Here is a 461,373-nt window from a genome sequence, read left to right as displayed (position 1 = left end):
CGACGTCAACGCCCCGAAGGCCGCCGCCTGATCTTCCAGGCCGCAGTACTTCTGCCCGGACCCGCAGGCCTCGCGCCTGCGGGTCCGGCGCGTTGACCGCCCCAGGGCCTGTCTGGCCCTTCCCGTCGGGTCCGGCCCGCCCGGCACGCACGCTCGACGCACGCCGATCGCACGCACCGAACGACCCGGCCTGATCCGACGCGAATGGTCGGACAGGCCCTGGCCGCCATACCCGCCGAGTCCAGAGAGCCGCAGGCACATGTCCACCCCCGAGCTGATCTCCCCGCGTTCCCCGCGCGTCGTCGCCGCCCGGCGGCTCGCCAAGCGCAACTTCCGGGGCAAGGACCGCCTCTTCATCGCCGAGGGCCCGCAGGCCGTCCGCGAGGCCGTCGAGCACCGCGGCGCCGGCGGAGAACCCACCCTCGTCGAGCTGTTCACCACCGTCGAGGCCGCCGAGCGCCACGCCACGATCGTCGACGCCGCCCGCGCCGCCGGCGCCCGCGTCCACCACGCCTCCGACGCCGTCCTCGCCGAGGTCTCCCAGACCGTCACCCCGCAGGGCCTCGTCGGCGTCTGCCGGTTCCTCGACTCGCCGTTCGAGGAGATCATCGCCGCCCGGCCCAAGCTCGTCGCCGTCCTCGCGCACGTCCGCGACCCCGGGAACGCCGGCACCGTGCTGCGCTGCGCCGACGCCGCCGGCGCCGACGCCGTCGTCCTCACCGACGCCTCCGTCGACCTCTACAACCCCAAGTCCGTCCGCGCCTCCGTCGGCTCCCTCTTCCACCTGCCGGTGGCCGTCGGCGTCCCCGTCGAGCAGGCCGTCGCCGGACTCAAGGGCGCGGGCGTACGGATCCTCGCCGCCGACGGGGCCGGCCTGGACGACCTCGACGACGAGCTCGACGCCGGCACCATGGGCGGGCCCACCGCCTGGATCTTCGGCAACGAGGCCTGGGGACTGCCCGAGGAGACCCGGGCGCTCGCCGACGCCGTCGTCCGCGTCCCGATCCACGGCAAGGCCGAGAGCCTCAACCTGGCCACCGCCGCCGCGGTCTGCCTGTACGCCTCCGCCCGCGCCCAGCGCCCCCGAACCTCCGCCTGAGGGGTCCATTCCGCCCGCCCCGCCCAGTAGAGTGACGCACTCGGGGGCCCACTGCGCTACACGGAGGGGTGGGGAACGGGGATGACGGTCGGCACGGACAGTCCCGCACAGGCACGGAGCGCCGTGCCGCACGCCCCGGAGCCGCCCGGAGCCGGCTCCGAGCCGCCCGGCCGGGCCGCCGCGTTCGCCGGCCTCGACCCCGACGACCTGCCCGACGGTCTCGTCATCGCCGACGAGACCGGCCGCGTCGTCTGCTTCAACGCCGCCGCCGGCCGCATCACCGCCGTACCCGGCGACCGGGCCCTCGGCCTCACCCTCGACCAGGCGCTGCCCCTGGAGGACCTCAAGGGCCGCCGCTGGTGGGCGCTGACCGATCCGTACGGCGGCCTCTCCACCCGCCGCGGCCAGCCCGAGCGCAACCTGCTGCTCCCCGGCGGCCGCGAGGTCCTCGTCTCCGCCCGGTACGTCCGCGAGCACCCCACAGGACCCGTCCGCCGGGTCGTGGTCTCCCTGCGCGGCACCGAGGCCCGCCGCCGCACCGAGCGCAGCCACGCCGAACTCATCGCCACCGTCGCCCACGAACTGCGCTCCCCGCTCACCTCCGTGAAGGGCTTCACCGCCACCCTCCTCGACAAGTGGGAGCGGTTCAACGACGAGCAGAAGCGGCTCATGCTGGAGACCGTCGACGCCGATGCGGGCCGCATCAAGCGGCTCATCGCCGAACTCCTCGACATCTCCCGGATCGACTCCGGCCGCCTCGAGGTGCGCCGCCAGCCCGTCGACATCGCCGCCGCCGTCGGCCGGCACATCCAGGTGCACACCACCGGCGGCCAGTCCCCGGACCGTTTCTTCGTACGGATCAGGCCACAGCTGCCCGCGCTCTGGGCCGACCCCGACAAGATCGACCAGATCCTCGGGAACCTCCTCGAAAATGCGGTGCGCCACGGCGAGGGAACCGTCACCATCGAGGTGGCACCCACCACGCTGGGCGACGACGGAGAAGAGGGGACGGAGGTCACCGTGAGCGACGAGGGACCCGGTATCCCCGAAGAGTCGATGAGCCGTGTCTTCACCCGCTTCTGGCGGGGCAGCAAGCGCGGCGGCACCGGCCTCGGCCTCTACATCGTCAAGGGCGTCGTCGAGGCCCACGGCGGCACCATCACCGTCGGACGGGGCCCCCGTGGCGGGGCCGAGTTCCGATTTATCCTGCCCGTCGGCACCCCGGCCCACCTTCTCTGACGTCTCAGCAGTCGAGACCGTACGAGATCAGGAGCCGCCCGGCCCGCCCACGGGCTCATTCGCGTCCCCGCGCCCCGTTAGACTCGTCCTTTGGCACGTTTGCGCCCTTGACGTCGAGCGGGGCCGCCCAGCCAGCCAACGGAAGCACGGGAAGAGATGTCCGCACCCAATAAGTCGTACGACCCGGTTGAGGTCGAGGCACTGAAACCGGAAGAGATCGAGCGCATGCGGGACGAGGCGCTCGCCGCCTTCGCCGCCGCGGGCGACCTCGACGCGCTCGCGCACGCGAAGACGGCGCACACCGGTGGCACCTCGCCGCTGGCGCTCGCCAACCGGGAGATCGGTGCCCTGCCCCCGCAGGCCAAGGCCGCCGCCGGAAAGATCGTGGGCCAGGCCCGCGGCATCGTCTCCAAGGCGCTCGCCGCCCGGCAGACCGAGCTGGAGGCCGAGCGCGACGCGCGCGTCCTCGTCGAGGAGGCCGTCGACGTCACCCTGCCGTACGACCGCGTCCCGGCCGGCGCCCGGCACCCGCTGACCACGCTCATGGAGCGCGTCTCCGACGTGTTCGTCTCCATGGGGTACGAGGTCGCCGAGGGCCCCGAGGTCGAGGCGGAGTGGTTCAACTTCGACGCCCTCAACTTCGTCCCGGACCACCCGGCCCGGCAGATGCAGGACACCTTCTTCGTCCAGGGAACCTCCGTCGAGGGAACCGCCACCACGGGCGACGAGTCCGGCGTCGTGCTCCGTACGCACACCTCGCCGGTCCAGGCCCGCACGCTCATCGACCGGGAGCCCCCGGTCTACGTCGTGTGCCCCGGCCGCGTCTACCGCACGGACGAGCTCGACGCCACGCACACCCCGGTCTTCCACCAGATCGAGCTGCTCGCCGTCGACGAGGGCCTGACCATGGCCGACCTCAAGGGCACCCTCGACCACATGGTCCAGGCGCTCTTCGGCCCGGACATGAAGACCCGGCTGCGGCCGAACTTCTTCCCCTTCACCGAGCCGTCCGCCGAGATGGACATGCTCTGCTACGTCTGCCGCGGCGAGTCCGTCGGCAACCCGGACCGTCCCTGCCGCACCTGCGGCAGCGAGGGATGGATCGAGCTCGGCGGCTGCGGCATGGTCAACCCGAAGGTGCTGACCGCCTGTGGTGTGGACCCCGAGAAGTACAGCGGATTCGCCTTCGGGTTCGGCATCGAGCGGATGCTGATGTTCCGCCACAACGTCGACGACATGCGAGACATGGTCGAGGGTGACGTCCGGTTCACCCGGCCGTTCGGGATGGAGATCTGATGCGGGTCCCGCTTTCTTGGCTGCGGGAGTACGTCGACCTGCCGGCGACGGAGACCGGCCGCGACGTCCAGGCCAAGCTCATTTCGGCAGGCCTCGAGGTCGAGACTGTCGAGCAGCTCGGCGCCGGCCTGACCGGCCCGCTGGTGGTCGGCAAGGTCCTCACCATCGAGGAGCTGACGGACTTCAAGAAGCCCATCCGCTTCTGCACCGTCGACGTCGGCCAGGCCAACGGCACCGGCGAGCCCCAGGAGATCATCTGCGGCGCCCGGAACTTCGCCGAGGGCGACAAGGTCGTCGTGGCCCTGCCCGGCGCCGTGCTCCCCGGAGACTTCCGGATCGCCGAGCGCAAGACGTACGGCCGCGTCTCCCGGGGCATGATCTGCTCCGGCGACGAGCTCGGCATGGGCGACGACGGCACGCACGGCATCATCGTGCTGCCGCCGGAGCACGAGATCGGCACCGACGCCACGGTCCTCCTGGAGCTGTTCGACGAGGTCCTCGACATCGCCGTCACCCCGGACCGCGGCTACTGCCTCTCGATGCGCGGCGTCGCCCGCGAGACCGCCACCGCCTACGGCCTGCCGCTGCGCGACCCGGCGCTCCTCGACGTGCCCGCGCCGAACGCGTACGGCTACCCGGTCCAGATCGCCGACCCGATCGGCTGCGACCGCTTCACGGCCCGCACCGTCGTCGGTCTCGACCCCGAGGCCCGCAGCCCCATCTGGCTGCAGCGCCGCCTGCAGAAGGTCGGCATGCGCCCGATCTCGCTCGCCGTCGACATCACGAACTACGTGATGATCGAGCTCGGCCAGCCGCTGCACGCCTACGACCGCACCCGGATCGACGGACCCATCGGGGTCCGCCGCGCTGCCGCCGGCGAGAAGATCACCACCCTCGACGGCACCGCGCGCGTCCTCGACTCGGGCGACCTGGTCATCACCGACAACCGCGGACCGATCGGTCTCGCGGGCGTCATGGGCGGTGCCCACACGGAGATCGCCGACCCGGTGACGGACGCGGCGACCGGCATCGTCACCGGCACCACCGAGGTCGTCGTCGAGGCCGCGCACTTCGACGCGATCTCGATCGCCCGCACGGCCCGCCGCCACAAGCTGTCCTCCGAGGCGTCCAGGCGCTTCGAGCGCGGCGTCGACCCGCAGGCGGCCGCCGCCGCGGCGCAGCGCACGGTCGACCTGCTCGTGCTCCTCGCGGGCGGCACCGCCGAGGCCGGCGTCACCGAGGTCGCCGCCCCCTCGGCGCCGCACACCATCACCATGCCGGCGAACCACCCCGACAAGGTCGCGGGCGTCGCCTACGGCCGCGAGATCGTCGTCCGGCGCCTCCAGGAGGTCGGCTGCGACGTCTACGGCCAGGACGAGCTCGTCGTCACCGTGCCGTCGTGGCGTCCCGACCTCTACGTGCCGAACGACCTCGCCGAAGAGGTCATCCGCCTGGAGGGCTACGAGAACCTGCCCTCCACGCTGCCGAAGCCCCCGGCCGGCCGTGGGCTCACCGAGCGCCAGCGCGTCCACCGCCGGGTGGGCCGCGCCCTGGCCGGCGCCGGCTACGTCGAGGCGCTGAACTACCCGTTCATCGGCGAGCAGGCCCTCGACCACCTCGGTCTCGACGCGGACGACGCCCGTCGCCGCCTCGTGAAGCTGGTCAACCCGCTCTCGGACGAGGAGCCCGCGCTCCGTACGACGCTGCTCCCGGGTCTGCTCGGTGCGCTCCGCCGCAACGACAGCCGTGGCAGCCACGACCTGGCGCTCTTCGAGACCGGTCTGGTCTTCCGGCCGACCGAGGGCGGGTCGGGCGTCGCCGTCCGCCTGGGCGTCGACCGCCGCCCCACCGACGAGGAGATCGCCCGCGTCAACGCCGCGCTGCCCGCGCAGCCGCGCCGCGCCGCCGTCGTCCTCGCCGGTGCGCGCGAGCAGGCCGGCTGGTGGGGCAAGGGCCGTCCGTCCGACTGGGCGGACGCCGTCGAGGCCGGCCGGACCGTGGCCGCCGAGGCCGGGGTCGAGCTGATCATCAGCGCCGACCAGCACGCGCCCTGGCACCCGGGCCGCTGCGCCGCGTTCCACGTCGAAGTGGACGGCGAGAAGGTCCTCGTCGGCCACGCCGGCGAGCTCCACCCGCGCGTGGTGAAGGCGTTCGGCCTGCCGGCCCGCGCCTGCGCGATGGAGATCGACCTGGACCTCCTGGAGAAGGCGAACGAGGGCCCCCTGAAGGCCCCCCGGATCTCCTCCTTCCCGGTCGCCACCCAGGACGTCGCCCTGGTCGTCGCGGGTGACGTCCCGGCCGCCGACGTCGAGGCCGCCCTCACCGAGGGCGCGGGTGAACTCCTGGAGTCCATCCGGCTGTTCGACGTCTACACCGGCGACCAGCTCGGCGAGGGCAGCAAGTCCCTGGCGTACGCGCTGAAGTTCCGCGCCACGGACCGCACCCTGACGGTCGACGAGGCCAGCGCGGCCCGCGACGCCGCGGTGGCCCTGGCCGCCGAGCGCACCGGCGCCGTCCTGCGCGGCGCCTGACGCACCGCAGCACCACCAGGAGGGCCGCCCCGGGAACATCCCGGGGCGGCCCTCAGCCGTTGCGGCACCCCGGGGAGTCGCAGATCCCTTCGGGCTTCGACCGTCCGTGCGCGTGGCGGAGCCCTGGCGGAGGGCGGCGTCGTGGGGGCGCTCACTCCTTCGGGTGAGATCGCCGGGGGCTGTTCCATGGTGGACCGCCCGGTCGGCAGAATCGACGCGGCCGCAGGGGCGGACCTGTGTGCCGCAGGGCCTTCGGGCGCTGTCGGGGCTCGGAAAGGGCCGTGCATGATCCGTACCAGGTCGTTGCTCGCCGATGGCTCCCGGCTCCGCCGGCCGGCCCCGCTCGTCCTTCCCACCGCGTGGGGCGCCGTGGCCGTGGCATGGAAGTTCGGCTGTCCGCTGGCCCGGCAGCCGGGGCTGCCCATGCGGATCGCCACCAGCGTCGTCTTCCTCACCGTCGGCATCGGCATGGTGCTGGGCCTGCGCCGGGGCCTCACGCGGGAACTGGCGCGGGTCCGGGCCGTCGCCGCCGCCACCCAGCGGGTCCTGCTGCGCCCGCCGCCGGCCCGTCTCGACGGGCTCGCGCTGGCCGCCGGTCAGCTGTCGGCCTCCCGGGGCGCGTCCGTCGGCGGGGACCTGTACGAGGCGGTGGCCACCCCCTACGGGGTGCGGATCGTCATCGGGGACGTCCGGGGCCACGGGCTGGCCGCGCTCGGCGCGATGGTCGCGGTGCTCGGCAGTTTCCGTGAGGCCGCCCACGACGAGCCCGAACTCGCCGGGGTGCTGCGGCGCTTGGAGCGGGCCCTGGAGCGGCATCTGCGGGAGCGGGCGCGGGACGAGCACCCGGCGAGGTCGGGGGCGGAGCCCGAGCATCCGGCGGCGGAGGAGTTCGTCACCCTGCTGCTCGTGGAGGTCCGCTCCGACGGACGCCTCGCCGTCCTCAACTGCGGCCACCCCGGCCCGTACCGCCTCGGACACCGGGTGGAGCGGCTCCCGGTCGGGGACCCGCTGCCCCCGCTCGGGGTGCTGCCGCTGCCCGCCGGCCTCGTGCCGTACACGGCGGCCCGGCTGCTGCCCGGCGAGACGCTGGTCCTGTACACCGACGGCGCGGAGGAGGCCCGTGACCACCGGGGCCGCTTCTTCGCGCTCGACGCCGCGCTCGCCGGGATGCCCGGCGAGGCGCCCGCCGCCCTGGTCCGCCGGGTCCACGCCGCGCTGCTGCACCACACGGGCGGCCGGCTCGCCGACGACATCGCGCTGCTCGTCGTACGCAACGACCGTGTCCGGGTGCCGGCGCAGCCCGCCGAACCCGGGCTGCGCCGCCCCCGGCCCGCCCCCTCCTCCCACTGCTGAGAGGAGGGGGCCGGGGCCGGCGCCGCCCGCCCCGCCACGGAGTGTCGGGCAGATCAGCGGGGCGGGCGACGCGGACCGGGCGGCCGGACTGTACGAGGGGGAGCCGGCGGCCCGGTCGTCGCCTTGCGGCGAGAAGCACAGTCAACCGGGGCCGGGACGGGCGTGGCAGAGTACGCGCCCCGGGAGAACGGGTACTTCGTTCACACCCCGTGCGAAATCACCGGAACGAGGGGCTTCCGTTCGGTTCGACCCGTATGAATTCAGCCACCGCTACGCTGAGTTCACCGCGCGTGCGGAGCGGCCTTGCGAGCGACCGGAGCGGCCATGCAGCCCAACACCCTGCTCGACGCCCTGCTCGACGAAGCGGGCGTCTCGAACGCCGGCCTGGCCGCCCATGTGAACCGGGCGGGCCGGGCCAGGGGCCTCGCCCTGCGGTACGAACACACCGCCGTGGCCCGCTGGTTGAAGGGCCAGCGGCCGCGCGGTCAGGTGCCGGACCTGATCTGCGAGGTGCTCGCCGCCCGGCTGCGCCGGCAGGTGACCCTGGACGACATCGGCCTCGGGGTGCCGGGCGGCCCGCCGACCGCCGGTTCGCCGCTGTCCGGCTTCGTGGAGCGGGCGGCCGCCCTGTGGCGCTCCGACGAGCAGCAGCGGCCGCACATGGTGGCCGCACCCGCCGTGACCGGCACCCCGGCGGTGATGCCGGTGTGGGAGTGGGAGAACCCGCCGGAGGACGTGGACGTCTCCCGTACGGGCCGGACGATCGTCTCGGCGGCCGACATCGCCGTCCTGAGCGCCGCCCGGTCGCACTACGAGCAGATGTACCGCAAGGCCGGGGGCATCGCGACCCGGGCCCGGATCGTCGGCTTCCTCACCACCGAGACCGCGCCGCTGCTCCGGGGCGCCTACAGCGACGCCCTCGGCCGGCGGCTGCACCGCGCCACCGGCGGGCTCGTGGCGGTGGCCGGGATCTGCGCGTACGACGCGGACGCGCACGGCCTCGCCCAGCGGTACTTCCACCAGGCGCTGCGGCTCGCGAAGGCGAGCGGGGACCGGGGGCTCGGCGCCTATGTGATCGCGCTCCTCGTCAACCAGTCGCTGTTCATGGGGGAGTACCGGCAGTCGGTGGCGTTCGCGGAGGCGGCGCTGCGGGCGGCGGGGCGGCAGATCACCCCGGCGCTCGCCGCCGATCTGACGGCGATGCAGGCGAAGGCGTACGCGCATCTGGGCGACGGGGCCGCCGCGTTGACCTGTATCCGGCGGGCCGAGGCGGCGGCGGAGCGGATCAGCCCGGGGGAGGAGCCGGCGGAGACCGGCTACGTCCAGCCGGGGTTCGTCAACGTGCAGGTCGCCGAGGCCCTGCTCGGGCTGGGTGAACTCGACGCGGCCCACGAGCATGCGACGGCGGCGGTCCGGATGCCCTCGCACGACCGGGGCCGGGTGCACCGGCTCGCCATGCTGTGCCAGATCGAGCTGCGGCAGGGGGAGGCGGACGGGGCGGCGCGCACGGCGGTGGAGATGACCGAGCGGGCGCGGGGGATGGAGTCGCGGCGGCTGCGGGACCGGCTGCGGCAGGTGCGGGAGCATCTCCTCGCGAGCGGCTGCGGGGACGCCCGCGAGGCCGCGGCGCTGATCGAAGGGGCGCTGCGCGTTCCCCTGTGACCCGTCAACTGCTGCGATATTGCCACCAAACAAGCACCGATCAGTCGGAAGGTGGCAAGAACGTGCAGTGGACGAAACTGAGTGAACGCTCGGTCTATGAGAATCGCTGGTTCCAGGTGAACCTGGCGGACGTCGAACTCCCGGACGGCCGCCACCTCGACCACTATCTGATCCGGCTCCGCCCGGTCGCCGTCGCGACGGCCGTCAACGAGGCCGACGAAGTCCTGATGCTCTGGCGCCACCGCTTCATCACCGACAGCTGGGGCTGGGAGCTGGCCGCCGGCGTCGTCGAGGACGGCGAGGACGTCGAGGCCGCCGCCGCCCGCGAGATGGAGGAGGAGACCGGCTGGCGGCCGGGGCCGCTGCGCCATCTCCTCACCGTCGAGCCCTCGAACGGTCTCACCGACGCCCGCCACCACCTCTACTGGGCGGAGCGGGCGACGTACACCGGGCCGCCCGAGGACGCGTTCGAGTCCTCGCGGCGGGCGTGGATCCCGCTGAAACAGATCCCCGACATGATCGCCCGGGGCGAGATCCCGGCCGCCAACATGGCCGCCGGGCTGCTGATGCTCCACCATCTGCGCCTCGGCTGAGGCGCGGGAGCACGATGTGCCGGACGGCCCGTACCTGTGCGGGGGTACGGGCCGTCCGGCCGGAGCGACGGCGTCAGGGGTCGGACACCGGGCTCCGGGTCTTCTTACGGGTACGGGTAGAAGCCCGAGCCCGTCTTGCGGCCCAGCCGGCCCGCGTCCACCATGCGCTGGAGCAGCGGGGGAGCGGCGTACAGCGGCTCCTTGAACTCGGAGTACATCGAGTCCGCGATCGACGCGATCGTGTCCAGACCGATCAGGTCGGAGAGCTTCAGCGGGCCCATCGGGTGGGCGCAGCCGAACTCCATGCCGTTGTCGATGTCCTCGCGGCTCGCGATGCCCGACTCGAACATCCGGATCGCCGACAGCAGGTACGGCACCAGCAGCGCGTTGACCACGAAGCCGGAGCGGTCCTGGGCGCGGATCGCGTGCTTGCCGAGCACCTTCTCCGCGAAGGCCTGCGCCCGGCTGATCGTGCCCTCGGAGGTGGTGAGGGCCGGGATCAGCTCGACGAGCTTCTGCACCGGGGCCGGGTTGAAGAAGTGGATGCCGATGACCTGGTCGGGGCGGGAGGTCGCCACGGCCAGCTTCACCAGCGGGATGGAGGAGGTGTTCGAGGCCAGGATGGCGTCCGGCCGGGTCATCACCTGGTCCAGGACCTGGAAGATCTCGGTCTTGACCTGCTCGTTCTCCACGACCGCCTCGATGACGAGGTCGCGGTCGGCGAACTCGCCCAGGTCGGTGGTGAAGCTGAGGCGGGCGAGCGTCGAGTCCCGCTCCTCCTCGCTGATCTTGCCGCGTTCGGCGGCCTTGTTCAGCGAGTTGTAGAGCCGCGTGCGGCCGATCTCCAGCGCCTCGCCGGTGGTCTCGGCGACCTTCACGTCGAGCCCGCTCCGGGCACACACCTCTGCGATGCCCGCGCCCATCTGGCCGCAGCCCACCACTCCGACGCGCTCAATGTCGGCCATGGAGTCCGTCACCTCGTGCCTTTCGCTCTTCTCGGCGGCGGAGGGCCCGTGTGATTCCGGGTGAGTCCGCCTCTACCCCCACGACGTTACCGCTCATTAACCGATGATCGATCGTCCGGGGCGGGCATGCTGTCCGGGTGCGTGTGACGTATCCGACAGAGGAGGGGTACAAGTGCGGCCTATCGGCAGAAGAGGGTTCGTGGCCGGCGCCACCGGAGCGGCCCTCGCCGTGACGGGAACGACAGGAACGTCACTTCCGGGGATGCGCACCGGAGGCTCGGTGCTTCCCGAGACGGACACGGCGGTGGCCGACGTGCCGGCGGCGCGAAGGAAGCCGCACCGCAGGCGGGAGTTCCGGGGCATGTGGCTGGCGACGGTCGCCAACCGCGACTGGCCCTCCCGCGCCGGTCTCACCGCCGAGCAGCAGCGCGCCGAGCTCCTCGGCCACCTGGACACGGCCGTCGAGCGCCGGCTCAACACGGTGGTCCTGCAGGTCCGGCCGACCGCCGACGCCCTGTGGCCCTCGCCGTACGAGCCGTGGGCGCAGTACTTGACCGGCACACAGGGCCGGGACCCCGGCTGGGACCCGCTGGGCACGGCCGTCGACGAGGCCCACGCCCGGGGGCTCGAACTACACGCCTGGTTCAACCCGTACCGCGTGGCGAACCACACGGACCCGAGCCGGCTCGTCGCCGACCACCCGGCCCGGCTCCACCCGGACTGGGTGCTGCCCTACGGCGGGAAGCTCTACTACAACCCGGGACTGCCCGAGGTCCGGAGCTTCGTCCAGGACGCGATGCTGGACGCGCTGCGCCGCTACGACATCGACGCCGTGCACTGGGACGACTACTTCTATCCGTACCCGGTGGCCGGGCAGGTCTTCGCCGACGACGAGGCGTACGCGCGGTACGGCGGGGACTTCCCGGACAGGGCGTCCTGGCGGCGCAACAACACCGACCTGCTGGTCTCGGAGATGTCCGCCCGGATCAAGGAGACCAAGAAGCACGTGCCCTTCGGCATCAGCCCCTTCGGGGTCTGGCGGAACATCGCCACCGACCCGGAGGGCTCGGACACCCGCGCCGGCGTCCAGACGTACGACGACCTGTACGCCGACACCCGGAAGTGGATCAGGGAGGGCTGGATCGACCACATCGTGCCGCAGCTGTACTGGAACATCGGGCTGCCCGCCGCCGACTACGCCAAGCTGCTGCCCTGGTGGGACGCGGTCGTCCGGGACACCGGCGTCGGCCTCTACATCGGCGAGGCGCTCTACAAGGCGGGGGACCCCGCCCAGCCCGCGGCCTGGCAGGACCCGGGGGAGCTGTCACGCCACCTGGAGCTGGCCCGCAGGTATCCCTCGGTCGGCGGTCACTGCTTCTTCTCCGCGAAGGAGGTGGCCGCGGACCCGATCGGGGCGATGACCACCGTGGTGGCCGATCACTACCCGACCGGGGTCCGTCCGCCGGGGTAGGAACTCAGCGGGTTCCCGCCTCCGGGTGATGGCGTACCACGGTGTCGGGGCCCGGCGACATCAGGGCCTCGTGACCGTCGTCGTCGAACTTCACGCGGTACGGGGGGGTGCCGTTCTCCCCCAGTACCTGAAGGACCTCGGCCGTACGGTCGTGATGACCGACGGTCCGGCCGTGTACCAGCAGCTTGTCGCCCACGCTCGCCTGCATCGGGCTGACCTCCTCGCGACCGGGCTGGAGCCTGAAGACGGCCCCTGTCTGTCATTGTGACCCAGGTCACCCCTCGCCGTCGCGTCGGCTCCCGGCCGTCCGGCGCCCTCAGCTCTTCGCCCGCTGGGTGACCGCGATGCAGACCAGGACCGCCACCGCGGCGACCGGGGCGGCGATCGGCAGGGTCTCGCCGAGCAGGAAGACCGACCAGAAGAGGGTGAGGAGCGGCTGGGCGAGCTGGAGCTGGCTCGCCTTGGGGATGCCGATCGCGGCCATGCCGCGGTACCAGACGTAGAGGCCGAAGAAGGTGGAACCGGCGGCGACCCACACGAGGCCGATGACGCCGTGCGCGGTCAGGTGGACCGGCTCGATCGACAGCGTGACCGCCGAGGCGACCACCATCAGCGGCAGGCAGAGGACCAGGGCCCAGCCGATGACCTGCCAGCCCGGCATGAGCGTGGCGAGCCGCCCGCCCTCGGTGTATCCGGCCGCGCACACGAGCAGCGCCCCGAAGAGGTACAGGTCGCCCGTGGAGACCGCGCCGCCGCTCTGCTGAAGCGTGAAGCCGAGCACCACCACGGCGCCGGAGACGGCCGCGATCCAGAAGGTACGGGACGGCCGGCGCCCGGTCCGCACGGCGGCGAGGGTCGCGGTGGTGAGCGGCAGGAGGCCCACCACCACGGCGGCGTGCGAGGTGGTGGAGGTCTGCAGGGCCAGCGTGGTCAGGAGCGGGAAGCCGATGACGACACCGCAGGCGACCACCGCGAGGCCCGCCCAGTGGCGACGCTCGGGCAGCGGCACCCGGCCCGCGAGCAGGAAGGCGCCGGCGATGAGCGCGGCGAGGGTGGAGCGCACGGCCACCAGCGACCAGGGGCCGAAGCTCTCCAGGCCCCAGACGGTCGACGGGAAGGTGAGGGAGAACGAGATCACGCCAAGACCGGCGAGCAACGTGCCCCGGGTCCCCGGCTCCGCGGCGGCGCCGGCCGACCCGGTCCGGGGCGATCCGGTAGCGGTGACCGCTATCGCAGTGGGGGTAGTAGCGCTATTCTGTGTGCTCATGCATGAGCGTAGCAGTGTCGCGGAACTGGCGAAATCCCTGAAAGCAGAGCTGAACCGCTACTCTCCCGGAGCGAAACTGCCATCGAGTCGGGCACTCGTCGAGCGCTACCGCGTCTCCCCGGTCACCGTCACCCGCGCCCTCGCCCAGCTCGCCGCCGAAGGGCTCGTCGTCACCCGCCCCGGCGCCGGCGCCTTCCGCGCGGAACCGCGCACCCCCACCCCCATCGTCGGGGACACCTCCTGGCAGGAGGTCGCCCTCAGCGCCGACACCGCCACCGAACTCGTCCCCCGGTCCGTCGACGCCTCCGGCGTCCTCGTCACCCTCTCCGCGCCCCCGCCCGGCGTGATCGAGTTCAACGGCGGCTACCTCCACCCCTCCCTCCAGCCCGAGAGCGCCCTCGCCGCCGCCCTCGCCCGGGCCGGCCGCCGCCCTGGTGCCTGGGGCAGGCCGCCCACCGACGGCCTGCCCGAACTGCGCGAATGGTTCGCCCGCGAGATCGGCGGCAGCATCACCGCCGCCGACGTCCTCATCACCGCCGGCGGCCAGTCCGCGATCACCACCGCCCTCCGCGCCCTCGCCCCGCCCGGCACCCCCGTCCTCGTCGAATCACCCACCTACCCGGGCATGCTCGCCGTCGCCCGCGCCGCCGGCCTCCGTCCCGTCCCCGTGCCGACCGACGTCGACGGAGTGCGCCCCGAACTCCTCGAAGCCGCCTTCCGTGCCACCGGCGCCCGCGTCTTCGTCTGCCAGCCGCTCTTCCAGAACCCGACCGGGACCACGCTGCGCCCCGAACGCCGCCGGGAGGTCGTCCGCATCGCCCGCGCCGCCGGGGCCTTCGTCGTCGAGGACGACTTCGCCCGCCGCCTCGTCCACGAGGACGCGCCGCCGCTCCCCGCGCCGCTCGCCGCCGAGGACCCCGACGGCGTCGTCGTCCACATCCGCTCGCTCACCAAGATCACCTCGGCGAGCCTCCGCGTCGGCGTCCTCGCCGCCCGCGGACCCGTCCTGGAACGGCTGCGCGCCATCCAGGTCGTCGAAAGCTTCTTCGTCCCCCGGCCCCTCCAGGAGGCCGCGCTCGAACTCGTCGGCTCCCCGGCCTGGCCCCGCCACCTCCGAGCCGTCTCCCAGGAACTCAGGAGCCGCCGGGAGGTCATGACCGGCGCCCTCGCCCTCCACCTCCCCGAACTCGCCCTCCCGTACGTCCCCTCCGGCGGCTACCAGCTCTGGCTGCGCCTCCCCGACACCCTCCCCGAGGCCTCCCTGCTCGCCGCCGGCCTGCGCGCCGGGGTCACCGCCGCCCCCGGCCGCCCCTACTTCTGCGCCGAACCCCCCGCCGGCCACATCCGGCTGAGTTTCGCGGGTGTCGCGGGCCCCACGGAGATCGTCGAGGGCGTGCGCCGCCTGCGGACGGCCGTGGACGAACTCGCCGGCTGACCCCGGGGGACGGATCGCGCCGGGTCGCGCCGCTTCCCGGCGCGGCCCGCCCCCGTCCCCGGCGCGCGGCCCCTGCACCCGCCGACGCGCACGGCGTGTACGAGAAGGTGGGTTTCACGCCACAGCAGAATCCGGACAAGTGGATGGCTCTCGGGCAGCAGTGGGCCCAGCCCCCTCGGGTCCCGGCATATGACCCCTTGACCAGCGGCGCCACCGGCCTCACGATCGCGGCCATGAGTCTTCGGGTGACGCTCGTCACGGCGGCACGCAGCTCCTCCCTGCTCGCCGAACGCTTCGACGACGACCGGCCGCTGGACGAGGCCGGCTGGTACGAGGTGCAGCAGGCCGCGCCCGCGCTCATCCCCCTCGGCGCGGCCGAGCTGCGCTACTGCTCCCCGACCCCCCGCAGCCGAGCCACCGGCACCGCCCTCGGCTACGCACCGCTCGCCCAGCCCGCGCTGCGCGACTGCGACATGGGCCGCTGGCGGGGCCTGACCCTCGCCGAGGTCGCCGCCCTCGAACCGGCCGCCGTCGACGCCTGGCTCACCGACGCCCGCACGGCCCCGCACGGCGGCGAACCGCTCCTCGCCTTCATCACCCGGATAGGGAACTGGCTCGACACCCGTCCGGCCGAGGACGGCTCCATCGTCGCCGTCGCCGAACCGTCCGTCGTACGGGCCGCCCTCGTGTACGCCCTCAAGGCGCCGCCCGCCACCTACTGGAACGTCGACGTCCGCCCCCTCTCCACCGTCACCCTCACCGGCCGCCCCGGCCTCTGGCACCTCCAACTCGCCACCGCCCCGCACTGACGGCTCCCCGGGCGGCGCGCGAGGTGGGGGACCGGCGCCCCGACCGGCTAGCCTGAGAGCACGATGAACCGTTTGAGCACGTCATGGGGCGCCTTCACGCTGACCCGCTTCCCCGAGGACCCGCGCGACCAGCTGCGAGCCTGGGACGCGTCCGACGAGTACCTTCTCGGGCACCTCGCCGAGACCGGGACCGACCTCTCCGGCACCGTCGCCGTCCTCGGCGACCGCTGGGGAGCCCTCGTCACCGCGCTGCAGGCCGCCGGCCCCCGCGAACTCGTCCAGATCACCGACTCGTACCTCGGCGGCCAGGCGACCCGGGCCAACCTCGCGCGCGCCGGGGCCGCCCCGGACGCCGTCCGGCTGCTCACCACCCAGGACCCGCCCCCCGAGCGCATCGACGTGCTCCTCGTCCGCGTCCCCAAGAGCCTCGCGCTCCTGGAGGACCAGCTGCACCGGCTCGCACCCGCCGTGCACGAGGACACCGTGATCATCGGCACGGGCATGGTCAAGGACATCCACACCTCCACGCTCAAGCTCTTCGAGCGGATCCTCGGCCCCACCCGCACCTCCCTCGCGGTGAAGAAGGCCCGGCTGATCCACACCACCCCCGACCCCACCGTCACTCCGCGCCCGAACCCCTGGCCGCACCGGTACGACCTTCCGCCGGACACCCCCGCGCCCGGCCTCCCCGGGCTCACCGTCACCAACCACGCCGGCGTCTTCTGCGCCGACCGTCTCGACATCGGCACCCGCTTCCTGCTCGCGAACCTGCCCGGCGGCCTCGGCCGGGCCCGCGTCGCCGACCTCGGCTGCGGCAACGGTGTGGTCGGCCTCGCCATCGCCCTCCACGAACCGGACGCGGAACTCGTCTTCACCGACGAGTCGTACCAGGCGGTCGCCTCAGCCGAGGAGAACTTCCGTACCCACGTGGGCCCCGGACGCAAGGCCGAGTTCCTCGTCGGCGACGGACTCGCCGACCTCCCGGAAGGCTCCGTCGACCTCGTCCTCAACAACCCGCCGTTCCACAGCCACCAGGCCACCACCGACCGCACGGCCCGACGCATGTTCGCGGACGCGCGGCGCGCGCTGCGGCCGGGCGGCGAGCTGTGGGTCATCGGCAACCGGCACCTCGGCTACCACGTCACCCTCCGCCGGATCTTCGGCAACAGCGAACTCGTCGCGAGCGACGCGAAGTTCGTGGTCCTGCGCGCGGTGCGTACCTCCTAGTTCATCTGGTCCAGACCCGGGAGCACAGGACGAGCCGGTACCCGTCGGGGTCGGCGACGGTGACGCCGTGCTCGTCCCAGTACGGATGGTGCGCGGGCACCCGGGTCCCGCCGGCGGCGAGCAACCGCTCCACCGGCGCCTCCTCACGATCCGCTCCCGCCGGGTCCCCGAGGGCGTCTGCGTGCGGGCGTCCCCGGTCGTGAGCCGCCGGATCGCGGCCCTCGACGAGGAGATCGCCCGCCTCACGCGCCGACGCGACGAACTGGCGGCCCGGTCCGCCACACCGCCGGTCCGCGATAGCTCGGGCCGGGGAAGCCACGGCTGAAGAGCCGTCACGCCAGGGCGACCAGCTCCCGGTACTCCGCGCTCCACAGGTCCTCGTCCGCGTCCGGGAGCAGCAGGACCCGCTCCGGGCGCAGCGCGTCGAGCGCGCCCTCGTCGTGCGTGACCATCACGATCGCGCCCGGATAGGTGCCCACGGCCGCCAGGACCTCGTCGCGCGAGGCCGGGTCCAGGTTGTTGGTGGGCTCGTCCAGGAGCAGCACGTTCGCACCGGAGTGGACCAGGGCGGCCAGCGCGAGCCGCGTCTTCTCGCCGCCGGAGAGCACCCCGGCCGGCTTGTCGGCGTCGTCGCCCCGGAACAGGAACGCGCCGAGCACCGCCCGTACCTCACCGTCCGTCAGGTGCGGGGCCGCCGCCGCGAGGTTCTCCCGGACCGTACGCTCCGGGTCCAGCGTCTCGTGCTCCTGGGCGAAATAGCCGAGCCGCAGCCCGTGCCCGCGCACCACCCGGCCCGCGTCGGGGTCCTCCTGCCCGGCGAGCAGCCGCAGCAGGGTCGTCTTGCCGGCCCCGTTGAGCCCGAGGACGACCAGGCGGCTGCCCCGGTCCACGGCCAGGTCCACCCCGTCGAGCACCGGCCGTTCCCCGTACGCCTTGGCGAGCGACACGGCGCCCAGCGGCGTCCGGCCGCAGGGGGCGGGCTCCGGCAGCCGGATGCGGGCGACCCGCTCGGCCTGCCGCGCCGGGTCGAGCCCGGCGAGCATCCGGTCGGCGCGGCGCGCCATGCTGCGGGCCGTCGTGGCCGTCGCCACCCGGGACTTCATGCGGTCCGCCTGCGCGTGCAGGGCGGCCGCCTTCCGCTCGGCGTTGGCGCGCTCGCGCACCCGTCGCCGCTCGTCGGCGTCCCGCTGGGCGAGGTACGCGTCCCAGCGGGTGTTGTGGACGTCGAGCGCGGCGCGCTGCGGGTCGAGGTGGAAGACCCGGTTGACGGTGTCGGCGAGGAGCCGCACGTCATGGCTGATCAGCACGAGTCCGCCCCGGTGGGCGGCGAGGTGGCCGCGCAGCCAGCCGATCGAGTCGGCGTCCAGGTGGTTGGTCGGCTCGTCGAGCAGCAGCGTGCCGTCCCGCCCGTGACCGGCGAACAGGATCCGGGCCAGCTCGACCCGGCGCTTCTGGCCGCCGGACAACCGGCCGACCGGCCGGTCCATGAGCGTGTGGGGCAGGCCGAGGCCGGCGGCGACCCGGGCGGCCTCCGCCTCCGCCGCGTACCCGCCGCCGGCCTCGAAGGCGGTCTCGGCCGCGTCGTACGCGGCGAGGGCCCGCGCGTCGGACGACTCGCCGAGCCGGCGGGCGGCCTCCGCGAGCCGCCGCACCGCCCGGTCGAGACCGCGCGCGGAGAGGATCCGGTCGGTGACGGTCATGGCGGGGTCGGCGGCCCGCGCGTCCTGGGCGAGATGGCCGACGGAGCCGGTACGGGTGACGGTGCCGGCGGCCGGGGCGCGCAGCCCGGCCAGGGTGTCGAGCAGGGTGGTCTTGCCGGCGCCGTTGCGGCCGACCAGGCCGATCCGGTCGCCGGGGGCGACGTGGAAGGAGACGCCGGACAGCAGGAGCCGGGCGCCGACGCGCACGTCGGCACCACGAACGGTGATCATGAGGTAACGCTCCGAAAGGAGTTGAGGACACACGGGTGGCGTGGGTGCGTGGTCCTCAGCTAGGAGATTCGGGGCGTCGACATGCCGTGGAGGCTAAATGGTGCCGGCCCCTCGGCGCACCGGATTTTCTCCCGGCCCGTACCTCACGAGTCGGGAAAGGCCAGGTCGAGCGCGCGGACCAGGTCCTCCCCGGCGGTCAGGGAGAGGGCGACGATCCGGCCCCGGCGGAGGGTGGCCGCGACCGCCGAGACCGGCCGGCCGGCGGCGAACCCGACCGCGCCGACGGCCCCGTCGACCAGCGCGGGCCGGGACACGTCCGCGCCCCGCGCGAACGCGGCGGCCGTCTCCGCGACCGCTGCCACCCCGTGCACCGGCCCGCCCGCGGCGTACGCCACGACCTCCGGGTCGAGCACGGCCACCAGCGCGCGGACGTCACGCGCGCGTGCGGCGGCCAGGAACCGGTCCACCACCGCGCGCTGCCGCCCCCGCTCGCCCTCGGTACGGGCCGCCCCGCCGCCCCGGATCCGCTCCCGGGCCTGCCGCGCCAGCCGCGCCGCCGCCTCCGGGGACCGGCCGATGATCCGCGCGGTCTCGCACGGCGGCAGCCCGAACGCGTCGTGCAGGACATAGGCGAGCCGCCCCTCGCTCCCGAGCCTCTCCAGCATCACGAGCAACGCCACCCACAGGGAGTCGACCCCGTCCGGGAGACCCCCCTCGGGACCCCTCGCGGGATCTCCCTCGGAACCTCTCTGGGGAGCCCTCTCGGGACCCCTCTCGGCCCGGTCGGGTCCGACCCCGTCCTGCCGCCCGCGCCACCGTTCTCCCGCCCCCCGCTCCTGGAGCCCCCGCACGCATGCCTCGCTCACGGCCGCCGTCAGCCAGGCCCGCTCCGTCGCCCCGCCGTCCCGCCCGAGGCCCGCCCGCGTCGCCGCGAGAGCCTCCTCGGCCGCCGCCGACGACCCCGTGATCCGCAGGGCGACGGCCCGCAGCTGCTCCTCGTGGGCATCGAACCGCCCGGTCAGGGCGGTCAGAAACGTGTCGTCGTGCATGGCGCCTCACTCCTCGTCGGTTCCGTCACCGCGTTGACGCGAGGACCCGCCGGTATGTGACAGCAACCGCCCCGGGAGCCTGCGGGATCAGCCCCGCAGGAGCTCCCGCGCCACGCTCCGCCTGACCGCGGCCAGCTCCCCGTCGACCTCCGCCGCCCTCGCCGCGTCCAGGACGAGGACCGCCCCGCCCGGGGCGCCCCGCGTCAGCCGCCGGTGCCGCAGATGGGTGGGCGGGTGCGTCGCGTCCACCTGGTGACCGCGCCGCTCCGCGACCCGGCGCAGCCGCTCGTACTCGTGCTCCGGAACCGCCGCCGCATACGCGGCCAGACGCTCCCAGAGGCCCTCGGACGGATCCTCGCGCCGCGCCGCGCCACCGATCCGGGTCCGCGCCGCCACGGTCTCGCGGCGCAGCTCACCGGCGACGCTGCCGCTGACGAGGAGCCGGTCCATCAGCCCGGCCGCCGCCTCCGTGCCCGCCGCGCGGGCGGCGGTCGAGTCGGCGAGGTACTCGGCGCGCTGCGACTCGCGCAGGGTCAGGTGCTCCAGGAGGGCGAGGACGCCGTCGACGAGCAGCCGGGGCAGGGCGGTCAGCAGGTTCGCGAAGTCCTGGGCCAGGCCCTGGGCGGGCACCGGGGCCAGCGTGTAGCGCCAGGTCCCGAGCGACTGGAACGCGGCGCCGACGAGCACGGAGCGACGGGTGTCCCCGTGCGCGTAGTGCCCGAATTCGTGGCCGAGGAGGGCGATCCGCTCCTGCGGGGACAGGATCTCCCAGAGACCCAGGCCGATGTGGAGCACGCGGTGCTGCCGGATGCCGTACGTGCGGACCGAGGCGTTGGCGTCGGCGTCGATCACCACGGCCCGGACGCCCGTCGTGCCGACGGTCCCCGCGACGTCGTCGAGCAGGGCGAAGAGCCGCGGCGCGTCCGTCCGGCGCAGCAGCGCCCGGCGGCCGCCGTCCTTGGGGAGGCGGCCGAAGCGGGGCCGCAGCACGACGGCGAGGCCGATCATCAGGGCCCCCACCACGGGCAGGGCGCCCCGGCCCGCGAAGACCAGCCAGAGTCCGCCGGCGAGCAGCGCGACGGTCACGCCGTGGACCGCCACCGCGAGCGCCGTGGCGAAGACGCCGGCCGTCCCACGGCGTCTCCCCGTCCGTGTACCCGGCCGGGTCCGGTCGGCCGTCGTGCCGGCCGCCGTGCCGGGCGCGTCTCCGGTGGCCGGGTCCGAGAGCTCGGCGAGGAGCTGCTCCCCGTACCGCTGTGCGAGGCGCCGACGAAGCCGCTCGATCCGCCCCGGCGTCTCCTCGTCCCGCACCCCGGGGTCCACGTTCCAGTCGCACGCGGCGCACCAGGTGACGTACTGCCCGCCCACGTCCACCGGCTCCCCGCACTCGGGGCAGCCTCTTCCCGTCGCCCGGACCGTGTCCGCCGTCTCCGTCATTCCGTACTCCCCACCCCAGGCGCGCCCGAGGGCGCGCCCTTACGTTTCGCGCAGACAGTAGCGGGTCCGCGGCGGCCCTCAGGAACCGCTCCGACCAGCGGAAAGGCCGGCCCGACACAAAGGTGTCGAACCGGCCTTTCCGTGGCTGCGGTGCTACGCGTCGGCCCGTGCCGAACCGGGTTTCCGCGGAGTCGTACGTCAGTCCGTGCCGAACTCCATCGCGGCCCGGTCCAGCATCTCCTCGTCGCCGGAGACCTCGCCGCGGGAGGCGATGGCCTCGGCGCCGCCCTCGGGCATCTGCGTCATGGTGCCGATGAGACCGGTCGCGGCCGCCTGGGCGGCACCGATGGCGGGGCTGCCGGTGCCGATCAGGCCGAGGCCGGCGTACTGCTCCAGCTTGGCGCGCGAGTCGGCGATGTCGAGGTTGCGCATGGTGAGCTGGCCGATCCGGTCCACCGGACCGAAGGCCGAGTCCTCGGTGCGCTCCATGGACAGCTTGTCCGGGTGGTAGCTGAACGCCGGGCCCGTGGTGTCGAGGATCGAGTAGTCCTCGCCGCGCCGCAGCCGCAGCGTCACCTCGCCGGTGACGGCCGCGCCGACCCAGCGCTGGAGCGACTCACGGACCATGAGGGCCTGCGGGTCCAGCCACCGGCCCTCGTACATGAGGCGGCCGAGACGCCGGCCCTCGTTGTGGTACTGGGCGAGGGTGTCCTCGTTGTGGATCGCGTTGACCAGGCGCTCGTACGCGGCGTGCAGCAGCGCCATGCCGGGGGCCTCGTAGATGCCCCGGCTCTTGGCCTCGATGATCCGGTTCTCGATCTGGTCCGACATGCCCATGCCGTGGCGGCCGCCGATGGCGTTCGCCTCCATGACCAGGTCGACGGCGGAGTGGAACTCCTTGCCGTTGATCGTCACCGGGCGGCCCTGCTCGAAGCCGATGGTGACGTCCTCGGTGGCGATCTCCACCGACGGGTCCCAGAACTTCACGCCCATGATCGGGTCGACGGTCTCGACGCCCGTGTCCAGGTGCTCCAGGGTCTTGGCCTCGTGGGTGGCGCCCCAGATGTTGGCGTCGGTGGAGTACGCCTTCTCGGTGCTGTCCCGGTAGGGCAGCTCATGGGCGAGCAGCCACTCGGACATCTCCTTGCGGCCACCGAGCTCGGTCACGAAGTCCGCGTCCAGCCAGGGCTTGTAGATCCGCAGGTGCGGGTTGGCGAGCAGGCCGTAGCGGTAGAACCGCTCGATGTCGTTGCCCTTGAAGGTCGAGCCGTCGCCCCAGATCTGGACGTTGTCCTCGAGCATCGCCCGGACCAGCAGGGTGCCGGTGACGGCGCGGCCGAGCGGGGTGGTGTTGAAGTAGGCGCGGCCGCCCGAGCGGATGTGGAACGCGCCGCAGGTGAGCGCGGCGAGCCCTTCCTCGACCAGCGCGGCGCGGCAGTCGACCAGGCGCGCGATCTCGGCACCGTAGGTCTTCGCGCGGCCGGGCACCGAGGCGATGTCGGGCTCGTCGTACTGGCCGATGTCGGCGGTGTAGGTGCACGGGATGGCGCCCTTGTCGCGCATCCATGCGACCGCGACGGAGGTGTCGAGGCCGCCGGAGAAGGCGATGCCGACGCGCTCGCCGGCGGGCAGGGAGGTGAGGACCTTGGACATAGGAAGAGTATGCATCATCTCGCATGGTCATGCAAAGGGTGGTTCTCCGCGGCCGGGAGGGGGTGGTTCTCCGGGGCCGGGAAAGGATGGTTCTCGGCGGCCGGCGAGGGGCGGTTCCCGGTGGCCGGGAAGGGCGGCTCTCAGAGGCCGGGAACGCCCGCCCGGTCCAGGAGCGCCCTCATCTCCGCGACCGGCAGCGCCGGATTGCAGGCAGCCGCCGCGCCCACCTTCGGATCCTCCAGCAGTTCGAGCAGCCGGGCCACCGGAAGCCGCTGATCGAGTGCCGCCGCCTCCCGCACCGACGCCGCCGGATCCCGGCTCAGCCCCTCGACGAGTGCGGCTGTCGCGCCCGGATCGCGCAGGGCCAGCCGGCGGGCCTCCGGCTCCGGCGCGTCCGCGAACCGCTCCGCGAGGCCCGCCGCCGGGAACCGCGGCCGGGAGATCAGTGAGGCGACGGCCCTGTGGGTGCCGTGCAGGTACAGGTCGAGCAGCAGCTCCGGCGGCGCCATCGGGTGGTACTCGGCGAGCAGCAGGCGTACGGCGAAGTCCGCGTCGCCCGCCAGCAGCTCCACGCAGTCCTCGGGCAGCTCCGGGCACACCGCGGCGCTGCGCCGCAGCCAGGTGTGCGCGGAGGTCGCGCACCGGCGCAGGACGTCCGTGTCCTCGCGCGCGTCCCACACCCACCGCAGCGTGTCGAGTCGGTCCTCGGGGCCGACCGTCCAGTCGATCGCGGCCCGTTCCTCCTCCGACAGCTCGGGACGGGCGGAGACCGCGAGTCGCACGGCGGGGTCCTCGTGACCGGCGAGCCCCGCCGCCAGATCGGAGGGGCACGTGGGGTTCCGTACGAGTCGGGCGAGCCACGCCCCCTCGGCGAGGAGGCGCTCGGCGAGCGGACGCCCGAGCCGGCCCCGCTCCACCACGTCCCCGAGCTGCCACCCGCCGGCGAAGGTCTCGACGAGCTCGGCCGTACGCTCCTCGTCCTCGTGCATGACGTGCAGGGACGCGGCGGTGCGCACCGCCTGGTCCGCGTCGTCGAGGAGCGCGGTGCGCACGTCGTCGGTGAGGTCGTCCCAGACGCGACGGCAGGCGGCCAGCCGGAACAGCGGGTCCTCATGTCCGGTCAGCGGCACCAGCACGTGCGCCGGCACGCTGGCCGATTCGAGCGTCAGGTGCCGGACCGCGGCGCGCTCGTGGTTCAGCAGCCGCTCGTACGCCCGGTCGGGCAGGGGTGGCGCCTGGGTCCGGTAGGGGGTGGGGCCGACGGCGACCGCGAGGGCGTCCGACGCCGGGCCGTCGAGGAGGCGGGCGCGCAGCTCGGGGTCGGCTGCCGCGCTCTCCGCGAGCAGGGTCCGGACCCGGCGGCGGGGGTGGTGGAGCATGGCCTCGGCCACGCTGTCGGGCAGCGATGAGCGCCAGGACAGCCGGTACGCGATCCAGTCGTCGCCGTCGTCCAGGGCCAGGAGCCGCAGGAGCACGTCGGCCGGAGCCGCCGGATTGCTCGCCAGGCCGTCCGCCGCGTGATGTGTCGCCATGTGCTTCCCCGTCCCCTGCTCCCCGTGCGTCCAGCGGCAGCGTACGTCCCGTGCGGGGCCCCGTCGGAGCGCTCGGCGGGGGCCGAGGGGTGGGTGAGGGTCCTGGGGGTCGTCAGGTCGTGCCACGAGGGGCGAGCGATATTGAACGGATGTAGACCGGAGGTGCGGGCCGGCCGCCCCGGCCCGTCGATGGGCCAGAGGTGCGGGCCGGTCGCCCCAGGCCCGCCGATCGACCGGATGTGCGAGCCGGTCCCCCGGGCGCGTGGGTCGCCATGATCGTTGCATAAAAGTTCGGCGGCACGTATAGTCATGCCATCCATGAGGAGGGTTTCGATGACGGTACGAGTAGCAGTGGCGGGTGCGAGCGGATACGCGGGCGGAGAGCTCCTGCGTCTCCTCATCGCCCACCCCCACGTGGAGATCGGGACACTGACCGGGCACTCCAACGCCGGACAGCGACTCGGGGCCCTCCAGCCCCACCTGCTCCCGCTCGCGGACCGCGTCCTCGCGCCCACCACGGCCGAGGAGCTCGCCGGGCACGACGTGGTGTTCCTCGCGCTGCCGCACGGCCAGTCCGCCGCCGTCGCCGAGCAGCTCGGGCCCGACGTGCTCGTCGTCGACATGGGCGCCGACTTCCGCCTCAAGGACCCGGCCGACTGGGAGACGTACTACGGCTCCCCGCACGCCGGGACCTGGCCCTACGGCCTCCCCGAACTCCCGGGTGCCCGCGCCGCCCTGGAGGGGTCCAAGCGCGTCGCGGTCCCCGGCTGCTACCCGACCGCCGTCTCTCTCGCGCTCTTCCCGGCGTACGAGGCAGGTCTCGCGGAGCCCGAGGCCGTGATCGTCGCCGCCTCCGGCACCTCGGGCGCCGGCAAGGCCCTCAGGCCGCACCTGCTCGGCAGCGAGGTCATGGGCAACATGTCCCCGTACGGCGTCGGCGGCGGCCACCGCCACACGCCCGAGATGATCCAGAACCTCAGCGGGCCGGCGGGGGAGCGGGTCACCGTCTCCTTCACGCCGACCCTGGCCCCGATGCCCCGCGGCATCCTCGCCACCTGCACCGCCACCGCGAAGCCCGGCGTCACCGCCGAGACCGTACGGGCCGCGTACGAGAAGGCCTACGCGGACGAGCCCTTCGTCCACCTGCTCCCCGAGGGGCAGTGGCCGGCCACGGCGTCCGTCTACGGTTCCAACGCCGTTCAGGTACAGGTCACGTACGACGCGGCCGCGAACCGGATCATCGCGATCAGCGCCATCGACAATCTCACCAAGGGCACCGCCGGCGGCGCCGTGCAGAGCATGAACATCGCCCTCGGGCTTCCCGAGGACACCGGACTTTCCACGATTGGAGTCGCTCCATGAGCGTCACCGCAGCGAAGGGATTCACGGCGGCGGGCATCGCCGCCGGGATCAAGCAGAACGGCAACCCGGACCTGGCCCTCGTGGTCAACACCGGGCCCCGCCGCGCCGCCGCGGGAGTCTTCACCTCCAACCGCGTCAAGGCCGCCCCCGTCGTCTGGTCGCAGCAGGTCCTCGCCGACGGCGAGCTCACCGCCGTCGTCCTCAACTCCGGCGGCGCCAACGCCTGCACCGGACCGAAGGGCTTCCAGGACACCCACGCCACCGCCGAGAAGGTCGCCGAGGTCCTCAGCGCGCAGGGCACCGAGGTCGGCGCCGGCGAGGTCGCCGTCGCCTCCACCGGCCTCATCGGCGTCCTGCTCCCCATGGACAAGCTGCTCCCGGGTGTCGAGACGGCCGCCGCCGGACTCTCCGAGCACGGCGGCGAGAAGGCCGCCATCGCCATCAAGACCACCGACACCGTCCACAAGACCTCCGTGGTGACGAAGGACGGCTGGACGGTCGGCGGCATGGCCAAGGGCGCGGGCATGCTCGCCCCGGGCCTCGCCACCATGCTCGTCGTCCTCACCACCGACGCCGACGTCGACGCCAAGGGCCTCGACGCCGCCCTGCGGAGCGCCACCCGGCTCACCTTCGACCGGGTCGACTCCGACGGCTGCATGTCCACGAACGACACCGTCCTCCTGCTCGCCTCCGGCGCCGCCGGCACCACGCCCGCGCAGGACGAGTTCGCCGAGGCCGTCCGCACGGTCTGCGACGACCTCGCCCGCCAGCTCATCGGCGACGCCGAGGGCGCCAGCAAGGACATCCGCATCGAGGTGATCAACGCCGCGACCGAGGACGACGCCGTCGAGGTGGGCCGTTCCATCGCCCGCAACAACCTCCTCAAGTGCGCCATCCACGGCGAGGACCCCAACTGGGGCCGGGTGCTCTCCGCCATCGGCACCACGCAGGCAGCCTTCGAGCCCGACGAGCTCAACGTCGCCATCAACGGCGTCTGGGTCTGCCGGAACGGCTCGGTCGGCGAGGACCGCGACCTGGTCGACATGCGCTACCGGGAGGTCACCGTCACCGCCGACCTCGCCGCCGGCACGGAGTCCGCCGTCATCTGGGCGAACGACCTCACCGCCGACTACGTCCACGAGAACAGCGCGTACTCGTCATGAGCAACACCGCGCGGAAGCACACCGCCCTCCCGAAGGCCCAGATCCTCATCGAGGCACTGCCCTGGCTCACCCGCCACCACGGCAAGACCGTCGTCATCAAGTTCGGCGGCAACGCCATGATCGACGAGGACCTCAAGGCCGCCTTCGCCCAGGACGTCGTCTTCCTGCGCCACGCCGGCCTCAAGCCGGTCGTGGTGCACGGCGGCGGCCCCCAGATCAACCGGGCCCTCGACCAGGCCGGCCTGGTCAGCGAGTTCAAGGCCGGCCTCCGGGTCACCACCCCCGAGGCCATGGACGTCGTACGGATGGTCCTCGCCGGCCAGGTCCAGCGGGAGCTCGTCGGGCTGCTCAACCAGCACGGCCCCTTCGCCGTCGGCATGACCGGCGAGGACGCCCACACCATCACCGCCACCCAGCACCGGCCGGTCATCGAGGGCGAGCGGGTCGACATCGGCCGCGTCGGCGAGATCACCGCCATCGAGACCGGAGCCATCGAGGCCCTCCTGGAGGACGGCCGCATCCCGGTCATCTCCTCCATCGCCCGCTCCCAGGACGACGGACATGTCTACAACGTCAATGCTGATACGGCGGCTGCGGCACTCGCTGCGGCGCTGGGTGCCGAGACCCTGATGGTCCTGACCGACGTCGAGGGCCTCTACGAGGACTGGCCGAACAGCGACGAGGTCATCAGCAGGCTCACCGCCACCCAGCTGGAGAAGCTGCTGCCCGACCTCTCCAGCGGCATGGTCCCCAAGATGGAGGGCTGCCTGCACGCCGTACGGAACGGGGTCACCACGGCCCGCGTCATCGACGGCCGCGTCCAGCACTCGATCCTGCTGGAGATCTTCACGGACGAGGGCATCGGCACGATGGTCGTGCCGGACGGACAGGGGGACTGATGAGCGGCAACACGGAGCTGACCCAGCGGTGGCAGGGCTCGCTCATGAACAACTACGGCACCCCCCGGCTGCCGCTCGTCCGCGGTGAGGGCGCCAAGGTCTGGGACGCCGACGGCAAGCAGTACCTGGACTTCGTCGGAGGCATCGCCGTCAACGCCCTCGGCCACGCCCACCCGGCGGTCGTCGAGGCCGTCACCCGGCAGATCCAGAGCCTCGGCCACGTCTCCAACCTGTTCGTCGCCGAACCGCCCGTCGCCCTCGCCGAGCGCCTGCTGAGCCTCTTCGGCCGGCCCGGCAAGGTCTTCTTCTGCAACTCGGGCGCCGAGGCCAACGAGGCCGCGTTCAAGATCGGCCGGCTCACCGGCCGCTCCCACATGGTCGCCACCGACGGCGGCTTCCACGGCCGGACCATGGGCTCCCTGGCGCTCACCGGCCAGCCCGGCAAGCAGACCCCCTTCCTGCCGCTCCCCGGCGAGGTCACCCACGTGCCGTACGGGGACGTGGAGGCGCTGCGGGCCGCGGTCACCGAGGACACCGCCTTCGTCATCATCGAGCCCATCCAGGGCGAGAACGGCGTCGTCGTCCCGCCCGCCGGCTACCTCAGGGCCGCCCGGGAGATCACCCGGGCCACCGGCACGCTCCTCGTCCTCGACGAGGTGCAGACCGGCATCGGCCGGTGCGGCCACTGGTTCGAGTACCAGGCCCACGAGGGCGTCGAGCCGGACGTCGTCACCCTCGCCAAGGGCCTCGGCGGCGGCCTCCCGCTCGGCGCGACCGTCGCCTTCGGCGAGGCGGCGGAGCTCTTCACGCCCGGCCACCACGGCACCACCTTCGGCGGCAACCCGGTCGCCTGCGCCGCCGGACTCGCGGTCCTGGACACCCTCGGCGCCGACGCGGCCCTCGACCACGTGAAGTCGGTGGGGGAGCGGCTGCGCCAGGGAATCGAGGGTCTGGGGCACCCGCTGGTCTCCCACGTCCGTGGTGCGGGCCTCCTGCTGGGTATCGTGCTCACCGGGCCCCTCGCACCCCAGGTGCAGCAGGCGGCCCAGGACGCCGGCCTCCTGGTGAACGCGCCCGCCCCCGACGTCGTACGGATCATGCCTCCGCTGGTCCTCACCGACGCCGAGGCGGACGCCTTCCTCCAGGCGCTGCCCGGCGTCCTGGACGAGGCGAACGGGCAAGGACGAACCGGGGAATGAGACGACGATGACCGACGCGCAGGAGAACGAGCACTGGGGGTCCCCCCAGGCGGAGCCTGGGGGCGGGCCGTCCGTTCCGCAGACCCGCACCGCACGCCACCGCAGGATCGTCGACATCCTCAACCGGCAGCCGGTGCGCTCGCAGAGCCAGCTCGCCAAGCTCCTCGCGGACGACGGACTGAGCGTCACCCAGGCGACGCTCAGCCGCGACCTCGACGAGCTCGGCGCGGTGAAGATCCGCAACACCGGCGGCGAGCTGATCTACGCGGTGCCCAGCGAGGGCGGCTTCCGCACCCCGCAGGCCCCGCTCGGCGAGTCCGCCAAGGAGGAGCGCATGCGCCGCCTCTCCGGCGAACTGCTGATCTCCGCCGAGGCCTCCGCGAACCTGGTGGTGCTGCGGACCCCGCCGGGCGCCGCCCAGTTCCTCGCGTCGGCCATCGACCAGGCCGAACTCCACGCCATCCTCGGCACCATCGCGGGTGACGACACGCTGCTGCTCATCAGCCGCGACCCGGCCGGCGGCCAGGCGCTCGCCGACCACCTGCTGAAGCTGGCCCAGAAGTAGCCCCGGCAGCCCGTCGCGCACGGGCTCGCACGGTGTGATCGCCGTCGGAACGCCTCGCGTTCCGACGGCGATGTGCTGTGCGTACGAGGGCCGCTCCGTGCTACTCGGCGGGCAGCGGAGGCAGCGGCAGCGGGAGGGCCGGCAGCCCGTCCAGGCTGTTCGCGAGGAGCTCCTTGCGCTGGCAGTACGCGTTGAACTCGTCGTCGGTCTTCCGGTTGAAGTACTCGGCGTGCATCGAGCGGTCCTCCTGGTACTCCATCAGCGGGACGGCGAACCCGCAGGAGTCGCTGACCCGCCGGGCGTGCACCAGGACGATCGCCCGCGCGCTGCCCTGCCCCTCCACGGCCTCGGCCGGGAAGCGCGCGAACAGCTCGCCCCAGCGCGGATCGTCCCGGAGCACCGCCTCCCCGGTGCCGTGCACCCGCACCACGGTCGGCGGGCCCGAGAACGAGGTCCACATGAGCGTGATGCGCCCGTTGCCCGGCTCCCGCAGGTGCGCGACCGTCTCGGCGCTGCTGCCGCCGAAGTCGACGTAGGCGAGGGTCAGTTCGTCGAGCACGACGAGCGTGCCCCTGCGCCCCTTGGGGGAGAGGTTGACGTGACCGTCGCCGGAGAGGGGAGCGGTCGCGGTGAAGAACACCGGCTGCTCCTCGATGAAGGCCCGAAGCCGCCCATCGATACGCTCATACGTTTTTCCCATGGCGGGATTTTCCCATGGCTCGATTCCTCCCCTCGCGGGCCGGTCGTCGCCGCCTTCCAGGTGGAGTCAGAGCCAGAGCAGCGCCTGGGAGTTGAAGCGCAGCCGCGGCTCGGCGTCGTCGGTGAGCGAGCGGGCGATCTCCCGAAGTTCGGGTCCCCCGCGTGCGGTCAGCAGCCTGAACGCCCCCACGCGCACGTGCCGGGGACGCTCCGTCCCGAGCCGTGCCCGCAGCTCGGCCACGGGCAGCCGGTCCGCCCACGGTACGAGGGCGGTCGCCGTCTCCCGTACGACCCCGGGCGCGGGATCGTCGAGCAGCGGCATCAGCCGCACCGCTTCCGATGCCTCCAGCACGCGCAGGCCGGCCACCGCGTGGGCGCGCACACCCGGGTGCGGGTGGTCGGTGAGACCCCACAGGAGAGCGGCGTCGTCCCGCACGCCGCACTCGGCGAGCCCGAGGGGCGCGGCCGGGGGCACCGTCGCGCCTGAGCACAGGGCCCGGTAGAGCGGGGCGGCGTCGACCCCCTTCTGCCGCAGCACGTACCGCGCGCATGCCCGCACCAGGGGCGAACGGTCCGCGAGGAACCCCTCGGCCTCCTCGGCGCGCCCGGCCCGGCGCAGCGCCGTCACACCGGCCGCGCGCACCCGGGGGAACGCGGAGCGCAGCAGCGGCGCGAGGACCTCGTCCCCGGTCTCCGGGCCCACCCCGGCGACCGCGCCGTCCGCGCAGATGTCCTGGATCACCACGTCCGGGTCGGTGGCGGCGACCGCCGCGAACCGCTCGGGGGAGAGGTGCCGCCGCTCGGCCGCGATCCGGTGCGCCAGGCGCCGGGTCGCCCGGTCCCGGCTGACGAGCACGGCTTCGAGCACGGACCCCGGACCCTCCCGGAGTGCCGCCTGGAGCAGGGCCCGGGCGGCGTCCCCGCGCCGGCGCGCGGCGGTCCGCATGACGACGGGCGCCAGGACGGCGACCGCGCCGGGGCCGGCGGCGGGGAGGGCGCCCCCCAGCAGGCCGCGGGCCACCTCGCGTACCACCGCCACCCAGTCGGAGCAGCGGAGCGCCACGAGGGGCAGCAGCGGCTGAAGGTCCGGCGCGGGAAGGTCGGCCGCGCGCCGGAGGGCCGCCTCGCGTATCCGGCCGTCGGGGTGGCAGAGCGCGACGGCGAGTTCGGGCCCCTCGGGCTCGCGGTGCTTCAGGTTCAGGGTGGGCAGCGGTGCGTCCCACGACCAGTGGAAGCGGCGGCCGGTCGCCCAGGAGTGGCTCGGCAGCGCGGACGGACGGGTGCGGGCGAGCTCCCGCACGCCGAGGTCGAGACCTGTCCAGGCGTTGGGGTCCGACGTGTCGATCGCCGACGCGAGCGGCGTTCCCCGGGCCAGTCGGGTGGCTCCTGTGGTGTCCCTGTCTTCCATGGGCGGAGCGTAGGGGCAGGCTGGACCGGGGCGCTCCGGGATTTCCGCGGTCACGGACCGCGATTGACAAAACATACGGCGCTCCGCATAGTTATGCCTATCGACATCGACCTCGCCTCATCCGCCCACGTTCGATCGAGGAGCAGCAGTGAGCAGCAACAACGGTGACGTCCGGCTCTGGGGCGGACGGTTCGCCGACGGCCCCGCCGAGGCCCTGGCGAAGCTCTCCGCTTCGGTCCACTTCGACTGGCGTCTCGCGCCGTACGACATCGCCGGATCCCGTGCCCACGCGCGCGTGCTGCACAAGGCCGGCCTGCTCACCGAGGACGAGCTGACCCGCATGCTCGCCGGACTCGACCTGCTGGAGGCGGACGTCGCCGACGGCTCCTTCGTCGGCACCATCGCCGACGAGGACGTCCACACCGCCCTGGAGCGGGGCCTCCTGGAGCGCCTCGGCCCGGACCTCGGCGGCAAGCTGCGTGCCGGCCGGTCCCGGAACGACCAGGTCGCCACCCTCTTCCGCATGTACCTGCGCGACCACGCCCGGATCATCGGCGGCCTCGTGGCCGACCTGCAGGACGCCCTCGTCGGCCTCGCCGAGGCCCACGCGGACGTCGCGATGCCCGGTCGTACGCACCTCCAGCACGCCCAGCCGGTGCTCTTCGCCCACCATGTCCTGGCCCACGCCCAGGCCCTCTCCCGGGACGCCGAGCGGCTGCGGCAGTGGGACACCCGGACGGCCGTCTCCCCGTACGGCTCCGGCGCCCTCGCGGGCTCCTCCCTCGGGCTCGACCCGGAGGCGGTGGCGAAGGACCTCGGCTTCGAGCGGGGCTCGGTCGGCAACTCGATCGACGGCACGGCCTCCCGCGACTTCGTCGCCGAGTTCACCTTCATCACGGCGATGATCGGCGTCAACATCTCGCGGATCGCGGAGGAGATCATCATCTGGAACACGAAGGAGTTCTCCTTCGTGACCCTGCACGACGCCTTCTCCACCGGCTCGTCGATCATGCCGCAGAAGAAGAACCCCGACATCGCCGAGCTCGCCCGCGGCAAGTCCGGCCGCCTCATCGGCAACCTCTCCGGCCTGATGGCCACCCTGAAGGCCCTGCCGCTCGCCTACAACCGGGACCTCCAGGAGGACAAGGAGCCGGTCTTCGACTCCTGCGACCAGCTGGAGATCCTGCTCCCGGCCTTCACGGGCATGATGGCGACGCTCACGGTCAACCGGGAGCGCATGGAGGAACTGGCCCCGGCCGGCTTCTCGCTCGCCACCGACATCGCGGAGTGGCTGGTCAAGCAGGGCGTCCCGTTCCGGGTGGCGCACGAGGTGGCCGGCGAGTGCGTGAAGGTCGCCGAGTCGGAGGGCAAGGAGCTGGACGAGCTGACGGACGAGCAGTTCGCCAAGATCTCCGAGCACCTCACCCCCGAGGTCCGCACCGTCCTCAACGTCCCCGGCGCCCTCGCCTCCCGCGACGGCCGCGGCGGCACCGCCCCCTCGGCGGTCGCCACCCAGCTGGTCGAGGTCAAGGCGGACCTGGTGATCCAGCACGCCTGGGCCGAGGCCAAGAAGTAGCCCTCAGCACGTCACAGCGCCGCCGCCCACTCCGCGAGCGCGTCGAAGTCCGGCCGGGTCAGCCCGATCCGTTCGTCGACGCGCAGCAGCAGGGCGGCGGCCAGGTGGTTCTGCTCCACGTATTCGTGGTCGTACGAGGTGATGTCGTCGTCGATCCAGGCGAAAGGCCGCCCCGCCGCGTACTCCAGGATGTACTGCGTCTTCCAGAAGGTCCCGCGAGGGGCCTTTCCGTGCATCTGCGGCCAGTCGATGAACGGCAGCGCGGGCAGCCCGAGGTGCGGGGCTATCCAGTCGTTCGCCTCGCCCTTCCAGGTCGTCGCCCAGACCAGCTCGTACGCCTCGGCCAGTGCGATCAGCTCGCTCCCGTGGTCCGGATTCAGCCACACCCGCAGGGGCTTCGCGTCCGTCCAGCCCGTGGGGCTCATCCGATGGGTCTGGTACCCCTCGGGGCGCCGCTCGCGCTGTGCCGCGTACGGATTCAGTGGCCCGTCGACGTCGATCAGCAGCAGTGGCTTCGTCATGATCACAGCATTCCGTTCCTGCCTCGGTGAGGCTTCGAAATATCGAATGAGACATTGATGTCTCACTCGGTGTATGGTCGTCTCATGTCAGTCGATCGCACCCAGGTACTCCGTGCCGCAGCCGCCCTGCTCACCCGCAAGGCGACCGCCACCATGGACGAGGTCGCCCGGGCCGCCGGGATCGGGCGGGCCACGCTGCATCGGCACTTCGCCGGGCGGGACGCCCTGGTGCGGGCGCTCGAAGAGCTCGGGCTGCAGGAGCTGGAGGCGGCCCACGACCGGGCCCGTACCGAGGAAGGCCCCGCCGACGAGGCCGTACGCCGGCTCGTCGCCGAGGTCGAGCCCGTCGCGCCGCTGCTCTCGTTCCTCGTCACCGAGAACCAGCTCTTCGAGGGCGACCAGCAGAACGAAGGCTGGGAGCGCCTCGACGCCCGGGTCTCCGCGCTCTTCCGGCGCGGCCAGGAACAGGGCGCCTTCCGCATCGACCTGACCCCCGCCTGGCTCACCGAGGCCTTCTACGGGCTCATCGGTTCCGGCGCCTGGGCCGTGCAGGACGGCCGGGTCGCCGCCAAGGACTTCCAGTACATGATCGTCGAGCTGCTGCTCGGCGGAGCGCGCAGGAGCGTGGAGAAGTGACCAGCAGTACCTTCAAGACCGAGAGCCATATCGAGGGCGCGCACCGCCCCGGCCGGTGGCTCGCCCTCTCCGTGCTCGTCCTGGCCGTCCTCCTCGTGGCGGTCGACGCCACGGTGCTCGGCCTCGCCACTCCGTTCCTCTCCGAGGACCTCAAGCCCTCCGGCACCCAGCTGCTCTGGATCGGCGACGTCTACTCCTTCGTCATCGCCGGACTCCTGGTCTCCATGGGCAGCCTCGGCGACCGCATCGGCCGCAAGAAGCTGCTGCTGATCGGCGCCACCGCCTTCGGCGCCGTCTCGGTCCTGAACGCCTACGCGACCAGCCCCGAGATGATGATCCTCGCCCGCGCCCTCCTCGGCGTCGCTGGCGCGACCCTGATGCCGTCCACCCTGGCGCTCATCCGCAACCTCTTCCACGACCCGCGCGAGCGCAGCCTCGCCATCGGCATCTGGGGTGCCATGGCCTCGGCCGGCGCCGCCGTCGGACCGGTCGTCGGCGGGTTCCTCCTGGAGCACTTCTGGTGGGGCTCGGTCTTCCTCATCAACCTGCCCGTCATGGCCGTCCTCGTCCTCGTCGGCAGCAAGCTGATCCCCGAGTCGAAGAACCCGAACCCCGGCCCCTGGGACCTGCCCAGCGTCGCCCTCTCCCTGGTCGGCGTCATCGGAGTCGTCTACGCCGTCAAGGAACTGGCCTCCCACGGCCTTTCCGGCGCCGCCGGCGTCGCCGCCCTCATCGGTGCCGCCGCCCTGACCTGGTTCGTCCGCAGGCAGCTGACCCTGCCCGCGCCGCTCCTGGACATGCGGCTCTTCCGCCACCGCGGCTTCTCCGGTGCCGTCCTCGCCGACCTGCTGACGATTCTCGGCCTCTCCGGCCTGGTGTTCTTCCTGTCCCAGTTCTTCCAGCTGGTCCAGGGCCGCCAGCCCCTGGAGGCCGGACTCGCCGAACTGCCGGCCGCGATCGGCGCGGTGACGGCCGGTCTGGTCGCCGGTGTCGTGGCCCGTCGCCTCTCCGTACGGTCCGTGGTGGCCGGCGGTCTCGCGGCGGTCGGCCTCTCCCTGGCCGTCCTGACGACCCTCGACCAGCACACCGGCTACCCGCTGCTCGGCGCGAGCCTCCTCGTCGTGGGCGTGGGCGCGGGCTTCGCCTTCACCGTGACCGCCGACGTGATCCTCTCCAGCGTCCCGAAGGAGCAGGCCGGAGCGGCGTCCGCCGTCTCCGAGACCGCGTACGAACTGGGCGCCGCGCTCGGCATCGCCGTCCTCGGCTCCATCGTGACCGGCGTCTACCGCGGCTTCGCCGCCCCGGCCGGTGTCCCCTCGGACCTCGCGTCGGCCGCCCACGAGTCGCTCGGCGGCGCGGTCGAGGCCTCCGGCGGCCTCGCCCCCGAGACGGCGGCCGCCCTGGTGTCCTCCGCCCAGGACGCCTTCGTCGACGGCCTGCGGATCGCGGCCGGCGTCGGCGCGGCGGTCCTCCTCGCGACGGCGGTCGCGGCCTGGTTCCTGCTCAGGGGCCAGAAGCTGGAGAAGTGACCCGTAGTGGGCATGCGTTCCGCCCGGGGCGGAACGGGTGGGCGCAACAGCAACGAGGGCGGCGCCCTGTCCAGGACGCCGCCCTCAAGAACCTCTGAACCGCAGCGGAGCGCCTACGCCGCCTTCGCCTTCGTGGCGTACATGTCCACGTACTCCTGCCCGGACAGCCGCATGACCTCGGCCATCACCGAGTCCGTCACCGCCCTCAGCACGTACCGGTCGCGGTCCATCCCGTCGTACCGCGAGAACTCCATCGCCTCGCCGAAGCGGACCGTCACCCGGCCCGGGCGCGGGAAGCCCGCCCCGCCCGGCTGGATCTTGTCGGTGCCGATCATCGCGAACGGCACCACCGGCGCCCCGGTCATCAGGGTCAGCCGCGCGATGCCCGTACGGCCCCGGTACAGCCGGCCGTCGGGGGAGCGGGTGCCCTCCGGGTAGATCGAGAAGATCTTGCCCTCCTCGAGCACCCGACGGCCCGTCATCAGCGCCGCGACACCGCCGCGGCCGCCGTCCCGGTCCACCGGGATCATGCCGACGCTGGTGAAGAACCAGGCCATCGCCCGGCCCTTGACGCCCTTGCCCGTCACGTACTCGTCCTTGCCGATGAAGTAGACCGGACGGTCCAGGCAGATCGGCATGATCATCGAGTCGATGAAGGTCAGGTGGTTGCCCGCGAGGATCACGGGACCCGTCCCGGGAATGTTCTCGGCACCCTCCACGCGGGGGCGGAACATCAGGCGCATGACCGGCCCGAGCACTGCCTTGATGATCGCGAGACGGGACAACGGTTCCTCCGGTGGGAAGCGGGTCGGTCGAGCTGGCGGGCCGACGGGTGCAGCTGGCGACGATACTCGCGGGTCACCCCCACGCGCACATCGGGTTCACCGACTGGATACGCAGTGTTGACGTGTGTTTCCGCCATGTTCGGCCGAGGTCTGCCGCCCGTAGGGGCCCACTGCCTAGCGTCGGGGTCAACAGTTGACAGGTGCTGGACATCACACCGCGGCTCACACAGGAGGATCCCTCATGACCCAGGGCGAACGCCGGACCCCGGCACGGCGGACGGTTCTCGGAGCGGCGGGCGCCACCGTCCTCGGCGCCTCCACGGCCCTCGCGGCCGGCACCGGCACCGCGCAGGCCGCCGGGACGGACCGCGCGCCCGGCCGCGGCCACGGCTACCGCTCCCTCCCCTACCCCACCGTCATCGGCCACCGCGGCACCGCCGGCTACCGCCCCGAGCACACCCTCGGCTCCTACCGCCACGCCCTCGACCTCGGCGCCCACGTCATCGAGCAGGACCTCGTCCCCACCCGGGACGGACACCTGGTCTGCCGCCACGAGAACGACATCACCGGCACCACCGACGTCGCCGACCACCCCGAGTTCGCGTCCCGCAGGACCACCAAGACCGTCGACGGCGTCGCCCTCACCGGCTGGTTCACCGAGGACTTCACGCTCGCCGAGCTCAAGACGCTGCGGGCCAAGGAGCGCATCCCCGGCACCCGCCAGAAGAACACCCTCTACGACGGCCGCTGGACGGTCCCCACCTTCGAGGAGGTGCTGATCTGGGCCGAGGAGGAGGGCCGTCGCCGGGGCCGCGAGATCTGGCTCCACGTCGAGACCAAGCACCCCGGCTACTTCCGCTCCCTCGGCCTCGGCCTGGAGGAGCGCCTCGCGAAGCTGCTGCGCCGGTACGGACGCCACCGCGCGAACTCCCCGGTCTTCCTCCAGTCCTTCGAGCCCAGCAGCATCCAGCGCCTGGCGAAGCTCGTGGACGCCCCGGGCGTCGTCCTGCTCTCCGGCGCGAGCAGCCGCCCCTGGGACTTCGTCGAGGCCGGGGACCCGCGCACGGTCGCCGACCTGGTCACCCCCGAGGGCCTGCGCTGGATCGCCTCGTACGCGAAGGGCATCGGCCCCACGCTCGACCTGGTCATCCCGAAGGACGCGGGCGGCCGGCTCGGCACCCCGACCACGCTGGTCCGCGACGCGCACGCCGAGGGGCTGATCCTCCACCCGTACACGCACCGCAACGAGAACGCCTTCCTGCCCGCGGACTTCCGCAAGGGCACGGACCCGAACGCGTACGGCGACGCCTTCGGGGCACTGAAGACGTACCTGGAGACGGGGATCGACGGCATCTTCTCCGACAACCCGGACACCGCCCTGCTCGCCGCCGCGGACCTCACCGCCCGCGACTGACCGGCCGAGGGGGTCGTACGGCCGATCCACCGGGCCGTACGACCCCTTCCCGCCCCCGTACGGCCGAGCAACCGGACCGTACGACCCCTTCCCGCCCCCGTACGGCCGAGCAACCGGACCGTACGACCCCCTCCCGGGTGGTTTACGCCCCGTACCGCAACCACGGCCGCGCACCCCGGCATCGTGCCGGTCATGACCACCCCCGAGACGCACCCCGAGACGCACCCCGAGATGCATCCCGACACGTACCCCGAGACGCACCGCGACACCATCCGTGCCGCGGGCACCCCGGAAGCCCCCGCCCTCCTCGCCGCCCTCGCCCCGCTCCTCTCCGCCGAGTCCGACGCCGAGGCGCCCGCCGCCGGCGTCGACCCCGGCGACCTCGAACAGGCCGTCTGGCTCCGTCTCCTGGAGCAGCTCCAGGAGACCGGCACCGCCCCCGAACGGCCCGCCGAATGGCTGCGCCGGGCCGTCCGCGCGGAGGCGCGCCGCGCCCGCAGGACCCACGACCGGGAGCGCCCCTACCGGGACGAACCCCACGAGCAGGGTGGCGCCGAGCCCCACGGCTCCCCGGAGCACTCGCTGATGGTCGCCGAGGGCCGCCGCACCCTGCGCGCCGCCGTCACCAGGACACCCGGCCGCTGCCCGAAGGTGCTGACCGCGATGCTCGACCCGGAGGACCCCACCTACCGGGAAATCGCAGGAGAGTTGGGTATCTCACAGGGCAGCCTGGGGCCGATGCGTTCCCGTTGCCTGGGATGCCTGCGCAGAATGCTGGCGGCAGAGGTTCCCGCCCCCGGTCGACGGGGAAGGGTGCGGTAAACCGATGATCGACCAGATGAGCGGGAGGCGTGCACACATGGGCCTGAGTGTGACCATCTCAGCGGCGGACGCGCAGGACGCGGAGCACATCCTGAAGCTGCAGTACCTCTGCTACCAGAGTGAGGCGGAGCTGTACGGGGACTGGTCCATCGAACCGCTCACCCAGTCGCTCGACGCGCTGCGCGCCGAACTGGAGGAGGGGTACGGGCTCGTGGCCCGGCTCGGCGACGAGGTCGTCGCCTCGGTGCGGGCGCGCATCGACGAGGACGGCACGGTACGGATCGCCAAGCTGATCGTCCACCCGCGCATGCAGCGGCACGGTCTCGGCGGCCGTCTCCTCGACGGCATCGAGCGTCACTTCGCCCCGGAAGCCGAGGAAACGGCCCCGGCCAAGCGCTTCCAGCTCTTCACCGGCCACCGCAGCGAGGGCAATCTGCGCCTCTACCGCAGCAAGGGGTACGCGCAGGTCGCCACCCGCGAGCTCGGCCCGAAGCTCACCCTGGTGACCCTGGAGAAGGCCGCCTAGGCGGTCCGTGACCTCCGCAGCCACCAGATGCCGCTCAGCGGCAGCAGGACCGGGATGAAGACGTAGCCGTAGCCGAAGTCCGACCAGACCGTCGCGTCCGGGAAGGCGGACGGCTCGACCAGAGTCCAGGTCCCGACGATCAGTACGCCCGCGAGCTCGGCGGCGCAGCACACCAGCGCCGCCCTGCGGGCCTTCTCCCCGCCGCGTACCAGCGTGTACGTGATGAAGACGTAGACGACCGCCGCCACTGCCGACAGGGAGTACGCGAGCGGTGCCCGGTCGAACTCGGTGGCGATCTGGTAGATCGAGCGCGAGACCGCGCCGACCGACATCACGCCGTACAGCCAGACGAGCAGCATGCCCGGGCCCGTGACGAGCCGGGTCTTGCCGCCCGGTGCGGCCTTCTCGCGCGTCTCCTGCGTCCCGGTCATGGTCAGCCCACCGTCCAGATGTCGTAGAGACGCACTTCGAGCACGGCCAGGACGACCGCGCCGGCCGTCACGGTCGCCGAACCCCACCGGCTGCGCTCCGCGAGCGACATGAAACCGGCGATGGGCACCGCGCACAGCGCGCCGAGCAGATAGGCGACGAAGATCGTCGTGCCCTCCTCGGCCTTCTCGCCGCGCGCCAGCTGCACGATGCCGACGATCAGCTGGACGAGGACCAGGAAGGTCACCACGGCCATGCCGATGAAGTGCCAGTCCTTGGTCGGCTGGTCCCGGAAGGCGGCGAAGCCGCACCAGGCGGCGAGGGCGAGCGCGGCCACGGAGACCGCGACCGTCAGGGCGTCAAGCATGCGCCCGAGGGTATTACGGTCCGAATGACCCGATGCGCGCGCCCCCCGGCTCACGGGAGGCCCGCCGCGCCGCTCGCCCCTGGCTCACGGGAGGCCCGCCGCGCCGATCGCCCCGGGCTCACGGGAGGCCCGCCGCGCCGCTCGCCCCGGGCTCACGGGAGGCCCGCCGCGCCGCTCGCCCCCCGGCTCATGGGAGGCCCGCCGCGCCGCCCGCCCCGGGCTCATGGGAGGCCCGCCGCGCCGCCCGCCCCGGGCTCATGGGAGGCCCGCCGGGCTGCCCGTCCCGGGGCTCACCGGGGCCTGATGCGCCTCCCGTTCCCGGCTCACCGAGGCCCGACGCGGCGCCCGTCCCCGGCGCACCGGGGCCCGACGCGTCGCCCGTCCGCCATCCCGCCCGGCTCCCTCCACCGCGTGGCCTCCGCCACATCCCGTACCCGATCACCGCCCCCGGCGCGTCCGCACCCGGGCCCCTTCCCTCCAGGCCACGCGCGGAAAGGCGCTCCGCCCGGGGCAACCGGCGCGTCCGTATGGCGTCTCAACGGCGTCCGCTATTCGGACACCCGGGTTCCCTTCGCAGCTGCGCATGTTTTACTTGCAGCCATGACCACGACGAGCAGCCGCACCCTTGCGACCGAGGCGAACACAACGCCCGGTGCTCGTTGTATGTGTCGAATGTGCGCCTTCTGAGGGCCCCCGCCTGAGCCTCGCGCCCCGAAGCGAGACCCCGACGGCCGAGCCGTTCCGACCGCCATCCGGCGCCGGACCGTGCCTGCCCCGCGCACCGCTGCCGCCCGGCCACCAGCCGGAGCAGCGTCCCCGTGCGCCTGACTGTCCGAAATGACGAATGCCCCGTGCACGACGGACCCCGCGTCGCGCACTCGACAGTGACGGAAACCCCTGTGATCACCACTTCGGGCCTGACCAAGGTCTACGAGTCGCGCGGCCGGCAGGTCACCGCTCTGGACGGCGTCGACCTCCACGTCCGCGAGGGCGAGGTGTTCGGCGTGATCGGCCAGAGCGGCGCCGGCAAGTCCTCGCTCATACGCTGCGTCAACCTCCTGGAGCGCCCCACCTCCGGCACCGTGACCGTCGACGGCGTCGACCTCACCGCCCTCGCCGGGAAGGGCCGCCGCGCAGGCAAGGACCTGCGCCGGGCGCGCAGCAGCATCGGCATGGTCTTCCAGCACTTCAACCTGCTGTCCTCCCGCACGGTCAAGGACAACATCGAGCTCCCCCTGGAGATCCTCGGCGTCTCCGGCGCCGAGCGCTCCCGCCGGGCCCTGGAACTCCTCGACCTGGTCGGCCTCGCCGACAAGGCCAAGTCCTACCCCGGCCAGCTCTCCGGCGGCCAGAAGCAGCGCGTCGGCATCGCCCGCGCCCTCGCCGGCAAGCCCAAGGTCCTGCTCTCCGACGAGGCCACCAGCGCCCTCGACCCGGAGACCACCCGCTCCATCCTCCAGCTCCTGCGCGACCTCAACCGGCAGCTCGGCCTCACCGTGCTGCTCATCACGCACGAGATGGACGTCGTCAAGACGATCTGCGACTCCGCCGCGCTGATGCAGCACGGCCGCGTCGTCGAGACCGGCACCGTCGGCCAACTGCTCGCCACCCCCGGCTCCCAGCTGGCGGCCGAGCTGTTCCCGGTCAGCGGCGCCGCCACGGGACCCGAGCACACGGTCGTCGACGTCACGTTCCACGGCGAGGCCGCCACCCAGCCGGTGATCTCCCAGCTCTCCCGCACGTACAACATCGACATCTCGATCCTCGGGGCGGCGATGGACACCGTCGGCGGCAAGCAGATCGGCCGGATGCGGATCGAACTCCCCGGACGGTACGAGGACAACGTCGTCCCGGTCGGCTTCCTGCGCGAGCAGGGCCTCCAGGTCGAGCTCGTGGAAGACGACGCACAGGAGCAGGGCACCGCGCCCGTCCTGGTCAAGGAAGGTGCCAAGTGACCTGGTCGGAGATGCAGCCCCTCCTGGAGCAGGGCACCGTCGACACGCTCTACATGGTCCTGTGGGCCACCGTCGTCACCGTCGTCGGCGGCCTCCCGCTCGGCATCCTCCTCGTCCTCACGGACAAGGGCGGACTGCTCCAGAACCGGCCGGTGAACAAGGTCGTCGGTGCGATCGTGAACATCGGGCGTTCGCTGCCGTTCATCATCCTGCTGATCGCCCTGATCCCCTTCACGACCCTCGTCGTCGGCACCTTCATCGGCCCGACCGCGATGATCGTGCCGCTCGCCATCGGCGCCATCCCCTTCTTCGCGCGCCTCGTCGAGACGGCGATCCGCGAGGTCGACCACGGACTCGTCGAAGCCGTCCAGGCCATGGGCGGCGGCATCCCCACCATCGTCCGCAAGGTGCTGCTCCCGCAGGCCCTGCCCTCGCTGGTGTCGGCCGTCACCACCACCGTGATCGTGCTCATCGGGTACTCCGCGATGGCCGGCGCGGTCGGCGGCGAGGGCCTCGGCTCCAAGGCCGTCACCTACGGATACCAGCGCTTCGACACCACGTTCATGCTGGTCACCGTCGTCGTACTGGTCGCCGTCGTGACCGTCGTCCAGCTCATCGGCGACGGAGTCGTCCGACTCCTCGCCCGCCGGGGCCGTACCGCGTAACGGCCCCCGGCCACCTCAGGCTTCGTTTCTCGAAGAACAGCCCGGACTTGTTGTCCAGGCGTCCACCGCACCACCGGAAAGAGGCACTCTTCGTGCGTAAGAACATCAAGCTCACCGCCGGTATCGTCGCCACCGCCGCCGTCGCCCTCGGCCTCACCGCCTGCGGCACCTCCTCGGACCCGTCCTCCGCCAAGGACGCGGCCGGCGCCGCCGACAAGCCGCTCGTCGTCGCCGCGTCCCCGACGCCGCACGCCGACATCCTCAACTTCGTCAAGGACAACCTGGCCGAGAAGGCCGGCCTGAAGCTGGAGGTGAAGGAGTTCACGGACTACGTCCTGCCGAACACCGCCACCGAGACCGGCCAGGTCGACGCCAACTTCTTCCAGCACAAGCCGTACCTCGACGACTTCAACAAGAAGAACGACACCCACATCGTCCCGGTGGTCGACGTCCACCTGGAGCCGCTGGGCCTCTACTCCAAGAACCTCAAGTCGGTGAAGGACATCAAGGCGGGCCAGACCATCGCCGTCCCGAACGACACCACCAACGGCGGCCGCGCCCTCCAGCTGCTCGCCGAGAACGGCCTGATCACCATCAAGCCGGGCGTGGGAACCAACGCCAAGCTCTCCGACATCACCGACAAGAAGGGCCTGGAGTTCAAGGAGCTGGAGGCCGCCACCGTGCCCCGCGCCCTGAACGACGTGGACGCCGCCGTCATCAACGGCAACTACGCCATCGAGGCCAAGCTCCAGCCGTCGAAGGACGCCCTCGTCCTGGAGAAGGCGGACGGCAACCCGTACGCCAACTTCCTCGCCGTCAAGGAGGGCAACGAGAAGGACGCCCGCGTGCAGAAGCTCGCGAAGCTCCTCAACTCGCCCGAGGTGAAGAAGTACATCGAGGACACCTACAAGGGCTCGGTCATCCCCGCCTTCGGCGCCGTCAAGTAAGGCCGGCGGAGCGGGATCCAGGTCCGAGGGACCGTCAGACCGGTTCCCCCGTACAGTCCTTGAGCAGAAGGCCCCCCGCATCCCGTCCGGTGCGCGGGGCCTTCGTCGCTCCCTCCCCACACCCGACCCGGCCATGCGCACCGGCGGCCGCATGCTGCATGCTGTGCGTTCACGGTCGATTCGGACGGTCCACGGCATGGAGCTGCGCATGACTACCACCTTTCCGGACATCTCCATCAACACGGACCGGTTGGTGCTGCGCGCGCTCGAAGAGGCGGACGCCCCCGCCCTCGCCGAGATGATGAACGACGAACTCGTCGGCGCCTGGACCGCGGTGCCCCAGCCCTACACCGAAGCCGCCGCCCGCACCTGGATCACCGAGTACGCCCCCACCGAACGCGCCGCAGGCCGTGGCATCGACCTCGCCGTCACCGAGTTCCTCACCCAGCGCCTCGTCGGCGTCATCCAGCTGAGCAACACCGACTGGCGGGTCCGCTCCACCGAGATCTCCTACATCGTCGCCCCCTGGGCCCGCGGCGAGGGCTACGCCTCGGAAGCCGCGCTCGCCACCGCCCAGTGGCTCTTCGGCGACCAGAAGTTCGAGCGCCTGGAACTGCGCACCGCCGCCGACAACACCGCCTCCCAGCAGGTCGCCCAGAAGATCGGCTGCATCAGCGAGGGCGTCCTGCGCAACGCCTGCATAGCGCGCACCCGCACCGAGGACGGCGCCTGGACCGAATTGCGCACCGACTTCATCGTCTGGGGCCTCCTCCCCGAGGACCTCGACGGCGTCGCCGACCAGATGGCCGAGGCCGGCTACTCCTCGTACACCGACTGGAGCTGAGCCCCCGGAACGATCCCGGGGTACGCTCGGCACGGCCCCCCGACCTGCGACAACACCACAGGGAGACGACGATGGCCGACCGCGTCACGGTGATCGGCTGGGACGGCTCGCCCCTCACCGCGGCGGCCCGGTCCGCGCTCTCCGCCGCCACCCTCGTGGCCGGCGCCGCCCACCACCTCGCGCTGCCCGAGGTGCCGCCCGGCGCCGAACGCATCCGCCTCGGCAGCGTCGACCTCGCCGCCCGCCGCATCGCGGGACACCGCGGCACCGCCGTCGTCCTCGCCGACGGCGACCCCGGCTTCTTCGGCGTCGTCCGCACCCTGCGCGCCCCCGAGCACGGCCTGGAGGTCGAGGTCGTCCCGGCCGTCTCCTCCGTCGCCGCCGCCTTCGCACGGGCCGGCATGCCCTGGGAGGACGCCCGGATCGTCGTAGCCCACCAGCGCACCCTGCGCCGCGCCGTCAACGTCTGCCGCGCCCACCCCAAGGTCGCCGTCCTCACCTCGCCGGGCGCAGGACCCGCCGAACTCGCCCTCCTGCTCGAAGGCGTCCACCGCACCTTCGTCGTCTGCGAGGAGCTCGGCACCGACCGCGAACAGGTCTCCGTCCTCACCTCCGACAAGGCCGCCGACCACAACTGGCGCGACCCGAACGTCGTCCTCGTCATCGGCGGCGCGGTCGGCGGCACCCCCACCGCCCCCTGGCTGATGGGCCAGGACCCGGCCGCGCGCACGGTCCGCGGCTGGGGGCTTCCCACGGAGGAGTACGACTCCGAGGGCGAAGGCCCCGGAACCGGCCGGGTCCGCCCCGGCGCGGGCGCCGGCCCCGCCCTCCGAGCCGCCCAACTGGCCCGCCTCGGGCCCCGCACCGGCGACCTCGTCTGGGACATCGGCTGCGCGGGCGGCGCCTTCTCCGTCGAGGCCGCCCGCTTCGGCGCCGCCGTCATCGCCGTGGACACCGACCCGGCCGCCTGCGCCCGCACCGAACGGGCCGCCCGCCGCCACGGGGTGCCCCTCCAGACCGTCGCGGGCCGCGCCCCGCACATCCTGGAGAGCCTGCCCGAGCCCGACGTCGTACGGATCGCGGCCGGCGGCGTCCCCGTCGTCACCGCGTGCACCGACCGGCGTCCGGAGCGCATCGTCGCCCACGCCTCCACCCGCGACGAGGCCGAGGCGATCGGCGCGGCCCTCGCCGACGGCGGCTACGCCGTGGAGAGCCTCCTCCTCCAGACCGTCGGACTCGACCCCGACGACTGGTCGGAACGCGAGCGTTCGGTCGTGTTCCTGCTGTCCGGACGCAGGATCGACCGCGCCCCGTGACCCGGCCGCCCCGTCGGGGCAGGGTAGGCTGGCCGATTGTTGTACCGCACCGGAACGTTCGACGCTCTGTTCGTCAATGTCCCGAATTGGTGGCCGCATTGCGCCACCGATGTGGTACGCGAAAAGGGGGGACCGCGCGACGTGGCGCAGTCCACAGCGCACCGTGGCGAATCTCCCTGCCACGATGGCCGAGGGCCGCGACAATATGTGGGTGTCCGCGTGCGCTTCGTGCCGCGCGGCGCGCGCGCTCGTTGTTGTCGACGGGCGCAGGTCTGAAGGAACAAGCGATGGGCGAGGGGTACGCATGACGGACACCGGCCAGGTCCCGGGCGAGGGGCTGCCGGAGAACGCAGGCATGGTCGAGCAGCCGGGCATCCCCGCTCCGGGCGCGTACACCTTCCTGGACCCCTCCGAGCACACCACCGAGGACGACGACCTGCTCCTGATGCCGGGCGCCCAGGGCGCCTGGAGCGAGCACCCGCCGGGCTTCGTGCCCGCGCCGCCGGTCGCCGTTCCGCCCCCGGCGGCACCCGTCGTCCCGAACCAGGGCGTGCCGCAGGCGGCCGTTCCGGAGGCGCCGGCCCCGATGGGCGACCCGCTCACCGACCCCCTGCCGGACCCGCTCACGGGCCCGCTCCCCGATTCCGTCGCGCTCGCCGACGTGCTGACCGCCCCTCAGGGCGCGCAGCTCGGCACCCCGCCGCACGGCGTCCCGCTCGGCACCCCCGCGCACGGCGTCCCGCTCGGCACCCCGGCGCACGGCGTCCCCGTGGCCCCGCACGAGCCGGTCCACACCGACCACGGCTACGAGCCCGGCATCCTCGACACCGGCGCCCACGAGGCGGCCGGCCGTGACTCCGGCTCCGTCGACCTCGGCGGCGTCCGCGTGCCCCCGCCCGCCACGGCCGCGGCCCCGCAGCAGGCCCGGCGCCCGCTGCACATGGGCCCGCCGGTGCCCGACGCCACCGGCGGCGTCGTGCTCTCCCTGGCCGACCGCGGCCCGGCCGCCGCACCGGCCCCGGCCCCGCAGCCCGCACCGGTCGTCCCCGAGCCGATCGTGGCCACGGCCCCCGCGCCGATGCCGGTGCGCAACCCGGGCCCGCCGACCACCGGCCCCGAGTACTTCGAGATCGCGCAGGACCAGCAGCCGGCCCCGCAGGGCGCCGAGCCGTGGGTCGCGCAGTCGCAGGAGCCGGTCGCGCCCCAGGCACCCGCAGAAACGGTCGTCCCGCCCACCGGACAGTTCGTCCAGGTCGAGGGCACCGTCCCGACGACCCCGCACCTGGCCCCGGTCCCGGCGCCGGAAGCACCGCAGGCCGCCGAGCCGACGCCGATCGCGGAGCAGGCCCCGGCCGCCGCGCCGGTGGAGGAGCCGGCGGTGCAGGCCGAGGCGCCCGTGGAGGCCGTGGCGGAGGTCCCGGCCGAGGTCGTCGAGCCCGCTGAGCCCGTGGTGGAGGCCGTGGAGGCCCCGGCCACCGTGCCCGCGCCCCGCGAGGGCGAGCCCGCTGCCGAAGCGGCCGTACCGGTGCAGGACACCGAGCCGCAGGCCGTCGAGGCCCCGGCGGAGGCCGCCCCCGAGGTTCCGCAGCCCGTGGAGGAGCCCGTGCCGGCGCAGCAGGCCGACTCCGAGGAGCCGGCCCAGGCCGCGCCCGTGGAGGTCGAGCCCGAGGCCGCCCCCGAGGTCGTGGAGACCGTCGCGGCGCCGGTCGCGGAAGTCGTGGCGGAGCCCACCGTCGAGCAGCCCCCGGCCGAGGAGGCGGTGGCGGACACCCCCGCCGAGGCCCAGGCCGAAGAGCCGGCGGAGGCGCCGGTGGAGGCCGTGGCCGAGGAGGTCCCGGTCGTCACCGAAGAAGTACCCGAGGCGCAGGTCGCAACGGCGACCGAGGCCCTGCCGGAAGCCGAGACCGAGACCCCGGCCGCATCGGCATCCGAATCCGAGGCTGCGGCTGCGGCCGACGCCGAGTCGGACACCCCCGACGCCCCGTCGGACGAGCAGACGGAACAGCGCCCCGACTCCCCGGCCCCCGGATACGACGACGCCGAGCGGGAGGCCGTGCTCCGCGTGATGCGCGAGCGCCGCGACATCCGCAACGGCTTCCGCAGCGACCCGATCCCGCACGAGGTGCTCCTGCGCGTCCTCGAAGCGGCGCACACCGCGCCGAGCGTGGGCCACTCGCAGCCCTGGGACTTCGTCGTCATCCGCTCCGCCGAGACGCGGCAGACGATGCACGAGCTGGCCCAGCGTCAGCGCGAGGCCTACGCCAAGTCGCTGCCGAAGGCCCGGGCGAAGCAGTTCAAGGAACTGAAGATCGAGGCCATCCTCGACACCCCGGTGAACATCGTGGTGACCGCCGACCCCACCCGGGGCGGCCGCCACACGCTCGGCCGCTACACGCAGCCGCAGATGGCCCCGTACTCCTCGGCGCTCGCCGTCGAGAACCTCTGGCTCGCGGCCCGTGCCGAGGGCCTCGGCGTCGGCTGGGTCAGCTTCTTCGACGAGCGCGAGATGGTCCGTACGCTGGGCCTTCCCGAGCACCTCGAAGTGGTCGCGTACCTCTGCGTGGGATACGTCGACGAGTTCCCCGAGGAGCCGGAGCTGATGCAGGCGGGCTGGTCCAAGCGCCGCCCGCTGGCCTGGGTCGTCCACGAGGAGACGTACGGCCGCCGCGCGCTGCCCGGCGAGGAGCCGCACGACCTGCTCCAGGAGACCGTCGCGAACATCCGCCCGCTGGACGCCAAGGCGCTCGGCGAGGCGTGGGAGCGGCAGAAGCGCATGACCAAGCCGGCGGGCGCCCTGGGCATGCTGGAGATCATCTCCGCGCAGCTCTCGGGTCTCTCCCGCGTCTGCCCGCCGCCGATCCCGGAGCCGGCCGCCGTGGCGATCTTCGCCGGCGACCACGGCGTGCACGCCCAGGGAGTGACGCCCTGGCCGCAGGAGGTCACCGGCCAGATGGTGGCCAACTTCCTCGGCGGGGGAGCGGTCTGCAACGCCTTCGCGAATCAGGTCGGCGCCGAAGTCTGCGTCATCGACGTGGGCGTGGCCTCCGAACTCCCGGCCACGCCCGGCCTCCTGCCCCGCAAGGTCCGTCCGGGCACGGGCGACTTCACCACGGGCCTCGCGATGACCCGCGAAGAGGTCCTGGCCGCGATCGAGGTGGGCATCGAAACGGCCCGCGACCTCGTGGCGGCCGGCAACAAGGCACTGCTCACGGGCGAGATGGGCATCGCGAACACCACCGCGTCCGCCGCGCTGATCTCGGTGTACACCGGTGTGGACGCCGCGGAGGTCACGGGCCGGGGAACGGGCATCAACGACGAGACGCACGCCCGCAAGGTGGACGTGGTCCGTCGCGCGCTCGACCTGCACAAGCCGGACCCGGCGGACCCGATCGGTGTCCTGTCGGCGATCGGCGGCCTGGAGCACGCGGCCCTCGTGGGCCTGATCCTCGGCGCGGCCTCGCTCCGTACCCCGGTCATCCTGGACGGCGTCTCCACGGGTGCGGCGGCCCTCGTCGCCCGCGCCATCGCGCCCGAGTCGCTCGCGGCGTGCATCGCGGGCCACCGCAGCGCCGAGCCGGGCCACGTGGCGGCCCTCAACAAGCTGGGCCTGCGCCCGCTCGTCGACCTGGACCTCCGTCTCGGCGAGGGCACGGGCGCGCTGCTGGCCCTGCCCCTGGTCCAGAGCGCGGCCCGAGCGATGCACGAGGTGGCCACGTTCGACTCGGCGGGAGTCACCGAGAAGTAGGACCACGGCGCGTCCCCCACCCACGCACGGAAGCGGGGGACGCGCAGGAACCGGGTTCGCGACGCAAAGCGTGATGTGTGGCGCGCAAGGCCCAGAAGCATGGATGGCCCCGAAGGCGCCGTAAATCATGCAGTCCCGAACCCGGTTCCGGAGCGTCCCCCACGCACCTGCCCACCGGCCGGGGGACATCCGTCACACCCAGCAACCCCCACGTCACCGCTATCGTGACCGTGCAGAGCCGCTCCACCGCAGCAGCGGCACCCTCGCCCGCACCGCACGCTCTCCGAGGAGCCGCTCACCCATGGCAGAGAACACCGAGCACCCCGCCTACCCGGTGGGGCTGCGCCTCGCCGGCCGCCGCGTCGTCGTCCTCGGCGGCGGTCAGGTGGCCCAGCGCCGACTCCCGGCCCTGATCGCAGCGGGCGCCGACGTCACCCTGATCTCCCCGTCCGCGACCCCGTCGGTGGACGCGATGGCGGAAACGGGCGAGATCACCTGGATCAAGCGCCGCTACGAGGAAGGCGACCTGGCGGACGCCTGGTACGCACTGGTGGCAACGACGGACCCGACCGCGAACGCCGCAGCCTCGGCCGAGGCGGAGCGGACGAGGACCTGGTGCGTCCGGGTCGACGACGCGGAGGCGGCCACCGCCTGGACCCCGGCCACGGGCCGCGACGCCGGAGTGACCGTAGCCGTGCTCACGGGCCACGACCCCCGCCGCTCGGCCGCCGTGCGGGACGCGATCGTCGAGGGACTCCGCGACGGTTCGATCGCCGCGCCCGCGCACCGCTCCCGTACGCCCTTCGTCGCGCTGGTCGGTGGCGGCCCCGGTGACCCGGACCTGATCACCGTACGAGGCCGCCGGCTGCTCGCCGAGGCGGACGTGGTGATCGCGGACCGGCTCGGCCCCCGCGACCTCCTGGACGAGCTGCCGCCGAACGTCGAGGTGATCGACGCGGCGAAGATCCCGTACGGCCGTTTCATGGCCCAGGAGGCCATCAACAACGCGCTCATCGAGCACGCGAAGCAGGGCAAGTCCGTGGTCCGCCTGAAGGGCGGCGATCCGTTCGTGTTCGGCCGGGGCATGGAAGAGGCCCAGGCCCTGCTGGCCGAGGGCATCACGTGCACGGTGGTCCCCGGCATCTCCAGCTCGATCTCGGTGCCGGGCGCGGCCGGGATCCCGGTGACGCACCGCGGGGTGGCGCACGAGTTCACGGTGGTCAGCGGCCATGTGGCCCCGGACGACCCGCGGTCGCTCGTCGACTGGGCGTCGCTCGCGAAGCTCACGGGCACCCTGGTGATCCTCATGGGCGTCGACAAGATCGGCAAGATCGCCGAGGCGCTGATCGCCCACGGCAAGTCCCCGGACACCCCCCTGGCCCTGGTCCAGGAGGGCACGACGGCGACCCAGCGCCGGGTGGACGCGACGCTGGCGACGGTCGCGGAGACGGTCAAGGCGGAAGAGGTCCGTCCGCCGGCGGTCATCGTGATCGGCGAGGTGGTCACCGAGGGCCCCGACAAACTGACGAAGTAACCACCACGGACCAGGGGTGACCGCACAACAGGTCGACCCCGCCGCACACATTGGCACCACACCCCGGACAAGGCAGTATCACCTCGTGGCCGAACTCATCACGATCGACGACCCCGACGACCCGCGCCTGCGCGACTACACCGGCCTGACCGACGTCGAGCTCCGCCGCAGGCGCGAGCCGGCCGAGGGCCTGTTCATCGCGGAGGGCGAGAAGGTCATCCGCCGGGCCAGGCAGGCCGGGTACGAGATGCGGTCGATGCTGCTCTCCGCCAAGTGGGTGGACGTCATGCGGGACGTCATCGACGAGGTCCCGGCGCCGGTGTACGCGATCCAGCCGGACCTCGCCGAGCGCGTCACCGGCTACCACGTGCACCGTGGCGCGCTGGCCTCGATGCAGCGCAAGCCGCTCCCGGAGGCCGCCGAACTCCTGGCCGGCGCCCGCCGTGTGGTGATCATGGAGTCGGTGAACGACCACACCAACATCGGCGCGATCTTCCGCAGCGCCGCCGCCCTGGGCATGGACGCGGTCCTGCTGTCCCCGGACTGCGCGGACCCGCTGTACCGGCGCTCGGTGAAGGTCTCGATGGGCGCGGTGTTCTCGGTCCCGTACGCCCGCCTGGACTCCTGGCCCCGGGGCCTGGAGGCGGTACGGGAGGCGGGCTTCAAGCTTCTGGCCCTGACCCCGGCGGAGAAGGCGACCTCGATCGACGAGGCCGCTCCGCACCGTCTGGACCGGGTGGCGCTGATGCTCGGAGCGGAGGGCGACGGCCTGTCCACGCAGGCGCTGCGTGCCGCCGACGAGTGGGTCCGCATCCCGATGGCGCACGGCGTCGACTCGCTGAACGTGGGCGCGGCGGCGGCCGTCGCGTTCTACGCGGTGGCGACGGGCCGCCCGGAGTCCTGACCGCTCCCGTGGCCGACGGGCCGCTCGGAGTCCTGACCGCTCCCGTGGTCGACGGGCCGCCGGAGTCCTGACGCTCCGGCGGTCCTACCCCTGAAGGGCCTGGGCGGCGGCGATGCCCAGCGCGACCACCAGCGTCACGACCACGAAGACGAAGAGCCGCTGCCGCAGGAGCCGGGGATTGGCGGGGCGGCGGCCGGTCGACGTGGAGCGGGCGCCGGGCCGGGTCCCGGGACGGGACTGTGGCCCGCGCGAGCCACCGGTCCGGGGCCCGGCCGAGGGCCGGGACGAAGGACCGGGCCCACGCCCGGGTCGCTCGCCACGCTCAGGACCACGCTCAGGCCCGCGCTCGCCACCCCGCTCGGGGCCACGGCCGGGCACGTCCCGCTCGGTGTACCGCTCGGTGGGCCGGACGGTGTTCCGCTCCTCGGCCCGTTCCCGCTGGACGGGCGGCCGGGCGACCGGCAGCCCCTGCGCCTCGCGCGCCGCGATCTCCTTGAGCCGCATGGACAGCTGCAGCGTGCTGGGCCGGTCCTCCGGGTCCTTCGCGAGGCAGGCCCTGATCAGCGGGGCCAGGGCGTCCGGCACCCCGTGCAGCTGCGGCTCCTCGTGCACGACGCGGTAGAGCATGACCTCGGAACTGCCGTGCCCGAAGGGGGAGTCGGACATCGCCGCGTACGCGAGGGTGGCACCGAGCGAGAACACGTCGGTTGCCGGGGTGACGGCCGCACCGCGCACCTGCTCGGGGGCGAGGAAGCCGGGGGAGCCGACGGCGGTGCCCACGTGGGTGAGGGTGCTGGCCCCGGTGGCCCAGGCGATGCCGAAGTCGATGATGCGGGGGCCCTTGGGGGAGAGCAGGATGTTCGAGGGCTTGAGGTCGCGGTGGACGACCCCGGCCTCGTGGACGGCGACGAGGCCCTCCGAGAGCGCCGCCCCGATCGAGGCCACGTCGGCGGCGCGCAGCGCGCCCTCCTCGGCGACCCGGTCGTGCAGCGAGGGGCCGGGTACGTACTGGGTGGCGAACCAGGGGCGGTCGGCCTCCAGATCGGCCGCGACGAGGCGGGCCGTGCAGCCGCCGCGGATCCGCCGGGCCGCGGACACCTCGCGCGCGAACCGCGAGCGGAATTCCTGGTCCTCGGCCAGGTCCGGCCGGATCACCTTCAGCGCCACCCGCTGGCCGCGCCGGTCGGACCCCAGGTACACGACGCCCATCCCGCCGGCCCCCAGCCTGCGGTGGAGCCGGAACGACCCGACGATCCGCGGATCCTCGCGCCGGAGCCGCATCATCGCCATGTCCGTCCCCTCGTCCGTTCGACGTGGCACAGCTTACGTAGTGGCGCCCGTACGCGCTCATAGGCCGCGCCCTCGCACCGGGATCGATTGTCAGTGCTGAGGGGGAAGGCGGGGGACAGGCGGTCACGGGAGCGCGCCCCAACCACCCTGCCGGGAAACCCACTTGACGAGCGGACACGGACACGGCCGGGCGCCCGGCAGGGCGTGCCCGAGCGCCACCGGACCAGGCGGCGGACCCGGCGCCCGGGGAAGTGAGCGAAGTCACTCGTCCACCCCTCTCCGGGTGCCCCCTCAGGGAAGTCCCCGGGTTCCGGGGCCCCGTCTCCACCCAGGGGAGTACGCCGCACGGGCGGGCCTCATCCTCCGGGAGGCCCGCAAGTAGGTACGCGGGCATGACGTCCCGGCGCTTCCCGCTCCCTAGTGTTGAGGTCAAGCGGCGGGTGCAGCACTCGTCCCCCGAGGTCACGCACCCGCCGCGCCAGACACGACAGGAGAGGAACCATGGCCTACACGGCACTGCGGACGACCACCCGGCCCTCGAGCCGCCGTCACCCCCTGGTGGCCACCGCCATGGTCCTCCCTCTCGCGGCCCTGCTCGTGGTCGTCTTCGGCGGCTGGGAAGCGGTGGTCACACAGGCGTCGTCCGTGGGCGTGATGCTGGGGCGCTGAAAGGCGCCTCGGACCCGGGAGAGCGGCCCGGGTCGGGACATCCGGCCGGAAACCCCGTGGGGACGGGGGTGCGGCGGACGGCAGCGTGAGGCCGGTCAGCTGGGGAGCTGACCGGCCTTCGCGCGTTCCCGGAACGGCGGCGGTCAAGGCCGGCACCCACCCCGTACGCTCCCGGAGTGGACTCCGCACCCCCGATACCCCCGACGACGCACCCCACCGCACCTCCGACGGCCCCGACGCTCCACCGCCTCGCCGCCGTCGCGCACACCGCCGCTCACCCGGCCGCCGCGCCCTGCCGTTGTGCGGGGGATCTCGTCGGAGTGCTCGCCGACCGGGACGACGGGAGTGTCGTACGGCACGGGGGGCTCGTCGCCAAGGCGCACGCGCCCGGCACCGACCCGGAGGCCCATGGCGTACGGCTCGCGCTGGCCGCGCACCAGGATGTCGGCGGCGTCTTCCTGCCGCCCGTCCCGCTGCCGCGGCCCGGCCCGGAATCGCTCGACGGCCGCCCGGTGACCGTCTGGCCGTACGGCCCGCCCGTCGACCCGGAGGACCCCGAGGCCGCACCGTGGGAGGAGGCGGCGCGACTCCTCGCCCTGCTGCACCGCACCCCGCCCCCGCCGGGCTTCTCCGACCGGCTCCCGGACATGCGGGCCCCCGTGAAGGTGGCCCTCGCCGTGGACCGGATGCGCCGCACGGCTCCGGACCATCCGGCGGCCGTCACCGTCCTCGACGCCTGGCGCACGGTCCCCGACGGCCCCGGGACGGCGTACCGGCTGCTCTGCCACGGCGACTTCCACCTCGGCCAGCTGGTCCGCGACACCCGCTCCACGGCCGCCGCCGAAGGCCGCGACGCTCCCTGGCGGCTGATCGACATCGACGACCTCGGCCTCGGCGATCCCGCCTGGGATCTGGCCCGGCCCGCGGCCTGGTTCGCGGCCGGCCTCCTGCCGCCGGAGGTCTGGTCCCGTTTCCTCGGCGCGTACCAGCAGGCGGGCGGCCCCGCCGTGGACGGCGATCCGTGGGGCCGACTCGACGTGCCCGCGCGGGCCCTGACGGTCCAGACCGCGGCCCTGGCCCTCGCCAAGTCCACGGCCGAGCGCCGGCCGCTCGACGAGGTCGAGGAAGTGATGATCGACACCTGTGCCCGCATCTCCGGACATCGAACCGGGTAGGCACTTTCGGCGTCCACGTAAGGTGAAGCCACCATTCGAACGGCAATGTCAGGGAGTTGAGCCGAGCATGCAGTGTCCCAAGTGCCATGCGGCCATGCACACGTACAACCGCAACGGTGTCCAGATCGAGCAGTGCAGCGGTTGCCGGGGCATATTCCTGGACTACGGCGAGCTGGAGGCCCTGACCCGCCTGGAGTCCCAGTGGGTCCAGCAGGCCCCGCCCGCCCCGCAGGCCTACCCGGCGCAGCCGGCCCCCGCCGCGCCCGCCTGGGGCGCCCCGCACCAGGGCGGCCACCACGGTGGTCACCACGGCGGCCACTACCGCAAGGGCGGCTTCGGGCGGATGCTCTTCTCCTCCTGACCGGGGCACGAAGAAGCCCCCGGCCGCGAGCTGCGGCCGGGGGCTTCTTTCGTCTGGTGCGCGATACTGGGATTGAACCAGTGACCTCTTCCGTGTCAGGGAAGCGCTCTCCCGCTGAGCTAATCGCGCGGGTACACCCGAGAGGTGCATGTACTGCGTGCGCGATACTGGGATTGAACCAGTGACCTCTTCCGTGTCAGGGAAGCGCTCTCCCGCTGAGCTAATCGCGCGGGCGCACCCGAGGGGTGCGTGAACTGTGATGCGTGAACTGTGGTGCGCGATACTGGGATTGAACCAGTGACCTCTTCCGTGTCAGGGAAGCGCTCTCCCGCTGAGCTAATCGCGCGAGGGATCCGAAGACCCAGGATCCGAAGATCCAGTGGACGATACTGGGATTGAACCAGTGACCTCTTCCGTGTCAGGGAAGCGCTCTCCCGCTGAGCTAATCGTCCTTGGAGGTGGAGACGGGATTTGAACCCGTGTAGACGGCTTTGCAGGCCGTTGCCTCGCCTCTCGGCCACTCCACCAGGAGTGAATACAGGGGTTCGGGAAGATCCCCCACATCGAGCGGACGACGAGATTCGAACTCGCGACCCTCACCTTGGCAAGGTGATGCTCTACCAACTGAGCCACGTCCGCTTGTCGTTTCCGTTCCGCTTGCGCGTCCCGGCGACGTGTTGAACTCTAGCGGATTCCTGGGCCAGTACAAAAACGCGTTTCCGCAGCGTGCTGACCTGCGAGCCCTTCACGGCGCCCGGCCGGGCCTCCCGGAGGGTTCGCGCGGCGTTCACTCGCCGTGTTCCCGAGGTGGCGCGGAGCCCCGCCCCACGCGCCCCACCCGCCCCCGCCGCGTGCGCCCCACGTGCCCCTTCCGCACGCGACCCCGTGCCCCCGCCCCGCCGGACCTAGACTCGATGCGTGCACGACCTTGCTCCTCTGGCCCGCTTCGGCGGCCTCGTCGCGACCGATCTCCGGGACGTCACCCACGACCCCGAGGCACTGGACTCCGCAGGCTTCTGGGCCGTCTGCGCGGACTTCGAAGGGCGCCTCACCTGCGCGCGCTTCGGGGACGTCCGGCCCGACCCCGTCCCCGCGCCCGTCCCGGGTGCCTGGCGCGGTCCCGCCGCCGGTGACTGGACGTCCTCGCTCGACCGCACCGCGTACACGGCGGGCGTACGGCGCGTGCGCGAGCACATCGCGCGCGGCGAGGTCTACCAGGCGAACCTCTGCCGGGTGCTGACCGCGCCGCTGCCGGACCCGGCCGCCGCCGACGTCGACGCCCTCACCGCTCTCCTGGCCCGGGGCAACCCCGCTCCCTACGCCGGAACGATCCGGCTGCCCGCCCACGGGGTGGAGATCGCCACCGCCTCCCCCGAGCTGTATCTGCGCAGGGAAGGGGCCCTGATCTCCTCCGGTCCCATCAAGGGCACCGGCCGTACCGTCGCCGACCTCCTCCCCAAGGACCACGCGGAGAACGTGATGATCGTCGACCTGGTCCGCAACGACCTGGGCCGCGTCAGCGAGACCGGCAGCGTCGCCGTCCCCGAGCTCTGCGCCGTCGAGGAGCACCCCGGCCTCGTCCACCTCGTCTCCACGGTCACCGGCCTGCTCCGCGAGGACGCCGGCTGGCCCGAGCTGCTCGCCGCCACCTTCCCGCCCGGCTCGGTGACCGGCGCGCCCAAGTCCAGCGCGCTGCGGATCATCGAGGCCCTGGAGACCGCGCCCCGGGGCCCGTACTGCGGAGGCATCGGCTGGGTGGACGCCGACGCGGGCACCGCCGAGCTGGCCGTCGGCATACGCACCTTCTGGATCGACCGCCCCGAGGGCGTGCTCCGCTTCGGCACGGGCGCCGGGATCACCTGGGGCTCCGACCCGGAGCGCGAATGGGAGGAGACCGAGCTGAAGGCCGACCGGCTCGTCGCGATAGCGTCGGGCGCCTACGAGTCAGGCGCCTGTGAGGCGAGCGGAAAGGCCACTTCTCGATGAAACTCTGGGTCAACGGCGGGCTGCACGACGCGGAGACCGCCCGGGTCTCCGTACTGGACCACGGACTGACCGTCGGCGACGGCATTTTCGAGACGGTCAAGGCGGAGCGTGGCGAAACGTTTGCTCTCACGCTGCACCTGGAGCGGCTCACCCGCTCCGCCCGCGGCCTCGGCCTGCCCGACCCGGACCTCGACGAGGTCCGCCGCGCCTGCGCCGCCGTCCTGGAGTCGAACCCGATGGAGCTCGGCCGGCTCCGCATCACGTACACCGGCGGTCTCTCCCCGCTCGGCTCGGAGCGCGGCGACGCCGGGGCGAGCCTGGTCGTCGCCCTCGGCGAGACCGGCCGCCGCCCCGACTCCACCGCCGTGATCACCGTCCCCTGGACCCGCAACGAGCGCGGCGCCCTCACCGGACTCAAGACCACCTCGTACGCCGAGAACGTCGTCGCCCTCGCCAGGGCGCGCGAGCAGGGGGCGTCCGAGGCGCTCTTCGCCAACACCGTGGGGCAGCTCTGCGAGGGCACCGGCTCCAACGTCTTCGTCGTGGTCGACGGCCGGATCCTCACCCCGCCCGTCTCCTCCGGCTGCCTCGCGGGCATCACCCGGGCCCTCGCCGTGGAGTGGACCGGCGCCGAGGAGACCGACCTGCCGCTGGACGTGCTCGAGAGCGCCGACGAGATCTTCCTGACCTCGACCCTGCGCGACGTCCAGGCCGTGCACCGGGTCGACGCGCGCGTACTGACCGCCGCGCCCGGGCCGGTCACCGCCAAGGCCATGCGGGTCTTCGACGAGCACGCGGCCCAGGACCGGGATCCGCGCCTCTGACTGCGCCACGGGCGCGTAAAACCGGATGACGGACGGCCCCGGGGTGGGTAGAACACCACTGATGACCACCACCCTGCGGCCGGCCGAGCCGCTTCAGCAGACGCCCGACGGCGGCCGTTCCCGCACCTACGACGTGTGTGTGAACAGCCGCCGTGTCGGTTCCGTCCACCTCTCGACCGATCCCGGCTTCGGTGCCGCCTCGGGCCGGATCGAGAAGCTCCGGGTCGACGAGCCGGATCAGGGGCGCGGCCGGGGCACGGTCGCCGCGCTCGCCTCCGAGGAGGTGCTGCGGGGCTGGGGCTGCGGCGAGGCGCAGATATCGGTGCCCGCGGACGCCGGGCCGGCGCTGCGGATGGCCCGCTCGCTCGGCTACACCGAGCGCAGCCGGAACATGGTCAAGGAACTGGCCGCCGAGCCGCCCGCGCTGCCCGAGGGCGTCGAGGTCCGGCCCATGACCGGGGACGAGTACGAGGCGTGGGAGACCCGGGCCAAGGAGGGCTTCGCGCAGAGCTGGATCGACCGGGGCGTCCCCGAGGACCAGGCCCGCACCAAGGCCGAGGACAGCCACCGCAAGTACCTCTCGGACGGCCTCGCCACCCCCGGCGTCGCGATCCACGTGGTCGTCCGTGACGGGCGGCCCGCCGGCTTCCTGTGGACCGGCCGGATCGAGCTCGAACCGGGGCGCTGGGCGGCCTTCGTCTACGACATCGAGGTCGACGCCGAGCAGCGCGGACGCGGCTACGGCCGGGCGCTCATGCTGCTCGCCGAGCGCGTCGCGCACGAGGCCGGGGACACCCGGCTCGGACTGCACGTCTTCGCGGGCAACACCCCGGCGATCCGGCTCTACGAGTCGCTGGGCTACCGCACGACGTACGTCAACAGCGCGAAGACCCTGCTCTAGGTCCTGCCTTTCGGATCAGGCGGCCGGCCGCGGGCGATCAGGCCTCCAGGAGGCGGTCGGCGAGCTGCTCGATGCGCTCGCGCAGGCCCTCCTGGCTCTGGCCGCCGTCCAGGCGCTCGCCGCCGATGACGTAGGTCGGGGTGCCGGTGACCTTGATCGCCTTGCCCTCGGCCTCGTCGGCGTCCACGGTCAGCAGGTGCCGGCCGTCGATCAGGGCGGTGTCGAACTCCTCGGCGTCCAGGCCCAGTTCGGTGGCCACCTCCAGGAGGACCGGCTCGCCCCGCTCGCCGAGCTCGGCGGTCCGCGCGAGCAGCGCCTCCGTGTACGGCCAGCCCTTGCCCTGCTCGAAGGCCTCCTCGGCGGCCTGGGCGGCGGCGTACGCGTGCTTGTGCTTCGCCAGCGGGAAGTGGCGCAGCTGTACGTCGAGCCGCTCGCCGTACTTCTCGCGGAGCGCGCGGACGTCGTCGAGGGCCTGGAAGCAGTCGGGGCACTGGAGGTCGAACCACGCCTCCAGGACGACGGGGGAGGCGGGTGCGGTGGTGGAGTCGTTCATTGCAGCAGTCTCCCACCCCGCAGGGAGGAGATCCCGGCCGGGACGACCCGGAGATCTCCCTGAGACCGGCCCCGGGACATGGCCCCGGACACCCTCGGCGGTGCAGGATGGAAGGGACGTATCGCCCGGCTCCTGGAGGATCGCATGCTCGCCGAGACCATCTGTTCCGCGGTGTCCGCGGCGGGCCTGGGCATCGCCGCGATTTCGGCGTACCGGAAGCGTTTCCTGTCCGCCGCCCGGATCGCGGCCTACGCCCTGGTGCCGCTCGGTCTGGTGATGACGGGTGCGGTCGAGTGGATCGCCGACACGGCCTTCAGCCCGGTGGCCTGGGCCGGCTTCGGCGTCCTCGGTGTCGCCTGGCTGCTCTTCCTGTCCACCCGGGCCGTGGAGCGCCGTCGGGCCGGCCGTCAGGAGACCGCCGGGGGAGCCGAGCCGAGAGCCGTGGCCCCGGCCGCGTCGGCGCCCTCGCGCGCCGTGACGGCGAAGCCGCAGGCCGGCCAGTCCGCCGGAGAGGACTTCAGCGACATCGAGGCGATTCTGAAGAAGCACGGAATCTGATCACTTCTGGCGATTCCGGTGTCCGTCCCCGTCCCGTGATCCACGGGAAGGGGTGAACGGGCCCCGCGGTGGGGCGTGTTGCGGGATTCGACGGGTGTGCGGTGCGCCATCATCCCCCCGAGATGCTGGATACCTCGCGGGAGCCCGTGCCCGCCACCACCGACACCCCCGCCGAAGAGCCGCGTGGCTGCCTGTACGCGCTCTCCCAGCCGCCACTGATGATCTTCCTCGGGGTGATCGGCTGTCTGTTGCTCGTGGCCGCCGTGCACGATCTCTTCGTGCTCTGAACCTCCCGGGACGGGGACGGTCAGCCCGCCGCCTCCTTGCGGCGTGCCCGGTACGCGGCCACGTGCAGACGGTTGCCGCAGGTACGGCTGTCGCAGTAGCGGCGTGAGCGGTTGCGCGAGAGGTCCACGAAGGCCCGGCCGCAGTCCGGCGCCTCACAGCGCCGCAGCCGCTCCTGCTCGCCTGCCACGACGATGAACGCGAGGGCCATGCCGCAGTCGGCCGCGAGGTGGTCCGCCACCGAGGCGCCCGGCGCGAAGTAGTGCACGTGCCAGTCGTAGCCGTCGTGGTCGGTGAGCTGCGGGGTGGTGCCCGCACCCGCCACCAGCTGGTTGATCAGGGGGGCGGCGATCCGGGCCTCGGGGGCGGAGAAGACCGCCGCGAACTTCTCGCGCACCTCGCGCACGGCGCCCAGGTCGTCGGGGCCCAGGTCGCCCACGCCGCTGACCTTGTGCGCGCGCAGGAAGTCGTGGAGCTCCGGGAGGTCCGCGAGCTCGTCGGCGCGCTCGCCCTGGGGCGCGGTGTTCATCAGATCGACGACGGTGTCGAGGGCGATCCGGGTGTCGTGGGGGATCAGCACGATTCGCTCCCTGGCCGGCCGCGGGCGGGCGCCCGCGGAATGGCGCTGACTTTAGCGCGCCCCGGAAAACGACACCGGCGCCCACCACCGCGCCGGCTGCGCGGTGGGAGCGCCGGATCTCGTGCCTATGTGACTGACCACGCGGCGCCGTCGCCCCGAGTCGGACGGCGCCGTGCGGCTCTCGGCCTGGCTCAGCTGTCGGCCAGGATGTGGGAGAGCTCCGTATCGAGATCGAAGTGCCGGTGCTCGGTGCCCGGTGGCACAGCGGCGTCGGTCCTCTTCAGGAACGACTCCAGGGCCCTCGCCGGGGCCTCGAGCAGGGCTTCTCCCTCGGGGGAGCTCAACGCGATGCAGACGACTCCCTGACCGTGACTACGCGACGGCCAGACGCGGACGTCGCCCGTGCCGGTGGGCCGGTGCAGCCCCTCGGCGAGAAGGTCGCGGGCGAAGACCCACTCGACCGTCTCCTCGGCTCCGGTGTGGAAGGTGGCGTGCACGGCATAGGGATCGGCCGTGTCATACCGCAGGCCCGCGGGTACAGGCAGTGAGGACTCGCTCGACACAACGAGGCGCAGGTGCAGCTCGCAGCTGACCGTGGTGTTCATAAGCGCCAGGGCCTTTCGCTCAGTGTGCGCTCGGGGATTCGCACGTCGGCGAAATCGACATGCCACCTCCGGTGCCGTTGTAAACCCCTCTGTCGGTTTTGTGATCGTTCAGGTAGCTCGTATGGGCGTGTGTGACCTGCGGTAATACCGCCATTCCGGTGGGGGCTCCCCGTCCGGTAGGTTGGGGGCATGAATGCGGAGAGTGACGAGCGCGCCGGGGAGTCCGCAGGCGGCAAGGAAGCCGAACTGGGATCCCGCGCACCGGAGTTCATCAAGTCCCGCCGAGGGCTGCATCTGAGCTGGCAGGTCGGCGTCTTCATCGTGGGACTCGCCGTGGTCGGCGCCGGAGTGGTGATGCTGCCGCTCCCGGGGCCCGGCTGGCTGGTCATCTTCGGCGGCATGGCGATCTGGGCGACCGAGTTCGTCTGGGCCCAGCTCGTGCTCCGCTGGACCAAGCGCAAGGTCACGGAGGCCGCCCAGCGCGCCCTCGACCCCAAGGTCCGCCGCCGGAACATCATCCTCACCACCATCGGCCTGGTGATCATCGCCGCGCTGCTCGCGGTCTACTTCTGGAAGTTCGGCTTCGTCATGCCGTGGAAGATCGACGAGTGACCTTCCGATGGTTCGGAACCACCGCTGACATGCGGTAATGTTTGCGGTGCGCCGGGGCGATTAGCTCAGCGGGAGAGCACTTCGTTCACACCGAAGGGGTCACTGGTTCGATCCCAGTATCGCCCACCACCCGGCCCGAAGGCCCGGAGACGGAACACCGTCTCCGGGCCTTCGGCGTCTCTCACCGCATCCGCGCAAGCCGCTCCCGCAGCCTCCGCGCGTCCCGCAGCCGCTGCTCGTACGTGGCGCCCACCGCGAGCAGCAGCAGCCCCGCCAGGGCCGGCGGCAGCCAGCGCGGCAGCGCACCCACCGCCTGCACCACGTACGGCGCCAGCTCGTGCAGCCCGTCGAGGGCGAGCACCGCGCCGCCGAGCACCAGGAGCGCCTGGAGCCGGAACCGCGCGCCGAGCAGCGTCACCACGAGCGCCGCCACCCCCAGGGCCAGCGGGCGCGCCCACTCCGGGTCCGTCCAGGCCGCCACCAGGCTCGGCAGCAGCGTCACCGCGAGGCCGGGGCCGTACGCCGTCCACGACGAGGCCTCCGGGTCCCGGCGCCGCCGCAGGAAGCCGACGACCAGCGCGGGCACCGTCACCGGGAGCGTGTACGCCTCCGGGGTCGTCACGTCCCAGACGGCGAGCCGCACCCACGTGGCGAGCAGGAACAGCACCGCCGCCGTCCACGAGGCGAACCGCCGCCGGTCCGGCCGTACCGCCGTCGCCGCCGCGATCACCCCGCAGAGGGCCAGCGCGAGCGCGAGGAACGCGGGCCGGGACGCGGCGATCCCGAGGGCGAGGAGCGCCACGGCCGCGCCGGTGACCTCGACCGCCAGGGCCACCGGACGCGGGGCCCTGGAGCCGATGGCGGCGGTCGCCGCCGGGACGAGCAGGAGCACGAGCGCCGTCCAGTGGTCCTCGAACCCGCCCGCGGCCGCCACCGCGAACACGAGCCCGGTCGCGGCGATCACCGCCCCGCAGGCGGAGACCACCCGGCGGGCGTCCGTGCCGAGGGCCGCGACCCCCGCGAGGAGCGCCAGAACCACGCCGAGCGCGGTGAACGTGGCCCCCCGCACGTCCAGGGCCAGGGCGACAGCGCCGGCGGCGGACGCGAGACCGCCCGCGTACGCGGTCCACCCCAGGGCGGTCCCGGGCTCCACCACGGCCCGAGCCCGGGGCTGGGAGGGTGCCCACGCCGGCCAGGAGGCCCCGGGCCCGGAGACGGTGGGGGTCGCGGGGCCGGAGGCCGTCGGCGCGGGGGAGTCCGCGGCCGCCGGTGCGGCCGAGCCCTCCGGCCTCCGGCGGGTGGCCGGGCCGTCGGTCTCGGACGGGGGCCGGACGTCGGGCTGTCCGGGGGCGCCCGGGGCCGGAGCCGCGGCCGCGCGCAGACCGCGCGTCAGCGGGCCCGGGCGGACGGCGAGCCACAGGGCCGCCGCGGTCGTGAGCAGCTGGAGGGCGAGCGTCGCCGCGTACGGCAGGCCGAGGGAGACCGGCAGGGCCGTGAGGAGCGCCCAGGCCAGGGCGAGGGCCCCGCACCGGGCCCAGAGCCGGGGGAGCGCCACGAGGGCGGCGACGGCCACCGCCAGGACCAGGACCGCCGTCGCCGGGTACGAGGCCAGGGCACGCGCGGCGTGCTCGCCCGACCAGACGTCCGTCGTCCGGGCCACCGGCCCGAGGAGCCCCGCCACCGCCGGCGGCAGCGCCCACGCGACCCCGAGGGCCGCCACTCCGGCCCCCGCTCCGGCCAGGCCGAGCCGGATCCCGCGCGGCAGACCGGGGCGGGTCGCCGGTCCGGGCCCCGCCTCGGCTGCGGCCGGGTGGGACGCCGTGCCGGGCGTCCGGCCGCCGCTGGGAGTCGCCGTACCGGTTCCGCCGCCTGCCGTCGCGCCGCCCGGACGCCACACCGACGCCAGTGCCAGCGCGCAGAGTACGTAGCCCGGTACCGCCCAGTCGTCCGGGAGCGCCGAGCGCAGGAGGCCGCCGCAGGCCGTCAGGACCGCCAGGCCCGCGACCGCGGAGGCCGCCGCCGCGAAGGCGGGGACGCGCCAGGCCGCGTACAGGGTCACCGCCGCGCCCGCGAGGAGGAGCGGTGCACCGGTCCACGGGGAGACGAGGGAGAGCCAGCCGCCCGTCAGCAGGGACCAGCCGCCCAGCGCGGTCGCGGCCGTGGCGGCCGTGATCCGGACCGCCGCCGGCCGGGTCCACAGCACGACCGCCGCGTCCGCCGCCGCCGTCAGGAGCGCCGCCCACGCGAAGGCCGTCGAACCGCCGCCGGCCGCGAGCACGCCCAGCGGCAGCGGCAGCTGCGCCGCGACCACGGCCACCGGCAGCGGGATCCGCAGCCGGGACAGCACCGAGCCGTAGGCCGTCCACGCGCCCGCGAGGACCGCCGAGGCCACGGCCGTGTATCCCAGGCCGTCGCTCTCCGGCAGCGCCACCCGATGCAGCGCGTACGCGTCGAGCACCATCAGGACGAGACCCAGCGCCGCCACCGACTCGGCCGTCGACACCAGGCCCTTGCGCAGCAGCGCCACCGGCGTCGCGAGCGCCGCACCGGTCACCACGGCCAGGACCGTCGCGCGGGCGCCGATCCCCATCGAGCCCCAGCTCACCAGGGTGAACGCGACGGCCGCGATCGTCAGCAGCGTGCCGCCGAGCGTGAGGAGCACGTTCTGCGCGCTCCTGGGCGTCGAGTCCGCGACCGGCGGACGCGGGCGGAGCGGAGCCGCCGCAGCGACCGGCGGGTACAGCACCTGGATCAGCCAGCCGCGGCGGGCCAGCAACTGGGACCGGCGGGCGTCGAGTTGCGCCAGCTCGCGGTCGACGAGCACCAGCTCGTCCGCGGGTGGCAGGGAGTTGTCCATACCCGGAGTGTGGCTCCGGCCACAGTCGGCGGGAATGCGTCCCGGTACTCAGATTCCCGCCTGAGTACGCCCACACTGGGGGCATGGACTGGTGCAGGTACCGCTTCCGCTGTGTCTGGCGGCTCGCCGCCGCGCCCGACGACGTCTACGCCGTCCTGGAACGGGGCGAGGAGTACCCCCGCTGGTGGCCCCAGGTCCGCGAGGTCGTCCCCCTCGACGACACCACCGGCACCGCCCGCTTCCGCTCCCTCCTCCCGTACGACCTCGTCGTCACCGCCCGGGCCGTGCGCCGCGACCCGGCCGCCCGTGTCCTGGAGGTCGGCCTCGGCGGGGACCTGGAGGGGTGGGCCCGCTGGACCCTCAGCCCCGAAGGGACCGGCACCCACGCCCTGTACGAGCAGGAGGTCGAGGTCCGCGCCCGGCTCCTGCGGGTCCTCGCCGTCCCCGGACGGCCCGTCTTCCGCGCCAATCACGCCCTGATGATGCGCGGGGGACGGCGGGGGCTCGCGGCCGAGATGAAGGAGGTCGCTCGAAGAGCGTCGATGAGGGGTGGTGGTCGGGCGACGGGCGGGCCGGTTTGAACGAAGGGCGCGAAGGCCTGTATGGTTCAACCCGTTCCCGGGCGATTAGCTCAGCGGGAGAGCACTTCGTTCACACCGAAGGGGTCACTGGTTCGATCCCAGTATCGCCCACCGGGAGAGGCCGGTCCGTCGAAAGACGGACCGGCCTTCCGCATTCCCGCCCCGTTCACGCCGCCGTACGCAGCTCCGGGCGCAGCGGCCACGCCGGGTCCACCGTCTCCGGCGTCCCCTGCCGGGTGAACCAGGCCTGGAGCCCCCGCGCCTGCGCCGCGTGCCACACCGCCTGGAGCGTGTGCAGCTCCGGCGGCGTGAGCCGCTCGAGACGGGACGAGAAGCGCCGCGCCACCGCCCGTACGACATCCATCGCCGCCGCCGCGTCCGCCGCCGCGTCGTGCGCGCCCGCCAGCTCCACCTCGTAGTGCGCGCACAGGTCCGTCAGCGTCCTGCGGCCCTTCCGGTAGCGGTCCAGGTGCTTGTCCAGGACCCGCGGGTCGAGCACGCACAGCGGGCTGCCCGCCGTGTAGTCGCCCAGCGTGGACGCCCGGTGCCGGCGCAGCTCCCGGTCCAGGATCGTCAGATCGAACGGGGCGTTCATCACCACCAGCGGCCGCCCCGCCGCCGACTGCTCGGCCAGCGCACGCGCCAGCTCCTCCATGACCGGCGACGGCCACCGGCCGTTCCGCTGGAGGTGATCGTCCGTCAGGCCGTGGACCGCGGTGGCCCCCTCCGGCACCGGTATGCCGGGGTTGACCAGCCAGCGCGTCACCCGCGGACGCGCCCCCTCCGTGTCCTGGACGACGAGGGCGGCCGAGACGATCCGGTCCTCCTCGACGTCAACTCCCGTGGTCTCCGTGTCGAAAGCGGCCAGGGGCCCTTCGTACCAGTGCATCGACATCCCCGAACTCCCTGCACACGTGCGGCAGATGGCCAACCCCCTGCCCCGAAACGGTGATACCCGGACTGTTTGCGTCGTACGCGGACCGGTCACAACACAAGGGACGGGGAAGGAAAACGACATGGCGCTCGCCCAGCCCGAGTCGGGAGGGCTGCCGCCCCAGCGGGTGGCACCGACGCGCGGCTCACTCGCCACCACCGCCTGCATGGAGACCCTTCAGGTGGGATACCTGCACGCCGTCGCCGCCGCGGCCGGCTGCTCGCTGTCCCAGCCCTTTCCGGACAACGGCATCGACTGGCACGTGAGCCACAGCGCTCCCGGGCACACCGTCGACGACGAAGTGACCATCAAGGTGCAGCTCAAGTGCACCTACCAGATACCGCCGCGCCCCCCGGGGAGCGCCTTCTCCTTCACCCTCGACAACGACCACCTGGTGAAACTCGCCCGGACGCCGGTGTCCGTGCACAAGATCCTGGTCGTGATGCTCGCCCCGAGGTCGCAGGAGGACTGGCTGAGAGCGAGCCACGACCGGCTCGACCTGCGGCACTGCTGCTACTGGACCAACCTGGCCGGACACCCGGTCACGGGGCGGCGCCGGACCACCGTGCGCATCCCGACGACACGGATCTTCGACGACCGGGCGCTCTGCGAGATCATGACCCGGGTCGGCGTGGGAGGGAGACCTTGATGCACCGACCGATCGACGAACCCGGGTTCGGGGACGAGGGGGACGGGGCCGGGCGCGGCCCCGTCCCCCCGCCCTACCGGCCCCATCCGGCACCCGGCGAGACCCCCGGACCCTGGACCGGCATCCCCGCCCCGCCCATCGGACCCTGGGCCGACACCCAGGGCACGCCCGACCCGGGCAGGGTCGACCCGCGGGTCCTCGGCGCCCTGCTCGCCCGCCACGGCTGGCGGCGCCGCGGCGGCGCCGTCGGCCGCTACAGCCGCTGGACCCCGCCCGGCACCGGCACCGGCACGAGCCTCCTCGTCCCGGAGAGCCGCGCCTTCCCGGACTGCGAGGACCTGCTCGGCGAGGCGCTCACCGCCCTCGCCCGCAGCGCCACGCCCTCCGCCCGCGAGGTCCTCACCGGCCTCTCCGTACCCAGCGACGAGATCCGCTGGTGGCGCGACGTGCCCCCGGGCCCGGCCGGCATCGTCCCCTGGACCGTGCAGGAGCAGCTCAGGTCCGCCGCCCGGCAGCTGCTGCTCGCCGGCGCCCTCGCCGTGCGCGGCCGGGCCGGCTACTACGGCGCCCGGCACCGGCGCGGCGCCCAGGCGTCCCTGGAGACCGTCGTCGTCGGCGCGGCGCCCGGCGGGCGCGGCCTCACCGCCTTCCTGCCGGTCGACCCGGGCCGCCCGATCGCCGTCCGGCTCTACCACGCGCTCCACGCGGCCCGCGAGGCCACGGACTACCAGCGGGCCACCGGCGGCATGGAGGCCTTCGACACCGCCGTCGAGGCGGGCGTCAGCCGCGAGCTCACCGAGGCGCTCGTCGCCCTCGTCCGGGGCACCGAGGGCGCCCGCATCGCCCTGGAGTGGGCCCCGGCCGCCGGCGCGCCCGAGGGGTGCGCCGCCCGGCCCGAACCGGTCGAGTTCTCACCCGGTGACCTGCCCGCGCTGCGGGAGGCGAGCGCCCGCTACCTGACCGACGAGCCCTCCGTGCCGGTCCGGCTCACCGGCGCCGTCGTCCGCATGCGCCGCTCCGGGCCGCGCGGCGAGGGGATCGTCCGGCTCCGGGTGCTCGGCGGCGCGGAGGTCCCGCACGTCCGGGTCGCCCTCGACGAGGAGGCGTACCGCACGGCCGGCCACGCCCACCTCGTCGGTCTCCCGATCAGGGTCGTGGGCCGGCTGGAGAGCCGTGGCGGCTTCCGACGCCTCACCGACGCCTCCGGCGTCGTCCCCGTGCAGGTCGACGAGACGGAACGGGACCGCCTGCTGAAGGCCCTCCACGAGAACCTCGACTTCTTCGAGGAGGCGTGCGGACCGGACGAGGAGTGAGGGGGCCGGGGCCGGAGGCAGCGGCGAGACACGGGGGCCGGGGGAAACCGTTTCGCGGTGGGCGCGGACGGCTCGGTAACATCAGCGGTGCGCGGCACCTCGTCTCTGTTGCGCACCGCCGACGCCGGCACCTCGTGTCTGCCAGCGCCCCGAAGGAAGAAGAACACCCGTGTCTGAAGTCCGTGTGACCGTCCAGTCCGCCTCCGAGGCAGAGGAGAGGGCGGTGAGCGCGGGCACCACCGCCGGCGCCCTGTTCGCCGACGACCGCACCGTCATCGCCGCCCGCGTGGGCGGCGAGCTGAAGGACCTGTCGTACGAGCTCGCCGACGGCGATGTCGTCGAGGGCGTCGAGATCTCCTCCCCGGACGGTCTCGACATCCTGCGCCACTCCACCGCCCACGTCATGGCCCAGGCCGTGCAGGAGCTCTTCCCCGAGGCCAAGCTGGGCATCGGCCCGCCGGTCCGGGACGGCTTCTACTACGACTTCGACGTCGAGAAGCCCTTCACTCCCGAGGACCTCAAGGTCATCGAGAAGAAGATGCAGGAGATCCAGAAGCGCGGCCAGCGCTTCGCCCGCCGCGTGGTGACCGACGAGGCCGCCCGCGAGGAGCTCGCGGACGAGCCGTACAAGCTGGAGCTCATCGGCATCAAGGGCTCCGCGTCGACCGACGACGGCGCGAACGTCGAGGTGGGCGGCGGCGAGCTGACCATCTACGACAACCTCGACGCCAAGACCGGCGAGCTGTGCTGGAAGGACCTCTGCCGCGGTCCCCACCTGCCGACCACCCGGAACATCCCGGCGTTCAAGCTGATGCGCAACGCGGCCGCCTACTGGCGCGGCAGCGAGAAGAACCCCATGCTCCAGCGCATCTACGGCACCGCCTGGCCGTCGAAGGACGAGCTGAAGGCGCACCTCGACTTCCTCGCCGAGGCCGAGAAGCGCGACCACCGCAAGCTGGGCAACGAGCTCGACCTCTTCTCCGTCCCGGACGAGATCGGCTCCGGCCTCGCGGTCTTCCACCCCAAGGGCGGCATCATCCGCCGGGTCATGGAGGACTACTCGCGCAAGCGCCACGAGGAGGAGGGCTACGAGTTCGTCTACTCGCCGCACGCCACCAAGGGCAAGCTGTTCGAGAAGTCCGGCCACCTGGACTGGTACGCCGAGGGCATGTACCCCCCCATGCAGCTCGACGAGGGCGTGGACTACTACCTCAAGCCCATGAACTGCCCGATGCACAACCTGATCTTCGACGCGCGCGGGCGCTCCTACCGTGAGCTGCCGCTGCGCCTGTTCGAGTTCGGCACCGTGTACCGGTACGAGAAGTCCGGCGTCGTCCACGGTCTGACCCGGGCCCGCGGCTTCACCCAGGACGACGCGCACATCTACTGCACCCGCGAGCAGATGGCGGAGGAGCTGGACAAGACCCTCACCTTCGTCCTCAACCTGCTCCGCGACTACGGTCTGAACGACTTCTACCTGGAGCTGTCGACCAAGGACCCGGAGAAGTTCGTCGGCTCCGACGAGGTGTGGGAGGAGGCCACCGCGGTCCTCCAGCAGGTCGCCGAGAAGCAGGGCCTCCCGCTGACCCCCGACCCGGGCGGCGCCGCCTTCTACGGCCCGAAGATCTCGGTGCAGGCGCGGGACGCCATCGGCCGCACCTGGCAGATGTCGACCGTGCAGCTCGACTTCAACCTGCCGGAGCGCTTCGACCTGGAGTACACCGCGCCGGACGGCACCAAGCAGCGCCCGGTCATGATCCACCGCGCGCTGTTCGGCTCGATCGAGCGCTTCTTCGCCGTGCTCCTGGAGCACTACGCGGGCGCCATGCCGCCGTGGCTGGCCCCGGTCCAGGCGACCGGCATCCCGATCGGTGACGCGCACGTCGACTACCTGCACGAGTTCGCCGCCAAGGCGAAGAAGCAGGGCCTGCGGGTGGACGTCGACTCCTCCTCGGACCGGATGCAGAAGAAGATCCGGAACGCGCAGAAGCAGAAGGTCCCGTTCATGATCATCGCGGGTGACGAGGACATGGCCGCCGGCGCCGTCTCCTTCCGCTACCGCGACGGTTCGCAGGAGAACGGCATCCCCGTCGACGAGGCGATCGCCAAGCTCGCCAAGGTCGTCGAGGACCGCGTCCAGGTCTGATGACCTGAGCCGTTCAGGAGGCCCCCGGGGAGTCCCCCGGGGGCCTCTCGCCGTCCCCCCTCTCGTCCTCCCGGGTGAACGCCTGGATCAGCCAGGACGAGAAGGAACCCGTCACCGCGCCGAGCAGGGCCAGACCGACGCCCATCAGGCCCACCGCCGTGAGGCGGCCCATCGGCGTCACCGGGGTCACGTCGCCGTATCCCACCGTCGACAGCGTCGCGCACGCCCACCACACCGCGTCCCCGAAGGTGCGGATCGTCGCGCCGGGGGCGTCGTACTCGAAGTGGTAGACGGTCAGCGCTCCCGCGAAGCCGAGCAGGCTCGCCGTCATTCCCGCGTACGCCATGACCCGGGCGTAGAGCGTGAGCCGGGGCTTGTCACGGCGGCGCTGCACGTGGTCGTAGACGCTCACCACCCGGAGCGGGCGCAGCAGCGGCAGAATCACCACCACCGTGTCGAGGAAGTGGTGGCGGACGAAGCGGAGCAGACCGAGACCGCTCAGCCTGACCCGTACGACATAGTCCACGATGAAGATCGCCCAGGCGGCGTAGGTCAGCGCGAGGCACAGGTCGCGCATGGCCCCGGACAGATCATGGGCCAGGATCCGCACCGCGTAGGCGGCGAGGAAGACCAGGGCTGTCACCGTCAGCGGGGTCTCCATCCGGCGGTCCCAGCGTTCCAGCGCGGGCGGGATCAGCGGCCTGTCTCTCATCGGATCAGCATGGCCGCTGCATGGATCTTCCGCCCCGGCGACACGTTCCGAACGGACGACGCAATATGCTGCTCAGCATGACGACTGAGCCGGAGCAGCAGATCGGAGTGGGGACGCGGGACGCGTTCCAGCGCCTGTGGACGCCCCACCGGATGGCGTACATCCAGGGCGAGAACAAGCCGACCGGGCCGGGGTCCGAGGACGGTTGTCCGTTCTGCGTGATCCCGTCGAAGTCGGACGAGGACGGTCTGGTGATCGCGCGCGGCCAGGGTGTGTACGCGGTGCTCAACCTCTACCCGTACAACGGCGGTCACCTGATGGTCGTCCCGTACCGTCACGTCGCCGACTACACCGACCTGGACGAGGCGGAGACGGTCGAGCTCGCCGCCTTCACCAAGCGCGCGATGGTCGCGCTGCGGGCGGCGTCCGGTGCGCACGGCTTCAACATCGGCATGAACCAGGGCGCCGTCGCGGGCGCCGGCATCGCCGCGCATCTGCACCAGCACGTGGTGCCGCGCTGGGGCGGGGACACGAACTTCATGCCGGTCGTGGGGCACACCAAGGTGCTGCCCCAGCTGCTGGCCGACACCCGGAAGATGCTGGCCGACGCGTGGCCGGCCACTCTCTGAACCGCTGAGCGCGCGGGGACCCGGGTCGCGTGCGACCCGGGTCCAGCCGTCTGAACCTCCGTGGGCGACCCGGTCGGGCGTTCGAGCATCCGCGCGCCGTGGGCGACCCGGTCAGGCGTCGTAGACGTCGGCCTTCTTCGGGCCCGGGTCCTGGACGCCACCGCTGAGGAACAGCGAGCGGTTCGTGAAGCGCTCCGTGTCCACGTTGTGCTCGTCGAGCACCTTGAGCGTCGCGGTGTGGACGGCCCGGAGGACGGGCGTGGCCATGCGGATGGCGTCGTCGGCCATGAAGCGGTTCTTCCAGAGCGGCCCGGCCCACACGTGCCGCAGACCGAACGGCTCGGGCAGGGACATCTTGCCGCCGAGGAACTCCAGGACCGGCGGATACCAGGTGAGCGGGGCGCGCACCGCGAGCCGGACGATGTCGTTGGTCTGCAGCAGCGGCTGCTGGATCTCCTTCGTCTCCCAGAAGCGGACGGTCTTGGCGACCTCCTTCGTCTTCGCCTTCGGCTTCGTGGTGAAGAGGCTGTGGACGGGGCCGAGCGCGTGGCCGGTGACCTCGATCCGGAGCGTGTGGTGGAGCGAGGTGACGGTGACCATCATGGTGAGGACGAGGTTCCCGTCCCAGAGCGTGAACTGCACGCCGAGGTAGTGGCGGTTGCCCGCGCCGAACTGCTGGTCGTTGCAGATGCGCTGTATCTCGTGCGGCTTGACCTGGTAGTGGACGATGTTGTCGCCCTCGGGGCGGGTGACCTCGTCGGCGCCCTCACCGACCGGGGAGACGATCCAGTGCTTGACGGTCGGCTTGGGGAAGCCGGTCTTCAGGGAGCCGCGCTCCAGGAGCGACAGCTCGTCGTGGATCCTGCGGATGACGTCCCAGGCGCGGAAGGCGTGCAGCTCCCGGCCGGGCTGCGGGACCAGCTCCTCGGCGAGCGTCCAGCTGCCCCAGCGGGTGCCCAGGCCGAGGATCCCCTTGGTGCCGGCGTAGAACACGATGTTGGACTGCTGCTCGGCGGAGAGCTTCTCCAGGCTGACCCGGAGCGCCTCGGCGGACTTCTCGCCCGGGTCCTGGGGGACGGACTTGGGGACGTGGGGGCCGATCCCGCCGCCGCCGAGCAGGCCGCTCCAGCGCTCGCGCAGGTCGACGGCGGCGTTCAGGCAGATCCGGCTCGCGAGGAACCAGCCGACGACCGGGGCGACGACCATCGCGCGCAGGTAGTTCGGCAGGATCCCGTCGAAGGGCAGCCTGATCAGGACGAGCGCGGCGAAGATCCCGGCGGCCCAGAGGAGGGCGGTGCCGACGGCGTTGTGGCGCTTGTTCTCGGAGCCGGCGACGAGGCGGCGGAGCTGGATGACGCCGAGCCAGAGCAGCAGGCCGGGCAGGAAGAGGACGCCGAAGAAGAAGGTGACCAGGGTCAGCTTGATGTCGCGCTGCCTGCGGAGGTGGGTGGCGGCCAGGCAGTGCTCGACGACCGGCTGCGGCTCGGCCCCGAAGGACTGGATCAGTGCCTTGCGGGCACCGCCGAGCATGCGGACCTGGACCGCGCGGGAGAAGGCCTCGCCGAGGTCGGGGCTGAAGAGCCCCCACTTCCCTTCCTTGACCGTGGTCTTGTAGAGGTCGTTGTCCGCGTCCTGGATCGTCTTCAGAGGGCTGTCCCGGTACGCGGCGGAGGCGAGCGCGTTCGTCGCGCCCGTACCGCCTCCCGCGTTCTGGAGCGGGATCTGTGCCCCGGGTCCGAAACCGTTGATCGACACTGCCGCCCCCATCGCGCGCGAGTACCTGTGCGGGCTGTTCCCAACTGCCGCGCCCCGCACACCTTCTGAGCTGGGCACCACAGCGTAACCGGGTACCGGCGGATGCGTCACTGCCTGTGGACAACCACGGCCGAATGCCGTCCGCCCGGCACGCGCCGGGCGGACACGGGCCCCTGTCCCTCCGCCAACTAGGAGCCCTTTTCAGCCTGTTCGCGGATCTTCTCCGCCAGGTGCGGCGGCATCGGTTCGTGCCGGGCGTACGTGCGGTCGAACCGTCCCGTGCCGTGCGAGATCGAGCGCAGGTCGATCGCGTACCGTCCGATCTCGATCTCCGGCACCTCGGCCTTGACCACGGTCCGTCCAGGACCGGCCTGGTCGGTGCCGACGACGCGGCCGCGCCGCCCCGACAGGTCGCTCATGACCGGGCCGACGTACTCGTCGGGGACGAGGACCTCGACCTGGGCGACCGGCTCCAGGAGGTGGACGGACACGTCGGCGGCCGCCTCGCGCAGCGCCAGCGCCCCGGCCGTCTGGAAGGCCGCGTCGGAGGAGTCCACCGAGTGGGCCTTGCCGTCCCGCAGGGTGACCCGGATGTCGACGAGCGGATGGCCGGTGGCGAGCCCGCGCGCGGCCTGCGCCCGTACCCCCTTCTCGACGGAGGGGACGAACTGGCGCGGTACGGCACCGCCGACCACCTTGTCGACGAACTCGATCCCACTGCCCGGCGGCAGCGGCTCCACGTCGATCTCGCAGATGGCGTACTGGCCGTGGCCGCCGGACTGCTTGACGTGCCGGCCCCGTCCCGAGGAGGTGCCGCCGAAGGTCTCCCGCAGCGCCACCTTGTACGGCACGGCGTCGACCTGCACGCCGTACCGGCCGCGCAGCCGCTCCAGGGCGACGTCCTGGTGGGCCTCGCCCAGGCACCACAGCACCACCTGACGGGTGTCCTGGTTCTGTTCGAGCCGCAGGGTCGGGTCCTCGGCGACGAGCCGGGCGAGGCCCTGCGAGAGCCGGTCCTCGTCGGCCTTGCCGTGGGCCTGGACGGCCAGCGGCAGCAGCGGCTCCGGCATGGACCACGGCTCCATCAGGAGCGGATCGTCCTTGGCGGAGACGGTGTCGCCGGTCTCGGCGTGGCCGAGCCGGGCGACGCAGGCGAGGTCGCCCGCGATGCACTCCGCGAGCGGGCGCTGCTGCCGGCCGAAGGGGGAGGTGAGCCCGCCGATCCGCTCGTCCGCCTCGTGGAGCTCCTGGCCGTCGTGGGCCCGGTCGGCGAGGCCGTGGCCGGACACGTGCACGGTCTCGTCGGGGCGCAGCGTGCCGGAGAAGACCCGGACCAGGGAGATCCGTCCCACGTAGGGGTCGGCGGCCGTCTTGACGACCTCGGCGACCAGCGGCCCCTCGGGGTCGCAGGTGACCGGGGGCCGGGAGCGTCCGTCGGGGGTGGTGACGGCGGGCGCCTCGTGCTCCAGGGGGGAGGGGAAGCCGCCGGTGATCAGCTCCAGGAGTTCGAGGGTGCCGAGGCCCTGCGTCCCGCCGTCGGCGGCGGGGGCGGCCGCGAGCACCGGGTGGAAGGCTCCCCGGGCGACGGCCTTCTCCAGGTCGTCGACGAGGGTCTTCACGTCGATCTCCTCGCCGCCGAGGTAGCGGTCCATGAGGGTCTCGTCCTCGCTCTCGGCGATGATCCCCTCGATGAGCCGGGCACGGGCCTCCGCGATGAGCTCCCGCTGCGTCTCGTCGGGCGGGTTCTCCCGCCGTACCCCCGAGGAGTAGTCGAAGATCCGCTCCGAGAGCAGGCCGACCAGGCCGGTGGCGGGCGCGTGCCCGTCGGCGCCCTCGGCGCCGCGCACCGGCAGGTAGAGGGGGAGGACGGCGTCGGGGTCGTCACGGCCGAAGAGCCCGGCGCAGACGGCGGTGAGCTCGTCGAAGCCGGTGCGGGCGGTGTCGAGGTGGGTGACGACGATGGCGCGGGGCATGCCGACGGCGGCGCACTCCTCCCAGATCATCCGGGTGGAGGCGGCGACGGCGTCGGCCTCCTGGGCGGCCGAGACGACGAACAGGGCCGCGTCCGCCGCGCGCAGACCGGCCCTCAGCTCCCCGACGAAGTCGGCGTACCCGGGGGTGTCGAGGAGATTGATCTTGTATCCGTCCCAGCCGACCGGGACGAGGGACAGCTGTACGGACCGCTGCTGGCGGTGCTCGATCTCGTCGTAGTCGGAGACGGTGCCGCCGTCCTCGACCCGCCCGGCCCGGTTGACCGCCCCGGCGGTCTGCGCGAGCGCCTCGACGAGGGTCGTCTTGCCCGATCCGCTGTGGCCGACCAGCACCACGTTCCGCACGGCCGAGGGCCGGTCGGCCGTAGGAGCCCTGCCGGCGGCTCCGGCGGGCGTCTTCGCCTTGTCACCCATGATGTGTTCCTCCCGACTGCTCGCATGCGGCGGGACGCGGGCGCGGGGGAGTGGTGTGTCGCGGTACGGCTCCTGCGGTGCCCGCGGTGGTCCTTCGAGCTTTGCACCGACGCCAGGACGCGTCCATACGTCGTACACCGCGGAGCCCCCGGGGAGGACCGTGAGCGGGACGCCGACGCGGCGGGGCGGGTGCCCTCCGGTGTGCCGGGACGCTCGTGGCTACGATGGGTGAGCCGGTGGTCGTAGGGGCCGCGCGGCCCACCGAACCTCGGGAAGGCCATGCTGAACAAGTACGCGCGTGCCTTTTTCACGCGTGTCCTCACACCGTTCGCCGCGTTTCTGCTCCGCCGGGGCGTCAGCCCCGACGCGGTCACGCTCATCGGCACGGCGGGGGTGATGGCCGGTGCGCTGGTCTTCTTCCCCCGCGGAGAATTCTTCTGGGGCACGATCGTCATCACCCTCTTCGTCTTCTCCGACCTCGTCGACGGCAACATGGCGCGGCAGGCGGGGATCTCCAGCCGGTGGGGGGCCTTCCTCGACTCGACGCTCGACCGGGTCGCCGACGGAGCGATCTTCGGCGGCTTCGCGCTCTGGTACGCCGGCAAGGGCGACGACAACATCCTGTGCGCCGTGGCGATCTTCTGCCTGGCGAGCGGCCAGGTCGTCTCGTACACGAAGGCCCGTGGCGAATCGATTGGCCTGCCCGTCGCCGTGAACGGCCTGATCGAGCGCGCCGAGCGCCTGGTGATCTCGCTGGTCGCCGCCGGCCTCGCCGGACTCCACAAGTTCGGGGTGCCCGGGATCGAGGTCCTGCTCCCGATCGCCCTGTGGATCGTGGCCGTCGGCAGCGCCGTGACGCTGGGCCAGCGCGTCGTGACCGTACGCCGGGAATCGGCCGAGGCGGACGCCGCCGCGGCGGCCGGGAGCGGCGGGGCAGCCACGTGAGCACCCTGAAGGAGCGGCTCAGCGACGGGCTGTACGGCGCCGGCTGGGCGACCGTGAAGAAGCTGCCGGAGCCGGTGGCCACGGGCCTCGGCCGGCGGATCGCCGACTTCGCGTGGAAGCGGCGCGGCAAGAGCGTGCTGCGACTGGAGTCCAACCTCGCGCGCGTGGTGCCGGACGCCACGCCCGAGCGGCTCGCCGAGCTCTCGCAGGCCGGCATGCGCTCGTACATGCGGTACTGGATGGAGTCCTTCCGGCTGCCGACCTGGAGCAAGGAGCGGGTCGAGCGGTCCATCGACATCAAGGACCGCCACTACCTGGAGGAGGGCCTCGCCTCCGGGCGCGGCGTCATCCTCGCCCTGCCGCACCTGGCCAACTGGGACCTCGCGGGCGTGTGGGTGACCCGCTCGGTCGGCGTGCCGTTCACGACGGTCGCGGAGCGGCTCAAGCCGGAGACGCTGTACGACCGGTTCGTCGCCTACCGCGAGTCCCTCGGCATGGAGGTCCTGCCGCACACCGGCGGCTCCGCCTTCGGGACCCTCGCGCGGCGGCTGCGGGCCGGCGGCCTGGTCTGCCTCGTCGCCGACCGCGACCTGTCGGCCTCCGGCACCGAGGTCACGTTCTTCGGGGACACGGCACGGATGCCGGCGGGTCCGGCGATCCTCGCCCAGCAGACCGGCGCGCTGCTGCTGCCGGTGACCCTCTGGTACGACGACACGACGGTCATGAAGGGGCGGATCCACCCGCCCGTCGACGTACCCGAATCAGGTACGCGGGCCGAGAAGACGTCCCTCATGACACAGGAACTCGCCGACGCCTTCGCCGGCGGCATCGCGGACCACCCGGAGGACTGGCACATGCTGCAACGACTGTGGCTCGCCGACCTGGACGAGCGGGAGGGGCCGGGCGCGTGAAGATCGGGATCGTCTGCCCGTACTCCTGGGACGTGCCGGGCGGCGTCCAGTTCCACATCCGCGACCTCGCCGAGCACCTGATCCGGCTCGGCCACGAGGTCTCCGTCCTCGCGCCCGCCGACGACGAGACCCCGCTGCCGCCGTACGTCGTCTCCGCGGGCCGGGCCGTGCCCGTGTCGTACAACGGCTCGGTGGCCCGGCTCAGCTTCGGCTTCCTCTCCGCCGCGCGCGTACGCCGCTGGCTGCACGACGGCACCTTCGACGTCGTCCACATCCACGAGCCGACCTCGCCCTCCCTCGGGCTCCTCACCTGCTGGGCGGCGCAGGGGCCGATCGTGGCCACCTTCCACACCTCGAACCCGCGCTCGCGGGCCATGCTCGCCGCCTATCCGATCCTCCAGCCCGCCCTGGAGAAGATCAGCGCCCGCATCGCGGTCAGCGAGTACGCGAGGCGCACCCTCGTCGAGCACCTCGGCGGCGACGCCGTCGTCATCCCCAACGGCGTCGACGTGGACTTCTTCGCCCGCGCCAAGCCGAAGGAGGAGTGGCAGGGCGAGACCCTCGGCTTCATCGGCCGCATCGACGAACCCCGCAAGGGCCTGCCCGTCCTCATGCGGGCCCTCCCCAAGATCCTCACCGAGCGGCCGGGGGCGCGGCTCCTGGTCGCCGGGCGCGGGGACGAGGAGGAGGCGGTGGCCTCGCTGCCGGCCGAGATGCGCTCCCGGGTGCAGTTCCTCGGCATGGTCAGCGACGAGGACAAGGCGCGGCTGCTGCGCAGCGTCGACGTGTACGTGGCGCCCAACACCGGCGGCGAGAGCTTCGGCATCATCCTCGTCGAGGCGCTCTCGGCCGGCGCGGCGGTCCTCGCCTCCGACCTGGACGCCTTCGCCCAGGTCCTCGACCAGGGGGCGGCCGGCGAGCTCTTCGCCAACGAGGACGCGGACGCGCTCGCGGACGCGGCGATCGCGCTCCTCGGCGACGCGCCGCGCCGCGCGGAACTGAGCGCGCGGGGCTCGGCGCATGTACGGCGCTTCGACTGGTCGACGGTGGGCGCGGACATCCTCGCGGTGTACGAGACGGTGACGGACGGGGCGGCGGCGGTGGACACGGACGAACGCGTGGGCGGCCTTCGAGCCCGACTGGGCCTGTAGGACCCCGGCCCCCGGCCGGACGCGAACGCCCGCCCCCCGTGTGGGCAGTCGTCCCGCTGGGGCGGGACGGGTGGGCACACGGGACGGCGCCCTTGGCGGCGCCTCCGTCTTCCGAGCCTGGACCCGCACCACCCGCGCGCCGCACCAAGGGGTGCGGGTCGGGGCGCGGGTGGTGCGGGCAAGGGGCGCCGTCCATCGCCCCGGCGGGACGTATGCCCACAACGGACGGGGCTCAGTGGGCCGTCGCCGCCCCGGTAGCCTGTGCGCCCGTGACCGAAACCCTGATCTGGACCGTCGTCGCGCTGATCTTCATCGGCGTCTATCTGAGCTGGACCGCCGGGCGGCTCGACCGGCTGCACTCGCGCATCGACGCCGCCCGCGCCGCCCTGGACGCGCAGCTGCTGCGCCGGGCCTCGGTCACCCAGGAGCTCGCCACCTCGGGCATCCTCGACCCGGCCGCCTCGATCGTGCTGTACGAGGCCGCGCACGCGGCCCGGCAGGCCGAGGAGGACCAGCGGGAGGTCGCCGAGAGCGAGCTGAGCCAGGCGCTGCGGGCGGTCTTCGGCGAGCCCGAGCAGGTGGAACTCGTACGGGAGGCGCCCGGCGGCGAGGAGGCCGCGGGGGAGCTCGCGCAGGCCGTCCGCCGGGTCCCGATGGCCCGCCGCTTCCACAACGACGCCGTACGGGCCGCCCGCGCCCTGCGCCGCCACCGCAAGGTCCGCTGGTTCCGGCTCGCCGGCCACGCGCCGTTCCCGCTGGCCTTCGAAATGGACGACGAGCCGCCCGTGGCCCTTGCCGATCGCCCGGCCTGACGCCTCGTAACCTGGGAAAACGATCCACCGGGTCCACATTGGCCCTTGATGCGGACCGCGAGTGGACTGTTTCCTCAGTCTTGTCGTCAACCCCTGTTGTCACGAGTGAGGTATCCGTGTCCACCACGCCTTCCACCACCTTCCAGTCCCCCGAGACCGGCACCGCGCGCGTGAAGCGCGGCATGGCCGAGCAGCTCAAGGGCGGCGTGATCATGGACGTGGTCAACGCCGAGCAGGCGAAGATCGCCGAGGACGCCGGCGCCGTGGCCGTCATGGCCCTGGAGCGGGTCCCCGCGGACATCCGCAAGGACGGCGGCGTGGCCCGCATGTCCGACCCGAACATGATCGAAGAGATCATCGGCGCGGTCTCCATCCCGGTCATGGCCAAGTCCCGCATCGGCCACTTCGTCGAGGCCCAGGTCCTGCAGTCCCTCGGCGTCGACTACATCGACGAGTCCGAGGTCCTGACCCCGGCCGATGAGGTCAACCACTCCGACAAGTGGGCCTTCACGACCCCCTTCGTCTGTGGCGCCACCAACCTGGGCGAGGCCCTGCGCCGCATCGCCGAGGGCGCGGCCATGATCCGCTCCAAGGGCGAGGCCGGCACCGGCAACGTCGTCGAGGCCGTCCGTCACCTGCGCCAGATCAAGAATGAGATCGCCAAGCTGCGCGGCTTCGACAACAACGAGCTGTTCGCCGCCGCCAAGGAGCTGCGCGCGCCGTACGAGCTCGTCAAGGAGGTCGCCGAGCTCGGCAAGCTGCCGGTCGTGCTGTTCTCCGCCGGTGGCGTCGCCACCCCCGCCGACGCCGCGCTCATGCGCCAGCTCGGTGCCGAGGGCGTCTTCGTCGGCTCCGGCATCTTCAAGTCGGGCGACCCGGCCAAGCGCGCCGCCGCCATCGTGAAGGCCACCACCTTCTACGACGACCCGAAGATCATCGCGGATGCCTCCCGCAACCTGGGCGAGGCCATGGTCGGCATCAACTGCGACACCCTCCCCGAGTCCGAGCGCTACGCGAACCGGGGCTGGTAAGCACCCATGAGCACGCCCGTAATCGGTGTCCTGGCCCTCCAGGGCGACGTACGGGAGCACCTGATCGCCCTGGCCTCGGCGGACGCCGTGGCCAGGCCGGTCCGGCGTCCCGAGGAGCTCGCCGAGGTCGACGGCCTGGTCATCCCCGGTGGCGAGTCCACCACCATCTCCAAGCTGGCCGTGCTCTTCGGCCTGATGGAGCCGCTGCGTGAGCGGATCGCGGGCGGCATGCCCGTGTACGGCACCTGCGCCGGCCTGATCATGCTCGCCGACAAGATCCTCGACCCGCGCTCGGGCCAGGAGACCTTCGGCGGCATCGACATGATCGTCCGCCGCAACGCCTTCGGGCGACAGAACGAGTCCTTCGAGGCCGGTGTGACCGTGGCGGGGATCGACACTCCCGTCGAGGGCGTCTTCATCCGCGCCCCGTGGGTGGAGTCCGTCGGCGCCGAGGTCGAGATCATCGCCGAGCACGAGGGCCACATCGTCGCCGTCCGGCAGGGCCGGGCCCTCGCGACCTCCTTCCACCCCGAGCTCACCGGCGACCACCGCATCCACGAACTCTTCGTGGACATGGTGCGCGCGGAACGGTGACACGATCCCGGTAGGATCTCTGGGGTTCGTTCAAGAAGTTGGTTACGCGAAGGAGACAGGCAGATGTCCGGCCACTCTAAATGGGCTACGACGAAGCACAAGAAGGCCGTGATCGACGCCAAGCGCGGCAAGCTCTTCGCGAAGCTGATCAAGAACATCGAGGTCGCGGCCCGGACCGGTGGCTCCGACCCGGACGGCAACCCGACGCTCTACGACGCCATCCAGAAGGCGAAGAAGAGCTCGGTCCCGAACAAGAACATCGACTCCGCGGTGAAGCGCGGCGGCGGCCTCGAGGCCGGCGGCGTCGACTACGCCACGATCATGTACGAGGGCTACGGTCCGAACGGTGTCGCGGTGCTCATCGAGTGCCTCACCGACAACCGCAACCGCGCCGCCTCCGACGTGCGCGTCGCCATGACCCGCAACGGCGGCTCCATGGCCGACCCGGGCTCGGTCTCGTACCTGTTCAACCGCAAGGGCGTCGTCGTCCTCCCCAAGGGTGAGCTGTCCGAGGACGACGTCCTGGAGTCGGTGCTCGAAGCCGGCGCCGAGGAGGTCAACGACCTCGGTGAGTCCTTCGAGATCATCAGCGAGGCCACCGACCTGGTCGCGGTCCGCACCGCCCTCCAGGCGGCCGGCATCGACTACGACTCGGCCGAGTCCAGCTTCGTCCCGACCATGCAGGTCGAGCTCGACGAGGAGGGCGCGCGCAAGATGTTCAAGCTGATCGACGCCCTGGAGGACAGCGACGACGTGCAGAACGTCTTCGCCAACTTCGACGTCAGCGACGAGGTCATGGAGAAGGTCGACGCCTGATCGCGGTCTCTCCCAGCAGCGGGCCGACGGGACACACCCCGTCGGCCCGCCGTCGTTGTCAGAGGCGCCGATTAGCCTGGGGCCGCAACCATGCATTGAGGAACCACGACGGCGAGTGCCACCTCCGCGAGAGCGGCGGCGGTTTAGCCGCAAAGAGGGGGAGGGGGCGGCGTGCGCGTACTCGGGGTGGACCCCGGACTGACCCGGTGCGGCGTCGGCGTCGTCGAGGGCGTCGCCGGCCGGCCCCTGACCATGCTCGGAGTCGGCGTGGTGCGCACGGCCGCGGACGCCGACATCGGCGTGCGCCTGGTCGGCATCGAGCGCGGCATCGAGGAGTGGCTCGACCGCTTCTCACCCGAACTCGTCGCCGTGGAGCGGGTGTTCAGCCAGCACAACGTGCGCACGGTGATGGGCACCGCCCAGGCCAGCGCGGTCGCCATGCTCTGCGCCTCCCGGCGCGGCATCCCCGTCGCCCTGCACACCCCCAGCGAGGTCAAGGCCGCCGTCACCGGCAGCGGCCGCGCCGACAAGGCCCAGGTCGGGGCCATGGTGACCCGGCTCCTCCGGCTCTCCGCCCCGCCCAAGCCGGCCGACGCCGCCGACGCCCTCGCCCTCGCCATCTGCCACATCTGGCGGGCCCCCGCCCAGAACCGTCTGCAACAGGCCGTCGCCCAGCACGCAGCTGCCCGGCCCGTCACCGCGCTGAAAGGCCGAACCCGATGATCGCCTTCGTGAGCGGCCCGGTCGCCGCCCTCGCCCCCACGACCGCCGTCGTCGAGGTCGGGGGAGTGGGCATGGCCGTCCAGTGCACCCCGAACACCATCGCCGGCCTGCGCCTCGGTGAGCACGCCCGGCTCGCCACCTCCCTCGTCGTCCGCGAGGACTCCCTCACCCTCTACGGCTTCGCGGACGACGACGAGCGGCAGGTCTTCGAGCTCCTCCAGACCGCCAGCGGCGTCGGCCCCCGCCTCGCCCAGGCCATGCTCGGGGTGCACAGCCCCGACGCGCTCCGCCTCGCCGTCTCCACCGGCGACGAGAAGGCCCTCACCGCCGTCCCCGGCATCGGCAAGAAGGGCGCACAGAAACTCCTCCTCGAACTGAAGGACAAGCTCGGCTCCCCGCTGGGCAGCAGCGGCCTCGTCGGCGCCCAGCGCGCCGCGGCCGCCGGACCCGCCCCGTGGACCGAGCAGCTGTCCGCCGCCCTGATCGGCCTCGGCTACGCGAGCCGCGAAGCCGAGGAGGCCGTCAGCGCCGTCACCCCGCAGGCCGAGGCCGCCCTCGCCGAGACCGGCACCGCGCCCGTGCCGCAGCTGCTCCGCGCCGCCCTGCAGACCCTCAACCGGGCCCGCTGACCTCCCGTACGAAGGAAGACACCACCGTGAACTGGGACGACGACAGCTCCGCCGAGCCGGACGCGCGCATCGTCGGCGCCTCCGCCGAGGGGGACGACCAGGCCGTCGAGGCGGCCCTGCGCCCCAAGGACCTCAGCGAGTTCGTCGGCCAGGAGAAGGTCCGCCAGCAGCTCGACCTCGTCCTCAAGGCCGCCCGCCAGCGCGGTGCCACCGCCGACCACGTGCTGCTCTCCGGCGCCCCCGGCCTCGGCAAGACCACACTTTCGATGATCATCGCGGCCGAGATGAACGCCCCGATCCGCATCACCTCCGGCCCCGCCATCCAGCACGCCGGCGACCTCGCCGCGATCCTCTCCTCCCTCCAGGAGGGCGAGATCCTCTTCCTCGACGAGATCCACCGCATGTCCCGGCCCGCCGAGGAGATGCTCTACATGGCGATGGAGGACTTCCGCGTCGACGTCATCGTCGGCAAGGGCCCCGGCGCCACCGCCATCCCGCTGGAGCTCCCGCCCTTCACCCTGGTCGGCGCCACCACCCGGGCCGGACTCCTGCCGCCCCCGCTGCGCGACCGCTTCGGCTTCACCGCCCACATGGAGTTCTACGACCCGGCCGAACTCCAGCGGGTGATCCACCGCTCCGCCGGACTCCTCGACGTCGAGATCGACCCCGCCGGCGCCGCCGAGATCGCCGGCCGCTCCCGCGGCACGCCCCGCATCGCCAACCGCCTGCTGCGCCGCGTCCGCGACTACGCCCAGGTCAGGGCCGACGGTGTGATCAACCGGGAGGTCTCCGAGGCGGCCCTCAGCGTGTACGAGGTGGACAGCCGCGGCCTCGACCGGCTCGACCGCGCGGTCCTGGAGGCCCTGCTCAAGCTCTTCGGCGGCGGACCGGTCGGTCTGTCCACCCTCGCGGTCGCCGTCGGGGAGGAGCGCGAGACCGTCGAGGAGGTCGCCGAACCCTTCCTCGTACGCGAAGGTCTGCTGGCGCGCACACCCCGTGGCCGGGTCGCCACTCCGGCGGCATGGACCCACCTCGGACTCGTTCCGCCGCAGGCAGCGGGCCCGGGCGCGACAGGAAGCGGACAACAGGGGCTCTTCGGGGCGTGACGGTGCTGACACTCGCCCGGACAGGAACGACGGTGCGATGCTGGACGTTGTTCCATCGATGCGGACTCGCCTAGACTCCGCCGTTGCCGCCCTTTCTGGTCGGCGCGCCCACCCCCGAAGATCAGGCCGCGGGTTCTCCGCGACCGTGCGAAGGAAACCCGTCCCGTGAGCATCGTGACCCTCCTCCCCTTCATCGTCCTCATCGGGGCCATGTTCCTGATGACCCGCTCTGCCAAGAAGAAGCAGCAGGCGGCGGCGCAGATGCGCAACGAGATGCAGCCCGGCACCGGCGTACGGACGATCGGGGGGATGTACGCCACCGTCAAGGAGATCGGCGACGAGACCGTTCTCCTCGAGGTCGCGCCCGGCGTGCACGCGGTCTACGCGAAGAACTCGATCGGCGCGGTCCTCGAGGACTCCGAGTACAACCGGATCGTCCACGGCGACGACGAGGAGTCGGGCTCCGACACCGTCGTCCCGGACGACGCCTCCTCGCTGACCGAGGCCGCCGAGGCCACGGACAAGGACGCGGAGACCGTCGAGGACGCGCCGAAGGCCGACCTGACGAAGAAGTCGGACGCGGCCGAGGCCGAGGCCGAGGGTCAGAAGGACGGCAAGGCCGACGGCGAGACCGACGCGAAGTAGTCGCGGCCGGGGACCGCGCGTACGCCCACCGGCGTGCGCGGTCCCCGGAACGGTTCCACGTCTGCGGGGGCAGGTCCCCACACACACTTCGTGGCCGTCTCACGCATACCCGGCGTGAGGCGGTTGGACAGGGAGATACGACAGGTGGCAGCACCGAAGAAGGGCCGAAGGCCGGCGGGGGGACAGAGCCGTCCGGGCCGCGCCCTGGCACTCATCCTGATCGCCATGGTCGCGCTCACCGGCGGGATGTTCTGGTCGGGGCACACCACCCCGCGCCTCGGCATCGACCTCGCCGGCGGTACGTCGATCACGCTGAAGGCGAAGGCCGATCCCGGCCAGGAGTCGGCGGTCAACGAGACCAACATGAACACGGCGGTCGGCATCATCGAGCGCCGTGTCAACGGTCTGGGTGTCTCCGAGGCCGAGGTTCAGACGCAGGGCGCCGAGAACATCATCGTCAACATCCCTCGCGGGACGAACGAGAAGCAGGCCCGCGAGCAGGTCGGCACCACCGCCCAGCTCTACTTCCGGCCCGTTCTCGCCGTCGCGGCCGCCGCGCCGCAGACGGCACCGACGGCCACGCCCTCCGGCAAGCCCTCGGCCTCGCCGAAGCCGTCCTCCTCCGGTGCGACGGTGGGTGAGAAGTCGGCCACCCCGACGGCCACCGCCTCCACCCAGGGCCGTGCGCTCACCGAGGCCCTCAAGGCCCCGAGCCCCACGCCCACCGCGAGCTCGTCCGCGAAGCCGAAGGCCACCGGGACTCCGCAGGAGACCCCGAAGCCCGACGCCGCCACCGCGGCGCTGCAGCAGAAGTTCGCCACCCTGAACTGCCTCGACCCCAAGGCGCGCGCCGCCGCCGGTCAGGGCGTCAAGCCGTCCGAGCCCACCGTGGCCTGCGGCAAGAACGCCGGCGACCAGTGGGAGAAGTACCTCCTCGGCCCGGCCGAGGTGGACGGCAAGGACGTCGACAACGCCAGGGCCGGCCTGGACCAGCGGACCGGCCAGTGGATCGTGGACATGGAGTTCACGGACGGCGGTTCGAAGAAGTTCCAGTCGATCACCAGCAAGCTGTCGCAGCAGACCGAGCCGCAGAACCAGTTCGCGATCGTCCTGGACGGCGAGGTCGTCTCCGCGCCCCGCGTCCAGACCACGCTGAGCGCCAGCGCCCAGATCTCCGGCAGCTTCAACCAGCAGTCCGCCCAGGACCTCGGCAACATCCTGTCCTACGGCGCCCTGCCGCTCGCCTTCCAGACGCAGAGCGTCGACACCGTCACCGCCGCGCTCGGCGGGGACCAGCTGGAGGCCGGCATGATCGCCGGCGCCATCGGTCTCGGTCTGGTCATCATCTACCTGGTCGCCTACTACCGCGGCCTGTCGCTGATCGCCATCCTCAGCCTCGGCGTCTCCGCGCTCCTCACCTACGTGCTCATGGCCCTGCTCGGCCCGGCCATCGGCTTCGCGCTGAACCTGCCGGCCGTCTGTGGTGCCATCGTCGCCATCGGTATCACCGCGGACTCGTTCATCGTCTACTTCGAGCGCATCCGCGACGAGCTCCGCGAGGGCCGCACGCTCCGCCCGGCCGTCGAGCGCGCCTGGCCGCGCGCCCGCCGCACCATCCTGGTCTCCGACTTCGTGTCGTTCCTGGCCGCGGCCGTGCTGTTCATCGTCACCGTCGGCAAGGTCAAGGGCTTCGCGTTCACGCTCGGCCTGACCACCCTGCTCGACATCGTCGTGGTGTTCCTCTTCACCAAGCCGGTCATGACGCTCCTCGCGCGGACCAAGTTCTTCGGCAACGGCCACGCCTGGTCCGGCCTGGACCCGAAGCGGCTCGGCGCCAAGCCGCCGCTGCGCCGCACCCGCCGTGCCCACGCCCCCGTCGACGCGAAGGAGGCGTGAGATGTCGAAGCTCGGCGATCTCGGCGCCCGGCTCCACCGCGGTGAGGTCGGTTACGACTTCATCGGCAACCGCAAGATCTGGTATGGCCTGTCCATCCTGATCACCATCACCGCCATCGTCGCCCTGGCCGTCCGCGGCCTCAACATGGGCATCGAGTTCCAGGGCGGTGCCGTCTTCACCACCCCGAAGTCGGACGTCTCCGTCAGCCAGGCGCAGGACTACGCGGAAGAGGCCTCCGGCCACGACGCGATCGTCCAGAAGCTCGGCAGCGGCGCCCTGCGCATCCAGGTCGGCGGCCTGGACACCGCGAAGTCCGACCAGGTCCGCGCGGAGCTCGCGAAGGACCTGAACGTCCCCGAGGACAAGATCGCGGCCGAGATCGTCGGCCCCAGCTGGGGCGAGCAGATCGCCACCAAGGCCTGGACCGGCCTCGGGGTCTTCATGATCCTCGTGGTGATCTACCTGGCCATCGCCTTCGAGTGGAGAATGGCGGTCGCGGCACTCGTCGCCCTCATCCACGACCTCACGATCACGGTGGGCATCTACTCACTGGTCGGCTTCGAGGTCACCGTGGGTACGGTCATCGGTCTGCTGACGATCCTCGGCTACTCGCTGTACGACACCGTCGTCGTCTTCGACTCCCTCAAGGAGCAGACGAAGGACATCACGAAGCAGACCCGCTTCACCTACAGCGAGCTGGCCAACCGCTCGATCAACGGCACCCTGGTCCGTTCGATCAACACCACCGTCGTCGCGCTGCTGCCGGTCGCCGGCCTGCTCTTCATCGGTGGCGGCGTCCTCGGCGCCGGCATGCTCAACGACATCTCGCTGTCGCTGTTCGTGGGTCTCGCCGCGGGCGCGTACTCCTCGATCTTCATCGCCACCCCGCTGGTGGCGGACCTGAAGGAGCGCGAGCCCTCGATCAAGGCGCTCAGGAAGCGCATCCTGGCCAAGCGCGCCAGCGCCGCCGCCAAGGGCGAGCAGCTGGACGCGGCGGACGAGCTGTCCGCCGAGGCCGCCGTCGTGGGCCCCCGGGTCGGCCGTCGCGGCACCCAGGAGCGCCGAGGATGACCGCCGAGGCCCAGGACGTCACCGGGCTCCTGCTCAGCCGCATCCGTGACGTCCCCGACTACCCGAAGCCGGGCGTGCTGTTCAAGGACATCACGCCGCTGCTCGCGGACCCGGCGGCGTTCACGGCGCTCACCGACGCCCTCGCCGCGCTGTGCTCCGCGCACGGCGCGACGAAGATCGTCGGCCTCGAGGCCCGCGGCTTCATCCTGGCCGCCCCGGTGGCCGTCCGCGCGGGCCTGGGCTTCATCCCGGTCCGCAAGGCCGGCAAGCTCCCCGGGGCCACGCTCCGCCAGGCGTACGAGCTGGAGTACGGCACCGCCGAGATCGAGGTGCACGCCGAGGACCTGGCCGCGGGCGACCGCGTCATGGTCATCGACGACGTCCTCGCCACCGGCGGCACGGCCGAGGCCTCCATCGAGCTGATCCGCCGCGCGGGCGCCGAGGTCGCGGGCGTCGCCGTCCTCATGGAGCTCGGCTTCCTCCCGGGCCGCGCCCGGCTGGAGCCGGCCCTGGGCGACGCGCCGCTCACGGCGCTGATCACGGTCTGACATCGGGGTTCACCCCGATCGGGGCGCTCCGGGGAATCCCCGGAGCGCCCCTTCGCGTTCCCCGGAACGTCCCCGGCTCCCGCGGCGCTGCCCGCCCGGGAGCCGTCCGAAACCCGGGCGCGTGAGCACTTGTGGTCGTGGCTCGATACGATGGGCTTTCCGGGCCTGTCCGGGGGACCCGGAACCTCCCCCAGACTCCGTCCGGGGGGACCCCAGAGGAGCGCTTCTTGCCAGACGAGGCCCAGTCACTCTCCGCCGCGCAGCCCGACCCGAAGGCCGAAAAGGCCGCGCCGGGGACCGGCACGCCCCAGGACAAGACCGCGGAGACCAGGCCCACGCCTGCTGCGCCCGCCCCGGCCCCCGCGCCCCCGGCCCCCGCGCCCCCCGCCCCCGAGCGGCCCGCGCCCTCCCGCTCCGGCGGCTCGTCCAACCGCGTCCGCGCGCGCCTCGCCCGGCTGGGCGTCCAGCGTTCCTCCCCGTACAACCCGGTCCTCGAACCGCTGCTGCGGATCGTCCGCTCCAACGACCCCAAGATCGAGACGGCGACGCTCCGCCAGGTCGAGCGGGCCTACCAGGTCGCCGAGCGCTGGCACCGCGGCCAGAAGCGCAAGAGCGGCGACCCGTACATCACGCACCCGCTGGCCGTCACCACCATCCTCGCCGAGCTCGGCATGGACCCGGCGACCCTGATGGCCGGGCTGCTCCACGACACCGTCGAGGACACCGAGTACGGCCTGGAGGACCTGCGCCGCGACTTCGGCGACCAGGTCACCCTCCTCGTCGACGGTGTCACCAAGCTCGACAAGGTCAGGTTCGGCGAGGCCGCGCAGGCCGAGACCGTCCGCAAGATGGTCGTCGCCATGGCCAAGGACCCGCGCGTCCTGGTCATCAAGCTCGCCGACCGCCTGCACAACATGCGCACCATGCGCTACCTCAAGCGGGAGAAGCAGGAGAAGAAGGCCCGCGAGACCCTCGAGATCTACGCGCCCCTGGCCCATCGCCTGGGCATGAACACCATCAAGTGGGAGCTGGAGGACCTCGCCTTCGCGATCCTCTACCCCAAGATGTACGACGAGATCGTCCGGCTCGTCGCCGAGCGCGCCCCCAAGCGGGACGAGTACCTCGCCATAGTGACCGACGAGGTCCAGGCCGACCTGCGGGCCGCCCGGATCAAGGCCACCGTCACCGGTCGCCCCAAGCACTACTACAGCGTCTACCAGAAGATGATCGTCCGCGGCCGTGACTTCGCGGAGATCTACGACCTGGTGGGCATCCGCGTCCTCGTGGACACCGTCCGCGACTGCTACGCGGCCCTCGGCACCGTCCACGCGCGATGGAACCCGGTCCCCGGCCGGTTCAAGGACTACATCGCGATGCCGAAGTTCAACATGTACCAGTCGCTGCACACGACGGTCATCGGACCCAACGGCAAGCCCGTCGAGCTCCAGATCCGGACCTTCGACATGCACCGGCGCGCCGAGTACGGCATCGCCGCGCACTGGAAGTACAAGCAGGAGGCCGTCGCCGGCGCCTCCAAGGTGCGCGCCGACGTGCCGAAGAAGGCCGGCAAGGACGACCACCTCAACGACATGGCGTGGCTGCGCCAGCTCCTCGACTGGCAGAAGGAGACCGAGGACCCCAGCGAGTTCCTGGAGTCCCTGCGCTTCGACCTCTCCCGCAACGAGGTCTTCGTCTTCACGCCGAAGGGCGACGTCATCGCGCTGCCCGCCGGCGCCACCCCCGTCGACTTCTCGTACGCGGTCCACACCGAGGTCGGCCACCGCACGATAGGGGCGCGCGTCAACGGGCGGCTCGTGCCGCTCGAATCGACCCTCGACAACGGCGACCTGGTCGAGGTCTTCACCTCCAAGGCCGCCGGTGCCGGGCCCTCCCGCGACTGGCTGGGCTTCGTCAAGTCCCCGCGCGCCCGCAACAAGATCCGCGCCTGGTTCTCCAAGGAGCGCCGCGACGAGGCCATCGAGCAGGGCAAGGACGCCATCGCGCGGGCCATGCGCAAGCAGAACCTGCCGATCCAGCGGATCCTGACCGGCGACTCCCTCGTCACCCTCGCCCACGAGATGCGCTACAGCGACATCTCCTCGCTGTACGCGGCGATCGGCGAGGGCCATGTCACCGCCCAGTCCATCGTGCAGAAGCTGGTGCAGGCGCTCGGCGGCGAGGAGGCCGCCACCGAGGACATCGAGGAGGTCGCCCCGCCGAGCCGGGGACGCTCCAAGCGCCGCTCCAACGCCGACCCCGGTGTCGTCGTCAAGGGCGTCGAGGACGTGTGGGTCAAGCTGGCCCGCTGCTGCACCCCGGTGCCAGGCGACCCGATCATCGGCTTCGTCACCCGTGGCAGCGGCGTCTCCGTCCACCGCAGCGACTGCGTCAACGTGGACTCGCTGTCCCGCGAGCCGGAGCGGATCCTGGAGGTCGAGTGGGCCCCGACCCAGTCCTCGGTCTTCCTCGTCGCCATCCAGGTCGAGGCCCTGGACCGCTCCCGGCTCCTCTCGGACGTCACCCGGGTCCTCTCGGACCAGCACGTCAACATCCTCTCGGCGGCCGTCCAGACCTCCCGCGACCGGGTGGCCACCTCGCGCTTCACCTTCGAGATGGGCGACCCGAAGCACCTCGGGCACGTGCTGAAGGCCGTGCGGGGCGTCGAGGGCGTCTACGACGTGTACCGCGTGACCAGCGCCCGGCGCCCGTAACCGCACGCACGAGGAAGGCCCCCGGCACGGAGCCGGGGGCCTTCCTCGTACAGCCGGGTTCAGGGCATCAGCCGCCGAACTCCTCCAGGCCCTTCAGCGCCTGGTCGAGCAGGGCCTGACGGCCCTCCAGCTCACGGGCGAGCTTGTCGGCCTTGGAGTCGTTGCCGGCGGCACGGGCCGCGTCGATCTGCTTGCGCAGCTTCTCGACGGCGTCCTGGAGCTGACCGGTCAGACCCGCGGCACGCGCGCGTGCCTCCGGGTTCGTCCGGCGCCACTCGGCCTCCTCGGACTCCTGGATCGCCCGCTCCACCGCGTGCATCCGGCCCTCGACCTTGGGACGGGCGTCACGCGGGACGTGGCCGATGGCCTCCCAGCGCTCGTTGAGGGAACGGAAGGCCGCACGCGCCGCCTTCAGGTCCGTCACCGGCACCAGCTTCTCGGCCTCGGTCGCGAGCTCCTCCTTCAGCTTGAGGTTCTCGGTCTGCTCCGCGTCCCGCTCGGCGAAGACCTCGCCGCGCGCCGCGAAGAAGACGTCCTGGGCGCCGCGGAAGCGGTTCCACAGGTCGTCCTCGTGCTCGCGCTGGGCGCGGCCGGCCGCCTTCCAGTCCGCCATCAGCTCGCGGTAGCGGGCCGCCGTGTTGCCCCAGTCGGTGGAGTTCGACAGCGACTCCGCCTCGGCGACCAGACGCTCCTTCGCCTTGCGGGCGTCCTCGCGCTGGGCGTCGAGCGACGCGAAGTGCGCCTTGCGGCGCTTCGAGAACGCCGAGCGGGCGTGCGAGAAGCGGTGCCACAGCTCGTCGTCGGACTTGCGGTCGAGCCGGGGGAGGCCCTTCCAGGTGTCCACGAGCGCCCGCAGCCGCTCGCCCGCGGAGCGCCACTGCTCGCTCTGGGCCAGCTCCTCGGCCTCCGTGACGAGCTTCTCCTTGGCGGTGCGCGCCTCGTCGGTCTGCTTGGCCTTCTGGGCCTTGCGCTCCTCGCGGCGCGAGTCGACCGTCTCGACGAGCTTGTCGAGACGGGTCGCGAGCGCGGCCAGGTCGCCGACGGCGTGGTGCTCGTCGACCTGCTGGCGGATGTGCTCGATCGCCGCGGTGGCGTCCTTCGCCGAGAGGTCGGTGGTCCTCACCCGCTTCTCGAGGAGGCCGATCTCGACCACCAAGCCCTCGTACTTGCGCTCGAAGTAGGCCAGGGCCTCCTCAGGGGTGCCGGCCTGCCACGATCCGACGACCTGCTCGCCCTCGGCCGTCCGCACGTACACGGTGCCCGTCTCGTCGACGCGGCCCCACGGGTCGCTGCTCACAGCGCCTCCTCACCATGATGCCGTCGCGGGGTCGTACCCCCCGGGCATCGTCCACAGTTTCCCGGCGGGCCTCGCCCGCCATCCGCAGCGCGGCCGACGGCCCACGCTGCACAACGCCAATCTAGGCGAACCGCGCCCCGGCTGTCCGCACTCAGCGCGACCGAGATTCCGCGGTCACGCACGCGTGCCGACGAACGGTCACGCGCGCGTGCGGACGAACGGTCACGCGCGCGTGCGGACGAGCGGGCTCACTTCTTCGTGACGGTCGCCTTCTCGATGGTGACGGGCTTCTTCGGGGCGCCGTCCGTGGCGCCGCCCTCGACACCCGCCTTCGCCACGTCCTGGACCGCCTTGAGGCCGGCCGCGTCGATCTTCCCGAAGGGGGTGTAGGTCGGCGGCAGCTTGGTGTCCTTGTAGACGAGGAAGAACTGCGAGCCGCCGGTGCCCGGCTGCCCGGTGTTCGCCATGGCGACGGTGCCGGCCGGGAAGGTCACCGTGCCGTCCGCGCCCGCCTTGCCGAGGGCGGCCAGGTTCTCGTCGGGGATCGTGTAGCCGGGGCCGCCGGTGCCGTCGCCCTTGGGGTCGCCGCACTGGAGCACGTAGATGCCCTGGGTCGTGAGGCGGTGGCACTTGGTCCCGTCGAAGTACTTCTTGCCCGCGAGGTGCGCGAAGGAGTTCACCGTGCGCGGGGTCTTCGCCGCGTCCATGGTGATCGTGATGGCGCCCTCGTTGGTCTTCAGGGCCATGGCGTACGTGGCCTTCGTGTCCACGGTCAGCTTCGGCTCCGGGCTCGCCGACTCGCTCTCCGAGGGCGCCGGTGTGGTGGGCGTGTCGCTCGCCGCGTTGTCCGAGCCCTTCGAGGAGTCGTCCGTCAGGGCCACGGAGGCGTACACGGCGCCGCCCGCGGCCAGTACCACCGCGAGGGCGGCCGCGATGACGGTGTTGCGGCGCCTCGCCTTGCGCCGGTTCTCCTCCCGCCGCTGCTGCTGCCGCGCGTACTTCTCCCTGGCAAGCTGCCGCCGCCGCTGATCGCTGGTGACCACCGGGTCCGCTCCTGTCGCTCGTCTGTTCCTGTCCTGGCCGGATGTGCCCGTACCGTATACGGGTTGGCTGTGGAACCGGCACCGCCGGTAGGCTCTGATCTGCCGCATTCCGTGTTTTCCGCGAATTCCGCGCCTCCGTGCCGGACGACAACTAAGGACGAACGTGCTGATTGCCGGGTTCCCCGCCGGGGCCTGGGGGACCAACTGCTATCTGGTCGCCCCCGCCGCAGGCGAGGAGTGCGTCATCATCGACCCGGGCCACCAGGCCGCCCAGGGTGTCGAGGAGACGCTGAAGAAGCATCGGCTCAAGCCCGTCGCCGTCGTCCTCACCCATGGACACATCGACCACGTCGCCTCCGTCGTCCCGGTGTGCGGCGCCCATGACGTCCCCGCGTGGATCCACCCGTCCGACCGCTACATGATGAGCGACCCGGAGAAGGCCCTCGGCCGCTCCATCGGGATGCCCCTCATGGGCGAGCTGACCGTGGGAGAGCCCGACGACGTGCGCGAGCTCACCGACGGTGCCGAGCTGAAGCTCGCCGGACTGGACTTCTCCGTCGCCCACGCGCCCGGTCATACCAAGGGGTCGGTGACCTTCCGGATGCCCGAGACCACGGAGATCCCCTCCGTGTTCTTCTCCGGGGATCTGCTGTTCGCCGGCTCCATCGGACGCACCGACCTTCCCGGCGGTGACATGGACGAGATGCTCGCGTCGCTGGCCCGCGTGTGCCTGCCGCTCGACAACTCGACCGTGGTGCTGTCGGGACACGGTCCCCAGACGACCATCGGCCAGGAGCGCGCCACGAACCCCTATCTGCGGGACGTGGCCGCCGGCCTCGGGAGCACGGACGCTCCCCGACGAGGAATGTGACGATTCACGTGAGCACCTTCAAGGCCCCCAAGGGCACGTACGACCTGCTGCCGCCCCGCTCCGCGACCTTCCTCGCCGTGCGCGAGGCGATCGCCACGCCGCTGCGGAACTCCGGCTACGGCTACGTGGAGACCCCCGGTTTCGAGGACGTGAAGCTGTTCTCCCGCGGTGTCGGTGAGTCCACCGACATCGTGAGCAAGGAGATGTACACCCTCACGACCAAGGGCAACGACGAGCTGGCGCTGCGGCCGGAGGGCACCGCGTCCGTGCTGCGCGCGGCGCTCCAGGGCAACCTGCACAAGCTCGGCAACCTGCCCGTCAAGCTCTGGTACTCCGGCTCGTACTACCGCTACGAGCGGGCCCAGGCGGGTCGCTACCGCCACTTCTCGCAGGTCGGCGCCGAGGCGATCGGCGCCGAGGACCCGGCGCTCGACGCCGAGCTGATCATCCTGGCCGACCAGGCGTACCGCTCGCTGGGCCTGCGGAACTTCCGCATCCTGCTGAACTCGCTCGGCGACAAGGAGTGCCGCCCCGTCTACCGGGAGGCCCTGCAGACCTTCCTGCGCGGGCTCGACCTCGACGAGGAGACCCTCCGCCGCGCCGAGATCAACCCGCTGCGCGTCCTCGACGACAAGCGCGAGGCCGTGCAGAAGCAGCTGACCGACGCGCCGCTCCTGCGTGACTACCTGTGCGACGCGTGCAAGGCGTACCACGAGGAGGTGCGCGCCCTGATCACCGCGGCGGGCGTCGTCTTCGAGGACGACCCCAAGCTGGTCCGCGGCCTCGACTACTACACCCGCACCACCTTCGAGTTCGTCCACGGCGGTCTCGGCTCGCAGTCGGCGGTCGGCGGCGGCGGCCGCTACGACGGCCTCTCCGAGATGATCGGCGGCCCCGCGCTGCCGTCGGTGGGCTGGGCGCTCGGCGTCGACCGCACGGTCCTCGCCCTGGAGGCCGAGGGCGTCGAGCTCGACATCCCCGCCGCCACCAGCGTCTTCGCCGTCGCCATCGGCGAGGAGGCCCGCCGCCTCCTCTTCGGCAAGATCACCGAGCTCCGCAGGGCCGGCGTCGCCGCCGACTTCTCCTTCGGGGGCAAGGGCCTCAAGGGCGCCATGAAGGACGCCAACCGCTCCGGTGCCCGCCTCGCCGTCGTCGCCGGTGAGCGCGACCTCGCCGAGGGCGTCGTACAGCTCAAGGACATGGAGTCCGGCGAGCAGCAGGCTGTCGCCCTGGACGCTCTCGTGGACGCGGTACGGGCCAAGCTGGCCTGATCGGACGTGAGGACGGGCCCGGACCACACACCGTGGTCCGGGCCCGTCCTTATCTCCGGCGAACGGCCGGACCACAGGTCGGTGTTGCAGAATGACCGTGCCCACAAGGCCGGTCGAGCGAGGGAAAAGGTGACATGGCGAAGGCAGCGGTGGACGAGGTCGGGTCCGGCCGGGACGGCGGCGGCACGATCGGGGCGAGCCGGGCCTTCTCCTGGCTCCTGGTGATCACCGGAGCTGCCGGCCTGCTCGCCGCCTGGGTCATCACCATCGACAAGTTCAAGCTCCTCGAGGACCCCGACTTCACCCCGGGCTGCAGCCTCAACCCGATCGTCTCCTGCGGCAACATCATGAAGAGCGAGCAGGCCTCGGCCTTCGGCTTCCCGAACCCGATGCTCGGCCTCGTCACCTACGCGATGGTGATCGCCATCGGCGTGGGCCTGCTCGCCGGCGCCCGCTACCGCCGCTGGTACTGGCTCGGACTCAACGCCGGAACCCTCTTCGGCGTCGGCTTCTGCACCTGGCTGATGTACGAGTCGCTGTACGAGATCAACTCGCTCTGCCTGTGGTGCTGCCTGGCCTGGGTCGCGACCATCGTCATGTTCTGGTACGTGACCTCGCACAACGTGCGCCGCGGCGTGATCCCCGCGCCCGGCGGCCTGAAGACCTTCTTCGACGAGTTCACCTGGATCCTGCCGGTGCTGCACATCGGGATCATCGGGATGCTGATCCTGACCCGCTGGTGGGACTTCTGGACGAGCTGAGCCGTGACGGCTCTGTCAGTGCTCTGACTTAGGCTTCATGACTGTGGAGCCCGACCTCTTTACCGCAGCCGCCGAAGACCGCCAGGAGAAGGACCCGGCCAGCAGCCCGCTGGCCGTCCGGATGCGCCCGCGCACCCTCGACGAGGTGGTGGGCCAGCAGCACCTGCTCAAGCCCGGATCACCGCTGCGCCGACTCGTGGGGGACGGCGACGGCGGGCCCGCAGGCGCCTCATCGGTGATCCTCTGGGGCCCGCCGGGAATCGGAAAGACCACCCTGGCGTACGTGGTCTCCAAGGCCACGAACAAGCGCTTCGTGGAGCTGTCCGCGATCACCGCCGGCGTCAAGGAGGTCCGGGCCGTCATCGACGGCGCCCGGCGCGCGGTGGGCGGCTACGGCAAGGAGACCGTCCTCTTCCTCGACGAGATCCACCGCTTCTCCAAGGCCCAGCAGGACTCGCTCCTGCCGGCCGTGGAGAACCGCTGGGTGACGCTGATCGCCGCCACCACCGAGAACCCCTACTTCTCCGTGATCTCCCCGCTCCTCTCCCGCTCCCTGCTCCTCACCCTGGAACCGCTGACCGACGAGGACCTGAAGGGCCTGATGGCCCGGGCGCTCACCGGCGAGCGGGGACTCGGCGGGGCCGTGACCCTGCCGGAGGACGCCGAGGCGCACCTCCTGCGGGTCGCCGGCGGCGACGCCCGGCGGGCCCTGACCGCCCTGGAGGCCGCGGCGGGCGCGGCGATGGCCAAGGGCGAGCCGGAGATCACGCTCCAGACCGTCGAGGAGACCGTCGACCGCGCGGCCGTGAAGTACGACCGGGACGGCGACCAGCACTACGACGTGGCCAGCGCGCTCATCAAGTCGATCCGCGGCTCGGACGTGGACGCGGCCCTGCACTATCTGGCGCGGATGATCGAGGCGGGGGAGGACCCGCGCTTCATCGCCCGCCGGCTGATGATCTCCGCGAGCGAGGACATCGGCCTCGCCGACCCGAACGCGCTGCCGATCGCCGTGGCCGCGGCCCAGGCCGTCGCCATGATCGGCTTCCCGGAGGCGGCCCTCACCCTGAGCCATGCCACCATCGCCCTGGCGCTGGCCCCCAAGTCGAACGCGGCGACGACCGCGATCGGCGCCGCCCTCGCCGACGTACGCAACGGCCTCGCGGGCTCCGTCCCGCCGCACCTGCGGGACGGCCACTACAAGGGCGCGGCCAAACTCGGCCACGCCCAGGGGTACGTGTACCCCCATGACGTACCGGGCGGCATCGCGGCCCAGCAGTACGCCCCGGACACGATCCACGGTCGCCAGTACTACGAGCCCACGCGCTACGGCGCGGAGGCGAGATACGCGGACGTGGTGGAGCGGGTGAGGGCCCGGCTGAAGGGCGACGACTAGCGGCACCGACCTGGTGTGAAGGCGTCCCGCGGACCCGGTACACTGGTCCGGATTGCTGCGTCCCGTGTCCGGCTCCGGTCGGAACCACCAGAACGGGACAGTCAGCGGGAGACCCGGCCCTCGGGCGGGGTTTCCAGGAGCGTCGCGCACCTTCGAAGGTGTCGCGGGCCACCCATCACCACCCGGTTCCCGGGAGCGGCGGTGGGTCGTTCGCGTGCTGCACGTATGTGCCCAGACCTGGGAGCGGCTGCCCACCAGGTCCGTCCCGTACGGACCAGGAGGGTTTCCCGGCTGCGGATGCGACCTCCCCTAACCCTGGTGAAGCCGTTTTCGTATCAATGAGAGAGGTTGGTTCATGCCGAACCAGTCCCGTCCCAAGGTCAAGAAGTCGCGTGCCCTCGGCATTGCGCTGACCCCGAAGGCCGTCAAGTACTTCGAGGCCCGCCCCTACCCGCCGGGCGAGCACGGCCGTGGCCGCAAGCAGAACTCGGACTACAAGGTCCGTCTGCTCGAGAAGCAGCGTCTGCGCGCCCAGTACGACATCAGCGAGCGTCAGATGGCGCGTGCCTACGACCGCGCCAAGAAGGCCGAGGGCAAGACGGGCGAGGCGCTGGTCGTCGAGCTCGAGCGTCGCCTCGACGCCCTGGTCCTGCGTTCGGGCATCGCCCGCACCATCTACCAGGCCCGCCAGATGGTCGTGCACGGTCACATCCAGGTCAACGGTGGCAAGGTCGACAAGCCGTCGTTCCGTGTCCGTCCCGACGACGTCGTGATGGTCCGCGAGCGCAGCCGCACCAAGCCGCTGTTCGAGATGGCCCGTGAGGGTGGCTTCGCCGCCGACGGCGAGACCCCGCGCTACCTGCAGGTCAACCTGAAGGCCCTGGCCTTCCGCCTCGACCGCGACCCGAACCGCAAGGAAATCCCGGTCATCTGCGACGAGCAGCTGGTCGTCGAGTACTACGCCCGCTGATTTCAGCAATGGGAGCACCCCCAGCGTCAGCGCTGGGGGAGTAGTACCCACGCGGTGCTCAGCCCGCCGCTTCCCCGCCCTTTCCGGTGGGGGAGCCGGCGGGCTTCCGCGTTCCCGGGACCGCCGCCGACCTGGCCGTACGGAAGGGACGCGGGGCCTTCGCGTCCGCCGTGCCGCAGACGGCCGGATCCCGGCGCCCGGCGAGCGCGCGCTCCACGGCCGCGTCGAGCGAGAGACGCCGGCCCTCCTGGACCGCGGAGCCGAACGCCTCCGCGCCCATGGCCTCCGCCGCCCGCTGCTCGCACAGGGCCCTCGGCCCGTCGAACGCCTCCGAGCCGAAGAGCCGGACGCCGACCGTGTCCCACACCGGCACAGCGGCCCCCTGGAGGACCGCCGCCTCCGCCGGATCCCCCTCGCTCACCGTCACCAGGGCGAGCAGTTCGATCGCCAGGACGAGACCGACCAGGTCACGGAAGGTGTGGTTGATCGAGACGCACTCGGTGAGCAGCTCCCGCGCCTCCCCGTACGCCTCCCGGGTCCACGCCGAGAAGGCCAGGACGTAGAGGGCGTAGGCCCGGGTCCACAGCTCCCCGCGCTCCTCGCAGACCTCCCGGACCTCCCGGCAGATCGCGACCGCTCCCTCCAGGTCCCCCCGGAAGGCGAGCGCCATCGCCACCTCGACCTGCCCCATCAGGACGTTGCTGTTCAGCTCGCCGAGCTCCCGGTAGGAGTCCAGCGCCTGCCCGATCAGCGACTCGGCCCGCGGCAGATCGTCCGAGAGCAGCGCGAGACAGCCCATCCGGTGCGTCGCGTACGCCTCCGCCAGCGCGTTCCCCGAGGACCTGGCCCGCTCCCCGCACTCGTGGAGCGCCGCCACCGCCCCCGTACCGTCGCCCTGCAGGACCGCCACGTATCCGAGCACCCACAGCGCCTTGAGCCGGGCCTCCTCGTGGCCGGACTCCAGCGTGAGCGCCCGTTCCAGCCAGTGCCGGCCCTCCGACAGGCGCCCGCAGCCCACCCAGGCGAACCAGAGCGTGCCCGCCAGGTGCTGGGCGAGGTGGGCGTCCTCCGGGAGTTCGAGACACAGGTCGAGCGCCGCCCGGAGATTGGGCAGCGCCGCCTCCGTACGGGCCGCCACCTCCGCCTGGCGCGGGCTGAACCACTCCAGCTCGCACCAGGTGGCCAGACCCATGTACCAGTCCCGGTGCCGCCGCCGCATCCGCTCCGTGTCGCCGAGCGCCTCCAGCCACTCCGCCCCGTACGCGGCGACCGTGTCCAGGAGCCGGTAGGCGGGGCCCGCCGGGGTGTCCTCCCGCGACACCAGCGACTGCGCGAGCAGGCCCCCGAGGTGGTCGAGGATCCGCTCCGGCGGCAGCTCCCGGCTCCCGCACACGTACTCGACCGCCTCCAGGTCGAAGGGGCCGACGAACACCGAGAGCCGCGCCCAGAGCAGCCGCTCCTCCGGGGTGCACAGCTCGTGGCTCCAGCCGATCGCCGTGCGCAGCGTCTGATGGCGGGGGAGCACCCCGCGCTCGCCGTCCGTCAGGAGGCGGAAGCGGTCGTGGAGACGGTGCAGCATCTGCTCGACCGAGAGGAGCGGGAGACGACCGGCCGCCAGTTCGAGGGCGAGCGGGATCCCGTCGAGCCGCCGGCACAGCTCCCGCACGGCCCCCGGGCCGGTGCCCGCGGCTGTCCGCACCCCGGCACCCGCGAAGCGCGGGGCCGCGGGGAGGCCGTCGGCCGTCGGCGCGCCCGAGGCCGCGGGGGCGTCCACGGCCACCGGCGCGCCCGCCTCCGCCGCACGCTCGGCGAGGAGCGCCACCGCGTCCGCCTCGTCCATGGGGGCCAGCGCGAACACGGCCTCGCCCGCCACCCGCAGGGGCCGCCGGCCGACCGCGAGCACGGTGAGCCCCGGCGCGTGGGCGAGGAGCTCCCGCACCAGCGGCGCACAGCTCTCCACCAGGTGCTCGAAACCGTCGATCACCAGCAGCGTCCGCCGCTCCGCGAGGTGCTCGACCAGCACCTCGCGCGGGGCCCTCGGCGTGTGGTCGGTCAGCCCGAGCGCCTCGACCAGCGCGTACGCGACCAGGGCGGGGTCGCGCAGGGGCGCCAGCTCGGCCAGCCGGACCCCGTCGCCGTAGCGTTTCTGCGCCCCCGCGGCAGCGCGCAGCGCGAGCCGCGTCTTGCCGACCCCGCCCACGCCCACGACCGTGACCAGGCGGGATGTGTCGAGGAGCGCCGTCAGTGCGGCCTGTTCGGCGGCCCGTCCGACGAACCGGTTCAGCTCCGCCGGGAGATTGCTCCGTCGCATGGGACACGGAGCGTACTCACCCGCGCGCGCTCCGTACAATCGGGTTACCGCAACTCCCGTCCCACGGGCGGTAATGCGGTACGGCAGGACAGCCCGGGCGCGATAGGGTCGGGAGACGACTTTTCACAGGGCCCAACGACAGCAGAGAGCGGTGCACAGTGACCGGTGGAGAGGTTGCCGGGATCCTGGTGGCCGTGTTCTGGGCGATCCTCGTCTCCTTCCTCGCCGTGGTGCTGGTGAGGCTGGCGCAGACGCTCAGGGCGACCACCAAGCTGGTGGCGGACGTGACCGAGCAGGCCGTTCCCCTGCTGGCCGACGCCTCCGCGACCGTGCGCTCGGCGCAGACCCAGCTCGACCGGGTCGACGCCATCGCCTCGGACGTCCAGGAGGTCACCTCCAACGCCTCCGCGCTGTCCACCACCGTCGCCTCCACCTTCGGCGGCCCGCTCGTCAAGGTGGCCGCCTTCGGCTACGGCGTCCGCAGGGCGCTCGGCCGGGGCCGTGAGGCGGAGGACGCGCCGCGGACCGACGTCCGCCGTACTGTGATCGTCGGCCGTACCGTGCCGTCCTCGCGACGCCGGAAGCAGAAGGGCTGAGCCGCGATGTTCCGCCGCACGTTCTGGTTCACGGCCGGCGCAGCCGCCGGCGTGTGGGCCACCACCAAGGTCAACCGGAAGCTGAAGCAGCTGACCCCCGAGAGCCTCGCGGCCCAGGCGGCGAACAAGGCGATCGAGACCGGCCACCGGCTCAAGGACTTCGCCCTCGACGTGAGGGCGGGCATGGTCCAGCGGGAGTCCGAGCTGGGCGAGGCGCTCGGCCTGGAAGCCCCCGTGGACCAGGTCCGGGAGCTGCCGGAACCGCGCCGGAGGGCCGCGCTCGGCCCGACCGCGCACCCGACCACATATTCGTTTTCCAAGATGCCTACGAGTTCGTACAACCGGAATGAGGACCACTGATGGAGTCGGCTGAAATCCGCCGCCGCTGGCTGAGCTTCTTCGAGGAGCGCGGGCACACCGTCGTCCCTTCGGCGTCGCTCATCGCGGACGACCCGACTCTGCTGCTCGTCCCCGCCGGCATGGTGCCGTTCAAGCCCTACTTCCTGGGCGAGGTCAAGCCGCCCTTCTCGCGCGCCTCCAGCGTGCAGAAGTGCGTGCGCACGCCGGACATCGAGGAGGTCGGCAAGACCACCCGCCACGGCACGTTCTTCCAGATGTGCGGCAACTTCTCCTTCGGCGACTACTTCAAGGAAGGCGCCATCAAGCTCGCCTGGGAGCTGCTGACCACCCCGGTGGAGCACGGCGGCTACGGGCTCGAGCCGGAGAAGCTCTGGATCACCGTCTACCAGGAGGACGACGAGGCCGAGCAGATCTGGCGTGACGTCGTCGGCGTCCCGGCCGAGCGCATCCAGCGCCTCGGCAAGAAGGACAACTACTGGTCGATGGGCGTCCCCGGCCCCTGCGGCCCGTGCTCCGAGATCAACTACGACCGCGGCCCCGAGTTCGGCGTCGAGGGCGGCCCGGCCGTCAACGACGAGCGGTACGTGGAGATCTGGAACCTGGTCTTCATGCAGTACGAGCGCGGTGAGGGCTCCGGCAAGGACGACTTCCCGATCCTCGGCGAGCTGCCGTCGAAGAACATCGACACGGGCCTCGGCCTGGAGCGCCTGGCGATGATCCTCCAGGGCGTCCAGAACATGTACGAGACGGACACCCTCCAGGTCGTCATCGACAAGGCCACCGAGCTCACCGGCGTCGCCTACGGCAAGGCCCACGACAGCGACGTCTCGCTGCGCGTGGTCGCCGACCACATGCGCACCTCCGTGATGCTCATCGGCGACGGCGTCACCCCCGGCAACGAGGGCCGCGGCTACGTGCTGCGCCGCATCATGCGCCGCGCCGTCCGCAACATGCGCCTGCTCGGCGCCACCGGACCGGTCGTCCAGGACCTCGTCGACACCGTGATCAACACGATGGGCGAGCAGTACCCGGAGCTGGTCACCGACCGCAAGCGGATCGAGACGGTCGCCCTCGCCGAAGAGGCCGCCTTCCTGAAGGCCCTCAAGGGCGGCACCAACATCCTCGACACCGCCGTCACCGAGACCAAGGCCGCCGGCGGCACGATCCTCGCCGGCGAGAAGGCCTTCCTGCTCCACGACACCTGGGGCTTCCCGATCGACCTCACCCTGGAGATGGCCGCCGAACAGGGCCTCTCCGTGGACGAGGACGGCTTCCGCCGCCTGATGAAGGAGCAGCGGGACCGCGCCAAGGCCGACGCCAAGGCCAAGAAGACCGGCCACGCCGACATGACCGCGTACCGGGAGATCGCCGACGGCAACGGCGCCACCCAGTTCACCGGCTACACCAACACCGAGGGCGAGACCACGGTCGTCGGTCTCCTCGTCAACGGCGTCTCCTCGCCCGCCGCCTCCGAGGGCGACGAGGTCGAGGTCGTCCTCGACCGGACCCCGTTCTACGCCGAGGGCGGCGGCCAGATCGCCGACCAGGGCCGGATCAAGCTGCACAGCGGCGCGGTCATCGAGGTCCGCGACGTCCAGCAGCCGGTCCCCGGCGTCTCCGTGCACAAGGGTTCCGTGCAGGTCGGCGAGGTGACCGTCGGCGCCACCGCCTACGCCGCCATCGACGTCAAGCGCCGCCGGGCCATCGCCCGCGCCCACTCCGCCACGCACCTGACGCACCAGGCGCTGCGTGACGCCCTCGGCCCGACGGCCGCCCAGGCCGGTTCCGAGAACCAGCCCGGCCGCTTCCGCTTCGACTTCGGCTCGCCGAACGCCGTCCCCGGCGCCGTCCTCACCGACGTCGAGCAGAAGATCAACGAGGTCCTCTCGCGCGAGCTGGAGGTCCACGCCGAGGTCATGCCGATCAACGAGGCCAAGCGCCAGGGCGCCATCGCCGAGTTCGGCGAGAAGTACGGCGAGCAGGTCCGCGTCGTCACCATCGGCGACTTCTCCAAGGAGCTGTGCGGCGGTACGCACGTCGGCAACACCGCCCAGCTGGGCCTGGTGAAGCTGCTCGGCGAGTCCTCCATCGGCTCCGGCGTGCGCCGTATCGAGGCCCTCGTCGGCGTCGACGCGTACAACTTCCTCGCCCGCGAGCACACGGTCGTCGCCCAGCTCCAGGAGCTGGTCAAGGGCCGTCCCGAGGAGCTGCCGGAGAAGATCTCCACCATGCTCGGCAAGCTGAAGGACGCCGAGAAGGAGATCGAGAAGTTCCGCGCGGAGAAGGTCCTCCAGGCCGCCGCCGGTCTCGTCGACTCCGCCCAGGACATCCGGGGCCTCGCCCTCGTCACGGGCCGGGTGCAGGACGGCACCGGCGCCGACGACCTGCGCAAGCTGGTCCTCGACGTGCGGGGCCGCATCCCGGCCTCCCGTCCGGCCGTCGTCGCCCTGTTCACCACGGTCAACGGCAAGCCGCTCACGGTCATCGCCACCAACGAGGCCGCCCGTGAGCGCGGTCTCAAGGCCGGCGAGCTGGTCCGCACGGCCGCCAAGACCCTCGGTGGCGGTGGCGGCGGCAAGCCGGACGTCGCCCAGGGCGGCGGCCAGAACCCGGAGGCCGTCGGCGAGGCCATCGCCGCCGTCGAGCGTCTCGTGGTGGAGACGGCGTGACGATGCGCCGCGGCCGCCGTCTCGCGGTCGACGTCGGGGACGCCCGGATCGGGGTCGCCTCGTGCGACCCCGACGGGGTCCTCGCCACGCCGGTGGAGACCGTGCCGGGACGTGACGTCCCGGCCGCCCACCGGCGGCTCCGCCAGATCGTCGAGGAGTACGAGCCGATCGAGGTCGTCGTGGGTCTGCCCCGCTCGCTCAGCGGGCGGGAGGGCCCCGCGGCCACCAAGGTCCGGGCCTTCGCCCGGGAGATGGCCAAGGGCATCGCCCCGGTGCCGGTCCGGCTGGTCGACGAGCGGATGACGACGGTCACCGCGACCCAGGGCCTGCGGGCCTCGGGCGTGAAGGCGAAGAAGGGGCGGTCCGTCATCGACCAGGCCGCCGCTGTGATCATCCTTCAGAACGCTCTTGAGTCCGAACGGGTATCAGGTAATCCGCCCGGCGAGGGCGTCGAAGTGGTCATCTGATCGCGATACGGTAACGTTCCGCGCGATGCGGCGGTGTTCGAACAGCTGCCGCACTACGTAGAGGCGGATCGTCCGGAAGCCTCGCGGCTGTTTTGGGGATCGATGACTGAGTATGGCCGGGGCTCTGGCTCCGAACCGTGGCACCCCGGGGACCCGCTCTACGGGGACCAGGGGTGGGAGGGCCAGCAGCAGTACCCGCACCCGCAGCAGGCGAGCCAGTACGGCCACGGCGGCCAGGGCTACGTGGATCCGTACGGCCAGGGCGGTCACGCCGAGCAGGGCTACGGGGTCGACCCGTACCAGCAGCAGGCGCAGCAGTACCAGGAGCAGGCGCAGCAGTACCAGCAGCCCCAGCAGCAGTACGTCGATCCTCAGTACCAGCAGCCTCAGCAGCCTCAGCAGCAGCAGTACCAGCAGCCGCAGCAGTACGGGACGGGGTATCCGGGCGGTTACGACACGCCCGGGCAACCCGGACAGCAGTACGACGGCAACTGGGAGAGCGGCCAGGCGGCGATGGCGTACAGCGCGCCCCCGGCCGACCCCTACGGCGGCCAGAACCCGGACCTCTACGGGACGCCCGAGGCCTATCCGCCGCCCCAGCCCCCCGGCCGCCGGCAGAACCCGCCGGAGCCGGTCGTCGACTGGGCGCCGGAGGAAGAGGCACGCCCGGAGCCGGAGGAGGAGAAGCACCCCTTCTTCACCGGCGGCGACGACGAGGACGACTACGACGAGGAGCCGGGCCGCGGCCGAGGCTCCCGCGACGGCGACCGCGAACGCCGGAGCAAAGCGAAGAAACGCAAAGGCAAGAACGGCGTGGCCTGCCTGGTCGTCGCGCTCGTCCTGGTGGGCGGCGTCGGCGGCATCGGCTACTTCGGCTACCAGTTCTGGCAGGGCGAGTTCGGCGCGGCGCCCGACTACGCGGGCAGCGGCAGCGGCGAAATCCAGGTCGAGATCCCGAAGGAAGCCGGCGGCTACGAGATCGGCAACATCCTCAAGAAGGCAGGCGTCGTCAAGAGCGTCGACGCCTTCGTCTCGGCGCAGCAGAAGAACCCCAGGGGTCTCTCGATCCAGGCGGGCGCCTACACGCTGAAGAAGGGGATGTCGGCGGAGAGCGCGGTCACGCTGATGCTCAACCCGGCGAGCCAGGCCAACCTGATCATCCCCGAGGGCAAGCGGAACGCCTGGGTGTACGAGAAGCTCGACGAGCGCCTCGACCTCAAGCCCGGCACCACCAAGGACATCGCACTCGCGAAGGCGGATTCCCTCGGGCTGCCCGACTGGGCCAAGAACCACGAGGACACCAAGGACCCGCTGGAAGGCTTCCTCTTCCCGGCGAGCTACCCCGTCGCCAAGGGCAGCAAGCCCGAGGACGCGCTGCGCAAGATGGTGAGCCGCGCGAATCAGGAGTACACCAAGCTGGACCTGGACGCGAAGGCGAAGGGGCTCGGCGTCGACGGGCCGTGGGAGCTCATCACGGTCGCGAGCCTGGTCCAGGCGGAGGGCAAGACCCACGAGGACTTCCGCAAGATGGCGGAGGTCGTCTACAACCGCCTGAAGCCGGGGAACCTGGAGACCGTCCAGCTCCTGCAGTTCGACTCGACCCTCAACTACCTGAAGGGTCAGAGCGAGATCAAGATCTCCGAGCAAGAGGCGCACAGCAACACCGACCCGTACAACACGTACAAGCACAAGGGACTGCCGCCGGGACCGATCGGCAACCCGGGCAACGAGGCACTGGCCGCCATGCTCAACCCCACGAACGACGGCTGGCTCTACTTCGTCGCCACCGACGGCATGAACAAGACCGAGTTCGCGAAGACCCTGGCCGAGCACAACAGGTTGAAGGACAAGTTCAATGCCAACACGGGCCAGTGAGGTGCGCCGCCGCGCGGCCGTCCTCGGTTCGCCGATCGCCCACTCGCTCTCGCCGGTCCTGCACCGGGCCGCGTACGCCGAGCTCGGGCTCGACGACTGGTCGTACGAGCGCTTCGACGTCGACGAGGCGGCGCTGCCCGGGTTCGTCGGCGAGCTGGACGGGAGCTGGGCCGGGCTGTCGCTGACCATGCCGCTCAAGCGGGCGATCATCCCGCTGCTCGACGAGATCAGCGACACGGCCGCCTCCGTCGAGGCCGTCAACACCGTCGTCCTCCGCGAGGACGGGCGGCGCGTCGGCGACAACACCGACATCCCCGGCATGATCGCCGCCCTGCACGAGCGGGGCGTCGAGAAGGTGGACTCGGCGGCCGTCCTCGGCGCCGGCGCCACCGCCTCCTCCGCCGTCGCCGCCCTCGCCCGGATCTGCGCGGGCCCCGTCACCGCGTACGTACGGAGCGAGGCGCGGGCCGAGGAGATGCGCGGCTGGGGCGAGCGGCTCGGCGTGGACGTCCGTACCGCCGACTGGGAGCGGGCGGCGGAGGCCTTCGGCGCGCCGCTGGTCATCGCGACGACCCCGGCGGGCACCACGAACGCCCTGGCGACCGCCGTCCCCGACACGGCCGGCACCCTCTTCGACGTCCTGTACGACCCCTGGCCGACCCCGCTCGCCGCCGCCTGGTCCGAGCACGGCGGCAAGGTCGTCGGCGGCCTCGACCTCCTCGTCCACCAGGCCGTCCTCCAGGTCGAACAGATGACGGGCGTCCCGAAGGCCCCGCTCGCGGCCATGCGCGCGGCGGGGGAGCAGGCGCTCGCGGCCCGGTAGGGCCCGATCGGATCGCACCGCGTCCGACAGCTGGACCGGAGGGCGGGTTCACCCACCGGACGTGGGAGGATCAGGGGTGGCGGGCCAGGGCCGCGCACCCGGCCGCGTCGTCGCAGTGCCCAGGCGCGAGCATGAGGAGCATCGTTGAGCAGGTTGCGTTGGCTGACCGCTGGGGAATCCCACGGACCCGCGCTGGTCGCGACGCTGGAGGGTCTTCCCGCCGGCGTCCCGGTCACCACTGAGCTGGTGGCGGACCACCTCGCGCGGCGACGCCTCGGCTATGGGCGTGGCGCCCGCATGAAGTTCGAGCAGGACGAGATCACCTTCCTCGGCGGTGTCCGGCACGGACTCTCCCTCGGCTCCCCGATCGCCGTCATGGTCGGCAACACCGAGTGGCCCAAGTGGGAGAAGGTCATGTCGGCCGACCCGGTCGACCCCTCGGAGCTCAAGGAGACGGGCCGCAACGCGCCCCTGACCCGCCCCCGGCCCGGCCACGCCGACCTCGCCGGCATGCAGAAGTACGGCTTCGACGAGGCCCGGCCGATCCTGGAGCGCGCCAGCGCCCGCGAGACCGCCGCCCGGGTCGCCCTCGGCGCCGTCGCCCGCTCCTTCATCAAGGAGGCCGCGGGCATCGAGATCGTCTCGCACGTCGTCGAGCTGGCCGCCGCCAAGGCCCCGTACGGCGTCTACCCGACCCCCGCCGACGTCGAGAAGCTCGACGCCGACCCGGTGCGCTGCCTCGACGCCGACGCGTCGAAGGCGATGGTCGCGGAGATCGACCAGGCCCACAAGGACGGCGACACCCTCGGCGGCGTCGTCGAGGTCCTCGCCTACGGCGTGCCCGTCGGCCTCGGCTCGCACGTCCACTGGGACCGGCGCCTCGACGCCCGGCTCGCCGCCGCCCTCATGGGCATCCAGGCCATCAAGGGCGTCGAGGTCGGCGACGGCTTCGACCTCGCCCGCGTGCCCGGCTCGAAGGCCCACGACGAGATCGTGCGCACCGAGGACGGCATCAAGCGCACCTCCGGCCGCTCCGGCGGCACCGAGGGCGGCCTGACCACCGGCGAGCTGCTGCGCGTCCGCGCCGCGATGAAGCCGATCGCGACCGTCCCGCGCGCCCTCGCCACGATCGACGTCGCCACCGGTGAGGCCGCGGCCGCCCACCACCAGCGCTCCGACGTGTGCGCCGTCCCCGCCGCCGGCATCGTCGCCGAGGCCATGGTCGCGCTCGTCCTCGCGGACGCGGTCGTCGAGAAGTTCGGCGGCGACAGCGTCCCCGAGACCCGCCGCAACGTCCGCTCGTACCTCGACAACCTGTCCATCCGGTGACCGCCGGACCCCAGGTCGTCCTCGTCGGGCCCATGGGCTCCGGCAAGTCCACGGTGGGCGTGCTCCTGGCCGAACGGCTGGGCGCGCCCTACCGGGACACCGACGCCGACATCGTCGCCGCCGAAGGACGCGAGATCTCCGACATCTTCGTCGAGGACGGCGAGGAGCACTTCCGCGCCCTGGAGCGGGCCGCGGTCGCCACGGCCGTCGCCGAGCACGAGGGCGTCCTCGCCCTCGGCGGCGGCGCGATCCTGGACGCCGGGACCCGCGCCCTGCTCGCCGGGCTGCCCGTCGCGTACCTCTCGATGGACGTCGAGGAGGCGGTCCGCCGCGTCGGCCTGAACACCGCGCGGCCGCTGCTCGCCGTCAACCCGCGCCGCCAGTGGCGCGAGCTGATGGAGGCGCGCCGCCATCTGTACACCGAAGTCGCACGGGTCGTCGTCGCCACGGACGACCGCACCCCCGAAGAGGTCGCCCAGGCGGTCCTCGACGCACTGGAGTTGAAGGACGTATGACGGACCAGGACCAGGTGACCCGTATCCAGGTCGGCGGTTCCGCGGGCACCGATCCGTACGAGGTACTGGTCGGGCGGCAGCTCCTCGGCGAGCTCCCCGGCCTGATCGGCCCCCAGGCCAAGCGGGTCGCCGTGATCCACCCGGAGGCGCTCGCCGACACCGGCGAGGCGCTCCGCGCCGACCTCGCCGACCAGGGCTACGAGGCGGTCGCCATCCAGGTGCCCAACGCCGAGGAGGCGAAGACCGTCGAGGTCGCCGCCTACTGCTGGAAGGCGCTGGGCCAGACCGGCTTCACCCGCAGCGACGTCGTCGTCGGCGTCGGCGGCGGCGCCACCACCGACCTGGCCGGCTTCGTCGCCGCGACCTGGCTGCGGGGCGTCCGCTGGATCGCCGTGCCGACCACCGTCCTGGCCATGGTCGACGCGGCCGTCGGCGGCAAGACGGGCATCAACACCGCCGAGGGCAAGAACCTCGTCGGCGCCTTCCACCCGCCCGCCGGCGTCCTGTGCGACCTGGCGGCGCTGGACTCGCTGCCGGTGCACGACTACGTCAGCGGGCTCGCGGAGATCATCAAGGCCGGCTTCATCGTCGACCCGGTGATCCTCGACCTCATCGAGGAGGACCCGCAGGCCGCCCGTACCCCGGCCGGTCCGCACACCGCCGAGCTGCTCGTCCGCTCGATCAAGGTCAAGGCCGAGGTCGTCTCCGGCGACCTCAAGGAGTCCGGCCGCCGGGAGATCCTCAACTACGGCCACACCCTCGCCCACGCCATCGAGAAGAACGAGCGGTACAAGTGGCGCCACGGCGCCGCCGTCTCCGTCGGCATGGTCTTCGCCGCCGAGCTCGGCCGCCTCGCCGGGCGGCTCGACGACGCCACCGCCGACCGGCACCGGGCGATCCTGGAGTCCGTCGGCCTGCCGCTCACCTACCGCGGCGACCAGTGGCCGAAGCTCCTGGAGACCATGCGGGTCGACAAGAAGTCCCGCGGCGACCTGCTGCGCTTCATCGTGCTCGACGGGATCGGCAAGCCGACCGTCCTGGAGGGCCCCGACCCGGCCGTCCTGATCGCGGCGTACGGCGAGGTGTCCGCGTGAGCGAGACGCGTCCGGTTCTGGTGCTGAACGGCCCCAACCTGGGCCGTCTCGGCTCCCGCGAGCCCGACATCTACGGCGCCACGTCGTACAAGGGGCTCGTCGAGTCCTGCCGGAACCTCGGCGCGGAGCTCGGCTTCGACGTCGAGGTGCGGGAGACCAACGACGAGGGCGAGATGATCCGCTGGCTCCACGAGGCCGCGGACCGCTCGATCCCCGTGGTGATCAACCCCGGCGCCTTCACGCACTACTCGTACGGGATGCGGGACGCCGCCGCCCAGCGGACCGCCCCGCTGATCGAGGTGCACATCTCGAACCCGTACACCCGCGAGGAGTTCCGGCACACCTCGGTCGTCGCGGCGGTGGCGACCGGGACGGTCGCCGGGTTCGGGATCGGTTCCTACCGGCTGGCGCTGCGTGCGCTCGCCGAGGAACTCGCCGACTGACAGAGCCTGAAAGAGTCTGACAGAGCCTGACAGGGCACCAGGGGGCGTCCCCGGCCGTTCCCCCTGTGGGGGCCGGGGGCGGTAACGTTCCGCCGTCCACGGACACACCGGTCCGTGGATCCGACAGGCGTACGAGACGGAGTGGCACCGGATGCAGCACGCAGTGGGGGGTCCGCTGCCACCGCCCGAACGGCCGGGCCGGCCGACCGGTCCCGGAGCGGGACCCGCGCCCGCTTCCGGAGCGGGCCCTGTGCCCGGTCCCGGTGCGGGAAGCGTGCCCGGGCCCGGCCCCGGTCCCGGAGCGGGGAGCGGGGACGTCGGCGGGCAGCCGCCTGTTCCTCCGCCGGTCCCGCCCGGCGCTCCCTACCCCGCGCCGCCGTCCGGCCCCCGGCTCGGTGTGCACCCGACGGTCCAGGCCGGGGCTCAGCGGCCCCCGCACGCCCCGCCGGGCTGGGGCACCCCGGGAGGCGCACCGCAGCACCCGGCGGCTCCCCAGCACCCCGCGGCACCCCACCCGGCCGGCCCGCCGCACCCGGGGTCCGCGCAGCACCCGTCCACGGGGCCGCACGCCGCAGCCCCGCAGCATCCCTCCGGGCCGCACGCCGCAGCACCCCTGCACCCCGCCTCCGCCCCGCCGCGCGCCGACCTGACCGGGCACGTTCCGCTGCCGCCCGTCAGCGCGCCGCTCGTGGAGCACGGCGCCGGGACCGGCGCGGCGACCCTCGCCGTCCTGCTCATCGGCCCCGCGGGCGCGGGCAAGACGACCGTCGCCCGGCACTGGGCGCAGCGCCGCCGCGTGCCCACCGCGCACATCAGCCTCGACGACGTCCGCGAGTGGGTCTGCTCCGGCTTCGCCGACCCGCAGTCCGGCTGGAACGAGCACTCCGAGGCGCAGTACCGGCTCGCCCGCCGCACCTGCGGCTTCGCCGCGCGCAACTTCCTCGCCAACGGCATCTCCTGCATCGTCGACGACGCCGTCTTCCCCGACCGGCCCGTCGTCGGCCTCGGCGGCTGGAAGAGACACGTCGGTCCCGGCCTGCTGCCCGTCGTCCTGCTGCCCGGCCTGGAGATCGTCCTGGAGCGCAACGCCGAGCGCAGCGGCAACCGGCGCCTCTCGGACGAGGAGGTCGCCGCCATCCACGGCCGGATGGCCGGCTGGTACGGCTCGGGCCTGCCGATCATCGACAACTCCACGTACGACGTCGAGACCACCGCGCGCGTCCTCGACGACGTCCTCGCCCGCGCGATCGCGAGCCCGCCCACCTGGTGACCGCGGCCGGGCCTGCCCGGACGGCCGTCCTGAACAGGCCGCCGCGGCGCGCGGCTCGTACGCTCGGAGCATGTCAGAGGTGTATGCGGACCGCCGTGTACGGCTGCGCGACCGAAGCGCCGCCGCGGGCAGCCCGGCGGCCCTGGTCTCCCGCCCCGCCAACGTCCGCTATCTCGCGGGTGGTTCGCCGCCCGGCGCCGTCCTGCTCGTCGGACCGGAGCCGGAGACGGACGTCCTGCTCTGCCCCGTCGCGCCCGGTGGCGAGCCGGCCGACGGGCGGCTCGACGAGCTGCTCCGGCAGCAGGTCCTGCCCACCGGAGGCGGTGATCCGGCGGTCGCCGCCGTCGATCTGGCCCGCCGGGCCGGCGCCGACGCGCTCGCGGTCGAGGAGCACCACCTCACGGTGGCCCGGCACCGGGAGATGGGGTCCGTCGCCCCCGGACTGCACCTCGCGGACCTGGCCTGCGCCGTGGAGCAGCTGAGGATCGTCAAGGACGAGGACGAGATCGCCTGCCTGAGGATCGCCGCGGAGATCGCCGACCAGGCCCTCGGTGAGCTCCTGGAGTCGATCCTCGTGGGGCGGACCGAGCGCCACCTCGCCCTGGAGCTGGAGCGGCGGCTCGTCGACCACGGCGCCGACGGGGCCGCCTTCCCCACCTCGGTGGGCACCGGGCCGCACTCCGGGCGCCGGGGGCACCGGCCCACCGACCGCCGGGTCGAGGAGGGCGATTTCCTCTCCGTCTGCCTCGGCGCCGACTACCGCGGCTACCGCTGCGAGATCGGCCGCACCTTCGTCATCGGCACCACCCCCGCCGACTGGCAGATCGAGCTGTACGAGCTCGTCTTCGCCGCTCAGCGGGCCGGACGCGAGTCCCTCGCACCCGGCGCCGGGTACCGGGACGTGGACCGGGCGGCCCGCCAGATCCTGGACGCCGCCGGGCACGCGGAGGCAGCCGTGCCCCTCACCGGGCACGGGGTGGGGCTCGAAATCGACGAGGACCCGCAGCTCTCACCCTCGGCCATGGGTAAACTGGACGCTTGCGTGCCGGTCACCGTCGAACCGGGGGTCCACCTCCCGGGCCGGGGCGGCGTCCGGATCGATGACACGCTCGTCGTGCGCCAGGAGGCGGACGGCGGACCCGAGCTACTCACCATCACGACCAAGGAGCTGCTCGCGCTGTAAGGCGCGTACGCCTCCCTGGTCCCACGTCAGTCCAGGAGATTCCGCAACCGTGGCTTCCACGAACGACCTCAAGAACGGCATGGTGCTCAAGCTCGAAGGCGGCCAGCTCTGGTCCGTCGTCGAGTTCCAGCACGTCAAGCCCGGCAAGGGCCCGGCTTTCGTGCGCACCAAGCTCAAGCACGTGCTCTCCGGCAAGGTCGTCGACAAGACCTTCAACGCCGGTACGAAGGTCGACACGGCCACCATCGACCGCCGCGACATGCAGTTCTCCTACATGGACGGCGACTACTTCGTCTTCATGGACATGGAGACGTTCGACCAGCTGCACATCGACCGGAAGAACGTCGGTGACGCCGCCAACTTCCTGATCGAGGGCTTCACCGCCTCCGTGGCGCAGCACGAGGGCGAGGTGCTCTACGTCGAGCTCCCCGCCGCCGTCGAGCTGACGATCGAGCACACCGACCCCGGCGTCCAGGGCGACCGCTCCACCGGTGGCACCAAGCCCGCCAAGCTGGAGACCGGCCACGAGATCCAGGTCCCGCTCTTCATCACCACCGGTGAGAAGGTCAAGGTCGACACCCGCACCAGCGACTACCTCGGCCGGGTGAACAAGTAACCGTGGCCGCTCGGAGCAAGGCCCGCAAGCGCGCCTTCCAGATCCTCTTCGAGGCGGACCAGCGTGGTGCCTCCGTCCAGGAGGTTCTCGCGGACCAGGTCCGGCACGCGCGGTCGGACGACCGCCAGCCGCCGGTCAACGACTTCACCATGCAGCTGGTCGAGGGGTACGCGGCCCACGAGGCGCGCATCGACGATCTCATCGCGACCTACGCGGTGGACTGGGACCTCGACCGGATGCCCGTCGCCGACCGGAACATCGTGCGCCTCGGCGCGTACGAGCTGCTCTGGGAGGACGGCACGCCCGACGCGGTCGCGATCGACGAGGCGGTGCAGCTCGCCAAGGAGTTCTCCACCGACGAGTCCCCGACCTTCGTCAACGGCCTGCTGGGGCGCTTCAAGGACCTGAAGCCGCGCCTGCGCCGGGACACGGACGACTAGTCCCGTACGGCACGTGAAGGGGCCCGCAGCACTCGGTGCTGCGGGCCCCTTCGCGTACCGGAGGTCTGCGGGCCCCTCCGCGTACCGGAGACGCGTCCGGAGAAAAGCGCCGGGCCCCTGGACGTCGGATGACGTCCAGGGGCCCGGCGGTACGTTTCTGCTGTGCCCTCGTCGGGGGTCAGTTGTCCTCGTGGGCGACCGCGCGGCGCGCGTCCGCGTCCAGGACGCCCCAGCTGATCAGCTGCTCGGTGAGGACCGAGGGGGACTGGTCGTAGATGACGGCGAGGGTGCGGAGGTCGTCCTGGCGGATCGACAGCACCTTGCCGTTGTAGTCGCCGCGCTGCGACTGGATCGTCGCCGCGTAGCGCTGGAGCGGGCCCGCCTTCTCCTGCGGGACGTGGGCCAGGCGCTCCAGGTCCAGGACCAGCTTCGGCGGCGGCTCGGCGGCCCCGCCCGGGGTCGTGCCCGGCAGGAGCTCCTGCACCGGCACCCCGTAGAAGTCCGCCAGCTCGGCAAGACGCTGCACGGTCACCGCGCGGTCTCCGCGCTCGTACGAGCCGACCACGACCGCCTTCCAGCGGCCCTGGGACTTCTCCTCCACCCCGTGGAGGGAGAGACCCTGCTGGGTGCGGATGGCGCGGAGTTTGGCCCCGAGCTGCTTTGCGTATTCGCTGGACATAACGCTCCCGGACGCTGTGACGACATGCGGCTGCGCCGCGCGGCTGGTAACTCACTGTGAGGTTACGCAGCGTTACACCTACCCGTCAAGCCGAATGGTCCGTACCGCCCCCTCCCGGGGGACGGCGCCCGGAGGGGCGACCGGGGTGCGCGAGATAGGACGCCCCACCCCTGGTAGAGTGAACGGCGCAAATCCGACGTCCTTTAAGAGCCGTCCCGTGAGGCGGAGAAGGAGGTCCGTTTTTCATGGACACTCAGCAGCAGTACAGCGACGACGCGCGGCCCGTTCTCGAGGCCCCGGACATCGCGCGGGTCCTGACCCGCATCGCCCACGAGATCGTCGAGCGCGCCAAGGGCGCCGACGACGTGGTCCTCCTCGGCATCCCCACCCGCGGCGTCTTCCTCGCCCGCCGGCTCGCCGAGAAGCTCGAAGCGATCACCGGCACCAAGATCCCGGTCGGCTCCCTCGACATCACCATGTATCGGGACGACCTGCGGATGAAGCCGGCCCGTGCCATCGGCCGCACCGAGATCCCCGGTGACGGCATCGACGGCCGCCTCGTCGTCCTCGTCGACGACGTGCTCTTCTCCGGACGCACCATCCGCGCCGCCCTCGACGCCCTCGGCGACATCGGCCGCCCGCGCGCCGTCCAGCTCGCGGTCCTCGTCGACCGCGGCCACCGCGAACTTCCGATCCGCGCCGACTACGTCGGCAAGAACCTCCCCACGTCGCTGCGGGAGACGGTCAAGGTCCAGCTCGCCGAGGAAGACGGTCGCGACACCGTCCTGCTCGGCTCCAAGCCCGCCTCCTAGCCGGACCGGCTTCCCCGCCGGGGCCGGGGCACACCCCTGTGCCCCCGCATGCCCTCACACCTCCCCACCACGGAGAGAAACCCGATGATGCGTCACCTCATCTCGGCCGCCGACCTCACCCGCGACGACGCCGTCCAGATCCTCGACACCGCCGAGGAGATGGCCCGGGTGGCCGACCGGCCCATCAAGAAGCTGCCGACCCTGCGCGGCCGGACCATCTGCAACCTCTTCTTCGAGGACTCCACCCGGACCCGGATCTCCTTCGAGGCCGCCGAGAAGCGCCTCTCCGCCGACGTGATCAACTTCGCGGCCAAGGGCTCCAGCGTCTCCAAGGGCGAGTCCCTCAAGGACACCGCGCAGACCCTGGAGGCCATGGGCGTCGACGCGGTCGTCATCCGGCACAGCGCCTCCGGCGCCCCGTTCCGCCTCGCCACCTCCGGCTGGATCGACGCCCCCGTCATCAACGCCGGCGACGGCACCCACCAACACCCCACCCAGGCCCTCCTCGACGCCTTCACCATGCGCCGCCGCCTCGTCGGCCGCGACGCCGGCCTCGGCCAGGACCTCGCCGGCAAGCGCATCACCCTCGTGGGCGACGTCCTGCACAGCCGGGTCGCCCGCTCCAACGTCGACCTGCTCCACACCCTCGGCGCCGAGGTCACCCTGGTGGCCCCGCCCACCCTGGTGCCCGTCGGCGTCGAGACCTGGCCCTGCGACGTCTCGTACGACCTCGACAGCGTGCTGCCGAAGTCCGACGCGGTGATGATGCTGCGTGTGCAGCGCGAGCGGATGAACGCCGCCTTCTTCCCGACCGAGCGCGAGTACTCGCGCCGCTACGGGCTGGACGGCGAGCGGATGGCGAAGATGCCCGAGCACGCCATCGTCATGCACCCCGGCCCGATGGTCCGCGGCATGGAGATCACCGCCGAGGTCGCCGACTCCGACCGCTGCACGGTCGTCGAGCAGGTCGCCAACGGCGTCTCCGTCCGGATGGCCGTCCTCTACCTGCTTCTGGGCGGCAACGAGTCCGCCGTCACCCGCCCTCCCGTCTCCCACCACCACCCTTCTGACGAGGGCTCCGCCCACACCGCTGATTCGGAGAACAAGTAACCATGAGCAAGATCCTTATCCGCGGTGCGAAGGTCCTCGGCGGCGACGTCCAGGACGTCCTGATCGACGGCGAGACCATCGCCCAGGTCGGCACCGGACTCCCCGCCGAGGGCGCGACCGTGATCGAGGCCGAAGGCCAGATCCTGCTCCCCGGCCTCGTCGACCTCCACACCCACCTGCGCGAGCCCGGCCGCGAGGACTCCGAGACCGTCCTCACCGGCACCCGCGCCGCCGCCTCCGGCGGCTACACCGCCGTCTTCGCCATGGCCAACACCCACCCGGTCGCCGACACCGCCGGCGTCGTCGAGCAGGTCTACCGCCTCGGCCAGGAAGCCGGCTACTGCGACGTCCAGCCCATCGGTGCCGTCACCGTCGGCCTGGAGGGCAAGAAGCTCGCCGAGCTCGGCGCGATGCACGACTCCGCCGCCGGCGTCACCGTCTTCTCCGACGACGGCAAGTGCGTCGACGACGCCGTGATCATGCGCCGCGCCCTGGAGTACGTGAAGGCCTTCGGCGGCGTCGTCGCCCAGCACGCCCAGGAGCCCCGCCTCACCGAGGGCGCCCAGATGAACGAGGGCATCGTCTCCGCCGAGCTCGGCCTCGGCGGCTGGCCCGCCGTCGCCGAGGAGTCGATCATCGCGCGCGACGTCCTCCTCGCCGAGCACGTCGGCTCCCGCGTCCACATCTGCCACCTCTCCACCGCCGGCTCCGTCGAGATCGTCCGCTGGGCCAAGTCCCGCGGCATCGACGTCACCGCCGAGGTCACCCCGCACCACCTCCTCCTCACGGACGAGCTGGTCCGCTCGTACAACCCGGTCTACAAGGTCAACCCGCCGCTGCGCACCGAGAAGGACGTCCTCGCGCTCCGCGAGGCGCTGGCCGACGGCACGATCGACATCGTCGCCACCGACCACGCCCCGCACCCGCACGAGGACAAGGACTGCGAGTGGGCCGCGGCCGCCATGGGCATGGTCGGCCTGGAGACCGCCCTCTCCGTCGTCCAGCAGACGATGGTCGAGACCGGCCTCCTCGACTGGGCCGGCGTCGCCGAGCGGATGTCCTTCGCGCCCGCCCGCATCGGACAGGCCAAGAGCCACGGACGACCCGTCTCGGCAGGTGAGCCCGCGAACCTGACGCTGGTCGATCCGGCTTACCGTGGTGTCGTGGACCCCGCGGACTTCGCCTCCCGCAGCCGCAACACCCCCTACGAGGGTCGTGAGCTGCCGGGACGCGTCACCCACACCTTCCTGCGGGGCCGGGCAACGGTCGTGGACGGGAAGCTGGCGTGACACCACTCATCGCAATCGCCGCAGAGGCCGAGCAGAAGTCGGCGGAGGTGACCGACTGGGCCGGACGGCTCGGCTGGGTCGCCGGACTGCTGCTCTTCGTCGCCTTCGTGTACTGGCTCATGCGCCAGGGATGGAAGTGGCGCGGCAGCCTCCAGTCCGACCTCCCCGAGCTCCCCACCGCGCCCGAGACGGCCGGTGAGGCGAAACTGACTCTCAGCGGGCGCTACCACGGGTCCACGACCGCCGGGCAGTGGCTCGACCGGATCGTCGCCCACGGCCTCGGCACCCGCAGCCGCGTCGAGCTCACGCTCACCGACGCCGGGATCGAGGTCGTACGCCCCGGGGCGAACGACTTCTTCGTGCCGGCCGCCGCCCTGCGCGAGGCCCGCCTCGACAAGGGCATCGCCGGCAAGGTCCTCGCCGAGGGCGGGCTCCTGATCGTCACCTGGGAGCACGGCGGCAAGCAGCTCGACTCCGGCTTCCGCTCCGACCGGGCGGCCGAGCACACGGCCTGGGTCGAGGCCATCAACTCCATGAACGCCGTAACCACCACGACGGAAGGCATCGCACGATGACGACCTCCACCAGGGGAGCCGCCAAGACTCCCGCCGTACTCGTCCTGGAGGACGGCCGCATCTTCCGCGGCCGTGCCTACGGGGCCGTGGGGGAGACCTTCGGCGAGGCCGTGTTCTCCACCGGCATGACCGGCTACCAGGAGACCCTCACCGACCCGTCGTACCACCGGCAGGTCGTGGTCATGACGGCCCCGCACGTCGGCAACACCGGCGTCAACGACGAGGACCCCGAGTCCGCCCGCATCTGGGTCTCCGGCTACGTCGTCCGCGACCCCGCCCGCGTCTCCTCCAACTGGCGCTCCCAGCGCTCGCTGGACGAGGAGCTGCGCAACCAGGGCGTCGTCGGCATCCAGGGCATCGACACCCGCGCCCTCACCCGCCACCTGCGCGAGAGCGGCGCCATGCGCGTCGGCATCTTCTCCGGCAGCGCGCTCCCCGACGAGGGCACCATGCTCGCCGAGGTCCGCCAGCAGCCCGAGATGAAGGGCGCGAACCTCTCCGCCGAGGTCGCCACCAAGGAGACGTACGTCGTCCCCGCGATCGGTGAGAAGAAGTTCACCGTCGCCGCCGTCGACCTCGGCATCAAGGGCATGACCCCGCACCGGATGGCCGAACGCGGCATCGAGGTCCACGTCCTGCCCGCCACCGCCACCGCCGAGGACATCTACGCCGTCCAGCCCGACGGCGTGTTCTTCTCCAACGGTCCGGGTGACCCGGCCACCGCCGACGGCCCCGTCGCCGTCATGCAGGCCGTCCTGGAGCGCAAGACGCCGCTCTTCGGCATCTGCTTCGGCAACCAGATCCTCGGCCGCGCCCTCGGCTTCGGCACCTACAAGCTGAAGTACGGCCACCGGGGCATCAACCAGCCCGTCCAGGACCGCACCACCGGCAAGGTCGAGGTCACCGCGCACAACCACGGCTTCGCCGTCGACGCGCCCCTCGACAAGGTCTCCGACACCCCCTACGGGCGCGTCGAGGTCTCCCACGTCTGCCTGAACGACAACGTCGTGGAAGGCCTCCAGCTGCTCGACCAGCCGGCCTTCTCCGTCCAGTACCACCCCGAGGCGGCCGCGGGCCCGCACGACGCCGCGTACCTCTTCGACCGCTTCGTGACCCTCATGGAGGCCGAGCGTGCCTAAGCGCACCGATATCCAGTCCGTCCTGGTCATCGGCTCCGGCCCGATCGTCATCGGACAGGCCGCCGAGTTCGACTACTCCGGCACCCAGGCCTGCCGCATCCTCAAGGCCGAGGGCCTGCGGGTGATCCTGGTCAACTCCAACCCGGCCACGATCATGACCGACCCGGAGATCGCCGACGCCACGTACGTCGAGCCGATCACCCCCGAGTTCGTCGAGAAGATCATCGCCAAGGAGCGCCCCGACGCCCTCCTGCCCACGCTCGGCGGCCAGACCGCGCTCAACACCGCGATCTCCATGCACGAGCAGGGCGTCCTGGAGAAGTACGGCGTCGAGCTCATCGGCGCCAACGTCGAGGCCATCAACAAGGGCGAGGACCGCGACCTCTTCAAGGGCGTCGTCGAGGCCGTCAAGGCCAAGATCGGCTACGGCGAGTCCGCCCGCTCGGTCATCTGCCACTCGATGGACGACGTCATCAAGGGCGTCGAGACGCTCGGCGGCTACCCCGTCGTCGTCCGCCCCTCCTTCACCATGGGCGGCGCCGGCTCCGGCTTCGCCCACGACGAGGAAGAGCTGCGCCGCATCGCCGGCCAGGGCCTCACGCTCTCCCCGACCACCGAGGTGCTCCTGGAGGAGTCCATCCTCGGCTGGAAGGAGTACGAGCTGGAGCTGATGCGCGACAAGAACGACAACGTCGTGGTCGTCTGCTCCATCGAGAACTTCGACCCGATGGGCGTCCACACCGGTGACTCGATCACCGTCGCCCCGGCGATGACGCTCACCGACCGCGAGTACCAGCGGCTGCGCGACATCGGCATCGCGATCATCCGCGAGGTCGGCGTCGACACCGGCGGCTGCAACATCCAGTTCGCGATCGACCCGGTCGACGGCCGGATCATCGTCATCGAGATGAACCCGCGCGTCTCCCGCTCCTCGGCCCTCGCCTCCAAGGCGACCGGCTTCCCGATCGCCAAGATCGCGGCCCGGCTCGCCGTCGGCTACACGCTGGACGAGATCCCGAACGACATCACGGAGAAGACCCCCGCGTCCTTCGAGCCCACGCTCGACTACGTCGTCGTCAAGGCCCCGCGCTTCGCCTTCGAGAAGTTCCCGCAGGCCGACTCCACCCTCACCACCACCATGAAGTCGGTCGGCGAGGCCATGGCCATCGGCCGCAACTTCACCGAGGCGCTCCAGAAGGCCCTGCGCTCCCTGGAGAAGAAGGGCTCGCAGTTCACCTTCGTGGGCGAGCCCGGCGACAAGGCCCTCCTCCTGGAGCAGGCCGTCCGCCCGACCGACGGCCGCATCAACACCGTCATGCAGGCCATCCGCGCCGGCGCCACCCCGCAGGAGGTCTTCGACGCCACGAAGATCGACCCGTGGTTCGTCGACCAGCTCTTCCTCATCAAGGAGATCGCCGACGAGCTGGCCGCCGCCGAGAAGCTCGACCCCGAGCTGCTCGCCGAGGCCAAGCGCCACGGCTTCTCCGACGTCCAGATCGCCGAGATCCGCGGCCTGCGCGAGGACGTCGTCCGCGAGGTCCGGCACGCCCTGGGCGTCCGCCCGGTCTACAAGACGGTCGACACCTGCGCCGCCGAGTTCGCCGCCAAGACCCCGTACTTCTACTCGTCCTACGACGAGGAGACCGAGGTCGCGCCCCGCACCAAGCCCGCGGTGATCATCCTGGGCTCCGGCCCGAACCGCATCGGCCAGGGCATCGAGTTCGACTACTCCTGCGTCCACGCCTCCTTCGCCCTGAGCGACGCCGGCTACGAGACCGTGATGGTCAACTGCAACCCGGAGACCGTCTCGACGGACTACGACACCTCGGACCGCCTGTACTTCGAGCCGCTGACGCTCGAGGACGTGCTCGAGATCGTCCACGCCGAGTCCCTGGCCGGCCCGATCGCCGGTGTGGTCGTCCAGCTCGGCGGCCAGACCCCGCTCGGCCTCGCCCAGGCCCTCAAGGACAACGGCGTCCCCGTCGTCGGCACCTCCCCGGAGGCCATCCACGCCGCCGAGGACCGCGGCGCCTTCGGCCGCGTCCTCGCCGAGGCCGGACTCCCCGCGCCGAAGCACGGCACCGCGACCACCTTCGCCGGCGCCAAGGCCATCGCCGACGAGATCGGCTACCCCGTCCTCGTACGCCCCTCGTACGTGCTCGGCGGCCGCGGCATGGAGATCGTGTACGACGAGGCCCGCCTCGAGTCGTACATCGCCGAGTCCACCGAGATCAGCCCCACCCGGCCGGTCCTGGTCGACCGCTTCCTCGACGACGCCATCGAGATCGACGTCGACGCGCTCTACGACGGCGAGGAGCTCTACCTCGGCGGCGTCATGGAGCACATCGAGGAGGCCGGCATCCACTCCGGCGACTCGGCCTGCGCCCTGCCCCCGATCACCCTCGGCGGCTTCGACATCAAGCGCCTGCGCGCCTCCACCGAGGCCATCGCCAAGGGCGTCGGCGTCCGCGGCCTGATCAACATCCAGTTCGCCATGGCCGGCGACATCCTCTACGTCCTGGAGGCCAACCCGCGCGCCTCCCGGACCGTCCCCTTCACCTCGAAGGCGACCGCCGTGCCGCTCGCGAAGGCCGCCGCGCGCATCTCGCTCGGCGCCACCATCGCCGAGCTGCGCGCCGAGGGCCTGCTGCCGAGGAACGGCGACGGCGGCACCCTGCCGCTCGACGCGCCGATCTCCGTCAAGGAGGCCGTGATGCCGTGGTCGCGCTTCCGCGACGTGCACGGCCGCGGCGTCGACACCGTCCTCGGCCCGGAGATGCGCTCCACCGGCGAGGTCATGGGCATCGACGCGGTCTTCGGCACGGCCTACGCCAAGTCGCAGGCCGGCGCCTACGGCCCGCTGCCCACCAAGGGCCGCGCGTTCATCTCGGTCGCCAACCGCGACAAGCGCTCGATGATCTTCCCGGCCCGCGAGCTCGTCGCCCACGGCTTCGAGCTGCTCGCCACCTCCGGCACCGCCGAGGTCCTCAAGCGGAACGGCATCAACGCCACGGTCGTCCGCAAGCTCAGCGAGGGCGAGGGCCCGAACGGCGAGAAGACCATCGTCCAGCTCATCCACGACGGCCAGGTCGACCTGATCGTCAACACCCCGTACGGCACCGGCGGCCGCCTCGACGGCTACGAGATCCGTACGGCCGCGGTGGCGCGCAGCGTCCCCTGCCTCACCACGGTCCAGGCGCTCGCCGCGGCCGTCCAGGGCATCGAGGCGCTCGGCCACGGCGACGTCGGCGTCCGCTCGCTCCAGGAGCACGCGGAGCACCTGACCGCGGCCCGCGACTAGCAGCCCGTACGAGGAGGGGGACACGGATGCGCGATGCGCGTCGGTGTCCCCCTCGTCATGAGCACACCTGGACTCCCCGCATGTACAAGTTCTTCTTCAACCTGGTCTTCAAGCGGATGGACCCGGAGCAGGCCCACTACATGGCCTTCCGCTGGATCCGCCTCGCCGCCCGGATCCCCGTCCTGCGCACTCTTGTCGCGGCCGTCCTCGACCCCCGCCACACGTCGCTGCGCGTCGAGGCCATGGGCCTCCGCATGCACGGTCCCTTCGGGCTCGCCGCCGGCTTCGACAAGAACGCCGTCGCCATCGACGGCATGTCGATGCTCGGCTTCGACCACGTCGAGATCGGCACCGTCACCGGCGAGGCCCAGCCCGGCAACCCCAAGAAGCGTCTCTTCCGGCTCGTCCCGGACCGCGCCCTGATCAACCGCATGGGCTTCAACAACGAGGGCTCCGCCGCCGTCGCCGAGCGCCTGGGCGCCCGCAAGGCGGTCTTCCGGACGACCGTCGGCGTCAACATCGGCAAGACCAAGGTCGTCCCCGAGGCAGACGCCGCCGCCGACTACGTGAAGTCCACCGAGCGCCTCGCCGCGCACGCCGACTACCTCGTCGTCAACGTCTCCTCGCCGAACACCCCCGGCCTTCGCAACCTCCAGGCCACCGAGTCCCTGCGCCCGCTCCTCACGGCCGTCCGCGAAGCCGCCGACCGCACGGTCACGGGCCGCCGCGTCCCCCTCCTGGTCAAGATCGCCCCCGACCTGGCCGACGAGGACGTCGACGCGGTCGCCGACCTCGCCCTGGAGCTCGGCCTCGACGGCATCATCGCCACCAACACCACCATCGCGCGCGAGGGCCTCGGCCTGAAGTCCGACCCCGCGCTGATCAAGGAGACCGGCGGCCTGTCCGGTGCGCCCGTCAAGGAGCGCTCCCTGGCCGTCCTGCGCCGCCTCCACGCGCGTGTGGGCGACCGCATGGTCCTGGTGGGCGTCGGCGGCATCGAGAACGCCGAGGACGCCTGGCAGCGCATCCTCGCCGGCGCCACCCTGATCCAGGGCTACAGCGCCTTCATCTACGAGGGCCCGTTCTACGCCCGCGCGATCCACAAGGGCCTCGCCGCGCGCCTCGCGGCCTCCCCGTACGCCACCCTCGCCGAGGCCGTCGGCGCCGACAACCGAAAGGCCGCCCAGTGACCGCCCTCCCGTCGCCCGACCACCGCCCCTCGTCGACGCCCTCCGGGCGGCCCCTGACCTTCGGCACCCGCCTGCGCTCCGCCATGGACGAGCGCGGCCCCCTCTGCGTCGGCATCGACCCGCACGCCGCCCTGCTCGACTCCTGGGGCCTGAAGGACGACATCGCCGGCCTGGAGCGCTTCACCTTCACCGTCGTCGAGGCCCTCGCCGAGACCGTGGCCGTCTTCAAGCCGCAGTCCGCCTTCTTCGAGCGCTTCGGCTCGCGCGGCATCGCCGTCCTGGAGCGCGCCACCGCCGATCTGCGGGCGGCGGGCGGCCTGGTCGTCATGGACGCCAAGCGCGGCGACATCGGCTCCACCATGGCCGCGTACGCGGAGACCTTCCTGCGCGAGGGCTCCCCGCTCTTCTCCGACGCGCTGACGGTCTCCCCGTACCTCGGCTACGGCGCCCTGAAGCCGGCCGTCGACCTGGCCCGGGAGTCCGGCGCCGGGCTCTTCGTGCTGGCCCTCACCTCCAACCCGGAGGGCGCGGAGGTCCAGCGCGCGGTCCGCGAGGACGGCCGCACGATCGGCGCGACCATGCTCGCCCACCTCGCCGAGGAGAACGCGGGGGAGACCCCGATGGGCTCCTTCGGCGCGGTCGTCGGCGCCACCCTCGGCGACCTGTCCTCCTTCGACCTGGACATCAACGGGCCGCTCCTCGCCCCCGGCATCGGCGCCCAGGGCGCGACCCCCGCCGACCTCCCGGCCGTCTTCGGCGCGGCGGTCGGCAACGTCGTCCCGAACGTCAGCCGCGGGGTCCTGAGGAACGGCCCGGACGTGGCCGCCCTGCGGGACTCGGCGCACCGGTACGCGGACGAGATCCGCGCCGCCGTCGCCGGCTGACCGGTCTCCCGGACAATCCGCAGGTCGGAGCGGACGGGGTGCCCGATGGTGAGCCGTCTCACTCTTTGACGAAAACTTGGCTCAAAACCGGGTCGTTATGCCGGAAAAGTCCTGGTCGGTCGATGCTGACCAGGACTTTTCCGCTGTTCTCGCTGACTGGAGCGGCCTCGGCCGCTAGTCTCCGGGGCAGAGCAGGCGTTCAACGGCCACGCCGTTGATCGTTGCTCCACTGGTGTGGGGCGCTAGGTTCCTCACCGGTCCGTATCCGACAGATCGACATCCGAGGTGACGTAGGCGTGGCTCTTCCGCCCCTTACCCCTGAACAGCGCGCAGCCGCGCTCGAAAAGGCCGCCGCGGCTCGCCGGGAGCGGGCCGAGGTCAAGAATCGACTCAAGCACTCCGGCGCCTCGCTTCACGAGGTCATCAAGACCGGCCAGGAGAACGACGTCATCGGCAAGATGAAGGTCTCCGCGCTGCTCGAGTCGCTGCCCGGCGTCGGCAAGGTCCGCGCCAAGCAGATCATGGAGCGACTCGGCATCTCCGAGAGCCGCCGCGTGCGCGGTCTCGGCTCCAACCAGATCGCCTCCCTGGAGCGCGAGTTCGGCAGCACCGGCGCCTGATCCGGCGACCGGTCCGGCTTCCGATCCGGGGCACTCGTCCCGGGCACCCCGGTGAAGCTGGAATAATCGCTGCATGGCAGCAGAGGTACGTCCGCGGCTGACCGTGCTCTCCGGCCCCTCAGGGGTCGGCAAGAGCACGGTCGTCGCTCATATGCGCAAGGTCCACCCCGAGGTCTGGCTCTCGGTGTCGGCGACGACACGGAAGCCCCGCCCCGGCGAGAAGCACGGCGTCCACTACTTCTTCGTGACGGACGACGAGTTCGACAAGCTGATCGCCAACGGTGAGCTCCTCGAATGGGCCGAGTTCGCGGGCAACCGCTACGGCACCCCGCGCGGCGCCGTCCTCGAGCGCCTGGACTCCGGCGAGCCCGTGCTCCTGGAGATCGACCTCCAGGGCGCCCGCCAGGTGAAGGACTCCATGCCGGAGTCCCAGCTGGTCTTCCTGGCCCCGCCGAGCTGGGAGGAGCTGGTCCGCCGGCTCACCGGCCGAGGCACCGAGTCGCCCGAGGTCATCGCGCGCCGGCTGGAGGCCGCGAAGGTCGAGCTGGCCGCGGAGTCGGAGTTCGACACCACGCTCGTCAACACCTCCGTCGAGGACGTCGCACGCGAGCTGCTAACGTTGATGCTGCTGTCATCTGGGGACCCGGACATCAACGGCTGAGGCCGTGGGTCCCCGAACCTCACAGCATGTCTGATTTTTTCTCCATCTTCGGAAGGTAGAGCGTGTCCTCTTCCATGACTGCGCCCGAGGGCATCATCAACCCGCCGATCGACGAGCTGCTCGAGGCCACGGACTCGAAGTACAGCCTCGTGATCTACGCGGCCAAGCGCGCGCGTCAGATCAACGCGTACTACTCCCAGCTCGGCGAGGGCCTGCTGGAGTACGTGGGTCCGCTCGTCGACACCCACGTCCACGAGAAGCCGCTCTCGATCGCCCTGCGCGAGATCAACGCGGGTCTGCTGACGTCCGAGGCCATCGAGGGCCCCGCGACCTAAGCACGTAGCGCTTGTAACGCTTGTCACCACAGGCCCGGCGGAACATCCGCCGGGCCTGTGGTGTCTCATGGAGTCGTACGCATCCGAGTGCGGGGAGTGGCAGTGGTGACGAGGCCGAAGGTCGTTCTGGGCGTCAGCGGCGGCATCGCCGCCTACAAGGCGTGCGAGCTGCTGCGCCGGCTGACCGAGTCGGGTCATGACGTACGCGTCGTCCCCACCGACTCCGCCCTGAACTTCGTCGGCGCGGCCACCTGGTCCGCGCTCTCCGGCAACCCGGTCTCCACCGAGGTGTGGGAGTCCGTCCACGAGGTCCCGCACGTGCGGATCGGCCAGGCCGCCGACCTCGTCGTCGTCGCCCCCACCACCGCCGACATGCTCGCCAAGGCCGCCCACGGCCTCGCCGACGACCTGCTCACCAACACGCTGCTCACCGCGCGCTGTCCGGTCGTCTTCGCCCCCGCGATGCACACCGAGATGTGGGAGCACCCGGCCACCCAGGAGAACGTGGCCACCCTGCGCCGCCGCGGCGCCGTCGTCATCGAGCCCGCCGTCGGCCGCCTCACCGGCGTCGACACCGGCAAGGGCCGGCTGCCCGACCCGGCGGAGATCTTCGAGGTCTGCCGGAGGATCCTGGCCCGCGGCACCGCCGCCCCCGACCTCGCCGGCCGCCACGTCGTCGTCAGCGCCGGCGGCACCCGCGAGCCCCTGGACCCCGTCCGCTACCTCGGCAACCGCTCCTCCGGGAAGCAGGGCTACGCCCTCGCGAAGGCCGCCGCCGCCCGCGGCGCCCGGGTCACCCTCGTCGAGGCGAACACCGGCATCGCCGACCCGGCCGGCGTCGACGTGGTCCACGTCGGCACCGCCGTCCAGCTCCGCGAGGCCGTGCTCAAGGCGGCCGCCGACGCCGACGCGGTCGTGATGGCCGCCGCCGTCGCCGACTTCCGCCCGGCCGTCTACGCCCCCGGCAAGATCAAGAAGACGGACGACGGGGGCGCGCCCACGATCGAGCTCGTCCGCAACCCCGACATCCTCGCCGAGCTGGCCGCCGACCGCGCCCTGCCCGGCCAGGTGGTCGTCGGCTTCGCCGCCGAGACCGACGACGTCCTCGCCAACGGCCGCGCCAAGCTCCGCCGGAAGGGCTGCGACCTGCTCGTCGTCAACGAGGTGGGGGAGCGCAAGACCTTCGGCTCCGAGGAGAACGAGGCCGTCGTCCTCGCCTCGGACGGCGCCGAGACCCCCGTGCCGTACGGACCGAAGGAAGCGCTCGCCGAGACGGTCTGGGACCTGGTCCTGCCGCGGCTGCGCCCCGCGACCTGACGGATCCGGCCCGCCACCGCGAGGGCGGCGCGAAGCCGCTCCCGGGGGGCGCGGAGCGAGCGCCGAGGAGGCGCGAAACACCGCCTCACGAGTGATTTGCGCCCCACCCGGCTGGGCAGGTCTGCCTTGCCGGAGGCCGCATCCGCCGTCTCACGGGCATTCGCCAGGCGAGACACCTGGTCCATTGCCCGACCACGACCGATAGACTGTTCGTGGAACGTCGCGGGGCGCAGCCCCCTGCCGGTCCGCGTCACGAGTAGCCAGCAGCCGCTGCAACCCCAGGGAGCGTTGTGTCCCGTCGTCTGTTCACCTCGGAGTCCGTCACCGAGGGCCACCCCGACAAGATCGCTGACCAGATCAGCGACACCATTCTCGACGCGCTGCTGCGCGAGGACCCCACCTCGCGCGTCGCCGTCGAGACGCTGATCACCACCGGCCTGGTGCACGTCGCCGGTGAGGTGACCACCAAGGCGTGGGCGGACATCCCGACCCTCGTCCGGAACAAGATCCTCGAGATCGGTTACGACTCCTCGAAGAAGGGCTTCGACGGCGCCTCCTGCGGCGTGTCGGTGTCCATCGGATCCCAGTCCCCGGACATCGCCCAGGGCGTGGACACCGCGTACGAGAAGCGGGTCGAGGGCGACGAGGACGAGCTGGACAAGCAGGGCGCCGGCGACCAGGGCCTGATGTTCGGCTACGCGTCGGACGAGACCCCCGAGCTGATGCCGCTGCCGATCCACATCGCGCACCGGCTCTCCCGCCGCCTCACCGAGGTCCGCAAGAACGGGACCATCCCGTACCTGCGCCCCGACGGCAAGACCCAGGTCACCATCGAGTACGACGGCGACAAGGCCGTCCGCCTCGACACGGTCGTCGTCTCCTCGCAGCACGCCTCGGACATCGACCTCGAGTCGCTGCTCGCACCCGACATCCGCGAGTTCGTCGTCGAGCACGTGCTGAAGCAGCTGGTCGAGGACGGCATCAAGCTCGACACCGACGGCTACCGCCTGCTCGTGAACCCGACCGGCCGCTTCGAGATCGGCGGCCCGATGGGCGACGCCGGACTCACCGGCCGCAAGATCATCATCGACACCTACGGCGGCATGGCCCGCCACGGTGGCGGTGCCTTCTCCGGCAAGGACCCGTCCAAGGTCGACCGCTCCGCCGCCTACGCCATGCGCTGGGTCGCCAAGAACGTCGTCGCCGCGGGCCTCGCCTCGCGCTGCGAGGTACAGGTCGCCTACGCGATCGGCAAGGCCGAGCCCGTCGGCCTCTTCGTCGAGACCTTCGGCACCAACACCGTCGAGACCGAGAAGATCGAGCACGCCATCGGCGAGGTCTTCGACCTCCGCCCGGCCGCGATCATCCGCGACCTCGACCTGCTCCGCCCGATCTACTCCCAGACCGCCGCCTACGGCCACTTCGGCCGTGAGCTGCCGGACTTCACCTGGGAGCGCACGGACCGCGTGGAGGCCCTCAGGCAGGCCGCCGGCCTGTAGTCCCAGGCCACAGACGACGAAGCCCGGCACCCCCGTGGGGTGCTGGGCTTCGCGCACGTCCGGCTGTCGGTGGCGTCTGGTAGGTATGGGGCTGTGAGCAGCGAGAACGAGAAGTCCGACGAGCCCGAGCAGCTCGCGCTCATCCGGGAGACCGTCCGGAAGGCGAAGGTGCCGCGGGCCAAGCCGCGGACGTGGCGGGGGGCCGCGCTGGCCAAGGAGCTGCCGGTCGCGCGGGTCGTCGTGAACAAGGGGGCGCTCCACCTCGACCAGTTCTTCGACTACGCGGTCCCCGAGGAGCTCGACGAGACCGCCCGGCCCGGAGTGCGGGTCCGGGTGCGGTTCGGGGCGGGGTCGCATCAGGTTCGGGGCGGGCGGCGCGAGGGCGGGCGGCTGATCGACGGGTTCCTGGTGGAGCGGCGCGCCGAGTCCGACTACTCGGGGCCGCTCGCCGCGCTCGCCGACGTCGTCTCGCCCGAGCCGGTGCTCGGACCCGAGCTGCTCGGGCTCGCCCGTGCCGTCGCCGACCGGTACGCGGGCAGTCTCGCCGACGTCCTCCAGCTGGCCGTACCGCCGCGCAACGCGAGCGCCGAACGCCGGCCCTCGCCCGAGCCGCTGCCCCCGCCCGGGCCGCCTGAGCCGGGGAGCTGGACGCGGTACGAGCGCGGACCCGCGTTCCTGGACTCCCTCGCGCGCGGCGGGGCGCCCCGGGCCGTGTGGAACGCGCTGCCGGGGCCGTACTGGGCCCAGGAGATCGCCCGGGCCGTCGCCGCGACCCTCGCCTCCGGGCGGGGCGCGCTCGTCGTCGTCCCCGACGGGCGGGCCGCCGGCCGGGTCGACGCGGCGCTGACCGAGGTCCTGGGGGAGGGGCGGCACGCGCTGCTCACCGCCGAGGCGGGCCCCGAGAAGCGGTACGCGCAATGGCTCGCCGTGCGGCGCGGCGCCGTCCGGGCCGTCGTCGGCACCCGCGCCGCGATGTTCGCCCCCGTACGCGACCTCGGCCTCGCCGTCATCTGGGACGACGGCGACGGAAGCCACAGCGAACCGCACGCCCCGCAGCCCCACGCGCGCGACGTGCTGCTCCTGCGCGTCGCCCACGACCGGTGCGCCTTCCTCCTCGGCTCCACCAGTTGCACCGTCGAGGCCGCCCAGCTCGTCGAGTCCGGCTGGGCCCAGCCGCTGAACGCCGGACGCGAGCAGGTCCGCAAGGCCGCGCCCCTGATCCGGACCGTCGGCGACGGCGAACTCGCCCGCGACGAGGCCGCGCGCGCCGCCCGGCTGCCCTCGCTCGCCTGGCAGACCGTACGGGAGGGGCTCAAGACCGGGCCGGTGCTCGTGCAGGTCCCCCGCCGGGGATACGTACCGAGGCTCGCCTGCGAGCGCTGCCGGACACCCGCCCGCTGCCGGCACTGCGCCGGACCCCTCGAAGCCCCCGAGCAGCAGGAACTGCGGTGCGGCTGGTGCGGTCGCGGCGCCCCCGACTGGCATTGCGTGGAGTGCGGCTCGACCCGGCTGCGGGCCCAGGTCGTCGGCGCCCGGCGCACCGCGGAGGAGCTCGGCCGGGCGTTCCCCGCCGTGCCGGTACGGACCTCCGGACGCGACCACGTCCTGGACACCGTGCCCGGGCGCCCCGCCCTCGTCGTCTCCACCCCCGGAGCCGAACCCGTCGCCGAGGGCGGCTACGCGGCCGCGCTGCTCCTCGACGGCTGGGCCATGCTCGGCCGGCCCGACCTGCGCGCGGGTGAGGAGGCGCTGCGCCGCTGGATCGACGCGGCCTCCCTCGTGCGGGGCCAGCCCGAGGGCGGCACCGTCGTCGTCGTCGCCGAACCGACCCTCCGGCCCGTCCAGGCGCTCGTCCGCTGGGACCCCGTCGGGCACGCCCAGCGGGAGCTGGCCGAGCGGGCCGAGCTGGGCTTCCCCCCGGTCTCCCGGATGGCGGCCGTGACCGGTCCGCCGGAAGCCGTCGAAGGCTTCCTCACGGCGGCCGCGCTGCCCATGGACGCGGAGATCCTCGGACCCGTGCCGCTGCCGGTCGTACGCCCCGGCGGCACCCGCCGCCCCGGCGACCCGCCGCCCGGCGAGCAGTGGGACCGGGCCCTGGTCCGCGTCCCGCCGGGCAGCGGCGCGGCCCTGGCGGCCGCGCTCAAGCAGGCCCGCGCCGGGCGCCTCGCGCGCGGCGGCGGGGATCCGGTGCGGATCCGCGTGGACCCGCCGGACATCGGCTGACACACGGACGGCCGCCCACCCCGGGCGGGGCGGGCGGCCGTCGGAACCTCGCGCGTCAGCCGTTGCGCGGGCCGGGGAAGGCCGGCGGGCGCGGGTCCTCGCGCAGGGTGGCGCTGCCCGAGGTGGGCTGCGGCGGCATCGAACGGGCGGCGGGGACCGAGGGGAGCGTGCGGGTCACAGCCGGCTCCACCACGTGGTCCGGCTCCACGGCCACGCCCGGCTGGGGCGCGCGCCGGGCGCCGTAGCGGCGGTGGACGGCCTGCTTGGTGACCCCGAGCGCGGAACCCACCGCGTCCCAGGAGAATCCGAGCGAGCGGTCGAAGTCGACCGCCGCGGTCACCAGCGTCTCGACGCTGTCCCGCAGCTCCTGGGCGAGGCGTACGGTCGGGGCGGGCGCGCGCCCGTAGACGACGAAGCCCGTCGACGGGCCGGAGCGGCGAGGGCGGTAGACATTGCCCAGCTGGGCCGTGAGCGTGCGCAGTGCGTCCACCTGCCGCCGGACCCGCTCGATGTCCCGCACCAGCAGGTGCAGACTTGCCCGGGCTTGGGCGTCGTGGGTTGCGTGGTCGGCCATGTGAAAGCCTCTCGAACCGGCGTTTAAGGGGGCGGGTCGCCGGGGGCACAGCGACCCGATTCGGTCAATCTCTCTTGACCAACGCGCCACCGGGAGTTGGGTCACGGTGCGGGGGCGTACACGCATATGCGCGGGGCGCTCGACGCCCCGTACGCCCCCTCGGCCCCACCGGCCCTAGACTGGTGCGCTGCTCGCAACGCCCCCGGAGAGACAGGCAGTCGCCACCCATGAAGCTCGTCTTCGCAGGCACCCCCGAGGTCGCCGTCCCCGCCCTGGACGCCCTGCTCGCCTCCGGGCGGCACGAGGTGGCCGCCGTGGTCACCCGGCCGGACGCCCCCGCGGGGCGCGGCCGGCGGCTCGTCGCCAGCCCGGTGGCCCAGCGGGCGGAGGAGGCCGGGATCGAGGTCCTGAAGCCGGCCAGGCCCCGCGACGAGGAGTTCCTCGCCCGGCTGCGGGAGATCGCGCCGGACTGCTGCCCGGTCGTCGCGTACGGAGCGCTGCTGCCCAAGGTCGCCCTCGACATCCCCGCCCGCGGCTGGGTCAACCTGCACTTCTCCCTGCTGCCCGCCTGGCGCGGCGCCGCGCCGGTCCAGCACTCCCTGATGGCCGGCGACCAGGTGACGGGCGCGTCCACCTTCCTCATCGAGGAGGGCCTCGACTCCGGGCCGGTCTACGGCGTCGTCACCGAGGACGTCCGCCCGACCGACACCAGCGGCGACCTGCTCACCCGGCTCGCCTTCGCCGGCGCCGGACTGCTCGCCGCGACCATGGACGGCATCGAGGACGGCTCCCTCCACGCCGTCCCGCAGCCCGTCGAGGGCATCACGCTCGCCCCGAAGATCCAGGTCGAGGACGCCCACGTCGACTTCGCCGCCCCCGCGCTCCGGGTGGACCGCGTGGTCCGCGGCTGCACCCCGGCCCCCGGCGCCTGGACCGTCTTCCGCGGCGAACGCCTCAAGCTGATCCAGGTCACCCCGCTCCCGGACCGCACCGACCTCGCCCCCGGCGAGCTCGCGGTCGGCAAGAACAACGTGTACGTGGGCACCGGCTCGTACGCCGTCGAGCTGCTCTGGGTCCAGCCCCAGGGCAAGAAGCCCATGAAGGCCGCCGACTGGGCCCGCGGCGTGCGCATCGCACCCGGTGAGCGGCTGGGGGCGTAGGGTGCTGGCGGCTCCGCGGGCGACGTAGGCTGGGAGCGTTCGACCCGTCATTTCGTCACGCGGAGCACCTTTGAGCGAGCAGGCACGTCGTCGTCCCCACAAGCCCTACCGGCGGCCCCAGAAGGACCCCGTCCGGATGCTCGCCTTCGAGGCGTTGAGGGCGGTGGACGAGCGGGACGCCTACGCGAACCTGGTGCTGCCGCCGCTGCTGCGGAAGGCCCGGGAGAAGGGCGACTTCGACGGGCGGGACGCCGCGCTCGCGACCGAGCTCGTCTACGGGACGCTGCGCCGCCAGGGCACGTACGACGCGATCATCTCCGCCTGCATCGACCGGCCGCTGCGCGAGGTCGACCCGCCCGTGCTCGACGTCCTCGCGCTCGGCGCCCATCAGCTCCTGGGCACCCGGATCCCGACCCACGCCGCCGTCTCCGCCAGCGTCGAGCTGGCCCGGGTCGTGCTCGGCGACGGGCGGGCCAAGTTCGTGAACGCCGTGCTGCGGAAGATCTCGCAGCAGGACCTCGACGCCTGGGTCCAGCAGGTCGCCCCGCCGTACGAGAAGGACGCCGAGGACCACCTCGCCGTCGTCCACTCGCACCCCCGCTGGGTCGTCTCGGCGCTCTGGGACTCCCTCGGCGGCGGCCGCGCCGGCATCGAGGACCTCCTGGAGGCGGACAACGAGCGCCCCGAGGTCACCCTCGTCGCCCGCCCCGGCCGCTCCACCACCGAGGAGCTGGCCGAGGTCACCGAGACCCTGCCGGGCCGCTGGTCGCCGTACGCCCTGCGGATGGTCGAGGGCGGCGAGCCCGGCGCCATCGAGGCGGTCAAGGAGGGCCGGGCCGGCGTCCAGGACGAGGGCAGCCAGCTCGTCGCCATCGCCCTCGCGAACGCGCCCGTGGAGGGCACCGACGCCCGCTGGCTCGACGGCTGCGCGGGGCCCGGCGGCAAGGCCGCGCTCCTCGCCGCGCTCGCCGCCGAGCGGGGCGCCGCGCTGCTCGCCTCCGAGAAGCAGCCGCACCGCGCCCGACTGGTCGAGCGCGCCCTCGCCGGCAACCCCGGCCCGTACCAGGTGATCGCCGCCGACGGCACCCGCCCGCCGTGGCGCCCCGGCTCCTTCGACCGGGTCCTCATGGACGTGCCCTGCTCGGGTCTCGGCGCCCTGCGCCGCCGCCCCGAGGCCCGCTGGCGCCGCCGCCCCGAGGACCTGGACGGCTTCGCCCCGCTCCAGCGCGCCCTGCTCACCGAGGCGCTGAGCGCCGTGCGCGTCGGCGGCGTGGTGGGCTACGCGACCTGCTCGCCGCACCTGGCGGAGACCCGGGTGGTCGTCGACGACGTCCTGAAGAAGGTCGGCGGCGCCGAGCTGATCGACGCCCGCCCACTGCTGCCCGGCGTCCCGGCGCTCGGCGACGGCCCGGACGTCCAGCTGTGGCCGCATCTGCACGGTACGGACGCCATGTACCTGGCGCTGCTGCGCCGTACCGCCTGACCCCCCGGCCGTCCGACCCTTCGATCACCTGACCGCAATCTCCCGTTCCGTCCAGGTCCCGGACTCGTCGCTTCGTACCGAAATTGGTCTGGACCGGAACCGAAACCGCTCAGCGGCAAAGAAGTACCCAAGAACGTGGGAGGCTTGGCACATGGCGCAGATCAACCCCAGCATCCTGTCCGCGGACTTCGCCCGGCTCGCCGATGAGGCGAAGGCCGTCGGCGGTGCCGACTGGCTGCACGTCGACGTGATGGACAACCACTTCGTGCCCAACCTGACGCTGGGCGTGCCGATCGTGGAGTCGCTGGCCCGCGCGACGGACACCCCGCTCGACTGCCACCTGATGATCGAGGACCCCGACCGCTGGGCCCCGCAGTACGTCGAGGCGGGCGCCGGTTCGGTGACCTTCCACGTCGAGGCGGCGGCCGCGCCGGTGCGGCTCGCGCGGGAGATCCGGGCCAAGGGAGCGCGGGCCTCGATGGCGCTCAAGCCGGCCACGCCCATCGAGCCGTACGAGGACCTGCTCCCCGAGCTCGACATGCTCCTCATCATGACCGTCGAGCCCGGCTTCGGCGGCCAGGCCTTCCTCGACATCATGCTGCCCAAGATCCGCCGTACCCGTGAGCTGATCTCCAAGCACGGTCTGGAGCTGTGGCTCCAGGTCGACGGCGGGGTCGCCGAGTCCACGATCGAGCGGTGCGCCGAGGCCGGCGCCGACGTCTTCGTCGCCGGTTCCGCGGTGTACGGAGCGGCGGATCCGGCCGCGGCCGTCGCCTCCCTCCGGGCCCGCGCGGAGGCCGCGACCGCGTCCGCCCCGTGGGCGTGTGGCCACTGAGCCTCCGGCGGATGAACGCGGTCCGTCGGGCCGCCGACAGGACTGATCAAGGCCCGCCGGATCTGACAGGATGAACGGCGAGTCCAGAGTGTGAACGACATCGGTATGTGACTTCCGTACGTGAACAGCGGTACATGAACAGCAGTGAGGAGATCGCGGTGGCGGGTATGTCGGCGGGACGATCAGCCCTGCGGATGGGCCCCGCGGAGCTGGTGCAGGCGGCGGCCATGGCCCGCCGCTTCTACCTCGAGGGCAAGTCCAAGATCCAGATCGCCGAGGAGTTCGGCGTGAGCCGCTTCAAGGTGGCCCGGGTCCTGGAGACCGCCCTGGAGCGCGACCTCGTGCGGATCGAGATCCGCGTACCGGCCGAGCTGGACGCCGAGCGCTCCGACGCGCTCCGCGCCCGCTACGGGCTCCGCCACGCCGTCGTCGTCGAGTCCCCGGCGGAAGGCGACGACGAGTCGCCCGACCCCGAGAACCTCGGCGAGGTCGCGGCCGACCTGCTCGGCGAGCTCGTCACCGAGGGCGATGTCCTCGGCCTGGCCTGGGGCCGCTCCACCATCCACATGGCGGCGGCCCTCGACCGGCTGCCGCCCTGCACGGTCGTCCAGCTCACCGGCGTGTACGACGCCGGGACCGCCGAGCGCGGCTCGGTCGAGGCCGTGCGCCGCGCCGCCCAGGTCTCCGGCGGCGAGGCCCACCCCATCTACGCGCCCATGCTGCTGCCCGACCCGGCGACCGCCGCGGCGCTGCGCAGCCAGACCGGCATCGCGCGGGCCTTCGAGTACTTCGACAAGGTGACCGTCGCCTGCGTCTCCATCGGCTCCTGGGAGCCGGGCATCTCCACCGTGCACGACATGCTCTCCGACGCCGAGCGCGCCCACTACGCCTCGCTCGGCGTCGCCGCCGAGATGTCCGCGCACCTCTTCGACGCCGAGGGGCGCCGGGTCGGCCGCGACCTCGGCGAGCGCTGCATCACCGTCGAGGCGGACCGGCTGCGCCGGATCCCCGAGGTCGTGGCGATCGCCGGCGGCCAGCGCAAGGCGGCGGCGATCGGGGCGGTGCTCCGCTCCGGGCTCGTCACCAGCCTGGTCACCGACCGCGCCGCGGCGGACTACCTGCTCACCGAGTCGAGCCCGGGCACGCACCCGGCCCTCGACCGCAAGGACCCGGACGGCAGCTGAGCGCGGCCGTACGCAAGGACCCGGGCGGCAGCTGAGCGCGGCCGTACACAAGGAGCCGGACGGCAGCTGAGCGCGGCCGTACGCAAGGAGCCGGACGGCAGCTGAGCGCGGCCGTACGCAAGGACCCGGACGGCAGCTGAGCGCGGCCGTACGCAAGGACCCGGACGGCAGCTGAGCGCGGCCGTACGTTTCGAGCGGGCCGGAGCCATTCCCTGACGGTATGTTCGGGGCATGCTGCTCCGGCCCCTGCGCGTTCTCCTCGCGCTCGTCCTCGCCGTCTTCCTGGCCGGGTGCTCCTCCGCGGGCGGCGGGGCCGGTACCGCCGCCCCTGCCCGTACCGCCACCACCAAGGCCGCCGCCGCGCCCACCGGGACCTCCGGGCTTCCCACCGTACGGGCCGCCGAGCTGCCTCCCGAGGCGCGGCGGACACTCGGCCTCATCGCGCGCGGCGGGCCCTTCCCGTACGCCAAGGACGGAGCCGTCTTCTCGAACTTCGAGCGGATCCTGCCCCGCGAGGAGCGCGGCTACTACCACGAGTACACCGTGAAGACCCCCGGCGAACGCGACCGGGGAGCGCGCCGGATCGTCACCGGACGGAACGGCGAGACGTACTACACCGACGACCACTACGAGACCTTCCGGGAGGTGGTCACGGATGAGGTTTGACGACCCCGTCGTGCTCGACCTGACCGGAGTCACGGACAAGGCCGCCCTCATGGACCGGTGCGCCGGCGCGCTCGCGCTGCCCGACTGGTTCGGCCGCAACTGGGACGCCCTGGCGGACTGCCTCACCGACCTGCCCGAGCCGGTCACCCTCGTCGTCACCGGCTGGCAGGCGTACGCCAGGACGCGCCCGCGTGAGTGGCAGACCGCCCAGGACGTCTTCGCCACGGCGGTCGAGGAGCGCCCCACCAGCCTCTCCGTCCTCCTCGTCCTGGGGGAGTCTTCGGAGGATCCGACGAAGCACCTCCCGCAAGGCTCGGATGATTAGCCCGGGGCTGGTATTCGTACTGGCGTGGGACAATGAACTACGTGCTTTTTCCCCTGGCTGAAATGCCTAGGGGCCGATCCGAACGACTGGGATGTCAGCACGTGCGTTTCCTCAATGACGTCAAGCCGCCCTACGACCTGACGTACGACGATGTGTTCATGGTGCCGAGCCGCTCGGCCGTCGGCTCCCGCCAGGCCGTGGACCTCTCCTCGCCGGACGGGACCGGGACGACCATCCCGCTCGTCGTGGCCAACATGACCGCCATCGCCGGACGCCGGATGGCCGAGACGGTCGCCCGCCGCGGCGGCCTGGTCGTCATCCCGCAGGACATCCCGATCGAGGTCGTCACCGACGTCATCTCGTGGGTCAAGAGCCGCCACCACGTGCTCGACACCCCGATCGTCCTCGAGCCGCACCAGACGGTCGCCGACGCGCTCTCGCTGCTGCCGAAGCGCGCCCACGACGCCGGTGTCGTCGTCGACGAGAACCGCCGCCCCGTGGGTGTCGTCACCGACGCCGACCTCTCCGGCGTGGACCGCTTCACCCAGCTCTCCGAGGTCATGTCCAAGGACCTGCTGCTCCTGGACGCGGACATCGACCCGCGCGAGGCCTTCAACACCCTCGACGCCGCCAACCGCCGCTACGCCCCGGCCGTGGACGCGGACGGCAAGCTCGTCGGCATCCTCACCCGCAAGGGCGCCCTGCGCGCGACCCTCTACAGCCCCGCCGTCGACAAGAACGGGCAGCTGCGCATCGCGGCCGCCGTCGGCATCAACGGCGACGTGGCCGGCAAGGCCAAGCAGCTGCTCGACGCGGGCGTCGACACGCTCGTCATCGACACCGCGCACGGCCACCAGGAGTCGATGATCAGCGCGATCCGGACCGTGCGGGCGCTCGACCCCCACGTCCCGATCGTCGCGGGCAACATCGTCGCCGCCGAGGGCGTCAAGGACCTCATCGAGGCGGGCGCCGACATCATCAAGGTCGGCGTGGGCCCCGGCGCCATGTGCACCACCCGCATGATGACCGGCGTCGGCCGGCCGCAGTTCTCCGCCGTCCTGGAGTGCGCCGCCGAGGCGAAGAAGTACGGCAAGCACGTCTGGGCCGACGGCGGTGTCCGTCACCCGCGCGACGTCGCCATGGCACTCGCCGCCGGTGCGTCCAACGTGATGATCGGTTCCTGGTTCGCCGGTACGTACGAGTCCCCCGGCGACCTCCAGCACGACGCCAAGGGCCGTGCGTACAAGGAGTCCTTCGGCATGGCCTCGGCCCGCGCCGTCCGGAACCGGACCTCGGACGAGTCCTCCTACGACCGCGCCCGCAAGGCGCTGTTCGAGGAGGGCATCTCCACCTCGCGCATGTTCCTCGACCCGCAGCGTCCGGGCGTCGAGGACCTGATCGACTCGATCATCGCGGGCGTCCGCTCCTCGTGCACCTACGCCGGTGCCGCCTCGCTCGCCGAGTTCGAGGAGAAGTCGGTGGTCGGCATCCAGTCGGCGGCCGGTTACGCGGAGGGCAAGCCGCTGCACGCCAGCTGGAGCTAGCGCGCGCCACGCTTTACGCCTTGGGCCCCGGGACCTCGTTCCGGGGCCCAAGGCCGTTGTGGGCCGCGCCCCGCCCGTTGTGGGCAGTTGTTCAGCTGGGGCGGAACGGGTGGGCACAACGGACGGCGCCCCTTGCCGGGCCTGGGCTTCCGCGCCCGGACCCGCACCCTTGGTGCGCGCGCTCGTGGTGCGGGTCCAGGCGCGGAAGGCGGAGGCGCCCGCCGAGGGCGCCGTCCCGTGTGCCCACCCGTCCCGCCCTGGGGGTCCCCCCCCCGGACGAAGTCTGGGGGAGGGACGATTGCCCACACGGCGGGGGCACCGCCCAGTCGGGCGCGGGCCCACACGGGCGGGGCGGGGTGGCCGCCCAACGGGCGCGGCCCGCACGGGCGCGTGGCGGGGGCGGGCGCGTGGCGGGGGCGGGCACCACGGGACGGCGGGCGGGGCGCCCGTGCACGATCGGGGTCTCACGCGTGCGGCTTCAGGGCGCCCCGCAGGGTCTCCGTCACCGCTGCCGCCAGCCGGGCGTGTCCCGCGTCGTTCGGGTGCAGGCCGTCCGCCAGGTGTTCCGGGCCCAGCAGGGGGCGCCCAGAGAGGACCAGGAGGTGCCTGTCGCCCTCGGACGACAGGCACCGGCCCGCTCGTTCCATGGCCCTGCGCAGCTCCGTGAGGGTGGCCCCGAGGGCGTTGCGGGTGTGTTCGGCCTCCGGGCGCAGGACCGGCGACACGATCAGCAGCGGCGTGTCCGGGTGGCCCCGGCGGACCAGGCCGACGAAGGCCCGGACGGTCGCGTACAGCCAGTCGGCCGTCGCCGGCACCCTCGACCAGCAGTTCGTGCCGAACGCGAGCGTGATCACCTCGCCCTGGAGCCGCGCCAGGTGCTCGGCCAGGGGAAGCTCGCCCCGGGCCCCGCCCGCGTACCCCAGATTGACCGGGTCGAGGCCGAGGAGCCGTCCCGCCGTCGCGGGCCAGGAGTGCGCCGGGCGGGTCGACCACCAGCCCTCGGTGATCGAGTCGCCGTGCACGAGCCAGCGGGGCCGGGCCGGGGCGGGGGAGAGGGCGCCTCCGACGGCCCGCAGGGCGAGCGGAACGGGCGCCTGGCCCTCCGGGAGGTGGACGGTGAACACGCCGCCCCGAGCGGGCAGCGGGAGGCTCACGACGGCCTCGGGGGCCGGGGCGGCGCAGGTCTCCCCGACGAGCCGTGTGCCCTGCCACAGGGCGAAGCAGTGGCGCAGCGCGCGCAGCGGGTCGTCGGGCTCCGGGACGGCCGCCCGGTAGTGGAGTTCCACCGCGCGCGTGCCGGGCGCGGCCGTGAACTCGATCCGTACCCCGATGGGCAGCGCCGCGCGCTCGGCGATGTCCCACGGCAGCCGTTCGAGGTCGTCGGGGTCGGCGCGTACGGGCCGGCCGCCGTCCAACCAGGCCGTGCCGCGCAGGAACGGTGCCGGGTCGAGCCAGTGCACCCGAGCCTCCGATCGTCGGGTCGTCAGGGGCTCGCAGCGTCGGTCATCCGGCATGAGGAGTCCATACGCGTGAGCATGCCGGTTCACACCCGGATGTGTCGATTCATGCGGGGGAGCGCAATGTTTGCCCGTCTGTGCCCGAAGCGCGCAATGATCATCCGGCACTGCGCAACAACCCTGCATTACGACTGCGAAGCTTCGCCCCTTAGGCTCGTGCCTCGTACCAGGAGTGGCGGCGACCGCCTGCTCGGCGGTTTCCGTCCCCCGTGGGCCTGCTTCGGCATGCCCGCGCACCGCCGCGGTCCCGCTTCCGCCTACAGGCAGCGATAAGGAGCCTCCGCAGTGCTGGATCACGGCGCAGCCCCACCGGTCGACGACACGACCACCCCGAAGACCTCCGCTCTCGGCGCGCTCATCCGCCGCAAGCCGGTGGAACGCCTGGTTGAAGAGGGTGGCCAGGGTGAGGGCGGCAGCCTTCGCCGCTCGCTCTCGATGTGGCAGCTGACCATGATCAGCATCGGTGCCACGCTCGGCACCGGCATCTTCGTCGTCCTCGGCGATGCCGTCCCGAAGGCCGGTCCGGCCGTCACGATCGCCTTCGTCATCGCCGGTCTCACGGCCCTGTTCTCGGCGCTCTCGTACGCCGAGCTGGCGGGCTCCATACCGGTCGCCGGGTCCTCGTACTCGTACGCGTACGCAACGATGGGCGAACTCGTCGCCTGGGTCTGCGGCTGGTGTCTGGTCCTGGAGTACGGCGTCTCCGTCGCCGCCGTGGCGGTCGGCTGGGGTGAGTACCTCAACGAGCTGCTCGACGGGACCATCGGCGTCACGATCCCCGACGTGCTGTCGTCGGCCCCCGGCGAGGGCGGCATCATCAACCTGCCGGGTCTCATCGTCGTGATGCTCGCCATGGTCTTCCTGCTCGGCGGCGCCCGTGAGTCCGCCGTCGTCAACACGATCATGGTCGTGGTGAAGATCGTCGCGCTGGCCCTTTTCTGCTCGATCGGCTTCATGGGCTTCAAGTCCGGCAACTACAAGGACTTCATGCCGCTCGGCACGGCCGGAGTCAGCGCCGCTGGAGCCAGCCTCTTCTTCTCGTACATCGGCTTCGACGCCGCCTCCACGGCCGGCGAGGAGGCCAAGAACCCCAAGCGTGACCTGCCGCGGGCGATCATGCTCTCGCTGATCATCGTCACCGCGCTCTACGTGCTCGTCGCCGCGGTCGCGGTCGGCGCGTGGAACTGGAAGGAGTTCGAGGGCTCCGAGGCCACCCTGGCGGCGATCATGAACGACGTCACCGGCCAGCAGTTCTGGGGAACCCTGCTCGCCGCCGGCGCCGTCATCTCCATCGCCAGCGTCGTCCTGACCGTGCTCTACGGCCAGACCCGCATCCTCTTCGCGATGTCCCGCGACGGCCTGGTCCCGAAGGCCTTCGGCAAGGTCAGCGCCAAGACCGGCACCCCGCGCGTCAACACGGTGATCGTCTCCGTCTTCTGCGGCGCCCTCGCCTCGGTCATCCCGCTCGGCAAGCTCGTCGACGCCACCAGCATCGGCACCCTCTTCGCCTTCGGCCTGGTCAACATCGCGGTCATCGTGCTCCGGTACACCCGCCCCGACATGCCGCGCACCTTCAAGGTGGCCCTCGGCCCGGTCTTCCCGGTCCTCGGCTTCATCTTCTGCGCCTACAACATGTTCAGCCTCGACGCCGTCACCTGGGTCGTCTTCGGTTGCTGGATGGCCGCCGGGCTCGTGTTCTACTTCCTGTACGGCATGCGCCGCTCCCGACTGGCCACGGCTCCGGCCCTGGCAGAGGCCTCTGCAGAGAAGTGATCCACCCGTAGTGCGACTCAACGACCTCGACGAACGCATCGTCCACGCCCTCGCGGAAGACGCCCGCCGCAGCTACGCCGACATCGGCTCGCTCGTCGGACTCTCCGCACCCGCCGTGAAACGGCGCGTGGACCGGCTCCGGGCCGAGGGTGCCATCACCGGCTTCACCGTACGGGTGGACCCGGCGGCGCTCGGCTGGGAGACCGAGGGCTTCGTCGAGATCTACTGCCGCCACAACACCTCGCCGGACGACATCCGGCGAGGTCTGGAGCGGTACCCCGAGGTGGTGTCCGCGTCGACCGTCACCGGTGACGCGGACGCCGTCGTCCAGGTCTTCGCCTCGGACATGCGCCACTTCGAGCGCGTCCTGGAACGCATCGCGGGCGAGCCCTTCGTGGAGCGCACCAAGTCCGTCCTGGTGCTCTCGCCGCTCCTGCGGCGCTTCTCCTCGGGCTCGCCGGCGTAAGGGTGTGCGGCCGGGGCGGTGCGGGCCGTGGTTCCCGCACCGCCCCTCGGGGGTGTCTTGCCGATCAGGCCGGGCTCGCGGCGTCTGGCACCGCGCCTCGCCGCGTTGTCGTCGGTCGACAACGTCCCCCAGCTACCGCTGGGAGGCGCCCCCACCGCGTTGCCTCCCTCCTCCGCCTTGCGAGGCACGGCACCGGACGGTGCTCCCTGATCCGGCCTGACCGACAAGACACCCCCTCGCCCGCCCACCCCCGTGGGGCGGTCTACTCGGTCGGGTAGTCGACCTGCCAGGGCAGCACCGTGAAGTCACCGGTGCCGGGCAGCACCTTCTCGAAGGGCGCCGCGCTCAGGCACGGCGGGACCTCCAGGTTCGTGTCGCGCCCGACCCAGCTGTAACCCAGCCGGTCGCGCTTGCCGTCGTCGTGCACCGAGACGCCGACCCGCTTGTTCCGGAAGGCGTCCACGTCGGTCTCGATCACCTTGCCCGTCACCACGGCCACCTTGCCGCCCGTGGTGAGGCAGTCGACCTTCGCCACCGCGTACCCGCCCTTTCCGTCCTTGTAGTGGCTGAAGCGGAAGGTGCCGGTCGCGGCCTGCGGATCCTTGTTGTCCTTCGCCGCCAGATGCGCGTCGAAGGAGAACGTGATGTCGTCCCCGGCCGGGCGGTACAGCTTGGCCGTGCCGGTCAGCGCGGCCGCCTCCCGGACCCCGTGGTTCCCGTGCCCGTCGTTTCCCCCCGAGGCGACGGCGACACCCCCGGCCCCCAGGGTGAGCAGAACGGCGGCTGCTACGGCGACGATCTTCGTACGGCGGTTCATCGTGGTCCCCTTCGGCAGGTCGTCCGGCAGGTCTTCCGGACGACCACCACTCTTCCGCCCTGGCCGCGCGCGGGCGTCGCGCCACAGAACGGTCCTCGTCTCCGCCGCGTGGCGGGGGAGCCGTACGACCCCGGTAGGAGCCGTACGCAACGAATCGACGCCCCGATGGCCGATCGCGCAACGGTTCGACGGTCGGTCCGCAACGCTGCCGCCTTGTCCCGACGGAGCGCGAAACCGTACCGTTTTTGACGTCTTCCCCTTGTACTTTCGACCGCCGAGGATCGCCCATGCCCGCGCTGCGCACCGCCCTGCTCCAGAGCTCCGGCGAGCTCGGTGACGTGGCCGCCAACCTCAAGATCCTCGACGAGGCCGCCGCGCGCGCCGCGGAGGCCGGAGCGGGCGTGCTGCTCGCCCCCGAGCTGTTCCTGACCGGCTACGCCATCGGCGCCGACATGGCGCGCCTGGCCGAGCCGGCCGACGGCCCCTCCGCCCGCGCCGTCGCGGCCATCGCCGTGCGCCACGGCCTGGCCGTCGGCTACGGCTACCCGGAGCGGGACACCGAGCGGCACGGCGTCCTGTACAACTCCGCGCAGCTCATCGGCGCCGACGGCGTCCCGCTCGCGCGGTACCGCAAGACGCACCTCTTCGGGGACTTCGAGCTGAAGTGGTTCACCCCCGGCGACCGGGCGGTCGTCCAGGCGGAGCTCGACGGGCTCACCGTCGGCATGATGATCTGCTACGACGTCGAGTTCCCGGAGAACGTGCGGGCCCACGCGCTGGCCGGCACCGAGCTCCTCCTCGTACCGACCGCGCTCATGCACCCCGCCGAGATCGTGCCCCTCTCCGTGGTGCCGGTCCGCGCCTTCGAGAACCAGCTCTACATCGCGTACGCCAACCGGACCGGCCCCGAGGGCGCCTTCGAGTTCGTCGGCCTCTCCACCCTGGCCGGCCCCGACGGCACCGCCCGGGCCCGTGCCGGGCGCGGCGAGGAGCTCGTCATCGGCGACGTCGACCCGGCCTTCCTCGCGGCCTCCCGCGAGGAGAACCCCTACCTCCGCGACCGGCGCCCGGGCCTCTACGGCTCCCTCGTCTGAGCCGCCGCCCCACTCACCTCCCCGCCTCACCTTTTTCCGTGCAAGGAGTCCGTACCCCATGACGTCCACGGTGCCCACGACCGCCGTCCCGCACAGCGACGGCCAGCCGCCGATCACCATGTTCGGTCCGGACTTCCCGTACGCCTACGACGACTTCCTGGCCCACCCGGCCGGGCTCGGCCAGATACCGGCCACCGAGCACGGCACCGAGGTCGCCGTCATCGGCGGAGGGCTCTCCGGCATCATCGCCGCGTACGAGCTGATGAAGATGGGCCTCAAGCCCGTCGTCTACGAGGCCGACGAGATCGGCGGCCGGCTGCGCACCGTGGGCTTCGAGGGCACCGGCACCGAGGGCCTCACCGCCGAGATGGGCGCCATGCGCTTCCCGCCCTCCTCGACCGCGCTCCAGCACTACATCGACCTGGTCGGCCTGGAGACGAAGCCCTTCCCGAACCCGCTGGCCGAGTCGACCCCCTCGACCGTCGTCGACCTCAAGGGCGAGTCGCACTACGCCACCACCGTCGACGACCTGCCGCAGGTCTACCGCGACGTGATGAACGCGTGGAACGCCTGTCTCGACGAGGGCGCCGACTTCTCCGACATGAACCAGGCCATGCGCGAGCGCGACGTCCCGCGCATCCGCGAGATCTGGTCGAAGCTCGTCGAGAAGCTCGACAACCAGACCTTCTACGGCTTCCTCTGCGAGTCCGAGGCCTTCAAGTCCTTCCGGCACCGCGAGATCTTCGGCCAGGTCGGCTTCGGCACCGGCGGCTGGGACACCGACTTCCCCAACTCCATCCTGGAGATCCTCCGCGTCGTCTACACCGAGGCCGACGACCACCACCGCGGCATCGTGGGCGGCTCGCAGCAGCTGCCGCTCCGCCTCTGGGAGCGCGAGCCGGAGAAGATCGTCCACTGGGCGCAGGGCACCTCGCTCAGCTCCCTGCACGAGGGCACCCCGAAGCCGGCCGTGACGCGGCTCAACCGGACCGCCGGCAACCGGATCACGGTCACCGACGCCTCCGGCGACATCCGTACGTACCAGGCGGCGATCTTCACCGCCCAGTCCTGGATGCTGCTGTCCAAGATCGCCTGCGACGACTCGCTCTTCCCGATCGACCACTGGACGGCGATCGAGCGCACCCACTACATGGAGTCCTCGAAGCTCTTCGTGCCCGTCGACCGGCCCTTCTGGCTGGACAAGGACGAGGAGACCGGCCGGGACGTCATGTCGATGACGCTGACCGACCGGATGACCCGCGGCACCTACCTCCTGGACGAGGGCCCGGACAAGCCGGCCGTCATCTGCCTCTCGTACACCTGGTGCGACGACAGCCTGAAGTGGCTGCCGCTCTCGGCGAACGAGCGGATGGAGGTCATGCTGAAGTCGCTCGGCGAGATCTACCCGAAGGTCGACATCCGGAAGCACATCATCGGCAACCCGGTGACGGTCTCCTGGGAGAACGAGCCCTTCTTCATGGGCGCGTTCAAGGCGAACCTGCCCGGCCACTACCGCTACCAGCGCCGCCTGTTCACGCACTTCATGCAGGACAGCCTGCCGGAGGACAAGCGGGGCATCTTCCTCGCCGGCGACGACATCTCCTGGACGGCCGGCTGGGCCGAGGGCGCGGTGCAGACGGCGCTCAACGCCGTCTGGGGCGTCATGCACCACTTCGGCGGCGGCACCGACGGCACCAACCCGGGTCCGGGCGACGTGTACGACGAGATCGCCCCGGTCGAGCTGCCGGAGGACTGATTCCCTAGGGGCGTGCGAGTGGGGTGAGCAGCATCCGCCCCACCAGGCCCACCGACCGGTCGAGGCGCTCGGTGAACTCACCGGCGAGCTCGGGCAGGCCGCGCAGCTGCCAGAGCGAGCGCGCGGCGAGCCAGGCGCCGTCCCTGGCCCGGTCCAGGCTCCAGCAGCCGAGCAGATGCGTGAGCGGGTCCGCGATCTCCAGGAGGTCCGGGCCCGGCATCAGTTCCTCCCGGATGCGCTCCTCCAGGAGGACGAGGATGTCGCCGACCCGGTCGAACTCGTCCTCCAGGTCGGCCGGCGCGCACTCCAGGGTCCGGCAGGCGTCGACCACGGCGAGCGCCAGGTCGTGGCCGATGTGGGCGTTGATCCCGGCGAGCGCGAACTGCAGCGGCCGTACGCCGGGATGGCGCCGGTAGTGGAAGAGGGGCCGCCAGCAGGCGGGGGCGGGGCGGCCGGTGGTGAGGGCGTCGACCGCCGCGAGATAGCGCTCGGCGAACCGTACGTCGAGGGTGCTCGCGGCCCGTCGGTCGGCGAAGGTGCCCGCCTCGATGGCGTGGCCGATCTCCTCGGTGACCGTCAGATAGACCCGGTTGAAGACGGCGACGCCGTCGGCCGGATGCCAGGCCGAGCGGAGCGCCCGCATCCGGTCCACCACGGGGTCGACCGCCACGAACTGGCCGAGTCGCGGTCCGATCTGCTGCCCGATCTGCTGGGTCTGCGCCATGGGGGCAGGCTCCCAGCCGCCGGGCCCGGGAGGGAACTCCTCGGGCCCGGCTTACCCAGAACGGGCGAATCACTCAGTTCTTCGACACGTTCTCCGCGTTCGTCTCGTACGAGCTGGTGCCGGCGTCCAGGAGCGGTTCCTGCGTCTTGAGGTGGGCCGGGGCGAAGGCCCGCAGCACGTGGTAGCCGGTGATGACGACGATCGTGCCGAGCGCGATGCCGCCCAGCTCGAAGGTGTCGGTGAAGGTCAGCTTCACACCGCCGACGCCGATGATGATGCCGGCGGCGGCCGGGACCAGGTTGAGCGGGTTGCGCAGATCGACCTTGGCGTTGATCCAGATCTGGGCGCCGAGCAGGCCGATCATGCCGTACAGGATCACGGTGATGCCGCCGAGGACGCCGCCGGGGATCGCGGCGACGATCGCGCCGAACTTCGGGCAGAGGCCGAAGAGCAGCGCGAAGCCGGCGGCGGCCCAGTACGCGGCGGTCGAGTAGACCCGGGTGGCGGCCATGACGCCGATGTTCTCGGAGTACGTGGTGTTCGGCGGTCCGCCCACGGCCGTCGACAGCATCGAGGCGGCGCCGTCGGCGGCGATCGCGGTGCCGAGCTGGTCGTCCAGGTCGGCGCCGGTCATCTCGCCGACGGCCTTGACGTGCCCGGCGTTCTCCGCGATCAGGGCGATGACCACGGGCAGCGCGACGAGGATCGCGGACCACTCGAAGCTCGGGCCGTGGAAGGACGGCAGGCCGATCCAGTCGGCCTGTGCGACGCCGGAGAGGTCGAGCCGCCAGTGGTCGGTGACCTGGCCGCCCGGGGACATCGAGTGGATCCTGCCGAAGACGAGGTCGAAGACCCAGGAGATCCCGTAGCCGAAGACCAGGCCGAGGAAGATCGCGATCCGGGACCAGAAGCCGCGCAGACAGACCACGGCCAGGCCGGTGAACAGCATCACGAGCAGGGCCGTCCACTGGTCCTGCGGCCAGTACGTCGACGCGGTCACCGGCGCCAGGTTGAAGCCGATCAGCATGACGACGGCGCCGGTCACGATCGGCGGCATCGCCGCGTGGATGATCCGCGCGCCGAACTTCCGTACGGCCAGACCGGCCAGGAAGAGCACCGCGCCGACCACGAGGACCGCGCCGGTCACGGTGGCGCTGGTGCCGCCGGAGGCCCGGATGGCGGCGGCGACGCCGACGAAGGAGAGCGAGCAGCCCAGGTAGGACGGGACGGTGCCGCGGGTCGCGAGCAGGAAGATCGCGGTGGCGACGCCGGACATCATGATCGCGAGGTTCGGGTCCAGCCCCATGAGCACCGGGGCGACGAACGACGCCCCGAACATCGCGACGACGTGCTGGGCGCCCAGGCCGACGGTACGGGGCCAGGAGAGCCGTTCGTCCGGGCGGACGACGGCTCCCGGAGCCGGTGTTCTCCCGTCGCCGTGCAGGGTCCAGCGCACGCCGAGGTTCATGAGGTCGCTCCCGTTCTCCGGTTCCGGCGGCCGTGTCGCGACCGCAAAAGATCAGCCACATGGTATGCGCGGTATGCGCCGCCGCCGGACCTGGGACTTCGAGACGTCGAGCCCTGGGGGTGCCCTGCCGATCAGGCAGGACACCCCCAGGGGGCTACCCGACCGGACCGGCGCTCTTCGCGGGCGCGGGTGTCGCCGACGCCGCCTCCCGCCCGCCGGTCCTGAGGACGCCCGCGCCGAGGACCAGCCCCAGGGTCAGCAGGGTGACCAGGCCGAACGAGAAGACCAGGGAGGTCGCGTCGGCGATGCCGCCGATCGCCGAGGGAGCGATGAGACCCGAGGTGTACGTGATGGTGGCGACGCCCGCGATGGCCTGGCTCGGGTTCGGGCCGCTGCGCCCGGCCGCGGCGAAGGCCAGCGGGACGACGACCGCGATCCCGAGGCCGATCAGACCGAATCCGGCCATCGCGACGGCGGCGTGCGGGGCGAGGACGACCAGGACCCCGCCGAGGGTGGCGACGGCGCCCCCGACCCGTACCGTACGGACCGCCCCGAAGCGGTCCACCACCCGGTCGCCGGCCAGCCGCGCCACCGCCATCGTCAGCGCGAAGGCGGTCGTGGAGGCGGCCGCGAGCCCCGCCGAGCTGCCCAGTTCGTCGCGGAGGTAGACGGCCGACCAGTCGAGACTGGCGCCCTCCGCGAAGACCCCGCAGAAGCCGATGGCGCCGATGATCAGCGCGGACCTCGGCGGCAGCGAGAAGCGCGGCGGCGGCTCCTCCTCCGGGGAGCTGCGCACGTCGAGCACGCCCTGGCAGAGGACCAGGCCGAGCGCGGTGAGCACGAGGGCCGCGACCAGGTGGTGCAGGCGGGCGTCGCCGCCGAGGTGGGCGGCGACCGTGCCGGCTGCGGAGCCGAGCAGGGCGCCCACGCTCCACATGCCGTGCAGGCTCGACATGATGGACTTGCCGAGCCGGTTCTCGGTCTCGACGCCGAGCGCGTTCATCGCCACGTCGGACATGCCCGCGGTCGCCCCGTACACGAAGAGCGCGCCGCACAGCCCCCAGATGTTCGGGGCGAGCGAGGGCAGGGTGAGCGAGAGGGTCCACAGGGCGAGCAGGCCGCGGAGCGCCGTGCGGGCGCCGAAGCGGTGCGAGACGGCCCCGGCGAGCGGCATCGCGAGGGAGGCGCCGAGCGCGGGGAAGGCGAGAGCGAGCCCGAGCTGCCCGGCGCTGACGCCCGCGTGCTCCTGGATCCAGGGGATCCGGGTCGCGAAGCTCCCGGTGACCGAGCCGTGGACGCAGAACACGGCGGCGACGGCGAAGCGCGCCCGCCGGAGGCGATCGGTGCTGGTGACGGTCTCCGCCGCCATGGGCCCTCCCGGTGGTCATGGGTGTGCTCGTGGTGCCGCGTAAACTATCAGGAACCCTGCCTGACAAATAGACCGTGGAAGGGAGCCCCGCTCCCCACAGGTCTGAGAGGATCGCCGCATGGCCGCATCCCCGAGCACCGCACGAGCCATCAACGACCGGTTCGCCCTGCGACTGCTCCAGGACGAAGGCCCGTTGACGGCCACTCAGCTGAAGACCCTCACCGGACTCTCCCGGCCCACCGTCGCCGACCTCGTCGAGCGGCTCCAGGAGTCCGGACTCGTCCACGTCGTCGGCGAGGCCGGAGCCGAGCGCCGCGGCCCCAACGCCAAGCTGTACGGGATCGTCGCCGACCGCGCCCACCTCGCCGCCCTCGACGTCCGGACCCGCTCGGTCTCCGTCACCGTCGCCGACCTCCTCGGCACCACGCTCGCCGAGGCCTCCGTCCCCGTCGGCGACGACAACGGCACCGGACCCGCCGTCGAGAAGGCGGTCACCCTCCTGGAGCGGACCGTGAAGGAGGCGGGCGCCGACCGGCTGCACAGCGTCGCCGTCGGCGCCCCCGGGCTCATCGACCCCGCCACCGGCGAACTGCGCGACTCCTCGGGACTGCCCGCCTGGCACAGGCGGCTCGTCGCCGTCCTCCAGGAACGGCTGCCCGCCCACGTCCTCGTCGAGAACGAGACCAACCTCGCCGCCGTCGCCGAACTCCGCGAGGGCGCGGCCCGCGACCGCGAGGACTTCGTCCTCCTCTGGCTCGGCCAGGGCGTCGGCGCCGCCGTCGTCCTCGACGGCCGCCTCCGCCGGGGAGCCTCGGGCGGCGCCGGAGAGATCGGCTTCCTGCCGGTCCCCGGCACCTCCGGACTCCCCTCGGCCACCGGCTGCGACGGCGGCTTCCACGAGCTGGCCTGCGCGGCGGCCGTCGGGACCCTCGCCGCCGCCCACGGCCTCGACCCGGCCGAGGCGCTCGCCTCGGGCCACGGCCCCTTCCTCGACGACCTCGCCCGCCGCCTCGCGGTCGGCGCGGCCGCCGTCGTCTCCGTCCTGGACCCCGGCTGCGTGGTCCTCGCCGGGGAGACCGGCCACCAGGGCGGCGCCGGACTCGCCGCGCGCGTGGAGGCCGAACTCGCGGCGCTCTCCCCGCTGCGCACGGAGGTCCGCGCGACCGCCCTCGGCGACGCGGCGGTCCTCCGCGGCGCCCTCCTCAGGGCGCGGGACGCGGCCCAGGACGCGCTGTTCCCGTAGGGCCTGTCCTGTCGATCAGGCCGGAGGGTCAGCCGTCCTGCCGGCGCCGGACCTCGTTCGCGTCCCCCAGCACGGCGGGCCCGCAGTCCTCCGGGAGACTGCCCACCACCAGGGCGAACGCCTCCTCCAGGGTGTCCACCTCGCCCAGGGTGCCCACACCGAGGGGGCCCCGGACCCAGATCCGCCCCTCGTGTCTCGGGTACACCTGGCCCCCGACCTGCGCCGCAGGGAAGCCGGTGCACCGGCTGAAGAACATGACCCCGTGACTGACGCCCGGGAACAGCTGCCGCAACCGGGGCTGCGCGTGCGCCACGCGGACCGTCGCGGGGTCGACGAGTTCGCCGTCGTCCTCCAGGAGGCGACGCCACTGGGCGGCCACCACCTCGGCGGCCTCGCGGTCCTGCTCGTCGTTCGTCACGGCGGATCTCACCTCTTCTTCTTCGGCAGCATCGAGAGATCGGGCTGGATCTCGGGGATGTCGGGCTTGGGCACTTCTATTCTCTCGTTGTTCGAGTACCAGTGGATCTCCTCCCACGGGCGGCCCAGGCGCTCGTCCTCCGGATCGCCCCAGGCGGCGGCTCCGTCGTAGTTGCGGACGGCGAGGGCGACCACGCTCATCTCCCACGCGGTCCCGCCCACACCCGCGGGCGGGTAGTTGTCCCGGTGCAGCATGTTGAACTGGGAACCGAACCGAGCGGCCTCCTGGAACGCCTCCACGATGCTCTCGGGGGTGTTCCAGTTGCCGTTCTCGCCCCGGGAGTTCGGCATGCCGTCCAGGGTGATGGACAGAGTGGTCCCACGGTCGTTGATGGCACCGGCGACGTTGGTCATCCAGTCGGGCGGCTCGCCTCCGGCGTACTGCTGCCCGTTGTACGTGTGTGCGCCCGGGTCCCTCGGCCGCTCCGGGTCGTGGAAGTCCGGGTCGTCCGGATCGTTGCGCAGGTATCGGGCCAGGTTGTTCGAAGGCCCGTTCGGTGGCGGCTGGTTGGGTCCCAGGACCACGCTGTGCCGGTGCTCGCCGCTCGCCCGGTGCGGGCACATCTCCAGACCCAGAGGGTCGATCCACGTGGTCGGATTGTCCACGTAGGCCGTCGGATTGGGCGCGGGGGCCAGCCCGAGCGGATCCGGGGAGGCGTATCGGCCCACGTCCGGGTCGTAGTGGCGATGACGGTTGTAGTGCAGCTGCGATTCGGGGTCGAAGTACTGGCCGGGGAACCTCAGCGGGGTATAGGCGGTGGCATCGCGGTTCCAGGACGTGCTGCCCCACAGCGTGGTGCGCGTGCGCCAGGCCACCGCACCCGTGCTGTCGACGAGTTCGCGCGGGGTCCCGACGAGATCGGTCACGACGGCGAAGAAGCGGCGGTCCACCTCCTCGGGGCCGAGGAACCTGCGCTCGACCTGGGCGACAGGCTTCACCCCGTCGTGCTCCCAGGTGAGGGCGACGCCTTCCATGGAGTCGCTGTCCCTGACCATCTGTTCGACGAGGACGTCCCCGTCCCAGGTGAAGTCCGTCTGCTCCACCACTCGATCGCCGTCGGAGGCGAGACGTCGCTTGCCGATCCGACGACCGAGCGGGTCGTACACGTACCTCCACCGCGTACCGTCGGGAGCGGTGACGCCGGTGAGGCGGTCCTCGGCGTCCCAGGCGTAGCGCCACGTGTCGCGTCCGTGCGAGAGGCGGGTCTTCTGGCGGAGGACCACGCGCCCCTGGGCGTCGTGCTCGTATCTGACGGATCCGGCACGCCGGACGCGCGTTCCCGCGTATTCCCGGGGGCCCGACGCACCGCGGTCCTGCGGCCAGTGGGCCTCCGTCTGGTTCCCGGCCGCGTCGTAGACGTACCGCTCGTGCCAGTCCGCTCCCGTGACACCGGTGACCCGGCCCGCCCCGGTGAGCTCGAACCGCCGGGAGCCGTCGAGGAGCTCGTCGACCGATGTGGCGTGCCCGTCGGCGCGGTAGGTGTACGAGCGGCGCTGGACGGCGCTCTTGCCCGGCCCGCGCACCAGCTGCTCCGTGAGGCGCCCGGCGTCGTCGTACGCGTGCTCCAGGGTGAGCGTTCCGCCCACGCGGCGCACGGTCTCGCGCCCGGCCTCGTCGAACTCGAAGACGAGCCGGTGCCCTGCGGTGTCGAGCACCGCGCTGTGGTCCGGCGGGTAGGACATGGTGCTCACGGCGCCCGAGGGCGTCGTGCGGCGGACCCGGCGTCCGGTCTCGTCGTAGGCGTGGGCGAGCACACGGCCGTTGCAGACCTCCGCCACGACACGGCCGGCTGCGTCCCGCACGTACGACAGGTCGACGTCCGGGCCGACGGCGCGGGTGATCCGGCCGGCCGCGTCGTAGGAGAACCGGGTGACGGCACCGTCGGCGTCCTTCACCGTCACGCGCCCGTCGTGGTCGCGCTCGTACCGGACGCTCTGACCCGCCCCGTTGGTACGTGAGGTCAGCCGGCCCAGCGCGTCGTAGGTGTAGGTCAGGCTGCGGCCGTCGAAGTCGCGCTCGGCCGCGAGGCGGCCGGCGGCGTCGTAGGTGTAGGTCCACCGCAGCCCCTGAGGACCGGTGACTCCGATCAGCCGGAGCTCGGTGTCGTAGGCGAAGGTGTGGCGGGCGCCGTCGGGGTCGGTGCGTGCCGCGACCAGGTCGAAGTGGGTGTACTCGAAGCGGGTCTCGCCTCCGGCGCCGTCGGTGTGGAGTACGCAGTTGCCCTCGCCGTCGTACACCCAGGACTGCTCCGAACCGCCGGGATCGGTGCGCCGGGTCAGCCGGCCTTCGACGGACCACTCCAGGTCAGTGGTCCGGCCGTGCGGGTCGGTGATCCGGACCGGGCGCCCGAAGGCGTCCCGCTGGTACCGGGTGACGGAGCCCAGCTGGGTGCGGACGGCGAGGGGCAGGCCCGCTGCGTCACAGCGCACCCGCTCCAGGGAGCCCAGTGCGTCGTCACTGCCGGTGAGGTGTCCGGACGAGTCGTACGTGTGCCGGACCGTGGTGCCGTCCGGTCGGGTGAAGACGGTCGGGTTGCCGCCCTCGTCGTACTCCTGGCGCCAGGTGGAACCGCCCGCCCCGGTGACGGAGGTGAGCCGGTGCGAGGCGTCCCGCGTGACCGTGGCCGTGGATCCGTCGGGGTGTGTGATCCCGACGAGGTCGCCCCGGTCGTCGTAGGTGTACCGGGTCGTCCGGCCGAGGGCGTCGACGCGGAGGAGCAGGCGGTCGTAGCGGTCCCAGGCCTGGCGGACCGTGTGGCCGAGAGGATCGGTCACGGAGACGACCTGCAGCTGCTCGTTGTACCGGTACGAGGTGGTCGCGCCGGTGGAATCGGTGTAGCGGGTCTCCGAGGCGGCGAGGTCGTAGGCGAACGTGGACGAGAGGAAACCGTCCGGGCCGACGGTGCGGACGACCCGGCCCGCGGGGTCGTACCCGTAGCCGAAGGTCGAACCGGTGCGATCGGTCCAGGACGTGATCCGGCCGTGGGCGTCGTAGCCGAACCTGCGCGGGATCCCCGAGGAGTCGGTGACCGAGGTGAGGTCCCCCGCACTGTCGTACGCGTAGGACATGACCGTGACGGGGCCCTCCGGCGTACGCAGCGCCATCTCCCGGACCCGCCCGGCCTCGGTGGTCAGGAGCACGGTGTAGCCGCACCCGTGGCTGACCGAGGCGGGGGCGCCGTCGGGGCGGCGCGAGAAGGTCACACGGTTGTGGTGGCGGTCCTCGATCGCCGTGAGCCAGTGGGCGGCGGAGGCGCGGTAGGGGCTTCCGGCGAAGTGGCGGGTCAGGCCGGAGCGCGGGTCGGTGATGGTGTACGTCGTCTCGTCCTCGTACTGACCGCCGTGCGCGAGGGGGAGGCGAGGTCCCTCCAGGGGGAGGACGGGCTCGCCCTCCGGCAGGGGCACCTGGGGATAGACCAGGACGGAGCCGTCCTGGCGCGTCCATACCGCTCCGTGGCCGCGTGGGTCGAGTTCGAGGCGCTCGTCGAGGGTGGAGGCCCAGCTGCGCCCGAACCAGTGGCCGTAGCGGTACTCCGAGAGATGGGTGCGCCGGAGGACCAGCGGGAGAACGCCGGGCAGGGACAGGTCCGTCTGCGGCAGGGTCATCTCACCGGTGACGACATCGACCGGGTCGTTCTCGCATGTCTTCTTGGAGAGGGGGATGCCGTTGCGCCGGGGCTCGTCCTTGGCGCCCAGCGGGGAATCCGGCTGCTTGCGGTCGGGCGTCGGCCCCTTTCCCGCACCGCCCTTTCCGCCGCCGCTGTCGTTGTCGTGGTCGCCCTTGCGCTGGCGGGCGAAGCGGTCACGGAGGTCGTCGTCGGTGTTCTTGTGGTCGACCGAGATCTGCTTGACGACCTTCGGGAGCGTCTGGCCGACGTGGTCGCCCATCGTCTTCGCGGCCTTGGTCAGGGCCTCCATCGCCTTGTCCGCGATCGGGTCGATCGCGTCGGCGATCGAGTCACGCCCCCGCGTGCGGCCGTGCGCGGTCTTCGCCTTCGTGAGTTTGCCCGCCGTCTTGCCGTGGATGCTCACGCTGACGGTGTTCAGCTGGGTGGAGGCGTGGGTGTGCTCGGCATGCTCGATGTGCAGGTTCTTCAGGCCGCCACCCGGGCCCTTGGAGCCCCCGCCGCCTCCGGCCGAGGCCAGGTGCATGGCCTCCTTGCCGGACTGCACCCCGTCCTTGAAACCGTCCGTACCCGCGCCCTTGGTCTGGTCGAGGTCCACCCCGTCCTGCAGCCCGAGCGCCACCGCGCCCAGCTGCACCACCAGGTCCGCCGCCATGCCCTCCAGGGCCGCCACCGCCGGCTCGGTCATCGCCGACACGACGTACCCGACGGCCTCCTCCACACACTCCTTGATCAGCCGCTTGACCACCTCCTGCGTGGCCCGCATCGCCCCCGCACCGATCAACGACGACAGACCGAACGTCACCGGGATCAGCGAGATCGCGATACCCGCCTCGGCGGCCAGATACCCCAGCTGCACCAGCGCCGCGAGCTTCATCCCCTCGATCGCGCCGGCCGCCGTGTCCAGACCGCCCGCGATCGTGCGGGCCGCACCGGAGATGTCCTTGATGTGCTTGGACTTGACCTTGGACCAGTGCTCGTTGAGCGCGTCCATCGACTCGCCCTGGCCCGAGGACAACAAGCGCTCGAAATGGTTGTTCGCGAGCTGACCGTCGTCCTCCAGGTCGTCCGCGAACTCCCGCAACGCGTCCGCCATCTCGCGGTACGCGTCCTCGTCGACGTTCGGCCAGGCCACACCGATCAGATCCAGCAGTGTGTCGGCCCAGTCCGGAACCGTGACAGCCACGACTTCCCTCCCCCGTGCATGGCGATCATGCCGTCGAACAGACGTACCACAGCGTTCGTCGTCCCCACCAGCAGAAATCTGGCCGCTCTTGGCGAACGCGAACGCGAACGTGAACGCGAACGCGCCGCGCCCCGGACAGGGGGCCGCGGCGCGTGGGGCCCGGCGGCGGCAAGGGCCGTGAGTGTCCGCCGCCGGGTGTCATGGGACGGGGCGCGTCAGCAGGCGCCGAGGTCCTTCCAGACGCCCCAGTCGCCGGTCGTGCCCGGCTCCTCGTTCTGGGTCCACCACTGGGCCTTCCACTGGTGGCCCTTGTGGGAGACCTCGTTGCCCGCGTTGTAGATCGTGCCGGCCACGTACGCCGGGGCGGTGCAGCCCGTGGTGGGCGGCGTCGTCGGAGTCGTGGTCGGGGGAGTCGTCGGCGCGGTGGTGGGCGGCGTGGTCGGGGGTGTGGTCGGCGGGGTGGTGGTGCCCGGCTCCACGACCGTCGTGCCGCGCGCCAGGTCACCGGCGAGGGCGTACGTCGTGCCGTTGATGTTCACCGTCCAGTTGGAGGGGGTGGACACCGGCAGGTAGTAGTTGAAGGCCAGGTCGACCGTCGCGCCCGGGGCCAGCGACTGCCAGGCCGGGAGCTTCAGGGAGACGCGGTGGAAGTCGCCCTTCAGGCCGCCCACGTTCGAGCCCGTGTGGTCGCTGCTGATGATCTTCGTGCCGAAGCCGGACTGGTCGGAGGCGTTGGCCGGGGCCGAGGTGCCGTAGTCGAACTGGAACTCCGTGCCACCGGGCAGCGTCGTCGCCGTGTTGTTGGTGATCTTGATCTTCGGCGTGATCGGGTAGTTCGAGTCGCCCAGCTTGAACTCGGTGAACTGGGTGTCGATCTTCACGGCCTGGGTCGGCAGGGTCGCGTTGGACTTCTTCGCGCCGTACGGGGTGGCCGCCTTGAACTTGTCGTACATCAGCGAGGTGAGCGTGGAGCCCATCTCGTACTGGCCCTTGGCCGCGTTCCAGCCGTAGTCGCCGGCCATCTCCCAGACCATCGTGCCGCCGATGCCCTTGTTCACCACGTAGTCGGCCTTCGCGGCCACCGACTGCTCGTCCTCGGTCGAGAGGAAGACCTTCTTCTCGGCGTTCCACAGCCACGGCGCGACCAGGGTCGAGTCGTACTTGCGGGCGTAGGTGCCGGTCAGCGTGGTGTTCGCGGGGAAGCCGTACTGGGTGACGTAGTCGCCGACGATCCCCTTCTCGAGGTTCTTGGCGTGCCACATCGGGTTGGAGCCGGCGGGCGACTCGACACCGTTGGTGTCCTTGTCGTGCCAGAGGTTGTCGATGCCGGTGGCGCCGTCGCCGCACTTGGTCAGGCCGGCTCCGGCCGGGCAGGTGGTCGCGGAGGCCTTGCCCCACAGGCCGTCGGTGCCGCCCTGCACGTTCTTGTGGCCGCGGGTGTAGTACGGCAGGCCGATGTTGATGCGGCCGGCCGGCATCGAGCCGCGGAAGTAGTGGTAGGCCCAGTCGGTGTTGAGGTAGCCGATGGAGCCGTACTGCGAGGAGCCGTAGACGTTCGCGGCGGCGAGCTCGGCGTCCTTGCCGTCGTCGAAGAGGGAGGCGTTGGGGCCGACGTACTCGTTCCAGGCGCCGTGCAGGTCGTAGGACATGATGTTGACGTAGTCCAGGTACTTCTGCATCTGGAAGGTCTCCATGCCGCGCAGCAGGTAGCCGGAGGAGGGGGCGGCGACGGTCAGCAGGTAGTGCCTTCCATCGGCGGCGCCGGCCGTGTCCAGCTTCTCGCGCAGGGACTTCATGAGGGCCGCGTAGCCCTGCACGAGTCCGGCGCGGCGCGCGTTGGCGAGCTGCCAGTCGAGCGGGTTGCCGGCGTCCTTCATCGTGGTCGGGTACTCGTAGTCGATGTCGACGCCGTTGAACCCGTACTTGCGGATGAAGTCGACGGCCGAGTTCGCGAAGGTGTCGATGCCGGCCTGGTTGACCGAACCGTCGGCGTTGGTGGCCATCGCGTAGAAGCCGCCGGAGCCGACCCGGTCGCCGTTGTCCGCGAAGTAGCCGCCGGTCTCCGCCCAGCCGCCGACCGAGATCAGCGTCTTGACGTTCGGGTGCTGCTTCTTGAACTTGTTGAGCAGGTTGAAGTGACCCTTGTAGGGGTACGCGGCGTCCATCTCGGCGCCGGCCACACCGGGCCAGGTCATCCCGGTGGCGGCGTTGTCCGGGCCGTCCGTGCCCACGGAGAGCTTGTTGTCGCCGCCGATGTGGCCGAAGGCGTAGTTGATGTGGGTGATCTTGTCCCACGGGATGTCCTTGGCCAGGTACGCGGGCTGGCCGTTCTTGCCGGTGCGCCAGCCGGTGAAGTAGCCGATGACCCGGCGCTGGTGGTCCGCGCCCATCTTCTCGCGGCCCTCGGTGTCGTAGACCGAGCAGTACGGGACGTCGACGCCCGGGGTCTTGTAGAGCCCGTCGGGGCGACAGGACTCGTTGTCGGCCGCGTACGAGACGCCGCCGGAGAGCGAGCCGAGCAGCAGCCCGGCGACGGCCGCGCCGGACGCGAGCAGCGAGGCTCTCTTGGTCGTGGGGGACAGCACGATCGGGTCCTCCTCGGGGAGGGGAAGAAAACACGCAACGAACAAGGGGGTGGTACGTGTTGGGGCCGTGGAGTGCGCACGCCGACGGACCGTTACCTCGGAGGTGACACGGAGATTAAGAGGACTAGACCAGTGCGTCAATAGGTCTGGACCAAAGAAGGCAACTGTGGCAGCCTGTGAGCCAGCCCACAGGGCCCGGGCCTATCGCCTCACGAAGGTCGTGGCACACTGGCCCTGTATCAGCAGCAGCGCACTCCGGGGTCGGTGTAATTCCGAACCGGCGGTATAGTCCGCGACCCGTCCGCAAGCCAGCGGCCGGTTGACCAGGTGAGATTCCTGGACCGACGGTGAAAGTCCGGATGGGAGGCAGTGCGCGGCGGGTGACCCCTTACAGGGGTGTGCCGGCCGTACGTCCGCTGGTCGCCGTGTCGTACTCGATCGGCGTACCCGCAGGACAGCGGCCTCGGCGCACCCTGTGCGAGGCGTCCTTCCCGCTCTCTGTCGTCATCGACAGGCCCCGGAGTCCGTGCCCGAAGAGGCAGGAGGACCCGGTGGCCCAGCAGGCCGACATCACCGCCATGCGACGCGCCGTCGAGCTCGCCGCACGCGGTCTCGGCGCCACCAGCCCCAACCCGGTCGTCGGGTGCGTCATCACCGACGCCTCGGGCCACCAGGTCGGCGAAGGCTTCCACCAGCGCGCCGGCGGCCCCCACGCCGAGGTCCACGCCCTGCGCGCGGCCGGCGTCCTGGCCCGCGGCGGCACCGCGTACGTCACCCTCGAACCCTGCAACCACACCGGCCGCACCGGCCCCTGCGCCCAGGCCCTGGTCGAGGCCGGGATCAGCCGGGTCGTGTACGCGGTCGCCGACCCGAACCCGCAGGCCACGGGCGGTGCCGACACCCTCCGCGCCGCCGGGATCGAGGTCGGGCAGGGCCTCCTGGAGAACGAGGCCGAGGCCGGCAACATCGCCTGGCTCACCTCCGTGCGCCGCGGCCGCCCCTTCGTCCGCTGGAAGTACGCCGCCACCCTCGACGGCCGCGTCGCCGCCGCCGACGGCACCTCCCGCTGGATCAGCTCCGCCGAGTCCCGGGCCGACGTCCACCGGCTGCGCGCCGAGGCCGACGCCGTCGTCGTCGGCTCCGGCACCGCCCGCACCGACGACCCCCATCTGGCCGTACGGGGCATCGAAGGCGCCGTACAGCCGCTGCGGGTCGTCGTCGACACGGAGGCGACCGCCGTGAAGCCCGGCGCCCGGGTCCTCGACGAGGCCGCCCCCACCCTGATCGCGATCGCCGAGGACGCCGAGACCACCCTCACGGACGTCGTACGGCTCCCCAGGGCCGAGCGCGGCCTCGCCGTCCCCGCCCTCCTGGACGCCCTGCACGCGCGCGGTGTCCGCTCGATCCTCCTCGAAGGCGGCCCCGCCCTCGCGGGCGCCTTCGTCGCCGCGGGCGCCGTCGACCAGGTCGTCGGCTACCTCGCCCCGGTCCTCCTCGGCGCGGGCCCCGCCGCCCTCGCCGACGCCGGAATCACCACCCTCACCGACGCGTTGCGGCTCGACATCACCGAGACCGCGCACATCGGATCCGACATCCGCATCACCGCCACCCTCAAGGGAGCCTGACCGTGTTCACCGGAATCGTCGAAGAACTGGGCGAGGTCGTCGCCGTCGAGCAGCTGGAGGACGCCTCCCGCTTCCGACTGCGCGGCCCCCTGGTCACGGAAGGCGCCCAGCACGGCGACTCCATCGCCGTCAACGGTGTCTGTCTCACGGTCGTCGAGCACGGCGACGGCGAGTTCACCGCCGACGTCATGGCCGAGACCCTCAAGCGGTCCAGCCTCGGCGCCCTCGAAGTCGGCTCCCGCGTCAACCTGGAGCGGCCCATGGCCGTCGGCGGCCGCCTCGGCGGTCACATCGTCCAGGGCCACGTCGACGGCACCGGCACGATCCTGGAGCGGACCCCGTCCGAGCACTGGGAACTGGTCAAGGTCGGCCTGCCCGCCCACCTCTCCCGGTACGTCGTCGAGAAGGGCTCGATCACGGTCGACGGCGTCAGCCTCACCGTCGTCGAGGTCGCCGACGACTGGTTCACCATCAGCCTCATCCCGACCACCCTCGACCTGACCACGCTCGGCATCAAGCAGTCCGGCGCCCCGGTCAACCTCGAAGTGGACGTCATCGCCAAGTACGTCGAGCGGCTGCTCGGCACCGACGCCAAGGAGAACGAGAAGTGAACTGGCTCAACTCCCAGGCGTTCACCGTCTTCGGCCAGCACATCATGTGGTCCGACATGATCGGCAACACGATCGGCCTCATAGCGCTCGCGCTCGGCTGGCGCCGCTCCATCCTCACCTGGCCCGCCCAGCTGCTCTCCGGCGTCATCCTCGTCGGCGCCTACGCCTCCGCCCACCTCGCCGGCGGCGTCGGCAAGCAGCTCCTCGTCATCGGCGTCGCCGCCTGGGGCTGGTGGCAGTGGAACCGCGGCAGGCAGCAGGCACAGGACGGCTCCATCGCCGTCCGCTTCGCCACCTGGAAGGAGCGCGGCCTGCTCCTCGCGGGCGCGGCCCTCGGCACCCTCGCCGTCGGCGGCCTCTTCACCCTCTACCCGTCGCTCTCCTGGAGCCCCTGGGCCGACGCGTACATCTTCGTCGGCACCCTCGTCGCGATGATCGCCCAGGCCCGCGGCCTCGTCGAGTTCTGGTTCGCCTGGCTGCTCGTCGACCTCGTCGGCGTCCCGCTCGCCTTCAACAGCGGCCTCGCCTTCTCCGGCCTCGTCTACGTCATCTACTTCGCCCTCGTCATCTGGGGCATGCGCGACTGGTGGCTCCGGACGCGCACGACCTCCGCTCTGGAAGGAGCCACCGCATGAGCGCGCTGCCCCTCTGGGACGCCACCGACCTCGCCCTCGACCCCGTCGAGCAGGCCATCCGCGACATCGCCGCCGGCCGCCCCGTCGTCGTCGTCGACGACGAGGACCGCGAGAACGAGGGCGACCTCGTCATCGCCGCCGAGAAGGCCACCCCCGAGATCGTCGCCTTCATGATGAGCGAGTGCCGCGGCCTGATCTGCGCCCCCATGGAGGACGAGGAGCTGGAGCGCCTCGAACTCCCGCAGATGGTCGAGCACAACACCGAGTCGATGCGGACCGCCTTCACCGTCTCCGTCGACGCGTCCCCCGCCCACGGCGTCACCACCGGCATCTCCGCCGCCGACCGCGCCACCACCCTGCGGATGCTGGCCTCCGGCAGCCACGAGCCCTCCGACTTCGTCCGCCCCGGTCACATCTTCCCGCTGCGCGCCAAGCCCGGCGGCGTCCTCGTCCGCAACGGACACACCGAGGCCGCCGTCGACCTCGCCCGCCTCGCCGGGCTCCGCCCGGCCGGCGCGATCGTCGAGATCGCCGGCGAGGACGGTGTGATGCTGCGCCTGCCCGAGCTGGTCCCCTTCGCCCGCAAGCACGGCCTGACGATCATCTCCATCGAGGACCTGATCGCCTACCGGCGCTCCGCCGAGCCGACCGTCCGCCGCGAGGCCGAGGTCCATCTCCCCACCGCACACGGTGAGTTCACCGCGTACGGCTACCGCTCCACCGTCGACGGCGTCGAGCACGTCGCCCTCGTCCACGGCGAGATCGGCGACGGCGAGGACGTCCTCGTCCGGGTCCACTCCGAGTGCCTCACCGGCGACATCTTCCACTCGCTGCGCTGCGACTGCGGACCCCAGCTCCAGGCCTCCATGGACCGGATCACCGAGGCCGGGCGCGGCGTCGTCGTCTACCTGCGCGGCCACGAGGGCCGCGGCATCGGCCTGCTGTCCAAGCTGCGCGCGTACGAGCTCCAGGAGCGCGGCCGCGACACCCTCGACGCCAACCTGGAGCTCGGCCTGCCCGCCGACGCCCGCGACTACGCCGCGGGCGCGCAGATCCTCGGCGACCTCGGCGTCCGCAGCCTGCGCCTGATGACCAACAACCCCGACAAGATCGACGCCCTCACCCGGCACGGCCTGCGGGTCGAGGGCCGCGAGCCCATGCCGGTCCAGGCCGGCGAGCACAACCTCCGGTACCTGCGCACCAAGCGGGACCGGATGGGGCACGACCTGCCCTGGCTGGACGGCTCCCCGGCCTCCACCTGCGGCAACCAGTAATCACGTACGTACGAAATCGGCTAGGAGAGACATGAGCGGCAAGGGCGCACCCGTCCTCAGCGTGAAGAACTGCGGCGACCTCCGGGTCGCGGTCATCGCGGCGCAGTGGCACGAGAAGATCATGGACGGTCTCGTCGACGGCGCCCTGCGCGCCCTGAGCGAGCTCGGCATCGACGAGCCGACGCTGCTGCGCGTCCCCGGCAGCTTCGAGCTCCCGGTCGTGGCGAAGGTCCTCGCCGGGCGCGGCTACGATGCCATCGTGGCGCTCGGCGTCGTCATCCGCGGCGGAACGCCGCACTTCGAGTACGTGTGCCAGGGCGTCACCCACGGCCTCACCCAGGTCTCGATCGACACCGGCGTACCCGTCGGATTCGGTGTCCTCACCGTCGACAACGAGGAGCAGGCGCTCGACCGGGCCGGCCTCGAGGGATCCTCCGAGGACAAGGGCCACGAAGCGGTCACCGCCGCCGTCGCCACCGCCACCACGCTGCGCACGGTCAGCGAACCCTGGCGCTAGTCACGCGACCCTTACCCCGTACCCTTAGGACCATCATGGCGAACAAAACCTTCGAAGAGCTCTTCGCGGAGCTCAAGCTCAAGGCAGAGACCGGCGACCCGGCCACCTCCCGCACCGCGGAGCTGGTGGACAAGGGCGTCCATGCCATCGGCAAGAAGGTCGTCGAGGAGGCCGCCGAGGTCTGGATGGCCGCCGAGTACGAGGGCAAGGAAGCCGCCGCCGAGGAGATCTCGCAGCTGCTGTACCACGTCCAGGTGATGATGGTCGCCCGCGGGATCTCGCTCGACGACGTCTACGCCCACCTCTGAGCACACGCGTCCCACACTCCCCAGAACTCCCAGGCAAAGGAAGCTGACCCCATGCTGCGCATCGCCGTCCCCAACAAGGGTTCCCTCTCCGGACCTGCGTCGGCAATGCTCCATGAGGCCGGCTACCGCCAGCGCAAGGAGTCCAAGGAGCTGGTGGTGATCGACCCCGACAACGAGGTCGAGTTCTTCTACCTGCGGCCGAAGGACATCGCGATCTACGTCGCCTCCGGGAAGCTGGACATCGGCATCACCGGCCGTGACCTGCTCCTGGACTCCGGAGCCAGCGCCGAGGAGATCCTCGCGCTGAACTTCGGCCGCTCCACCTTCCGCTACGCCACCCGCCCGGGCACCGCGAACGGTCCCGAGGACTTCGGCGGCATGACGATCGCCACCTCCTACGAGGGCATCGTCGCCAAGCACCTCGCCGACCAGGGCATCGACGCCTCCGTCGTCCACCTGGACGGCGCGGTCGAGACCGCGATCCAGCTGGGCGTCGCCCAGGTCATCGCGGACGTCGTGGAGACCGGCACCAGCCTGCGCAACGCGGGCCTCGAGGTCATCGGCGAGCCGATCCTGACCTCCGAGGCCGTCGTCATCCGCCGCCACGGCGCCACCGACGACCACCCGCAGGTGCAGCAGTTCATGCGCCGCCTGCAGGGCGTCCTCGTCGCCCGCAGCTACGTGATGATGGACTACGACTGCCGGGCCGAGCACCTGGAGCAGGCCGTCGCCCTCACCCCGGGCCTGGAGTCGCCGACCGTCTCCCCCCTGCACAACGAGGGCTGGGTCGCCGTCCGCGCGATGGTCCCCGCCAAGGAGGCGCAGCGGATCATGGACGACCTGTACGAGATCGGCGCCCGCGCCATCCTCACCACCGCCATCCACGCCTGCCGCCTCTGACGGCTGCCGGCCCGCACGTCCCACCAGGCACTGAGGAACCCCCGATGTCGCAGCCCACGACGCCCACCCTCCCGGTCACCTTCCGCCCCGGTCGCACCCGGGCGATCCTGCTGACCATGGGCCTGGCGATGTTCGTCGTCATCACCGCCGTCGCGATGATGCTGGAGCGGCTGGGACCGGGGGAGCGCGTCAGCTTCGTCTTCACCGCCGCGCTGCTCTCCGGAGTCCTCGTCCTGCTGAGCCGTCCCAAGGTCGTCGCCGACGACGAGGGCGTCACGGTCGTCAACATCACCAGGACCCGGCGCCTCGCCTGGGCGGAGATCCTCAAGGTCAACCTCCGCCCCGGCGACCCCTGGGTCTTCCTCGACCTGAGCGACGGCACCAGCCTGCCCGCGCTGGGCATCCAGCCCGGCATCGCCAAGGAATCGGCGATCCGCGACGCCCGCGCCCTGCGGGCCCTCGCGGACAGCCACGGAACGGGCGCGGAAACCGGCTGAGACCCCGAGCCGTACCCGGGGAATCCCCGGTCCGTCCCCCATCCGGGGCCGACCCCCTGCCCCTCGGGGCATGTCCGTGACTACTCTGGAGACGGTGGTGCCGAGCGGCACCACCGTCTCGCGTGTGCAGGGCCGCAGCCGCGGCCCGCGAGACCACCCAACGACTTGAGGAGTGACTCCCTCCAGCAATGGACGGATCGTCCGGTAGTACCTGCGCCGCCCCCTCCCCGGAGGCGGCGGCATGATCGTCTCCCTTCTGCTGCTCGTCGCGGCCTTCCTCCTGATCCTCGCCAACGGCTTCTTCGTCGCCGCCGAGTTCGGTCTCGTGACCGTCGAGCGCGCCGAGGCCGAGCGGGCCGCGGCCGCCGGCGACCGGCGCGCCCGCACCGTCGTCACCGCGCTGCGCGAGCTCTCCTTCCAGCTCTCCGGCACCCAGCTCGGCATCACGATCACCTCGCTCGTCGTCGGCATGCTCGCCGAGCCCGCGCTCGCCGGGCTGCTGCACGGGCCGCTCACCGCGACCGGACTGCCCGACGGGGCCGTCTCCGGGGTCTCGGTGGTGATCGGGATGCTGCTCGCCTCCGCCGTCCAGATGGTGGTCGGCGAGCTCGTACCGAAGAACTGGGCGGTCTCCCGGCCGCTCCAGGTCGCCCGCTTCGTCGCGACCCCGCAGCGCCACTTCTCGGCACTGTTCCGGCCGGTGATCTCCCTGCTCAACAGGGTCGCCAACCGGCTGGTACGGCTCCTGGGCGTCGAGCCCACCGAGGAGCTGGACTCGGTCCGCACCCCCGGCGAGCTCGTCTCGCTGGCCCGGCACTCGGCCCAGGCCGGCGCCCTGGAACAGGACACCGCCGACCTCTTCGTACGGACCCTGACCCTCGGCGGCCTCACCGCCGAGCAGGTCATGACCCCGCGCGTGAAGGTGAGCGCCCTCCAGTGGGACGCCACCGCGGCCGACGTCCTCAACCTCACCCGGGCCACCGGCCTCTCGCGCTTCCCGGTCTACCGCGACCGCATCGACGAGATCGTCGGCATGGTCCACCTCAAGGACGCGCTCGCCGTCGCCCCGCACGCCCGCCTGCGCACCCCCGTCGGACGGATCGCGGTCCCGCCGCTCCTCGTCCCCGAGACGCTGCCCGCCCAGCCGCTCCTGGAGCGGCTGCGCCGGGAGCAGCCGATCGCGGTGGTCGTCGACGAGTACGGCGGCACGGCCGGGGTCGTCACCCTGGAGGACATCGTCGAGGAGCTCGTCGGCGAGGTCCGCGACGAGCACGACACCGCCGCCGACGGGCGGCCCGAGCTGGCCGCGGCGCCCGCCGAGGACGGCCGTCCCGCCTGGGAGGCCGACGGCTCCTGCCGCGTCCACACCCTGCGCCGGATAGGCCTCGACGTGCCCGACGGGCCGTACGAGACCGTCGCCGGGCTCGTCGCGGATCTCCTCGGGCGCATCCCGGCCCCCGGGGACCGGGCCGAGCTCCCCGGCTGGCGGCTCTCGGTGCGCCAGGTCGACCGCTACCGCGCCGAGCGCGTACGGATCGTCCGGACGACCCCCGACCCTGACTCGGCCGAGGTGTCCGGCACCGGCACGGACCCGCTCGGGACGCCGGTCTCCGCCCAGGTGCCCGGCCCGGTGCCCGTCGCGGCGGAGGCGGTCCGATGAGCACGCTGCAACTCCTCTTCGCCGTCCTCCTGGTCCTCGCCAACGGCTTCTTCGTCGGGGCCGAGTTCGCCCTCGTCTCCGTCCGGCGCAGCCAGATCGAGCCGCTCGGGGGCGCCAGGGCCAAGCAGGTCCTGCACGGCCTGGAGAACCTGCCGCAGATGATGGCCGCCGCCCAGTTCGGCATCACCGTCTGCTCCCTGACGCTCGGCGCCGTCGCCGAGCCGACCGTCGCCCAGCTCCTCGAACCGGTCTTCCACTCGATCGGTGTCCCGGAGGGGCTGATCCATCCGCTCGGCTATGTCATCGCCCTCGCCGCGGTCGTCGTCCTCCACCTCGTCATCGGCGAGATGGTCCCGAAGAACCTGGCGATGGCCGACCCCGAGCGCACCGCCCTCTGGCTCGCCCCCGGGCTCGTCGGCTTCGCCCGGCTCTGCCGACCGGTCACGGCCGCGCTCGGGGCCTGCGCCCGGCTGGTCCTGCGGGCGTTCAAGGTCGAGCCGAAGGACGAGGTGGAGGCGGTCTTCACCAGCGTCCAGCTCGGCCGTCTCGTCGAGGACGCGGGCCAGGCGGGACTGCTCGACCCGGTCGAGCAGGAGCGCCTGGAGGACGCCCTCGAACTGGGCAGCCGCCCGGTGACGGACGTCCTCATCGCCCCCGCCTCCCTTGTCACGGTCCCGCCGTCGGTCACCCCGCGCGAGATCGAGGAGCTGACCGTACGGACCGGGTACTCCCGCTTCCCGGTCCGCGCCGAGGGCCGGGCGACCTTCATGGGCTTCGTGCACGTGAAGGACGTCCTGGACCTGGAGGAGCGGGAGCGGGCGGTGCCGCAGCGGCTGTGGCGCCCGATGGCGACGCTCCGCGCAGAACTGCCGCTCGACGACGCCCTCACCGTGATGCGCCGCGCCGCCACCCATCTGGCGCAGGTCGCGGACGGCTCGGGCCGGATCCTCGGCCTGGTCGCCCTGGAGGACGTCCTGGAGATGCTGGTGGGCGAGGTCCGCGACCCCGCCCACCGCGTGCAGCCGGTCTAGGGCCCGGCCTGACCCGAAAGGCAGGCCCTAGTACCCCGGGGGCTCCTGCTGCGGGCCGCGGTCGACCGGACCGCGGCCCGACAGCACCTCGCCGTACGCCTGCATGAGGTCGGCGAGCCGGAGGGTCGCGAGGTCCTCCCGGGTCGGGGTCGACGGGTACCCGGAGAGCCGCAGGTCCCGGTAGGCGCAGGACTTCTCGTACAGGGTCCGCAGGAAGCGGCCGTTGCCGAGCTCGTCGATCCAGCCCTGCTCGACGACGTGCCCGCTGATCGACCGGAGCTCGTCCCGGGCCTCCTCGTCCCAGCCGTCCCCGTTGGCCGCCGCGAGGACCTCGCCGATGGCGGTGAGCTCCAGCGGCCGGTACGAGGGGAAGTCGACCCGGGTGGTGAACCGGGAGGACAGACCCGGGTTGGTGCTGAGCAGCCGGTCCATGCCCTCGGGGTAGCCGGCCAGGATGACCACGAGGTGGTCGCGGTTGTCCTCGGCGCGCTTGAGCAGCACCTGGAGGGCCTCGTCCCCGTACGCGTCGCCCTTGCTGTAGCCGGTGTTGGACAGCGCGTAGGCCTCGTCCACGAACAGCACGCCGCCGACCGCCGAGTCGATCAGCTCGTTGGCCTTGACCGCCGTCTGGCCCAGGAACTCGCCGACCATGTCGGCCCGTTGGGCCTCCACGAGATGATCGCCGCCGAGCAGTCCGAGCGCGTAGAACACCCGGCCCAGGATCCGGGCGACCGTGGTCTTCCCGGTGCCCGAGGGGCCGGAGAAGACGAAGTGCCGCTTCGGCGGCTGGACCGGAAGGCCCTGACCGGCCCGGAGTCGCGCCATCTCCAGCTGCGCCGAGAGTGCCTTGACCTGGCGCTTGACCGGTTCGAGGCCGACCATGCCCTCCAGCTCGGCGAGCGCCTCCGCGAGGAGCGCCGGATCGGTGGGGCCGGCCGGGAAGCGGGGCGGCATCGGCTGGCCGGGCAGCGGGGCCTTCTGCCGTACGGTCTCCGGCGGGGTGACGGGGGCGGCCGGCGGCACCGGCTCGGGCGCGAGCAGCAGCCCGTCCCCGAGTCCGCCGGCGTCGGGCTCGGCTCCCGGCACGGTGTCCACGGCGTCCTGGCCGAGGCCCCCGCCGAGGGTGCCCAGCGCGACCGTCGCGAGGCCGGCCGGGTCGTCCACGCCGTCGTAGCCCTCGAACCCGTCGTACTCGGCGATCGCCGCGAGCCGGGCGGCCGTGTCCATGAACGCCGGGTCGATCCGGTGCACGGCCCGGTAGAGGGGCAGTGCGGCGGCGCTGCGCCCCGTGCCCTCGTGGGCCCGGGCGAGCCAGTAGCGCAGCTCCTTGCGCTGCGGCTGCTCGCTGCGGCACCGCATCAGGGAGGCCGAGAGGAGCGGCTCGGCCTGGGTGTACATCTCCAGGCGGACCCGGGCCATGCCGCCGAAGAGCCCCGCCTCGATGCCGAGCAGCGGGTCGTCGACGAGGGTCTCGGTGTGCCGGACGAGCTGGTCCCAGTCCTTGACGAGATAGGCGCGGCAGGCGTGCAGGAAGCGCACCTGCGGGTCGGTGTCGACCGGGGGGAGGCCCGCGAGGGCGCGGTCGAGCTCCGGCACGTGGCGGCCGTCGAGCCAGTGGGAGGCGTGCGCGAGCAGCAGGTCGCGCGGGCTCTCCAGGACCGGCTGCACCCACCAGCCCAGCCAGTACCAGGAGTTCAGGGTGCGCCGGTAGCGGGACCGCTGCTCGCCGAAGCGATCGCGGTTGCGGTACATGCGCAGCAGCGCGGTCGTGGTGTCGACCCGGAGCGCGTGCAGCCCGAGCCAGGCGTCCGCCATCCCGGGGTCGATCCGTACCGCCGTCCGGAACTCGTCCTCAGCCTGCGGATACGCGCCCATCGTGTAGGCGTCGACTCCGCGCAGCCAGGCGAGCTCGGCCGGGGCCTGCGAGCCCTGCGTGCCGATGTCCATCGGGTCCCCCACAACCGTCATCGCATGGACGGGATTTGACCGCACCTGGGGCATCGTACCTGCGCAGGGGGTGCGCGCTTAAGGAGAAGCGCATGATCCGGAAGCGGTGACCCTGGGTGAGCATCAGAGGTCGCGGAGGGGGTGGAAGAGGGCCTGGAGAGGGCCTGGAGAGGTGCCTGAGAGGGCTTCCGGGGCAGAACGAAGCCCCCGATCACGGGGGAACAACCGGGGGCTTCGTGTCTGCGGCGGCTCCGAAAAGCCGCACATTCAGAACGTAAGACCTGTACGGCCCGTCGGTCAAGCGAAGTTGAGGCACTTGCGGAAGCGGACTTCCGGCCCCTCAGTTCACGGACATGAAGCCGTCACGGTGCGTGATGATCTGGTGCGCGCCCGCTGTCACGACCGGCCCGGGAAGCCAGTCGTACCCCTCCTGGCACTCCCGTACCAGGGTGTCGGCGAAGGGCCGGGACGGGTCCTCGGTGAAATGGCGAGTCTCCGCCACGGTCCAGCCGTCCCAGAAGGAGGCCTGCTCCGGCCCGTCCCGCCGGCGCCCGCGCTCCCAGGACTCCCCGGCGCCGCGCTCCATCCACAGCAGCCACGCCAGGAACGGCCGCACCACCCGCCGGCCGGCGCCGACGCCCTCGACGAGGACCACCGGGGCCGGGGGCAGCGCCCGCGCCTCCCCGAAGCGTCGCAGCCGCCAGTCGTACGGGCGGTAGGCCGCGGTCTCGCCCCGCGAGAGCGGCTCCAGCACCTGCTCCCGCAGCCGGCCGGTCCACGCGAAGAGCTCCTCGTGCGTGGCCAGGTCGTCGAGGTGGAGGACGGGGGCGTCGCCGAGGGCGGCGGAGAGGCGGGCCGCCAGGGTGGACTTGCCGGAGCCCGCGTGGCCGTCGACCGCGACCAGCCGGACCGGTCCGCAGGAGGGCGGCAGCCGGAGCAGCGCGTGCGCCGCGCGGTCGAGGTCGTTCATGGCCCCAGGGTAGGGGAGCGGGGACCGCCGCAGGTCAGGGAGGTGCCACCGTCAGTGGTAGAGACCAATATTGGTGCGGCGACGCGAGGCGAAGTGCTGGCGGAGGCCCCCGGGGAGCCGGGATAGTGGGCCCGCGCAGCCCCGCCCGTCCACCGGTGCAGAGGCCGGTACGCCGAGGCCTCGGCACTTTCGTACGCCCACCGTTCTCGACTGGGGGTCACCGCCCATGACCAGCTCCACCCCGCGCAGAACCGTCCTCGCCGCCGCGCTCGCGGCCGCCGCGGGAACGGCCGCCGCCGGCCCCGCCACCGCCGCGGGACCCCTCGCGGCGGCCGGCCCCGACTGCGCCGCCTCCGACTGCGCGGCCGACGGCGCCGAGCGGGGCCACGCCCCCGCCGCCGGGCTCGTCGACAACCGCTTCTGGTCCTCGTACACCGACTGGAGGTGCGGCGCGGCGGCCGGCACGCAGGCGGTCGCCGGTCTCCGCCCCGGCCTTGTCCTCGCCACCCCCGCGGGACGCGTCGACTACACCGACCCGCACACCGGCCGCACCTCCGCCTGGGAGTACGCGACCTGGACCTCGCCCGTCCACACCTCGACCGTGCCCGCCACCGAGGTCATCGCCTCCTGGAACGCACGGACGCCGCCCGGCACCTGGCTCCAGGTCGAACTGTCCGGCACGTACTCCGACGGGACGGCGACCCCCTCGTACGTACTGGGCCGCTGGGCCTCCGGCGACGACGACATCCGGCGCACCTCGGTCGACGACCAGACCGACGGCAGGAGCACCGTCTGGACCGACACCTTCGCGATCGACGACGCGGCGAGCGGCCTGCGGCTGCGCTCGTACCGGCTGCGCCTCACCCTCTACCGCACCCCGGGCAGCGACCTCACCCCGACGGTCTGGCGGCTCGGCGCCATGGCCTCGGACATCCCGGACCGCTTCACCGTCGAGGCCTCCGAGCCCGGCCTCGCCCACGAGCTGGCCGTCCCGCGCTACTCCCAGAACACCCACGTCGGCCAGTACCCCGAGTACGACAACGGCGGCGAGGCGTGGTGCAGCCCGACCTCCTCCCAGATGATCGTCGAGTACTGGGGACGCCGGCCCTCGGCCGAGCAGCTGGCCTGGGTGAACCCGGCCTTCGCCGACCCGCAGGTCTGCCACGCGGCCCGCTTCACCTACGACCACCAGTACCAGGGCTGCGGCAACTGGCCCTTCAACGCCGCCTACGCGGCCACCTACCCCGACATGAACGCCGTGGTCACCAGGCTGCGCTCGCTCACGGAACTCGAATCGCTGGTCGGCGTCGGCATCGCGGCCATAACGTCCCAGTCCTTCCGCAAGGAGGAACTGACGGGCGCCGGGTACGGCACCTCGGGCCACCTGATGACGGTCATCGGCTTCACGGCGGAAGGCGACATCATCGCCAACGACCCCGCCTCACCCAGCAACGAGGCCGTCCGCCGGGTCTACCGACGCCGCGAGTGGGAGAACATCTGGCTCCGCACCAAGCGTTATGACGCAAACGGCAAGGTCAGAGGCGGTACGGGGGGTGTCTGCTACATCTTCTGGCCGGTCAAGTCAGCACCAAGTCAGCACCGCGCACTGCAGGCACTCGGCCTGGTGTGAGCATGTGCGGCCCGACGGTCGTCTCGACGACCTGACGGCAGCGCTCCTGGCCGTCCTGCGTGAGGTGGCCGTACCGGTCCACCGTGACCTTGATCGAACGATGTCCGAGCCAGCGAGACACCTCGTGAATGGACACTCCGTTGGTCAGGGCCACGGTGGTCCATTTATGCCGCAAGTCGTGCGGGTTGTATGCGGGAAGCTCGAGCCGCTTGATGGCGCGGTCCCACGACTTGCGTAGAAGATCGGGATACGGCATTCCGCCGCTCGCATTGCGGATCGGAAGCCGGTCGATGAATGGCTCAAGGGAAGCAGGCACGGGTATGTCGCGCCACTCGCCTTCTTTTCGATGCTTCAACGGAGCGTATTTTGGCGTGTACTTCCCGGAGGTGTCCTTGTAGCGAATCACCTGCCGCCGGATTCGCAGGGTCCCGTCGCGCATGTCCTCCGGGAAGACTCCCAGAGATTCCCCTATACGAAGTCCGCAACATGTCATGAGCCATACCGCCGGAGACAGGCGAGGCCCGATCTCCTTGGCGATGGCGGTTATCTCGTCGAAGCTGGGAAGTTTCCTGTCGTCGACAGGAATGACGGGGTTCTCCAGCTTCTCGGCCTGCGTCATGGGATTCACTGGAATCCGCCTGTGGCGCACAGCGTGGGAGAACAGCGCCGAGAGTGCTATGTGCCGGGACTCGATGGTGTTGAGGGCCGCCCCATCCCGGCGCCAACGTGCGTACAGGCCCTCGATGTCCGCCGCGGTGACCTGCGAGATCATCTTGCTCCCCAGGTAGGGGACCACGTGGAGGCGGACGATGCGCTCGTACGACTCGAGGGTGCCGGCGGAAGCGGTCTTCTTCGCGAGCCAGTCGTCCGCGTACCGGCGGAGCGACACCTTGCCGGCGTCGGGGTCGACGTAGATGTTCTCGCGCTTGTCGCCTTCCATCTTGGTGGCGAAGTCGACCGCGTCCTTCTTCCGGGCGAACGACTTCTCCCACTGACGCCCGGTACGTCCGCCCGGCTCCCTGTAGCGGACGGTCCACCGCTTTCCGGACACGACAGAACCGTTGTCGATGATTTGAGCCAACCTGTTCACCCATCTCCGCTCACACGGTCGTTGGCCGTGTCTTTCGGTGTGGGTGGTGTTGTAGTCGATGTTTCCGGCCGCGCCAAATTCCTGAGCGCGTGAAGATTTGACGACCCGCGTCCTCGCACGCGGGCGAGCGGTGAGCGGAGCGCTGAGGTGGCGAATGAGCAGCGCCTCCAGCTCAGGGGTCAACTCCAGGGACTCGTGGAAGGGGCGAGAAGGGGGGCGTCGTCCCCGGGGGCGTGAGCGCCGTCCTACTGGTGGCCTTCTGGAACGTGATCTGGCCCTATCTCGTCGGTGCGCACGTTCTCGGCGGCAGGTGGTGGTTGTGGCGCACCGATCGGTTCATCCGGGCGGTGATCGGCAGTGGGACCGTCCAGGGGGGGGCAGATCCGATCTCCACGGACAAGAGCCACTCGCTCCAGGCCCCGCGACCCGCACAGTTTCAGGAGCGTGCACCGGCCGCGGCGCGATTCAGCCACTCCAACGCCCTCTGACCCGATCTAACTTTCTGTACGCGGTCCACGTTCCGTAAGTTACTTGAGGGACTACCAACGGGGGAGACGCATGGCCTGGGATGAATGGGAGCAGATCAAGGCGGACACGACAGCCCACCAATCCGCGTCGACGCGCCTGAACCAGCTCGCCCCGGCGGCGGGAGGCGGCGGTGCCGGCAAGCCGGACATGGCCTCCAGCCCGGCGGCCAAGAAGGCGGCGGTGAAAGTGATCGACGACGACCTGGAGCCGGGGGTCACGAGGGACGGCAAGCACGCGTCCGAGACCACGGGTGCTGTGGTCAAGGCGTTCGGGGCGCAGGATGGCCACGGCTGGGACACCTCCGGCGCGCTGAAGAGAGCCCACGAGACGTGGGAGAAGCAAGTCAAGATGCTGCTAGGCCGCCTGTCCTCGGAGAAGCAGGCCCTCAGCGCGACCGGCATCAGCATGCAGAACAACGAACTCGACATCGCCGCCCGACTGGCCCGCCAGTCGCGGATCCAAGGCATCTGACGGGCCGACAGTCCGGCCGCAGGGGAGTCATGCCGACCTATCACGAAGCCATGAGCACCGACCTGTCCACGCTGACCGCCGCCGCGGGCAAGTGGGAGGAGATGGCCGCCAAGTTCAAGACGCTCGAGGACCAGTACGAGAAGGACGTCCACGGCGTCTCGCTCGGAGAGTCCTGGATCGGCCTGAGCGCGAACGCCGCCAACGCCAGGTTCACCGTCACGCTCAAGGAACTCCAAGGAGCGCAGAAGGAGGCGAAGGCCGTCGCACTCGTCCTGCGTGACGCGCACGCCCAGCTCACCGACCTGCAGGGCCGGCTCAAGGCGATCCGTGACGACGCCGTCCGGGCGGGCATGCGCGTCTCCGACCAGGGCACGGTCGCTTTCGACACGGAGCGGCTCGCCCAGGACGAGCGCACGGCCTACGTCCACGACCCCGACTTCCAGCAGAGCGCCCGCACCCAGGCGAACGCCTGGGCCGAGAAGCTCGTCCAGGCGGTCAAGGCGGTCACCGAAGCCGACGACGGCATCCGCCTCGCCCTCGATGCCGCCGTCCTCGACTCCGACCCCATGGACGGCACCTTCAACGGCTTCAACCGGAACCCCAAAGCCAGCCCTTACCCGTCCCTGGAAGAGGCCGGCAAGGCCACCAACATGCCCAAGGACCGCAAGGACGTCCCAGCCTGGTGGCGCAGTCTCAATCCGGTCACCCGCGGCATCCTGCTCCAGGAACGGGGCGACGAACTGCGAGCGGCCGGAATCATGGACCCGCAGTATCAGTGGCATTCCCCCGACCGGGGCTCCGGCCCCTTCAACGTGGAAGACCCCACACCACGCGACGTGGATTTCCACGCCTTGGCCCTCGGCCTCGCCACAGTCGGCGACATCACCGGTGAAACCGGGGCATCCCGGAACATGCTGCACTACCTGCGCGGCACCGGCGAAACGCTCGACGTCGACGTGAACCGCATGCTGCACGACGACGCCACGTTTCGATCTGACATCGAAGAGATCCATATCGCGCGAAACCAGGAAGAGTGGCGCAGGAAGGCCCTGGCTGAATTCGAGAAGGCCGGGGGCGACAAACCCGTCGCCATTCCAGTGGAGAGTCATCAGTACGGCGGTACGTTCACCAAGGACACCGACTGGTACCACGCCCTGGGGTCGCACCAGCAGACCGTCTCAGGCATGGTCACAGTCAGACCCGGCGAGGGCGGCAAGCCTGACGTGTCACTGGATTACCAGGTCAACGTATGGGACCGATACAACTGGGATGAAGGTAAGAAAACGACATTCCCTGGAGGAATCGTCATCAAGGATGATGATATGGGGCATCTGCACACTGTCGGCATCGCCCAGGAGTTCGACATGCGCGGTAGCAGCTCGACGTTCACCCACGACTTGAACGGCGACTCGAGCTCTACAGTGAACCCTGCCGACCCTGGCCGATCGGGTGGCCGCGGGGATGTCTCGCGGGGCGACGAGGAGAACCGGTGAACATGCGACACAAGACGCGCGGAAGCCTCTTCGTCGCACTGATCTCCGTGCTGGTTCTCACGTCCTGCTCGACCGGAGCCCCCGGCAGCGCTACGCGCGAGAGCACCTATCCGTACTGGGAGAAGGGTGCCGGCGCCGCCGAAGCGGCCGCGTTCATGAAGATTCAGATCCCGAAGGGCGCCATGGACGTGAAGGGTGCCGTGCAGGTCAACCCCCGCGAAGACGAGTACATCCTCTCCTTCCGTACCGGCAAGGCCACCGCAGCCCAGGTCGCCAAGGACCTGCACTCCGAAGAGCCGCTGGCGCCATGGGGCATCAAGTCGACACAAGAGTCCGAACTCTTCGAGCACCTTGGACTCGCAGAGCCGAAAACACTCAAAGATGCCCTCTGGGCGGGTGTCTGCCCGCCGTGTGTCAAGGACTACCGACGTCGCGACGTCGCGTGGATGGAGATCTACATCGAGAACCTGGACTCCGAGCAGGCCCGGGTGTACCTCCGCGCCTTCTGACCGCGACCGGCCGATGGCTCTCCCTGGCCTGTCCGGAGAAAGGCCGCCATACCCGGGCGCGAAGGTACGGTTCAGGCATGAGGCTGACGGGTGAATCGCAGCGGCTGGCAGGTTCGAGTGGAAGGGCGACGTTCTGCACGGGCGCCTCATCGCTGAGGGCGGGGACGACGTCCTGGAGGTGCTGAGCGCCGATCCGGTGAGGGGAGCGGCGGAACTCACCGGCCGCCGCCTCCCGCTTCACGACGTACGGCTACTCGCCCCGGTCAGCCCCGGCAAGATCGTGGCGGTCGGCCGTAACTACGCCGACCACATCGCCGAGTTGAGTCTGGACACGCCGACCGCCCCTCGACTCTTCTTCAAGCCGCCGTCGCCGTGATCGGCCCCGGGGAGTCGATCCGCTACCCGGCCCAGTCGCACGAGGTGCACTACGAGGCCGAGCTCGCCGTCGTCATCGGCCGTACGGCCCGCGACGTCCCCGCCGAGCATGCGCTGGAGCACGTCTTCGGCTACACCTGCGCCAACGACGTGACCGCGCGGGACATCCAGCGGGAGGACGGGCAGCCGTCCTGGGCGAAGGCGTTCGACACGTTCTGTCCGCTCGGGCCGTGGATCGTGACCGGACTGGACCGGGCGAAGCTCGTCGTGCGCTGCGAGGTGAACGGCGAGGAGCGGCAGTCGGCCGGGACGGACACCATGCTGCATCCGGTCGCCTCCCTGCTGGCGTACATCACGGCGGCGGTCACGCTGGAACCGGGTGACGTGCTTCTGACGGGTACGCCGGCCGGAGTGGGCCCGGTCGACCCAGGCGACGAGGTCGCCGTGCACGTCTCCGGGATCGGCGCCCTGGCCAATCCCGTCGTCGGCCGGTAGCTCGGCTCAGGCTCGCAGCAGCTCGGCGAACTCCCTCCCGGCGGGGAGCTGGGCGTGTCCGGCCGTGCGGTTGAAGTCAGTCGCGTACTTCATGACCATGCCGGTGCGATGCCCGTCCGGCAGTGCCGTCAGGGCCTGTGTGGCAGTGCGGTACGCCTCCTCCGGCTCGCCACTCCGGGCAAGGCACGTCGCGCGGTCCAGGCGGATCTGGGTCGGGTCGAGGTATTCGGTGGGCGGGTAGAGGTCGAGGGCGCGGCCCCGGACCCCGACCGCGAGGCCAAGCTCGACCGCATCGAGCACGTGCTGGAGCGGTTCCCGGACCGGGCCTTCGCGTTCGACGAGTTCGGCCCGCTCGGCATCCGACCCACCGGCGGTTCCGGCTGGGCCCCGGCCGGCCACCCCGAGCGGCACCCCGCGACCTACCACCGCACCCACGGCGTCCGCTACTTCCACGGCTGCTACTCAATCGGCGACGACACCCTGTGGGGCGTCAACCGCCGCAAGAAGGGAGCCACGAACACCCTGGCAGCACTCCGATCGATCCGCGCGGCCCGCCCCGACGGCGCTCCGATCTACGTGATCCTCGACAACCTCTCCGCCCACAAGGGCGAGACGATCCGGCGCTGGGCGACGAAGAACCGGGTCGAGCTGTGCTTCACCCCGACCTACGCGTCCTGGGCCAATCCGATCGAGGCTCACTTCGGGCCGCTGCGGCAGTTCACCGGCGCGAACTCGAACCACCGCAACCACGTGGTCCAGACCCGGGCCCTGCATGCCTACCTCCGCTGGCGCAACAAGAACGCCCGTCACCCAGACGTGCTCGCCGCCCAGCGAAAGGAGCGCGCTCGCATCCGCAGCGAGAAGGGCCTCCGCTGGGGTGGACGGCCCACGAAAGTCGCGTGACCCTCCGAACGGCACCGGCGACACTGACGCCATGACCGTTGATCGTGACGCGCTTCAGACCAGCTGGAACCGCACCCGTGACCATCTCGACGCCGCCCTGGCCCACCTGACGGGCCTGCCGAGCATCGACCTCGCAGCAGTGTTGGAGTTCCTGCAGCACAACGAGCTTGGGCTCGCCTTCGACTGCCTGGTCGATCTCGATGACGACCTCGACCCGCCGCTTTCCTTCTGGCAGCACCTGGACCGGGCGGCTCGTGAAATGCGGCTCTACACCGATGCGCTGCACAAGCCCCACCTCACGGCCGCCGACCTCTGCCGCCGTCACCTCGCCGCCGCATCCGAGCAGGAGTGACCCCCACCATCCCGGCGAACCTTCCCGGTCAGAGCACTAGCCAGCGGCTCTTCCGCTGTCTCAGTCTGATGGCACAGCCGCTCAGTCTGAGGGACGTGACACTTCCTCGCGGCCCTGGCGGCCCAGTGTGACGGAGCACCGTAGATGGTTCTGACTGCTCTTCCGTGATGGCCATGCAGGAAGGACGATCGCGTGACTCGTACCAGGCAGCCGCGTGCAACTGTTGAACAGCACAGGATCGGGGCTTGGAGAAAACCCCATCGCCGCAGGTCAGAGCCCTCTCACGGGAACTGCCGAAAATGCTTCCCTGGCCCATCCGAAACGCATCGCACATCACTACAGTTCAGAGACGACACTTCTACCCTTGTCAGGGCCGAGGCCAGCACGACACCTCGACGAGGGGGGCCAGGCCTGGAGCTTCCCACAGCAAGCGACTCACAGGTCCGACTGATGAAGCCGACACGACCATCGCCCCGGCCTGACGTAGCTCCGCGCCCTGCAGCGACTGACCAGCGGAACCGACCGAGACGCTCCTGTAAGCAGCTGCGTAGATGAGATCCCCCGGGCGCCAACAGGAGGCAGGCCCTGAGTGGCGGCCGAGGTACGTACACCAAGACCAGTTGGGCCAGGTCCCGCGCCAGGACCTGGCCCCGCTGGCTCACGCACGGTTGCACCGTTCAAGCGCGATCACGCAACGGAGCAGAGGCCTTGCGGTATTCGGCTGGTTAGCTTGCTCGCTTTCTGTCGGGCTTCCACCACTGCGAGGCGGTGGCCATCTCCGAGCTTCTCCCCGCCCAGGGGATCAAGGCCTTTGAGGTCCACGGCATGACCTCGAGCCTGCCGGACGACGATGCCGCCTGGTTGCCGTGCGGGTTCAACGGTCTCTTCCTGGACGTCCTGGAGGAGACTGGCTTCGGCTGGCGCTTCGAGTTCCACGTCCGGTCCTTCGCGCGCTGCATGAGCCGCTGTGTCGCAGTCGGCCACCGCGACGGAATCACCAGGGCGGGGAGCGAACCGGTCCCTTTCGCGAACCCTTCTCAGGACGCCAGCTCGTGACAGTGGTCGTCGGCAGCCTTCAGGAAGTCGTTACGGCCCATAGTGACGGTGCCTCCGTCGCCATCACTCGTCAGTACCTCCCCCGCCGCCAGGTCCATCAACTGATCTGCCCCGAACGTGAGCTCTCCGGAGACCGCCCTTCCGCCTATGCCTCCGTTCACCGTGGCCACGTAGGTGGAACCCTTGTGGAAGCCGGTCAGCTTCGAGCTGTACGTCTTCCACCCGTCCGGCTGCTTGAACACCTCGACGGAATCCATCCGAGGGCCCGTAAAAGCGCGGGTGACCGCCCACTTGCGCAGATCGTCGTCGGGTCCGTCGTCCTGGTACACCCCGAACTGGTCCGCTGCGAACTCGGAGCAGGTCATGGTCAGCAGCCGGGCGGACGAGCCGTTCACCGCCTCCACCGCGATGATGTTTTCCGGGGCCGGCGAGCAGGCGGACAGCCCACCAGCCATCAGCAGCACCATGAGCACGGTCACTCCGAGCCGGGAACGGCGCCGGGTAGCCGTTCTCACGATGTCGGGCCGATAGCGTCGGGGGTCCACCAGAGGTATCCGCCCCACCACAGGTTCGCCTCCTCCTCGAAGCTGTTTGCAACGGCTGACTGGTTCCATTTCCACTTCGATCCCGCAGATTCTCTCGTGTAATCGCTGAGGTACTTCGACGGGCTGTCGTATCGCGCCCACTGCTTCGAATGCACAGCTTCGTGCCTGAGGATGTCGGGCCCGAACTTCTCGGCCACCGACTTGTGGCCGGTCAGAGCGGTGATCTCGATGCGTCGAGCCGCTTCATCGTCCAGTCTGTTCTGCAGGTCCTTCTTGTTCGACGGCCAGAAGAGGACGTCTCCCACGGTCGCTGGCTGATCGAGGCCAGGTGAGCCTTCGTAGCAGATCACCTGCCGCGTACCCCGCTCGCACCCTGCGTTCCCGAACATCCGCCAGAGCCAGTAGGCCAAGTCGTTGGAGCCGTTCGCGTTGTTCTCTGCATGGAACGGATTCCTGTCAAGGAAGACGTCGGGCCCCTTCTTCCCCTTGCAGTAGCAGGGGCCTGGCGGAGGCGTAGGTGCGGGGCCGGGCGCTGGCTTGGGGGTGTCGGCGGATTCGAGGGTTTGGCCTGTATTGACGTTGGTTCCGTTGTTCGGCTTCTGCTTGACAGTGGAGGTGTTCTTGACGGGGGTGACGCCGTGTGCGGGGCAGTCGGTTTCCGCGCACATGCCGGTCGGGTCGCTGGTGGTGACCGGCGTGTTGCCGGCGTAGCTGTAGCCGTTGAGGGACTGGGGGCTGTCAGCCGCCAGGACTGGGTCGACACTGATGAATTGGCCGAGGTTGGGGTCGTATTCGCGGGCGCCGATGTGGGTGAGGCCGGTGGTGGTGTCGATGTCGCCGCCGACGAAGCCCTTGGTGCCGGGCCAGAAGTAGGGGGCGGCTCCGCGCTGTCCACCGTAGGGAAGGGTCTTGCGGCGGTTGACCGCGAGGCTGCTGGCGGAGATGGAGAGGGTGTTGGTGTTGTGGTGGTCGGAGACCAGCAGTCCGACCCTGTTGTCCTTGCTGGTCCGGATCGCCGATCCGCCGGGGACGGTGTAGGAGCGGGTGCCGTTGGTGAGTGCGGCGGGGGTGGTGCCGGCCTGCCGGGTGAGTTCGAGTTCCTGGCCGCCAGGGAGGTAGAGCGTGGTCTTGGCGGGGTCGCGCTTGATGATGCGGGTGCCTTCGGCGTCGTAGAGGAACGACGTGGTCTGGCCGGAGATGGTCGAGGTCTTGAGCTTGCCCTCTTCGGTCCAGGTCAGGTCCTGGACCGAGCCGTTGGCAGGAGTCTTGTTCGTGAGGTTGCCAGTGTCGTCGTAGGTGTAGGTGTCTGTTCCGGTAGCACCGCCGGTCGCGGTGACGCTGCCCACTGCGTGGGGCCGGGGCGCGCCGGCGGTGGTGGGGTAGGTGTAGGTGCGGGTGGTGTCCGCGGTGATCGTGCCGGCCTTGTACTGGGTCTCGGTCTTGCGCTGGCCGGTGTCGGTGAACGTCCAGGAGGTCCGGTAGGGGTCGACCGTGCCCAGGTTGGGGCTTCCTGTGCCGTTGACGGACTTGGTGGCGCAGGCGTCGCCTGAGGTCCAGGCGTCGGTGAGGCGGCGTGCCCAGTCGTAGGTGAAGCACTGGTCGTCGGTGACGGTGCCGTCGTTCTGGGCGTCGCGGATGGAGGTGATGTTGCCGGCCGGGTCGTATCCGTAGGTGATGTTGGACAGGGTGGCGGGGCCGGTGGCCTCGCGGTTGATCTGGTTCTTGACCAGGCGCCGGGTCGAGGTCTCGTAGGTCAGGGTTTGGGTGACGAGCTTGCCGAGGTTGCCGAGCTGGGCCTGGGCGAGTTCGCCGAAGGCGGTGTATCCGGCGCCGCGCAGGTAGGCGTGGTTGAGCGAGCTGTCGATGATGCCCAGGGTGTCGTTCGAGCCGTAGTGGCTGGTGACCGTCTCGGCCGGCAAGGCGGTGGTGGCGTTGGCGTTCGTGGTGCTGTAGGTGGCCGTCTGCGGCAGGCCGCTGACCGGTGTGGCGGTGGTGGCCACGGTGTAGGTGCCGGTGAGCAGTTCCTCCCCGGTCACCCTCGGGACGGTGACCGTCGTGCCGGTGGACTGCCCGGTGACGTCGTAGCCCCTGATGGTGGTCTTGTACTCGGCGTTCGCCGTGATCGAGGAGTCGAACCGGGAGGAGGTGGCAAGCAGGCCCTTTCCGCCGGTGGCGGTGTCGTAGGTCCAGGTGGCGAGCTTGGTACCGGTGATCGATGCGACGCGGAGGCTGAGCTTGCGGCCGAGTTCGTCATAGCCGTTATAGAGGGTGCCGCGCGCATCGGTGACCGTGTCGATGCGTCCGAGCTGGTCGTAGTGGGTGGTGCTGGAGCCCTTGTCCGGGTCGACTGTGGTTACCTGCCGTCCGCGCAGGTCATAGGTGTAGCGCCAGGTATTGCGGCCGGAGGAGTCGGTGAGCGAGGCGAGGAGACCGGCGGAGTTGTAGGTGCGGGTGGTCTTCTCGTACTGGGTGTCAGGCGCGCCCGGGGCGGGGTCGCGGTCCTTGTACTGACGTTCCTCAACGGTGCGGCCGCGGACGTCGGTGATGGTGAAGGTGGCGGTGCCGCCCGCCGGGGGGACGGTGGCCGTCCAGTAGTCGCCGTAGGTGTTCGTGGTCTGCCACTGCGGCACGTTCAAGGAGAGCTGGATGCTCTCGAAGACCCGGCCGCGGCCGTCGTATGTCGTCTTGACTGCCTGCGGGATGTCCTTCGGAGCGACGACGAGCATGGCGGTCGTCGACACGGCGCTGCTGTTGTAGAAGGGCGCGTTGGTGAGGTACGCGCGGCCGTGTGTGTCGTAGTAGGTGTCGGTGACGACGCGGCCGGTCGCGCCTATGGAATCGGTCTGGGTCTGGCGTGCGCGCAGGAGTGAGTCGTAGAAGGTCACGCTGGTGCCCCACAGGCCGTCTTCGTAGAGCTTCTTGGTGATGACGGTGGAGGGGACGGTGGCGGAGAGGCTGTAGGTGAAGGTGACGTTGGGCTGCAGTGTCTTGGCCCGGCCGGTGCTCCAGGCCTTGGTCAGGCGGCCCAGGGTGTCGTACTCGCTGCTGGCGGTGCGGCCGTTCGCGTCAGTGGTGGCCAGGACCAGGCCGCGCATGCCGTCATAGGTGGTGGAGGTGGTGTGTCCCTTGACGTTCGCGACCTTCACCGTGGTCGGCTGGGCGCCTTCGGAGGGGTCGTACGTCGTCGTGACGGGCTGGTCGTCCTGCCCCTTGGCGACAAGGACGCGGCCATACGCGTCGTGGGTGGTCTGGGAGACGGTCTCCCAGACCGGATTGATACCGCTCTCGTAGCGGGCGAGCTGCTCGGTCTTGGTGACGTTCGCCTTGCCCGGGTCGGGAGCGACTCCGAGCACCTTGCTGTCGTAGTAGGTGCGGGTGTGACCGGTGATTTCGCCGGGGCGGTTCAGGCAGGCGCCGTTGTCGGTGGTCGTGACCTCGCTGGGGTAGGAGATCAGCCAGTTGTCGGTGTCCGGTGTCACGTAGTCGGTGACGGTGCAGCGAGATTCGACGGTGCCGGCGCCGTCGTCGGCCTGCGTGGTGAGCAGGCCGTACGTGGCGTCGTAGCCGCGGGTGGTGGTGAGGGTGCGCCAGGTGGTGCCGTCGTCGAGGAGGGTGGAGGCCTTCTCGGTCTCGGTACCGGACAGGCGTGCTGTCTTCGCCGGAAGGGTCGGGGCGGGAGTCTCGGGCTTGTCAGGATCGGTGATGCCTACGACCGGCTGGGTGGCCGTGACCCCGGATTCCCAGGGGATGTACGTGGTCCTGGCCACGATCTTGCCGTCGGCACCCTCGTTGTCGTAGACGCTAGAGGTGGCGACACGGCCGACGAAGTCCTCGCGGTCGGTGACGCCGTTGATGGCCCAACCGGGGCGGGAGCTGCCGTCGGCAAGAGTGTCGCCGGCCATCCCGAGGTAGTAGGTGTTCTCGGTCTTCACCCGATTGGTGTCACCGCCGTCGTATGTACGGACGGTGGAGTAGCCGCGGAAGACATTCCAGGTGCGGTTTTTGTCGAGGGTGAACTCGCTGGTGTCACGTCGCCAGTACGGACCGCCGGAATAGCTGTACGAGGTCACTTTGGTCTCGGAGCCGCTGCCGGCGGTGGTGTCGTTCTCCTCTATGCGGGTGACCAGGTACTTGTGGAACCAGTCCTTGACCGGCTCGACGGCGCCGTCTGGTGTCCACCAGGAGGGGTAGCAGCGTTTGTTGTTGGCGTCGGCTGCGGGCAGCGTCGTCGGGGTGCATTCGGCAGCGCTGTAGGTGACTTGGGTCTGGCCGCCGGTCTCGTTAGTGATCTTGGTGATGCGCTTGCGGTAGAGCGGAGGCCGGCCTTCGGCGGCATCGACCCGGTTGGGCATGAGCTCACCCTCGAAGGACACCTTGTTCAGGGTGATATCGGCGGTGGACCCGGCCTTGCCGGTCCGCTGGACGGAGTCGAGCCACATCGCCGGAGTGGAGATGTCACCTGTCGCCGGGAAGGATTGGGCAAGGGTCCAGGTATCGACGGCCACCATGCCGGTGCCGACCAGGGAGAATGTGTTGATGCCGGTCAGGCGCTGCTTGGACCAGAACGACGGCGATGCCTGGAGGCATTCGGTGCCGGAGGTGCAGTTCAGGTCGACCGGCGTGTCAGGCCAGTTGCCGGCATTGGCTTCGGTGAAGGCACAGTCCGTCGCATTGCAGCGCGGCGTGGTGGTGAAGGTGACACGGCCGGCGGGGTTGGTCGTGGTGTAAGCGGCACCTGCGCGAAGACCGTAGTCGATGCGGTTGAGGTACCCGCCGCGGGTGTACGGCTGGGGAGCGTCGGACTTGTTGTTCTGTGCGTAGTAGCCCTGTTCCTTGGTGTAGTAGAGGGCCATGGCGTTGCCGTGGGGGTCGACGACGTAGTCGAGGTTCCAGCGCCAGCCCTGCCGTTCCGCGGAGGAGGCGTAGTCGGTGGCGTGTCCCTGCTCGCCGCTGTGGTTGCCGTAGACGGGGACGGAGAAGACGGAGTTGGTCTCGGCCTTGCCGCTGGTGAAGCCGGGAAGGCGGTTCTTGCCGAACCAGTACTGGGTGCCGTCGAGAGTGGTGACCTTCCAGTACTCGAAGTCCTCGTCATCATCACCGGAGTCGTTCGACTCGGTGTCGTAGATCCGCTCGACGCGGGAGCCGTCGTCGCTCTCGAGCTTCCAGGTCTTCTTCGTGGCGTCCCAGACGAGCTCGTTGGACGAGCCGTTCAGGGAAAGGGTGGCGTTCTCCGACTTCCAACACAGATCGCCGGTCTTGATGTTGGCGTTGTTGCCGTCTTGCTTGTCGTTCTCGCAGGAGGCGTAACGGCGCTCGATGAAGCCGGGCGAGTACTCCCAACCCTCGCCGATCCAGGATGCCTGATTGTTCGTCGACGCCGTGCGTCCGTCCACTGAGGAAGAGTTGTAGGACAAGGCAACCTTCGGCACCAGACCGCCCGGGGCGGCGGGGACGTCGATCGGCACACTCCAGCCGAAGCCACCGGAGTTTCCGCCCGCCGACCACGACCCTGACTGGGCCAGGGAGGTCGCCTTGAACGATCCGTCACTACCACTCGCGCCGGCGGTGGCCGCCAGGACGGTGAAGCCAGTGGTGTTCGCGGTGAGAGTGGTCGGTGCCAAGGCGGCCGTCTTCGGCGAGACCCCGGTGCCGGTTGCGCTGGTGGTGAGGGTCGCGGTGAGGGTCTGAGCGTGAGTGTTGTTCTCGGTGTCCAGCGGGGTCTGCTGGCGGCACTCGGGTTTCTCGGGCGTGGTCAGCGCGCAGGCCGGAAGTGTCACCAGCCGCAGGCGCGAGGACCAGTCGGCCGCGTAGGCGCCGCGAATGGCGCTGTAGTCGATCTCGGCCTCTACCAGCCCGCCGTCAGGGTCGGACGTACCGGTCGGGCGCAGGGTCATCAGCAGTCCGTCGACACCGGCCGCGCGGGCAGCGGCTCTGTCCTTGACCGCGACCTCCACACGGCTCGGGGTGCCGGCAGCCTTTGCCGGGCGTGTGGCAGGCGCAGTGAGACGGACGGGCAGGCCACCCACCGTCTGGGCGCCGGTCTTGGCGGGCTGCGGGGTGAGTTCCGCGGTGGCGGACGTGGGCCAGGTGACGGCCGGCGCCTTCCACGGAGTGGACGGCTGGGGTCTCCTCTTCAGGCCCGTAGGCAGGAAATCAGTGCCGTCGACAGACTCTGTCTTGGGAACGGGCGGGGCACCAGGCACCTCGGTGGAAACGGCCCAGGCGGGTGCGGCGAGTAGGGAAGCACTCAACGCCGCAGAGAGGACCGCGACCATTCCCGTCCGCATAGGCTTCGCAACACTTCTATTTCCCCGCCTATAAAAAGGCATGGCAGAGCCATTGCGGAACATCATTCGAGATCCCCACCCCAGTTGCGTCGCATTAACGCTTGATGATCGGCCGGATTCAACACGAAGACTAAGGCGCTGGCAAGCATGAACGATTAAAAATTTCATAGTTCGTCAGGTCGAGCTCCCCTTGACGGACAACCTCCATCAAGCCTGACCAGGCCTTCCACCAGGAACTTCATAGGCATAGACAGTGAAAACCCCACCGCGACGTCGCCCATGGTGCTCCGCAACCCCTAGCGCGCAAAATATGACGCTTCGCCTGGAGGGCCCCGTAAGGGGCTGCCGCCCTGCTGACCGGCGAACGAAGAAACGCCGTACCAGGCACCGAAAAGCCGGGCTAGAGTCCCCATCAAAGGGCTGCAGAGATTGCTTTCTGCTCGCCAGAGAAGGCTGTTTCCTCCGGAAAGGCACCACCGTATGAGGACCACCCGATTCAGACGCCGTCGCAGAGCGTTGGCGCTGGCGATAGCTGCAACCGCCACACTGCCGGTCTCCGCAGCCGCCGCTCTCCCGACCTCCACACTCGCGGCGGTGAGCACGGCAGCCGAGGCCGCAGAGGCGGCCGCATCGCAGACACCATCTGCGATGCTCGAGGAAGCCGCATTCGACGAGGCTGCGAGGACCGGCAAACGCGTCGAGATTCTCGACCGCCGACAGGAGAGCGCCGAGTTCTTCGCCAATCCCGACGGTTCGACGACACGCCGCTCCTACGGAGTCCCGAAGTGGACGCGGTTCGACGGCATGTGGCGCGAGACCGACGCGACGTTGGTGAAGCACTCCGACGGTTCGATCGGTCCGTCGGCACCGGTGTTCCCGATCACGTTCTCCGGCGGCGGCGGACAGCCACTGGCCGCCATGGTCAAGCACGGCAAGAAGCTCGCCCTGATCTGGCCCTCCGCGCTTCCCGCGCCGGTCGTGGACGGTGACACCGCCACCTACCCCTCAGTCCTGCCCGGAGTCGACCTCGAGCTCATCGCCAACGTCAGCGGCTTCGCCCAGCACCTGGTGATTCACACGCCCGAAGCCGCCGGTAACCCCGCCCTGCGCAGTATCAAGCTCGGCCTCGAGGCCGACGGCGTCACCCTGACCGAGACCGCCGACAACCAGCTGCTGGCCAAGGACGAGAACGGCGAGACCGTCTTCAGCGCGCCCAGTCCCAAGATGTGGGAGCAGCCCGCCGTCTCCTCCGACGAGGAGCAGTCGGGCACCACGGCAAAGACGCTGGCCCGCTCCTTGGTCGCGGCTTCGGAGCCGGACCTGCCCGACAGTGCGCCGGTGACCGCAGATGTCAGCGGTGACACGCTCACGCTCACCCCGGACGCGGAGCTTCTTGCCTCTGCCGACCAGTTCCCCCTCGTCATCGACCCCTACTTCAGCGGCGGGGATGTCGAGAAGTGGGCGGTGGTCTATTCGGCGACGCCGAACGCCGCCTACCCCAATGGGTCGGGCTGGAACTCCTCCAACCCCTGGGATGAACCCCGGGTGGGGTACAACGACACCGGCGACACCGCCTCGTTCTTCGCCATGAACACCAACGGGCTCGAGAACGCGACCATCACCGGCGCCAGGTTCGCCGTCATGCAGACCCACTCCTATGTCTGCAGCAACGATACTGTCGGCCCGACCGAACTGTGGTCGGCCGGCGGCATCGGCACCACCCCCACCTGGAACACCCAGGTCTGGGGAAGCAAGCTGGACTCCGCCAAATTCGCCGGTGGCAATGACACATTCTGCCGGGGCGATGTCGGGCACGACTTCACCAGCGACGCGCTGAAGGCCTACGTACAGCAGGCCGCCGACAACAAGTGGGGCACCCTGGTCCTCGGCCTCCGAGCCCCGGCCAGCTACGCGGGCAACCACGACGCCTACAAGCGGTTCCGCAACGACCCCCAGCTCGAGGTCGACTACAACTACAAGCCCACCGTCATCAGCAAGGCCGCCTACGAGGGCTACTACGTCGAGTCCGGCGACGGCAACAACCCGGTCGCCTGCGGCGGACGCATCGGCAACAGCGGCATCAGTCTGACCGCGAAGATCAAGGACCAGGACGGCGGCAACGTCACCGCCTACTTCTCGGTCAAGAACTCCAGCGGCACCGCCATCTCCTTCTCCCCCAACTCTGACAGTGTGAGTGGCTCCGGCGAAGTCAGTGTGCTGGTGCCTGCCACGAAGCTGGGCAACGGCACCTACACCTGGAGCCTCTACGCCAAGGACAACGAGAACACGACCAGCGCCGCCACCGCGGCCTGCTCGTTCAGCGTCGACCTGATCGGTCCTAACAAGCCTGTCACCGTCCTCGACTCCGACGGCACGAAGGCCGGCGAGGCCACGGACAGCTACGTGGCCCGCGTGCCGCATCAGTTCAAGTTCACCAACACCGTGAGCGACATCGACGGCTACTGCTGGGCCATGGACCACACGCTGTCCACCAAGACCAGCCCCGTCTGCAGTAACGGCACCTGGGTCGATGCTGGCACCGACGCCAACCACACCGCGACCGTCACCATCACGCCGTTCGCGCACCCCGTCAGCAAGCTGAACGTCATCGCCTACGACAAATTCGGCAACCGCTCCGTGCTTGCCGGCGGCGACGACCAGGTCTCGCTCACCACGACTGAACCGGATTTCGTGTACGAGACGAACACCGACCCCCTCGTCGCAGGTGCCAAACACGACCGGCCCGGCGACCTCAGCGGTGACGGATTCGCCGACTTCGTCGCCACCGACCCCGACGGCAGACTGTGGTTCTACCCCGGCAACGGCAACCTCAGCACCATGGGCGCCCGCCAGAACGCCGGCACCGGCGGCTGGAGCGGAGCGCTCATCGCCCACCGCGGCGATCTGAAGGGCATGACTTCGCGCGATTCGGCCCCCGATGGCTACGAGGACTTCCTCGTCCGCCTGTCCGACAACAACCTCTACGTCTACCCCGGCAACGGAGTGGGCTCTCCCTGGGCCTATACCCGCAAGGCACTCGCCAATCCTTCTCAGCCTACGCACCAGTGGGCAGGCCTCCGGCAGATGCTGCTGCCCGGCAACATCGACGGCAAGCCCGGCAACGACCTCATCACCGTCGAATGCATCTGGGAAAACGCCGATGTCGCGACAGAAGACCTGAAATGCGTCAACGCCCGCCTCATCCTCTACAGCGGCCTCGCGGCCGGCGGCGGCGGACAGAACCAGGACCAGCCCTTTGACTGGGCCAGTCCGGTCATTCTGGGCACCGGCGGCTGGCGTGACCTCACCAACCTTGCCGTCGACGACGTCAACGGTGATTCCTATGCCGACCTCGTGGTCCGGGATCCCAGTGACGGCAAGCTCTACCTCTACGCCGGCTGCCTCAACGACGCAGAGAAGTGCCCGAACAGCGGCTACAAGATCCTCTACCCTCGCAGCGTCTACGGAACCGGCGGCTGGACCCAGCGGCCCTTCCTGACCTCTCCCGGCAACATGCAGGGCACGCTCCAGGACGCCCCTCCGGTCGTACAACCGCCCTCGTCTGAACTTCCGCCGGGCCCTGACAACCAAAGCCACACCTACTACTTCAAGCGGTTCATCCCAACGGTTGGGGAGGAGTACGGCGATTTCTGGGCCACCACGCCCGCCGACCCAGACACCCCCATCGGGTATGTGGACTCAGCGGGCAACTGGACCAGCAGGCTCTGCCCCACCGGTTGCCTCCTTACCTACCCCGGCTCGCCCGCCAGCCACGGAGCCCCGCGCCTAGCTGGCACCGCCGGATGGGCGACAGCCATCACTGGCATCTTCTAGCGAGAACCGCGCCTTCCGCACCTCAAGCAGGCGTGCCGTGTCCTCCCTGGAGAGGCGGCACGCCTGCCCCCTGCCCGCCGGTCACTCCGTCATCGCCACACGGTGAACATCCGGGACAGAACTGGCTGAAGCAAGCAAACCTACATGAAGGACCCATGAGAGACATCATTCGCCGCGCGGCCACGTTCAGTGCGGCCGCCGGACTCCTCACCGCGGCGACGTTCCTCACGCCTCACTCCGCGACTGCCGCCGACGAACTACGTCTGACGGGGTACGACGCGGTAGCGGCACCGGGATCGGCGCCGCGCTTCTACCCCATCGTCGAGTCCGGAGCCGTCTACGGCAAGGTCGTCATCGCCGTCGGTACGCAGCCGATGACCGACCCGGCCGGCGCGGGCGCCGGCTTCCCCGAAAGCTACGTGCCCCGCGCCAACGAGTGCGCACAGCCCACCGGGTACACCGGTGTCTTCGTCTGCGACGGCCCGACGTACCAGAAGCCCGACGTCCTCATCCCCGCAGGCGCCACCGACACGACTCTCTACTGGGGCTTCGCGCCTCTCCCCGCTGGCGGCGACCTTGCCGAGGCTGTGAGTGCGGCCCGCAGCGCGGGCTCCCTACCGGCGGACGCCCAGCACGGTACGGGCAAGATCACTGTGAAATCGGCCGCCTCCGCGGCGCTCAACACCGTCGACTTCGAGGTGCCTGACGTCCCCGCCGGGGGCACGGTCCGCCAGCAGTTCCACGTCCACGCCAAGGACGCGGCCACAGTGAGCCTGCTCTTCTCCATCGACGAGGGCCAGGTGTGGGGATGGCCCGAAAGGGTCCGGCTCGGCAACGTCACGGCCACCCCGGACGCCACCTGTTCCTACCAGTCGGAACAACTCCACATCGACGCGCTGAACGTGCAGTGCCGTGTGGAGCCTGGCGACCACACCATCAGCTACGAGCTGACCGGCGCGGAAAACCAGCTCGCACTGAGGCTCCGGGCCAGGACCAACATCAACATCTACGACGTACACGCCCCCGGCAGCGACGTCACCGACAAGAGCAGCCCGTTCACCCTGCTCGGCCAGCCCCGCCTTCCCACGCATGGGCTGCACGCCCGTGACACCACCGGTCACCTGTGGGCGTACGAGGGCACCCGGAACGCCACAGCGCCCTTCAGCCAGCGCACCGAGATCGGCGCCGGCTGGCAGACCTACAACGCCATCACCTCCCTCTCGCCCTACACCCAAGACCTGCACCACCTGGCAGACGTCAAGCCTTCGGCCGCCACCCGAGGCCGGGGCGACCTCGTCGCCCGCGACGCGGCAGGTGTCCTTTGGTACTACGACCGCCAGTACGTCACGGGCAAGCCGTACGCGCCCCGCGTCAAGGTCGGCGCCGGATGGAACATCTACGACCGGATCGCCGGCGCCGGGGACCTCGACCGGGACGGTTACATGGACCTGCTGGCGCGAGACAAGGCCGGGGTGCTGTGGCTGTACAAGGGCACCGGCAGCTTCACCGGGGCACGGTTCAAGAGCCGGGTGAAGGTCGGCGGTGGCTGGGGCGTGTACAACCAGCTCGCCGGCGGCGCCGATGTGAGCGGCGACGGCCGGGCCGACCTGCTGGCGCGGGACAAGGCGGGCGTCCTGTGGCTGTACCGGGGTACGGGAAGCGGTACGGCCCCGTACGCAACCCGCGTGCGGATCGGTGGCGGCTGGCAGACCTATGACCAGCTCGTCGTCACCGGAGACCTCACCGACGACGGCCGCGCCGACGCCGTCGCCCGCGACCGCGCGGGCGTCCTCTGGCTGTACCAGGGCACCGGCAACGCGGCCGCGCTGTTCGCCACGCGGACCAGGATCGGAGTCGGCTGGAACGCTTACAACCTGCTCTTCTGAAACACCACCAAACGCACCATCAGGGGGAGGTCCGATCAGCGGGCCTCTCCTATGTCATACCCGGACAGAGCCAGCAGCCGGCCCCGACCCTGACGCCGTGCCAACCGCCCGTCACCCGTTCCGCCTGACGGTTTCAAGCCCGATCCCTTCCGCATACGCGGCATCGGGTACTAGCTACTCTCCATTCTTCCAAGGGGAGGGAAGATCATGAAGTACGTGCGCAAGCCCGGCCGCAGACTCACGGCCGCCGCCGTCACCGTCGCCCTGGCCACGGGGGAGGCTTGGCCATGAGTCCGGCCGCCGCCGCGCCGGCGCCGGTCATCAGCACCTACTTCACCGCTCGCATCATCAGCAAGGACCAACGCTGGGCCCTGATCCGCCGCCTCGTCCACGACGAGAAACTCCACGTCGCCAATCGGGCCGCCGGCCTGCTCCTGCTGTTGTTCGCCCAGCCGGTGGGCCGCATCAGCCGCCTCACCACCGAGCACACCGTCGACCGGGGCGACACGCTCGCTCTCAAGCTCGGGCGAGTCCCCGCCGAGATCCCCGCGCCCCTGGACGACCTGATCCGCCAGCTCGCCGAGCGGAGGAATGGTCGCGCGGTCACCATCCCGATCGAAAAACCCAAGTGGTTGTTCCACAGCACCTACCCGGGGCAGCCGATGGACCCGCACATTCTCGGGCGGCGCCTGAAGGCGATAGGCGTTCCGCCTCAGCTCGCGCGCCACGCGTCACTAATGGACATCACCTCGGAACTGCCCGCCGTTGTCATCAGTCGACTGCTCGGATTTCACCGGACCACCAGCGATAACTGGACCCGCGAGAGCCAGGGCTTCGGTGCCGAGTACGCCGCAGACATCGCCCGGCAGTAAATAGCCACTTTCCCCGGGGATCGAAGGCATCGTCGATGAGCATGAGGACTTGACGGAGTGAGTACATGATCAAGCCATTCCCGTTGCGGTGGATCGGGGAAGGAGACGTCCAAGGTCCAGGCCCGGGATCTCGCCTCCGGATGAGAGGCAACCGAGCGTGCTGGCCTCGCAGCACAACGCTGCAGATCATTCCGGTTGCCGACTCCCCTGATGTTTCTTGATCGGATCTGTCCGTTTCTTTGGCGCAGACCTTTTCAGGCCAGGGAGGGAATAGTCCGTGGTGTTCCTGGCGAGCGCTGCTGAGGATGGCGGTGCGCGAGGGGCTCACGGGATGCACCTGGCCAGGGGAGGCCGGGCGCGGTGTCGGCAGGCGTCGTACGTGGCTCTTGCGTCGTACCGAGCCCCAGTGGGGCTCTCACCCAAGGGGAGGACTACCGAATGCATCGCATAGCGAAGCTGGCTGCCGTCGTCGTTACCGCGGCGGCCTTCAGTACGCCCGCCACAGCCCAGGCCGGGACGTCTTTCATCTACAACAGCTACAGCTACGACACACAATACATTTTCGTGTCGTGGGGAAAGGTCGTCGTGTGTGACGGCGACAGGGATGGCAACTCCGTCATGGCGCACTACACACGTGACGACGGCGTGTCGCGCAGCATCCATGAGGAACGCGGTTACGACAACTGCACCCACAGCGAGGCCAGCACCACGAACCGCGTGACCAAGCACCGCTCGCAGCAGATCCGTGACTGGGCCACCGACCCGTACGGTCCCTGGGTGTACCGGGTCTGATCAACTAGGTAAGTCACCGCGCCGAGCCGATGCCTCTCATCAGAGGGCGTCGGCTCCGCGTCGCCCGGCGTAGATAGAGGATATGTGAGTACCGAGTTGCACAGCCGGAAGACGGCCGCGGTGGAAGTCCAGAACCTGCGTTACAGCATCGGCGATCGTCGCCTTCTCGACGGCCTGACCCTCAACGTGCCTGCCGGGTCGTCTGTTGCGGTCACGGGCCCCAGCGGCTCGGGGAAGACGACGCTCCTGTGCTGCCTGAGTGGCTTGATCAGCCCCTCCTCAGGCGTGGTGCGCATTGGTGGTGTCGATATCACGCAGGCATCCGCAGGTGAGCGTGCCGCCTTGCGACTGCGCACTGTGGGGACCGTTTATCAGTTCGGTGAACTGATCCCAGAGCTGTCCCCGCTGGAGAACGCGGCCCTGCCCGTCCTCCTCGCCGGCGGCAGCGCAAAGGGCGCGTACGCCGACGCACAGCAGCTGCTGGACGAGCTCGGTGTGCAGGGTGCGTCGTCCAAGACGACGGGAGCGCTGTCGGGCGGGGAGCGCCAGCGTGTCGCCGTCGCGCGGGCGCTGATTGGCAAGCCCTCGGTGGTGCTGGCGGACGAACCCACTGGATCGCTCGACCAGCGAACCGGGGACGTGGTGGCCGACCTGCTGTTCGGTCTCCCTGCTCGGTTCGGGTGCGCTTTGATCGTTGTCACGCACAACCCGCAGATCGCGGACCGCGCCGACCAAGCCCTTGAGCTGGCGGAAGGCCGGCTGATCGCCGACTCGGGGGAGGCCAGGTGAACAGGCATCTGGCGATGCTCCGTCTGGGACACCGCGTGGGGCGGGCGAGTGGTGCGTCCGGACTGGTGCACCGCTTCGGGCTCTTCGCCGCATCCTTCCTCGTCCTGATGGTGACCTGGAGTCTCCTGGCGGTGGATGCCAGCCTGGAGGCCAGACAGGAGAGGCAGGATGCCCGCTCTCCGGTCTTGACCGACCAGCGGCAGGAAGCCGTGGCCCGATGGCTTGAACGTCCGGACTACGCGGATGGCGAAGCGGTGTCCGTGATCTTCACCGAGCCTCTGAGCGCCTCCGCTGCCCCTCCTCCCGGCCTTGACCGGTGGCCTGAGAGGGGCGAGGTGTTCCTCTCCCCGCAGGCTGCCAGGCATGCCGACGGGGTGCTCGTCTCTCGCTACGGCATCATGGCGGGAACCATCGGGCGGCAGGGCCTGACCGAGCCCGATGAGTTGCTCGTCTACACCCGCTCTCCCGTCGAGGGGATCTTCGATGAGACGACCCTTCACACCTTCATCTCCGGCTTCGGGCGTCCGGGATCTCAGTTCCTCGACTATTTCACGGTCAGTCACCAGTTCGAGCGATCCCCGGTGGACTTGTGGGTGCTGCTGTTGCTGTTCACGGTGCTGCCGGCGACAGCCGCTCTCGTAGTCGTCGTGCGCGGTGGCTCGGAGCTGCGGGACCGCCGTATCTCCATGCTCGAAGCCCTCGGTGCTTCTCGTCTGTCGCGCCTCCTCGTGGTGATCGGTGAGGCCGCTGTCCCCGTGGCCGCGGGTTCACTGCTGGCCGCGGCCACGGCCTGGGCGACGACGTTCTGGGACATCCGCCTTCCCTTCACCGGGCATACCGTCGCCGCTGGCGATCTGGCCCGTGTACGCCCCTGGCTCCCTGTCCTGATCGTGGCCACGGCCGCACTCATCGCGGGCGTCAGCGCCCTGCGGTACGCCAGGCCGCCCAAGCGGACCTCCACTCGCCCCCAGCAGACCAAGACGGCGTCGGGCCGAACGACCTGGATCCTGTGCGGGGCGGGATCCGCACTGTGCCTGTACGGGACATGGCGCGCGGACGGTCCCGGCAGGGTCGTCTTCTTCTTGGGCGTCGTACTCGTGCTTGGTGTCCTGCCCAGCCTCGGGGGGCGTCTGTCCGGTGCGCTGGGTTCGGCCATCGCGTCCTTCTCCGTTCGCCGGGGTGGCCCTGCGGGGGTGATCGCCGGACGGTGGCTCGCGGCCCGCCCGGTCGTCCTCGCCGTGCTCAGCGCATCCATGATCGTGGGACTGGGACTGACAACACTGGGGCAGGTCGTCACCAGCCAGCTCGCAGGACCGGAAATCGTCGCCAAGCAACTGGCTGGCGCAACGGACCGAAACGCGATCCTGATCAACGCATCCGGCGACCCCTCCCGGTTCGACCGGCTCCGCAAAGACCTCCCCGGACAGCCCTCGGTCCTTTTGTACTCGGAGAACGACAGGGTCGTGTTCTCCGGCAACTGCACGTCCCTGGCCTTCTTCGGCCCGATGACAACCTGCCCCAAGAAGAGCACTGCGCTAACCGGTGTCATCAAGAGCATCGGACCTGGACCGCAGAGAGCGCTGGCCGTCCTCGGGCTCACCCCGGACAGGGTGAATGTCACGTCCAGCCACCCGGGCATCACGGATCCCGAGAAGGTCTCGCTCGTCGTCTTCAACACGGCGGGCGACGCGGGAGCCGACCGCGTCTGGGAAGCCGCCTATCGCACGCTGGGCATGCCCATGCTCGACGTGCCCGTGGAGTCCGGAATGCTGGGGGCACAGGCGCGAGCCGGATACGTCAAATGGGTTCTGGACGCGGCACTCATCGGCCTTGCGGCCCTCGTCCTTGCCGGGGTGGTGGGTGCGGCATCCGTCTTCGACGACCAGGCACGTGGTCTCGGCCCGATCGCCTCGTTCCGCAACGACCGACGCTTCTACGTGCAGGTCGCCTTCTGGAACCTTTCCGTCCCGCTCGCAGTCGTCGGCGTCGGAGCCGGTGCCGCCATCTACTTGCTCGGACAGATGCTCCTATCCATCGGCGACGGCGGCGAACTCTCCGTCGGCCTCGTCGCCACCGGCTCCCTTCTCATCGCCCTCGGTGGCCTCGTCGTCGCCGTCGTCTGCGGTGAGATCGCCGTGCGCCGCTCTCGTACATGGCGTCCCACCGGCGATTGACGCGCCTCGACAAGATGGACTCCGGCGCTGATCACTGAGCTCTTTCAGAGTGGCCACCGATCGGGTGACGGGCCAGCGTTCCGCAACGCACGAGGCTCCCGTGCGGTTGAGAGAGATGTTCGACATCTCAACTCATCAACAAAGGAGCCTCATTGGTTCGCCGCCCTGTCGCACTCGACCTGCCGCATGCCCTGGTCGAGTGGGTATCCATGCTCATCGTCACCCGTGAGGGTGACCGACGCTGCAAGCTACCGCCCCACCAGCGCGCCCTCGTCGGCCTGGTCTACCTGCGCCGCCACGACACGCTCGCGCAGATCGCCGCCGGTTTCGGCATATCCGTCGGCACCGCCCACGCCTACGTCCAGGCCGTCGTTGATCACCTGTCCGGCCGGGCGCCGGGCCTGCTGCGTGCCCTACGCGAGGCCGATCCGGATTACGTTCTGCTCGACGGGACGCTCGCCGAGTGCGACCGTGCCGGTGACAGCCGGGCCGACTTCTCCCAGAAGCACCGTCGTCACGGCGTGAACATGCAGGTCATCGCCGACCCCGCAGGCAAACTGCTGTGGATCTCACCCGCGCTGCCCGGCCGCACCCACGACCTGACCGCGGCCCGAACCCACCGCATCATCCGGATCTGCGAACGCCAGGGCGTTCCCGTGCTCGCCGACCGTGCCTACATCGGGGCCGGGCCCTGGGTGACCATGCCGATCAGACGGCTCCCGAACCGGGACCTCACCACGACCCAGCAGACGATCAACCGGGCCCTGTCGGCAGCACGGGCACCGGTCGAACGAAGCATCGCAAGGCTGAAGTCCTGGCAGATCTTCCGCCGGGCCCGCTGCAGCCCCAACCGCATGACCGTCATCGCTGCAGCCATCCTCACACTGAGCCTTTTTCAACCTGGCGGTAGTGGCCACGAGTTGGACGCTCCTGCGCAACGACGAAGCTCCTGGTAGACGGTGTCACGACCAAGATCCACCGTGCTGCCAGGAGCCTCGCGTGCTTGTCTACCCGTCGTCGATCGACCTGTCCAGTCGCACCCTGCGATATCTGGCCGGACATCTCACCTCCCGGCGGCAGGAGATCGGCACGCGGTGGCGACGACTGGCACCAGGGCGCCAAGCCCTGCTCGCCCTCGCCCACCTGCGGTGTGGTGACACCTACGCCCAGCTCGCCGCTGGGTTCGGTATCGGGATCGCGACCGCCTTGGGCTACATACGCGCGGCCGTCGACGTACTGGCCGCCCTCGCCCCATCCCTGGCCGAGGCGATGAAGACGATCCAGATGAAGGCGTTCGTGATTCTGGATGGCACCCTGCTGCCGATCGACCGGATCGCCGCCGACACCCCGCACTACTCCGGGAAACACAAACGCCACGGCATGAACGTCCAGGTCCTCACCGACCCGTTCGGACGCCTGCTCTGGGCCTCGCCGGCTCTGCCCGGCTCGACTCACGACCTGACCGCCGCACGCCACCATGGGATCACCGAAGCCCTCGCTGAGGCGGACCTCAAATGCTGGGCGGACAAGGCGTACCAGGGAGCTGGCGGGCCTGTCCGGGTGCCCTTTCGCGGCCGTCGCCTCAAGCGATGGAAGCGTCGTCACAACACCACCCACGCCAAGATCCGCTGCCTCGGCGAACGCGCCATGGCCACCCTCAAGGGGTGGCGCCTCCTCCGGAAGCTCCGCTGCAGCACGAACCGGATCACGGACGTGGTGAAGGCGGTCGTCGTCCTTCACCACGCCTCAACGTGAGGTTGGAAAAGGCTCAGTGTCCCGTGGTATGAAGCGCCCTCTCATTTGGAGAACATCTGGCTCCGCACCAAGCGGTACGACGCGAACGGCAAGGTCAGGGGCGGTACGGGCGGCGTCTGCTACCTCTACTGGCCGGCCAGGCCGACACCGAGCCAGCACCGCGCACTGCAGGCGCTCGGCCTGGCCTGACCTGCACGGCCCCACGGCCGTCTCGACGACCTGACGGCACCGCTCCTGGCCGTCCTGCGTGAGGCGGCCGTACCGGTCCACCGTGACCTTGACCGAACGATGTCCGAGCCGGCGAGACACCTCGAACACCGGGACACCTGACCCCTCACTCCATCGCCTCGACGAGCGCGTCGGCCGTCGCGGCTACCGCCTCTGGCCACTCCCGCCCCGGGGCGCCCACGCCCTGACGCCAGTCGCCCCCGCGCGAGGCGCGCGCCAGGAGCGGCCGGGCCTGTGCCGGCTCCAGCTTCCGGGCGGCGTCGACGAGGACCAAGGCACGGGTGCATGAGCGGGCGCGCGATCCGCTCGGCCCGGTTGTGCGCCCCGGCCCGAACGAGCGCCTCGGCCATCGGCTCCCAGACGCCGTAGGAGAGCGGCAGCGAAGAAGCGGACCCCTCGCACTCGCGGTGCAAGGGGAGCGCGATATGCGCTCTGTCGGCGTACGACCAGACGCGCTTACAATCAAAAAATACGCTTTGACCGTTGAGCTGATCCCTTCGGAGCGGATGTCCGAGCGGTCCAGGGGAGGGGCGTCGGGTCGCTCGACGACAGCAGACGCGGAGCGGTGGCGCCGTTCCGGTGGGAGGGGTCCCTGATGCTCACCGATCGGTACCACAGACGCCTGTGGCGGAGGGTTCGCGCCCTCTCGGAAGGGCTCGAACTGCCGGACCCCTTCGACGCCGAGACCTTCCTGGCCCTCCTGGCCGAACGGCGCGGCCGCCCGATCGAGGTCCTGCCGGTCGCGGTGGACGCGGCGATCCCGTGCGGTCTGCTGGTGACGACCGACCGCGCCGACTACATACTGTGCACCCCAGGGACCAGCGCACTGCACCGGCAGCACATCCTCGTGCACGAGGCGGCCCACCTGCTCTGCGGGCACGATCGGTTGCCCACCCCCAAGACACCGGGCGTACGCGCGCTGCTGCCCGGACTCTCCCCCGACCTGGTGCGCCGGGTCCTGGGCCGCACCGTGTACGCCGAGCCCGCCGAGCAGGAGGCAGAGCTGCTCGCCTCTCTCATCATGCACCGCGTGCTGAGGGAAGGACCCGTGCCGGGACGGGACCACGGACGCGCCGGAACCCTCGTCGGGACCCCCTCCCGCCACCCCGAGCGGTCACGTGCCTGACCTGCTCGCGTACCTCCCGGCCGTCGCCGCGCTGTGGCTGGGCTGCTACGAACTGCGTCTGCTGCGCAACGGAAGCGACTCGCCCTTCGCGGTGCGCCACCTGTGCCGCTTCGGATTCTGCATGGCCGCGGCCATGGCCCTGCTGGCCGCTCCGACGATGTACCTGGAGTGGCTGTGGCCCTGGTCCCCCCAGCTGACCCACCTCCTGGGCCGCGAGATGGAGATGGCCGCCCTCGCCTTCCTTCCGCTGGCGGTCATCGAAATCGGCCTGCCCCGGCCCCGACTGCTGACCGGACGGCTGCACATCGGCGTCACCTTCTCGGCCATCGTGCTGTGCGCGGTGCTGTTCCTCTCCTCCGGCGTACGCACCCGGCACGGCTCGCTTCTCGTGGAGGGGACCGGAGCGGTGCTCCTCGCCTCCAGCGACACGGTCTTCACCGGCTACAGCCTGTGGTGCCTGGCCGTGTTCCTGGTCCCGGTGCACCGGTTCGCCCGGGGGCTGGGTCCGGGCGCGCTGCGCACGGGCCTGCGGCTGATCACGGCCAGTGTCGCGGTGGGCCTTGTCTGGGCCCTGTGGGGCGTGGCGTCGATCGTCACCGTGGCCGTGGACAACCGGCAGAGCGCCGGGCTGGACCCGGTGGGCCGGGTGCTCGGTCTGTGCTGTCTGGTGCTGGGCGTCCTCGGCGGCACCGCCGGGGGCTGGGTCTCCGTCACCACCGCCGTCGGGCGGTGGCTACGGGCCTACCGGACCTACCGCGCCCTGGAGCCGCTGTGGTCGGCGTTGCAGGCTGTCTCCCCCGGGACGGCCCTGGACCTGGGTTGGCCGTCGGTGCGTCTGTTCTCCCTGCACCGGTCCGAGTTCGCCCTCTATCGCCGGGTGATCGAGATCCGGGACGGCTACCTGGAACTCCGTTCTTTCGGCCCTCCCGACGCCCGCGCACTGGCGGACGCCGCGCTGGCCCGGTTCCCCGTGCCGCCCGCGGGCCGCGCGGCGATGGCCGAGGCCGCGGTCATCGCCGCCGCACTGGAGTCCGCCAGGATCGGCCACGGCGCCGGCGGGGACCAGGACGTCGCGCTCGCCTACCCGGTCGACTGCTCGGTCGAGGAGGAGGCCGCGTGGCTGGTCCAGGTGGCCGAGGCGTTCACCGTGGCCGGGCTGGTGGAGCACATGCGCCACCGGGTAGGGCGCCAGGTGCATTGATCACCGGCCTGTCGTCAAAGTCCCGCCTGGGACGGGATGAGCGCCGGTCCGGGCAGGGCGGGGGCAGACGGAGGAAGGGCCCTGCGGAGGAACAGGGGCGGTTCCGGTGACGGGCGCAGGCCGGAGCGGTGCATCCAGCTCGCTATCTCCACTCGGGAGGAACAGCCCAGCTTCTTCATCGTGTCCCGGATGTGGTTGACCACGGTCCACTCCGAGATCGCCAGCCGGTGGGCGATCTGCCGGTTGCTCAGGCCGGCTGCCACCAGGCGCGAGACCTCGGTCTGACGCGGCGTCAGTGGCTCGATCCGGGTTCGGGTGTCCGGGGGTAAGGGGCCCGCGGGTGTGGCGGCGGGAGTGGCGGGGGCGGGGACGAGGGAGGCCAGAAGGTCCGGGAGCGACACTTGGGAACCCTCGACCAGGGCACGGGAGAAGGCGGCCTCGCCCAGCAGCTCCCGCACCGGCTCCTCCAGTCGGGCCATGGCGAAGTCGGGCGTGCCCGCCTCCTCCGGGAACGCGCTGCGCCAGGTGTGGAAGGCGCCCAGGCCGCGGGCGGTGCCCATGGCGCGTTCGACGACGTCGGGCAGGGCGGGACTGCCCAGCGTGGTGGCGATGGCGCCCAGGACGGCCGGCGGCCCCAGGGCGCGCAGGGTCGTCAGGGCCCGCTCGCAGTAGTGCGCCGTGGCCTGCGCGCGTCCCTCCGCGGCCGCGAAGACGGCCAGGTGGAGCAGGGCGGCACCGGCGGCGAGCGTGTCGCGCCCCTGCTGGGCCGCGGCCAGCACCTCCAGTGCGGTGGCCGCCGCGGCCGCCGTGTCACCGAGACGGAATCCCGCGAGTGCGGCCTCCAGCGACACGTAGCGGGCCTCGTGGCGGTCGCCGTCGGACCGGTGCCGGTCGGCCGCCTCGTGGAGCAGGGCAGCGCCGCGGTAGGGGTCGGTGGCCAGGACGCACAGGGCCCGCAGTCGCGTCACCCGCGCGGCCAGCCCCGCGGCTTGGGCGGCATCCGCCGTGATCCGGTCCAGCAGGTCCGTGGCAGCCTCGGGCTGGCCCGCCAGGATGCCCGCCTCGCCGAGCAGTAGGTCGACGCGGATCCGGTCGCGGTCGCCGGTCGAGGTCCACGACGGGTCGGGGCGGGGGCGCGCCTCGGCCCAGGCGCTCCAGCCGCCCGTGGCCCACCAGTAGACACGGATGCCGTCGACGAGGTCGAGCGCCTCGCCGGTCCGCCCGTGGCGGAGCAGCGTCTCCAGTGCCGTACGGAGGTTGCGTTCCTCGCTCCAGAAGGCGATCAGGCCCGAGCGCTGGTGCCCTGAGATGATCCGGTCGGCGGCGGCGCGGGCCAGGGCCGCGTAGTAGCGGGCGTGCGCCAGCCGGGCCGCGGCGTCCTCGGGCGGCGGGAGACGGCGCGCGGGACCGTCCGGCGGCAGCCGCAGCCGGAACCGGGCCGTGCCGTCCAGGCGGCCTGACGGCAGGGTGGAGGCGGTGAGCAGATGGCCGCGCAGCAGGGTCTCCAGTGCCGAGGAGAACTCCTCCGGTGCGACGGCCGTGATGTGGCGCAGCGCCTCGGGGCCGAAGCCGCCGCTGAACACCTGGCAGTGGGCCAGCAGCCGGATCGGCGTCCCGTCGGCGGCCCGGGGAGGGGCGCCGTGGGGATCGCCACCGGCCGCCGCGGAGGGGGCGCCGTCCTCGGCGTGGACCGGGTACGGGACGGTCCGGTCGCCGAGCGAGGCCCACGCCACCTCGGGGCTCTCCAGCGCGGCCACCCGCGCGGTGCGGCAGAGCGCGCCGGGGTTGCCACCCACCTCGACGCAGGTCCGGGCGATGACCTGCTGATTGTGCAGTTGGAGGGAGAACGCGGGATTGATCGTGCGCAGGCAGGCGAGGTACATCTGCACCGAGGGAACGCGTGCCAGTGCGCCGAGATCCAGCGCCGAGCAGTCGAGCGGCACGGGCAGCGGGTCCACGGGGAAGGGAACGAGGCCGTGGGCCGCGGGGGGCTGGCGGGCCGTGCCGAGAACCACGACGGACGCGACCGCGCAGGCCCGCAGCAGCCGGTGGTGGTCCGAGTGGTCGAGGTCGTCGACGAGCAGGAGCGGTCGGGCCCCTCCCGCGTCCCTGCCGGCGGTGAGGTCGGCGAGAAGGTCGAGCGCGCTGTCCGCGTAGGGCTCGGCCGCGGTCGCCACGCGCACGGTGGTGGCGCCGGTCGACGCGCGGTACGCGGCCGCCGCCTCGGCCGCGAGCCGCGTCTTGCCCGCACCCGGGACACCGGTCAGCAGCACTCCGGGGGTCGACGGATCCGTCAGCAGCGCCGACAGTGCGGCGATCTCGGCGTCCCGTCCGATCATGTCGGCGGGGAACGCGGTGGGTGGGGGTGCAGCGGACAGGCGGGCGTTCTTCACAGATGAGGGCACGGGGATCGTCAAGGACGGCTCCGGGAGATGGACCCAGGCGGGTGGGGACAGCCAGGCGTTTCAGCTGAGATGAACAACCATTTCGCAGTTTTCATATCCGTTTACGACTTCAGCATGGCCGCCGACCCTGGGGGTGTCAACTACAGTGAAAATCAACGGATTTGCATTCGCCTGTGCGGGTAAGCGTGCTGGAGGGCGGCGGCAGAAGGGAGTAGGCGGTGGCCGAAACGGAACCCACGCCGTCGTCACTGAGCCGCAAGATCGACGGACTCTTCCGGCTCGTCCGCAGGCCCGACGGCCTGCCGTTCAGCAACGGGGAGGTTGCCACCGCGTGCCGGGAGGCCACGGGGGTGTCCTTCTCGACCACGTACCTGTGGCAGTTGCGCACCGGACGCAGGAACAATCCGACGAAGCGCCACCTGGAGGCCCTGGCCGACCACTTCGAGGTCCCGGTCTCCTACTTCTTCGACGACGAGCACGGTGCGAAGATCGCCGCGGAGATCGAACTCCTCGGCGCCCTGCGGGACGCCGGGGTGCGCAGTGTGGCACTGCGTGCGGTGGGGCTCTCCTCCGAGGCGCTCGGCACCGTCAGCGACCTCATCGACGTGATCGCCGTCCGTGAGGCGGCCGCCCGGCGTGCCCGGGGCGCGGGGGAGGAACCGCCTGCGGCGGAACCCCGCGACGACCGGGTCTGAGGGCCGACCGCCCTGTGCGGGACGGTCCGTCCGGGCGGCGGACGGGTGCCGGTGCGGACCCGGTCACTGCGGTCGTTCGGCGGGCCGGCGCAGGAAGAAGCCCGCGACGGAGCCGCGGACCCGGTCCCCGGCGTGCGGCTCCACCTTCTTGATCATGTGCGGCACGCCCGACCGCAGGACGACCAGCCGGTTGGGGCGCGGGGCGACGTAGTGTCCGACCCGCGAGGTGAGGTGGGCGTTCTGGTCGGCGGACCGCGCCCCGGGTGTTCCGCTGGAGACGAGCAGTTCGGCGCCCCAGGACGCCTGCCACTCGGGGTGCGCATAGAGCACGAACGAGGCGGCCCGGTCGCCGGAGTCGTCGTGCCAGGCCAGTCCGGAGCCCTGCGGGTAGAGGAAGGGGCGGCAGGTGAGGGCGTGCCAGTCCGTTCCGAACCGACCGGTCCACGGCTCGATGCGGGTTCCCTCCTCGGCCAGTTGCTTCACCACGGCGTCGGTCGCCCCGCCGGACGGGTATGCAGCGTGGTCGGCGAAGCGTCCCGTGAAGTGGCCGGCCGGGTCGTTCAGCGTGCCGGGCCCGCTGAGGGGACTGCCGTCCAACAGCCCGTAGACCTTGTTCCACGACCCGTCCCGGCGGCCGTGTACGAAGTGGTACTCCTCGGAGCGCAGTTGCTCCCACAGCCCGGTTGCGGCCTCTGGGGCGAGGAAGTCGTCGAAGACGGCGAAGTCATCCGTGCTCCAGGTCAGTTCCATGGGTGTCCTCCGTGGACGGGGAAGGCGGTACGGCAGGGGAGGAGCGGGTGCGAAGGCGGGGTGGGCCGGGTCAGCCGGTGGCGGTCTGGAGGCTCCCGGTGCCCGCCGGGACGGGTGGCGGTGCGGCCCCCTCCTGGAGCAGTCGCTGCGTCATGCCCGCCGCCCGCGTGTCGCCCGAGCCCAGCACCAGCCGCAGCATCTCGGCCGCGGGCCCCGAACGTCCGTGCGCGAGGTGCACGGTGGCCACGTTGAGGGGGCGCAGCCAGTCCGGCTGCCGGGCCTCCTTCACCGGCCCCTCGTCGATGAAGGTCACTCCGGGGCAGTCGGACAGCCGGTCGGCAAGATGGGCCGCCAGCTCCCGGGGCGGCATCGGCTCGCAGTACACCAGTGGTGTCAGCAGGTCGGCCGCGGAGACGGTGCGGGGTCCGGCTGCACCGGTCGCGGAGAGCGGCCCGTCCGCCCGGTACAGGTGCCGGGCGTCGAGAGGAGTGCGGGCCAGCGGGGTGTGCGGGTAGACCCGCAGTCCGCAGGAGTAGCCCACCGACACGCCCCGGTCGGCCAGTCGGCGGATGTGGCGGACCGCGTTCTCCAGGGTGGCGGCCGTCTCGCCGGGCTGGCCGAACAGCACCCCGATCTGGACGTCCATCCACTCCGGCCGGCGCCGCAGCAACAGACCGAAGGTGTCCTCGACGTCGGACATCCGGTAGTTCTTGTGGTGCCCGCGCAGCATCCGGTCGTCGAAGGCGTCCACCGAGAAACTCGGACGCACGCAGCGGGACCGGATCAGGGCGTCCATCAGCCGCTCGGAGAACGGCCTGACGTTGAAGTAGCCGTGCCAGCTGATCACTTCGCCATGTCGGCTTCCGGCCAGTGCCTCGCACACCTCGGTCAGGGCCCCTTCGTAGGGGAGGTTGACCTCGGGGGCGGCCAGATGGAAGTGGGTCAGCCCGTACCGCTCGACGTAGTGTTCCGCCTCGGCGGCGACAGCCCGGGCGGGGCGCGCGTCCACCCTGCCGACGTTCAGCGGATCGACGCAGTACGAGCAGCGCAGCGGGCAGCCCGCGTGGCTGCGCAGCGCGGTGGGGATGCCCCGGGCCTTGGCGAACAGCACGTACTCCGGTGCGATCCGCGGCAGCGCGGTGGTGGGCCGGGACACCACGTCGGGCCGCGGCCGCAGGCCGGGCCCCAGGGCTCCGTCGGCGGTGCGCACCAGGCCGCCGGGGAGCGTGGACAGCGTCTCGGCGACCACCTGCCGCACGCCCCGTGAGCCGCCGTCGGCGACCGCGCGCGCCAGCAGGGCGGTGAACGCGGCCTCACCGGGACCGGCGAGTCCGAAGTCCAGTCCGAGCCGGTCCATCACCTCCACCGGGCAGGAGGTGAACGCCGCGCCGCCCGCCACCACCGGCAGCCCGGGGTCCCAGGCGCGCAGCGTCGCGGTCAGCTCGGCGATGGGCGCCAGGTAGTCCACCACGTCGATCCACCGCCCGTCCGCGCCGGCCGACGTGTCGCAGGCGACCACGGCGTTGTCGATGTTGCGGATCGACAGTGCGACGAGGTCGGGCCGGACCCGGTCGAGCACATCGGTCAACAGACCGGTGTGGTCGAGCGATTCGAGGAACGGGTTGCACACGGACACCTCGACCGGCAGTCCGCTTTCGGTGACCGCGGCCCGCAGGATCTCCAGTCCGTACGGGCCGACCGGCAGGACCTGGTGGGGGTTGGCGTAGAGCAGGAGGACACGCACGGGCGGCTGCTTTCTCGGAGTTCCCTCGCGGGGACGGGTCGTGCGGTGGGGCGGTGCGTACCGCTATGCCTGCGGGGCGCGCACGCCCAGGTCCTGTTTGGCTTCGATCGCCCGCTGCAGTGCGGTCAGCGCCCGCCCGGCCACCGGGAGGCCGGTACGGCGGGCGAGGACGGCGCTGCAGAGCAGCGGTGTGATCACCGCGCCGCTCCCGCGCACCGTGCCCAGATGACGGACCACGGCGTCCAGATGCGTCGCGGCCGGTTCCGGGTCGCCTGCCCGCAACGCCCGTACGGCGCGGGCCTGCAGGGCGACGGTGTACTCCGCCCAGGCCTCGGGGGGTGGAAGGGTCACCTCGTCGAGCGCGGACCCGCGCCCCGCGCCGCCGGGCCGTCCTCCACCGGACGCCTCCCGGGCCAGCTCGGCCTGGAGGCGGGACAGCGACGCCTGGCGGACCATGCCGAGGGCGGCGCAGCGATCGCCCTGGGCGGTCCACCAGTCGGCCGCGGCACCCCAGTCGCCGGACCGGGCCGCCAGGACGGCACGCCAGCCCGCGATGGTCGCGGCCCCGGTGCCCTGGCCCAGATCGCGCAGCACCTCCTCGGCCTCGTCCATCGCGGAGTCGGCCGCCGCCCGGTCGCCGGCCATGTGGCGCACCAACGCCAGCGCGACGCCGGTGGCCGAGCTCAGCAGCCGGGAACCGGCGACCTCCTGATGCAGTCGCTCGCAGTCCGCGAGTGCGGTGGGGACCGGGGTGTCGCCGTTGACCAGGGCCATCGCCAGGTTGGCGTAGACCTCGGTCAGGCCCAGGCAGGTCCCGGCGCCGTCGGCCGACTGCAGCGCGGAGCGCAGCGCCCGCTCGGCGGCGGGGTGGTCGCCCGCCCGCAGGGACTGGAGCCCGGCGTACAGGTGTGCCCCGACCCGGGCCTCGGGCTCCGGGGAGGCGACCGCGGCGAGGTAGTGCGGATCGTCCGGTACGGCGGGCGCGTCGCCGGTCAGATAGGTGCGGGAGTACAGCGAGTTGAGGCGGGCGTGGATCCGGGCGGCCGGGGCGGCCCGGCCCGGGTCCGACAGCACGCGCTCGACGCGTTCGAGGGCGGCCTGCGGGATTCCCTGAGTGCCGAGGGCATACGCCTCCAGGACATCCAGGTCGTGGCACTGCGCGCGCTCCGTCTCCGCCAGTGCGCGGGCGCGTCCGGTGAGCGCCAGCACCAGTTCGGGTCGCCCACGGGAGAGGGCGAAGCGGGCGGCGACGCCGAATGCGGACACGGCGGACTCGGCGGCCCTGGTCGTCCGGTCGGAGCCGGGCTCCACCCCGCGCAACGCGGTGTGCGCGGCCTCCCAGTGCCCGGCCAGCAACTCGGCGACGGCGGGGCGCCGTTCGGCCACGGGTTCCAGGGAGCGCGCGAGCCTGGCGTGCGCGTCGGCGGTCTCGGAGAGCGTCAGCCGCCGCAGTGCCACCTCGGCCACGACCGGAAAGGCCGGGGCCAGCCGGCCCTTGTGGGCGTCGGCGGACTCCACAAGACCGGCTTCGAGGAGGCAGGCCGCGGCCGCGGCGACCCTGTCGGGTGCCATCAGGGCGCCCAGGTCTTCCAGGGACAGGTCCCGGCCGGCGGCGGCGAGCAGTACCAGGAGTTCCTGCGCGTCGGTGTCCAGCCGATCCAGCCGGGCACCGAGCGCGGCGTGCGCGCTGGGTGGCGCCCAGTCGTCGCCGGGCTGGGCGAAGCGGCTCAGAACGACCATCTGCTCGATGTACCGGGGGATGCCGCCGGCCCGTGAGGCGATCTCCTCGGCGGCGGAGTCGGGGGCGAGGAGGGCGGCAGAGGCCGGGTCATGTCCAGGGGCCCCGGTGCCGGTGGACCGGGAGCGGTCGGCGGTCGGGTCGTGCTGCGCGGTGAGCAGCCGGTGGGCCAGCCGCCGCGCGTCGGGCCTTCCGAGTGGCGGCACGGTGAGCCGGTGGTCCCCCCGGTCGGCCAGCGCCTCGGGGGCCGAGACCCCGACCAGCAGCACCACGACCGGCCGCCCCGGTGCGGCGGTCAGCTCGTCGAGCAGGTCGGCCAGTGCCCCGGGGGTCCATTCGCTGTGCTCGACCACCAGAAGCAGGGGCCGCGCGCCCCGCAGACGGTCCAGTGCCGCGGTGAGCGCACGGCCCAGCTCGCCGCGGTCCTGGGCCAGGGCCTGCTCGGCCCGGGTGGAGGCGCCGGTCAGCTGCACCGTCACGTCCACCCTGTCGTGGCCCTGCCGTGCGGCGTTCTCGATCTCCTCCAGGAACAGACAGCAGGCCAGCAAGTCGAGTCCGGTCCCGGCGGGCGGGCAGCGCAGGACGGCCGTGGCCAGGCCGGTGCAGTGGTCGAGCGCCTCGGTGACCAGCCGGGACTTGCCCACCCCGGAGGGGCCCCCGACCAGGATCAGGGTCGGGTCGGCGGCAGTGGCGGCCGCGCCGATACGGGCGGCCAGCTCGCCGACCAGGTCGGCCCTTCCGACGGTGCCCGTGCCGGGGGTCTGGGTGTCGGCCGGACCGACGATCCAGGCCGGGACGGATCGGGCGAAGCCCTTGGCGGTGACCGGTTCGATCGCCCGCAGCGGGAAGTGGTCCTGCAATTGGAGCCGGGTGGCCAGGTCCACGATCACCCCGTCGTCGGGGGCGTACTCCTGGAGCCGGGCTGCCCGGTTGAGCACCGAGCCGATGACGAAGCTCGACGTCCGCCCGCTGACCGCGACATGACCGGAGGCGACCGCGCACCGCACCGGGAAGTCGGCCAGCAGGAGCTCGCCCAAGCCCCGCGCGTACTCGCCGGTGCGGTGCGCGATGGCGGTGGCGGCGGAGACGGCGGTGGCGGCGGCCGACTCGCCGTGCCCCTCGACGCCGAACACGGCGACGACCGCGTCGCCGATGAACTTCTCCACCTTGCCGCCGTACCCCTCCACCAGCGAGCCGACCAGCGAGAAGTAGCCGTCCAGGACGGCCGCCCACCGGTCGGGTTCGAGCGAGGTGGCCAGCCCGGTGGAGCCGACCACGTCGCAGAAGACGACGGAGACGAAGCGCAGGCCGCTGGCGGGAGTGGTGGGTAGGCCGATCTCCACTCCGCAGGCCATGCAGAAGCGGGCCGCCGACGGGTTGTCGACACCGCAGCCGGTGCACCGGCTCGCGGTGGTTACGATGGGACCGGTGGGCTTGCTCATGCTGTCCTCCCCGTTCACTGAGCGGCAGTCGGGTGGTTCACGACGCTTGCCCCGTCGTGAACCACCCGGTCTGTGCTACGGCCCAGACGTCACCGGTCCGGGGCCGATCCCCTGACGAGGCTCGGCACTACCAGAGGTAGCCGCCGCTGGGGTCGGAGAGCGAGTGGCCCTCCACGTCCGAACCCGCGGCCTCGACCCGGGCCTTGACGCTCAGCAGGACGTTGACCTCGTCCTCGGTGAGGGACTTGAGCACCGCCTGCTGGGCGTCGTTGGCGTCGGTCAGGGAGAAACCGGCTTCGGCCAGCTTGTCGATCTTGTCTGCCATGGTGATCTCCTCGGTTGACGAGCCTGCGCGTTTCCCGCGCGGGGCTCTGGTTTCCCGGTGCGGCGCACCGGAGTTCAGGGGGGCAGGGTCGGGCGTCGGCTCCTCGGCCCGGCCGGCGCCGTCGTCCGCGCCGGACGGCGGAGCGGTGGGCGGTACGCCGCCGAGCCGGACGGCGACCACGACAGCGGTGAGCAGCAGGGCGGCACCCGCCAGCAGCAGGAGGCTTCCGAGCCCGATCCACACGACCAGGGCGGCAGCCAGCACGGGGGCCAGTACGTTCAGTACGGCCGGCACGGAATTCATGAGCGCCCATACCCGGCCGGTCAGCTCGACCGGCGTCTCGGAATGTACGACGCTGGGAAAAGTGACGAGGATTCCGGCGCTTGCGATTCCCAGAAGGAAAATAACACACAGCCATATGGCGGAGTCAATACGCATTTCATGGCGAATGGCGAATCCGATGACGACGACGATGCAGCCGATCACCAGGACCGACCCCGCCATGGTGAGGAAAGGCCGAAGGCGCGCTGCGAAACGGCCCATGAGCAGCGAACCCGTGACCCCGCCCAATCCGACGGCGGACACCATGTAGCCGATGTAGGGCGTTCCCATTCCAAGTGCCGGCACGATCAGGGCAGCCATGGAGTCGTAAAGGAAGACGACGAACATCAGGCTGCACATGACGAACAGAAGGGAACGAAGAAGGCGTGATCCGAAAACGTGCTGGAATCCTTCCCCCAGTTCTCTGAAGTAATGCGGATCTGCACTCCGGGAAGGTGACGACGTGGTGCGCAGGGCACGGGCGGCGATCACGCCGACGAGAAACGTGCACGCGTTGGCCGCGAACACCGCCCGGGGCGACATGAAGGCGACCAGCAGACCACCGAGCGCTGGCCCGAGGATCTTGACCGATTGCATCGCCGTCTGGAGCAGCACGGTGGCGGCCTGGACACCGTCGGGCGGCACCGAGACCCGCAACTGGATCTGGCCCGCGAGCCCGCCGACCGAGCCCAGCGCCGAACGGACCAGCACCAGCCCGGCCGCCCAGTACACCCCGGGGGCGACCACCAGGCCCAGGGTGAGCCCTGCCTGTACGAGGTCGGTGAGGATCAGCACCCGGCGCGATTGCCGACGGTCCACCAGCACCGCCAGGAACGGGGTCGCCAGCAGCGGCAGCATGCTCGCGGCCACCACCAGCGCCAGATCGCCCGCGCCGCCGTGCCAGACCGTGGTGACCAACACCAGCAGTGCCACCTGGTCCAGCCAGTCGCCCAGGCCGGAGACCACCGCGCTGGTGTACAGCAGCCGGAAGTCGCGGCCCGCCAGCGGGCCCGGAACCCGCACGCGGCTCATCCGGCCAGTGCCACCGGGTAGCGCCGGTGGACCCGGCCGAGTACGTCCTCCATCACCTCGATCAGCCCCCTCATGGAATGCAGCGCGCTCACACCGAGCAGTTCCTCCTGCGCCGGGTCGAGCGGCAGCCGGTCGATCAGCCGGTGCACGTCGTCGCGGTGCTGCACGTCCAGCTGGGCGTGCCGGGCGATGGTGCGGAACGACGCCTCCGGCAGCCCGGTCCGGACCGCCAGGTCACCGGCCAGCCCGGGACCGGGCGGGTTGCCCTCCAGCACCGCGATGTGCCCCACGAGTGCCACCGGATGCACATGGCGCAGCCAGTAGTACTGCGAGCCGACCAGCGAGGCGATGGCCGCCCCCGGCAGCGTCGTGCGCAGCGTCTCGGCATCACCCCCGGCCACCACGTAGTCGTCGGCCACCCACTGGTCGTGCCCGTACTCCTCACGGATGTGCTTGGCCAGGTAGCGGCCCACCAGGTCGGCCACCGGGTCGTCCTGACGGGCAGTGCACTGCTCGACGGCTGCCAGCATCAGCGGCACCGTGGCCCGGATCGTCCCGTGCAGCGTCTTGAGCCACTCCAGGTACACCTGGTCGCCGTGCGGATGGGTCCACATCTGCCGGGACGCGGCGTCCACCGCCGGCATCAGCAGCCCGATCTTGCGGCGCAGCGCCTGCGACCTCGTCTGCTCCTCCACCGTCAACCGCCTTCCCTCAGGGCCACGCCGAGTGCTGTCACGGAGTCCGCGGCCCGCCCCGGGCGGCCGGCGATGTCGTACGCCTTCCAGCAGCCGCCGCAGACGTTCTCGAAGCGTTCCTCGCGCAGGGCCTCGAAGCCGGGCAGGTCGGCCGCCGCTCCCGGGCCCAGGTGCCCCACCACCCTCAGCAGCGGATCGTCCCGGAACCCGGTCAGCGCCTGCGCCACGCCCTCGGGCCGCCGGGTCGGGGCACGCAGCGCGGACGGCCCGTGACCGGTGATCAGCCCCTCGTTGCAGCAGGGGATCACCACCCCGTCGTAGCGGACCGTGGGCGAGCCGAGCAGGGTGCACGCCGGCAACGCCCCCACCTCGTGCCGGCTCTGGATGGCGAAGACCCCCGAGCCCCGCCCGTACCGGAGGGGGGTGATCAGCTTGGTCTCGGCCTCGTCGGCCCACCGCGGGCCGAGCGCCTCCGACAGCAGCTCCTCGGCCACCCGCGCGCCGTCGCCCGTGTCCAGTTCCTGGACGACGATGCGACAGCCCGCCCGGTGGGCCGCGCGCAGCGCGCCGACGAACCGGTGGTTCGACACACCGCCCTGGTGGAAGCCGTCCGTGCTCAGGAAGAGCGTGGAGATCCGCGGCAGCAGCCGCCGTACCCAGCCGGGCGCGGAGCCGCTCTCACGCGCCCAGTACCCGCTGGTGAAGACGACGGTTTCCAGCCCGGCGTCGGCGAACGCCCCGATCGCGTACGGCAGCGCCCGCTGCTCGGCGAAGGGCTCGCCGCCGGAGACCGCCACCGACCGTAGGCCGGGCAGTGCGACGATGCCGGCGACGACGTCGCGGAACACCTCCCAGTCGGCGACCCTGCCGCCGTCCGCGCGGGCGTCCACCGAGCAGTGTGCACAGCCGACCGGGCACTGGTCGGTGATGTACAGCAGGACCGACTCGCCGCGACGGCGGCGCATCGCCTCGGTGTCCGCCAGCGTGGGGCGGTCGCGGACCGCCTGGGTGTCAGCGCGTGCAGGACGGCTGTTCACGGTCCGCCTCCCATCCCAGGGACACCAGGCCGCCGTAGCGGCCGGAGCGGCGGTCCGAGAAGGCGGTCCCGTCCACCTGCTCGACCATGCGGCGGGCGGCGGCCTCCACCTTCCGCCCGGAGTCGCTGCGCAGGTACTCCGTCACCTGGCGTTCGGCCGAGGCGTCGCCGGACAGTGCGACGCAGTTGCCGCACATGCCCTTGTCGCACGGTCCGTCCGAGAAACGGGCGGCCACGAAGCTGGGGCCGAGCACGCGCAGCGCCCGGTACAGCTCCCGGCGCAGGAACTTCTCGCGCAGCTCGGGCCACGACTGGCGGGACGCGTGGCCGAGGACCAGGTGCTCCGGCATGCGCCGCTCCACCAGGTCCTGGTTGCAGCAGGCGTAGACAGTGCCGTCGTAGGTGACCAGCGGCCAGGTGATCCGGTCGCACGGGTCGACGGGCGCGACCGGGACGCCGGAGGAGGGCGTCGGAGTCAGCCCGCGGAGCTGGCGGCCACGGCCGATCGGACTCAAGGTGCCCACCAGGATGGGTACTTGGTCGTCGAACTCCCGGCGCACGTCGTCGATCAGGTCCTGGAGGTAGGGATCGTCGTCCCCCCGCCCGGTGAGCTGGAAGCTCACGTGCGGCACCAGCTCGCGTATGCGGTGCATCGCCCGGAAGACGTCGGCCCGGCCCACCTCGCGTTCGTGGAACTCGTCGAGGCTGGCCGCGAAGTGGTCCACCTCGCGGATCGCCGCGGACACCGGGGCAGGCAGCCGCCGGTTCTCCCGGGCGAACCACATGCCCGACAGCACGTACGAACGGGTGCCCACGGACCGGGCGGTGCGCGCGAGGTCGGCGACGAGCGCGGCCCGCAGCAGCGCCTCACCGCCGGACATCAGCAGCAGGTCCGGTCGGGTCTCCTGCTCGAAGGACTCCACGAGCCGACGGAACGGCGTCTCGGGATGCTGTTCGCTGGTACTGGAGGAGTCGGTGGAGCAGTGGGCGCACGACAGCGGGCAGCGGCGGGTCAGGGCCAGATAGAGGCCGGCGGCGGGCTTGTTGCGGATGGCGCCGATTTCCAGCAGGTGCATGGGATCACCCCCTTCTCGATGTCAGTGCGCTGGCGATCTCCTCGAGGGAGGCGAGCGTCCGCGCGGCATTCGGGTCGTCGGTGCTGGCCAGGTCGGCCACCAGGGTGGTCAGCCGTTCGGCGGCCGCCGCGTTCCGTCCGGCGGGGCCGGGCAGCGGGCCCGCCAGCGCCAGGGCCGCCGCGCACTGGCGCGCCAGCTCGGAGACCAACTCCAGGCCGGAGGTCGTGCTGCGGGGTCCCAGCACCGGGTCGAGCACCTCCAGAACGCCGAAGACGGACCCGTCGGTGTCCAGCGGCGCGGCGATGATGGCCTTCGGTATCCGGCCGGTGGAGGCCGCGAAGTCCCGGTTGAACTGCGGGTGGTTGTCGAGGTTGTCGGCGATCACCGCCTCCCCGCTCTGGAAGACCCACCCGGCGATGCCGCTGTAGTCGGGGATGGTCCAGCCCACCAGGCTGTCCTCACGGGGGTCGGAGATCGCCTCCAGAACGAGTGCCTCACCCGCCGCGTCGTGCAGGAAGACCGACGAGGCGGGAGCGCCGAAGACGAGCCGGGCCAGCCGTACGGTCGAGCGCAACACCTCGTCGCGCCGGGACAGCGGAGGACCGCTGAGAGGGGCGTCATGCGCCGGATTGGTCATGGCCGGCTCCTTCGGCGGACGGGGTGGATGAGTCGGGTGCGGCGGATGCGTCGGACCGGGCGGGTTCATCGGGCGGGTCCGGAACGGCGGAGGCGGTGACAGGAGCGGGGGCGCGGGGTGGGTCGGACGCGTCGGTGAAGTTGTCCGAGAGGGAGGCGAGAACGTGCTTGACCTCGCTCACCGGAAGATGCGGATGCTTTCCGAGGATGCGGGCCACGAATCCGGTGACATGTGGGGTCGCGAAACTGTTCCCGGAGAGGAACGAACGGCCGCCGCCCGTCCAGGGGACCTCGATCCCGACACCGGCCGCGAAGAATTCGACCGGGGGCTGCGGACTGACCTCGATGCGTTCCGCGTCGGCGATCTCGTGCGACCCGACGGAGATCACCGAGGGGAAGATCCAGGGATAGCTGCGGACCGGGCTGTTGTGCGCCGAGGCCACGATCGCCACCCGGTTGAAGTACGCCTCGTCCGCGATGTCGTGCAGCGAGGCCTTGAAGTCGCCCTTGCGTGAGGAGAGGCTGAGGTTGACGACATGGAAGCGCTCCGCCACCGCCCACCGCAGGGCGGCCAGCAGCATGTTGCCGTCGCCCGCGAGTCGCGGCCCCAGGATGCGCACGCTCGTCAGGCTGACGTCCGGCGCGATCCGCCGGATGATCGCCGCGCACGCGGTGCCGTGACCGGCGGCGTCGCCCGCGTCGTCCGGGACGATCCGGTAGCTCGGCCGGCCGTCGACCGCGGCGTCCTGCTCGATGCGTTCCACCGCGTACGACCCCTCCAGGGGCCCGATCTCGGGATGGTCCGGCGTGACTCCGCTGTCGATGACGCAGATCCGGACTCCCGCTCCGCGCGACCCACCCCAGGCCCATTCCCGGTCCACCGCGGTGGAGGCCGCGACGGATGACCGGTCGACGAGTTCCCCGGCATTCATGTGGGCGAATCGGATCGTTGTTCGACGAAACGCTGTAGTGGTCAATGGCGCCTTCCGGTCACTCGTGGCTCACTCGTATGGCGCGATACCGAACCGTCGGACGTGCCGGACCGTCCCGCCGTCGAACAGCTGAGCGGTGCCCGCGGACCGATTCTGTACGAGGTTCCGGGCCGTCGGACATCCCAGTTGTCTGGGGTGCTTTCCGGCCGGTCCTGCCCCTCGCGGCGCGGAAACTGACAGTTCTCTGCGCTGGCGGTCTCCTTGCGCGGGGAGAGGGGGAGGGCCGCCGTGGGTTCGAGCGGTCGGCCTGGTCGAACTTCGGCGGCCGGGGGGCTCCACGGGAGCCGCACTTCCGGCGGTTGGCGGTCTGGCAGCGCTTCGCCGGGATCGTGTGGCCGGCAGGAGCGGTTCGCGCGGAGCCGTAGGCCTTGTCGGTAGAACCGTGTCCGGCCGGGCCCGCGGGCGGCCCGGTCCGAGCCGGGGCACCCGGGTACGGCCCGGACCCACGGGCTCGGTGCACGCGATCGGCTCGGTCCTGCCGGGCGGGTCACGCCGGCGATGACGCACGCGTTGCGCCCGAGATCTGCCGAGCCAGGTCCCCGAGTCGGCTCAGGACCTCAAGCGTCTCGCGGACGACCTGGCCGCCACGCGGACGCACAGCGGCTCGCCGCGTCCACCCGGCGGCGGCTCGTGATCGGGGCCGCCTGGCCCTCGCGGACCGAACCGGTGGGCACGCTGCTCACCACCGGGACGGCCCTTGCCGGACGGGCGCCGCCACCGGCCGCGCCCGCGACGTCAGGGGAGTGGCGGGCCCGCTTCCCCGCGCCGGCGCAACTGCTCGGCGGCAACAGGGGGGTCGGCCCTGGCGGCCGTGTCGGGACCGTGCGTGGAGGGCGACGGAGCGCGGCTCGGGGGGCCGTGTCAGAGCGGCTTGAAGCGGTCCCTCGGCCGTTTTCGGGGACCGGAGCCCCGTGGGGCGAGGCGGCCTCGGGCAGCCGGTGTTCAGCCGGCCGGGATCACCTGGACGTCCCCGCCCTTGGAGAACACCTTCACCTTGCGCGGTGCCGCGGCCTCGTGCGCGACCCCGACCTTGCGGGATCCGGCCGCCGTGGCGACGTCCAGGGCGTACGGCCCGCCGGGCAGCCGTACCGAGACGTCGCCGCCGTCGGTCGTCGCCGAGAGCCGGTCGGGGGCCGCGGTCATCCGTGCCTCGATGTCGCCGCCCGAGGTGTGCGCCACGAGGCTCGGGGCGGAGCTGTCCTCGATCCGGACGGAGCCTCCGCCCGTGGTGGCGACCGTGGCCGCGGACAGTTCGCGCACGACGATGTCGCCGCCGTCCGTGTCCAGCTTCACCGGGATGCCGCCGGGCACCTCGATGCGGAAGCGGACCCCGCAGTCCCGCACCCCGGTGTCCTCGCACCCGGACGCGGTGACCCTGAGTTCGCCGGAGGTGACGTCGTGACCGGTCGTCGGCTTGTGTGCGGTGTAGTCGAGGATCTCGGTCACACGGACGGCGGTGCCGGTGCCGGCGGCCACCTCGATGTCGCCGCCACCGTTGTGGACCGTCAGGCTCCGGACGTGTTCGGACACGGTGTAGGAGCGGGTCTCCGTGTGGGCGTCCCCGGTCGCCGAACAGCCCATGAGCAGGCCGCAGACGGACGCGAGCGAGGCGATCAGGGGCAGCGGACGCAGGAGATGAGCGGAGCGCACAGCAGGACTTCCTTCGGTGTGGGGGGTGGGCTTCCGACCGGGAGGCTAGGCAGAGCCGAGGGCAGCCATGCGCGTACGGGGGGAGGTCAGGGGTCGGCAGGGGGCGTGCCCGCCGTGGTTCCAAGCGGAAATTTAGGGCGCTCGCCGAGCATGGGGTTCGACCGGGGCCCGGATGCGCGGGGCCGCGGTGGTTCGATCAGCGGCGCGAGGGGGAACGATGCCGGACCCGTCCACATTCACCGAGCTCGTACGGGAGCGGACCGAGGCGCTGGCGGACGCCGACGTCCACATCGAGCTCTGCCACCGGGGCGCGGGAGTCGCCGCCCGGCACATGACGTACGCGGAGATGGACCGGCGCGCCCGCCGCATCGCCTCGGTACTCCAGGACCGGGGCGCCGCGGGAGCGCCGGCGCTCCTGCTGTACTCCTCGACGGCCGACTTCCTCGCCGCCTACGTCGGTTGTCTGTACGCGGGTGTCGTCGCCGTGCCCGCGCCGCTGCCCGGCGGCGGTCCGCGGGGCGGCCGGAGCGACCGGGTGACGTCCGTACTGCGGGACACCGGCGCCCGTCTGGTCCTGACCGAGTCGGCGAACGCCCCCGACGTCTCGCGGTGGCTCGCCGACTCGCTCCTCGACGGCGTCGCCTGCCTGGCGACCGATCTTCCCGGCCTGGGCGACCCGGACGCGTGGAGGCCGGTGCGGACCCGCCCCGACGACCTGGCCTTCCTCCAGTACACCTCGGGCTCGGTGTCCGATCCGCGCGGAGTCATGGTCTCCCACCGGAACCTGATGGCCAATCAGCACCTGCTGCAGCAGGTGCTCGGCACCACGGCGGAGGACCGTTTCGGCGGATGGCTCCCGCACTTCCACGACATGGGCTTCATCGCCCACCTCCTCCACCCGGTCTGGCTGGGCGGTCACTCCGTCCAGATGTCCCCGGTCTCCTTCGTCAAGCGACCGCTGCGCTGGCTCCAGGCCATCGACGCGTACGGCGTGACCGTCGGAGGCGGTCCCAACTTCTGCTACGACCTGTGCACGGAACGGATCACGGACGAGGAGATCGCCGGACTCGACCTCTCCCGCTGGAGACTGGCGCTCAACGGTGCCGAACCGGTGCGCCCGGCGACCCTCGACGCCTTCGCGCGGCGCTTCGCCCCGGCGGGGCTGCGGGCGGAGGCGCTCTACCCCTGTTACGGACTGGCCGAGGCGACCCTCCTCGTCTCCGCCGGTGCCCCCGGTTCTCCGTACACCACGACGACCGCCGACCCGGCCGCCCTGGAACACGGCCGGCTCGCCCCGGCACCGGCGGCCGCCGACGGGCGCGCCCTGGCGGGCTGCGGGCCCGCCACCGGCTACGACCTGCGGATCGTCGATCCGGAGGACCGCGGAGAGCTGCCCCCCGGCACGGTCGGCGAGATCTGGCTGCGCGGCGACAGCGTCGCCCAGGGCTACTGGCGGCGTCCCACCGAGACCGAGGAGACGTTCCGCGCCACCCTGGACGACGGCGAGACCGGCTTCCTGCGCACCGGGGACCTGGGGGTGATCGAGGACGGACACCTGTACGTCACCGGCCGGCTCAAGGAGCTGATCATCCTGAACGGCCGCAACCTCTACCCCCAGGACGTCGAACACGCGGTACGCGGCATCGCTCCCGCCCTCAACCCCGGTGTCGGGGCGGCCTTCTCCGTCGACGCCGGCGGGCGCGAGCAGCTGGTCCTCGTCCAGGAGATCAGGGACACCTCCCCGGACCGGACCGAGGAGTCGGCCGACCGGCGCGCCCTGGTCCGCCGGATCCAGGAGACGGTCGGCGTCGAGTTCAACGTTCCGCTCGCCAACGTCCTGCTCGTGCCGGCCGGCACGGTCCGCCGCACCACCAGCGGGAAGATCCAGCGGGCCCTGATGCGCGCACTCTTCCTGGAGGGCGCCCTGCGGGCCCGCCACGAGGTGCTCGATCCCGCCGTCGAGGACCTCGTCCGGTTCCGCGGCGACCTGGCCGCCGACCTCGGTGAAGACCTGCTGAGCCCCGAGCCGGCCGGTGGCGGGGGCGGCCGGTGGTGACCCCGCTCGCCGTCGGCGACGCCCGGGCCCGCGCGGCGGGCCTGGAGTTCGCCCTGGGCGACCCCGCGGACCCGGCCAATCCCGTCGGCTACGCGCCGCTGCTCGCCGCCGACCGGGCCGCCGAGCGTTTCGCCCGCGGTGAGGAACTCCTCGACGACCGGGGCGTGTTCGCCGAGTTCGTGCCCACCGAGCTCGGCGGCCGCCTCGACTCGTACGAGAACCTCGTCGCCGTCCTGCGCCCCGTCTTCCGCCGCGACGTGGGTCTCGCCATGGGCTACGGAACGATGAGCTGGATGGCCGCCTCCGACGTGTGGCTGGCGGGCACGGAGGAACAGCGGGAATGGCTGGCCGGACTGCTGCTGTCCGGCGGCAAGGCCGCCATCGCCCAGCACGAGACCGCGCACAGCAACCACTACGTGCGCAGTCAGGTGACCGCCCGGCCCTCGGACGGCGGCCTGCTGCTGAGCGGCGCCAAGCCGCTGATCAACAATCTGGAGCGGGCCGGGGCCCTCGTCCTCTTCTGCCGCACGGACACCGCGGGCAGCCGCAGCCACTCGGCCCTGCTGGTCGACCCGGGTGCACTGCCCCGGGACCGCGCCGTGCCGCTGCCCCGCCACGTCACGGTGGGCCTGCGCGGATGCCGCTTCGCGGGGATCGACTTCGACGACTGCCCCGTGCCCGCCTCGGCGTTGCTCGGTCCCCTCGGCAGCGGTGTGACGACGGCCCTGAGGTCCTTCCAGATCAGCCGCACGGTCATCGCCGCGCTCGCGGTCGGAGCGGTGGACACCGTGCTGCGCACGGCCGTCGGATTCGAGCGGTCCGAGCGGCCGGGCGGCCGGTCCGCCCTGGATCCCGACGCCGACCGTGCCTCGGCCGCGACCACCGGTGCCTTCGTCGACCTGCTGCTGTACGACAGCCTCGCCGTGGTCGCCACGCGGACGCTGCACCTGCTGCCCGAGCAGACCAGCGTGTACTCCGCCGCGCTCAAGTACCTGCTGCCCAAGCTGCTCACGGAGACCATGTACACCTTGTCGACCGTCCTCGGATCCGGCATCTACAGCCGTGAGGGAACGCTCGGCATCTTCCAGAAGCACATCCGTGACGTTCCGGTGCTCAGCCTCGGGCACGCGGGCTCCGCCGCCTGCCAGGCGACGATCCTTCCGCAGCTCTCCCGCCTCGCCCGGTCCTCGTGGTTCCGGGAGGACGTGCCGCCCGCCTCGCTGTTCCGCGCCTGGGAACCCCTGCCGGCCCTGGAGCCGGAGCGGCTCAGGCTGGCCTCGGGGCGCGACGCGCTCAGCGCCTGCCTGCCGGCCGTCGCCTCGGACATCCGGGGGCACGGGCCCGCGGAGCAGGCCCTGGCGTCGCTCGCCGGGGTGCTCGTCAGGGAGTTCCACGACCTGCGGGACCGGGTGCGGGCCCTGGAGAGCGACGGCCCGCCCGTCCTCTTCCCCGCGGCCGGTTTCGCCCTGGTCGACCGCTACGTGCTGCTGCTCGCGGCGTCCGCGGTCCTCGGGGTGTGGCGGTACGCCCGCGAGGGCGGCGACCCGTTCCTGGCCGACGCCTCCTGGGCGGCGGCCGCCCTGCACGTGGTGGCCCGCAGGCTCGGGGCCCGCCCACCCGCGCTGCCGCCCGAGTGCGAGCGCCACGTCCGCCACGAGATGCTGCTCCGCTTCGGCGCCCAGCTCAGCTTCGACCTCTACAACACGCCCGTGTGCGGCTGACCGCCGGCAGCGCGCACCGCCGAAGGAGTTCTCTGATGACCGCTCCCAAGAGCCGCCGCCCGTACGGTTGCGAGGCGTCCCTGGACGACTGGCTCCTGGACCGGCTCGCGGCGTACCTGCACCGTGAGGCCGACACGCTCGAACCGGACGTCCCGCTCGCCGAGTACGGCATGGACTCCGTCATGGCGATGAGCCTGTGCGGCGACCTGGAGGACGAGCTGGGTCTGGAGGTCGAGCCGACCCTGCTGTGGGACCACCCCACGATCGACAGTCTGCGGGCCCGTCTCGCGACGCTGTGGGCGTTCCGCTCGTCGTCGTCGCCGTGGCCGTCCCGCTCACCGTCGGCCCCGGTGCCGGACGGGAGGCGACCCTGATGGGCGACATCGCGGTCGTCGGCATCGACTGCGCGTTCCCGGGGGCTCGGGGCGCCGACGCCTACTGGGAACTGCTCATGCGCGGGGGCGACGTGATCGGGGACCTGCCCGACGGCCGCTGGGACCGGGTCGAGTTCCCCGACGTCTCCCGCGGCGGGTTCACCGAGGACCTCGACGCGTTCGACCACGCCTTCTTCTCCGTACCGCCACGTGAGGCCGCGGCCATGGACCCGCACCAGAGGGTGCTCCTCCCGTGCGCCTGGCGGGCCGTGGAGGACTCCGGGACGGCGCCCTCCGCGCTCGCGGGTACCGACACCGGGGTCTTCGTGGGCGTGATGGGCGGCGAATGGGGCCGGCTGACCCTGTCCGACCACCGGTCGGTGACCCCCCAGCTCGGCGCGGGCAGCAGCGCCGGCATGATCGCCAACCGCGTCTCGTACCACCTCGATCTGACCGGGCCGAGCCTCGCCGTCGACACGGCCTGCTCCTCGTCGCTCGTCGCGGTCCACCTGGCGGTCAACGCGCTGCTCGCGGGTGAGTGCTCGACCGCTCTCGCGGCCGGGGTGAACCTCGTGCTCTCCCCGACCCTCGGCCTGGTGTACCGGCAGATGGGCCTCGCGGCCCCGGACGGCCGGTGCAAGCCGTTCAGCCTGGCCGCCGACGGCATCGGACGCGGGGACGGCGTGGGCGTCGTCGTGCTGCGGCGCCTGGAGGACGCGCTCGCCGACGGCAGCAGGGTGTACGCGGTGATCCGGGGCAGCTCCGTCAACCAGGACGGGCGCAGCAACGGCGTCACTGCCCCGAGCCGCTGGTCCCAGCAGAAGGTCATCGAGGGCGCGTACCGCCGGGCCGGGGTGTCACCGGCCGACGTGCGCTTCCTCGAAGCGCACGGGACGGGCACGGTGCTCGGTGACGCGATCGAATGCGCGGCCCTGGGCTCGGTGCACGGGGTGCCCCGCGACGAGCCGTGCGCCCTGGGGTCGGTGAAGGGGAACCTCGGTCACACCGAGGGCGCGGCGGGCATCGCCGGTCTCATCAAGACCGCCCTCGCCCTGCATCACCGGCTGGTACCCGCGAGTCGCTTCGCCGACGGGGAGAACCCCCGGCTGCGGCTCGCCGAGCGCGGCCTGCGGCTGCTCAAGTCCCCGCTCCGGCTGCCCCGCGGGGAGACCGTCGCCGGGGTGAGCAGCTTCGGGATGGGAGGGACGAACGCCCATGTGGTGCTCGCCACCGCCCCCCGGACCGTGACCGCCCGGGCGGACGACCGCGGGGTCCCCGCCGTCGGTGTGTTCACGCTCACCGCGGACTCGCCCGAGGGGCTGCGCCGCAACCTCGCCGCGCAGGCGGCGGCCCTGGCGGCCGTACCGCGCACCGCCGCGGCCGCTCTCTGCCGGACCAGCAACCGGGTCAAGACCGGACTGCCGTACCGCTTCGCCGTCGCCGCCCGCGACACCCGGCAGCTCGGCGAGGCGCTGCGGACGGCCGCGGGGGAGGAGCCGACGGCGGGTGAGGCGCACCGGCCGCGGTCCGCACCGGTGGTCGCCTTCCTCTTCACCGGCCAGGGCAGCCAGTTCGCCGGGATGACCGCGGAGCTCCACCGGGAGTCGCCCGCGTACCGGCGCCGTCTCGACGAGGCCGACGCGGCGCTCGCACCGTATCTCGGAACCTCCGTGCGCGACCTGCTCCTGTCGGGCGACGAGCGGGTGCACCGGACGCGGTACGCGCAGCCGGCGCTCTTCGCCGTGGGCCACGCGCTCGCCGGCACCCTGACGGATCTGGGCGTGCGCCCGGCGGCCGTGCTGGGCCACAGCGTCGGCGAGTTCGCCGCCGCGGTCACGGCAGGCGCGCTCGAACTCCCGGAAGCGGCCCGGCTCGTGACGGCCCGGGGCGCCCTGATGGAGGAGCTGGCGCCCGGCGGGGCGATGCTGGCGGTACGCGCCGGGCAGGACCGGATCGCCGGAACGCTCGCCGCGTGCGCGGACGCGCCGGGTGTCACGCTCGCCGCGGTGAACGGGCCCGAGGACGTGGTGCTCGCGGGCGGCGCCGAGGAGCTGCGCCGGGTCGGGGAGGCCCTGTGCCGGGAGGGGATCCACACCCGGTTCCTCGAGGTCTCGCACGCCTTCCACACGGCCGCGCTTCAGCCCGCTCTGGAGCGGTTCGGGGACGAGGCGGGTGCGGTGCGGACCGCGCGGCCGGGCATCGCCTTCGCCTCCACCCGGTACGGCCGGATGCTGCGGGAGGACGAGCCGCTCGACGCGGACTACTGGGTCGGGCAGGCCGCCGAACCCGTGCGGTTCGGTGCGGCGCTGTCCGCGCTCGTACGGGAGGCGGCCCCGACCCATCTCGTCGAACTGGGGCCGCGGGCACAGCTGTTGCCGCTCGCGGGCCGCTCGGGCCTGGCGCCCGGTGTCGATTTCCTGCACCCGTCCCCGGGTGAAGGCGCGTCGGGGCGTGAACTCGCCGACCTCGTGGCGGCGTTGTACCGGGCCGGCCTCGACCCGGACTGGGAGGCCCTGTACGGGCCCGGCGACCGCCGGGCCGCGCGGCCGGCCCCCTACGTCTTCAGCACGGAAAGCCGGTTCCCCCAGGCGAACCGGCCCGCGCCGGCCGCCGCCCCCCTCTCCGCGCCCGTCGTCGCACCGGCCGCGACGGCGTCGCCGGACCGGGTGACCGACTCCGTGCTCGCCGTCGTCGTCGAGGCGGTGACCGAGGTCGGCGGGTACCCGCCCGGCGAGGTCGTGCCGGAGGCCAGGTTCTACGAGGACCTCGGCTTCGACTCCGTCATGATCATGCAGCTCAAGGACCGGATCGAGGCGGGGCTGCCCGCGCTGGGCGAGATCTCCGTCCCGCGCATGCTGCCGGCTCTGCGCTCGGTCGCCTCCCTGGCCCACTACCTGAACCGCCTGCTCCTCGCCGAGACCGGCGTGACCGCGGAATGAGAGAGAGCACCATGGAACGGACCGCGTTCATCGCCGCCACCGGAACGGCCCTGCCGGGCGAGCCTGTCGACAACACCACGCTCGGCGCGGCGCTCGCCGTCAGCGCCGAGTGGATCGACGTGTTCGTCGGGACCAGGACCCGCCACTTCGCCCGGGACCTCGCCACCGGGCAGATCCGTGACACGCTCGCCGATCTCTGCGCCGAGGCCGGGGCCGGGGCCCTGGCGCGCAGCGGCCTGGAGGCGGGGGACATCGAGTTCCTCGTCCTGGCGACCGCCACCCCGGACCGGTTGCTGCCCACGACCGCGGCCCAGGTCGCCGACCGGCTCGGTCTCGACCATCTCCCGGTGTACCAGCTGCAGGCCGGCTGCTCCGGAGCGATCCAGGCGGTCGAACTCGGACAGAAACTGCTGGCCGCGGGTGCGGAGGCCGGCCTGGTGATCGGAGGGGACGTCACCCACCGCCATCTCGACCTGCGCGCCCGGGCGGCCGGCCTGCCCAGCCAGGAGCTCGTCAACTACGTCCTCTTCGGCGACGGAGCCGGCGCCGCCGTCCTGACGGCGCAGCCGACGGGCGACGCGGTGGCCGTGCGCGGTCTCGTCCACCGCTTCACCGGTCTGGGACGGGAGCCGGGACAGCTGATCGACTGGTACGGCGTCAGCGACCGCGAGTCGCCCCGTCCGATCCTGGCCGAGGACTACAAGGCGATCGAGGAGCACGTGCCCGGCATGGCGGTGGAGCTCCTGTGGGACGTCCTCGCCGTCGCCGGATGGAACCCCGGGGACGTCGACCACCTGCTGCCCCCACAGCTCTCGCGGCGGATGACCGAGCGCATCACGGAGCGGCTCGCGCTCCCGGACGCCCACGAGGTCAGCTGTGTCACGGACACGGGCAACACCGGGAACGCGCTGCCGCTCCTCCAGATCGACCGGCTCCTGGACGTCATGGCGCGGGGCGAGCGGGCCGTCGCCCTGGCGGTGGAGTCCAGCAAGTGGATCAGGACCGGGCTCGCTCTGGAGAAGGTCTGAGACGGCATGGAGACGAACGCTGTCGACCGGCTGCGCGAACTGCGGGCGCGGGACTCCCTGGAGGCCTCCTACGACACGGTGGCCGGCCTGCTCGCACGGTCCGAGGCCGAGGACGATCCCGTCGCGTTGCGCCGGGCCGGACGGCTGCTCGCGGGAGTGGACCCGCGGCGGGTGCTCGAGTGTCACCCGGGGACCCCCGTCGTCACGGTCGCGATCACCGGACAGTCCACCGTGGCCCCGGTCGTGGATCCGCTCACCGCGGAGCTGGCCCGGCACGGCATCCTGCTGCGACCGGTCCTGGGCGACCACGGGGCGTACGTCCACGATCTGACGGACCGGGAAGGCCACCTCCACGGCGTCGGCCAGGACCTGACCCTGTGCCTCCTGGACGCGGAGACCGTCTTCGCGCGGGTTCCCGAGGTGTGGCGGCCCGAGGACGTGGCGCGGGCCGCGGACGAGACGCTGGCGCTGCTCGCCGACGTCGCCGCCGCGCACACGGCGGCCTCCGGCAGCCCGCTCGTCCTCAACACCGTGCCGCTGCTGCGCTCCTGGAGCCACCAACTGGTGGACCACCGCTCCAGGGCGGCCCTCGGCGCCGTCTGGCGCGACTTCAACAGCGGGCTGCTGCGGCTGTCGGGGACGACGCCAGGGCTGGTGGTGATCGACCTCGATCCGCTCCTCGCCGAGGGCGGTCCGGTGCACGACGTCCGCCTGGCCCACTACGCCGGGGCCCGCCTCGGGGCACCGTTGCTCGCCGCGTACGCGCGGGAGGTGGCGCACCTGGTGCGGGCGCTGCGGGGGAAGACCCGCAAGTGCCTGGTGCTCGACCTGGACCAGACGCTCTGGGACGGGGTGCTCGCGGAGGAAGGGGCCGACGGGATCGCCGCCGCGGGGACCGACCGCGGTGAGGCGTTCGGGGCCTTCCAGCGGGTCGTGAAACAGCTCGCCTCCCAGGGAGTCCTGCTCGCGGTGAGCACCAGGAACGACCGGGGGGAGGCGGTGGCCGCCCTCCGCGACCATCCGGACCTGCGGCTGCGCGACACCGACTTCGTACGGATCGAGGCCGACTGGGACCCGAAGGACGGGCATCTGCTCGACATCGCGGAACACCTGGGCATCGGTACCGACGCGCTCGTGTTCGTGGACGACTCCGCCGCGGAGTGCGCACGCGTACGGCGCGGCGTGCCCGAGGCGGCCGTCGTACGACTCGACGACGAGCCGGCGCTCCATGCGTCCCGGCTGCTGCGCGACGGCTGGTTCGACTGTCCGAGCCTGACCGAGGACGACCGCGACCGGAACCGGCGTTATCGCGCCGAGGCGCGGCGCCGGGAGCTGCGGCTGCGGACCGGGGCGGCGGAGGACTTCCTGCGTGACCTGGGCACCGAGCTGGAGTGCGGCCCGCCCCATGCGCACGAACAGGCCAGAATCGCCCAACTCACCCGGCGCACCAACCGGTTCAATCTGGCCGGAACGAGAATGACCGAGACGGAGGTCGCCGCGGCCGCGGACGGGACGGACGGCGGGGTGCTTCTCGCGGCCCGCGCGGCCGACCGGTTCGGGGACAGCGGGCTGGTGGGGGCGGTGCTCGCGCGCCGCACCGGGGACGTGCTGGACATCGAGAACCTCTGGCTCAGCTGCCGAGTGCTGGCCCGTGGGATCGAGCAGGCGCTCCTGACGCGCGTGCTGGAGCTGGCACGGGAGACCGGGTGCGTGGAGGTGCGGGCCCGGTACGTCCGTACCGCCAAGAACGAGCGGGCGGCGGGTTTCTATCCGTCCCTGGGATTCGCGGAAGTGTTCCGCGCTGCGGAAAAGGTGATCTTCGTGCGCGACGTGATCACGATTCCGGCCATGCCCGCGCACGTTCGTGTGCGGTCGAATTCGGCCAGGGAGGGAAGCGCGTGAAGCTGGGGAGCCTCGACGAATTCCTGCTTCTGATCCATGATGAGTTCTCTGTTGACCTGCGAGAACGAGGTGCAGGTACGAACCTCGCCGACGTGCCGGAGTGGGACTCCGTACTCCTGCTGCAACTCCTCACGCTGCTGGAGGAGGAGGCGGGACGCCGGCTTCCCCTTCGCCCCCTGCTGGAGGCCAGGACGTTCGAACAGATCTATGCCTTAGTGAAGGAGCAAGGATGACGTTCCCCGGAGGTGCGGCCGTGGGGCCGCCGCTCACCGTTCCGGTGGAGGTCGCCGACTGTTCCGACGCCGCTTGGGGCCAGGTGCGGCAGGACTTGCGGGAGAGCGGCTCGGCGCTGCTGTGGGCGAGGCTCTCGGAACTCGGCACGCAGGTCCCGGAGGGCGAGGCGCTGCGCGAGATCCTCGGCCGGGACTGGTCGCGCTACCTCGGACTGGCGCACTCCGAGGTCCGCAGTCGCTACGCGGCGTCGCGGATGCTGCTGAAGTGCGCCGCGGGCGCTGTCCTGCGCAGCGCGCCGGAGGAGCTGGAGCTGGCGTACGGTCCGACCGGACGGCCCTATCTGCGCGGTTGCGACCAGGTCGACATCAGCCTCAGCCACACGTGCGACCTGCTCGTGGTGGGGCTCACGACGCGCGGGCTCATCGGCGTCGACGCCGAGCGGGTGGACCGGCCGATGTACGGCAGTGGGCTCGGGCGCCACGTGTGCACCCCGTACGAGCTGATCACGCTGGCGGAGTTGGAGGAGCGGGAGCGCAACCCCGGTCTGGTGCGGCTGTGGACCCTGAAGGAGGCGTACAGCAAGGCCATGGGGCAGGGGATGAACTTCCGCTTCACGGAGTTCGGCTTCGGCCCGGATGGCCGTCCCGTACAGGTGCAGCGGCCCGACGGAACGACGGGAACCGGGGACGAATGGGGGTTCCGCACGTTCGTGATCGACGAGGAGTACTGCGTGAGCGCCGCCGTCTACGACGCCGGATTCGGCTCGTCCACGGATACCGACATCACGACGATGCTCGACCGGGACTGTGCGGAGGCCATCGTCGAGGCCCTCGACGAGCGGGGATAGCGGGCTGTGTCCACGTACTGTCAGATCAGTTGGGCGGGGCGGGCGTCGAGCATTCCGGACCTGGCCACGTTGAAGCCGGCCTGGAAGCGGCTGGTCGCCTCCAGTTCCTCGGTGATCTCCGCGATGTGCCGCCGGCAGGTGCGGACGGACATGCCGAGGCGCCGGGCGACCATCTCGTCCTTGTAGCCCTTGGACATCAGCCGCAGGATCGAGTGCTTCACACCGTCGTCGGTGGTCGGCGTCCTGGACGTGTCCGGCTCGAACGGCGTGGCACCGTCCCAGAGGTACTCGAAGACCGCGCAGAGGAACGCCACCAGGGTGGGCTCGCGCACGACGGCGGCGCCGGGAGTCCGGTCCGCGCAGTCGACACGTTCCGGAAGGAAGGCGATCTCCCGGTCGTAGATGAAGATGCGGTCGATCACCTCGTCCGCGGTGCGGACCTCCGCCCCCGCCTCGGACACGTCGCGGACGTAGGAACGGGTCGGCAGGTCGCTGCGTGCCGTGTGCTGGTACAGGGTGCGCAGCCGGACGCCCCGGTTCAGCATCTCCTGGGCCGATTCCCGTGCCGCGGGCAGGACTTCGGCCGGGCGCGGGCCGCCGGGCTGGACGATGAGCAGTTCACTGCGGCAGTGCTGCCGGCGTTCGTCGATCATCGACTGGACGAGCGCGGGGTCGCTGATGAGGTCGAAGGCCTCGACCCGGTTCCGCTCGCGGCGGCCCTCGAAGTAGAGGGGGGTCAGCGACATCAGCCGCGTCCGTACGTCCGTCACGGCGTTCTGAAGGTCCCGTATCTGGCGTTCGGCGGCGCCGACCAGGTCGGCGGCGGCCACGTCGGGTCCGACCGGCACGAGGACCGACGGGTCTCCCGGCATGGGCTGAAGGAGCTTCAGGTGGCGCAGCACCTTCTCGGCCCGGCGGGTCTCCGGCGGATCGAGGGCGAGGTTCTCGGCGATGGCCTCGTGATCGAACATGCCGAGACGGACCGCCTGTCCGTAGGCGCTGGCGCTGATGTCGTCCAGCTCGGCGAAACCCGAAGCGGAATCCTCAGTTCTGCCCATTTGTGCCGCTCCCCCGGTCAGGCGTATTTGTTGTCATGCAACTTTACGCCACCGTCCTGAGCTTGGTCATCGGCGAGAGCGCAGGGCAGGCTGATCTCAGCAGGCGGGGCGGCGAGCCGGGTTCATTAGTGGACCTTTCAATCAAAGTCCCTTTGAAGAGTCTTTGCCAATTGGGGGAGAGGACATGGGGATTTCCATGCGAGGGATAGGGCAGCGTGTCATGGGCGCGGCGGCCGTCGCGATTGCGGTCGGCATCTTCGCAGCGGGCGGCGCCGAAGCCGCGAGCTCCCCGGAGGCCGCGACGGCGGACGTGTCGGTAGGTGTCCGGATCGACCTGGGCGGCATCGGCGCCGCGGTCACCGACTGCATTCCGGGCGACGACCGCTGGACCTGATGGACCGCCCCCTCGGGGGCGCATGACGGCGAGGCTCTCCGCAGTGACCGTGCGGGGAGCCTCTCGTCATGCCGGAACCAGTACGTCCGCGGTGTGGGCGATCGCGGTGACCAGGACGCCACCCCCCGCCGCCCAGCGGCCGGTGAAGGCGCGCGGGGCGTCTCGCGACGGTCCTTCGTCGGCCAGCAGGCGGACGCGGAAGGACTCGCTCGCCGGATCCAGGGTGATCAGGGCCTCCTCGAAGCCGAGTTCGCGTCCGGTCAGCGGATACCAGGTCTTGAACACCGACTCCTTCGCGCTGAACAGCAGCCTGTCCCACGCCAGCCCGGGGTGCGACCGGAGCAGTCCCGCCACCTGGCGACGCTCCGTATCCAGGGCGATGACCTGCAGGATCCCTTCCGGCAGCGGCTCGTCGGGCTCGGCGTCGATGCCGAGCGAGGCGATGTCCGCGCGGCGGGCCAGCGCCGCCGCGCGGTAGCCGGCGCAGTGCGTCATGCTGCCGGACAGCGAGGGGTCCCAGCCGGGAGCGCCCCGGTGGCCCGGGACGACCGGCGCCGGCGGCATCCCGAGCCGGTTCATCGCCACCCGCGCGCACCAGCGGACCGCGGTGAACTCCGCGCGGCGCTTGGGCACCGCGTCACGGACGCACTCCTCCTCCTCGGGAAAGAGCGCGGCACCCGACGGGTCGGTTCTGACTTCGACGGCGGCCACCTGGGGCGGCAGCAGGGAGGCGAGCATGGAGGCCCCGATTCATCGGCGTGACGGATGCCCTCCACGCTTGCGGTCGACCCCCGCCCCGGGCGAGTCGTGGCAGGCCCGGAGGCCGTGAGGGCGGCCCCGCGGGGGCGGATCCACCAGCCGGCTGCCATGCCGGGCGCACCGGCCGACGGACCCTGCCGGACGACGGCCAGGCCGCAGGACGCGCCTTGCCATGCGCTTGCCATGCCCGACCGGCGCAGGGCATTCGCACCGGGCGGATCCGGCGGGGCCGGACGGTGAGGAATTGTTGTCGTGCAACTTCTGGACACCGTTCGAAGTGAATCCCGTGCACTGGCCGAATCGCATAATTCCTGAGTGACGCATTACCGCCTAGAGGCGGTCGATGCGTCCGCCGACAACACATTGTGTAATCGCGGGGGCGTTGCATGAAACTCGTGGAACGAGCGGTGGAACAAGAAGCGCTGGAATCCGCGCTCGCCGCCTGTGGGGCAGGGCGGGGGGCCACGGTGCTCGTCGAGGCCGCCGTCGGATGCGGCAAGAGCGAACTGCTCGCCCGCGTGGCCGAACGAGCCGCCTTCCAGGGCGCCGTCGTCCTGCGCGCCACGGGTTCGGCCGCCGAGTCGGGCCTGCCGCTCGGTGCGCTCAGCCAGGTCGCGGCGGGGGCACCACCCGGCGCGCTCGACCCCCGTCACCAGGGAGCGGGCGGGCGCGGCGAGTCGATGGAGCTCTTCAGCTCCGCCGTGCGCCGGCTGGCCGGGCAGGGGCCGGTGGTGATCTGTGTGGACGACTGGCAGCACGCCGACCACCTCTCGCGCCACTACCTGCTCCACCTCGCCCACGCGGCCAGGACGGCCGGCATCCTGCTGGTCCTGGCGAGATCCCTGGACGGACGGGAAGCCGACCCGGTGCTCGACACCGAACTCATACGGCTTCCGCGACTCGTACGGCTGCGCCTTTCGCCGCTGAGCCCGGTCGCGGTGGCCGAACTGCTGCGGGACGAGGGGATCGAGGACGAGGAGGCGCACCGCGGGATCCATCACGCCAGCGGGGGAAATCCGCTGCTTGTGCGGGCACTCCTCGACGACCTGCGAGGCGCCCCGGAGGACACGCGGCCGCAGCAGGACGGAGCCTTCGGCCGCGCGCTGCTCGCCTGCCTGCAGCGCAACGGTTCCGGAACCGTCGAACTGGCGAACGCGCTCGCCGTGCTCGACGACCTCGCCACTCCCGGCCACGCCGCCGCACTCGCCGGGGCACCGGTCTCCCGCACGGCCCGGATGGCCGAGGCGCTCGGCGCGGCGGGCCTGCTCGACGGCGTCCGGTTCCGGCACCCCGCCGCACGTGCGGCGGTGCTCGACCGCATGGCACCGGCGCACCGCACCGCCCTGCACCGGACGGCTGCGGCGGTCGTCCACGCGGACGGGGCCGACGCCCCCGCCGTGGCGGAACACCTGGTCGCGGCCCGGGACGTGAGCCGGCCGTGGGCCGTACCGGTCCTCCGGAGCGCCGCCGCACAACTGCTCTGCGCGGGTCGGCCCCGGCGGGCGCTCGCCTGCCTCGAACTGGCGGGGGAGGGCATCGACGACGCCTCGGCGCGCCACGACAACCGCCTGGGCCTCGCCGAGATCGCCTCGCGGATCGACCCCGGCGACGCGGAACTGCGGCTGAGCGCGGCGCTGGAGCACGCCCGTGCCCGCAGGACGGGCCCGGCCGGTACGAGCGCCCTGGCCCGGCTGCTCATCGGTCAGGGCCGGCTCGACGAGGCGGAGGAGGTCCTGGGACTCCTCGACGCCGACGACCGGGTGATCGTCGACGACCGGGTGACCGGCGGCGACGCGGTGACCGGCGGCGACGCGTTGACCGGCGGCGACGCGGTGACCGCCGGCGACCGGGCGAGCGTGTACCGCGGGCCGTGCGCCGAAGGCGCCCGCACCGACCCGCTGGACGGCCTCGCGGCCTTCCCCCGGCGCGCTGCCACCCGCAGGCACCAGGCCCCGCACGAGAGGGACGGCACCTCGGGGGTGCCCGGTGCGACACGCGAACATCCGGCCGGTCCGGGCGCGGCTCCGTGGCTCCTGCCCGACGGCAGCCCGGCCGCGGCGGCCGCCGCGGCCGAGGCCTTCCTGCGCGGCTCCTCGGCCGGCCGCGCCACCATCGAGCCCACGGTGCAGGCCCTGCGGACCCTGCTGTACCTCGGTGGCGCCGTCAGGGCCCTGCCGTGGTGCCGGGACCTCGTCGAGGAGACGGAACGGCGGGCGTCCCCCGGCTGGGGGGTGCTCCTGCGCACCCTGCACGCCGAAGCCCTGCTGCGCCAAGGCGATCTGGACGGAGCCGAGCGGGAGGCGCTCGCCGCCCTTGAGTCGGTTCCCCGGTCGCCGGGCAGCGCGACGATGTGCGGCGTCACCGGCGTCCTGATGCGGGCCCGGCTCGCCCTCGGGCGAACCGACAGCGTCGCGGCCGAGCTGGCACGCCCGGTGCCGGAGACCCTCCTCGGCAGTGTGCACGGACTCGCCTATCTCCGCGCCCGCGGCCAGTTCCACCTCGCCACCAGCAGACACCACGCGGCCCTCGGCGACTTCCTGGAGATCGGACGGCGCATGCGGCGCTGGGGCCTGGACCGGCCCGTCGTGCTGCCCTGGCGGACGGACGCCGCCGAGGCCCTGTACCGACTCGGTGAGTCCGCCCAGGCCGAACGGTTCGTCACCCAGCAGCTCGCCACGCCCGACGCCGTGGACCCCTGGGTGCAGGGCATCTCCCTGCGGCTGCGCGCGACGCTCCAGGAGCCGAGGAAGCGACAGGCGCTCCTCGCCCGGGCCACCGAGGCCCTGAGACGCTCGGGCGACCGCTACGAACTCGCCCGGGCGCTGGGCGACTTCGGGAACGCCCTGCGGGACTGCGGGGAATCGGCCCGGGCCGCCATGGTGAACCGGACGGCCTGGCACCTCGCCGACGAGTGCGGGGCCCATCCACTGCGCAACACCGTCACCCTCGTCGGCAGCCCGCCCGCCCCGGCGGCACCCCCCGTCACGGCGTCCTTCGCCGAACTGGCCGAGCAGCTCAGCGACTCGGAACGACGCGTCGCCGCACTGGCGGTGCGCGGCGACACCAACAAGGAGATCGCGGGGAAGCTCTTCATCACCGTCAGCACCGTGGAGCAGCACCTCACGCGCGCCTACCGGAAGCTCGGCATCACCCGGCGGCAGGACCTACCCGTCGAGCTCCAGCTCATCGCCGCCGAGGTCTGACGCGCGGGGCGGCGCGGGCCTCGCCCGACCCCCGCCTCCCCATGACAAGGGGATGGCAAGCAGAGCGTCCGCGCTCCACGGACAGGCTGTCCTCTGCCCGTCCCCGCCGTCCCGGCCCGCGGACCCGGCAGCGCGTACGCGGGACGGCTGGGCGGCTCTCACCCCTACCCGCAGGCTGGGTCATGAGCGCAGCCCAGCGAGGGGAAGCACCCATGACGAAGCGCCGGCCGACACGGCACTCCACCGCACCCGCGACACCCGGTGCGATCCGCGACCGCATGCTCGACCGGGTCGAGGCGCGGATCGGCGAACTGCTCACGGCCGAACACACCCGGTGGGCCGCCGCGGACCGTCCCGCGGCGACTCTGGTCAGCGACGTCGCGACCGTCGTCCGCGGCGGCGCGGACCGGATCCGCCCCCTGCTGTTCCTCACCGGGTTCCTGGCGGCCGGGGGTGATCCGGAGTCACGGACGGCCGTCGACGCCGCGGCGGCCCTGGAACTGCTCGACACCTGCTGGTGCATCCGCGGCGACACCCGGGACGGTGCCGTGCTGCGCCGCGGCGTGCCCACGCTCCACGTCAGCCACGCCGCGGAACACGAACGCAACGGCTGGCGCGGCGAGTCCCGGCGGTTCGGCGAGGGCACGGCCGTCCTGGCGGGTGACCTCGCCCTCGCCTACGCCGACCGGTTCGCGGCCGCCCTGCCCCCGGCGACGAGGGACGGGTGGGAGCGGCTGCGTACGGAGCGCGTGCTCGGCGCGCACGGAGCCGCCGCCGCGAAGGCCGCCTACCGCGACGACCCCTGGCCCGGGTCGTGCGTCGCCGGGAACTGTCCGCGGGGCTGCGCCACGGGCACGTACGCCGTCGAGAGCCCCCTGGTGCTCGGGGCTGAACTCGCCGGGCGCCACGACCTGGTCGACGTCTACCGGGACTACGGTGCCAAGGTCCACGCCGCCTGGCGGCTGAACTGCTTCCTGTCGGGGGGAGCGGAATTCGACGACGATGCGGCGCTGATGCGGGACATGCTCCTCGACGACCAGGGCCGGCGCGAGGCGCGCGTGCGGGCCGCCGGTCTGGCCGCCGACGCCGCGAACACCGCCGACCAGGCGCCGCTCCCGCCGGCTTGGCGCACCGAACTCGCCTCCCTCGCCTCCTTCGTGGCCACCGCCTGAGCGGCGAGGAACACCCCCTGGGGGGTGTCCGGGAGGACCCGCCCGGGCCTACTGTCCGGACACGGCCCGGCCTCGCGTCGGCGCCGTGCGCGGCTGCCCCGGGCGCAGCCGCTCGAGCCAGGACCGCAGCCAGTCCCTGCGGACGGCTCCCCGCTCGTCGCGGGGGAGCGAACCCACCAGTTCCAGGCGGGTCGGCAGGAAGGCCTCGCCCGTACCGCGCGCGGCCAGGTGCTCCCGCAGTGCGAGGAGCGACGGCGGGGTCTCCTCGGCGGCGGGGACCACGACCGCGCAGGGCCGCTCGCCGAGCTCCTGGTCGGTGTGACCGATCACCGCGGCCTCCCCGACACCGGGATGGGTCAGCAGCTCCCGCTCGACGAGGTCCACCGGCACCATGAAGAGCGCGCCCGTACGGCTGCCGGCCCGGCCGGTCACCCGGAGACCGCCGAGCCCGTCGGGCCTCGCCAGGTCGCCCGTGTCCAGCCACCCCCCGTCGGTGTCCCAGGTCGCCACGGGAGCCGCATCGCCGTGTCGCCAGGTCGCCAGGCAGACGGAGGGGCCCCGTACCCGGAGCGGCGACACCTCGCCCGGCGCCGCGTCGCGCCCGGGCAGCGGCGACACCTCGAGACCGGCCAGGGGCACGCCGTCGCTCGCCCCCTCGCGCTCGGCGGGGATGTCGCCCCTGGTCAGGGTCCCCATGCCGAGCTCCGGCGCGCCCCACACCCCGCGTACGGGAGCGCCGAGCGCCTCGGGGAGCCCGGACAGCAGGTCCTCCGGCGTGCTCGTCCGGCCGCCCGAGAGGACCAGCCGGAGGGAGTCGAGGGCGCGGGGGCGGCGCCGCTGCGCCGCCAGCACCTCGGCCCAGTGGGCGGGGGAGGCGTACGCCTGGTCGACGCGCGCCGTGTCCATCAGGTCCAGGCATCCGCCGGGGGTCCACACGTCCTCGTACACCCCCGTGCCGCCGACCGCGAGAGGCCAGCACACGGCGTACAGGGTGGAGGCGAGCGAGGTCAGCGGCAGCGCCGAGTAGAACACCTCGCCCAGCCGTCTGCCGGGTCCGGTCCGGTCGTCCTGCGCACCGATCGCGGCGTACAGGGTGTTGGCCGTGTGCAGGACCGAGCGGAAGTTCTCGCCGGTTCCCGTCACCGTGACCATCAGGCACACCCGGTCGGCGGTCCCTTCGCCGTACGGGACGGACCTGCGCCCGTACGGGCCGCGCTCGTGCGGTGTCCGCAGGAAGTACCGGTCGAAGTCCACGGCACCGGCCGGGTCGTGTGGCCCGGTCGCGGGGTGGGGGCCGGGCGAGTCGTGGCGCCCCGCCGCGCGGGACGCCCAGGGCGCCCGGGCGACCACGCGGTGGCGCAGCCAGGGCAGCCCGGCGGCGCTCTCGGCCAGGACCTCCTCGTGCGGGAAGCCCTCCCACACGTCGGGGACCACGCAGATCCGGGCCTGGGACGCCTCCAGGACGCGGTGCAGACCCCGCGCCCGCACCGTGGGCAGCACGGGCACGGCCACGGCGCCGAGGCGCAGGCAGGCGAGGAAAAGTGCCGCGGTCTCCCAGCGGTTCGGCAGCTGGTACGCGACGGGGTCGCCGGTGCGGACACCGAGTGAGGCGAGCGCCGCCGCGAAGCGGTCCACGTACAGATCGAGTCGCCCGTAGTCGAGCACCGTCGTCCGCTGTCCGGGAGGGCGGTGGGTCCGGCGCTGGACGATCGCGGCACGCCGGGGGAACCGGGCCGCCGTCCGCCGGAGGTCGGTGGCGAACGTGTCGGTGCGCCACCAGCCGTGCGACCGGTACGCGTTCGCCACGTCCGGCGGCGGTGCGACGGCCGCCAGGGCACCGCGGACGTCCGGGGCCGCGAACTCGGCGCCTCCGCCGGCCGGCCGACGCGGCGCGGTCTCTCGCGTGCTCATGCCCACTTCCCGATCGCCCAGGCGACCTGGACCCGGGACGAGCAGTCCAGGCGCCGCATGATCTGACGGACGTGATTGACGACCGTCCATTCGGACAGGCCCAGACGTGCGGCGATCTGGCGGTTCGTCAATCCCTCCGAGACGAGCATCGCCACCTGGACCTGCCGGGGCGTGAGCGGCTGCTGCTCGACGGCGGGCGGGTCGTCCGCGCGCGCGGCTGCCGGAGCCGACAGGGCTTCGCGTACGACGGCGTCGGCGTCCAGCGCGCGACCCTCGGCCAGCGCTGTGGAGTACGCGGTCCAGCCCAGCCGGGCGCGGAGCCCGTCCACGGCCTCGTCGCGCGCGGAGCGAAGGCGGACCGGGGCGCGCGTGTCCAGTCGCTCGCGCAGCGCACCGGCCGCGGCGAGCAGCCGCACCACCCGCGGCTGCTGGACCGGGCTGGTGTCCAGGACGTGCAGGGCGAAGAGCTCCAGGACGTACGGGAGACGGGTCAGCTCCCCGGTGTCCCCGCACAGGCGCAGGGCCTCCCGCAGGAACGCGTCGACGGCACCCCGCCCGTCCGGGCCCGCGCTCAGCTCGGCGGAGCGCCCCAGGGCCTCGATCAGCCCCCGCCGGTCGCCCAGACGCCGCAGCGCCTCGCGCGCCCGGTCGGCGGTCTCGCCGGCCTTGCGCGTGCGGCCGAGGGCGTGGAGGGCCCCGGACAGGGCGACGGCGGCGCGGGCGGCCGGACCGGCGGCTCCCAGGGACCCGAGCGTGGCCGCCGACGGTTCGAGCGCGGCCAGGGCGGCCTGGGGGTCGTCGTCCGCGAGCAGCGCGGCGCCCAGGCGCGCGGTGACGAGCGCCGCCTGCCGGCGGTCGCCGAGCCGTTTGCACGCGGCGAGCGCCGCGCGGTGCCGCCGTACCGCGTCGGCCGTGTCGCCACGGGCCGCGGCCAGCTCGCCGGACAGATCGATCAGCCGCGCCCCGGTCGCCTCCGGGACGGCGCCCTCCGCCAGCAGGTCGCACCAGGCAAGGCCCTCCCGCAGCCGTCCCTGCGCGAGCCACGGCTCCCGGCAGGCGAGCACCGTGGCCGCCGCCGTCTCGGCGTCACCGCGCCGGTGCAGCCGGTCGAGGGCGGCGAGCACGTTGGGGGCCTCGGCGGCGAGCACCCCGAGCCACCGGGCCTGCTCGGTGCCGCCCAGCCGGGGCGCGGTCGCCGCGACCAGGCGCGCGTAGCGGTCCGCGTGGCCGTCCGCCGCCGCGTCCAGCCGGCCGTCCTCCTCCAGGGCGCCACGGCAGTACGACCGGTACGGCTCGGGCACCGTGTGGACCGGATCGTCGTGCCGGCCGTCAACGGTGAGCGTGAGCACGCCCCGGTCGAGCAGGGCGTCCAGGTGCTCCTCGTCCGCGCGGTCGAACGCGACCGCGCCGAATCCGGGCTCGTACACCGACAGGCGTTCCAGGAGGGCGCGTTGCTCCGCCGTCAGACCCCGGCAGCCCCACTCGGCCAGCGCCGCGAGGGAACGGTGCCGCGCGGGTGCGGTCGCCGGGCCGCCGGACAGGGCGACCGGACGCCGCCGGACCCGGGCGAGCAGCGCCCCCGGGGGATACAACCGGGAGCGGTCGGCGGCGAGTTCGAGTGCGAGCGGCAGTCCTTCGAGCAGCCCGCACAGATCCGCGACGTCCCCCGCGTTCTCCTCCGTCAGCGCGAAGCCGGGCCGCGCCTCGGCCGCCCGCAGCAGGAACAGCTCCACGGCCGGCACCCGGGCGAGGGCCTGCGGGTCCTCTCGCTCGGCCGGCCGGGGCACTGGCAGCGGAGCGACCGACACGAGCTGCTCGCCGTACACGCCGAGCGGTTCGAGCGCGGTAGCCAGCACGGTGATCCCGGCATCGGCGTCGAGGAGCGCGGCCACCGCCTCGGCTCGCGGCCGCCGTTCGTGGTCGCAGCCGTCCAGGAACAGCAGGGACCGGCCGGGAAGGCGGGCGAGTTCGGCGGCTGCGGCGGCGAGGGAATCGGGGCCGGCCGGATCAGGAGTCCGTACGGCGTCGAAGACGTCACCGGGCACCGGCGGGCCGGCGGGCAGGGTCACCGCGTCGGCGGCGGCAGCGGCCAGGCGGCTCTTGCCCACCCCGGCCGGACCGATGAGCGTGATCAGACGGCACCCCGGATCGCGCAGCCGGGCCTCCAGGGCCGCCAGCTCGTCGGCACGGCCGACCAGCGCGCCGCCCCGGCTCCCTGGCCGGCTCCCGGACCGGCTCTCCGGCCCGCTCCCCGGACGGCTCCCGGACCGGCTCCCCGCACCGCTCTCCGGCCGGCTCACGTCGCCCATTCCGTCGGCGTCACCGGTGTCACCGGTGTCACCGGCCGTCGCTACCCGCCGCGTCAGCAGCATCTCGTCCCCCTTCACCGGACCGTCCTTCACCGGACCGCCCGTCGGCGGTCCCTTCGCAACCGCCAGACACCGGGCCGCACTTCGACCGGGCCCTGCGGGCCTTCCGCCGCGCGCAGGGCCCGGCGTGCGTACGCCTCGCGGCGGCGGTCGCCGAGCTCGGACGCGAGCGCGAGACACTCCGTCAGCGGCGCCACAGCGGCTCCCGCCGCCCCGGTCTCGATCGCCATCAGGGCTTCGACCCTCCGGGCCTCGTAGCGCCCCGCCGGACCGGCGGCGGACGCGGCGTCGAGGGCGCCGCGCAGCAGCAGCTCGGTCGCCCGGTCCACCCGGCCGTCGTCCAGCCGGAGTTCGGCGAGCCCGGCCAGCGACCGCGCCCGCTCGTCGGCCTGGCCGGCTTCCTCCGCGCGCCGCGCCGCCCTTCCGTACAGCTCCGCCGACCGCTCGACGTCCCGCCGCTGCCAGGCGAGATCGGCGAGCTTGCGCAGCATCCGCGCGTGGGCGGGGTCGTTCCCCCACCGGCGGGCGGCGTCGAGCGCCAGCGTGTGCGTCTCCTCCCAGACCCCCCAGGAGGCGGTGCCCTCCAGGGCGGTGGTCAGCGCGTCCGCGAGGCGGACGGCCGCGGACCACAGACCGGCGGAGTGCGCCGTCCTCACGGTCCGGGCCACCGCGTCCACGTCCCCGGCCGGGACCGGTGGGGCGTCCGGACGCCCGTACGAGTCCGCGTAGGCCTCGCACATCCGGGTGGTCGCGGCCCGTGCCGAACCCTCCGGCTCCTCGGCGCCGAGCCGTTCCGCGGCGAGCACGCGCGGCAGTTCCGGGAACATGTACGTGTCCGGGGCCGTGGCCGTCAGCAGGTGGTGGTCGACGAGGCACTCCATCAGGGGTGCGGCCGCCCCGGTCGTCAGGTCCAGGACGGCGGCGGCCGTCCGCAGGCGGAACGCGCCCGGAGGCAGCACGCCGAGCAACCGGAACGCGCCGCGCGCGGCGTCCGGGACCTCCTCGTAGGCGCTCATCAGGCGCCCCCGGACGTCGAGTTCACCGATCCGCAGGGCGTCCAGGCGGGTCGCCTCGTCGCCGAGCCGCGCGACGAGGGTCTCGCCCGACCAGTGGGGGCGCGCCGACAGCTGGAGCGCGGCGGCCCGCAGGGCCAGCGGCAGCCGGCCGCAGAGCCGCGCGATCTCGGCGGCCGCCGACGGACCGGCGGCCGCGAGCAGTTCCGCGGCCGCCTCCCGCCCGAGCACGCCGAGGGGCACGGACCGCAGACCTGCCGAACCGTGCGGCAGGAGTCGCCCGGTGACCAGGGCCGTACTGCCCGGGGCGGTGGGCAGCAAGGGGCGTACATGGGCCACGGACGGCGCGTCGTCCAGGACGATGAGGATGCGTCGTGCCGCCGTCAGGGCGCTCAGCGCCTCCAGCGGCTCGGACCCGGCGGCGACACGCACCCCGGCCTGGCGCAGCAGCCGTGCCGCCGCCTCGCCGGGTGCGAGGACGGGGCCGTGAGCCGGCCTCAGGGCGAGGAACAGCACACCGTCGGGGAAGGCGTCGGCCACCCGTCGGGCCGCCGCCACCGCGACGGCCGTCTTCCCGGAGCCGGGGGGGCCGGTGACCGCCGTCCAGCCACCGGGCCGCGGCGCGGTCAACGCCTCCTCGACGAGCGCGAGTTCCCGCTCGCGGCCGACCAGCTCCCCGTCCGGCGCCGGCAGCCCCGCCGCCGGACGGACCGCCGCGACGACGGCCCGCCCCGGGCCGGTGAGCGCCGCCGCACCGCGGGGCAGCGGCTCGTCCTGGGCGTCCAGGAGTTCCCGGTGCAGGGCGCGCAGCCGGGCGCCCGGCTCGGCCCCGAGCTCGTCGACCAGCCGGCGGCGCACCTGCGCGTAGGCGTGCAGCGCCTCCGCCAGCCGTCCGGCGCGGTGGAGCGCGGTGATCAGTAGGGCCTGCAGCTCCTCCCGCAGCGGATGTTCGGTCGTCAAGGACCGCAGCTCGGTGACGAGTTCGGGGCCGCGACCGAGACCGAGCTCGGCCCGTACGCGGTGTTCGACGGCGTCCAGGCGGGCTTCCTCCAGCCGGGCGGCCGTGGACGCGAGCAGTGGGCCGTACGGGGTGCCGCTCAGGAACGGGCCGCGCCACAGGTCCTCGGCCCGCCGCAGCAGGACGGCGGCGCCCGCGTGGTCGCCCTTCCCCAGCGAGGCGCGGCCCTGACCGCGCAGATCCTCGAACTCGGCCAGATCCAGCTCGCCGGGGGCGGTGTGCATCACGTATCCGGGCCGCCGCGTCTCCAGGAGCTCACGGCCGTCGCGCGGGCCGGCGGCGGACAGGGCCTTGCGGATCTGGGACACGTAGACGTGCAGGGTGGTCACGGCGGTGCGCGGGGGGCCGTCCGGCCACAGCTCGTCCATGAGCGCGCTCACCGGCACGACCTCGTCGGCCCTGGCCAGCAGGGTGCCCAGGACGGCACGCAGCTTCGGGGGGCCGGGCGTGTGCGCTCCCGCGGAAGCCGGGCCCGGGTCGCCCGCGACCTCGAGGGGGCCCAGGATCCGGAATCTCATGTGCGGCCCTTCACAGATCCTGGACCACGACCGTGCGCGCTTCCGCGACGGCCTTGCGGTTCTGGGTGAGCGTGAGCGTGACGGGCAGTGAAGGCCGGCCCGCCGGGTCCCGCTCCAGCGGACCGGGGACGGCCACGCAGCGCAGCGGGGCGCCGGCCGCGGCCGAGCCGCGGAACCGGACCCGGGAGGTGGCGAGGGTGCTGCGCTCCGCCGCGAGGCCGTGACAGCGGCCGGCCGCGAGCAGCGCGGTCTGGCGCAGCGACTCCAGGAGGTGCAGTCCGGGCAGCCGGCCGTCGTCCCCGGCGAACACCGCGCCGATTCCCTCGGTGCGGATCCGCGCGGACAGGCGTCCGGCGGAGAGCTGCCGCGCATCACCGACCAGGACGTTCTCCGGGGCGGAACGCCCGACCGACGCGGCGTCGGTGGGCGTCGCGGGCCGGTGCGGCGGCGCCCCCTCGTCCTCCGGCGCGGGGTCCGCGTCCGGGCGGGCGTAGTCCAGCTGGTTGCGGTACAGCGCGGGAGCGAGGAAGACGACCCCGGCGGAGCCGGTGGCACAGCGCCGGCCGTCGATGCTCACCTCGACGTGGAACGTCAGACCGCGGGGCACGCCGTTGAGCACATGGACGGGCGTCGCCCGCAGCCGGGTGGTGAGCCTGCTGCCTCCGGCCGGCCCGGCCCGCCAGGCGGACAGATCGGTGAGGTCGAGGTCGTACGCGTGGAACAGGCCCGGCCGTTCCGGCGGCACGCCGAAGTAGCGGTGGCCGACGAACTCGCCGATCTCGCGCACCGCCTCGGTCACCACCTGGACGTCGTGGAACGAGCACGGGCCGTCGTTGAACAGAGGGTGTTCTTCGGGGAGATGGTCGGCGATCACGAAGTGCTCCTCGCCGACGCCCGGCGAGTCCAGACAGCGGTCCCACGAGAGCGGGCAGTGGATCAGATGACGGGTGGTGCCGAACAACGCGGCCTCGGTCCCGTGGGTCCGCGGCGCGGGTCTCTGCCCGGCCGTCATGGCGTCCGTCATGGTGCCCCCCTCGATACGGCGTCGAACGCGCTCACGATCAAGGATGTGCAAGGGCCGGCGCCGCCCGCCAGCGCCGCACGGTGGCAGCAAGCTGCACGACCGCTTCTGCGGAGACGCCGCCGGCCGGGGCGCGGCGCCTTTAGCGAAATCCAACAGTGCCTCGGCAGTGTGGCGGCCGAGCCCTCGCCCCGGGTGATTCCCCCGCACCCGGGGCGGGGCCCTCGCGAGCTGACGAAAGGCGGCGCACCATGATCACCGCACCTGTCGGGAGTACCGGGGCGCCGGCCCGGACCGCCGGGGAGCCCCCGCACCCGGACACCGGGACCGGGCTGTCCCGGCGGGTGCGCGCGGGATACGCCGTCGGCGCGCTGGCGTCGGGGACCTTCACCACCCTGCCCGGGCTCCTGCTGCTGCCCTATCTCACCGACACCCTCGGGGTCGCGGCGGCACTCGCCGGCCTCGCCGTGCTGGTGCCCAAGGCGTGGGTGGCCGTCATCAACCCGCTGGTAGGACGGCTCAGCGACGGGACGCGGTCCCGCTGGGGGGCGCGCCGGCCGTACGTCCTGTGCGGCGGGCTCGGCATGGCCGGGGCGTTCGCGCTGATGTTCGCGGGCATCGCGGACGGGACCGCGGGGGCGTGGCTCACCGAGACGGGCTTCCTGCTCACGGCCACCGCGTTCGCCTGCTTCCAGATCCCGTACGCCGCGATGCCCGCCGAACTCGCCGCGCGCCGCCAGGATCAGGTGCGGCTGGCCGCGGGGCGCGTCGCCGTGATCGGGGTCGCCGCACTGGTGGCCGGATCCGTGGCACCGGTGCTCGTCGCAGCGGGCGGCGGGGGAACGGCCGGTCACCGCTGGGCGGGCCTCTTCGGCGCGGCGGTGATCGCGGCCGGGGCGCTCGGCGTCTTCTTCGGCACCGCGTCCGCCGGTGGCGGCCCGGTCCTCGAGAGCGAGCCGAGCCTCCGACGCCAGCTCGGCGCGGCACGCGGCAACGCGCCGTTCATGGCGCTGCTGCGAGCCGCCACCGTGCAGACCGTCGCCACCGGGGTGCTGCTGGCCGGAGCGCCGTACCTCGCCCGGCAGGTGCTCGGCGGCCCGGGATGGACCGGTGCCCTGGTCGCCTGTTTCGTCGCGCCCAACTTCGTCTCGACGCCCCTGTGGGCGCGGCTGAGCGCCCGGCTCGGCAGCCGGAGGGCCTACACCGCCGCCTGTGCGCTGTTCGCGGCGGGGTGTCTGCTCGTCCTCGCCGCGCCGCTGCTGCCGGCGCCGCTGGTGCTCGCCGCGATGCTGCTCGCGGGGGCCGGGCACGCGGGACAGCTGCTGTTCCTCTACGCCATGCTGCCGGAGTGCATCGCCGAGGAGGCGCGGCGCACCGGCCGGCGCAACGGCGGCGTCCTCGCCGGGCTGTTCTCCACCGGCGAGGCGGTGGGCCTGGCCCTGGGGCCGTTCCTCTACGCGCAGGTTCTCCAGGTCTTCGGCTATGTGTCCTCGGACGACGGCCGCGCGGCGGACCAGACGCCCCTGGCGGAGCTGGGGATCCTGGTCGGCACGGCGGTCGTCCCCGCGGCGGCGACCGCGATCGCGGTGGCGCTGCTGCGGGGCTACCGGTCCACCGGCGACGCGCGGGACCGGTCCGATCGACGAGCCGTCTCCTAGAGGAGCCGGCGCGCGAGGTCGACCACCGGCGTCGGCAGAGCCGTCGCCGTGCCGTCCGCCGCCGCCAGCTCCACCGGCACGAGGAGGCGTTCGGCGCGGGCGCCGACGCGGCCCACGAGCGCCGCCGACCTGCCGTACGGATGGGACCGCAGCGCCGCGAGCACGCCGGGGGCGGCATCCGGAGCGACGACGAGGCACAGACTTCCCGGGCTCGCCGCGTCCCAGGGAGCGACACCGAGGCTCTCCAGCGCGACCCGGGTCTCGGCCCGGACCGGCAGCGCCCGTTCGTCGAGCCGGACGCCGGCCCGGTCCCGTGCCACGAAGGAACGCAGCACGGCGGCGAGTCCGCCCTCGTTGATCTCGGCGGCCGCCCGTACCGCGCCGCCGTACCCGTTCGAGCGGACGGTGCCGAGGAGACCGGCCAGGGGGGCGCAGCCACTGGTCACATGGTGTTCGAAGCCCAACCCGGCGCGCAGCGACAGCAGATGGGCCTCGTGATCGCCGAGCGGCCCGCTGACCAGGACGCTGTCGCCCGGCTGCATCCCCGGGCGCGCGCCGTCCGCCGGTGAGGCCGGGGGAGACCCGATCGCGGTGGCGGTGACGTAGACCTGGTCGGCCTCCCCGGCCCTCACGACCCGGCCGTGGACGGCGGCGACGGTGACACCGGCCTCACGCGTCGTGTCACGGACCGACTCCGCGAGACGCCGGAGCAGCAGGCGGGGCAGACCCGCCTCCACGGTCAGGGCGAGCGCGACCGTCTGCGGCTCCGCCCCGTCCGTGGCCAGCGAGTTCACCACGCCGCTCACCGCGAGCCGTCCGACGTCACCGCCGCCGAAGAACGGCGGATCGCTCACGTACGTGCCGGTGACCACGACCGGACCGGTGCCCACCGGGGCGAACGACACGGGCCGGACCAGGTCCCCGAGCACATCGGTGACCAGGAGGGCGGGATCGTCGTCGAACCCGGTCTGCTGTTCGAGCGGCATGTGGGGTGTCTCCTTCCTCGCGAACGCCCCGAGCGTACGGCCCGGGCAGGGCGGCCCCAGGGCCCCGGACCGGAGGAATAGGGGTCCCCTAACCCTCCCCTGATGCGTTGTGGCCCGTCTTGCGCGGCCCCTACGTTCGGAGCCGTACCTTCCGTCGTAGAGCGGCCGGCACGGCCGTGCGAGGAGTTGTGGTGGACAAGAGGGAGCATCCGCGCAGGTGGGCGATTCTCGCCGTCCTTGCGGTCGCCGTGTTCGTCGTGTCGATCGATTCGACCGTGCTCAACGTGGCGCTGCCGACACTCGGCAGAGAGCTGGACGCGGGCACGAGCGAACTCCAGTGGATGGTGGACGCGTACTCACTCGTCCTGGCGGGGCTGCTGCTCCTGGCCGGCAGCCTGTCAGACCGCTACGGCCGCAAACGGCTCCTGGTCATCGGTCTGCTGCTGTTCGGCGCGGCCTCGGTCGCCGCGGCCTTCTCCACCGAGTCGTGGGAGCTGATCGCGGCCCGGGCACTGATGGGCGCGGGAGCCTCCGCGTTCATGCCCGGAACGCTCTCCATCCTCGTGCACGTCTTCTCCGAGGAGGAGCGCCCCAAGGCGATCGGCGTCTGGGGCGCGGTGACGGCCCTCGGTGCCGTCACGGGACCGCTCATCGGCGGGATCCTGCTGGAGCACTTCTGGTGGGGGTCGCTCTACCTCATCAACGTCGTCGTGGTCGCCGCCGCCGTGCTCGGCGCGGCCGTCCTGGTGCCCGAGTCCACCGACCCCGGGTCCCACCCGCTCGACCCGCTCAGCACGCTGCTCTCGATCGTCGGCGTGTCGGCGCTCGTGTACGGCGTCATCGAGCAGCCGCGGTTCGGCTGGTCGTCTCCCGAGGTCCTGGCCGGACTGATCGGCGGAGCCGTCGTGACGGTGCTGTTCTTCGTCCGGCAGGCGACGGCCCGGCACCCGATGATCGACCTCGCGGTGGTGCGCAACCGGAGGTTCCTGGGTTCCAGCGGCACGATGGCCGTCCTCATGTTCGCGCTCACCGGCAGCCTGTTCGTCATCACCCAGCAGTTCCAGCTCGTGCTCGGCTACTCGCCGTTCGCCGCGGGGGCCGCCATCCTGCCGGTCGCCGTGGCGCTGATGATCTGCTCCCCGCTCTCCCCGGTGGTCGCCAAGGCCCTCGGCGCGCGCACCACGGTCGTCCTCTCGCTGCTGGTCCTCGCCGCCGGGTACGCCACGTTCGCCCTGTTCACCGAGGCCCACGGATACGGCGCGATGGTCGTGGCGATGGCCCTGGTCGGTGCGGGCATGGGCCTTTCGCAGCCGCTCGTCAACGACGTCCTGATGACAGCCGGCCCCCCGGAGAAGTCGGGACTGCTCTCCTCGATGAACGACACGGTGCAGGAGATGGGCGCCGCGTTCGGCGTCGCGGTCGTCGGCAGCGTGCTGGCCACCCGCTACTCGACGGCTTACGCGCTGGACGGACCCGAGTCCGCGACGCACTCCCTCGACCAGGCGCTGGATGCGGCGAAGACGCTGCCCGACACCGCGGCCGAGGCGACCGTGACCGCCGCCAAGGCGGCCTTCGCGCAGGCGTTCTCGGCATCGGCCGCGGTGTGCGCGGGCGTGGCGGTCCTGGGCGCCGTGGCCGCCGCCGTCCTGATGCCGAAGCTGCTCGCCGCTCCCGGGGCCGGTGACGTGCCGGAGGCGACCGCCGCTGGCGCGCGCGCCGCCGAGGAGAGTGCCGTCTGATCCGTCGGCCCGGCTGACGCGTCCTCATACCCCCCATGAGCAGGCCGCCCACGCGCATTTCCCGTGCGCGTGGGCGGCCTGCTTTTCGCGTTCTCCCGGTCCGTGCGGGGGCGGCTGGGGGTGCGGGGGCACGCGGTAGGGGACGGATAGGGGTGCCCTCAATTCGAACGCATGCGTAGCGTTTTCGCGTAGACATCCATTCGAAAGGGATTTTCATGACCCAGAGCCAGGAAGAGCTGGAAAATGTCCTGCGCCGCTACATCGACGAGCTTCTGAACGGTCACGACGACGACCTCGTCGAGGAATTCATGCACCCCGAATTCCGCCACTTCACGGACGAGAGCGCGCTCGCTCTGGAGAACGACGGCACGGACCTGGAGGGCATCAAGGCCGGCCTGATCGAGGTCCGGGAGAAGCTGGCCCCGCACTACAGCGCCGAGGTCGTGCGCTGGGAGGGCGACATCGCCCACCTCGCCTGGAAGACGACCGTGACGCACCAGGGCTACATCTTCGACCGCGAGCCCACGGGAAAGACCTTCACCCTCACCTACACGGGCAAGACCCGTTTCAAGGACGGGAAGATCTACCAGGCCCAGAACTACTGGGACCCGCAGCAGGCCCTTTCCGTCATCGACGGCGACTGAAGGGCCGGAGCGCACCAGTGACGACATCGACTTGGGCCGGCCACGCGACGGTGGCGGCCGACGCACCGCGCGCCCACGGCAGGGGCCGCACCGCCCTCGTCTTCTCCGGACAGGGAAACCAGTGGCTGGGCATGGGGCAGGACCTCATCGCCCACGAGCCGTCCGCGCGGGCCGTGCTCGAGGAGGCGGACGCCGTCCTGCGCGCCGCCACCGGATGGTCACTCCTCGGCGAACTGGCCGCGTCCCGGGCGGAGTCGCGGCTGGAGGACCCGGCCGTCCTCCAGCCCACGCTGGTCGCGCTGCAGATCGCCCTCGCGCGGCTGCTGGCCGAACGGGGCGTCGTCGCCGACGCCTTCGTGGGCCACAGCCTCGGCGAGATCGCCGCCGCTGCCGCAGCGGGCGCCCTGGACCTGGCCGGCGCGCTGCGTCTGGCCAGGCTCCGGGGTGAACTGATGCGCCGGGCCGTGGGCACCGGCCGCACCGCGCTCCTCGGCGTCGACGCCGAGGCGGCCGCCGCGCTGATCGAACGCCACGGCGGGGCGGCGGACATCGCCGCGTGGAACGCGCCCGGCTCCACCCTCGTCGCGGGAGACGCCACGACCGTCCGGGCCGTGGTGGACGAGCTCGCCGCGCAGGAGGTGTTCAGCAGGCTGCTGCCGGGCGAGATCGCCTTCCACAGCCGTTACCTGGAGCCGCTGCGCGCCGAGTTCGCCGAGGCGGCGCGGGGCATCGAGCCGCGCGCCACCACCGGCGCCCTGGTCTCCACGGTGACCGGGGACGTCGTCGACGGCCCCGCTCTCGGCCACGAGTACTGGGCCGACAACCTGCGCCGCCCCGTCCGCTTCGTCCAGGCCGTCGACACCCTCGTCGGCCTCGGCTGCCGCACCTTCGTCGAGGTCGGCGCCCATCCCACCCTCTCGCCCTCGCTGACCGAGTGCTGCGCGGCGCGGGGCGTCGAGCCCCTCGTCCTGCCCACCCTGCGGCGCGGCGAAGGGGAGCAGGAGAACGTCCTGCGCACGGTGTGGGAGCTGCGCCGGGCCGGTGCGGCCGGGCCCGCCCGGCCCCGCGGCGCGCGCAAGGTGCGCTTCCTCGCGGCGGCCGGCAAGGACGCCCCCCGTATCGCGCTGCGCGGCCGGGTCGCCCAGTTCGCGGCCGGTGCCGCGGCCACCGCGATGGCCGCCCTCGACACGGCGGCCCGGGAGGCGACGCACCCCGCCACGGACACGTACGCGGACCACGCCACGCAGACGTACGCGGACCCCGCCACGGACACGTACGCGGACCCCGCCACGGAGACGTGCGCGGACCCCGCCACGGGGACGTGCGCGGACCCCGCCACGGAGACGTACGCGGACCCCGCCACGGAGACGTACGCGGACCCCGCCACGGACACGTGCGCGGACACGACGCGGCACGGCGTCTCGGTCGACTGGGACACGACCGAGGACCTGGTGCCCGAAGAAGCCTCCGTCGTCGCCGGCCCGGTCGCCCCGGGCGCGGCCACGGTCGCCGCCTACGGCCGTACCCCCGGATCCGCCTGGACCCGGCTCCTCACCGCGCGGCGGGAGGTGCTCGTCCCCACGCCGGAGACCGAGCCGCACACCCTCGCCGCGCTGACCGCGCGCTGCGCCGCGCCGCGCACCGTGGCCGACACCGCCGCCGAGACCGCCTGGCACGCGGAGCGCGACGTCCTGGTACGGCTCCGCCCGGGCATCGCCCCAGGGCTGCGCTCCCTCCTCGACGTGGCGCTCCGGATCACCGCGGCCGTGCTCGGCGCCCACGCCCCCCGGGCGCTTCGGGGCATCGAGCTGTACGCGACCGAGGACCGGCCGTACTGGGTCCATGTGGCCCGGACCGAGGACGGCGGCGCGGGGACCACCGTCATGGCCGAGGACGGACGCCCTCTCCTGCGCGTCGCACGGTCCGCCTGGCGCGACCGGGCGGCCACCGTCACCGGGCCGGCGGACACCGAGGCCGTCCCGGTGCAGGAGTCGGCGGACCTGGACGCCCTGCTCGCGGCCGACGCCGTCACCCGCGAAGCCCTGCTCACCGAGCGGGTGCGCCAGGCCGCCGCCACCGCCCTGCGGACCACCGCCGACCGGATACCGGCGCAGCGCCCCCTGAACAAGCTCGGCATGGACTCGGTCATGGGCCTGGAGATGCGGCGCTCCCTCGCGGCCGACTTCGGCGTCGAGATCGGGCTCGTCCGCATCCTGCGCGGCGCCACGGCCGCCGACCTCGCCGCCGACCTCGCCGCGGAGCTCGGCGAACGGCTCGCACCGGAGCAGACGCCCGGTGCGGCACACGACCAACGGGAACCCGGTCACGGACCGGGACTGCCCGACCTCGACGACCCCGCGGACATCGAGCGGCTCCTCGCCGACCTCGACGCGCTCTCCCCGGAGGAGGTGGACTCGCTGCTCGGCCGACTGGCCGGTGACGCAGCGGGCGAGATATGACGACACACCAGGCCCCGCCCACGACGGGCGCCACCGCCTCCGCCACCACGGACGAGCGACGCGCCCTCCTCCGCGCCGAGCTGCTGCGCCGGGCCGCCGCCCGGACCGCCGCGGCCCCGCCCACCACCCACCCCGTGTCCGAAGGACAGCGCGCCCTGTGGCTGTTCGAGCAGATGCACCCCGGCAGCCCCGCCTACCACCTGTGCTTCGCGGCCCGGGTCAGCGGCCCGTTGGACGCGCCGGCACTGCGCACCGCGCTGCAGGGCGTCCTCGACACCCACCCCGTCCTGCGCACGGCCGTGCTCCAGGAGGACGGCCGCCTCGTCCAGCGCGTCGTGACCGGCGCCCAGGTCGAGTTCGCCGAGCAGGACCTGAGCGGCCGCGACGACACCGAGATCGATCGCGCCGTCTCGGCGTTCGCCGAACGCCCCTACGACCTGGCCGAAGGCGCCTTCCTGCGCTGCCTGCTGCTGCGGCTCGGCGAGGACCGGCACGTCCTCCTCCTCGGCACCCACCACATCGCGGCCGACCTGTGGGCCTTCTCGCTGATCCTCCGCGACCTCCAGCAGGCCTACCCGGCGGCCCGCGACGGCCGCCCCGTCACCCTCGCCCGGCCCGCCGCCGACTACCAGGAGTACGTCCGCTGGCAGCGCGAGCTCGTCGACGGCGCCAGGGGCGCCGGGAGCGCCGCCTTCTGGGCGGACCGGCTCACCGGCGAGGTGCCCCGCCTCGAACTGCCCGCCGACCGGCCCCGCCCCGCCCGCCCCAGCCACCGCACCGCCGTGCACACCTTCGCCCTCGAGGCGGACGTCACCGCGGACCTGCGCCGCATCGCACGGGAGACCGGCGGCACCCTCTACACGGCCGTCCTGTCCGTGTTCAACCTGCTGATGCACCGCTACACCGGGCAGGACGACATCTGGCTCGGCTCGGTCGCCGCCGGCCGCGCCAACGCCGCCTTCGAGGACGTCGTCGGCTACTTCGCCAATCTGATGGTGCTGCGGACCCGCATCGAGCGGCAGCAGACCTTCCGCTCCCTCCTGGACCAGGTGCGCGACACCGCGCTCGACGCCATGGAGCACCAGGACTACCCGTATCCGCTCGTCGCCGAGCAGGCCGCCCGGAAGGGCCCGGGAGGCAGCCTGTTCGACGTCGCCTTCTTCTACGAGTCCACCTCCTCGGCCTCCGAGCAGGGCCTCTCGCTGTTCGCGACCGGCGCCGCCGGCGCCCGGCTCGCCGTCGGCGACCTCGTCATGGAGCCCCACCCGGTGGCCGTCCAGGGCAGCGAGCACGACCTGACCGTCTTCGCCGAGGAGGTCGACGGCACGGTCAGCTGCTCCCTGCGCTACGCCACCGACCTGTTCGACCGGGAGACCGCGGAGGCCCTCGGCCGGCACTTCCGGGCGCTCGCCGCGGCCTGCGCCGCCCGCCCCGACACCCCCCACGGGATGCTGCCCATGCTCTCCGACGAGGACCGCCGACAGGTCCTCACCGACTGGAGCCGGCCCGGCGACCCGTCCGCCCTGGCCCACCGCGGCGTCCACCAGCTGGTGCTCGACCAGGCCGCCCGTACCCCGGACGCCACGGCCGTCGAGTGCGGCGACGAGCGGCTCACGTACCGCGAACTCGCCGAGCAGGCGGCGGCCCTGGCGCTCGTGCTGCGCGCCCACGGCGTCGGCCCCGAGACCAAGGTCGGCCTCACCGGCGACGGCACCCCCCGGCTCTTCGTCGGTCTGCTCGCCGTCCTGATGGCGGGCGGTGCCTACATTCCGCTCGACCCCACCTACCCGGTCAAGCGGCTCGAGTACATGATCGAGGACTCCTCCGTCGCCCTGCTGCTCGCCCAGCGCGCCGTCGTCGGCCGGCTGCCCGCGGTGGACGTGCCCGTCCTCCACCTCGACGACGTCCACGAGCCGCCCGTGCCCGCGCCCGCGCTGCCCGAGCCGGACGGCGACCGGCTCGCGTACGTCATCTACACCTCCGGCTCCACCGGCCGCCCCAAGGGCGTCATGGTCGAACACGCCGGACTCGTCGACTTCGACCTCGCCCACCGCGAGTCGATGCCGCCCCGACCGGGCCGGCGGGTCCTGCAGAACGCCTCCATCAGCTTCGACGTCAGCACCTGGGAATGGATGATGGCGCTGACCACCGGAGGCACCCTGGTGGTCGCCCCGCGCGAGGAGCTGCGCCCGGGCCCCCCGCTCGTCGACACGATCCGGCGCGAGCGCGTCACCACGCTCAGCGCCACCCCCTCCGTCCTCGCCACGATGGACCCGGCCGACCTGCCCACCGTCACCGAGCTCACCTCGGTCGGCGAGGCCATCTCGGCCGACCTCGTACGGGCCTGGTCGCCGGGGCGCCGCATCGTCAACGCCTACGGCCCCACCGAGATCACCGTCTTCTGCACCACCGAGATCTGTGCCCCCGACGGAGCTGTCCCGCCGATCGGCCGCGCCCTGCCCGGCACCGAGCTGTACGTCCTCGACGCCGAGCTGCGCCCGGTCCCGGCCGGCGTCGTCGGCGAGCTGTACCTGGGCGGCACCGGCGTCACCCGCGGCTACCAGAACCGGGCCGACCTGACCGCCGACCGCTACCTCCCGCACCCCTTCTCCGACACCCCCGGCGCCCGGGTCTACCGCACCGGCGACCGCGTCCGCTTCGACCGCGACGGCACCCTGCACTACCTGGGCCGCGCCGACCACCAGGTCAAGATCCGCGGCGTACGCATCGAACCGGGCGAGGTGCAGGACGCCCTCGACTCGCACCCCGGCGTCCGCGAAGCGGTCGTCATGGCGCGTCCCGGCCGTGACGGACGGCTGATCCTGGCCGGCTACGTCCTCAAGGAGCCGGCGGCCGAGCCGCCCACCGTCGCCGCGCTGCGGGCACACCTGGCCGAGCGCCTCACGTCGGCGATGATCCCCTCCCACCTGTTCGTCATGGACACCTTCCCGCTGAACCCCAACGGCAAGGTGGACCGAGCGCTGCTCCCCGCCCCCGAGGAGCTGCCGGAGGACGACGCCCGCGCGTCCCTCCCGCCGCGGACCCCCACGGAGAAGGCCGTCGCGGAGGTGTGGAGCGAGCTCCTCGGCATCGAGCGGATCGGCGCCGACGCCAACTTCTTCGAGCTGGGCGGCCACTCCCTCCTCGCCATCCAGGCGGCCTCCCGTCTCCACGAGCGCACCGGCGTCGAACTCCCCCTGCGCGACCTCTTCGACGCCCCCGTCCTGCGCGACGTCGCCGCCCGCATCGTTGTGCTCGCCGAGGCCGGCCGGGCGGTCACCGGCACGGCGGCCAGGACCGAGCCGGTCCCGAGGCTGCCGCGCGGACCCGAAGGCCTGCCCCTGTCCTCGGCCCAGCAGCGGATGTGGTTCGTCGAGCAGCTCAGGCCCGGCGGCCTGGCCTACCGCATCGCCGGCGAGCTCCACCTCGACGGGGCCGTCGACACCGCGGCCCTGCGGTCGGCGATGACCGAGGTCGTACGGCGTCACGAGGCGCTGCGCACCGTGTACGTCGCCGTGGCGGGCGAGCCCCGCCAGGTGGTCGTCGACGGCGCCACCGACGAGATCCTGCCCCTGGCCGACCTCTCCGGGCTCGCCCCCGACGCCCGGGAGGCCGCGCGCGAGGAGCACACCAGGGCCTTCAACCAGCGGCCCTTCGACCTCACCCGCTCGCCCCTGCACACCCAGCTGATCAAGCTGGCCGCCGACCGGCACGTCGTGCAGCTGTCCGTGCACCACATCGCCGCCGACGGCTGGTCCATGCGCCTCGTCGTCCGCGAACTGACCATGCTCTACGCGGCGTTCACCCAGGAGTCCGCAGACACGCCCGCGGTCCTGGCCGGACCCGTCGTCCAGTACGCCGACTTCGCCGGCATGCAGACGGCGCGCCAGAACAGCGAGGCGGGACAGACGGAACTGGCCCACTGGGCCGAGGTGCTCGACGGCGCCCCCGCCGCCCTGGAGCTGCCGACCGACCGGCCGCGCCGGGACCAGCAGGACCGGCCCGCCGCACGGCAGCGCCGTACCGTCGACGCCGAGCTCGCCGGCCGGCTGCGCGCCCTCGCCGGCGAGGAGAACGCCTCGCTCTCCATGGCGCTGCTCACCGTCTACAACGCCCTCCTCGCGCGCTGGTCCGGCCAGGACGACATCGTCGTCGGCATGCCCGTCGCCGGCCGCGGCCGCCAGGACCTGGAGCACAGCGTCGGCCTGTACGTGAACACCGTCGCCGTCCGCACCGACACCTCCGGCGGCCCCGCCTTCCGCGAGCTGCTGCGCCGGGTGCGGGCCACGGCCCTGGACGCCGACGCGCACCAGGACGTGCCCTTCGAGCGGATCGTGGACCGGCTGGCCCTGGACCGGGACCTGACCCGCACCCCGGTCTTCCAGGTGCTGTTCAACATGCTCAACCTGGACGACTCGCACCCGCCGCTGCCCGGTGTGCGGACCCGGCTCGTCGAGACCGAGGACCTCAGCGCCCGCTTCGATCTGACGCTGTACGTCAAGCCGGCCGCCGACGGCTCGCTCGGCCTGGACCTCGTCCACGACGCCTCGCTCTTCGACGCCTCCACCGTCACGGCGTTCCTCGACCAGTTCGAGGCGCTGCTCGCAGCTGCCGCCGCCGAACCCGGACGCCCGCTGCGCGAGCTGAGCGTGCCCCGCCCGGCCGCGCTGCCCGACCCGGGCCGGCCGCTGCCGCCGGAGCCCTGGACGGCAGCCGTGCACGAGCGGTTCGCCGCCACGGCCGCCGCCCGCCCGGGCGCCGTCGCCCTGCGTCACCGGGGCACGGAGCTGACGTACGGCGAACTGGCCGCCGCCGTCGACTCCCTCGCCGCCGAGCTGCACGACGCCGGAACGGGCCGCGGCGACGTCGTGGCCGTGCACGCCGAGCGGACCCCCGCCCTGGTCGTCGCCGTCCTGGCCGCCCTGCGCTCCGGAGCCGCCTTCTCCGTCCTCGACCGGGCCCATCCCGCCGAGCGCCGGGAGCAGTGCGCGCGGCTCCTGGGAGCGAAGGCCTGGCTGGAGACGCGGGCCGGGCAGCCCGAGGTCCTCGGCCCGCCGCCGGGATTCACCGGCACCGTCACCACCGCCGCCGCGGCGCCGCACCCCGCCCCGGGGTTCGCGCCCGCGCTCCCGGCCGACACCGCGTACATCGCGTTCACGTCGGGCACCACCGGCGCTCCCAAGGGAGTGTCGGCGAGCCACGCCCCGCTCGCCCACTTCGTCGACTGGTACACCCGCACCTTCGACGTGACCGCCGACGACCGGTTCGCGCTGACCTCGGGCCTGAGCCACGACCCGCTGCTGCGCGACCTGTTCGTGCCGCTCTCGGCCGGCGCCCGCCTGCACGTTCCGGACGAGGACGTCCGGGCGACCCCGGAGACCTTCGCAGCCTGGCTGGCCGGCGAGGGGATCACCGTCCTGCATCTCACCCCGCCGATGGCACGGTTCCTCGCCGGTCTTCCCGACGGCTGCCTGCCGTCGCTGCGCCTCGTCGTCTTCGGCGGGGACGTGCTCACCGGCAGGGAGACCGCCCTCATGCGCCGCCTGGCGCCGGGCGTCCGCCTGGCCAACTTCTACGGTGCCACCGAGACGCCACAGGCCCCGGCCTGGCACACGGTGGGCGAGGCCGCCCCCGACGAGCCCGTGCCGCTGGGCAAGGGCATCGACGGGGCCCAGCTCCTGGTGATGCGGGACCGGGCCCCCGCGGCGGTCGGTGAGCTGGGCGAGATCGTGGTCCGCACCCCGTACCTCGCGGACGGCTATCTCGGCGACGACCCGTCGGGCCGGTTCACCGCCGATCCGGCGGGAAGCCACGGAGAGCGCCTCTACTTCACGGGCGACCTCGGCCGGTACCGGGAAGACGGCACGGTCGTCTTCGCGGGCCGCGCCGACCGTCAGGTGAAGGTGCGGGGCCACCGCGTGGACCTCGCCGGCGTGGAGCACTGCCTGCGCAGCCACCCCGCGGTCACCGCGGCCGTGGTGACACCCGTGTCCGACAGCACCGGCGAGCTGTCCATCGCCGCCTGGGTCACCACGGACGCCACCAGGGACCCCGCCGTGGACGGTGACGCACTGCGGACGTACCTGCTCACCAGGCTGCCCGCACCGATGGTGCCGGGCGTCCTGGAGGTGGTCGACGCCTTCCCGCTGACCGCCAACGGCAAGGTCGACGTCGCCCGGCTGCGGGCCCGTCGCCGGGCGGCCGAGCGCGCCGGCACCACCCGCACACCGGTCACCCGCACCGAGGAACGCGTCCGGGCCCTGTGGCGGGAACTGCTGGACGTCGAGGACCTCGGACGGGACGACACCTTCTTCGGCCGCGGCGGCCACTCGCTCCACCTGGTGCCGCTGCAGACCCGGCTGCGGGAGGAGTTCGCCCTCGACGTACCGGTGGTCGACCTGCTGCGGCACCCGACCGTCGCCGCACTCGCACGCCACCTGGACGGACTCGCCGACGGCGGGACCGACGGGGCGGCGACCGCGGCACACACGAACAACCAGGCCGTTCGCGACGAAGCGGCCGAGCGCGCCAGACGGGTCGCCGACCGGCGGCGCCGGATGAGAAGGGGGCAGGGGGATGTCTGAGCTTGTGGGACACGCGGACGACGAGGCGGACCAGCCGGAGCGGATCGCCGTCGTGGGGCTGGCCTGCCGGGTGCCCGGGGCCGACGACGCCGCCGGATTCTGGGACAACCTGGTGCGGGGCGTCGAGTCGATCGAGCGCCTCGACCCGCCCGCGGACGCGCCCGACGGCTACGTACCGGCCGTCGCGCGCCTGAAGGGCGCCGAGGACTTCGACGCCGCCTTCTTCGGCATGACTCCGCGCGAGGCGGAGCTGGCCGACCCCCAGCAGCGGCTCTTCCTGGAGCAGTGCTGGGCCGCGCTCGAGGACGCCGGGTGCGACCCGCAGCGCGCCCAGGGCCGCGTCGGCGTGTGGGGCGGCACCTCGTTCAACTCGTACCTGGTGCTCAACGTGCTGCCGGGCCTGGACCGGGACCGGATGCTCGGCGAGTACCCGGCGGCCCTGCTGCACGGCAACGACAAGGACTACCTGACCAGCCGGGTCGCCCACCGCCTCGGCCTGACCGGCCCCGCCGTCACCGTGCAGACGGCCTGCTCCACCTCGCTCGTCGCGGTCGCCGAGGCCGCCCGGGCCCTGCTCGACTACCAGTGCGACCTGGCGCTGGCCGGAGGCGCGTCGCTCAAGCTCCCGCAGGACTGGGGCTATGTGTACGAGACCGGGGGCATCCAGTCGCCCGACGGCTACTGCCGGGCCTTCGACGCGGACGCCGCCGGCACGGTCTTCGGCAGCGGAGTCGGCGTCGTCGCCCTCAAGAGGCTCTCCGACGCCCTCGCCGACGGCGACCGCGTCCACGCGGTGATCCTCGGCTCGGCCGTCAACAACGACGGCGCACGCAAGACCGGATACACCGCGCCGAGCGTCGACGGCCAGGTCCAGGTGCTCCACGACGCCTACTACGCCGCCGACGTCAGCCCCGCGACGGTCGGCTACGTGGAGGCGCACGGCACCGGCACCGCCATCGGCGACCCGGTCGAACTCGCCGCGCTCGACGAGGTGTTCGCCGCCGAGGGCGTGGCTCCCGGATCCGTCCCGATCGGCTCTGTCAAGACCAACATCGGCCACCTCAACGCCGCCTCCGGGGTGATCGGGCTCATCAAGACGGTCCTCGCCGTGCGCGAGGGCCACCTGCCGCCGAGCCTGCACTACCGCGAGCGCAACCCCCGCACCAGCGAGAAGTCCCCGTTCGCGGTCAACGACCGGCTGCGCCCCTGGCCGGCCGGCGACGGGCCCCGCCGCGCGGGCGTCAGCTCCTTCGGCGTCGGCGGCACCAACGCCCACGTCGTCCTGGAGCAGGCGCCCCCCACCCCGGCCCCCGCCCGTACGGACGGTCAGGACCTCCTCCTCACGGTCTCGGCGCGCACCCCGTCCGCCCTCGCCGAGTCGGCCGACCGGCTCGCCCGGGCGATCGAGGACGCCCCCGCCGAGCGGCTCGCGGACATCGCGCACACCCTCGCCCACCGGCGCCGGCGCTTCCCGCACCGGGCCGCCGTCGTCGCCGCCTCTCCCGCCGAGGCGGCCGCCGCCCTGCGGAAGGCCGGCGCCGAACACGCCACCGGCGAGACCCCGGCCGTCTTCCTCTTCCCCGGCCAGGGCACCCAGTACCAGGGCATGACCGCGGAACTCCTCCGCACGGAGCCCGAGTTCGCCCGGCACATCGACGAGATCGCCGAACTGCTCGCCCCGCACACCGGAACGGACCTGCGCGGCCTGCTGAGCACGCCGGCACAGCCGGGCGCCGACGACCCGCTGGTCGCCACCCAGCTCGCCCAACCCGCCCTGTTCGCCGTCGAATACGCCCTGGCCCGCTGGTGGACGGCCCGCGGGGTCACGCCCGCCGCCCTGCTCGGCCACAGCCTGGGGGAGTGGACCGCGGCCTGCCTGGCCGGCGTCTTCACCCTGGAGGACGCCGTCCGCCTGGTCGCCGTCCGCGGCCGGCTGATGGGCGAGCGGCCGCGCGGCGCGATGCTCGCCGTGGAGCTGACCGAGGACGAGGCGCGTGCCCTGACAGGGCCCGACCTCGGCATCGCCGCGCTCAACGCACCGCAGCGGATCGTGCTGTCCGGCACCGAGGAGGCCGTGGCCCGGACCGAGTCCCTGCTCGGCGCCCGCGGTGTCGCGGCGAAGCGGCTCGTCACCTCGCACGCCTTCCACTCCGCGATGCTCGACCCGATGGTGGAACCGTTCGCCGCCGAGGTCGCCCGGGTGCCGCTGAGCACCCCCCGTATCCCCTTCGTGTCGAACGTCACCGGCACCTGGATCACCGACGCCGAGGCGACCGACCCGCGCTACTGGGCCGGGCAGGCCCGGGCCGCCGTCCGGTTCGCCGACGGTGTCGGTGAACTGCTCGCCGCCGCCCCGGACGCGGTCCTGCTCGAACTGGGCCCCGGCCGGGCCCTGGGACGCTTCGCCGCCCAGGTCGCGGGCCCCGGCCTCCGGCCGGTCAGCACCGTGCGCGGCGCCCGGCAGGCGGGTGCGGACCGGCGCCATCTGCTCCGGGCCCTGGGACAGGCATGGGCCCGCGGTGTCGATGTGGAACTGCCCTCGGACGGCACGGCCACGGCCGTGCCCCTGCCCGGCCACCCGATGGAGCGCCGCCGGCACTGGATCGAGACGCGGGAGACCCCGGCGCTGCCCCCGGCCCGGGCCGCCGTGCCCGACGCCGGACCCCACGACGACACCGCACCCACGGCCGGCCAGGCCCCGACCCAGGGGCAGGCTCCGGCCCGCCCCCCGGCGCCCGAGGTGTCGCCCGACGCGGGACCGGTCGAGCGGATCGCCGCGATCTGGCGGGAGCTGCTCGGCATCGAGCACATCGGACCCGACGACGACCTGTTCATGCTCGGCGGCGACTCGCTCAACGCCTCGCAGCTCGTCTCCCGGGCCAACCGGCTCTTCCGGGTGGAACTCCCCCTGGAGGACTTCCTGGACGAGCCGACCGTACGGCGGATGGCCGAACTCGCCGTCCGCGCACAGACCGACAACCCCCACGAGGCGGTGGAGCAGTGACCATCCAGACGACCGAACCGCTGTCGTTCGCACAGCAGCGCATGTGGTTCATGGAAGAGCTCGTGCCGGGCACCGCCCTCCAGAACATCCCGCTCGCCGTGCGACTGACCGGCCCGCTCGACCTCGCCGCGCTCGGCGGCGCCTTCCGCGCGGTCGTGCGCCGCCACGAGACGCTCCGCGCCTCCTTCGGCGTCCACCGGGGCACCCCCGGCCAGCGCGTGCTCGCCCCGGAGGAGGCGGAGCCCGTCGTCGAGCACGCCGACTTCAGCCGCGGCGCCCCCGCCCAGGACGCCGGGACGATCACCGACTGGCTGACCGCGCAGGCCACCGCGCCCTTCGCCCTCGACCGGCCGCCGCTGCTGCGGATCGGCCTGGCCAAGCTCGCCGACGAGGAGCACATCCTCGCCCTCACCGTGCACCACATGGTCTGCGACGGCTGGTCGCTCGACGTGCTCATCCGTGAGTTCAACCGCGCCTACACCGCACTCACCGCCACTCCCACCGGGACCGGGAACGCCGATCTGCTGCCCGAACCTCCCGTGCGCTACTCCGAGTTCGCCGAGCGCCAGCAGCAGCGGTTCGCCGACGGCACCATGGACGCCGACCTCACGTACTGGCGCGAGCGCCTCGCCGGCGACCTGCCGGCCCTCGAACTCCCCACCGACCGCCCCCGCCCCGAGGAGCCCGGCTACCGGGGTGCCCGGATCCGCCGCGAGATCCCCCAGCCGCTCGTCGACTCCGTCACCGTCCTCGCCCGCGGCCGGGGCGTCACCCCGTACATGGTGCTGCTCGCCGCCTACGGCGCCCTGCTGCAGCGCTGCGCAGGACAGAGCGAGATCGTCGTCGGCACGCCGATCGCGGGCCGCGGCGACGTCGACACCGAGGAACTGATCGGCCTCTTCGTCAACACCCTCCCGCTGCGGATCGACCTCTCCGGCGACCCGGACTTCGGCGACCTGGTACGACGCGTCCGCAAGACGGCCCTCGGCGCCTACGCCCACCAGGGGCTGCCGTTCGAGAAGATCGTCGAGGACCTGCGCCCTGACCGCGGCAGCCACCTCACCCCGCTGTTCCGGACCATGTTCGTCCTCCAGAACGCCACCACCAGCACCCTGGACCTGCCGGGTCTGGCGGCCGAGGCCGTCGAGACGCACAACGGCACCTCCCGCTTCGACCTCCAGCTCATCCTCGGCCGGCGCGCCGAGGGCTGGGTCGCCACTCTCGAGTACGACAGCGACCTCTTCGACCGGACCACCGCCGAGCGCATGCTCGACCGCTACCTGGTGCTGCTCGAAGGCGCCGTCTCCGCCCCGGACACCCGCCTGTCCCGGCTGCCGCTGCTCAGCGGCACCGAACGGCGCCGCGTCCTCGACATCGGCCGCCGCTCGCAGGACTTCCCCGTCACCGCGTGCCTCCACGAGACGTTCGCGGGCCACGCCCGCCGCCGGCCCGACGCCGTCGCCGTCTCCTGCGCGGGCGAGCACCTCAGCTACGCCGAACTCGACCGCAGGGCCGAAGCGCTGGCCGTACGGCTGCGCGCAGCCGGCGTCGGCCGCGAGACCCTGGTGGGCCTGTTCCTGGAGCGGGGCCTCGACACCGCCGTCGCCATCCTCGGCGTGTTCAAGGCGGGCGGCGCCTACGTGCCGATGGACCCGCTCTACCCGGCCGCCCGGCTGGCCCGCATCCTCGGCGACGCCACCCCGCACGTCCTGATCACGCACGACGCGCTGCGCGACGCCCTGCCCGCGTACGACGGCCACCTCCTGGTCCTCGACCGTCCCGAGGAGCCGTTCCCGGACCCGGCCCGGGCGGTGCCCGACCGCGATCCGGCGCCGCTCGCGCCCGACAACACGGCGTACATCATCTACACCTCCGGCTCCACGGGCACCCCCAAGGGAGTGCAGGTCACGCATGCCACGGTGGCCCGGATGTTCGCCGCGATGACGGCCACCTCCACCTACGACTTCGACGAGCACGACGTGTGGCCGATGCTCCACAGCTACGCCTTCGACGTCTCCGTCGTCGAGATGTGGGGCGCCCTGCTGCACGGCGGCCGGCTCGTCGTGGTGCCGGTGGAGACCGCCCGCGACCCGGAGGCGTACTACGCCCTGGTCCGCGAGGAGGGCGTCACCGTGCTCAACCAGACCCCCTCCGCCTTCGTCCACTTCGCCGCCGTCGACGCCCGGCACGACCCGGACGAGCTCCCGCTGCGCGTCGTCATCTTCGGCGGCGAGGCGCTGGAGTCCGGCACCCTCGCGAGCTGGTTCGAGCGGCACGGCGACCGTTCCCCGCGGCTGGTCAACATGTACGGCATCACGGAGACCATCCACGTCACCATCCGCGAGATGACCGCGGAGGACGTACGGCTGAACCGGCGCAGCCCCATCGGCCGGCCCATGCCCGACATGGAGCTGTACGCCCTGGACGACCTGCTGCAGCCCGTGCCCATCGGCGTCACCGGAGAGCTGTACGTCGGCGGGCCCGGCCTGGCCCGCTGCTACTTCCGCGACCCGGTGAAGACCGCCGACCGCTTCGTGCCCCATCCCTTCACCGACCGGCCCGGCGAGCGGCTCTACAAGAGCGGCGACCTCGCACGGCTCATGCCCCGCGGCGAGTTCGAGTACGTCGGCCGGGCCGACCACCAGGTCAAGATCCGCGGCTACCGCATCGAGACCGGCGAGGTCGAGGCCGCCCTGCTCGACCACGAGGAGGTGCACGCCGCCGTCGTCGTACCGCAGCAGGGCGCCGACGGCGAGACGCGGCTGTACGGCTACGCCACCCTGGAGCCCGGCGCCGGCGCGGGCCGGAGCACCGAGGACACGGCGGCCGTGCTGCGCGACCACCTCACCGAACGCCTGCCCGCCTACATGGTGCCCACGGCCGTCGTCGTCCTCGACGCCCTGCCGCTGACCGTCAACGGCAAGGTCGACCGCAAGGTCCTCCCCGTGCCGGAGCCGGTCCGTACCGCCGGCACGACCGCCTACGTCGCCCCGCGCACCGCCACCGAGGCACGGATCGCCCGCGCCTGGCGGGAGCTGCTCGGCCTCGACCGGGTCGGTGTGCACGACAACTTCTTCGACCTCGGCGGCTACTCGCTGCTGGCCACCCGGCTCGTCTTCCGGCTCCGTGAGGAGTTCGACACCGAACTGCCGCTGCGGGTCCTGTTCTCCGACCCGACCGTGGCCGGAATCGCCGGCGTGCTCGACGCGGCCGGAGCCCAGGACGAGACGCCCGCGGCGCCTGTCGAGGCCATGCGCGCCGACATCCGCCTCGGTGACGGCATCTCCGGCTACCCCGCCCCCGAGCGGCCCGGCGGCGAACGGGACGTCCTGCTCACCGGCGCCACCGGATTCCTCGGCGCCTTCCTGCTCGACGCGCTCCTGGAGCACACCGGTGCCACCGTGCACTGCCTGGTACGCGCCCAGGACGAGCCCGCCGCCCGGCACCGCCTGGAGCGCGTGCTGACCGGCTTCGGACTCTGGGACGCGAGCCGCGCCGGCCGGATCCGCGCCGTCCCCGGCGACCTCGCCGCCCCCCGCCTCGGCCTGGACCCGGCGACGTACCAGGAGCTCACGGCCCGGATCGACGCCGTCTACCACTCCGGCGCGGCCGTCAACCTCGTGCTCCCCTACGAGGAGCTGAGCCCCGCCACCGTCGAGGGCACCCGCGAAATCCTCCGCCTCGCCACCGCGACCGGCCGCGCGGCCGTCCACCACGTCTCCACCGTCGGCGTCTTCGCCGGCCCGCCGGCCGACGGCGGAGCCCTGTCGGAGACCGCCGTCACCGGACCGCCGGAAGAGCTGCGCCAGGGCTACACCCAGAGCAAGTGGGTCGCCGAACAGGTCGTCGCGCTCGCCAGAGCGGAGGGCGTGCCGGTCACCGTGCACCGTCCCGCCCGCATCGCCGGCCACACCGTGACCGGTGCCTGCCAGAGCGACGACTTCCTGTGGCGGGTCGTCAAGGGCTGCGTCCAGGCGGGCGCCGTCCCCGAGGGCATCACGGCCGAGGCGGACCTCGTGCCCGTCGACTACGTCGCCCGGGCCATCGTCGCGGTCGCCGCGCGCCCCGAGGCGCTCGGAGGCATCCACCACCAGGTCAACACCCGCCCGGTGCCCCTCACCGAGGTCCTCGACCACGTCCGCGACCACGGCTACCCGCTCGCCGAGAAGAGCCTCGGCGACTGGGTCGACCTCATCAAGGCCGACCCCGACAACGCGGCCTACCCGCTGCTCAGCCTCTTCGACCCGGCCGGCGGCGGCTTCGTCGCCGTCCGCTTCTCCGACGACGACACCCGCGCCCACCTCGCCGGCACCGGCGTGGAGTGCCCGGTCCTCGACGCGGACCTGTTCCGCACCTACCTCGACTACTTCGTGCGCTCCGGGTACCTCCCGGCGCCCCGCTGACCAACCCCACCCGCAACCGCTACAGACGGAGACACCGAACCCATGACGACCGTGACCGAGACCCCGCAGACCGCCGACTCCGAGGTGCCGGGCGCCGACCTGACCCGCCCCTCCTCGTACTACAAGCCCGGCGAGCACCACGCCCCGGAGAACGAGATCCACCGCCTGCGCCAGCAGGTCGCCGCCTCCTGGCAGAAGGAGGCCCGCGTCCTGCGCGAGTTCGGCCTCACCACCGACGCCGACGTCCTGGAGATCGGCCCCGGGCCCGGCTACATCTCCGAGCGCCTCCTGGAGGAGATCCCGGACGGCACCCTGACCGCCCTGGAGCTGAACGAGGACCTGATCGAGGTCGCCCGCGGCCACCTCACCCCGGCCCACCCGGACCAGCTCACCCTCGTCCAGGGCTCGGTCCTGGAGAGCGGACTGCCCGACGAGAGCTACGACCTCGCCCTGGCCCGCCTGGTCCTCCAGCACGTCCCGCACACCCCGGACGCGCTCGCCGAGATCCACCGCACCCTGCGCCCCGGCGGCAAGCTCGTCGTCACCGACGTCGACGACGCCCTGTGGGGCCTGCTGCACCCGCAGCCCGATCTGCCCGAGTTCGACGAGGTCGTCCGGCTGCGCATCGAGCTCCAGGCCAGTCGCGGCGGCAACCGCCTGATCGGCCGCGAGCTCGGGCAGCTGATGAAGGCCGCGGGCTTCACCGACATCAAGGTCGAGGCCATCGCCATCTCCAGCGAGGAGGTCGGCATGGACGTCCTCGCTCCGCAGCTGAACATCCGCTCCCGCACCGCCGCCATGGTCGCCGTCAACCCGGCCGCCCAGCGCCCCTGCGACGTCACCGCCGACGCCATGGACGAGTTCCTGGCCCGCCCGGACGCGTCCATGATGCTGGTCTTCTTCATGTTCTCCGGCACCAAGCCGGCCGGTGACGCCCGATGACCGCAGCAGCAGCCGCCACCGCCGCCCCCGCCCTCGCCTGGTCCGTCGTCGTCAACGACGAGGAGCAGCGCTCCGTGTGGCCCGCCGACCAGGCGCCGCCGGCCGGCTGGCACACCGTCGGGCTCACCGGCACGCGCGAGGAGTGCCTGGACCACATCGCCGCCGACTGGACGGACCTGCGTCCGCTCGGCCTGCGCCGACGCATGGGCGCGCACTGACCCCCGTACCCCACCCCCCTTCCAGGACTCAGGAGACGAGAACGCCGTGTACCGAACCATGTTCAAGTCCAAGATCCACCGCGCCACGGTGACGCAGGCCGACCTCCACTACGTCGGCTCCGTCACCATCAGCGCCGAACTCATGGAGGCCGCCGACCTGCTGCCCGGCGAGAAGGTCGACATCGTCGACATCGACAACGGCAACCGGCTCTCCACGTACGTCATCGAGGGCCCGCGCGACTCCGGCGTCATCGGCATCAACGGCGCCGCCGCCCGGCTGATCAGCCCCGGAGACCTCGTCATCATCATCGCGTACGCCACCGTCACCGACGCCGAGGCCCGCGAACTGTCCCCGCGCGTCGTCTTCGTCGACCAGCACAACACCGTCCAGCACCTGGGCTCCGACCCGGCCGAGACCCCCGAGGGCTCCGGACTGCTGCGCGGCGACCTCGTCGCGTCGTGACCGCGGCGAGCCTGCCCGCCGGCGGCGGGCGCACCCTTCCGCTCGACCACCCCGGGCCGTGGCTGCGCCGCTACCACGGCACCCCGGCCCGGGCCGCCGCCACGCTCGTGTGCTTCCCGCACGCGGGCGGATCGGCGAGCTTCTACTACCCCTACTCCGAAGCCCTGTCGGCCCGGTACGACGTCCTCGCCGTCCAGTACCCGGGCCGGCAGGACCGCCACCGCGAACCCTGCGTGGAGAGCGTCGGCGAACTCGCCCGGACCATCGCGGCGGAAATCGCCGACCGGGTCCCGGCGGACCGGCCCCTGGCCTTCTTCGGACACAGCATGGGGGCCCTGGTCGGCTTCGAGACGGCCCGCTCCCTGGAACGGCTGGGCACGGGCCGGGCCCCCGACCTGTTCCTCGCCTCCGGCCGGCGCGCCCCCGCGCTGAGCCGGGACGACGGCATCCACCGGCTCGGCGACCGTGCCCTGCTCGCCGAGCTGCAGCGGCTCGGCGGCACGGACGTGCGGCTGCTGGAAGACCCGGAGCTGTTCCAGCTCGTCGTGCCGACGATCCGGGCCGACTTCAAGGCCGTCGAGACCTACACGCCCGAGGACGGTGCCCGGGTGCGCTGCCCCGTCCTCGCCCTCATCGGCGACGTGGACCCCCGTGTCACGGCGGAACAGGCCGCCGCCTGGCGCGACCACACCACGGCCGACTTCGCCCTGCGGGTCTTTCCCGGCGGGCACTTCTACCTGGCCGACCGGCAGCGCGATGTCATCGCCACCATCTCGGCACACGTCGACCCCCTGAAGGCTTAGGGGCCGATAGGGGTGCAACGGGGCGACCGGCCCCTCGTACCGTCGAACTCGAGGGAAACACGAGAGACCGACGGTTATTCCTCGAGCGATCATCTGGAGAACCTGTGGGAACAACCACCGTACCGACGCGTGAGAACGTCAGCAGCAATCAGACCCCGATCTACGTCCTCTTCGACGTGGAGACGGTCGAGACCGCCGACAAGCTGACCCGGGACCACCTCGTCCGACTTGCGGCAGGAACCCTCGGCGCCGTCCACATCAAGAACTTCGGCAGCCCCGAGGAATGCGCCGGCGTCCTGGCCGGACTCGACACCTGCCCGATGGGTTCCTACGACGAGGAGATCGTCGTCCCCCGCATCCCCAAGCTGGGCCCCGCGGCGTACGACCACTACGACGTCCACGGACTCGGCGACGCGTACTGGAAGGACGCCGAGGAGTCCGCCCGGCACCGCTCGACGCTGCTCGACGGCCGCGACCCGCTCGACGTGGCCGTGGGCCGGATCCGGGGGGCCTGGGGCGGCGAGACGCGGACCGCCACCGCCGCCGGCCGGGCCATGTACGCGGGCATGATCCGCGAGACCACCGGCGGCATGAAGATGCACTGGGACGAGATCGCCCGCGAACTGCCCGGCGCCCTCGACGAGCCGGTCATCGCGCAGCTCGGTTTCAACTGGTACCTGTCCATGCCCGAGGGCGGCGGCGCCACCCGGATCTACCGCCGCCGCTGGCTGCCCGGCGACGAGCAGGTCCGTGACGGCTACGGGTACGCCGAGGAGCTGGCGGAGCGGGAACCCAGCGTCCTGGTGCGCCCCGGCGCCGGCGACGCGGTCCTCTTCGACCCGCGCAACTACCACGCGGTGCACGGGAACGAGGGCCCCGGCCGCCGCGTGGCCCTGTCCTTCTTCCTGGGCGTCACCGCGGGCGGCACCCTCCAGTATTGGTCCTGAGCCGCGATGAGACAGCGCACAGCGGTGGTGAGCGGCGGCACCCGCGGGATCGGGCTCGCCCTGAGCCTGCGGCTCGCCGCCCTCGGCCACCACGTCCACGCCCTCTACCGCAGCGACAAGGCCGCCGCGGACCTCGCGGTGGCGGCGGGCGACGGGGCGATCGAGGCGGTCCGCATGGACGTGGCCCGCCCCGAGGAGGTCGCGGCGGGCTGTGAGCGGATCCTCGCGGCGACCGGCGCCCCCGACGTCCTCGTCAACAACGCCGGCGTCAACCGCGACCGCCCGTTCCTCGACCTCACCGACGAGGACTGGGACCAGGTCCTGGCCACCAACCTCTCCGGCCCCTTCCGGCTGACCCGGGCACTCGCCCCGGCGATGCTCGCGGCCGGCGGGGGAACGATCGTCAACGTCGGAGCCACCACGGCGATCCGGCCACGCGTCAACGGTGCGAACTACTGCGCGGCCAAGGCGGGGCTGCTCCACCTGACCCGGTGCCTCGCCCTGGAACTCGCACCGACGGTACGGGTCAACTCCCTCATCCCCGGATTCACCGACACCCCGGAAGTCACGGAGCGCTACGCGCTCGACGACCCCGAACGGCGCGCGGAGATCCTGCGCACCATTCCCTCCCGGCGAATCGGCACGGCGGAGAACATCGCCGATGCTCTGGAATTCCTGGTGACCGCCAAGAGCGGCTACATCACCGGACAGCAATTGATCGTCGACGGCGGGAATTTCATGGGATAGGCGCCCCGGCCCACCAGGTCCGGGCTCCTTTCTCCTTCCCTTCCCTCTCGCTACCCGAAACGTCTGGAGAGAACTCGCAATGCGGCTGACCCAGGAACAGATGGACCGTTATCAGGAGGACGGATTCCTCCTGCTCGACTCCGCGCTCGGAGACGACGAGATCGAGCGGCTGCGTGAGGCCTTCGACCGTGACTGCCGGATCCCCGGCCCCCAGCGGGTCGCCGAGGAGGGCCGGGACGAGGTGCGCGCCGTGTACGCCTCCCACCAGCGCCAGCCGGAGTACGCCGGCCTGGTACGCGACCCCCGGCTGCTCGGCCCGGTCCAGCAGCTCCTCACGGACGACGTCTACATCTACCAGTTCAAGATCAACGCGAAGCCCGCCTTCGGCGGCGAGAAGTGGTCCTGGCACCAGGACTACGTGGCCTGGCAGATCGCCGACAGCCTCCCCGCGCCGCGCCAGGTCAACGTGGCCGTCTTCCTGGACGACGTCGACGAGTTCAACGGGCCCGTCATCTTCCTGCCCGGCTCGCACCGCTCCGGCCTGATCAACAAGAGCCGGAAGACCACCGTGAAGTCCGCCCAGCACCTCGACCCGGACGACATCGCCCTCGGCGAGGAGCAGCTCTCCGGCCTCGTCGCCGAGCGCGGCATGGCCAGCCCCAAGGGGCGCGCCGGATCGGTCGTCCTCTTCTCGCCGGAGATCGTGCACGGCTCGGCGCCGAACATGTCGCCGTTCCCGCGCCGGCTGCTCATCATGACGTACAACGACACCGCCAACCTGCCCCGTTGGGAGGGCGAGCCGCGCCCCGAGTACGTCGTGTGCCGCGACACCGAGCCGCTGCGCGTCCTGGACGGCCCGTTCCTCGACGTCCTCGAGGGAGCCGCCGCGTGAAGCGCGCACGGGCCGTCGTCCTGGAGCGGTTCGGCGCGCCGCTGGAACTGCGGGAGTTCGACGTTCCCGCCGCCCCGGCCGGCGGCATGGTCGTCGCCTGCCGCCACGGTGGCGTCTGCGGCACCGACCTCCACCTGAAGGAGGGCCACCTGCCCATCCCCACCCCGCTGGTCCTCGGCCACGAAGGCCTCGGCACCATCGCGGAGTTCGGACCCGGCACCCCGACCCGCGACGCCGCCGGAACCGAACTGGCCGTCGGTGACACGGTGATGTGGGCCTCCTCGATCGCCTGCGGCACGTGTGTGCCCTGCCGGCTGCACCGTGAGCCGACCCTCTGCGAGAACCGCCGCACCTACGGGGTCAACCGGGCCCTGGCCGACGGGTCCCCGCTCGCCGGCGCCTGGGCCGAGGCCATCGTGCTGCACGAGGGTGCCACCGTCGTGCGCCTCGACGACCGCGTCGACCCGATCGCCGCCATGTCCTTCGCCTGCGCCGGACCCACCGTCGTCCACGCCCTGTACGAGCGCCGCCCGGTGCGCGTCGGCGAGGTCGTCGTGGTCCAGGGCAGCGGCCCCGTCGGCCTCGCCGCCGCCGCGCTGGCCCAGCTCGCCGGGGCGGCCAAGGTCATCGTCGTCGGCGGCCCGAAGAGCCGGCTCGACCTCGCCGCGAAGGCGGGCATCGGCGACGTGCACATCGACATCACCGGACCGGAGGGCACCGACGCCGCCCTCGACCTGGTCCGCGAGGAGACCGGCGGCCACGGCGCCGACCTGGTGATCGAGTGCGCGGGCGTCCCCGCCGCGGTCGCCCAGGGCCTCTACCTGGCCCGCAGGGGCGGCTCGTACCTGATCATCGGTCAGTACACCGACGCCGGGGACACCCTGGTCAACCCGCACCAGATCGTCTACCGGCAGCTCGACGTCGTCGGGTCCTGGGCCTTCACCGGGGCGCACCTCACCGAGTACGTGCAGCTGCTGCCCGCGCTCACCGCCCGGTTCGACCTGGGGAGCCTGGTGACCTCGTACCCGCTGGCCGAGCACGGCGCCGCGGTCCGGGACGTCGCCGACGGCACCACGCTCAAGGCCGTGCTCTCCAGCTGAGCCCGAGCCCGGACCGGCCCGCGCGCCCCCGGATCGCCCACCCGCATCCCGCACCCACCACCCGCCTGCCCACGAAGAGGGGACACGAGTTCACATGCGTTCACAAGAGGGGACCGTGACCCCCGACCACGAAGCGGCCGACGAGGCCGTGGCCGTCGTGGGCCTGTCCTGCCGGGTGGCGGGTGCGGACTCCCCGGAGGCGTTCTGGGACCTGCTCGCCGCCGGGATCTCCGGCGTCACCCGGGACGAACACACGGGCAGGCGGGCCGGGTTCATCGAGGGGAAGGACGAGTTCGATGCGGCGTTCTTCGGCATCTCGCCGCGGGAGGCCGCCGCGATGGATCCGCAGCAGCGGCTCATGCTCGAACTCGCCTGGGAGGCGTTCGAGGACGCGCGGCTGGTCCCGGACCGACTCCACGGGACCCGTACCGGTGTCTTCGTCGGCGTGATCAACGACGACTACGCCACCCTGGTGCGCCGGACCGGCCCCGACGCGATCTCCGGACTCACCGCCGCCGGGCTGCACCGCGGCATGATCGCCAACCGTCTCTCGTACCTCCTCGGACTGCGCGGCCCCAGCCTCACCGTGGACTGCGCCCAGTCGTCCTCCCTCGTCGCCGTCCACCTCGCCTGCGAGAGCCTGCGCCGCGGCGAGTCGACGGTCGCCGTCGCCGCCGGCGTCAACCTCGTCCTCGCCGAGGAGAGCACCCTCGGCATGGAGCGCATGGGCGCCCTGTCCCCGGACGGCCACAGCTACACCTTCGACGCCCGCGCCAACGGCTACGTCCGCGGCGAGGGCGGTGCGACCGTCGTCCTCAAGCGGCTCGCCGACGCCCTCGCCGACGGCGACCGCGTCCACTGCGTCATCCGCGGCGGAGCCGTCAACAACGACGGCGGCGGCGCCGGGCTCACCGTGCCCGACCGGGAGGCCCAGGAGGACGTGATCCGCGCGGCCCTGCGACGCGCGGGCGTCGCGGCGGCCGACATCGGCTACGTCGAGCTGCACGGCACCGGGACTCCGGTCGGCGACCCGATCGAGGCCGCCGCCCTGGGCGCGGCGCTCCGCCCCGGCGGCGAGCACCGGGCCGTCGTGGAGGGCCCGGCTCGCGCGGAGGGCCCGGCTCGCGTGGAAGGCGCGGCCCTCGCCGAGACCCCCGCCCCCGTGAAGGCCCCCGTCGCCGTGGGCTCCGCCAAGACGAACGTGGGCCACCTCGAAGGCGCCTCCGGCATCGTCGGCCTCGTCAAGACCGCGCTCTGCCTGAGCCGCGGGCAGCTTCCCCCCACGCTCGACCACGTCACCCCGAACCCCGCCATCGACCTGGACCGGCTCGGGCTGCGCGTCCAGACCACCCTCACGGAGTGGACCACGGAGCCGGGCCGCGCGCGGTACGCGGGCGTGTCCTCCTTCGGCATGGGCGGCACCAACTGCCACCTGATCCTCACCGAGGCGCCGGCCGGACAGCGGCCGGAGGCCGCGCGACCCGGGCCGGCCGCCCCCCTCGGAGCGACCCCGTGGGTGCTCTCCGGCCGCACCGAGGCCGCCCTCCGTGCTCAGGCGGCCCGGCTGCTCGACCACTGCGCCGCCCACCCCGGACAGCGGGACGCCGACCTCGGTCACGCGCTCGCGGTCACGCGCACGGGCTTCCAGCGGCGTGCGGTGGTGCTCGGCGCCGACCGGGCGGAGCTGGAGGCGGGGCTGCGGGTCCTCGCGGAGGCGGGGGAGTCGGCCTCGGTCGTGCGCGGCACGGCAACGGCGCAGGACGGCTCCGGCACGGTCTTCGTGTTCCCCGGCCAGGGTGCCCAGTGGGCCGGCATGGGCCGTGAACTGCTCGACGTCTCCCCGGTGTTCCGGTCCTCGATCGAGGCCTGCGAGCGTGCGCTCGCCCCCTTCGTCGACTGGTCGGCGACGGACGTCCTCCGCGGCGCCCCGGGCGCGCCGTCGCTGGACGACGTGGAGGTGGTCCAGCCCGTCCTCTTCGCGGTGATGGTGTCGCTGGCCGCCGTCTGGCGGTCGTGGGGCGTGGAGCCCGCCGCGGTCGTCGGTCACTCGCAGGGGGAGATCGCCGCCGCGTACGTGGCCGGCGCGCTGTCCCTGGAGGACGCGGCCCGGGTGGTGGCGCTGCGCAGCCAGGCGATCGCCCGTCGCCTCGCCGGCCGCGGCGGCATGGCCTCCGTCGCCCTGCCCGCCGAGGAGGTCGCCCGCCGGCTCCAGGGCCGCTTCGCGGGCGTCGGGATCGCCGTCGTCAACGGGCCCTCCGCCACGGTGGTCTGCGGCGAGCCCGCCACCCTCGACGCCCTCGCCGTCGAACTGGAGCGCGAGGACGTCCGGGTGCGCCGCATCGCGGTCGACTACGCCTCCCACTCGGCCTACGTGGAGGCGATCGAGGACGACGTCCTGGCCGCCCTGGCCCCGATCACGCCCGGCACGCCGAGCATCCCGTTCTACTCGACCCTGCTGGCCCGGCGGATCGTCGACGAGCCGCTCGACGCCGGATACTGGTACCGCAACCTGCGCGGCACCGTCCGCTTCCAGGAGACGGTCGAGGCCCTGCTCGACGACGGCCACACGGCGTTCGTCGAGGCCAGCGCCCACCCGATCCTCACCTCCGCCGTCCAGGACGTGGCCGAGGCCCGCGACCTCCCCGTGGCGGCCGTCGGCACCCTGCGCCGCGACCAGGGCGGACCGGACCGGCTCCTGCGGTCCCTCGCCGAGGCGTACGTCCACGGGCTGCCCGTCGACCTCGCCGCCTGCTTCCCCGGCGCGCACCCCCTCGACCTGCCCACGTACGCCTTCCAGCGCCGCCGCCACTGGCTGCCCGAACTCGACGCGGCCCGCCCGGCCCCCGCCGCGCACCCGTCCGCGGCATCCGCCGCCGCACCGCGCGAGGAAGCCGCGACGCTCGACGAAGAGCCCTCGATGCGGACCGAGTTGGCGCCCATGAGCGCCGCCGAACGACAGCGCCGGGTGCTGCACCTGGTGTGCGCCACGACGGCCGTGGTCCTCGGCTTCGACGGCCCCGACGCGGTCGACCCCGCGGTGACCTTCAAGAACCTGGGCATGGAGTCGACCACCGCGCTCGAACTGCGCAACCGCCTCCAGTCCGCGACCGGCCTCAGGCTTCCGAACACCCTCGTCTACGAGCGCCCCACCCCCCGGGCCCTCGCGGACCACCTCCTGGCCGAACTCACCGAGCCGGCCCAGGACGAGCGCCCCGCCGCCGTGTCCGAGGCGCCGGCCGAGGACGACCCGATCGCGGTGGTCGGCATGGGGTGCCGGTTCCCCGGCGGCGTGGAGTCGCCGGAGGACCTGTGGCGGCTCGTCGCCACGGGCACGGACGCGGTCGGCGCGTTCCCCGAGAACCGGGGCTGGGACCTGGACGGCGTCTACGACCCCGAGCCGGGGAAGCCGGGCAAGTCGTACGTGCGCCAGGGCGGGTTCCTGTACGGCGCGGCCGAGTTCGACGCCGCCTTCTTCGGGATCTCGCCGCGTGAGGCGGTCGCCATGGACCCGCAGCAGCGGCTGCTCCTGGAGACCTCCTGGGAGGCCCTGGAGCGGTCCGGCATCGACCCGCACTCCCTGCGCGGCGCCGCCGCCGGCGTCTTCGTCGGCGCCATGGCCCAGGACTACGGCCCCCGCCTGCACGAACCGGAGCAGGGCGCCGAGGGCTACCTGCTCACGGGCGGCACCACCAGCGTCGCCTCCGGCCGTATCGCCTACACCCTGGGCCTGGAGGGCCCCGCCGTCACCGTCGACACGGCCTGCTCGTCGTCCCTCGTCGCCCTGCACATGGCGGTGCAGTCGCTGCGGTCCGGCGAGTCCTCCCTCGCCCTCGCGGGCGGCGTCTGCGTGATGGCCACGCCCGGCATGTTCGTCGAGTTCGGCCAACAGCGCGGCCTCGCCCCCGACGGCCGCAGCAAGGCCTTCTCGGCCGCGGCCGACGGCACCAGCTGGGGCGAGGGCGTCGGCATGGTCGTCCTGGAACGCCTCTCCGACGCCCGGCGCCACGGACACACCGTCCTGGCCGTGCTCCGCGGCTCCGCCGTCAACCAGGACGGCGCCAGCAACGGCCTCTCCGCGCCGAACGGTCTCGCCCAGGAGCGGGTCATCCGCCAGGCCCTGCAGCGCGCGGGCCTGACGCCGGCGGACGTGGACGTGGTCGAGGCGCACGGCACGGGCACCCGCCTCGGTGACCCCATCGAGGCGACCGCGGTCCTGGCCACCTACGGCCGGCAGCGCCCGGACGGACAGCCGCTGCTGCTCGGCTCGCTGAAGTCGAACATCGGGCACACCCAGGCCGCCGCCGGCGTCGGCGGCGTCATCAAGATGGTGATGGCCCTGCGTGAAGGCGTCGTGCCCCGGACCCTGCACGCCGGCGAGCCGTCCCCGCACGTGGACTGGTCGGCGGGCGCCGTGGAACTGGTGACGGAAGCCGTGGACTGGCCCGACACCGGCCGCCCGCGCCGCGCGGCCGTCTCCTCCTTCGGCATCAGCGGCACCAACGCGCACGTCATCCTCGAACAGGCCCCGCGGCCCGAGCCCGTGCGGCCCGAACCGGCAGGGACCGAGCCCGTGCGGCCCGAACCGGCAGGGACCGAGCCGGTCGGGACCGAGCCGGTCGGGACCGAGCCGGTCGGGACCGAACCCGTACCGACCGGTCCGGCGCACCACGGCGCCGCCCCCGCCGCGCTCGTCCTGTCCGCGCGGTCGGAGGTCGCGCTGCGCGGCCAGGCCGCCCGGCTCGCCGACCGGTTGACGTCGGACGAGACGCTCTCGCCGCTCGACCTCGGCTACTCGTCGGCGGTCACCCGGGCCGCCTTCGAGCGCCGCGCGGTGGTGCTCGGCACCGGCCGGGCGGAGCTGGAGGCGGGGCTGCGGGCGCTCGCGGAGGCGGGGGAGTCGGCCTCGGTCGTGCGCGGCACGGCAACGGCGCAGGACGGCTCCGGCACGGTCTTCGTCTTTCCCGGCCAGGGTGCCCAGTGGGCCGGCATGGGCCGTGAACTGCTCGACGCCGCACCGGAGTTCCGGAACTCCATCGAAGCCTGCGAGGAGGCGCTGGCGCCGTTCGTGGACTGGTCGCTGACCGACGTCCTGCGCGGAACCGACGGCGCGCCGTCCTTCGACCGCGTCGACGTCGTCCAGCCGGTGTCCTTCGCCGTGATGGTGTCCCTCGCCGCCCTGTGGCGGTCGTGGGGCGTGGAGCCCGCCGCGGTCGTCGGTCACTCGCAGGGGGAGATCGCCGCCGCGTACGTGGCCGGCGCGCTGTCCCTGGAGGACGCGGCCCGGGTGGTGGCGCTGCGCAGCCAGGCGATCGCCCGTCGCCTCGCCGGCCGCGGCGGCATGGCCTCCCTCGCCCTCCCGGCCCACGAGGCGGAGAAGCGGATCGCCCCCTGGGCCGGCCGGCTGGGCGTCGCCGCCTTCAACAGCCCCCGGTCCACCGTCGTCGCCGGCGAACCCGACGCGCTGGAAGCGCTGGTCGAACAGTGCACCGCCGCCGGGGAACGCGCCCGCGTCATCCCCGTCGACTACGCCTCCCACTCGGCGTACGTGGAGGCGATCGAGGACGACGTCCTGGCCGCCCTGGCCCCGATCACGCCCGGCACGCCGAGCATCCCGTTCTACTCGACCCTGCTGGCCCGGCGGATCGTCGACGAGCCGCTCGACGCCGGATACTGGTACCGCAACCTGCGCGGCACCGTCCGCTTCCAGGAGACGGTCGGTCTGCTGGCCCGCGACGGCCACCGCGCCTTCGTCGAGGTCAGCGCCCACCCCGTGCTCTCCACCGGTGTCCAGGAGACCGTGGAGGCCGAGACCGGAACCGAACCCCTCCTGACCGTCGGCTCGCTGCGCCGCGACGACGGCGGCCTGCTCCGCTTCGCCGCGTCCGCCGCCGAGGCGTACGTCAGCGGCCTCCCCGTCGACTGGACCCCGCTGTACGGCACGGCCACCCCGCGCCGCGTGGAGCTGCCGACGTACGCCTTCCAGCGCGAGCGCTACTGGATGGAGCCGGCCCGCCGTGCCACGGCCCCCGACGAGCTGGGGGTCGAGCCGGCTGGTCACCCCTTCCTCGGCGCCTGCCTCGACCTCGCCGACGACGGACCCGTGGTCTTCACGGGGCGGATCGCGCCGCGCGACCACCGCTGGCTCGCGGACCACGCCGTCCTCGGCACCGTCCTGCTGCCCGGCACCGCCTTCGTCGACCTCGTGCTGCACGCCGGCGCCCGCCTGGACCACGCCGATCTCGACGAACTCGTGCTGCACGCCCCGCTCGCCCTCACCGAGGACGCGGCCGTCCGGCTGCAGGTGGTCGTCGGCTCCGCCGACGCGTCCGGCCGCCGCCCGGTGTCCGTGCACTCCCGCCCCGAGGAGTCCGGCGACGTCGCCGCCCGCCCGTGGACCCGGCACGCGGACGGCTGGCTCGCCGCGTCGGCCCCGGCTCCGGTCTCCGGCCCCTCGGCCGGCTCGGCCTGGCCCCCGGCCGGCGCGCAGGCCCTCGACCTCGGCGACCGCTACGGACAGCTGCTGGCGCAAGGGTATGAATACGGCCCGGTGTTCCAGGGGCTGCGGGCGGCCTGGCGTCTCGGCGACGAGGTGTTCGCGGAGGTCGCGCTCCCCGAAACCGGCCGGTCCGACGAGGACTTCGGCCTCCACCCGGCCGCCCTGGACGCCGCCCTGCACGCGATCGGCCTGCTCGACGCCGCACCGGGCGCGGACGCGGGGACGCCCGCCGGCAAGCCCCTGCTGCCGTTCGCCTGGAACGGTGTACGGCTCCACGCGCACGGCGCCACCACCCTCCGGGTGCGCCTGTCCCGTACCCCCGACGACGCCGTCTCCGTGATGGTCGCCGACCCGGCGGGGCAGCCGGTGGCCACCGTCGACGCACTGGTGATGCGCCCGGTCGAGCCGGAGCGGCTCGCGGGACTGGCCCGCCGGCAGGACACCCTCTTCGCCGTCCGCTGGACCCCCGTCGCGCTCGACGCGGCGCCCGCCGCCGACGGGCTCGGCACGGTCGCGGTGCTCGGCCTCCCCGGAGCCGTACCCGGCCTCGGCACCGCCGCCGCCCACGACGGCCTGGCCGCGCTGCTCACCGGCCTCGACGTGGGGGAGCGCGCACCCGATCTGCTGGTCGTCCCCGTCGGGTCGGACCCGACCGCCCACCCGGCCCCGGACACCGGCCCCGCCGTCACCGGACACCGGATCGCCCGCGACCTGCTCGACACCGTCCAGCGGGTGCTCGCCGACGAGCGCCTGGCGACGACCCGGCTGGCCGTGGTGACCCGGGGCGCCGTCGCCACGGAACCCACGGCCGGCGTCACGGACCTCGCCGCCTCCGTCGCCTGGGGCCTGATCCGTACCGTGCAGACCGAGTACCCGGACCGCTGCCTGCTGCTCGACACGGACGCGGCCACGGCCGGTGACGGCTCCGCCGCGGCCCTGCGCGCGGCCCTCGCCACCGGCTTCGCCCGGGCCGAGCACCAGCTCGCCCTGCGGGCGGGCCAGGGCCTCGCGCCCCGCCTGGTCCACGCGGAGCCCGCGGCGGACGCCGCACGGCGGCCGCTGGACGGGAACGGCACCGTGCTGGTCACGGGCGGGACGGGCACCCTCGGCCGGCTGGTCGCCCGCCACCTCGTCACGGAGCACGGCGTCCGTCACCTCGTTCTGACGAGTCGTCAAGGTGGTGCGGCGCCCGGCGCCGGGGAGCTCGTGGCGGAACTGGCCGCCCTCGGCGCCCTGACCGAGATCGCCGCCTGCGACGCCGCCGACCGCGCGGCGCTCGCGGCCACGCTCGACGCCATCGACCCCGCCCATCCGCTGACCGCCGTCGTCCACGCCGCCGGTCTGCTCGACGACGCGACCGTCGAGGCCATGACCCCCGAGCAGGTGGAGCGGGTGCTGCGCCCCAAGGCGGACGCCGCCTGGCACCTGCACGAGCTCACCCGTGACCGGGGCCTGTCCGCGTTCGTCCTCTTCTCCTCCGTCGCCGGCACTCTCGGCCTCGGCGGCCAGGCCAACTACGCGGCGGCCAACGCCTTCCTGGACTCCCTCGCGCACCTGCGCCGGGCCCAGGGCCTCCCCGCCGTGTCCCTGGCCTGGGGCCTGTGGCAGCAGGCCAGCGGCATGACGGGCGAACTCACCGGGACCGACCTGGCCCGCATGGCCCGCTCCGGCGTCGGCCCCCTCGCCTCCGACGACGGCCTGCGGCTGCTCGACACGGCCCTGGCCGGCGACGCCCCCCTGCTCGTCCCGGTGGCCCTGGACACGACGGCCCTGCGCACCCGCGCGGCCTCCGAGGGCGTCGCACCGCCCCCGATGCTGCGCGGCCTGGTCCGTGTCCCGGCCCGCAGGACCGAGGCCGCCCGGGCGGCGGCCGACGCCCCGCAGGGCTCCGTCGGGCTCGCGGACCGGCTGGCCGGCCTGGACGCGGAAGAGCGCCACCACACCGTGCTCGAACTGGTCCGTCAGTGCGCCGCGGCCGTCCTCGGCCACGGCAGCCCCGAGGCCGTCGAAGCCGAACGGGCCTTCTCCAAGCTCGGCTTCGACTCGCTCACCTCGGTCGAACTGCGCAACCGGCTCAACGCCGCGACCGGACTGCGGCTGCCGACGACCCTGCTCTTCGACTGCCCGACACCGGCGGCCGTCACCGCCCGCGTGCTCGACCGGCTCTCCCCGCGGGAGCCCGCACCGGAGCCGCACGACGAGCGGCACGGGCCGCGGCCCGATGCGCCCGTCGCCGACCGGGCCGGCGACGAACCCGTCCTGGCGGCCATCGAGTCGGCCAGCGACGACGAAATCTTCAGCTTCATCGAAAGTGAACTCGGCATCTCATGAGGAGTGTTGGTCAGATGTCCAACGAGGACAAGCTCCGCGACTACCTGAAGAAGGTCACGACCGACCTCCACGCCACCCGGCAGCGACTGCGGGAGGTCGACGAGCGCAGCAGCGAGCCGATCGCCGTGGTCGGTATGGGGTGCCGGTTCCCCGGCGGTGTGGAGTCGCCGGAGGACCTGTGGCGGCTCGTCGCCACGGGCACGGACGCGATGGGCGGATTCCCCGTCGACCGCGGTTGGGACGTGGACGGTCTGTACGACCCCGAGCCGGGGAAGTCGGGCAAGTCGTACGTGCGCGAAGGAGGTTTCCTGCACGGCGCGGCCGAGTTCGACGCCGCCTTCTTCGGGATCTCGCCGCGTGAGGCGGTCGCGATGGACCCGCAGCAGCGGCTGCTCCTGGAGACCTCCTGGGAGGCCCTGGAGCGGGCCGGCATCGACCCGACCGCGCTGCGCGGCACCGACGCCGGCGTCTTCGTCGGACTCATGTACCACGACTACACGGCGCGGCTCGGCCAGGTGCCGGAGGAGTACGAGGGCTACGCCATCACCGGCGGCTCCTCCAGCGTGGCCTCCGGCCGCGTCGCCTACACCCTGGGCCTGGAGGGCCCCGCGGTCACCGTCGACACGGCCTGTTCGTCGTCCCTGGTCACCCTGCACATGGCGGTCCAGTCGCTGCGCCGCGGCGAGTGCGGGCTCGCGCTGGCCGGCGGCGCGGCGATCATGCCCACCCCGACGATCTTCCTGGAGTTCTCCCGCCAGCGCGGCCTCGCCCCCGACGGCCGCAGCAAGGCCTTCTCGGCCTCGGCCGACGGCACCAGCTGGGGCGAGGGCGTGGGCATGCTCGTCCTGGAACGGCTGTCGGACGCGATACGCAACGGGCACGAGGTGCTCGCGGTCGTCCGCGGCTCCGCCGTCAACCAGGACGGCGCCAGCAACGGCCTCACCGCCCCCAACGGCCCCTCCCAGGAGCGGGTGATCCGCCAGGCGCTGTCCGACGCGGGCCTGGCGCCGCACGAGGTCGACGCGGTCGAGGCGCACGGCACCGGCACCACGCTCGGCGACCCGATCGAGGCGACCGCCCTCATCGAGACCTACGGGCAGGACCGCCCCCAGGACCGGCCCCTGCTGCTCGGCTCGCTGAAGTCGAACATCGGGCACACCCAGGCCGCCGCCGGCGTCGGCGGGGTCATCAAGATGGTGATGGCCCTGCGCGAGGGCGTCGTGCCCCGGACGCTCCACGTGGACGAGCCCACCCCTCACGTGGACTGGTCTGCCGGCGCGGTGCGCCTGGTGACCGAGGGCGTGGACTGGCCCGAGACCGGGCGCGCCCGCCGCGCCGCGGTCTCCTCCTTCGGCATCAGCGGCACCAACGCGCACGTCATCCTCGAACAGGCCCCGTCGGGAACCGCGTCGCGGCCGGAGCCCGAGGCGGCCGACCCCGCCGCCACGCGGACCCCGGTCCTCACCACCGCGCCCCTCGTCTGGCCGGTCTCCGCGCGCGGCGAGGAGGCTCTGCGGGGCCAGGCCGGGCGCCTCCTCGGCTTCGCCGCCGACCACCCGGGCACGGACCCCGCCGCCGTCACCGAGGCGCTCGTCACCACCCGCGCCGCGCTCTCCCACCGGGGAGTCGCGATCGGCGCCGACCGGGACGAGCTCGAAGAGGCACTGCGCGCCCTCGCCGCGGGCGAGGACTCGCCGCACCTGGTCCGGGCGGAGGCGACCGGTGGCCGTGCCGTGTTCGTCTTCCCCGGCCAGGGAGCCCAGTGGGAGGGCATGGCCCGGGAACTCCTCGACGCCTCCCCGGTCTTCCGCGGCGCCATCGAGGCGTGCGAGGCGGCGCTGACCCCGTTCGTCGACTGGTCGCTCACCGACGTGCTGCGCGGTGCCGACGGAGCCCCGCCCCTGGAGCGCGTCGACGTCGTCCAGCCCGCCCTGTTCGCGGTGATGGTCGCGCTCGCCGAGGTGTGGCAGGCCGCGGGCATCCGCCCCGCCGCCGTCGTCGGCCAGTCCCAGGGCGAGATCGCCGCCGCCTACGTCTGCGGCGCGCTCACCCTCGAGGACGCCGCCCGCATCGTGGCCCTGCGCAGCCTCATCACCCGCGACCGGCTGTCCGGCACGGGCGCCATGGCCTCGGTGATGCTCCCCGCCGACACCGTCGAGCGGCTCCTCAGCGGGACGGACCACACCGGCCGGGTCGAGGTCGCCTCGATCAGCAGCCCCGCGGCGACCGTCGTGGCCGGTGCGCCCGAGGCCCTCGACGCACTGCTCGCCGCATGGGAGGCGGACGGCGTCCGGGCCCGCCGGATCCCCGCCGACTACGCCTCGCACACCTCGCACGTCGAGGCCATCGAGCAGCCCCTTCTCGAAGCCCTCGCCCCGGTGACCCCGCGCTCCTCGCGGATCCCGTTCTACTCCACGGTCACCGGCCGGACGTACGACACCGCCGGGCTCGACGCCGGCTACTGGTACCGCAACCTGCGCCGGACCGTCCGCCTCACCGACACACTGCGGACCCTGTTCGACGACGGCCACCGCGTCTTCGTCGAACCGACCGCCCACCCCCTGCTCACCTCCGCCGTCCAGGAGATGGCCGAAGCGACCGAGCGCACCGCGGTCACCCTGGAGACCCTGCGCCGCGACGACGGCGGGTCCGTGCGGCTTGTCACCTCGCTGGCCCGCGCCCACGCGCACGGCCTGCCCGTCGACTGGCGGGAGGTCCTCGGCACGCACGACGGGACCCCGGCCGACCTGCCGACGTACGCCTTCCAGCGCGCCTCGTACTGGCTCGACGCCCCGCCCCGGGCCGCGGACGCGGCCGGCCTCGGCCTGGAGCCGCTCGACCACCCGCTGCTCGGCGCGGCCGTCGAGTCCGCGGAGGACGGCACCACCCTGCTCACCGGCCGGCTGTCGCTCCAGAGCCACCCCTGGCTCGCCGAGCACGCCGTGTCCGGCACGGTGCTCCTGCCCGGCACGGGCCTGCTCGAACTGCTCGTCCAGGCCGGCGACCGGGTCGGCTGCGCGCTCGTCGAGGAGCTCGACCTCGCGGTCCCCCTGGTGGTGCCCCCGCACGACGGCGTACGCGTCCAGGTGACGGTCGCCGCCCCCGACGGCGACGGCCGCCGCGCCGTCAGCCTCCACGCCCTGCGCGAGGACGCGCCCGACGCGGGCTGGACCTACCACGCGGGCGGACAGCTGGCCACCGTCGACGACGACGGCACGACGGAGCCCGCGCCGGCCGTCTGGCCCCCGCACGGTGCCGAACGCCTCGACACCGACGGCGCCTACGACCGCCTCACCGCCGCCGGATACGAGTACGGCCCCGCCTTCCAGGGACTGACCGCCGCCTGGCGACTGGGCGACGACCTCTACGGGGAGGTGGCGCTCGCCGACGGCCTCCATGAGGACGCCGCCGCGTTCGCGCTGCATCCCGCCCTGCTCGACGCGGCGCTCCACCCGCTGATCGTCCGCGGCCCCCACGACGAGGGCCCCCACGACGTCGTCCTGCCCTTCGGCTGGCAGGGCGTCCGGGTCCACGCCGAGGGCGCCACCGCGCTCCGGGTGCGGCTGGCCCGCTCCGCCGCCGACACGGTGGCCCTGACCGCGTGGGACCCCACCGGAGCCGTCGTCCTGTCCGCCGACGCGCTGACCGTCCGAGCCCTGGCGCCGGGCGCGCTCACCCAGGCGGCCGGCGGTACCCGCAGCTCGCTCCACCTCGTCGACTGGGCCCCGGTCGACCAGCCGGAGACGGCGGGCTCCCCGCAGCGGATCGCGGTCCTCGGCACCGGTCACGCTCCGGCGGCGGCCGACTCGCCCGAGGAGCACCACACCGGCCTTCCGGCCCTCCTGGCCGCCCTCGCCGAGGGCGCCCGGCCGCCGGCCGCGGTCCTCGCCCCGGTCGCCGCCACCGTCCTCTCCGCCACCGACGGAACCCCGGCGGGCGACGGCACCCCGGCCGACGCCGTACGCGACGAACTCGACGCCGTCCTCGCCCTGATCCGGGGGTGGCTCGCCCAGGACCGGCTCACCGACGTCCCCCTGGTGTTCACGACCACCGGAGCCATGGCCACCGGCCCGCACGAGTGCCCCCGCACCCTCGTCGGCGCGGCCGTGTGGGGTCTCGTCCGTTCCGCCCAGCGCGAGCACCCGGGCCGCTTCGCCCTGCTCGACCTGGACGGCCGGGACGAGAGCCGCGCACCGCTCTCGCGGGCCCTTCCCGAGCTGCTGCGCACCGAGCCGGAACTCGCCGTCCGGGCCGGGCGGTTCCTCGTCCCGCGCCTCGTCCGCGCCGACTCCGACCCGGTCCTGCCCACGCCCGCCGGCACCGACGCCTGGCGCCTGGTCACCGAGGGCAAGGGCAGCCTGGAGAACCTCTCGTTCGCCCCCGCGCCGGAGGCCGTCGCGGAACTCGCCCCCGGCCACGTGCGGATCGCCGTCCGCGCCGCGGGACTGAACTTCCACGACGTCGTCCTCGCCCTCGGCATGATCGAGGAGGACCGCGACCAGTTCGGCTACGAAGCCGCCGGCGTGGTCGTCGAGACCGGCCCCGGCACGACCGGTCTCCGGGCGGGCGATCGTGTGATGGGCCTGGTCCGCGACGGCTTCGGCCCGCTCGCCGTCGCCGACGCCCGGCTCGTCGCCCCCGTCCCCACGGGCTGGACCTTCAGTCAGGCCGCCGCCGTCCCGGTCGCCTTCCTCACCGCGTACTACGGCCTCGTCGACCTCGCGGCGGTCCGCCCCGGCGACACCGTCCTGATCCACGCGGCGGCCGGCGGCGTCGGCATGGCGGCCGTCCAACTGGCCCGCCACCTCGGCGCGGAGGTCTACGCGACCGCGAGCCAGGGCAAGTGGGACACGCTGCGCGGGGCCGGCCTGGACGACGACCACATCTGCGACTCCCGCACCCTCGACTTCGAGCGGCGGATCAGGGAGGCCACCGGCGGACGCGGCGTGGACGTCGTCCTCGGCTCCCTGGCCGGCGACTTCGTCGACGCCTCCCTGCGGCTGCTCGCCCCCGGCGGCCGGCTCATCGAGATGGGCAAGACGGACATCCGCGATCCCCGGCGGGTCGCCGACGAGTACGCGGGCGCCGCCTACCACGCGTACGACCTGAACCTGGTCGCCCCCGACCGGGTCCGGGACATGCTGGCCGAGGTCCTCGCCCGCTTCGCGGACGGCACCCTCACCGCGCTGCCCGCCATGACCTGGGACGTGCGGCACGCGCCCGCCGTCTTCCGCCACATGTCCCAGGCCCGCCACACCGGCAAGCTGGTGCTCGGCGTGCCCCGCCCGCTCGATCCGAACGGCACCGTGCTCATCACGGGCGGCACCGGCACCCTGGGCGGCCTGGTCGCCCGCCACCTGGCCACCGCACACGGCATACGACACCTCGTCCTGACCAGCCGTCAGGGCGCGGCGGCCCCCGGCGCCGACGAGCTCGTCGCCGCACTGGCCGAGACGGGAGCCCGTACGACGATCGTGGCCTGCGACGCCGCCGACCGCACCGCGCTCCAGGCGGTGCTCGCGGACATCGACCCCGGCCATCCGCTGACCGCCGTCGTCCACGCCGCGGGCACCCTCGACGACACCGCCGTCGACCAGCTCACCCCGAACCAGGTGGACCGGGTGCTGCGGCCGAAGGCGGACGCCGCCTGGCACCTGCACGAGCTGACCCGCGACCTCGACCTGGCGGCGTTCGTGCTCTTCTCCTCGGCCGCGGGCACCCTCGGCACGGCCGGTCAGGCCAACTACGCCGCCGCCAACGCCTTCCTGGACGCCCTCGCCCACCAGCGCCGGGCCCAGGGGCTGCCCGCCGTGTCCCTCGCCTGGGGCCTGTGGGAGCAGACCAGCGCCCTGACCGGAACCCTCGACGACAAGGACCTGCGCAGGCTCGCCCGCACCGGCGTCGCCGCCATGCCGACCGCCGAGGCGCTGGCGAATCTCGACGCCGCCCTGGTCGCGGCCAGGCCCGCCCTGGCCCCCGTCCGGCTCGACATTCCGGGCCTCACCGCCTCGGGGGCCGACACCCCGGCCCTGCTGCGCTCGCTGGTCCGCAGGCCGGTGCGGCGACGTGCCCAGGCCGGCTCCGCCGCCGGTGTCGGCTCGCTCGCCGACCGCCTGGCACCCTTGCCCGAGGCCGAGCGCCGAAGGGTCCTTCTGGACCTCGTCCGCGAGCACGCGGCGGTCGTGCTCGGTGAGTCCTCGCCGGCTGCGATCGGCCCGAACCGGGCCTTCAAGGAGCTCGGTTCGGACTCGCTCACCTCGGTCGAGCTGCGCAACCGGCTCAAGACGGCGACGGGACTGCGACTGCCCGCGACGCTCGTCTTCGACCACCCCACGCCGGCCGCCATCGCCGACTTCCTGTACGGCGAACTCGTCACCGGCGACACGCCGGACGCCATGACGGCCGCCGGCGGCATCGACGAGGCCGAACTGCGCCGCCTGGAAGCGGGGTTCGAGGCACTGCTCGCCACGGCGCCCGACGCCGCCGCACGCCAGGGCGTCGGCACCCGGCTGCGTGCCCTGCTCCAGCGCTGGGACCACGAGGGCGGCGACCAGGACGGCTCCGACACGGGAGGCGACGACCTGAGCACGGCGACGGACGAGGAGCTCTTCGCGGCCCTCGAAGACGAACTCGATCTTTTCCGGAACTGAGGAAGGCTGACGGTCCGATGGGGCACGAGAGCAATGCGAGCAGCGTGAACGACGCGAGCAACCCGAGCAACCCGAGCAACGAAGACAAGCTGCGCGAGTACCTGCGCAGGGCCACGACCGAACTGCGCGAGACCAAGCGGCGGTTGAAGGCCGAGGAGGACCGCCGCAGCGAGCCGGTCGCGATCGTCGGCATGGCCTGCCGCTATCCCGGCGGCGCGACCTCCCCGGAGGCGCTCTGGGAGCTGGTCGCCGAAGGCCGCGACGTGCTGACCGAACTCCCCGGCGACCGCGGCTGGGACACGGAGGAGCTGTACGACCCCGACCCGGACCGCCACGGCACCTCGTACGCGTACGAAGGCGGGTTCCTGCACGACGCCGGGGACTTCGACGCCGAGTTCTTCGGGATCTCGCCGCGTGAGGCGGTCGCGATGGACCCGCAGCAGCGGCTGCTCCTGGAGACCTCCTGGGAGGCCCTGGAGCGGTCCGGCATCGACCCGCTCTCCCTGCGCGGCACCAGCACCGGCGTGTACGTCGGCGCCATCGCCCAGGACTACGGACCGCCGCTGCACCAGCCGTGGGAGGGCGCCGACGGCCATCTGCTCACCGGCACCACCTCCAGCGTCGTCTCGGGCCGGATCTCCTACGTCCTGGGCCTCGAGGGACCGGCCGTCACCGTGGACACCGCCTGCTCCTCCTCCCTGGTGGGCCTGCACATGGCCGTCCAGTCGCTGCGGACCGGAGAGACCGATCTGGCGCTCGCCGGCGGGGTCACCGTCCTGGCCACCCCCGGCGTCTTCGTCGAGTTCTCGCGTCAGCGCGGCATGGCCCCGGACGGCCGGTGCAAGGCCTTCGCCGCGGCCGCCGACGGCACGGGCTGGGGCGAAGGCGTGGGCCTGCTCGTCCTGGAACGCCTTTCGGACGCGCTGCGCAACGGGCGCCGCGTGCTCGGTGTCGTCCGCGGCTCCGCCGTCAACCAGGACGGCGCCAGCAACGGCCTGACCGCCCCCAACGGCCTCTCCCAGCAGAAGGTGGTCCGGCAGGCCCTGGAGCGCGCGGGTCTGACGACGGCGGACGTGGACGTGGTGGAGGCGCACGGCACGGGCACCCGGCTCGGCGACCCGATCGAGGCGCAGGCCCTCCTCGCCACGTACGGGCGGAACCGGCCGGAGGACCGGCCTCTGCTGCTCGGCTCGCTGAAGTCGAACATCGGGCACACGCAGGCCGCCGCCGGGGTCGGCGGGGTCATCAAGATGGTGATGGCCCTGCGTGAGGGCGTGGTCCCACGGACGCTGCACGTGGACGAGCCGACTCCGCATGTGGACTGGTCTGCCGGCGCGGTGCGCCTGGTGACCGAGGGCGTGGACTGGCCCGAGACCGGGCGCGCCCGCCGCGCCGCGGTCTCCTCCTTCGGCATCAGCGGCACCAACGCGCACGTCATCCTCGAACAGGCCCCGTCGGAGACCGCGTCGCGGCCGGAGCCCGAGGCGGCCGACCCCGCCGCCACGCGGACCCCGGTCCTCACGTCCCCGTCCTTCGTCTGGCCGGTATCCGCCCGGGGCGAGGCCGCACTGCGCGGTCAGGCCGAGCGGCTCCTCGCCTTCGGCGCCGCTCACCCGGACCTCTCCTGCGCGGCCCTCGGCCAGGCCCTGGCGACCACCCGCGCCGCCCTGACCCACCGCGCCGTGGTGATCGGCGGCGACCGGGACGAGCTGGAGGCAGGGCTGCGCGCCCTCGCCGCCGGTGAGCCCTCCCCGTACGTGACCCTCGGCGTCCACAGCGACGAGCGCATCGGATACGTCCTGCCCGACCCGGACGGCCCGTGGCGCGATGCGGCCCGCGAACTCGCCCACACCTCACCGGTCTTCAGGGAGAACCTCGAGGTCTGCGCCCGGGCGCTGACCCCTTACACCTCCGTACCCGTGCTCGACACCGTCCTCGACCCGGCCGGCGCCGGCCGGCCGGCCGACGAGCAGACCTTCCGCTGCGCCCTCTTCGCGGTGACCGTGGCCCTGGTCCGCATGTGCCGGGCGCTCGGCACACGGATGGACGCCTTCGTCGGGCACCCCGTGCACGAGGCCACCGCCGTCCACCTCGCGGGGGCCCTGAACCTCGACGGCGCCGCACGCTGCGCCGCGCTGGGGGAGAAGCACGACGCGGGCCAGCCGTCCTGGCTCTGGTTCCGGTCCACGGACCAGGACGACACCCGGGCTCCGGACCAGGGCGACGACGGTTACGCGGTCCTCGTGGACCTGCTCGGCGCACCGTCCCTGCTCGACGGGCTCGCCCAGGCCTACGTGCACGGCTCTCCCGTGGACTGGTCCGGGGTGGGGATCCCCGCCGGCACCGCGTCCGTCGACCTGCCCACGTACGCGTTCCAGCGTCACCGCTACTGGCTCGGGGCGCCGGAACGCGCCGCCACCGAGCGTACGGTGCTGAACTGGCGGGCGGTGGAGCCGGCCACCGGCGCCGCGACCGGCGCCTGGCTCGCCCTCGTACCCGCCGGATTCACCCGCGACCCCTTCGTGACGGAGGCCGTCGACGCCCTGGCCGCCCAGGGAACGCGGGTGACCGTACGGAGTGTGGACCTCACGGATGCGGCGGACGACGAGACGCTCGGCCGGGTCCTCACCGAGACGGTGACGGAGACGAAGCCCGCAGGGGTGCTCTCCCTCCTGGACGTCGACGGCTCCCCGTGCGGTGACGGCCTCATGGTCCCGCGCGGCACCCTCGCCACCCTGGCCCTGGCCCGCGTGCTCCACTCCCTGACCGACACCCCCGAACTGTGGACCGCCACCGACGACACCCGCGACCACCCCGAGCCCGCGCCCCTGGCCTGGGCCTCATGACAGCCGCGACCGGCACGCGCATGACGGACGCGATCGGCACGGCCATGACCCCGCGGGAGCAGGCCCACGTGCTCCGCTTCGTCCGGGGCCGGCCCGACGACGAGCACATCGCCGCCGCCACCCTGGCCGTGCTCGCCGTACTCCGTGCGAGGAAGCCCGCCAACCCCGCGACACCGGGAGATCCCGTCCTCCCGGCCCCGACCTGGGGGCTCGACCGGACCTACCGGTCCCCGGGCTCCTGGACCGCCGCACGCCGCGAGGGCGGAAGCGACTGACGACCGCCTGATCGCAGCCCGACCACCTTCTTGCACACCACCAGAGGAGAAGAAACCTCCATGTCCCGCCGCCTGTTCACCTCGGAGTCCGTGACCGAGGGGCATCCCGACAAGATCGCCGACCAGATCAGCGACCGGATCCTCGACGCCTTGCTCGCCCAGGACCCGGCCTCCCGTGTGGCGGTGGAAACCCTGATCACGACCGGTCAGGTCCACATCGCCGGCGAGGTCACCACCACCGCGTACGCGCCCATAGCCCAGCTGGTGCGCGAGACCATCCTCGACATCGGCTACGACTCCTCCGCGAAGGGCTTCGACGGCGCCTCCTGCGGCGTGTCGGTGTCCATCGGCGCCCAGTCCCCGGACATCGCGCAGGGCGTCGACACGGCGTACGAGTCCCGGGTGGAAGGCGCGGCCGACGCGTTGGACGCGCAGGGCGCGGGCGACCAGGGCCTGATGTTCGGCTACGCCTCGGACGAGACGCCCACCCTGATGCCGCTGCCGATCGAACTGGCCCATCGGCTGTCGCACCGGCTGTCCGAGGTCCGCAAGAACGGGACCGTCCCCTACCTGCGCCCCGACGGCAAGACCCAGGTCACCATCGAGTACGCGGGCAGCCGGCCCGTGCGCCTGGACACGGTGGTGGTCTCCTCGCAGCACGCCGCCGACATCGACCTCGACGCCCTCCTGACCCCGGACATCAGGGAACACGTCGTCGAGCACGTCCTGACGCAGCTCGCCGAGGACGGCATCAAGCTGGAGACGGAGGGCTACCGGCTCCTGGTCAACCCGACCGGCCGCTTCGAGGTCGGCGGCCCGATGGGCGACGCCGGACTCACCGGCCGCAAGATCATCATCGACACCTACGGCGGCATGGCCCGCCACGGCGGCGGCGCCTTCTCCGGCAAGGACCCGTCCAAGGTCGACCGCTCCGCCGCCTACGCCATGCGCTGGGTCGCCAAGAACGTCGTCGCCGCCGGTCTCGCCCAGCGCTGCGAGGTCCAGGTCGCGTACGCGATCGGCAAGGCCGAACCGGTCGGCCTCTTCGTCGAGACCTTCGGCACCGGCACCGTCGCCCAGGAGCGGATCGAGCAGGCCATCAGCGAGACCTTCGACCTGAGGCCGGCCGCGATCATCCGGGACCTGGACCTGAAGCGGCCCGTCTACTCCCGCACGGCCGCCTACGGCCACTTCGGGCGCGAGCTGCCCGAGTTCACCTGGGAGCGCACGGACCGTGTCGACGCCCTGAAGAAGGCCGCGGGGGTGTAGAGCGTGCGCATCGCCGTCACCGGATCCATCGCCACCGACCATCTGATGGTCTTCCCCGGCCGGTTCGCGGACCAGCTCGTGGCCGACCGGCTGGAACACGTCTCGCTGTCCTTCCTGGCCGACCGCCTCGACATCCGCCGAGGGGGCGTCGCCGCCAACATCGCCTTCGGGCTGGGACGCCTGGGCCTGTCCCCGGTCCTGGTCGGCGCGGTGGGCGACGACTTCGAGCCGTACCGGGTCCGGCTCAAGGACCACGGGGTGGACACCGACTCCGTACACGTCTCCGCGGAACGGCACACGGCGCGATTCGTCTGCACCACGGACGCGGACCAGAACCAGATCGCGACCTTCTACGCGGGTGCGATGACGGAGGCGCGCACCATCTCCCTCGCCCCGATCGCGGCCCGGGCCGGGGGACTGGACCTGGTGCTCGTGTCCCCGAACGACCCGGAGGCGATGCTGCGCCACACGGCCGAGTGCCGTGAGCTGGGGATAGGCCTGGCCGCCGACCCGTCCCAGCAGCTCGCCCGCCTCGAACGCGACGAGGTCCGCGCACTGATCGACCACTCCGACATGCTCTTCACCAACGAGTACGAGTCCGTGCTCCTCCAGGAGCGCAGTGGCTGGACCGAGCAGCAGGTCCTGGGGCGAACCCGCCTCTGGATCACGACACTCGGCGCCGCCGGCTCCCGCGTCCGGCGCGCCGGCTCCCGCACCCTCGAGGTCCCGGCCGTCCCGGCGGCGACGGTCGCCGACCCGACGGGCGTCGGCGACGCCTTCCGTGCCGGCTTCCTCGCGGGGATGGCCTGGGGAACGGACGTCGAGCGAGCGGCCCAGCTGGGCAGTGCGCTCGCCACGACCGCTCTGGAGACGGTCGGGACGCAGGAGTACGAGCCGGAGCGGGACGATCTGCTGTTCCGGCTGGCCGAGACGTACGGTCCGGCGGCGGCGGACGGCATGGCGGAACACCTGTCGAGGGCGCTGTGAGCGGAGAACGCGGAACCAGAGCGGCGGCGCTCCGCGAGGCACTCGCCACCCGCGTCGTGGTGGCCGACGGAGCGATGGGCACGATGCTCCAGGCGCAGGACCCGACGCTGGAGGACTTCCAGCAGCTGGAGGGCTGCAACGAGATCCTCAACATCACCCGGCCGGACATCGTCCGCTCGGTGCACGAGGAGTACTTCTCGGCGGGCGTCGACTGCGTGGAGACCAACACCTTCGGGGCCAACTTCGCCGCGCTCGGCGAGTACGACATCCCCGAGCGCGTGTACGAGTTGTCGGAGGCGGGCGCGCGGATCGCGCGTGAGGCCGCGGACGCGTTCACGGCGCGTACGGGGCGGCAGCGCTGGGTGCTGGGCTCGATGGGCCCCGGCACCAAGCTGCCGACCCTGGGCCACGTCACGTACGACGTGCTGCGCGATGCCTACCAGCAGAACGCGGAGGGCCTGCTCACCGGCGGTGCGGACGCGCTGCTGGTGGAGACCACCCAGGATCTGCTGCAGACCAAGGCGTCGGTCGTCGGTGCCCGTCGTGCTCTCGACAGGCTCGGCGTCGACGTCCCGCTGATCTGCTCGGTCACGGTCGAGACGACGGGGACGATGCTGCTCGGTTCGGAGATCGGGGCGGCGCTGACGGCCCTGGAGCCGCTGGGCATCGACATGATCGGCCTGAACTGCGCCACGGGCCCGGCGGAGATGACGGAGCACCTGCGTCACCTGTCGCGGCATGCCCGTATCCCCGTCTCGGTGATGCCGAACGCGGGCCTGCCGGTGCTGACGTCGGGGGGAGCGCACTATCCGTTGTCGCCGGCCGAACTGGCCGACGCGCTGGAGGCGTTCGTCCGCGACTACGGCGTGTCCTTGGTCGGCGGCTGCTGCGGTACGACCCCGGAGCACCTGCGTCAGGTCGTCGAGCGGGTACGTGGACTGACGCCTCCGGTCCGTGAGCCGCGCCCCGAGGCGGGTGCCGCGTCGCTCTATCAGACGGTGCCGTTCCGGCAGGACACCGCGTACATGGCGATCGGTGAGCGGACCAACGCCAACGGTTCGAAGAAGTTCCGTGAGGCGATGCTGGAGGCTCGTTGGGACGACTGTGTGGAGATGGCGCGGGACCAGATCCGTGAGGGCGCGCACATGCTCGATCTGTGCGTGGACTACGTGGGCCGTGACGGTGTCGCCGACATGCGGGAGCTCGCCGGCCGCTTCGCCACCGCCTCCACCCTGCCGATCGTTCTGGACTCCACCGAGGTGGACGTCCTGCGGGCGGGTCTGGAGAAGCTGGGCGGTCGTGCGGTCATCAACTCGGTCAACTACGAGGACGGCGACGGGCCCGAGTCCCGCTTCGCGAAGGTCACCCGTCTGGCTCAGGAGCACGGTGCGGCGCTGATCGCTCTGACCATCGACGAGGAGGGTCAGGCCAGGACGGTCGAGGCGAAGGTCGCGATCGCCGAGCGGCTCATCGAGGACCTCACGGGCAACTGGGGGATCCATGAGTCGGACATCCTCATCGACACCCTGACCTTCACGATCTGCACGGGTCAGGAGGAGTCGCGGAAGGACGGCATCGCGACGATCGAGGCGATCCGCGAGCTGAAGCGCCGCCGGCCGGAGGTGCAGACCACGCTGGGTCTGTCCAACATCTCCTTCGGCCTCAATCCGGCCGCCCGCATCCTCCTGAACTCGGTCTTCCTCGACGAGTGTGTGAAGGCGGGCCTGGACTCGGCGATCGTCCACGCCTCGAAGATCCTGCCCATCGCGCGCTTCGACGAGGAGCAGGTCACCACCGCCCTCGACCTGATCTACGACCGCCGCGCCGAGGGCTATGACCCGCTGCAGAAGCTGATGGCCCTCTTCGAGGGCGCCACCACCAAGTCGATGAAGGCCGGCAAGACCGAGGAGCTCCTCGCCCTGCCGCTCGACGAGCGGCTCAAGCGGCGGATCGTCGACGGCGAGAAGAACGGCCTGGAGGCGGACCTCGACTCCGCCCTGTCCGAGCGCCCGGCCCTGGAGATCGTCAACGACGTGCTCCTCGACGGCATGAAGACGGTGGGCGAGCTGTTCGGCTCGGGCCAGATGCAGCTGCCGTTCGTGCTCCAGTCCGCCGAGGTCATGAAGACGGCCGTCGCCCACCTCGAACCGCACATGGAGAAGTCGGACGCCGAGGGCAAGGGCACGATCGTCCTCGCCACCGTCCGTGGTGACGTCCACGACATCGGCAAGAACCTCGTCGACATCATCCTCTCCAACAACGGCTACAACGTCGTCAACATCGGCATCAAGCAGCCGGTCTCCGCGATCCTGGAAGCCGCCGAGGAGCACAACGCCGACGTCATCGGCATGTCCGGCCTGCTGGTGAAGTCGACCGTGATCATGAAGGAGAACCTGGAGGAGCTGAACGGCCGGGGCCTCGCCGCGAAGTTCCCCGTGATCCTCGGCGGCGCCGCCCTGACCAGGGCGTACGTCGAACAGGACCTCCACGAGATCTACCAGGGCGAGGTCCGCTACGCCCGCGACGCCTTCGAGGGCCTGCGCCTGATGGACGCCCTCATGGGCGTCAAGCGCGGCGTCCCCGGAGCCGTACTGCCGGAGCTGAAGCAGCGCCGCGTACCCCACCGCAACGCTCCCCTCCTGGTCGCCGAGCCGGAGCCCGGCGGCCGCTCCGACACGGCCACCGACAACCCGGTGCCGACCCCGCCCTTCTGGGGCACCCGGGTCGTCAAGGGCATCCCGCTGAAGGACTACGCGTCCTGGCTCGACGAGGACGCCCTCTTCAAGGGCCAGTGGGGCCTCAAGGACAAGGAGACGATCGAATCGGAGGGCAGGCCGCGGCTGCGCGGCTGGCTGGACCGGCTGCACACGGACGGGCTGCTCGAAGCGGCCGTCGTGCACGGCTACTTCCGCTGCGTCTCCAAGGGCGACGACCTGCTCGTCCTGGACGAGGACGGTCTGGAGCTGACCCGGTTCTCCTTCCCGCGCCAGCGGCGCGGCCGGCGGTTGTGCCTCGCGGACTTCTTCCGCCCGGAGGAGTCCGGCGAGACCGACGTCGTCGGCCTCCAGGTCGTCACCGTCGGCTCGAAGATCGGCGAGGCCACGGCCGAGCTCTTCGCGTCCGACTCCTACCGCGACTACCTGGAGCTGCACGGCCTCTCCGTCCAGCTGGCCGAGGCCCTCGCCGAGTACTGGCACGCCCGCGTCCGCGCCGAGTGGGGCATCGCGGGCGCCGACCCCGTCTCCATGGCCGGCGTGTTCCGTACGGAGTACCAGGGCTGCCGCTACTCGCTCGGCTACCCGGCCTGCCCCGATCTGGAGGACCGGGCGAAGATCGCCGCGCTGCTCCGCCCCGAGCGGATCGGCGTCCACCTCTCCGAGGAGTTCCAGCTCCACCCCGAACAGTCCACCGACGCCATCGTCCTCCACCACCCCGAGGCGAGCTACTTCAATGCGGGAGGCCGGAGTTGAACACGTTGCGCGAGGTTCTGGCGAGCGGGAGACGCTCCTTCTCCTTCGAGTTCTTCCCGCCGAAGACCCCGAAGGGCGAGCAGACCCTGTGGGACGCCATCCGGCGTGTGGAAGCGCTGTCGCCGGCCTTCGTCTCCGTGACGTACGGCGCCGGTGGCTCCTCCCGCGACAGCACCGTCGCGGTCACCAAGCGCATCGCCGCCGAGACGACCCTGCGGCCCGTCGCCCACCTCACCGCCGTCGACCACTCCGCGGCCGAACTCCGCCGGATCATCGGCCAGTACGCCGACGCCGGCATCCGTGACGTGCTCGCCCTGCGCGGAGACCCGCCGGGCGATCCGCGCGGCCCGTGGACCCCGCACCCGGACGGCTTCTCCCACGCGGACGAACTGGTGCGGCTGATCCGCCGGTTGGGCGATTTCAGCGTCGGTGTCGCGGCCTTTCCGGAGCGGCATCCTCGCTCGCCGGACTGGGAGACCGACATCCGCCACTTCGTCGCCAAGTGCCGGGCGGGCGCCGATTACGCCATCACGCAGATGTTCTTCGACCCCGAGGACTACCTGCGCCTCCGGGACCGGGTCGCCGCCGCCGGCTGCGACACCCCGATCATCCCGGAGATCATGCCCGCGACCGACGTGCGCCAGATCCGGCGCTTCGCCGAGCTGTCCAACGCGTCCTTCCCCGAGGCGCTCGCCCGGCGACTGGACGCCGCGCGTGACAACCGCGATGTCTCGTACCGGATCGGCGTCGAGCACGCGACGGACATGAGCTGTCGCCTCCTCGCCGAGGGCGCCCCCGGCCTCCACTACATCACCCTCAACCGTTCGACCGCCGCCCTGGACATCCATGCCAACGTCCTCGGCCCGCACCCCACCATCTACGGAGAAACACATGAGCTCGCAGCCGCCCACTGATTTCACGGACTTCAAGGTCGCCGACATCTCGCTGGCCGCCTTCGGACGCAAGGAGATCACCCTCGCCGAGCACGAGATGCCGGGCCTGATGTCGATCCGCCGCGAGTACGCGGAGGCGCAGCCGCTGGCGGGTGCGCGGATCACCGGCTCGCTGCACATGACGGTGCAGACGGCCGTGCTCATCGAGACGCTGGTGGCGCTCGGCGCCGAGGTCCGCTGGGTGTCCTGCAACATCTACTCGACGCAGGACCATGCGGCGGCCGCGGTCGCCGCCGCCGGGATCCCGGTCTTCGCCTGGAAGGGCGAGACCCTGGAGGAGTACTGGTGGTGCACGGAGCAGGCCCTGACCTGGCCCGGCGCCGACGGTCCCAACATGATCCTGGACGACGGCGGTGACGCGACGCTGCTGGTCCACAAGGGTGTGGAGTACCAGAAGACCGGCGCGCTTCCGGAGGCGTCGAACGAGGAGATGGCCGTCGTGCGTGCTCTCCTGGAGAACACGGCCCTGGACTGGTCGGCGATGGCCGCGTCGATCCGTGGGGTGACGGAGGAGACCACGACGGGTGTCCACCGTCTGTACGAGATGCACCGCGAGGGGGAGCTCCTCTTCCCGGCGATCAACGTGAACGACGCCGTGACGAAGTCGAAGTTCGACAACAAGTACGGCTGTCGCCACTCGCTGATCGACGGCATCAACCGGGCGACGGACGTCCTGATCGGCGGCAAGACGGCCGTGGTCTGCGGCTACGGCGATGTCGGCAAGGGGTCGGCGGAGTCGCTGCGGGGCCAGGGCGCCCGCGTCATCGTCACCGAGATCGATCCGATCTGCGCGCTCCAGGCGGCGATGGACGGCTACCAGGTCGCGACCCTGGAGGACGTGGTGGAGACGGCCGACATCTTCATCACGACCACGGGCAACAAGGACATCATCATGGCGTCCGACATCGCCCGGATGAAGCACCAGGCGATCGTGGGCAACATCGGCCACTTCGACAACGAGATCGACATGGCCGGCCTCGCGCGGATCCCCGGGATCGTGAAGGACGAGGTGAAGCCGCAGGTCCACACGTGGACGTTCGAGGACGGCAAGGTCGTCATCGTGCTGTCCGAGGGCCGGCTCCTCAACCTGGGCAACGCGACCGGTCACCCGTCCTTCGTGATGTCGAACTCCTTCGCGGACCAGACGCTCGCGCAGATCGAACTCTTCACGAAGACCGAGGAGTACCCGACCGACGTGTACGTGCTGCCGAAGCACCTGGACGAGAAGGTCGCCCGCCTCCACCTGGACGCGCTGGGCGTCCGCCTGACGACGCTCCGGCCCGAGCAGGCGTCGTACATCGGGGTCCCGGTGGAGGGCCCGTACAAGCCGGACCACTACCGCTACTGACACACAGGTCATCGGATGAGTTCGGCCACGCAGGACGCCACGGGTCGTCGCACGGCCCCGTGGCCACCACGGAGTCCAACGCCCGCATCCAGGACCGGTTCGCTCAGGGTGTGACGAGTGTCGCTCGCGTTCGACCGGCGGGATAGGGCCCCGACCCTTCCGCGCCTGGGGAAGGGTCGGGGCCGGCCTGCGGGCAGCAGCCCGCGCCGCAGGCCCCCACCGACATCGGATCGAGGTCATCAGGACCAAGGGTGAGATCAAGCTCCAGATGCTGATCTCTGCCGGACACCTGGCCGACAGGACGAGACGACCCGCCATCGCGAAGGCCGCCCACGAGTTCCAGCCCACCTTGGACAAGCTGCGCAAGGCGTCCAAGCGGACACACGAAGTGCCTTCACCGGACGGATCGAGATTCCCGACGCCGTCCGTTGACCCCACCCCATGGAGATGCTTGCTTCGCGTTCCTACAAGGGCGGTCATGGGGAATGACGGCTGCACCGAGCGGGAGCTCTCTGCCTTCGCACCGAGCGCTGCAACGCGAGCGGCGAAGTGGGCTCCGGCACAGGAGGGGTTTGCCACCTCCGCTTTCCCGACCGGCCCTCGCCCGCCCAGCGCAAGGCCCTGGAGGCCCTCGGCATCGGCTGGGGCGGCGCTGCGGCCCCGGGGGACGTGACCGACGTCTCTACCCCGGGGCCGCCCCCGTGGCGCAAGGTGGTCGCCATGACCTCCACCACCCACTCCCGCCTCCTCGCCCGCGCCCGGACGGGCGGCCCCCGCGAGGACGGTCCCGAGATCCTGGAGCACGTCCTCGGCTGGACCCTGGTCGTCCTGCTCGCCGTCCTCGTCACCCGCGCGGGCCTCATGTGAGGCGGTCGTGATCCACCGGCGGCCGGGTGGTTCACCGGCAGGGGTGTGATCCCCCGGTCCGGAACGGGCATACTCCCCGCGATCTCGGCACTCCGCGCGCGCCCCGCGCGCCCGGCAGGGAGGAGCGTCCGGCCATGGCCGACAGCACCGCGGACGGCGTGGAACGCCGACTGCCCACCGACGAGGCCCGGGAACTGCTCTCCCTGGTGCGTGACATCGCCCGCCGGGAGATCGCCCCGCGCGCCGCGGAGGAGGAGGCCGCCGGCCGCTTCCCGCGCGAGCTGTTCGTGCTGCTCTCCCGCTCCGGGCTGCTCGGACTGCCGTACGACTCCGAGTACGGCGGGGGCGGCCAGCCGTACGAGGTCTACCTCCAGGTCCTGGAGGAGCTCGCCGCCGCCCGGCTCACCGTCGGGCTCGGGGTGAGCGTCCACACCCTGTCCTGCCACGCGCTCGCGGGCTTCGGCACCGAGGAGCAGCGGGCCGCGCACCTGCCCGCGATGCTGGGCGGCGGTCTCCTCGGCGCGTATTGCCTCTCCGAGCCCTCCGCCGGATCGGACGCGGCGGCGCTGCGGACCCGCGCCGTCCGGGACCCGGGCGGCGACTGGGTGATCGACGGCACCAAGGCCTGGATCACCCACGGCGGCATCGCGGACTTCTGCACCGTCATGGCCCGCACCGGCGGCGCGGGCGCGCGCGGCATCACCGCGTTCCTCGTGCCGGGGGACGCGCAGGGGCTCAGCGCCGCCCCGCCCGAGCGGAAGATGGGCATGAAGGGCTCTCCCACCGCGCAGCTCCACTTCGACGGGGTGCGGGTCGGCGACGACCGGCGTCTCGGCGCGGAGGGGCAGGGCTTCGCGATCGCGCTCGCCGCCCTGGACTCGGGGCGGCTCGGCATCGCCGCCTGCGCCGTGGGGCTGGCCCAGGCGGCCCTGGACGAGGCCGTCGCGTACGCGCGGGAGCGCCGCCAGTTCGGCCGGCCGATCGCCGACTTCCAGGGGCTCCGCTTCCTGCTCGCCGACATGGCGACCCGGATCGAGGCGGGCCGGGCGCTGTACCTGGAGGCGGCCCGGCTCCGGGACGAGGGGCGGGCCTTCGGCCGGTGCGCGGCGATGGCCAAGCTCTTCTGCACGGACGCCGCCATGCAGGTCACGACGGACGCGGTTCAGGTGCTGGGCGGCTACGGCTACACGGCGGACTTCCCCGTGGAGCGGTATCTGCGCGAGGCGAAGATGCTCCAGATCGTCGAGGGGACCAATCAGATCCAGCGCGTCGTCATCGCCCGTCACCTGGTCGGACCAGAATCCCGCTGACGCGCACGGTGCGGTCCGCCCAGACGGGTCCGGCGGCGAGCCGGGCCCACTCCTGGTCGCGGTGGCCGGGCAGGGTGCGGCCCTGGCTGGCCCAGAGGGAGAGCACGTCCCGGTAGATGGGCGGGTCGGCGGGGAAGGAGGGCTTCACCTGCCCCTGCGCCTGGGCCGGTGCATGCGCCTGGACCTGCACCGGCGCCTGGACCTGCCCCTGCCCGTTCCCCTGCGCCTGCGCCTGCGCCTGCGCCGGTACGGGTACTGGAACGGGCACGGGGGCCGGTACGGGCAGGGGCACGGCTGCGGGCGCCGGGGCGGGCGCGGAGGCGGGCTCCGGTGCCGTCGCCGCCGACTGAGGAACCGATTCTTCACCGCGCGGTTCGGCCTGTCGGTGCCGACCGTAACCGCTGGGAGTGGTGTACAGCGTGGTCATGCCCGGACCAACGCGCCCCGGCGGCCGGGGTCACCGCCGAACGGATTCGAGCGGCAGTTCGCCCGGTACCCGGTGCACGACTCTGGCCCCTCGGTCGGGACCTGACGTACCGTCAGATCCCACTTGCCGATCAGGAGGTCAACCGTGGACGACGACCGGCCCGTCGCGCTCGACGAATACCCCGTGCACCAGGCACCGCTCTCGATGAAGCACCACGTCAGCGGCGACCGCAACGCCTACGACCGGTGCATCTTCCACGTCTTCGACCACACCGGCCGTGCCCTGCTCATCGCCGGACTCGGCGTCTACCCCAACACCGGGGTCATCGACGCCTACGCCACCCTGCGCACCGGCGACCGGCTGCACGCCGTCCGGGCCTCCGACGCCCTCGGCGACGACCGGACGAACCTCTCCGTCGGCCCGCTGACCATCACCGTCGACGAACCCCTCCAGCGCCTCTCCCTGCGCTGTGCGGCCGACCCCGACGACCCCGACGGGCTCTCCTTCGAGCTCACCTGGACCGGCGACTTCCCCGCCGTCTGGGAGCCCCACCACACCCAGCGCCACGGCGGCCGCCTCACCCTCGAAGGCCGCCGCTTCGTCCAGGCCGGACACTGCGCGGGCACCATCAGGGCCGGCGGCGAGGAGTTCACCGTCACCGCGGGGGAGTGGACGGGCACCCGCGACCGCAGCTGGGGGGTGCGCCCCCTCCCCGGCGAGGAACCCGGCCGCGCCGCCGAGTTCCGCCCCGAGGGCTTCCACTGGCTCTGGATCCCGATGCGCTTCGCGGACCGCTTCCTCATGGTCATCGCCCAGGAGGACGCCGACGGCTACCGCACCCTCAACGAGGCCCTGCTCGTGCGCAACGGCCGCCGCGACACCCAGCTCGGCTGGCCCCGCACCGACATCACGTACCGACCGGGCACCCGCCACCCCGAACGGGCCTCCGTCCACCTCGCCGACCCGGCCGGAAAACCCCTGGAGATCGGCGTCGAGATCCTCGCCTCCTCGCCCCTCGCCGTGGGCGCGGGCTACCCGCCCGCCACCGACTGGCAGCACGGGACCTGGCAGGGCCGCGGCTGGACCGACCGGCGCGTCTACGACCTCTCCGACCCCGCGGCCCACCCCATGGCCGCGTACGGCGTCACCGACCACGCCGCCCGCTTCACCCTCGACGGCCACACCGGCTACGGCATCTTCGAACACGGCTCCTTCGGCCGCCACGACCCCAGCGGCTTCGCCGACCACACGTCAACCGCCCACTGAGGAGCGCCCCTTGGCCACCGCCCCGCGCCCCCGCACCACCACACGTGATCCCGAGGAGCTCGGCCGACGGCTCACCGCCTGGCTGGACCGGCACCTGCCCGGAGCCGGGGTCACCGGGCTCGCCGTCCCCGGCTCCAACGGCATGTCCAGCGAGACCCTTCTCTTCGACCTCGACCACCCGGACGCCCCCGTACGCGGCTGCGCCCTGCGGCTCGCCGCAGACCCCGCCGCGTACACCGTCTTCCCCGTCTACGACATGGCTCGCCAGCACCGGGTGATGCGGCTCGTCGGCGAGCACACCGACGTCCCCGTGCCGCGCGTGCTCTGGCTGGAAGAAGACCCGGAACCGCTCGGCGCCCCCTTCTTCGTGATGGCCCGTGCCGAGGGCCGCGTCCCGCCGGACGTCATGCCCTACACGTACGAGGGGAACTGGCTGCACGCCGCCACGGACGACGAACGCGCCCTCCTGGAGGCCGAGTCCGTCTCCGTACTGGCCAGGCTGCACGACCAGTTCCCCGCGAAGGAGGCGGAGTTCCTGCTGCCCGAAGGCACCGGGAGCCCGCTGCGCCGGCACGTCGACGCCCAACGCGCCTATTACGCCTGGGTGGTGGCGGGACTCGCGCCCTCCCCGCTCATCGAGTCGGCCTTCGACTGGCTGGAGGAGCACTGGCCGGCCGACGAGGGCCCCGCCGTCCTCGGCTGGGGTGACGCGCGCATCGGGAACATCGTCTACGAGGGATTCACGCCCGCCGCCGTCCTCGACTGGGAGATGGCGGCGTACGTCCCCCGCGAGGTCGACCTCGGCTGGACGGTCTACCTGCACCGCTTCTTCCAGGACCTGACCGTCGGCTTCGGCCAGCCCGGACTGCCCGGCTTCCTGCGGCGCGACGCGGTCGAACGGCGGTACGCGGAACTGACCGGACACACCCCGCGCGACATGGAGTTCCACACGCTCTACGCGGCGCTGCGGCACGCGATCGTCATGCTCAGGATCGCGTACCGCCAGGCCCACTTCGGCGAGGTCGAGGTGCCCGGAGACCCGGACGGCCTGATCCTGCACCACGCCACGCTCGCGGCGATGGTGCGGGGAAGTTACTGGTAGCCGAAGGGCTCAGGCCGCGCGCCGCATCTGCGGCACCCGGATCGGACGCGAGCCCGGACCGCCGACGTGCGAGAAGGGCTGCGTGCGCCAGTCGAGACCCTGGGGGAGCGTCAGGAGCAGCGCGGTGTCCTGCTCCTGGACTCCCGGGACGTCTTCGTCGGCGGGGCGGGCCTCGGCGGCCGGGAGGCCCGTGCCCGGGCAGACCGTCAGGACGAAGGGGTTCCACGGCGTCGGGCAGAGGGCGTGCTCCGGCAGCGCGTCCTCGTCCGCGAGCAGCGCGATGGGCTGCACGCACTCCGGGCAGACGACCCGGAACATCTCAAAGGTGTCGTACGCGTCGAGCTCGTCGGACGTGTCGACCGAATCAACAGGCTCCTGCATTGGGAATCTCCCCCTCGGCTGGGTCGGCCGGATCTGTACGGCCTCGACCACAGCAAGCACTTCCCATGCGGAACTCCGCATAACCGTGAGGCGGCATCCCAGGCCGGGCGCAAACCTGTGGCGTTCGTCACATGCCTGTCGCAGGTGCCCCGTGACAGCCCATAGCGCCCTATAGAGGCCGCCCCCGGCCGTGCCCCGGTCCGCCGGGAGCAATAGGGTCACCGCATGGAGGAGCTGGATCGTCAGATCGTGGAGTTGCTCGTCAAGGACGGGCGGATGAGCTACACCGACCTGGGCAAGGCCACGGGCCTGTCCACGTCGGCGGTGCATCAGCGTGTCCGTCGCCTGGAGCAGCGCGGTGTCATCCGCGGCTACGCCGCCGTCGTCGACCCGGAGGCCGTGGGTCTGCCGCTCACCGCGTTCATCTCGGTCAAACCCTTCGACCCCAGCTCCCCCGACGACACCCCCGACCGGCTCGCCGACATCCCCGAGATCGAGGCCTGCCACAGCGTCGCGGGTGACGAGAACTACATCCTCAAGGTCCGCGTCGCCACCCCGCTGGAGCTGGAGCACCTGCTCAGTCGCATCCGCTCCCAGGCCGGGGTCTCCAGCCGCACGACCGTCGTCCTGTCCACGCCGTACGAGGCCAGGCCGCCGCGCATCTGACGCGTTCGGGTGCGCCCAGGGGGGACCTGCCGGACAAACCGGGTCCTGGCAGGTCCTAGCCTGGTGGGCATGAGTGAGTCCATGCCGCTTGCGTCTCCCGGCGAACACCGCACCGTGCTGCTGCGCGGTGGAGAAGTCCACAGCCCCGCCGACCCCTTCGCCACCGCCATGGTGGTGGAGCGCGGTCACGTCGCCTGGGTGGGCTCGGAGGGCGCGGCCGACGCCTTCGCGTCCGGCGTGGACGAGGTGGTCGACCTGGAGGGCGCGCTCGTCACCCCCGCCTTCGTCGACGCGCACGTGCACACCACGGCCACCGGGTTCGCCCTCACCGGGCTCGACCTGTCGTCCGCCGCCTCGCTCGCCGAGGCCGCCGGGCTGATCCGGGACCACGCCGCCGCCCGCCCCGAGGACCGCATCCTCATCGGCCACGGCTGGGACGCCTCGCGCTGGCCCGAGCGCCGCCCGCTCACCCGCGCCGAGCTCGACGAACTCACCGGCGGCCGCCCGCTCTACCTGACCCGGATCGACGTCCACTCGGCCGTCGTCACCACGGCCCTCCTCGACCTCGTGCCCGGCGTCCGTGACCTGGACGGCTTCCACGACGGGCAGCGGCCGCTGACCGGGGACGCCCACCACGCCGTGCGCGCCGCCGCCTTCGCCGCCGTGTCGCCGCTCCAGCGCACCGAGGCGCAGCGCGCCGCCCGGCTCCGGGCCGCCTCCCTCGGCATCGGCACCCTGCACGAGTGCGGCGGGCCGCAGATCTCCTCCGAGGAGGACTTCACCGGCCTCCTGGACCTCGCGCGCGAGGAGGCCGGGCCCCGGGTCGTCGGCTACTGGGCCGACCTCGACGTCGAGCGGGCCCGGGCCCTCGGGGCCCTCGGCGCGGCCGGCGACCTGTTCGCCGACGGCTCCCTCGGCTCGCACACGGCCTGCCTGCACGAGCCGTACGCCGACCACGCCGGGCACAGCGGCTCCGCCCACCTGGACGCGGCCACCATCGCGCTGCACGTCGTCGCCTGCACCGAGGCGGGGCTCCAGGCCGGCTTCCACGCCATCGGGGACGCGGCCGTCACCTCGGTCGTCGAGGGCGTCAGGGCCGCCGCCGAGAAGCTCGGCCTGGCCCGGATCCGGGCCGCCCGGCACCGCGTCGAGCACGTCGAGATGCTCACCCCCGAGACGATCGCCGCCTTCGCCGAGCTGGGGCTCACCGCCTCCGTCCAGCCCGCCTTCGACGCCCTCTGGGGCGGCGAGGAGGGCATGTACGCCGACCGGCTCGGCGCCGAGCGGGCCCGCACCCTCAACCCGTACGCGGCGCTGCTGCGCGCCGGTGTGCCGCTGGCCTTCGGCTCCGACAGCCCGGTCACCCCGCTCGACCCCTGGGGCACCGTCCGGGCCGCCGCCTTCCACCGGACGCCCGAGCACCGGATCTCCGCCCGGGCGGCCTTCACCGCCCACACCCGGGGCGGCTGGCGGGCCGTGGGCCAGGACGACGCGGGGACGCTGGTCCCCGGCGCGCCCGCCGACTACGCGGTCTGGCGCACCGAGGAGCTCGTCGTCCAGGCGCCCGACGACCGGGTCGCCCGCTGGTCCACCGACCCGCGTTCCGGAACGCCCGGTCTGCCCGATCTGTCGCCCGGTGTCGATCTCCCCGTCTGCCTGCGCACGGTGGTGTACGGGCAGACGGTGTTCGTGCGGCCGAACGAGTGATACGGGGACATTCCGCACCCCGGATCACCGTGCCGCACGCTTGTCCCCGACCTGCGGATCTTCCCCTCCGGCCTGGCCTTTTGGGAAGTCTCCGCAGGTCAAGCGAGTGTTGACAGTCGACCGTCAGGGGCGGGTAGGTTCTCCCGCGTCCACCACAGGACGTCCGACCGGACCGCACCCCCACGCCGTAGCCGAACGCCGCCCGCGCCTCGGCCGCGAGGGAAGGTTTCTCCGGCGGAAGGTGCGACCCGGGTGGGGCCCGGACGTTCAGTAGACAACGGCTCTCGGTCGACCCGCAGCCAGCGGATCCCAGGTCGGACCGAAGGACGCCGGGCCCCGCACCGCACGTCACCCGTCCCACCCGACCCGCCGCGCCGGAGCACTCCGAGGACCTCGCTATGGTGGGGGCCTGCGTATGTATCCGAAGGGGCAGTAGTGAACGACGGTGGCCAGAGGCGTTACGGCCCGCTCGGCAAGGCCTTGGTGATCATTCCGACCTACAACGAGGCGGAGAACATCAAGCCGATCGTCGCGCGGGTGCGGGAGGCCGTACCCGAGGCGCACGTTCTCGTCGCCGACGACAACAGCCCTGACGGCACGGGCAAGTTCGCGGACGAGATCGCGTCCGACGACGACCATGTGCACGTCCTGCACCGCAAGGGCAAGGAAGGCCTCGGCGCGGCCTACCTCGCCGGCTTCCGGTGGGGCATCGAGCACGGCTACGGCGTCCTCGTCGAGATGGACGCCGACGGCTCCCACCAGCCCGAGGAGCTGCCGCGGCTGCTCACCGCGCTCAAGGGCGCGGACCTGGTCCTCGGCTCCCGCTGGGTGCCCGGCGGCCGGATCGTGAACTGGCCGAAGTCCCGCGAGTTCATCTCCCGCGGCGGCAGCCTCTACTCGCGCGTGATGCTCGACGTGCCGATCCGCGACGTCACCGGCGGCTACCGGGCCTTCCGCAAGGAGACCCTGGAGGGCCTCGGCCTGGACGACGTGGCCTCGGCCGGGTACTGCTTCCAGGTCGACCTGGCCCGCCGCGCGGTCGCCGCCGGCTTCCACGTCGTCGAGGTCCCGATCACCTTCGTGGAGCGAGAGATCGGCGACTCGAAGATGAGCCGGAACATCGTCGTCGAGGCGCTGTGGCGGGTCACCGGCTGGGGTCTGACGGCGCGGGCGGAGAAGGTCGGCAGGCTGCTCGGCCGCAAGGCCTCCTGACGTCCCGGGCGGATCCGCGCTGACCCGCGCTGATCCGCGCAGACTCGCGCCGATCCGCCCGGATCCGCCCGGATCCGCGCTCATCCGTACTGATCCTTCCTTTACGACGTTCCGGCGGGGTCCCAGGCACACTGGGGACCATGACGACCGGCGCAACGCCTCCCCTCGCCCCCAAGCGCTCACGCGCGCGTACGTTCCTTCCGCTCGGCGTCGCCGCCTGGCTGGTCCTGGAGATCTGGCTGCTCACGGTGGTGGCGAACGCGGTGGGCGGACTGACCGTCCTCGCCCTGCTCGTCGGCGGTGCCGTGCTCGGCGCCGCCGTCGTCAAGCGGGCGGGCCGCCGCGCCTTCCGCAACCTCACCTCGACCTTCCAGCAGGCCCAGGCGGCCGCGCAGAGCGGCGTGGCGCCCTCGCCCGCCGACCGGACCGGCGCGGACGACCGCAACGGCTTCCTGATGCTCGGCGGCCTGCTCCTGATGATCCCCGGCCTGCTCTCGGACGCGGCCGGCCTGCTCCTGCTGATCCCGCAGGTCCGCTCGTTCCTCGGGCGGTACGCGGAGAAGGCCGTCGAGCGCCGGATGAGCGCCGCACCTCCCGGCAGCCTCCAGGACGCCTTCCAGCAGGCCCGTATCCACCAGCCGGGCGGGAAGGTGGTCCAGGGCGAGGTCATCCGTGAGGACGCCCCCCAGGGCCCGTCTCGGCCCGACGGGCACCGCCCGCCCCTGACGCCCTGATCCACAGCCGCGTCCCGCCCCCCTGGGGGGCGGGACGCGGGAACGCCGCGGGGCCCGGTACACACTTCGTGTACCGGGCCCCGCGGCGTTGTGCTGTTCCGGCTGCCCGCTAGGCGGACTTGCGGCTGTCGCGCGGATGCACGGCGATGTTCATGGCACCGGAGCGCAGGACGGCCAGCCTCTCGGCGAGGACCTCCTCCAGCTCTTCGCGGGTGCGCCGCTCCATGAGCATGTCCCAGTGCGTACGCGCAGGCTTGCCCTTCTTCTCCTCAGGTCCGTCCCCGTCCACCAGGAGTGCCTGGATTCCGCAGACCTTGCACTCCCACTCCGGCGGAATCTCCGCCTCAACCGAGAAGGGCATCTCAAAACGATGTCCCTTCTCGCATGCGTACTCCACCGCCTGGCGCGGGGCCAGATCGATGCCGCGGTCGGTCTCGTAGCTCGTCACCACGAGGCGCGTGCCGCGAAGAGCTCGCTCACTCATGAATCGTGCCTCCCGGGCTTGTCGCCCACAGGACAGGTGTCGCTGTCGTCGTTATCCGGTCAACGTCCGGTCGGCGGTAAAGATTCCCGTGCCGGGTCATGCGTCGCCCGTCGTGCCGCCCCTTGTTGTACCCACCAGTGCCCGTTTTGTCACATCTGACGGCAGATGTGACCCGGTGTCTTCACCAAAGCAGCACGCAGTAACGGTCCGCCTGGCAGGCCAAACGCGTACACTACCGCCCTTTCATCGCCACGTCTAAATACGCTCGGGTATCGGGTTCCCCGCGGCCTCCACCGCACGCCGGACCGGGACCCGGGCAAGCAGTGCGAAACCGACGGCGAAGAAGATCACCAGGGAGATGATGGCATCCCGGTAGCTTCCGGTCAGCTGATACGCGAGACCGAATACGAGCGGACCGAGCCAGCTGAGCCCCCGGTCGCTCATCTCGTACGCCGAGAAGTACTCCGCCTCCTTGCCGCGCGGCACCAGATGCGAGAACAGCGAGCGCGACAGAGCCTGGCTGCCGCCCAGGACCAGGCCGATCGCGGCCGCCAGGAAGTAGAAGAACACCGGCGAGCCGGCCGGCAGGAAGTAGCCCGCCGCGAGGATCAGCGTCCAGACCGCCAGCGAGCCGAGAATCGTCCGCTTGGCGCCGTACGACCGGGCGAGTCGCCCCATCCCGAGGGCCCCCGCCACCGCGAGCACCTGGACCAGCAGGACCGCCGTGATGAGCGTCGTCTGATCGAGGTCCAGCTCCTCGGAGCCGTACAGGGAGGCCTGCGAGATCACCGTCTGCACGCCGTCGTTGTAGATCAGGTACGCGAGGAGGAAGGAGAGCGTCAGCGGATGCCGTCGCATGTCCTTCAGCGTCGCCCGCAGCTGGCGCCAGCCGCTGCCGACCGCTCCCTCGTCGGCCCGCTCGGCCTCCTCCGGGCGCAGCCGCCGGTCACGCAGCCGGCGCAGCGGCACCACCGTGAAGGCGCCCCACCACACACCGGCCGAGGCCAGGCAGATGCGGACCGCCTCGCCCTCCGTGAGGCCGAAGGAGTCGTGCCCCGAGTAGAGGACCAGGTTCAGGACGAGGACCAGCGCGCCGGACGTGTAGCCGAAGGCCCAGCCGCGCGAGGAGACCGCGTCCCGTTCGTCGGGCTCCGCGATCTGCGGCAGATAGGCGTTGTAGAGCACCATCGAGACCGACAGTGAGGCGTTCGCCACGATCAGCAGGAAGGCGCCGAGGAGGTAGCGCTCGCCCGCGAGGAAGAACATCCCCGCCGTGGCCGCCGCCCCCACGTAGGCCGACGCCGCGAGCAGCGGCTTCTTCCGGCCCGTACGGTCCGCCACGGCGCCCACCAGGGGCATCACCAGGACCGCGACCACGATCGAGGCGGACACGGCGTACGCGAAGAGCGAGCCCGCCCGCACCGGGATCCCCAGCGGGTGCACGAACCCCTCGGTGTCGGCCGCGGCCCGCGCCACCGAGGTCAGGTACGGGCCCAGGAACACGGTGAGCACGCTCGTCGAGTACACCGAGCACGCGAAGTCGTAGAAGTACCAGCCCCGCTGCTCGCGCCGCCGCTCGGCGGGGCCGGTGGTGTACTCCTCCGGCTCGGTGATGTCAGCGGTCAAGGCCGCGCCCCCTCGTTCGTCCCCGTGGTCCCCGTGTCCGCCCCCTGCCGGGGGGACGCGCGTGCTCAGACCCACAGGCCCCGCTCGGTCAGTACCGAGCGCAGCGTCTCCAGTTGATCGGTCATGATGCCATCGACCCCCAGGTCGAGGAGAGAGTTCATCCGGGCCGGATCGTTGACGGTCCACACGTGGACCTGGAGCCCGCGCGCGTGCGCCTCCCGCACGAACCGGCGGTCGACCACGGGGACCCCCGCCTGGCGCTCCGGGACCTGCGCCGCGACGGCCCCGGCCCGCACGGCCGCCGGGATCCCCCAGGAGCGCAGCCGCAGGCCGACCACCCCGCGCACCCCGTACGAGGTGGCGAGCCGCGGCCCGGCCAGGCGCTGGGCGCGCGCCACCCGGGACTCGGTGAAGGAGCCCACGCAGACCCGGTCCCAGGCACCGGTCCTGCGGATCAGGTCGATCAGCGGGGCCAGGGCCGACTCGGCCTTGAGGTCCACGTTCCAGCGGGCCTCGGGGAACTCCTCCAGGAGGTCCGCGAAGAGCGGCAGGGGTTCTCCGCCGGCGACGCGGGCCTCCCGCACCGCCGCCCACGGCAGGTCGCGGATCCGGCCCGAGGCGTCCGTCACACGGTCGAGGGTCGCGTCGTGGAACGCGACGAGCACCCCGTCGGAGGTCGTGTGCACATCGGTCTCGAAATAGCGGTAGCCCGCCGCGGTGGCCCGGCGGAAGGCGGCCGCGGTGTTCTCCAGGCCGTTCGCCGTGCCGCCGCGATGGGCGAACGCGAGAGGGAAGGGATGGTCGAGATAAGGGTGGCGTACGCGAGTCACGGCCGCAGTATGGCGCCTTCCGGTGTCGCCGCGGCGACCACGGTGCTGCCGGAGCCCTCCTCCGGGACGGCGAACCGGCGGAGGAAGAACTGGGCGAGCGGGCCGATCGCGAGGGCGTAGAGGACCGTGCCGACGCCGACCGAGCCGCCCAGCAGGAAGCCCGTCGCGACCACCACCACCTCGATCGCCGTCCGCACCAGCCGGATGGACCGGCCGGTGAGCCGGTGCAGACCGGTCATCAGGCCGTCGCGCGGACCGGGACCGAACCGCGCCGCGATGTACAGGCCGGTCGCGACCCCGTTGAGGACGATGCCGAGCCCGAGCAGCGGCACCTGCCCGGCCAGACCGTCGACGTCCGGGACCAGGGCCAGGGTGCCGTCCATCGCCAGACCGATCACGAACACGTTGGAGACCGTTCCGAGACCGGGCCGCTGCCGGATCGGGACCCACAGGAGCAGCACCACCGCACCGACGATGATCGACACCACGCCGATGGTCAGCCCGGTCTTCTCGGCGAGACCCTGGTGGAGGACGCCCCAGGGCTCCAGGCCGAGCCCGCTGCGCACGAGCAGTGCCGAGCTGACCCCGTACAGCGTCAGCCCGACGTAGAGCTGGACGAACCGACGGGTGAGGTGCCGGCCATGGAGGCCGGAGGCGATGGACAAGGGACTGCCCCCCAAGGTGGTGGTAGTGGACTGACTCATGACACTCTGTGGCGGGAGATCAGATGTCAACCATGGCCAATTCGAGGAAGGTGGACTGATTTCCATGGCTCAGTGGACTTCGGCGGTGGGACCGGCCCAGCTCGCCCGGCAGCTCCAGGCGCAGCAGCCCCGGCCCGCCGGACCCGGCGCCCGCAAGCCGCCCGCCTACCGCGCGCTGGCCGACGGCATCCGGCTGCTGGTCCTGGAGGGCCGCGTCCCGGTCGCCGCCCGCCTGCCCGCCGAGCGGGAGCTCGCCCTCGCGCTCACCGTCAGCCGCACCACGGTCGCCGCGGCCTACGAGGCGCTCCGCGCCGAGGGCTTCCTGGAGTCACGGCGCGGCGCCGGCAGCTGGACCGCCGTGCCCGCCGGGAACCCGCTTCCCGCGCGCGGCCTGGAACCGCTGCCCCCCGAGGCCCTCGGCTCGATGATCGACCTCGGCTGCGCGGCCCTGCCCGCGCCCGAGCCCTGGCTCACCCGGGGCGTCCAGGGCGCCCTGGAGGAGCTGCCGCCCTACGCCCACACGCACGGGGACTACCCGGCCGGACTGCCCGCGCTGCGGCAGATGCTCGCCGACCGGTACACCGCGCGCGGGATCCCCACGATGCCCGAGCAGATCATGGTCACGACCGGCGCCATGGGCGCCATCGACGCCATCTGCCACCTCTTCGCGGGGCGCGGCGAGCGGATCGCCGTCGAGTCGCCCTCGTACGCCAACATCCTCCAGCTGATGCGCTCGGCCGGCGCCCGGCTCGTGCCCGTCGCCATGGCCGAGGGCCTCGGCAGCTGGGACCTGGGCCGCTGGCGCCAGGTGCTGCGGGACGCGGCACCCCGCCTCGCGTACGTCGTCGCCGACTTCCACAACCCGACCGGCGCGCTCGCCGACGAGGACCAGCGGCGGCAGCTCGTCGAGGCGGCCCGCTCGGCCGGCACGGTGCTCGTCGTCGACGAGACCATGGCCGAGCTGCACCTGGACGACGACCTGGAGATGCCCCGGCCGGTCTGCGCCTTCGACCCGGCGGGCTCCACCGTCCTCACGGTCGGCTCGGCCAGCAAGGCCTTCTGGGCGGGCATGCGCATCGGCTGGGTCCGGGCAGCCCCCGACGTCATCCGCTCCCTGGTCGCCGCCCGCGCGTACGCCGACCTCGGCACCCCCGTCCTCGAACAGCTCGGCGTGAACTGGCTCATGCGGACGGGCGGCTGGGAGGAGGCCGTGAGCCTCCGCCGAGACCAGGCGAGGGAGAACCGGGACGCGCTCGTCACCGCCGTCCGCCGGGAGCTCCCGGAGTGGGAGTTCGCGGTCCCGCGCGGGGGCCTGACCCTCTGGGTCCGCACCGGAGGCCTGTCCGGCTCCCGGCTCGCCGAGGCGGGGGAGAGGGTCGGCGTCCGCGTCCCCTCCGGACCCCGCTTCGGCGTCGACGGCGCCTTCGAGGGCTTCGTCCGGCTGCCCTTCACGGTCGGCGGCCCGGTCGCCGACGAGGCGGCCGCCCGACTGGCCGCCGCCGCCCGCCTGGTCGAGTCGGGCGCCGGCAGCGGGGGAACGGAGCCGCCGAGGTCGTTCGTGGCCTAAGGCCTGCCCGGCATACGTACGGAGGGTCCCCACGCGCGCGCGTGGGGACCCTCCGTACGTCCTGGTCCGTCCTCAGCCCTCCGCGGGGACCGGGGTGTGGAACGGGGCCGGGCCTGGGTCCGGTTCGGGGGCCGAGCCGGGGACCGTCTCGACCGCGACGGCCGAGAGCGAGACCGTGTCGGAGCCCGTCACCGGCGCCGCGGGCGGGACCGGCGTCGCGGCGGTGACCGGTGCCGCAGCCGTGACCGGCGCTGCCTCCGTGCTCGCGCGGCGCTCGGGGAGCAGGTCCAGGACCGCCTTGCGGTGCGCCTCGCTCGTCGCGTCGTCGTACGGGTCGGGCGTCGCCGGCACCTGGAGCCGCAGGACCGGACCGGTGCCCAGGCGCGCGTACCCCCGGCCCGCCGGGACCTCGGCCGTCGGCGTGGTGTGCGGCTGGGCGCCCAGGACGGCCGCGATCTGCTCCGGAGCGGCGGGGCCCAGGACGATCCGGGCCCTGGTGTGGGTCCGTACCGCCTCGCTCAGCGTGTCCGTGCTGTCGAACTGCTCGGCCACCACCACCGTGACCTGCGCGGCTCGCCCGTGCCGCAGCGGCACCTGGAGCAGCTCCTGCGGGTCGGGGCGGCCGTCGGCGGCGGCCAGGTGCCCGAGGGCGCTCGGCCGGTCGAGCAGGATCCACAGCGGGCGGCGGGTGTCCTCGGGGGCGGGCAGGCCGGCCTGCCGGGCCCGGTTCGCGGCGATGAGCCGCCGCTCCGTCTCGTGCGCCGCCCACTCCAGGGTGGCGAGGGCGCCGGAGAGCCCGCACTCGACCGCGAGGACGCCGGCGCGGCCCGCCAGGCACGCGTACTCGCCGGTGCCGCCGCCCTCGACGACCAGGACGTCGCCGTGGGGGAGGGCCTGGAGGGCGATCGAGCGCAGCAGCGAGGTGGTGCCGCTGCCGGGCTGGCCGACGACGAGCAGGTGCGGCTCGGTCGACCGGGGGCCGGTGCGCCAGACGATGGCAGGCGCGTCCTCCGTGCCGTCCGCCGCGACCACGGGCACGGTCCGCTGCACGGCCTCGGCGTCGGTGAAGCCGAGGACGGTCTCGCCCGGCACCGTGACGAAGCGCTGGGCGGCGATGGTGGTGGGCAGGGCGGGCAGCACGCTCATGACGAGCACGTTGCCCTCCTCGTCCCAGTCGAAGCGGTACTCGCGGCCGCGCCCCGACTTGGCGTGCAGCAGCTGCTCGATGCGGGCGCGGGACGCCGGCTCGCCGTCGGTGAAGTACGGGGGGTACGCGATCCGCAGCCGGGTGGGACGCCCGTCCTCGTCGAAGGCGTACTCCCCGAAGGCGCCGCTCCAGTCGCCGCCGTGGGCGAAGAGCGGGGAGGGGTCGTCGGGCACGGAGAAGTACGGCACGAGGGCCTCGTACAGGCCCTTGAGACGGGCGATCTCCGCGTCGTCCGGCCCGGTCTTCACGACCGGGCGTTCACGGCCTTTCCACGCGGCCGCGCCCATGAGTGCGACGAGGGCGAAGAGCGGCCCGTACGGCGCGAGGGCGACGACCAGGACGCAGGCCGCGACCAGGAACAGCGTGGGACCACGCCGCTCCTTGGGGGTCGCGGCCCACTTGGCGCGCGCGGTCGCGGCCAGCTTCCGCAGACCGCGGGAGACCGTGATCAGCGGATGGAGCACGTCGGTGGCGCTGTCGGCGGCCGTGCGCGCGATTTCTCGACTGCGAGCGATCTGCGCGCTGCCGCTGCTCAGAATGCGGGGGAGTGGTCGCCGGGCCACGTCGTACTCCTGAAGTGGTGGAAGGGACTGAAGGGCGTCAGAACTTGATCCCGCCCAGGAGGCCGGCGAGGCTCTGCCCGCCCGCCGTGATGCTCGGGGCGATGGCGGTGCCCGCGAGGTAGAAGCCGAACAGCGCGCTGACGAGGGCGTGCGAGGCCTTCATCCCGTCCTTCTTGAAGAACAGGAAGCAGATGATGCCGAGCAGGACCACGCCTGAGATGGACAGGATCATTGGTTGTTCTCCTGGTTGAGGGGACAGTCACCATGAGTCCTTCCAGGTTCACAGCAAGTATCTATGTGACTAAAGGTGCATTAGAGTGAAAAACGGACGATTTCACTTGACCGGCGGACAGCGGACGCCCCGCCGGGTGGCGAAATGCCCGGCGTGCGTTAGAGGCGGGCCCCGGGAAGGGCTGACGTGATCTATGCCTCGGCCGGGCGCGGTCATGTCGCCGGACGGGCAGTACCCTGTCGATTCACTCGTACGGCCGCGCTTGCCGTGCACAGGCCACGACAGCAGGAGAGAGGCGGTTCCACCCGATGAGCGAGACTCCGGACCCCGAGGTCATCGAGCTGGCGTCCAAGGTCTTCGACCTCGCACGCACGGGTGACGCCGACGCCCTCGCCGCCTACCTCGACGCGGGCGTCCCCGCGAACCTCACCAACGACAAGGGCGACACCCTCGTGATGCTCGCCGCCTACCACGGCCACGCCGCCGCGGTCACCGCCCTCCTGGAGCGCGGCGCCGAGGCCGACCGCGCCAACGACCGCGGCCAGACCCCGCTGGCCGGCGCCGTCTTCAAGGGCGAGGACGCCGTGATCCGCACCCTCCTCGCCGCCGGCGCGAATCCGGAGGCTGGGACTCCGTCCGCGCTCGACACGGCCCGCATGTTCGGCAAGACCGAACTCCTGGAGCTCTTCGGCGCCAGGTGAACGGCGGCTGAACCCCAGGTGGGAGCGGCGTCGTAAATGTGGTCGCGGTGGCGAAATGGGTGGGTCATCATGACGTCGGGCCCGGCAAAACGGGCCACCGACGAGAGGCTGAGGAAGATGGTCACTGGCAGGCGAAGGACGACGACGGACGGCCCGGAATGTTGCCGCGCGGCCTAGGCGTACGGGCGATGTACCGCCCGACCGGCTTCCCCCCGGTATCCCCCGGTCGTGTCGACAGCTTGATGTGAGGCGTCTTCCCATGTTCGATCCAGTCATAGCGCCGAGCGGCACCCTGCTCGGCCTGCTGCAGCGGGGCCGCGGCGACGGCACCCTGCACGCACTCGCCGCGCCACGCGCCGAGGCCCTCGCGGCCCTCAACCACTGCGTTCTCGACGACCCCCGCCACGACTGGCAGGTCGAGAACCGCTCCCTGTACTACGCCCGTCTCTACCTGGACCTCCACGGAGACCTGGCGGAGATCGAGGCGCACCTCTTCGATGCCGAGGACCACCTCGACACCGAGGAGTCCCGGACCGGGCTCTCGCTCGCCGTCCTCGGACACCTCGCCTCCTACGGACGCCAGGACGCCCTGCTGCTGCTCCGGCGGTACGCGGCGACCGGCGCCAACTGGGCCTGGGCCCTGGACGAGCTGGCCCTCCGCGACGACGACGCCGGACTCCGCGCGCTCGCCCTGCCCGTACTGGCCCGCTTCCCGGCCGACGCGGAGGGCGACGCCGAGCTGGCGCGCACCGTCCGCGACGCCTTCGAGCCCCGCCCCTGGCGGCTGTGGGCCGAGGACCGGCGCGACGCCGTCGGCGCCCGGGTCAGGGCCGCCCAGGAACAGGGCTCCTTCGACCGCTGGCAGCGCCAGATGCGCCCCGCCGGGCCCCGCCCCGGCTGGAGCGTCAAGGCCGTCCTCGACTGGGCGCAGGAGGGGTACGAGCGCGGTGCCGTCCTCCACGGCCCCGCCGCCCGCTGCCTGACCGCCGTCGCGGGACCCGAGGACCGGCCCGAGCTCCTCGCCGCCGCCCGGCACGGCGCGGCGGGAGCCCGCGGCGCCGCCCTGCACCACCTCGCCGAGTCACGGGACCCCGCCGTCCTCGACCTCGTCGAGGCCGCCGCCGACGGCGACTCCCGCGAGATCGCCGACGCCGCCGTCGCCGCCTACCGGCGGATGTGCGGCGAGGACGCCGTCGCCCGCGCCCGTGCCTGGGTCCGTCGCACCGACGCCCTCGGGACGGCCGCCGCCGAGGTCCTCGCCTGCCGCGGCACCGCCCAGGACGCCACCCTCGTCCTCGGCGCCCTGCGCGGCACCGTGCGCTCCGCGGGCCCCGACGCCCCCGAGCTCGCCTTCCTCGTCGACGGCGCCGGACGCCTCGGCATCGCCTGCGCGGCCCCCGTGCTGCGCCACGTCTACCGCGAGACGACCTCCTCCCAGCTGCGCGGCCGCGTGGCCCGCGCCCTCGCCGCCACCGACCCCACCTTCGCGACCGGCTTCGCCGTCGAATGCCTCTGGGACTGCGAGGAGACCACCCGCGAGGTCGCGGCCCAGCACGCCGAGACCGGTGACGTGCGCGTCGCCGAACGATTGCGCCGCCTCGCCGCCGACCCGGCCGAAGAGGTCGAGGTCCAGACGGCGGTACGCAACCGGATAGGGCCGGACCTCCAGGTCTGACCCCGGCTCCGGGGCAGCGACAGGTCCGGCCAACCCCTCCCGGTCCGACCTCGCGCACCCGAGCCACCCGCCACCCGGCCCCCGGGACGGCGCGGCCTGCGGCGGAGAACCCGCCGACCGTGGCCCCGCCCCGGGGGCCGGTGTGTTGCGGGACCGGGGCTTCGGGCGGGGCCACGGTCCCGGCCGCCGGGTCCCGGGGAAACGCTCATGGGACGTTCCCTCCCCGTCCAGATCCACGTTGGCGGGGACACGCCGAGCACGACGACAACACCCGTATGCGTGTCGTCATCGTCACCGAATCCTTCCCTCCCGACGTCAACGGTGTGGCGCACTGCGCCCTGCAGGCACGGCGCCCCTCGACGCGCGCGCGGACGACGCCCTCGCGGCCGCGCTCGCGGCCACAATGGGGAGATGAACGGGCGCTGGGAGTTCTGGATCGACCGGGGCGGCACCTTCACCGACGTCGTGGGGCGGCGGCCCGACGGCCGGCTCGTCAGCCGCAAGGTGCTCTCGCACGACCCCGCCCGCCGCCAGGACGCGGCCGTCGCCGGCATCCGCCTCCTGCTCGGCCTGGGCCCCGGCGAGCCCGTCCCCGCCGACCGGATCGCCGTCGTCAAGATGGGCACCACCGTCGCCACCAACGCGCTCCTGGAGCGGCGCGGCGAGCCGACCGTGCTCCTGGTCACCGAGGGCTTCCGCGACGCGCTCCGCATCGCCTACCAGAACCGGCCCCGGCTGTTCGACCGTCACATCGTGCTGCCCGAGGCGGTGTACGCGCGCGTGGTCGAGGTCCCCGAGCGGGTCGACGCGCACGGTCACGTCGTCCGCCCGCTGGACGAGTCCGCCGTCGCCGGGGCACTCGCCGACGCCCACCGCGACGGCCTCCGCTCCGCCGCCGTCGTCCTCCTGCACGGCTACCGGCACCCCGAACACGAGACCCGGGTCGCGGCGGCGGCCCGCGCCGCCGGCTTCACCCAGGTCAGCTGCTCGCACGAGGTCAGCCCGCTCATCAAGCTGATCCCGCGCGGGGACACCACCGTCGTCGACGCCTACCTCTCGCCGATCCTGCGCCGGTACGTCGACGAGGTCGCCCGTGAACTCGCCGGGATCCGCCTCATGTTCATGCAGTCCAACGGAGGACTCCGCGAGGCGGCCCACTTCCGCGGCAAGGACGCCGTCCTGTCGGGACCGGCGGGCGGCGTCGTCGGCATGGCCCGCACCTCCGCGCAGGCGGGGCACGACCGCGTCATCGGCTTCGACATGGGCGGCACCTCCACCGATGTGTCGCACTACGCGGGCACCTTCGAGCGTGAACTCGGTACACAGGTCGCCGGGGTGCGCATGCGGGCGCCCATGATGACCATCCACACCGTCGCGGCGGGCGGCGGTTCCGTCCTCCACTACGACGGGCGCCGCTACCGCGTCGGCCCCGACTCGGCCGGCGCCGTCCCGGGACCCGCCTGCTACCGCCGCGGCGGCCCTCTCACGGTCACCGACGCCAACGTCATGCTCGGCCGTGTCCAGCCCGCCCACTTCCCCGCCGTCTTCGGCGAGACCGGCGACCTTCCCCTCGACGCCGAGGTCGTGCGGGAGCGGTTCGCGGCCCTCGCCGCGGAGGTCGGCGGCGGCCGCACCCCCGAGGAGGTCGCCGCGGGCTTCCTGGAGATCGCCGTCCTCAACATGGCCAACGCCGTCAAGAAGATCTCCGTCGAGCGCGGCCACGACGTCACCCGGTACGCCCTGACGAGCTTCGGCGGCGCCGGCGGCCAGCACGCGTGTGCCGTCGCCGACGCCCTGGGCATCGACACCGTCCTCGTACCCCCGCTGGCCGGCGTGCTCTCGGCGTACGGGATCGGGCTCGCCGACGCCACCGCCATGCGGGAGCGGTCCGTCGAGGCCGAACTCGACGCCGCCGGCACCTACGAGCGCGTGACGGCCCTGTGCGACGAACTCGCCGACCGCACCCGCGAGGAGCTGCGCGACGACGGTCTGCCGGACGCGGCGATCACCACGCACGCGCGCGTGCTCCTGCGCTACGCGGGCACGGACGCGAGCCTTCCCGTCGACCTCGCATCCGCCGACGAGCTGAAAACCGCGTTCACGGACGTTCACCGTGCGCGGTACGCCTTCACCCTGGACCGGCCACTCGTCGTCGAGGCCGTCACCGTGGAGGCCGTCGGCAGCGCCGGCCCGCACGGCCCGGTCCTCGTGGACACCGGCGACAGGGCCGGCAGCCTCGCCCCCGTCGCCACCGTCCGGATGCACAGCGCCGGGGCGCCTCACGAGGTCCCGCTCCACCGGCGCGGGGACCTGCGGCCGGGCGACAGCGTCGACGGGCCGGCGATCCTCGCCGAGGCCGACGCCACGACCGTCGTCGACACCGGCTGGCGCGCCACCGCGACCGACGGCGGCCACCTGCTGCTGCACCGCGTCGTCCCCCGCCCCGCGCGCGTGGCCGCCGGAACGGATGTGGACCCCGTCCTCCTGGAGGTCTTCAACAACCTCTTCATGTCGATCGCCGAGCAGATGGGCGTCCGTCTGGAGAACACCGCCCAGTCGGTCAACATCAAGGAACGGCTCGACTTCTCCTGCGCCCTCTTCGACGCCGAGGGCAACCTGATCGCCAACGCCCCCCACATCCCCGTCCACCTGGGCTCCATGGGGGAGTCCATCAAGGAGGTGCTGCGCCGGCGCGCGGACGACCTGCGCCCGGGCGACGTCTACGCGATCAACGACCCGTACCACGGCGGCACCCACCTCCCCGATGTCACCGTCGTGACCCCGGTGTTCAGCGACGCCGGGGACGAGCTCCGCTTCCTGGTGGCCTCGCGCGGCCACCACGCCGAGATCGGCGGCATCACCCCCGGGTCCATGCCCGCCTTCAGCCGGACCGTCGACGAGGAGGGCGTCCTCTTCGACAACTGGCTGCTCGTACGGGACGGACACCTGCGCGAGACGGAGACCCGCGCCCTGCTCACCGGCGCCCGGCACCCCTCCCGCGACCCGGACACCAACCTCGCCGACCTGCGCGCCCAGATCGCCGCGAACGAGAAGGGCATCGAGGAACTGCGCCGCACGGTCGAGGAGTTCGGGCTCGACGTCGTCCAGGCCTACATGCGGCACGTCCGCGCCAACGCCGAGGAGTCCGTGCGGCGCATCGTCGCGCGCCTGGACGACGGCGCGTACCGCTACGAGACCGACGGCGGCGCGGTCATCGAGGTCGCCGTCCGCGTCGACCGCGAACGGCGCTCCGCCGTCCTCGACTTCACCGGCACGTCCGCCCAGCTGCCCGGGAACGCCAACGCGCCCACCGCCGTCGTCATGGCCGCCGTCCTGTACGTCTTCCGCACCCTCGTCGACGAGGACATCCCGCTCAACAGCGGCTGCCTGGAGCCCCTGGAGGTCCGCGTCCCGCCCGGCTCCATGCTCGCCCCCGTCCACCCGGCGGCCACCGTCGCCGGGAACGTCGAGACCTCCCAGGCCGTCACGGGCGCGCTCTACGCGGCCCTCGGCGTCCAGGCCGAGGGCTCCGGCACCATGAACAACGTCACCTTCGGCAACGCGCGCGTGCAGTACTACGAGACCGTCGCGAGCGGCTCGGGCGCGGGCGACGGCTTCGACGGCGCCGACGCCGTCCAGACCCACATGACCAACTCCCGGCTCACGGACCCCGAGATCCTGGAGTGGCGCCACCCGGTCCGGGTCGACGCCTTCGCGGTACGGGAGGGCAGCGGCGGACGCGGTAGGTGGCACGGCGGCCGGGGCGTGGAGCGACGCCTGCGCTTCCTGGAGCCGATGACGGTGGCCCTCCTCACCGGCCACCGCAGGGTCCCGCCGTACGGAATGGCCGGCGGCGAGCCCGGCGCCCTCGGCGAGAACCTCGTGGAACGCGCCGACGGCACCGTCGAGCACCTCGAAGGCGCCGCCACCACGGAGGTCGGTCCCGGCGACGTCCTGGTCCTGCGGACCCCCGGCGGCGGGGGCTACGGCCCGCCGCCCCTGTGAGCCGTCAGCGCACCGGCACGAACCGCACCGGCGTCCCCGGGACGGCCTGCGCCGCCGCCCCCAGGTCGGCCTCCCGCACCACCGCGACCACCGGATAGCCCCCGGTCGTCGGGTGGTCCGCCAGGAACACCACCGGGCGCCCGTCCGGCGGCACCTGCACGGCGCCCAGGACCATGCCCTCGCTCGCCAGCTCGCCCGGCACGGCCCGCTCCAGGGACGGCCCGTCGAGCCGCAGCCCGATCCGGTTGCTCGCCGGGGACACCCGGTACGCGCGCGTGGTGAAGGTGCGGAGCGCCGCACCCGTGAACCAGTCGTCCCGGGGGCCCGGCCGGACCCGCAGGACGAGTTCGGCCGGCGGGCCCGGCCAGGGGGGAGCGTCGACCGGCCCCCGTACGGCCCTGGCAGTTCCCAGCGGCAGCACCGCCCCCTCCGTCAGCGGCGCCGGGCCGAGACCCGACAGCAGGTCGGTGGAGCGGCTGCCGAGCACCGGGGCGACGGCGATCCCGCCGCCGAACGCCACGTAAGAGCGCAGCCCGCGCACGGCCGCGCCGACCTCCAGGACCGACCCGGCCCCGACCCGTACCGCCGTCCCCCAGGCGGCCGGACGGCCGTCCACCCGGACCGGGCACGGCGCGCCGCCCACCGCCACGGTCACCGCGCACCGGGGCCGCAGCGCGCACCCGCTGACGGTGGTCTCCAGGACCGCCGCGTCCTCCGCGTTGCCGACGAGCCGGTTGACGAGCCGTACGGCCGCCGGGTCGAGGGCGCCCGAGCGGGGCACGCCGAGGTGCGCGTACCCCGCGCGCCCCAGGTCCTGCACGGTCGTCAGCGCCCCGCCCCGGACCACGGCGACGGCCCGGTCGCTCATCGTCCGCCCCCCGCCGTGAACCGGACCCGGGTGCCGGGCGTGAGCAGCGCGGCCGGGTCCCGCCCGGCGTCCCACAGCACCACGTCCGTGGTGCCGATCAGCTGCCAGCCGCCGGGGGAGGAGCGCGGGTACACGCCCGTGTACGGGCCGGCCAGGGCGACCGACCCGGCCGGGACGGCCGTGCGCGGAGTGGCCCGGCGCGGCACCTCGTACCGCTCGCCTAGCCCCGTCAGATAGCCGAAGCCGGGCGCGAACCCGCAGAAGGCGACCCGGAACTCGGTCGCCGTGTGGATCCGCACCGCCGCCTCCACGGACACCCCCCAGAGCGCGGCGACCTCCGCCAGGTCGGGCCCGTCGTACCGGACCGGCACCTCGACGGCCTCGCCCACGCGCGCGTGGAGCGGTGCCGGCTCCCAGCGGGTCAGCTCGGCCGCCAGCCGCTCCGGATCGTCCACTCCGTCGAGGAGCACCGTCCGCGCAGCCGGCACGATCTCCCGTACGGCGGGGAGCGCACCGGCCGTCCGCCGCCGCAGCAGCTCGGCGTGGAAGGCCTCGGCCGCCCCGCCTCCGTCCAGTTCCACCAGGAGGGCCCGGTCGCCCACCCTCAGCACCCTCACGCGAAGGCCTCCACGCGCACGCCGGAGGCTTCCAGCTGCGCCCGGACCCGCCGGGCGAGGCCCACCGCCCCCGCGGTGTCCCCGTGCAGGCAGAGCGACCGTGCCCGTACGGGGACGGAGCTCCCGCAGTGCGCCGTGACGACCCCGAACCGGGCCATGGACACCGCCCGTTCGACGACCTCGTCCGGATCCGTGACGACGGCCCCCTCCTGCCCCCGTGGCAGCAGGGACCCGTCCGCCCGGTAGGCCCGGTCGCCGAAGGCCTCGGCGACGACCGGGAGCCCGGCCGCCGCGGCGGCCTCGTGCAGCCGGGACCCCGGCAGCCCGAGGACCGGCAGCGTCCGGTCCGCGAGCAGCACGCCGTCGACGACGGCCGCGGCCTGCTCGTCGTCCCGGACCACCCGGTTGTAGAGCGCCCCGTGCGGCTTCACGTACGAGACCCGCGAGCCCGCGGCCCGGGCGAACACCTCCAGGGCGCCGATCTGGTACGCCACCTCGGCGGCCAGCTCCGCCGCCGGGACGTCCATCGCGCGCCGCCCGAAGCCTGCCAGGTCGCGGTAGGACACCTGGGCCCCGATCCGTACCCCGCGTGCCGCCGCGAGCTCGCACACCCGCCGCATGGTGGCCGCGTCCCCGGCGTGGAAGCCGCAGGCCACGTTGGCACTGGTGACGACGGACAGGAGCTGTTCGTCGTCGGTCAGCGTCCAGCGGCCGAAGCCCTCGCCGAGATCGGCGTTGAGATCGATCGGGACCCAGGTCATGGGGTGTTTCCTCTCTCACCTGGTGGTGCGGTGGTACGTGTCGGCGCCTCGTCCGTCCGGGACGGGGACGCGGTGGCGGTCGTGCTCGCGCGGATCGGGAACCGCCCTCCCCTTCATGCGAGTTCCCTCCCGCGGGTCATACGAGTTCCCTCCCGCGGGTCTCGGGCAGTCCGAGCAGGGCGAGGACGGCCAGGCCGTAGCCGACGGCCCCGAAGACCAGTGCCCCGCCCACGCCCCAGCCCTCCGCGAGGAAGCCGACCAGGGCCGGGAAGACGGCCCCGACCGCGCGCCCCGTGTTGTACGTGAGCCCCTGCCCCGTGCCGCGCACCGGCGTCGGGTACAGCTCGGCGAGGAAGGAGCCGAAGCCGCTGAAGATGGCCGACATGCAGAAGCCGAGCGGGAAGCCGAGCAGCAGGAGCAGGGTGTTCGCCCCGGCGGGGATGTGGGTGTACGCGAGGACGGAAACCGCGGACAGCACGGCGAACAGGGCGATGTTCTTCTTCCTGCCGAGCCGGTCGGTGAGGTATCCGCCGGTCAGATATCCGGTGAAGGCTCCGGAGATCAGCAGGGTCAGATAGCCGCCGGTGCCGACCACGGTCAGACCGCGCTCGGTCTTCAGGAAGGTCGGCACCCAGGTGGCGAGCGTGTAGTAGCCGCCCTGGACTCCGGTCGAGAGCAGGATCGCGAAGAGCGTGGTGCGCAGCAGGCCGGGACGGAACACGGCGCGGAACGACCCGCGCCCGGCTCCGGCCCGGCGTGCCTCGGCCGCCTGCGGGGCGTCCTCCACGTTCCGCCGTACGTAGACGACGAGGAGCGCGGGCAGCGCGCCCGTCCAGAAGAGGATCCGCCAGGCGAGGTCGGCATCGGCCCACTGGAACACCAGGGTGTACGCGAGCACCGCGAGCGCCCACCCGGCCGCCCAGGCGCTCTGGACTGCGCCGAGCGTCCGGCCCCGGTGCCCGGCGGAGGCGTACTCGGCCACCAGGATCGCGCCGACGGCCCACTCGCCGCCGAAGCCCAGGCCCTGGAGCGCCCGGAAGACCAGCAGGGTCTCGTAGTTCGGCGCGAAGCCGCAGAGCACGGTGAAGAGCGCGTACGTGACGACCGTGAGCATCAGCGCCTTCACCCGGCCGACGCGGTCGGCGAGGACGCCGGCGAGCGCGCCGCCGACCGCCGAGACGACGAGGGTGACGGTGGTCAGGAGGCCGGTCTGGCCCTTGTCGAGGCCGAAGGAGGCGGCGATGGCCACCATCGACAGGGGCAGGGTGAAGAAGTCGTAGGAATCCAGGGCGTATCCGCCGAAAGCGCCGCCGAAGGCGCGTCGGCCGCGTGGCCCGAGGGCGCGCAGCCAGGCGAACGCGCCCGTGTCGTCGGGCCGTTCGCCCTGGGAGTGCTGCCGGGTCTGTGTCGTGCTCATCTGCACCTCGCAGGAGAGGGAGGAGCGTGCCGGAGAGACGTGCCGAAGAACCGTGCGGTGCCGTCAAGGTAGAGGATTGTTCAACGATCCGACAAGAGGTGTGTTGTCGCTTCCCGGTTTCTGCGGTTGACTCGGCCGCGGACGACGGAAGAGGCGAGGCGCTGTGGACGTGAGTGGAGCCGGCGGGCTGACGGACGACCGTGTGCTCCTGGGGCGCACGAGCACGGCGGAGCGGGTCGCGGACATCCTGCGCACCCGGATCGCGGAGGGCTACTTCCCGCCCGGCGCGCGGCTCTCCGAGGAGAGCATCGGCGGCGCCCTCGGTGTGTCCCGCAACACACTCCGCGAGGCCTTCCGGCTCCTCACCCACGAGCGTCTGCTCGTCCACGAACTCAACCGGGGCGTCTTCGTCCGCGTCCTCGCCGTCGGTGACGTGGACGACATCTACCGCACCCGGCGGCTCGTCGAGTGCGCCGTCGTGCGGGGCCTGGGGCAGCCGCCGTTCGCCGTCGACGGCCTCGTCGCCGCCGTCGCCGAGGGAGAGGCCGCGGCCCGCGCCGAGGACTGGACGGGCGTCTCCACGGCCAACATCCACTTCCACCGCGAACTCGTCGCCCTCGCGGGCAGCGCGCGCACCGACGAACTGATGCGCGGCGTCCTGGCCGAACTCCGCCTCGCCTTCCACGTCGTCGACGACCCGCGCGCCCTGCACGAGCCCTACCTCCGGAGGAACCGGGAGATTCTGGATGCGCTGCGCGCCGGTGAGAGGGCCTCGGCGGAGCGACTCCTCGCCCGCTACCTCGACGACTCCCGCACCCGCGTCACCGCCGCCTACGCCCAGGCGGTCGACGATCCGACGGGCCCCACCGGCTGACGGCAGAGCTCGTACGAGGCTACCGAGGGAGCCGGTCGCATCTGCGCCGTTTCGACCGTTGTCAGGGTGAGGACCTAATCTGTCCACCGTGACTTCGCCTGCCTCGACGGACCTCGCTCCGCCCCAGCTCAGCGCGGGGCCGCGCCCCGCGCAGGGCCCGGCCGCCGACGAGGGGCTCGCGCGGCGCCTCCGCGCGCTCGCGTGCACCGCCCCGTTGCACGACCTCGACGCCCGCAAGGCGAACCTGGCCGGCGAGTACACGATCTACGCGATGGCCGAGGTTGCCCTCGCCGCGATCGACCTCATCACGCTGAACATGGACTTCGACACCGGCGCTGACCACGAGCAGATCGTCTCCCGCCTGCTGCCCCGCGTCGCCGCCCAGGCCCCCACCCGCCCCGCCGCCGAGCACGAGCGCGTGGCCCGCTGGGTCCTGGAGAACCTGATCAACGTCGGCAGCGTCGACCGAGGCTTCCGCGCCGTCTACGGCACCTTCGGCACCGACGGCGTCTACGTCCGCAGGGACTACGACTTCAAGCTCATCGAAGAGGTCCCGGGCTACGGTGGCGGGGTCTACCTCCGCACCACCGACGAAGCGGTCAACGTCCTCGTCGGAGCCCTCGACACCGACGTCACCAGCGCCCAGATCGCCGCCGAGGTGAAGCTGGAGGTCCTCATCAACCGGGGCAGGCTCGCCGACGCCCAGCTCGCCGCCGAGCAGGCGCGCTACCGGACCGTGCAGTACGCCGAGACCCTCCGCAAGACCCTGGAGGCCACCCGGCGCAACGTCCGCGCCGTCGACTGGCTCCACACGGTCCCCGACATGATCGCCGAGGCGCTCGACCACGTGGCCGACCGCTACCGCCACGAGAACGCGATCCTCACCAACATCCGCAAGGCCCGCGACGAGGCCGAGGCCACGTCCGACGCCAAGACGGCGGAGCACAAGCGGCGCGCGGCCGAGCTCGTCGACATAGTCAAGGACTGCATCCGGCGCCACACCCAGCTCCAGTCCCGCCTCCTGGAGGCCGGGCCGCTCTTCCGCGCCGAGCAGGACCGGCAGGCCTTCGCCGCCCCCACCGCGTACACGGGACTCGATCTGTACGGGCAGCTGGTCGCCCCCGTCCTGCCGCTCCCCGTCGAACAGGCCACCCGCGTCACCGACGCCTTCTTCGCCCGCGGCACCGGACTGCGCACCCCCGCCTCCGTCCGCCTGGGCGACCTCGTCGACCTGCTCCTCACCCCGCCCGTCGAGCGCGAGCACCTCGGCGCGGAGATGCCCGAGCCCGACCTCATCGCGACCCCCGACGACTCCCGCTTCAGCGAGGAGCAGCTCGCGAGCGCCATGCGCCTGCTCGACCTGGAGCACGACGCCCCGCGCCGCCTCTCCGGCCTCCTCGCCGAGGCCCGGGGCCTCGACGCCGACCTTCCGTACCTCGTCGCCCTCCTCGCCGTCCACGCGGCGAGCCCCCCGGTCGGCACCGCCTACCGCCAGGGCGAGGAGCGGCTCCTCTTCGCCGTCGACGACGGCACCCCGCTCGACGACCCCGAGTTCGGCGGCGCCGACCTGATCGTCGGTACGGCCCTGCTCGACGCGGCGGGCATGGCCGCCGACCGCACGGAGGCTTCGTGACCCTCGTCTCACCGGCGCCCGCATCGGCGGAGGACCCGGCGTCCGTCCCGGCACCCGCATCGGCGGAGGACTCGGTGTCCGTCCCGGCACCGGCCACGGAGCCCACCGTGACCGCCGCCGAGCCCACCGCTGCCGAGCCCACCGCCTTCGAGCTCACGGTCCCCGCGCCCGCGACGGACCTCACCGCCGTACCCGTAACGAACCCCACCGAACCCGCCGCCGAGAACGAGCCCGGCACCGCCGACGAGCCCGCGCCCGGCACCGCCGACGAGCCCGCGCCCGGCACCGGGGACGCACCCGCGCCCGCCGCCGATGACGAGCCCGCCCAGGACGCGCCCGCGCCGCAGCCCCCCACCCGGCCCCGGTTCGGGACCGTGTCGGTACCGGAGCCCTCCCGCACCCCGCCCACGCGGCGCCGGGACCTCCCGTCCGTGCGCGCCGTGCGGCTCACGGACGCGCCGCCCGCACCCGCCGAGCGCCCCGGCCCCGCCGTCGCCCCCGCGGCCGTCACCCCCGTCCCGCTGCCCGTACCCCGCCCAGCCCCCCGCGCCGAACCGACCGAGAGCCGTACCGAGGAGCCCCAGCCGTGAGCGAAACCCACGCCGAGTACGCCGACGCGTGGAGCGAGCAGGAGCCCCCGCAGCCCCCGGCCGTCTCCGCCTCCTCCGCCGTCACCCCCGCGGACGCCGCCGACGCGGCCCGGCTCGTCTCGTTCGGACTCCAGCCCAAGCTGCTCCCGGCCCGCGACGCCGAGTACACCGAGCTCCTGCGCCGCTACCGCGAGGACCCCGCCTTCGCGCGCCTCGCCGACGCCGTCGCCACCGGCCTCGGCCTCGTCGTCCTGGAAGTGTCCCCGCGCGCGGGGATGGCCGTCACGGCGGGCGAGGACTCCGTCTTCGCCGTCCGCATGGGCGACTACGCCCGTCGCGCCTCCACGGACTCCGCCGACCGGTTCCTGCACGGCCTGGCCCACCTCGCGGTCGCCGCCATGGCCTTCCCCCGGCCCGAGGACCTCGCCGACGACGCGTACATCGGCCGCCTCACGGTCAACGGCGTCGACGCCTTCGTACGCCAGGCCTGTCTGCGTCTCGAACAGCGCGCCGAGGAGCAGGGCGAGAACACCGACCCGGCCTCCGACGCCCCCGGCCTGGAGGCCGCCTGGCGGATCTACGCCCGCCGCAGCGCCACCGGAGCCACCAAGGACGCCCGCCGCCTCGCCGGCTCCACCACCGGCATCGTCGGCAAGGCGGCCGCGTTCCTCACCGACTCCGGCTTCCTCCAGCGCACCGGCGACGAGGGCGGCGGCTCCTACCGCACCACCGCCCGCTACCAGCTCCAGGTCCGTGACATGGCCGGCTCCGCCGCCATGGCCGAGCTCCTCGAACTCGGCGTCGTCCCCGTCAGCGACGGCTCCGCGACCCTCCTCCCGCCGCCCGAGGGCGACGACCTGGAGCTCGCTGCCGACGCGGGACTCCCGTTCCACGCGTAACCGCCCCGCGCCACCGACCACTTCCAGTACGAGAGTCCGCCGCATGTACGAGCTGTCCCGGGTCCGCCTCTACTCCATCGGCCCCGCCGGTGCGCGCTACGCCGACACCGTCCTGGACCTGCGCGGAGTCGGCGCACCCGTGCCCCACCCCGCCCCCACCCAGGCGGAGTTCTTCGAGGAGGAACCGGTCGGCCCGCCGCGCCGCCCGGCCCCCGCGGGCGTGCTCTTCCTGGAGAACGGCGGCGGCAAGTCCGTCCTCCTCAAGCTGATCTTCTCGGTGATGCTCCCCGGCCACCGCAACACCCTCGGCGGCGCCAGCTCCGGCGTGCTGCGCAAGTTCCTCCTCGCCGACGACTGCGGCCACGTGGCCCTGGAGTGGCAGCACACCCTCACCGGCGAACTCGTCGTCGTCGGCAAGGCCAGCGAGTGGCGCGGCCGGCAGGTCTCGAACGACCCGCGGAAGTTCGCCGAGGCCTGGTACTCCTTCCGTCCCGGCCCCGGGCTCAGCCTGGACAACCTCCCCGTCGCCGAGGCGACCTCCGTCCGCCCGCCCGTCGAGGGCGCCTCCGGAGCGACCGGCCGCCGCCGCACCATGAAGGGCTTCCGCGACGCGCTCACCGAGGCCGGGAAGGCGTACCCGCACCTGGAGGTGGTCTGGGAGGAGATCCACGACCGCTGGAACGAGCACCTCGGCGACCTCGGCCTCGACCCCGAACTCTTCCGCTACCAGCGCGAGATGAACGCCGACGAGGGCGAGGCCGCCGGCCTCTTCGCGGTCAAGAAGGACTCCGACTTCACCGACCTCCTGCTGCGCGCCGTCACCGACACCCGCGACACCGACGGCCTCGCCGACCTCGTCGGCGGCTTCGGCAACAAGCTGGGCCGCCGCGCCGAACTGACCGCCGAGCGCGACTTCACGGCCGGCTCCGTGGACCTCCTCGGCCGGATCGTCGAGGCCGCCGGGACCCGCGCCCACGCGCGCGAGGTCCACGCGGGCGCCGAGCGCCGCACCCGCACGCTCGCCCGCCGGCTCTCCGCCCGCGCCGCCCAGGAGCGCGGCCGCGCCGCCGAACTCGCCCAGCAGGTCACCTCGGCCGGGCACGCCGTCGCCGAGGCCGAGACCGCCCGGAGCCGCAGCTCCCTCATCGCCGCCGAACTCGCCTACCGGCACGCCTCCTTGGCCCTGACCGCCGCCGAGAAGGGCGCCGCCGCCCAGCGCCGCGAACTCACCGACGCCCGCACCCTGCACTCCGCCTGGCAGGCGGCCGAGGCGGTGCTGCGTCACCGCGCCGCGGGCGACCGCTCCGCGCGCGTGGCCGCCGCCATCCGCGAGGCCGAGCGCGACGCCGCCCCCGCCCTGGCCGCCCGCGCCGAGGCCGCCGCCGATCTCGTACGGGCCCTCGCCGCCGCCGCCGAGGAGGGCGAGCGCCACGCGGCCGAGGAGGAGGAACGCTCCACCGCCCTCCAGGACGCGAGCGAGACCGCCCACCGCGACGCCACCGCCGCCGCCACCGAGGCCCAGCGCGCCCGCAGCGAGGCCGGCCACCTGCGCCAGCGGCTCGCCGAGGTCGAGCAGGAGACCGCCGAGGCCGTCCGGGCCGGTTGGCTCGACGACACCGCGCCCGACGCCGACCCCGCCCGCGCCGCCCTCGCCGCGAGCGACGCCGAGAAGACGACCGTCGCCGCCTGGGACACGGCCCGCGACGCCGCCCGCACCGCGGCCGAGCGCGCGCGTGAGGCCGCCGGCGCGGAGTCCCGCGCCGAACTCGCCGCCGCCCGCGCCGCGGACGCCGCAGAGGCCGCCGGGAACGCCTACGACGCGGAGCGCCGCGCCGCCGAGTCCCTCGCCTCCGAGGAGCGCCTCGCCGAACTCCTCAGCCTCCCGGCCGCCGGCTCCCCGCTCCCGGGCCAGCGCGCCGCCACCGCCTCCGGCGCCGAACCCGAAGAGGACGCCGGTCCGCACTCGGAGCCCCAGGGACCCCTCACGGTCACCGAATTCGACCGGTACGCCGACGAGCTGCGCGGCCTGCTCGACCAGGCCGTCGGCTCCGCCGAGCGCCAGCTCTTCGAACTCCGCACCGCCGCCGCCGACGACTCCCGCATCCTCGGCGCCCTCGGCGACGGCGGCCTGCTGCCGCCCGGCCCCGACGTCCTCGCCACCGTCGAGTACCTCGGCGAGCACGGCATCCCCGCCCTCCCCGGCTGGCGCTACCTCGCCCAGGCCGTGGACCCCGCCGACCACGCCCGGGTCCTCGCCGCCCGCCCCGAGCTCGTCGACGGCGTCGTGATCACCGACCCCGTCTCGTACGGACGCGCGCGCGAGGTCCTCGGCACCGCCGCCCTGCTGCCCCGCTCCGCCGTCGCCGTCGGCACCGCCGCCGCCCTGCTCGCCCCCGTACCGGCTCAGGAACCGTCCGAGGACACGGGCGTCTTCCTCGTCCCGCCGAACCCGGCCATGCACGACGAGCACGCGGCCGACGAGGAGCGGCACGCACTGCGCGCCCGCGCGACCGCCCGCGACGAGGAGATCCGCAGCCTCGCCGCCCGCCTCGCCGGCGACCGCGCCCTCGCCTCCCGGATCGGCGCCTGGCGCGCCGACTGCCCGCCCGGGATGCTCGCCGAGCTCGCGTCCGTCGCCACGACCGCCCGCGAGACCGCCGAGGCCGCGGCCGCCACCCTCGACGAGGCCCGCACGGCCCGTACGGAGACCGACGAGGCCGCCGCCGAAGCCGCCCGGCTCCGGGACGAGCGCCAGGAGGCCGCCCAGCGCGCCCGCCGCGTCGCCGACGCCCTCGCGGGCCTCGCGTTCCGGCTGCGCGAGCGGTCCGCCTGGCAGGCCAAGCTCCGCGAACTCGCCGACGACGCCACCGAGGCCGAGGCCCGTGCCCAGACCTGCCTGGAGCGGGCCCGCGCCGCCGACGAGGACCGCCGCGCCACCCAGCGCGCCGCCGACGACGCCCACCGCACCGCCCGCGCCCTGCGGGCAGAGCGCGCCGAGATCGCCGGCGCCCCCGACACCCTCCCCGAGGTGGACCCGGCCGCGCCCCGCGCCGCGCTCCCCACCCTCCGCGAGGCCTACCGGGCCGCGTCCCAGCTGTACGAGAAGGTCGGCGTCGGCGCCGACCTCCGCGCCGAGCAGGCCCGCGCCGAGAGCGACGAGTCCGCCGCCCTCGCCGAGCTCGACCGCCTCACCAACAAGGTCCGCACCCGCGCCGAGCAGCTCCTGGAGTCCACCGACGGCGCCGACGGCCCGTCCCGGCAGGCCGCCGCCGCCCGCGCCGAGGCCCTGGTCCAGATGCTGGAGACCCGCGCCTCGGAGGCGAGCGAGAAGCTCGGCCGCCTCCGCGGCGAGGCCGAGCGCCTGGCCCCCGAGGACGGCGCGGCGCACACCGAGCTGCCCGAGGACCTGGTGCCCGCCGACGCCGAGCGGGCCCAGGCCCTGCTCCGTACCGCGACCACCGAACTCGCCTCCCGCACCGACGCCCTGGAGTCGGCGCGCGCCGCCCACGCCGGACTGCTCCGGGACCACCGGGCCGCCGAGGACGCGGCCGGCGGCTTCGACGAGACCGCGGCGCTGCTGAGGGACCTGCTCCGCGACCACACGGACGAGGAGCGGGAGGAGACCGAGGCGTACCCCGGCACCCTGGAGGAGGCCCGTACGACGGCCGCCGAGGCGCGGCGCGCGCTGCGCGGCTGCACCGCCGAGCTGTCCGGCGCCGACGCCGCCGTGCGCGAGGCCAGCGACATCCTCGTCCGGCACGCCAACTCCACCCGCTACGAGCAGGTCCGCACCCCCGCCCGCCAGCAGATCCGCGAACTGCCCGCGTCCGCGCTGCCCGAGCACGCCGCCAAGTGGGCCGAGGCCTTCGCGCCCCGGCTGCGGGTCCTCACCGACGAGCTGGAGCAGCTGGAGCGCAACCGGGACTCGATCGTGGACCGGCTGCGCGGCCTCGTGGAGTCCTCGCTCGCGACGCTCCGCTCCGCCCAGCGGCTCTCCCGGCTCCCCGAGGGCCTCGGCGAGTGGTCGGGGCAGGAGTTCCTGCGGATCCGCTTCGAGGAGCCCGACCAGGCCACCCTCGCCGAGCGGCTCGGCGAGGTCGTCGACGAGGCGACCCGCGCCGCCGTCAGGAAGAACTCCGACCTGCGGCGCGACGGCATGTCCCTGCTCCTCCGGGGCGTCCAGGCGGCCCTCGAACCCAAGGGCGTCTCGGTCGAGATCCTCAAGCCGGACGCGGTGCTGCGCGCCGAGCGGGTTCCCGTCGGGCAGATGGGCGACGTCTTCTCCGGCGGCCAGCTGCTCACCGCCGCCATCGCCCTGTACTGCACGATGGCGGCGCTCCGCTCCAACGACCGGGGCCGCGACAAGCACCGGCACGCGGGCACGCTGTTCCTCGACAACCCGATCGGCCGCGCCAACGCCACGTACCTCCTGGAGCTCCAGCGGGCCGTGTCGGACGCGCTGGGCGTCCAGCTCCTCTACACGACGGGCCTGTTCGACACGACCGCGCTCGCCGAGTTCCCGCTGGTGATCCGGCTGCGCAACGACGCGGACCTGCGGGCCGGACTGAAGTACATCAGCGTGGAGGAGCACCTGCGGCCGGGGCTGCCGCAGGCCGGCGCGGAGGGCGAGACGATCCACGGCGAGATCACGGCGACGCGGATGTTCCGCCGCCACCAGTCCGACGACCCGGCGCCGACGGACAAGGGCTAGTACAGACGGTGAGCGGCCCGGCCCCCGACCGGGGACCGGGCCGCTCACCGCTGTTCAGACCGCTTCGGAGCCGGTTCACGCCGCTTCGGAGCGGGTTCAGACCGATTCGGCGCCGTTCACGCCGCTCGGGAGCCGTTCACGCCGCTTCGGAGAGCGGCGTCGCCTCCGTACGGCCCTCGTCGCGCCGCGCCCGGATCGGCGGACGCGCCGTGCTGCTCGGCTCCGACACCACGCCGTTGCGCTGACGCCACACCTGACGGGTGATCCAGACGTCGAGGACGCTCCAGGTGGCCACGACGGTCGAGGCCACCGCCGTGACGGTCATCGGAAACGCCAGCCAGGCGCCCGCGACCGTGCAGAAGAAGGCCACCACGCCCTGGACGAGTGTCACCGAGGTGATCATCACGGCCCGTACGGCGGCGTTGCGCACCGGATCGGGCATCCGCCGTCGGCCCCGATCGTCCTCCACCCACAACTGCCGGGCCGACCGTGCCTCGTGTTCCATTGTCCTGTCACTCCCCACCACTGAACGACTTCAGGGGTGGCTGCCCGTCTTGAGCCCCTTTACACGGACAGAACCCTCCCCGTACGTATTGACGCACGAGAGAGGGAAAAGGTTTCGCCCGGGTGGGGACGAACGCACGACAAGTCCTGGCGGAACGAACAGTTCCAGCCATCCCCGCAGGCCGGAGAAATGGCACACCATCAGGTGTCCTACGCCACAGTGACCAATCCCAACTCCCGTAATACCAGGACATCTCATGATCAACGCTCACTCGACAGGCTGAAAATAGCCCGGACACGCCTTCGGGATGGCCGTGATGCAGTAGTAGGCTCGCGCCGCCGTTTGTTGAAATTCAAGGTTGACGCCGCGTGTTGACGCCGGACGTCACGAACGTGAAGGACCCCCGTGGCTCAACGGGGGCCGAGCTGGGGGAGGCCATGCGCTTTCGCGGGAAGTCCATCCGCAGGAAGATCGTGGCGTTGCTGCTCGTACCGCTCGTCTCCCTCACCGGACTCTGGGGTTTCGCCACGGTCCTGACGGGCCGCGAGGCCAACCAGCTCCTCGACGTCGGCTACATCGTCGACAAGGTCGGCTACCCCCTGGAGGACACCGCCCGCGTCATCCAGATCGAACGCCGGCAGTCGCTCGTCTACCTCGCCGACCCCCGGGGCTCCGACGCCCTCGCCTCCCTGCGGGAGACCCGCCGCGCCACCGACCGGCAGATCGCCCGCATCCGCGCCAACGCCGCCGACCCCGGCGTGCGCGACACGATGCGGCCCGTCACCACCCAAAGGCTCAACTCCCTCCTCGACGCGCTCGACGGCCTCGCCTCGCTGCGCCGCTCCGTCGAGAAGCGCGGCATCGGCCGCATGCAGGCCCTCGAGTTCTACAACCGGCTCGTCGACCCCTGCTACAGCTTCCTCGTCACCCTCCACGCCCTCGAGAACGTGGAGATGGACAAGCAGGGCCGCGCCCTCGTCGGCATCACGCGCGCGCGGGAGCTGCTCTCCCGCGAGGACGCCCTCGTCCTCTCCGCGCTCGTCGCGGACCGCGTCACCACCGAGGAGATCCGCGCGATCTCCGACCTCGTCGCCAACCGCAAGCAGTTCTACGAGGTCAACCTCGAACTCCTGCCCGCCGCCGAGCGCGAGCACTTCGAGAAGTACTGGCGCAGCCCCGACACCCAGCCGCTGCGCAAGGCCGAGAACGAGATCATCGACGAGGGCCCCACCGACAGCCCGCGCGCCATCACCGCCGAGCGCTGGCAGGACCAGGCGAGCCCCGTCCTCGACGACCTGGCCCGCGAGAACACCGCCGCCGGCGACCGCTACCAGGACCGCGTCCAGCCCGCCGCGTACAGCGTCCTCCTCAAGGTCGGCGTCGCCGGTGTCCTCGGCTTCCTCGCCCTGCTCGCCTCGGTCATCATCTCCGTCCGCATCGGCCGCGAACTCATCCGCGACCTGCGCCGCCTGCAGAAGGAGGCCCAGGAGGTCTCCGGCGTCCGGCTGCCCAGCGTCATGCGCCGCCTCGCCGCCGGCGAGCAGGTCGACGTCGGCACCGAGGTGCCCCACCTGCGGTACGGGGAGGACGAGGTCGGCCAGGTCGGCCAGGCCCTCAACACCCTCCAGCGCGCGGCCGTCGAGGCCGCCGTCAAGCAGGCCGAACTGCGGCGCGGCGTCTCCGAGGTGTTCGTCAACCTGGCCCGCCGCAACCAGGTCCTGCTCCACCGCCAGCTGACGCTCCTCGACACCATGGAGCGGCGCACGGAGGACACCGACGAACTGGCCGACCTCTTCCGGCTCGACCACCTCACCACCCGTATGCGCCGGCACGCCGAGGGCCTCGTCATCCTGTCCGGCGCCGCCCCCTCCCGGCAGTGGCGCAAGCCCGTCCAGCTCATGGACGTCGTCCGCGCCGCCGTCGCCGAGGTCGAGGACTACGAGCGGATCGAGGTGCGCCGGCTGCCCCGCCTCGGCGTGGGCGGCCCCGCGGTCGCGGACCTCACCCACCTCATCGCCGAACTCCTCGAGAACGCGACCGTGTACTCGCCCCCGCACACCGCCGTCCAGGTGCTCGGCGAGCGGGTCGCCAACGGCTTCACCCTGGAGATCCACGACCGCGGCCTCGGAATGAACCCCGACGCCCTGCTCGACGCCAACCTCCGGCTCGCCGAGACCCCCGAGTTCGAGCTCTCCGACACCGACCGTCTCGGCCTCTTCGTCGTCAGCCGTCTCGCCCAGCGCCAGAACGTCCGGGTCTCGCTCCAGACCTCCCCGTACGGAGGGACCACCGCGGTCGTCTTCATCCCGGCCGCGCTGCTCACCGACGCGCCCGAGACCCAGGGCGCCGGATTCCGGCTCGACCGCAAGACCCTGGAACGCCCCGGGCGGACCGACGACACGTCCTCCGACGGCACCCTGCCCGTCCGCAGGCCGGCCCTCACGAAGGTCCCGGACGTCACCGAGGCCCCCGGACCGCTGGACGGCCCCGTGGAGCTGGAGGCACCACTCGGCACCGAGGACTTCGACGCCCTCCTCGACCGGTCCGCGGACCTCCTCGACAGCGACAGCGAGCGCGGCGGCCTCTTCCGGCCCCGCGACCGGCGCCGCACCGGACTCGCGCCCGCCGGCGAGCAGCACGAGCAGGCCCCGGACCGCACGGCCGGCCGCGGCGAGCAGGACGCGGCCGCCGACGGCCCGACCCTCGTCCCCGTGCAGCTGCCGCGCCGCCGCACCCCGACGCTCGTCGTGGACCACGGCCGCCGCCTCGACGAGCCCGACGGCGCCCACGCGCAGCCGGACCGCGCGCACCCCCAGCCGGGCCGCGCCCACGCGCCGGCCGAACGCTCCCAGCCGCAGCCGGACCGCGCGCACCCGCAGGACCACCGGGCGGACTTCCCGCACGCGGACCGGCGGAGTCTCCCGCAGGACGACCGGCGGGGCCTGCTGCCGGCGCCGGGCGCCGGACCCACCCTCGTACCCGTACCACCGGAGGGTCCCGTGCCGCCGGAGAGCCCGGAGCCGTTCGGCGGCCTGCCGCGGCGGGTCCGCCAGGCCAGCCTCGCGCCGCAGCTGCGCGAGGCCGAGGGGCCGGCCGGCCGCGGGGCGGGAACCCGCGCCGACGCCCGTACGGGCACCGGGACGCCGTCCGACGGACCCGACTCCTTCGAGCGCGACGCCGAGGAGGTACGCGCGCGCATGGCCGCCATGCAGCGCGGCTGGCAGCGCGGCCGGCGGGACACCACAGAGCCGGACGACCCGACAGCACCAGGAACGACACCCGAGGGGGACGGTCGATGACCGCACCGAACGCCGCAGCACCCAGCACGACCTCCGGACACGGACACGGGAACGGCGAGCTGAACTGGCTCCTCGACGAGCTCGTCCAGCGCGTCGGGTCGATCCGGAAGGCCCTGGTGCTCTCCAGCGACGGACTCCCCACCGGTGCCTCCCAGGAGCTGACCCGGGAGGACGGCGAGCACCTCGCCGCCGTGGCCTCCGGATTCCACAGCCTCGCCAAGGGCGTCGGCCGCCACTTCGAGGCGGGCAAGGTCCGCCAGACCGTCGTCGAGCTGGAGGACGCGTTCCTCTTCGTGACGGCCGCCGGCGACGGCAGCTGCCTGGCGGTGCTCGCGGACGCCGACTCGGACGTCGGCCAGGTCGCCTACGAGATGACGCTGATGGTGAAGCGGGTCGGGGCCCACCTCACGACGGCTCCCCGGACCGGTCTGCCCTCGGGAGGGTGAGTGGGACGGCATGAGTGACGCAGCCGATCGCAACCGGCCGGAGCGGGGCCAGACCCCCGGCCCGCACCACTGGTTCGACGACGAGGCCGGGCCGGTGGTCCGTCCGTACGCGATGACCCGCGGCCGGACGAGCGCCGCCACCCGCCACCGGCTCGACCTGATCGCGGTGGTCGTTCCCGAGCCCGCCGCCGACGACCCCGGCCGGGACCAGACCCTCTCCCCGGAACACGTGGAGATCGTCGAACGCTGCTCCGAGCAGCCCCAGTCGATCGCCGAGCTCGCCGCCGGACTCGACCTCCCCGTCGGGGTGGTCAGGGTCCTCGTCGGCGACCTCGTCGAGGACGAACTCGTCCATGTGACCCGCCCCGTTCCGCCGGCCGAGCTGCCGGACGTGAGCATTCTTCGCGAGGTGATCAATGGCCTTCGGGCGCTCTAGCCGCAAGAAGCCCTTCGTCGAGCCGGTGACCCTGAAGATCCTCGTCGCAGGCGGGTTCGGGGTCGGCAAGACGACACTGGTGGGCGCGGTCAGCGAGATCAGGCCCCTGCGGACGGAGGAGATGCTCAGCGAGGCGGGGCGGCCCGTCGACGACCTGCACGGCGTCGAGACCAAGACGACCACCACGGTCGCCATGGACTTCGGCCGGATCACCCTCCGCGAGGACCTCGTCCTGTACCTCTTCGGCACCCCGGGGCAGGACCGCTTCTGGTTCCTCTGGGACGAGCTGGCCCAGGGGGCCCTGGGCGCGATCGTCCTCGCGGACACCCGGCGCCTGGAGGACAGCTTCGCCGCCATCGACTACTTCGAGCGGCGCGGCATCCCCTTCACGGTGGCCGTCAACTGCTTCGAGGGCGCCCAGCGGTTCCCGGCGGAGAGCGTGCGCGGCGCGCTCGACCTGGATCCCGAGGTGGAGCTGCTGATGTGCGACGCCCGGGACCGCGAGTCCGTGAAGAACGTGCTCGTGGCGGTCGTCCAGCACGCCCTCGTCCTCGCGGACCGGACCCCCTCGGCCGCCACCACCTGACGGCTCGGTGCTCGGCGGTGGTCAGCGCACCGCCACCACCGCCGAGCCGTGCCCGAACAGGCCCTGGTTCGCGGTGATCCCGGCCCGTGCCCCCGGCACCTGCCGGTCGCCCGCCGTGCCCCGCAGCTGCCAGGTCAGCTCGCAGACCTGGGCGATCGCCTGGGCGGGCACCGCCTCTCCGAAGGAGCCGAGGCCGCCGCTGGTGTTGACCGGCAGGCGCCCGCCGAGCGCCGTGGCGCCGTCCCGCAGCAGCTTGGCCCCCTCGCCCGGCGCACACAGCCCGATGTCCTCGTACCACTCCAGTTCCAGGGCGGTGGACAGGTCGTACACCTCCGCCAGGGACAGGTCCTCGGGCCCGATCCCCGCCTCCTCGTAGGCGGCGCGGGCGATCGAGGCGCGGAAGGTGTGCGGGGCGGGGGAGACGGCGGCCGCCGAGTCGGTCGCGATGTCGGGGAGGTCGAGCACCGCCTTGGGGAACGTGGGGGAGACGGTGGACACCGCACGGACCCGGACCGGGTCGGGGTGTCCGTGACGTCGAGCGAAGTCCATGCTGGACAGGACGAGCGCGGCGCCCCCGTCCGAGGTGGCGCAGATGTCGAGGAGCCGCAGCGGATCGGCGACGACGGCTGAGGCCGCGACCTCCTCGGCGGTCACCCGCGCGCGGTAGCGGGCCAGCGGATTGAGCGCGCCGGCCGCCGCGTTCTTCACCTTCACCTGGGCGAAGTCCTCGGCCGTGTCTCCGTACAGCGCCATCCTGCGGCGCGCGTAGAGCGCGAAGTACGCCGGGTTGGTCGCACCGAGCACCCGGAACCGCAGCCAGTCCGGATCGCCGGGCCGCTCGCCGCCGGCCGGGGCGAGGAACCCCTTCGGCGTCGAGTCCGCGCCGACGACCAGGACCACGTCCGCGAGGCCCGCCAGGATCTGGGCCCGGGCGGTCCCGATGGCCTGGGCGCCCGAGGCGCAGGCGGCGTACACGCTGGTGACCCGCGCCCCCTGCCAGCCGAGGGCCTGGGCGAAGGTCGCCCCCGCCACGTACCCCGGGTATCCGCAGCGCATGGTGTCCGCGCCGACGACCGAGCCGATGTCGGACCACTCCAGACCGGCGTCGGCGAGCGCGGCGCGGGCGGCGGCCGTCCCGTACGAGACGAAGCTCCGCCCCCATTTGCCCCAGGGGTGCATCCCGGCCCCGAGCACGGCGATGTCGTTCACGACCGCTCCTCCCGCTGCGCCGCTGCCACCGGCCGCCAGTTCCAGGTGGTCCAGGTGTGCTGTTCGTCCTCGTTGAGGACACCGGGCACCACCTCGACCTCCGTCCCGACGGCGAGGTCGGCCGTGGACACGCCGGGCGCCGCCTGCCCGAGCACCACCATCGCCTCGGCCGCCAGCTCGACCGCGACGAGGGTGTACGGCTCCCAGGGCGCGTCCGGGTCGGAGACGTACGGGGCGGGCGGACGGTACCGGCCGTCGGTGTACGACCAGACCCGGCCGCGCGGCGAGAGCGGAATCTCCGCCAGCTCTCCGCCGCCCGGGCAGCCGGGGTTGCGGCACCAGTCGTCCTCGCGCGGGAAGAAGACCGACGCGCAGGCCGTGCAGCGGGTGCCGAGCAGCCGGAACTCCGCCTCCGGCACGGTGTCGTCGGTGAACCACCCGGCCACCACCGGTCTGCGCGTCCGTGCCATCGGGACCTCCCGTGATCTGACGAAGCGTCAGAAGTCTGCCACGGGAGGCCGGTACTGAGAAGGGCTCAGTGTCCGGCCACCGACCTCCGCGCCACCGGGAAGTCGAAGAACGTGCTCGGGAACGGCTCCGGCTTGAACGTGAAGTGCCACCACTCCTCGGGCAGGTTCACGAAGCCCTGCTCGGCGAGGGCGCCCTTGAGCACCTGCCGGTTGGCCCGCTGCGTGCCCTGGATCCGCGGGTCGTCGGTGTGCGAGCGCGTGTCGAAGCAGTCGTACCCGGTCCCCATGTCCACGGAGTTGTCCGGGAACCGCTCCGCCCGGGGGGCCCAGCACTCCACCAGCTCCTCACCCGGCACGTACGCGCGCGTGGGCACGGCCGGCAGCCGCACGATCGTCAGATCGACCGTCGAGCCCCGGCTGTGCCCGGACTTCTCAGCGATGTAACCGTCCGCGAACAGCCTCGACTTGTCGACGAGCGGATAGAACTCCTTCTTCATCCGCTCGTCCTCCAGGTCCTTCGCCCAGCGCACGAAATGGTCCACGGCCCGCTGAGGCCGGTAGCAGTCGTACACCTTCAGCGTGTACCCCCGGGCGAGCAGCCGGACCTGCGCGCGGTGCAGCGCCTCGGCGGCGGGGCGGGTCAGGATGCACAACGGCTGGCGGTAGCCGTCCACCGGCTCGCCGACGAAGTTGTGCTCGGTCGTGTAGCGCATCTCCTGGAGGATCGTCCGGTCCACGGAGCTGAGCGCCACGAACTCCCGTGGCGCCTTGGGTTCCGGCGCGGCCGAGGCCGGGGGAGCGGGTGCGGCGACGGTGCCGGTGAAGGCCAGCAGCCCGGCCGCGGCCGTGACGGCGAGGGTACGGAGAGCGGTTGCGAGTCCTGTCATGCGCACCGTCTATCAGTTCCGGCAGCGCCGGGAAAGGGTGATCGCATACGGTCGGGCCGTGAAGGTCACTCCTGTGAAGGTCACCCTCTGATGGACACCCCTGTGAAGGGCACTCCCTGATGGACACCTCTGTGAAGGGCACCCTCTGATGGACACCTACTGCTCCGCCTGCGGCGCCGCCCACCTGCCCGACGCGGGCTGGCCCCGCACGTGCCCGGCCTGCGGCCACACCGCCTACCGCAACCCGCTGCCCGTCGCCGTCGCCCTCCTCCCCGTCACCGACGGAACGGGAACGGGCCTCGTCGTCATCACCCGCACCATCGAACCCGCGCGGGGCGGAGTCGCGCTGCCCGGGGGCTTCATCGACCACGGCGAGGACTGGCGTGCCGCCGTGGCCCGCGAACTCCGCGAGGAGACCGGCATCCCCGCCTCGGCCGAGGAGGTCCGCCTCGCCGACGCGATGAGCTCCCCGGCGGGCCACCTCCTCCTCTTCGGCCTCCTCCCGCCCCGCCCGGCCGCGGAACTCCCGTCGTCCACCCCGACGGACGAGACGAGCGGCCACCACCTGCTCCGTACTCCCGAGGAGCTGGCCTTCCCGCTCCACACGGAGGCGGCACGGAAGTGGTTCGGCGGCGCCTACGGGTGACCGGTATCCAGGGGGTCAGACGGGCGGCATCAGATCGCTCTCGCTGATGGTGTACGTCAGCAGGGGGTAGATGAAGTCCGTTTCCTGGTTCTCACGACGCCGTAGCCGGTAGAACTCGCGCCTCTGCTCATCGTCGGCCGCCATGAGGCGCTCACCCTGCGGGAGGTAGACATGTCCGTCGCGAAACCGAACCAAGGTCTTCGACGTTCGAAAGGTCACTCCCAGCCATGGGTTGTCCGCCGCCCGGGCGGGCGCGTCCAAGACGATTCTGTGCCTGAGCCGCCGATTCGAGTCGACGGAGAACGCGACGACACTGTTGTGGACGAGAGGGATCTCGAAGTTCTCGCCACCGGCCCCCTTCGACTCGAAGACCAGCTTCCTCGGCGGGCTCGCTTCGGGATCTCGGTAGCAGGAGAAGACGGCGATGAACGACTCGTCGGCCAGATCGAGGGCTTGGTCGGAATGTCCGCCCATGGTGGTGTAGGCGTTCGTGTAGCACTCGATGAGGGCGTTGTTGAAGCCGACCGAAAACGGCGCACGCTCTTGGATCTGTTGCGCCAGCCGTTCGTGCACCGCCCGGAAACGCTGCGTCGGGCTGCCGTATCGAGTGGTGGTCCGTACGAGAGGCACACCACCCGCCTCGTCGATCCTGGTCAGCACGGCGCCTCGCCGGCCTTTTCCCACGTCTTCCCAATGGGTCGACGCGGAAAGCTCCGCAAAGAGATTCCCCTCGGTCGGCAGAGTGAACGAGAGGACATCGTCCGAGATCCTAGATCCGAGGGGCAATGTAGTCTCCCGTGTTCATGCTGAAGAGGAATTCGTCGCCGTAGTCGATGAAGGACGAGGTCCTGTTCTCCTCGGCGTACAGCCTGCGCAGCTCGTTCATGCCGTCCGGTGTGGGTGGCCCCAGCTCCAACAGATCTCCGGCCACCTTGAGGAACGTGCGGCCGTCCTTGTGAACGGCTTCGGCGCCCGAACAGCGCACCACGTACCCCAGGCGGGTCGGGAGCAACTCCGCGTCCAACGGCGAGGGCCGGATTTCGTGCGTATACAGGCGGTTGGTGGACAGCGGCATGAAGAAGACGGAGCCGGGGTGGAGTGTCACGGTGAACTGCGGGGGGAGCGCGACACCGTCGCGGCCTTCGGCCGGCTCCTTGAGGCGAAAGTGGAGTCTGGTCAGCCCGCTGACACCCTTCACGCCGTAGTCGAAGGCGTCTTCGGCCAGGGGCTGCAGCTTGTCGAGCCCGTCGTAGAACGTGCAGAAGGCCATGACGCCGTTGACGGGCATGTCCTTGGTCTTGTCGGCATGGGACGAGATCCTGGCCTTGGACTGCTTGCGCTCGGACGTGGCACGGGTGTTGTGGTAGATCTGCGCGAGCACGTGATTGAGCGGTGCCTGGTTCCGGAAGACGGCGGCGGCCTCACGGTTCAGAGCCTCGACGATGCGCGTGTCGGTCGGGCGGAAGCTCTCGGTCGGTCCCGAGAGGTTCGTGGAGCACCGCAGCAGGCGGAAATGCAGTTCGTCACCGTCTTGCGTGACGGGCGTCAGATAGATTCCGCTGCGTTGGGCTGTTCCGGGCTTGGTGGACTCCGTCAGGGACTGGAACGCGTGCTCCGCACGGATCCGTCCGAAGTGATCGGCGTCGAGTTCGAAGAATCGGCGGTAGTACACGCCGACGCCGTGCACGCGGACGGGAACCCGGCCGAGGTCGACGAGAGTCCAGGGTTCGTCGACGTCCTCGCGGTGACCGTGTGACAGCTCCCTGATGACGAACACCCGGGCAGCCGCATACAGGTGGCGGCCGCTGATCCCGGATATGTCGCCACACAGGTAGACGGTCTTCTGCGTGAGGTCGGGCGAACCGGAAACAAGCTCCTCCGGAGTGATCGTGGACCCGAGGAAGTCCCTGATCACGTCATTGTCCCGCAACGTCGAAGGCGCGACCAAGATGTTGTTCGCGTCCTCGATCGAGGCTTCTGCCGACTCTGTCGTGTGCATCAAACGGTACCTGTCATTCGCAGATCCTGGTCGATCGCTCAAACGGTGGACATGGCAATGGCCCGCGCTTTCATCGGCGTTGCGAAGCGCGGACGAAAGGATACGGATCTTGGATTGGCCTCCTGGATCCGCCCCCTCACAGCCCCCGCACCACCACCGGAAGTCCCACCGCCTCGACCCCCTCCTCCGTGACGCGCTCCACCACCACCCTGCCGTCCACGAGCCGTGACTGGTACCGCTCGATCGCGGCCGCCTCCCAGCCGTCCCCGGTGTCCCGCACGACGAGCCCGCCACCGGTCCGCCCCGCGGCCGGCGCCCACACCTCCAGGGCCGGCTCACCCCCCTCGCCCCGTACGGGAAGCACGGCACCCGCCCGGGCCAGGACCGGCACCCGGGAGAGCGGCGCGTCGAGCAGCACCTGCCCCGGACCCTCGTACGCCTGGCCCGTCGCCGTGTCGTACCAGCGTCCGCGCGGCAGCCGCACCGCCCGCCGGTCCGCGCCCCGCGTCAGGACCGGGGCCACGAGCAGCGCGTCACCGAGGAGGAAGGCGTCCTCGCAGTCGCGCAGGACCCGGTCCTCGGGCGTCCCCCACCACACCGGACGGACGTACGGCGCGCCCGTCATCCGGGCCAGCCGGGCCAGTGTCGTGAAGTACGGCCGCAGCCGCTCCCGTTCGGCCAGCGCCACGCGCGCGTGCTCCAGGACCTCGGGGCCGAACTCCCACGGCTCCCGCCGCCCCGCGTCGATCGCCGCGTGCGTACGGAAGAGGGGAAGCCACGCGCCCAGCTGGTACCAGCGCAGGAACAGCTCCGGCGAAGGACTGCCGTCGAAACCGCCCACGTCCGGCCCCGAGTAGGGCACCCCGCACAGCCCCAGCCCCAGGACGAGGGAGAGCGAGGCCCGCAGCCCCGGCCACCCCGTCGACACGTCGCCGGACCACGTGCCGCCGTACCGCTGCATGCCCGCCCAGCCGGAGCGCGAGAAGAGGAACGGCCGCTCGTCGGGCCGCAGCCGGCGCAGCCCCTCGTACCCGGCCCGGGCCATCGTGAGCCCGTACACGTTGTGCGCCTCCCGGTGGTCGCCGCCCCGGCCCTCCAGCACGTGCCGCGCCGAACGGGGCAGGGTCGGATCGCCGAAGGGGACGAAGGACACCGGCTCGTTCATGTCGTGCCACACCCCGGCGAAGCCCTGCCGCAGCCGCTCCTCGTACAGGCCGCCCCACCACTCCCGCACCGCCGGATCGGTGAAGTCCGGGTAGGCGCACTCGCCCGGCCACACCACCCCGCGCACCTCCTGGCCCCGCGCGTCCTTGACGAAGGCGTCCACCGCCGACCCACCGTCGTACACCTGATCACCCGGCTCCGCCTTCACCGCCGGGTCCACGATCGACACCAGGCGCACGCCCTGCTCCCGCAGCTCCTCCGCGAGCCCCGGCAGATCGGGGAACCGCTCCCGGTCGACGGTGAACACCCGGTGCCCGTCGTAATGATCGATGTCCAGGTGTACGGCGGACAGCGGGAGCCCCCGCTCCCGGTAGCCGGCCACCACCCGCCGCACCTCCCGCGCGCTGCCGAAGCCCCAGCGGGCGTGCTGCGGCCCGAGCGCCCAGGACGGCGGCAGCGCGGGCGCGCCCGTCAGCGCCGCCCAGCCGTGCAGTACGCGCGCGGGGGTGCCGACGACCACCCAGCAGCGCAGCGGCCCGCCCGTCATCCGCACCTCGCTGGTCCCCGGCCGGTCGTGCCCGGACCCGGCACCTTCCTCGCCCTCGGCCAGGGTGACCCGGCCGTCCCAGGAGTTGTCGTGGAACGCCAGGTGCGTACCGGCGTCCGAGACCACGAACTGCACGGGCATGGTCAGGTAGAGCGGATCGTCCCCGGGGCCGAAGCCGCCCTTGGGATCGGTGTTCCACAGCCGGTAAGAGCCGTCCCGCAGGCGCGGGCCGGCCGCCCGCCCGCCGAGCCCGAAGAACCGCGCGTCGGCCGGCACCTCGCTGCGCTGCACCCAGCGCGCGGCCCCCGACGCCACCGGACCTTCACCGTCGCCCGCCACCGGCTCCCACCAGCGCGGCGGAAGGTCCCGGCGGAGCAGCACCCCGCCCGGCGTCCGGAGCTCCACCGCCCCGTGCCGCGAGACCGTCACCGTCACCCGCTCCGAGACGATCCGCCAGCCGCCGTCGGTGTCCGGTTCGAGCGAGGCCCGCGGATCGGCGTCGGGCGCCTCGCCGGCCAGGGCGTACGAGGGAAGCGGCTCGGCACCGTCCCACCCCCAGAACACCGTGCCGCCCGACGACACGCGGATCCGGAGCGAGGACCGGGCGAACCGGACGGTCCCCCCGCCCGGAGCCGCCGCCGCCTCCACCGCGAGCCCGGGCACCCTGGCCCGCTCCGCCCCCGCGGGCGGCAGCCCCCACGCGTCCGTACGCCGCTGCCGCCACGCCGACCGCACCGCGCGCAAGCCCTGCACCGAACCGAAAACCTTGATCGAACGCACCAGTTCACGACCGTCCATGCAGCTCACCCTGCCACCCGTCGGAGCCTGAACAGGCTCCGTTCAACTGCCGTTCACCCGTGGTGGGAGCACATGTTCAACCGCCCGACCATGGGCGGGCAGACCTGGTGCGAAAGACGATCACATGGCATCGTCCTGTCAGCCGCGTCACGCGCACACCCCAGCACGTGCGCGAGACACACGCAGACCCGCGTACAGCCAGGGAGCCGCCCCAATGACATCAGCAGCGCCGACCGAGCCGCTCTGGCAGCCGGACGAGGAACGCATCGCCACGGCCGCCGTCACCCGCTTCCAGGCCTGGGCCGCTGAACACCACGGCGCCCCTGCCGAGGGCGGGTACCCGGCGCTCCACCGCTGGTCGGTCGAGGAGCTCGAAACCTTCTGGCAGGCCGTCGTCGAGTGGTTCGACCTCCGCTTCTCGACCCCCTACGAGCGGGTGCTCGGCGACCGCTCCATGCCCGGTGCCGACTGGTTCCCCGGAGCCACCCTCAACTACGCCGAGCACGCCCTGCGCGCCGCCGACGAGCGGCCCCATGACACGGCCCTGCTCCATGTGGACGAAACACAGGAGCCCACGCCGGTCACCTGGGGCGAGCTCCGCCGCCAGGTCGCCTCCCTCGCGGCCGAACTGCGCGCCCTCGGCGTGAACCCCGGCGACCGCGTCAGCGGCTACCTGCCCAACATCCCGCAGTCCGTCGTGGCGCTCCTCGCCACCGCCGCGGTCGGCGCCGTGTGGACCTCCTGCGCCCCCGATTTCGGCGCCCGCAGCGTCCTCGACCGCTTCCAGCAGGTCGAGCCCGTCGTCCTCTTCACCGTCGACGGCTACCGCTACGGCGGCAAGGAGCACGACCGCCGGGACACCGTCGCCGAACTGCGCGCCGAGCTCCCCACCCTCCGCGCCGTCGTCCACATCCCGCTCCTCGGCACCCCGGCCCCCGAAGGCACCCTCGCCTGGACCGACCTCGTCGCCGCCGACGCCGAGCCCGTCTTCGAGCAGGTGCCGTTCTCCCACCCGCTGTGGGTCCTGTACTCCTCCGGCACGACCGGCCTGCCGAAGGCGATCGTCCAGTCCCAGGGCGGCATCCTCGTCGAGCACGTCAAGCAGCTGGGCCTGCACTGCGACCTCGGCCCCGAGGACGTGTTCTTCTGGTACACCTCCACCGGCTGGATGATGTGGAACTTCCTCGTCTCCGGCCTCCTCACCGGCACGACCGTCGTCCTGTACGACGGCAGCCCCGGCTACCCCGACACCGCGGCCCAGTGGCGCGTCGCCGAACGCACCGGCGCCACCCTGTACGGCACCTCCGCCGCGTACGTGATGGCCTGCGCGAAGGCGGACGTCCACCCCGGCCGGGACTTCGACCTCTCCGCCGTGAAGTGCGTCGCCACCACCGGCTCGCCGCTGCCCCCCGACGGCTTCCGCTGGCTCCACGACGAGGTCCGCGAGAACCTGTGGATCGCCTCCGTCAGCGGCGGCACGGACGTCTGCTCCTGCTTCGCGGGGGCCGTCCCCACGCTGCCCGTCCACATCGGCGAGCTCCAGGCGGCGGGCCTCGGCACCGACCTCCAGTCCTGGGACCCCTCCGGGAAGCCCCTGATCGGCGAGGTCGGCGAACTCGTCGTCACCAACCCCATGCCGTCCATGCCGATCCACTTCTGGAACGACCCCGACGGCAGCCGCTACCGCGACAGCTACTTCGAGATGTTCCCGGGCGTCTGGCGCCACGGTGACTGGATCACCATCACGGACCACGGCTCGGTCGTCATTCACGGCCGCTCCGACTCCACCCTGAACCGCCAGGGCGTCCGGATGGGAAGCGCCGATATCTATGAGGCCGTCGAACGCCTCCCCGAGATCCGCGAGTCCCTGGTCATCGGCCTGGAGGAGCCCGACGGCGGCTACTGGATGCCGCTCTTCGTGCACCTCGTGGAGGGCGCCACCCTGGACGAGGAGCTGATCGACCGCATCAAGCGGACGATCCGCAGCGAACTCTCCCCGCGCCACGTCCCCGACGAGATCATCGAGGTCCCGGGCGTCCCGCACACCCTCACGGGCAAGCGGATCGAGGTCCCGGTCAAGCGCCTCCTCCAGGGCACCCCCCTGGCCAAGGCGGTCAACGCCGGCTCGGTCGACGACCTCGGCCTCCTCCACTTCTACGAGACCCTCGCGGCCAACCGCCGCGGCTGAGCGCACGAACGGGGCCCGCAGATCCGTCCGGATCGGCGGGCCCCGGGGCGTTTCCGGTCAGCCCTTCGGCAGCTCGCCGGGCGCCGGGGCGGCCGCCTTGGCCAGCACTGCCGAGACTCCGAGAACCGTCCCCGCCCGCCCGGCCGAGGTGGTCCCGGTGAGGACGGTGCGCTCACCGAGGAACGCCGACGTCGTGCGGTCGAAGATCCACTGGGTCTGCTCGCCGTGGGCGGTACGGGCCACGGCGACGCCCTCACGGCCGGCCGCGTCCTTCGCGGACGGCAGGACGGTCACTCCGGGGATCCGCGCCGCCGCCCCGTACAGCGCGGCGGTGACCTTCGGCGGAGCCCAGGTCTCGGCGAGCAGGGTCCCGATCGCGGTGAACGCCCGCTGATCGGCGTCGCCCTCGGCCGCCCGCGTCTGGTCCCGGATCAGGCGCAGCAGCACGTCCGGATCCGTGGGGAGCGTCGCCACGTACGCGTGGGTCGGGTTCGTGACCGAGGGCGGCGCCGCCTCCATGGCGATCTTCCTGGGCGTCGCCCCGGGACGCTCCAGCTCGTACACGGGCAGCTCGGCGCCGAGCTCGGTGTCGGCGGCACCGGGCTCGCGCAGCAGGCCCGGCCGGCTGCCGTCGACGGAGAGCCACACCTCGCGCTGATGCGCGGGCGGCAGTGTGGCGGGACCGCCGGCCGCGTCACGCCCCGCGTGGGCGACGAGGCTCTTGACGTAGACGTATCCACCGGGCCGGGCGTCCGGCGCGGGGGCGGCGGCCGCGGCGAGCGCGGCGTCCGACAGCACCCGCACGGCCCCGGGCGAGGCGGGCGGCTCGGCCGAGATACGGCCCGGGGACCCGGGAGCTCCGCCCTGGGGCGCGAGCACGACGACACCGGCGACGACCGCGCAGGCGGCCACGGGCGCGGCGATCCAGCCGAGCCGGAGCCCCCGGCGCGGCCGGCGCGCACGGACGGGGCGGGCCGTCGCACCGTCACCGGCGGCCAGGGCGGTCCGCAGGACGGCGTGCCTGAGGTGCTGACTGCGCTCCGCCGTCAGGTCGGGCACCGGCGGCGGGGGCAACAGCTCGGCGAGCTCGGCACGCAGGAGCTCGTCCGCGTCGGCGTGCGGCGGTCGGGGGGCGAAGGCGTTCATGCCTGGTTCTCCTGGGTCGGTCGGGGCGCGAGGGCCGGGCGGACGGTCGCGTAGGCGGTCGAGGGATGTGGTGCGGCCGCGGAGGCGGGCGAGCCGATCGGATGGGCCACGGAAGCGGGCGAGGTCTTCGGATCGGTCGCGTAGGCGGTCGAGGGATGTGGTGCGGCCGCGGAGGCGGGCGAGCCGATCGGATCGGTCACGGACGCAACCGAGGCCTGCGGATCCGCCGCATGGGCGGGCGAGGAGCGCGGTGCGTCGACGGAAGCGGGCGAGCCGAGCCGTGCGGCGGCGGTCCCTGGCACGGGTCGTTCCGGCCCCGCCCCGGCTGCTCCGGATCCGCGTACACCCTCGGCGGCGCGAGGCGAGCTCCCCGCCCGAGCCGGGGCGTCGGCGGAAGCCGCTCGTACGGTCGAGCGGCGGACCGCGACCGCGGCGGACCGTTCCCGGCGCCGCGCCGCGCGCAGTTCGGCCTCGGCGAGCTTCCGGAGCCGTTCACGGGCCCGCGATAGCCGGGAGCGGACGGTGCCGACCGGGACTCCCAGGGCCTCCCCGGCCGCGGCGTAGTCCAGACCCGCCCACACCACGAGGGTGAAGACCTCGCGCTCGCGCCGCTTGAGCTTGCCGAGCGCCGCGCGGGCCGCACGGATCTGCTCCCCGTCCGTCATCCGGGCGAGGACGTCGTCGGCGAAGTCCGGCAGGACACCGCGGTCGGGGATCCTTGCGAGCGCCGCGTCCCGCCGACGTGCCTCGCGGGCCACGCCGCGCATGATGTTGGTCGCGATGCCGAGCAGCCACGGGCGCAGGCTGCCGCCGTCGGCGTGCACCTTCCCGCGGCAGCGCCAGGCCTCCAGGAAGGCGGCGGACACGACGTCCTCCGCGGCCGCCCGGTCCCCGCACACCCGGAAGGCGTAGTGGTACAGCACGCGTGCGTGCTCGTCGTACGCCGCTCCGAGCGCCGCGGGGTCCCCGGCGCGGAAACGATCTCTCATAGGTGATTCCACATATGGCACTGGGCGACGGTTCGTCCGGGTTCCCGTGACCTGGACCACACGGCCCGCCGGTGTGGCCCAGGTCACGGGAACGCCCCGGCCGCGGCGAGCAGTGCTGGGCATGAACGATTCCTCGACACCCCGACACACGCCCCGGACCACCGCCGGAGCCCGGACCACCACCGAAGCCCGTGCCACCGCCGGCTCCCGTACCACCGACTCCGGTACCCCCGGCCGCCGCACCGTCCTGCGCACCCTGGCCCTCGCCGGAGTCCTCGCCGGCACGACCATCTCCGCCCTGCCTCCGACCGCCGTCGCGGCGACCGGAGCCCCCGAGACGTACACCCTGACGATCCGGCACCTCGACCGCGCGGGCGCCGCCACCGGCGGATACCGCACACACGTCACCGGCATCTCGGGCCCCGGCGCGCAGGAGGAGGCCGCGCCGTACGACGAGTCCGGCACGGTCGCCGTCCGCCTGCCCAAGGGGCGCTACCTGCTCGACTCCACGCTGTACGGCCCTGATCCGGCGACCGGGACCGACTGGGTCGTCCAGCCCCGCCTGGACCTCGACGGCGACACGACCGTCACCGTCGACGCCCGGACGACCGCCCCGGTGGACGTCCGCCCGCCGGAGTCGGGCGCGCGCTACCTGAACAGCATCGGGTTCGTCGAGGTCACCCACGAGGGGACCACCCGCTCCGCGAACGTCATGATGGCCCGTGAGGGCCTGCGCGTGGCCCACCTCGGCCCGGCCTCCGAACCGGGCACGGTCAAGGAGTGGTTCGACACCTACTGGTCCGGCGCGCGCGCCGACTACGCGCTCGGCTACACCTTCACCTCCGACCGCGCCCTGACCGGCCTCGTCCGGCACCCGGCGGCCGAGAAGCTGGCCACCGTCAAGATCCGCGGAGCCGCCCCCGAGGGCGCGACCGGAACCGGATTCGTCTCCGTCCAGCCCAGCGCGGGCCCCACCGTCGGTCTCGCCCAGTCCCTCGAATCCCCCGCCACCGCGACGGTCCTCGTCACCCCCGAGCGGGGCCTCTGGGACGTCGACTACACCGGCCCGGCCGCCCCTGAGGCGCCGCCCAACCGCTACTCCGCGAGCGGAATCGCGGTCCACGCGGGCGCGACCACCACCCGTACCTTCGACAACGCCGTCTTCGGCCCCGCCCTCGACACCACGCCCGGTGCCCGCCCGGCCGGCGTCCGCGACGGCGACCGGATCGCACTCGACATCCCGCTGCTCGCCGACGGGGACGGCCACGCCCCGAGCGCACCGCGCTTCCGCACCGCGACCACCACGCTCCACCGCGACGGCGTCCTGATCGGCACCCGTCAGGGCGACCCCGGCCGCGCCGAGTTCACCACCACCCCCGGAACGGCCTCGTACCGGCTGACCGCCTCGGCGACCCGAGGCGACGGCACGGCGGCGAGCGGTCGCGTCACCGCCTCCTGGACCTTCACCTCGGCCGCCGCACCCCGCCGCGAGACCCTTCCCCTCAGCGTCGTCCGGTTCGCCCCGGACCTCGCCCTCGACGGCACCGCCCCGGCGGGGACGCTGGTCCGTGTGCCGGTCACCGTCCAGGGCGCGGCCGCCGAGACCGGCGTCCGGTCCCTGGCCGTGTCGTTGTCCGCGGACAACGGCACGACCTGGACCCGCGTCCCCGTCCTGAACGGCCAGGCGGGCTTCCGCACCCCCGCGCCCGGCCGGACCGTCTCGCTCCGCGCCGAACTCACCGACGCCCGGGGCAACACCCTCACGCAGACCCAGCGCAACGCCTTCCGCACCCGCTGAACCGACACCGACCGGACACTCCGGGGAAGCCACCGCCCTTCCCCGGAGGCGTCCGCGCGCCGACCGGCAAGCCCCTCCCCGGGTCGGCGCCGTCACCCGCCGTACGTCGCCTGCGCGTCCCCCAGGACCTCGGCGAAGTCGGCCGCGAGCCGCATCGCGTCGGCCGGCGCGAGCGTCGATGTCGTGATCCGCACCGCCGGCGGGGCCGCGATGCGGAACCGTGCCCCCGCGGCCACCCACCAGCCCTGCGTCCTCAGTCCGTTCACCACCGCCGACTCGTCCCGCACGGGCACCCACACGTTGAGACCGCTCGCCCCGACCGCACGGATCCCGTACGTGCCGAGCGCGCCGATCAGCGCCGAGCGCCGCTCCGCGTACGCCGCCTCGCCCGCCGCCACCAGCTCCCGTACGGCCTGGTCGGCGAACAGACCGGCCACCGTCTCCTGCAGGACGTGACTGACCCAGCCCGAGGTCATCACCATCCGCCGGTCGTGCCGCGCCAGCGTCACCGCGTCGCACGCGACACCGGCCCAGCGCAGGTCGATGCCGAGGTGCTTCGACACGGTCCGCACCTGCGCCCACCGGTCGAGTCCCGCGGCCGCGAGCGTGTACGCCGCGGCCCCGCCGACCTCCGCGTTGTGGTCGTCCTCGACGACGAGCACCTCGGGGAACTCCCGGAGCACCGCCACCAGTTCGTCCCTACGCGCCCGCGTGAAGAACGCCCCGGTCGGACACTGGCCCCGCGGACTGCACACCACCGCGCGCACCCCGCTCCGCAGCGCGGCCCGCAGCGACTCCGGCCCGAGTCCCTCCTCGTCCACGGCCACCGGGACCGCCCGCAACCCCAACGCGGGCACCAGGTCGAGCACATGGTGGAACCCGGGATCCTCCACCGCCACGGCGTCCCCGGGCCGCAGCTCCGTCGAGAGCAGCCGCGCGATGCAGTCCAGGGCGCCGTGCGCGAACGTCACGTGCTCCGCCGACACCCCGTCCCGCTCGAACCACGCCCTGGTCAGCTCCTCCAGGTGCGCGAGACGGGGCGCGGCGCGATGGGAGCCGTACACCGGGTCGACGGCCGCCGGGGGCCGCAGTACGGGAAGGAAGTCCGGGTCCGGAAACCCGGCGGACAGATCCACCAGACCGGCGGGCACGCGCGGGGGACGCCGCGAGGCCGCCGACGGCACCTCCGCCACCACCGTCCCGCCCCGGCCCCGCGTGACGATCAGCCCCCGCTGCCGCAGCTCCTTGTAGGCCGTGGCGACGGTGCCCGGACTCACCCCCAGTTCGTCGGCGAGCCGCCGCACCGGGGGGAGGGCGTCGCCCGGTGCGAGCCCGCCCTCGGACACGCCTCGCTCCACGGACGCGGCAATCCCCTTGGCCGTCGCCCCTTCGATCGCATATTGTGCTGCCACGTAATCAATTATGTATCAATACAAAGAAGTTCGCAAGGGGGACCCGTGAGCCGCAGCACCAGCCAACCCACCCGCCCGCCTCTGAAGGACCGCATCCCCGGCGGCACCGACGGCCGCCGCATGCTCCTCGTCGGCTTCATCGACAAGTGCGGCACCGGACTCTGGGCCACGGCCATGGCCCTCTACTTCACCTACGTGACCGGCCTCGGCCTCGGCCAGGTCGGCCTCCTCATCGGCCTCTCCGGCGCCGCGGGCATCGCCGGCGCGCCCCTCGGCGGCCGCCTCGCCGACCGCTTCCCCCTCGTCCGCGTCATCATCTGCACCCAACTCCTCCGCGCCGCCGCCCTCCTCGCCCTCCTCACCACCGACGACTACTGGCTGCTCGTCCTCTTCTCCGCCGCGGGCGCCCTGCCCGACCGCGCCACCAACGTCCTCACCAAGCTCTACGCGGCCCGCGTCGCCGGCCCCGACCGCATCCGCTACCAGGCCATCAACCGCACCACCGGCAACCTCGGCTGGACCCTCGGCGGCCTCGGCGCCGCCGCCGCACTCGCCGTCGGCTCCACCACCGCCTTCCAGCTCCTGCTCATCGGCGACGCGCTGTCCTACCTCGTGATGGCCGCCCTCACCCTCCGCTGCGCCGAGCCCCCCGCCCCCGCCGCCTCCCGCGTCACCGCCGCCTCCACCGACCCGGCCCCGGCGGCCAAGCCCGCCAACCCCTGGCGCGACCGCGGCTTCCTCGCCTTCACCGCCGGCGACGCCGTCTTCTACCTCCACGACTCGATCCTCCAGGTCGCCCTGCCGCTCTGGATCGTCCACGCCACCGACGCCCCGGTCGGCCTCGCGCCGATCCTGCTGGTGATCAACAGCGTCCTCGTCGTGCTCTTCCAGGTCCCGCTCTCCCGCTTCGGGACCACCACCGACGCCGCCCGCCGCCTGCTCGGGCCCCTGGCCGGACTCTTCGCCGCGGGCACGCTCGCCCTGACCGTCTCCCCCCTGGGCGGCCCCACCCTCGCGATCACCGCCCTGATCACGGCGGCCGTCGTCCTCACCTTCGCCGAGATGATCCACACGATCGTCTCCTGGGAGATCTCCGTCGCCCTCGCCCCCGACGACGCCCAGGGCGCCTACCTCGGAGTCCACGGCCTCGCCCAGTCCACCCAGCGCTTCGCGGGCCCCCTCCTCATGACCGGTCTCGTCTCCGCGGGCCCCCTCGCCTGGCCCTTCCTCGGCGCCGCCCTGGTCGCCACCACCGCCGTCCAGAACCGCCTCGCCCGCCGACGCCTCACCGACCCGTCACTGTCAGTGCCGAAGGTTACGGTGAGTGAGCACTGATCGGAGCGTCACCAGGGGGAGACATGACACGCACCGGCACCACCACCGCACACCTCCGCCGCGCCCTGCGCCGCGAGGTCCCCAGCACCGTCGGCCTCCTCGCCGACGAGCAGGACTTCGCCGCGATGCGCCAGTACCGGACCTTCGCCTTCGACGACCACACCACCTACCTGCGGCAGATCGAGGCCCTCCTCAGGACCCTCGCGACCCAGGGCGGCCACACCACCGTCACCCTCTTCGACCCCGAGGAGTACGCGGCCTGGTGCGCCGAGACCGGCACCGACCCCGACCACCCCGCGAGCCGCAGCCGCTTCACCGCCCACCTGGCCACCACCGGCGCCCGCGTCACCTACACCGGCCAGCCCCTCGCCACCCTCCTCCCCGAGCTCGTCGACACCGCCGTCCGACAGGCCACCTGGGAGTACGCCACCACCGTCCTCGCCACCGCAGGCGACTGCGCGGGCTGCGGCAAGGACATCGGCAAAGCCGCGTACGAGCGAGCCGACCGACTGCTCGTACGGCTCCTCGAGGCCGCGGGCCCGGGCATCCACCACCTTGTCTGCAGCGTCCAGGCCGCCGACGACCAACTCCTCGCCGTCCTCCACACCCACGGCACCACACCAACCGAGGACGCCACCGGTACGGAGTTCACCGCCGTCCTCGCCGCCGGCATCGCCCTCACGGCACCCGGCGGAATCGTCCTGCGCACCACCACCGCGGGCGCCCCGGACCGACTCCACGGCTGGCGCCTCACGGGCGGCACCCTGACCCCCCTCACCGAGGCGGAGGTCTTCGCCGCCTACTGCACCGACGCCCGCACCGGCGAACCCCTCTCTCCGGAACCGGGCGTCGAGTACCGCGCCGGCCACCCCCTCGCCCCCGACCCCGACGACGACTGGAACACCCATCACTGACCCCGACGCGACGAAGGGGCTCCCCGCCACCACGTGACGGAAAGCCCCTTCGCCCAGCACCTCAGGGGAGGATCACTCCCCGGACAGCACCGCCTGCGCGGCGAGCCGCGCCTCGTGCGCCGTGTCCGCGGCCCGCGCCGCGGCCGCGGCCCGCTCGCACTGCGCCAGCGTGTACTTGGCGAGCGTCGCCCGCACGTACGGAATCGACGCCGCACCCATGGACAGGGAGGTGACCCCCAGACCCGTCAGCACACACGCGAGCAGCGGATCCGAAGCGGCCTCGCCACACACACCACAGCTCTTGCCCTCGGCCTTGGCCGCCTCGGCGGACAGCGCCACCAGGTCGAGCAGCGCCGGCTGCCACGGGTCCTGGAGCCGGGACACCGCACCGACCTGACGGTCGGCCGCGAAGGTGTACTGAGCCAGGTCGTTGGTGCCGAGCGACAGGAACTCGACCTCCTGCAGGATCGAGCGAGCCCGCAGCGCGGCCGACGGGATCTCGACCATCGCACCGAACTTCGCCCGCAGCCCCGCCTCACGGCACGCGTCGGCGAACGCCTTCGCGTCCGTACGGTCGGCCACCATCGGTGCCATGACCTCGAGGTACACCGGCAGCCCCTCGGCCGCCTTCGCCAGCGCGGTCAGCTGCGTCCGCAGCACCTCCGGGTGGTCCAGCAGCGACCGCAGACCCCGCACACCGAGCGCCGGGTTCGGCTCGTCCGCCGGCGTCAGGAAGTCCAGCGGCTTGTCGGCGCCCGCGTCGAGCACGCGCACGACCACACGGCCCTCGGGGAACGCCTCGAGAACCTTGCGGTACGCCTCGACCTGCTTCTCCTCCGACGGCGCCTGCTTGCTGTCGTCGAGGAAGAGGAACTCCGTACGGAACAGACCGACACCCTCGGCACCGGCCTCCACCGCCGCCGGCACGTCCGCCGGACCGCCGACATTGGCGAGCAGCGGCACCTTGTGCCCGTCGGAGGTGGCGCCGGGACCACTGGACGTGGCCAGAGCGGCCTTGCGCGCGGCGGCGGCCTTCGTCAGCTCCTCCTTCTTCTCCTCGCTCGGATCCACGAAGAGCTCACCGGTGGAACCGTCGACCGCGATGAGCGTGCCCTCGGCCAGCTCACCCGCGCCCGGCAGAGCCACGATGGCCGGCACACCCAGCGCCCGCGCGAGGATCGCGCTGTGGCTGGTCGGCCCGCCCTCCTCCGTCACGAACCCGAGCACCAGCGCCGGGTCGAGCAGCGCCGTGTCGGCGGGCGCCAGATCCCGCGCGATGAGCACGTACGGCTCGTCGCTGTCCGGCACGCCCGGCATCGGCACGCCGAGCAGCCGCGCGACGATCCGGTTCCGCACGTCGTCCAGGTCCGCGACCCGGCCCGCCATGTACTCGCCGGCACCGGCGAGCAGCTCGCGGTAGTGCGAGAAGGCGTCGTAGATACCGCGCTCGGCCGTGCTGCCGACCGCGATACGACGGTCGACGTCGGCCATGAGCTCCGGGTCCTGGGCGATCATCGCCTGGGCCTCCAGCACCGCCTGGGCCTCACCACCCGCCAGATTGCCCCGGGCATTCAGGTCCGCGGCCACAGCCTCCACGGCCTGACGGGCGCGCCCCTGTTCGCGCTCCGCCTCGTCCGCGGGGATCTGCTTGGCCGGCGGCTCCAGAACCGCCGTACCCATGTGCCGGACCTCGCCGATCGCCACTCCGTGGCTGACGCCGACGCCTCGCAGCGTTGTCTCCATCTCACCCGTCTCCGATTGAGCGACGGCCCCGGCCGCCGCGTTGAAAGTCGAACTCGCGGTCGTCATGAGGACGGACCGGCTCAGCTCCAGCCGAAGAGCTGGTCGCCGGCCTTCACATCGCCGTCCTCGACGACTCCGGAGAGCGAGTCCGCGGTGGCCTCCAGGGCCACGATGGGACAGATGGGGGACTTGCCGGCCTCCTCGACCTCGGCGGGGTTCCAGCGCACGACGGCCTGTCCGCGCGTCACGGTGTCACCCTTCTTGACGAGCAGCTCGAAGCCCTGCCCGTTGAGCTGGACGGTGTCGATGCCGAGGTGGGTCAGCACACCGTGTCCCTCTCCGTCGACGACGACGAAGGCGTGCGGGTGCATGGAGACGATGACCCCGTCGATGGGGGAGACCGCCTCCGAGGCCTCACGTACGGGATCGATGGCGGTACCGGGACCGACCATCGCACCGGAGAAGACCGGGTCGGGAACTGCGGCGAGACCGATGGCGCGTCCAGCAAGCGGCGACGTCACGGTTGTCATGGGAAGCCTCCCAGGGGCGGAGATTGTGTGGCGCCGTCACTACCTGTCCTGGACGGCGTACTGTTCTGAAGCGTATGTCATAGGAAGTCCCGGTTCCGCACGAGACGTACCCGTTGGTCGGAGCTAGGGACTACCGGAAACGATTTGCCTCTACTGACGGTGGGATGTACTGTCGTACTCCTGCCTGACCCCAACGCGGCCTTGAGTCGCGGGTCGGCAGCACCTATCAAGCCAGATCCTAACCCCAGTGGTCTACACCTCTGCATGCTCGCAGGGGATGTGGTCAGGGGGACCGAGAAAGCCTGGTAATGTTCAACCCCGCCGGGAACGGAAAGCGCGAATAGCGAATTCCTGCCCCAGCAGCCCGCTCCAGCGGGTGGCAGAAACGGAAATCGGATCTGCTAAGCTGGAAACGAAGGAAGCGCCCGGAGGGCCTGGAAACAGGAACGAAGGAAGCGTCCGCACCTTGAGAACTCAACAGCGTGCCAAAAATCAACGCCAGATTAGTTGATACCCCGTCCATCTTCGGATGGTCGAGGTTCCTTTGAAAAAGTCCACCCCTCGGGGTGGCACACTACAGCGAGGACGCTGTGGACGGTCGGCCATATTCCGGCATGACTGTCCCGCTCAACGCGAGTGTCTCACCGGATTACCGGTAAACATTCACGGAGAGTTTGATCCTGGCTCAGGACGAACGCTGGCGGCGTGCTTAACACATGCAAGTCGAACGATGAAGCCCTTCGGGGTGGATTAGTGGCGAACGGGTGAGTAACACGTGGGCAATCTGCCCTTCACTCTGGGACAAGCCCTGGAAACGGGGTCTAATACCGGATAACACCGGCTCCTGCATGGGGGCTGGTTAAAAGCTCCGGCGGTGAAGGATGAGCCCGCGGCCTATCAGCTTGTTGGTGGGGTAATGGCCTACCAAGGCGACGACGGGTAGCCGGCCTGAGAGGGCGACCGGCCACACTGGGACTGAGACACGGCCCAGACTCCTACGGGAGGCAGCAGTGGGGAATATTGCACAATGGGCGAAAGCCTGATGCAGCGACGCCGCGTGAGGGATGACGGCCTTCGGGTTGTAAACCTCTTTCAGCAGGGAAGAAGCGAAAGTGACGGTACCTGCAGAAGAAGCGCCGGCTAACTACGTGCCAGCAGCCGCGGTAATACGTAGGGCGCAAGCGTTGTCCGGAATTATTGGGCGTAAAGAGCTCGTAGGCGGCTTGTCACGTCGGGTGTGAAAGCCCGGGGCTTAACCCCGGGTCTGCATCCGATACGGGCAGGCTAGAGTGTGGTAGGGGAGATCGGAATTCCTGGTGTAGCGGTGAAATGCGCAGATATCAGGAGGAACACCGGTGGCGAAGGCGGATCTCTGGGCCATTACTGACGCTGAGGAGCGAAAGCGTGGGGAGCGAACAGGATTAGATACCCTGGTAGTCCACGCCGTAAACGTTGGGAACTAGGTGTTGGCGACATTCCACGTCGTCGGTGCCGCAGCTAACGCATTAAGTTCCCCGCCTGGGGAGTACGGCCGCAAGGCTAAAACTCAAAGGAATTGACGGGGGCCCGCACAAGCAGCGGAGCATGTGGCTTAATTCGACGCAACGCGAAGAACCTTACCAAGGCTTGACATATACCGGAAAGCATTAGAGATAGTGCCCCCCTTGTGGTCGGTATACAGGTGGTGCATGGCTGTCGTCAGCTCGTGTCGTGAGATGTTGGGTTAAGTCCCGCAACGAGCGCAACCCTTGTCCTGTGTTGCCAGCATGCCCTTCGGGGTGATGGGGACTCACAGGAGACCGCCGGGGTCAACTCGGAGGAAGGTGGGGACGACGTCAAGTCATCATGCCCCTTATGTCTTGGGCTGCACACGTGCTACAATGGCCGGTACAAAGAGCTGCGATGCCGTGAGGCGGAGCGAATCTCAAAAAGCCGGTCTCAGTTCGGATTGGGGTCTGCAACTCGACCCCATGAAGTCGGAGTTGCTAGTAATCGCAGATCAGCATTGCTGCGGTGAATACGTTCCCGGGCCTTGTACACACCGCCCGTCACGTCACGAAAGTCGGTAACACCCGAAGCCGGTGGCCCAACCCCTTGTGGGAGGGAGCTGTCGAAGGTGGGACTGGCGATTGGGACGAAGTCGTAACAAGGTAGCCGTACCGGAAGGTGCGGCTGGATCACCTCCTTTCTAAGGAGCACAGTACCGATTGCAGGCAAATGTTCTGCACGGTCAGCTCATGGGTGGAACGTTGATTAGTTGGCACGATCGCAAGGTTCACTTCACCAGTACTGCTTCGGCGTGGAACGTGATGATGATCCGAGGGGTCGTGCTTGGCACGTTGTTGGGTGTCTGAGGGTACGGCCGTCATGGTCATGCCTTCGAGGATGCCGGCCCCAGTGAACTTGATTCTTTGGATCAGGGTGATGGGTGGCTGGTCGTTGTTTGAGAACTACACAGTGGACGCGAGCATCTGTGGCCAAGTTTTTAAGGGCGCACGGTGGATGCCTTGGCACCAGGAACCGATGAAGGACGTGGGAGGCCACGATAGTCCCCGGGGAGCCGTCAACCAGGCTTTGATCCGGGGGTTTCCGAATGGGGAAACCCGGCAGTCGTCATGGGCTGTCACCCATGCCTGAACACATAGGGCATGTGGAGGGAACGAGGGGAAGTGAAACATCTCAGTACCCTCAGGAAGAGAAAACAACCGTGATTCCGGGAGTAGTGGCGAGCGAAACCGGATGAGGCCAAACCGTATGCGTGTGATACCCGGCAGGGGTTGCGCATGCGGGGTTGTGGGATCTCTCTTTCACAGTCTGCCGGCTGTGAGACGAGTCAGAAACCGTTGATGTAGGCGAAGGACATGCGAAAGGTCCGGCGTAGAGGGTAAGACCCCCGTAGCTGAAACATTGACGGCTCGTTTGAGAGACACCCAAGTAGCACGGGGCCCGAGAAATCCCGTGTGAATCTGGCGGGACCACCCGCTAAGCCTAAATATTCCCTGGTGACCGATAGCGGATAGTACCGTGAGGGAATGGTGAAAAGTACCGCGGGAGCGGAGTGAAATAGTACCTGAAACCGTGTGCCTACAAGCCGTGGGAGCGTCGGACATAGCTTGCTATGTCTCGTGACTGCGTGCCTTTTGAAGAATGAGCCTGCGAGTTTGCGGTGTGTTGCGAGGTTAACCCGTGTGGGGAAGCCGTAGCGAAAGCGAGTCCGAATAGGGCGATTCAGTAGCACGCTCAAGACCCGAAGCGGAGTGATCTAGCCATGGGCAGGTTGAAGCGGAGGTAAGACTTCGTGGAGGACCGAACCCACCAGGGTTGAAAACCTGGGGGATGACCTGTGGTTAGGGGTGAAAGGCCAATCAAACTCCGTGATAGCTGGTTCTCCCCGAAATGCATTTAGGTGCAGCGTCGTGTGTTTCTTGCCGGAGGTAGAGCACTGGATAGGCGATGGGCCCTACCGGGTTACTGACCTTAGCCAAACTCCGAATGCCGGTAAGTGAGAGCACGGCAGTGAGACTGTGGGGGATAAGCTCCATGGTCGAGAGGGAAACAGCCCAGAGCATCGACTAAGGCCCCTAAGCGTACGCTAAGTGGGAAAGGATGTGGAGTCGCAGAGACAACCAGGAGGTTGGCTTAGAAGCAGCCACCCTTGAAAGAGTGCGTAATAGCTCACTGGTCAAGTGATTCCGCGCCGACAATGTAGCGGGGCTCAAGCGTACCGCCGAAGTCGTGTCATTGCAGCAATAGGGCCAACGCCCGCTGTGATGGGTAGGGGAGCGTCGTGTGCCGGGTGAAGCAGCCGCGGAAGCGAGTTGTGGACGGTTCACGAGTGAGAATGCAGGCATGAGTAGCGATACACACGTGAGAAACGTGTGCGCCGATTGACTAAGGGTTCCTGGGTCAAGCTGATCTGCCCAGGGTAAGTCGGGACCTAAGGCGAGGCCGACAGGCGTAGTCGATGGACAACCGGTTGATATTCCGGTACCCGCTTTGAAACGCCCAATATCGAGCCCATTAATGCTAAGGCCGTGAAGCCGCCCCGGAGCCTTCGGGCAAAGGGGAGTGGTGGAGCCGTCGACCCAAGGTGGTAGTAGGTAAGCGATGGGGTGACGCAGGAAGGTAGTCCAGCCCGGGCGGTGGTTGTCCCGGGGTAAGGGTGTAGGGCGTGTGATAGGCAAATCCGTCACACATGAAGCCTGAGACCTGATGCCGAGCCGATTGTGGTGAAGTGGATGATCCTATGCTGTCGAGAAAAGCCTCTAGCGAGTTTCATGGCGGCCCGTACCCTAAACCGACTCAGGTGGTCAGGTAGAGAATACCGAGGCGTTCGGGTGAACTATGGTTAAGGAACTCGGCAAAATGCCCCCGTAACTTCGGGAGAAGGGGGGCCACGTCTGGTGATGGAGTTTTCCTCCTGAGCTGGGGGTGGCCGCAGAGACCAGCGAGAAGCGACTGTTTACTAAAAACACAGGTCCGTGCGAAGCCGTAAGGCGATGTATACGGACTGACGCCTGCCCGGTGCTGGAACGTTAAGGGGACCGGTTAGTCACATTTCGGTGTGGCGAAGCTGAGAACTTAAGCGCCAGTAAACGGCGGTGGTAACTATAACCATCCTAAGGTAGCGAAATTCCTTGTCGGGTAAGTTCCGACCTGCACGAATGGCGTAACGACTTCTCGACTGTCTCAACCATAGGCCCGGTGAAATTGCACTACGAGTAAAGATGCTCGTTTCGCGCAGCAGGACGGAAAGACCCCGGGACCTTTACTACAGTTTGATATTGGTGTTCGGTTCGGCTTGTGTAGGATAGGTGGGAGACTTTGAAGCCGTGACGCCAGTCATGGTGGAGTCGCCGTTGAAATACCACTCTGGTCGTGCTGGATGTCTAACCTCGGTCCGTGATCCGGATCAGGGACAGTGTCTGATGGGTAGTTTAACTGGGGCGGTTGCCTCCCAAAGGGTAACGGAGGCGCCCAAAGGTTCCCTCAGCCTGGTTGGCAATCAGGTGTTGAGTGTAAGTGCACAAGGGAGCTTGACTGTGAGACCGACGGGTCGAGCAGGGACGAAAGTCGGGACTAGTGATCCGGCGGTGGCTTGTGGAAGCGCCGTCGCTCAACGGATAAAAGGTACCCCGGGGATAACAGGCTGATCTTCCCCAAGAGTCCATATCGACGGGATGGTTTGGCACCTCGATGTCGGCTCGTCGCATCCTGGGGCTGGAGTCGGTCCCAAGGGTTGGGCTGTTCGCCCATTAAAGCGGTACGCGAGCTGGGTTTAGAACGTCGTGAGACAGTTCGGTCCCTATCCGCTGCGCGCGCAGGAATATTGAGAAGGGCTGTCCCTAGTACGAGAGGACCGGGACGGACGAACCTCTGGTGTGCCAGTTGTCCTGCCAAGGGCATGGCTGGTTGGCTACGTTCGGGAGGGATAACCGCTGAAAGCATCTAAGCGGGAAGCCTGCTTCGAGATGAGTATTCCCACCTCCTTGAGAGGGTAAGGCTCCCAGTAGACGACTGGGTTGATAGGCCGGATGTGGAAGCCCAGTAATGGGTGGAGCTGACCGGTACTAATAGGCCGAGGGCTTGTCCTCAGTTGCTCGCGTCCACTGTGTTAGTTCTGAAGTAACGAACACGCCCCCCTTTCGGGTGGTGCGGCGGTTCATATCTTCATAGAGTTTCGGTGGTCATAGCGTTAGGGAAACGCCCGGTTACATTCCGAACCCGGAAGCTAAGCCTTTCAGCGCCGATGGTACTGCAGGGGGGACCCTGTGGGAGAGTAGGACGCCGCCGAACAATTTTTAGCCTCAACCCCCGGACTCTGTCCGGGGGTTGAGGCATTTTTGCGTTCCGGAGCGGGAGGGGACCCTGTGCGCCCGGGCGTGGTGGCTGAGGGTAAGGTCGGGGGGCAATGTCGGCACCGTCCCAGCAGGAGGCCCCCGGGTGGAGGTCCAGGAGACTCGCGTTCAGACCGACCGGGTCCTCACCATCCCCAACATTCTCAGCATGGCGCGCCTCGCCGGCGTGCCGCTGTTTCTGTGGCTGATTCTCCGTCCGGAGTTCGGAGGGCCCAACAGCGATGGCTGGGCGCTTCTCGTCCTGATGCTCAGCGGCGTCAGCGACTATCTCGACGGCAAACTCGCGCGGCGCTGGAACCAGATCAGCAACCTCGGCCGGCTGCTCGATCCCGCTGCCGACCGTCTGTACATCCTGTCCACTCTCGTGGGCCTCACCTGGCGGGAGATCCTGCCGCTGTGGCTGACCGCCGCGCTCCTGGCGCGCGAGGCCATGCTGCTCGTCATGGTGGGAATCCTCCGCCGGCACGGCTACCCGCCGCCGCAGGTGAACTTCCTCGGGAAAGCTGCGACTTTCAACCTGATGTACGCGTTCCCGTTGCTGCTTCTCAGTGACGGAACGGGCTGGCTCTCGTCACTCGCTGAAGTTTTCGGGTGGGCCTTCGCCGGATGGGGTACAACTCTGTATTGGTGGGCAGGGATCCTCTACGTGGTCCAGGTCCGTCGACTCGTGAAGGCGGATACCGCGGCCGATTGAGCCCGTCTGTCCTGTGTCGAGCAGCGTCGCCGGCAACAACAGAGGACGTCCCAGGGCCCCTGAGCGGACAGGTGAAGTCGGCAGGACCGTCGTCTCTTCAAGGAGGACGCTTCCGACATGAAGGCCGTCGTGATGGCCGGTGGCGAAGGAACCCGACTTCGCCCCATGACCTCGAGCATGCCCAAGCCTCTGTTGCCGGTGGTGAACCGGCCGATCATGGAGCACGTCCTACGACTGCTCAAGAGGCACGGTCTCAACGAGACCGTCGTCACCGTGCAGTTCCTCGCCTCTCTCGTCAGGAACTATTTCGGTGACGGCGAAGAGCTCGGTATGGAGCTCACGTATGCCAACGAGGAGAAACCGCTCGGTACAGCGGGAAGTGTGAAGAACGCCGAGGAAGCGTTGAAGGACGACGCCTTTCTCGTGATCTCGGGAGACGCGCTCACCGATTTCGACCTCTCCGATCTCATCGCTTTCCACAAGGAGAAGGGCGCCCTCGTCACGGTCTGCCTGACCCGGGTGCCCAATCCGCTGGAATTCGGGATCACGATCGTCGACGAAGAGGGCAAGGTCGAGCGCTTCCTGGAGAAACCCACCTGGGGGCAGGTCTTCTCGGACACCGTGAACACGGGTATCTACGTGATGGAGCCCGAGGTCTTCGACTACGTCGAAGCGGATGTTCCGGTCGACTGGTCGGGTGATGTCTTCCCGCAGCTCATGAAGGAGGGCAAGCCGATCTTCGGCTATGTCGCCGAGGGCTACTGGGAGGACGTCGGCACCCACGAGAGCTATGTGAAGGCTCAGGCCGACGTCCTGGAGGGCAAGGTCCAGGTCGACATCGACGGCTTCGAGATCTCGCCCGGGGTGTGGGTCTCGGAAGGTGCCGAGGTGCACCCCGACGCCGTCCTCAGAGGGCCGCTCTACATCGGTGACTACGCCAAGGTCGAGGCGGGCGCCGAGATCCGTGAGCACACCGTCATCGGCTCGAACGTGGTCGTGAAGACCGGTGCCTTCCTGCACAAGGCGGTCATCCACGACAACGTCTACATCGGGCAGCAGTGCAATCTGCGGGGCTGTGTGATCGGGAAGAACACCGACATCATGCGGGCCGCCCGGATCGAGGACGGAGCCGTCATCGGGGACGAGTGCCTCATCGGGGAAGAATCGATCGTGCAGGGGAACGTGCGCGTCTACCCCTTCAAGACGATCGAGGCCGGCGCCTTCGTCAACACCTCGGTCATCTGGGAGTCCCGAGGGCAGGCCCATCTCTTCGGGGCGCGCGGGGTCTCCGGCATCCTGAACGTGGAGATCACGCCCGAGCTGGCCGTACGGCTCGCGGGGGCGTACGCGACGACCCTCAAGAAGGGGTCGACCGTCACCACCGCGCGCGATCACTCCCGGGGCGCCCGGGCGCTGAAGCGGGCGGTGATCTCCGCGCTGCAGGCCAGCGCCATCGACGTACGGGACCTGGAGAACGTACCGCTGCCGGTGGCGCGGCAGCAGACCGCGCGGGGAAGCGCCGGCGGGATCATGGTGCGGACCTCGCCCGGGGTGCCCGACTCCGTGGACATCATGTTCTTCGACGAACGGGGGGCGGACCTCTCGCAGGGCGGGCAGCGCAAGCTCGACCGGGTGTTCGCGCGCCAGGAGTACCGGCGGGCGTTCCCCGGTGAGATCGGCGATCTCTCCTTCCCGGCGAGCGTCTTCGACTCGTACACCGGCTCGCTGCTGCGGAACGTCGACACCACCGGGATCGCGGAAGCCGGACTGAAGGTCGTCGTCGACGCCTCCAACGGCAGCGCCGGGCTCGTACTGCCCAGTCTGCTCGGGCGGCTCCAGGTCGACTCGCTGACGATCAACCCGGGGCTCGACGAGTCGCGGCCCACCGAGTCGGCCGAGAGCCGGCGGGCCGGGCTCGTGCGGCTCGGGGAGATCGTGGCCTCGGCGCGGGCCGCGTTCGGGGTGCGCTTCGACCCGGTCGGTGAGCGGCTCTCGCTCGTGGACGAGCGGGGGCGGATCATCGAGGACGACCGGGCCCTCCTGGTCATGCTGGACCTGGTGGCGGCCGAGCGGCGGTCCGGGCGGGTCGCGCTGCCGGTCACCACGACCCGTATCGCCGAGCAGGTCGCCGCGTACCACGGCACCCAGGTGGAGTGGACGACCACCTCGCCCGACGACCTCACGCGGGTCGGCCGCGAGGAGTCGACGATCTTCGGCGGTGACGGGCGCGGCGGGTTCATCGTGCCCGAGTTCAGCAGTGTCTTCGACGGGGCCGCCGCCTTCGTGCGGCTCATCGGCCTCGTGGCGCGGACACAGCTCACGCTGAGCCAGATCGACGCCCGGATCCCGCGGGCGCACGTCCTGAAGAAGGACATCGCGACCCCGTGGGCCGTGAAGGGACTGGTGATGCGTCGGGTGGTGGAGGCGGCCGGCAGCCGGTCCGTGGACACCACCGACGGAGTCCGGGTGGTCGAGGCCGACGGGCGGTGGGTGATGGTGCTGCCCGACCCCGCCGAGGCCGTCACCCATCTGTGGGCGGAGGGCCCCGACGACGCCTCCGCGCAGGCCCTGCTCGACGAGTGGGCCGAGGTGGTCGACAGCGCAGGTCGCTGACGGTTCGGGCGGTTCGGACGGGAGGTGCCCCTGGGGTGCCTCCCGTCCGTACGGAGGGGCCATTCGGCGGTAGGCCGTGCGACGTGCGACGATGTGCGGCATGTCGCAGCAGCCCCCCGTTCGGAGCACCGGATCACCGCCGCCGCGTCCGGACGCGTCGATGTCGCTGCTGAACAACGTGATCGACCACGCGCTCGACGACGGCTACGCCGAGGCGACTGCGCGGCGAGCGGCCGAGGGCGGTGGGCTGCCCCGTAGCCTGCGGGCCAAACTGGGTGTCGCCGCGGGTCTGCTGCTCGCCGCCGTCGTGGTGACCGTCGGTGCGGCCGAGGCCCGGATCTCCGCGCCGGTCGTCGCCAAGGAGCGGCAGGACCTGATCGACCGGATCGAGAAGGAGACGTCCACCGCCGACCAGCTGGAGGAGGACGTCGAGCGGATCCGGACCGAGGTCGGGTCGCGCCAGCGTCAGGCTCTGCAGCAGCACGGCGGCGACCAGGCCGAGCTCGTGGCGCTGCTCTCGGGCGCGACACCCGTGCACGGCCCCGGTGTGAAGCTCGTCGTCGACGACGCCAAGGGCACCGACACCGGTGGCGGCGGACCACGGGAGAGCACCGGCTTCTCCGACACGGGCCGGGTCCGTGACCGGGACATGCAGCGGGTGATCAACGGGCTGTGGGAGTCGGGTGCCGAGGCCGTCGCGATCAACGGGCAGCGGCTGACATCGCTGTCCGCGATCAGGGCCGCCGGCGACGCCATACTGGTCGACAACAAGCCGCTGGTGCCGCCGTACACCGTCCTCGCCATCGGGGACGGGCAGCGGCTGAGCACCGCGTTCCAGGACAGCGCCGACGGGCAGTACCTGCACGCGCTGGTGGAGAACTTCGGGATCAGGAGCAGGATCTCGGCCGAGGGCGACGTGCGCCTGCCGGCCGCGCCGAGCCTGACCGTACGTACCGCAGAGCCGAGGGGGGCCGGGGTGGCGACGCCCTCCGGTCGGGCCACGGCCGACACAGGGAAGGGCACATCGTGATCGCCGTACTGGGCCTGATCGTCGGAGTCGTGGTCGGACTGTTGGTCCGCCCCGAGGTTCCGGCGGTGGTCGAGCCCTATCTTCCGATCGCCGTGGTCGCCGCCCTCGACGCGGTCTTCGGTGGTCTGCGGGCCATGCTCGACGGGATCTTCGTCGACAAGGTCTTCGTGGTCTCGTTCCTCTCCAACGTGGTCGTGGCCGCGCTGATCGTCTTCCTCGGGGACAAGCTGGGCGTGGGCGCGCAGCTGTCGACCGGTGTGGTCGTCGTGCTCGGCATCCGCATCTTCTCCAACGCGGCCGCCATCCGGCGTCACGTCTTCCGGGCGTGAGGCCGATGAGCGAGAACCCTCAGAACCCCGAGCAGCCCGAGCAGCCGGAGCGGCCCGAGCGGCCCGAGCGGCCCGAGCGGCCCGAGGCAGATCAGTCCAAGGCCGAGAAGCCTGAATCCGGGACGCCTCGGAGCGTGGAGCCCGAGGTCGCGAAGTCTCAGGTCGCGCCCTCCGACGAGCCGCGTGAGGACGTTCCGGTCGCTCCGGTGCCGCAGGCGCCCGTCGCGGCCGAGCCGAGCGGGCGGCGCCGGCTCGCCTCCGCCCTGTGGCCGCCGCGGGTGACCCGGGCCCAACTCGTCGTCGCGCTGCTGCTGTTCGTCCTCGGTCTGGGCCTGGCCATCCAGGTCTCCTCGACGAGCGAGAACAGCGCGCTGCGCGGGGCCCGCCAGGAGGACCTCGTACGGATCCTCGACGAACTCGACGACCGCACCCAGCGCCTGGAGGACGAGAAGGCCCGCCTGGAGAAGCAGCGCTCCGAGCTGGAGTCCAGCTCGGACCAGGCCGAGGAGGCGCGCAAGCAGACCCAGGAGAAGGAGCGGCAGCTCGGCATCCTGGCCGGCACCGTCGCCGCGGAGGGGCCCGGCATCACCCTCACCGTCGGGGACACCACCGGGGCCGTCGAGTCGGACATGCTGCTCGACGCCATCCAGGAGCTGCGTGCGGCCGGCGCCGAGGCGATCCAGGTCAACGGCGTCCGGGTGGTGGCGGACAGTTATTTCACCGGTAGCGGTGATGACATGCGGATCGATGGAACGAAGGTGGCCGCTCCGTACGTCTTCAAGGTCATCGGCAAGCCGGAGGATCTCGAGCCCGCGCTCAACATCCCCGGCGGTGTCGTGCAGACCCTGGAGAAGGAGCAGGCCACAGCCACGGTGGAGCGGTCGGCGAAGATCGTCGTCGACGCCTTGCGACCCGCGAAGCGGCCTGACTACGCTCAGTCGTCGTCCCAGTGAGAGGGACGAGGGGGGTCCCGCGACAAGGGCAAGACGTTGCGGGGGGTCGGCGCACCACAACGGTGGTGCGTGGTGGAAACTGTCCGGAGGATACGGACGTTGTGAAGGTGTCCGGGTCGGCAGGTGTGAAGGATCTCGGTTCGTCCTGCCCCACGGGCGGGTCTGTTTCGGTCAAGGGGAATCGCCCGTGAAGTTGTTTGCGAAGTTGTTCGGCAAGAGCGCACGTGAGGACGGCGGCAACGCCAGGCACGCCGCGCCGCGCCACGCCCAGAGCGAGGAGCAGGGCGGCGAACGCCCGCTCTTCCGCGACGAGGTCGACGGCCGGGGCGGTGACATTCCGGGCACACAGGGCGCGTCTTCTGTTGACCCCGCCGGGGCCGCCCGCATAGGTTTCGGAGAACCATCAACCTCAGGTACGGGTGGAGGGTTTGCGTCCGACCCGTACGCGACACAGACCTCCGCGGGGCAGCCGCGGCAGGAGGATGCGTCCATGCCGGTGTGTACGAGGTGCGGTCACCGCAACACGGCCGACAGCCGCTTCTGCTCCCACTGCGGCACGCCGCTGCGGGGCGGGGCCGCCCCCGAGCGCGCGTCGGAGACGACGTCGACGATCTCCATCTCGGGGCTGGAGGCGTACGAGGCCGAGGTCACAGGCCAGACCGCCCTTCCGTCGCTGTCTCCCGAGGCGCTCGCCGCCGTGGAGGCGCTCCCTTCGGGTTCCGCGCTCCTCGTGGTGCGCCGGGGTCCGAACTCGGGCAGCCGGTTCCTGCTCGACGGCGAGCTGACGACGGCCGGCCGGCACCCGCAGAGCGACATCTTCCTGGACGACTTCACGGTCTCCCGGCGGCATGTCGAGTTCCGGCGGGCGCAGGACGGCAGCTTCACCGTCGCCGACGTCGGCAGCCTCAACGGCACGTACGTCAACCGTGAGCCGATCGACTCGGTCGTCCTGTCCAACGGCGACGAGGTGCAGATCGGCAAGTACCGGCTGGTCTTCTACTCGAGCCAGCGAGGCGTGTGACGCCTCGGGGAAGCCCCTTCAGGGAAGGTCCATGCTGCGAACACCGACGGGCGGTGCCGGAACCGGCACCGCCACCGCGGGCGACCGGCTGGTCAGCATCGGCACGGTGCTGAACCAGCTGCGCGACGAATTTCCCGAAGTGACGATCTCCAAGATCCGGTTCCTGGAGGCCGAGGGGCTGGTAGAGCCCCGTCGGACGGCCTCCGGATACCGGAAGTTCAGCCCGCAGGACGTGGAGCGGCTCGCCCGCATCCTGCGGATGCAGCGGGACCACTACCTTCCGCTGAAGGTCATCCGCGAACACCTCGACGCCCTGGCCAGGGGTGAGCAGATCAAGCTCCCGGCGCCCGGACGCCGGAAGGACCTGCTCGAAGGGCCCTGGGAGCAGGACGAGGCGGAGGCGCCGACCGCGGCGCGGCTCGGACGGGCCGAGCTGATCGCCGCCGCGGAGGTGACCGAGGCCGAGCTCGTCGAGTGGGAGTCGTACGGCCTGATCGCCGAGCGGGAGGGCGGCGGCTACGACCCCGAGACCGTCACCGTCGCCAGACTTGTCGCGGATCTGGGGAGATTCGGTCTGGAACCCCGGCACCTGCGGGCCGTCAAGGCGGCCGCCGACCGGGAGGCCGGGCTGATCGAGCAGGTGGTCGCGCCGCTGCGCCGGCACCGTAACCCGCAGACCAGAGCCCATGCGGAGGCCACCGCGCAGGAGCTCGCCGCACAGTCGGTGCGGCTGCACGCGGCCCTCGTCCAGACGGCTCTGGGGATCCATCTCCAGTGAGCCGATAAGCGGCCAGGGAGGGGCCCGACTATCCAAACCGGTCGGGCACGTCCTAGGGTTGCTGTGTGAACGAGCTCGACGTTGTGGGTGTCCGGGTGGAAATGCCCTCCAACCAGCCGATCGTGCTCCTGCGTGAAGTGGGAGGCGATCGGTACCTCCCCATCTGGATCGGACCGGGGGAGGCGACCGCGATCGCCTTCGCCCAGCAGGGGATGGCCCCTCCGCGGCCGCTGACGCACGACCTGTTCAAGGACGTGCTGGAGGCCGTGGGGCAGGAGCTCACCGAGGTCCGCATCACGGATCTTCGTGACGGGGTCTTCTACGCCGAGCTGGTCTTCGCCAGCGGCGTCGAGGTGAGCGCGCGGCCGTCGGACGCGATAGCGCTGGCCCTGCGGACCGGGACGCCGATCTTCGGCAGCGACGGTGTGCTGGACGACGCCGGCATCGCGATTCCGGACGAGCAGGAGGACGAGGTGGAGAAGTTCCGCGAGTTCCTCGACCAGATCTCACCGGAGGACTTCGGGACCAACAGCCAGTGAGGCGGAGCGGTGCGGCCGGAGGCCGTTCGCGGGGTGCCGTCAGAGCATTCGAGTAGCCTTTCCCCGGAGAGAGACACGCGAAACCACTCTCAGGGTGATTATCACTCGGCGTGCCGAGTGTGGCGATCGTTGACGCACCCCTGGTGACTGCCTACCTTCGTGTGGGCAGGTCAAGGACGGAGGGTCGGCGTGATGAGCAGCGCGGACGGTACGGCGGGAAGCTCGCTCGGGCGCGTGTCCGGGGAGAACGGTCCGTATCCGCTTCACGGCAGTGTGGGCGACTTCGGGACGGACACCGGTGCCGCCGACGCGGTGATCGGCTACCGCGGACCGACGGCCTGTGCGGCCGCCGGAATCACCTATCGACAGCTGGACTACTGGGCACGCACCGGGCTCGTGGAGCCGAGCGTGCGGCCCGCGTACGGGTCGGGGACGCAGCGGCTGTACAGCTTCCGCGACGTCGTCGTGCTGAAGATCGTCAAGCGGTTCCTCGACACCGGGGTCGCCCTCCAGAACATCCGGGCCGCGGTGCAGCACCTGCGCGCCCGGGGCTTCCGGGACCTGGAGCGGATGACGCTCATGAGCGACGGGGCCACGGTGTACGAGTGCTCCTCGCCCGACGAGGTCGTCGACCTCCTCCAGGGCGGGCAGGGCGTCTTCGGCATCGCCGTCGGAGTGGTCTGGCGTGACGTCGAGGCCGCGCTCTCGCAGCTCCACGGGGAGCGCGTCGACACCGGCGAGACGCTGGTCCGGCACAACCCGGGCGACGAGCTGGCGCGGCGGCGGCGCGACAAGGCGGTCTGAGGGCGTCCGCCGGGGTTCGCCCGGGATTCCCGGGCGTTCCGCGGGGGCGTTGTCGGTGGCGTAGGGCAGCATCGGAAACGTGAGAGCCGCGCCCACGATCCTGCATCTCGACATGGATGCCTTCTTCGCCGCCGCCGAGCAGGCGTCGAAGCCCAGCCTGCGCGGGAAACCCGTGGTCGTCGGCGGTCTCGGGCCGCGCGGCGTGGTCGCGACCGCCTCCTACGAGGCCCGCCGCTTCGGGGTGCACTCGGCCATGCCGATGGGCCAGGCGCGGCGGCTCGCGCCGAACGCGGCCTATCTCGTGCCCCGCTTCGCCTTCTACCGCTCGATCAGCGATCAGGTCATGGAGCTGCTCCGGCGGCTCTCCCCTCTCGTGGAGCCCCTCAGCCTCGACGAGGCCTTCGTGGACCTCGAGGCCGGCGGTGTCGCCGACGACGGCGCGAGCGCGCGGGCCGCGGGGGAGCGGCTGCGGGTCGACATCCTCGCGACGACCGGGCTCACCGGGTCCGTCGGGCTCGCCGGGTCCAAGATGATCGCGAAGATCGCCTCCGAGGAGGCCAAGCCCGACGGCCTGGTCCTCATCGAGCCCGGGACCGAGCGGGAGCTGCTCGGGCCGCGCTCCGTACGGATCCTGCCCGGGGTCGGGCCGGCCACCGGGGAGCACCTGCGGCGCGCCGGGATGACCACCGTCTCCGACCTCGCGGAGGCGGGCGAGGACGAGCTCGTACGGCTCCTGGGGCGGGCGCACGGGGCGTCCCTGTACCGGATGGCCCAGGGGTACGACGACCGGCCCGTGGTGGCCGAGCGGGACGCCAAGTCCGTGTCGGTCGAGGACACCTTCGACGTCGACCTGCACGACCGGGTACGGATCCGGTTCGAGGTCGAACGGCTCGCTGAGCGGTGCGTGGGGCGGCTGCGGGCCTCGGGGCACTCGGGGCGGACCATCGTCCTCAAGGTGCGCCGGTACGACTTCTCGACGCTCACCCGGTCCGAGACGCTGCGGGGGCCGACGGACGACCCGGGCGTCGTACGGGAGGCCGCAGGGCGGCTCCTGGAGGCCGTGGACACGACCGGGGGCGTGCGGCTGCTGGGGGTGGGCGTGAGCGGGCTCGCGGACTACACGCAGGAGGATCTGTTCGCTCAGGCGGTGGCCGACGCCGATGCCGTCGCGGAGGCCGTTACGGAGGCGGGGGCCTCGGCCGCGGTCGAGGAGGTCGTCGAGGCCGAGGACCACGCTCCCGTGGAGCGGCACTGGTCGCCCGGGAACGACGTACGGCACGCGGTGTACGGGGCCGGGTGGGTCCAGGGGAGCGGGGTCGGGCGGGTCACGGTGCGGTTCGAGGAGCCGTGGTCCGGGCCCGGGCGGGTGCGGACGTTCTCCGTGGACGACCCGGAGCTGGAGCCGTCGGAGCCGTTGCCGCTGGTGCGGAGGGACGCGGCGGCGTGACCCGCACCGCCCGTGCGGCCGCGTGCACGGTGGTGCGGGCCTTTTTCCGTCGCCGCTTCGTCCTGTGGGGCTCTCAGGCGCCGTCCTGGCCTGCCAGGCGGCCGAAGTTCTTGTCCGGGGTGTCCGTGGGCGGGGGCGGGAGGGCGAGGCTGTAGTGGCGGTAGAGCTGGAGTTCCTGTTCGGGGGAGAGATGGCGGCCCACGCCGAAGTCGGGGGCGTCCTTGATCAGGGCCCGCTCGTACGGGATGTGGAGGCCGTCGTCGAGCAGGTCGCTCGGCTCCAGGGGGACGAAGGCGTCCCGGCTGAACAGGCCCGTGCGGACCGCGGCCCACTCGGGGATGCCGGTCGCGTCGTCCAGGTACACCTCGTCCACGGTTCCGATCTTGTGGCCGTTCCGGTCGAACGCCTTGCGGCCGATCAGGCTGCGCGGATCGATATCGGTCTGCACGGTCCCTCCAACTGGTCGCAACTGCTCTACACCCCTACGAAAGTGCACAACTGGGATGTCGGCCACTTGAGCGATGGGAGCCGCAACCTCGCTGGTAGGCTGGTTGTGGCTGTCGACCCCGTGCGGGAGAGTCCCCCGGAGAAATCTTCCGGTGGGCGCCGAAGGAGCAAATCCTCCCCGGAATCTCTCAGGCCCCTGTACCGCGCGGACGAGGTCACTCTGGAAAGCAGAGCGGGATGCCTGACGGCATTCCGCTCTCACCGACGGTGAAAGTCGGCGTGCCGCGAGGCGTGCCGGTGAAACTCTCAGGTTGAGATGACAGAGGGGGAGGCCGTCCGGGTACCCGCGCCGTGGTGCCCCTCGCAGGTCGTGACGACCAGGAGGCCTCCGTACATGACCGCCAACCGCACTCCGCTCTCCGAGCTCGAACAGGGCATCCCGTTCGAGCAGCGGCACATCGGGCCCGACGCCGAGGCCCGGGCCAAGATGCTCGCCCAGGTCGGTTACGGCTCGCTCGACGAGCTCACGGCCGCCGCGGTGCCGGACGTGATCAAGAACGCCGAAGCGCTGGGCCTGCCGGCCGCGCGCACCGAGGCCGAGGTCCTCGCCGAGCTGCGCACGCTCGCCGACCGCAACCAGGTCCTCGCCCCGATGATCGGTCTCGGCTACTACGGGACCTTCACCCCGCCGGTCATTCTCCGGAACGTCATGGAGAACCCGGCCTGGTACACGGCCTACACGCCCTACCAGCCCGAGATCTCGCAGGGCCGGCTGGAGGCGCTGCTCAACTTCCAGACCATGGTCGCCGACCTGACCGGTCTGCCCACCTCCGGCGCCTCCCTCCTCGACGAGGGCACCGCCGCCGCCGAGGCCATGGCGCTGTCCCGCCGTGTCGGCAAGGTCAAGAACGGTGTCTTCCTCGTCGACGCCGACGCCCTGCCGCAGACCGTCGCCGTCATCGAGACCCGCGCCGAGCCGACCGGTGTCGAGGTCGTCGTCGCCGACCTGAGCGAGGGCATCCCCGCCGAGATCGCCGAGCGCGGCGTCTTCGGTGTCCTGCTCCAGTACCCGGGTGCCTCCGGTGCCGTCCGCGACATCAAGCCGCTGATCGACGCCGCGCACGAGCTCGGCGCGATCGTCACCGTCGCCGCCGACCTCCTCGCGCTGACGCTCCTCACCTCGCCCGGCGAGCTCGGGGCCGACATCGCCGTCGGCACCACGCAGCGTTTCGGCGTCCCCATGGGCTTCGGTGGTCCGCACGCCGGCTACATGGCCGTGCAGGACAAGCACGCCCGCTCCCTGCCCGGCCGCCTGGTGGGCGTGTCCGTCGACGCCGACGGCAACCGCGCCTACCGCCTGGCCCTGCAGACCCGCGAGCAGCACATCCGCCGCGAGAAGGCCACCAGCAACATCTGCACGGCCCAGGTGCTGCTCGCCGTCATGGCCGGCATGTACGCCGTCTACCACGGTCCCGACGGCCTGAAGCAGATCGCCCAGCGCACCCACCGGTACGCCACCCTCCTCGCCGCGGGTCTCACCGCCGGCGGCGTCGACGTCGTGCACGGCTCGTACTTCGACACCCTCGCCGTCCGCGTGCCCGGCAAGGCGGACGAGGTCGTCGCCGCCGCCCGTGCGGCCGGTGTGAACCTCTACCGCGCCGACGCCGACCTGGTGTACGTCTCCTGCGACGAGACCACCGGCCGGGCGCAGCTCGCCGCCGTCTGGGGTGCCTTCGGGGTCACGGCCGACATCGAGGCCCTCGACGCCGCCGCCGAGGACACGCTCCCCGAGGGTCTGCTGCGCTCCGACGCGTACCTGACCCACCCGGTCTTCCACGCGCACCGCTCCGAGACCTCGATGCTGCGCTACCTGCGCAAGCTCGCGGACCGCGACTACGCGCTCGACCGCGGCATGATCCCGCTCGGCTCCTGCACCATGAAGCTGAACGCGACCACCGAGATGGAGCCGGTGACCTGGCCCGAGTTCGGCCAGATCCACCCCTTCGCGCCGATCGAGCAGGCGCAGGGCTACGTCACGCTCATCACCGAGCTGGAGGAGCGCCTCGCCGAGGTCACCGGCTACGACAAGGTGTCGATCCAGCCCAACGCCGGTTCGCAGGGCGAGCTGGCCGGTCTGCTGGCCGTCCGCGCCTACCACCGTGCCAACGGCGACCTCCAGCGCACGGTCTGCCTCATCCCGTCCTCCGCGCACGGCACCAACGCCGCCTCCGCGGTGATGGCCGGCATGAAGGTCGTCGTCGTCAAGACCGCCGACGACGGCGAGGTCGACGTCGAGGACCTGCGGGCCAAGATCGCCCAGTACCGCGACGAGCTGTCCGTGCTGATGATCACCTACCCGTCCACGCACGGTGTGTTCGAGGAGCACGTCGCCGACATCTGCGCCGAGGTCCACGAGGCCGGCGGCCAGGTCTACGTCGACGGCGCCAACCTCAACGCGCTGGTCGGTCTGGCCAAGCCGGGCAAGTTCGGCGGCGACGTCTCGCACCTGAACCTGCACAAGACCTTCTGCATCCCGCACGGCGGCGGCGGCCCCGGCGTCGGCCCGGTCGGCGTCCGCTCCCACCTCGCCCCGTACCTGCCGAACCACCCGCTCCAGCCCACCGCGGGCCCGGAGACCGGCGTCGGCCCGATCTCGGCCGCCCCGTGGGGCTCCGCGGGCATCCTGCCGATCTCCTGGTCGTACGTGCGCCTCATGGGCGGCGAGGGCCTCAAGCGCGCCACCCAGGTCGCGGTGCTCGCGGCGAACTACATCGCCAAGCGCCTGGAGCCGCACTTCCCGGTGCTCTACACCGGCCCGGCCGGTCTGGTCGCCCACGAGTGCATCGTGGACCTGCGCCCGCTGTCCAAGGCGACGGGGGTCACGGTCGACGACATCGCGAAGCGCCTCATCGACTACGGCTTCCACGCGCCGACGATGTCCTTCCCGGTGGCCGGCACGCTGATGATCGAGCCGACCGAGTCCGAGGACCTGACCGAGCTCGACCGCTTCTGCGACACGATGATCGCGATCCGTGCCGAGATCGAGAAGGTCGCCTCGGGCCAGTGGCCCGCGGACGACAACCCGCTGCACAACGCCCCGCACACCGCGGCCGCGCTGGGCGGCGAGTGGAAGCACGCGTACACCCGCGACGAGGCGGTCTTCCCGGCCGGTGTCTCGGCCGCGGACAAGTACTGGCCGCCGGTGCGCCGCATCGACGGCGCCTTCGGCGACCGGAACCTGGTCTGCTCCTGCCCGCCGATGGACGAGTACGACAACTGAGCACGAGCCGAGGGCCGGTTCGGAGGTTCTCCTCCGGGCCGGCCCTCGGCGTTTCCCTCGTACGGTGTCCTCCCGCGCCCTTTCAGGCGGCGGTCGTCACCTGTCCCGCCGTCAGCGGCCGGTGAGGGGCGATGATCTGCCCGTCCGGCAGCAGTTCACCGGTGTCCTCGAAGAGCAGGACGCCGTTGCACAGCAGGCTCCAGCCCTGCTCCGGGTGGTGTGCCATCGGTCGGGCCGCCTCCCGGTCGGCGGAGTCGGCGGTGGGACAGGCAGGCTGGTGCTGGCACATGGGTGGGTTCTTTCGCTGCGTCGTGGTGGATGTCCTGCGGCTCTGCGCCTTCATGGCCGCCCCCGTCGGTCGGTTCGGTTCCGGTCCCAGTCTTGCCCCACGGACGGTCTTCCGCAGGTATTTCGCGTCAGCTCGTCCTTTCCTGGGAAGACGCATCACCCGCAGGGGCGGTTCAGGTCAACTGCACCGTCTCTTCGGGTGGTTCGGGGTGGTCCCAGCGGGCTAGTCCGTATGGGAGGGGCGTTCGGACGGCGCGTTCGGGCGCGCGGCCAGGACAGGAGTGCGCCCCGTGGCCCGGCCGGGTCACGGGGCGGGGACGCGCGTGCGGTGGATCAGGCGGGCGCCGGGGAGCCCAGGAGGGGCGGCGGCGCGAGACGCGTGCTGAGGACGGGCAGGAGATCGGAGACCTGGTAGGGCCGGTGGGCGGCGATCCCCGGGGGCGCGGGGGCCAGGGGCACCATCAGGTCGGCCGAGGCCGGGGCGACGGCGGTGCCGTCCGGCTCCGGGCCGGCGTGCAGCCAGAGGGTCAGCATGTAGAGCTCCGGTACGGAGAGCAGCCGCGGCTCGTACGTGACGGGCAGGGCCTCGGCCTGGAGCAGGGCCCGTTCCGTGGCGGAGACGTACGGGCCCTCGAAGAAGTGGGAGAAGGCCCAGCCGTCCGGGGTGAGCATGGTCTCCGCGGCGGCGATCGCCCGGTCCCCGTTCCGGATGAGGAAACGCCAGCCGGCGAGCCGGGTGTGGGGGGCGAGCCCCGGTGCTCCGGTGACGCCGAGGACGTACACGGGGAGGGGGTGTTCGGGGCTCAGCGGTCCCTGTGCGGCCCGCAGTGCGGGAGTTCGCGGCTCGCGGACGGCGGTCGGTGAGCCGAGGGCCGCGAGGACACTGCGGAGGGCCGGCGCAGGGGCCGGGGAGGGTCGGAGCATGGTGGGTCGCCTCTCGCTCAGGAGACACGGTGATGCGTGGGCAGGTACGACGGCGCTGTCGGCGGCGGGGCCAGAGAGGGGCCATGAGGCCATGACCGGGCGCCAACACTCTGCCTCGTCCGCGGAGTTTATACGACACGTGTTCACACAGTGTTTCCGCTAGACCCTGCGGATATTCCTGACAAGGCGTCATCAGGCCGTAATCGCAGGGAGTTGAAGCGGAATCACGAGGACGATACCGCTCCCACCTGCGTATTCCTCGCGAAGGCGGACGGCTGAATTCCTACCCCGGATCACAGGACAATACGACATTGGTATATGTCGAGTGTTCCTTGCCTTCGGGATGTGCCGGTGGAGCGCTCCGTCCAGCCTATCCTCCGAGAGGCCGGTTCCGCAGGCGTTGTGGATCAGCGGGGTGGGCATCATCGTCCGTGACGCGCGGCCGTCCTGGCGGCCGTCCACTCGTGGAGGGACGCTTCGATGGGGGAGAAGGTCGTGGCCGACGGGTTCGGCCCGTCCGACCGGCAGCAGTACCGGAGAAAGCTCCAGCAGTGTCTGGCGGGGCTCGCGCGACTCCTCGCGGAGAAGAGGTTCGACCGGCCGCGCAATCTCATGGGCGTGGAGATCGAACTCAATCTCGCCGGCGCCGACGGGCTGCCCAGGATGCTGAACGGCCCGGTTCTCGAAAAGATCGCCAGCACCGATTTCCAGACGGAACTCGGAATGTTCAACCTCGAAGTGAACATCGCGCCCCACCAGCTCGACGGACGCGTATTCGACCGGCTCGCGGAAGAGATCGGAACCGGCATCGGATATGCCGACCGCAAGGCCGCGGAACTCGACGCGGGCGTCGTCATGATCGGGATACTTCCCACGCTCGCCCAGCACGACCTGGTCCCCGAGAACCTCTCGGACAACGACCGTTACACGCTTCTCAACGACCAGATCCTCGCCGCCCGCGGCGAGGACTTCACCCTCGACATCCACGGCGTCGAACGCCTCCTGTGCACCTCGGAGTCGATCGTGCCCGAGGCGGCCTGCACCTCGGTGCAGCTGCACCTCCAGGTGACACCGGCCCGGTTCGCCGCCGTGTGGAACGCGGCGCAGGCCGTGTCCGGCGTCCAGATCGCGCTCGGCGCCAACGCGCCCTTCGTCTTCGGCCGCGAGCTGTGGCGCGAGTCCCGGCCGCCGCTGTTCATGCAGGCCACCGACACCCGGCCGCCCGAGCTGCAGTCCCAGGGCGTACGGCCGCGCACCTGGTTCGGTGAGCGGTGGGTGGACTCGGTGTACGACCTCTTCGAGGAGAACGTCCGCTACTTCCCCGCCCTGCTGCCGCTCTGCGACGAGGAGGACCCGCTTCTCGTCCTCGACCGGGGCGGGGTGCCGCGCCTCCAGGAGCTGGTCCTGCACAACGGCACCGTCTACCGCTGGAACAGGCCGGTGTACGGCTGGGTCGACGGGGTCCCGCACCTGCGCGTCGAGAACCGGGTGCTGCCGGCCGGGCCGACCGTCACCGACGTGATCGCGAACGCGGCCTTCTATTACGGGCTCGTACGCTCGCTCGCCGACGACCCCCGGCCGGTCTGGAAGCGGATGGCCTTCCAGGACGCCGAGGCCAACTTCGACACCGCCTGCCGTCACGGCATCGAGGCGGAGCTGCGCTGGCCCCGCGCGGGACGCGCCGGCGGCATCGCGACCCTGCCGGCCGTACGCCTCGTCCTCGACGAGCTGCTGCCGCTCGCCGCGGCGGGGCTCGACGCCTGGCACATCGAGCCGGCCGACCGCGACTTCTACCTCGGGGTGATCGAGCAGCGCTGTCTGCGGCGGGTGAACGGAGCCTCCTGGCAGGCCGACACCTTCCACCGGGCCCTGGACTCCGGCCTCGACAGGGAGGCCGCCCTCGCGGCGACCACCCGGCGGTACCGGACGCTCATGCTCGCGGGCGAGCCGGTGCACACCTGGCCCGTGGGGATCGACTGACCCCGTCCCGATCGCTCCCCGAGGTCTCCCGGCGGAGCATGGGTGATCATGTCAAGGTGGTCCCGGCCGGCCGGGACCACCGGACGGCGTGAGCCCGCGAGGGGGAAGTGGAGACAGGTGTGGTGTCGGAGCAACGACTGAGGGACGCGTCCCTGCCCCCCGACGGCCTGCCGCGCGGTGTCCTGCGCTCCGAGACGCTCATCGTGCTCGCGCTCTCGCTCGGGGCGAGCGCGGTCGCGTCGCTCATCAGCTTCATCGGCTCGCTGACCAGGCCGGGAGCGCTCAAGGAACAGGCGGCGACGCTCAACGCCTCGCACGCTCCCGGGCGGCCCTGGCTCGACCTGTCCTGGCAGCTCTTCGGCATCGCCACGGCGCTCGTGCCGGTGGTGCTCGTCGCCCATCTGCTGCTGCGGGAGGGCGCGGGGCTGCGGGCCATCGGCTTCGACCGGACCCGGCCGTGGTCGGACCTCGGGCGCGGGGTGCTGGTCGCGGCGGGGATCGGGAGCGCCGGCCTCGCCTTCTACCTCGGGGCGCGGGCCTCCGGGTTCAACCTGACGGTGGTGCCCGAGTCGCTGCCCGACGTGTGGTGGAAATACCCGGTGCTCATCCTCTCGGCGGTGCAGAACGCCGTCCTGGAGGAGGTCATCGTCGTCGGCTATCTGCTGCGCAGACTCGGCCAGTTGGGGTGGTCGCCGATGGCCGCGCTGGTGGCGAGCGCGGTGCTGCGCGGCTCGTACCACCTCTACCAGGGGGTCGGCGGCTTCATCGGCAACATGGTGATGGGCGTGGTCTTCGTGCTGCTGTACCGCCGCTGGGGGCGGGTCGGGCCGCTGGTCGTGGCACACGCGCTGCTCGACATCGTGGCCTTCGTCGGGTACGGGCTGCTGGCGGGCAAGGTGGGCTGGCTGCCCACCGTGTGACGGGACGCCGACGAGGGGGCGTGCGGCTTGAGCCGTACGCCCCCTCTCGTGCGTCAGGCGCGCAGGTCGCCCTCGATGACCGTGACGGCCTGGCCGTTCAGGAGGGTGCGGTCGCCGCGCAGGCGGGTGCGGACGAGGCCCGTGCGGGCGCCGCCCTGGAAGCCGGTGAGCTCCTCGCGGCCGAACCTGGCCGACCAGTACGGCGCGAGCGCGGTGTGGGCGCTGCCCGTCACCGGGTCCTCGTCGATCCCGACGGCCGGGAAGAAGCCGCGCGAGACGAAGTCGTATCCGCTGTCCGGGCGTTCGGCGGCGGCGGTCGCGATGATGCCGCGCGTGGAGAGGCTCTTCAGAGCGGCGAAGTCCGGGGCGAGGGAGCGGACGGTGGTCTCGTCGCGCAGCTCGACGACGAGGTCGCCGATGTGGTCGGCCGTGTCGTGGACGGCGACGATCTCGGCGCCGAGCGCCTTCTCCAGGCCCTCGGGAACGGGGAGCGGGGTGAGGGAGGAGGTCGGGAAGTCCATCGTGATCGTGCCGTCGCCCTCGGCGGTGGTGATCAGGACGCCGCAGCGAGCCGTGAAGCGGACCGTGCCGCTCGCGGTGCCGGTGGTGTGCAGGACGTGCGCCGTGGCCAGGGTGGCGTGGCCGCACATGTCCACCTCAGTGGTGGGGGTGAACCAGCGCAGGGCCCAGTCCGCCTCGCCGCCTGCGGGCAGCGGGTGGGCGAAGGCCGTCTCGGAGAGGTTGACCTCCGCGGCGACCTTCTGGAGCCAGGCGTCTTCGGGGAAGGAGTCGAGGAGCAGGACTCCGGCCGGGTTGCCGGAGAAGGGCTGGTCGGTGAAGGCGTCGACGATTCGGATGCGCATGCCACCGACCGTACCGGGGACGGAAAACCGCGGACCAAGGCCAATCGCGGAGAACTGGACCGGTCCGTCCGCGCGTCGTCCTGGGAAGGACGTGGGGGCGAGGGGTCCGGGGGGCTTCGATGATGTTCGGGTACGGGGACGAGTGGTGGATGCTGCTGTTCTACCCGGTGCTGCTGTGGGTGCCGTTCGGGCCCTTCCTCATGGGCGCGACGGGGGTGTGGTGCGCACGGCGGCCCGGACCGTGGCCGTGGCTCTGGACGGTGCTGCTGCCGCTGGTGCCGGTGGGGGTCTCGGCGACCGCCATGCTCCTGCCGCGGGGCCGGCCGACCCAGACCGACGACCTCGTCGGATACCTCCTCGTGTACGTCCTCGGCATCACGGTGCTGCCGTGGCTGCTGGGGTACGGGATCACTCGGGTCGTCCGGGTCGTACGGGATCGGCGTGGTGGGAACAGCGGTCGCGGCGGCGGGCCGGACGGGGTCACAGAGGCGCCAGGACCATGAGGATCTCGTCGCGGTCGTCGTCGGCGGCCAGGCGGAGGGCTCCGGGCCAGCGGCCGATCTCCCGCCAGCCCAGCCTGCCGTAGAACTCTTCGAGCCCGACGCCGCCCCGTGCCGCGAGGCGCAGCTGCTCCAGGCCCATCTCCTCGCGGGCGATCGCGCGGGCGTGCCGCACCAGGCCCGCGCCGATGCCCTGGCCGCGTACGCCGAGGCGGGTCTGGACGTGGTGCAGGGTGCCCCAGTGCGCGATCAGCGCAAAGGTGTCGCGGCGGAGGCACAGCCAGCCCGCGAGGGCGCCGTCGACCGTCGCGACGACGAGACGGCTGCTCGCCGGGTCGAGTCCCGCGACGATGCGGTCGACCGCGGCGGTGACCTCGGCCGGGTCGACCGGCGGGAAGGGGAAGCCGGCCGCGCCGCCCGCGTCGCTCACCTCGGTCCAGCAGTCGACGAGGGCCGGTACGAGACCGTCGGGCAGCGCCCCGGGGGCGGTGAACTGGGTGAAGAGCGGGGTGCCGTCCTTGGTGATCATGGCAGGAGTGTCGCAAACGGTGCTGGTGCCGGTTCGCTCGGGGCGAGCTCCAGGGAGAGCTGGGCGCCCAGTTCCTCGAAGCCCAGCGCGGCGGCGACCCGCCGGGAGGCCGGGGGACGTGCGCGCCACTGCGGAAGGAGACCGGCGGCGAGTGCGTGGGCGACCGCCGCCGAGGCAGCCGCCCGAGCGAGCCCGCGGCCGCGTGCCCCCGGGGCCGTCAGCACGCTGAGGTGGGCGGTGCGGCCGGGCCAGGCCTCGTATCCGGCGGCGGCGGCCACCCGGCCCTGCTCGTGGACCACGAACGCGGGTGAGGTGATGTCGTCCAGGGCGGCCTCGGCGGAGTCGTCCCGGCCGGCGCTCTCCTCCAGGACGCGCAGCGCCGGATGGCCGCCCGGCAGTCGGTCCACCGGCGACAGGGCGGCGGCCGGGCGGAACCCTTCCGGGGACACGTACGACAGGGCGGCAGGGCCGAGCACCCCGGTCACGGGCAGCGCCGCGCGGACGGAGTCGGCATCCACCAGGGCCGTCACGGGCAGGCCCGCCAGGGCGGCCCGCACGGTCGCTGCGGCCCTCTCGTCCGGCGCTGTCACGAGCGCCGATCCGCCGAGTGCGACCACCCCGACCCAGCCGGGCGGGCACAGCCCCGATTCCGGGGACACGATCACGTTCACGCCGCCCGCGGGCGGGAACGACCGTGGTGCGTGGGCCAGTTCCTCCCACAGGCTCCGGGCTTCGAGGAGGAGCGGATGCGTCTGCATGGCGGCGATCCTGCCATGCGGAGCCTTCTCAGCCGCGCTCGCGGAGGTACGCCTCCAGCTCCGCCGCACCGGTCAGCATCGCGCGCCCACGGGCCGACAGCCGACCGTGCCAGTCGGTCAGCGCGGCTTCCAGCGGCTCCAGGCCTCCGGCCGCCCGCACGTGGGCGACCAGCGGGGCGATCCGGTCCAGCGGATATCCGCCCCGCCTGAGTTGGTGGGCCAGCCGGGCGTCCCGTACGGCGGCCTCGTCGTAGACCCGGTACCCGGTCCGAGGGTCGCGCCGCGGACGGACGAGACCGGCCCGCTCCCACTTCCGCAGCGTCGCGGGACGGATGCCGAGCTTCTCGGCCAGCGGCCCGATGAAGGTGCCGCCGGGGTCGGGCCGCGAGCCCGGGGCGGGAGCCGAGGCGGGATCCAGGTCGCGGAGGGCGCTCTCCACGGCCCGGAGGGTCCGCCGGTCGTCGAGGAGCTGGGCGTGGCTCTCGTCGATCAGGCGGAACCCCTCGTCGAGCGCGCCCTCGTTCACGGCCCGCAGGATCGCCGTCGCCGTCGGGTGGCCGTGGCCGGGCAGCAGGGCGAGGAACGCGCGCAGTGCCGCCGCGTGCAGCGGGGTGTAGGTGCGGTAGCCGTGGGCCGAGCGATCGGCGGCGGGGAGGATGCCGGCCTCTTCGTAGTTCCTGATCGCCTGCGTGGAGAGATCGTGCCGACGGGCCAGATCGATCGGCCTCAGCCGCACACCGCTTTGAAGGTTCTTCCCCATGAGACCGACGATATCCCGGCTGCCACTGGGGGAGTTCGCGGCCACGGCAGAGAAAAGTCTCCACCGAAGGTTCAACGATAGCGTTGAAGGCATGGCGACTGACATCAAGGACACCGCCCATGCCGTCGACGCTGCCGCCGTCATGAGGCTGCTCCCGGCCCGGCCCCGGCTGCTCGCCCTCGGCGAGCCCACCCACGGCGAGGACACTCTGCTCGAACTGCGCAACGAGCTCTTCCGGCAGCTCGTCGAGCAGGAGGGCTACCGGACGATCGCGCTCGAGACCGACTGCCTGAAGGGCCTGGCCGTGGACGACCACGTCACCTCGGGCACGGGCACCCTCGACGAGGTCATGGAGCACGGATTCAGCCACGGCTGGGGCGCCTCCGCGGCCAACCGCGAACTCGTGCGCTGGATGCGCGCGTACAACGAGGGCCGGCCCCCGTCCGAACGGCTCCGCTTCGCCGGTTTCGACGGCCCGCTGGAGATCACCGGAGCCGAAAGCCCCCGGCGGGCCCTCACCGCACTCCACGACTACCTGGCGGCCCGGGTGGACGCGGACCTGCTCCCCTGCACCGCGGACACCCTCGACGACCTGCTCGGCACCGACGACCGGTGGACCGAGCCCGCCGCGATGACGGACCCGGCCCGGTCCGTCGGCCGGTCGGCCGAGGCCGGCCGACTGCGGCTGCTCGCCGACGAACTGGTGGAGCTGCTCGACGAGCAGGGGCCGCACCTGATCGCGGCGACCTCGCGGGACGACTGGGACCGGGCGCGCCTGTACGGGCGCACCGCCCTCGGTCTGCTGCGCTACCACCACTGGATGGCCGACACCTCGCAGGTTCGCCTGGCCCGCCTCGTCGGTGTGCGGGACCGGATGATGGCCCGGAACCTCCTCGCGGTCGCCGACCGGGGCCCGGTGTTCGTCCACGCCCACAACTCCCACCTCCAGCGGGGGAAGAGCTCGATGCGGATGGGCGGGAAGCCGCTGGAGTGGTGGAGCGCCGGTGCGCTGGTGAGCGAGGAGCTCGGCGAGGAGTATGCCTTCGTGGCCATGGCCCTCGGCACGATCCGGCACCAGGGAGTGGACGTGCCGCCGCCGGACACCGTCGAAGGACTCCTGTACGTGCTTCCTGAGGACCGCTGTGTCGTCGACGCCCGGGGGCTGGCCGCCGTCCTCGGCGACGCGAGGCCCGCGACGCGCGTGTCTCCCTGGTTCGGCTACGCGCCGTTCGACCCGGCCCACCTGGCGGCCATCGAGGGGCTCGTCTTCGTCAGGGACGTCCCGCAGGGCTAAGGGTTGTCCCGTAAATGCAGCGCCAGCTTGCTGAACCGGGCGCCGACCGTCATGACTGTCCGATCTCAGCAAGATCAGCTCGAACGGAATCTCAACCGTGATGGATCTCCCACGGGCAGGCGTGCCATATAGCCCCCCGGCCTGGGGCCGGACAGCCGAGTGGGTGGCGAAATGCTGGCAGTCGGGTTCTTGGGGCGTCGAATCGATGCGTTGCTCATCGCCGGGGAACATCGTTGTACCCGGTGGGCTCGCTGGAGCCCGGTTGTCCAGGCCCAAACAGGAAAGAGACACCGAAGTGCGCACGCGCCTTCTCGCAGCAGTGGCCGCCGCCTCTATCGCCCTCATCCCCTCGGTACAGCCTCCGCCACGGCGCAGGCCGAGACCGGCAGCATCTCCTGTAGCGGCGGCGACATCGACCTGCAATACAACCCCGGCATCACCTTCAGCAAGTAGACCGTGCAGCTCACGGGCGGCGACATGGGCCTGTGCACGTCGGCCAAGCACCCGAAGATCACAGGCGGCGTCGTCCGCTTCGAAGCCTCGCTTGAGGCCGCGTGTCCCGGCCCGATTGGCCCGGGAGAAGCCAAAGTGACGATCAGCTGGAGCGACGGAAGCAAGTCGGTCATCAACCAGCCGACGTTCCGTGGCGATGCCCAGTCCTTCACCCTCGAAGGAGGCTCCGTCGCGAGCGGCCCCTTCCTCGACGGCATCACACGCGCGTCCGGCCGGACCACGACCAGCTCGATCGAGCTCGGCGCCGCCTGCATGACCCGCGGCCTCACCAGCTACCGGTCCACGATCGACGAGTTCACCATCTCCTCGTTCGCCCGCAGCTGCTCTTGCGGTGTCAGCCCCACCTGGCAGGATCACCGGCATGAGTGAGTAGCGGATCGCCCGTACCGCCGCGGGAGTGATTGCTGGCATGGGCCGTCTGGATGGCACACGGTTACCCGTCCGACCGAGGACCTGTTGTCACGTTGATCGGGACAGGCCGCAGCCAGGCCAGTCCGCCCTCGATGACAAGGACCCACCGTGAGGCTCACCCGGACCATCGCCGCCATCGGCGCTGCCGCAGCCGCAATCGTCTCCCTCCACACCACCGTCGCACAGGCCCAAGACGAGGGTGGACTGCTGTCCATCCTCGACACCTCCTCAGTGCTCAACACCCCCTCACTCACCCTCGCCTGTTTCCCAGCCGGCCAGGTCGGCAAGGGCAACACCTTCACCGGCACGCAGAACGTCAGCTGCAACCAGAGCGCCACGCAGACCAACCCCGCTCCTCCAGCCAACGGCGGCAGCAACGGTGGTGCAACGTCCCGGATCGTACGCAGCACCGTCGTGCCCGTAGCAGGCAACGCGACCGAGTTCGCCGCGGCATACTGCGACGCCGGAGAGGTCGCTACCGGAGGGGGCTACGACGTCTCTCCCCACGGTGCCAACGTGAGCGTGACCTTCTCGGGCCCCGGCGACGCGAACGCCGACGGCCGCGCCGACGCATGGGGCACCAACGCCCACAACAACACCACCGAGCAGGTGAGCTTGCAGGCATACGCCGTCTGCTCGCCAGCAGCCGCCGCGTCGTAACGCCGTCCCCGGGGGTCTGTCACTCAGAGCCGCCGTCGGATGCCCGTCGTGCCGCGCCGGCAAGGGAGTGTGGCGGCCCAGGCCCGCGGCTGACCTCCCGCCGGTTCGAGTGATCAACCGAGGAACGGGAAGACGCCGGGCGGCACGAAAGGCACGACGAGGTGGTGGTCCCTGATGGCCCGACCTGTATGGACCGGTGTGGTCTCCTTCGGTCTCGTCTCGCTTCCCATCGCTCTCTACACCGCCACGGACAGTCACACCATCCACTTCCACCAGCTGCAGCGCGGCACGCTCGGGCGATGCTCCCTCAGGAACATTTATGGGACAGCCCTTAGGGGGTGCCTTCGTCCGTTGTCCTGTGACACGCGAACTTTGACCGTTGTCATCGAACCTTGACCGCCTCAGGGTGGCGGGGTGCGTCTTGGCTTTGTAGGTGAGTTTGGAGAGCGTCCGTCGCTCAGCAGCGAGAACGCCCGGATCCACGGGAGAGTGATGTCGCTGAGTTCTGGAAACACCTGGGTGCTTGCTTCGGGACCACTCGCGCCCGAGCCGAACAGTCCCTGGGCTGAGGGGCCCGATCGAAGAGGCGGGAAAGGTCAGGACTGCGCGGTCCGGAACGCGAGATACCGGCTGAAGGCTTCATGGCTGTCGGGAGTGAAGCGCCACTCCAACAGGGCCGAGTGAAGCTCCGACTCGGTTAGCCAGCCATGCCAGGCGACCTCATCGGGATCGGGGGTCACAGCGTCGGGAACCACGGCTTCGTGCACGCCGAGCCAGTGAGGGCTCAAGCCGCTGCGGTTGATGAACGTGAACAGCAAGTGCGGCAGGCCACGGATGCCCAGCTCTTCGACCAGCTCCCGCGCGGCAGCCTGTTCATAGGATTCGCCGGCATCCACGGCGCCACCGACCATGACCTCATAGAGCCCGGGGAAGCGCGACAGATGCTCCGACCGCCGATGGACGAGGATCCGGCCACGCTCATCACGACACACCGTCGAGGCGATTCGATGCAGCCACCCCTCCCGGATGGCCTGCCGACGGGTGACCACCCCCAGGACACGATCTTGACGGTCGACACGCTCCACCAGTTCATCCACGACGCACACCCTGGCAGAACCCACTGACAACGCCGTCTCTCGGCGAACTGTTCTCGGAACTCGACAACATTCTGGACCCGCTTGATCAACATCTGTTGCCTGAACTCGGCATCAACCGTTCTCGCGTTCATCGACGAAGCCATGTGTCTGCCATGCGCTGTCGGTATGCCCTCTGGCGGCATCGGTGAGAGCACATCCGGCCCTGCTTCTCCGGAGGCAGCAGATCTCCACAGACCTCGCAGGTTCGTGACTGCCGCTGGCGATATGCCTTCTGGCGGCATCGGTGAGAGCAGGTCCGTCGAAGCCCGTGGCGAGGGCCAGATGGGAGCGTTTCCCCGCAGACGGGGCCAGACCTTGGTGTGGGCGGTGGCGGAGGTTCGAGAGGCGGAACTGTGCGGGCCTGAGCCTCTCGCCAGCGTTGTGCCTGCTGACGGCAGCGTGGGGAGCATGTTCGGCGTCGTGACGAGCTTCCGGGCGGGATGGGTTCGCCGCAGACGGGTCAAGCTCGTGGTCCGGATGAGTCGATTTGTTCTGCCCGTTCTGCGCGGGCTTGCTGCCGTTCGAGGAAGGCGGCCCGACGGCAGCGCGACGAACAAAGGCGCTGGCGCCCTCCGGGACGGATCCGCATGCTCTGCCCGCATTGCCTGCAGGGGATTTGTTCCCATTGGGCGTTCGGATGACGTCTTCGGTAGGCCTTCTGGCGGCAGGACCGGGAACACCTGAGGGCCTGGCGTCCGAGGATTCCGAGGGGAGGCATGGCCGCGCCGCACTCCAGACAGCGCTTGGTCTCCAGCGTGACCCGGAGGGCTTCGGCGTCCCGGCCGGTGATGGCGGCCAAGCGGCCGAAGCTGGGGAGACCGCGGTGCTGGGGCGGTTCGCAGAGGTAAGTCCGCAGGTAGAGGGGCGGAAGGTGGTTGGCCTGGGCCAAGCGGACGATGAAGGCCCGGACGCCCTCGCTGGCCTGGGGCCGGACCAGAACGGGCAGGAGCCGGAGCCTCTCGTCGTTCAACGGACGCCCCCAGGACTGCGGAACTCGGGAGCCTCGGCGGCGACGTCCAGAGGGACGGCTTCGAGTCCCGCCTTGGTGATCTTCTCCGAGCCGTCGAGAATCGCGTCCATCGCGGCGCCCCGGACCTGGTGAGAGAGGGCGCCGATCATGCCGCCGGTGCGGTCGTGGAGGTAGCGGTCCAGCTTGGCGAGGGTGTCGGGCTTGTGCTGCCGCAGGTTCAGGGTGTCCTCCATGGTGGCGACCAGGCCCCGCCACTCGCTGTTGTAGGGGAACGGGCGAGTGGGGATCAGGGTGAAACGGCCGGCGATCTGGGCTCCGCGGGTGCCAGTCAGCAGGGTGCTGTGCTCGATGTCGATGCCCGCGTAGATGAACGTGGCGGGGATGCGCTCGGAGAAGTACTTCAGGGGTGTCGGCGACCTCGGCGCCGTGCCGGGTGGCGAGCGAGACATTGTGTAGCTCGTCGACCAGCACCATGCCGGTGCGGGAGTCGGTGCAGACCCCGACGACGGCCTCGATGAGATCGGTGATGTTCATCCGGGCCATCACCGGCAGGCCGAGGAACCGGGCGAACTCGGCTGCGATCATGCGGGGTGTCGCGGCGGGCGGGACGGTGATGTAGATGACCGGGATGCGGTCCGCCGCGGCGGGACGGCGGGCCCGGTCCAGCAGTTCGTGGGACCGGCCGAGCTGGGTGATCGCGATGGTCTTGCCCGTGCCGGCGGCGCCGGAGACGATCAGGCCCCGGCGGGCGCTGATCGCGTGCTGGTTCAGCAGGACCAGGCGGCGACCGCAGGTCACGGTGTGCCGGACGACGGAGGTGCGGACCACCAGCAGTCTCGCGTGATGGTCCAGGCGGGCCTCGTCGAACGCGGCCTGCCCGGCCTCACCCAGAGCGTCGTATTCGTCGTCCGTGAGCCGGGGCGGCGGGGGCGGTGCCTCCTCGATGAAGCGACGCCAGCCGTCGAGGGTGGTCAGGTGCCGCTCGGTCTCCTGGGGCGGGGGTGTCGTCCGGGGCGCTTCCAGGGGTCCTCGAGCCGGTCGAACAAACCGAGCGGAATGACCTCGGCCAGCGTCTCCTCGGACTCTTCCGGAGCGTCCTCGCAGGAGGTGCCGGCGCCGGCGGAGGCCGGTGTGACGGGACCGGCGGCCTTCGTGCGGGCGGCGACGCGGCGGTCGCGTTTGCTGGACTGGGGGCCGGTCTCGGTCTGCGGGCCGGCGTGGGCCCGGGTGAGCAGGGCGGCGACCGCGTCGGCGATCTCCGCCTCGGTGGCCCGGGGCAGCTGGTGACTGACGTGGTCCCAGGCCAGGTCGCCGAAGGGGCCCGGGACCCGGTTGAGGTATTTCCAGGTGGCCTGGACCCAGGTGTTGTCGCGGCGGTGGTCGCGTACCCAGATGCGGCAGACGTCGTAGGGGTCGCGGTGGACCTCCCCAAGGCCCCGTTTCGCCCGGATGCCGGAGTCCTGACGGCGCATCCGCCCCAGCTCAGGGCTGTCGTAGGTGCGGTTCTTGATCCGGATGCCGTAGTCGTTGACCACCCGCCACTCGGCGGGCAGGAGCTCGAGGTAGTCGTCACCGCTGAGGGCGACCGGGACATAGCCGCAGGCCTCGACCAGGGCGGCGTACTTCTCGTTCGGCGTGAACAGCCGGCCCGGATGAGCGGGGTCGCGCAGGCCGTCATGGGGGCGGTTCTGCCAGTGCGCGACGATCCACTCGTCCAGCAGATCCTGCAACTCCAGCAGCGACCATAGGCGTTCGCCCTCCAGGTGACGGCCGCGGTGGTCGCTGTTGCGGCCGGCGTAGCGGGGCAGGAACTGGGCGAACAGCGTGGCCACCGAGCCCAGCATCTTCTCGATGTGCCCCTTCTCGAAGGGCGAACCCTTGTGCGTCGGCTGGAACTCGATCTCCAGAAACCGGCAGGCCGAGCGGAAGTTGCGGGAGATGAACGCCTTGCCGTGGTCGCAGACGATCATCTCCGGGACGATCACCGGCCGTGCGGCGGCATGCTCCAGCCGTTCGTCCAGGGCCAGCAGCCGGCGGTGCGGCAGCACAGAGCGGGACATCTTCAACGCGTCCACCCAGCCCGGCCGCATGAGTTCGGGCGTGACGGTGCGGGCCAGCAGAGCGCTGGCGTCGACCGACTTCGTGGTCGGCCGCAACACCGCCGCGGTCACCGTCCGCGTCGCGACATCGACCATCGCAGTCAGCTCGACCTTGCCAGCGACGCCGCTGTCCAGCCGGACCAGCACGTCCAGCGGGGTGGAGTCGATCTGCATGACCTCACCCGGGGCGAACACCGGCAGTTCGCCATGCGGTCCTTGGGCTCCGTGAGCCCTGGACCGGCGGGTGGTGGCGGAGCCGGTCGTGTGGGTGCCCGCGGTCAGCTTCGCCAACAGCCGGTAAAGCGTCCGCTGCGAGGGCAGCTTGACCTGCTGTCCTTCCGGGGAGGCCTTGAGGATCTCGCCGGTCCGCCAGAGCAGGAACGTGCCCGTGCGGGTCGAGGCGTCCACGGCCTCGTCGATCGCCTGCCGCATCGCGGTGACCACCGCGTCGTCCACCTCGCCGAACCGCGGCCTCTTGCGGACCGGCCGGTGGTCAGCCAGGCCGATCACCCCGTGCTCCTGGTAGCGGCGCCGGCGGTGGGCGACTGTGCTGGCACTCACCCGGTGCCCGGCAGCGGACAGTTCGGCCGCCTTGGCCCGCTGGCGGGCGGTCAGCGAGCGGTCCGGCCCGTATTCGGGCCGGGGCGCCGTGCCCGGCTCGGCCCCGGGCGGCAGACCGTGCAGGACCTCCAGGACGTGCCCCTCCCACCACAATGCCTTCCCCACCACCGCCTCCGGGAAGGTCTCCAGCAGCGACGCCGGCGGCAGCGGCATCCGCATCGGCGTGTCCACGACCTCGAAGCCCGCGGCCTCGAACAACTCCAGCAACGGCACGACCCGATAAGGCCGTTCGCCATCGCTCAACGTCACCGCCAGGGCCGACACCGCGAGAACCCCGCGAAGCTGCCTGTCGGGGTACACGTGAATGTGCACAGTGCGGTACACGGATACCTGCTCGCATGCCGGCCGCCGACGTCATGAGCGGGCCCCGCTCCTTGACCCGGACGGTTTCCGTAGCGGCCGTGCGGCCGACCATGTCATTCTCCGATCGGTAGCCTGCTCTTCCCGCCGGAGGTCGACATGGCGCTCCTTCCCGACATCACCGCGTTCTACGGTGCCGGCGATGAGGCTGGCCGCCTCACTTCCGGGCGCACCATCGGGACAGTCGAGCTGCTGCGGACGCAGGAACTCCTGCGGGCTCACCTTCCGAGCTCGCCCGCGTCCGTGCTGGATGTCGGCGGCGGGCCTGGAGTGCATGCTCGCTGGCTCACCGACAGCGGCTATCAGGTTCTCGTCGTCGACCCGGTGGAGAAGCACGTAGGGCAGGCCCGCCACCAGGGTCTGGCTGCCTTCGTGGGAGACGCGCGGCAACTCGACCAGCCAGGCGCTACGTTCGACGCCGTGCTGATGCTCGGTCCCCTCTATCACCTGCCGGACGGCACCGAGCGTGCCCGTGCATGGCGGGAGGCTCACCGGGTCGTCAAGCCCGGTGGCCTGGTCGCTGCCGCCGCCCTCAACCGGTACGCCAAGCTCCTGGACCTGGACTCACCCCGTTCGCTGGACATCGCAACGACCGGGCTGCGCGTTCGCCGGGACGGCCCCACCACGTACTACCACGACCCCTCCGAGCTCTGCACCGAGGCCCGGCACGCCGGCCTTGGTGACCTCACGGTCTACGGGCTGCACGGGCCCGCCTACGAGGCCCTGAGAGCCGAAGAGCGCCGGACCGGGACAAAGGACCTGGGCGTGAAGGCGCTTGAAACCGCCCTGGCTGCCGCACGGTTCGCCGACGGCCACCCAGAGCTCGTGGTGTCCAGCCTGCACCTGCTGGCAGTTGCGCGCCGACCACGCACCCCCGTGAACCCTGCCAACCCCTAGCCTTCGCGGTCGCCTCGTTCGCGTGCTTCCTTCAGTGACACGTGGGCACGAAGTCGCGTACCTGGCTGAGCACATTCACGTGTACGCCGACACCGCCCGTCGAACCGGACCCGATCCCCGACCGTGACCCGAGCCGGCCGCTTCAGCCCACTCATGACAACCACCTCCCGGCCCAGACCAGGCTGTCCGTACCCAGCAGTGCGGACCCCAGATCAGCGTTGAGCCGCCCGGACCACAGCAGATGGAACAGCACCGGAAGAACCTGCAGCCGGTCGCCGACCCGCTCGGCCCCGGTCCACAACGGCAACGGCTCCGCGAACACATCCACCAGCCGGGCCGCGACCTCCGCCGGGTGCCCCGAGCGGCGTCGCCGGTATCGGGCCAGCCAGCGGACGTTCGCCATGAACACCGGCTCCGGCGCATCCGCCCACTCGAACTCCCAGCCCACCGCCCCGCAGGCCTCGCGCGTGGCCTCGAAGGCCTCCTCCGTCCGCTCGTCCAGACGGTCGGCGGACCGGACATCGACCACCCGGGCCCGGCCGTCGGCAAGCCGTACGAAGTAGTCAGGGGCGTGACGACGCGACTCCCGCCCGTCGTGCCAGTGCAGCCAGAACGGCTGCGAGGCGATCCCGACCACCTCCGGATCGCGATCCAGCAGGACCAGCCGGTCCCGCTCCAGCCACGACTCGTATCCCACGTGATCAGCCGTCGTCGCGGCGTAGTACCAGCCCGGGAAGCTCTCGCCGCCCTTCGCCCAGCGGAACCGGCGAACCGGCTCGGCCTCCTCGAAGCGAACGCTCCAGGACTCTCCCAGCGGCAGCCGACGGCGACCTCCGGGACCGCAAAACTCCAGCTCAAAAGCCGATAACGCGGAGTCGCCGTAGCGACGAGCCGGTACCCCCACCCTGCCCCCAACCACACCGGTCAAAGTTCGGTGTCAGGAACGTAATCGGTGGTCAAAGTTCAGTGGCAATCGAACGAGATTCGCTGTCACAGGACACCCGTGACCGAGCTGTCGGGTATTGCTCGGCGAACAGTTCCGATATATCGTTGAGCCATCGCGACAGTTCGACGATGGAATCCCGATGGAAGGAGCGTTGCGATGCGTTCACCTGGACACGAGTACGGAAACGGACACGGACACGGTCGTGGAGGCTGCGGCCCCGGGTCTCGGGGTGACTTCGAGGGGCGGCGTGCCGCGTTCGGGCCTTTCGGGCCCGGGTTCGGCGGTGGGCCGTTCGGTGGAGGGCCCTTCGGCGGGCGCGGACGCGGTGGCGGCCGGGGGCGGGCGCGGCGCGGTGACGTGCGTGCCTCGATCCTGGCGCTCCTGAAGGACCGCCCGATGCACGGCTACGAGATGATCCGGGAGATCGGCGAGCGCAGCGACGGGGCGTGGAAGCCCAGCCCCGGCTCGGTCTACCCGACCCTCCAGATGCTGGAGGACGAGGGGCTGATCACCAGCGCGAGCGAGGGCGGCAAGAAGCTGTTCACGCTCACCGACACCGGGCGCGCGGAGGCCGAGGAAGGCCCCGAGGCGCCGTGGGAGGAGGCCGGGCGCGGGGTCGACTGGGACGCCGTGAACGAGATCCGGCAGGCCGGCTTCGGCCTGATGGAGGCGTTCGGGCAGGTCTGGAAGACCGGCAGCGCCGAGCAGCGGCAGAAGGCGGTCACCGTGATCAACGAGGCCCGCAAGAAGCTGTACCTGATCCTCGCCGACGAGCACTGAGCCCGTCGGTCCCGAAGAGAGGAAAGGCCCCGCGACCGTGGTCGCGGGGCCCTTCCCGTGCTTCCGGCGTGGCAGCTCAGGCCACCAGGCCCGCGAGCTTGCGCAGGGACTCGGTCAGCGCCGCCGTCGCCGAGTCCTTGAGTTTGCCCGCCATCAGGGAGACCGCCGCGCCGGTGAACTCGCCGTCGATCCGCACCGTCGTCGCGTCCCCCTCCGCCGCCAGCGAGTACCGCGTGGCGACGACGACCCCCATCGGGCCCTTGCCCCTGATGGCGAACGCCCGCTCGGACTCCAGCTCCTCGACCGTCCACAGGACCTCGGCGGGGAAGCCCATCAGCTTCATGTTCTCCGTGAAGGTCGCGCCGGCCTCCAGGGCGGCCGGGCCGCCGTTCGGGAAGCTGGTGTGGGTGGCGTTCCACTCGCCGTACGAGGAGAAGTCCGTGAGTCGCGCCCAGACCTTTCCGGCGGGCGCCTCGATCCGTGCCTCCGCGCTGACTTCGGCCATGAGACCACCCCTTCACGCGTGCCAACTGGGTTCCGGTGTCGCGGAACGTAGCGGGGTGGTCGTGAACATTCAATACTGATGAACCGTCAGTTCTGCGGTCGTCGGTCCCGTACCGTCGCCGATCCACCAGATCTCGGCCGCGTCGAAGCTGTCGGAGGCGCGCGGCGCCCCGTCCTCCTCGTGGCAGTGGAAGGCCGCCCAGAACAGATCGGCCGGCAGCGCCTCCCGGGGTGCGTACACCCGGTACACGTACTGCCGCCCGTCGCGTGAGAGCAGAGCCACCATCCAGAACACGACCGGAGGACGAGCGGAAGAGGGCCTGTGGTTGCAGTGGGGGCGCAAAGCAAGGCGGCGCGCGCCCCTCGGGGGTGACGCACGCGATCTCATCCGTAAGGAGGAGGAACCGTGCGCCCGTGCCCAACTCCGGTGGGATGCGGACATGCTTCTCCCCGGTGATGTTCCGGCCGCCCGGGCCTGATGAGGTGGGAGGGTGCACCATCCTGTCCCACGCCCTCAGCCGCTCCCCTCGTCCGTCGCCCCGCGCGCGGAGCTCGCGACCTTCCTGACGCCTTCGCTCGCTGCGGTCGTGTCGGGCGCGCGCCGCAGAGCGCTCCGGGACGGTGACCGCCAGATCGACACCGCCCACCTCCTGCACGCGCTCCTCGAGTCCGACCCCGAGGCCGGTGCCGCCTTCGAGGGCGGCCACCGGCTCGCCCGCGTCCTCGGCTACCTCGTCCAGCGGTCCATCGGATACGGCTTGCGCTGGCAGCGCTCGGAAGAGAAGTCGGCGACCCGACGCCTGCTGCCCGCCGCGCGCGGGGCCGAACCCCAGGGCACCCGTCCGTCCCCCTGGTCGCCCGCCGCGGCCGCCGCCCTGGAGGGGGCGTTCCGGCGGGCAGCCGAGCGTGGCGAGCCGCAGGCCCGCGGCATCGATCTGCTCACCGCCCTCGCCTCCGATCCCGAGAGCCGGGCCGTCGAGGTGCTGCGTCGCGCGGGGGTCGACCCGGCCGCCCTGGCCGCCCGAATCGCCGGCCTGGAAGAGGGGCCGTCTCAACAGGTGTAACGGGGGTTACGCCCCTGACGGCGTCCTGTCATGATGGCCCGATGCACGCGTCTCAGGGGAGAAGCGCCGGCCTGGGACTAGCCCTGGCCTCGGCCTTCGCATTCGGTGGTTCAGGAGTGGCGGCCAAGCCGCTCATCGAGGCGGGCCTCGACCCGCTCCACGTGGTCTGGCTCCGGGTCGCCGGCGCCGCGCTCGTCATGCTGCCGGTGGCCTGGCGCCACCGGGACCTCCTGCGCCGCAAACCCGCTCTCCTCGTGGGCTTCGGCCTGCTCGCCGTCGCCGGAGTCCAGGCCTTCTACTTCGCCTCGATCTCCCGCATACCCGTCGGCGTCGCCCTGCTCATCGAATACCTCGCCCCGGCCCTCGTCCTCGGCTGGGTCCGCTTCGTCCAGCGCCGCCCCGTCACCCGCGCCGCCGCCCTCGGCGTCGTCCTCGCCGCCGGCGGCCTCGCGTGCGTCGTGCAGGTCTGGTCCGGGCTGAGCTTCGACATCGTCGGCCTGCTCCTGGCCCTCGCCGCCGCCTGCTGCCAGGTCGGATACTTCGTCCTCTCCGACCAGGGCGCCGACGAACCCGACCAGACCGAGCGGGCCGATCCGGTCGGCGTCATCGCGTACGGACTGCTCATCGGCGCCTTCGTCCTGACGGTGGTGGCCCGGCCCTGGGGCATGGACTGGGGCATCCTCGGCGGCCACGCCGACATGAACGGGGCGAGCGTGCCCGCGTGGTTGCTGCTCGGCTGGATCGTGCTGATCGCCACCGTGCTCGCGTACGTCACCGGCGTCATCTCGGTGCGCCTGCTCTCCCCGCAGGTGGCGGGGGTCGTGGCCTGCCTGGAGGCGGTCATCGCGACCGTCCTGGCCTGGGTCCTGCTCGGCGAGCACCTGGACGCGCCGCAGATCGTCGGCGGTGCCGTGGTCCTGGTCGGGGCCTTCATCGCCCAGTCCTCGACGCCGAAGGCGGCGCCGGCGGGGCCGGTGGCCGGTTCCGGTGCGGGGGTCGGTGCGGTTGTGGATTCCGGCTCAGGTTCCGGCTCCGGCTCCGGTTCGGGTTCCGGCTCTGGTTCCGAGGCGGAGTCCGTCGGGCGGGATGCCGAGTTGTCGGCCGGCCGGACCGCCCCGTAGCGTGCCGCTCATGCATTCGACCGTGCTTCCGCCTCCCGCCGCCTAGCGCGCGCGGAGACTCTCCTCGACGAAGACCGGGCTCGGACGGCGAACTCCCGCCGCCGAGAGGTTCGTCGCTGCCCGCGCGCGGAGCCCAGCGACCACCCCTCCCTCCTGTCTTCCACGGAGAACTCACGTGTCGAACTCCTCGGGATCCGCCCTGTCCGCCGGGCGGAGCCTCCTCTATCTGATCGTCGCCGGGATCGCCTGGGGCACGGCCGGTGCCGCCGCCTCGCTGATCTTCCGCGTCAGCGACATGGGCCCGCTGGCCCTCTCCTTCTGGCGCTGCCTCGGCGGCCTCGTCCTGCTCCTCGGCGCGCTCGCGCTGCGACCCCGCCGCGCCACCGCCCGCGCGAACGCCGAATCGCGCGGCCGGCGGACCGCCCGCATCCTCGGGACGGGTGTCGGTCTCACTGTCTTCCAGAGCGCGTACTTCGCCTCAGTCGAGGCCACCGGCCTCGCGGTCGGCACCGTCGTCACCCTGGGCGCGGGACCCGTCCTCATCGCGATCGGTGCCCGGCTCACCATGGGGGAGCGCCTCGGCCGCGGCGGGGTCTGCGCGGTCGGCGGCGCGCTCGCCGGTCTCTTCGTCCTCGTCCTCGGCGGCGGGGCCGCGGAGGTGCGGCCGCTGGGCGTCGTCCTCGCGGTGGTCTCGGCCGCCGGATACGCGGCGATCACCCTGCTCACCCGGTGGCTCGGCCGTGACGGCGGCGGTACGGACGCCCTGGCGACGACCACCTGGGCCTTCGCGATCGGGGCGGTCGGGCTGCTGCCGGCGGCGTTCGCGGAGGGGCTCGTCCCGCACACCGACGCGCCCGTGAGCGTGGTGCTGCTCCTCGTGTACGTGGCGGCGGTGCCGACCGCGCTCGCCTACGCGCTGTACTTCGCCGGGGCGGCCGTCGTCCGGGCCGCCACCGTCTCCGTGATCATGCTCCTGGAGCCGGTGAGCGCGGCCCTGATCGCGGTCTCGCTGCTCGGTGAGCGGCTCACCGCCGCGATCGTGCTCGGCACCCTGCTGCTGCTCGCCGCCGTCACGGGCCTCGCCCTGGCGGAGGCGCGGACGGCGGCGGAGGCGCGCAGGCGGGAGCCGGTGACCGCGTGACACGGTGATGCCGTGTGGGGGCGGGGCTTCGCGTGCCCGCCCCCACCCGGCGTCAGCCGGCCGTGCGGCGGCGCAGCTGGTGGGCCCGGGCGTCCAGGTCGCCCGGTCCGGCCCGCTCGGCGAGACGCTCCGAGACACGGTCCTGGACGTCCTGCGGCTTGTTGCCCGCGTACTTGAACTTCGCCCGTACGTCCGTCACCTCCAGGCTCAGCACCCGGATCCCCGACAGCATGCGGCCGAAAGGGGCCTCGCCCGGGGCGACGGGCGCGGTGCCGCCCTCCGGCTGGAAGTGGGCGACCTGGTGGTTGAGGAGCGCCGCCTTCTCCTCCGGATCGTCGACCACGCGCGCGGTGCAGCGCAGCTGGACGGCCGCGTAGTACGAGGTCGGGGTGCCGTGCTCGGACGGCGCGCCCTCGGGGGCCGTCCAGTGCCCCGGTACGTAGACGTAGTCGTCGACCACGCTCAGGAGCACCGTCGGGTTCGCCTCCAGGGCGCGCCAGAGCGGGTTGGGCCGGGCCAGGTGGGCCAGGGCCCGGCCGTACGGGCCGGGCTCGGGGTCGTACCGGAAGTGCGTCGGCTGCACCCACGGCGGCTCGCCGGGCAGGCCGTTGACGGCGAGCTGGCCGAAGTCGTGCCGGGCGAGCCACGCACGCCACTCGCCCTCGTCATGGGCGGCGTCCCAGGGGTGGATCAGCATCGTCGGTCCCTCCCTGCCTTCAGAGCGCGGCGAGGTAGCCGGGCAGCGCGACGGACGGGTCGAGGTCGTCGGCCGGGACCGGCGTGCCGTAGCCGCCCTGTACGGGGATGACACCGGACCAGTACGGCAGGCCGAGGTCCTCCGCGTCGTCGTTGGGGCCGCCGGTACGGACCTTCGCCGACACCTCGTCCAGGTCGAGCCGGATCACGGCGGTGGCGGCGAGCTCCTTGGCGTTGCCGGGCCGCGAGTCGGCGGAACGGCCGGGGACCACGTGGTCGACCAGGGCGTCGAGGGCGGTCCGAAGCTCCTCCGGGTCGGTGACCTGGTGGGCGGTGCCGTGGACGACGACCGAACGGTAGTTGAGCGAGTGGTGGAAGGCGGAGCGGGCGAGCACGAGACCGTCGACGTGCGTCACGGTCAGGCAGACGGGCAGGCCGGGGGCCGCCACGCCGTCCCCGGCCGCGCGCAGCGGCCGCGAGCCGGTGGAGCCGTGGACGTAGAGGCGCTCGCCGACCCGGCCGAACAGCGTCGGGAGGACGACCGGCGCGCCGTCACGGACGAAGCCGAGGTGGCAGACGTAGGCCTCGTCGAGTATCGAGTGGACGAGGGCCTTGTCGTACGAGGCGCGGTCGCGGGAGCGGGTGGGCACGGTCCGGTCGGTCGCCTCGTACGCCTCGGTGGTGGTCCTCATTGCCATCTCCATTGCACTAGTGCATAATATCTTTTGTGCTAGGAGAGTATCGGATCGAAGGTCGTCGCGCATCGGACATCGCCGCCAGCGTCGAGCGAGGAGTCGGCGCCGGCGCGCTGCAGCCCGGCCAACTCCTGCCACCCATGCGGGAATTGGCGCTCACTCTGGGTGTGAATCCCAACACCGTCGCCGCCGCCTACCGCACCCTGCGCGAGCGCGGGGTCATCGAGACGGACGGGCGGCGCGGGAGCCGGGTGCGGCCCCGCCCCGCCACGACCGCGCGCGGCTCGATCCGGGTCGAAGCGCCCGCCGGAGTCCGGGACGTCAGCAACGGCAGCCCCGACCCCGCCCTCCTGCCACCCCTCGGCGAGGCGTTCGCCGAGGTCGCCCGGCGGTACGCCGAACAGCCCGGCATGTACGGAGAGGCCCCCGTCGACGAGGAGTTCGGCCGGCTCGCGCGCGCCGCCTTCGACGCGGACGGGGTGCCCGCGGGGCCCATCGGCGTCACCTCCGGCTCCCTCGACGCCGTCGAACGGGTCCTCACCGCCCACCTCAGGCCCGGCGACGCCGTCGCCGTCGAGGACCCGGGCTGGGGCAGCCTCCTCGACCTCGTACCCGCGCTCGGCCTCCGTCCGGTACCCGTCGCCGTCGACGACGAGGGCCCGCTGCCCGAGGCCGTCGAGCGCGCGATCCGGCAGGACGGGGCACGGGCCGTCATCGTCACCGACCGGGCGCAGAACCCGACCGGGGCGTGTGTGACGGAGGCGCGGGCTCGGGAGCTCCGGCGGGTCCTCGCCGGGCACCCCGGCGTGCTCCTCGTGGAGGACGACCACGGGCACGGCATCGTCGCGCAGCCCCTCCACCCGCTGGCCGGCGTCACCGACCACTGGGTGCTCGTCCGCTCCGTCGCCAAGGCGTACGGGCCCGACCTCCGGATCGCCGCCTTCACCGGCGACGCCGAGACCGTCGACCGGGTCCTCGGGCGACAGCGGCTCGGCCCGGGCTGGGTCAGCCGGCTGCTCCAGCGGACCGTCGCGCATCTGTGGGCCACGGAGGCGGTGGACCCCGCCGTCGTCGCGAGGGCCTACGGAAAGCGGCGCGACGGGCTCGTGCGGGCCCTGGTCCTTCGTGGCGTCGAGGCGCACGGGCGCGGCGGCATGAACGTCTGGGTGCCGGTCTCCGACGAGACCGGCGCCGTGGCCCGGCTCCTCGCCTCGGGCTGGGCGGTCGCGCCGGGCGCGCGCTTCCGGATGGACGCGGGGCCGGCGGTCCGGCTGACCGTCTCCGGGCTTTCGGCGGGGGAGGTCGAGGGGCTGGCGGAGGCGGTGGCCGGGGCGGTGGGGCCGGTGCCGGCGCGGAGCTATGGGTGAGTCGTGACGCCGCGCTCGGGCCGGGCTGGTGGGGGCTGGGCCTGCGCGCCCGGCGCCCCTGCCGTCCCCCCCCGCCGTGTGGGCTGCGCCTGCGGTGCCCGGGCCCACCTTCGTGTGGGCAATCGTCCCGCAGGGCGGGACGGGTGGGCACACGGGACGGCGCCCTTGTGGGCGCCTCCGCCTTCTGCGCCTGACCCCGCACCACGCTGGTCGCCGTAGCTGCGGTGCGGGTTCAGGCGCGGGAGCCTAGGCCCGGCACGGGGCGCCGTCCGTTGTGCCCACCCGTTCCGCCCCTGCGGAACGTATGCCCACAACGGACGGGGTGGGGGTCGGCTTCGGTGGGGGTGTCGGGCGGCGGGTCTGGGTGAGGGCCGCGCCCGTCAGGACCACCAGCGCGCCCACCGGGGTGTTCCAGGTGAGCCGTTCGTCCAGGAGCGCGACGCCCGCCGCCGTGGCGATCACCGGAATGAAGTACGTGACCATGGCCGCCGTCGTCGGGCCGACCTCCGCGACCACGCCGTACTGGAGCAGCATCGCGTACCCCGTACCGAGCGCTCCCAGTGCGATCACGGCGAGGAGGGGCACGAGCTCCACCGATTCGGGGAGGGTGGTGAAGAGGGGGGTGACCAGCGCCAGTTGCAGCGTCGCGAGGCCGACCTGGGTGCCGGCGAGCGAGAGGTTCGTGGCGCCTGTGCCGCTCAGGGTCCTGCGGACGTAGATCCAGCCGACCGCGTAGCTGAACGAGGCCAGCAGGGCCAGGGCCGTGCCGGTCACGTCGAGGCCGGAGAAGCCCTGCCAGGCGCCGAGCACGGTGAGTACGCCGATGAACCCGATGCCCAGACCGGCCGCGCGGACCCGGGTCGGGCGGTCCTCCGACAGGGCCACGAGCGAGAGCAGCATGCCCCAGAGCGGGGTCGTCGCGTTGCAGATGCCCGCCAGGGTGGAGGGGATCGTCAGTTCCGCGTACGCGAAGAGGGAGAACGGCAGCGCGTTGAGGAGGAAGGCCGCGACCGTCAGGTGGCCCCAGACGCGGGCGCCGCGCGGCAGCCGGTCGCGCTTCACGACCATCGCGACGGCGAGCACCGCCGTACCGAACAGGAGGCGCCCGAAGGTGACCTGGAAGGGCGCGAAGCCCTCCGTGCCGACCTTGATGAAGAGGAAGCTGAAGCCCCAGATGAGGGCGAGGGTGCCGAACCGGACGCGCCAGTCGAGCAGGCGGGAGTTCGGGGAGGGCGGGGCCGGGGAGGTCATGCACTCAGGGTGACGGCCGCAATGTCTTAGAACAAGCGAGATTTCCTCGACCCCTCCCCTTAGTATCGCTTACATGTTGAACCTGGAGCGCCTCCGCACCCTCGACGCCGTCGCCCGGCACGGTTCGGTCAGCGGCGCGGCCGACGGGCTGCACGTCACCACCTCCGCCGTCTCCCAGCAGCTGTCCAAGCTGGAGCGCGAGGTCGGGCAGCAGCTGCTCGCCAAGAACGGCCGGGGCGTCCGGCTCACCGACGCCGGGCTGCTGCTCGCCGAGCACGCCGCCCGGATCCTGTCCCAGGTCCAGCTGGCCCAGGCCGACATCGAGGCCCAGCGGGGCCAGGTCGTGGGCGAGGTGCGGCTCGCCGCCTTCCCGACGGCGGCGCGCGGACTGTTTCCGGCCGCGCTCGCCGCCCTGCGCACCGTCCACCCCGAACTCCGCGTCCGTACGACGGAACTGGAGCCGGAGCCCGGCGTGCGGGCCGTCATGCGCGGGGACGCGGACCTGGCGATCGTCCTGGACTGGAGCAACAAGCGGGCCCCCGTCCCCGGCGGTCTGGAGCGGGCCCACCTCCTCGACGACACCGCCGACGTGGCCCTGCCCGCCGGGCACCCGCTGGCCGGGTGCGGGGCGGTGGACCTGGAGGACTTCGCCGACGAGGAGTGGGTGTCCTGGCCGGAGGGCGAGTTCTGCCACGACTGGCTGATGTTCACGCTGCGCTCGCAGGGCATCGAACCGCGCATCGGGCACTTCGCGGGGGAGCACCACACCCAGCTGGCCCTGGTCGCGGCAGGACTCGGGGTGTGCGTCACGCCCCGCCTCGGGCGTCCTGTGCCGGACGGGGTCGTCTTCGTCCCCGTACGGCAGAAGATGCGGCGCCACATCTACGCCACCTGGCGCGCCGACGCGGGCCGCCGTCCCTCCGTGCGGGCGGTCGTCGCGGCGCTGCGCGCGGCAGCGGAGCCGCTGGCGAGCTGAGTCCCTTCCGTGCAGGAGCCAGAGGGGCCGTCCGCGCATGAGGTCAGAGGGGCCCGCCCGTACAGGGGCCTCACGGCCGACCGCACAGGACCCAGAGGCCCGTCCGCGCAGGAGTCAGAGGCCCGTCCGCGCAGGAGTCAGAGGTCCGCGAGTTTGCGGAAGTCCCAGGAGGTGATGGCGTCCGGGGTCAGTCGGAGCCAGGCGTGCCGGCCGTCGTGCGGCATGACGTCCAGGCCGAAGTTCTTGGCGCAGAAGAGCTGCTCGGGCACCTCGAGTTCGGGGCACGGCTCACCGGTGCGCGGCGCCTCGCCGACGAAGACGGCCGTCCCCGACAGCTCCACTCCGCGCAGCTCCCCGTACTCCTCGCCGTCGTCCACCACGACCGCGATCCTCGGATCGGCGCGCAGCTCCGCCCAGCGGCGGCTGCGCGTGATCGAGTACAGCCACAGCGAGGAGCCGTCCCAGACGAACCAGAGCGCGCTGACGTGCGGTCGGCCGTCGGCGGCGACCGTCGCGACCCGGCAGGTGCGCTGTTCGGCGAGGAAGGAGTCGAGCTCGGCCGGGGTCATCATGATCCGGCGTCCACGGCGCTGTGCGACGGTCATCGTCCGCACCCTTCTGGATTTCTGATGAGACGTCAGAAAGCATGGGGGGTCAGCCACGTGTGTGCAAGGGGAGGCCATGAGTCAGAGTCCGAGAGAACGCCTCGGGGAGCGGATCCGACCGGACGGCGGAGTCGTCCTGCTCACCGTCGAGTGCCAGCAGGGTGTCGTCGGTCCCGACAGCGCCCTGCCCGAACTGGCAGCCGTCGCCCGCGCGTCGGGCGCCCTGCGGAACGTCGCCCGGCTCGTCGCGGCGGCGCACGCGGCCGACGTGCAGGTGATCCACGCCGTCGCCGAGCGGCGCCCCGACGGGCGGGCCGCCAACACCAACGCCCGCTTGTTCACGGCCGCCGCACGGCTCCCCGTGCAGCAGCACAGCGGCAGCAGGGCCGTCCGGATCGCCGAACCGATCGAGGTCGCCGACGAGGACCTGGTGGTCCGGCGCCTGCACGGGCTCTCGCCGCTCGCCGGCACCGACGTCGACGCGCTGCTCCGCAACCTCGGCTGCCGCACGCTGATCGTCACAGGGGTCTCCGCCAACGTGGCCGTGCCCAACGCGGTCTTCGACGCCGTGAACCTCGGCTACACGGTCGTCGTGCCCGGGGACGCCATCGCGGGGGTGCCGGCCGACTACACCCCCGCGGTGATCCGTCACACCCTCGCGCTCGTCGCCACGATCACCACGACCGACGAGGTCCTGGGGTGCTGGAAGGCCCCCAGAAGCTCCGGTGGTTCCGGAGGTGCCGTCAGCCGAGGCTGATCTCCTCGCCCACCACCTGGATCGGCTCCGGCGGCAGCGGTGAGGGCGCCGGGCCCGACTTCACGCTGCCGTCCGAGATGTCGAAGTGGCTCTGGTGACACGGGCAGACGATGACGCCGTCCTTGATGCTGCTCACGGCGCATCCCTGATGGGTGCACTTCGAGGAGAAGGCCTTGAACTCGCCGGCCTTCGGCTGGGTGATCACCAGCCCCTTGTCGGCGAGGATCTTTCCGCCGCCCACCGGGACGTCCCCGGTCCGTGCGAGAGTCGTGCCCTCGGGTGCCGTGTTCCCGTCGGTCGGCTTCTTGTCGTCCGCGCCGCTCCCGCAGGCGGCGAGCGCCGCCGCCAGTCCCGCGCTCCCCGCCGCCGCGACCACTGTCCGGCGTGCCACTCCGCTCATGTACTGCCCCTCATTCTGTGTGTGTACTGCACCAGACGGTACGGCTGTGAGCTGTGTCCCGTTCACAGGATGCGTACTTCGAGAGCCTTACAGTTCTGAGTAGAGTGTCGGAACCTGGACATCCTTTGATGAAAGTGTCTAGCTTCGGTGAACTCTTCGGTGAGTACGCATTACGTACGGGCCGTGCTGCTCGGCGCCGAGCGGCGCGGGGTGGCCCCGGGGCCGCTGCTCGCCCGCGCCGGGCTCCCCTCCGCGCTCCTGGAGCAACCCCGGGCCAGGGTTCCCGTGGAGCAGTTCGGGCAGCTCGTCAGAACGCTCTGGGCCACCCTCGACGACGAGCTGATCGGCTTCGGCGGCGCGCCCAGCAAGGTCGGGACCTTCGCGATGATGGCCCACGTCCTCGTCCACGGCAGCCGGGACCTGCGCGAGGCGCTCCGGCGCGCCCAGACCTTCTACTCCCTCTTCCCGGCCGGCCCGCGCTTCCGGCTCGTGGAGCCCGGGACCGGTGGACTCGACGAGGCGCGGATGGAGTTCGACGTCTCCGGCTACGACGACCCCCTCCACTTCGGCGCGGAGTCCACCGTCCTGGTGGCGCACCGCTTCGCCGGCTGGCTCGTCCGGCGCCGGATCGGCCTGCGACGGGTCGAGTTCGTCCACCCCGAGCCCCGGCACGCCCGCGAGTACGCCCTGCTCTTCGGCGCGCCCTGCGTCTTCGGCGCCGCGCGGACGGCAGCCGTCTTCGACCGGGCCGACCTCGACGAACCCGTTCTGCGGGACGCGGCGGCGCTCAAGGTCTTCCTCCGCCGCGCCCCGGTCGACGTGCTGGTCTGCGCCGACTACGGGAGTACGGTGACCGGCCGGGTGCGGCACCTGATCGGCCGGGCGCTGCCCGCCGGGCCGGTGCCGACGCCCGAGCAGCTCGCCGAGCGCCTCTCCGTCAGCCCGCAGACCCTCCGGCGCCAACTGGCCGCCGAGGGAACGACGTACCAGCGGCTCCGCGACCAGGTGCGGCGCGACCACGCCATCGCCGAGCTGACCGGCGGCCGGGTGTCGATCGAACACCTCTCCCGGCAGCTCGGCTTCTCCGAACCGAGCGCCTTCCACCGGGCGTTCAGGCGCTGGACCGGCGAGACGCCCCGTTCTTATCAGACGCGCGGTCAACAACCCTGAGCGGTACGGTCACAGCCGCCGCCCGCCGCCCGGCCTACCTTCCCGCCATGACCGAAAACGACCGGTCCGGCGCCGTACGGCCGCCGGACCCCACGCGACGCCGATGAACCCGCGCCGGGCGGCCGGCGCCGTCCTCGGGACCGGTGTCCTGCTCTGCCTCCTCGCCGGGGTCGCCGTCACGGCCCTCGGTATCCGGGTCGACGGCACCAGCATGGCCCCCACCCTCCACCAGGGCGACCGGATCCTCGTGGCCCCCGGCTCGGCGGGGGAGGCGCGACGGTTCGACGTCGTCCTGCTGCGCGCCACCGGGAAGGACGCCCTCCTGGTGAAGCGGGTCATCGCCCTGCCCGGCGACCGGGTGGCGATCGTCTCCACGCCGGACGAACCCTTCCAGGTCCTCCTCCAGGAGCGGGGCCAGGGGCCCGTGCGCCGGGTGGTGGCGCCCCAGTGGACGGCGCAGGCCCACCGTACGAGCGCCTGCTGCGGGCCCGACGGCACCCGGTCGGCCCGGCCCGAGCTGCGGACCGTGCCCGAGGGGGCGTTCTTCTACCTGGGCGACAACCCCGACCTGTCGGACGACTCGCGGGCGTACGGCTGGGGAGCGCTGGACCGGGTCGAGGGCCGGGTCGGGGTGCGTGCCTTCCCCGTCTCCGCGTCACCGGACATCGGCAACCGGCCCGTCCTGGAGGAGTACCGGGGGCCGAGTCCCTGAGTCCGGTCGGGGGCGAACTCAGGAGTCCCGCCAGGGGTGAGTCCCTGAGTCCGGTCAGGGGATCCACTCCTGGCCCGTGCTCAGGGCGACGGGACCTGCTCCCGGCCCGTGCTCAGGGCGACCCGGACCACGGTGTCCGCGATGCGCCGGGCCGATGCCTCGGGCGAGGAGCCGGCCTGGACGATGTGACTGGCGGTCAGCCGGACCGCCGCGTCCACGGCCAGCTCGCGCGCCTCCGGGTCGATGGTGGGCCAGGCCTCGGTGACGTACGCGTCGCACATCGCCGTCGCCATGTCGAAGGCCGCCGTGGACCGGGTCGTGAGGTACGAGAGGAGTCCGTCCTCGCCGGTGCTGGTCAGCATGGCCTTGATCAGCGGGTTCCTGCCGGCCAGCGTGAGCGTGAAGCCGACGGCGGCCTCGACGGCCGCGCGCAGGTCGTCCCGGTGCGTGTCCAGGCCCTCCTGGATGCCGACGAGGCAGCGCTCCAGCTCGCGCTGGAACAGGGCCTCGCCGACCGCCTCCTTGGAGGGGAACTCCGAGTACAGCGTCTGGCGGCTGACGCCCACCGCGCCCGCCAGGTGCGCCATGCGCAGCTTGTCGAAGCCGCGGTCCGCGACCGCCTCGTACGCGGCGTCCAGCAGCCGCTCGCGCAGCAGTGTCCGGACCGTCTCCCTGAACCGTGGCATCGGCCAAGCCTAGTCCAGGGGGAAATCTCCCCAGAATTGTAAGAAGTATTGACACTTCTCAATAGAGTGTCCAATTCTCGAACAGGCAGCCGCCGAGTGTCATTCGACCAGTGCGGCACGACGGTTGGAGATCACATGCAGCACGAGACCAGAGGCGTCACCCGCTGGCGCAGATCGGCGTTCCTCGCGGTGCCCGCCACGGCGGCCATCGCCGCCATGGCCACGGCCATGGTGCAGGGCGCGCTCGCCGCGAACCTCTCGCTCACGAGCGTCCCCTTCACCCTCAGCTCCAAGACGGTCGCCGCACCGCAGGGCATCGGCGCGGTCATGCACACCATCGACGCCGGCGGGGCCAAGGGCGCCGCCGAGGTCGGCATCGCCAAGGCCGGCCTCGACGGCATCTGCGTCCACGCCGTCCAGTCCGTCAACCTCCCGGTCATCGGCAGCCTCGGCACCTGGTCGCTCAACATCTCCTCGCCCGCCGCCGCGACCCCCCTCACCAGCGACCAGCTCGTCGCCGGTGCGGGACTCCAGGCGAACAAGCTCGTGCTCGACGCGCAGGCGCTCCAGGCGGCCACGGCCACGCTCAACGCGAGCGACACCACCCCGAACGTCATCGGCGCGGCCGCCGACGGCGCCGGAATCAAGGGCACCGGCATCAACGACGGCACCCCGGGCCAGTTCGGCCTCGACGCGACCGGCGGCCGGACCGACATCAAGAACCTCAACGCCGATGCCAACGGCGCCACGATCGCCGGCGCGATCACCCTGCCGGACCTCGCGATCGGGATCGCCCACGGCGACAAGCCCTGCTGAGAGGCCGTCGGCACCGCCCGTACCACGTGAACGACAGGCACCGCCCGCACCACAGGGACCACACGCACCTCACGTACCACCGGCATCACCGGCCGGGGTTCCGCGTCCTCCGTACGGCGCGGGGCTCCGGCCCTCCCACCCCGACCCACCGCTGTGAGGCCTCCATGACCACCGATCCGCCGCCCGAGCCGACCGAAGGGCCCACCCCGGGCCGGCCGCGCCGCGCGCGCGGCGCGTTCCGCAACTGGCGCCGCACCCGGCCGTTCTGGGCGGCGCTCTGGACCGGACTCGGCGGCTTCGTCATCTTCTTCCTGCCGATGGCCCCGCTCGGCAAGATCCTCCAGGTCGGCGTCGGAGGCATCGCGGGCATGGCCGGCGGGGTCGTCCTGATGGCGATGGCCCTGCTCATCCTGCTGCTCCCCGGACAGCGCCACACCGCGGGCGTCATCGCGGTGATCGCGGGAGTCGCCTCGTTCCCGCTGTCCAACCTCGGCGGCCTCTTCGTCGGAATGGTCCTCTCGGTCCTCGGAGGCTCCATGGCCTTCGCCTGGCTGCCGGAGAAGCCCGCCGGGCGGCGCCGCCCGGGCCGTACCACCCCGTCCGCGTCTGTGGGGAGCGGATCCGCATGACCGACGTCCTCTCCGGTGCCCGCCGTGCCGCCGCCGACTGGAACACCCGGATGCTCGCCCAGTCCGCCGACGGCAGCCGCCGCGGCACCCGCTGGGGACGCGGCGCGCTCGCCCTCGTCCCCTCGGCCCTCGCCGTCGGCGTGCTCGGCACCGCCTTGGCACAGGGCGCGCTCGCCGCCAACTTCAGCGTCACCGGGCAGCCCTTCACCCTGACCTCCAACGGGGTCGACGGCAGCGGCTTCGGCGCCATCGTCAACACCCCCGCCGTCGGACGCCCCGACGGCACCACGAGCACCAACACCGCGATGGCGCGCGTCGGTTTCGCCAGCGCCCACCTCGCCGGACTCTGCGGGATCGTCCACCAGACGATCGCCGGAGTCCCCTACTCCCTGCTCCTGACGGGCGGCCAGACGGTCGCGGCGACCCCGCCCGCCACCTTCACCACCGACATCGACGCCTCGAACCTCTACATCCAGGCCACCGAACTCCAGGCGTACGGCCCCACCACCCTCCAGAACGCGGTGCTCGGCCAGTCCGCCGACCAGGTCACCGTCGCCGGCAAGCCCCTCACCGGCGCCCTGCCCGGCGGCTTCGGACTCGGCTCGGCCGGCGGCGAGGGCGGCAGCTCCATCGCGCTGCACGGACTGAACGCCAGCGCGTACGACGCCGAGATGGCCGGGGCGCTCGTGCTGCCCGATCTGAAGATCAGGGTCGTCGCGGGAACGGCGACCACATGCTGAGCCGGGAGAGGGCCGCGTACGACCGGTTCGGTCCGGGCCGGGTGAAGGCCGCGTACGTCTGGTTCCGCGCGTTCCGCCGTACGCGGCCGTTCTGGGGAGGGGTGTGGCTGGTCGCCGGCGGCTGGACCGTCCTCAAGTTCTCCCTCAGCTCGCTCCAGTTGATCGTGAGCACGGGCTTCGGGGGAGTGGCGGGCTACCTCGTCGGCGGCGGGATGATCCTGTGCGGACTCATCCCGCTGGCCCTGCCCGCCCAGCGGTACACCTTCGGGCTCATCGGCGCGGTCCTCGCCGTCGTCTCGCTCGTCGTCTCCAACCTGGGCGGCTTCCTGCTCGGCATGACGCTCGGCGTGCTCGGCGGCTCCATGATGGTCGGCTGGGGCGTCAAGCGCCCGCGCCGACGGGCGGCGGTGGAACGATGACGCCCGCGCCGACGGGTGGTGCACATGGGCTCCCGGCCGGCCGGCGGGCCCTCGCCGTGGCGGCTGCCCTGCTCCTCGCCGTCGTGACGGCCGTCTGGTCGGGTCAGCCGAGCAGCGCCTCGGGCGCGACCGCCGCCGTCGAGCCCCTCGGCGTGCCCTTCCTGCCCTCCCCGGACCCGCTGCACGTCACCATCGGCAGCATGGTCGCCGTCTCCATGACGGTCGACAAGAACGTCACCATCCGGCTCTCCGACGGCTCCACGCGCACCACCACCCAGTACACCTTCAGCAAACTCAAGATCCGCTCGCACATGAACGTCACCCAGCAGGCGGCCGGGCACAGCGTCGTCATCGACGTGCCCGGCGAGGGCTCCCTCGGCGGCTACGACAGCGCCGGAAAGGCCGAGACGACGACGATGTGGGGGAACATCACCAACGTCTGCGTCCGCGTCCTCGTCAAGATCTGCGGCGTGCAGGGCCTCCTCGACTTCTTCGGCTCCCTCATCCCGCTCACCGCCGGAGCCGAGGACTTCACCGGCGACATCTACGCCATCCGGACCGTCGACGACCACGCGGCCCTCGACTCCACCGACAACCCCGTCCACCTCCCCGGAACCATCACGGTGACCACGCCATGAGGACCCGTGAAGAAGGACGCACCCACTGGCGCCGGTCCCTCGCCGTCGCCCTGCCCGCGCTCCTCGCCGCCGGCGGCCTCGGCTCCGCCATGGCGAGCGGGGCGCTGGCCGTCGGCCTCCGCATCCAGGACCGGCCCGTCGACTTCACCACCAGCAGCCTGTACGGGACGCAGTACGGCGCCGCCGTCGTCGACCAGACCGTCGTACGGCCCGACGGCTCCACCGGAACCGAACGCGTGCTCCGCATGGGCTTCGCCGACGGCGTCATCAACGGCCTCTGCCTCAGCCGGCGGCAGCAGATCGCGGGAGCCACGTACACCCTGCTGCTCACCCTCGGCGACGACAACCCGGGCTCCTGGGAGATCAGGACGAAGAACACCGTCCTCGACCTGCGCAGCGCCACCGGGGTCCTCGACATGGACGGCATCGTCGACCTCAACGTCAACGGCGCCGACGTGAAGACCGTCAAGGACGCCAGCGGCGCGTACGTCGCCAACCCGCTGGACAGCCCGCAGCACCGCTTCGGCATCCAGGCGCGCTACGCCAAGTTCGACCGGATCACCGGCACCGCCCAGGACTTCCAGATCCCGGGCCTCCTCACGACCCCGAAGCTCTCCCTCTCCGTACGGCCCGGCACGGTCGCCTGCCCCGCCCCGGCGGCCCCCACGGGCACCCCCGGCGCGCCCTGACCGGGGCGGGCCGGCGCCCGACGGCGGTGTCACTCCGGATCGTTCCGGATGCCCGGCCCGGCGCGGCCCCCCTACCGTGGCGACGGCGTCGGCCAGACCGACGTCCGGAGCCCGGGGGGAGCATCGATGCCGACGACCGTCACCACTGGCAGGCCCGTCACCACTGGCAGGCCCGTCACCACCGACCGATCCGACACCACTGGCCTGACCGTCGCCACCGGCCGGTCCGTCGTCCCCGTGCTCCGGCACCAGGAGCGCCGGGTGCTCTCCGCGGTCGGCTGCGGGCTGCGGGACGGCGAGATCGCCGCCGCCCTTGCCATCCCCGAGGAGGCCGTGGCCTCGCACCTCGCGCGGATCCTCGTGAAGCTCGGGCTCCGCGACCGGGCCGCCGCCATCGTCCACGCCTTCGACTGCGGCCTCGTCGTCCCCGGCCGCGGCCCCCGCACCCCGGCGGCGAGCCCGGTGCCGGGCAGCACCGCCGGGCGGGCGGCCGGGCCGAAGCTGCGGCTCTCCCTGCTCGGACCCCTGACGGCACGGCAGGACGGACGGCCCCTGGACCTCGGGCATCTCCGCCAGCAGGCCGTACTGGCCGCCCCGGCCCTGCACGCCGGGAGGACGGTCAGCCGGCCGGAACTGCTCGACGGCGTATGGGGGTTGGACACCCCCGTCGCGAACGTCGTGCCCGTGTACGTCTACCGCCTGCGCAAGACCCTGGGCCCCGGGGACGGAACCGACGCGGTCATCGAGCGCGCCCCGCGTGGCTACCGGCTCGCCTCCGGAGCGGTCGACGTGGACGTGGCGCGCCTGGACGAACTGGTCGCCGCCGTCGGGACGGCCGACCGGGCGGGCGAAGCGGCCGAGGCGGTCCGCCTGTGCTCCCGGGCGCTGGACCCGTTCCGCGGGAAGCCCCTGGCCGGACTGCCCGGACCCCTCGCCGAACGGGAGCACCTGCGGCTCACCGGGCGCAGGATCGACCTCGTCCAGCGGAAGGCGACCTGGCAGCTGTCGCTGGGCCGGCACACCGAAGCGACGGCGGAGCTGTTCGCCCTGTCCGCGGCGCACCCACTGAACGAGCCGGTCGCCGCGACGCTGATGCGCGCGCTGTACCGGGGCGGCCGGCAGGCCGACGCGCTGCACGTGTTCGACCGCGTGCGCCGCCGGCTGTCCGAGGACCTCGGCGTCCCGCCGAGCCGGATGCTGCGGCGGACCCACCGCATGATCCTGCGCGGGGACGAGGCGGGCCTCGGCCTCACCGCCGGAACGTGACCCCGTTCCTTCTCCTTCCTTCTCATTTCCTGACAGAAAGGCCCATGATGGCAAGAGACTTCTTACGCCGCGTGCTCACCGGACTGACCGTCGTCGCCGGTGTCGGGGCGCTGGCCGTCGGGCTGACGACCCCCGTGGCCTCGGCCCGGCCGGAGCCGGGTCCCGGCAAGGACCGGTCCGGCGTCTCCCGGTACTTCAGCGGCCCGCAGGGCTTCGCCATTCCGACCGAGCCCTGCGACCCGGCCGGCCCGTCGGCCACCGACGGCATCATGGCCGACCAGCTCAACCCGCAGCTGAACGCGAAGATGGCCGGCTACCTGGACGCGTACAAGATGTCCTGCGCGCGGATGGTGACGCAGGCGGTGAAGGACCGCGGGCTCAACCAGAAGGCCGCGGCGATCGCGATCTCCACGATCATCGTGGAGAGCAGCATGAACAACTACGCCCAGGCCGTCGACTACACCAGCATCGGGCTGTTCCAGCAGCAGGACTGGTGGGGCACCCGGGAGGAGCGGCTGAACCCGGCCTACGCGACCAACGCCTTCCTCGACGAGATGGAACGGCAGTACCCGGGCGGCTCGTGGAACGACGAGGCGATCGGCGAGGTGTGCTGGCACGTCCAGCGGCCGCGCGAGGACCTGCGCTATCTGTACGGGGTCGAGGCGGGCGACGCGGTGATCATCGCCAACGCGCTGTGGTCCGGCATGAGCGCCGGGCCCCAGCACCCGTACGGCGCCGGGCGGGTGGTGTCCGGGCGGTCCGCCGACGGACGCCTTGAGGCCTTCGCCGCCGGAGCCGACGGTGTGTACCACGCCTGGCAGACCGCGGTGAACGGCGGCTGGTCGGCGTGGCGGTTCGAGGGCGGTCCGCGCAACGCGCAGCTGGCGGTGGCGTCCAACGCGGACGGCCGGCTCGAACTGTTCGCGCTGTCGGACAGCACCTTCGACCACATGTGGCAGACCGGGCCGAGCGCGGGGTGGTCCGGCTGGGCGAACTTCGGCACCGGCGGGTACCGGCTGGCCGCGGGCAGCAACGCCGACGGGCGCATCGAGGTCTTCGCCTCCAACGCCAACGGCGTGTTCCACCGCTGGCAGACGGCGCCCAGCGGGGGCTGGGCCGGCTGGGAGGGCGCGGGCGGCGGTCCGGCCAACGCGCGGCTGGCCATGGAGAACGCGCCCGACGGGCGCCTTGAGGTGTTCGCGCTGTCGGACTCCACGTTCGGGCACCTCTACCAGACCTCGGTCAACGGCGGCTGGTCCGCCTGGGAGGACTTCGGCGGCGGTGGGCACGACGTCGCCGTCAGCCACGACCAGGACGGCCGTCTGGAGGTGTTCGCCTCCAACGCCGACGGTGTGTTCCACCGCTGGCAGACGAGCCCGACGTCTTGGTCGGCGTGGACGGGCACCGGCGGGATCTCCGACGCCGAGCTGACCACCTCGCGTTCGGTGGACGGCAGGGTCGAGGTGTTCGCGATCAACTCGGCCACCGCGAGCCACGCCTGGCAGACCGGCCCGAACGCCTCCTTCTCCGCATGGGAGACCTTCGGCGGCGGTGGCACCGAGATCGGCGCGAGCAACAACGCCGACGGCCGCATCGAAGTCTTCGGCACCAGCCACGCCGGCGTCTACCACCGCTGGCAGACCGGCTTCGCCACCTGGGGCGAATGGGGCTGGCTGAACGATTCCGGGCCCGCGGTCGACTAGGCCGTGTCTTGCCGATAGCCGATAGCCGATAGCCGCCGGTCTCGCGGACCTCGAACTCGTCCCGCGCTACACCAGCCTGGCGACGAGATACGCGAGGGCGGCAGCGGCGCCGAGGCAGCCGAGGACGAACAGCGGGCTCAGTGAGCCGCCTCGTCCTCTGCTGCCACCACCGGCCTTCGGCGCCGACGGCGGTGGCGCCGGCGGAGCGGAACCGCTGAGGGGCCCTGACGGGGGCCCTGCCGGCCCACCGGTTTCCGGAACCGCTTCACCGGCACGGGTGTCCTGGCGCCTCGATTCCGACCGAGGCCTTCGGTACTGCTCCACGAGCGGGGTCAGGGGAGGACCCCACCGCGGTGGGGCGCCATCGGGCGAAACCCGCTCGTACAGCGTCCCCTCGACCGTGCGCCGCCAAGCGCGCCCCGCGACGTCGGTGAACTCCACGGCCGTTCCCGGAGGATCGAGATCGCGGCCTGTGGCATCCGGCGAGGGGAGGAAGGCCGCGTACGCGCCCGGCGCCAGCAGCCGGACCCTGTCGGGCCTGAGCACGTCGCCGCCGGCCAGGACCCGGACGTCACTGACAGGCTGGCTGCTGCCGTTGTACACCGTGACGCCATGCCCGCCGGGTTCGGCGTGCACGGAGATCCAGCTCGCCTGTCGGATCCGTGCCGTTCGTTCCGCCTCCTCCTCGCGCTGTCTGCGGGATCGTTCCTCACGCTCGTCGCGGATCTGCTGTGCTCTCTCGGCGCGATGGCCGTGCTGGTAGCCGACAATCGCGGTTGCCACCGACACGACCAGGCCGAGCAGCGCGATCAGGGTCCCGATCATCCGTCCACCATGCAGCCTGCCGGCCTGCCCGCCTTGGAACGACGCCGCACTTCAGTTCCGCAATGCGCCTTTTGCTGCTGTTCTCGCGGCAACGCGGCAGCGGCCGGGCCTTCCAGGGGCGGAAGGTCCGGCCGCCGTCGTGGCCGAGCGGTCAGGACACGAAGGCCCTCTCCAGGCGGGGGATCAGGTCCCGGAGGTCCTGTTCCCAGCAGCCGGGGCTGTGGCCGCCGTCGCACCGGGTGCCCCAGCCCGAACCGTCGCCGTAGTTGACGTAGTAGTACGGCATGCCCAGGGAGTCCATGCGGGCCTTGACGTTCTTGGACGCACCCGCGACCCAGAACTCCATGTTCGTCGGCGAGCCGCCCCCGTCGCCCGTGTAGATCGACACACCCGTCCCCGCGAACTTGTCCAGGTGCTGCGAGGGGTCGACCTCGTTCCACCGCCAGTCGACGTCGAACACCGGGTACGGCGAGCCGAACAGGGCGTCACTGTCCACACCGGGCTTGTAGGCGGACTCGTTCGGGTCGCAGTAGCCGGACGAGCAGGCGCACATCGTGCCCAGCGCGTCGGTGACGGACGCGACGACGGCGAGCCGCAGGTCCATGGAGTTGGCCGACAGGTCGATGTCCCCCGACAGGGACGCGGTCTGGCCGAAGAGGTCGGGACGGGCCTGGGCGTAGGGGAAGGCCCCGAACCCGCCCATCGAGATGCTCGCCCGCGACCTGGGGCGTGGTCACCGTGAGGTAGAAGTCGGTGGCCGTTCCCGTGGCCTGGCCGACCTGGGTCAGGCCGAACCCGTCCTCCGTCCTCGGCGGCACGGTGCCGTCGGCGGCGTGCGCGGTGCCCGCCGGGGCGAGGACGGCGACGGCGGCGACCGGCCACGCCATCACCGTTCTCCACCACTTCGGTGTTCTTCTCAAGACCGAGCAGACTCGCCCCGGAGACGTTCACCTTGCCGGGGATGGTCAGCTGGCTCTGCCACATCCGGTTCTTGCCCTGCCACGGGAAGTGCGGGTTGGGGAGGAGCATGCGCGTGCCACCGGAGACGCCCTGCGCACCGACGGCCAGCGCGTTGCTGCCCATGTTCTGCTGCCGGCTCTTCGCCAGCGCGTCACGGATCCTCCGCGCGGTCTTGGCCGGTGAGGGTGCAGGCGCCGCCGCGGCGGCCGACGCGCCCGGGGGTGCGGCGTTCACCTGGCCGTCGAGCAGCGGGTCGGCGCTGCCCATGATGATCTCGGCGTGCGCGTGCCGGTAGACGTCCAGCTCGGTGATCGGCCGCACCCAGGCCGCGCCCCGGCAGACCGGGTCGGAGAGCTTGTCCACGCCCGTCTCCGCCAGGTACCGGTTGTATCCCTGGACGTAGCCGCGGATGACCTCCTTCACCTTCGGCTCCGGCCCGTCGGGCGCGGGCCGGTTCAGGAGCCGCTCCACGACCATGTTGTCCTTGAGCCGCTGGAAGTGCAGGTCGCTGTTGAGGTTGGTGGTGGTGTTCTGGTTCTGGCCGGGACTCGTCCGCCCGTCGGGCCCCAGGCAACGCGACCGCTGGGCGTCGACCATCAGATAGGTGTCGGCCAGCGTGCAGATGTTGTCCTTGGCCGCCGCGTATCCGTACCCCGTCCCCAGCCCCTCCCAGTCCGAGGCGATGATGTGCGGGATGCCGTACTCGGTGTACCGGATCGTCGGACCGTCCCTCCCTGGGGTGAGGCGTTCGAACGCGGCCACGCCAGGGAGGAGCGATGAAATATCGATGACGCGTCGCGGCCGCCGGGTCAGCGCCCGGCCGGGGGACGCGGACACCCCGGCAGCGCCGGCCGGTCCTTCGTGCGTACGGCGGGGAGCCAGGCCACGGGGTACGTGGAGCCGCGCGGGAGCCGGACGCGGAACCAGAGGGTGGACTGCAGGTCCTCCTCGTCGATGACGGGTTGACCGTCCGGCAGCCGGCAGTCGGCGGTGAGGACGTCGCCGTGCCACACCCTGGTCGGTACGACATTTCCCGCGGCGTACGGCCGCATCGGATCGATCGCCAGGCCCAGACTGCACTGCCGGTCCCGGTCGGCCCGGTCCTGGCAGCCCCGCTCCGCGTTGAAGACCCTGACCGTGCCGGCCGTCGCGCCCGCACGGCCCGAAGCGGCTTCCCGTACCGCGTCCGACGCCAGGGCCGCCCCGGCGGTCCCGCAGAGCAGGGCGGCGAGGACGGCCGCCCGGGCCCGGCCCGGCAGCCGTCGCGGCCGCGTGTCCCGCGCCCGCGTCCCCTCCTGGGCGGTGATGCGGGCGAGCAGGCTCTCGGCCGTGTGCGGGGCGCGCGCCGCGTGCGTCGGGGCCAGACAGTCCGCGGCGAGCGCGCGCCAGAACGGCGGCACCGCGAGGTCCATGCGCAGCGGCGCCCGCCCCGCTCCGTACTCCTGCACGGCGGCGCCCCGCGCCACCGGTGTGGCGCCGGAGAACGGTGAGGCGCCGGAGGCGAACACCTCGTGGATGACGACCCCCAGCGCCCAGATGTCGGCGCTCGGCCGGACCTGCACGCCGAGCTCCCCGAGGGGCGCCCTCCAGCGCTCCGGCGGGAGGTAGTCCAGGGTGCCCATGGGCGGCACGTACCCGTGCGTCCCGGTCAGCTCCGTGGCGAGTCCGAAGTCCGAGAGCTTCACCGAACCGTCCCTGCCCAGCAGGACGTTCTCCGGCTTGAGGTCGGCGTGCACCCAGCCCGAGCGGTGCAGATGGGCCAGACCCTCGCAGATCCCCGCGATCAGCCGGCCCCGATCGGCCTCGGACACCCCCGCGTCGAGGAGTTCCCGCAGACTGCCGGCGGCCCGCTCCATGACCAGCACGATCGCACCGTCCACGGCGGGCAGGTCCGGCGCGGCGAGGACGAAGGACTCCCGGAGGCCGATCAACCGGGGATGCCCGGCCCTGCGCCCGAGTTCGACCTCGCGGCGGGCGGATTCCACGATCCTGCGTGCCTGGCGGGGCGCGAGCCCGGCGGTCGGCATGATCTTGAGCGCGACCTCGACGGGCTCTGGCGGCCCGCCCCCGAGGCCCCGGTTCTCCTCCGCAGGACGCGCCGCGTACACCGTGGACCAGCCGCCGGACCCGATCAGCTCGGTGACCACCCAGTCGCCCACCCGGTGGCCGGGCGGGATCAGGTCCGTACGGTCGTCCCCCGCGATGTCGTCCGGGCCGCACAGCGAGGTCATCGCCGCCTCTGCCGCTCCCGACCGCCGCCCCCGGCCAGGGACGGCAGCAGCGCCAGGTGTTCCTCCCGCACCAGACCGAACCGCAGCGCGAGCCCGACGATCTCCTCCCGCTTTCCGTTGCGGCGGTCGCCCTTGCCGGGTTCATGGGCGTCGAGCACACCGATCCGCAGCTTCTCCTCGGCGAGGTAGTCGATGTGCGAACTGATCGCCCGTGCGGTCAGCGTGCCCCCGGTGACGTGCCCCCTGAGCCGCTCGACGATCTGGGGCGTGGTGGGGACCGCCACGCGCGACTGGTCGCGCAGGCGGGGTTCGCAGAGGGCGACGAGCACGAGGAAGTACGTGGCCGACTCGTCCAGCGAGTACGCGGTGACCGTGCGACTGCCCCACGGAACGCCCATCGCCTCCGGGTCCAGATAGACGTGGTCGGGCGCGAACACCTGGAAGGAGACCGTGAGGTCGCCGCGGGTCGGCAGCACCACGCGGGAGAACTCGAAGGGCACGGGCGCCCCGACGCGCCGCGGCGGGACCCTCAGGTACTCACCGGCTCCCTCGGGGTTCTCCACCAGATAGCTGTGGGTGGTGCTGTGGTTCGTCAGCTGCCAGTGGTCGTCGGTCGCACGGATCTCCCCGGCGAGCCGCGAGATCGCCGGGTCGGCGAGCCGGAGCTCGACCGGGGTCGTGGTGGAACCCCGTCCGAAGCGGGCGACCTGGCCGGGGCCGAGCCGCAACGTGACCGCGTCACCGGACGGTTCGCCGCTGTCGGCGCCGCCGCTTCCCCGTGGCAGATGGACGACTACGCCGCTCACCGCTCCCCCTCTTCGTCCCGTCGCGGTTGTCGGACGAGCGGAACGATACTCACCAGTCAGGAGAGTTCACCGGCGTCCTTCGGCCACTTCGGCCGGGACCCGTCGCGATGGCCGGCGGCCCGCCACGTCGGCGCGCCTCGGCGGCGTACGGACGTCCCCGCCGGGTCCTCCCGGATCGCTCGGCGGCGCTACCCGAGACAGGGCCCGGCGCTTCCTCGCGCTGTGACCCAGGGCACCTCTTCGGCCTGCGGGGGCGGCGATTTGATGTCGTATCCGGTCGTCTGCGGCGCAGCTCGGCCGACGGGTACGAGAGGAGGCGGGGGGCGACCTGCCGGAGCCCAGGACCGGGGCGCGGGGGAGGCGCCCTCCCGCCCCGGGCGCGGCCGGCCCGGTCCCGCCTCACGCAAGGTGGGACAGGTCACCGCGCCCGATGGGGGGGTAAGAGGCGATCCGGGAGCTTCGTGCGGTGGCCGAACCTGCGGTTCGCTCGCCGTACTTGGCGAAATATGTACGGAGCGCTGCCCCGTCCGTACTCAGAGTGCGGGACTGCCCGACACGAGGGGGGCGAGCGTGCGGTCGCCGAAGGCCGTCCAGGGTCGCCATCCGCCGCTCGGCCGGTCCTGGACCCGGGTCCGTACCCGGCCCTCCGCGGTGACCGCGAAGACGTGGATCCGCCCGGTGGCGTCGGGCGCGACCGCGGGCGTGGCCGCGAGCCCGACGCCGGGCTCGCCGAACTCCGCGCCGGGATCCCAGCTCCCGCCCGGGGCGACCTGCCAGCGGTGGCTGAGCCGGGCGCCGCCGGGGGACAGGGAGAAGGCCTCCAGGCGGCCGTCGGCGTTGAGCGCGAACGCCGGGGCGGCGGCGCTCCAGCCGAACAGCGGCTGCCACTCGTCCCATCCGCCGCTCGGCACGGTCTGCCGCCGGGAGAACGTCCCCACCCCGGAGGGTCCGATGGCGGCGACGGTCAGCCGGCCGCTGCCGTCCCTGGCCACCCGCGGCGCCGTACCGGCCGCGGTGCCGAAGGTGTGCCACGCGCCGGTCCAGGCACCGTCGGTCCCGGAGCCGTCGGGGGACTCCTGCCACCGGTGGAGGATGCCGGAGCCGCCGGCCGCGAGGACGAACACCTCCAGGCGGCCGTCGGCGTTGGCCGCGACCGCCGGTGGAGCGCCCGCGGCCCCGCCGAAGCCGGGCTCCCACGCGTCCCAGGCCGTCGATCCGGGGGACCGCTGCCGTCGCCGCGCGAAGGAGGCGCCACCGGGGCTCGGCGCGAAGACCTGGAGGCGGCCGCCGGCGTCGCGGGCGACGGCAGGGGCCGCGCCGGCCGGGCCGCCGAACTCCTCCCAGTCGTACCAGCCGCCGTCCGGCCGCTGCACCCGGTGGTGCAGGTTCACGCCGCCCGGGGCGAGCGAGAACACCTCGAGGCGGCCGTCGGTGTTGCGCCCGAGGGTGGGAACCGCGCCCGTGGGCCCTCCGAAGGTCTCCCACTCCGACCAGGTGTCGGTGTCCGGGTCGAGCTGGACGCGCCGCAGCATCGAGCGGTCGGCGGCGTCGAGCGCGAACACCGTGAGCCGGCCGGTGAGGTCGAGACCCGCCACCGGGTTGTCCGGGCTCTGCCACGGCGGTGGCGTGTCACGCCACTCCAGGGGAGCGACGTACAGTCCCTGCCCGAACCAGCCCGCGGCGCTCGCGTACCACGTGTCCCCGTCGGCGAACACCTCCACCGCGTGACCGGGCACATGGCCCGCACGACCGGAGAGGTCGAAGCGGAACGGATCGCGGGAGGACAGCACGTCGGTGCCCTCGTAGCCGTTGCGCGGTCCGATGAACAGGTAGTACCAGCCGTCCCGTTCGACGACGTACGGCGACTCGGTGACCGAGACGGTCGTGTCCGTGCTCGCGTCGGTGAACGCGACGCCCGGCTCGCTCCAGCGCACCAGATCGGCGGACCGGCGGTGGGCCACGACGTGATGGCCGCCCGGGCCGGAGAGTTCGGTGTAGTACATGACCCACTCGCCGCCGATCCGCAGGACCATGGGGTCGCGGGCCGCGAGTCCCCGGAACAGCGGACCCGACGGTTCGCGGGTCCAGGTGAACAGGTCGGTCGAGGTGGCGAGGTTGATCGCGGCGCCGCCCGCGCCGGAGCCGGAGCCGCCCGTGCCGCCGCTCGCTCCGCCGGCCGCGTAGAACATCCAGTACCGGCCGCCCGCCTCGATGACGTGCGGTGCCCACAGGTGCTCCTCGCCGAAGTAGGACGGTTCGACGGTGAGCGCGTCGGGGTGGGTGGTCCACGGGCCGTGCGGGGCGGGCGCCGAGGCGTGGGCGAAGGAGACCTCCGCCGTGCTGTCCGGGGCTTCGCCGCGCGGCGCGCTGTCCCCGACGATGCCGAACAGGTGCCAGCGGCCCTGTGCCTGGATCAGCGTGTGGTCGTTGAGATAGCGCGGTCCGGCGACGGTGGAGGGGTCGTACACGGGGGTGAAGGGTCCCGCACCGACCCACCGGGGGAGCGGGACGGTCCCGGCGGTCGCGGCCGCGGCACGGGCGGCGCCGGGGACCGCGAGCGCGCCGACCCCGGCGGCGCCGCGCAGCAGGTTCCGTCTGCTGATCGGAAGCATGGGACTCTCCTCAGTCGAGTGCGGGTCCCGAGGTGCTGTTGACCCAGATCCATGAGGACCAGGTCGCGAAGCCGGTCTGCCAGACGTGGTACGTGCCGGCGTGGCTGGTGCCGAAGACCTCGATCCGGCCGTCGGAGTTCGAGGCCGCGGTGACCTCGGTGCCCCCGCCGCCGAAGGTCTCCCACGCGCCGTACGGCGCGTTCACCCCGGTCTGCCAGGTGTGCATGGCCGTCTCGCCGTTCATGGCGAAGACCTCGACGCGCCCGTCGGCCGTGCGCTCGCTGGTGAGCTGGGAGTCGGCGGGGCCGCCGGTGGACTCCCAGCCCGACCAACTGGTCGGACTCGTCTGGTACTTGTGGAACACGCCGACCGGGCCGGAGGCGAAGACCTCGATGCGGCCGTCGGCGTTGTGGTCGACGGTGAGGTCGTGACCGCCGCCGCCGAAGTCCTCCCACGCGGACCAGCCGCCGTTCGGGGCCGTCTGGTACTGATGCCGGAAGGTGCTGCCGTTGAGGGCGAAGACCTCCAGGCGGCCGTCCGGTGCCTTCGCCATCTCGATCCGGCCGTCGGCGGGGCCGCCACCGGTCGCCTCCCACGGCGACCAGCCGCCGTTCGGTGCGAGCTGGTACCGGTGGAACACGCCGACCGGGCCGGAGGCGAAGACCTCGATGCGGCCGTCGGCGTTGACGCCGGCCGCGATGTCACGACCGCCGCCGCCGAAGTCCTCCCAGTCCGACCAGCCGCCCGACGGGGAGAGCTGGTAGCGGTGCCGGAAGGTGGTCCCGTCGATGGCGAACATCTCCAGGCGGCCGTCGGCGTTGGGAGCGATCGCCAGCTGGGCGTTCACGGGTCCGCCGAGCCGCTCCCACTCCGACCAGTCGCGGTTCGCCTCCTGCTGCCAGGCGTGGTGGACGCCGTCGGCGCCGGCGGCGAACACTTCGAGGCGCCCGTCGGCCGACCGCGCCGACACGACCCGGCCCGACTCGGCCGGGTACACCAGCGGCTCGGGGCGCGGCCCGCTCCCGGGGACGCACGGCAGGGTGATGCCGCCCTCCGCGAGGTAGACCTCCGGGTCGATCCCGTACGAGAAGGAGTCGTCCCCCCAGATCCGCAGATGGAGATGGGGGCCGTCGGCGTTGCCCTCGGCGCCCATCAGGGCGATCTGCTGGCCGGCCACGACGTGGTCGCCGACCGAGACGTCCCTCCGGTACATGTGCCCGTACTCGGAGGTCCGGCCGTCGGGGTGCCGGATGCGGATCCACTGGCCGTAGTCGCCGACGTACCCGGAGATGGTCACCTCGCCGTCGCCGACCGCGTAGATCGGCGTCCCGACGTCGGCGGCGATGTCGACGCCGTTGTGCCCGGGGTGGAACGGCTGGCTGACGAAACCGATGCTCGGGCAGGCGGTGGCGGAACCGGTGGTCCCGGCCGAGGCCGGGGTGGTGGCGGCCAGCACCGGCAGCAGGGCGGCCGCCGCCGCGAGGACCCGGGTCAGCGCGCGCCGGGGCAGTCCGCGGAACACGGGCTCAGGCCTTGCGGAGGCGGTCGATGACGCCGTCGATGTCGCGCTGCATCATGTCGTGGCGGATGAAGTGGCCGCCGGGCAGCTCGTACCACTCGTGCGGGATTCCCGCGTTGCCGAGCAGGGAGCGGAACTCCCGCTGACCGGCGAGCACTTGGGTCTCGTTGGCCGTGTCGAACCAGTTGATCGGGTCGGGGCTGGTGCCGGCGACCAGGAAGACCCGCTTGTTGCGGTAGCTCTCGATCCGCTGCACCGGGTTGTCCGCGCTGACCCGGGCCTCGTCCCAGAACGGCGCCCCGTAGATCGTGCCGCCGTTCAGGTCGAGCGCCGCGGAGCTCGCGTTGGCCCAGTGACCCACGAGGCCGTTGTCCCGGCGCAGGCTGGCAGGGCCGGAGTGGGCGCTCACCGAGGCGAAGTGGCCGTAGTACTTGGCGGCGTACTTCAGCGCGCCGAAGCCGCCCATCGAGAAGCCGGAGACGGCACGGCCGTCGTACTCGGCGAACGTACGGAAGTTCGCGTCGATCCACGGGATCAGCTGGGAGATGTGGAACTCCTCCCAGTTCCGCGGGCCGACGTTGGAGCTGACCGGGTTGGAGTACCAGCCCGCGTGCCCGCCGTCGGGCATGACGACGATGATCGGCTTCCCCGCGGTCCAGTCGCGGACGCCCTCGCGGTCGAAGGTGATGAAGTCCTGGTCGTTGCCGCCGCCGTGGAAGAGGTACAGCACCGGGTACGTGCGTCCGCTCCAGTGGTAGTCGTCGGGCAGGAGGACGTTGACGCCGGGGTTCCAGCCGATCGCGCCGGTCGAGAACCGGTAGTACCACATGCGCGGGTCGGCCTCGTTGCGGTCCACGATGTGCAGGCCGAAGCCGTCCCCGGCGGCGGCGGCCGGAGACGCCCCCGCCAGGACGCCCGCGCCGCCCAGGGCCATCGCGGCCGAGAGACCTCCGGCGGTCTTGAGGATGTTCCGGCGGGTGGGGTTCTGCGCGCTCAACGTGACCTCCGGGTCGAAGCAGGACGACGGTCCGGAACGTAGCAACGGGACCCGGGCCGGGTGACCCCGGAAGATTGCGGACTGACAGGCGGCGCCGCGTGGGCTAGGAGGTGTCCGCCGGAGCGCCCGGTCTCGTCACCGCGTCCTCGTCACGGCGCCGCCTCGCCCTCGTCGCAGCGTCCCGCCTCGCCTCGTCACTGCGTCCCGCCTCGCGTCGTCACCGCGTCCGGTCTCGCCCCCCGAAGCGCAGCCTCCACGGGGTGAGGGCGGATTCGAGCTGCACGCGCAGGCTCATCTTCGAGGCGCCCTGCCCGCGTTCCTCGAAGCGGATCGGCACTTCGACGAGGGTGAACCCCCGGCTGACGGCCCGGTGGTTCATCTCGACCTGGAACGAGTAACCGTTGCTGCGGACGGAGTCGAGGTCGATCGACCGCAGTGTCTCGGCCCGCCAGGCCTTGAATCCGGCGGTGGCGTCCTTCAGGCGCAACCGCAGGATCGCGTTGACGTACAGGTTGGCCCAGGCCGACAACGCCCTGCGGTGCCAGGGCCAGTCGGCGGCGATCGAGCCGCCGGCCGCGTACCGCGAGCCGAGCACGGCGCCGGCGTTCCTCGTCGACAGCGCGTCGATCAGGGCCGGGATCGCAGAGGCCGGGTGCGAGAGGTCGGCGTCCATCTGGACCACGACGTCGGCGCCCTCGTCCAGCGCACGGGCGATCCCGGCGAGATAGGCGCGGCCGAGGCCGTCCTTGGCGGCGCGGTGCAGCACGCCGATGGTGTCCGGTGCGTCGGCGGCGAGCTTGTCGGCGATCTCGCCGGTGCCGTCGGGCGAGTTGTCGTCGACCACGAGCAGATGCAGGTTCGGCACCGGCAGGTCCGCGAGCAGACCCGCCAGTACGGGCAGGTTGTCCCGTTCGTTGTAGGTCGGCACGACGACAACGGTCTTCGGGGGCACGACGGCCATCGGCAGCTCCTCGGTCGGAATCGGTTCAGGGGCCGGTGACGCGGCGCTCGGGGAGCCCCGCGCCGCCGGTCCCGGCGAGAGGGCGGGCCGGAACGCCGTGGAAGAAGCCGAGGATCCGCCGGTTCACCTCCTCCGGCTGCTCCAGATAGCCGAAGTGGCCGGCGTGCTGGATCAGCTGGTGGGCGGCGCCCGGGATGGCGCGTGCCACCTCGGCCACGAGGTGCGGGGGCGTGACCAGGTCGTCGGCGAAGCCGAGGACCAGGCACGGCGTGGTGATCGCGGCGTAGGCCGCGAGGCGACCGGGGTCCGGAGCGATGGCGAGCTGGTGCCGCAGCCCGCGGCCGGAGGACAGCGACTGCTCGAACACCGACAGCCAGTCGGACACCCCCAGGTCGTCGTTGAGCGTGTGCGGCGACAGGTTCTGGAGGGCCTGGAGGGCCGCGTGATAGCGGCGCGGCAGCGTGATGCCGGAGTCGAGCAGCTCGATCTCGGCCCGGGCGGCGGCCGCGCGCAGGGTGTCGTCGCGGCCGCGGGTGGCCATCAGCACGGCGGCGGTGGCCAGATCGGGCCGGGTCAGCAGCAGCTCCTGCACCACGAGCGCGCCGAGCGACGTGCCGACCAGACGGCACGGCCCGGCGTCCAGGTGCTCGATGAGCCCCGCCAGGTCGGACGCGAGATCGCCGACCGTCAGCCCCGGCTCGCCGGGGTCGCTGGGGGGCACGCCCCGGGAGTCGTACGTGATCACCCGGTAGCCGGCGCCGGTGAGCGCCGGTACCTGGTGCAGGCGCCAGGCCCGCCCGCGCCCGCCCGCGCCCATGACGAGCACGACCGGCTCCCCGTCCGCCCGGCCCTCGGGCGGGTGGTCGTCGTAGTGCAACCGCGTCCCGCCGATGGTCGCGACGCTCATCAGCCCGCGGCCATGCGGTCGGCCAGGCTCTTCGGGCGCATGTCGGTCCAGTGCTCCTCGACGTACGCGAGGCAGCTCTCGCGGTCCGTGTCGGCGAGCGAGACCGACCACCCCTCGGGGACGGCGGCGAACGAGGGCCAGAGCGAGTGCTGGCCCTCGTCGTTGACCAGCACCTTGAACCGCGCGTCGGGGTCGTCGAACGGATTGGTCATCTTCTGCTCCTTCGGGGGTCTTCGAGGGTGGGTTTCAGACGAGTTCCTGGCCGGAGACGAGCGTCTCGGCGTATCCGAAGACGTGGCCGCGCCCGACCGAGACCGGCCGCAGCGAGGCGAAGTCCGCGTCGAGCACGTCGAACATCTCGAGGTGCGCGTCCCCCGACCACACGTCGGAGAACTCGACTCCCGTGACGGTCGAGGTCACCAGTCCGACGGGCGGCTGCTCACCGGCGAGCCAGGGCGGCTGGACCCGGCTGTGCACCAACGGAACGGTGTGCAGCGCCGGCGGTTCGGCGGCCCGGGCGGTCACGTTCACCGAGGCGTGGGCGATCCGGCGGCCGCCGGTCGCGGCCGTGCCGTGGTACGTGCCGGCGGCGGAGCCCAGGGGGCCCGCCCTGCCGACGCGCATCGGCCGGGTCTGATGCACCTCGCCGAACTGCTTCGGCATGCCCTGCACCCAGCCGCGCAGCAGCGGCACGGGCTGGTCGACCCAGGCGTACGGGCAGCGGGCCAGGCGGCGGCCGCGGTGCTCGCAGCCGAGCAGGATCAGGAACTCGCTGAACTGGCTGGCACCGGGATCGGCCAGCTCGGCGCCGGGCTCCGAGCACCACTGCCAGTGCGCGAAGACCGCGGCGGCCTGCCCCGGATCGGCGCCGAGGTCGAGCTCGGGCGGGAGGAACCGCGCCGCCGCCGCCGGATCCACGCGGTAGTCGACCATGACGACCTCGCCGGAGAAGTGCCACGGCGGAGGAGTCAGCGTGGCCGAGGTGCCCGAAGGGGAGAGCGGAAGGCTGTAGCCCCGCAGGGTGCTGACGAGTGAAGTGGTCATCGAGGGGTCTCCTCATGTCTCCAGGCGGCGGCGAGCCGCGCGGCCGCCTCCGCAAGACCGTCGGGCGAGTTGAGGCTGTACGCGAGACGCAGATGGGTGCCGGTCACGGTGCCGAAGCGGGAGCCCGGTGCCACCTCGACGCCTGCCCGGCCGGCCGCGGCGAGCAACGACGTCTCGGTGCGGCGCGGGCCGTCGAAGGTGAGCCAGACGAAGAAGCCGCCGGACGGACGGTTGACGGTCACGGACTCGCCCAGGCCTGCCCGCAGGGCGGCCACGAGCGTCTCGCGCCGCACCCGGAGCTGCTGACGGAGCCACGACAGGCGCCGGTCGTAGCGGCCGTCCCCGATCAGCAGGGCCACGGCCAGCGAGGTCAGGTGGTTGAGCGCTCCGCCGCTGACCAGTTGTCCGCGGCGGGTCAGCGTCCCGACCAGGTCCGGGTCGGCCTCCAGCCAGCCCAGCCGCAGGCCGGGCCCGAGTGTCTTCGCGAACGACCCGAGCCGGATCACGCCCCGCCGTCCGGCCAGCGCGGCGAGCGAGGGTGGCGGAGCGGTGCGGTCCAGGCCCAGTTCCGCGTACGCGTCGTCCTCCACGATCCGTGCGCCGTGCCGTGCGGCGACGGCGAGCAGTTCCCGGCGGCGTGACTCGCCGGCGACCGTGCCGGTCGGGTTGTGGAAGGTCGGCGTCAGGTAGACGAACGCCACGTCCTCGGCGCCCGACAGGGCCCGGTCCAGGGCCTCCGGGCGTACGCCCTCACCGTCGGCGTCCATCTCCCGCGGGCGCAGACCGTGATCGGTCATGATGTGCCGGCCCAGGTCGTAGCAGGTGCGCTCGACCAGGACGGCCTGGCCCGGCCGGCCCAGCACGGTGCACAACAGGGCCAGCGCCTGCGAGGTACCGGCGGTGACCATGATCTCGTCGGGCGCGCAGCCGTGCCGGGCGGCAAGGAGGGCGCGCAGTGGCTCGGCTCCGGCGTTGGCGCCGTAGGCGAGGGCCGCGGGGCCGAACTCGGTGAGGGCCTCCGCGTAGAGCGGAAGCACGTCGTCGACCGGCAGCAGGCCCGGTTCGAGGTAGCCGGGTCCCAGGTCGAGGACGCCGGGCGGGGAGACGGCCTGCACCACCCCCGCACGCCACCATCGGGCGTGCGGGAGCGGGGAGACCGCCGTGGGCGGTTGGACCATCAGCCCTGCAACTCCGGCGTGTCCAGCAGGGCCGCGCGCAGCACCCGCGCTCCCGCGAGCAGGGTGGAGGGGTTCCGCGACAGGGCCAGGCGCAGCATCCGCTCGCCCTCGTGCGGCCGCGCCCAGTGGAACTTCTGGCAGGGCAGTACGTAGAGGCTCTGCTCGCGGACCGCCGACCAGACGTCCAAGCCCAGCCGCGAGCCGACGTGCAGGCGCTCCACGCTGGTCCGGGCGTGTGCGTCGACGAAGCCGATGTCGGGCACGCCGTCGAACTCGGCACGCACGAGGGCCCGGTGGTCGGCGATCGTGCGCTGAAGTTCCGCCAGGCCGCCGTCGGCCCCGTCGTCGGCGAACCGCTTCACCATGAGCAGGATCAGCGGTGACGTGCCGAGCAGGATGTCCGAGTGGATCTTCTCGATCGGCAGGTCCACGTTCGCCGAGCGGACCAGCCAGCCGATCTTGAGTTCGAGCGTGGGCCACAGTTTGCCGGTGTCCTCGATGACCACCCAGCGGCAGCCGCTCGCGTCGAGCACGGCGTAGTGGTCGAACTGCGCGGCAGGGTCGAACCCCCGGAACGAGGTGTCCAGGGCGAGCACCACGCCGTACTCGGCGCACTGTTCGGCGAGCCTGCGCAGGCGGGCCTCGCTCATCACCCGGCCGGTGGGGTTGTTCGGGGTGGTGATGAAGACGCAGCCGACCTGTTCGAGCAGTTCCGCCGGCAGGTCCTCGTCGTGGGCCTGCTCCTCCTCGACCGGTACGAGCCGCAGGCCGACCCCCCGCAGGATGTCGGGGATGTTGTCGAACGTGGGGTGGATCAGCGCCACCGCGTCGGACGTGGTGACCAGCGAGCGGGCGAGGATCTCCATGGCCAGCGAGGACGAGTAGCAGCTCAGCGTCCGTCCGGCGGCGAACGGATGGCTGTGCTGGCCGAGCATGCCGAAGAACGACTCGGCGGCCTCCCGCTCGATCTCGTCGACCGGGCGCAGGGTGGCCTCCGCCCACATGCTCGGCAGCTCGGCGACGATCTTGCTCTGCGCGGCCGTGAGCTGCTGGCGGGCGTGCCCGTCGGCGAGGTTCATCGAACTGGCCAGGGCCAGGGTCTCGAACTGGGTCAGGTTCTCCGCGGAGACCGTCGGCAGAATTCTGTTCACAAGCACCTCTCAGGAGAGCGTGGGGTGAAGCGTGCTTGGAGCCACGGCGGTGCCGGGACTCACCGGCGCTCGGGCGCCGGGATAGGAATCGAGTGATCTCCGTCTGCGGGGACTCAGCAGAAGGCGAACTGGGTGAGCAATTGCTCGACATCGTCGATGCGCTCGCCGGAACCGAGCCCGGCCTTTCCGACGAAGCGTTTGAGGTAACCGGCGCCCTCGGTGCCGCCGGACCCCGTCATCTCCGGCAGATAGCGGCGGCCGAATCCGTAGTGCCGGCCACGCCAGATGTAGAGCGGATTCTCGCTCGCGGCGAATGCCCCGCGAATCTCGGCGTCCTCGGTGGCGGCCGCGGCGTCCTGCAGGGACGTGAACTCGCGCAGCATGGGGCTGTTGATCGGGGCCAGGTGAGGGAATCGCTCGTAGGTCTCCACCTTCCTTTCGTCGTAGCCGTACACCACCAGTTCCATCAGGTGGTAGTTGAGCGAGTGGACCGCGCTGGCGCTCCCGGTCAGGTCCCGGAAGCCCATGAAGAGCTCCGGCGTCAGCGTCCGCAGCGCGTGGAAGACGACGTTCAGGAGTTCGGCCGCCGAGGCCAGCTGGCTCGTCCGCAGGGCGAACTCGTCACGGTCGCGGCCGATCGCCTCGGTCGCCCCGCGCGCGGTCCAGCGGACGAGGAAGAAGCCGATCTCGCAGGCCTGCACCGCACGCATGAAGATGTGCTCGTCATGCTTGTCCGAGCGGCGGAATCCCGAACAGCGGTTGACCACCAGCAGATCGTGGACCAGCAGGTCGTCCTCGCCGGCGAGCCGGACCAGGTCGGCGCTCGCCAGGGTGCGGTCCGGGCCGACGGGGGACCGGCCCAGGTGGTCGAGCACGGCCTCCAGACGGCGCACGCGTTCCGCGCCCTCCTCGACCGTGGTCTCGTGCAGCCCGGCCTCGCGCTCCTCCAGCGCGATCAGGTCGGCCACGAGCGCGTGCAGCAGCAGCAGGCTCGCCTCGTACGAGTCGTCCCGCCGGGCGAGGTACCAGCCGGCCACGTGCAGTCCGGTGTAGCGGTAGTACTCGGGTATGTCGAGGCGCCGGCTGAACGACCGGGTCAGCAGCCGCAGGATCTCGTTCTCGTGGGTCTCCGGCCCGGCCACGGCCGCCTCGTACCGCTCGGACAGGCGGAGGACCTCGTCGTCGGGCAGCTCGGCGAGGGGTGTCGCGTGCAGCCACGCGGCCAACTCGGCGCAGGCGGCGGGCAGTTCCCGCGAGCGGGTCGGAGCGAGGGATCGTACGGCGTTCACCGCCCGGCCCCGCTCCCGGCGCGACGGCCGGTGATCAGGTGCTTGTCACCGCTGGAGCGCCGGACCGTGCCGTCCACGAAGCCCGCGTGACGCAGCAGCTCCAGGTACTCGGCCGCGGTCCGGTGCCGGCCCTCCGTCTCGACGTGCATGGAGAGGTTCATGACGGCCGTGGCGAGCGGGCCGCCGCGGTCGTCGTCGAAGAGCCGCTCCATGATCAGGACCCGGCCGCCGGGGAGGCACGCCTCGTGAGCCTTCCGCAGCAGCGCCGCGCAGGTCTCGTCGTCCCAGTCGGACAGGATGTAGCCGAAGGCGAAGCAGTCGCCGGCCGGGAGCGGGTCGCGGAAGAAGTCGCCGGCCGCGAAGTCCAGCCGGTCGCCGAGCTTGTGCTCGGTGGCCCGCGCGGCGAGATGCGGACCGACCTGGGGGAGGTCGAACACGGTCGACCGCAGCCGCGGGAAGGCATGCAGGGCAGCCACCGAGAAGGGCCCGCTCGCTCCGCCGACATCGATCAGCCGTCGGGAGTCGCCCAGGTCGGCCAGGGCGGCGAGCTCGCCGGAGACGTGGTGGCTGAGGCCCCACATCGCGTTCAGGAAACGGCCCACCGACTCGTCGTCGCGGTAGATGGCCTCGAACGGAGCCGGCGTGTCCCGGTCGGTCTCGGCCTTCCCCGCCCGCAGGTAGCCGCTCAGCCGCCCGAACTGGTCGGCGGTGTCGCCGATCAGGTGACCGACGAATCCCATCAGATAGCGGGGGTCCTCGCGGTCGACGTAGGGCCGCACGCCCGCCGCGAGCGCGTACCGCCCACCGTCCGCGTCGACGACGCCGAAGGAGGACAGCACCAGCAGGAGTCGTTCGACGGTGTCCTCGTCGACGGCCAGTGCGGCCGCGATCTTCCCGGCGCTGTCGCCGCTGTGCCGTGCCAGGTGCTCGAAGACGCCGTGCCTGTCCGCGACGTGCAGAGCGTGGGTGGCGTACATTCCGTAGACGGCGCGTTCCAGATTCGCAGGAATCATTGTTTTCGCTGCCCATCGATGCAAGGGAGTGGTCAGGCGTTGTCGGCGCGGCGAATTGTCGACGCGGCCGCGGGGATTCCCGGGCGTGGCGAATCCGTGGCCCGCTGGTAAAGAATCCTCCGGACGTCGAGAATTATTTCGGCGGGCACGACGGATCGGCCATCTTGTTGACCGCAGAGCGAAACCCCCAGTTCGGAGCCGCTCTCCGGGGCCCGTGTTCCGGCCGTGGAGTCCTGAAACCGGAGGGTGCAGGCCGACGGGAAGGCGGTCGCGACCATCCCCGTTCACCGACGCGAAACCCTTGGTCATCGAGACGTTAAAGCGCTGGTCATCGGCGCGATGTGCCGGGCGGGCAGACCTGTACGCCCCACCGGCCCGGCCGGCCGTGACGGCGGCGTGGTCACCGGGCCCGCCCCCACCCGGTCATGACGGGCGAAAAGCCGTGCGACTGACGGCAAGTTCCGGCCGGGCGGTCGATCCGGGAAGCCCGGGTCGAATGAAATGAGCGCAGGTGGGGGCCATATCCCCGCGAGTTCGGGGTGCGGCCCGAAGTCGTTTTCCGCCACAGCCGGGTTGATCGAGGAGGGCGGTGAACGGTAGCGTTCCGATAAAAGGGAAAGGGTGTGCAGTGACTGCCAGGTATGCTCTCTTATTGGAATCCGTGACAAAAACCTACGGTTCCGGTCGTAACGCGGTCACAGCCCTGGACGACGTGACAATGGGCGTGCCGCACGGGACGTTCATCGCGATCATGGGTCCCTCCGGCTCGGGCAAGAGCACGTTCCTGCACTGCGCGGCGGGCCTCGACTCACCCACGCAGGGTGGTGTGATCCTCGGCGACACCCGCCTGGCCGGCCTGAACGAGGAACAGCTCACCGAGATCCGCAGAGAACGGATCGGGTTCGTCTTCCAGGCCTACAACCTGCTCGACCCGCTCACCATCGCCGACAACGTGGGCCTGCCGTTCCGGCTGGCCGGCGCCCCCGTCCCCACCGACCGGGTGCGCGCCGTGCTGGCCGACGTCGGGCTCGCCGACATGGGCGACCGCTACCCCGGGCAACTCTCCGGCGGACAGCGGCAGCGCGTGGCCATCGCCCGCGCCCTCATCACGGGACCCGACGTGGTCTTCGCCGACGAGCCGACGGGCGCACTCGACACACGGACCGGCAAGCAGGTCCTGGAACTGCTGAGGGGGGTCGTCGACCGGAGCGGCCAGACCGTGGTGATGGTGACCCACGACCCGGTCGCCGCCTCGTACGCGGACTCGGTGACCTTCCTGGCCGACGGCCGGCTGGCCGGTGAACTCGCCGCGCCGACGCCGGAGAAGGTGGCCGACCGGATGACCAGGCTGGGTGACCGGTGAGCCGCAAGAAGGCGGACCGGGCGGCGGGCCCGCCGGCGGCCGGCAAGGCGAAGAAGAAGGTCCGCACGCTCTCGCGCCAGAACCTTTCGCTGGCCTGGAGCACGATCCGCGGACGCAAGGGCGGCTTCGCGGCGGTCCTCATCGCCGTCGGCATCGGCTCCGCCGTGATCACCGCCTGCGGTGTGCTGCTGGAGACCGGCATCAGCTCCGGAGTCCCGGCCGAGCGGTACCACCAGGCGGCCGTGGTCGTCGGCGGCTACCAGGCCATGCCCGTCGAGGGCGACGCGGACCCGCGGCTCCCCGAGAGGGTCAGGCTGCCCGCCGACACGGTCGGAAAGGTCGGCGCGGTCAAGGGCGTCGAGTCCGCCGTCGGGGACATCAGCTTCCGTACGACCGTGCTCAGGAACGGCTCCGTCCTCGAAGGACCGCCCGTGTACGGGCACGGCTGGTCCGCCTCCGTCCTCGCCCCGTTCACCCTGCGCTCGGGCACCCGGCCCCAGGCGGCCGAGGACGTCGTCCTCGACAGCGGCCTCGCCCGGCGGGCCGGGGTCGCACCGGGAGACAAGGTCACGCTGGTGACCGGGTCGACACCGGGGGAGTACCGGGTCAGCGGTCTCGCCGATGCGGTGGCCTCCCTCGAACGCCAGTCCGCGGTCTTCTTCACCGACGACCGGGCGGCCCGGCTCCACGGCACGCCCGGCACCATCGACGCCGTCGGCGTGCTGGCCGCCAAGGGCACCGACACGGGTGAACTCGCCGACCGCATCGAGCAGGCCGTGCCCGGCGTGGCCACCTACACCGGCGACGACCGCAGCGACGTCGAGACGCTCGACGTCGGCCGGATGCGGTCCTTCGTCATCGAGGTGGCCAGCGCGTTCGGCGCCACCATGATCCTGCTCGTGATCATCGTGGTCGCCGGCACGCTGGCACTGTCGGTGCAGCAGCGCCGCCGCGAACTGGCCCTGCTGCGGGCCGTCGGAGCCACCCCCCGGCAGGTGCTGCGCATGATCGGCGGCGAGGCCGTCCTCGTCGGCGGGATCGGCGCCGTGCTCGGCGCCGTCCCCGGCATCCTGCTCGCCATGCTGCTGCACAGCGTGTTCACGGCGGCCGGCGCGCTGCCGTCCGGGTTCTCGCTCGTGATCACACCGCTGCCCGTGCTGTTCGCCCTGCTGATCTGCGTCCTCGCAGCCCGCATCGGCGGCTGGCTCGCGGCCCGGCGCGCGGCGAAGGTCAGCGCCGTCGAGGCGCTCGGCGACGTGGCCGTGGAACCGAAGAAGCTCGGCTGGGTCCGGCTCACGCTCGGCGTGCTGCTCGTGCCCGCCGGCCTGGCCGTCGCCATCGTGCTGCCGATCGCGCTCCCCGGCGAGTCGGCCATCGAAGGCGCCGCCAGCTCCGCCCTGGTCCTGGTGATCGCCGTCGGCCTGCTCGGACCGAGGCTGTTCGGCGGCCTTGCGACCCTGCTCGGCCGCCGCCGGGGCGACGTCACCTGGTTCCTCGCCACCGCCAACTCCCGGGCCAGGGCCCGCCGGCTCAGCGCCGCCACCACCCCGCTGATCATGGGCGTGACCATGGCGTCCGCACAGCTCTTCAGCGGCACGACGCTCGCCGCGACCGCGTACGACCAGGCCGTCGACGGCGTGATCGCCGACCACGTGGTGACCTCCGACAGCGCGGGGATCTCACCCGGCCTCGCCGAGGAGCTCCGAGGCGTTCCCGGCGTCCGCACGGTCGGCCCGGTCGCCCGGACCTCGACGATCCTCACCTGGCCCGACGGCGACAGCATCCAGTACCGGATCTCCACGGCGCAGGGCGTCGACCCCGCGGCCGTACCGGACACCATGAACCTGGAGGTGCTGCGCGGCGACCTGGGCGGTCTCACCGGATCCACGGTCGCCCTCAGCCGCCTCGTCGCCGGCACGGTCGGCGTCGACGTGGGCGGCAAGGTGGACGTACACCTCGGCGACGGCACCGTCGAGAAGGCCGAGGTGGTCGCGGTCTACGAGAACGGGCTCGGCTTCGGCGACGTCACCCTGCCCCACGACGTGGTCCTCGCGCACACCACCGACCACCTCGACCAGTGGCTGATGGTCAACTCCGACCGGGAGGCGGACCTTTCGGCGGCGCTCAAGCCGTACCCGACGCTGAGCGTCCGCGACGCCGAGTCGGTCACCGCCGCACCGACCGGCGACTCGGGTGACGGCGGGATCAGCCTCGTGCTCAACGCCGTCCTGCTCGGCTACCTCGCCATCGCCGTCGTCAACACGCTGGTCATGGCGACGATCTCACGGCACCGCGAGTTCGCCCTGCTGCGCCTCGTCGGCACCCGCACCCGCCAGGTCCGCTCGATGATGCGGCAGGAGGCGGGCATCATCGTGCTCTCCGCGGTCGTGGTGGGCACGATCGCGGCGCTGCCGTCGCTGATCGGGATGAGCTACGCCATCCGCCACTCGGTGTTCCCCTCCATCCCGCCCCTGATGTACCTCGGCATCGTGATCGCCGCCGCGGTGATCGCCTGGCCGGCCGTGATGATCCCGGCCCGGCTCGCCCTGCGGCCCCCCGCCGTGGAGGCGGTCGCACGGCCCGAGTGACGGAGGGGCCGTCCTGGCACCACTTTCCGGACACGGCCCGGCGCGGGTGAGGCGTGGCTTCGGCCACGCCTCACCCGCTTTCGCGCACCCGTCACGGCAGCCCCACGGAGCGGGCAGTTTCCTCACCGCTCAACAACGTGGAGCCGGCCCGCCTCCGCGGGCGAAGCTCGACCGTCGACAGATCCGCGTGCCACGCGTGTTCCCAGTGGAGGGTCGAGCATGTCCCACGATTCCGACTACGCCCCCGCCGCCCCGGAGGACCGGGCCGTCCACCGCCTCGTCGCCGCGCGCGCCCGGCAGGACCCCGACGCGCCCGCGGTCGTCGCCGCCGACAGGACCCTCTCGTACGGCGAGCTGGACGAGCGCGCCAACCACCTCGCCCACCTCCTCGTCGACGCCGGGGTGACCGCCGAGTCGCGGGTCGGCATGCTGATGGGCCGCTCGGGCCACTCGCCGGAGACCGTCGTCGCGCTGCTCGCCGTGCTCAAGGCGGGCGGGGTCTACGTGCCGCTGCACGAGAGCCACCCCGACGACCGGGTCCGCCGGCTCCTCGCCGAGACCGAGGCGGTCGTGCTGATCGCCGACCCGTCGACCGCGGGCCGGGCGGCGACCGCCGGGCCGCCCGTGCTCGTCGTGGACGCCGCGGACACGGGCCGGCGCCCCGACGCCCCGCGCGTGCGCGTCGACGAGGAACAACTCGCGTACATCATCCACACCTCGGGCTCGACCGGCCTGCCCAAGGGCGTGTCCATCACCCACCGCAACATCGTGGCGCTGGCCCAGGAGGCCCACGTGCGCGCCGCCTTCGGCCGCGGCGCGCTGTTCAACGCGCCGCTCGCCTTCGACGCCTCCACGTACGAGGTCTGGCTGCCGCTGCTCGGCGGGGGCCGCGTCGTCATCGGACCGGAGCTGACCGCGCCCGGGCTCGCCGCGCTCGTCGCCGAGCACCGCCTCGACGCTGTCTTCCTGACCGCCGCGCTCTTCCGGCTCTTCGCCGAGGAACGGCCCGGCTGTTTCGCGGGCCTGCGCGAGGTGTGGGTCGGCGGCGAGGCCCCGTCGGCGACCGCCATGGAGCGGATGCGGCGCGCCTGCCCGGACACCACGCTCGTCAACGTGTACGGCCCGACCGAGTGCACCGTCTTCGCCACCGCGCACCGGATGACCCCGGACGAGCCGCGCACCCGGGCCGCGGTGATCGGCACGGCCCTCGACGACACCGAGGCGTACGTGCTCGACGAGCGGCTGCGGGAGGTCGTCCCGGGCGGCGCCGGCGAACTGTACCTGGCAGGCGAGGGCACGGGCCGCGGCTACTTCGGACGCCCCGCGCTGACCGCCGAGCGCTTCGTGGCCGACCCGTTCACACCCGGCGGCCGTCTCTACCGCACCGGCGACCGGGTGCGCCTGACCGAGGACGGGCTCATCGAGTTCCTCGGCCGGAGCGACCACCAGGTCAAGATCCGCGGGTTCCGGATCGAACTGGGCGAGATCGAGGCCGCGCTGCGCGACTGCCCCGGCGTCACCGACGCCGTCGCGGTGGTGCGGGAGAGCGGCCCGACGCGCAGCATCGTCGCGTACCCGACGGGACCGGACCCCCTCGCCGAGCGTGAGCTGCTCGACCGGCTTGCCGCCCACCTTCCGGGCTACATGCTGCCCGCGCGCGTCGTGTGGATGGACCGGCTCCCGGTCAACGCCAACGGCAAGGTGGACCGGGCCGCGCTGCCCGAGCCGCCGGCCGACGACGCCGAGACCTACCTGGCGCCGGTCACGGACGCCGAGCGCGAGCTCGCCGCGATATGGGCCGAGACGCTGGGCGTCGAACGGATCGGCACGAGGGACGACTTCTTCGCCCTCGGCGGCGACTCCGTGCTGACCATGAAGATCGTCGCGCGGGCGCGGTCCAGAGGGTTCGCGCTGAGCACGGCCGACGTCTTCACCCACCGGACGGTCGAGGCGCTGGCCGCCGCGGCGACGCGGCTCGACGAAGCCCCGGCGCCGGCGTACGAAGCCTCGGGGCTTGCGTACGAAGCGCAGGCGTACGAAGCGCCGGCGTACGACGTGCCGCGGTCGGGCAGTTACCCCTTGACCCCGATGCAGAGCGGCATGCTCTTCGACGCCCTCATGCTCGACGACCCGGCGCTGCACCTCATCCAGTTCGTCGTCCGACTCGACGACGTCACCGACCCCGGCCGCCTCGCCCGGTCCTGGCAGGAGGCCACGGAACGGCACGCGGTGCTCAGGACCGAGCTCCGCTGGGCCGACGTCGAGGAGCCCGTGCAGCTCGTCAGGGACGAGATCACGCTGCCCGTGACCCAGCTCGACTGGAGCGCCCTGCCCGAGGCGGAGCACCCCGAGCGGCTGCGGGAACTCCTCGACGCCGACCGCGCCGCCGGCATCGACCTCACCCGGGCACCGCTGAGCCGGGTCACGATCGCGCGGCTCGGCCCGGACTCCGTCCAGCTCGTCTGGACGATGCACCACGTCCTCACCGACGGATGGAGCTCGGCGGAGCTGCTGGGGGACGTACTCGACGGATACCGCGGCGAGCCGGTGCGGACGCGGCCGCCCTTCCAGGACTTCGTGCACTGGCTCGCCGAACAGGACCTGGACGCCGCCGACGCGTACTGGCGCGGCCGGCTGGGCGGCTTCACGAGCCCGGTGTCCGTGCCCGGCGACCGGCAGGCGCCCGAGGGCCACCGGCCCGCGGCCAGGCACTCGGTGCGGGTGACGGTCCCGGCGGAGACGGCCGCGCGGGTCTCCGCGTACGCCCGGCGCACCGGGCTGACGCCCAACACCCTGGTCCAGGGGGCGTGGGCGATCCTCCTCGCCCGCCTGAGCGGCCAGCGGGACGTCTGCTTCGGCACGAGCACGGCGGTGCGTCCCGCGGAACTGCCCGGCGTCGAGTCGATGGTCGGCATGATGATCAACACCCAGCCGGTCCGGATCCTGGTGGACGACGAGGAGCATGTCTCGCGCTGGCTCGCGGACTTGCAGCGCGAGCAGGTCGCGGCGCGGGAGTTCGGACACGCCCCGCTGAACCGGGTGCAGTCCTTCGCCGACGTGCCCCCCGGGACCGCGCTGTTCGACACCGCCGTGGTCTTCCAGAACTACCCGTTCGACCGGTCGGCGATCAGCGCGTTCGACGTCGAGTTCGCCACCAACCACTCGCTGGCGCTGAGCGTGTTCCCCGACGCGTCACTGGTCATGCGCCTGCTCTACGACGAGGCGAGCTTCGATCCGGCCACCGTGGAGCGGATCGCCGAGCGTCTGATCACCGTCCTGGACGGCCTCGCCGACGGATCCGCCCCGCACATCGGCGACGTCACCGCGCTGACCCCCGCCGAGCGGAAGCTGATCCTCGACGACTGGGGCGTGGGCGGCCCCTCCACGTACGACATCGAGCGGCGCATGCACCACCTCATCAGCGACCGCGCCGCCCGCTGCCCGGACACCGTCGCGATCGAGCGGGGCGAACACCGGCTCACCTACGCCGAGGTCGAGGAGCGCTCCAACCGGCTCGCCCACCACCTGGCCGGCCTCGGCATCGGCGCGGACGTGCTCGTCGGGGTGTCCGTCGAGCGCGGCCCCGACCTGGTCGTCGGCGTCCTCGGCGCGCTCAAGGCCGGCGGCGCGTACGTACCGATCGACCCCGACTACCCCGCCGCCCGCACCGCCGCGATCCTGGAGGAGGCGCGCCCGGCAGTGGTCCTCACCCACAGCCGCCACCGCGGTGTCTTCGCGGGCACGACGACCCCGCTCGTCCTGCTCGACGAGGACTGGCCCGCCATCGCCACCCGGCCGGCGACCGCCCCGCCCGACCACGGCAGCCCCCGCGACCTCATGTACACCGTCTACACCTCGGGTTCGACGGGGAAGCCCAAGGGCACCATGGTCGAGCACCGGTCCATGGTCAACACCGTCGAGACGGTCGTCCCCCTGCACGTACGCCCCGGCAGCCGGATCTACCAGCTCGCCCCCATGAGCTTCGACGCCGCCTCGCTCGTCCTGCTGAGCACGCTCGCCGGCGGCGCCACGCTGGTCGCCCCCGTGACCGCAGGGACCTACAGCGGCGCCGAACTCATCGAGCAGCTGCGCGAGGCCGACGTCAGCGCCGTCACCGGACCGCCGACGGTCCTGCCCGTGCTCGACCCGGAGGCGCTGCCGCACCTCGAGTCCCTCCTGTGCGGCGGCGAGGTCCTCACCCCCGACCTCGCCGCCGCGTGGGCGCCCGGCCGCCGCCTGCTCAACGGGTACGGGCCCAGCGAATGCGCGGTCGCCGCGACGCTGTTCTCCGTCGAGCCCGGCGTCCGGTACGACAACGTCCCCATCGGCAGGCCGATCCCCAACACCAGCGTCCACGTCCTCGACGACCGGCTGCGCCCCGTGCCGCCCGGCGTCACGGGAGAGCTCTACCTGGGCGGCGACGGCGTGGGCCGCGGCTACATCGGCCGGCCGGGCCTGACCGCGGAGCGCTTCGTGGCCGACCCGTTCGGCAGGCCGGGGACCCGGCTGTACCGCACCGGCGACCTGGTCCGCTGGAACCCGGACGGCACACTGGAGTTCGCCGGCCGCGCCGACGACCAGGTCAAGATCCGCGGCTTCCGGGTGGAGCCGCGCGAGGTCGAGAACGTCCTGCTGCGGCACGAGGCGGTGGCCGAGGCCGCCGTCGTCGTGCAGGCCGACGAGGCCGGCAAGCGGCTCGTCGCGTATGTGGTGCCGCGCGCCGGCGCTCCCGCCGCGGAGGAGCTGCGCGCACACGTCGCCCGCCACGTGCCCGCGTACATGGTTCCGGCCGCCGTGGTGTCACTGACCGTGCTGCCGGTCAACCGCAACGGCAAGCTCGACCGGGCGGCGCTGCCCGTGGTGAAGGTCCGCCCGGACGAGGAGTCGTACGTGGCACCGGCCAACCCGACCGAGGAGGCCCTCTGCCGGATCTGGGGCGAGGTGCTGGCCGTGCCCCGGGTGGGCGCCCACGACAGCTTCTTCGACATCGGCGGCGACTCGATCAACGCGATCCGCCTGGCCGTGCGCATGCGCGCGGCGTTCGGCGTGCCGATCTCCCCGAGAGACCTGTTCGAGCACCGCCGCCCGATCGACCTCGCCGGAGTGGTCCAGGAACGCATATTCATCAGCCTGGCGGCCGTCTCCGGCCCCGAAGCGCCCGGCCGGATCTGACCCAGGGAGGAACGCAGATGACCCAGCTCGACGAGAAGTTCGCGTCCTTGCCGGCACACGTGCGGGAGGAGCTGCTGCGCCGCCTCGCCGGCGAGGCCGTGTCCGAGGACCGGACGATCCCGGCCGCCCCCCGCGACGGCCTGCTGCCGATGTCGTCGGCGCAGGAACGGCTCTGGTTCCTGGCCGAACTGGAGCCGGACAGCGCCGAGTACAACACGCTGCGCGCGCTGCGGCTGCGCGGCGAACTCGACACCGCGGCGCTCGCCGTCGCACTGAACGAGGTCGTCCGCCGGCACGAGACGCTGCGCACCACGTTCGACGCGGTCGACGGCCGCGGCGTCCAGGTCGTGCACGAGCACACCGACCGGACGCTGCCGACCGTCGACGTGTCGGGGCCCGACGCGCCTACCACGGTCGAGCGCTTCCTCGCGGCCGAGATGAACGAGCCGTTCGACCTGCGCCACGGGCCGCTGCTGCGGGCCTCGCTGCTGCGCGTGGACGCCCGCGAGCACGTGCTCGTCCTCGCGATGCACCACATCGTCTGCGACGGCTGGTCGACCGGGCGGCTGCTCGCCGAACTCGCCGCCGGCTACGAGGCGGCGGCCGGCGGTGTCGCGGCGTCCCTGCCGCCGCCCGTGCCCGTGCAGTACGCCGACTTCGCCGTCTGGGAGCGCGAGCGGTCCGACGCGCTCGACGAGCAGCTCGGCTACTGGCGCGAGCGGCTGGCCGGGATGCGCACGACCGACCTGCCCACCGACCGGCCGCGGCCACCCGTGCGTACGCCCGCGGGCGCGACCCTGCCGGTGGAGATCCCCGCCGATGTCCTGGGCCGGCTGCGGGAGTTGAGCCGTGGACAGGACGCGACGCTGTTCATGACCCTGGTCACGGCCACCAAGGTGCTGCTGGCCCGGTACTGCGGCGAACCCGACGTGGCGGTCGGCACGGTCACCCTGGGCCGGCCGCGGCCCGAGCTGGAGAACCTGATCGGCTTCTTCATCAACACCGTGGTGCTGCGCTCCCAGGTCGAGGAGTCGCTGTCGTTCACCGAGCTGCTCGGCAGGGTGCGTACCGGCCTGCTGGAGGCCTTCGCCCACGACGAGGTCCCCTTCCAGCGTCTCGTCGACACGCTGCGGCCCGAACGGGACGCGTCCCGGCCGCCGCTGGTGCAGGTGATGGTCAACCTGCAGAACATGGCCGACACGCTGCCGGTCTTCCCGGGGCTCGACGTCACCGAGATCCAGCCGACGGTCGACGTCGCGAAGCTGGACCTCACGTTCGACTTCTACGAGGACGCCTCCTCGGTCGTCTGCTACCTGGAGTACAGCACCGACCTGTTCGACCGGGCGACCGTGGAGCGGCTCGGCGGGCACCTCGTCACCCTGCTGCGCGCGGTGTCCGAGCAGCCCGAGGCCCCGCTCGCCGGTCTGTCCATGCTGCCGGCGGACGAACTGCGGACGCTCACCGCCGACTGGCAGGGCCCGGCCCTCGCGGTACCGGCCGCCGCCCCGACCCTGCACCGGATCTTCGACGAGCAGGCGGCCCGGACCCCCGACGCCTTCGCGGTGAGCGACGGGAACCGGCGCCTCACCTTCGCCGAACTGGCCGCGCGGGCCAACCGGCTCGCGCACCACCTGGTCGCGGCCGGCGTCCGCCCCGGCGTGCTGACCGGCGTCTGCCTCGACCGCGGCGTCGACGCGATGGTCGCGCTGCTCGCCGTGCTCAAGGCCGGTGGCGCCTTCGTGCCGCTCGACCCCGAACACCCCGCGCAACGCCAGGCCATGATGCTCGACGACGCCGCGGCACCGGTGCTGATCACCGACTCGGCGGCGGTGGGCGAGGGCGCCCGGACCACGATCCGGCTCGACACCGACCAGGACGAGATCGCCCGCCACCCCGACACTCCGCCCGCCACGGCCGCCGGCCCGGACGACCTCGCGTACGTCATCTACACCTCCGGCTCGACCGGCCGCCCGAAGGGCGTGATGGTCAGCCACCGCAACGCCGTCCACATGATGCGCGCCTGGGACGCCCGCTACGACCTGACCGGACTGCGGGGCCGCAGCCTGTCGGTGTCCAGCTTCGCCGTCGACCTGTTCCTCGGCGACTTCCTGATGTCCGCGATGTACGGCGGCGAGATGGTGATCTGCCCGGCGGACGTGATCAGCGACCCGCCCGCGCTGGCCGCGCTGATCGCCGAGACCCGCCCGCAGCTCCTCGTGACCACCCCGTCGCTGGCCAAGGCCGTCGCCCAGGAGCTGTCCTGGACCGGAGGACGGGCGGACTCGCTGCGGGTCCTCGCGGTCGGTTCGGAGGCCTGGCTGGCCGACGACGCGTCCGCGGTCCTGGAACTGCTCCCCGCCGACGCCGTCGTCACCAACAACTACGGCGCCACGGAGACCACCGTGGACTCCACCACGTACCGCCTCCGGGCCGGCGAGCAGGTCGGCTCGGCGGTCGTGCCCGTCGGGCGGCCGCTGGGCAACACCCGTACGTACGTGCTCGACACCCGGATGCGGCCCGTCCCCGTCGGCGTACCCGGCGAGATCCACATCGGCGGTGACGGTGTGGCCCAGGGCTACTGGAACCGGCCCGAGCTGACCGCGCAGCGCTTCCTCCGCGACCCGTTCACCGGCGGCCGGCTCTACCGCACCGGCGACATCGGACGCTGGCGGCCCGACGGCGACCTGGAGTACCTCGGCCGCGCGGACGACCAGGTCAAGGTCCGCGGCTTCCGGGTGGAACTCGGCGAGGTCGAGGCCGCCATGCTCCGTCACCCCGGCATCGCCGCCGCGGCCGCCGCCGTACGGGCCGACACGGCCGGCCGCGACCGGCTCGTCGGGTACCTGGTCGCGGACGGCGCCGCGCCCGCCCTCACCGAGCTGCGCGCGTTCCTCGCGGGGATCGTCCCCGACCCGGCGATACCCTCCGCGCTCGTCGTCCTCGACGAGCTTCCGATGACACCCAGCGGCACGCTCGACCGCAAGGCGCTGCCGGCGCCCCTGACCACCGACCACACCGCCGGGAACCACGTCCCGCCGCGCAACCCCACCGAGTCCGGACTCGCCGCGATCTGGGCCGAGGTGCTGGGCCTCCCGGCCGGCACCGTCGGCGTCGACGACAACTTCTTCGAACTCGGCGGCGACTCGATCGTCGGACTGCAGGTCGTGTCGAAGGCCCGGCGGGCCGGCCTGCGCCTGACCGCCAAGCAGATCTTCCTGCACCAGACCGTCGCCGACCTGGCCGCCGTCGTCCAGGTCGCCGATCAGCCGGCCCCGCGGACGGCCGTCACCGCGGTCGGCGAGGTGCCCCTCACCCCGGTGCAGCACTGGTACTTCGAGCAGTACCCCAAGGGCGCCGCCCACTTCAACCAGTCGATGTTCGTCGAGCTCGCCCCCGGCACCGATCCGGCCGCCCTGCGCACCGCGGTGACGGCGCTGCTCGACCACCACGACGCGCTGCGGCTCCGCGCCGACCTCGCCGACGGCACGTGGCGGCAGCACTGCGCGAGCGCCGAGACGGGCGAGCCGTTCCGCACGGTCGACCTGTCCCGGCTCGACCACGACGCCCGCGAGGAGGCGGTCCGCGAGGCGGTCACGGCGGCGCAGACCGGCTTCCGGCTCGACTCCGGACCCCTGCTCGCCGCGGTGCTCCTCACCGGTGCGCCCGAGCCCGACCGGCTGTTCGTCACGGTGCACCATCTCGTCGTCGACGGGGTCACCTGGCGCGTCCTGCTCTCCGACCTGGAGCTCGCGTACGGGCAGGCGGCGCAGGGCCTGCGGGTCAGCCTCCCGGAGAAGACCACCGGTTTCCGGGACTGGTCGCGGCGACTGACCGAGGCGGCCGCATCCGGCCGCTTCGACGGCGAACGGCCGTACTGGCAGGCCGTGGAGGCGGCATCCGCCGCCTGCCCGCCGCTCCCGGCCGAGCACGCGGCGGAAGCTTCGCGTACGGACCTGCGCCGGCCCGTGCCACCGGCCCTCGACACGCTCGCCCACGCCCGCACGGTCGAGACCGGTCTCGACGCCGAGCTGACCCGCGCGCTGCTGCGGGACGTGCCGGCGGCGTACCGCACCCAGATCAACGACGTGCTGCTCACCGCGCTCGCGGCGGTGCTCACCGACTGGACCGGCGGCGACGCCGTCGCGGTCGAACTGGAGGGCCACGGCCGCGAGAACCTCTTCGACGACGTCGACCTGTCCCGCACGGCCGGCTGGTTCACCACGCTCTTCCCCGTCGTCCTGCCCGTCCCGGGCGAGGACTGGGGTACCCGCCTCAAGGCCGTCAAGGAGACCCTGCGCGCGGTCCCCGAGGCCGGCATCGGATACGGCGTCCTGCGCCACCTGACCGAGGACGCCGGACTCGGCGGCGGCCGTTGCCAGGTCGGCTTCAACTACCACGGCCACTTCGACGTGGCCACCGGCGACGGCCTGCTGCGCGGCTGGCGGCCGAGCCCCGTACCGGACCGCGGCGAAGACCTGACCCGCCCCAACCCGCTGGAGATCACCGGGATGGTCCGCGACGGCAGGCTCGAGTTCTCCTGGGAGTACTCGGCCCTGCTGCACGACGAGGCGACGGTCGCCGGCCTCGCGGCGCGGTTCACCGCCGCGCTCGCCGACATCGTGGCGCACTGCGCCCGGGCCGGCGGCTGCACCCCGTCCGACTTCCCGCTCGCCGGGCTCGACCAGGACGGCGTCGACCGCATCGCCGGGGACGGCCGCACGGTCGAGGACGTCTACCCGCTGACGCCGATGCAGAACGGCCTGCTGTTCCACTCGCTCGACGCGCACGAGGACGACATCTACCTCACCCACCTCGGGCTCGTCCTCGACGGCGTCACCGACCCCGCACTCCTGGCCGAGGCCTGGCAGCGGGTCGTCGACCGCACGCCCGTGCTGCGTACGGCCATCGCCGACGCCGACGGCGGACGCCCCCTGCAGGTGGTCCACCGGGACGTCCGCGTGCCCGTCGTCGTCGAGGACTGGTCCGAGCTGACCGAGGCGGAGCAGCAGGAGCGCATCCGCCTCCTCGCCGAGGCCCCGGGCGAACCGCTGGACCTGGCGCGACCGCCGCTGCTGCGGCTGCACCTGGCCCGGCTCTCCGCCTCCACCGTCCACCTGCGCTGCTCCTCGCACCACCTGCTCCTGGACGGCTGGAGCTTCGCCGACGTGCTCGGCGAGGTCTTCGCGGAGCACGCGGCGCTCAGCGGACGCGAGGTCGCGCCGCCCCGCCCGCGCCGCCCGTTCCGCGAGTACGTGCGCTGGCTGGGCGAGCAGGACACCGCAGCGGCGCAGGCCCACTGGACCGGCCTGCTCGCCGGGTTCTCCGCGCCCACCGCGCTGCCGTACGACCGGGCGCCGCTGCGCTCGCACCAGTCCCGCGACACCGGCCACATCGACCTCGCCCTCACCGCGGAGGAGACCGGGCGGCTCGAGAGCTTCGCCCGGGAGGCCCGGGTCACCGTCAACACCCTGATCCAGGGCGCCTGGGCGCTGCTGCTGTCCCGCCACAGCGGCGACCGGCAGGTCTGCTTCGGCACCACGGTGGGCGGCCGGCCCGCCGAACTGCCGGGCTCGGACGACATGGTCGGCCTGTTCATCAACACCCTGCCCGCGCGGCTGACCGTCTCGCCCGACAGCGAGCTCCGCGCATGGCTCCGCGAGATCCAGGAGCAGCAGGTCGACGGCCGCCAGTACGAGTACGTCTCCCTCGCCCAGGTGCGGCACTGGGCCGCGATCCCGGCGGGCACCGATCTCTTCGACAGCTGCGTGGTCTTCGAGAACTTCCCGTACGACGAGCACGCGGCCGAGCGCCACGGGCTGGGGGTACGGTCGCTGGCCGGCCTGGAGACGTCGAACTTCCCGCTCACCTGCGTGGCGCACCTGGTGGACGGACTCCACCTGCGGCTCGGCTACGACCCGCGCCTGTTCGACGACGCCACCGCACGCCGCTTCGCCGATCATCTGCTCGGCGTGCTCGACGCGATGGTGGCGGCGCCCGGCACCCGGCTGCGGGACCTGCCGCTGGTCCGCGGCGCCGAACGCGACCGCCTGATCGAGGAGTTCAACGGCACCCCGTCCGGCTACCCCGACCAGTGCCTGCACGAGCTCTTCGCCGAGGTCGCGCGCGAGCACCCCGAGCGGCCCGCGGTCGTCGCCGGCGACACCCGGCTCACGTACGCCGAACTGGACGCGGCGGCCGACCGGCTCGCCCACCACCTCGCCGGCCGGGGGGTCGGTCCGGAGGTGCCGGTGGGCATCTGCCTGCCGGGCGGAGCCGAGATGATCACGGCCATGCTCGGCATCCTCAAGGCGGGTGGCGCATACGTGCCGCTCGACCCCGGGTACCCGCCCGAGCGCCTCGACCACCTGTTCCGCGACTCGGGCGTGCCGGTGCTCCTGACCAGCACCGCGCTCGCGCCCGGCCTGCCGCCGACCGGCGCCGAGGTCCTGCTGGTCGACGATCTGCCGCTGGGGCCGGCCGACGGGCCCCTGCCGTCGCGGACCGTCCCCGACAACCTCGCCGTGCTCGTCTACACCTCGGGCTCGACCGGCACGCCCAAGGCGAGCATGGTCACCCACCGCGGCCTCGTCCGTCTCGTGCACGCCGCGGGCGAGCACACCTTCGGCGACGCCGCCACGATCGCCCAGCACCACTCGATCTCGTTCGACGCCGCCCAGAACGAACTGTGGCAGGCGCTTCTGGCCGGCGCGTGCCTGGCCGTGCGGCCGGGCGACTTCCGCTCGGTCGACGAGCTCGACACGTTCCTGCGCGACAACGAGGTGGAGGCCATGTCGTTCTCGGCGGGCTTCTTCCACGCCGTCGCCGACACCGACCCGGGGATCCTCGCGGGCCTGCGGAAGGTCGTCGTCGGCGGCGAGGCGCTGTCCGCGCCGCACTGCGCACGCGTACTCGACCGGCTTCCCGGCCTGCGGATCGTCAACGCGTACGGGCCCACCGAGTGCTCGGTGACCTCGACCTGCTTCCCCGTCGAGCACGGCGGCCGACCCGAACGGACCGTTCCGGTCGGCCGCCCGAGCGCCGACGCCCGGGTCTACCTGCTCGACCAGGACCTGCAGGTCGTGCCGATCGGCGTGGCGGGGGAGGCGTACCTCGCGGGCGACGGCGTGTGCCGCGGCTACCGGGACCGGCCGGCGATGACCGCCGAACGCTTCCTGCCGGACCCGTTCGGGCCGCCCGGATCCCGGATGTACCGCACCGGCGACCTGATGCGCTGGCGTGCCGACGGCACGCTCGAGTTCGTCGGCCGCACCGACGACCAGGTGAAGCTGCGCGGCTACCGCATCGAGCTCGGCGAGATCGAGCAGACGCTCGTCCGGCACCCGGACGTGGCTCAGGCGGCCGTCATCGTCCGCGAGGACCAGCCGGGCCGCCGGCGTCTCGTCGGGTACGTGGTCTCGGAGCAGGACCCGGCCGAACTGACCGCCTACCTCGCCGCCGCCCTGCCCGAGTACATGGTCCCGGCCGTGCTCGTCCGGCTCGACCGCGTACCGCTCACCCCGCACGGCAAGGTCGACCGCCGCGCCCTGCCGGAGCCCGCGACCGCCGGGGCCGGCCGGGCCTCGGTGGAACCCCGTACCGCCGAAGAGCGCACGATGGCCGCGATCTGGGCGGAGGTGCTCGGCGTGGAACGCGTCGGGGTCACCGACGACTTCTTCGACCTCGGCGGCGACTCGATCCTCAGCATCCAGGTCGTGTTCAAGAGCCGCCGGGCGGGACTGCAGGTCTCCTCCAGCGACCTGTTCCGCCACCCGACCGTCGAGCAGCTCGTCGCCGCCGCCGGCCGGGACCGACAGGTCGCCGCCACCCAGCAGGCCGAGGCCGGCGAGGTGCCGCTCACGCCGATCCAGCACGAGTTCTTCGCACGCAACACGGTCGCCCCGCAGCACCTCGCCCAGTCGATCCACGTCGAACTCGCGGCGGACACCGACGAGAAGGCGCTGCGCGCCGCGCTCACGGCGGTCGTCGCTCACCACGACGCACTGCGCATGCGGTACACCCGCGACGAGCGGGGCACCTGGTCGCAACGGAACGCCGCGGCCGAGACCGGCGAGCTGTTCGAGCGCCACGACCTCTCGGGGCTGCCCGACGAGGAACTGCCCCCCGTCATGAACCGGCTCGCCGCCGCGGCCGACACGGGTTTCGACCTGGCGGCCGGCCCGCTGCTGCGGGCGGTCCTCTTCGACCTCGGCCCCGACCGGCGCGCGCACCTGCACCTCACCGTGCACCACCTCGTCGTCGACGCGGTCTCGTGGCGGATCCTCAACCACGACCTGGACCTGGCATACCGGCAGGCGCTCGACGGCGAGGCGATCGACCTCGGCGCCAAGACCTCCTCGTTCCGGCAGTGGGCCACGCGGCTCGCGGCGCACGCGGCCGGCGGCGGCTTCGCCGACCAGACCGCGCACTGGGACGCCGTGCCCGAGGCGACGCCGCTGCCGCAGGACGGGCCGGGACCGAACGTGGTGTCGTCGCGGCGGATCATGCCGGTACGCCTGGAACGGGCCGAGACCGCGGCGCTGCTGCACGTGGCGCCGGGCAGATTCCGGGCCCGCGTCAGCGACGTGCTGCTCTCCGCGCTGGCCCGGACGATGTGCCGCTGGTCCGGCGACGACCAGGTGGTGATCGAGATGGAGGGCCACGGCCGCGAGGAGATCTTCGACGACGTCGACCTGTCCCGCACCGTCGGGTGGTTCACCAGCTCGTACCCCGTCGCGCTGCGGGTGCCCGGACGCACGGACGCCGAGGCCGACTGGCCCGCCGTCGTGCGGTCGGTGCGCCGCTGCCTGCGCGCCGTCCCGGGCAACGGACTCGGCTACGGCGCGCTGCGCCACCTCGCCGGATCCGGCACACCGCCGGCGGAACACACGCCTCCCGCGGTGCTGTTCAACTACCACAGCCAGACCGAGGAGATCACCCGCACGGCCGACCGCTCGCTGTTCCACGCCTTCCACGACCCGATCGGGCAGGAACAGGACGAGCGCGAGCGGGTCGTGCAGGCCCTGGAGGTGGTCGGCGCGGTCGAGGACGGCCGGCTCGGGTTCGACCTCTACTACTCGGTCGACCTGCACGAGCCGGAGACGATCGAGCGGGTCGGCTCCGAACTCGTGGCGGCGCTGCGGTCGATCGCCCGCCTCTGCGATCCGGCCCTCGGGGCGGAGGACGCCCGGTGAACGACCTGCTGACGGAGCTCGCGCTCCGGCACGGCGTGCCCGGCGCCCAGCTTGCGGTCTGGCACGACGGCCTCCTCCACACCGAGGAGACCGGTGAGACGGAGGCCGGATCGGGCCGAGCGGTGACGGCCGCGACGGCGTTCCCGCTCGGCTCGCTCACCAAGCCGTTCACCGCCACGCTCGCGGCCCAGCTGGTCGCCGACGGCGAGGCTGACCTCGACGAGCCCCTGGCGGAGCAGCTGGGCGAGTTGCGTAAGGGGCCGGAGTTCACGCTGCGGCAGGTGCTCAGCCACACCGCCGGCCTGGCGGCCAACACCGCCGAGCTGCCGCCCGGAACCACCCGCGCCCGGTGGCTCGCGCGCCACGCGTCCGAGCCGGCCGTGCACGAACCGGGCACGGTCTTCTCCTACTCCAACCCGGGCTACCTGATCGCCGGCCGCCTGGTCGAGGAGATCACCGGGCTCGACTGGGACGAGGCCGTGCACGCGATGGTGCTGCAGCCGCTGGGGCACGACCTCGCGGCGCCGACCGCCGTGGGCCATCTCGTACGCCCGGACGCCCCGCCCCGGCCCATCCGGGAACAGTCCGTACCGCCGCTGGAGGACCCGGCCGCCGGCCTGTGCCTCTCCGCCCGCGACCTCGCGGTCTTCGGCGCCGCGCACCTGGGCCTCGGCCCGGGCGCCGCCCTCCTCGACGCCGCGACCGCGCGGAACATGCGCCGGGACGTCACGGAGGGGCTCGCCGTGGGACCCGCCGGCCTCGCGGACGGCTGGGGCGCCGGATGGTCGCGGTACGGGACCTGGTTCGGCCACGACGGCACCGGCGACGGTGCGTGGAGCCACCTGCGCGTGCACCCGTCGACGGGGACCGTGGTGGCGCTGACCGCCAACGGCAGCACCGGCGCACGCCTGTGGGAGTCGCTGCTCGGGCGGCTGCGCGAGACCGGCCTCGAGGTCGGCGACCACCCCCGGGACCCGGACGACGCCGAGGCCGCGCAGGCGCCACCGGAGTGCGTGGGGCACTACGCGAACGGCGACTGGTCGTGCCGGGTCGGGGCCGGCGACGGCGGGCTCGTGCTCTCGGTCGCCGGAGCGGCGCCGGTGCGGCTCCACGTCGGCGAGGACCTGTCCTTCCGTACGCCTTCGGACGGCGGCCCGCTCGCGGCGATGCCGTACCTCGGACGGTTCCTGCGCGACCCGGCGACCGGCGACGTCGACCGTGTGCAGATCACCGGGCGACTCTGCGTCCGGCAGGGGTAGCGCACCCCGGAAGCGGCGGGCCCGTTCGTCGAACGGGCCCGCCGCACCGCCGTACACCGGAATCAGAAGGGGGCGTACGGCTTCTCAGCCGGCGGCGTGCTCCAGGTAGGTCAGCACGGCCCGGACCCGCCGATGGCCGGCGTCGGCCTCGGTGAGCTCGAACTTCGCGAAGATGTTGCCGATGTGCTTGTGCACGGCGTTGTCGGTGATGGACAGCCTCCTGGCCAGCGTGGCGTTGTCGTACCCCTCCGCCATGAGCGCCAGGACCTCCCGCTCCCGGCGGGTGAGCGTGGCCAGCGGACGGGTCCGCCGGGTGAGCAACTGGGTCACCACGTCCGGGTCGAGCGCGGTGCCGCCGGAGGCGACCCGGTCGAGCGACTCCAGGAACTCGTCGATCCGGCTGATCCGGTCCTTGAGCAGATAGCCGACGCCGCCCCCGCTGCCGGAGAGCAGCTCCGACGCGTACGTCTGCTCCACGTACTGGGACAGCACCAGGACCGGCAGGCCGGGATGGACGCGCCGGGCCTCGATCGCGGCCCGGATCCCCTCGTCACGGAACGACGGCGGCAGCCGCACGTCGACGATGGTGACCGCCGGGCGATGCCGGTCCACCGCGGCCAGGAACCCCCCGGCGTCCACGGCGACTTCGGCCACCTCGTGGCCGGCACTGGCCAGCAGCAGTTCGAGGCCGGTGGCGAGCAGGACGTTGTCCTCCGCGATGACTATCCGCACGGCAACTCCACGGTGATGGTGGTGGGGCCGCCCGGGGGGCTGACGACCGTGACGCGGCCGTCGAGCGCCTGCGCGCGGCCACGGAGTCCGGCCAGTCCGCTGCCGCCGTTCTCCCGCGCCCCGCCCACGCCGTTGTCGGTGACGACGACCGTCAGCGTGTCCTCGACGTGACGCACTCTCAGCCCCGCCTCCGTCGCCCGGCTGTGTTTGGCCACGTTGGTCAGGGCCTCGGTGACCACGAAGTAGGCGACCGCCTCGATGGCCGCCGGGATCCGCTCCAGCTCGCCGATGTCGATCGAGACCGGCACGCCGCCGCGGGCGGCGACGGTGCGCAGGGCCCCCTGCAGTCCGCGGTCGGCGAGGATCGGCGGGTAGATGCCGCGGAGCACCTCGCGCAGCTCGACCATCGCCTCCTCGGTGACGTCGGTCGCCTCGCGCAGCATGCGGGCGACGGTGGCCAGGTCGTGGTCGAGGCACCGCCGGGCCATCGCGAGCCGCATGGCCACGGCGACCAGCCGCGCCTGGGTGCCGTCGTGCAGATCGCGCTCGATCCGCCGCAGCTCGGCGCCGTGCGCCTCCAGCGCGTCACTGCGGGTACGGCTGAGCGTGGCCACGCGATCGGCGAGCAACTGGGTGCGCGACGGCGCGAGTACGGCGAGGGTCAGGCGGGCGTACGCCGTGGCGAGGAACGGCAGCGCCAGGCAGCCGACGGCGAGCAGGACGGTCTCCACCGACGGACCGAACGCGATGGCCCCGTGCCGGCCCAGGGCCGGGATGTCCAGCACCGTCCCCTGGCCGCCCTCCACCGGAGACGCCCACCACCACAGGGGAGTCGCCACGACGAGCAGCGCGTTGCCGACGCAGACGACCGAGGCGAGCCCACACGCGAGGCCCAGGGTCACGTGCATGCCGAGCCAGTACAGATGACGGGACAGGGCGATGCTCTGCGCGCGGACCGGGCGGCCCAGGAGACGACCGGCCCGCTGCCGGTGCCACGCGGCCCACGACCGGCGCATGCTCGGATGGAAGAGCAGGAGCAACGACAGAAGGCTCATGGCCGCGGTGCCGAATTCCCCGAACAGATAGACCGCGGCCCGCAGCGGTGCCCGGGCGCGGATCGCCGGGGCATACCGGGGCGCCGCGCGCATTACAGCAGGCTGTAGTTCTTTCCCTGGGGCAGAAGGTATGGGCTCACCGGCGCCGGAGGTCATAGCATGCAACTCAGGCCACGTGTCCGAAACAGGAGATGAATTAAATTGGCTCACCTCCGCCGGAGTAGAACGGGGACGGTGGAACGGTTGCACGACCAACCTCCCGAGCATGGAAAGAGACCACCATGACTGAACAGCATCCGGCCCTGCGATTGCGCCATGTCGGCAGGACCGGAGCCGGGGGCATCGAGTCCGGATTCGTGATCGAGAATGTGACCTTCGCGTGCGAGGCCGGCACCTGGACGGCGTTGTCCGGGCCGGCCGCCGCGGGCAAGACGAGCGTCCTGCGGTGCGCCGCGGGTCTGGATCCGGTGACGACGGGCGAGGTCCGTCTCGGCGCGGGTCTGCGGCTCGCGCACGTCGGACTCCGGCCGGTGACGGAACAGCTGGCGACGATCGGCACGCTCGGCTCGGCGCTGGACCGGCTGCCGGCCAGAGCGGCCGAGACGCTCCACGAGGCATTGCACCGCCTGGACCTGTGGGAGGAGCGGGAGACCCCCGTGCTCCGTCTCGCGGAGGGCCGGCAGCGCGCGGCGGCGGTCGCGGTCGCGGTCGCCGACGCCCCCGACGTACTGATCGCCGATGACCTCACCAGCGGCGTCGCGCCCACCGGCGCGGCCGCGGTCCTCGACCTGCTGCGCGAGCTGGTCGACCGGGAGGGTCTCTGTGTGGTGTCCTCGGCGCCGGACCTGGCCTCTCTGGAGAGGGCCGACGCGGTGGTGCTGCTCGCCGATGGCCGAGTGGTCGAGACGCGGGTCATGCCTTAGCCGCGGTGCCCGGACTGTCCCGCAGCTCACCCGCTCGCGGATGGCCCGGTCGGCTCGGCGAACCGGTGACCTCGGCGGGCAACTCCCGCTGCAGGAGCGCCAGGCCGAGCGGAGTGAGCGTGTGCATGGCGGTCGTACGGTTGCGTAACGTCGTGATCAGACCCGCCTCGCGCAGCACCGTGGCCTGCTTGCTGGCGCCGGAGAGGGAGATGCCGAGCCGGTCGGACAGATCGCCGGTGGTGCCGCTCTCGGACAGCGCGCGCAGGGCGGCGGCGCGGGTGGCCCCCACGAGGGCGGCCAGGGCCCGGTCGCCATCGACCTCCGACTCCTCCGGGGGCGACTCCAGATCGTTGAGATCCAACGGTACGGAGAAGACGAGGGCGGGGACGCTGGACTGCCGCTCGGAGCGCACGAGCACGCAGGTCTTGTCGGGGAGGAAGAGCGAGGGGCTCAGGATCAGACCGCGTCCGTCGAGGGTGATGTCGAGGTCGACGTTGGACGCGATGCGCAGCTCCGAGGACTCCCAGGTCACCTTGGGATGCAGGCCCGCGAGCAGGAACTCGACGCCGTTCGTGATGGCTATCCGCCCGCGGACGTCCCGCTCGATCTCCAGCCGGGCCTGCATCTGCGACCAGTAGGGCAGGATGCCCGCGCTGCAGAAGAGGAAGACCACCTGGGCGAGGCGGCGGGCGCGGGCGCGCACGGCCGGCGGCACCGAATCCGCTGCGGCCCCCTCCCGTTCCAGCAGCCACAGCAGGTCGGGAATCGCCCGGTACTTGGACACCACCTCGCCCACGGCGGGCAGGTCGTCGCCGAGGCGCTCGCGCACGAACCTGTGCCAGCCGGCGCTGCTGCGCGCCCGGTCGCGCCCGAAGTGGTGAAGTGCGAAGACCGCTTCGGACACGGGTCCTAAAGTACGGACCATTCTTAGACGTTGTATGTCCTCGCCGGTAACTTTGATGCGCAACATCGCCACCCCCGATATACAATTTGCGCACAAAGACTATGCGTGTAGCGCCAGCGATGGCAAGGATATTGATCCCTCAATAGACCGGGCGACAGTCCAGTCCTATCGGGATTTAGCCCTCAGCTATGGAATTGCAACCTTCGTGACCGATTCGTACGTCGTCGTCGTCAATGTCTGTCCCGGGGCGGGCCGGGTGGTGGCGGCCGGGCAGCGGTAATGTGTCACGAAAGCGAAGACTGTTATTCGGCCATAGTCGACTCCCGTCGGGTCGGTGCGATCGCCGCGGGTTCCGGCCGGGACGAGGTGGCTTCCGGCTGTCGGGCGGTGCCTCGCGGCGGCGGGCGCCGGCAGCCGCGACCACGTCGGTCACGGCTGCCGCCCTCCAGCTCAGGTGCTTCGTCGCGCCGTCCGGGGCCGCGGGGGAGGTTCCGGGACGGACGGGCCGCGCATCAGTAGATGACCCGCGACTCGGCCGTCAGCCGCGCGTGCCGGGACTTGCGCAGATCACGGGTGATATTCAGCCGACGCAGCCAGCGGTCGGTGCCGTCGAATCGCGCCTGGAAGGGCTTGCGGCCGTGTACTACCCGGTAGTTATCGATGAAAGCGATATCCCCGGGATTCAGGGCCACTCCACCCATCCTGCTGTCCAGGGCCTCGCCGATCTCGTCGAGTACCCGCTGCTCGTTTTCACTGTGCACCCCCTGCATGTAATAGGGGTCCAGCCGGAGGTACGGATCCGTCGGCGAGCCGAAGAGAACCGCGACCGGCTCGGGGGCCCGCAGGGCGCTGTCCACGCGCTCGGCGCTGCGCCTCACGAGTTCGGCCACCTCGGGATCCTCGGGGCCGCCCGTGACCTGGTTCTGCGGACGGTGCGAGTCGTCCGGGAGGATCTTGAAACGCTCCTCCGCCAGGGCCGCGCGCGTCGCCTCGTCGAGCCGCACGTCGGCGATGTCGGCGAAGGTCGTCTCCACCCCGTCGGGGTTGCGCAGGCACATCAGGCCCAAGTAGTCGGTGCGCAGCGGATGGAAGGCGTCCTCGGTGTGCCAGGTGAGCGTCTCCGCGCTTCCCCAGCCGATCTGGCCGTGCTCGTGGGCGCGTATCGGGAAGATGTCGTGCATGACCCGGCCGTCCTGCTGGGTGGCCCAGGCGATCGGCTCGCCGAGCAGGCAGCCGATGAGCAGGAACGGGATGTCGAGGCGCAGCGTCGCGTCGGGCGCGGCCTTGTCCCGCCAGTCCGGCGGGGTGAGCCCGAGCTCCGCGTCGTCGACCGGCAGACCGGAGACGACCAGCACGCCCGACGGCTCGGTCAGCTTGAAGTCCACCAGCGCCGTGCGCAGTTCGCGCGGCAACTCGTGTGCGTAGACCTGGGCGGCCCGGTGCAGGGCGGGATCCTCGATGGAGGTGAAGCGCCCCACGACCTCCTCGGTGATCTTCTCGATCGCGGCGATGTCCTCGTCGCGCAGGTGCAGCTTCAGCATGTTCTTCCTCCGTTGTCGGTGGTCAGGAGCGCGTCGGCTGCCGTGCGGCCGACGGCCCGGCCGGCGCGAGGCCGCGCAGGGCCGGGCTCAGGGTGGACCCGACGGCGACGGCCACCAGGAGCGCGGCCGCGCCGAGCATGCTCACGGCGCCGTCCCGCGTACCGGTGGACAGCACGCCGGCGATCACGGGGCCGGCTGTGGCGGCCAGTTCGGAGCCGAGCCCCACGAGCCCGGACAGACGTCCGCGCAACGCGTCGGGCACGGCAGACAGCTGACAGGTGATCACGGTCGTGTTCGCGACCGGCATGGCCATCGCGGCCACGCCCAGCAGGA

358 protein-coding genes, 8 tRNA genes, 3 rRNA genes, 6 pseudogenes and 2 riboswitches (2 of these 377 cut by a window edge) are annotated in these 461,373 nt (G+C 72.3%); of the genes and pseudogenes, 243 read left to right on the top strand and 132 right to left on the bottom strand.

Going from position 1 to position 461,373, the window contains the following annotated elements:
* The 8 genes from rplT to ACN9M0_RS06315 form a co-directional block, all read left to right on the top strand.
* Window positions 1-31, top strand: the 3' portion of a protein-coding gene (rplT, locus tag ACN9M0_RS06350) for a 50S ribosomal protein L20 (RefSeq protein ID WP_366040683.1). Its footprint begins 356 nt before the window's first position; 31 of the gene's 387 nt are visible here — the last part of the coding sequence; its start codon lies beyond the left edge, outside the window; the stop codon is at window positions 29-31.
* A 228-nt stretch (window positions 32-259) separates the two neighbouring features.
* On the top strand, window positions 260-1,099 hold the full coding sequence (locus tag ACN9M0_RS06345; RefSeq protein ID WP_366040684.1) for a TrmH family RNA methyltransferase: 840 nt from the start codon (window positions 260-262) through the stop codon (window positions 1,097-1,099).
* An 81-nt stretch (window positions 1,100-1,180) separates the two neighbouring features.
* Entirely contained in the window at window positions 1,181-2,338 is a 1,158-nt protein-coding gene (locus ACN9M0_RS06340; protein ID WP_366040685.1) for a sensor histidine kinase, read from the top strand.
* Between the two features lie 156 nt (window positions 2,339-2,494).
* Window positions 2,495-3,634 carry a phenylalanine--tRNA ligase subunit alpha gene (pheS, locus tag ACN9M0_RS06335; protein WP_426403258.1) on the top strand — a complete coding sequence of 380 codons (1,140 nt, stop codon included), beginning with the start codon at window positions 2,495-2,497 and terminating at the stop codon, window positions 3,632-3,634.
* Window positions 3,634-6,165 carry a phenylalanine--tRNA ligase subunit beta gene (gene pheT, locus ACN9M0_RS06330; RefSeq protein WP_399697651.1) on the top strand — a complete coding sequence of 844 codons (2,532 nt, stop codon included), beginning with the start codon at window positions 3,634-3,636 and terminating at the stop codon, window positions 6,163-6,165. Before pheS ends, pheT begins: the two co-directional genes overlap by 1 nt.
* A gap of 285 nt (window positions 6,166-6,450) precedes the next feature.
* Entirely contained in the window at window positions 6,451-7,518 is a 1,068-nt protein-coding gene (locus tag ACN9M0_RS06325) for a PP2C family protein-serine/threonine phosphatase (RefSeq protein ID WP_399697649.1), read from the top strand.
* A 324-nt stretch (window positions 7,519-7,842) separates the two neighbouring features.
* Window positions 7,843-9,180, top strand: a complete 1,338-nt coding sequence (locus ACN9M0_RS06320) for a transcriptional regulator (protein ID WP_366040689.1) — start codon at window positions 7,843-7,845, stop codon at window positions 9,178-9,180.
* Between the two features lie 62 nt (window positions 9,181-9,242).
* Window positions 9,243-9,773, top strand: coding sequence for an NUDIX hydrolase (locus ACN9M0_RS06315; protein ID WP_366040690.1), 531 nt, complete (start codon window positions 9,243-9,245; stop codon window positions 9,771-9,773).
* Between the two features lie 104 nt (window positions 9,774-9,877).
* On the opposite strand, the gene ACN9M0_RS06310 is transcribed toward ACN9M0_RS06315, so the two are convergent.
* A complete protein-coding gene (locus tag ACN9M0_RS06310; RefSeq protein WP_366040691.1) occupies window positions 9,878-10,738 on the bottom strand; it encodes a 3-hydroxybutyryl-CoA dehydrogenase in 861 nt (286 codons plus the stop codon).
* A 199-nt stretch (window positions 10,739-10,937) separates the two neighbouring features.
* Between ACN9M0_RS06310 and ACN9M0_RS06305 the strand changes: the two genes are divergently transcribed.
* Window positions 10,938-12,209 carry a glycoside hydrolase family 10 protein gene (locus ACN9M0_RS06305; RefSeq protein WP_426403257.1) on the top strand — a complete coding sequence of 424 codons (1,272 nt, stop codon included), beginning with the start codon at window positions 10,938-10,940 and terminating at the stop codon, window positions 12,207-12,209.
* 4 nt (window positions 12,210-12,213) lie between these two features.
* Here the strand turns inward: ACN9M0_RS06305 and ACN9M0_RS06300 are convergent, their stop codons facing one another.
* Window positions 12,214-12,417: a DUF1918 domain-containing protein gene (locus ACN9M0_RS06300; protein ID WP_366040693.1), complete on the bottom strand. Its 204-nt coding sequence runs from the start codon at window positions 12,415-12,417 to the stop codon at window positions 12,214-12,216.
* 108 nt (window positions 12,418-12,525) lie between these two features.
* Window positions 12,526-13,476 (bottom strand): DMT family transporter, encoded by a 951-nt coding sequence (locus ACN9M0_RS06295; RefSeq protein WP_426403256.1) that lies wholly within the window; start codon window positions 13,474-13,476, stop codon window positions 12,526-12,528.
* Here ACN9M0_RS06295 and ACN9M0_RS06290 point away from each other — a divergent pair.
* From ACN9M0_RS06290 to ACN9M0_RS06280, 3 genes are all read left to right on the top strand, one after another.
* A complete protein-coding gene (locus tag ACN9M0_RS06290; RefSeq protein WP_426403255.1) occupies window positions 13,475-14,911 on the top strand; it encodes a PLP-dependent aminotransferase family protein in 1,437 nt (478 codons plus the stop codon). The genes ACN9M0_RS06295 and ACN9M0_RS06290 overlap by 2 nt on opposite strands.
* Before the next feature lie 233 nt (window positions 14,912-15,144).
* Window positions 15,145-15,720 carry a histidine phosphatase family protein gene (locus ACN9M0_RS06285; protein ID WP_366040696.1) on the top strand — a complete coding sequence of 192 codons (576 nt, stop codon included), beginning with the start codon at window positions 15,145-15,147 and terminating at the stop codon, window positions 15,718-15,720.
* Between the two features lie 63 nt (window positions 15,721-15,783).
* Window positions 15,784-16,947: a methyltransferase gene (locus ACN9M0_RS06280; protein WP_426403254.1), complete on the top strand. Its 1,164-nt coding sequence runs from the start codon at window positions 15,784-15,786 to the stop codon at window positions 16,945-16,947.
* A 1-nt stretch (window position 16,948) separates the two neighbouring features.
* On the opposite strand, the gene ACN9M0_RS06275 is transcribed toward ACN9M0_RS06280, so the two are convergent.
* From ACN9M0_RS06275 to ACN9M0_RS06250, 6 genes are all read right to left on the bottom strand, one after another.
* The gene (locus ACN9M0_RS06275) at window positions 16,949-17,080 is read right to left on the bottom strand and encodes a hypothetical protein (protein ID WP_366040730.1); all 132 of its coding nucleotides are present in this window, start codon (window positions 17,078-17,080) and stop codon (window positions 16,949-16,951) included.
* Between the two features lie 199 nt (window positions 17,081-17,279).
* Window positions 17,280-18,878 (bottom strand): ABC-F family ATP-binding cassette domain-containing protein, encoded by a 1,599-nt coding sequence (locus ACN9M0_RS06270; RefSeq protein ID WP_426403253.1) that lies wholly within the window; start codon window positions 18,876-18,878, stop codon window positions 17,280-17,282.
* A gap of 143 nt (window positions 18,879-19,021) precedes the next feature.
* Entirely contained in the window at window positions 19,022-19,927 is a 906-nt protein-coding gene (locus tag ACN9M0_RS06265; protein WP_366040698.1) for an RNA polymerase subunit sigma-70, read from the bottom strand.
* Between the two features lie 87 nt (window positions 19,928-20,014).
* Window positions 20,015-21,364, bottom strand: a complete 1,350-nt coding sequence (locus ACN9M0_RS06260; protein WP_426403252.1) for a M48 family metalloprotease — start codon at window positions 21,362-21,364, stop codon at window positions 20,015-20,017.
* A gap of 198 nt (window positions 21,365-21,562) precedes the next feature.
* Window positions 21,563-23,017, bottom strand: coding sequence for an argininosuccinate synthase (gene argG, locus ACN9M0_RS06255; protein ID WP_366040700.1), 1,455 nt, complete (start codon window positions 23,015-23,017; stop codon window positions 21,563-21,565).
* Between the two features lie 140 nt (window positions 23,018-23,157).
* Window positions 23,158-24,549 (bottom strand): hypothetical protein, encoded by a 1,392-nt coding sequence (locus tag ACN9M0_RS06250; RefSeq protein ID WP_366040701.1) that lies wholly within the window; start codon window positions 24,547-24,549, stop codon window positions 23,158-23,160.
* 333 nt (window positions 24,550-24,882) lie between these two features.
* Between ACN9M0_RS06250 and argC the strand changes: the two genes are divergently transcribed.
* From argC to ACN9M0_RS06225, 5 genes are read left to right on the top strand one after another with little or no spacing between them, the layout of a single operon-like run.
* Window positions 24,883-25,911: an N-acetyl-gamma-glutamyl-phosphate reductase gene (gene argC / locus ACN9M0_RS06245; RefSeq protein WP_366040702.1), complete on the top strand. Its 1,029-nt coding sequence runs from the start codon at window positions 24,883-24,885 to the stop codon at window positions 25,909-25,911.
* Window positions 25,908-27,074: a bifunctional glutamate N-acetyltransferase/amino-acid acetyltransferase ArgJ gene (gene argJ, locus ACN9M0_RS06240; protein WP_366040703.1), complete on the top strand. Its 1,167-nt coding sequence runs from the start codon at window positions 25,908-25,910 to the stop codon at window positions 27,072-27,074. The genes argC and argJ overlap by 4 nt, the downstream gene beginning before the upstream one ends.
* Window positions 27,071-27,973 carry an acetylglutamate kinase gene (gene argB, locus ACN9M0_RS06235; protein ID WP_366040704.1) on the top strand — a complete coding sequence of 301 codons (903 nt, stop codon included), beginning with the start codon at window positions 27,071-27,073 and terminating at the stop codon, window positions 27,971-27,973. The genes argJ and argB overlap by 4 nt, the downstream gene beginning before the upstream one ends.
* Window positions 27,973-29,172: an acetylornithine transaminase gene (locus tag ACN9M0_RS06230; RefSeq protein ID WP_366040705.1), complete on the top strand. Its 1,200-nt coding sequence runs from the start codon at window positions 27,973-27,975 to the stop codon at window positions 29,170-29,172. Before argB ends, ACN9M0_RS06230 begins: the two co-directional genes overlap by 1 nt.
* A 7-nt stretch (window positions 29,173-29,179) precedes the next feature.
* Window positions 29,180-29,737, top strand: a complete 558-nt coding sequence (locus ACN9M0_RS06225; RefSeq protein ID WP_352020497.1) for an arginine repressor — start codon at window positions 29,180-29,182, stop codon at window positions 29,735-29,737.
* Window positions 29,738-29,837: 100 nt separating this feature from the next.
* Here the strand turns inward: ACN9M0_RS06225 and ACN9M0_RS06220 are convergent, their stop codons facing one another.
* Both ACN9M0_RS06220 and ACN9M0_RS06215 read right to left on the bottom strand, forming a co-directional pair.
* Window positions 29,838-30,437 (bottom strand): pyridoxamine 5'-phosphate oxidase family protein, encoded by a 600-nt coding sequence (locus ACN9M0_RS06220; RefSeq protein ID WP_366040706.1) that lies wholly within the window; start codon window positions 30,435-30,437, stop codon window positions 29,838-29,840.
* Window positions 30,438-30,503: 66 nt separating this feature from the next.
* Window positions 30,504-31,844 carry a hypothetical protein gene (locus tag ACN9M0_RS06215; protein WP_426403251.1) on the bottom strand — a complete coding sequence of 447 codons (1,341 nt, stop codon included), beginning with the start codon at window positions 31,842-31,844 and terminating at the stop codon, window positions 30,504-30,506.
* 148 nt (window positions 31,845-31,992) lie between these two features.
* Here ACN9M0_RS06215 and argH point away from each other — a divergent pair, with 148 nt between their 5' ends.
* Window positions 31,993-33,420, top strand: coding sequence for an argininosuccinate lyase (gene argH, locus ACN9M0_RS06210; protein ID WP_366040708.1), 1,428 nt, complete (start codon window positions 31,993-31,995; stop codon window positions 33,418-33,420).
* Between the two features lie 11 nt (window positions 33,421-33,431).
* On the opposite strand, the gene ACN9M0_RS06205 is transcribed toward argH, so the two are convergent.
* On the bottom strand, window positions 33,432-33,941 hold the full coding sequence (locus tag ACN9M0_RS06205; protein ID WP_399697626.1) for an HAD domain-containing protein: 510 nt from the start codon (window positions 33,939-33,941) through the stop codon (window positions 33,432-33,434).
* A gap of 84 nt (window positions 33,942-34,025) precedes the next feature.
* Here ACN9M0_RS06205 and ACN9M0_RS06200 point away from each other — a divergent pair, with 84 nt between their 5' ends.
* Together ACN9M0_RS06200 and ACN9M0_RS06195 are read left to right on the top strand one after the other, a co-directional pair.
* Window positions 34,026-34,577: a TetR/AcrR family transcriptional regulator gene (locus ACN9M0_RS06200; RefSeq protein WP_366040710.1), complete on the top strand. Its 552-nt coding sequence runs from the start codon at window positions 34,026-34,028 to the stop codon at window positions 34,575-34,577.
* Entirely contained in the window at window positions 34,574-36,106 is a 1,533-nt protein-coding gene (locus ACN9M0_RS06195; protein ID WP_366040711.1) for an MFS transporter, read from the top strand. Before ACN9M0_RS06200 ends, ACN9M0_RS06195 begins: the two co-directional genes overlap by 4 nt.
* Window positions 36,107-36,219: 113 nt before the next feature.
* Here the strand turns inward: ACN9M0_RS06195 and ACN9M0_RS06190 are convergent, their stop codons facing one another.
* Window positions 36,220-36,891, bottom strand: coding sequence for a lysophospholipid acyltransferase family protein (locus tag ACN9M0_RS06190; RefSeq protein ID WP_366040712.1), 672 nt, complete (start codon window positions 36,889-36,891; stop codon window positions 36,220-36,222).
* A 241-nt stretch (window positions 36,892-37,132) separates the two neighbouring features.
* Between ACN9M0_RS06190 and ACN9M0_RS06185 the strand changes: the two genes are divergently transcribed.
* From ACN9M0_RS06185 to ACN9M0_RS06175, 3 genes are all read left to right on the top strand, one after another.
* Entirely contained in the window at window positions 37,133-38,305 is a 1,173-nt protein-coding gene (locus tag ACN9M0_RS06185; RefSeq protein ID WP_399697623.1) for a glycerophosphodiester phosphodiesterase, read from the top strand.
* 192 nt (window positions 38,306-38,497) lie between these two features.
* Complete coding sequence (locus ACN9M0_RS06180; protein WP_426403250.1) at window positions 38,498-39,127, top strand: sigma-70 family RNA polymerase sigma factor; 630 nt, start codon at window positions 38,498-38,500, stop codon at window positions 39,125-39,127.
* 37 nt (window positions 39,128-39,164) lie between these two features.
* Window positions 39,165-39,653 (top strand): GNAT family N-acetyltransferase, encoded by a 489-nt coding sequence (locus ACN9M0_RS06175; protein WP_366040715.1) that lies wholly within the window; start codon window positions 39,165-39,167, stop codon window positions 39,651-39,653.
* Here the strand turns inward: ACN9M0_RS06175 and ACN9M0_RS06170 are convergent.
* Both ACN9M0_RS06170 and ACN9M0_RS06165 read right to left on the bottom strand, forming a co-directional pair.
* Window positions 39,650-40,084 (bottom strand): hypothetical protein, encoded by a 435-nt coding sequence (locus ACN9M0_RS06170; protein WP_366040716.1) that lies wholly within the window; start codon window positions 40,082-40,084, stop codon window positions 39,650-39,652. The two genes, ACN9M0_RS06175 and ACN9M0_RS06170, sit on opposite strands and share 4 nt — an antisense overlap.
* A 2-nt stretch (window positions 40,085-40,086) precedes the next feature.
* Window positions 40,087-40,449: a hypothetical protein gene (locus tag ACN9M0_RS06165; protein WP_399697619.1), complete on the bottom strand. Its 363-nt coding sequence runs from the start codon at window positions 40,447-40,449 to the stop codon at window positions 40,087-40,089.
* 899 nt (window positions 40,450-41,348) lie between these two features.
* Here ACN9M0_RS06165 and ACN9M0_RS06160 point away from each other — a divergent pair.
* The 8 genes from ACN9M0_RS06160 to ACN9M0_RS06125 all read left to right on the top strand — a co-directional run bounded on the left by ACN9M0_RS06160 (window position 41,349) and on the right by ACN9M0_RS06125 (window position 52,359).
* Window positions 41,349-42,404 carry a methionine ABC transporter ATP-binding protein gene (locus ACN9M0_RS06160; protein WP_426403249.1) on the top strand — a complete coding sequence of 352 codons (1,056 nt, stop codon included), beginning with the start codon at window positions 41,349-41,351 and terminating at the stop codon, window positions 42,402-42,404.
* Window positions 42,401-43,069: a methionine ABC transporter permease gene (locus ACN9M0_RS06155; protein WP_426403248.1), complete on the top strand. Its 669-nt coding sequence runs from the start codon at window positions 42,401-42,403 to the stop codon at window positions 43,067-43,069. The genes ACN9M0_RS06160 and ACN9M0_RS06155 overlap by 4 nt, the downstream gene beginning before the upstream one ends.
* Before the next feature lie 92 nt (window positions 43,070-43,161).
* Entirely contained in the window at window positions 43,162-44,016 is an 855-nt protein-coding gene (locus ACN9M0_RS06150) for a MetQ/NlpA family ABC transporter substrate-binding protein (RefSeq protein WP_426403247.1), read from the top strand.
* A 208-nt stretch (window positions 44,017-44,224) separates the two neighbouring features.
* Window positions 44,225-44,860, top strand: coding sequence for a GNAT family N-acetyltransferase (locus tag ACN9M0_RS06145; RefSeq protein ID WP_366040721.1), 636 nt, complete (start codon window positions 44,225-44,227; stop codon window positions 44,858-44,860).
* 71 nt (window positions 44,861-44,931) lie between these two features.
* Window positions 44,932-46,176 carry a precorrin-6y C5,15-methyltransferase (decarboxylating) subunit CbiE gene (gene cbiE / locus ACN9M0_RS06140; RefSeq protein WP_366040722.1) on the top strand — a complete coding sequence of 415 codons (1,245 nt, stop codon included), beginning with the start codon at window positions 44,932-44,934 and terminating at the stop codon, window positions 46,174-46,176.
* Window positions 46,177-46,480: 304 nt separating this feature from the next.
* On the top strand, window positions 46,481-49,921 hold the full coding sequence (cobT, locus tag ACN9M0_RS06135) for a nicotinate-nucleotide--dimethylbenzimidazole phosphoribosyltransferase (protein WP_426403246.1): 3,441 nt from the start codon (window positions 46,481-46,483) through the stop codon (window positions 49,919-49,921).
* 301 nt (window positions 49,922-50,222) lie between these two features.
* Window positions 50,223-51,455 (top strand): uroporphyrinogen-III C-methyltransferase, encoded by a 1,233-nt coding sequence (gene cobA / locus ACN9M0_RS06130; protein ID WP_426403245.1) that lies wholly within the window; start codon window positions 50,223-50,225, stop codon window positions 51,453-51,455.
* Window positions 51,456-51,540: 85 nt separating this feature from the next.
* Window positions 51,541-52,359 (top strand): TrmH family RNA methyltransferase, encoded by an 819-nt coding sequence (locus ACN9M0_RS06125; protein ID WP_366040725.1) that lies wholly within the window; start codon window positions 51,541-51,543, stop codon window positions 52,357-52,359.
* Window positions 52,360-52,443: 84 nt separating this feature from the next.
* Here the strand turns inward: ACN9M0_RS06125 and ACN9M0_RS06120 are convergent, their stop codons facing one another.
* Window positions 52,444-53,649, bottom strand: coding sequence for a serine/threonine-protein kinase (locus ACN9M0_RS06120; protein WP_366040726.1), 1,206 nt, complete (start codon window positions 53,647-53,649; stop codon window positions 52,444-52,446).
* A gap of 501 nt (window positions 53,650-54,150) precedes the next feature.
* Between ACN9M0_RS06120 and ACN9M0_RS06115 the strand changes: the two genes are divergently transcribed.
* From ACN9M0_RS06115 to ACN9M0_RS06105, 3 genes are all read left to right on the top strand, one after another.
* Window positions 54,151-54,318 carry a hypothetical protein gene (locus tag ACN9M0_RS06115; RefSeq protein ID WP_366040727.1) on the top strand — a complete coding sequence of 56 codons (168 nt, stop codon included), beginning with the start codon at window positions 54,151-54,153 and terminating at the stop codon, window positions 54,316-54,318.
* 176 nt (window positions 54,319-54,494) lie between these two features.
* Window positions 54,495-55,493, top strand: a complete 999-nt coding sequence (locus ACN9M0_RS06110) for a phosphotransferase family protein (RefSeq protein ID WP_426403244.1) — start codon at window positions 54,495-54,497, stop codon at window positions 55,491-55,493.
* Between the two features lie 67 nt (window positions 55,494-55,560).
* Complete coding sequence (locus ACN9M0_RS06105) at window positions 55,561-55,854, top strand: zf-TFIIB domain-containing protein (RefSeq protein ID WP_366040729.1); 294 nt, start codon at window positions 55,561-55,563, stop codon at window positions 55,852-55,854.
* A 54-nt stretch (window positions 55,855-55,908) separates the two neighbouring features.
* On the opposite strand, the gene ACN9M0_RS06100 is transcribed toward ACN9M0_RS06105, so the two are convergent.
* The 6 genes from ACN9M0_RS06100 to ACN9M0_RS06075 form a co-directional block, all read right to left on the bottom strand.
* Window positions 55,909-55,983: transfer RNA gene (locus ACN9M0_RS06100), tRNA-Val, on the bottom strand.
* Between the two features lie 29 nt (window positions 55,984-56,012).
* Window positions 56,013-56,084 (bottom strand) — tRNA-Val (locus ACN9M0_RS06095).
* A 41-nt stretch (window positions 56,085-56,125) separates the two neighbouring features.
* Window positions 56,126-56,200, bottom strand: a tRNA-Val gene (locus ACN9M0_RS06090).
* 34 nt (window positions 56,201-56,234) lie between these two features.
* Window positions 56,235-56,306, bottom strand: a tRNA-Val gene (locus tag ACN9M0_RS06085).
* A 1-nt stretch (window position 56,307) separates the two neighbouring features.
* A tRNA-Cys gene (locus ACN9M0_RS06080) sits at window positions 56,308-56,381 on the bottom strand.
* 39 nt (window positions 56,382-56,420) lie between these two features.
* Window positions 56,421-56,493, bottom strand: a tRNA-Gly gene (locus ACN9M0_RS06075).
* 279 nt (window positions 56,494-56,772) lie between these two features.
* Here ACN9M0_RS06075 and ACN9M0_RS06070 point away from each other — a divergent pair.
* From ACN9M0_RS06070 to ACN9M0_RS06060, 3 genes are all read left to right on the top strand, one after another.
* Entirely contained in the window at window positions 56,773-57,840 is a 1,068-nt protein-coding gene (locus ACN9M0_RS06070; RefSeq protein WP_399697608.1) for a chorismate-binding protein, read from the top strand.
* Window positions 57,837-58,664, top strand: coding sequence for an aminotransferase class IV (locus ACN9M0_RS06065; RefSeq protein ID WP_426403243.1), 828 nt, complete (start codon window positions 57,837-57,839; stop codon window positions 58,662-58,664). Before ACN9M0_RS06070 ends, ACN9M0_RS06065 begins: the two co-directional genes overlap by 4 nt.
* A gap of 61 nt (window positions 58,665-58,725) precedes the next feature.
* On the top strand, window positions 58,726-59,565 hold the full coding sequence (locus tag ACN9M0_RS06060) for a GNAT family N-acetyltransferase (RefSeq protein ID WP_426403242.1): 840 nt from the start codon (window positions 58,726-58,728) through the stop codon (window positions 59,563-59,565).
* Window positions 59,566-59,602: 37 nt separating this feature from the next.
* On the opposite strand, the gene ACN9M0_RS06055 is transcribed toward ACN9M0_RS06060, so the two are convergent.
* Window positions 59,603-60,118 carry a DsbA family protein gene (locus ACN9M0_RS06055; protein ID WP_366042753.1) on the bottom strand — a complete coding sequence of 172 codons (516 nt, stop codon included), beginning with the start codon at window positions 60,116-60,118 and terminating at the stop codon, window positions 59,603-59,605.
* Between the two features lie 144 nt (window positions 60,119-60,262).
* On the opposite strand from ACN9M0_RS06055, the gene ACN9M0_RS06050 reads away from it, so the two are divergent.
* Both ACN9M0_RS06050 and ACN9M0_RS06045 read left to right on the top strand, forming a co-directional pair.
* On the top strand, window positions 60,263-60,676 hold the full coding sequence (locus tag ACN9M0_RS06050) for a hypothetical protein (protein ID WP_426403241.1): 414 nt from the start codon (window positions 60,263-60,265) through the stop codon (window positions 60,674-60,676).
* A 122-nt stretch (window positions 60,677-60,798) separates the two neighbouring features.
* Window positions 60,799-60,963, top strand: coding sequence for a hypothetical protein (locus tag ACN9M0_RS06045; protein ID WP_366042751.1), 165 nt, complete (start codon window positions 60,799-60,801; stop codon window positions 60,961-60,963).
* A gap of 20 nt (window positions 60,964-60,983) precedes the next feature.
* Here the strand turns inward: ACN9M0_RS06045 and ACN9M0_RS06040 are convergent, their stop codons facing one another.
* Together ACN9M0_RS06040 and ACN9M0_RS06035 are read right to left on the bottom strand one after the other, a co-directional pair.
* A complete protein-coding gene (locus ACN9M0_RS06040; protein ID WP_366042750.1) occupies window positions 60,984-61,541 on the bottom strand; it encodes a CGNR zinc finger domain-containing protein in 558 nt (185 codons plus the stop codon).
* A gap of 191 nt (window positions 61,542-61,732) precedes the next feature.
* Window positions 61,733-62,146 carry an SsgA family sporulation/cell division regulator gene (locus ACN9M0_RS06035; protein ID WP_015032345.1) on the bottom strand — a complete coding sequence of 138 codons (414 nt, stop codon included), beginning with the start codon at window positions 62,144-62,146 and terminating at the stop codon, window positions 61,733-61,735.
* Window positions 62,147-62,335: 189 nt separating this feature from the next.
* Between ACN9M0_RS06035 and ACN9M0_RS06030 the strand changes: the two genes are divergently transcribed.
* Together ACN9M0_RS06030 and ACN9M0_RS06025 are read left to right on the top strand one after the other, a co-directional pair.
* Entirely contained in the window at window positions 62,336-62,758 is a 423-nt protein-coding gene (locus tag ACN9M0_RS06030) for a TIGR02611 family protein (RefSeq protein WP_366042749.1), read from the top strand.
* Between the two features lie 54 nt (window positions 62,759-62,812).
* Window positions 62,813-62,887, top strand: a tRNA-Val gene (locus ACN9M0_RS06025).
* A 52-nt stretch (window positions 62,888-62,939) separates the two neighbouring features.
* On the opposite strand, the gene ACN9M0_RS06020 is transcribed toward ACN9M0_RS06025, so the two are convergent.
* Window positions 62,940-65,615 carry an SCO7613 C-terminal domain-containing membrane protein gene (locus tag ACN9M0_RS06020; protein ID WP_426403240.1) on the bottom strand — a complete coding sequence of 892 codons (2,676 nt, stop codon included), beginning with the start codon at window positions 65,613-65,615 and terminating at the stop codon, window positions 62,940-62,942.
* A gap of 83 nt (window positions 65,616-65,698) precedes the next feature.
* Between ACN9M0_RS06020 and ACN9M0_RS06015 the strand changes: the two genes are divergently transcribed.
* Both ACN9M0_RS06015 and ACN9M0_RS06010 read left to right on the top strand, forming a co-directional pair.
* Window positions 65,699-66,196 (top strand): SRPBCC family protein, encoded by a 498-nt coding sequence (locus ACN9M0_RS06015; RefSeq protein ID WP_366042747.1) that lies wholly within the window; start codon window positions 65,699-65,701, stop codon window positions 66,194-66,196.
* Between the two features lie 39 nt (window positions 66,197-66,235).
* A tRNA-Val gene (locus tag ACN9M0_RS06010) sits at window positions 66,236-66,307 on the top strand.
* 55 nt (window positions 66,308-66,362) lie between these two features.
* Here ACN9M0_RS06010 and ACN9M0_RS06005 read toward each other — a convergent pair.
* On the bottom strand, window positions 66,363-67,091 hold the full coding sequence (locus ACN9M0_RS06005) for a 3'-5' exonuclease (protein WP_366042678.1): 729 nt from the start codon (window positions 67,089-67,091) through the stop codon (window positions 66,363-66,365).
* Between the two features lie 121 nt (window positions 67,092-67,212).
* On the opposite strand from ACN9M0_RS06005, the gene ACN9M0_RS06000 reads away from it, so the two are divergent.
* The 3 genes from ACN9M0_RS06000 to thrS all read left to right on the top strand — a co-directional run bounded on the left by ACN9M0_RS06000 (window position 67,213) and on the right by thrS (window position 71,238).
* Window positions 67,213-67,779 (top strand): DUF4365 domain-containing protein, encoded by a 567-nt coding sequence (locus ACN9M0_RS06000; protein WP_366042676.1) that lies wholly within the window; start codon window positions 67,213-67,215, stop codon window positions 67,777-67,779.
* A complete protein-coding gene (locus tag ACN9M0_RS05995; protein WP_426403239.1) occupies window positions 67,779-69,092 on the top strand; it encodes a hypothetical protein in 1,314 nt (437 codons plus the stop codon). The genes ACN9M0_RS06000 and ACN9M0_RS05995 overlap by 1 nt, the downstream gene beginning before the upstream one ends.
* Before the next feature lie 169 nt (window positions 69,093-69,261).
* The gene (thrS, locus tag ACN9M0_RS05990; RefSeq protein WP_366042674.1) at window positions 69,262-71,238 is read left to right on the top strand and encodes a threonine--tRNA ligase; all 1,977 of its coding nucleotides are present in this window, start codon (window positions 69,262-69,264) and stop codon (window positions 71,236-71,238) included.
* Window positions 71,239-71,251: 13 nt separating this feature from the next.
* Here thrS and ACN9M0_RS05985 read toward each other — a convergent pair whose 3' ends face one another.
* Window positions 71,252-71,950 (bottom strand): potassium channel family protein, encoded by a 699-nt coding sequence (locus tag ACN9M0_RS05985; protein WP_366042673.1) that lies wholly within the window; start codon window positions 71,948-71,950, stop codon window positions 71,252-71,254.
* 65 nt (window positions 71,951-72,015) lie between these two features.
* Here ACN9M0_RS05985 and ACN9M0_RS05980 point away from each other — a divergent pair, with 65 nt between their 5' ends.
* Window positions 72,016-72,579 (top strand): HIT family protein, encoded by a 564-nt coding sequence (locus ACN9M0_RS05980; protein ID WP_366042672.1) that lies wholly within the window; start codon window positions 72,016-72,018, stop codon window positions 72,577-72,579.
* Between the two features lie 111 nt (window positions 72,580-72,690).
* Here ACN9M0_RS05980 and ACN9M0_RS05975 read toward each other — a convergent pair whose 3' ends face one another.
* Window positions 72,691-74,346, bottom strand: a complete 1,656-nt coding sequence (locus tag ACN9M0_RS05975; protein ID WP_366042671.1) for a hypothetical protein — start codon at window positions 74,344-74,346, stop codon at window positions 72,691-72,693.
* Window positions 74,347-74,522: 176 nt separating this feature from the next.
* A complete protein-coding gene (locus tag ACN9M0_RS05970; RefSeq protein WP_366042670.1) occupies window positions 74,523-76,739 on the bottom strand; it encodes an elongation factor G-like protein EF-G2 in 2,217 nt (738 codons plus the stop codon).
* Window positions 76,740-77,018: 279 nt separating this feature from the next.
* Between ACN9M0_RS05970 and pgsA the strand changes: the two genes are divergently transcribed.
* The 15 genes from pgsA to ACN9M0_RS05895 all read left to right on the top strand — a co-directional run bounded on the left by pgsA (window position 77,019) and on the right by ACN9M0_RS05895 (window position 92,329).
* Window positions 77,019-77,684: a phosphatidylinositol phosphate synthase gene (gene pgsA / locus ACN9M0_RS05965; protein ID WP_366042669.1), complete on the top strand. Its 666-nt coding sequence runs from the start codon at window positions 77,019-77,021 to the stop codon at window positions 77,682-77,684.
* Window positions 77,681-78,595 carry a phosphatidylinositol mannoside acyltransferase gene (locus ACN9M0_RS05960; protein ID WP_366042668.1) on the top strand — a complete coding sequence of 305 codons (915 nt, stop codon included), beginning with the start codon at window positions 77,681-77,683 and terminating at the stop codon, window positions 78,593-78,595. The genes pgsA and ACN9M0_RS05960 overlap by 4 nt, the downstream gene beginning before the upstream one ends.
* Window positions 78,592-79,746, top strand: coding sequence for a glycosyltransferase family 4 protein (locus tag ACN9M0_RS05955; protein ID WP_366042667.1), 1,155 nt, complete (start codon window positions 78,592-78,594; stop codon window positions 79,744-79,746). The genes ACN9M0_RS05960 and ACN9M0_RS05955 overlap by 4 nt, the downstream gene beginning before the upstream one ends.
* A gap of 269 nt (window positions 79,747-80,015) precedes the next feature.
* Complete coding sequence (locus ACN9M0_RS05950; protein ID WP_366041779.1) at window positions 80,016-80,558, top strand: hypothetical protein; 543 nt, start codon at window positions 80,016-80,018, stop codon at window positions 80,556-80,558.
* Window positions 80,559-80,674: 116 nt separating this feature from the next.
* The gene (pdxS, locus tag ACN9M0_RS05945) at window positions 80,675-81,589 is read left to right on the top strand and encodes a pyridoxal 5'-phosphate synthase lyase subunit PdxS (RefSeq protein ID WP_056649994.1); all 915 of its coding nucleotides are present in this window, start codon (window positions 80,675-80,677) and stop codon (window positions 81,587-81,589) included.
* 6 nt (window positions 81,590-81,595) lie between these two features.
* Entirely contained in the window at window positions 81,596-82,183 is a 588-nt protein-coding gene (pdxT, locus tag ACN9M0_RS05940) for a pyridoxal 5'-phosphate synthase glutaminase subunit PdxT (protein WP_366041780.1), read from the top strand.
* A 63-nt stretch (window positions 82,184-82,246) separates the two neighbouring features.
* Complete coding sequence (locus ACN9M0_RS05935; protein ID WP_366041781.1) at window positions 82,247-82,999, top strand: YebC/PmpR family DNA-binding transcriptional regulator; 753 nt, start codon at window positions 82,247-82,249, stop codon at window positions 82,997-82,999.
* A 171-nt stretch (window positions 83,000-83,170) separates the two neighbouring features.
* The gene (ruvC, locus tag ACN9M0_RS05930) at window positions 83,171-83,722 is read left to right on the top strand and encodes a crossover junction endodeoxyribonuclease RuvC (RefSeq protein WP_189804416.1); all 552 of its coding nucleotides are present in this window, start codon (window positions 83,171-83,173) and stop codon (window positions 83,720-83,722) included.
* Entirely contained in the window at window positions 83,719-84,351 is a 633-nt protein-coding gene (gene ruvA, locus ACN9M0_RS05925; RefSeq protein WP_366041782.1) for a Holliday junction branch migration protein RuvA, read from the top strand. Before ruvC ends, ruvA begins: the two co-directional genes overlap by 4 nt.
* 26 nt (window positions 84,352-84,377) lie before the next feature.
* Window positions 84,378-85,457 (top strand): Holliday junction branch migration DNA helicase RuvB, encoded by a 1,080-nt coding sequence (ruvB, locus tag ACN9M0_RS05920; protein WP_366041783.1) that lies wholly within the window; start codon window positions 84,378-84,380, stop codon window positions 85,455-85,457.
* Between the two features lie 165 nt (window positions 85,458-85,622).
* Entirely contained in the window at window positions 85,623-86,102 is a 480-nt protein-coding gene (gene yajC, locus ACN9M0_RS05915; protein ID WP_366041784.1) for a preprotein translocase subunit YajC, read from the top strand.
* A 144-nt stretch (window positions 86,103-86,246) separates the two neighbouring features.
* Window positions 86,247-87,998: a protein translocase subunit SecD gene (secD, locus tag ACN9M0_RS05910; protein ID WP_366041785.1), complete on the top strand. Its 1,752-nt coding sequence runs from the start codon at window positions 86,247-86,249 to the stop codon at window positions 87,996-87,998.
* Window position 87,999: 1 nt separating this feature from the next.
* Window positions 88,000-89,070 carry a protein translocase subunit SecF gene (secF, locus tag ACN9M0_RS05905; RefSeq protein ID WP_366041786.1) on the top strand — a complete coding sequence of 357 codons (1,071 nt, stop codon included), beginning with the start codon at window positions 88,000-88,002 and terminating at the stop codon, window positions 89,068-89,070.
* Entirely contained in the window at window positions 89,067-89,618 is a 552-nt protein-coding gene (locus tag ACN9M0_RS05900; protein WP_366041787.1) for an adenine phosphoribosyltransferase, read from the top strand. Before secF ends, ACN9M0_RS05900 begins: the two co-directional genes overlap by 4 nt.
* 227 nt (window positions 89,619-89,845) lie before the next feature.
* Window positions 89,846-92,329 carry a RelA/SpoT family protein gene (locus ACN9M0_RS05895; RefSeq protein WP_399697589.1) on the top strand — a complete coding sequence of 828 codons (2,484 nt, stop codon included), beginning with the start codon at window positions 89,846-89,848 and terminating at the stop codon, window positions 92,327-92,329.
* Between the two features lie 67 nt (window positions 92,330-92,396).
* Here the strand turns inward: ACN9M0_RS05895 and ACN9M0_RS05890 are convergent, their stop codons facing one another.
* Window positions 92,397-93,626, bottom strand: coding sequence for a DUF349 domain-containing protein (locus ACN9M0_RS05890; RefSeq protein WP_399697587.1), 1,230 nt, complete (start codon window positions 93,624-93,626; stop codon window positions 92,397-92,399).
* Between the two features lie 248 nt (window positions 93,627-93,874).
* Window positions 93,875-94,669 carry a peptidylprolyl isomerase gene (locus ACN9M0_RS05885; protein ID WP_366041790.1) on the bottom strand — a complete coding sequence of 265 codons (795 nt, stop codon included), beginning with the start codon at window positions 94,667-94,669 and terminating at the stop codon, window positions 93,875-93,877.
* Window positions 94,670-94,832: 163 nt separating this feature from the next.
* Here ACN9M0_RS05885 and ACN9M0_RS05880 point away from each other — a divergent pair, with 163 nt between their 5' ends.
* The 5 genes from ACN9M0_RS05880 to rpsD all read left to right on the top strand — a co-directional run bounded on the left by ACN9M0_RS05880 (window position 94,833) and on the right by rpsD (window position 99,938).
* On the top strand, window positions 94,833-95,540 hold the full coding sequence (locus ACN9M0_RS05880; protein WP_030316256.1) for an MBL fold metallo-hydrolase: 708 nt from the start codon (window positions 94,833-94,835) through the stop codon (window positions 95,538-95,540).
* Window positions 95,541-95,548: 8 nt separating this feature from the next.
* Entirely contained in the window at window positions 95,549-96,811 is a 1,263-nt protein-coding gene (gene hisS, locus ACN9M0_RS05875; RefSeq protein ID WP_366041791.1) for a histidine--tRNA ligase, read from the top strand.
* Between the two features lie 134 nt (window positions 96,812-96,945).
* A complete protein-coding gene (locus ACN9M0_RS05870) occupies window positions 96,946-97,572 on the top strand; it encodes a vitamin K epoxide reductase family protein (protein WP_366041792.1) in 627 nt (208 codons plus the stop codon).
* A gap of 43 nt (window positions 97,573-97,615) precedes the next feature.
* Window positions 97,616-98,968 (top strand): replication-associated recombination protein A, encoded by a 1,353-nt coding sequence (locus ACN9M0_RS05865; RefSeq protein WP_366041808.1) that lies wholly within the window; start codon window positions 97,616-97,618, stop codon window positions 98,966-98,968.
* A gap of 355 nt (window positions 98,969-99,323) precedes the next feature.
* Window positions 99,324-99,938, top strand: a complete 615-nt coding sequence (gene rpsD, locus ACN9M0_RS05860) for a 30S ribosomal protein S4 (RefSeq protein ID WP_015032311.1) — start codon at window positions 99,324-99,326, stop codon at window positions 99,936-99,938.
* A gap of 58 nt (window positions 99,939-99,996) precedes the next feature.
* Here rpsD and ACN9M0_RS05855 read toward each other — a convergent pair whose 3' ends face one another.
* A complete protein-coding gene (locus ACN9M0_RS05855) occupies window positions 99,997-102,249 on the bottom strand; it encodes an ATP-binding protein (RefSeq protein WP_426403238.1) in 2,253 nt (750 codons plus the stop codon).
* A gap of 158 nt (window positions 102,250-102,407) precedes the next feature.
* Here ACN9M0_RS05855 and ACN9M0_RS05850 point away from each other — a divergent pair, with 158 nt between their 5' ends.
* The 14 genes from ACN9M0_RS05850 to nusB all read left to right on the top strand — a co-directional run bounded on the left by ACN9M0_RS05850 (window position 102,408) and on the right by nusB (window position 115,929).
* Window positions 102,408-102,845 carry a DUF948 domain-containing protein gene (locus ACN9M0_RS05850; RefSeq protein WP_366041794.1) on the top strand — a complete coding sequence of 146 codons (438 nt, stop codon included), beginning with the start codon at window positions 102,408-102,410 and terminating at the stop codon, window positions 102,843-102,845.
* Between the two features lie 6 nt (window positions 102,846-102,851).
* Window positions 102,852-103,205, top strand: coding sequence for a DUF6167 family protein (locus tag ACN9M0_RS05845; protein ID WP_366041795.1), 354 nt, complete (start codon window positions 102,852-102,854; stop codon window positions 103,203-103,205).
* The gene (gene alaS, locus ACN9M0_RS05840; protein ID WP_366041796.1) at window positions 103,205-105,874 is read left to right on the top strand and encodes an alanine--tRNA ligase; all 2,670 of its coding nucleotides are present in this window, start codon (window positions 103,205-103,207) and stop codon (window positions 105,872-105,874) included. Before ACN9M0_RS05845 ends, alaS begins: the two co-directional genes overlap by 1 nt.
* Before the next feature lie 2 nt (window positions 105,875-105,876).
* Entirely contained in the window at window positions 105,877-106,341 is a 465-nt protein-coding gene (gene ruvX / locus ACN9M0_RS05835) for a Holliday junction resolvase RuvX (RefSeq protein WP_030693079.1), read from the top strand.
* 102 nt (window positions 106,342-106,443) lie between these two features.
* On the top strand, window positions 106,444-108,216 hold the full coding sequence (gene mltG / locus ACN9M0_RS05830) for an endolytic transglycosylase MltG (RefSeq protein WP_426403237.1): 1,773 nt from the start codon (window positions 106,444-106,446) through the stop codon (window positions 108,214-108,216).
* Entirely contained in the window at window positions 108,197-109,039 is an 843-nt protein-coding gene (locus tag ACN9M0_RS05825; RefSeq protein WP_399697578.1) for a shikimate dehydrogenase, read from the top strand. The genes mltG and ACN9M0_RS05825 overlap by 20 nt, the downstream gene beginning before the upstream one ends.
* A 144-nt stretch (window positions 109,040-109,183) precedes the next feature.
* Window positions 109,184-110,368: a chorismate synthase gene (gene aroC, locus ACN9M0_RS05820; RefSeq protein ID WP_366041799.1), complete on the top strand. Its 1,185-nt coding sequence runs from the start codon at window positions 109,184-109,186 to the stop codon at window positions 110,366-110,368.
* A complete protein-coding gene (locus tag ACN9M0_RS05815) occupies window positions 110,365-110,883 on the top strand; it encodes a shikimate kinase (protein WP_366041800.1) in 519 nt (172 codons plus the stop codon). The genes aroC and ACN9M0_RS05815 overlap by 4 nt, the downstream gene beginning before the upstream one ends.
* A complete protein-coding gene (aroB, locus tag ACN9M0_RS05810) occupies window positions 110,880-111,977 on the top strand; it encodes a 3-dehydroquinate synthase (protein ID WP_366041801.1) in 1,098 nt (365 codons plus the stop codon). The genes ACN9M0_RS05815 and aroB overlap by 4 nt, the downstream gene beginning before the upstream one ends.
* The gene (gene aroQ, locus ACN9M0_RS05805; RefSeq protein ID WP_366041803.1) at window positions 111,974-112,420 is read left to right on the top strand and encodes a type II 3-dehydroquinate dehydratase; all 447 of its coding nucleotides are present in this window, start codon (window positions 111,974-111,976) and stop codon (window positions 112,418-112,420) included. The genes aroB and aroQ overlap by 4 nt, the downstream gene beginning before the upstream one ends.
* Before the next feature lie 397 nt (window positions 112,421-112,817).
* Window positions 112,818-113,690: an AAA family ATPase gene (locus ACN9M0_RS05800; RefSeq protein WP_366041804.1), complete on the top strand. Its 873-nt coding sequence runs from the start codon at window positions 112,818-112,820 to the stop codon at window positions 113,688-113,690.
* Window positions 113,691-113,760: 70 nt separating this feature from the next.
* Entirely contained in the window at window positions 113,761-114,873 is a 1,113-nt protein-coding gene (locus ACN9M0_RS05795) for an aminopeptidase P family protein (RefSeq protein WP_366041805.1), read from the top strand.
* Window positions 114,874-114,922: 49 nt separating this feature from the next.
* A complete protein-coding gene (efp, locus tag ACN9M0_RS05790; RefSeq protein WP_366041806.1) occupies window positions 114,923-115,489 on the top strand; it encodes an elongation factor P in 567 nt (188 codons plus the stop codon).
* Window positions 115,490-115,491: 2 nt separating this feature from the next.
* Window positions 115,492-115,929: a transcription antitermination factor NusB gene (gene nusB / locus ACN9M0_RS05785; protein WP_366041807.1), complete on the top strand. Its 438-nt coding sequence runs from the start codon at window positions 115,492-115,494 to the stop codon at window positions 115,927-115,929.
* A 178-nt stretch (window positions 115,930-116,107) separates the two neighbouring features.
* Here the strand turns inward: nusB and bldD are convergent, their stop codons facing one another.
* Entirely contained in the window at window positions 116,108-116,608 is a 501-nt protein-coding gene (gene bldD / locus ACN9M0_RS05780) for a transcriptional regulator BldD (RefSeq protein ID WP_017242229.1), read from the bottom strand.
* A 245-nt stretch (window positions 116,609-116,853) separates the two neighbouring features.
* Between bldD and pyrR the strand changes: the two genes are divergently transcribed.
* From pyrR to ACN9M0_RS05710, 14 genes are all read left to right on the top strand, one after another.
* Complete coding sequence (gene pyrR / locus ACN9M0_RS05775; protein ID WP_366042451.1) at window positions 116,854-117,420, top strand: bifunctional pyr operon transcriptional regulator/uracil phosphoribosyltransferase PyrR; 567 nt, start codon at window positions 116,854-116,856, stop codon at window positions 117,418-117,420.
* 84 nt (window positions 117,421-117,504) lie between these two features.
* Window positions 117,505-118,530 carry an aspartate carbamoyltransferase catalytic subunit gene (locus ACN9M0_RS05770; protein WP_366042452.1) on the top strand — a complete coding sequence of 342 codons (1,026 nt, stop codon included), beginning with the start codon at window positions 117,505-117,507 and terminating at the stop codon, window positions 118,528-118,530.
* Between the two features lie 2 nt (window positions 118,531-118,532).
* A complete protein-coding gene (locus tag ACN9M0_RS05765) occupies window positions 118,533-119,819 on the top strand; it encodes a dihydroorotase (RefSeq protein WP_366042453.1) in 1,287 nt (428 codons plus the stop codon).
* Complete coding sequence (locus tag ACN9M0_RS05760; RefSeq protein ID WP_366042454.1) at window positions 119,816-120,394, top strand: hypothetical protein; 579 nt, start codon at window positions 119,816-119,818, stop codon at window positions 120,392-120,394. Before ACN9M0_RS05765 ends, ACN9M0_RS05760 begins: the two co-directional genes overlap by 4 nt.
* Window positions 120,391-121,533 carry a glutamine-hydrolyzing carbamoyl-phosphate synthase small subunit gene (carA, locus tag ACN9M0_RS05755; protein ID WP_366042456.1) on the top strand — a complete coding sequence of 381 codons (1,143 nt, stop codon included), beginning with the start codon at window positions 120,391-120,393 and terminating at the stop codon, window positions 121,531-121,533. The genes ACN9M0_RS05760 and carA overlap by 4 nt, the downstream gene beginning before the upstream one ends.
* Window positions 121,526-124,834 carry a carbamoyl-phosphate synthase large subunit gene (gene carB, locus ACN9M0_RS05750; RefSeq protein WP_366042458.1) on the top strand — a complete coding sequence of 1,103 codons (3,309 nt, stop codon included), beginning with the start codon at window positions 121,526-121,528 and terminating at the stop codon, window positions 124,832-124,834. Before carA ends, carB begins: the two co-directional genes overlap by 8 nt.
* Window positions 124,835-124,914: 80 nt before the next feature.
* A complete protein-coding gene (locus ACN9M0_RS05745; RefSeq protein ID WP_366042459.1) occupies window positions 124,915-126,024 on the top strand; it encodes a quinone-dependent dihydroorotate dehydrogenase in 1,110 nt (369 codons plus the stop codon).
* A 53-nt stretch (window positions 126,025-126,077) separates the two neighbouring features.
* Complete coding sequence (pyrF, locus tag ACN9M0_RS05740; RefSeq protein ID WP_366042464.1) at window positions 126,078-126,908, top strand: orotidine-5'-phosphate decarboxylase; 831 nt, start codon at window positions 126,078-126,080, stop codon at window positions 126,906-126,908.
* A gap of 296 nt (window positions 126,909-127,204) precedes the next feature.
* The gene (locus ACN9M0_RS05735) at window positions 127,205-127,528 is read left to right on the top strand and encodes an integration host factor (RefSeq protein ID WP_030204477.1); all 324 of its coding nucleotides are present in this window, start codon (window positions 127,205-127,207) and stop codon (window positions 127,526-127,528) included.
* A 73-nt stretch (window positions 127,529-127,601) separates the two neighbouring features.
* Window positions 127,602-128,189 carry a guanylate kinase gene (gmk, locus tag ACN9M0_RS05730; RefSeq protein ID WP_366042460.1) on the top strand — a complete coding sequence of 196 codons (588 nt, stop codon included), beginning with the start codon at window positions 127,602-127,604 and terminating at the stop codon, window positions 128,187-128,189.
* A gap of 62 nt (window positions 128,190-128,251) precedes the next feature.
* A complete protein-coding gene (rpoZ, locus tag ACN9M0_RS05725; protein WP_366042461.1) occupies window positions 128,252-128,524 on the top strand; it encodes a DNA-directed RNA polymerase subunit omega in 273 nt (90 codons plus the stop codon).
* A gap of 105 nt (window positions 128,525-128,629) precedes the next feature.
* Complete coding sequence (gene coaBC / locus ACN9M0_RS05720) at window positions 128,630-129,841, top strand: bifunctional phosphopantothenoylcysteine decarboxylase/phosphopantothenate--cysteine ligase CoaBC (protein WP_366042462.1); 1,212 nt, start codon at window positions 128,630-128,632, stop codon at window positions 129,839-129,841.
* Window positions 129,842-130,131: 290 nt separating this feature from the next.
* Window positions 130,132-131,340, top strand: a complete 1,209-nt coding sequence (gene metK, locus ACN9M0_RS05715) for a methionine adenosyltransferase (protein ID WP_366042463.1) — start codon at window positions 130,132-130,134, stop codon at window positions 131,338-131,340.
* A gap of 93 nt (window positions 131,341-131,433) precedes the next feature.
* Entirely contained in the window at window positions 131,434-133,563 is a 2,130-nt protein-coding gene (locus ACN9M0_RS05710; RefSeq protein ID WP_426403236.1) for a primosomal protein N', read from the top strand.
* Window positions 133,564-133,618: 55 nt separating this feature from the next.
* Here ACN9M0_RS05710 and ACN9M0_RS05705 read toward each other — a convergent pair whose 3' ends face one another.
* Complete coding sequence (locus ACN9M0_RS05705) at window positions 133,619-134,137, bottom strand: hypothetical protein (protein WP_366042244.1); 519 nt, start codon at window positions 134,135-134,137, stop codon at window positions 133,619-133,621.
* Between the two features lie 227 nt (window positions 134,138-134,364).
* Between ACN9M0_RS05705 and fmt the strand changes: the two genes are divergently transcribed.
* The 7 genes from fmt (at window position 134,365) to ACN9M0_RS05670 (ending at window position 141,334) form a co-directional block, all read left to right on the top strand.
* Window positions 134,365-135,297, top strand: coding sequence for a methionyl-tRNA formyltransferase (gene fmt / locus ACN9M0_RS05700; RefSeq protein WP_426403235.1), 933 nt, complete (start codon window positions 134,365-134,367; stop codon window positions 135,295-135,297).
* A gap of 70 nt (window positions 135,298-135,367) precedes the next feature.
* Window positions 135,368-136,780 (top strand): RsmB/NOP family class I SAM-dependent RNA methyltransferase, encoded by a 1,413-nt coding sequence (locus ACN9M0_RS05695; RefSeq protein WP_366042246.1) that lies wholly within the window; start codon window positions 135,368-135,370, stop codon window positions 136,778-136,780.
* Between the two features lie 151 nt (window positions 136,781-136,931).
* Entirely contained in the window at window positions 136,932-137,615 is a 684-nt protein-coding gene (gene rpe, locus ACN9M0_RS05690) for a ribulose-phosphate 3-epimerase (RefSeq protein ID WP_033203260.1), read from the top strand.
* Window positions 137,616-137,749: 134 nt separating this feature from the next.
* A complete protein-coding gene (locus tag ACN9M0_RS05685; RefSeq protein ID WP_366042247.1) occupies window positions 137,750-138,799 on the top strand; it encodes a sugar-binding transcriptional regulator in 1,050 nt (349 codons plus the stop codon).
* Window positions 138,800-139,030: 231 nt separating this feature from the next.
* Window positions 139,031-139,465: a ribonuclease domain-containing protein gene (locus ACN9M0_RS05680; protein WP_426403234.1), complete on the top strand. Its 435-nt coding sequence runs from the start codon at window positions 139,031-139,033 to the stop codon at window positions 139,463-139,465.
* A complete protein-coding gene (locus ACN9M0_RS05675) occupies window positions 139,455-139,790 on the top strand; it encodes a barstar family protein (RefSeq protein ID WP_426403233.1) in 336 nt (111 codons plus the stop codon). Before ACN9M0_RS05680 ends, ACN9M0_RS05675 begins: the two co-directional genes overlap by 11 nt.
* Window positions 139,791-139,891: 101 nt before the next feature.
* Window positions 139,892-141,334, top strand: a complete 1,443-nt coding sequence (locus tag ACN9M0_RS05670) for a GuaB1 family IMP dehydrogenase-related protein (RefSeq protein WP_366042250.1) — start codon at window positions 139,892-139,894, stop codon at window positions 141,332-141,334.
* Between the two features lie 464 nt (window positions 141,335-141,798).
* Here ACN9M0_RS05670 and ACN9M0_RS05665 read toward each other — a convergent pair whose 3' ends face one another.
* Window positions 141,799-142,848, bottom strand: coding sequence for a GDSL-type esterase/lipase family protein (locus tag ACN9M0_RS05665; protein WP_426403232.1), 1,050 nt, complete (start codon window positions 142,846-142,848; stop codon window positions 141,799-141,801).
* A 288-nt stretch (window positions 142,849-143,136) separates the two neighbouring features.
* Here ACN9M0_RS05665 and ACN9M0_RS05660 point away from each other — a divergent pair, with 288 nt between their 5' ends.
* Together ACN9M0_RS05660 and ACN9M0_RS05655 are read left to right on the top strand one after the other, a co-directional pair.
* Entirely contained in the window at window positions 143,137-144,624 is a 1,488-nt protein-coding gene (locus tag ACN9M0_RS05660) for an amino acid permease (RefSeq protein WP_426403231.1), read from the top strand.
* Window positions 144,625-144,634: 10 nt separating this feature from the next.
* Window positions 144,635-145,090: an Lrp/AsnC family transcriptional regulator gene (locus tag ACN9M0_RS05655; RefSeq protein ID WP_015032260.1), complete on the top strand. Its 456-nt coding sequence runs from the start codon at window positions 144,635-144,637 to the stop codon at window positions 145,088-145,090.
* Between the two features lie 262 nt (window positions 145,091-145,352).
* Here the strand turns inward: ACN9M0_RS05655 and ACN9M0_RS05650 are convergent, their stop codons facing one another.
* A complete protein-coding gene (locus ACN9M0_RS05650; RefSeq protein ID WP_426403230.1) occupies window positions 145,353-145,907 on the bottom strand; it encodes a Repetin in 555 nt (184 codons plus the stop codon).
* Window positions 145,908-146,194: 287 nt separating this feature from the next.
* On the opposite strand from ACN9M0_RS05650, the gene ACN9M0_RS05645 reads away from it, so the two are divergent.
* Window positions 146,195-147,001: a carbon-nitrogen hydrolase family protein gene (locus tag ACN9M0_RS05645; protein ID WP_366042255.1), complete on the top strand. Its 807-nt coding sequence runs from the start codon at window positions 146,195-146,197 to the stop codon at window positions 146,999-147,001.
* A 58-nt stretch (window positions 147,002-147,059) separates the two neighbouring features.
* Window positions 147,060-148,757, top strand: coding sequence for a flavin monoamine oxidase family protein (locus ACN9M0_RS05640; protein ID WP_366042256.1), 1,698 nt, complete (start codon window positions 147,060-147,062; stop codon window positions 148,755-148,757).
* 4 nt (window positions 148,758-148,761) lie between these two features.
* Here the strand turns inward: ACN9M0_RS05640 and ACN9M0_RS05635 are convergent, their stop codons facing one another.
* The 3 genes from ACN9M0_RS05635 to ACN9M0_RS05625 form a co-directional block, all read right to left on the bottom strand.
* Window positions 148,762-149,481 (bottom strand): DUF5995 family protein, encoded by a 720-nt coding sequence (locus tag ACN9M0_RS05635; protein ID WP_366042257.1) that lies wholly within the window; start codon window positions 149,479-149,481, stop codon window positions 148,762-148,764.
* A 73-nt stretch (window positions 149,482-149,554) separates the two neighbouring features.
* Complete coding sequence (locus ACN9M0_RS05630; protein WP_426403229.1) at window positions 149,555-150,949, bottom strand: uracil-xanthine permease family protein; 1,395 nt, start codon at window positions 150,947-150,949, stop codon at window positions 149,555-149,557.
* Window positions 150,950-151,103: 154 nt separating this feature from the next.
* Window positions 151,104-152,318, bottom strand: a complete 1,215-nt coding sequence (locus ACN9M0_RS05625; RefSeq protein ID WP_366042259.1) for an MFS transporter — start codon at window positions 152,316-152,318, stop codon at window positions 151,104-151,106.
* A gap of 118 nt (window positions 152,319-152,436) precedes the next feature.
* Here ACN9M0_RS05625 and ACN9M0_RS05620 point away from each other — a divergent pair, with 118 nt between their 5' ends.
* Window positions 152,437-153,561: an ROK family transcriptional regulator gene (locus ACN9M0_RS05620; RefSeq protein ID WP_366042260.1), complete on the top strand. Its 1,125-nt coding sequence runs from the start codon at window positions 152,437-152,439 to the stop codon at window positions 153,559-153,561.
* A 28-nt stretch (window positions 153,562-153,589) separates the two neighbouring features.
* On the opposite strand, the gene ACN9M0_RS05615 is transcribed toward ACN9M0_RS05620, so the two are convergent.
* From ACN9M0_RS05615 to ACN9M0_RS05605, 3 genes are all read right to left on the bottom strand, one after another.
* Window positions 153,590-153,979 carry a DUF6193 family natural product biosynthesis protein gene (locus ACN9M0_RS05615; protein WP_366042261.1) on the bottom strand — a complete coding sequence of 130 codons (390 nt, stop codon included), beginning with the start codon at window positions 153,977-153,979 and terminating at the stop codon, window positions 153,590-153,592.
* Between the two features lie 8 nt (window positions 153,980-153,987).
* Complete coding sequence (locus tag ACN9M0_RS05610; protein WP_426403228.1) at window positions 153,988-158,850, bottom strand: DUF6531 domain-containing protein; 4,863 nt, start codon at window positions 158,848-158,850, stop codon at window positions 153,988-153,990.
* Window positions 158,851-159,065: 215 nt separating this feature from the next.
* Window positions 159,066-161,435 carry a chitinase C-terminal domain-containing protein gene (locus tag ACN9M0_RS05605; protein WP_426403227.1) on the bottom strand — a complete coding sequence of 790 codons (2,370 nt, stop codon included), beginning with the start codon at window positions 161,433-161,435 and terminating at the stop codon, window positions 159,066-159,068.
* A 246-nt stretch (window positions 161,436-161,681) separates the two neighbouring features.
* Window positions 161,682-161,812: riboswitch (FMN riboswitch) on the top strand.
* A 174-nt stretch (window positions 161,813-161,986) separates the two neighbouring features.
* On the opposite strand from ACN9M0_RS05605, the gene ribD reads away from it, so the two are divergent.
* The 10 genes from ribD (at window position 161,987) to ACN9M0_RS05555 (ending at window position 170,493) form a co-directional block, all read left to right on the top strand.
* On the top strand, window positions 161,987-163,060 hold the full coding sequence (gene ribD / locus ACN9M0_RS05600; protein ID WP_366038560.1) for a bifunctional diaminohydroxyphosphoribosylaminopyrimidine deaminase/5-amino-6-(5-phosphoribosylamino)uracil reductase RibD: 1,074 nt from the start codon (window positions 161,987-161,989) through the stop codon (window positions 163,058-163,060).
* Window positions 163,061-163,062: 2 nt separating this feature from the next.
* Window positions 163,063-163,671: a riboflavin synthase gene (locus ACN9M0_RS05595; protein WP_366038561.1), complete on the top strand. Its 609-nt coding sequence runs from the start codon at window positions 163,063-163,065 to the stop codon at window positions 163,669-163,671.
* A gap of 44 nt (window positions 163,672-163,715) precedes the next feature.
* Window positions 163,716-164,306, top strand: a complete 591-nt coding sequence (locus tag ACN9M0_RS05590; protein ID WP_426405284.1) for a nicotinamide mononucleotide transporter family protein — start codon at window positions 163,716-163,718, stop codon at window positions 164,304-164,306.
* Window positions 164,303-165,580, top strand: a complete 1,278-nt coding sequence (locus ACN9M0_RS05585; protein ID WP_366038562.1) for a bifunctional 3,4-dihydroxy-2-butanone-4-phosphate synthase/GTP cyclohydrolase II — start codon at window positions 164,303-164,305, stop codon at window positions 165,578-165,580. The genes ACN9M0_RS05590 and ACN9M0_RS05585 overlap by 4 nt, the downstream gene beginning before the upstream one ends.
* 31 nt (window positions 165,581-165,611) lie before the next feature.
* Complete coding sequence (gene ribH / locus ACN9M0_RS05580; RefSeq protein WP_024760819.1) at window positions 165,612-166,097, top strand: 6,7-dimethyl-8-ribityllumazine synthase; 486 nt, start codon at window positions 165,612-165,614, stop codon at window positions 166,095-166,097.
* A gap of 35 nt (window positions 166,098-166,132) precedes the next feature.
* Entirely contained in the window at window positions 166,133-166,405 is a 273-nt protein-coding gene (locus tag ACN9M0_RS05575) for a phosphoribosyl-ATP diphosphatase (protein ID WP_030551960.1), read from the top strand.
* Between the two features lie 51 nt (window positions 166,406-166,456).
* Window positions 166,457-167,305, top strand: coding sequence for an ATP phosphoribosyltransferase (gene hisG / locus ACN9M0_RS05570; RefSeq protein WP_366038563.1), 849 nt, complete (start codon window positions 166,457-166,459; stop codon window positions 167,303-167,305).
* Between the two features lie 44 nt (window positions 167,306-167,349).
* The gene (locus ACN9M0_RS05565; RefSeq protein ID WP_366038564.1) at window positions 167,350-167,802 is read left to right on the top strand and encodes a PH domain-containing protein; all 453 of its coding nucleotides are present in this window, start codon (window positions 167,350-167,352) and stop codon (window positions 167,800-167,802) included.
* A gap of 241 nt (window positions 167,803-168,043) precedes the next feature.
* Entirely contained in the window at window positions 168,044-169,462 is a 1,419-nt protein-coding gene (locus ACN9M0_RS05560) for a hemolysin family protein (RefSeq protein ID WP_426403226.1), read from the top strand.
* Window positions 169,459-170,493 (top strand): hemolysin family protein, encoded by a 1,035-nt coding sequence (locus ACN9M0_RS05555; RefSeq protein WP_426403225.1) that lies wholly within the window; start codon window positions 169,459-169,461, stop codon window positions 170,491-170,493. Before ACN9M0_RS05560 ends, ACN9M0_RS05555 begins: the two co-directional genes overlap by 4 nt.
* Before the next feature lie 27 nt (window positions 170,494-170,520).
* Here ACN9M0_RS05555 and ACN9M0_RS05550 read toward each other — a convergent pair whose 3' ends face one another.
* Complete coding sequence (locus tag ACN9M0_RS05550; RefSeq protein WP_366038645.1) at window positions 170,521-172,440, bottom strand: AAA family ATPase; 1,920 nt, start codon at window positions 172,438-172,440, stop codon at window positions 170,521-170,523.
* Window positions 172,441-172,780: 340 nt separating this feature from the next.
* On the bottom strand, window positions 172,781-173,410 hold the full coding sequence (locus tag ACN9M0_RS05545) for a uridine kinase family protein (RefSeq protein WP_426403224.1): 630 nt from the start codon (window positions 173,408-173,410) through the stop codon (window positions 172,781-172,783).
* A 226-nt stretch (window positions 173,411-173,636) separates the two neighbouring features.
* Between ACN9M0_RS05545 and ACN9M0_RS05540 the strand changes: the two genes are divergently transcribed.
* Window positions 173,637-175,040: a C39 family peptidase gene (locus tag ACN9M0_RS05540; protein WP_426403223.1), complete on the top strand. Its 1,404-nt coding sequence runs from the start codon at window positions 173,637-173,639 to the stop codon at window positions 175,038-175,040.
* Here the strand turns inward: ACN9M0_RS05540 and ACN9M0_RS05535 are convergent.
* Window positions 174,988-176,313, bottom strand: a complete 1,326-nt coding sequence (locus tag ACN9M0_RS05535; protein ID WP_366038569.1) for a tyrosine-type recombinase/integrase — start codon at window positions 176,311-176,313, stop codon at window positions 174,988-174,990. The genes ACN9M0_RS05540 and ACN9M0_RS05535 overlap by 53 nt on opposite strands.
* Window positions 176,314-176,688: 375 nt before the next feature.
* On the opposite strand from ACN9M0_RS05535, the gene ACN9M0_RS05530 reads away from it, so the two are divergent.
* The 4 genes and pseudogenes from ACN9M0_RS05530 to ACN9M0_RS05515 all read left to right on the top strand — a co-directional run bounded on the left by ACN9M0_RS05530 (window position 176,689) and on the right by ACN9M0_RS05515 (window position 180,001).
* Window positions 176,689-177,129, top strand: coding sequence for a hypothetical protein (locus ACN9M0_RS05530; protein WP_366038570.1), 441 nt, complete (start codon window positions 176,689-176,691; stop codon window positions 177,127-177,129).
* Window positions 177,130-177,179: 50 nt separating this feature from the next.
* Window positions 177,180-178,622: a hypothetical protein gene (locus ACN9M0_RS05525; protein WP_426403222.1), complete on the top strand. Its 1,443-nt coding sequence runs from the start codon at window positions 177,180-177,182 to the stop codon at window positions 178,620-178,622.
* A 2-nt stretch (window positions 178,623-178,624) separates the two neighbouring features.
* Complete coding sequence (locus tag ACN9M0_RS05520) at window positions 178,625-179,131, top strand: hypothetical protein (protein ID WP_366038572.1); 507 nt, start codon at window positions 178,625-178,627, stop codon at window positions 179,129-179,131.
* Window positions 179,132-179,225: 94 nt separating this feature from the next.
* A pseudogene (locus tag ACN9M0_RS05515) lies at window positions 179,226-180,001 on the top strand (fumarylacetoacetate hydrolase family protein).
* A gap of 6 nt (window positions 180,002-180,007) precedes the next feature.
* Here ACN9M0_RS05515 and ACN9M0_RS05510 read toward each other — a convergent pair.
* The gene (locus tag ACN9M0_RS05510) at window positions 180,008-180,301 is read right to left on the bottom strand and encodes a hypothetical protein (protein WP_366038646.1); all 294 of its coding nucleotides are present in this window, start codon (window positions 180,299-180,301) and stop codon (window positions 180,008-180,010) included.
* On the opposite strand from ACN9M0_RS05510, the pseudogene ACN9M0_RS05505 reads away from it, so the two are divergent.
* From ACN9M0_RS05505 to ACN9M0_RS05495, 3 genes and pseudogenes are all read left to right on the top strand, one after another.
* Window positions 180,257-180,904, top strand: a pseudogene (locus ACN9M0_RS05505) (transposase); the annotation flags it as partial. The gene ACN9M0_RS05510 and the pseudogene ACN9M0_RS05505 sit on opposite strands and share 45 nt — an antisense overlap.
* 31 nt (window positions 180,905-180,935) lie before the next feature.
* Entirely contained in the window at window positions 180,936-181,256 is a 321-nt protein-coding gene (locus ACN9M0_RS05500; RefSeq protein WP_366038573.1) for a MafI family immunity protein, read from the top strand.
* A gap of 768 nt (window positions 181,257-182,024) precedes the next feature.
* On the top strand, window positions 182,025-182,312 hold the full coding sequence (locus ACN9M0_RS05495) for a hypothetical protein (RefSeq protein WP_366038574.1): 288 nt from the start codon (window positions 182,025-182,027) through the stop codon (window positions 182,310-182,312).
* Here ACN9M0_RS05495 and ACN9M0_RS05490 read toward each other — a convergent pair.
* Window positions 182,294-182,779, bottom strand: a complete 486-nt coding sequence (locus ACN9M0_RS05490; RefSeq protein ID WP_366038575.1) for a hypothetical protein — start codon at window positions 182,777-182,779, stop codon at window positions 182,294-182,296. The genes ACN9M0_RS05495 and ACN9M0_RS05490 overlap by 19 nt on opposite strands.
* 44 nt (window positions 182,780-182,823) lie before the next feature.
* Window positions 182,824-189,132, bottom strand: a complete 6,309-nt coding sequence (locus tag ACN9M0_RS05485) for an RHS repeat-associated core domain-containing protein (RefSeq protein WP_426403221.1) — start codon at window positions 189,130-189,132, stop codon at window positions 182,824-182,826.
* A 606-nt stretch (window positions 189,133-189,738) separates the two neighbouring features.
* Between ACN9M0_RS05485 and ACN9M0_RS05480 the strand changes: the two genes are divergently transcribed.
* The 9 genes and pseudogenes from ACN9M0_RS05480 to ACN9M0_RS05440 all read left to right on the top strand — a co-directional run.
* Window positions 189,739-192,978 carry a hypothetical protein gene (locus ACN9M0_RS05480; RefSeq protein WP_426403220.1) on the top strand — a complete coding sequence of 1,080 codons (3,240 nt, stop codon included), beginning with the start codon at window positions 189,739-189,741 and terminating at the stop codon, window positions 192,976-192,978.
* A 155-nt stretch (window positions 192,979-193,133) separates the two neighbouring features.
* Window positions 193,134-194,864, top strand: a complete 1,731-nt coding sequence (locus ACN9M0_RS05475) for an FG-GAP repeat domain-containing protein (RefSeq protein ID WP_366038578.1) — start codon at window positions 193,134-193,136, stop codon at window positions 194,862-194,864.
* A 287-nt stretch (window positions 194,865-195,151) separates the two neighbouring features.
* A complete protein-coding gene (locus tag ACN9M0_RS05470) occupies window positions 195,152-195,736 on the top strand; it encodes a hypothetical protein (RefSeq protein WP_426403219.1) in 585 nt (194 codons plus the stop codon).
* Window positions 195,737-196,174: 438 nt separating this feature from the next.
* Window positions 196,175-196,528, top strand: a complete 354-nt coding sequence (locus ACN9M0_RS05465; protein ID WP_366038580.1) for a hypothetical protein — start codon at window positions 196,175-196,177, stop codon at window positions 196,526-196,528.
* A gap of 84 nt (window positions 196,529-196,612) precedes the next feature.
* Window positions 196,613-197,317, top strand: coding sequence for an ABC transporter ATP-binding protein (locus ACN9M0_RS05460; RefSeq protein ID WP_366038582.1), 705 nt, complete (start codon window positions 196,613-196,615; stop codon window positions 197,315-197,317).
* Entirely contained in the window at window positions 197,314-199,491 is a 2,178-nt protein-coding gene (locus tag ACN9M0_RS05455) for a hypothetical protein (RefSeq protein WP_366038584.1), read from the top strand. The genes ACN9M0_RS05460 and ACN9M0_RS05455 overlap by 4 nt, the downstream gene beginning before the upstream one ends.
* Before the next feature lie 152 nt (window positions 199,492-199,643).
* Complete coding sequence (locus ACN9M0_RS05450) at window positions 199,644-200,447, top strand: transposase family protein (protein ID WP_366038585.1); 804 nt, start codon at window positions 199,644-199,646, stop codon at window positions 200,445-200,447.
* A 43-nt stretch (window positions 200,448-200,490) separates the two neighbouring features.
* Entirely contained in the window at window positions 200,491-201,246 is a 756-nt protein-coding gene (locus ACN9M0_RS05445) for a transposase family protein (protein WP_426403218.1), read from the top strand.
* Window positions 201,247-201,294: 48 nt separating this feature from the next.
* Window positions 201,295-201,435, top strand: a pseudogene (locus tag ACN9M0_RS05440) (peptidase C39 family protein); the annotation flags it as partial.
* A gap of 145 nt (window positions 201,436-201,580) precedes the next feature.
* Here ACN9M0_RS05440 and ACN9M0_RS05435 read toward each other — a convergent pair.
* A complete protein-coding gene (locus ACN9M0_RS05435) occupies window positions 201,581-201,748 on the bottom strand; it encodes a hypothetical protein (RefSeq protein WP_426403217.1) in 168 nt (55 codons plus the stop codon).
* 321 nt (window positions 201,749-202,069) lie between these two features.
* Here ACN9M0_RS05435 and ACN9M0_RS05430 point away from each other — a divergent pair, with 321 nt between their 5' ends.
* Both ACN9M0_RS05430 and ACN9M0_RS05425 read left to right on the top strand, forming a co-directional pair.
* Entirely contained in the window at window positions 202,070-202,600 is a 531-nt protein-coding gene (locus tag ACN9M0_RS05430; protein ID WP_426403216.1) for a ParH-like protein, read from the top strand.
* Window positions 202,593-203,801 carry an MAB_1171c family putative transporter gene (locus tag ACN9M0_RS05425; RefSeq protein ID WP_366038590.1) on the top strand — a complete coding sequence of 403 codons (1,209 nt, stop codon included), beginning with the start codon at window positions 202,593-202,595 and terminating at the stop codon, window positions 203,799-203,801. Before ACN9M0_RS05430 ends, ACN9M0_RS05425 begins: the two co-directional genes overlap by 8 nt.
* Before the next feature lie 14 nt (window positions 203,802-203,815).
* Here ACN9M0_RS05425 and ACN9M0_RS05420 read toward each other — a convergent pair whose 3' ends face one another.
* The gene (locus ACN9M0_RS05420; protein ID WP_426403215.1) at window positions 203,816-206,218 is read right to left on the bottom strand and encodes a LuxR C-terminal-related transcriptional regulator; all 2,403 of its coding nucleotides are present in this window, start codon (window positions 206,216-206,218) and stop codon (window positions 203,816-203,818) included.
* Between the two features lie 206 nt (window positions 206,219-206,424).
* Here ACN9M0_RS05420 and ACN9M0_RS05415 point away from each other — a divergent pair, with 206 nt between their 5' ends.
* A complete protein-coding gene (locus tag ACN9M0_RS05415; RefSeq protein WP_366038593.1) occupies window positions 206,425-206,901 on the top strand; it encodes a helix-turn-helix domain-containing protein in 477 nt (158 codons plus the stop codon).
* 63 nt (window positions 206,902-206,964) lie between these two features.
* On the opposite strand, the gene ACN9M0_RS05410 is transcribed toward ACN9M0_RS05415, so the two are convergent.
* From ACN9M0_RS05410 to ACN9M0_RS05365, 10 genes are all read right to left on the bottom strand, one after another.
* Complete coding sequence (locus ACN9M0_RS05410; RefSeq protein WP_366038594.1) at window positions 206,965-207,651, bottom strand: 2OG-Fe(II) oxygenase; 687 nt, start codon at window positions 207,649-207,651, stop codon at window positions 206,965-206,967.
* Window positions 207,652-207,721: 70 nt separating this feature from the next.
* On the bottom strand, window positions 207,722-209,395 hold the full coding sequence (locus ACN9M0_RS05405; RefSeq protein ID WP_426403214.1) for a B12-binding domain-containing radical SAM protein: 1,674 nt from the start codon (window positions 209,393-209,395) through the stop codon (window positions 207,722-207,724).
* A 63-nt stretch (window positions 209,396-209,458) separates the two neighbouring features.
* On the bottom strand, window positions 209,459-212,575 hold the full coding sequence (locus ACN9M0_RS05400; protein WP_426403213.1) for an AAA family ATPase: 3,117 nt from the start codon (window positions 212,573-212,575) through the stop codon (window positions 209,459-209,461).
* 127 nt (window positions 212,576-212,702) lie between these two features.
* Window positions 212,703-214,253: an MFS transporter gene (locus ACN9M0_RS05395; protein ID WP_366038597.1), complete on the bottom strand. Its 1,551-nt coding sequence runs from the start codon at window positions 214,251-214,253 to the stop codon at window positions 212,703-212,705.
* The gene (locus ACN9M0_RS05390) at window positions 214,250-214,948 is read right to left on the bottom strand and encodes an iron-containing redox enzyme family protein (protein WP_426403212.1); all 699 of its coding nucleotides are present in this window, start codon (window positions 214,946-214,948) and stop codon (window positions 214,250-214,252) included. The genes ACN9M0_RS05395 and ACN9M0_RS05390 overlap by 4 nt, the downstream gene beginning before the upstream one ends.
* Window positions 214,949-214,950: 2 nt before the next feature.
* Window positions 214,951-215,985 carry a radical SAM protein gene (locus ACN9M0_RS05385; RefSeq protein ID WP_399699586.1) on the bottom strand — a complete coding sequence of 345 codons (1,035 nt, stop codon included), beginning with the start codon at window positions 215,983-215,985 and terminating at the stop codon, window positions 214,951-214,953.
* Window positions 215,960-217,060 carry a radical SAM/SPASM domain-containing protein gene (locus ACN9M0_RS05380; RefSeq protein ID WP_366038601.1) on the bottom strand — a complete coding sequence of 367 codons (1,101 nt, stop codon included), beginning with the start codon at window positions 217,058-217,060 and terminating at the stop codon, window positions 215,960-215,962. The genes ACN9M0_RS05385 and ACN9M0_RS05380 overlap by 26 nt, the downstream gene beginning before the upstream one ends.
* Window positions 217,061-217,064: 4 nt before the next feature.
* Window positions 217,065-217,697 (bottom strand): GAF domain-containing protein, encoded by a 633-nt coding sequence (locus ACN9M0_RS05375; protein WP_366038602.1) that lies wholly within the window; start codon window positions 217,695-217,697, stop codon window positions 217,065-217,067.
* Complete coding sequence (locus ACN9M0_RS05370; protein ID WP_366038603.1) at window positions 217,678-218,628, bottom strand: S8 family serine peptidase; 951 nt, start codon at window positions 218,626-218,628, stop codon at window positions 217,678-217,680. Before ACN9M0_RS05370 ends, ACN9M0_RS05375 begins: the two co-directional genes overlap by 20 nt.
* Before the next feature lie 1,002 nt (window positions 218,629-219,630).
* Window positions 219,631-220,338: a DUF4097 family beta strand repeat-containing protein gene (locus ACN9M0_RS05365; protein WP_399699585.1), complete on the bottom strand. Its 708-nt coding sequence runs from the start codon at window positions 220,336-220,338 to the stop codon at window positions 219,631-219,633.
* A gap of 217 nt (window positions 220,339-220,555) precedes the next feature.
* On the opposite strand from ACN9M0_RS05365, the gene ACN9M0_RS05360 reads away from it, so the two are divergent.
* Genes ACN9M0_RS05360 through ACN9M0_RS05325 form a run of 8 tightly spaced genes read left to right on the top strand, consistent with a single transcriptional unit; the run spans window position 220,556 to window position 231,439 of the window.
* Window positions 220,556-222,394: a fatty acyl-AMP ligase gene (locus ACN9M0_RS05360; RefSeq protein WP_426403211.1), complete on the top strand. Its 1,839-nt coding sequence runs from the start codon at window positions 220,556-220,558 to the stop codon at window positions 222,392-222,394.
* Window positions 222,388-224,115, top strand: coding sequence for an acyl-CoA dehydrogenase (locus ACN9M0_RS05355; RefSeq protein ID WP_426403210.1), 1,728 nt, complete (start codon window positions 222,388-222,390; stop codon window positions 224,113-224,115). Before ACN9M0_RS05360 ends, ACN9M0_RS05355 begins: the two co-directional genes overlap by 7 nt.
* A 35-nt stretch (window positions 224,116-224,150) precedes the next feature.
* Window positions 224,151-224,489, top strand: coding sequence for an acyl carrier protein (locus tag ACN9M0_RS05350; RefSeq protein ID WP_426403209.1), 339 nt, complete (start codon window positions 224,151-224,153; stop codon window positions 224,487-224,489).
* Complete coding sequence (locus ACN9M0_RS05345) at window positions 224,411-227,428, top strand: type I polyketide synthase (protein ID WP_426403208.1); 3,018 nt, start codon at window positions 224,411-224,413, stop codon at window positions 227,426-227,428. Before ACN9M0_RS05350 ends, ACN9M0_RS05345 begins: the two co-directional genes overlap by 79 nt.
* Before the next feature lie 11 nt (window positions 227,429-227,439).
* A complete protein-coding gene (locus ACN9M0_RS05340) occupies window positions 227,440-228,456 on the top strand; it encodes a 3-oxoacyl-ACP synthase III family protein (RefSeq protein ID WP_366038609.1) in 1,017 nt (338 codons plus the stop codon).
* A gap of 6 nt (window positions 228,457-228,462) precedes the next feature.
* Window positions 228,463-230,358 (top strand): HAD-IIIC family phosphatase, encoded by a 1,896-nt coding sequence (locus tag ACN9M0_RS05335; RefSeq protein ID WP_426403207.1) that lies wholly within the window; start codon window positions 228,463-228,465, stop codon window positions 230,356-230,358.
* Window positions 230,355-230,591, top strand: a complete 237-nt coding sequence (locus ACN9M0_RS05330; RefSeq protein ID WP_366038611.1) for an acyl carrier protein — start codon at window positions 230,355-230,357, stop codon at window positions 230,589-230,591. The genes ACN9M0_RS05335 and ACN9M0_RS05330 overlap by 4 nt, the downstream gene beginning before the upstream one ends.
* Window positions 230,588-231,439, top strand: a complete 852-nt coding sequence (locus ACN9M0_RS05325; RefSeq protein ID WP_366038612.1) for a 4'-phosphopantetheinyl transferase family protein — start codon at window positions 230,588-230,590, stop codon at window positions 231,437-231,439. Before ACN9M0_RS05330 ends, ACN9M0_RS05325 begins: the two co-directional genes overlap by 4 nt.
* A 20-nt stretch (window positions 231,440-231,459) precedes the next feature.
* On the opposite strand, the gene ACN9M0_RS05320 is transcribed toward ACN9M0_RS05325, so the two are convergent.
* Window positions 231,460-232,497 carry a LuxR C-terminal-related transcriptional regulator gene (locus tag ACN9M0_RS05320; RefSeq protein ID WP_366038613.1) on the bottom strand — a complete coding sequence of 346 codons (1,038 nt, stop codon included), beginning with the start codon at window positions 232,495-232,497 and terminating at the stop codon, window positions 231,460-231,462.
* 184 nt (window positions 232,498-232,681) lie between these two features.
* On the opposite strand from ACN9M0_RS05320, the gene ACN9M0_RS05315 reads away from it, so the two are divergent.
* Window positions 232,682-232,891 carry a hypothetical protein gene (locus ACN9M0_RS05315; RefSeq protein ID WP_366038614.1) on the top strand — a complete coding sequence of 70 codons (210 nt, stop codon included), beginning with the start codon at window positions 232,682-232,684 and terminating at the stop codon, window positions 232,889-232,891.
* 66 nt (window positions 232,892-232,957) lie between these two features.
* Here the strand turns inward: ACN9M0_RS05315 and ACN9M0_RS05310 are convergent, their stop codons facing one another.
* Window positions 232,958-233,629 (bottom strand): 4'-phosphopantetheinyl transferase family protein, encoded by a 672-nt coding sequence (locus ACN9M0_RS05310; RefSeq protein WP_366038615.1) that lies wholly within the window; start codon window positions 233,627-233,629, stop codon window positions 232,958-232,960.
* Window positions 233,630-234,036: 407 nt separating this feature from the next.
* Between ACN9M0_RS05310 and ACN9M0_RS05305 the strand changes: the two genes are divergently transcribed.
* A complete protein-coding gene (locus tag ACN9M0_RS05305; RefSeq protein WP_426403206.1) occupies window positions 234,037-236,853 on the top strand; it encodes a LuxR C-terminal-related transcriptional regulator in 2,817 nt (938 codons plus the stop codon).
* A gap of 212 nt (window positions 236,854-237,065) precedes the next feature.
* On the top strand, window positions 237,066-238,025 hold the full coding sequence (locus ACN9M0_RS05300; RefSeq protein WP_366038617.1) for a polyprenyl synthetase family protein: 960 nt from the start codon (window positions 237,066-237,068) through the stop codon (window positions 238,023-238,025).
* Between the two features lie 48 nt (window positions 238,026-238,073).
* Here ACN9M0_RS05300 and ACN9M0_RS05295 read toward each other — a convergent pair whose 3' ends face one another.
* From ACN9M0_RS05295 to ACN9M0_RS05280, 4 genes are read right to left on the bottom strand one after another with little or no spacing between them, the layout of a single operon-like run.
* A complete protein-coding gene (locus ACN9M0_RS05295) occupies window positions 238,074-239,936 on the bottom strand; it encodes an AMP-binding protein (RefSeq protein WP_399699573.1) in 1,863 nt (620 codons plus the stop codon).
* A complete protein-coding gene (locus tag ACN9M0_RS05290) occupies window positions 239,933-242,323 on the bottom strand; it encodes an ATP-binding protein (RefSeq protein WP_426403205.1) in 2,391 nt (796 codons plus the stop codon). Before ACN9M0_RS05290 ends, ACN9M0_RS05295 begins: the two co-directional genes overlap by 4 nt.
* Window positions 242,324-242,334: 11 nt before the next feature.
* The gene (locus ACN9M0_RS05285) at window positions 242,335-244,854 is read right to left on the bottom strand and encodes a BTAD domain-containing putative transcriptional regulator (protein WP_426403204.1); all 2,520 of its coding nucleotides are present in this window, start codon (window positions 244,852-244,854) and stop codon (window positions 242,335-242,337) included.
* A 10-nt stretch (window positions 244,855-244,864) separates the two neighbouring features.
* On the bottom strand, window positions 244,865-245,878 hold the full coding sequence (locus tag ACN9M0_RS05280) for an AfsA-related hotdog domain-containing protein (protein ID WP_366038622.1): 1,014 nt from the start codon (window positions 245,876-245,878) through the stop codon (window positions 244,865-244,867).
* 248 nt (window positions 245,879-246,126) lie between these two features.
* On the opposite strand from ACN9M0_RS05280, the gene ACN9M0_RS05275 reads away from it, so the two are divergent.
* Window positions 246,127-247,533 (top strand): MFS transporter, encoded by a 1,407-nt coding sequence (locus ACN9M0_RS05275; protein ID WP_426403203.1) that lies wholly within the window; start codon window positions 246,127-246,129, stop codon window positions 247,531-247,533.
* Here ACN9M0_RS05275 and ACN9M0_RS05270 read toward each other — a convergent pair.
* Window positions 247,530-248,519 carry an AIR synthase-related protein gene (locus tag ACN9M0_RS05270; RefSeq protein ID WP_426403202.1) on the bottom strand — a complete coding sequence of 330 codons (990 nt, stop codon included), beginning with the start codon at window positions 248,517-248,519 and terminating at the stop codon, window positions 247,530-247,532. The two genes, ACN9M0_RS05275 and ACN9M0_RS05270, sit on opposite strands and share 4 nt — an antisense overlap.
* A gap of 191 nt (window positions 248,520-248,710) precedes the next feature.
* Here ACN9M0_RS05270 and ACN9M0_RS05265 point away from each other — a divergent pair, with 191 nt between their 5' ends.
* The 25 genes from ACN9M0_RS05265 to ACN9M0_RS05145 all read left to right on the top strand — a co-directional run bounded on the left by ACN9M0_RS05265 (window position 248,711) and on the right by ACN9M0_RS05145 (window position 302,266).
* Window positions 248,711-250,258, top strand: coding sequence for an MFS transporter (locus ACN9M0_RS05265; RefSeq protein ID WP_366038627.1), 1,548 nt, complete (start codon window positions 248,711-248,713; stop codon window positions 250,256-250,258).
* A gap of 215 nt (window positions 250,259-250,473) precedes the next feature.
* Window positions 250,474-250,902 (top strand): ester cyclase, encoded by a 429-nt coding sequence (locus ACN9M0_RS05260; RefSeq protein WP_366038628.1) that lies wholly within the window; start codon window positions 250,474-250,476, stop codon window positions 250,900-250,902.
* A gap of 17 nt (window positions 250,903-250,919) precedes the next feature.
* On the top strand, window positions 250,920-253,361 hold the full coding sequence (locus ACN9M0_RS05255; RefSeq protein WP_426403201.1) for an acyltransferase domain-containing protein: 2,442 nt from the start codon (window positions 250,920-250,922) through the stop codon (window positions 253,359-253,361).
* Window positions 253,358-259,945: an amino acid adenylation domain-containing protein gene (locus ACN9M0_RS05250; protein ID WP_426403200.1), complete on the top strand. Its 6,588-nt coding sequence runs from the start codon at window positions 253,358-253,360 to the stop codon at window positions 259,943-259,945. The genes ACN9M0_RS05255 and ACN9M0_RS05250 overlap by 4 nt, the downstream gene beginning before the upstream one ends.
* Window positions 259,938-262,949, top strand: coding sequence for a type I polyketide synthase (locus ACN9M0_RS05245; protein ID WP_426403199.1), 3,012 nt, complete (start codon window positions 259,938-259,940; stop codon window positions 262,947-262,949). The genes ACN9M0_RS05250 and ACN9M0_RS05245 overlap by 8 nt, the downstream gene beginning before the upstream one ends.
* Window positions 262,946-267,352 carry a non-ribosomal peptide synthetase gene (locus ACN9M0_RS05240; protein ID WP_426403198.1) on the top strand — a complete coding sequence of 1,469 codons (4,407 nt, stop codon included), beginning with the start codon at window positions 262,946-262,948 and terminating at the stop codon, window positions 267,350-267,352. Before ACN9M0_RS05245 ends, ACN9M0_RS05240 begins: the two co-directional genes overlap by 4 nt.
* 42 nt (window positions 267,353-267,394) lie before the next feature.
* Window positions 267,395-268,294 carry a class I SAM-dependent methyltransferase gene (locus ACN9M0_RS05235; RefSeq protein WP_366038633.1) on the top strand — a complete coding sequence of 300 codons (900 nt, stop codon included), beginning with the start codon at window positions 267,395-267,397 and terminating at the stop codon, window positions 268,292-268,294.
* Window positions 268,291-268,512: an MbtH family protein gene (locus ACN9M0_RS05230; RefSeq protein ID WP_426403197.1), complete on the top strand. Its 222-nt coding sequence runs from the start codon at window positions 268,291-268,293 to the stop codon at window positions 268,510-268,512. Before ACN9M0_RS05235 ends, ACN9M0_RS05230 begins: the two co-directional genes overlap by 4 nt.
* Window positions 268,513-268,558: 46 nt before the next feature.
* Window positions 268,559-268,975 (top strand): aspartate 1-decarboxylase, encoded by a 417-nt coding sequence (gene panD / locus ACN9M0_RS05225; protein ID WP_366038635.1) that lies wholly within the window; start codon window positions 268,559-268,561, stop codon window positions 268,973-268,975.
* Window positions 268,972-269,778 (top strand): thioesterase II family protein, encoded by an 807-nt coding sequence (locus tag ACN9M0_RS05220; RefSeq protein ID WP_366038636.1) that lies wholly within the window; start codon window positions 268,972-268,974, stop codon window positions 269,776-269,778. Before panD ends, ACN9M0_RS05220 begins: the two co-directional genes overlap by 4 nt.
* A 104-nt stretch (window positions 269,779-269,882) precedes the next feature.
* Entirely contained in the window at window positions 269,883-270,725 is an 843-nt protein-coding gene (locus ACN9M0_RS05215) for a proline hydroxylase (RefSeq protein ID WP_366038637.1), read from the top strand.
* 6 nt (window positions 270,726-270,731) lie between these two features.
* Window positions 270,732-271,472: an SDR family NAD(P)-dependent oxidoreductase gene (locus tag ACN9M0_RS05210; protein ID WP_366038639.1), complete on the top strand. Its 741-nt coding sequence runs from the start codon at window positions 270,732-270,734 to the stop codon at window positions 271,470-271,472.
* 100 nt (window positions 271,473-271,572) lie between these two features.
* Window positions 271,573-272,364 carry a phytanoyl-CoA dioxygenase family protein gene (locus ACN9M0_RS05205; protein WP_426403196.1) on the top strand — a complete coding sequence of 264 codons (792 nt, stop codon included), beginning with the start codon at window positions 271,573-271,575 and terminating at the stop codon, window positions 272,362-272,364.
* A complete protein-coding gene (locus tag ACN9M0_RS05200) occupies window positions 272,361-273,464 on the top strand; it encodes a zinc-binding dehydrogenase (RefSeq protein WP_426403195.1) in 1,104 nt (367 codons plus the stop codon). The genes ACN9M0_RS05205 and ACN9M0_RS05200 overlap by 4 nt, the downstream gene beginning before the upstream one ends.
* 115 nt (window positions 273,465-273,579) lie before the next feature.
* The gene (locus ACN9M0_RS05195) at window positions 273,580-282,291 is read left to right on the top strand and encodes a type I polyketide synthase (RefSeq protein WP_426403194.1); all 8,712 of its coding nucleotides are present in this window, start codon (window positions 273,580-273,582) and stop codon (window positions 282,289-282,291) included.
* A gap of 14 nt (window positions 282,292-282,305) precedes the next feature.
* Window positions 282,306-288,941: a type I polyketide synthase gene (locus ACN9M0_RS05190; RefSeq protein WP_366042535.1), complete on the top strand. Its 6,636-nt coding sequence runs from the start codon at window positions 282,306-282,308 to the stop codon at window positions 288,939-288,941.
* Between the two features lie 44 nt (window positions 288,942-288,985).
* A complete protein-coding gene (locus tag ACN9M0_RS05185; protein ID WP_366042534.1) occupies window positions 288,986-291,787 on the top strand; it encodes a beta-ketoacyl synthase N-terminal-like domain-containing protein in 2,802 nt (933 codons plus the stop codon).
* Window positions 291,784-292,062, top strand: a complete 279-nt coding sequence (locus ACN9M0_RS05180) for an acyl-CoA carboxylase epsilon subunit (protein ID WP_366042532.1) — start codon at window positions 291,784-291,786, stop codon at window positions 292,060-292,062. The genes ACN9M0_RS05185 and ACN9M0_RS05180 overlap by 4 nt, the downstream gene beginning before the upstream one ends.
* A 60-nt stretch (window positions 292,063-292,122) precedes the next feature.
* Window positions 292,123-293,331, top strand: a complete 1,209-nt coding sequence (gene metK / locus ACN9M0_RS05175) for a methionine adenosyltransferase (RefSeq protein WP_366042531.1) — start codon at window positions 292,123-292,125, stop codon at window positions 293,329-293,331.
* Window positions 293,332-293,334: 3 nt separating this feature from the next.
* Window positions 293,335-294,318: a carbohydrate kinase family protein gene (locus ACN9M0_RS05170; protein WP_366042530.1), complete on the top strand. Its 984-nt coding sequence runs from the start codon at window positions 293,335-293,337 to the stop codon at window positions 294,316-294,318.
* A complete protein-coding gene (gene metH, locus ACN9M0_RS05165; RefSeq protein WP_426403193.1) occupies window positions 294,315-297,788 on the top strand; it encodes a methionine synthase in 3,474 nt (1,157 codons plus the stop codon). Before ACN9M0_RS05170 ends, metH begins: the two co-directional genes overlap by 4 nt.
* Window positions 297,785-298,702: a methylenetetrahydrofolate reductase [NAD(P)H] gene (gene metF, locus ACN9M0_RS05160; protein ID WP_366042927.1), complete on the top strand. Its 918-nt coding sequence runs from the start codon at window positions 297,785-297,787 to the stop codon at window positions 298,700-298,702. Before metH ends, metF begins: the two co-directional genes overlap by 4 nt.
* Complete coding sequence (gene ahcY / locus ACN9M0_RS05155) at window positions 298,680-300,089, top strand: adenosylhomocysteinase (protein WP_399699540.1); 1,410 nt, start codon at window positions 298,680-298,682, stop codon at window positions 300,087-300,089. Before metF ends, ahcY begins: the two co-directional genes overlap by 23 nt.
* Window positions 300,090-300,809: 720 nt before the next feature.
* On the top strand, window positions 300,810-300,956 hold the full coding sequence (locus tag ACN9M0_RS05150; protein ID WP_426403192.1) for an SCO1431 family membrane protein: 147 nt from the start codon (window positions 300,810-300,812) through the stop codon (window positions 300,954-300,956).
* 134 nt (window positions 300,957-301,090) lie between these two features.
* Window positions 301,091-302,266 carry an acyl-CoA dehydrogenase family protein gene (locus ACN9M0_RS05145; RefSeq protein WP_366042598.1) on the top strand — a complete coding sequence of 392 codons (1,176 nt, stop codon included), beginning with the start codon at window positions 301,091-301,093 and terminating at the stop codon, window positions 302,264-302,266.
* On the opposite strand, the gene ACN9M0_RS05140 is transcribed toward ACN9M0_RS05145, so the two are convergent.
* Window positions 302,229-302,693, bottom strand: a complete 465-nt coding sequence (locus ACN9M0_RS05140) for a hypothetical protein (protein ID WP_366042599.1) — start codon at window positions 302,691-302,693, stop codon at window positions 302,229-302,231. The two genes, ACN9M0_RS05145 and ACN9M0_RS05140, sit on opposite strands and share 38 nt — an antisense overlap.
* Window positions 302,694-302,897: 204 nt before the next feature.
* Between ACN9M0_RS05140 and ACN9M0_RS05135 the strand changes: the two genes are divergently transcribed.
* On the top strand, window positions 302,898-303,959 hold the full coding sequence (locus ACN9M0_RS05135) for a hypothetical protein (protein WP_399699682.1): 1,062 nt from the start codon (window positions 302,898-302,900) through the stop codon (window positions 303,957-303,959).
* Between the two features lie 10 nt (window positions 303,960-303,969).
* The gene (locus ACN9M0_RS05130; protein WP_399699537.1) at window positions 303,970-305,061 is read left to right on the top strand and encodes a phosphotransferase family protein; all 1,092 of its coding nucleotides are present in this window, start codon (window positions 303,970-303,972) and stop codon (window positions 305,059-305,061) included.
* Between the two features lie 9 nt (window positions 305,062-305,070).
* On the opposite strand, the gene ACN9M0_RS05125 is transcribed toward ACN9M0_RS05130, so the two are convergent.
* Window positions 305,071-305,442 carry a hypothetical protein gene (locus ACN9M0_RS05125; protein ID WP_366042602.1) on the bottom strand — a complete coding sequence of 124 codons (372 nt, stop codon included), beginning with the start codon at window positions 305,440-305,442 and terminating at the stop codon, window positions 305,071-305,073.
* Window positions 305,443-305,667: 225 nt separating this feature from the next.
* On the opposite strand from ACN9M0_RS05125, the gene ACN9M0_RS05120 reads away from it, so the two are divergent.
* From ACN9M0_RS05120 to fxsA, 4 genes are all read left to right on the top strand, one after another.
* Window positions 305,668-306,108, top strand: coding sequence for an Lrp/AsnC family transcriptional regulator (locus tag ACN9M0_RS05120; RefSeq protein WP_073818744.1), 441 nt, complete (start codon window positions 305,668-305,670; stop codon window positions 306,106-306,108).
* Window positions 306,109-306,177: 69 nt separating this feature from the next.
* Window positions 306,178-307,815 carry an amidohydrolase gene (locus ACN9M0_RS05115; protein ID WP_426403191.1) on the top strand — a complete coding sequence of 546 codons (1,638 nt, stop codon included), beginning with the start codon at window positions 306,178-306,180 and terminating at the stop codon, window positions 307,813-307,815.
* 435 nt (window positions 307,816-308,250) lie between these two features.
* Entirely contained in the window at window positions 308,251-309,027 is a 777-nt protein-coding gene (locus tag ACN9M0_RS05110; RefSeq protein ID WP_366042604.1) for a polyprenol monophosphomannose synthase, read from the top strand.
* A 140-nt stretch (window positions 309,028-309,167) separates the two neighbouring features.
* Window positions 309,168-309,761, top strand: coding sequence for an FxsA family membrane protein (gene fxsA, locus ACN9M0_RS05105; RefSeq protein WP_366042605.1), 594 nt, complete (start codon window positions 309,168-309,170; stop codon window positions 309,759-309,761).
* Between the two features lie 109 nt (window positions 309,762-309,870).
* On the opposite strand, the gene ACN9M0_RS05100 is transcribed toward fxsA, so the two are convergent.
* From ACN9M0_RS05100 to ACN9M0_RS05085, 4 genes are all read right to left on the bottom strand, one after another.
* Window positions 309,871-310,245 carry an RNA polymerase-binding protein RbpA gene (locus tag ACN9M0_RS05100; RefSeq protein ID WP_015032218.1) on the bottom strand — a complete coding sequence of 125 codons (375 nt, stop codon included), beginning with the start codon at window positions 310,243-310,245 and terminating at the stop codon, window positions 309,871-309,873.
* Window positions 310,246-310,500: 255 nt separating this feature from the next.
* On the bottom strand, window positions 310,501-311,871 hold the full coding sequence (locus ACN9M0_RS05095; protein WP_399699530.1) for an MFS transporter: 1,371 nt from the start codon (window positions 311,869-311,871) through the stop codon (window positions 310,501-310,503).
* Between the two features lie 65 nt (window positions 311,872-311,936).
* Window positions 311,937-312,701 carry a glycerophosphodiester phosphodiesterase gene (locus tag ACN9M0_RS05090; protein ID WP_366042607.1) on the bottom strand — a complete coding sequence of 255 codons (765 nt, stop codon included), beginning with the start codon at window positions 312,699-312,701 and terminating at the stop codon, window positions 311,937-311,939.
* The gene (locus ACN9M0_RS05085; RefSeq protein WP_426403190.1) at window positions 312,698-313,405 is read right to left on the bottom strand and encodes a YczE/YyaS/YitT family protein; all 708 of its coding nucleotides are present in this window, start codon (window positions 313,403-313,405) and stop codon (window positions 312,698-312,700) included. Before ACN9M0_RS05085 ends, ACN9M0_RS05090 begins: the two co-directional genes overlap by 4 nt.
* 64 nt (window positions 313,406-313,469) lie before the next feature.
* Here ACN9M0_RS05085 and ACN9M0_RS05080 point away from each other — a divergent pair, with 64 nt between their 5' ends.
* A complete protein-coding gene (locus tag ACN9M0_RS05080) occupies window positions 313,470-314,972 on the top strand; it encodes a PLP-dependent aminotransferase family protein (protein WP_366042609.1) in 1,503 nt (500 codons plus the stop codon).
* Window positions 314,973-315,044: 72 nt separating this feature from the next.
* Here ACN9M0_RS05080 and ACN9M0_RS05075 read toward each other — a convergent pair whose 3' ends face one another.
* Both ACN9M0_RS05075 and ACN9M0_RS05070 read right to left on the bottom strand, forming a co-directional pair.
* The gene (locus tag ACN9M0_RS05075; protein WP_399699526.1) at window positions 315,045-316,742 is read right to left on the bottom strand and encodes an ATP-binding protein; all 1,698 of its coding nucleotides are present in this window, start codon (window positions 316,740-316,742) and stop codon (window positions 315,045-315,047) included.
* Window positions 316,743-316,779: 37 nt separating this feature from the next.
* The gene (locus ACN9M0_RS05070; RefSeq protein WP_015032212.1) at window positions 316,780-316,974 is read right to left on the bottom strand and encodes a hypothetical protein; all 195 of its coding nucleotides are present in this window, start codon (window positions 316,972-316,974) and stop codon (window positions 316,780-316,782) included.
* A 308-nt stretch (window positions 316,975-317,282) separates the two neighbouring features.
* Between ACN9M0_RS05070 and ACN9M0_RS05065 the strand changes: the two genes are divergently transcribed.
* From ACN9M0_RS05065 to ACN9M0_RS05055, 3 genes are all read left to right on the top strand, one after another.
* The gene (locus tag ACN9M0_RS05065; protein ID WP_366042475.1) at window positions 317,283-317,675 is read left to right on the top strand and encodes an ankyrin repeat domain-containing protein; all 393 of its coding nucleotides are present in this window, start codon (window positions 317,283-317,285) and stop codon (window positions 317,673-317,675) included.
* A 259-nt stretch (window positions 317,676-317,934) separates the two neighbouring features.
* Entirely contained in the window at window positions 317,935-319,350 is a 1,416-nt protein-coding gene (locus tag ACN9M0_RS05060) for a HEAT repeat domain-containing protein (protein ID WP_366042474.1), read from the top strand.
* Window positions 319,351-319,761: 411 nt separating this feature from the next.
* Window positions 319,762-323,355: a hydantoinase B/oxoprolinase family protein gene (locus tag ACN9M0_RS05055; protein ID WP_426403189.1), complete on the top strand. Its 3,594-nt coding sequence runs from the start codon at window positions 319,762-319,764 to the stop codon at window positions 323,353-323,355.
* Between the two features lie 4 nt (window positions 323,356-323,359).
* On the opposite strand, the gene ACN9M0_RS05050 is transcribed toward ACN9M0_RS05055, so the two are convergent.
* The 4 genes from ACN9M0_RS05050 to ACN9M0_RS05035 all read right to left on the bottom strand — a co-directional run bounded on the left by ACN9M0_RS05050 (window position 323,360) and on the right by ACN9M0_RS05035 (window position 327,018).
* Entirely contained in the window at window positions 323,360-324,223 is an 864-nt protein-coding gene (locus tag ACN9M0_RS05050) for a biotin-dependent carboxyltransferase family protein (protein WP_426403188.1), read from the bottom strand.
* Window positions 324,220-324,840 carry a 5-oxoprolinase subunit PxpB gene (gene pxpB / locus ACN9M0_RS05045; RefSeq protein ID WP_399699518.1) on the bottom strand — a complete coding sequence of 207 codons (621 nt, stop codon included), beginning with the start codon at window positions 324,838-324,840 and terminating at the stop codon, window positions 324,220-324,222. The genes ACN9M0_RS05050 and pxpB overlap by 4 nt, the downstream gene beginning before the upstream one ends.
* The gene (locus ACN9M0_RS05040) at window positions 324,837-325,601 is read right to left on the bottom strand and encodes a LamB/YcsF family protein (RefSeq protein ID WP_399699516.1); all 765 of its coding nucleotides are present in this window, start codon (window positions 325,599-325,601) and stop codon (window positions 324,837-324,839) included. The genes pxpB and ACN9M0_RS05040 overlap by 4 nt, the downstream gene beginning before the upstream one ends.
* Before the next feature lie 136 nt (window positions 325,602-325,737).
* Complete coding sequence (locus tag ACN9M0_RS05035; RefSeq protein WP_366042469.1) at window positions 325,738-327,018, bottom strand: MFS transporter; 1,281 nt, start codon at window positions 327,016-327,018, stop codon at window positions 325,738-325,740.
* A 163-nt stretch (window positions 327,019-327,181) separates the two neighbouring features.
* On the opposite strand from ACN9M0_RS05035, the gene ACN9M0_RS05030 reads away from it, so the two are divergent.
* The 5 genes from ACN9M0_RS05030 (at window position 327,182) to ACN9M0_RS05010 (ending at window position 335,725) form a co-directional block, all read left to right on the top strand.
* On the top strand, window positions 327,182-327,892 hold the full coding sequence (locus tag ACN9M0_RS05030) for a GntR family transcriptional regulator (RefSeq protein WP_426403187.1): 711 nt from the start codon (window positions 327,182-327,184) through the stop codon (window positions 327,890-327,892).
* Between the two features lie 88 nt (window positions 327,893-327,980).
* Window positions 327,981-329,525, top strand: coding sequence for a hypothetical protein (locus ACN9M0_RS05025; protein WP_366042467.1), 1,545 nt, complete (start codon window positions 327,981-327,983; stop codon window positions 329,523-329,525).
* Entirely contained in the window at window positions 329,522-330,115 is a 594-nt protein-coding gene (locus ACN9M0_RS05020) for a hypothetical protein (protein ID WP_426403186.1), read from the top strand. The genes ACN9M0_RS05025 and ACN9M0_RS05020 overlap by 4 nt, the downstream gene beginning before the upstream one ends.
* Window positions 330,112-331,014, top strand: coding sequence for a hypothetical protein (locus tag ACN9M0_RS05015; RefSeq protein ID WP_366042465.1), 903 nt, complete (start codon window positions 330,112-330,114; stop codon window positions 331,012-331,014). Before ACN9M0_RS05020 ends, ACN9M0_RS05015 begins: the two co-directional genes overlap by 4 nt.
* 43 nt (window positions 331,015-331,057) lie before the next feature.
* Window positions 331,058-335,725: a hypothetical protein gene (locus ACN9M0_RS05010; RefSeq protein WP_399699509.1), complete on the top strand. Its 4,668-nt coding sequence runs from the start codon at window positions 331,058-331,060 to the stop codon at window positions 335,723-335,725.
* A 136-nt stretch (window positions 335,726-335,861) separates the two neighbouring features.
* On the opposite strand, the gene ACN9M0_RS05005 is transcribed toward ACN9M0_RS05010, so the two are convergent.
* Window positions 335,862-336,230 carry a hypothetical protein gene (locus ACN9M0_RS05005; RefSeq protein ID WP_366042066.1) on the bottom strand — a complete coding sequence of 123 codons (369 nt, stop codon included), beginning with the start codon at window positions 336,228-336,230 and terminating at the stop codon, window positions 335,862-335,864.
* A 437-nt stretch (window positions 336,231-336,667) separates the two neighbouring features.
* Between ACN9M0_RS05005 and ACN9M0_RS05000 the strand changes: the two genes are divergently transcribed.
* Genes ACN9M0_RS05000 through ACN9M0_RS04985 form a run of 4 tightly spaced genes read left to right on the top strand, consistent with a single transcriptional unit; the run spans window position 336,668 to window position 340,997 of the window.
* Window positions 336,668-339,529 (top strand): nitrate- and nitrite sensing domain-containing protein, encoded by a 2,862-nt coding sequence (locus tag ACN9M0_RS05000; RefSeq protein WP_426403185.1) that lies wholly within the window; start codon window positions 336,668-336,670, stop codon window positions 339,527-339,529.
* The gene (locus ACN9M0_RS04995) at window positions 339,526-339,975 is read left to right on the top strand and encodes a roadblock/LC7 domain-containing protein (RefSeq protein ID WP_189804304.1); all 450 of its coding nucleotides are present in this window, start codon (window positions 339,526-339,528) and stop codon (window positions 339,973-339,975) included. The genes ACN9M0_RS05000 and ACN9M0_RS04995 overlap by 4 nt, the downstream gene beginning before the upstream one ends.
* A gap of 10 nt (window positions 339,976-339,985) precedes the next feature.
* Entirely contained in the window at window positions 339,986-340,411 is a 426-nt protein-coding gene (locus ACN9M0_RS04990) for a DUF742 domain-containing protein (RefSeq protein ID WP_366042069.1), read from the top strand.
* Window positions 340,392-340,997, top strand: coding sequence for a GTP-binding protein (locus tag ACN9M0_RS04985; protein ID WP_366042071.1), 606 nt, complete (start codon window positions 340,392-340,394; stop codon window positions 340,995-340,997). The genes ACN9M0_RS04990 and ACN9M0_RS04985 overlap by 20 nt, the downstream gene beginning before the upstream one ends.
* A 21-nt stretch (window positions 340,998-341,018) precedes the next feature.
* Here ACN9M0_RS04985 and ACN9M0_RS04980 read toward each other — a convergent pair whose 3' ends face one another.
* From ACN9M0_RS04980 to ACN9M0_RS04970, 3 genes are all read right to left on the bottom strand, one after another.
* A complete protein-coding gene (locus tag ACN9M0_RS04980) occupies window positions 341,019-342,176 on the bottom strand; it encodes a lipid-transfer protein (RefSeq protein WP_366042088.1) in 1,158 nt (385 codons plus the stop codon).
* 26 nt (window positions 342,177-342,202) lie between these two features.
* The gene (locus ACN9M0_RS04975; RefSeq protein ID WP_426403184.1) at window positions 342,203-342,676 is read right to left on the bottom strand and encodes a Zn-ribbon domain-containing OB-fold protein; all 474 of its coding nucleotides are present in this window, start codon (window positions 342,674-342,676) and stop codon (window positions 342,203-342,205) included.
* A gap of 65 nt (window positions 342,677-342,741) precedes the next feature.
* Window positions 342,742-343,563 (bottom strand): M15 family metallopeptidase, encoded by an 822-nt coding sequence (locus ACN9M0_RS04970; RefSeq protein ID WP_399699502.1) that lies wholly within the window; start codon window positions 343,561-343,563, stop codon window positions 342,742-342,744.
* Between the two features lie 148 nt (window positions 343,564-343,711).
* Between ACN9M0_RS04970 and ACN9M0_RS04965 the strand changes: the two genes are divergently transcribed.
* A complete protein-coding gene (locus tag ACN9M0_RS04965) occupies window positions 343,712-344,209 on the top strand; it encodes an NUDIX domain-containing protein (protein WP_426403183.1) in 498 nt (165 codons plus the stop codon).
* Between the two features lie 15 nt (window positions 344,210-344,224).
* On the opposite strand, the gene ACN9M0_RS04960 is transcribed toward ACN9M0_RS04965, so the two are convergent.
* The 3 genes from ACN9M0_RS04960 to ACN9M0_RS04950 form a co-directional block, all read right to left on the bottom strand.
* Window positions 344,225-344,995: a hypothetical protein gene (locus tag ACN9M0_RS04960; protein WP_399699498.1), complete on the bottom strand. Its 771-nt coding sequence runs from the start codon at window positions 344,993-344,995 to the stop codon at window positions 344,225-344,227.
* A complete protein-coding gene (locus ACN9M0_RS04955; RefSeq protein ID WP_426403182.1) occupies window positions 344,979-346,208 on the bottom strand; it encodes a hypothetical protein in 1,230 nt (409 codons plus the stop codon). The genes ACN9M0_RS04960 and ACN9M0_RS04955 overlap by 17 nt, the downstream gene beginning before the upstream one ends.
* A 136-nt stretch (window positions 346,209-346,344) precedes the next feature.
* Window positions 346,345-348,717, bottom strand: coding sequence for a glycoside hydrolase family 31 protein (locus ACN9M0_RS04950; RefSeq protein ID WP_399699496.1), 2,373 nt, complete (start codon window positions 348,715-348,717; stop codon window positions 346,345-346,347).
* 214 nt (window positions 348,718-348,931) lie between these two features.
* On the opposite strand from ACN9M0_RS04950, the gene ACN9M0_RS04945 reads away from it, so the two are divergent.
* Entirely contained in the window at window positions 348,932-350,905 is a 1,974-nt protein-coding gene (locus tag ACN9M0_RS04945) for an acetoacetate--CoA ligase (RefSeq protein WP_426403181.1), read from the top strand.
* A 57-nt stretch (window positions 350,906-350,962) separates the two neighbouring features.
* Here the strand turns inward: ACN9M0_RS04945 and ACN9M0_RS04940 are convergent, their stop codons facing one another.
* Window positions 350,963-352,051 (bottom strand): CU044_5270 family protein, encoded by a 1,089-nt coding sequence (locus ACN9M0_RS04940; protein ID WP_426403180.1) that lies wholly within the window; start codon window positions 352,049-352,051, stop codon window positions 350,963-350,965.
* A complete protein-coding gene (locus ACN9M0_RS04935) occupies window positions 352,048-353,040 on the bottom strand; it encodes a sigma-70 family RNA polymerase sigma factor (protein WP_426403179.1) in 993 nt (330 codons plus the stop codon). The genes ACN9M0_RS04940 and ACN9M0_RS04935 overlap by 4 nt, the downstream gene beginning before the upstream one ends.
* A gap of 121 nt (window positions 353,041-353,161) precedes the next feature.
* On the opposite strand from ACN9M0_RS04935, the gene ACN9M0_RS04930 reads away from it, so the two are divergent.
* A complete protein-coding gene (locus tag ACN9M0_RS04930; protein WP_426403178.1) occupies window positions 353,162-354,838 on the top strand; it encodes a serine protease in 1,677 nt (558 codons plus the stop codon).
* A 92-nt stretch (window positions 354,839-354,930) separates the two neighbouring features.
* On the opposite strand, the gene ACN9M0_RS04925 is transcribed toward ACN9M0_RS04930, so the two are convergent.
* Window positions 354,931-356,250, bottom strand: coding sequence for an aminotransferase class I/II-fold pyridoxal phosphate-dependent enzyme (locus ACN9M0_RS04925; RefSeq protein ID WP_366042083.1), 1,320 nt, complete (start codon window positions 356,248-356,250; stop codon window positions 354,931-354,933).
* A 45-nt stretch (window positions 356,251-356,295) separates the two neighbouring features.
* Here ACN9M0_RS04925 and ACN9M0_RS04920 point away from each other — a divergent pair, with 45 nt between their 5' ends.
* Together ACN9M0_RS04920 and ACN9M0_RS04915 are read left to right on the top strand one after the other, a co-directional pair.
* Window positions 356,296-357,585, top strand: a complete 1,290-nt coding sequence (locus ACN9M0_RS04920; protein WP_399699487.1) for an MFS transporter — start codon at window positions 356,296-356,298, stop codon at window positions 357,583-357,585.
* 23 nt (window positions 357,586-357,608) lie between these two features.
* Window positions 357,609-358,499, top strand: coding sequence for a hypothetical protein (locus ACN9M0_RS04915; protein ID WP_366042085.1), 891 nt, complete (start codon window positions 357,609-357,611; stop codon window positions 358,497-358,499).
* 72 nt (window positions 358,500-358,571) lie between these two features.
* Here ACN9M0_RS04915 and ptsP read toward each other — a convergent pair whose 3' ends face one another.
* Window positions 358,572-360,242, bottom strand: a complete 1,671-nt coding sequence (gene ptsP / locus ACN9M0_RS04910) for a phosphoenolpyruvate--protein phosphotransferase (RefSeq protein ID WP_366042086.1) — start codon at window positions 360,240-360,242, stop codon at window positions 358,572-358,574.
* 80 nt (window positions 360,243-360,322) lie between these two features.
* Complete coding sequence (locus ACN9M0_RS04905; RefSeq protein ID WP_366042087.1) at window positions 360,323-360,772, bottom strand: PTS sugar transporter subunit IIA; 450 nt, start codon at window positions 360,770-360,772, stop codon at window positions 360,323-360,325.
* Window positions 360,773-361,434: 662 nt separating this feature from the next.
* Here ACN9M0_RS04905 and ACN9M0_RS04900 point away from each other — a divergent pair.
* From ACN9M0_RS04900 to ACN9M0_RS04840, 13 genes are all read left to right on the top strand, one after another.
* A 16S ribosomal RNA gene (locus tag ACN9M0_RS04900) occupies window positions 361,435-362,960 on the top strand.
* A 287-nt stretch (window positions 362,961-363,247) separates the two neighbouring features.
* Window positions 363,248-366,366 (top strand): 23S ribosomal RNA (locus ACN9M0_RS04895).
* A gap of 85 nt (window positions 366,367-366,451) precedes the next feature.
* Window positions 366,452-366,568: ribosomal RNA gene (rrf, locus tag ACN9M0_RS04890) — 5S ribosomal RNA — on the top strand.
* The 16S, 23S and 5S rRNA genes sit together here, the layout of an rRNA operon.
* A 147-nt stretch (window positions 366,569-366,715) precedes the next feature.
* Entirely contained in the window at window positions 366,716-367,324 is a 609-nt protein-coding gene (locus ACN9M0_RS04885) for a CDP-alcohol phosphatidyltransferase family protein (RefSeq protein WP_017238426.1), read from the top strand.
* Window positions 367,325-367,441: 117 nt separating this feature from the next.
* A complete protein-coding gene (locus ACN9M0_RS04880; protein ID WP_366041743.1) occupies window positions 367,442-369,937 on the top strand; it encodes a mannose-1-phosphate guanyltransferase in 2,496 nt (831 codons plus the stop codon).
* Window positions 369,938-370,037: 100 nt separating this feature from the next.
* Complete coding sequence (locus tag ACN9M0_RS04875; RefSeq protein WP_366041742.1) at window positions 370,038-370,967, top strand: DUF881 domain-containing protein; 930 nt, start codon at window positions 370,038-370,040, stop codon at window positions 370,965-370,967.
* A complete protein-coding gene (locus ACN9M0_RS04870; protein WP_015032176.1) occupies window positions 370,964-371,296 on the top strand; it encodes a small basic family protein in 333 nt (110 codons plus the stop codon). The genes ACN9M0_RS04875 and ACN9M0_RS04870 overlap by 4 nt, the downstream gene beginning before the upstream one ends.
* Before the next feature lie 5 nt (window positions 371,297-371,301).
* Window positions 371,302-372,249 carry a DUF881 domain-containing protein gene (locus tag ACN9M0_RS04865; RefSeq protein WP_426403177.1) on the top strand — a complete coding sequence of 316 codons (948 nt, stop codon included), beginning with the start codon at window positions 371,302-371,304 and terminating at the stop codon, window positions 372,247-372,249.
* 79 nt (window positions 372,250-372,328) lie between these two features.
* Window positions 372,329-373,270 (top strand): FHA domain-containing protein, encoded by a 942-nt coding sequence (locus tag ACN9M0_RS04860; RefSeq protein ID WP_366041746.1) that lies wholly within the window; start codon window positions 372,329-372,331, stop codon window positions 373,268-373,270.
* A gap of 31 nt (window positions 373,271-373,301) precedes the next feature.
* Window positions 373,302-374,048: a MerR family transcriptional regulator gene (locus tag ACN9M0_RS04855; protein WP_366041740.1), complete on the top strand. Its 747-nt coding sequence runs from the start codon at window positions 373,302-373,304 to the stop codon at window positions 374,046-374,048.
* A gap of 65 nt (window positions 374,049-374,113) precedes the next feature.
* Window positions 374,114-374,587 (top strand): bifunctional nuclease family protein, encoded by a 474-nt coding sequence (locus tag ACN9M0_RS04850; RefSeq protein WP_017238433.1) that lies wholly within the window; start codon window positions 374,114-374,116, stop codon window positions 374,585-374,587.
* Between the two features lie 192 nt (window positions 374,588-374,779).
* The gene (locus tag ACN9M0_RS04845) at window positions 374,780-375,391 is read left to right on the top strand and encodes a MerR family transcriptional regulator (protein WP_366041739.1); all 612 of its coding nucleotides are present in this window, start codon (window positions 374,780-374,782) and stop codon (window positions 375,389-375,391) included.
* A 79-nt stretch (window positions 375,392-375,470) separates the two neighbouring features.
* Complete coding sequence (locus tag ACN9M0_RS04840; RefSeq protein ID WP_426403176.1) at window positions 375,471-376,838, top strand: DNA polymerase IV; 1,368 nt, start codon at window positions 375,471-375,473, stop codon at window positions 376,836-376,838.
* 73 nt (window positions 376,839-376,911) lie between these two features.
* Here the strand turns inward: ACN9M0_RS04840 and ACN9M0_RS04835 are convergent, their stop codons facing one another.
* On the bottom strand, window positions 376,912-377,286 hold the full coding sequence (locus ACN9M0_RS04835) for a PRC-barrel domain-containing protein (RefSeq protein ID WP_426403175.1): 375 nt from the start codon (window positions 377,284-377,286) through the stop codon (window positions 376,912-376,914).
* A gap of 113 nt (window positions 377,287-377,399) precedes the next feature.
* Window positions 377,400-377,499: riboswitch (glycine riboswitch) on the top strand.
* Between the two features lie 180 nt (window positions 377,500-377,679).
* On the opposite strand from ACN9M0_RS04835, the gene gcvP reads away from it, so the two are divergent.
* Entirely contained in the window at window positions 377,680-380,565 is a 2,886-nt protein-coding gene (gene gcvP, locus ACN9M0_RS04830; protein ID WP_366041736.1) for an aminomethyl-transferring glycine dehydrogenase, read from the top strand.
* Window positions 380,566-380,647: 82 nt separating this feature from the next.
* On the opposite strand, the gene ACN9M0_RS04825 is transcribed toward gcvP, so the two are convergent.
* Together ACN9M0_RS04825 and ACN9M0_RS04820 are read right to left on the bottom strand one after the other, a co-directional pair.
* Entirely contained in the window at window positions 380,648-380,854 is a 207-nt protein-coding gene (locus ACN9M0_RS04825) for a DUF5999 family protein (protein WP_366041735.1), read from the bottom strand.
* A 332-nt stretch (window positions 380,855-381,186) separates the two neighbouring features.
* Window positions 381,187-381,777, bottom strand: a complete 591-nt coding sequence (locus tag ACN9M0_RS04820) for a hypothetical protein (protein ID WP_366041734.1) — start codon at window positions 381,775-381,777, stop codon at window positions 381,187-381,189.
* Window positions 381,778-382,257: 480 nt separating this feature from the next.
* Between ACN9M0_RS04820 and ACN9M0_RS04815 the strand changes: the two genes are divergently transcribed.
* Together ACN9M0_RS04815 and ACN9M0_RS04810 are read left to right on the top strand one after the other, a co-directional pair.
* Entirely contained in the window at window positions 382,258-383,757 is a 1,500-nt protein-coding gene (locus tag ACN9M0_RS04815; protein ID WP_426403174.1) for a glutamate--cysteine ligase, read from the top strand.
* A gap of 137 nt (window positions 383,758-383,894) precedes the next feature.
* Window positions 383,895-384,677 carry a CPBP family intramembrane glutamic endopeptidase gene (locus tag ACN9M0_RS04810; RefSeq protein WP_426405283.1) on the top strand — a complete coding sequence of 261 codons (783 nt, stop codon included), beginning with the start codon at window positions 383,895-383,897 and terminating at the stop codon, window positions 384,675-384,677.
* Between the two features lie 53 nt (window positions 384,678-384,730).
* Here the strand turns inward: ACN9M0_RS04810 and ACN9M0_RS04805 are convergent, their stop codons facing one another.
* Window positions 384,731-385,540, bottom strand: a complete 810-nt coding sequence (locus ACN9M0_RS04805; RefSeq protein WP_399700001.1) for a PhzF family phenazine biosynthesis protein — start codon at window positions 385,538-385,540, stop codon at window positions 384,731-384,733.
* Window positions 385,541-385,659: 119 nt separating this feature from the next.
* Between ACN9M0_RS04805 and ACN9M0_RS04800 the strand changes: the two genes are divergently transcribed.
* Window positions 385,660-386,043: a hypothetical protein gene (locus tag ACN9M0_RS04800; protein ID WP_366041731.1), complete on the top strand. Its 384-nt coding sequence runs from the start codon at window positions 385,660-385,662 to the stop codon at window positions 386,041-386,043.
* Here ACN9M0_RS04800 and ACN9M0_RS04795 read toward each other — a convergent pair.
* The 3 genes from ACN9M0_RS04795 to ACN9M0_RS04785 are packed head-to-tail and all read right to left on the bottom strand — an operon-like array spanning window position 386,021 to window position 388,087.
* Window positions 386,021-386,569: a GNAT family N-acetyltransferase gene (locus ACN9M0_RS04795; protein ID WP_426403173.1), complete on the bottom strand. Its 549-nt coding sequence runs from the start codon at window positions 386,567-386,569 to the stop codon at window positions 386,021-386,023. The genes ACN9M0_RS04800 and ACN9M0_RS04795 overlap by 23 nt on opposite strands.
* A complete protein-coding gene (locus ACN9M0_RS04790; protein WP_399699992.1) occupies window positions 386,566-387,327 on the bottom strand; it encodes a GNAT family N-acetyltransferase in 762 nt (253 codons plus the stop codon). The genes ACN9M0_RS04795 and ACN9M0_RS04790 overlap by 4 nt, the downstream gene beginning before the upstream one ends.
* Before the next feature lie 28 nt (window positions 387,328-387,355).
* A complete protein-coding gene (locus ACN9M0_RS04785; RefSeq protein ID WP_399699990.1) occupies window positions 387,356-388,087 on the bottom strand; it encodes a TioE family transcriptional regulator in 732 nt (243 codons plus the stop codon).
* A 91-nt stretch (window positions 388,088-388,178) separates the two neighbouring features.
* On the opposite strand from ACN9M0_RS04785, the gene ACN9M0_RS04780 reads away from it, so the two are divergent.
* The 3 genes from ACN9M0_RS04780 (at window position 388,179) to ACN9M0_RS04770 (ending at window position 390,965) form a co-directional block, all read left to right on the top strand.
* Complete coding sequence (locus tag ACN9M0_RS04780; protein ID WP_399699987.1) at window positions 388,179-389,381, top strand: erythromycin esterase family protein; 1,203 nt, start codon at window positions 388,179-388,181, stop codon at window positions 389,379-389,381.
* A gap of 456 nt (window positions 389,382-389,837) precedes the next feature.
* Complete coding sequence (locus tag ACN9M0_RS04775) at window positions 389,838-390,263, top strand: hypothetical protein (protein ID WP_366041726.1); 426 nt, start codon at window positions 389,838-389,840, stop codon at window positions 390,261-390,263.
* 150 nt (window positions 390,264-390,413) lie between these two features.
* Window positions 390,414-390,965 (top strand): hypothetical protein, encoded by a 552-nt coding sequence (locus ACN9M0_RS04770; RefSeq protein WP_366041725.1) that lies wholly within the window; start codon window positions 390,414-390,416, stop codon window positions 390,963-390,965.
* 596 nt (window positions 390,966-391,561) lie between these two features.
* Here ACN9M0_RS04770 and ACN9M0_RS04765 read toward each other — a convergent pair.
* The 3 genes and pseudogenes from ACN9M0_RS04765 to ACN9M0_RS04755 form a co-directional block, all read right to left on the bottom strand.
* Window positions 391,562-392,062 carry an NUDIX hydrolase gene (locus tag ACN9M0_RS04765; RefSeq protein ID WP_366041724.1) on the bottom strand — a complete coding sequence of 167 codons (501 nt, stop codon included), beginning with the start codon at window positions 392,060-392,062 and terminating at the stop codon, window positions 391,562-391,564.
* 1,005 nt (window positions 392,063-393,067) lie between these two features.
* Window positions 393,068-394,094: pseudogene (locus ACN9M0_RS04760) on the bottom strand (TniB family NTP-binding protein).
* A complete protein-coding gene (locus tag ACN9M0_RS04755; RefSeq protein WP_426405282.1) occupies window positions 394,043-395,602 on the bottom strand; it encodes a Mu transposase C-terminal domain-containing protein in 1,560 nt (519 codons plus the stop codon). The pseudogene ACN9M0_RS04760 and the gene ACN9M0_RS04755 overlap by 52 nt, the downstream one beginning before the upstream one ends.
* A gap of 648 nt (window positions 395,603-396,250) precedes the next feature.
* On the opposite strand from ACN9M0_RS04755, the gene ACN9M0_RS04750 reads away from it, so the two are divergent.
* Window positions 396,251-397,048 (top strand): class I SAM-dependent methyltransferase, encoded by a 798-nt coding sequence (locus tag ACN9M0_RS04750; protein WP_366041723.1) that lies wholly within the window; start codon window positions 396,251-396,253, stop codon window positions 397,046-397,048.
* A gap of 151 nt (window positions 397,049-397,199) precedes the next feature.
* On the opposite strand, the gene ACN9M0_RS04745 is transcribed toward ACN9M0_RS04750, so the two are convergent.
* Window positions 397,200-397,952, bottom strand: a complete 753-nt coding sequence (locus ACN9M0_RS04745; RefSeq protein WP_426403172.1) for a TnsA-like heteromeric transposase endonuclease subunit — start codon at window positions 397,950-397,952, stop codon at window positions 397,200-397,202.
* Between the two features lie 198 nt (window positions 397,953-398,150).
* On the opposite strand from ACN9M0_RS04745, the gene ACN9M0_RS04740 reads away from it, so the two are divergent.
* Window positions 398,151-398,774: a PadR family transcriptional regulator gene (locus tag ACN9M0_RS04740; RefSeq protein ID WP_426403171.1), complete on the top strand. Its 624-nt coding sequence runs from the start codon at window positions 398,151-398,153 to the stop codon at window positions 398,772-398,774.
* A 76-nt stretch (window positions 398,775-398,850) separates the two neighbouring features.
* Here the strand turns inward: ACN9M0_RS04740 and ACN9M0_RS04735 are convergent, their stop codons facing one another.
* Together ACN9M0_RS04735 and ACN9M0_RS04730 are read right to left on the bottom strand one after the other, a co-directional pair.
* Window positions 398,851-399,279, bottom strand: a complete 429-nt coding sequence (locus ACN9M0_RS04735; RefSeq protein WP_366041720.1) for a type II toxin-antitoxin system Rv0910 family toxin — start codon at window positions 399,277-399,279, stop codon at window positions 398,851-398,853.
* Window positions 399,280-399,348: 69 nt separating this feature from the next.
* Window positions 399,349-399,573, bottom strand: coding sequence for a hypothetical protein (locus ACN9M0_RS04730; RefSeq protein ID WP_366041719.1), 225 nt, complete (start codon window positions 399,571-399,573; stop codon window positions 399,349-399,351).
* Window positions 399,574-399,769: 196 nt separating this feature from the next.
* Between ACN9M0_RS04730 and ACN9M0_RS04725 the strand changes: the two genes are divergently transcribed.
* From ACN9M0_RS04725 to ACN9M0_RS04715, 3 genes are all read left to right on the top strand, one after another.
* Window positions 399,770-400,342 (top strand): Clp protease N-terminal domain-containing protein, encoded by a 573-nt coding sequence (locus ACN9M0_RS04725; protein ID WP_366041718.1) that lies wholly within the window; start codon window positions 399,770-399,772, stop codon window positions 400,340-400,342.
* A 41-nt stretch (window positions 400,343-400,383) separates the two neighbouring features.
* Window positions 400,384-401,463 carry an EamA family transporter gene (locus ACN9M0_RS04720; RefSeq protein WP_426403170.1) on the top strand — a complete coding sequence of 360 codons (1,080 nt, stop codon included), beginning with the start codon at window positions 400,384-400,386 and terminating at the stop codon, window positions 401,461-401,463.
* Between the two features lie 175 nt (window positions 401,464-401,638).
* Entirely contained in the window at window positions 401,639-402,604 is a 966-nt protein-coding gene (locus ACN9M0_RS04715; RefSeq protein ID WP_426403169.1) for a DMT family transporter, read from the top strand.
* 52 nt (window positions 402,605-402,656) lie between these two features.
* Here the strand turns inward: ACN9M0_RS04715 and ACN9M0_RS04710 are convergent, their stop codons facing one another.
* Both ACN9M0_RS04710 and ACN9M0_RS04705 read right to left on the bottom strand, forming a co-directional pair.
* On the bottom strand, window positions 402,657-403,301 hold the full coding sequence (locus ACN9M0_RS04710; RefSeq protein WP_366041715.1) for an FMN-binding negative transcriptional regulator: 645 nt from the start codon (window positions 403,299-403,301) through the stop codon (window positions 402,657-402,659).
* A 19-nt stretch (window positions 403,302-403,320) separates the two neighbouring features.
* Window positions 403,321-403,992: a pyridoxamine 5'-phosphate oxidase family protein gene (locus ACN9M0_RS04705; protein ID WP_366041714.1), complete on the bottom strand. Its 672-nt coding sequence runs from the start codon at window positions 403,990-403,992 to the stop codon at window positions 403,321-403,323.
* A 35-nt stretch (window positions 403,993-404,027) separates the two neighbouring features.
* Between ACN9M0_RS04705 and ACN9M0_RS04700 the strand changes: the two genes are divergently transcribed.
* Window positions 404,028-405,362, top strand: a complete 1,335-nt coding sequence (locus ACN9M0_RS04700; protein ID WP_426403168.1) for an aminotransferase class I/II-fold pyridoxal phosphate-dependent enzyme — start codon at window positions 404,028-404,030, stop codon at window positions 405,360-405,362.
* A gap of 246 nt (window positions 405,363-405,608) precedes the next feature.
* Here the strand turns inward: ACN9M0_RS04700 and ACN9M0_RS04695 are convergent, their stop codons facing one another.
* Window positions 405,609-406,613 carry a DMT family transporter gene (locus ACN9M0_RS04695; RefSeq protein ID WP_399699972.1) on the bottom strand — a complete coding sequence of 335 codons (1,005 nt, stop codon included), beginning with the start codon at window positions 406,611-406,613 and terminating at the stop codon, window positions 405,609-405,611.
* Window positions 406,614-406,686: 73 nt separating this feature from the next.
* On the opposite strand from ACN9M0_RS04695, the gene ACN9M0_RS04690 reads away from it, so the two are divergent.
* Window positions 406,687-407,589 carry a LysR family transcriptional regulator gene (locus tag ACN9M0_RS04690; RefSeq protein WP_399699969.1) on the top strand — a complete coding sequence of 301 codons (903 nt, stop codon included), beginning with the start codon at window positions 406,687-406,689 and terminating at the stop codon, window positions 407,587-407,589.
* Between the two features lie 137 nt (window positions 407,590-407,726).
* On the opposite strand, the gene ACN9M0_RS04685 is transcribed toward ACN9M0_RS04690, so the two are convergent.
* Window positions 407,727-408,194, bottom strand: coding sequence for a pyridoxamine 5'-phosphate oxidase family protein (locus ACN9M0_RS04685; protein WP_366039799.1), 468 nt, complete (start codon window positions 408,192-408,194; stop codon window positions 407,727-407,729).
* Window positions 408,195-408,270: 76 nt separating this feature from the next.
* Between ACN9M0_RS04685 and ACN9M0_RS04680 the strand changes: the two genes are divergently transcribed.
* Complete coding sequence (locus ACN9M0_RS04680; protein ID WP_426403167.1) at window positions 408,271-408,951, top strand: isochorismatase family protein; 681 nt, start codon at window positions 408,271-408,273, stop codon at window positions 408,949-408,951.
* On the opposite strand, the gene ACN9M0_RS04675 is transcribed toward ACN9M0_RS04680, so the two are convergent.
* Entirely contained in the window at window positions 408,938-409,351 is a 414-nt protein-coding gene (locus ACN9M0_RS04675) for a Rieske (2Fe-2S) protein (RefSeq protein ID WP_399699964.1), read from the bottom strand. The two genes, ACN9M0_RS04680 and ACN9M0_RS04675, sit on opposite strands and share 14 nt — an antisense overlap.
* Window positions 409,352-409,510: 159 nt before the next feature.
* Here ACN9M0_RS04675 and ACN9M0_RS04670 point away from each other — a divergent pair, with 159 nt between their 5' ends.
* Together ACN9M0_RS04670 and lepB are read left to right on the top strand one after the other, a co-directional pair.
* Window positions 409,511-410,521, top strand: coding sequence for an AraC family transcriptional regulator (locus ACN9M0_RS04670; RefSeq protein WP_426403166.1), 1,011 nt, complete (start codon window positions 409,511-409,513; stop codon window positions 410,519-410,521).
* Window positions 410,522-410,624: 103 nt separating this feature from the next.
* A complete protein-coding gene (gene lepB, locus ACN9M0_RS04665; protein ID WP_426403165.1) occupies window positions 410,625-411,233 on the top strand; it encodes a signal peptidase I in 609 nt (202 codons plus the stop codon).
* An 80-nt stretch (window positions 411,234-411,313) separates the two neighbouring features.
* Here the strand turns inward: lepB and ACN9M0_RS04660 are convergent, their stop codons facing one another.
* Window positions 411,314-411,919, bottom strand: coding sequence for a TetR family transcriptional regulator (locus tag ACN9M0_RS04660; protein ID WP_426403164.1), 606 nt, complete (start codon window positions 411,917-411,919; stop codon window positions 411,314-411,316).
* Window positions 411,920-412,054: 135 nt separating this feature from the next.
* On the opposite strand from ACN9M0_RS04660, the gene ACN9M0_RS04655 reads away from it, so the two are divergent.
* From ACN9M0_RS04655 to ACN9M0_RS04620, 8 genes are all read left to right on the top strand, one after another.
* A complete protein-coding gene (locus ACN9M0_RS04655; protein ID WP_366039793.1) occupies window positions 412,055-412,735 on the top strand; it encodes a DUF6230 family protein in 681 nt (226 codons plus the stop codon).
* Window positions 412,736-412,899: 164 nt separating this feature from the next.
* Window positions 412,900-413,364, top strand: a complete 465-nt coding sequence (locus ACN9M0_RS04650; protein WP_366039792.1) for a DUF6114 domain-containing protein — start codon at window positions 412,900-412,902, stop codon at window positions 413,362-413,364.
* On the top strand, window positions 413,361-414,104 hold the full coding sequence (locus ACN9M0_RS04645; RefSeq protein WP_366039791.1) for a DUF6230 family protein: 744 nt from the start codon (window positions 413,361-413,363) through the stop codon (window positions 414,102-414,104). The genes ACN9M0_RS04650 and ACN9M0_RS04645 overlap by 4 nt, the downstream gene beginning before the upstream one ends.
* On the top strand, window positions 414,098-414,523 hold the full coding sequence (locus ACN9M0_RS04640; RefSeq protein ID WP_366039790.1) for a DUF6114 domain-containing protein: 426 nt from the start codon (window positions 414,098-414,100) through the stop codon (window positions 414,521-414,523). Before ACN9M0_RS04645 ends, ACN9M0_RS04640 begins: the two co-directional genes overlap by 7 nt.
* Entirely contained in the window at window positions 414,520-415,161 is a 642-nt protein-coding gene (locus ACN9M0_RS04635; RefSeq protein WP_426403163.1) for a hypothetical protein, read from the top strand. The genes ACN9M0_RS04640 and ACN9M0_RS04635 overlap by 4 nt, the downstream gene beginning before the upstream one ends.
* Window positions 415,158-415,850 carry a DUF6230 family protein gene (locus tag ACN9M0_RS04630; RefSeq protein ID WP_366039788.1) on the top strand — a complete coding sequence of 231 codons (693 nt, stop codon included), beginning with the start codon at window positions 415,158-415,160 and terminating at the stop codon, window positions 415,848-415,850. The genes ACN9M0_RS04635 and ACN9M0_RS04630 overlap by 4 nt, the downstream gene beginning before the upstream one ends.
* Window positions 415,851-415,976: 126 nt before the next feature.
* Window positions 415,977-417,116, top strand: coding sequence for a BTAD domain-containing putative transcriptional regulator (locus tag ACN9M0_RS04625; protein ID WP_426403162.1), 1,140 nt, complete (start codon window positions 415,977-415,979; stop codon window positions 417,114-417,116).
* 47 nt (window positions 417,117-417,163) lie between these two features.
* Window positions 417,164-418,819, top strand: a complete 1,656-nt coding sequence (locus ACN9M0_RS04620; RefSeq protein WP_366039786.1) for a peptidase M23 — start codon at window positions 417,164-417,166, stop codon at window positions 418,817-418,819.
* A 66-nt stretch (window positions 418,820-418,885) separates the two neighbouring features.
* On the opposite strand, the gene ACN9M0_RS04615 is transcribed toward ACN9M0_RS04620, so the two are convergent.
* From ACN9M0_RS04615 to ACN9M0_RS04540, 16 genes and pseudogenes are all read right to left on the bottom strand, one after another.
* Window positions 418,886-419,644, bottom strand: a complete 759-nt coding sequence (locus ACN9M0_RS04615; RefSeq protein ID WP_366039785.1) for a hypothetical protein — start codon at window positions 419,642-419,644, stop codon at window positions 418,886-418,888.
* Between the two features lie 151 nt (window positions 419,645-419,795).
* A pseudogene (locus ACN9M0_RS04610) lies at window positions 419,796-420,564 on the bottom strand (alpha/beta hydrolase-fold protein).
* A 58-nt stretch (window positions 420,565-420,622) separates the two neighbouring features.
* Window positions 420,623-421,366: pseudogene (locus tag ACN9M0_RS04605) on the bottom strand (penicillin acylase family protein); the annotation flags it as partial.
* A gap of 47 nt (window positions 421,367-421,413) precedes the next feature.
* Entirely contained in the window at window positions 421,414-422,835 is a 1,422-nt protein-coding gene (locus tag ACN9M0_RS04600; protein ID WP_426403161.1) for a serine/threonine-protein kinase, read from the bottom strand.
* Window positions 422,832-423,641 (bottom strand): serine/threonine protein kinase, encoded by an 810-nt coding sequence (locus ACN9M0_RS04595; protein WP_366039783.1) that lies wholly within the window; start codon window positions 423,639-423,641, stop codon window positions 422,832-422,834. The genes ACN9M0_RS04600 and ACN9M0_RS04595 overlap by 4 nt, the downstream gene beginning before the upstream one ends.
* 533 nt (window positions 423,642-424,174) lie before the next feature.
* The gene (locus tag ACN9M0_RS04590) at window positions 424,175-426,253 is read right to left on the bottom strand and encodes a family 43 glycosylhydrolase (protein WP_426403160.1); all 2,079 of its coding nucleotides are present in this window, start codon (window positions 426,251-426,253) and stop codon (window positions 424,175-424,177) included.
* Window positions 426,254-426,263: 10 nt separating this feature from the next.
* A complete protein-coding gene (locus ACN9M0_RS04585) occupies window positions 426,264-427,775 on the bottom strand; it encodes a peptidoglycan DD-metalloendopeptidase family protein (protein ID WP_426403159.1) in 1,512 nt (503 codons plus the stop codon).
* 4 nt (window positions 427,776-427,779) lie between these two features.
* Entirely contained in the window at window positions 427,780-428,769 is a 990-nt protein-coding gene (locus ACN9M0_RS04580) for an alpha/beta hydrolase-fold protein (protein WP_366039780.1), read from the bottom strand.
* A gap of 217 nt (window positions 428,770-428,986) precedes the next feature.
* Complete coding sequence (locus ACN9M0_RS04575) at window positions 428,987-429,730, bottom strand: polyprenol monophosphomannose synthase (RefSeq protein WP_366039778.1); 744 nt, start codon at window positions 429,728-429,730, stop codon at window positions 428,987-428,989.
* Window positions 429,731-429,755: 25 nt separating this feature from the next.
* Window positions 429,756-430,637 carry an alpha/beta fold hydrolase gene (locus ACN9M0_RS04570; protein ID WP_426403158.1) on the bottom strand — a complete coding sequence of 294 codons (882 nt, stop codon included), beginning with the start codon at window positions 430,635-430,637 and terminating at the stop codon, window positions 429,756-429,758.
* Window positions 430,637-430,849 carry an MbtH family protein gene (locus tag ACN9M0_RS04565; protein WP_366039776.1) on the bottom strand — a complete coding sequence of 71 codons (213 nt, stop codon included), beginning with the start codon at window positions 430,847-430,849 and terminating at the stop codon, window positions 430,637-430,639. The genes ACN9M0_RS04570 and ACN9M0_RS04565 overlap by 1 nt, the downstream gene beginning before the upstream one ends.
* Window positions 430,850-430,883: 34 nt before the next feature.
* Entirely contained in the window at window positions 430,884-431,681 is a 798-nt protein-coding gene (gene mppR / locus ACN9M0_RS04560) for an enduracididine biosynthesis enzyme MppR (RefSeq protein ID WP_426403157.1), read from the bottom strand.
* Complete coding sequence (locus ACN9M0_RS04555; RefSeq protein WP_366039774.1) at window positions 431,678-432,859, bottom strand: aminotransferase class I/II-fold pyridoxal phosphate-dependent enzyme; 1,182 nt, start codon at window positions 432,857-432,859, stop codon at window positions 431,678-431,680. The genes mppR and ACN9M0_RS04555 overlap by 4 nt, the downstream gene beginning before the upstream one ends.
* Window positions 432,859-434,010, bottom strand: a complete 1,152-nt coding sequence (gene mppP, locus ACN9M0_RS04550) for an enduracididine biosynthesis enzyme MppP (RefSeq protein WP_399699931.1) — start codon at window positions 434,008-434,010, stop codon at window positions 432,859-432,861. The genes ACN9M0_RS04555 and mppP overlap by 1 nt, the downstream gene beginning before the upstream one ends.
* A gap of 113 nt (window positions 434,011-434,123) precedes the next feature.
* Window positions 434,124-435,299 carry a hypothetical protein gene (locus tag ACN9M0_RS04545; protein WP_366039771.1) on the bottom strand — a complete coding sequence of 392 codons (1,176 nt, stop codon included), beginning with the start codon at window positions 435,297-435,299 and terminating at the stop codon, window positions 434,124-434,126.
* A complete protein-coding gene (locus tag ACN9M0_RS04540; RefSeq protein ID WP_426403156.1) occupies window positions 435,296-436,312 on the bottom strand; it encodes a methyltransferase in 1,017 nt (338 codons plus the stop codon). The genes ACN9M0_RS04545 and ACN9M0_RS04540 overlap by 4 nt, the downstream gene beginning before the upstream one ends.
* A gap of 724 nt (window positions 436,313-437,036) precedes the next feature.
* On the opposite strand from ACN9M0_RS04540, the gene ACN9M0_RS04535 reads away from it, so the two are divergent.
* The 5 genes from ACN9M0_RS04535 to ACN9M0_RS04515 all read left to right on the top strand — a co-directional run bounded on the left by ACN9M0_RS04535 (window position 437,037) and on the right by ACN9M0_RS04515 (window position 455,885).
* A complete protein-coding gene (locus tag ACN9M0_RS04535) occupies window positions 437,037-437,675 on the top strand; it encodes an ABC transporter ATP-binding protein (protein WP_426403155.1) in 639 nt (212 codons plus the stop codon).
* Window positions 437,672-440,263 (top strand): ABC transporter permease, encoded by a 2,592-nt coding sequence (locus tag ACN9M0_RS04530; protein WP_426403154.1) that lies wholly within the window; start codon window positions 437,672-437,674, stop codon window positions 440,261-440,263. The genes ACN9M0_RS04535 and ACN9M0_RS04530 overlap by 4 nt, the downstream gene beginning before the upstream one ends.
* 219 nt (window positions 440,264-440,482) lie before the next feature.
* A complete protein-coding gene (locus ACN9M0_RS04525; RefSeq protein ID WP_426403153.1) occupies window positions 440,483-445,435 on the top strand; it encodes an amino acid adenylation domain-containing protein in 4,953 nt (1,650 codons plus the stop codon).
* Between the two features lie 17 nt (window positions 445,436-445,452).
* On the top strand, window positions 445,453-454,626 hold the full coding sequence (locus ACN9M0_RS04520) for an amino acid adenylation domain-containing protein (protein WP_426403152.1): 9,174 nt from the start codon (window positions 445,453-445,455) through the stop codon (window positions 454,624-454,626).
* Window positions 454,623-455,885, top strand: a complete 1,263-nt coding sequence (locus tag ACN9M0_RS04515; RefSeq protein ID WP_426403151.1) for a serine hydrolase domain-containing protein — start codon at window positions 454,623-454,625, stop codon at window positions 455,883-455,885. The genes ACN9M0_RS04520 and ACN9M0_RS04515 overlap by 4 nt, the downstream gene beginning before the upstream one ends.
* Before the next feature lie 84 nt (window positions 455,886-455,969).
* Here ACN9M0_RS04515 and ACN9M0_RS04510 read toward each other — a convergent pair whose 3' ends face one another.
* Both ACN9M0_RS04510 and ACN9M0_RS04505 read right to left on the bottom strand, forming a co-directional pair.
* Entirely contained in the window at window positions 455,970-456,617 is a 648-nt protein-coding gene (locus ACN9M0_RS04510) for a response regulator transcription factor (RefSeq protein ID WP_366039764.1), read from the bottom strand.
* Window positions 456,608-457,765: a sensor histidine kinase gene (locus tag ACN9M0_RS04505; protein ID WP_399699908.1), complete on the bottom strand. Its 1,158-nt coding sequence runs from the start codon at window positions 457,763-457,765 to the stop codon at window positions 456,608-456,610. Before ACN9M0_RS04505 ends, ACN9M0_RS04510 begins: the two co-directional genes overlap by 10 nt.
* Before the next feature lie 188 nt (window positions 457,766-457,953).
* Here ACN9M0_RS04505 and ACN9M0_RS04500 point away from each other — a divergent pair, with 188 nt between their 5' ends.
* Window positions 457,954-458,595 (top strand): ATP-binding cassette domain-containing protein, encoded by a 642-nt coding sequence (locus ACN9M0_RS04500; RefSeq protein WP_426403150.1) that lies wholly within the window; start codon window positions 457,954-457,956, stop codon window positions 458,593-458,595.
* On the opposite strand, the gene ACN9M0_RS04495 is transcribed toward ACN9M0_RS04500, so the two are convergent.
* Entirely contained in the window at window positions 458,585-459,499 is a 915-nt protein-coding gene (locus tag ACN9M0_RS04495) for an ArsR/SmtB family transcription factor (protein ID WP_366039761.1), read from the bottom strand. The two genes, ACN9M0_RS04500 and ACN9M0_RS04495, sit on opposite strands and share 11 nt — an antisense overlap.
* Before the next feature lie 55 nt (window positions 459,500-459,554).
* Between ACN9M0_RS04495 and ACN9M0_RS04490 the strand changes: the two genes are divergently transcribed.
* A complete protein-coding gene (locus ACN9M0_RS04490; RefSeq protein ID WP_399699904.1) occupies window positions 459,555-459,779 on the top strand; it encodes a hypothetical protein in 225 nt (74 codons plus the stop codon).
* 232 nt (window positions 459,780-460,011) lie between these two features.
* Here the strand turns inward: ACN9M0_RS04490 and gntD are convergent, their stop codons facing one another.
* Both gntD and ACN9M0_RS04480 read right to left on the bottom strand, forming a co-directional pair.
* Window positions 460,012-461,040 carry a guanitoxin biosynthesis L-enduracididine beta-hydroxylase GntD gene (gntD, locus tag ACN9M0_RS04485; protein WP_366039760.1) on the bottom strand — a complete coding sequence of 343 codons (1,029 nt, stop codon included), beginning with the start codon at window positions 461,038-461,040 and terminating at the stop codon, window positions 460,012-460,014.
* A gap of 22 nt (window positions 461,041-461,062) precedes the next feature.
* On the bottom strand, window positions 461,063-461,373 hold the 3' end of the coding sequence (locus ACN9M0_RS04480) for an MFS transporter (RefSeq protein ID WP_426403149.1). 940 nt of this gene lie beyond the right edge of the window; the window shows 311 of its 1,251 coding nt (coding positions 941-1,251); its start codon lies off the right edge, out of view — the gene reads right to left on this strand; it ends in the stop codon at window positions 461,063-461,065.

Origin of the sequence: Streptomyces sp. R-07 (assembly GCF_049913175.1) — a bacterium.
GTDB lineage: Bacteria > Actinomycetota > Actinomycetes > Streptomycetales > Streptomycetaceae > Streptomyces.
This window is presented reverse-complemented; position numbering and strand designations above follow the sequence as displayed.

Bases quoted from the DNA above. Each gene is read 5' to 3' on its own strand.
- metK (WP_366042531.1), top strand. From the start codon at position 292,123: ATGTCCCGCCGCCTGTTCACCTCGGAGTCCGTGACCGAGGGGCATCCC.
- ACN9M0_RS04780 (WP_399699987.1), top strand. From the start codon at position 388,179: ATGGCGACTGACATCAAGGACACCGCCCATGCCGTCGACGCTGCCGCC.
- ACN9M0_RS05490 (WP_366038575.1), bottom strand. From the start codon at position 182,779: ATGGTGCTGCTGATGGCTGGTGGGCTGTCCGCCTGCTCGCCGGCCCCG.
- ACN9M0_RS05325 (WP_366038612.1), top strand. From the start codon at position 230,588: ATGACGTTCCCCGGAGGTGCGGCCGTGGGGCCGCCGCTCACCGTTCCG.
- ACN9M0_RS05585 (WP_366038562.1), top strand. From the start codon at position 164,303: ATGAGCGCGCTGCCCCTCTGGGACGCCACCGACCTCGCCCTCGACCCC.
- ACN9M0_RS04950 (WP_399699496.1), bottom strand. From the start codon at position 348,717: ATGGACGGTCGTGAACTGGTGCGTTCGATCAAGGTTTTCGGTTCGGTG.
- ACN9M0_RS05640 (WP_366042256.1), top strand. From the start codon at position 147,060: ATGACGTCCACGGTGCCCACGACCGCCGTCCCGCACAGCGACGGCCAG.
- ACN9M0_RS04955 (WP_426403182.1), bottom strand. From the start codon at position 346,208: ATGCACACGACAGAGTCGGCAGAAGCCTCGATCGAGGACGCGAACAAC.
- ACN9M0_RS05230 (WP_426403197.1), top strand. From the start codon at position 268,291: ATGACCGCAGCAGCAGCCGCCACCGCCGCCCCCGCCCTCGCCTGGTCC.
- ACN9M0_RS05120 (WP_073818744.1), top strand. From the start codon at position 305,668: ATGGAGGAGCTGGATCGTCAGATCGTGGAGTTGCTCGTCAAGGACGGG.
- ACN9M0_RS06120 (WP_366040726.1), bottom strand. From the start codon at position 53,649: ATGGCGATGATGCGGCTCCGGCGCGAGGATCCGCGGATCGTCGGGTCG.
- bldD (WP_017242229.1), bottom strand. From the start codon at position 116,608: ATGTCCAGCGAATACGCAAAGCAGCTCGGGGCCAAACTCCGCGCCATC.
- ribH (WP_024760819.1), top strand. From the start codon at position 165,612: ATGAGCGGCAAGGGCGCACCCGTCCTCAGCGTGAAGAACTGCGGCGAC.
- pyrR (WP_366042451.1), top strand. From the start codon at position 116,854: ATGGACACTCAGCAGCAGTACAGCGACGACGCGCGGCCCGTTCTCGAG.
- ACN9M0_RS04975 (WP_426403184.1), bottom strand. From the start codon at position 342,676: ATGGCACGGACGCGCAGACCGGTGGTGGCCGGGTGGTTCACCGACGAC.
- ACN9M0_RS06320 (WP_366040689.1), top strand. From the start codon at position 7,843: ATGCAGCCCAACACCCTGCTCGACGCCCTGCTCGACGAAGCGGGCGTC.
- ACN9M0_RS05935 (WP_366041781.1), top strand. From the start codon at position 82,247: ATGTCCGGCCACTCTAAATGGGCTACGACGAAGCACAAGAAGGCCGTG.
- ACN9M0_RS06225 (WP_352020497.1), top strand. From the start codon at position 29,180: ATGACCGACGCGCAGGAGAACGAGCACTGGGGGTCCCCCCAGGCGGAG.
- ACN9M0_RS05560 (WP_426403226.1), top strand. From the start codon at position 168,044: ATGATCGTCTCCCTTCTGCTGCTCGTCGCGGCCTTCCTCCTGATCCTC.
- ACN9M0_RS06065 (WP_426403243.1), top strand. From the start codon at position 57,837: ATGAAACTCTGGGTCAACGGCGGGCTGCACGACGCGGAGACCGCCCGG.
- ACN9M0_RS04690 (WP_399699969.1), top strand. From the start codon at position 406,687: ATGTTGAACCTGGAGCGCCTCCGCACCCTCGACGCCGTCGCCCGGCAC.
- ACN9M0_RS05050 (WP_426403188.1), bottom strand. From the start codon at position 324,223: ATGAGCGACCGGGCCGTCGCCGTGGTCCGGGGCGGGGCGCTGACGACC.
- ACN9M0_RS04865 (WP_426403177.1), top strand. From the start codon at position 371,302: ATGAGCGAGAACCCTCAGAACCCCGAGCAGCCCGAGCAGCCGGAGCGG.
- ACN9M0_RS05620 (WP_366042260.1), top strand. From the start codon at position 152,437: ATGGCCGCATCCCCGAGCACCGCACGAGCCATCAACGACCGGTTCGCC.
- ACN9M0_RS05470 (WP_426403219.1), top strand. From the start codon at position 195,152: ATGAGTCCGGCCGCCGCCGCGCCGGCGCCGGTCATCAGCACCTACTTC.
- ACN9M0_RS04855 (WP_366041740.1), top strand. From the start codon at position 373,302: ATGCTGCGAACACCGACGGGCGGTGCCGGAACCGGCACCGCCACCGCG.
- ACN9M0_RS06165 (WP_399697619.1), bottom strand. From the start codon at position 40,449: ATGCTTGACGCCCTGACGGTCGCGGTCTCCGTGGCCGCGCTCGCCCTC.
- ACN9M0_RS04660 (WP_426403164.1), bottom strand. From the start codon at position 411,919: ATGCCACGGTTCAGGGAGACGGTCCGGACACTGCTGCGCGAGCGGCTG.
- ptsP (WP_366042086.1), bottom strand. From the start codon at position 360,242: ATGGAGACAACGCTGCGAGGCGTCGGCGTCAGCCACGGAGTGGCGATC.
- ACN9M0_RS05520 (WP_366038572.1), top strand. From the start codon at position 178,625: ATGCGACACAAGACGCGCGGAAGCCTCTTCGTCGCACTGATCTCCGTG.
- ACN9M0_RS04970 (WP_399699502.1), bottom strand. From the start codon at position 343,563: ATGACAGGACTCGCAACCGCTCTCCGTACCCTCGCCGTCACGGCCGCG.
- ACN9M0_RS05315 (WP_366038614.1), top strand. From the start codon at position 232,682: ATGGGGATTTCCATGCGAGGGATAGGGCAGCGTGTCATGGGCGCGGCG.
- ACN9M0_RS05545 (WP_426403224.1), bottom strand. From the start codon at position 173,410: ATGAACGACCTCGACCGCGCGGCGCACGCGCTGCTCCGGCTGCCGCCC.
- ACN9M0_RS06215 (WP_426403251.1), bottom strand. From the start codon at position 31,844: ATGGAAGACAGGGACACCACAGGAGCCACCCGACTGGCCCGGGGAACG.
- ACN9M0_RS06180 (WP_426403250.1), top strand. From the start codon at position 38,498: ATGACCACCCCCGAGACGCACCCCGAGACGCACCCCGAGATGCATCCC.
- argJ (WP_366040703.1), top strand. From the start codon at position 25,908: ATGAGCGTCACCGCAGCGAAGGGATTCACGGCGGCGGGCATCGCCGCC.
- ACN9M0_RS05375 (WP_366038602.1), bottom strand. From the start codon at position 217,697: ATGACCAATCCGGCGCATGACGCCCCTCTCAGCGGTCCTCCGCTGTCC.
- ACN9M0_RS04600 (WP_426403161.1), bottom strand. From the start codon at position 422,835: ATGACCTCGCTGTGCGGCCCGGACGACATCGCGGGGGACGACCGTACG.
- ACN9M0_RS06105 (WP_366040729.1), top strand. From the start codon at position 55,561: ATGCAGTGTCCCAAGTGCCATGCGGCCATGCACACGTACAACCGCAAC.
- ACN9M0_RS06020 (WP_426403240.1), bottom strand. From the start codon at position 65,615: ATGGACAACTCCCTGCCACCCGCGGACGAGCTGGTGCTCGTCGACCGC.
- ACN9M0_RS05055 (WP_426403189.1), top strand. From the start codon at position 319,762: ATGAACGGGCGCTGGGAGTTCTGGATCGACCGGGGCGGCACCTTCACC.
- argG (WP_366040700.1), bottom strand. From the start codon at position 23,017: ATGTCCAAGGTCCTCACCTCCCTGCCCGCCGGCGAGCGCGTCGGCATC.
- ACN9M0_RS05085 (WP_426403190.1), bottom strand. From the start codon at position 313,405: ATGAGTCAGTCCACTACCACCACCTTGGGGGGCAGTCCCTTGTCCATC.
- rpsD (WP_015032311.1), top strand. From the start codon at position 99,324: ATGCCGAACCAGTCCCGTCCCAAGGTCAAGAAGTCGCGTGCCCTCGGC.
- ACN9M0_RS05040 (WP_399699516.1), bottom strand. From the start codon at position 325,601: ATGACCTGGGTCCCGATCGATCTCAACGCCGATCTCGGCGAGGGCTTC.
- gcvP (WP_366041736.1), top strand. From the start codon at position 377,680: ATGACCGCCAACCGCACTCCGCTCTCCGAGCTCGAACAGGGCATCCCG.
- ACN9M0_RS04565 (WP_366039776.1), bottom strand. From the start codon at position 430,849: ATGACCAATCCGTTCGACGACCCCGACGCGCGGTTCAAGGTGCTGGTC.
- ACN9M0_RS04740 (WP_426403171.1), top strand. From the start codon at position 398,151: ATGCGTTCACCTGGACACGAGTACGGAAACGGACACGGACACGGTCGT.
- fxsA (WP_366042605.1), top strand. From the start codon at position 309,168: ATGACGACCGGCGCAACGCCTCCCCTCGCCCCCAAGCGCTCACGCGCG.
- ACN9M0_RS05675 (WP_426403233.1), top strand. From the start codon at position 139,455: ATGAGGTTTGACGACCCCGTCGTGCTCGACCTGACCGGAGTCACGGAC.
- ACN9M0_RS06220 (WP_366040706.1), bottom strand. From the start codon at position 30,437: ATGGGAAAAACGTATGAGCGTATCGATGGGCGGCTTCGGGCCTTCATC.
- ACN9M0_RS05000 (WP_426403185.1), top strand. From the start codon at position 336,668: ATGCGCTTTCGCGGGAAGTCCATCCGCAGGAAGATCGTGGCGTTGCTG.
- ACN9M0_RS05765 (WP_366042453.1), top strand. From the start codon at position 118,533: ATGAGCAAGATCCTTATCCGCGGTGCGAAGGTCCTCGGCGGCGACGTC.
- gmk (WP_366042460.1), top strand. From the start codon at position 127,602: ATGGCAGCAGAGGTACGTCCGCGGCTGACCGTGCTCTCCGGCCCCTCA.
- ACN9M0_RS05380 (WP_366038601.1), bottom strand. From the start codon at position 217,060: ATGCACCTGCTGGAAATCGGCGCCATCCGCAACAAGCCCGCCGCCGGC.
- ACN9M0_RS05070 (WP_015032212.1), bottom strand. From the start codon at position 316,974: ATGATCCTGTCCATCTCAGGCGTGGTCCTGCTCGGCATCATCTGCTTC.
- ACN9M0_RS06055 (WP_366042753.1), bottom strand. From the start codon at position 60,118: ATGAACGACTCCACCACCGCACCCGCCTCCCCCGTCGTCCTGGAGGCG.
- aroB (WP_366041801.1), top strand. From the start codon at position 110,880: ATGACGGACCAGGACCAGGTGACCCGTATCCAGGTCGGCGGTTCCGCG.
- ACN9M0_RS04750 (WP_366041723.1), top strand. From the start codon at position 396,251: ATGGCGCTCCTTCCCGACATCACCGCGTTCTACGGTGCCGGCGATGAG.
- ACN9M0_RS04645 (WP_366039791.1), top strand. From the start codon at position 413,361: ATGACCGACGTCCTCTCCGGTGCCCGCCGTGCCGCCGCCGACTGGAAC.
- ACN9M0_RS05995 (WP_426403239.1), top strand. From the start codon at position 67,779: ATGCACCGACCGATCGACGAACCCGGGTTCGGGGACGAGGGGGACGGG.
- mppR (WP_426403157.1), bottom strand. From the start codon at position 431,681: ATGACCACTTCACTCGTCAGCACCCTGCGGGGCTACAGCCTTCCGCTC.
- ACN9M0_RS04940 (WP_426403180.1), bottom strand. From the start codon at position 352,051: ATGAACGCCTTCGCCCCCCGACCGCCGCACGCCGACGCGGACGAGCTC.
- ACN9M0_RS05625 (WP_366042259.1), bottom strand. From the start codon at position 152,318: ATGGCGGCGGAGACCGTCACCAGCACCGATCGCCTCCGGCGGGCGCGC.
- cbiE (WP_366040722.1), top strand. From the start codon at position 44,932: ATGGCCGACCGCGTCACGGTGATCGGCTGGGACGGCTCGCCCCTCACC.
- ACN9M0_RS04815 (WP_426403174.1), top strand. From the start codon at position 382,258: ATGGGGGAGAAGGTCGTGGCCGACGGGTTCGGCCCGTCCGACCGGCAG.
- ACN9M0_RS04630 (WP_366039788.1), top strand. From the start codon at position 415,158: ATGAGGACCCGTGAAGAAGGACGCACCCACTGGCGCCGGTCCCTCGCC.
- ACN9M0_RS06005 (WP_366042678.1), bottom strand. From the start codon at position 67,091: ATGTCGATGCACTGGTACGAAGGGCCCCTGGCCGCTTTCGACACGGAG.
- ahcY (WP_399699540.1), top strand. From the start codon at position 298,680: ATGAGCTCGCAGCCGCCCACTGATTTCACGGACTTCAAGGTCGCCGAC.
- ACN9M0_RS05530 (WP_366038570.1), top strand. From the start codon at position 176,689: ATGGCCTGGGATGAATGGGAGCAGATCAAGGCGGACACGACAGCCCAC.
- ACN9M0_RS04790 (WP_399699992.1), bottom strand. From the start codon at position 387,327: ATGCAGACGCATCCGCTCCTCCTCGAAGCCCGGAGCCTGTGGGAGGAA.
- argB (WP_366040704.1), top strand. From the start codon at position 27,071: ATGAGCAACACCGCGCGGAAGCACACCGCCCTCCCGAAGGCCCAGATC.
- ACN9M0_RS06260 (WP_426403252.1), bottom strand. From the start codon at position 21,364: ATGACGGAGACGGCGGACACGGTCCGGGCGACGGGAAGAGGCTGCCCC.
- ACN9M0_RS04640 (WP_366039790.1), top strand. From the start codon at position 414,098: ATGCTGAGCCGGGAGAGGGCCGCGTACGACCGGTTCGGTCCGGGCCGG.
- ACN9M0_RS04555 (WP_366039774.1), bottom strand. From the start codon at position 432,859: ATGGTCCAACCGCCCACGGCGGTCTCCCCGCTCCCGCACGCCCGATGG.
- ACN9M0_RS04990 (WP_366042069.1), top strand. From the start codon at position 339,986: ATGAGTGACGCAGCCGATCGCAACCGGCCGGAGCGGGGCCAGACCCCC.
- pdxT (WP_366041780.1), top strand. From the start codon at position 81,596: ATGAGCACGCCCGTAATCGGTGTCCTGGCCCTCCAGGGCGACGTACGG.
- ACN9M0_RS04875 (WP_366041742.1), top strand. From the start codon at position 370,038: ATGTCGCAGCAGCCCCCCGTTCGGAGCACCGGATCACCGCCGCCGCGT.
- ACN9M0_RS04720 (WP_426403170.1), top strand. From the start codon at position 400,384: ATGCACGCGTCTCAGGGGAGAAGCGCCGGCCTGGGACTAGCCCTGGCC.
- ACN9M0_RS06280 (WP_426403254.1), top strand. From the start codon at position 15,784: ATGAACCGTTTGAGCACGTCATGGGGCGCCTTCACGCTGACCCGCTTC.
- ACN9M0_RS04575 (WP_366039778.1), bottom strand. From the start codon at position 429,730: ATGGCCGTCGTGCCCCCGAAGACCGTTGTCGTCGTGCCGACCTACAAC.
- ACN9M0_RS06340 (WP_366040685.1), top strand. From the start codon at position 1,181: ATGACGGTCGGCACGGACAGTCCCGCACAGGCACGGAGCGCCGTGCCG.
- ACN9M0_RS04735 (WP_366041720.1), bottom strand. From the start codon at position 399,279: ATGGCCGAAGTCAGCGCGGAGGCACGGATCGAGGCGCCCGCCGGAAAG.
- alaS (WP_366041796.1), top strand. From the start codon at position 103,205: ATGGAGTCGGCTGAAATCCGCCGCCGCTGGCTGAGCTTCTTCGAGGAG.
- ACN9M0_RS05680 (WP_426403234.1), top strand. From the start codon at position 139,031: ATGCTGCTCCGGCCCCTGCGCGTTCTCCTCGCGCTCGTCCTCGCCGTC.
- ACN9M0_RS05080 (WP_366042609.1), top strand. From the start codon at position 313,470: ATGGCTCAGTGGACTTCGGCGGTGGGACCGGCCCAGCTCGCCCGGCAG.
- ACN9M0_RS04785 (WP_399699990.1), bottom strand. From the start codon at position 388,087: ATGGGGAAGAACCTTCAAAGCGGTGTGCGGCTGAGGCCGATCGATCTG.
- ACN9M0_RS05210 (WP_366038639.1), top strand. From the start codon at position 270,732: ATGAGACAGCGCACAGCGGTGGTGAGCGGCGGCACCCGCGGGATCGGG.
- ACN9M0_RS05550 (WP_366038645.1), bottom strand. From the start codon at position 172,440: ATGGACATCGGCACGCAGGGCTCGCAGGCCCCGGCCGAGCTCGCCTGG.
- ACN9M0_RS04980 (WP_366042088.1), bottom strand. From the start codon at position 342,176: ATGCACCCCTGGGGCAAATGGGGGCGGAGCTTCGTCTCGTACGGGACG.
- ACN9M0_RS04795 (WP_426403173.1), bottom strand. From the start codon at position 386,569: ATGATCACCAAGGACGGCACCCCGCTCTTCACCCAGTTCACCGCCCCC.
- ACN9M0_RS05900 (WP_366041787.1), top strand. From the start codon at position 89,067: ATGACCGCCGAGGCCCAGGACGTCACCGGGCTCCTGCTCAGCCGCATC.
- pgsA (WP_366042669.1), top strand. From the start codon at position 77,019: ATGCTGAACAAGTACGCGCGTGCCTTTTTCACGCGTGTCCTCACACCG.
- ACN9M0_RS05320 (WP_366038613.1), bottom strand. From the start codon at position 232,497: ATGGGCAGAACTGAGGATTCCGCTTCGGGTTTCGCCGAGCTGGACGAC.
- argC (WP_366040702.1), top strand. From the start codon at position 24,883: ATGACGGTACGAGTAGCAGTGGCGGGTGCGAGCGGATACGCGGGCGGA.
- ACN9M0_RS04570 (WP_426403158.1), bottom strand. From the start codon at position 430,637: ATGAGCGTCGCGACCATCGGCGGGACGCGGTTGCACTACGACGACCAC.
- ACN9M0_RS05980 (WP_366042672.1), top strand. From the start codon at position 72,016: ATGCTGCTCAGCATGACGACTGAGCCGGAGCAGCAGATCGGAGTGGGG.
- ACN9M0_RS06265 (WP_366040698.1), bottom strand. From the start codon at position 19,927: ATGCACGACGACACGTTTCTGACCGCCCTGACCGGGCGGTTCGATGCC.
- ACN9M0_RS06300 (WP_366040693.1), bottom strand. From the start codon at position 12,417: ATGCAGGCGAGCGTGGGCGACAAGCTGCTGGTACACGGCCGGACCGTC.
- ACN9M0_RS04705 (WP_366041714.1), bottom strand. From the start codon at position 403,992: ATGAGGACCACCACCGAGGCGTACGAGGCGACCGACCGGACCGTGCCC.
- ACN9M0_RS06250 (WP_366040701.1), bottom strand. From the start codon at position 24,549: ATGGCGACACATCACGCGGCGGACGGCCTGGCGAGCAATCCGGCGGCT.
- ACN9M0_RS05985 (WP_366042673.1), bottom strand. From the start codon at position 71,950: ATGAGAGACAGGCCGCTGATCCCGCCCGCGCTGGAACGCTGGGACCGC.
- ACN9M0_RS05115 (WP_426403191.1), top strand. From the start codon at position 306,178: ATGAGTGAGTCCATGCCGCTTGCGTCTCCCGGCGAACACCGCACCGTG.
- ACN9M0_RS04685 (WP_366039799.1), bottom strand. From the start codon at position 408,194: ATGACCGTCGCACAGCGCCGTGGACGCCGGATCATGATGACCCCGGCC.
- gntD (WP_366039760.1), bottom strand. From the start codon at position 461,040: ATGCTGAAGCTGCACCTGCGCGACGAGGACATCGCCGCGATCGAGAAG.
- ACN9M0_RS05705 (WP_366042244.1), bottom strand. From the start codon at position 134,137: ATGGCCGACCACGCAACCCACGACGCCCAAGCCCGGGCAAGTCTGCAC.
- ACN9M0_RS06285 (WP_366040696.1), top strand. From the start codon at position 15,145: ATGAGTCTTCGGGTGACGCTCGTCACGGCGGCACGCAGCTCCTCCCTG.
- ACN9M0_RS05010 (WP_399699509.1), top strand. From the start codon at position 331,058: ATGTACGAGCTGTCCCGGGTCCGCCTCTACTCCATCGGCCCCGCCGGT.
- ACN9M0_RS05060 (WP_366042474.1), top strand. From the start codon at position 317,935: ATGTTCGATCCAGTCATAGCGCCGAGCGGCACCCTGCTCGGCCTGCTG.
- ACN9M0_RS04490 (WP_399699904.1), top strand. From the start codon at position 459,555: ATGCGCAACATCGCCACCCCCGATATACAATTTGCGCACAAAGACTAT.
- ACN9M0_RS04505 (WP_399699908.1), bottom strand. From the start codon at position 457,765: ATGCGCGCGGCGCCCCGGTATGCCCCGGCGATCCGCGCCCGGGCACCG.
- ACN9M0_RS05300 (WP_366038617.1), top strand. From the start codon at position 237,066: ATGACGAAGCGCCGGCCGACACGGCACTCCACCGCACCCGCGACACCC.
- ACN9M0_RS06170 (WP_366040716.1), bottom strand. From the start codon at position 40,084: ATGACCGGGACGCAGGAGACGCGCGAGAAGGCCGCACCGGGCGGCAAG.
- ACN9M0_RS06015 (WP_366042747.1), top strand. From the start codon at position 65,699: ATGGACTGGTGCAGGTACCGCTTCCGCTGTGTCTGGCGGCTCGCCGCC.
- ACN9M0_RS04800 (WP_366041731.1), top strand. From the start codon at position 385,660: ATGATGTTCGGGTACGGGGACGAGTGGTGGATGCTGCTGTTCTACCCG.
- ACN9M0_RS06205 (WP_399697626.1), bottom strand. From the start codon at position 33,941: ATGACGAAGCCACTGCTGCTGATCGACGTCGACGGGCCACTGAATCCG.
- ACN9M0_RS05350 (WP_426403209.1), top strand. From the start codon at position 224,151: ATGACCGCTCCCAAGAGCCGCCGCCCGTACGGTTGCGAGGCGTCCCTG.
- ACN9M0_RS05295 (WP_399699573.1), bottom strand. From the start codon at position 239,936: ATGAGCACGCGAGAGACCGCGCCGCGTCGGCCGGCCGGCGGAGGCGCC.
- ACN9M0_RS05430 (WP_426403216.1), top strand. From the start codon at position 202,070: ATGCTCACCGATCGGTACCACAGACGCCTGTGGCGGAGGGTTCGCGCC.
- cobT (WP_426403246.1), top strand. From the start codon at position 46,481: ATGACGGACACCGGCCAGGTCCCGGGCGAGGGGCTGCCGGAGAACGCA.
- ACN9M0_RS06270 (WP_426403253.1), bottom strand. From the start codon at position 18,878: ATGATCACCGTTCGTGGTGCCGACGTGCGCGTCGGCGCCCGGCTCCTG.
- ACN9M0_RS04965 (WP_426403183.1), top strand. From the start codon at position 343,712: ATGGACACCTACTGCTCCGCCTGCGGCGCCGCCCACCTGCCCGACGCG.
- ACN9M0_RS05140 (WP_366042599.1), bottom strand. From the start codon at position 302,693: ATGACCACGCTGTACACCACTCCCAGCGGTTACGGTCGGCACCGACAG.
- ACN9M0_RS04620 (WP_366039786.1), top strand. From the start codon at position 417,164: ATGGCAAGAGACTTCTTACGCCGCGTGCTCACCGGACTGACCGTCGTC.
- ACN9M0_RS05475 (WP_366038578.1), top strand. From the start codon at position 193,134: ATGAGAGACATCATTCGCCGCGCGGCCACGTTCAGTGCGGCCGCCGGA.
- ACN9M0_RS05280 (WP_366038622.1), bottom strand. From the start codon at position 245,878: ATGACGGACGCCATGACGGCCGGGCAGAGACCCGCGCCGCGGACCCAC.
- ACN9M0_RS04635 (WP_426403163.1), top strand. From the start codon at position 414,520: ATGACGCCCGCGCCGACGGGTGGTGCACATGGGCTCCCGGCCGGCCGG.
- ACN9M0_RS05575 (WP_030551960.1), top strand. From the start codon at position 166,133: ATGGCGAACAAAACCTTCGAAGAGCTCTTCGCGGAGCTCAAGCTCAAG.
- lepB (WP_426403165.1), top strand. From the start codon at position 410,625: ATGAACCCGCGCCGGGCGGCCGGCGCCGTCCTCGGGACCGGTGTCCTG.
- ACN9M0_RS04880 (WP_366041743.1), top strand. From the start codon at position 367,442: ATGAAGGCCGTCGTGATGGCCGGTGGCGAAGGAACCCGACTTCGCCCC.
- ACN9M0_RS04525 (WP_426403153.1), top strand. From the start codon at position 440,483: ATGTCCCACGATTCCGACTACGCCCCCGCCGCCCCGGAGGACCGGGCC.
- ACN9M0_RS05970 (WP_366042670.1), bottom strand. From the start codon at position 76,739: ATGGGTGACAAGGCGAAGACGCCCGCCGGAGCCGCCGGCAGGGCTCCT.
- ACN9M0_RS04650 (WP_366039792.1), top strand. From the start codon at position 412,900: ATGACCACCGATCCGCCGCCCGAGCCGACCGAAGGGCCCACCCCGGGC.
- ACN9M0_RS05565 (WP_366038564.1), top strand. From the start codon at position 167,350: ATGTCGCAGCCCACGACGCCCACCCTCCCGGTCACCTTCCGCCCCGGT.
- ACN9M0_RS04995 (WP_189804304.1), top strand. From the start codon at position 339,526: ATGACCGCACCGAACGCCGCAGCACCCAGCACGACCTCCGGACACGGA.
- ACN9M0_RS05275 (WP_426403203.1), top strand. From the start codon at position 246,127: ATGATCACCGCACCTGTCGGGAGTACCGGGGCGCCGGCCCGGACCGCC.
- ACN9M0_RS05150 (WP_426403192.1), top strand. From the start codon at position 300,810: ATGACCTCCACCACCCACTCCCGCCTCCTCGCCCGCGCCCGGACGGGC.
- ACN9M0_RS05245 (WP_426403199.1), top strand. From the start codon at position 259,938: ATGTCTGAGCTTGTGGGACACGCGGACGACGAGGCGGACCAGCCGGAG.
- ACN9M0_RS05035 (WP_366042469.1), bottom strand. From the start codon at position 327,018: ATGAGCACGACACAGACCCGGCAGCACTCCCAGGGCGAACGGCCCGAC.
- cobA (WP_426403245.1), top strand. From the start codon at position 50,223: ATGGCAGAGAACACCGAGCACCCCGCCTACCCGGTGGGGCTGCGCCTC.
- ACN9M0_RS05145 (WP_366042598.1), top strand. From the start codon at position 301,091: ATGGCCGACAGCACCGCGGACGGCGTGGAACGCCGACTGCCCACCGAC.
- ACN9M0_RS05795 (WP_366041805.1), top strand. From the start codon at position 113,761: ATGTCAGAGGTGTATGCGGACCGCCGTGTACGGCTGCGCGACCGAAGC.
- ACN9M0_RS05235 (WP_366038633.1), top strand. From the start codon at position 267,395: ATGACGACCGTGACCGAGACCCCGCAGACCGCCGACTCCGAGGTGCCG.
- ruvX (WP_030693079.1), top strand. From the start codon at position 105,877: ATGCGCCGCGGCCGCCGTCTCGCGGTCGACGTCGGGGACGCCCGGATC.
- ACN9M0_RS05685 (WP_366042247.1), top strand. From the start codon at position 137,750: ATGAACAGCAGTGAGGAGATCGCGGTGGCGGGTATGTCGGCGGGACGA.
- ACN9M0_RS04625 (WP_426403162.1), top strand. From the start codon at position 415,977: ATGCCGACGACCGTCACCACTGGCAGGCCCGTCACCACTGGCAGGCCC.
- ACN9M0_RS05065 (WP_366042475.1), top strand. From the start codon at position 317,283: ATGAGCGAGACTCCGGACCCCGAGGTCATCGAGCTGGCGTCCAAGGTC.
- ACN9M0_RS05005 (WP_366042066.1), bottom strand. From the start codon at position 336,230: ATGGAACACGAGGCACGGTCGGCCCGGCAGTTGTGGGTGGAGGACGAT.
- ACN9M0_RS05335 (WP_426403207.1), top strand. From the start codon at position 228,463: ATGGAGACGAACGCTGTCGACCGGCTGCGCGAACTGCGGGCGCGGGAC.
- carA (WP_366042456.1), top strand. From the start codon at position 120,391: ATGACGACCTCCACCAGGGGAGCCGCCAAGACTCCCGCCGTACTCGTC.
- ACN9M0_RS04930 (WP_426403178.1), top strand. From the start codon at position 353,162: ATGAACGATTCCTCGACACCCCGACACACGCCCCGGACCACCGCCGGA.
- pheT (WP_399697651.1), top strand. From the start codon at position 3,634: ATGCGGGTCCCGCTTTCTTGGCTGCGGGAGTACGTCGACCTGCCGGCG.
- ACN9M0_RS06045 (WP_366042751.1), top strand. From the start codon at position 60,799: ATGCTGGATACCTCGCGGGAGCCCGTGCCCGCCACCACCGACACCCCC.
- ACN9M0_RS05500 (WP_366038573.1), top strand. From the start codon at position 180,936: ATGACCGTTGATCGTGACGCGCTTCAGACCAGCTGGAACCGCACCCGT.
- ACN9M0_RS05770 (WP_366042452.1), top strand. From the start codon at position 117,505: ATGATGCGTCACCTCATCTCGGCCGCCGACCTCACCCGCGACGACGCC.
- ACN9M0_RS06145 (WP_366040721.1), top strand. From the start codon at position 44,225: ATGACTACCACCTTTCCGGACATCTCCATCAACACGGACCGGTTGGTG.
- ACN9M0_RS05825 (WP_399697578.1), top strand. From the start codon at position 108,197: ATGCCAACACGGGCCAGTGAGGTGCGCCGCCGCGCGGCCGTCCTCGGT.
- ACN9M0_RS05340 (WP_366038609.1), top strand. From the start codon at position 227,440: ATGGAACGGACCGCGTTCATCGCCGCCACCGGAACGGCCCTGCCGGGC.
- ACN9M0_RS05975 (WP_366042671.1), bottom strand. From the start codon at position 74,346: ATGGGGGCGGCAGTGTCGATCAACGGTTTCGGACCCGGGGCACAGATC.
- ACN9M0_RS04710 (WP_366041715.1), bottom strand. From the start codon at position 403,301: ATGCTGATCCACCCCTGGGACGCCGCCCATGACGAGGGCGAGTGGCGT.
- ruvA (WP_366041782.1), top strand. From the start codon at position 83,719: ATGATCGCCTTCGTGAGCGGCCCGGTCGCCGCCCTCGCCCCCACGACC.
- ACN9M0_RS04805 (WP_399700001.1), bottom strand. From the start codon at position 385,540: ATGCGCATCCGAATCGTCGACGCCTTCACCGACCAGCCCTTCTCCGGC.
- ACN9M0_RS05745 (WP_366042459.1), top strand. From the start codon at position 124,915: ATGTACAAGTTCTTCTTCAACCTGGTCTTCAAGCGGATGGACCCGGAG.
- ACN9M0_RS05400 (WP_426403213.1), bottom strand. From the start codon at position 212,575: ATGAGCAAGCCCACCGGTCCCATCGTAACCACCGCGAGCCGGTGCACC.
- ACN9M0_RS05645 (WP_366042255.1), top strand. From the start codon at position 146,195: ATGCCCGCGCTGCGCACCGCCCTGCTCCAGAGCTCCGGCGAGCTCGGT.
- ACN9M0_RS04615 (WP_366039785.1), bottom strand. From the start codon at position 419,644: ATGATCGGGACCCTGATCGCGCTGCTCGGCCTGGTCGTGTCGGTGGCA.
- ACN9M0_RS06175 (WP_366040715.1), top strand. From the start codon at position 39,165: ATGGGCCTGAGTGTGACCATCTCAGCGGCGGACGCGCAGGACGCGGAG.
- ACN9M0_RS05125 (WP_366042602.1), bottom strand. From the start codon at position 305,442: ATGCAGGAGCCTGTTGATTCGGTCGACACGTCCGACGAGCTCGACGCG.
- ACN9M0_RS06000 (WP_366042676.1), top strand. From the start codon at position 67,213: ATGGCGCTCGCCCAGCCCGAGTCGGGAGGGCTGCCGCCCCAGCGGGTG.
- ACN9M0_RS05190 (WP_366042535.1), top strand. From the start codon at position 282,306: ATGTCCAACGAGGACAAGCTCCGCGACTACCTGAAGAAGGTCACGACC.
- ACN9M0_RS05260 (WP_366038628.1), top strand. From the start codon at position 250,474: ATGACCCAGAGCCAGGAAGAGCTGGAAAATGTCCTGCGCCGCTACATC.
- ACN9M0_RS04695 (WP_399699972.1), bottom strand. From the start codon at position 406,613: ATGACCTCCCCGGCCCCGCCCTCCCCGAACTCCCGCCTGCTCGACTGG.
- ACN9M0_RS05665 (WP_426403232.1), bottom strand. From the start codon at position 142,848: ATGCCGGATGACCGACGCTGCGAGCCCCTGACGACCCGACGATCGGAG.
- ACN9M0_RS06050 (WP_426403241.1), top strand. From the start codon at position 60,263: ATGCTCGCCGAGACCATCTGTTCCGCGGTGTCCGCGGCGGGCCTGGGC.
- ACN9M0_RS04825 (WP_366041735.1), bottom strand. From the start codon at position 380,854: ATGTGCCAGCACCAGCCTGCCTGTCCCACCGCCGACTCCGCCGACCGG.
- ACN9M0_RS05250 (WP_426403200.1), top strand. From the start codon at position 253,358: ATGACGACACACCAGGCCCCGCCCACGACGGGCGCCACCGCCTCCGCC.
- ACN9M0_RS05370 (WP_366038603.1), bottom strand. From the start codon at position 218,628: ATGAATGCCGGGGAACTCGTCGACCGGTCATCCGTCGCGGCCTCCACC.
- ACN9M0_RS04675 (WP_399699964.1), bottom strand. From the start codon at position 409,351: ATGAGCGGAGTGGCACGCCGGACAGTGGTCGCGGCGGCGGGGAGCGCG.
- ACN9M0_RS05845 (WP_366041795.1), top strand. From the start codon at position 102,852: ATGTTCCGCCGCACGTTCTGGTTCACGGCCGGCGCAGCCGCCGGCGTG.
- ACN9M0_RS05205 (WP_426403196.1), top strand. From the start codon at position 271,573: ATGGACCGTTATCAGGAGGACGGATTCCTCCTGCTCGACTCCGCGCTC.
- ACN9M0_RS05590 (WP_426405284.1), top strand. From the start codon at position 163,716: ATGTGGTCCGACATGATCGGCAACACGATCGGCCTCATAGCGCTCGCG.
- ACN9M0_RS05540 (WP_426403223.1), top strand. From the start codon at position 173,637: ATGACCAGCTCCACCCCGCGCAGAACCGTCCTCGCCGCCGCGCTCGCG.
- ACN9M0_RS06325 (WP_399697649.1), top strand. From the start codon at position 6,451: ATGATCCGTACCAGGTCGTTGCTCGCCGATGGCTCCCGGCTCCGCCGG.
- ACN9M0_RS05100 (WP_015032218.1), bottom strand. From the start codon at position 310,245: ATGAGTGAGCGAGCTCTTCGCGGCACGCGCCTCGTGGTGACGAGCTAC.
- ACN9M0_RS05485 (WP_426403221.1), bottom strand. From the start codon at position 189,132: ATGGTCGCGGTCCTCTCTGCGGCGTTGAGTGCTTCCCTACTCGCCGCA.
- ACN9M0_RS05410 (WP_366038594.1), bottom strand. From the start codon at position 207,651: ATGGAACTGACCTGGAGCACGGATGACTTCGCCGTCTTCGACGACTTC.
- ACN9M0_RS06200 (WP_366040710.1), top strand. From the start codon at position 34,026: ATGTCAGTCGATCGCACCCAGGTACTCCGTGCCGCAGCCGCCCTGCTC.
- pheS (WP_426403258.1), top strand. From the start codon at position 2,495: ATGTCCGCACCCAATAAGTCGTACGACCCGGTTGAGGTCGAGGCACTG.
- ACN9M0_RS06345 (WP_366040684.1), top strand. From the start codon at position 260: ATGTCCACCCCCGAGCTGATCTCCCCGCGTTCCCCGCGCGTCGTCGCC.
- ACN9M0_RS06295 (WP_426403256.1), bottom strand. From the start codon at position 13,476: ATGAGCACACAGAATAGCGCTACTACCCCCACTGCGATAGCGGTCACC.
- ACN9M0_RS04985 (WP_366042071.1), top strand. From the start codon at position 340,392: ATGGCCTTCGGGCGCTCTAGCCGCAAGAAGCCCTTCGTCGAGCCGGTG.
- ACN9M0_RS05555 (WP_426403225.1), top strand. From the start codon at position 169,459: ATGAGCACGCTGCAACTCCTCTTCGCCGTCCTCCTGGTCCTCGCCAAC.
- ACN9M0_RS04905 (WP_366042087.1), bottom strand. From the start codon at position 360,772: ATGACAACCGTGACGTCGCCGCTTGCTGGACGCGCCATCGGTCTCGCC.
- ACN9M0_RS06035 (WP_015032345.1), bottom strand. From the start codon at position 62,146: ATGAACACCACGGTCAGCTGCGAGCTGCACCTGCGCCTCGTTGTGTCG.
- fmt (WP_426403235.1), top strand. From the start codon at position 134,365: ATGAAGCTCGTCTTCGCAGGCACCCCCGAGGTCGCCGTCCCCGCCCTG.
- ACN9M0_RS04655 (WP_366039793.1), top strand. From the start codon at position 412,055: ATGCAGCACGAGACCAGAGGCGTCACCCGCTGGCGCAGATCGGCGTTC.
- ACN9M0_RS06290 (WP_426403255.1), top strand. From the start codon at position 13,475: ATGCATGAGCGTAGCAGTGTCGCGGAACTGGCGAAATCCCTGAAAGCA.
- ACN9M0_RS06310 (WP_366040691.1), bottom strand. From the start codon at position 10,738: ATGGCCGACATTGAGCGCGTCGGAGTGGTGGGCTGCGGCCAGATGGGC.
- ACN9M0_RS05650 (WP_426403230.1), bottom strand. From the start codon at position 145,907: ATGAACCGCCGTACGAAGATCGTCGCCGTAGCAGCCGCCGTTCTGCTC.
- ACN9M0_RS04945 (WP_426403181.1), top strand. From the start codon at position 348,932: ATGACATCAGCAGCGCCGACCGAGCCGCTCTGGCAGCCGGACGAGGAA.
- ACN9M0_RS06115 (WP_366040727.1), top strand. From the start codon at position 54,151: ATGGCCTACACGGCACTGCGGACGACCACCCGGCCCTCGAGCCGCCGT.
- ACN9M0_RS05135 (WP_399699682.1), top strand. From the start codon at position 302,898: ATGAAGCACCACGTCAGCGGCGACCGCAACGCCTACGACCGGTGCATC.
- ACN9M0_RS05310 (WP_366038615.1), bottom strand. From the start codon at position 233,629: ATGCTCGCCTCCCTGCTGCCGCCCCAGGTGGCCGCCGTCGAAGTCAGA.
- ACN9M0_RS05525 (WP_426403222.1), top strand. From the start codon at position 177,180: ATGAGCACCGACCTGTCCACGCTGACCGCCGCCGCGGGCAAGTGGGAG.
- ACN9M0_RS04520 (WP_426403152.1), top strand. From the start codon at position 445,453: ATGACCCAGCTCGACGAGAAGTTCGCGTCCTTGCCGGCACACGTGCGG.
- ACN9M0_RS06060 (WP_426403242.1), top strand. From the start codon at position 58,726: ATGACCACCACCCTGCGGCCGGCCGAGCCGCTTCAGCAGACGCCCGAC.
- ACN9M0_RS04845 (WP_366041739.1), top strand. From the start codon at position 374,780: ATGAGCAGCGCGGACGGTACGGCGGGAAGCTCGCTCGGGCGCGTGTCC.
- ACN9M0_RS06185 (WP_399697623.1), top strand. From the start codon at position 37,133: ATGACCCAGGGCGAACGCCGGACCCCGGCACGGCGGACGGTTCTCGGA.
- mltG (WP_426403237.1), top strand. From the start codon at position 106,444: ATGACTGAGTATGGCCGGGGCTCTGGCTCCGAACCGTGGCACCCCGGG.
- ACN9M0_RS05395 (WP_366038597.1), bottom strand. From the start codon at position 214,253: ATGAGCCGCGTGCGGGTTCCGGGCCCGCTGGCGGGCCGCGACTTCCGG.
- ACN9M0_RS05870 (WP_366041792.1), top strand. From the start codon at position 96,946: ATGGCGAAGGCAGCGGTGGACGAGGTCGGGTCCGGCCGGGACGGCGGC.
- ACN9M0_RS04820 (WP_366041734.1), bottom strand. From the start codon at position 381,777: ATGCTCCGACCCTCCCCGGCCCCTGCGCCGGCCCTCCGCAGTGTCCTC.
- ACN9M0_RS04915 (WP_366042085.1), top strand. From the start codon at position 357,609: ATGACACGCACCGGCACCACCACCGCACACCTCCGCCGCGCCCTGCGC.
- ACN9M0_RS05305 (WP_426403206.1), top strand. From the start codon at position 234,037: ATGAAACTCGTGGAACGAGCGGTGGAACAAGAAGCGCTGGAATCCGCG.
- ACN9M0_RS05855 (WP_426403238.1), bottom strand. From the start codon at position 102,249: ATGCGACGGAGCAATCTCCCGGCGGAGCTGAACCGGTTCGTCGGACGG.
- secF (WP_366041786.1), top strand. From the start codon at position 88,000: ATGTCGAAGCTCGGCGATCTCGGCGCCCGGCTCCACCGCGGTGAGGTC.
- ACN9M0_RS05630 (WP_426403229.1), bottom strand. From the start codon at position 150,949: ATGAACCTCGGCGTGCGCTGGACCCTGCACGGCGACGGGAGAACACCG.
- ACN9M0_RS05285 (WP_426403204.1), bottom strand. From the start codon at position 244,854: ATGAGATTCCGGATCCTGGGCCCCCTCGAGGTCGCGGGCGACCCGGGC.
- ACN9M0_RS04590 (WP_426403160.1), bottom strand. From the start codon at position 426,253: ATGCTTCCGATCAGCAGACGGAACCTGCTGCGCGGCGCCGCCGGGGTC.
- ACN9M0_RS06030 (WP_366042749.1), top strand. From the start codon at position 62,336: ATGAATGCGGAGAGTGACGAGCGCGCCGGGGAGTCCGCAGGCGGCAAG.
- ACN9M0_RS04680 (WP_426403167.1), top strand. From the start codon at position 408,271: ATGAGTCAGAGTCCGAGAGAACGCCTCGGGGAGCGGATCCGACCGGAC.
- ACN9M0_RS04500 (WP_426403150.1), top strand. From the start codon at position 457,954: ATGACTGAACAGCATCCGGCCCTGCGATTGCGCCATGTCGGCAGGACC.
- ACN9M0_RS05360 (WP_426403211.1), top strand. From the start codon at position 220,556: ATGCCGGACCCGTCCACATTCACCGAGCTCGTACGGGAGCGGACCGAG.
- ACN9M0_RS04540 (WP_426403156.1), bottom strand. From the start codon at position 436,312: ATGATTCCTGCGAATCTGGAACGCGCCGTCTACGGAATGTACGCCACC.
- ACN9M0_RS05270 (WP_426403202.1), bottom strand. From the start codon at position 248,519: ATGCCGCTCGAACAGCAGACCGGGTTCGACGACGATCCCGCCCTCCTG.
- rpe (WP_033203260.1), top strand. From the start codon at position 136,932: ATGGCGCAGATCAACCCCAGCATCCTGTCCGCGGACTTCGCCCGGCTC.
- ACN9M0_RS05465 (WP_366038580.1), top strand. From the start codon at position 196,175: ATGCATCGCATAGCGAAGCTGGCTGCCGTCGTCGTTACCGCGGCGGCC.
- ACN9M0_RS06230 (WP_366040705.1), top strand. From the start codon at position 27,973: ATGAGCGGCAACACGGAGCTGACCCAGCGGTGGCAGGGCTCGCTCATG.
- ACN9M0_RS05635 (WP_366042257.1), bottom strand. From the start codon at position 149,481: ATGGCGCAGACCCAGCAGATCGGGCAGCAGATCGGACCGCGACTCGGC.
- hisG (WP_366038563.1), top strand. From the start codon at position 166,457: ATGCTGCGCATCGCCGTCCCCAACAAGGGTTCCCTCTCCGGACCTGCG.
- ACN9M0_RS04935 (WP_426403179.1), bottom strand. From the start codon at position 353,040: ATGAGAGATCGTTTCCGCGCCGGGGACCCCGCGGCGCTCGGAGCGGCG.
- ACN9M0_RS04755 (WP_426405282.1), bottom strand. From the start codon at position 395,602: ATGCGGCAGGCGATCGACGAGGCCGTGGACGCCTCGACCCGCACGGGC.
- ACN9M0_RS05180 (WP_366042532.1), top strand. From the start codon at position 291,784: ATGACAGCCGCGACCGGCACGCGCATGACGGACGCGATCGGCACGGCC.